The organism is Bacillus sp. MT(2024) (genome assembly GCF_036362845.1).
GTDB classification, from domain to species: Bacteria; Bacillota; Bacilli; order Bacillales; family Bacillaceae; genus Bacillus; species Bacillus velezensis.
This window is the reverse complement of sequence record NZ_CP143632.1, coordinates 1,262,806-1,724,178: the sequence shown is the minus strand read 5'-3', so window position 1 is coordinate 1,724,178 and position 461,373 is coordinate 1,262,806. Positions and strand designations below refer to the sequence as shown.

At 46.2% G+C, this 461,373-nt stretch carries 390 protein-coding genes, 4 pseudogenes, 7 riboswitches and 1 other annotated feature (2 of these 402 cut by a window edge); of the genes and pseudogenes, 50 read left to right on the top strand and 344 right to left on the bottom strand.

What is annotated here, in order from left to right; genetic code table 11:
* From VP472_RS08565 to VP472_RS08520, 10 genes are all read right to left on the bottom strand, one after another.
* Nucleotides 1-10,960, bottom strand: the 5' portion of a protein-coding gene (locus tag VP472_RS08565) for a type I polyketide synthase (RefSeq protein ID WP_146276808.1). Its footprint begins 2,468 nt before the window's first position; only the first 10,960 of its 13,428 coding nucleotides appear in the window; it begins with the start codon at nt 10,958-10,960; its stop codon lies off the left edge, out of view.
* A gap of 1 nt (nt 10,961) precedes the next feature.
* Nucleotides 10,962-25,913 carry a non-ribosomal peptide synthetase gene (locus tag VP472_RS08560; protein ID WP_153986660.1) on the bottom strand — a complete coding sequence of 4,984 codons (14,952 nt, stop codon included), beginning with the start codon at nt 25,911-25,913 and terminating at the stop codon, nt 10,962-10,964.
* 39 nt (nt 25,914-25,952) lie between these two features.
* A complete protein-coding gene (locus VP472_RS08555) occupies nt 25,953-26,702 on the bottom strand; it encodes a polyketide synthase (protein WP_003154094.1) in 750 nt (249 codons plus the stop codon).
* A gap of 9 nt (nt 26,703-26,711) precedes the next feature.
* On the bottom strand, nt 26,712-27,485 hold the full coding sequence (locus VP472_RS08550; RefSeq protein WP_060674185.1) for an enoyl-CoA hydratase/isomerase: 774 nt from the start codon (nt 27,483-27,485) through the stop codon (nt 26,712-26,714).
* Nucleotides 27,482-28,744 carry a hydroxymethylglutaryl-CoA synthase family protein gene (locus VP472_RS08545; protein ID WP_032857383.1) on the bottom strand — a complete coding sequence of 421 codons (1,263 nt, stop codon included), beginning with the start codon at nt 28,742-28,744 and terminating at the stop codon, nt 27,482-27,484. Before VP472_RS08545 ends, VP472_RS08550 begins: the two co-directional genes overlap by 4 nt.
* A gap of 51 nt (nt 28,745-28,795) precedes the next feature.
* Nucleotides 28,796-29,044, bottom strand: coding sequence for an acyl carrier protein (locus VP472_RS08540; protein WP_017417810.1), 249 nt, complete (start codon nt 29,042-29,044; stop codon nt 28,796-28,798).
* Nucleotides 29,045-29,109: 65 nt separating this feature from the next.
* Complete coding sequence (fabD, locus tag VP472_RS08535; RefSeq protein ID WP_146276804.1) at nt 29,110-31,350, bottom strand: ACP S-malonyltransferase; 2,241 nt, start codon at nt 31,348-31,350, stop codon at nt 29,110-29,112.
* A gap of 1 nt (nt 31,351) precedes the next feature.
* Complete coding sequence (locus VP472_RS08530; RefSeq protein ID WP_003154101.1) at nt 31,352-32,326, bottom strand: acyltransferase domain-containing protein; 975 nt, start codon at nt 32,324-32,326, stop codon at nt 31,352-31,354.
* 136 nt (nt 32,327-32,462) lie between these two features.
* Nucleotides 32,463-33,332, bottom strand: coding sequence for an ACP S-malonyltransferase (fabD, locus tag VP472_RS08525; protein WP_146276802.1), 870 nt, complete (start codon nt 33,330-33,332; stop codon nt 32,463-32,465).
* Between the two features lie 314 nt (nt 33,333-33,646).
* Nucleotides 33,647-34,324: an MBL fold metallo-hydrolase gene (locus VP472_RS08520; RefSeq protein ID WP_041482114.1), complete on the bottom strand. Its 678-nt coding sequence runs from the start codon at nt 34,322-34,324 to the stop codon at nt 33,647-33,649.
* Between the two features lie 632 nt (nt 34,325-34,956).
* On the opposite strand from VP472_RS08520, the gene VP472_RS08515 reads away from it, so the two are divergent.
* Nucleotides 34,957-35,166, top strand: coding sequence for a hypothetical protein (locus VP472_RS08515; RefSeq protein WP_077722217.1), 210 nt, complete (start codon nt 34,957-34,959; stop codon nt 35,164-35,166).
* Between the two features lie 285 nt (nt 35,167-35,451).
* Here the strand turns inward: VP472_RS08515 and VP472_RS08510 are convergent.
* The 4 genes and pseudogenes from VP472_RS08510 to VP472_RS08495 form a co-directional block, all read right to left on the bottom strand.
* A pseudogene (locus VP472_RS08510) lies at nt 35,452-35,637 on the bottom strand (phage terminase small subunit P27 family); the annotation flags it as partial.
* Nucleotides 35,638-35,864: 227 nt separating this feature from the next.
* A complete protein-coding gene (locus VP472_RS08505) occupies nt 35,865-36,230 on the bottom strand; it encodes an HNH endonuclease (RefSeq protein WP_146276800.1) in 366 nt (121 codons plus the stop codon).
* A gap of 69 nt (nt 36,231-36,299) precedes the next feature.
* The gene (locus tag VP472_RS08500) at nt 36,300-36,836 is read right to left on the bottom strand and encodes a hypothetical protein (RefSeq protein WP_225979752.1); all 537 of its coding nucleotides are present in this window, start codon (nt 36,834-36,836) and stop codon (nt 36,300-36,302) included.
* Nucleotides 36,833-37,150: a hypothetical protein gene (locus VP472_RS08495; protein WP_077722215.1), complete on the bottom strand. Its 318-nt coding sequence runs from the start codon at nt 37,148-37,150 to the stop codon at nt 36,833-36,835. The genes VP472_RS08500 and VP472_RS08495 overlap by 4 nt, the downstream gene beginning before the upstream one ends.
* Before the next feature lie 300 nt (nt 37,151-37,450).
* Between VP472_RS08495 and VP472_RS08490 the strand changes: the two genes are divergently transcribed.
* Nucleotides 37,451-38,209, top strand: a complete 759-nt coding sequence (locus tag VP472_RS08490) for a DUF4393 domain-containing protein (protein WP_077722214.1) — start codon at nt 37,451-37,453, stop codon at nt 38,207-38,209.
* 771 nt (nt 38,210-38,980) lie between these two features.
* Here VP472_RS08490 and VP472_RS08485 read toward each other — a convergent pair.
* The 125 genes and pseudogenes from VP472_RS08485 to VP472_RS07865 all read right to left on the bottom strand — a co-directional run.
* Nucleotides 38,981-39,247, bottom strand: a pseudogene (locus tag VP472_RS08485) (tyrosine-type recombinase/integrase); the annotation flags it as partial.
* Between the two features lie 89 nt (nt 39,248-39,336).
* Nucleotides 39,337-41,214, bottom strand: a complete 1,878-nt coding sequence (mutL, locus tag VP472_RS08480; protein ID WP_070081846.1) for a DNA mismatch repair endonuclease MutL — start codon at nt 41,212-41,214, stop codon at nt 39,337-39,339.
* A gap of 15 nt (nt 41,215-41,229) precedes the next feature.
* Nucleotides 41,230-43,815 carry a DNA mismatch repair protein MutS gene (mutS, locus tag VP472_RS08475; protein ID WP_146277468.1) on the bottom strand — a complete coding sequence of 862 codons (2,586 nt, stop codon included), beginning with the start codon at nt 43,813-43,815 and terminating at the stop codon, nt 41,230-41,232.
* A gap of 118 nt (nt 43,816-43,933) precedes the next feature.
* Nucleotides 43,934-44,479 (bottom strand): outer spore coat protein CotE, encoded by a 546-nt coding sequence (gene cotE / locus VP472_RS08470; RefSeq protein WP_003154111.1) that lies wholly within the window; start codon nt 44,477-44,479, stop codon nt 43,934-43,936.
* 253 nt (nt 44,480-44,732) lie between these two features.
* Nucleotides 44,733-45,164: a regulatory iron-sulfur-containing complex subunit RicA gene (locus VP472_RS08465; RefSeq protein WP_003154113.1), complete on the bottom strand. Its 432-nt coding sequence runs from the start codon at nt 45,162-45,164 to the stop codon at nt 44,733-44,735.
* A 2-nt stretch (nt 45,165-45,166) separates the two neighbouring features.
* Complete coding sequence (miaB, locus tag VP472_RS08460) at nt 45,167-46,696, bottom strand: tRNA (N6-isopentenyl adenosine(37)-C2)-methylthiotransferase MiaB (RefSeq protein ID WP_003154116.1); 1,530 nt, start codon at nt 46,694-46,696, stop codon at nt 45,167-45,169.
* Nucleotides 46,697-46,838: 142 nt separating this feature from the next.
* Complete coding sequence (locus VP472_RS08455; RefSeq protein WP_146276798.1) at nt 46,839-48,017, bottom strand: glycine C-acetyltransferase; 1,179 nt, start codon at nt 48,015-48,017, stop codon at nt 46,839-46,841.
* 12 nt (nt 48,018-48,029) lie between these two features.
* Entirely contained in the window at nt 48,030-49,076 is a 1,047-nt protein-coding gene (gene tdh, locus VP472_RS08450) for an L-threonine 3-dehydrogenase (RefSeq protein WP_043867101.1), read from the bottom strand.
* Between the two features lie 257 nt (nt 49,077-49,333).
* Entirely contained in the window at nt 49,334-49,594 is a 261-nt protein-coding gene (gene spoVS, locus VP472_RS08445; RefSeq protein ID WP_003154135.1) for a stage V sporulation protein SpoVS, read from the bottom strand.
* 199 nt (nt 49,595-49,793) lie between these two features.
* Nucleotides 49,794-50,588, bottom strand: a complete 795-nt coding sequence (locus tag VP472_RS08440; protein WP_003154137.1) for a TIGR00282 family metallophosphoesterase — start codon at nt 50,586-50,588, stop codon at nt 49,794-49,796.
* A gap of 60 nt (nt 50,589-50,648) precedes the next feature.
* Nucleotides 50,649-52,208: a ribonuclease Y gene (rny, locus tag VP472_RS08435; RefSeq protein ID WP_003154140.1), complete on the bottom strand. Its 1,560-nt coding sequence runs from the start codon at nt 52,206-52,208 to the stop codon at nt 50,649-50,651.
* Between the two features lie 292 nt (nt 52,209-52,500).
* Nucleotides 52,501-53,682 (bottom strand): serine hydrolase domain-containing protein, encoded by a 1,182-nt coding sequence (locus VP472_RS08430; RefSeq protein WP_077722212.1) that lies wholly within the window; start codon nt 53,680-53,682, stop codon nt 52,501-52,503.
* Nucleotides 53,683-53,849: 167 nt separating this feature from the next.
* Nucleotides 53,850-54,893 carry a recombinase RecA gene (gene recA / locus VP472_RS08425; RefSeq protein ID WP_003154145.1) on the bottom strand — a complete coding sequence of 348 codons (1,044 nt, stop codon included), beginning with the start codon at nt 54,891-54,893 and terminating at the stop codon, nt 53,850-53,852.
* Nucleotides 54,894-55,063: 170 nt separating this feature from the next.
* Nucleotides 55,064-56,314 (bottom strand): competence/damage-inducible protein A, encoded by a 1,251-nt coding sequence (locus tag VP472_RS08420; RefSeq protein WP_077722211.1) that lies wholly within the window; start codon nt 56,312-56,314, stop codon nt 55,064-55,066.
* 17 nt (nt 56,315-56,331) lie between these two features.
* The gene (gene pgsA, locus VP472_RS08415) at nt 56,332-56,913 is read right to left on the bottom strand and encodes a CDP-diacylglycerol--glycerol-3-phosphate 3-phosphatidyltransferase (RefSeq protein WP_003154147.1); all 582 of its coding nucleotides are present in this window, start codon (nt 56,911-56,913) and stop codon (nt 56,332-56,334) included.
* Nucleotides 56,914-56,986: 73 nt separating this feature from the next.
* Nucleotides 56,987-57,886 (bottom strand): helix-turn-helix domain-containing protein, encoded by a 900-nt coding sequence (locus tag VP472_RS08410; RefSeq protein WP_070081839.1) that lies wholly within the window; start codon nt 57,884-57,886, stop codon nt 56,987-56,989.
* An 18-nt stretch (nt 57,887-57,904) separates the two neighbouring features.
* Entirely contained in the window at nt 57,905-58,696 is a 792-nt protein-coding gene (locus tag VP472_RS08405; protein ID WP_003154149.1) for a DUF3388 domain-containing protein, read from the bottom strand.
* A 127-nt stretch (nt 58,697-58,823) separates the two neighbouring features.
* Complete coding sequence (locus VP472_RS08400; RefSeq protein ID WP_003154150.1) at nt 58,824-59,081, bottom strand: DUF3243 domain-containing protein; 258 nt, start codon at nt 59,079-59,081, stop codon at nt 58,824-58,826.
* Nucleotides 59,082-59,156: 75 nt separating this feature from the next.
* Nucleotides 59,157-59,885, bottom strand: a complete 729-nt coding sequence (gene ymfI / locus VP472_RS08395) for an elongation factor P 5-aminopentanone reductase (protein WP_146276796.1) — start codon at nt 59,883-59,885, stop codon at nt 59,157-59,159.
* 58 nt (nt 59,886-59,943) lie between these two features.
* The gene (yfmH, locus tag VP472_RS08390) at nt 59,944-61,230 is read right to left on the bottom strand and encodes an EF-P 5-aminopentanol modification-associated protein YfmH (protein ID WP_070081837.1); all 1,287 of its coding nucleotides are present in this window, start codon (nt 61,228-61,230) and stop codon (nt 59,944-59,946) included.
* The gene (gene yfmF, locus VP472_RS08385; protein WP_094246928.1) at nt 61,227-62,507 is read right to left on the bottom strand and encodes an EF-P 5-aminopentanol modification-associated protein YfmF; all 1,281 of its coding nucleotides are present in this window, start codon (nt 62,505-62,507) and stop codon (nt 61,227-61,229) included. Before yfmF ends, yfmH begins: the two co-directional genes overlap by 4 nt.
* 151 nt (nt 62,508-62,658) lie before the next feature.
* Complete coding sequence (locus VP472_RS08380) at nt 62,659-65,778, bottom strand: MMPL family transporter (protein ID WP_146276794.1); 3,120 nt, start codon at nt 65,776-65,778, stop codon at nt 62,659-62,661.
* Entirely contained in the window at nt 65,778-66,233 is a 456-nt protein-coding gene (locus tag VP472_RS08375) for a MarR family winged helix-turn-helix transcriptional regulator (protein WP_003154157.1), read from the bottom strand. Before VP472_RS08375 ends, VP472_RS08380 begins: the two co-directional genes overlap by 1 nt.
* 106 nt (nt 66,234-66,339) lie before the next feature.
* Entirely contained in the window at nt 66,340-67,569 is a 1,230-nt protein-coding gene (locus VP472_RS08370; protein WP_071391824.1) for a bacillibactin exporter BcbE, read from the bottom strand.
* 111 nt (nt 67,570-67,680) lie between these two features.
* A complete protein-coding gene (locus VP472_RS08365) occupies nt 67,681-68,406 on the bottom strand; it encodes a GntR family transcriptional regulator (protein WP_015388224.1) in 726 nt (241 codons plus the stop codon).
* 124 nt (nt 68,407-68,530) lie between these two features.
* The gene (locus VP472_RS08360) at nt 68,531-70,891 is read right to left on the bottom strand and encodes an FtsK/SpoIIIE family DNA translocase (protein WP_146276792.1); all 2,361 of its coding nucleotides are present in this window, start codon (nt 70,889-70,891) and stop codon (nt 68,531-68,533) included.
* Nucleotides 70,892-71,025: 134 nt separating this feature from the next.
* Nucleotides 71,026-71,235, bottom strand: a complete 210-nt coding sequence (locus VP472_RS08355) for a YlzJ-like family protein (RefSeq protein ID WP_003154161.1) — start codon at nt 71,233-71,235, stop codon at nt 71,026-71,028.
* Nucleotides 71,232-71,969, bottom strand: coding sequence for a ClpP family protease (locus VP472_RS08350; protein WP_025851243.1), 738 nt, complete (start codon nt 71,967-71,969; stop codon nt 71,232-71,234). The genes VP472_RS08355 and VP472_RS08350 overlap by 4 nt, the downstream gene beginning before the upstream one ends.
* A 115-nt stretch (nt 71,970-72,084) precedes the next feature.
* Nucleotides 72,085-73,752 carry a ribonuclease J2 gene (gene rnjB / locus VP472_RS08345; RefSeq protein ID WP_003154163.1) on the bottom strand — a complete coding sequence of 556 codons (1,668 nt, stop codon included), beginning with the start codon at nt 73,750-73,752 and terminating at the stop codon, nt 72,085-72,087.
* A 178-nt stretch (nt 73,753-73,930) separates the two neighbouring features.
* On the bottom strand, nt 73,931-74,800 hold the full coding sequence (gene dapA, locus VP472_RS08340; protein WP_003154166.1) for a 4-hydroxy-tetrahydrodipicolinate synthase: 870 nt from the start codon (nt 74,798-74,800) through the stop codon (nt 73,931-73,933).
* 30 nt (nt 74,801-74,830) lie between these two features.
* Nucleotides 74,831-76,045: an aspartate kinase gene (gene dapG, locus VP472_RS08335; RefSeq protein ID WP_025649453.1), complete on the bottom strand. Its 1,215-nt coding sequence runs from the start codon at nt 76,043-76,045 to the stop codon at nt 74,831-74,833.
* An 88-nt stretch (nt 76,046-76,133) separates the two neighbouring features.
* Nucleotides 76,134-77,174 (bottom strand): aspartate-semialdehyde dehydrogenase, encoded by a 1,041-nt coding sequence (asd, locus tag VP472_RS08330; RefSeq protein ID WP_003154169.1) that lies wholly within the window; start codon nt 77,172-77,174, stop codon nt 76,134-76,136.
* A gap of 134 nt (nt 77,175-77,308) precedes the next feature.
* Nucleotides 77,309-77,899, bottom strand: coding sequence for a dipicolinate synthase subunit B (dpaB, locus tag VP472_RS08325; protein WP_007409809.1), 591 nt, complete (start codon nt 77,897-77,899; stop codon nt 77,309-77,311).
* A gap of 2 nt (nt 77,900-77,901) precedes the next feature.
* Nucleotides 77,902-78,792 (bottom strand): dipicolinic acid synthetase subunit A, encoded by an 891-nt coding sequence (dpaA, locus tag VP472_RS08320; RefSeq protein ID WP_017417790.1) that lies wholly within the window; start codon nt 78,790-78,792, stop codon nt 77,902-77,904.
* Nucleotides 78,793-78,948: 156 nt separating this feature from the next.
* Complete coding sequence (locus tag VP472_RS08315; RefSeq protein WP_003154176.1) at nt 78,949-79,206, bottom strand: YlmC/YmxH family sporulation protein; 258 nt, start codon at nt 79,204-79,206, stop codon at nt 78,949-78,951.
* A gap of 78 nt (nt 79,207-79,284) precedes the next feature.
* The gene (locus tag VP472_RS08310; protein WP_070081831.1) at nt 79,285-80,520 is read right to left on the bottom strand and encodes a M16 family metallopeptidase; all 1,236 of its coding nucleotides are present in this window, start codon (nt 80,518-80,520) and stop codon (nt 79,285-79,287) included.
* Between the two features lie 39 nt (nt 80,521-80,559).
* Nucleotides 80,560-81,519 carry a polysaccharide deacetylase family protein gene (locus VP472_RS08305; RefSeq protein ID WP_146276790.1) on the bottom strand — a complete coding sequence of 320 codons (960 nt, stop codon included), beginning with the start codon at nt 81,517-81,519 and terminating at the stop codon, nt 80,560-80,562.
* Nucleotides 81,520-81,631: 112 nt separating this feature from the next.
* Nucleotides 81,632-83,755, bottom strand: coding sequence for a polyribonucleotide nucleotidyltransferase (gene pnp / locus VP472_RS08300; RefSeq protein ID WP_071391827.1), 2,124 nt, complete (start codon nt 83,753-83,755; stop codon nt 81,632-81,634).
* A 174-nt stretch (nt 83,756-83,929) separates the two neighbouring features.
* Nucleotides 83,930-84,199, bottom strand: coding sequence for a 30S ribosomal protein S15 (gene rpsO / locus VP472_RS08295; protein ID WP_003154182.1), 270 nt, complete (start codon nt 84,197-84,199; stop codon nt 83,930-83,932).
* Between the two features lie 165 nt (nt 84,200-84,364).
* Nucleotides 84,365-85,306 carry a bifunctional riboflavin kinase/FAD synthetase gene (ribF, locus tag VP472_RS08290; protein WP_007611467.1) on the bottom strand — a complete coding sequence of 314 codons (942 nt, stop codon included), beginning with the start codon at nt 85,304-85,306 and terminating at the stop codon, nt 84,365-84,367.
* A gap of 19 nt (nt 85,307-85,325) precedes the next feature.
* Entirely contained in the window at nt 85,326-86,255 is a 930-nt protein-coding gene (truB, locus tag VP472_RS08285; RefSeq protein ID WP_146276788.1) for a tRNA pseudouridine(55) synthase TruB, read from the bottom strand.
* Nucleotides 86,256-86,338: 83 nt separating this feature from the next.
* Nucleotides 86,339-86,692 (bottom strand): 30S ribosome-binding factor RbfA, encoded by a 354-nt coding sequence (gene rbfA / locus VP472_RS08280; RefSeq protein WP_003154185.1) that lies wholly within the window; start codon nt 86,690-86,692, stop codon nt 86,339-86,341.
* A 16-nt stretch (nt 86,693-86,708) separates the two neighbouring features.
* On the bottom strand, nt 86,709-86,987 hold the full coding sequence (locus tag VP472_RS08275; protein ID WP_003154188.1) for a DUF503 domain-containing protein: 279 nt from the start codon (nt 86,985-86,987) through the stop codon (nt 86,709-86,711).
* Nucleotides 86,984-89,131 carry a translation initiation factor IF-2 gene (infB, locus tag VP472_RS08270; RefSeq protein ID WP_015388229.1) on the bottom strand — a complete coding sequence of 716 codons (2,148 nt, stop codon included), beginning with the start codon at nt 89,129-89,131 and terminating at the stop codon, nt 86,984-86,986. The genes VP472_RS08275 and infB overlap by 4 nt, the downstream gene beginning before the upstream one ends.
* 19 nt (nt 89,132-89,150) lie before the next feature.
* On the bottom strand, nt 89,151-89,453 hold the full coding sequence (locus VP472_RS08265) for a YlxQ family RNA-binding protein (RefSeq protein WP_003154192.1): 303 nt from the start codon (nt 89,451-89,453) through the stop codon (nt 89,151-89,153).
* A gap of 1 nt (nt 89,454) precedes the next feature.
* Nucleotides 89,455-89,730, bottom strand: a complete 276-nt coding sequence (rulR, locus tag VP472_RS08260) for a glucose-induced regulator RulR (protein ID WP_003154193.1) — start codon at nt 89,728-89,730, stop codon at nt 89,455-89,457.
* A 13-nt stretch (nt 89,731-89,743) separates the two neighbouring features.
* Nucleotides 89,744-90,865 (bottom strand): transcription termination factor NusA, encoded by a 1,122-nt coding sequence (gene nusA / locus VP472_RS08255; RefSeq protein WP_003154195.1) that lies wholly within the window; start codon nt 90,863-90,865, stop codon nt 89,744-89,746.
* A 39-nt stretch (nt 90,866-90,904) separates the two neighbouring features.
* Nucleotides 90,905-91,375 (bottom strand): ribosome maturation factor RimP, encoded by a 471-nt coding sequence (gene rimP, locus VP472_RS08250; RefSeq protein ID WP_003154197.1) that lies wholly within the window; start codon nt 91,373-91,375, stop codon nt 90,905-90,907.
* 239 nt (nt 91,376-91,614) lie between these two features.
* Complete coding sequence (locus VP472_RS08245; RefSeq protein WP_153986659.1) at nt 91,615-95,928, bottom strand: PolC-type DNA polymerase III; 4,314 nt, start codon at nt 95,926-95,928, stop codon at nt 91,615-91,617.
* A 111-nt stretch (nt 95,929-96,039) separates the two neighbouring features.
* A complete protein-coding gene (gene proS / locus VP472_RS08240) occupies nt 96,040-97,734 on the bottom strand; it encodes a proline--tRNA ligase (RefSeq protein ID WP_003154202.1) in 1,695 nt (564 codons plus the stop codon).
* Between the two features lie 31 nt (nt 97,735-97,765).
* The gene (gene rseP, locus VP472_RS08235; RefSeq protein WP_007611459.1) at nt 97,766-99,034 is read right to left on the bottom strand and encodes an RIP metalloprotease RseP; all 1,269 of its coding nucleotides are present in this window, start codon (nt 99,032-99,034) and stop codon (nt 97,766-97,768) included.
* Between the two features lie 6 nt (nt 99,035-99,040).
* Complete coding sequence (dxr, locus tag VP472_RS08230; RefSeq protein WP_146276784.1) at nt 99,041-100,192, bottom strand: 1-deoxy-D-xylulose-5-phosphate reductoisomerase; 1,152 nt, start codon at nt 100,190-100,192, stop codon at nt 99,041-99,043.
* A 55-nt stretch (nt 100,193-100,247) separates the two neighbouring features.
* Nucleotides 100,248-101,045: a phosphatidate cytidylyltransferase gene (locus VP472_RS08225; RefSeq protein WP_146276782.1), complete on the bottom strand. Its 798-nt coding sequence runs from the start codon at nt 101,043-101,045 to the stop codon at nt 100,248-100,250.
* A 3-nt stretch (nt 101,046-101,048) separates the two neighbouring features.
* On the bottom strand, nt 101,049-101,831 hold the full coding sequence (locus VP472_RS08220; protein ID WP_003154211.1) for an undecaprenyl pyrophosphate synthase: 783 nt from the start codon (nt 101,829-101,831) through the stop codon (nt 101,049-101,051).
* A 125-nt stretch (nt 101,832-101,956) separates the two neighbouring features.
* Nucleotides 101,957-102,514, bottom strand: coding sequence for a ribosome recycling factor (gene frr, locus VP472_RS08215; protein ID WP_003154212.1), 558 nt, complete (start codon nt 102,512-102,514; stop codon nt 101,957-101,959).
* A gap of 2 nt (nt 102,515-102,516) precedes the next feature.
* Nucleotides 102,517-103,239 carry a UMP kinase gene (pyrH, locus tag VP472_RS08210; RefSeq protein WP_003154213.1) on the bottom strand — a complete coding sequence of 241 codons (723 nt, stop codon included), beginning with the start codon at nt 103,237-103,239 and terminating at the stop codon, nt 102,517-102,519.
* Nucleotides 103,240-103,384: 145 nt separating this feature from the next.
* Complete coding sequence (gene tsf / locus VP472_RS08205; RefSeq protein WP_052585934.1) at nt 103,385-104,266, bottom strand: translation elongation factor Ts; 882 nt, start codon at nt 104,264-104,266, stop codon at nt 103,385-103,387.
* A gap of 99 nt (nt 104,267-104,365) precedes the next feature.
* Nucleotides 104,366-105,106, bottom strand: a complete 741-nt coding sequence (gene rpsB / locus VP472_RS08200) for a 30S ribosomal protein S2 (RefSeq protein ID WP_146276780.1) — start codon at nt 105,104-105,106, stop codon at nt 104,366-104,368.
* Between the two features lie 143 nt (nt 105,107-105,249).
* A complete protein-coding gene (locus VP472_RS08195) occupies nt 105,250-105,723 on the bottom strand; it encodes a DUF6115 domain-containing protein (RefSeq protein ID WP_014305010.1) in 474 nt (157 codons plus the stop codon).
* A gap of 27 nt (nt 105,724-105,750) precedes the next feature.
* A complete protein-coding gene (sigD, locus tag VP472_RS08190; protein WP_003154217.1) occupies nt 105,751-106,515 on the bottom strand; it encodes an RNA polymerase sigma-28 factor SigD in 765 nt (254 codons plus the stop codon).
* 26 nt (nt 106,516-106,541) lie between these two features.
* Nucleotides 106,542-107,042: a chemoreceptor glutamine deamidase CheD gene (gene cheD, locus VP472_RS08185; protein WP_003154219.1), complete on the bottom strand. Its 501-nt coding sequence runs from the start codon at nt 107,040-107,042 to the stop codon at nt 106,542-106,544.
* Nucleotides 107,039-107,668 (bottom strand): CheY-P phosphatase CheC, encoded by a 630-nt coding sequence (gene cheC / locus VP472_RS08180; protein WP_014417781.1) that lies wholly within the window; start codon nt 107,666-107,668, stop codon nt 107,039-107,041. The genes cheD and cheC overlap by 4 nt, the downstream gene beginning before the upstream one ends.
* A gap of 15 nt (nt 107,669-107,683) precedes the next feature.
* Nucleotides 107,684-108,157, bottom strand: coding sequence for a chemotaxis protein CheW (gene cheW, locus VP472_RS08175; RefSeq protein WP_003154225.1), 474 nt, complete (start codon nt 108,155-108,157; stop codon nt 107,684-107,686).
* A 22-nt stretch (nt 108,158-108,179) separates the two neighbouring features.
* Nucleotides 108,180-110,198, bottom strand: a complete 2,019-nt coding sequence (gene cheA, locus VP472_RS08170) for a chemotaxis protein CheA (RefSeq protein WP_017417784.1) — start codon at nt 110,196-110,198, stop codon at nt 108,180-108,182.
* Between the two features lie 5 nt (nt 110,199-110,203).
* Nucleotides 110,204-111,271, bottom strand: a complete 1,068-nt coding sequence (locus VP472_RS08165) for a protein-glutamate methylesterase/protein-glutamine glutaminase (RefSeq protein ID WP_017417783.1) — start codon at nt 111,269-111,271, stop codon at nt 110,204-110,206.
* A complete protein-coding gene (locus tag VP472_RS08160; RefSeq protein WP_020955825.1) occupies nt 111,268-112,161 on the bottom strand; it encodes a MinD/ParA family protein in 894 nt (297 codons plus the stop codon). Before VP472_RS08160 ends, VP472_RS08165 begins: the two co-directional genes overlap by 4 nt.
* Nucleotides 112,158-113,249 (bottom strand): flagellar biosynthesis GTPase FlhF, encoded by a 1,092-nt coding sequence (gene flhF / locus VP472_RS08155; protein WP_146276778.1) that lies wholly within the window; start codon nt 113,247-113,249, stop codon nt 112,158-112,160. Before flhF ends, VP472_RS08160 begins: the two co-directional genes overlap by 4 nt.
* A complete protein-coding gene (gene flhA, locus VP472_RS08150) occupies nt 113,249-115,282 on the bottom strand; it encodes a flagellar biosynthesis protein FlhA (RefSeq protein WP_003154231.1) in 2,034 nt (677 codons plus the stop codon). The genes flhF and flhA overlap by 1 nt, the downstream gene beginning before the upstream one ends.
* Nucleotides 115,283-115,315: 33 nt before the next feature.
* Nucleotides 115,316-116,395 carry a flagellar biosynthesis protein FlhB gene (gene flhB / locus VP472_RS08145; protein WP_007409787.1) on the bottom strand — a complete coding sequence of 360 codons (1,080 nt, stop codon included), beginning with the start codon at nt 116,393-116,395 and terminating at the stop codon, nt 115,316-115,318.
* The gene (gene fliR, locus VP472_RS08140; RefSeq protein WP_146276776.1) at nt 116,395-117,174 is read right to left on the bottom strand and encodes a flagellar biosynthetic protein FliR; all 780 of its coding nucleotides are present in this window, start codon (nt 117,172-117,174) and stop codon (nt 116,395-116,397) included. The genes flhB and fliR overlap by 1 nt, the downstream gene beginning before the upstream one ends.
* A 6-nt stretch (nt 117,175-117,180) precedes the next feature.
* Entirely contained in the window at nt 117,181-117,450 is a 270-nt protein-coding gene (gene fliQ / locus VP472_RS08135) for a flagellar biosynthesis protein FliQ (protein ID WP_003154234.1), read from the bottom strand.
* Between the two features lie 14 nt (nt 117,451-117,464).
* Nucleotides 117,465-118,130 (bottom strand): flagellar type III secretion system pore protein FliP, encoded by a 666-nt coding sequence (fliP, locus tag VP472_RS08130; protein ID WP_007409786.1) that lies wholly within the window; start codon nt 118,128-118,130, stop codon nt 117,465-117,467.
* On the bottom strand, nt 118,123-118,776 hold the full coding sequence (gene fliZ / locus VP472_RS08125; protein WP_146276774.1) for a flagella biosynthesis regulatory protein FliZ: 654 nt from the start codon (nt 118,774-118,776) through the stop codon (nt 118,123-118,125). Before fliZ ends, fliP begins: the two co-directional genes overlap by 8 nt.
* A 14-nt stretch (nt 118,777-118,790) precedes the next feature.
* The gene (gene cheY / locus VP472_RS08120; protein WP_003154238.1) at nt 118,791-119,153 is read right to left on the bottom strand and encodes a chemotaxis protein CheY; all 363 of its coding nucleotides are present in this window, start codon (nt 119,151-119,153) and stop codon (nt 118,791-118,793) included.
* 26 nt (nt 119,154-119,179) lie between these two features.
* Nucleotides 119,180-120,316, bottom strand: a complete 1,137-nt coding sequence (fliY, locus tag VP472_RS08115) for a flagellar motor switch phosphatase FliY (protein WP_146276772.1) — start codon at nt 120,314-120,316, stop codon at nt 119,180-119,182.
* Complete coding sequence (gene fliM / locus VP472_RS08110) at nt 120,306-121,304, bottom strand: flagellar motor switch protein FliM (protein ID WP_003154240.1); 999 nt, start codon at nt 121,302-121,304, stop codon at nt 120,306-120,308. The genes fliY and fliM overlap by 11 nt, the downstream gene beginning before the upstream one ends.
* Nucleotides 121,305-121,337: 33 nt before the next feature.
* A complete protein-coding gene (fliL, locus tag VP472_RS08105; protein ID WP_014305005.1) occupies nt 121,338-121,757 on the bottom strand; it encodes a flagellar basal body-associated protein FliL in 420 nt (139 codons plus the stop codon).
* On the bottom strand, nt 121,754-121,969 hold the full coding sequence (locus tag VP472_RS08100; RefSeq protein WP_003154243.1) for a swarming motility protein SwrD: 216 nt from the start codon (nt 121,967-121,969) through the stop codon (nt 121,754-121,756). The genes fliL and VP472_RS08100 overlap by 4 nt, the downstream gene beginning before the upstream one ends.
* A 39-nt stretch (nt 121,970-122,008) precedes the next feature.
* Nucleotides 122,009-122,785 (bottom strand): flagellar basal body rod protein FlgG, encoded by a 777-nt coding sequence (gene flgG / locus VP472_RS08095; protein ID WP_003154244.1) that lies wholly within the window; start codon nt 122,783-122,785, stop codon nt 122,009-122,011.
* Between the two features lie 24 nt (nt 122,786-122,809).
* Nucleotides 122,810-123,250: a flagellar hook assembly protein FlgD gene (flgD, locus tag VP472_RS08090; RefSeq protein ID WP_003154247.1), complete on the bottom strand. Its 441-nt coding sequence runs from the start codon at nt 123,248-123,250 to the stop codon at nt 122,810-122,812.
* Nucleotides 123,251-124,594: a flagellar hook-length control protein FliK gene (locus tag VP472_RS08085; protein ID WP_146276770.1), complete on the bottom strand. Its 1,344-nt coding sequence runs from the start codon at nt 124,592-124,594 to the stop codon at nt 123,251-123,253.
* A gap of 6 nt (nt 124,595-124,600) precedes the next feature.
* Nucleotides 124,601-125,215, bottom strand: coding sequence for a MotE family protein (locus tag VP472_RS08080; RefSeq protein WP_015388236.1), 615 nt, complete (start codon nt 125,213-125,215; stop codon nt 124,601-124,603).
* Nucleotides 125,216-125,226: 11 nt separating this feature from the next.
* Nucleotides 125,227-125,670, bottom strand: a complete 444-nt coding sequence (fliJ, locus tag VP472_RS08075; protein ID WP_003154253.1) for a flagellar export protein FliJ — start codon at nt 125,668-125,670, stop codon at nt 125,227-125,229.
* Nucleotides 125,671-125,675: 5 nt separating this feature from the next.
* On the bottom strand, nt 125,676-126,992 hold the full coding sequence (gene fliI / locus VP472_RS08070; protein WP_031379121.1) for a flagellar protein export ATPase FliI: 1,317 nt from the start codon (nt 126,990-126,992) through the stop codon (nt 125,676-125,678).
* A complete protein-coding gene (gene fliH, locus VP472_RS08065; protein WP_146276768.1) occupies nt 126,989-127,744 on the bottom strand; it encodes a flagellar assembly protein FliH in 756 nt (251 codons plus the stop codon). Before fliH ends, fliI begins: the two co-directional genes overlap by 4 nt.
* A complete protein-coding gene (fliG, locus tag VP472_RS08060; protein ID WP_003154256.1) occupies nt 127,737-128,753 on the bottom strand; it encodes a flagellar motor switch protein FliG in 1,017 nt (338 codons plus the stop codon). Before fliG ends, fliH begins: the two co-directional genes overlap by 8 nt.
* Before the next feature lie 12 nt (nt 128,754-128,765).
* Nucleotides 128,766-130,376 (bottom strand): flagellar basal-body MS-ring/collar protein FliF, encoded by a 1,611-nt coding sequence (gene fliF, locus VP472_RS08055; protein WP_003154257.1) that lies wholly within the window; start codon nt 130,374-130,376, stop codon nt 128,766-128,768.
* Nucleotides 130,377-130,418: 42 nt separating this feature from the next.
* Entirely contained in the window at nt 130,419-130,739 is a 321-nt protein-coding gene (fliE, locus tag VP472_RS08050; protein ID WP_007409777.1) for a flagellar hook-basal body complex protein FliE, read from the bottom strand.
* A gap of 10 nt (nt 130,740-130,749) precedes the next feature.
* A complete protein-coding gene (flgC, locus tag VP472_RS08045) occupies nt 130,750-131,202 on the bottom strand; it encodes a flagellar basal body rod protein FlgC (protein WP_003154259.1) in 453 nt (150 codons plus the stop codon).
* Nucleotides 131,202-131,591, bottom strand: a complete 390-nt coding sequence (gene flgB / locus VP472_RS08040; protein WP_003154260.1) for a flagellar basal body rod protein FlgB — start codon at nt 131,589-131,591, stop codon at nt 131,202-131,204. Before flgB ends, flgC begins: the two co-directional genes overlap by 1 nt.
* Before the next feature lie 353 nt (nt 131,592-131,944).
* Nucleotides 131,945-132,724, bottom strand: coding sequence for a GTP-sensing pleiotropic transcriptional regulator CodY (gene codY / locus VP472_RS08035; protein WP_003154263.1), 780 nt, complete (start codon nt 132,722-132,724; stop codon nt 131,945-131,947).
* 37 nt (nt 132,725-132,761) lie between these two features.
* Nucleotides 132,762-134,165, bottom strand: coding sequence for an ATP-dependent protease ATPase subunit HslU (hslU, locus tag VP472_RS08030; protein WP_014305002.1), 1,404 nt, complete (start codon nt 134,163-134,165; stop codon nt 132,762-132,764).
* Nucleotides 134,166-134,181: 16 nt separating this feature from the next.
* A complete protein-coding gene (gene hslV / locus VP472_RS08025; RefSeq protein WP_003154267.1) occupies nt 134,182-134,727 on the bottom strand; it encodes an ATP-dependent protease subunit HslV in 546 nt (181 codons plus the stop codon).
* A gap of 15 nt (nt 134,728-134,742) precedes the next feature.
* Nucleotides 134,743-135,660, bottom strand: coding sequence for a tyrosine recombinase XerC (gene xerC / locus VP472_RS08020; RefSeq protein ID WP_007409774.1), 918 nt, complete (start codon nt 135,658-135,660; stop codon nt 134,743-134,745).
* Nucleotides 135,661-135,729: 69 nt separating this feature from the next.
* Nucleotides 135,730-137,037: an FADH(2)-oxidizing methylenetetrahydrofolate--tRNA-(uracil(54)-C(5))-methyltransferase TrmFO gene (trmFO, locus tag VP472_RS08015; protein WP_012117550.1), complete on the bottom strand. Its 1,308-nt coding sequence runs from the start codon at nt 137,035-137,037 to the stop codon at nt 135,730-135,732.
* Nucleotides 137,038-137,101: 64 nt separating this feature from the next.
* Nucleotides 137,102-139,177 carry a type I DNA topoisomerase gene (gene topA / locus VP472_RS08010; RefSeq protein ID WP_025649465.1) on the bottom strand — a complete coding sequence of 692 codons (2,076 nt, stop codon included), beginning with the start codon at nt 139,175-139,177 and terminating at the stop codon, nt 137,102-137,104.
* A gap of 181 nt (nt 139,178-139,358) precedes the next feature.
* Nucleotides 139,359-140,258: a DNA-processing protein DprA gene (gene dprA / locus VP472_RS08005; RefSeq protein ID WP_146276764.1), complete on the bottom strand. Its 900-nt coding sequence runs from the start codon at nt 140,256-140,258 to the stop codon at nt 139,359-139,361.
* A 64-nt stretch (nt 140,259-140,322) separates the two neighbouring features.
* Entirely contained in the window at nt 140,323-141,225 is a 903-nt protein-coding gene (sucD, locus tag VP472_RS08000) for a succinate--CoA ligase subunit alpha (RefSeq protein WP_003154281.1), read from the bottom strand.
* 28 nt (nt 141,226-141,253) lie between these two features.
* Complete coding sequence (sucC, locus tag VP472_RS07995) at nt 141,254-142,411, bottom strand: ADP-forming succinate--CoA ligase subunit beta (RefSeq protein WP_003154283.1); 1,158 nt, start codon at nt 142,409-142,411, stop codon at nt 141,254-141,256.
* Nucleotides 142,412-142,585: 174 nt separating this feature from the next.
* A complete protein-coding gene (locus VP472_RS07990; RefSeq protein WP_007409769.1) occupies nt 142,586-142,867 on the bottom strand; it encodes a FlhB-like flagellar biosynthesis protein in 282 nt (93 codons plus the stop codon).
* Nucleotides 142,864-144,567, bottom strand: coding sequence for a glycosyl transferase (locus VP472_RS07985; protein ID WP_146276762.1), 1,704 nt, complete (start codon nt 144,565-144,567; stop codon nt 142,864-142,866). The genes VP472_RS07990 and VP472_RS07985 overlap by 4 nt, the downstream gene beginning before the upstream one ends.
* A 16-nt stretch (nt 144,568-144,583) precedes the next feature.
* On the bottom strand, nt 144,584-145,351 hold the full coding sequence (locus VP472_RS07980; RefSeq protein WP_007611398.1) for a ribonuclease HII: 768 nt from the start codon (nt 145,349-145,351) through the stop codon (nt 144,584-144,586).
* Nucleotides 145,352-145,423: 72 nt separating this feature from the next.
* Nucleotides 145,424-146,272, bottom strand: coding sequence for a ribosome biogenesis GTPase YlqF (gene ylqF, locus VP472_RS07975; RefSeq protein ID WP_070081818.1), 849 nt, complete (start codon nt 146,270-146,272; stop codon nt 145,424-145,426).
* Nucleotides 146,273-146,414: 142 nt separating this feature from the next.
* On the bottom strand, nt 146,415-146,762 hold the full coding sequence (gene rplS, locus VP472_RS07970; RefSeq protein ID WP_003154288.1) for a 50S ribosomal protein L19: 348 nt from the start codon (nt 146,760-146,762) through the stop codon (nt 146,415-146,417).
* A 140-nt stretch (nt 146,763-146,902) separates the two neighbouring features.
* The gene (gene trmD, locus VP472_RS07965) at nt 146,903-147,634 is read right to left on the bottom strand and encodes a tRNA (guanosine(37)-N1)-methyltransferase TrmD (protein ID WP_003154289.1); all 732 of its coding nucleotides are present in this window, start codon (nt 147,632-147,634) and stop codon (nt 146,903-146,905) included.
* Nucleotides 147,631-148,155: a ribosome maturation factor RimM gene (gene rimM, locus VP472_RS07960; protein WP_003154290.1), complete on the bottom strand. Its 525-nt coding sequence runs from the start codon at nt 148,153-148,155 to the stop codon at nt 147,631-147,633. The genes trmD and rimM overlap by 4 nt, the downstream gene beginning before the upstream one ends.
* A gap of 4 nt (nt 148,156-148,159) precedes the next feature.
* Nucleotides 148,160-148,546, bottom strand: coding sequence for a YlqD family protein (locus VP472_RS07955; RefSeq protein ID WP_003154291.1), 387 nt, complete (start codon nt 148,544-148,546; stop codon nt 148,160-148,162).
* Between the two features lie 90 nt (nt 148,547-148,636).
* Nucleotides 148,637-148,882: a KH domain-containing protein gene (locus VP472_RS07950; RefSeq protein ID WP_007611392.1), complete on the bottom strand. Its 246-nt coding sequence runs from the start codon at nt 148,880-148,882 to the stop codon at nt 148,637-148,639.
* Nucleotides 148,882-149,154, bottom strand: coding sequence for a 30S ribosomal protein S16 (rpsP, locus tag VP472_RS07945; protein ID WP_003154296.1), 273 nt, complete (start codon nt 149,152-149,154; stop codon nt 148,882-148,884). The genes VP472_RS07950 and rpsP overlap by 1 nt, the downstream gene beginning before the upstream one ends.
* Nucleotides 149,155-149,259: 105 nt before the next feature.
* Nucleotides 149,260-150,600, bottom strand: coding sequence for a signal recognition particle protein (gene ffh, locus VP472_RS07940; protein WP_003154298.1), 1,341 nt, complete (start codon nt 150,598-150,600; stop codon nt 149,260-149,262).
* Between the two features lie 13 nt (nt 150,601-150,613).
* A complete protein-coding gene (locus tag VP472_RS07935; protein WP_003154299.1) occupies nt 150,614-150,946 on the bottom strand; it encodes a putative DNA-binding protein in 333 nt (110 codons plus the stop codon).
* A 119-nt stretch (nt 150,947-151,065) separates the two neighbouring features.
* Complete coding sequence (locus tag VP472_RS07930) at nt 151,066-151,836, bottom strand: phosphotransferase family protein (protein WP_070081816.1); 771 nt, start codon at nt 151,834-151,836, stop codon at nt 151,066-151,068.
* 83 nt (nt 151,837-151,919) lie between these two features.
* Nucleotides 151,920-152,909, bottom strand: a complete 990-nt coding sequence (gene ftsY / locus VP472_RS07925; RefSeq protein WP_003154301.1) for a signal recognition particle-docking protein FtsY — start codon at nt 152,907-152,909, stop codon at nt 151,920-151,922.
* A 19-nt stretch (nt 152,910-152,928) separates the two neighbouring features.
* Complete coding sequence (gene smc, locus VP472_RS07920; RefSeq protein ID WP_146276760.1) at nt 152,929-156,489, bottom strand: chromosome segregation protein SMC; 3,561 nt, start codon at nt 156,487-156,489, stop codon at nt 152,929-152,931.
* A gap of 101 nt (nt 156,490-156,590) precedes the next feature.
* Complete coding sequence (rncS, locus tag VP472_RS07915) at nt 156,591-157,340, bottom strand: ribonuclease III (RefSeq protein ID WP_003154303.1); 750 nt, start codon at nt 157,338-157,340, stop codon at nt 156,591-156,593.
* A gap of 138 nt (nt 157,341-157,478) precedes the next feature.
* A complete protein-coding gene (acpP, locus tag VP472_RS07910) occupies nt 157,479-157,712 on the bottom strand; it encodes an acyl carrier protein (RefSeq protein WP_003154310.1) in 234 nt (77 codons plus the stop codon).
* Nucleotides 157,713-157,796: 84 nt separating this feature from the next.
* Nucleotides 157,797-158,537 (bottom strand): 3-oxoacyl-[acyl-carrier-protein] reductase, encoded by a 741-nt coding sequence (fabG, locus tag VP472_RS07905; protein ID WP_003154312.1) that lies wholly within the window; start codon nt 158,535-158,537, stop codon nt 157,797-157,799.
* Nucleotides 158,530-159,483 (bottom strand): ACP S-malonyltransferase, encoded by a 954-nt coding sequence (gene fabD / locus VP472_RS07900; protein ID WP_070081814.1) that lies wholly within the window; start codon nt 159,481-159,483, stop codon nt 158,530-158,532. The genes fabG and fabD (VP472_RS07900) overlap by 8 nt, the downstream gene beginning before the upstream one ends.
* 18 nt (nt 159,484-159,501) lie before the next feature.
* Nucleotides 159,502-160,500 carry a phosphate acyltransferase PlsX gene (gene plsX / locus VP472_RS07895; protein ID WP_003154319.1) on the bottom strand — a complete coding sequence of 333 codons (999 nt, stop codon included), beginning with the start codon at nt 160,498-160,500 and terminating at the stop codon, nt 159,502-159,504.
* Nucleotides 160,501-160,513: 13 nt separating this feature from the next.
* On the bottom strand, nt 160,514-161,080 hold the full coding sequence (gene fapR / locus VP472_RS07890) for a transcription factor FapR (RefSeq protein WP_003154320.1): 567 nt from the start codon (nt 161,078-161,080) through the stop codon (nt 160,514-160,516).
* 106 nt (nt 161,081-161,186) lie between these two features.
* Nucleotides 161,187-163,235: an ATP-dependent DNA helicase RecG gene (gene recG, locus VP472_RS07885; RefSeq protein ID WP_146276758.1), complete on the bottom strand. Its 2,049-nt coding sequence runs from the start codon at nt 163,233-163,235 to the stop codon at nt 161,187-161,189.
* Nucleotides 163,213-164,115, bottom strand: a complete 903-nt coding sequence (gene sdaAA, locus VP472_RS07880; protein WP_003154324.1) for an L-serine ammonia-lyase, iron-sulfur-dependent, subunit alpha — start codon at nt 164,113-164,115, stop codon at nt 163,213-163,215. The genes recG and sdaAA overlap by 23 nt, the downstream gene beginning before the upstream one ends.
* Nucleotides 164,116-164,135: 20 nt before the next feature.
* Complete coding sequence (gene sdaAB / locus VP472_RS07875) at nt 164,136-164,798, bottom strand: L-serine ammonia-lyase, iron-sulfur-dependent subunit beta (RefSeq protein ID WP_003154325.1); 663 nt, start codon at nt 164,796-164,798, stop codon at nt 164,136-164,138.
* Between the two features lie 142 nt (nt 164,799-164,940).
* Nucleotides 164,941-166,608, bottom strand: a complete 1,668-nt coding sequence (locus VP472_RS07870; RefSeq protein ID WP_070081813.1) for a DAK2 domain-containing protein — start codon at nt 166,606-166,608, stop codon at nt 164,941-164,943.
* Nucleotides 166,609-166,623: 15 nt separating this feature from the next.
* The gene (locus VP472_RS07865; RefSeq protein ID WP_003154327.1) at nt 166,624-166,986 is read right to left on the bottom strand and encodes an Asp23/Gls24 family envelope stress response protein; all 363 of its coding nucleotides are present in this window, start codon (nt 166,984-166,986) and stop codon (nt 166,624-166,626) included.
* A 258-nt stretch (nt 166,987-167,244) separates the two neighbouring features.
* On the opposite strand from VP472_RS07865, the gene rpmB reads away from it, so the two are divergent.
* A complete protein-coding gene (gene rpmB / locus VP472_RS07860; protein ID WP_003154328.1) occupies nt 167,245-167,433 on the top strand; it encodes a 50S ribosomal protein L28 in 189 nt (62 codons plus the stop codon).
* A gap of 77 nt (nt 167,434-167,510) precedes the next feature.
* Here the strand turns inward: rpmB and spoVM are convergent, their stop codons facing one another.
* From spoVM to VP472_RS07775, 17 genes are all read right to left on the bottom strand, one after another.
* Complete coding sequence (gene spoVM / locus VP472_RS07855; protein ID WP_003154329.1) at nt 167,511-167,591, bottom strand: stage V sporulation protein SpoVM; 81 nt, start codon at nt 167,589-167,591, stop codon at nt 167,511-167,513.
* Nucleotides 167,592-167,677: 86 nt separating this feature from the next.
* Entirely contained in the window at nt 167,678-168,322 is a 645-nt protein-coding gene (locus VP472_RS07850; RefSeq protein WP_031378749.1) for a thiamine diphosphokinase, read from the bottom strand.
* Nucleotides 168,323-168,387: 65 nt separating this feature from the next.
* A complete protein-coding gene (rpe, locus tag VP472_RS07845; RefSeq protein ID WP_003154331.1) occupies nt 168,388-169,041 on the bottom strand; it encodes a ribulose-phosphate 3-epimerase in 654 nt (217 codons plus the stop codon).
* 1 nt (nt 169,042) lies between these two features.
* A complete protein-coding gene (gene rsgA, locus VP472_RS07840) occupies nt 169,043-169,933 on the bottom strand; it encodes a ribosome small subunit-dependent GTPase A (protein WP_146276756.1) in 891 nt (296 codons plus the stop codon).
* A gap of 14 nt (nt 169,934-169,947) precedes the next feature.
* Nucleotides 169,948-171,891 carry a Stk1 family PASTA domain-containing Ser/Thr kinase gene (pknB, locus tag VP472_RS07835; protein WP_146276754.1) on the bottom strand — a complete coding sequence of 648 codons (1,944 nt, stop codon included), beginning with the start codon at nt 171,889-171,891 and terminating at the stop codon, nt 169,948-169,950.
* Nucleotides 171,885-172,646, bottom strand: a complete 762-nt coding sequence (locus VP472_RS07830) for a Stp1/IreP family PP2C-type Ser/Thr phosphatase (RefSeq protein ID WP_071391846.1) — start codon at nt 172,644-172,646, stop codon at nt 171,885-171,887. Before VP472_RS07830 ends, pknB begins: the two co-directional genes overlap by 7 nt.
* Before the next feature lie 5 nt (nt 172,647-172,651).
* Nucleotides 172,652-173,743 carry a dual-specificity RNA methyltransferase RlmN gene (gene rlmN / locus VP472_RS07825; RefSeq protein ID WP_003154339.1) on the bottom strand — a complete coding sequence of 364 codons (1,092 nt, stop codon included), beginning with the start codon at nt 173,741-173,743 and terminating at the stop codon, nt 172,652-172,654.
* Between the two features lie 3 nt (nt 173,744-173,746).
* Nucleotides 173,747-175,090 carry a 16S rRNA (cytosine(967)-C(5))-methyltransferase RsmB gene (gene rsmB / locus VP472_RS07820; RefSeq protein ID WP_003154341.1) on the bottom strand — a complete coding sequence of 448 codons (1,344 nt, stop codon included), beginning with the start codon at nt 175,088-175,090 and terminating at the stop codon, nt 173,747-173,749.
* Entirely contained in the window at nt 175,077-176,030 is a 954-nt protein-coding gene (fmt, locus tag VP472_RS07815) for a methionyl-tRNA formyltransferase (protein ID WP_101563007.1), read from the bottom strand. The genes rsmB and fmt overlap by 14 nt, the downstream gene beginning before the upstream one ends.
* 4 nt (nt 176,031-176,034) lie before the next feature.
* Nucleotides 176,035-176,517 carry a peptide deformylase gene (gene def / locus VP472_RS07810; RefSeq protein ID WP_146276752.1) on the bottom strand — a complete coding sequence of 161 codons (483 nt, stop codon included), beginning with the start codon at nt 176,515-176,517 and terminating at the stop codon, nt 176,035-176,037.
* Nucleotides 176,518-176,541: 24 nt separating this feature from the next.
* Nucleotides 176,542-178,953, bottom strand: a complete 2,412-nt coding sequence (gene priA / locus VP472_RS07805; protein WP_014304990.1) for a primosomal protein N' — start codon at nt 178,951-178,953, stop codon at nt 176,542-176,544.
* The gene (gene coaBC, locus VP472_RS07800; RefSeq protein ID WP_070081806.1) at nt 178,950-180,170 is read right to left on the bottom strand and encodes a bifunctional phosphopantothenoylcysteine decarboxylase/phosphopantothenate--cysteine ligase CoaBC; all 1,221 of its coding nucleotides are present in this window, start codon (nt 180,168-180,170) and stop codon (nt 178,950-178,952) included. Before coaBC ends, priA begins: the two co-directional genes overlap by 4 nt.
* Nucleotides 180,171-180,260: 90 nt before the next feature.
* Nucleotides 180,261-180,464: a DNA-directed RNA polymerase subunit omega gene (gene rpoZ, locus VP472_RS07795; protein WP_003154346.1), complete on the bottom strand. Its 204-nt coding sequence runs from the start codon at nt 180,462-180,464 to the stop codon at nt 180,261-180,263.
* A gap of 3 nt (nt 180,465-180,467) precedes the next feature.
* The gene (gmk, locus tag VP472_RS07790) at nt 180,468-181,082 is read right to left on the bottom strand and encodes a guanylate kinase (RefSeq protein WP_146276750.1); all 615 of its coding nucleotides are present in this window, start codon (nt 181,080-181,082) and stop codon (nt 180,468-180,470) included.
* A gap of 7 nt (nt 181,083-181,089) precedes the next feature.
* Nucleotides 181,090-181,359: an extracellular matrix/biofilm regulator RemA gene (gene remA / locus VP472_RS07785; RefSeq protein WP_003154355.1), complete on the bottom strand. Its 270-nt coding sequence runs from the start codon at nt 181,357-181,359 to the stop codon at nt 181,090-181,092.
* A gap of 76 nt (nt 181,360-181,435) precedes the next feature.
* Nucleotides 181,436-182,311, bottom strand: coding sequence for a YicC/YloC family endoribonuclease (locus VP472_RS07780; RefSeq protein WP_146276748.1), 876 nt, complete (start codon nt 182,309-182,311; stop codon nt 181,436-181,438).
* An 81-nt stretch (nt 182,312-182,392) separates the two neighbouring features.
* On the bottom strand, nt 182,393-185,065 hold the full coding sequence (locus VP472_RS07775) for a calcium-translocating P-type ATPase, SERCA-type (RefSeq protein ID WP_146276746.1): 2,673 nt from the start codon (nt 185,063-185,065) through the stop codon (nt 182,393-182,395).
* 119 nt (nt 185,066-185,184) lie between these two features.
* Between VP472_RS07775 and VP472_RS07770 the strand changes: the two genes are divergently transcribed.
* Nucleotides 185,185-186,891: an Rqc2 family fibronectin-binding protein gene (locus VP472_RS07770; RefSeq protein WP_146276744.1), complete on the top strand. Its 1,707-nt coding sequence runs from the start codon at nt 185,185-185,187 to the stop codon at nt 186,889-186,891.
* A 106-nt stretch (nt 186,892-186,997) separates the two neighbouring features.
* Here VP472_RS07770 and VP472_RS07765 read toward each other — a convergent pair whose 3' ends face one another.
* From VP472_RS07765 to VP472_RS07515, 51 genes are all read right to left on the bottom strand, one after another.
* Nucleotides 186,998-187,306 (bottom strand): hypothetical protein, encoded by a 309-nt coding sequence (locus tag VP472_RS07765; protein ID WP_225979751.1) that lies wholly within the window; start codon nt 187,304-187,306, stop codon nt 186,998-187,000.
* On the bottom strand, nt 187,284-187,772 hold the full coding sequence (locus VP472_RS07760; RefSeq protein WP_146276742.1) for a precorrin-2 dehydrogenase/sirohydrochlorin ferrochelatase family protein: 489 nt from the start codon (nt 187,770-187,772) through the stop codon (nt 187,284-187,286). The genes VP472_RS07765 and VP472_RS07760 overlap by 23 nt, the downstream gene beginning before the upstream one ends.
* Nucleotides 187,753-188,538 carry a sirohydrochlorin chelatase gene (locus tag VP472_RS07755; protein ID WP_146276740.1) on the bottom strand — a complete coding sequence of 262 codons (786 nt, stop codon included), beginning with the start codon at nt 188,536-188,538 and terminating at the stop codon, nt 187,753-187,755. Before VP472_RS07755 ends, VP472_RS07760 begins: the two co-directional genes overlap by 20 nt.
* Nucleotides 188,539-189,312 carry a uroporphyrinogen-III C-methyltransferase gene (gene cobA, locus VP472_RS07750; RefSeq protein WP_077722182.1) on the bottom strand — a complete coding sequence of 258 codons (774 nt, stop codon included), beginning with the start codon at nt 189,310-189,312 and terminating at the stop codon, nt 188,539-188,541.
* A 124-nt stretch (nt 189,313-189,436) separates the two neighbouring features.
* Nucleotides 189,437-190,030 (bottom strand): adenylyl-sulfate kinase, encoded by a 594-nt coding sequence (gene cysC, locus VP472_RS07745; protein ID WP_003154363.1) that lies wholly within the window; start codon nt 190,028-190,030, stop codon nt 189,437-189,439.
* A 13-nt stretch (nt 190,031-190,043) separates the two neighbouring features.
* The gene (gene sat / locus VP472_RS07740; RefSeq protein WP_024085289.1) at nt 190,044-191,192 is read right to left on the bottom strand and encodes a sulfate adenylyltransferase; all 1,149 of its coding nucleotides are present in this window, start codon (nt 191,190-191,192) and stop codon (nt 190,044-190,046) included.
* A gap of 48 nt (nt 191,193-191,240) precedes the next feature.
* Nucleotides 191,241-192,305 (bottom strand): sulfate permease, encoded by a 1,065-nt coding sequence (locus VP472_RS07735; protein ID WP_003154367.1) that lies wholly within the window; start codon nt 192,303-192,305, stop codon nt 191,241-191,243.
* A 12-nt stretch (nt 192,306-192,317) separates the two neighbouring features.
* A complete protein-coding gene (locus tag VP472_RS07730) occupies nt 192,318-193,019 on the bottom strand; it encodes a phosphoadenylyl-sulfate reductase (protein WP_003154369.1) in 702 nt (233 codons plus the stop codon).
* 127 nt (nt 193,020-193,146) lie between these two features.
* Nucleotides 193,147-193,251, bottom strand: a riboswitch (SAM riboswitch).
* Between the two features lie 101 nt (nt 193,252-193,352).
* Nucleotides 193,353-193,985: an orotate phosphoribosyltransferase gene (pyrE, locus tag VP472_RS07725; protein ID WP_007611309.1), complete on the bottom strand. Its 633-nt coding sequence runs from the start codon at nt 193,983-193,985 to the stop codon at nt 193,353-193,355.
* Nucleotides 193,982-194,701, bottom strand: a complete 720-nt coding sequence (gene pyrF, locus VP472_RS07720) for an orotidine-5'-phosphate decarboxylase (protein ID WP_146276736.1) — start codon at nt 194,699-194,701, stop codon at nt 193,982-193,984. The genes pyrE and pyrF overlap by 4 nt, the downstream gene beginning before the upstream one ends.
* The gene (locus VP472_RS07715) at nt 194,670-195,605 is read right to left on the bottom strand and encodes a dihydroorotate dehydrogenase (protein WP_003154377.1); all 936 of its coding nucleotides are present in this window, start codon (nt 195,603-195,605) and stop codon (nt 194,670-194,672) included. Before VP472_RS07715 ends, pyrF begins: the two co-directional genes overlap by 32 nt.
* Nucleotides 195,605-196,375, bottom strand: a complete 771-nt coding sequence (locus VP472_RS07710; protein WP_003154380.1) for a dihydroorotate dehydrogenase electron transfer subunit — start codon at nt 196,373-196,375, stop codon at nt 195,605-195,607. Before VP472_RS07710 ends, VP472_RS07715 begins: the two co-directional genes overlap by 1 nt.
* Nucleotides 196,372-199,587: a carbamoyl-phosphate synthase (glutamine-hydrolyzing) large subunit gene (gene carB, locus VP472_RS07705; protein ID WP_146276734.1), complete on the bottom strand. Its 3,216-nt coding sequence runs from the start codon at nt 199,585-199,587 to the stop codon at nt 196,372-196,374. Before carB ends, VP472_RS07710 begins: the two co-directional genes overlap by 4 nt.
* The gene (locus VP472_RS07700; RefSeq protein WP_007409730.1) at nt 199,572-200,666 is read right to left on the bottom strand and encodes a carbamoyl phosphate synthase small subunit; all 1,095 of its coding nucleotides are present in this window, start codon (nt 200,664-200,666) and stop codon (nt 199,572-199,574) included. Before VP472_RS07700 ends, carB begins: the two co-directional genes overlap by 16 nt.
* Nucleotides 200,663-201,949 carry a dihydroorotase gene (locus tag VP472_RS07695; protein WP_071391857.1) on the bottom strand — a complete coding sequence of 429 codons (1,287 nt, stop codon included), beginning with the start codon at nt 201,947-201,949 and terminating at the stop codon, nt 200,663-200,665. The genes VP472_RS07700 and VP472_RS07695 overlap by 4 nt, the downstream gene beginning before the upstream one ends.
* Nucleotides 201,933-202,847 (bottom strand): aspartate carbamoyltransferase catalytic subunit, encoded by a 915-nt coding sequence (locus VP472_RS07690; protein WP_061890587.1) that lies wholly within the window; start codon nt 202,845-202,847, stop codon nt 201,933-201,935. Before VP472_RS07690 ends, VP472_RS07695 begins: the two co-directional genes overlap by 17 nt.
* Before the next feature lie 141 nt (nt 202,848-202,988).
* Nucleotides 202,989-204,299: a uracil permease PyrP gene (pyrP, locus tag VP472_RS07685; protein ID WP_007409727.1), complete on the bottom strand. Its 1,311-nt coding sequence runs from the start codon at nt 204,297-204,299 to the stop codon at nt 202,989-202,991.
* 154 nt (nt 204,300-204,453) lie between these two features.
* Nucleotides 204,454-204,999 (bottom strand): bifunctional pyrimidine operon transcriptional regulator/uracil phosphoribosyltransferase, encoded by a 546-nt coding sequence (pyrR, locus tag VP472_RS07680; protein ID WP_003154392.1) that lies wholly within the window; start codon nt 204,997-204,999, stop codon nt 204,454-204,456.
* A 188-nt stretch (nt 205,000-205,187) separates the two neighbouring features.
* Complete coding sequence (locus tag VP472_RS07675) at nt 205,188-206,102, bottom strand: RluA family pseudouridine synthase (protein WP_003154395.1); 915 nt, start codon at nt 206,100-206,102, stop codon at nt 205,188-205,190.
* 1 nt (nt 206,103) lies between these two features.
* A complete protein-coding gene (gene lspA / locus VP472_RS07670; RefSeq protein ID WP_003154398.1) occupies nt 206,104-206,565 on the bottom strand; it encodes a signal peptidase II in 462 nt (153 codons plus the stop codon).
* A 101-nt stretch (nt 206,566-206,666) separates the two neighbouring features.
* Complete coding sequence (locus VP472_RS07665; protein WP_146276732.1) at nt 206,667-207,038, bottom strand: TraR/DksA family transcriptional regulator; 372 nt, start codon at nt 207,036-207,038, stop codon at nt 206,667-206,669.
* Between the two features lie 149 nt (nt 207,039-207,187).
* Complete coding sequence (gene ileS / locus VP472_RS07660) at nt 207,188-209,953, bottom strand: isoleucine--tRNA ligase (RefSeq protein WP_146276730.1); 2,766 nt, start codon at nt 209,951-209,953, stop codon at nt 207,188-207,190.
* Between the two features lie 51 nt (nt 209,954-210,004).
* Nucleotides 210,005-210,233 (bottom strand) — a binding site (T-box leader).
* 61 nt (nt 210,234-210,294) lie between these two features.
* Nucleotides 210,295-210,789, bottom strand: a complete 495-nt coding sequence (divIVA, locus tag VP472_RS07655) for a septum site-determining protein DivIVA (protein ID WP_003154406.1) — start codon at nt 210,787-210,789, stop codon at nt 210,295-210,297.
* Between the two features lie 94 nt (nt 210,790-210,883).
* Nucleotides 210,884-211,654, bottom strand: coding sequence for a YlmH family RNA-binding protein (locus VP472_RS07650; protein ID WP_015388260.1), 771 nt, complete (start codon nt 211,652-211,654; stop codon nt 210,884-210,886).
* Between the two features lie 61 nt (nt 211,655-211,715).
* The gene (locus VP472_RS07645; protein ID WP_003154408.1) at nt 211,716-211,994 is read right to left on the bottom strand and encodes a YggT family protein; all 279 of its coding nucleotides are present in this window, start codon (nt 211,992-211,994) and stop codon (nt 211,716-211,718) included.
* A 6-nt stretch (nt 211,995-212,000) separates the two neighbouring features.
* Nucleotides 212,001-212,459 (bottom strand): cell division protein SepF, encoded by a 459-nt coding sequence (gene sepF, locus VP472_RS07640; RefSeq protein ID WP_007409719.1) that lies wholly within the window; start codon nt 212,457-212,459, stop codon nt 212,001-212,003.
* Nucleotides 212,456-213,148: a YggS family pyridoxal phosphate-dependent enzyme gene (locus tag VP472_RS07635; RefSeq protein WP_077722178.1), complete on the bottom strand. Its 693-nt coding sequence runs from the start codon at nt 213,146-213,148 to the stop codon at nt 212,456-212,458. The genes sepF and VP472_RS07635 overlap by 4 nt, the downstream gene beginning before the upstream one ends.
* A 4-nt stretch (nt 213,149-213,152) precedes the next feature.
* Complete coding sequence (pgeF, locus tag VP472_RS07630) at nt 213,153-213,989, bottom strand: peptidoglycan editing factor PgeF (protein ID WP_246879668.1); 837 nt, start codon at nt 213,987-213,989, stop codon at nt 213,153-213,155.
* A 154-nt stretch (nt 213,990-214,143) separates the two neighbouring features.
* Nucleotides 214,144-214,395 carry a YlmC/YmxH family sporulation protein gene (locus VP472_RS07625; RefSeq protein ID WP_088037130.1) on the bottom strand — a complete coding sequence of 84 codons (252 nt, stop codon included), beginning with the start codon at nt 214,393-214,395 and terminating at the stop codon, nt 214,144-214,146.
* Between the two features lie 60 nt (nt 214,396-214,455).
* The gene (locus VP472_RS07620; protein WP_032868823.1) at nt 214,456-215,736 is read right to left on the bottom strand and encodes an acetylornithine deacetylase; all 1,281 of its coding nucleotides are present in this window, start codon (nt 215,734-215,736) and stop codon (nt 214,456-214,458) included.
* Between the two features lie 73 nt (nt 215,737-215,809).
* Nucleotides 215,810-215,917: riboswitch (TPP riboswitch) on the bottom strand.
* A gap of 4 nt (nt 215,918-215,921) precedes the next feature.
* Nucleotides 215,922-216,719: an ABC transporter ATP-binding protein gene (locus VP472_RS07615; RefSeq protein ID WP_031378757.1), complete on the bottom strand. Its 798-nt coding sequence runs from the start codon at nt 216,717-216,719 to the stop codon at nt 215,922-215,924.
* Between the two features lie 128 nt (nt 216,720-216,847).
* On the bottom strand, nt 216,848-217,630 hold the full coding sequence (gene sigG, locus VP472_RS07610; protein ID WP_003154420.1) for an RNA polymerase sporulation sigma factor SigG: 783 nt from the start codon (nt 217,628-217,630) through the stop codon (nt 216,848-216,850).
* Nucleotides 217,631-217,770: 140 nt separating this feature from the next.
* Entirely contained in the window at nt 217,771-218,490 is a 720-nt protein-coding gene (gene sigE, locus VP472_RS07605; protein ID WP_007409714.1) for an RNA polymerase sporulation sigma factor SigE, read from the bottom strand.
* Nucleotides 218,491-218,547: 57 nt separating this feature from the next.
* On the bottom strand, nt 218,548-219,477 hold the full coding sequence (spoIIGA, locus tag VP472_RS07600; protein WP_070081792.1) for a sigma-E processing peptidase SpoIIGA: 930 nt from the start codon (nt 219,475-219,477) through the stop codon (nt 218,548-218,550).
* A gap of 215 nt (nt 219,478-219,692) precedes the next feature.
* A complete protein-coding gene (locus VP472_RS07595; RefSeq protein WP_146276726.1) occupies nt 219,693-223,988 on the bottom strand; it encodes a S8 family peptidase in 4,296 nt (1,431 codons plus the stop codon).
* A 274-nt stretch (nt 223,989-224,262) separates the two neighbouring features.
* Nucleotides 224,263-225,411: a cell division protein FtsZ gene (gene ftsZ / locus VP472_RS07590; protein WP_070081790.1), complete on the bottom strand. Its 1,149-nt coding sequence runs from the start codon at nt 225,409-225,411 to the stop codon at nt 224,263-224,265.
* Between the two features lie 35 nt (nt 225,412-225,446).
* The gene (gene ftsA, locus VP472_RS07585) at nt 225,447-226,760 is read right to left on the bottom strand and encodes a cell division protein FtsA (RefSeq protein WP_077722176.1); all 1,314 of its coding nucleotides are present in this window, start codon (nt 226,758-226,760) and stop codon (nt 225,447-225,449) included.
* Between the two features lie 548 nt (nt 226,761-227,308).
* Nucleotides 227,309-228,097 carry a cell division protein FtsQ/DivIB gene (locus tag VP472_RS07580; RefSeq protein ID WP_024085278.1) on the bottom strand — a complete coding sequence of 263 codons (789 nt, stop codon included), beginning with the start codon at nt 228,095-228,097 and terminating at the stop codon, nt 227,309-227,311.
* A gap of 129 nt (nt 228,098-228,226) precedes the next feature.
* Complete coding sequence (murB, locus tag VP472_RS07575) at nt 228,227-229,138, bottom strand: UDP-N-acetylmuramate dehydrogenase (RefSeq protein ID WP_015388267.1); 912 nt, start codon at nt 229,136-229,138, stop codon at nt 228,227-228,229.
* A 25-nt stretch (nt 229,139-229,163) separates the two neighbouring features.
* Nucleotides 229,164-230,255 (bottom strand): undecaprenyldiphospho-muramoylpentapeptide beta-N-acetylglucosaminyltransferase, encoded by a 1,092-nt coding sequence (murG, locus tag VP472_RS07570; RefSeq protein WP_003154428.1) that lies wholly within the window; start codon nt 230,253-230,255, stop codon nt 229,164-229,166.
* A 116-nt stretch (nt 230,256-230,371) separates the two neighbouring features.
* Entirely contained in the window at nt 230,372-231,472 is a 1,101-nt protein-coding gene (gene spoVE / locus VP472_RS07565) for a stage V sporulation protein E (RefSeq protein WP_003154430.1), read from the bottom strand.
* A gap of 58 nt (nt 231,473-231,530) precedes the next feature.
* Entirely contained in the window at nt 231,531-232,886 is a 1,356-nt protein-coding gene (gene murD, locus VP472_RS07560; protein ID WP_146276724.1) for a UDP-N-acetylmuramoyl-L-alanine--D-glutamate ligase, read from the bottom strand.
* Nucleotides 232,887-233,861: a phospho-N-acetylmuramoyl-pentapeptide-transferase gene (gene mraY, locus VP472_RS07555; protein ID WP_007409707.1), complete on the bottom strand. Its 975-nt coding sequence runs from the start codon at nt 233,859-233,861 to the stop codon at nt 232,887-232,889. It lies immediately after the preceding gene.
* 107 nt (nt 233,862-233,968) lie between these two features.
* Nucleotides 233,969-235,441 carry a UDP-N-acetylmuramoyl-L-alanyl-D-glutamate--2,6-diaminopimelate ligase gene (locus VP472_RS07550; protein ID WP_014417717.1) on the bottom strand — a complete coding sequence of 491 codons (1,473 nt, stop codon included), beginning with the start codon at nt 235,439-235,441 and terminating at the stop codon, nt 233,969-233,971.
* Nucleotides 235,442-235,636: 195 nt separating this feature from the next.
* Nucleotides 235,637-237,556, bottom strand: coding sequence for a stage V sporulation protein D (locus tag VP472_RS07545; RefSeq protein ID WP_003154438.1), 1,920 nt, complete (start codon nt 237,554-237,556; stop codon nt 235,637-235,639).
* 113 nt (nt 237,557-237,669) lie between these two features.
* Nucleotides 237,670-239,814, bottom strand: coding sequence for a penicillin-binding protein 2B (gene pbpB, locus VP472_RS07540; protein ID WP_146276722.1), 2,145 nt, complete (start codon nt 239,812-239,814; stop codon nt 237,670-237,672).
* A gap of 6 nt (nt 239,815-239,820) precedes the next feature.
* Complete coding sequence (gene ftsL, locus VP472_RS07535) at nt 239,821-240,174, bottom strand: cell division protein FtsL (RefSeq protein ID WP_003154442.1); 354 nt, start codon at nt 240,172-240,174, stop codon at nt 239,821-239,823.
* A 39-nt stretch (nt 240,175-240,213) separates the two neighbouring features.
* Nucleotides 240,214-241,149, bottom strand: coding sequence for a 16S rRNA (cytosine(1402)-N(4))-methyltransferase RsmH (gene rsmH, locus VP472_RS07530; protein WP_007409704.1), 936 nt, complete (start codon nt 241,147-241,149; stop codon nt 240,214-240,216).
* Between the two features lie 69 nt (nt 241,150-241,218).
* Nucleotides 241,219-241,650: a division/cell wall cluster transcriptional repressor MraZ gene (gene mraZ, locus VP472_RS07525; protein ID WP_007409703.1), complete on the bottom strand. Its 432-nt coding sequence runs from the start codon at nt 241,648-241,650 to the stop codon at nt 241,219-241,221.
* A gap of 125 nt (nt 241,651-241,775) precedes the next feature.
* A complete protein-coding gene (gene bshC, locus VP472_RS07520) occupies nt 241,776-243,395 on the bottom strand; it encodes a bacillithiol biosynthesis cysteine-adding enzyme BshC (protein WP_153986658.1) in 1,620 nt (539 codons plus the stop codon).
* A gap of 86 nt (nt 243,396-243,481) precedes the next feature.
* Nucleotides 243,482-244,363: a 2-dehydropantoate 2-reductase gene (locus VP472_RS07515; RefSeq protein ID WP_225979750.1), complete on the bottom strand. Its 882-nt coding sequence runs from the start codon at nt 244,361-244,363 to the stop codon at nt 243,482-243,484.
* 162 nt (nt 244,364-244,525) lie between these two features.
* Between VP472_RS07515 and VP472_RS07510 the strand changes: the two genes are divergently transcribed.
* Nucleotides 244,526-245,008 carry an N-acetyltransferase gene (locus VP472_RS07510; protein ID WP_003154449.1) on the top strand — a complete coding sequence of 161 codons (483 nt, stop codon included), beginning with the start codon at nt 244,526-244,528 and terminating at the stop codon, nt 245,006-245,008.
* Between the two features lie 40 nt (nt 245,009-245,048).
* Here the strand turns inward: VP472_RS07510 and gerR are convergent, their stop codons facing one another.
* From gerR to VP472_RS07495, 3 genes are all read right to left on the bottom strand, one after another.
* Complete coding sequence (gerR, locus tag VP472_RS07505; protein ID WP_003154450.1) at nt 245,049-245,624, bottom strand: sporulation-specific transcriptional regulator GerR; 576 nt, start codon at nt 245,622-245,624, stop codon at nt 245,049-245,051.
* A 158-nt stretch (nt 245,625-245,782) separates the two neighbouring features.
* A complete protein-coding gene (rpmF, locus tag VP472_RS07500) occupies nt 245,783-245,962 on the bottom strand; it encodes a 50S ribosomal protein L32 (RefSeq protein ID WP_003154457.1) in 180 nt (59 codons plus the stop codon).
* Between the two features lie 21 nt (nt 245,963-245,983).
* Nucleotides 245,984-246,502: a YceD family protein gene (locus VP472_RS07495; protein WP_003154459.1), complete on the bottom strand. Its 519-nt coding sequence runs from the start codon at nt 246,500-246,502 to the stop codon at nt 245,984-245,986.
* Nucleotides 246,503-246,710: 208 nt separating this feature from the next.
* On the opposite strand from VP472_RS07495, the gene VP472_RS07490 reads away from it, so the two are divergent.
* Nucleotides 246,711-247,958 carry a nucleotidyltransferase gene (locus tag VP472_RS07490; protein ID WP_146276716.1) on the top strand — a complete coding sequence of 416 codons (1,248 nt, stop codon included), beginning with the start codon at nt 246,711-246,713 and terminating at the stop codon, nt 247,956-247,958.
* Between the two features lie 18 nt (nt 247,959-247,976).
* Here VP472_RS07490 and VP472_RS07485 read toward each other — a convergent pair whose 3' ends face one another.
* Together VP472_RS07485 and VP472_RS07480 are read right to left on the bottom strand one after the other, a co-directional pair.
* On the bottom strand, nt 247,977-248,999 hold the full coding sequence (locus tag VP472_RS07485; protein WP_146276714.1) for a SepM family pheromone-processing serine protease: 1,023 nt from the start codon (nt 248,997-248,999) through the stop codon (nt 247,977-247,979).
* 5 nt (nt 249,000-249,004) lie between these two features.
* Complete coding sequence (locus VP472_RS07480) at nt 249,005-249,784, bottom strand: patatin family protein (RefSeq protein WP_014304961.1); 780 nt, start codon at nt 249,782-249,784, stop codon at nt 249,005-249,007.
* Between the two features lie 179 nt (nt 249,785-249,963).
* Here VP472_RS07480 and ylbJ point away from each other — a divergent pair, with 179 nt between their 5' ends.
* Nucleotides 249,964-251,190: a sporulation integral membrane protein YlbJ gene (gene ylbJ / locus VP472_RS07475; protein ID WP_070081783.1), complete on the top strand. Its 1,227-nt coding sequence runs from the start codon at nt 249,964-249,966 to the stop codon at nt 251,188-251,190.
* An 18-nt stretch (nt 251,191-251,208) separates the two neighbouring features.
* Here the strand turns inward: ylbJ and coaD are convergent, their stop codons facing one another.
* The 8 genes from coaD to VP472_RS07435 all read right to left on the bottom strand — a co-directional run bounded on the left by coaD (nt 251,209) and on the right by VP472_RS07435 (nt 255,798).
* Entirely contained in the window at nt 251,209-251,691 is a 483-nt protein-coding gene (coaD, locus tag VP472_RS07470; RefSeq protein ID WP_014417707.1) for a pantetheine-phosphate adenylyltransferase, read from the bottom strand.
* Nucleotides 251,692-251,695: 4 nt separating this feature from the next.
* On the bottom strand, nt 251,696-252,250 hold the full coding sequence (gene rsmD / locus VP472_RS07465) for a 16S rRNA (guanine(966)-N(2))-methyltransferase RsmD (protein WP_007409693.1): 555 nt from the start codon (nt 252,248-252,250) through the stop codon (nt 251,696-251,698).
* A gap of 299 nt (nt 252,251-252,549) precedes the next feature.
* Nucleotides 252,550-252,822 (bottom strand): YlbG family protein, encoded by a 273-nt coding sequence (locus VP472_RS07460; protein WP_003154470.1) that lies wholly within the window; start codon nt 252,820-252,822, stop codon nt 252,550-252,552.
* 58 nt (nt 252,823-252,880) lie between these two features.
* On the bottom strand, nt 252,881-253,330 hold the full coding sequence (locus tag VP472_RS07455) for a regulatory iron-sulfur-containing complex subunit RicF (protein ID WP_003154472.1): 450 nt from the start codon (nt 253,328-253,330) through the stop codon (nt 252,881-252,883).
* Between the two features lie 70 nt (nt 253,331-253,400).
* Complete coding sequence (locus tag VP472_RS07450) at nt 253,401-253,640, bottom strand: YlbE-like family protein (protein WP_003154475.1); 240 nt, start codon at nt 253,638-253,640, stop codon at nt 253,401-253,403.
* A 15-nt stretch (nt 253,641-253,655) separates the two neighbouring features.
* Complete coding sequence (locus VP472_RS07445; RefSeq protein WP_070081781.1) at nt 253,656-254,066, bottom strand: YlbD family protein; 411 nt, start codon at nt 254,064-254,066, stop codon at nt 253,656-253,658.
* 163 nt (nt 254,067-254,229) lie between these two features.
* Nucleotides 254,230-255,270: a CAP domain-containing protein gene (locus VP472_RS07440; protein WP_003154477.1), complete on the bottom strand. Its 1,041-nt coding sequence runs from the start codon at nt 255,268-255,270 to the stop codon at nt 254,230-254,232.
* Between the two features lie 84 nt (nt 255,271-255,354).
* Entirely contained in the window at nt 255,355-255,798 is a 444-nt protein-coding gene (locus tag VP472_RS07435) for a CBS domain-containing protein (protein ID WP_003154478.1), read from the bottom strand.
* A gap of 140 nt (nt 255,799-255,938) precedes the next feature.
* On the opposite strand from VP472_RS07435, the gene VP472_RS07430 reads away from it, so the two are divergent.
* Nucleotides 255,939-256,298 carry a YugN family protein gene (locus VP472_RS07430; protein WP_007409688.1) on the top strand — a complete coding sequence of 120 codons (360 nt, stop codon included), beginning with the start codon at nt 255,939-255,941 and terminating at the stop codon, nt 256,296-256,298.
* 33 nt (nt 256,299-256,331) lie between these two features.
* On the opposite strand, the gene ctaG is transcribed toward VP472_RS07430, so the two are convergent.
* From ctaG to cyoE, 6 genes are all read right to left on the bottom strand, one after another.
* Entirely contained in the window at nt 256,332-257,216 is an 885-nt protein-coding gene (ctaG, locus tag VP472_RS07425; protein WP_003154480.1) for a cytochrome c oxidase assembly factor CtaG, read from the bottom strand.
* 24 nt (nt 257,217-257,240) lie between these two features.
* Nucleotides 257,241-257,573: a cytochrome c oxidase subunit IVB gene (gene ctaF / locus VP472_RS07420; RefSeq protein WP_015388278.1), complete on the bottom strand. Its 333-nt coding sequence runs from the start codon at nt 257,571-257,573 to the stop codon at nt 257,241-257,243.
* A 2-nt stretch (nt 257,574-257,575) separates the two neighbouring features.
* The gene (gene ctaE / locus VP472_RS07415) at nt 257,576-258,199 is read right to left on the bottom strand and encodes a cytochrome c oxidase subunit III (protein WP_003154482.1); all 624 of its coding nucleotides are present in this window, start codon (nt 258,197-258,199) and stop codon (nt 257,576-257,578) included.
* Nucleotides 258,199-260,067 carry a cytochrome c oxidase subunit I gene (gene ctaD / locus VP472_RS07410; protein ID WP_007611227.1) on the bottom strand — a complete coding sequence of 623 codons (1,869 nt, stop codon included), beginning with the start codon at nt 260,065-260,067 and terminating at the stop codon, nt 258,199-258,201. Before ctaD ends, ctaE begins: the two co-directional genes overlap by 1 nt.
* A gap of 31 nt (nt 260,068-260,098) precedes the next feature.
* A complete protein-coding gene (gene coxB / locus VP472_RS07405) occupies nt 260,099-261,169 on the bottom strand; it encodes a cytochrome c oxidase subunit II (protein WP_070081779.1) in 1,071 nt (356 codons plus the stop codon).
* A 217-nt stretch (nt 261,170-261,386) separates the two neighbouring features.
* Complete coding sequence (cyoE, locus tag VP472_RS07400) at nt 261,387-262,304, bottom strand: heme o synthase (protein ID WP_070081778.1); 918 nt, start codon at nt 262,302-262,304, stop codon at nt 261,387-261,389.
* 343 nt (nt 262,305-262,647) lie between these two features.
* Here cyoE and ctaA point away from each other — a divergent pair, with 343 nt between their 5' ends.
* Nucleotides 262,648-263,574: a heme A synthase CtaA gene (ctaA, locus tag VP472_RS07395; protein ID WP_007611205.1), complete on the top strand. Its 927-nt coding sequence runs from the start codon at nt 262,648-262,650 to the stop codon at nt 263,572-263,574.
* A 97-nt stretch (nt 263,575-263,671) separates the two neighbouring features.
* Here ctaA and pyc read toward each other — a convergent pair whose 3' ends face one another.
* The 4 genes from pyc to glsA form a co-directional block, all read right to left on the bottom strand.
* Nucleotides 263,672-267,118, bottom strand: coding sequence for a pyruvate carboxylase (gene pyc / locus VP472_RS07390; RefSeq protein WP_146276712.1), 3,447 nt, complete (start codon nt 267,116-267,118; stop codon nt 263,672-263,674).
* A 75-nt stretch (nt 267,119-267,193) separates the two neighbouring features.
* The gene (locus VP472_RS07385) at nt 267,194-268,405 is read right to left on the bottom strand and encodes an FtsW/RodA/SpoVE family cell cycle protein (protein WP_070081777.1); all 1,212 of its coding nucleotides are present in this window, start codon (nt 268,403-268,405) and stop codon (nt 267,194-267,196) included.
* Nucleotides 268,406-268,610: 205 nt separating this feature from the next.
* The gene (locus tag VP472_RS07380; RefSeq protein ID WP_003154494.1) at nt 268,611-268,892 is read right to left on the bottom strand and encodes an Fpa/YlaN family protein; all 282 of its coding nucleotides are present in this window, start codon (nt 268,890-268,892) and stop codon (nt 268,611-268,613) included.
* Between the two features lie 107 nt (nt 268,893-268,999).
* The gene (gene glsA / locus VP472_RS07375; protein WP_003154495.1) at nt 269,000-269,929 is read right to left on the bottom strand and encodes a glutaminase A; all 930 of its coding nucleotides are present in this window, start codon (nt 269,927-269,929) and stop codon (nt 269,000-269,002) included.
* 104 nt (nt 269,930-270,033) lie between these two features.
* On the opposite strand from glsA, the gene VP472_RS07370 reads away from it, so the two are divergent.
* Complete coding sequence (locus VP472_RS07370; protein ID WP_146276710.1) at nt 270,034-270,510, top strand: peptidyl-prolyl cis-trans isomerase; 477 nt, start codon at nt 270,034-270,036, stop codon at nt 270,508-270,510.
* Here VP472_RS07370 and VP472_RS07365 read toward each other — a convergent pair.
* Nucleotides 270,505-271,833 carry a PhoH family protein gene (locus VP472_RS07365; protein ID WP_146276708.1) on the bottom strand — a complete coding sequence of 443 codons (1,329 nt, stop codon included), beginning with the start codon at nt 271,831-271,833 and terminating at the stop codon, nt 270,505-270,507. The genes VP472_RS07370 and VP472_RS07365 overlap by 6 nt on opposite strands.
* Nucleotides 271,834-271,987: 154 nt before the next feature.
* Here VP472_RS07365 and VP472_RS07360 point away from each other — a divergent pair, with 154 nt between their 5' ends.
* Nucleotides 271,988-272,611, top strand: a complete 624-nt coding sequence (locus tag VP472_RS07360; RefSeq protein ID WP_003154498.1) for a YhcN/YlaJ family sporulation lipoprotein — start codon at nt 271,988-271,990, stop codon at nt 272,609-272,611.
* A 101-nt stretch (nt 272,612-272,712) separates the two neighbouring features.
* Nucleotides 272,713-272,922: a YlaI family protein gene (locus VP472_RS07355; protein ID WP_003154499.1), complete on the top strand. Its 210-nt coding sequence runs from the start codon at nt 272,713-272,715 to the stop codon at nt 272,920-272,922.
* A 41-nt stretch (nt 272,923-272,963) separates the two neighbouring features.
* Here VP472_RS07355 and VP472_RS07350 read toward each other — a convergent pair whose 3' ends face one another.
* Together VP472_RS07350 and typA are read right to left on the bottom strand one after the other, a co-directional pair.
* Nucleotides 272,964-273,284: a YlaH-like family protein gene (locus VP472_RS07350; RefSeq protein ID WP_014304952.1), complete on the bottom strand. Its 321-nt coding sequence runs from the start codon at nt 273,282-273,284 to the stop codon at nt 272,964-272,966.
* A 56-nt stretch (nt 273,285-273,340) separates the two neighbouring features.
* Nucleotides 273,341-275,179 carry a translational GTPase TypA gene (typA, locus tag VP472_RS07345; protein WP_003154502.1) on the bottom strand — a complete coding sequence of 613 codons (1,839 nt, stop codon included), beginning with the start codon at nt 275,177-275,179 and terminating at the stop codon, nt 273,341-273,343.
* A gap of 111 nt (nt 275,180-275,290) precedes the next feature.
* Between typA and VP472_RS07340 the strand changes: the two genes are divergently transcribed.
* Together VP472_RS07340 and VP472_RS07335 are read left to right on the top strand one after the other, a co-directional pair.
* The gene (locus tag VP472_RS07340; protein ID WP_003154504.1) at nt 275,291-275,479 is read left to right on the top strand and encodes a YlaF family protein; all 189 of its coding nucleotides are present in this window, start codon (nt 275,291-275,293) and stop codon (nt 275,477-275,479) included.
* Between the two features lie 310 nt (nt 275,480-275,789).
* Nucleotides 275,790-276,407 (top strand): hypothetical protein, encoded by a 618-nt coding sequence (locus VP472_RS07335; RefSeq protein ID WP_017417716.1) that lies wholly within the window; start codon nt 275,790-275,792, stop codon nt 276,405-276,407.
* A gap of 37 nt (nt 276,408-276,444) precedes the next feature.
* Here VP472_RS07335 and VP472_RS07330 read toward each other — a convergent pair whose 3' ends face one another.
* From VP472_RS07330 to VP472_RS07315, 4 genes are read right to left on the bottom strand one after another with little or no spacing between them, the layout of a single operon-like run.
* On the bottom strand, nt 276,445-276,738 hold the full coding sequence (locus tag VP472_RS07330; RefSeq protein WP_146276706.1) for an anti-sigma factor family protein: 294 nt from the start codon (nt 276,736-276,738) through the stop codon (nt 276,445-276,447).
* Complete coding sequence (locus VP472_RS07325; RefSeq protein WP_024085267.1) at nt 276,735-277,256, bottom strand: sigma-70 family RNA polymerase sigma factor; 522 nt, start codon at nt 277,254-277,256, stop codon at nt 276,735-276,737. The genes VP472_RS07330 and VP472_RS07325 overlap by 4 nt, the downstream gene beginning before the upstream one ends.
* A complete protein-coding gene (locus tag VP472_RS07320; protein WP_070081772.1) occupies nt 277,257-277,526 on the bottom strand; it encodes a hypothetical protein in 270 nt (89 codons plus the stop codon).
* Nucleotides 277,516-279,453, bottom strand: a complete 1,938-nt coding sequence (locus VP472_RS07315; protein WP_146276704.1) for a hypothetical protein — start codon at nt 279,451-279,453, stop codon at nt 277,516-277,518. The genes VP472_RS07320 and VP472_RS07315 overlap by 11 nt, the downstream gene beginning before the upstream one ends.
* Before the next feature lie 322 nt (nt 279,454-279,775).
* Here VP472_RS07315 and VP472_RS07310 point away from each other — a divergent pair, with 322 nt between their 5' ends.
* A complete protein-coding gene (locus VP472_RS07310; RefSeq protein WP_069473399.1) occupies nt 279,776-281,341 on the top strand; it encodes a M4 family metallopeptidase in 1,566 nt (521 codons plus the stop codon).
* A gap of 51 nt (nt 281,342-281,392) precedes the next feature.
* Here VP472_RS07310 and VP472_RS07305 read toward each other — a convergent pair whose 3' ends face one another.
* The 3 genes from VP472_RS07305 to VP472_RS07295 form a co-directional block, all read right to left on the bottom strand.
* Nucleotides 281,393-281,845, bottom strand: coding sequence for a GNAT family N-acetyltransferase (locus VP472_RS07305; RefSeq protein ID WP_003154511.1), 453 nt, complete (start codon nt 281,843-281,845; stop codon nt 281,393-281,395).
* Nucleotides 281,832-282,629 carry an inositol-1-monophosphatase gene (gene suhB, locus VP472_RS07300; RefSeq protein ID WP_007409670.1) on the bottom strand — a complete coding sequence of 266 codons (798 nt, stop codon included), beginning with the start codon at nt 282,627-282,629 and terminating at the stop codon, nt 281,832-281,834. The genes VP472_RS07305 and suhB overlap by 14 nt, the downstream gene beginning before the upstream one ends.
* Before the next feature lie 133 nt (nt 282,630-282,762).
* The gene (locus tag VP472_RS07295) at nt 282,763-282,951 is read right to left on the bottom strand and encodes a hypothetical protein (protein ID WP_003154513.1); all 189 of its coding nucleotides are present in this window, start codon (nt 282,949-282,951) and stop codon (nt 282,763-282,765) included.
* A gap of 236 nt (nt 282,952-283,187) precedes the next feature.
* Here VP472_RS07295 and VP472_RS07290 point away from each other — a divergent pair, with 236 nt between their 5' ends.
* Nucleotides 283,188-283,820: a DUF1054 domain-containing protein gene (locus VP472_RS07290; protein WP_014470447.1), complete on the top strand. Its 633-nt coding sequence runs from the start codon at nt 283,188-283,190 to the stop codon at nt 283,818-283,820.
* A 35-nt stretch (nt 283,821-283,855) separates the two neighbouring features.
* Here the strand turns inward: VP472_RS07290 and VP472_RS07285 are convergent, their stop codons facing one another.
* Nucleotides 283,856-284,122, bottom strand: a complete 267-nt coding sequence (locus tag VP472_RS07285) for a UPF0223 family protein (RefSeq protein WP_007409667.1) — start codon at nt 284,120-284,122, stop codon at nt 283,856-283,858.
* Nucleotides 284,123-284,301: 179 nt separating this feature from the next.
* Between VP472_RS07285 and VP472_RS07280 the strand changes: the two genes are divergently transcribed.
* Nucleotides 284,302-285,774, top strand: coding sequence for an aminotransferase class I/II-fold pyridoxal phosphate-dependent enzyme (locus tag VP472_RS07280; protein WP_128574609.1), 1,473 nt, complete (start codon nt 284,302-284,304; stop codon nt 285,772-285,774).
* A 48-nt stretch (nt 285,775-285,822) separates the two neighbouring features.
* On the opposite strand, the gene VP472_RS07275 is transcribed toward VP472_RS07280, so the two are convergent.
* Together VP472_RS07275 and VP472_RS07270 are read right to left on the bottom strand one after the other, a co-directional pair.
* Nucleotides 285,823-285,942 (bottom strand): GapA-binding peptide SR1P, encoded by a 120-nt coding sequence (locus VP472_RS07275; RefSeq protein ID WP_003154518.1) that lies wholly within the window; start codon nt 285,940-285,942, stop codon nt 285,823-285,825.
* A gap of 113 nt (nt 285,943-286,055) precedes the next feature.
* A complete protein-coding gene (locus VP472_RS07270) occupies nt 286,056-286,847 on the bottom strand; it encodes a polysaccharide deacetylase family protein (RefSeq protein ID WP_071391881.1) in 792 nt (263 codons plus the stop codon).
* Nucleotides 286,848-287,095: 248 nt separating this feature from the next.
* On the opposite strand from VP472_RS07270, the gene VP472_RS07265 reads away from it, so the two are divergent.
* Complete coding sequence (locus VP472_RS07265) at nt 287,096-287,470, top strand: hypothetical protein (protein ID WP_014304946.1); 375 nt, start codon at nt 287,096-287,098, stop codon at nt 287,468-287,470.
* A 47-nt stretch (nt 287,471-287,517) separates the two neighbouring features.
* Here the strand turns inward: VP472_RS07265 and lpdA are convergent, their stop codons facing one another.
* The 14 genes from lpdA to VP472_RS07195 form a co-directional block, all read right to left on the bottom strand.
* Nucleotides 287,518-288,930, bottom strand: coding sequence for a dihydrolipoyl dehydrogenase (gene lpdA, locus VP472_RS07260; RefSeq protein ID WP_033574600.1), 1,413 nt, complete (start codon nt 288,928-288,930; stop codon nt 287,518-287,520).
* A gap of 4 nt (nt 288,931-288,934) precedes the next feature.
* Nucleotides 288,935-290,263, bottom strand: a complete 1,329-nt coding sequence (gene pdhC / locus VP472_RS07255; RefSeq protein WP_003154526.1) for a pyruvate dehydrogenase complex dihydrolipoyllysine-residue acetyltransferase — start codon at nt 290,261-290,263, stop codon at nt 288,935-288,937.
* 124 nt (nt 290,264-290,387) lie between these two features.
* A complete protein-coding gene (gene pdhB / locus VP472_RS07250; protein ID WP_003154528.1) occupies nt 290,388-291,365 on the bottom strand; it encodes a pyruvate dehydrogenase complex E1 component subunit beta in 978 nt (325 codons plus the stop codon).
* Nucleotides 291,366-291,368: 3 nt separating this feature from the next.
* Nucleotides 291,369-292,484 (bottom strand): pyruvate dehydrogenase (acetyl-transferring) E1 component subunit alpha, encoded by a 1,116-nt coding sequence (gene pdhA / locus VP472_RS07245; protein WP_003154530.1) that lies wholly within the window; start codon nt 292,482-292,484, stop codon nt 291,369-291,371.
* Nucleotides 292,485-292,955: 471 nt separating this feature from the next.
* A complete protein-coding gene (locus VP472_RS07240; protein WP_146276702.1) occupies nt 292,956-294,047 on the bottom strand; it encodes a serine hydrolase domain-containing protein in 1,092 nt (363 codons plus the stop codon).
* Nucleotides 294,048-294,079: 32 nt separating this feature from the next.
* Entirely contained in the window at nt 294,080-297,931 is a 3,852-nt protein-coding gene (locus VP472_RS07235; RefSeq protein WP_153986657.1) for an alpha/beta fold hydrolase, read from the bottom strand.
* A gap of 50 nt (nt 297,932-297,981) precedes the next feature.
* On the bottom strand, nt 297,982-305,361 hold the full coding sequence (locus VP472_RS07230; RefSeq protein ID WP_146276699.1) for an SDR family NAD(P)-dependent oxidoreductase: 7,380 nt from the start codon (nt 305,359-305,361) through the stop codon (nt 297,982-297,984).
* The gene (locus VP472_RS07225; RefSeq protein WP_153986656.1) at nt 305,361-311,072 is read right to left on the bottom strand and encodes an SDR family NAD(P)-dependent oxidoreductase; all 5,712 of its coding nucleotides are present in this window, start codon (nt 311,070-311,072) and stop codon (nt 305,361-305,363) included. The genes VP472_RS07230 and VP472_RS07225 overlap by 1 nt, the downstream gene beginning before the upstream one ends.
* A gap of 23 nt (nt 311,073-311,095) precedes the next feature.
* Nucleotides 311,096-318,097, bottom strand: a complete 7,002-nt coding sequence (locus VP472_RS07220; protein WP_146276695.1) for an SDR family NAD(P)-dependent oxidoreductase — start codon at nt 318,095-318,097, stop codon at nt 311,096-311,098.
* Entirely contained in the window at nt 318,090-326,795 is an 8,706-nt protein-coding gene (locus tag VP472_RS07215; protein WP_146276693.1) for a type I polyketide synthase, read from the bottom strand. The genes VP472_RS07220 and VP472_RS07215 overlap by 8 nt, the downstream gene beginning before the upstream one ends.
* A gap of 47 nt (nt 326,796-326,842) precedes the next feature.
* On the bottom strand, nt 326,843-331,615 hold the full coding sequence (locus VP472_RS07210; RefSeq protein WP_146276691.1) for a type I polyketide synthase: 4,773 nt from the start codon (nt 331,613-331,615) through the stop codon (nt 326,843-326,845).
* Nucleotides 331,615-343,869 carry an SDR family NAD(P)-dependent oxidoreductase gene (locus VP472_RS07205; RefSeq protein WP_146276689.1) on the bottom strand — a complete coding sequence of 4,085 codons (12,255 nt, stop codon included), beginning with the start codon at nt 343,867-343,869 and terminating at the stop codon, nt 331,615-331,617. The genes VP472_RS07210 and VP472_RS07205 overlap by 1 nt, the downstream gene beginning before the upstream one ends.
* A 21-nt stretch (nt 343,870-343,890) precedes the next feature.
* Entirely contained in the window at nt 343,891-346,197 is a 2,307-nt protein-coding gene (gene fabD / locus VP472_RS07200; RefSeq protein ID WP_146276687.1) for an ACP S-malonyltransferase, read from the bottom strand.
* 446 nt (nt 346,198-346,643) lie between these two features.
* A complete protein-coding gene (locus tag VP472_RS07195) occupies nt 346,644-347,282 on the bottom strand; it encodes a YkyA family protein (RefSeq protein WP_153986745.1) in 639 nt (212 codons plus the stop codon).
* A gap of 246 nt (nt 347,283-347,528) precedes the next feature.
* Between VP472_RS07195 and VP472_RS07190 the strand changes: the two genes are divergently transcribed.
* The gene (locus VP472_RS07190) at nt 347,529-347,705 is read left to right on the top strand and encodes a YjcZ family sporulation protein (RefSeq protein ID WP_032862645.1); all 177 of its coding nucleotides are present in this window, start codon (nt 347,529-347,531) and stop codon (nt 347,703-347,705) included.
* A 112-nt stretch (nt 347,706-347,817) separates the two neighbouring features.
* Entirely contained in the window at nt 347,818-348,372 is a 555-nt protein-coding gene (def, locus tag VP472_RS07185; protein WP_039063011.1) for a peptide deformylase, read from the top strand.
* 37 nt (nt 348,373-348,409) lie between these two features.
* On the opposite strand, the gene VP472_RS07180 is transcribed toward def (VP472_RS07185), so the two are convergent.
* Nucleotides 348,410-349,180 (bottom strand): Cof-type HAD-IIB family hydrolase, encoded by a 771-nt coding sequence (locus VP472_RS07180; protein WP_146276685.1) that lies wholly within the window; start codon nt 349,178-349,180, stop codon nt 348,410-348,412.
* A gap of 354 nt (nt 349,181-349,534) precedes the next feature.
* On the opposite strand from VP472_RS07180, the gene VP472_RS07175 reads away from it, so the two are divergent.
* Together VP472_RS07175 and rnjA are read left to right on the top strand one after the other, a co-directional pair.
* Complete coding sequence (locus VP472_RS07175) at nt 349,535-349,744, top strand: DNA-dependent RNA polymerase subunit epsilon (protein WP_003154548.1); 210 nt, start codon at nt 349,535-349,537, stop codon at nt 349,742-349,744.
* Between the two features lie 5 nt (nt 349,745-349,749).
* Nucleotides 349,750-351,417 carry a ribonuclease J1 gene (gene rnjA / locus VP472_RS07170; RefSeq protein ID WP_007409649.1) on the top strand — a complete coding sequence of 556 codons (1,668 nt, stop codon included), beginning with the start codon at nt 349,750-349,752 and terminating at the stop codon, nt 351,415-351,417.
* Nucleotides 351,418-351,449: 32 nt separating this feature from the next.
* Here rnjA and ade read toward each other — a convergent pair whose 3' ends face one another.
* The 5 genes from ade to VP472_RS07145 form a co-directional block, all read right to left on the bottom strand.
* Nucleotides 351,450-353,183 carry an adenine deaminase gene (gene ade / locus VP472_RS07165; RefSeq protein ID WP_146276683.1) on the bottom strand — a complete coding sequence of 578 codons (1,734 nt, stop codon included), beginning with the start codon at nt 353,181-353,183 and terminating at the stop codon, nt 351,450-351,452.
* 148 nt (nt 353,184-353,331) lie between these two features.
* Nucleotides 353,332-353,997 carry a Ktr system potassium transporter KtrC gene (gene ktrC, locus VP472_RS07160; RefSeq protein WP_003154554.1) on the bottom strand — a complete coding sequence of 222 codons (666 nt, stop codon included), beginning with the start codon at nt 353,995-353,997 and terminating at the stop codon, nt 353,332-353,334.
* A 40-nt stretch (nt 353,998-354,037) separates the two neighbouring features.
* Nucleotides 354,038-354,865: a gamma-glutamylcyclotransferase family protein gene (locus VP472_RS07155; RefSeq protein WP_077722153.1), complete on the bottom strand. Its 828-nt coding sequence runs from the start codon at nt 354,863-354,865 to the stop codon at nt 354,038-354,040.
* Between the two features lies 1 nt (nt 354,866).
* A complete protein-coding gene (locus tag VP472_RS07150) occupies nt 354,867-356,171 on the bottom strand; it encodes an ATP-binding protein (protein ID WP_014304932.1) in 1,305 nt (434 codons plus the stop codon).
* A 172-nt stretch (nt 356,172-356,343) separates the two neighbouring features.
* Nucleotides 356,344-356,628: a transcriptional regulator AbhA gene (locus tag VP472_RS07145; protein WP_024085249.1), complete on the bottom strand. Its 285-nt coding sequence runs from the start codon at nt 356,626-356,628 to the stop codon at nt 356,344-356,346.
* 269 nt (nt 356,629-356,897) lie between these two features.
* On the opposite strand from VP472_RS07145, the gene mreBH reads away from it, so the two are divergent.
* From mreBH to VP472_RS07130, 3 genes are all read left to right on the top strand, one after another.
* Nucleotides 356,898-357,905 carry a cell shape-determining protein MreBH gene (gene mreBH / locus VP472_RS07140; RefSeq protein ID WP_003154558.1) on the top strand — a complete coding sequence of 336 codons (1,008 nt, stop codon included), beginning with the start codon at nt 356,898-356,900 and terminating at the stop codon, nt 357,903-357,905.
* A 71-nt stretch (nt 357,906-357,976) separates the two neighbouring features.
* A complete protein-coding gene (locus tag VP472_RS07135; RefSeq protein WP_003154559.1) occupies nt 357,977-358,111 on the top strand; it encodes a protein YkpC in 135 nt (44 codons plus the stop codon).
* A 100-nt stretch (nt 358,112-358,211) separates the two neighbouring features.
* A complete protein-coding gene (locus tag VP472_RS07130; RefSeq protein WP_070081754.1) occupies nt 358,212-359,444 on the top strand; it encodes an aminopeptidase in 1,233 nt (410 codons plus the stop codon).
* Nucleotides 359,445-359,473: 29 nt separating this feature from the next.
* Here the strand turns inward: VP472_RS07130 and VP472_RS07125 are convergent, their stop codons facing one another.
* Together VP472_RS07125 and VP472_RS07120 are read right to left on the bottom strand one after the other, a co-directional pair.
* Complete coding sequence (locus tag VP472_RS07125) at nt 359,474-360,382, bottom strand: ketopantoate reductase family protein (RefSeq protein WP_146276681.1); 909 nt, start codon at nt 360,380-360,382, stop codon at nt 359,474-359,476.
* Nucleotides 360,383-360,494: 112 nt separating this feature from the next.
* Nucleotides 360,495-362,114, bottom strand: coding sequence for an ABC-F family ATP-binding cassette domain-containing protein (locus VP472_RS07120; RefSeq protein WP_003154562.1), 1,620 nt, complete (start codon nt 362,112-362,114; stop codon nt 360,495-360,497).
* A gap of 162 nt (nt 362,115-362,276) precedes the next feature.
* On the opposite strand from VP472_RS07120, the gene VP472_RS07115 reads away from it, so the two are divergent.
* On the top strand, nt 362,277-362,546 hold the full coding sequence (locus VP472_RS07115; protein ID WP_021493749.1) for a hypothetical protein: 270 nt from the start codon (nt 362,277-362,279) through the stop codon (nt 362,544-362,546).
* A 37-nt stretch (nt 362,547-362,583) separates the two neighbouring features.
* Here VP472_RS07115 and sipT read toward each other — a convergent pair whose 3' ends face one another.
* The 14 genes from sipT to VP472_RS07045 form a co-directional block, all read right to left on the bottom strand.
* A complete protein-coding gene (sipT, locus tag VP472_RS07110) occupies nt 362,584-363,201 on the bottom strand; it encodes a signal peptidase I sipT (RefSeq protein ID WP_369719103.1) in 618 nt (205 codons plus the stop codon).
* A 94-nt stretch (nt 363,202-363,295) separates the two neighbouring features.
* Complete coding sequence (locus VP472_RS07105; RefSeq protein WP_146276679.1) at nt 363,296-365,197, bottom strand: PTS fructose transporter subunit IIABC; 1,902 nt, start codon at nt 365,195-365,197, stop codon at nt 363,296-363,298.
* Between the two features lie 14 nt (nt 365,198-365,211).
* Nucleotides 365,212-366,123 carry a 1-phosphofructokinase gene (pfkB, locus tag VP472_RS07100; protein WP_003154572.1) on the bottom strand — a complete coding sequence of 304 codons (912 nt, stop codon included), beginning with the start codon at nt 366,121-366,123 and terminating at the stop codon, nt 365,212-365,214.
* Nucleotides 366,120-366,875 (bottom strand): DeoR/GlpR family DNA-binding transcription regulator, encoded by a 756-nt coding sequence (locus VP472_RS07095; protein WP_014417627.1) that lies wholly within the window; start codon nt 366,873-366,875, stop codon nt 366,120-366,122. Before VP472_RS07095 ends, pfkB begins: the two co-directional genes overlap by 4 nt.
* 281 nt (nt 366,876-367,156) lie before the next feature.
* Nucleotides 367,157-368,350, bottom strand: a complete 1,194-nt coding sequence (locus tag VP472_RS07090) for an ABC transporter permease (RefSeq protein WP_070081751.1) — start codon at nt 368,348-368,350, stop codon at nt 367,157-367,159.
* The gene (locus tag VP472_RS07085) at nt 368,347-369,039 is read right to left on the bottom strand and encodes an ABC transporter ATP-binding protein (protein WP_071391894.1); all 693 of its coding nucleotides are present in this window, start codon (nt 369,037-369,039) and stop codon (nt 368,347-368,349) included. Before VP472_RS07085 ends, VP472_RS07090 begins: the two co-directional genes overlap by 4 nt.
* Nucleotides 369,040-370,176, bottom strand: coding sequence for an efflux RND transporter periplasmic adaptor subunit (locus tag VP472_RS07080; protein ID WP_043867055.1), 1,137 nt, complete (start codon nt 370,174-370,176; stop codon nt 369,040-369,042).
* A gap of 1 nt (nt 370,177) precedes the next feature.
* Nucleotides 370,178-370,876 (bottom strand): YknW family membrane protein, encoded by a 699-nt coding sequence (locus tag VP472_RS07075; protein WP_146276677.1) that lies wholly within the window; start codon nt 370,874-370,876, stop codon nt 370,178-370,180.
* A 323-nt stretch (nt 370,877-371,199) separates the two neighbouring features.
* Nucleotides 371,200-371,433: a molybdopterin converting factor subunit 1 gene (gene moaD, locus VP472_RS07070; protein ID WP_007611118.1), complete on the bottom strand. Its 234-nt coding sequence runs from the start codon at nt 371,431-371,433 to the stop codon at nt 371,200-371,202.
* A complete protein-coding gene (locus tag VP472_RS07065) occupies nt 371,430-371,900 on the bottom strand; it encodes a molybdenum cofactor biosynthesis protein MoaE (RefSeq protein WP_003154579.1) in 471 nt (156 codons plus the stop codon). The genes moaD and VP472_RS07065 overlap by 4 nt, the downstream gene beginning before the upstream one ends.
* Nucleotides 371,901-372,422 (bottom strand): molybdopterin-guanine dinucleotide biosynthesis protein B, encoded by a 522-nt coding sequence (mobB, locus tag VP472_RS07060; protein ID WP_041482361.1) that lies wholly within the window; start codon nt 372,420-372,422, stop codon nt 371,901-371,903.
* Nucleotides 372,383-373,675 (bottom strand): molybdopterin molybdotransferase MoeA, encoded by a 1,293-nt coding sequence (locus VP472_RS07055; protein WP_070081748.1) that lies wholly within the window; start codon nt 373,673-373,675, stop codon nt 372,383-372,385. Before VP472_RS07055 ends, mobB begins: the two co-directional genes overlap by 40 nt.
* Nucleotides 373,676-373,692: 17 nt before the next feature.
* Nucleotides 373,693-374,712, bottom strand: coding sequence for a molybdopterin-synthase adenylyltransferase MoeB (locus VP472_RS07050; protein ID WP_146276675.1), 1,020 nt, complete (start codon nt 374,710-374,712; stop codon nt 373,693-373,695).
* 51 nt (nt 374,713-374,763) lie between these two features.
* Nucleotides 374,764-375,366 carry a molybdenum cofactor guanylyltransferase gene (locus VP472_RS07045; protein ID WP_077722144.1) on the bottom strand — a complete coding sequence of 201 codons (603 nt, stop codon included), beginning with the start codon at nt 375,364-375,366 and terminating at the stop codon, nt 374,764-374,766.
* Between the two features lie 145 nt (nt 375,367-375,511).
* Between VP472_RS07045 and VP472_RS07040 the strand changes: the two genes are divergently transcribed.
* Nucleotides 375,512-376,504 (top strand): coiled-coil domain-containing protein, encoded by a 993-nt coding sequence (locus VP472_RS07040; RefSeq protein ID WP_069473386.1) that lies wholly within the window; start codon nt 375,512-375,514, stop codon nt 376,502-376,504.
* A gap of 20 nt (nt 376,505-376,524) precedes the next feature.
* Here the strand turns inward: VP472_RS07040 and rok are convergent, their stop codons facing one another.
* Nucleotides 376,525-377,121 (bottom strand): transcriptional regulator Rok, encoded by a 597-nt coding sequence (gene rok, locus VP472_RS07035; protein WP_070081746.1) that lies wholly within the window; start codon nt 377,119-377,121, stop codon nt 376,525-376,527.
* A 450-nt stretch (nt 377,122-377,571) separates the two neighbouring features.
* Complete coding sequence (locus tag VP472_RS07030; RefSeq protein WP_077722142.1) at nt 377,572-378,030, bottom strand: redoxin domain-containing protein; 459 nt, start codon at nt 378,028-378,030, stop codon at nt 377,572-377,574.
* Nucleotides 378,031-378,317: 287 nt separating this feature from the next.
* Between VP472_RS07030 and VP472_RS07025 the strand changes: the two genes are divergently transcribed.
* The gene (locus tag VP472_RS07025; RefSeq protein ID WP_060386912.1) at nt 378,318-379,124 is read left to right on the top strand and encodes a mechanosensitive ion channel family protein; all 807 of its coding nucleotides are present in this window, start codon (nt 378,318-378,320) and stop codon (nt 379,122-379,124) included.
* Between the two features lie 33 nt (nt 379,125-379,157).
* Here the strand turns inward: VP472_RS07025 and VP472_RS07020 are convergent, their stop codons facing one another.
* The 14 genes and pseudogenes from VP472_RS07020 to fadH form a co-directional block, all read right to left on the bottom strand.
* On the bottom strand, nt 379,158-379,403 hold the full coding sequence (locus tag VP472_RS07020) for a YkuS family protein (protein WP_003154596.1): 246 nt from the start codon (nt 379,401-379,403) through the stop codon (nt 379,158-379,160).
* 60 nt (nt 379,404-379,463) lie between these two features.
* A complete protein-coding gene (locus VP472_RS07015; RefSeq protein WP_070081744.1) occupies nt 379,464-380,588 on the bottom strand; it encodes an N-acetyldiaminopimelate deacetylase in 1,125 nt (374 codons plus the stop codon).
* A gap of 70 nt (nt 380,589-380,658) precedes the next feature.
* The gene (dapD, locus tag VP472_RS07010; RefSeq protein WP_146276673.1) at nt 380,659-381,369 is read right to left on the bottom strand and encodes a 2,3,4,5-tetrahydropyridine-2,6-dicarboxylate N-acetyltransferase; all 711 of its coding nucleotides are present in this window, start codon (nt 381,367-381,369) and stop codon (nt 380,659-380,661) included.
* An 81-nt stretch (nt 381,370-381,450) separates the two neighbouring features.
* On the bottom strand, nt 381,451-381,906 hold the full coding sequence (locus VP472_RS07005; RefSeq protein ID WP_077722141.1) for a flavodoxin: 456 nt from the start codon (nt 381,904-381,906) through the stop codon (nt 381,451-381,453).
* Nucleotides 381,907-381,932: 26 nt separating this feature from the next.
* Complete coding sequence (locus tag VP472_RS07000) at nt 381,933-382,826, bottom strand: WD40/YVTN/BNR-like repeat-containing protein (protein ID WP_146276671.1); 894 nt, start codon at nt 382,824-382,826, stop codon at nt 381,933-381,935.
* Nucleotides 382,816-383,289: a flavodoxin gene (locus VP472_RS06995; protein ID WP_071391905.1), complete on the bottom strand. Its 474-nt coding sequence runs from the start codon at nt 383,287-383,289 to the stop codon at nt 382,816-382,818. Before VP472_RS06995 ends, VP472_RS07000 begins: the two co-directional genes overlap by 11 nt.
* Nucleotides 383,290-383,400: 111 nt before the next feature.
* Entirely contained in the window at nt 383,401-384,282 is an 882-nt protein-coding gene (gene ccpC / locus VP472_RS06990; RefSeq protein ID WP_007611101.1) for a transcriptional regulator CcpC, read from the bottom strand.
* 140 nt (nt 384,283-384,422) lie between these two features.
* Entirely contained in the window at nt 384,423-384,866 is a 444-nt protein-coding gene (cbpB, locus tag VP472_RS06985) for a cyclic-di-AMP-binding protein CbpB (protein WP_003154608.1), read from the bottom strand.
* A gap of 143 nt (nt 384,867-385,009) precedes the next feature.
* Nucleotides 385,010-385,201, bottom strand: coding sequence for an antirepressor AbbA (gene abbA / locus VP472_RS06980; RefSeq protein WP_007409618.1), 192 nt, complete (start codon nt 385,199-385,201; stop codon nt 385,010-385,012).
* Nucleotides 385,202-385,341: 140 nt separating this feature from the next.
* Nucleotides 385,342-385,860 (bottom strand): ribonuclease H-like YkuK family protein, encoded by a 519-nt coding sequence (locus tag VP472_RS06975; RefSeq protein ID WP_020955744.1) that lies wholly within the window; start codon nt 385,858-385,860, stop codon nt 385,342-385,344.
* Between the two features lie 122 nt (nt 385,861-385,982).
* The gene (locus VP472_RS06970; protein WP_003154613.1) at nt 385,983-386,222 is read right to left on the bottom strand and encodes a YkuJ family protein; all 240 of its coding nucleotides are present in this window, start codon (nt 386,220-386,222) and stop codon (nt 385,983-385,985) included.
* A 444-nt stretch (nt 386,223-386,666) separates the two neighbouring features.
* Complete coding sequence (locus VP472_RS06965) at nt 386,667-387,887, bottom strand: EAL domain-containing protein (RefSeq protein WP_003154615.1); 1,221 nt, start codon at nt 387,885-387,887, stop codon at nt 386,667-386,669.
* 143 nt (nt 387,888-388,030) lie between these two features.
* A pseudogene (locus VP472_RS06960) lies at nt 388,031-388,579 on the bottom strand (hypothetical protein).
* A gap of 110 nt (nt 388,580-388,689) precedes the next feature.
* Nucleotides 388,690-389,454: a 2,4-dienoyl-CoA reductase gene (fadH, locus tag VP472_RS06955; RefSeq protein ID WP_076851224.1), complete on the bottom strand. Its 765-nt coding sequence runs from the start codon at nt 389,452-389,454 to the stop codon at nt 388,690-388,692.
* A 141-nt stretch (nt 389,455-389,595) separates the two neighbouring features.
* Between fadH and VP472_RS06950 the strand changes: the two genes are divergently transcribed.
* The 4 genes from VP472_RS06950 to VP472_RS06935 all read left to right on the top strand — a co-directional run bounded on the left by VP472_RS06950 (nt 389,596) and on the right by VP472_RS06935 (nt 392,983).
* Entirely contained in the window at nt 389,596-390,459 is an 864-nt protein-coding gene (locus tag VP472_RS06950; RefSeq protein WP_146276666.1) for a metallophosphoesterase, read from the top strand.
* Between the two features lie 74 nt (nt 390,460-390,533).
* Nucleotides 390,534-391,028: a L,D-transpeptidase family protein gene (locus VP472_RS06945; protein ID WP_088037173.1), complete on the top strand. Its 495-nt coding sequence runs from the start codon at nt 390,534-390,536 to the stop codon at nt 391,026-391,028.
* 75 nt (nt 391,029-391,103) lie between these two features.
* Complete coding sequence (locus tag VP472_RS06940; RefSeq protein ID WP_003154621.1) at nt 391,104-392,396, top strand: MFS transporter; 1,293 nt, start codon at nt 391,104-391,106, stop codon at nt 392,394-392,396.
* 122 nt (nt 392,397-392,518) lie between these two features.
* Nucleotides 392,519-392,983 carry a YkyB family protein gene (locus VP472_RS06935; protein ID WP_003154622.1) on the top strand — a complete coding sequence of 155 codons (465 nt, stop codon included), beginning with the start codon at nt 392,519-392,521 and terminating at the stop codon, nt 392,981-392,983.
* A 42-nt stretch (nt 392,984-393,025) separates the two neighbouring features.
* Here VP472_RS06935 and cheV read toward each other — a convergent pair whose 3' ends face one another.
* Nucleotides 393,026-393,937: a chemotaxis protein CheV gene (gene cheV, locus VP472_RS06930; RefSeq protein WP_003154623.1), complete on the bottom strand. Its 912-nt coding sequence runs from the start codon at nt 393,935-393,937 to the stop codon at nt 393,026-393,028.
* A gap of 188 nt (nt 393,938-394,125) precedes the next feature.
* Here cheV and VP472_RS06925 point away from each other — a divergent pair, with 188 nt between their 5' ends.
* On the top strand, nt 394,126-394,287 hold the full coding sequence (locus VP472_RS06925; RefSeq protein WP_003154625.1) for a hypothetical protein: 162 nt from the start codon (nt 394,126-394,128) through the stop codon (nt 394,285-394,287).
* A 200-nt stretch (nt 394,288-394,487) separates the two neighbouring features.
* Nucleotides 394,488-395,707 (top strand): annotated as a pseudogene (locus VP472_RS06920) (aminotransferase A).
* Here the strand turns inward: VP472_RS06920 and VP472_RS06915 are convergent.
* Nucleotides 395,683-397,503 (bottom strand): PAS domain-containing protein, encoded by a 1,821-nt coding sequence (locus tag VP472_RS06915; RefSeq protein WP_113971599.1) that lies wholly within the window; start codon nt 397,501-397,503, stop codon nt 395,683-395,685. The pseudogene VP472_RS06920 and the gene VP472_RS06915 overlap by 25 nt on opposite strands.
* A 177-nt stretch (nt 397,504-397,680) precedes the next feature.
* On the bottom strand, nt 397,681-399,813 hold the full coding sequence (locus VP472_RS06910) for a peptidoglycan D,D-transpeptidase FtsI family protein (RefSeq protein WP_146276664.1): 2,133 nt from the start codon (nt 399,811-399,813) through the stop codon (nt 397,681-397,683).
* 335 nt (nt 399,814-400,148) lie between these two features.
* On the opposite strand from VP472_RS06910, the gene VP472_RS06905 reads away from it, so the two are divergent.
* Nucleotides 400,149-400,925, top strand: a complete 777-nt coding sequence (locus tag VP472_RS06905) for a CAP domain-containing protein (protein WP_017417671.1) — start codon at nt 400,149-400,151, stop codon at nt 400,923-400,925.
* 37 nt (nt 400,926-400,962) lie between these two features.
* Here the strand turns inward: VP472_RS06905 and VP472_RS06900 are convergent, their stop codons facing one another.
* The 9 genes from VP472_RS06900 to VP472_RS06860 form a co-directional block, all read right to left on the bottom strand.
* Nucleotides 400,963-401,829: an NAD(P)-dependent oxidoreductase gene (locus VP472_RS06900; protein ID WP_146276662.1), complete on the bottom strand. Its 867-nt coding sequence runs from the start codon at nt 401,827-401,829 to the stop codon at nt 400,963-400,965.
* A gap of 80 nt (nt 401,830-401,909) precedes the next feature.
* A complete protein-coding gene (locus tag VP472_RS06895; RefSeq protein ID WP_153986655.1) occupies nt 401,910-403,877 on the bottom strand; it encodes a methyl-accepting chemotaxis protein in 1,968 nt (655 codons plus the stop codon).
* Between the two features lie 127 nt (nt 403,878-404,004).
* Nucleotides 404,005-405,033, bottom strand: coding sequence for a spore photoproduct lyase (gene splB / locus VP472_RS06890; RefSeq protein WP_003154644.1), 1,029 nt, complete (start codon nt 405,031-405,033; stop codon nt 404,005-404,007).
* An 86-nt stretch (nt 405,034-405,119) separates the two neighbouring features.
* The gene (locus VP472_RS06885) at nt 405,120-405,359 is read right to left on the bottom strand and encodes a splAB operon transcriptional regulator SplA (protein ID WP_003154646.1); all 240 of its coding nucleotides are present in this window, start codon (nt 405,357-405,359) and stop codon (nt 405,120-405,122) included.
* An 87-nt stretch (nt 405,360-405,446) separates the two neighbouring features.
* On the bottom strand, nt 405,447-407,162 hold the full coding sequence (gene ptsP / locus VP472_RS06880; protein WP_007409600.1) for a phosphoenolpyruvate--protein phosphotransferase: 1,716 nt from the start codon (nt 407,160-407,162) through the stop codon (nt 405,447-405,449).
* Nucleotides 407,162-407,428, bottom strand: a complete 267-nt coding sequence (locus VP472_RS06875) for a phosphocarrier protein HPr (protein ID WP_003154654.1) — start codon at nt 407,426-407,428, stop codon at nt 407,162-407,164. Before VP472_RS06875 ends, ptsP begins: the two co-directional genes overlap by 1 nt.
* 96 nt (nt 407,429-407,524) lie before the next feature.
* A complete protein-coding gene (gene ptsG / locus VP472_RS06870; RefSeq protein ID WP_070081734.1) occupies nt 407,525-409,621 on the bottom strand; it encodes a glucose-specific PTS transporter subunit IIBC in 2,097 nt (698 codons plus the stop codon).
* Nucleotides 409,622-409,851: 230 nt separating this feature from the next.
* Nucleotides 409,852-410,718: a glucose PTS transporter transcription antiterminator GlcT gene (gene glcT, locus VP472_RS06865; RefSeq protein ID WP_012117426.1), complete on the bottom strand. Its 867-nt coding sequence runs from the start codon at nt 410,716-410,718 to the stop codon at nt 409,852-409,854.
* Nucleotides 410,719-410,768: 50 nt separating this feature from the next.
* Complete coding sequence (locus VP472_RS06860; RefSeq protein ID WP_146276658.1) at nt 410,769-411,734, bottom strand: LacI family DNA-binding transcriptional regulator; 966 nt, start codon at nt 411,732-411,734, stop codon at nt 410,769-410,771.
* A gap of 97 nt (nt 411,735-411,831) precedes the next feature.
* Here VP472_RS06860 and VP472_RS06855 point away from each other — a divergent pair, with 97 nt between their 5' ends.
* Nucleotides 411,832-411,957, top strand: coding sequence for a hypothetical protein (locus tag VP472_RS06855; RefSeq protein WP_003154659.1), 126 nt, complete (start codon nt 411,832-411,834; stop codon nt 411,955-411,957).
* 57 nt (nt 411,958-412,014) lie between these two features.
* Here VP472_RS06855 and VP472_RS06850 read toward each other — a convergent pair whose 3' ends face one another.
* The 6 genes from VP472_RS06850 to VP472_RS06825 all read right to left on the bottom strand — a co-directional run bounded on the left by VP472_RS06850 (nt 412,015) and on the right by VP472_RS06825 (nt 418,484).
* A complete protein-coding gene (locus VP472_RS06850; RefSeq protein ID WP_057079974.1) occupies nt 412,015-413,109 on the bottom strand; it encodes a M24 family metallopeptidase in 1,095 nt (364 codons plus the stop codon).
* A gap of 113 nt (nt 413,110-413,222) precedes the next feature.
* Nucleotides 413,223-415,136 carry a heavy metal translocating P-type ATPase gene (locus VP472_RS06845; protein ID WP_146276656.1) on the bottom strand — a complete coding sequence of 638 codons (1,914 nt, stop codon included), beginning with the start codon at nt 415,134-415,136 and terminating at the stop codon, nt 413,223-413,225.
* Between the two features lie 243 nt (nt 415,137-415,379).
* Nucleotides 415,380-415,874 (bottom strand): endospore biogenesis thiol-disulfide oxidoreductase StoA, encoded by a 495-nt coding sequence (gene stoA / locus VP472_RS06840; protein ID WP_102421852.1) that lies wholly within the window; start codon nt 415,872-415,874, stop codon nt 415,380-415,382.
* 62 nt (nt 415,875-415,936) lie between these two features.
* Nucleotides 415,937-417,277 (bottom strand): polysaccharide biosynthesis protein, encoded by a 1,341-nt coding sequence (locus VP472_RS06835; RefSeq protein ID WP_039251635.1) that lies wholly within the window; start codon nt 417,275-417,277, stop codon nt 415,937-415,939.
* 115 nt (nt 417,278-417,392) lie between these two features.
* On the bottom strand, nt 417,393-418,016 hold the full coding sequence (locus VP472_RS06830) for a cell wall hydrolase (RefSeq protein ID WP_039062984.1): 624 nt from the start codon (nt 418,014-418,016) through the stop codon (nt 417,393-417,395).
* 273 nt (nt 418,017-418,289) lie between these two features.
* Complete coding sequence (locus tag VP472_RS06825; RefSeq protein ID WP_014304905.1) at nt 418,290-418,484, bottom strand: hypothetical protein; 195 nt, start codon at nt 418,482-418,484, stop codon at nt 418,290-418,292.
* 163 nt (nt 418,485-418,647) lie between these two features.
* Here VP472_RS06825 and VP472_RS06820 point away from each other — a divergent pair, with 163 nt between their 5' ends.
* On the top strand, nt 418,648-418,833 hold the full coding sequence (locus tag VP472_RS06820) for a YkvS family protein (RefSeq protein ID WP_003154669.1): 186 nt from the start codon (nt 418,648-418,650) through the stop codon (nt 418,831-418,833).
* Nucleotides 418,834-418,905: 72 nt separating this feature from the next.
* Here VP472_RS06820 and VP472_RS06815 read toward each other — a convergent pair whose 3' ends face one another.
* The 7 genes from VP472_RS06815 to VP472_RS06785 all read right to left on the bottom strand — a co-directional run bounded on the left by VP472_RS06815 (nt 418,906) and on the right by VP472_RS06785 (nt 424,375).
* A complete protein-coding gene (locus tag VP472_RS06815) occupies nt 418,906-419,181 on the bottom strand; it encodes a DUF3219 family protein (protein WP_146276654.1) in 276 nt (91 codons plus the stop codon).
* 348 nt (nt 419,182-419,529) lie between these two features.
* Nucleotides 419,530-420,024, bottom strand: coding sequence for a preQ(1) synthase (gene queF / locus VP472_RS06810; RefSeq protein ID WP_146276652.1), 495 nt, complete (start codon nt 420,022-420,024; stop codon nt 419,530-419,532).
* 17 nt (nt 420,025-420,041) lie between these two features.
* A complete protein-coding gene (queE, locus tag VP472_RS06805) occupies nt 420,042-420,773 on the bottom strand; it encodes a 7-carboxy-7-deazaguanine synthase QueE (RefSeq protein WP_085341938.1) in 732 nt (243 codons plus the stop codon).
* The gene (queD, locus tag VP472_RS06800) at nt 420,766-421,206 is read right to left on the bottom strand and encodes a 6-carboxytetrahydropterin synthase QueD (protein WP_025650398.1); all 441 of its coding nucleotides are present in this window, start codon (nt 421,204-421,206) and stop codon (nt 420,766-420,768) included. Before queD ends, queE begins: the two co-directional genes overlap by 8 nt.
* Nucleotides 421,207-421,866: a 7-cyano-7-deazaguanine synthase QueC gene (gene queC, locus VP472_RS06795; protein ID WP_003154679.1), complete on the bottom strand. Its 660-nt coding sequence runs from the start codon at nt 421,864-421,866 to the stop codon at nt 421,207-421,209.
* A gap of 97 nt (nt 421,867-421,963) precedes the next feature.
* A riboswitch (PreQ1 riboswitch) is annotated at nt 421,964-422,008 on the bottom strand.
* Between the two features lie 110 nt (nt 422,009-422,118).
* Nucleotides 422,119-423,240 (bottom strand): hypothetical protein, encoded by a 1,122-nt coding sequence (locus tag VP472_RS06790; protein ID WP_146276650.1) that lies wholly within the window; start codon nt 423,238-423,240, stop codon nt 422,119-422,121.
* A 97-nt stretch (nt 423,241-423,337) separates the two neighbouring features.
* Complete coding sequence (locus VP472_RS06785; protein ID WP_070081724.1) at nt 423,338-424,375, bottom strand: YkvI family membrane protein; 1,038 nt, start codon at nt 424,373-424,375, stop codon at nt 423,338-423,340.
* 401 nt (nt 424,376-424,776) lie between these two features.
* Here VP472_RS06785 and clpE point away from each other — a divergent pair, with 401 nt between their 5' ends.
* The 3 genes from clpE (at nt 424,777) to motB (ending at nt 428,614) form a co-directional block, all read left to right on the top strand.
* On the top strand, nt 424,777-426,873 hold the full coding sequence (gene clpE, locus VP472_RS06780) for an ATP-dependent protease ATP-binding subunit ClpE (protein ID WP_146276648.1): 2,097 nt from the start codon (nt 424,777-424,779) through the stop codon (nt 426,871-426,873).
* A gap of 168 nt (nt 426,874-427,041) precedes the next feature.
* Entirely contained in the window at nt 427,042-427,857 is an 816-nt protein-coding gene (gene motA / locus VP472_RS06775) for a flagellar motor stator protein MotA (RefSeq protein ID WP_003154684.1), read from the top strand.
* Nucleotides 427,829-428,614 carry a flagellar motor protein MotB gene (motB, locus tag VP472_RS06770; protein WP_069473375.1) on the top strand — a complete coding sequence of 262 codons (786 nt, stop codon included), beginning with the start codon at nt 427,829-427,831 and terminating at the stop codon, nt 428,612-428,614. The genes motA and motB overlap by 29 nt, the downstream gene beginning before the upstream one ends.
* 35 nt (nt 428,615-428,649) lie before the next feature.
* Here the strand turns inward: motB and VP472_RS06765 are convergent, their stop codons facing one another.
* Nucleotides 428,650-429,096, bottom strand: a complete 447-nt coding sequence (locus tag VP472_RS06765) for a MarR family transcriptional regulator MhqR (RefSeq protein WP_003154686.1) — start codon at nt 429,094-429,096, stop codon at nt 428,650-428,652.
* A 198-nt stretch (nt 429,097-429,294) separates the two neighbouring features.
* Between VP472_RS06765 and VP472_RS06760 the strand changes: the two genes are divergently transcribed.
* Entirely contained in the window at nt 429,295-430,812 is a 1,518-nt protein-coding gene (locus VP472_RS06760; protein ID WP_050556563.1) for a sporulation kinase KinD, read from the top strand.
* Nucleotides 430,813-431,022: 210 nt separating this feature from the next.
* Here VP472_RS06760 and VP472_RS06755 read toward each other — a convergent pair whose 3' ends face one another.
* The 6 genes from VP472_RS06755 to VP472_RS06730 all read right to left on the bottom strand — a co-directional run bounded on the left by VP472_RS06755 (nt 431,023) and on the right by VP472_RS06730 (nt 436,032).
* Entirely contained in the window at nt 431,023-431,283 is a 261-nt protein-coding gene (locus tag VP472_RS06755) for an aspartyl-phosphate phosphatase Spo0E (RefSeq protein ID WP_003154690.1), read from the bottom strand.
* A 280-nt stretch (nt 431,284-431,563) separates the two neighbouring features.
* A complete protein-coding gene (locus VP472_RS06750; RefSeq protein ID WP_146276646.1) occupies nt 431,564-432,100 on the bottom strand; it encodes a 1,2-dihydroxy-3-keto-5-methylthiopentene dioxygenase in 537 nt (178 codons plus the stop codon).
* 15 nt (nt 432,101-432,115) lie between these two features.
* On the bottom strand, nt 432,116-432,745 hold the full coding sequence (locus tag VP472_RS06745; protein ID WP_146276644.1) for a methylthioribulose 1-phosphate dehydratase: 630 nt from the start codon (nt 432,743-432,745) through the stop codon (nt 432,116-432,118).
* On the bottom strand, nt 432,703-433,407 hold the full coding sequence (gene mtnX / locus VP472_RS06740) for a 2-hydroxy-3-keto-5-methylthiopentenyl-1-phosphate phosphatase (RefSeq protein WP_146276642.1): 705 nt from the start codon (nt 433,405-433,407) through the stop codon (nt 432,703-432,705). Before mtnX ends, VP472_RS06745 begins: the two co-directional genes overlap by 43 nt.
* Nucleotides 433,404-434,618 (bottom strand): 2,3-diketo-5-methylthiopentyl-1-phosphate enolase, encoded by a 1,215-nt coding sequence (gene mtnW / locus VP472_RS06735; RefSeq protein ID WP_146276640.1) that lies wholly within the window; start codon nt 434,616-434,618, stop codon nt 433,404-433,406. Before mtnW ends, mtnX begins: the two co-directional genes overlap by 4 nt.
* A gap of 81 nt (nt 434,619-434,699) precedes the next feature.
* Nucleotides 434,700-434,799: riboswitch (SAM riboswitch) on the bottom strand.
* 60 nt (nt 434,800-434,859) lie between these two features.
* Nucleotides 434,860-436,032: a pyridoxal phosphate-dependent aminotransferase gene (locus tag VP472_RS06730; RefSeq protein ID WP_069473370.1), complete on the bottom strand. Its 1,173-nt coding sequence runs from the start codon at nt 436,030-436,032 to the stop codon at nt 434,860-434,862.
* 92 nt (nt 436,033-436,124) lie between these two features.
* On the opposite strand from VP472_RS06730, the gene VP472_RS06725 reads away from it, so the two are divergent.
* From VP472_RS06725 to mtnA, 3 genes are all read left to right on the top strand, one after another.
* Nucleotides 436,125-436,904, top strand: a complete 780-nt coding sequence (locus tag VP472_RS06725) for a carbon-nitrogen family hydrolase (RefSeq protein WP_146276638.1) — start codon at nt 436,125-436,127, stop codon at nt 436,902-436,904.
* A gap of 91 nt (nt 436,905-436,995) precedes the next feature.
* Nucleotides 436,996-437,151, top strand: a riboswitch (SAM riboswitch).
* 110 nt (nt 437,152-437,261) lie between these two features.
* The gene (gene mtnK / locus VP472_RS06720) at nt 437,262-438,446 is read left to right on the top strand and encodes an S-methyl-5-thioribose kinase (protein ID WP_146276636.1); all 1,185 of its coding nucleotides are present in this window, start codon (nt 437,262-437,264) and stop codon (nt 438,444-438,446) included.
* 6 nt (nt 438,447-438,452) lie between these two features.
* Nucleotides 438,453-439,514 (top strand): S-methyl-5-thioribose-1-phosphate isomerase, encoded by a 1,062-nt coding sequence (gene mtnA, locus VP472_RS06715; protein WP_146276634.1) that lies wholly within the window; start codon nt 438,453-438,455, stop codon nt 439,512-439,514.
* A gap of 241 nt (nt 439,515-439,755) precedes the next feature.
* Here the strand turns inward: mtnA and VP472_RS06705 are convergent, their stop codons facing one another.
* Entirely contained in the window at nt 439,756-440,253 is a 498-nt protein-coding gene (locus tag VP472_RS06705; protein WP_146276632.1) for a methylated-DNA--[protein]-cysteine S-methyltransferase, read from the bottom strand.
* Entirely contained in the window at nt 440,250-442,469 is a 2,220-nt protein-coding gene (locus VP472_RS06700) for a PAS domain-containing sensor histidine kinase (RefSeq protein WP_070081716.1), read from the bottom strand. Before VP472_RS06700 ends, VP472_RS06705 begins: the two co-directional genes overlap by 4 nt.
* Nucleotides 442,470-442,724: 255 nt before the next feature.
* On the opposite strand from VP472_RS06700, the gene VP472_RS06695 reads away from it, so the two are divergent.
* The gene (locus tag VP472_RS06695) at nt 442,725-443,747 is read left to right on the top strand and encodes an acyltransferase family protein (RefSeq protein ID WP_071391925.1); all 1,023 of its coding nucleotides are present in this window, start codon (nt 442,725-442,727) and stop codon (nt 443,745-443,747) included.
* Between the two features lie 41 nt (nt 443,748-443,788).
* Here VP472_RS06695 and VP472_RS06690 read toward each other — a convergent pair whose 3' ends face one another.
* The 4 genes from VP472_RS06690 to htpX all read right to left on the bottom strand — a co-directional run bounded on the left by VP472_RS06690 (nt 443,789) and on the right by htpX (nt 447,136).
* Entirely contained in the window at nt 443,789-443,959 is a 171-nt protein-coding gene (locus VP472_RS06690) for a hypothetical protein (RefSeq protein WP_003154711.1), read from the bottom strand.
* Nucleotide 443,960: 1 nt separating this feature from the next.
* Nucleotides 443,961-444,635 (bottom strand): DUF421 domain-containing protein, encoded by a 675-nt coding sequence (locus VP472_RS06685; RefSeq protein ID WP_146276630.1) that lies wholly within the window; start codon nt 444,633-444,635, stop codon nt 443,961-443,963.
* 95 nt (nt 444,636-444,730) lie between these two features.
* Nucleotides 444,731-446,083, bottom strand: a complete 1,353-nt coding sequence (locus VP472_RS06680; protein WP_104678941.1) for a TrkH family potassium uptake protein — start codon at nt 446,081-446,083, stop codon at nt 444,731-444,733.
* 159 nt (nt 446,084-446,242) lie between these two features.
* Nucleotides 446,243-447,136, bottom strand: a complete 894-nt coding sequence (htpX, locus tag VP472_RS06675) for a protease HtpX (protein WP_007407207.1) — start codon at nt 447,134-447,136, stop codon at nt 446,243-446,245.
* A gap of 148 nt (nt 447,137-447,284) precedes the next feature.
* On the opposite strand from htpX, the gene VP472_RS06670 reads away from it, so the two are divergent.
* Together VP472_RS06670 and VP472_RS06665 are read left to right on the top strand one after the other, a co-directional pair.
* Nucleotides 447,285-447,986, top strand: a complete 702-nt coding sequence (locus VP472_RS06670) for a DUF1836 domain-containing protein (protein WP_025851714.1) — start codon at nt 447,285-447,287, stop codon at nt 447,984-447,986.
* Nucleotides 447,987-448,120: 134 nt separating this feature from the next.
* A complete protein-coding gene (locus VP472_RS06665; RefSeq protein ID WP_003154717.1) occupies nt 448,121-448,315 on the top strand; it encodes an alpha/beta-type small acid-soluble spore protein in 195 nt (64 codons plus the stop codon).
* Between the two features lie 6 nt (nt 448,316-448,321).
* On the opposite strand, the gene VP472_RS06660 is transcribed toward VP472_RS06665, so the two are convergent.
* From VP472_RS06660 to VP472_RS06645, 4 genes are all read right to left on the bottom strand, one after another.
* Nucleotides 448,322-449,500 (bottom strand): anti-sigma-I factor RsgI family protein, encoded by a 1,179-nt coding sequence (locus VP472_RS06660; RefSeq protein ID WP_003154718.1) that lies wholly within the window; start codon nt 449,498-449,500, stop codon nt 448,322-448,324.
* Nucleotides 449,497-450,252: an RNA polymerase sigma factor SigI gene (gene sigI / locus VP472_RS06655; RefSeq protein ID WP_003154719.1), complete on the bottom strand. Its 756-nt coding sequence runs from the start codon at nt 450,250-450,252 to the stop codon at nt 449,497-449,499. The genes VP472_RS06660 and sigI overlap by 4 nt, the downstream gene beginning before the upstream one ends.
* A gap of 276 nt (nt 450,253-450,528) precedes the next feature.
* A complete protein-coding gene (locus tag VP472_RS06650; RefSeq protein ID WP_025851720.1) occupies nt 450,529-451,311 on the bottom strand; it encodes a TerC family protein in 783 nt (260 codons plus the stop codon).
* Nucleotides 451,312-451,557: 246 nt separating this feature from the next.
* Nucleotides 451,558-452,193 carry a DedA family protein gene (locus VP472_RS06645; RefSeq protein WP_404799128.1) on the bottom strand — a complete coding sequence of 212 codons (636 nt, stop codon included), beginning with the start codon at nt 452,191-452,193 and terminating at the stop codon, nt 451,558-451,560.
* Between the two features lie 577 nt (nt 452,194-452,770).
* Here VP472_RS06645 and ku point away from each other — a divergent pair.
* The gene (ku, locus tag VP472_RS06640) at nt 452,771-453,652 is read left to right on the top strand and encodes a non-homologous end joining protein Ku (protein WP_003154722.1); all 882 of its coding nucleotides are present in this window, start codon (nt 452,771-452,773) and stop codon (nt 453,650-453,652) included.
* Nucleotides 453,653-453,654: 2 nt separating this feature from the next.
* The gene (locus VP472_RS06635; RefSeq protein WP_070081709.1) at nt 453,655-455,490 is read left to right on the top strand and encodes a DNA ligase D; all 1,836 of its coding nucleotides are present in this window, start codon (nt 453,655-453,657) and stop codon (nt 455,488-455,490) included.
* A gap of 9 nt (nt 455,491-455,499) precedes the next feature.
* On the opposite strand, the gene VP472_RS06630 is transcribed toward VP472_RS06635, so the two are convergent.
* The 4 genes from VP472_RS06630 to VP472_RS06615 form a co-directional block, all read right to left on the bottom strand.
* A complete protein-coding gene (locus tag VP472_RS06630; RefSeq protein ID WP_003154727.1) occupies nt 455,500-456,054 on the bottom strand; it encodes a YkoP family protein in 555 nt (184 codons plus the stop codon).
* Nucleotides 456,055-456,231: 177 nt separating this feature from the next.
* A complete protein-coding gene (locus VP472_RS06625) occupies nt 456,232-456,696 on the bottom strand; it encodes a MarR family winged helix-turn-helix transcriptional regulator (RefSeq protein WP_007610911.1) in 465 nt (154 codons plus the stop codon).
* A 142-nt stretch (nt 456,697-456,838) separates the two neighbouring features.
* Nucleotides 456,839-457,021 (bottom strand): Fur-regulated basic protein FbpA, encoded by a 183-nt coding sequence (locus VP472_RS06620; RefSeq protein ID WP_003154731.1) that lies wholly within the window; start codon nt 457,019-457,021, stop codon nt 456,839-456,841.
* 88 nt (nt 457,022-457,109) lie between these two features.
* Nucleotides 457,110-457,265, bottom strand: coding sequence for a hypothetical protein (locus VP472_RS06615; RefSeq protein WP_003154733.1), 156 nt, complete (start codon nt 457,263-457,265; stop codon nt 457,110-457,112).
* A gap of 193 nt (nt 457,266-457,458) precedes the next feature.
* Here VP472_RS06615 and tnrA point away from each other — a divergent pair, with 193 nt between their 5' ends.
* Nucleotides 457,459-457,791 carry a MerR family transcriptional regulator gene (gene tnrA, locus VP472_RS06610; protein ID WP_003154734.1) on the top strand — a complete coding sequence of 111 codons (333 nt, stop codon included), beginning with the start codon at nt 457,459-457,461 and terminating at the stop codon, nt 457,789-457,791.
* Between the two features lie 35 nt (nt 457,792-457,826).
* Here tnrA and mgtE read toward each other — a convergent pair whose 3' ends face one another.
* From mgtE to VP472_RS06595, 3 genes are all read right to left on the bottom strand, one after another.
* Complete coding sequence (gene mgtE / locus VP472_RS06605; RefSeq protein ID WP_014304888.1) at nt 457,827-459,182, bottom strand: magnesium transporter; 1,356 nt, start codon at nt 459,180-459,182, stop codon at nt 457,827-457,829.
* 234 nt (nt 459,183-459,416) lie between these two features.
* Nucleotides 459,417-459,582, bottom strand: a riboswitch (M-box (ykoK) riboswitch).
* A gap of 106 nt (nt 459,583-459,688) precedes the next feature.
* Nucleotides 459,689-459,826, bottom strand: coding sequence for a transcriptional regulator SplA domain-containing protein (locus VP472_RS06600; protein WP_003154740.1), 138 nt, complete (start codon nt 459,824-459,826; stop codon nt 459,689-459,691).
* Nucleotides 459,827-459,916: 90 nt separating this feature from the next.
* Nucleotides 459,917-461,179: a glycoside hydrolase family 18 protein gene (locus tag VP472_RS06595; RefSeq protein WP_003154742.1), complete on the bottom strand. Its 1,263-nt coding sequence runs from the start codon at nt 461,177-461,179 to the stop codon at nt 459,917-459,919.
* Between the two features lie 148 nt (nt 461,180-461,327).
* A riboswitch (TPP riboswitch) is annotated at nt 461,328-461,373 on the top strand; it runs 68 nt beyond the window's last position.

Genomic DNA, 461,373 nt, shown 5'->3' with positions numbered 1-461,373 from the left:
ATAAGAGACCCAGTCCCCTCGTCCCTCCGGTAATGAAAAGCACATGGTCTTCAGGAAACGGTGCGGGCTTATGTTCTGCTCGCTTCCCGCTTGGAATCTCCCTGAATAAAGCACGGTATCTCTTTCCGTTTCGGCGGCAGACTTCCGGTTCTGTGCTGTCCGCCGAAAATTCATCTGCAATCTGTTTGGCAAGCGTCTGCTGATCCGTATCTGTATCGGCATCCATGTGTCTGGACGTCACGTTTTGATACTCATTTTGAAGCATTCTGTACAGGCCGCTTTTTGCCGCTCCTGCAAGATGAATCGTTTTCTGCTGAAATGGCTCCAAGCCTTTTGTTACATATAGCAGCGTCAGCGGCCGCGCTTGCCGGCGGCTTGTATCAATCAGAGTCTGGAGCCGGCTGATCCCTTCCAGTGAAAGGTCTTCGTCTCCGCATCCCGTCAGATCGATTGCGCCATCTATGTGATTCCAATCGCTAGCTGCAGTGTCAGCGGAATCGGCCGGGAAAATGAACGAGTCAGCGAAATGCTTTGCAGTCTCTTCGGCAAGCCCCGCTGTCCTTGCATCAGCCAGAATCATGACCGTCCTGCCGCTTTTCTCACCGGCCGAATCGATCTCACTCGGAACCCATTGCTTTTCTAAAAGCACAGCCTCGCGCCGGTCTTCTGTTTCCTGCGGTACGGCTTTCGGTTCAGACAGCCAGTAAGGCTCCTTCGCAAACGGGTAAGCCGGCAGACTGATTCTGCGGGGTTTTTCGTCTTGATAGAGTCTGTCCCAGTCCGTCTGAAGCCCTTTGGCCCACAATTCCGCTATTTTGGCGTATTTTTTCTTATCGAACCACGACCTGACAAGCTGCTTCAGATCATCGTCCGTTTCAAATGCTTTGATTTCTTTTTTTGCCGTTTTGATGTGGGCTTCATATATCCCTTCACCCGTATTTCCGTTTACAAAATCGGTTAAACGGCTGATCAGTTCTTCTCTCGAACCGGCTGTAACCGCAAGACGGTAATCCATCGCATCACGCCCGGTCTGAAGCGTGTATGCCATATCTGAAAGATTGATATTCTGATTGGCTTTTGCAAATTGGATCACAGACTCGGCATAGGTTTTTACCTGCGGCGCTTTTTTCGCCGACAGCACAAAAATGTTTGTCTCATCAGACTTACGGCTTCCCCGGTCTTTCGGCTGATACTCTTCGATAACGAGATGAGCGTTTGTGCCGCTGTAGCCGAATGAGCTGACACAGGCCCGCCGCGGTGCTCCGCCTGTTTCCCAAGGTTTAAGTTCGGTATTGACAAATAAAGGCGAGTCATCGAAATCAAAATGTTCATTCGGCGTGCTGAAATGAAGGGTCGGCACAAGCTGCTGATGTTTCATCGACAGCAGAACCTTCTGGACGCTTGCTACACCTGCCGCCGCCGACGTATGCCCGATATTCGATTTAACCGAACCGATGGCGCAAAATTGTTTGCGGTCCGTTTTTTCCTTGAATACAGAAGATAAGGCTTCTAATTCAATCGGGTCCCCCTGCTTTGTGCCGGTGCCGTGCATTTCCGCATAGGTGATGCTCTCAGGGTGTATGTTGTGCGCTTCATACACTTGACGCTCTAATTCCATTTGGCTTTTCGCGCTTGGTGCGGTAATGCCGTTGGTTTTTCCGTCCTGGTTAATTCCAGATCCGATAATGACTCCGTAAATATGGTCTTGGTCGGCTTCCGCATCTTTCAGCCTCTTCAAAACGAGCGCCCCCGCGCCTTCGCCAGGCACAAATCCGTTCGCACTGTTATCAAATGCTTTACATTGGCCGTCAGGAGACAGCATTCCGGCTTCACACATGCTGATGTATGATTCAGGCGTTAAATACAAGGTCACCCCGCCGACAAGCGCCATGTCAATTTCATGATTCAACAGCGCCTGACGCGCCAAATGAGTCCCGACGAGAGATGAAGAGCATGCCGTATCAATCGGAATGGCCGGCCCTTTCAAATTGAGATAATAAGGCAGGCGGGCCGCCGCGATGCTGAAACTGTTGCCCGTCGCGCTTCCTCCTGTCTGATGTTTGTTTAACATCATGCCGTATTCATTGTTCATAATCCCCAAATAAACGCCGCAATTTTTTCCGTTTAATTCTTTTGAGCTGTAACCCGCATCTTCAAAGGCTTTAAAACCTTCCTGTAAAAATATCCGGTGCTGCGGGTCCATAAGTTCCGCTTCAGACGGAGATATATTAAAGAACAGCGGATCAAACTCTTCAATGCCGTCAAGCATACCGATTGATCTGCAGTATACTTTGCCCTTCTTGTTTAAGGCCGGATCATAGTATTTGTTTACATCCCAGCGGGAAAGCGGGATGTCGCGAATGGCGTTTTTCGCACGGGCTAAGTTGTCCCAATATGTCTTTAGGTCCGGCGCATCCGGGTACTTGCCCGACATGCCGACGATGGCTATCGCGTCCGCTATCTCGTCTTTAGGCCCCCGTTTGGCCTGCACCGGTTCAGGTTCCTTTTGAACCGTTAATCTCTCCGGCTCGGCAGGTGTTTTCTCCCGCGGGGCGGCTTGCTGCGTAAGCGGCTTTGGACGTACGGGAACCGCCTGTTTTTTTCTTCCGCGGACGGACGGCTGCGTGCGCAGAAAATCGGCAAATTGACGGATTGTCGGATAATCATACACTTTCGTTACATTACAGTCCGTGCCATACCGTTTATTGACGGCCTTTATCCATTCAAGACCGGTAATCGAATCCATACCGAGGTCAATAAAGGCCTCATCAATATCCACTTCATGCCGCTCCATGTACAATACATCAGCCAGTGCTTTTGATAACTCGTCATGCACCGCTTCAATCGGTTCTTCCGGTTCGGCGGAAGCTGCTGTTTCAGACATCGCCTCCAGAATATCCGCTTCTGCTTGTATCACATGCTGCTTATGAGCGTTTAAAGGCTGCAGCAGTATGTTTGACGGTTTTTTTACGGCCTCTGTTTTCTGCGGTTCGGCTGCTTCCTCAAGGATCGGTTCTGTCCCGAGCTCTTTTTGCAAGAAGGCCGCAAACTGGCGGATTGTCGGATAATCATATACCTTCGTCACCGTAAGGGACGTGCCGTACGCTTTATTAACGGCCTTTATCCATTCAAGACCGGTGATTGAATCCATGCCGATATCAATAAATGTGTCATCTGCGTCGATATCGTCGGCATCCATATATAAAACGTCCGCCAACCTTTCCGTTAATTCGGCACTTACTTTTTCAGCGGAAACCGCCGGACGGGAAGCAGACTGTACGGTTCTTTTCGGTTTCGCGCCGCTCAAAGGCTGCAATGAAATGTTTGACGGTTTTTCTTTGGCAGTCTCCTCGTGAAGAGTTGTTACTTCAATGACCGGTTCCGGGACGGCCGCCGGTGCGATCGGCGCAGACTGTGTTTCGGCCGGTCTTTTGACAGCTGTATCAGCTGATGTGTCGATCCAATAACGGTCTTTTGCAAACGGGTAGGCCGGGAGACTGATTTTTTGCGGTCTGCCCATTTGATACAGCTTATCCCAATTCAGCGGAAGGCCCTTCACCCAAAGCTCTAATACCTTTGCGGCTTTGCCTTTTTCAAGCCATGCCTCAATGGTTTTTTCCATGTCCTCATCAGCCGCAAACAGCGCCATCGTGTCTTTATTCTGTTTGACTTGTCCGCGGTAGAGCCGTTCAATTGACTCCTTGCCGCCCGTAAATTCGTCAAGCTTTTCTTCAAGCTCGCGCAAATTGCTGACAATCATTCCGAGACGCTCTTCCATCGGTTCACGGCCGATTTGAAGCGTATATGCGATCCGGCTCAGGTCCGCTTCCCGGTAACGCCCGCTCCGCAGCGCATCAAGAAGACGTTCCGCCCGTTTTTGAAGCCGTTGCTCATTTTTCGCGGAAAGGACGATCATCGACGGATGAGGTGCAGCAAAAGCCGTCTCCTTATCCTCATCAGCGGTATATTCTTCGATGACGATATGAGCGTTGACGCCCCCGGCTCCGAATGAGGAAAGCCCCGCGGTTCTCGGCAGTTCTTTATTTATTCCGTTTTCATTTATGACCGGTCTTTTCCACTCTTCAAGCGTCTGCTGCACTTTGAACGGCGTAGCGAGAAAATCAATATTCGGGTTAAGCGTCCGGGAATGCAGTGACGGCGCAAGCTTCTTATGTTTCATTTGCAGGAGCACCTTCGTCAGACCCGCGATGCCCGCCGCGCTTTCACAGTGCCCGATATTGGATTTTGCTGAGCCGATGGCACAAAACTGTTTATCTTGTGTTTGTTCTGAAAAGGCTTTTGTCAGACCCGTGATTTCAATCGGATCACCGAGTGAAGTCCCGGTGCCGTGGGCTTCAATGTAGCTGACCGCCCTCGGATCGGTTCCCGCGTCTTTTAATGCCTGTTTGATCACCGCGGCTTGGGCGTTCGGATTCGGTACGGAATACCCGTTTGTTTTTCCATCATGGTTTACGGCCGTTCCTTTGATCAGGCCGTAAATATGATCACCGTCCGCTTTCGCTTTAGAAAGCGGCTTAAGGAGCACGGCTCCCACTCCTTCACCGGGCACATAACCGTCCCCGCCTTCACCGAAACTTTCACATCTGCCTTTGCTTGATAAAAATCTGTTCTGGCCGAGCATCAAATATTTATTCGGATGAACGGATACATTGACGCCCCCGGCAAATGCTGTCTCGCATTCGCCGTTCCGCAAGCTTTGGCATGCCAGATGAATGGCTGTTAAAGAAGAAGAGCACATCGTATCCAGCGCCATGCTCGGACCGTTAAAACCGAATACATAGGAAGCCCTGTTCGCAATTGATGACGGATTTCCGGTCAGCGCAAGCGATTTTCCGCGCGCCTGTTCTTCGGCTCCGTAAAGCTGATATTCCTCATACATGACGCCTACGTAAACACCGACATTGGCACCAAGCAAATCACCCGATTTTTCCGTGAGCTTTTTGCGCGTGTAACCGGCATCTTCCATCGTTTCGTAGACACATTGCAGGAATAACCGCTCCTGCGGGTCCATCAATTTTGCATCCCGGGGCGAAATAGAGAAGAATTGCGGATCAAATTTGTCCACGTCTTTCAAAAATCCTCCCCATTTTCCGTACGTCTTGCCTTCTTTATCTTTATCAGCGTCGTAATAAAGACTGTGATCCCAGCGATCGTTTGGAATTTCGGTTATGCAGTCAGTGCCTTCACTCAAGTTCTTCCAAAATTCCTGAAGATTTTCGGCCTGCGGATATCGTCCTGATATACCGATAATCGCGATATCTTCACGCTCCGTCACTGGATTTTTCCGCGTGTCTGTGCGGACTTGCGTAAAGCCTTTTTTGCCTTCATTCCGTTTGGAAACGGGCTTTACTTTCGCTTTCTCAGACAGCGCCGGTTTGGCTGCGGGGGTTTCTTCTGTTTTCATCCCGGTCACTTCCAGCAGCGTGTCCCGGTGTGCTTTCATAAAATACTGCGCCAGCGATTCGATATTCTGGTACTCGAAGAACAATGTTTTTGACAATGAACCGAAGCTCTTTTCCAGCCGGCCCGTCAAATGCATAATCATAATCGAATCAATTCCGTAATCTTCCATAGGCGCCTTGGCGTCAATTTTGCCGACAGGAAGTTTGGTTACTTCCGAAAGCACATGTTTCAAGAAATGCTCCGTTTTTTCTGCAAGCATGTTCTCTCCGCCTGCCGTAAGACCTGCCGGTTCTTCCGTTTCGCTGCCCTTATCCGGCTGATCATCCGCTGATTTTTTCAGAAACGCCCGGATTTTTGCGGCGTAGCCTTCCGTCACCATGATTTGGGATGTGTTTGCCGCCCACCCGCGGTACAAAGCATGGATGCCGTTTTCTGTTTTCATAGGGACCATGCCGCTTTCTTTTGTCAGCATCGCTTCCGTTTCAGCATCAACCGTCATGCCGCCGTCTTTCCAAAGCGGCCAGCAGATTGAAAGGGTGTGTCCATAGCGTTCATTTCGGGCTTTTTTACGGTTTCTTTTTTCACTGAAGGCGTTCATAAACGCATTGGCCATCGCATAATCAGCCTGGCCCGCGCTTCCGGCGCTTCCGGCTCCGGAAGAGAAAAGAATCAGAAAATCAAGCTCAATGTCCTTTGCCGCTTCATCAAGATGAACCAGCCCGGAGACTTTCGGCGCCAGTACATCACGGATTTCATCTTTGTGCTTTTTCAGAATATAGTTGTCTTTTATCGTTCCCGCGCTGTGTATGATACCGTTTAATCCGCCGTACTTCCGGCAGATGTCCGCTGTGAGCGATTGAACTTCTTGTTTTTCCGTCATGTCCGTTTGTTTGTACACGGCTTGCGCGCCGAGATCGGACAGTTCTTGAAGCTGGACTTTTTTACGGTTATCCAACAGAGAACGCCCCGTTAAAATAAGAACGGCGTCTTTTGCATGCCGGGCGATTTCTTTGGCGAATAAAAATCCGAGTCCGCCCGCACCGCCTGTGATCAGATAAACACCTTTATCCTTCCACGGCTTTTCGGTGCCGAACTGTTCAAGCCCTGTTTCCTGCCATTGTGCCGTATAGCGCTTGCCGTTTTCATAGCGAATATGCTTGTCATCAGGATGAGCGCTGCATTCTTTTACATATCGGGACAGCGTGTCTGCTTTGACGTCCGGCTCCAATTCAATCAGCTGGCCGGTCAGGTTCGGGTTTTCAAGCGCCCCTGTTTTCAAAAGCCCCGTTAAGCCGCAAAGGAGCTGCGTATCCGCTTCTTGAGGCACGACAATCTGAATGAGCTCGCGCCCGCCGGAATTTGAAGCGAGGATTTTCTTCACTTCTTCGAACGCCTGAAGCGCACAAGCTTCAAACCGTTCGTCTTCACTCTTATGCTGATCACGGAGCACATGACAGCTGAAGTCTGTCTGTATGCTGTTCATTTGATCCGTAAACCGGTCTGATATCATCACGTGACGGGCTTTGAAATGAGTCGGTGCTTTTTCATGTACAGCGGTCTTCTCTTCCCATACGTGTTCAAAAAATAGTGTATCTGTTTTATCCGTTTCAATTTCCCGTGCGGAATAACCAGTCATTTTCACACATACATTGCCTTGTTCGTCACATACATCAATATCCAGCTTCTGCACGGCATCTTCAGGCTTGCTTTCGCCGCTGTACGCAATGGAAACCCACATATCGCTTTTACAGCTTTTCAACACATCAATCTGTTCGAGAGCAAACGGCAGCATCGGCCTTATGTCAGTCCCGTCTCTGTCAAGCATTAACCCGATTGTCGCGTGGAAGGCCGCATCCAAAAGGCTCGGATGAAGGACAAACTGATCTTTTGTATGAGAAATAGATGACGGGAGTGAGAGCTTTGCGAGCACTTTGCTGTCTTTTGCATAGATTTCCGTGACCGCTTTGTGAGCATCCCCGTATTCAATCCCCATCTGTTTGTATGCCTGATAGCAAGCGTCGGGTGTGATCATCAGACGGCGTGACTCTCTTAATTTGTCAATCTCGATTTTGGCCGGTTCGCCCGCTCGGACAACCGCCGCGCTTCCTTGCGCATAGAGAACGGGCTCTTGTTCCGCGGAAGCCGATTCACTGTAAACCGTGAATCCCATCTCCCCATTTTCTTCGTCATAAAGGCGGAGATACAGTTCTGCGGACTCATCCGCCGCTGTAAACGGACGTATCCATGCGACATGTTTCAGGCGGACTGTTCCTTCTTCCTTCGTTTCTGCCGCGTGTTCAACGGCCGCCCGGACCATTTCCAGATAAGCCGCGCCCGGTAACGTCCGCTCGTTTTTGACGACGTGATCTTTCAGGAAAAATTCTCCGCCGCTAAAAGAGGACCGGAAACGGACGCCTGACATGTTTGATACATTTTCATGAAGGAGCGGATGCAGCATGCCTGCCCTGTTTTGCGGCAGCGATTCTCTTTTCTCCGCCTTCGGCACCCAATACCGGATTTTTTCAAACGGATATGTCGGCAGGCTGATCCGATTCGGTTTGTTTTCACTGTACAAGAGATTCCAATCCATCGTTCCTCCGCCGGCCCACTTTTCGGCAATCATCTCCAGACTCCCGGAAGAAAGCCAATTATGTATCAAGTCCGGAGCAAGCTCTGCCTGTTTGCTTTTATCGGCTCGGTTCCGCCAGCACCCGCTGACTGTTTTACCCGCCAGAAAGCCTTCCAGCCGCTCTTTGAGCTGTGTCATATTCTGAGCGGTGAACGCAACCCGCTCCTCCATCTGTTCACGGCCGATCTGAAGTGTATACGCCGCATCCTCAAGCGGCAGGCCGGGATGAATAAATGCAGACAGCTTCGCAGCATACTCTTTTAGCCGTTCTTCATTCCGGGCGGAAACCGGGAAAATGAATGTCTGTTCTTCTGCCGGTTCAGCCACTGTTCCGTGTGATTCTTCAGGGACAAATTCCTCCAGAATGAGATGTACGTTTGAACCTGTCGCCCCGAAAGAACTGATGCCCGCACGCCGGGGATATACGGTCTCATTTCCGTTTTCCTTTACTGATGGCTGCTGCCATGCTTCGGTATGATGCTGGACGTAAAACGGTGATTGTTCAAAATCTAAATACGGATTCAGCTCCTCGGAATGAAGAGACGGCACCAGAGTTTTATGGTGAAGCTGCAGGGCAACTTTGCTTAAGCCGCTGATGCCCGCCGCCGATTCCGCATGGCCGATATTGGACTTCACTGATCCGATCGAACAGAACTGTTTGTCCTGTGTGTACTGGCGGAACGCCTTGACAAGGCCTTGAACCTCGATCGGGTCGCCGAGAGAAGTTCCCGTCCCGTGCGCCTCAATATAACTGACCGTGCGCGGATCGATGCCCGCTTTGTCCAGGCATTCTTCAATCAAATCGGCCTGCGCGACAGGACTCGGCACGGAAATTCCGCTCACTGTCCCCACGTGGTTGACGGCACTGCCCTTTATCACCGCATAAATCCGGTCTCCGTCTTTTACCGCCTCTCGCAGCGGTTTTAATAAAACGGCACCGATTCCTTCAGCCGGTACATAGCCGTCTCCGTCTTTCCCGAATGTATGACAAACCCCGTCTGTTGAAAACATGTCCCATAAACCGTATGTCAGATATTTATTCGGATGCAGCGACAAGTTGACCCCTCCGGCAACCGCCGATTCACATTCCCCGCGCCGAATGCTTTCCGCAGCAAGGTGAACCGCAGTCAGCGAAGATGAACAGACCGTATCGACCGCCATGCTCGGCCCGTGAAAATTGCAAAAATATGAAACTCTGTTTGCGATTTGCGCATAATTAAGAGAAAGCGGGAATACATGATCTTCAGAAGAAGCTTCCGCCCCGACCAACGTATAATCCTTATGCATCACCCCTGCGAAGACGCCGACGCGCTGTCTCTTATTCCGTCCGCGCGCCTCTGCGAGCGACTTCGGCGTATATCCGGCATCCTCAATCGTTTCCCAGCATGTTTGTAAAAACAGCCGTTCCTGAGGGTCCATTGTTTCAGCTTCCCGCGGCGTAATCCGGAAAAATTGGGGATCAAAGCAATCCGGATCATCAATAAATCCGCCCCATTTTGAAATACTCTTTCCGGAAGGCGACTTTACATTTTCAAACCGGCGCCAGTCCCAGCGAGACTCCGGAATTTCGGTGACACAGTTTTTTCCTTCTTTCAGGTTTTCCCAGAATTCATGAATATTTTCGGCCTGCGGATAGCGGCCGGCCATTCCGATAATCGCGATATCTTCATCTTGCGGAACACTGCTTTTCCGTCTTCTTTCTGTTTGCTTCTCAACCTGCTTCTCTATTTTTGCAGGAGACGCGCTGAAATGGCTTCCGTACTGCTCTGTCAGGAAAGCCGCCAGCTCTGCTGCCGTCGTATATTCAAACAGCAAAGTCGGAGAAAGGGTTTCGCCGATTTTTTCGCTTATCGTTTCGACGACGTCAAGCAGTCCGGACGATGTCAGCCCCATTTCATAGTAGCCGACTTGAGAATCAATCTGTTCAAGCGGCTTGCCGATTTTTTCCGCCATCAGATTCATGACATACCGCTCTGCTTCCTCATGCGGGTGTCCGCCTTCAAGCGATGCCGCAACTTCCGGTAAACCGGCTTTTTCAGGAGACTTCTCAGCAGTCTTTCGGTCTGTATTGATCAGCTCGGCATCCCGCACGAGCTTGCTTGTGAAATCTTTCAGCTCGGCTACTTTTCGGCCGGATGTGTTAAAAAACTCCAGTGTAATGTAAATGAGCTCTTTTTCCTGCCTGAGCGACGAACGTTTGATTCTCGTGATGCAGCCGGCCTGCAAAGGTTCGGAAGCTGTAAAAGATTCGTAGAAAAGAGGCAGAAACAGCCTCTTTTCCCCATTTAACAGCGAGGAGATCAATAGGTTTGCGCCGACGCCGCTTCCGTCAAGAAGAGTCGGATGGAACAAAAACCCTTCGGCCTTTCCCATCGCGTCTTTTCCGAGCGATACATCAAAGGTGACGCCGTCCCGCTCCTCAAACACTTCTCCTTCCGCTTTCATGTATCCGCTGTGAACCAATTCCTGGCTTCTGCATTGTGCATACAGCTCATTTAAATCGATGGTGCGTTCCGCCTCGCGTTTGACAGAGTCAAGATCAAGCGTGTCACTGAAAACTGCGGGTGCCGTCTCGTGCATTTCCGCTTTGACGTAAATGCGTTCTTCCGGCTGGACTCGTCCGCCGCTGACCTCAGCCCCTTTTGCGGTAAGTTTCCAGCGCCCTTCTTTTACCTTCGTACATTCAACCGTAAGCTTGACGGCGCTGTCTTCTTTCGCGATAAGCGGCTGATATATGGATAAATGGCGCAGCTGAAGCACGTCGTATGAATAGCCGCGCTCTTTGAAAATCTGATAAAACATATCAATATAAGCCAATCCCGGAAGGACTTTTTGTCCGTAAACGTCATGATGTAAAATAAACGGATTTTTCAGCGATAAAGTGATTTGCTTATTGAAGTTCTTCACGTTAAACCTCCACTTCATAGGTATCCCAGATGTTTGCCGCAGCTTTTTCGTTCGTTTCTTCTTTGCTGTCCGGCGAAATCAGCCGCTTATTTAATGCAGGCGGTGTTAAAGGGTGGCGCTTGATTCGGCGCCCTTCGTCTTCCTGCCACGCTTCCACAATGACGTGGGCATTTGTTCCGCCGTCGGCAAAGCAGTTAATTCCTGCCGCCGGCATTGGTGACGGCCAGTCTGCCAGAGTGCGGCTGAACTGAATATTGGCCTTTTCTCTATCAAAATGTGTGTTTTCATGCTCACCTGATAAAAACGGGATAAAGCTCTTTTCTTTCAGCATGAGAACAACCTTTATGAAACTTGCAATTCCTTCCGCGCAAAGCGGGTGCCCGATGTTCGGTTTCACAGATCCGATTCCGAGCGGGCCGGCATCTTTTGAACGGTAGACGGATTGAATGGCCTTCAGTTCTAACAGATCCGTCACGACCGTGCCTGAACCGTTCGCTTCAATATGAGTAATGTCTTCCGGCTGTTTTCCGCTTTTTTCAAGAGCCGTCTTCATGACGGATTTTTGCGCTTCCAGGCTCGGCGTAGCCGGGCCTGCCGTTCTTCCGTCATTATTGACGGATGCCGCCTTCACTACGGCATAAATAGAATCTCCGTCTTCAATGGCCTGAGACACGGTTTTTAAAAGAACCATTCCGACACCCTCGCCCAGCACGACTCCATCGGCGCGTTCGTCAAATACATGGAACGACTGCGCTTTACTTAATATGCCGCGCTGTTCAAATAATTTATGGGTTTCTTCTGATTCAAACAGGCTCACACCGCCGACGACGGCCGCTTTTATTTCTCCTGTTACAAGAGCCTGCACGGCCATATTCATTCCGACTAAAGCAGAAGAACAAGCCGTATCGAGGACAACACTCGGGCCGCGCATATCAAAATATTGAGAGAGATTTGCGGCCAAATAATTCTGGCCCAGCGCGACGATCGGGTTTTTCGCATCCAGCAGTTTCTCTTCACCCGGTCTGTGACGGCTGCGTCCGCCGAGATACACACCTATTGCTTCTCCCTTTATCTCATCCGGCGTATAGCCCGCGTGATACCACAGGTTAAGACATTCTTCCAGAGCGGCCAAAGCTTGAGGGTCCATTGCCTTTACATCTTCTTCAGCCAGTAAAAAGAAGTCCGGATCAAATTGATCAATTCCATCAAGCATTCCCGCGTAATAAGGCGTTTTCAAACCCCATCGCTCAGCCGGAACAGGACCGATAGCCGAACGGCCTTCAGCCAAAAGCGACCAGTATGCCTCTAAGGAAGCCGCCCCCGGAAACCGGCAGGACATGCCGACGACCGCGATATCTTCCCGGTGAATCTGTTTTTCGGCCGGCTCTTCTTGCACCTTAACGGCTTGTGTTACAATTACCGGCTCAGCCGGCTTCTTCATAACAGGCTCCGCCGCCAAATCAAACCGTTCTGACAAAACTTCTGTATATCCTTCGAGAAGCCAATTTGCGAAAGATTGAATCGTCGGATATTCATACAGAATGGACGGGTCAAGCGATGCCGAGAGATTCCGATTGATCCGCTGCAGAAGCTGAGCAAGGATAATGGAGTCCACTCCGTAATCTTGGAATAATACGTCTGTCTCAAGCTGATCCTGGTCAATCCGCAGCTCTTCAGAAAATAATTCTTTCAGCCATTCTTCTGTTTTCCTTGTTAATTGAGCGTTGTCTGCGGCAGTATCAGCGGTTTTTTCCGCCGGTTTTACCATAGCCGGGCTCATTGGCTGATCCTGCCTGCTTCGCCGCAGGAATCGCTCCGGCTTCCACAGCTTAGGATTCAGAACGGCCGGCAGCACCGGGCCTCTTGCTGATTCAAGAAGTATGCCGTCAAGGAGCTGTAATCCTTCTGCATTCGTGATGCTGTATAGCCCGCTCTCTTTATAAGCTTTGTTCGTGACTTCGCCCATTCCGGTTTCTTTCCAGTTCGGCCACTGAATGCTTACGATCGGCAGCTGCTCTTTGTATGAGTCTGCAAAATAGTCCATATACGCATTGGCCATGGCGTAGTCGGCCTGTCCTGCCGAAAGCGCCGGTATCGCAGCTGACACGGAAGAGAACAAGACGAAAAACTTCAGCGGCTCTTCGCTGAGCACACTGTATAACGCCTGAAGCCCGTCTACTTTCGGCTCGAGCACGCGCTGTATGTCTTCATCGGTTTTTCTGATGAATGCGAGCGTCTCTTTATCGGTCACACCCGCGCAGTGAATCACGCCGCCAATAGATCCGAGCGTCTGTTTGATCTGACTCAGTTCCTGTCTCAGCCCGGCTTCATCAGCTAACGGGACTGACAATACCTTCACTTGTACACCTTTGGATTCCAAGTCGAGAACAGCTTCAATTTTCGCTTTTATAGAAGCCGTCACCCCATTCAGTCCGCCCGTCCACTCACTTCGCGGCGGAAGGGTCTCACGGCCTGTAAGCACCAGTTTTTTCACTCCGTAATGTTCGGCAAAATGGCGTGCGCATAAAAGACCGATCCCTCTCGTCCCTCCGGTGATCAGAAGCACATGGTGGTCCGGAAAATCAATTCTCTCGCCTTGCATATTCATATTTTCTGAGCCGCTCAATACGGCGCGGTAGCGCAAGCCGTCCCTCCGGCAAACTTCCGCGTCATCAGTACGGGCATGAAACTCATCGGCAATCTGCTTCGCCAGTTTGTCATCCGAAAGCGCTCCTTCAAGGTCGAGATGCCTTGAAGACAGATGACTGTACTCGCATGCCAGCATTCTGTACAGCCCGGCCCGTTTTGCTCCCGTTGTTTGATTGGCCTCTTTATTTAATGACTCAAGGTCTTTCGTGACACAAAGCAGTGTCATCCCTTCTTTATGCCCATGCTCAATCAATTGCTGAAGCCATTTGATACCGGGCATATCTCCAGAAGCTTCTTCTTTCGCTGCGCCGAGGAGGTCGATGACTCCGCCAAACGCCTGCCAATCATATTCACCGGTAAGGTCTGATGTTGTGATAATACGGTGATTCGGCATATGCGCTGCGATCTCTTCTGCGAGATTGATCGTGTCCCCGCCTGTCAAAATCGCAACGGAACGTGCGCACGGTTCACGCAGTTCGAGCGGGCTCAGTTCCCATTGTTTTGTCAGAATACGTTTCATCCGTTCCTCTGTATGGACCTTATTTTTGTCAGGATTCTCAGGCACCCAATACGTGTCTTTTGCGAACGGATAAGACGGAAGACTGAGTAAACGCGGCGTACCTTTTTCATAAAGCCGGTTCCAATTCAACACGCCGCCTTTCACCCATACCTCTGCCAGCTTGGCGAATTTTCCTTTTTTAATCCAGGCGTCAATGACGATGTCCATATCTTCATCTGCCGTGAATAAGGCAAACGTATCTTTATTGCGGTGAGACTGGCCGGTATACAGCCCCGCGATGTTTTTCTCATTTTTCGTAAATGCTTCCAGCTTTGTTTCCAATTCCGCCATCGTCGCTGCAAGAATGGCCAGGCGCTCTTCCATTTCGTCCCTTCCGGTTTGCAGCGTATAAGCGACGCCCGCCAAGTCTTGATCTGTATACGGCGTTTGACGGATCGCTTTTTGCAGCTGCTGCGCCTGTTCAAACAGTTTTTCTTTTGATTTGGCGGACAAAAGGATGATTGCCGGATTTTCCGGACTGTGCTCAGGCTGCGCGGCTGCTTTCGGAACATACTCTTCAATGACGATATGGGCGTTGACCCCGCCGATGCCAAATGAGCTGACCCCGGCCCGGCGCGGAATCGCATTTCCGTTTCTATCTTTCGCTGCCGTCCATTCCTGAGTCTCCCGCACGATGTAGAAAGGACTGTCATCGAGCTGAATGTACGGATTGATCGTCTCGCAATGCAGGCTTTTCACCAGCGTTTTGTGCTTCATTTGCAAAAGCACTTTCATGACGCCTGATACTCCCGCGGCAAGCTCTAAATGGCCGATATTGCTCTTGACCGAACCGATGCCGCAGCGGTGATCGGAGACTTCGGGCTCTTGATTTGTTTTCGCCAGCTCGTGAAACGCCGCTTTCAAACCGTTTATTTCAATCGGGTCGCCCAATTCCGTTCCTGTACCGTGCGCTTCAATATACGTGACGGTGCTCGGGTCCACGCCCGCTTTCCGATATGCTTTCACCAATAAATCAGCCTGCAGTTTCGGATTCGGCGAGGTTAACGTATTCGCCCGGCCGCCGTGGTTTTCAGCCGTACCGCGGATCACGCCGTAAATCGGATTGCCGTCACGTTCTGCATCTGTCAGTTTCTTCAGCATCAGAATTCCCGCGCCTTCTCCTCTGACATACCCGTTGGCATCTTTGGAGAAGGTTTTGCATTTTCCGTCTTTGCTGAGCATGCCTGCTTTGCTGTAGCTGATATGCGCTTCTTCCGTCAGAATCGTGTTGATTCCCCCGGCAATCGCCATGTCGCATTCTCCGTTTTCTATAGCGGATACCGCCCGGTGAATCGCAACAAGCGAGCTTGAACATGCCGTTTCAATCGGCTCGCTCGGCCCGTGAAGATTTAACAAATAGCTCAAACGGTTCGGACCGATGGAAGGAATCATGCTGCCTGTCGCCGCATGTCCTTCCGGCGCAAGACCTGCCCTTGTGAACAAATCTTTATAACCGGTATTTCCGGTGCCGATAAAGACGCCCGTATTTGTGCCGGAAAGACTTTCCGGCTTACAGCCCGCATCTTCTATCGCCCGCCATGCATAAGTCAATAACAGCCGCTGCTGCGGATCTAAATATTGGGCTTCCCGCGGTGAAATCCCAAAGAACAGCGGATCAAATTCAGCTATTCCGTCGATAAAGCCGCCCCACTTGATATTCGTTTTGTTCCTTTCAAGATTCGGGTCGCCATCAAACGCTTGCCAATCCCAGCGTTCTTTCGGAATGGTTGTGATAGAATCTTTTCCTTCTTTCAGATTGCGCCAAAATTCCTCTATATCCTTCGCGCCCGGGAATCTGCCGCTGATTCCGACAATGGCAACCGGGTCCAAGCGGCGCGGCTCTTGTGTCGCTGCCCTAGCGTTCATTACCGTTGCAAAGCGCTTTTTCCGATGCGTTTTCGGTTTTTGGGCTTTTGGCTGCTCTTTTTTCGGAGACTCCTTCTTCTTTTCGCCGAAACGGCCCGGATGCTCTTTTGCCAAATATCCGGCGAGATTGCTGATCGTCCCGTACTCAAAGAAGATCGTCGGCGCCAGCTCCAGCTGATACGCTTCATTTAATTGATTCGTAAAGACGGTAAAGGATACGGAATCAAAACCGTATTCACTCAGTTCCGTATCTGTATCAATGTCCTCACGGTCAACTTTTAAAATGCCGCTTACCATGGCTGTCAAAGCGGTGTGAAGCGCTTGAAGAGATTCTTCTGCATCGTGTTTTTCTTCCGGCTGAAAAGGAAGACCTGCTTCTGTTTCATCCGTCAAATACTCTGCTAAACTGCGGATCGTCCCGTGCTCGAAGAAGATCGTCGGCGCCAGCTCCAGCTGATACGCTTCATTTAATTGATTCGTAAAGACCGTAAAGGATACGGAATCAAAACCGTATTCACTCAGTTCCGTATCAATATCAATCTCGTCTTGGCCGACTTTTAAAATTGAACTGACCAATCTGATAAGCGCACCGTGCCATTTGTCTCCCGAAACGGCGGATACAGGCTCTATTTTCTCCACCTGCGGCTTTTCAGTTTCAGAAACGGACAGGAACGACTGTTTTAATTTTGCTGCGTCTCCTTCAGCTGCTAAAAGCTGCGGCTTTTCCTGAGCCATTCCTTCATAAAATGCGGCCAGGCCTGACGCCTTTTGAAGCGGAACCATGCCGAAAGCTTTTTTCATCATTCTTTCCGTCTCGTCTCCCGCCTGCATACCGCCATCTTTCCACAGCGTCCAGTTAAAGGCGATCGTTTTTCCGTGCCGCAAGCCATTCTCCGTAAGGGATTGCCTGTAAGCGGCGTATGCATCCATAAACGCGTTGCCGGCGGCATAATCAGCCTGCCCGACATTGCCGAGAACGCCGGAAACACTGGAGAACAATACGAAAAAGTCAAGATTGCAGTCTTTGCTGGCTTCATCTAAATAAGCGGTGCCGATCACTTTCGGATCAAGCACTTCCCTGAACTCTTCCTTCGTTTTTTGCAGCAGGAAACGGTCTTGAATCACTCCCGCTGCGTGAATAATTCCGTTAAGCTCCCCGAATTCCGCCGTAATCTCTTTTATCAGCGCTTCATTTTCCCGCCGGTCTGCCGCATTCAGCTTTTTGTAGACGACATTTGCGCCTGAGTCCTGAAGTATAGCAAGCTCACGCTGTTTGGCTTCTGCCAGATTTGAGCGGCCGGTCAGAATGATTTTCGGGTGTTTTACGCGACCAGCGATTTCTTTTGCGAACATCAACCCCAGGCTTCCTGCGCCTCCGGTAATCAGATATACGCCTTCGTCCTTCCAGACGGCGCCGCCACCTGCAGGATGCATTTCTTCCCAAGCCTTCACATACCGTTTTTCTCCTGTATAACGGATATGTTTATCATGCGGCCGATGACTGTCGTTTTTCAGTTTTTGAGCGACAGCCGGCATTTCGCCGATTGATTCCATTTCGATGAGCTGACAGTTAAGTTTTCCGTATTCCAGCTCGGCTGTTTTTAACAAACCTGTTAACCCCGCAAACAATTGCTGGCTGCCGTCTGCTGAAATAACGGTCTGAATCAGAATGCGGCCCTGCCTTTTTTCGCTGATGATCCGCCGGATGTGTTCAGCGATTGTCTGCGCGTAGCTTTGGAAGCGTTCAGCGGCTGTTTCTCCCTCACCTTCTGCAATCAGCAGTTCGGCGTCTTTCAGGCCGGATGCCGCTTTATCTTTTATACGGCAGGCATCTTCACAAAGTATGATCAAATGTACATCAGCATGGACAGAAGATTCCTCGGATGCGGCGGTTTCTATCCAGACCGGAGCAAACAAGACCTTTTCCGAGCCTGATGGCCGCTGAGCCGATTCTGCATCGCCTTCAAGCACTCTCGTAGAGAATCCTCTCACCTTCACGCAAAGCGCTCCTGTTTCGTCGAACAGGTCAATGTCAGCTTTCTGCACGGAATCACCGGTTTGATATCCTTCGCTGAAGCGTGCATGCGCCCGCATAGTCGGTGTGCATGGTTTGACGACTTCAAGGTATTCCAGCGCAAACGGCAGAATCAGCTTTTGTCCGGAAAACTCCTGCATAATGCAGATCGTCGCCGTCTGAATAGCCGAATCAATGATGCTCGGATGAAGCGTAAATTGTCCGTTCGTATGAGAAACAGAATCCGGAAGCTGTATGTCCGAAAGCACTTCTTTCTCGCCGATAAAGGCGGACTTAATGCCTTGGAAGGCTTTTCCGTGGAACATCCCCCTGCTCCGGCCTTCCCGATAAAAGGCCGCCGGATCAAGAATGTCCGCTGTGCATCTGTTTTGTATGGCAGAAAGGTCGGCCTCAGGCTCTCGTTCAGCCTTTATGATTTCGGCCCGTCCTTGGCTGTGCAGCACTTCTTCATCGTCAGCGTTTACGCTGTAAATGTCATATGAGATGATGCCGTCCTCTTCAGGGAACAGCGCAATATGGACTTGGCGCTCTTGTTCGTGAACGACGATCGGTTTCATCCAGACGGTATGATGGAGCGTTATTCTGTCTTGGTCTTTTAATAAGCCGCCAAGCGCCCGTTTTACCGCTTCATAAGACATTTCCAAATATGCCGCTCCCGGCAGTACCGCTTTTTCCCTGACCACATGATCCTTCAGGAAAAATTCTGAGCCTGTAAACCGTGAGCTGAACCGCTGAACGGCCAAATCTGACGTGTTTTGCTGCACGAGCGGGTGTAAAACTGAGATTCCGGTGTGTGCGGCAGATGTTTTCTTTTCTGCTTTTTTCGGCCAGTACGGCTCCTTTGCAAATGGGTAGACCGGCACGCTGATCCGTTTCGGATGCTTGTCTTTGTAAAGCTTGTGCCAATTGATGGCGACACCTTTACTCCACATTTCACAGAGCTTCGTTCCTTTTCCTTTCGCAAGCCATTTCTCAATGAGTTCAGCACTGTCATCATCATCAGAAAGCCAGGCAATATCTTTCGCCTGCTGTTTTTCTCCTCTGAAGCAGCTTGTTACAGCCGGCTTATCATTGATAAAATCGGCAAGCTGCCGCTTGAGCTCCGCAGTGCCGCTTGTGATAAAGGCCGCGCGCTCTTCCATCGCTTCCCTTCCGACTTGGAACGTGTAGGCAAGATCAGCGAGGCCGGCGTCCGTTTTTCTTTCCAGAAAAGCCAGCAGCTGTTTTGCGTACTCCTTCAGACGATCTTTTTTTCTGGCTGACAACGGAATGATGAACGGACCGGCAGCGTCTGCTGCTTCGGATGCATCCGGATATTGTTCAAAAATCGCGTGTGTGTTTGTTCCGCCAAGACCGAAAGAGCTTAAAGCCATGCGGTGCGCTCTGTTCTCACGGGTTAACTCTTTCTTTTCTCCCGCTACGTAAAACGGAGAGTCTTCTAAATGAAGATTCGGGTTCGGCTCTTTGTAATTGATGCTCGGCGCGATTTCCTGATGATATAAGCTCATGACAACCTTGATACAGCCCGCCATTCCGGCCGCTGTATCCAAATGCCCGAGATTTGTTTTGACTGAACCGATGCCGCAGTATTGTTTTTTATCTGTATATCGGCCGTACACCGATTGAAGTGCGGACAGTTCGATCGGGTCGCCGAGTTTTGTTCCTGTGCCGTGAGCTTCGACGTACGCGATCGTTTCAGGATGGATGCCCGTCTGATCAATGACCTTCTGAATGACCTCAGCCTGTCCTTTGACGCTCGGCGCATAAAATCCGACCTTATCCGCTCCGTCGTTATTGACGCCGATTCCGCGCAGCAGCGCATAAATATGGTCGCCGTCCTTAACGGCATCCGACGCTTTTTTCAAGAGCACGGCGCCGGCTCCTTCACCGCCGATCATTCCGTCAGCAGCCGCGTCAAACGCTTTAATATGCCCGTCGCTTGAAAAATTCAGCCCCGGCTGATGAACATAGCCGGCACTTGATTCCGTATGAAGGGTCGCACCGCCGACAAGGGCGTACTTGGCTTCGCCGGACTGCAGGCTTTGAAAAGCCGAATGCAGGCCAATTAACGAAGATGAGCAGTTGGCATGGACAAAATAGCTCGGCCCTTTCAACCCGAGTTTATGAGAAATCATCGTCGGAATCGTACCGCTTTGGGCAAGCACCCATGACACGTAGCCATCCGGCGTTTCCAGCTGTGCTGTCGTCTCCTCCGGCAGCAGGCTGCGGTAAGAGTTCGTGCTGGCAGACATATACACGCTTGTTTCCGGAATTTCTTTTGAGATATATCCCGCATCCTCGATTGCCTTCCATGAATGGAGCAAAAGCATTCTCAGCTGAGGGTCCATATATTCCGCATCTTTCGGTGAAAAGCCGAAGAAACCGGGATCAAACATTTCTTTCCCCTCTAAAACTGATTTAGCCGGAACGAAGTCGGGATGATCAGCCAGTTCTTCAGAAACACCGGATCGGCGGAGCTCCTCTTTTGAAAAGAAGGTGATGCTTTCTTTGCCTTCTTTGATGTTATTCCAAAATTCATAATGATCTTTCGCTCCCGGAAACTCACAGGATATACCGATAACCGCGACACTGTCCTCATAATAATCGGGAATTTCTCCCGCTGGGTGTTCCCGGTCTTCTGTATTCACTTTCTTTTGCGGCACAGGAGCCAAAACGGCTTCTTTCGGTTTTTGTTCTGTGATGTACCGGCTGATGTCTTTTACCGTCGCGTATTCAAACAGCTCCGTTACACTGAATTCACAATCCAGTTCCTGCGTCATCCGGTCAGTGACAGTCACGGCAAGAAGCGAATCTCCCCCCGCATCAAAAAAGCGGTCATCAAGCTCTATATCTTTGCTTTTCAATACATCCTGCCAAATCGCCAGCACCGCCTGCTGGATATGAGATGATGAAAATGTTTGTGTGTCCGGCTGCTTTTCCGTCAGATCACGGGCAGCAAGAAGCTTGCGGTCAACTTTTCCGTTCGGTGTGAGCGGCAGCTCTTCAAGACGGATAAACGAAGCTGGCGTCATATAGGCCGGCAGCGCTTGTTTCAAATGATTGCGCAATTCCTTCGCGGATGGAAGCGGCTCTCCGTTTTTCAGGATATAAAATGCGCAAAGCTTTTCATTTCCGGAGTGATTGTTCACAACCACTACGCTTTCCTGTACGGCCGGATAGGCATTCAGCCGGCTCTCAATATCTCCGGGTTCAATCCGGTAGCCGCGGATTTTGACTTGGGTGTCCATCCGTCCCATGTATTCAATGCGGCCGCCGGGAAGAAAACGCGCCATATCGCCTGTTTTATAAAGCTTTGATCCCAGTTCGAGCCGGTGGCTGACGAAAACTTTATCTGTCAGCTCAGGCTTGTTGAAATACCCTCTTGCCAATCCGTCTCCCGCAATACAAAGTTCTCCCGGCACCCCTTCTAAAACAGGGTTGAGACCGGAATCCATAATATACACACGGGTATTGGCGATCGGGCGCCCGATCGTAAGCGCGCTCTCATTTTCCGTTATACGCTGCACCGCGGACCAGATTGTCGTCTCTGTCGGCCCGAACATATTCCAAGCCTCACTTTTCGTATCGAGAAACTGCTGCTTCAATTGTTCGCTAAGCGCCTCTCCGCCGCAAAGGATTTTCACTTTTTCTTCATTTGACCATCCGGAATAAAAGAGCATTTTCCACGTAAACGGCGTCGCCTGCATGATCGTCGGTTTGTACTCTTGAATCAGCTCTTTCAGCTTCCGTGCGTCTTTTGTGACTTCTGTCTTACAGATGTTGCACTCCGCTCCTTTGATTAAAGGGAGGTAAAGCTCCAGTGCCGCGATATCAAAGCAATATGTCGTGACGGCAAGCAGTTTGTCTTCGGACGTAAGCCCCGGTTCATTCGCCATCGAGATTAAGAAATTGGTCAGCGCCCGGTGCGGAATCATCACGCCCTTCGGTTTGCCCGTGCTGCCCGACGTGTAAATGACGTACGCCAGATCGTCAGGTGTCACTAACCGCTTCAGCGACGTTCTTTCCGCGGCTGTACTTTCAATATGAGACCAATCGCGGTCAATGGCAGTTGTCTGCACGCCTCCCCAGTTCAAGGAGTACTCTAAATCAGCTGTCGTCAGACACATTGAAATCCTGCTGTCGGCGATCATATATTCCAATCTGTCAGCGGGATAAGAAGGATCAAGCGGCACATACGCTCCCCCGGCTTTTAAAATGCCGAGAAGGCCGACAGTCATATGCAATGAACGGTCTGTATAAATGCCGATGAGATCATCAGGGCCTGCACCGTGCGCCTGCAAATAGAGCGCCAGCTTCGTGCTTTTTTCATCAAGCTCACGGTACGTCAGCTTTTGCTGTTCATACACGACCGCACAAGCGTCCGGCGTTTCTGCCGCCTGACGTTCGAATAATTCATGGAAGCAGGCATCCGGATATTCACGGCTTGTCTCATTCCAAGTCTTAAGAATCATGTGCTCCTCTCTTTTTGTCATGAGAGAAACGTTCTCAAGCGGCATATCCGGATGCGCCGTCAAAGCTTCAGCAGCCTGTACAAATTGGCTGAAAAGTCTGGCCGCCCCTGCTTCGTCGAATAATTCGGTGCTGTATTTAATCGTAAGATCCATGCCTGATGCTTCTTCCCACATTTCAAATACAAGATCATATTCCCCCTCCTGATGAATGTCTTTTACAAACTCACAAGAGAATTCCTTGTATTCATCCAGCATCGATTGATAGCTTGAATGCTGCAGAAAGTTCTGATAGAAAAAGGCATTGCTGAAAACAGGCGAACCGTTCTGCAGGGGTTTCGCATGCACATCACGCACCATTTTCGGAAACGGATAAAAGGAGTGATCCAGTCCGTCCAGAACGGCATCCTGCACCTTTTGAACAAAGTCAGCAAATGTTTCTTTTCGTCCGGCTCTGCTCCGTATAGGAAGCATGTTGAGGAAATGGCCGACCACTCCGTCAAAGCGTTCTTCAGGTCTGACCATGGCAGGCATGCCTGTCACAATATCTTCCTTATCCGTATATTTGCTTAAAAGCACCATATAGCAGCTCAGCATGACGGTAGACAAATGAATCGAACGGGATGCGGCAAACGCCGTTAGATTATTCAGCAGCCGTTCGGGAAGACGGCGTGTCAGCGTATCTTCTGTAAACTCCGGAACGCTGCTGTCCGCGCGCATCGGCGGAAGCTGAAGGTCAGGCAGATCTCCCCCGAGCTGTTTCATCCAGTAAGCGCGGGCAGCTTTGCTTTCTTCACCCGCTAAATACCGCTTTTCCCAAGTTGCGAAATCGGGATGAATGCCGGGAGCGGCGGCCGCAAACTCTTCTTTTCCCTCCAGCAGCGCCTGATAATGATCCAGCAGGCTATGAATAAATGTAATGGATGAAATACCGTCAAACACGATGTGGTGAATGACCGTCAAAAGATAATGTTCCGCGGCGGATTTTGAAAGCAGCTGCACGCGCAGCAAAGGCCCGCCTTCTTTGACAAACGGCTCTTTCACTTTTTTCCGTATCAGAGCGGGTATTTGTGATTCATTGACGTCAGAAATATCTTCTTCCGAGAATACAAAAGGATCTGCCGCTTCTATGAAATAAAACCCGCCGTCTGTTTCATTCACGGCGCTTTTGAGCATCGGATGCTGCTTTAATACGAGCTGAAACGCCTGTTTCAGTTTCTCTTTGTCGATTCCGGATGTGAATCGGAAACAGAGCGGGACATGGTATGCAGTCGTTTCAGGCGACATTTTCTGCAATGTCCACAGCCCTTTTTGGACTTCTGAAAGCGCCGGCGCCGTTTGCCGTCTCTCCCGTTCTGCCGGCGGTTCGGCTTTTTGGGAATGATGCTCCGCTGACATGTTTGCCGCTTTTTCAGCAGTATAAGCAGCTAAAGCGCCAATCGTCGGGTTTTTGTGCAGCTCTCTTGCCGTCAACCGGATGTGATACGTTTTTTCAATTGATCTGGCGAGTTTCATCATCTTGATGGAGTTGACGCCAAGGCTTTGAAACGGTGTATTTGGATCAACAAGCTCATCCGCGATGGAAAGTTCCTCTTTCAGAAAACGGATAAAATCCCGTTCAATTTCTTTCTCTGCAGAAGCCGTGTCTGAATTGCCGCCTTCTTGTCTGTTATTATGTAATGAATCAAATTGCCCTTGTTCAAATGAATGTTTCAGCTGAGTGCGCTGGATTTTCCCGATCGCCGTCTTAGGAATGTATTCTTTTGCGACCGGAAGCAGATAATCAGGGGTAACGCCGATTCTCTGTGTCACGTGCTGGTGAATGTGATGAAGAAGCTTCGTCATGCGGTTCTCATCCAACGGAATGGATGTCACAAAGAAAATCGCCAGCTCATCTGTCGTGCTTTGATTCGGCCGGACGGCGCATGCCGCTGTATATGACGTTTCAATTTCCGGCAATTCCTCAACCGCTGATTCAATGGCGTGGCTGTAATAATTCACACCGTTGATAATGATGGCATCTTTCGTGCGCCCCGTTATCGTCAGGCGGCCTTCACGCAGAAATCCGAGATCTCCCGTTTCAAACCAGCCGTCTTCTGTAAAGACACTCTCGTTTAAGTCCGGGCGCTCATAATATCCGCTCGTTACAGTCAGACCGGACACTTGGAAGCGGCCGATTTCTCCTTCTTCCACCACTTGATTGCGGTCATCCGTAATTCTCATATTAAACCCCGGGATCGGCAGACCGATCTCGACGAAACGATCGTCGTCACTCGTGTTTTCCAGTGTAAACTCATCTGAGAAAATAACGCCCGAAGACGTTTCGGACATTCCCCATGCGGGACGGATGGCATTAGCCGGCAGACCGTGCGGCTCTAAAAGCTCCATAATTCTGCGTCCGACTTTCGCAACCGCGGCCTCCCCGCCGTTCAGCATGTAACGCATGGAAGATAAGTCCCATTTCCGTGTTTGAATCTCTTCTGCGAAATCGGCAAGCAGCCCAAAGGCAAAATTGGGGGCCCACGTGACCGAAGCGCGGTAATGATCAATCAGGTCGAGCCATTTTAAAGGATCCATCAAAATGGATTCGCTCGGTATGTTGATTTCCTCACATCCGAGATAAACATCACGCAGATGAAGCATTCCGATGCCGCCGACATGGTCAAAAGGCATCCAGTTAAACGTGACATCCTCACTTGTATAGCCCTGCATCTGAATATTTCCTTTGACCATGCAGACGATGTTTTCATGGCTGAGCATCACGGCTTTCGGCGTGCCCGTGCTTCCCGAGGTCAAAAGCAGCATCGCCAAATCTTCCGGACGGGGATGATGACAGTCCGTATCCATTTCATGCGCACTGAGATCTTCTGCCGCCAAAGCGCAAAACCCGGAAAGCTCCTGCTCCTCCGCCCATTCAGTCATCTCCGGCAGCACTTCACGGCTTGTGATGACATACGGCTGATTCAAAAGCGTCCAGGCGTCTTTCAGTTTTTGCGTCCCGCTGTTCATTTCTGTATAAGCCGGAGCGGCCGCAAGCGGAACCGGGATCGCTCCTAAAAAAACACAGCCCCAAAACGCAGGAATCAGCTGGGAATTGTCACTGAGCTGTAATATGACTTCATCCTGAGCCTTCACTCCTGATTGGCGGAGCCCTTTCACAATCGAAAGAGCGATCTTTTTCAGGCCGCTGTAAGTCTGGTACACTTTAGTGCCGTCAGGCTGTATATATGTGATGCCCTTTTGATCTCCCGCTGTCGCGGCGGTTTTGTGCAGGACTTCAGGAATCGTCATCGGCTGATCCGCTGAAAGCCGCAATGGTTTTCCGTAGCTGACAGATGGCTTGAGTAACCCGCTTGCCTTCATATCACTTTTCATAGAGCTGCCTCCATTTCATCTGTATGTAAGATGTATGTCTTATACTCCGTACATCGTCGTGATTCGTTTTTTCACTTCATCATCATGAAACGTCTCATCGTGCATGATTAACTCCTTCTCAATGACAGCCGGAAGCTGCTCGCGGAACGGCGTCACCAAGTGCCTTTTCAATGTAATTAAAGAGTTTCTCGGTTTTTCCGCAAGCTCACGGGCCAATTCCTGCGCATAGTCTAATACTTCCTGCCGTGGAAGCACCGGAAATGGCACCCCTCTTTTCTCCAGATCACCGCCGCGGTAGTGGCCGCCGTTTAACAGCATTTCATGGCCGAGGCTTGCCCCAAGCTTCTCCGGAACGATAAAAGTAGCCCCCATTCCGGGGGTGAAACCGTATTTCATAAAGTTTGCGGTATACACACTTTCTTTGCTTAAAATGACAAAATCACTGAAAAGCCCCATGACAAACCCGCCTCCGATTCCGTGGCCCTGCATGGCGGAAATGACGGGGATATCACATTCCAGCGCCAAAGAGTACATGCGGTCTTCCGTAAACTTCGTGATGCCCTGCTGAATCCTGAGCAGACCTTCCTGTGTGCCTCCGGAAGCAAAGTAATGGCCGTATCCTGTTAAAATCACAGCTTTATAGACTGACGATTTTTTTATACGGGTGAATGCTTCCATCAATCCATCCGTCAGTTCTTTGGAGAAGGCGTTTTTATGGGCTTTATCCTGCATTGTCACTTGGATAATATCCGGTTCAATTTCGAGCAGTTCAACTGCGGCGTTCGGCATGATATCCTCCTAACTGTTCTCCGTTTCCCAAGGAAGCCGCCCCGTTTCTGCATAACGGAAAATGGCTGATTGGTTATCCGGATCTGAAAACATCGCTTGATTTTCGGCTAGAGCAATGGATTTCGAACGATGAACAAGGTCGTTTAAGGAATCCATGTATTTTTTATAGCGGATGACTGCTTTTTTCGACAGCGGGCGAAGACGCAGCAAATGCTTTCTCAGCTCTGTTGCTGAGTCCGGGACGCATACGTCACAAAGTCCCCATTCAAGCGCCTGGCGCGCCGGCACGGGCTTTGTCATAATCGTCATATAATGCGCCTTTTGAAATCCGATTCTTTGAATTAAAAACGGCAGAACGCAGGCTGGATAAAGTCCGAATAACAGTTCAGATAAACTGAACGAAGCACTCTCCTCTGCAATGACGATATCGCACGCGGCGGCAAAACCGACACCTCCCGCATTTACTTTTCCGCGGACGCGGGCGATTGTGATGTACGGCCCGGATTTTAATGCCAGCCACAAACGGTAAAGCGGCTCCTGCGATTCCGCATGCTGCATTCCCTGCCTCATTTTTCGGTACATCTCATCAAAATCCGCCCCGAAACAAAATACTTCCGGCTGCCCTTCAAGCACTACGGAGGTCACGGAGTCCTCACATTCAGAAAGAACGTGCAGGCATTCCTCCACTAAACGCTCATTAATCGTATTGTTGGCTTCAGGCCGATCAAAGGTGATGAAGCAGACATTTTGCTGAAAACGGACGTTGATCGTCTCATAGGTCACGGGATCCACCTGTATTTCCGATGAAATTCCGTGATTTCTTCCAAATATAAACGAGGGCTCCCTGCATGATGGTCTAAAATGTTCGGAATCATATTCATATCCAATTTGACATTCCGGGTTCCGAACTTCACCAGACCGCTGCCTTTAAACAGTTCTTCATACTCTTCCATGGACAGCCTGTATCTGTTGTTCAGATGCTCTTCTATTTTGAAAGAATGCTGCCGCGTTTGTCCTTCAGGCGTCACAACGCCGCTGTAAAATTCTGAACAGCATCCGGAGCCGTACGAGAAACAGCCGATCCGCTTAGAAGTGTCGAATGCCCCTTGGTCAATCGTGCTTGCAAGAGCCAGTAAAGAGGCTGCCCCCATAATGTTTCCGACTCTTTGGCAGTAGCGGAGCCCCGGCTCTACCCTGGTTTGAAAATCCTGTTCGATCTCAGCGTTTTTCGCTTTTGCAAGCTTGCGCATCATCGTCCGGTGAGCTCCTTTGACCATACCGCCAAACGGTGTATGGAAGGCAAGATAGTGAAACGTCTCTTTATAGTCAGCGCCCGGCACACGGTTTTTGTACTCGCGAAATGTCTGTTCACAGCAATCGAGATAAGACATCAATGACAAGTCGGCGTCACCGGCTTCACTGTCCGGGATCGGACGGCATGTATCCATCACCTCATAGCCGTAATAGCCGTTGGCGCCCGCATCCGCCTGAAATACAATTGGATTTTCACCGATCAATAAGGCGACGGCACCCGCTCCGGCGCTCGGTTCGGCGTAAGACCAATCCTCGCTTAACGCATCGCCGCCTTCGGCAATTAAAAACCGGGAAATATCCGTCGCGACGACAAGCGCCTTCGCTCCGGGGGATGTCTGCGACAAAATAAAGTTAAGCGCCATCTGCAAACCCGCCGTTCCTGAATAACAGGCCTGCTTCAGTTCAAATAAACGGCAGTTCCGGTTGAGACCTAAGTAATCATGAATATATGTACTGAGTGATTTTCCGAAGTCAATGCCGGACTCCGAGCAGGTAATCAGCAGCTCGATTCTGTCTTTTTCAGCCTCTGTCAATCGGTCGATAATCGGCTTTGCCGCGTTAACGCCGAATGTGACGGGGTCTTCGTACGGAAGCGCCACCGCTTTTTCTTTCATCAGTAAATTCTCAAATCTGGCAGGGTCTAAGTTTCTGTACTCCGCCAGCTGCATGACATCAAGGTATGCCGTCCCGCCAAACACATTTATCGCTTCTATTCCGGCAGCCGCCATGAACTTCGCCTCCAATATGAATTTTGAGTTTCCGATTTTTTCACCGTTTTATCAGACAGCCTGTACCTTTTCATAAAGCTTTGCCGCCAATTCGCCGATGTTTGACACTCCCGTCAGCTCAACACGCGGGATCTGCAGTGATAATTCTTCAAGCATCATCGTGATAATTTCGGCGCGGTCCACTGAGTCCGCCCCCAGATCAACTAACCGGTCTTCCTGTGAAAGCTGTTCGCCTTCTAAATCAGGCAAAACCTCGTAGATTGTGTTCTGCAGCAATTCAAAGATTCTTTCTTCACTCATTGTCAGTTCCTCCCTGTTTCATCTTTTATGAATATTCCATGTTTTCAATCTATCATTTCGTCTTGTCAACACGTTTGCAGAAATGAGCCTAACTTCTGATTCAAAAGCGAGGCCGTCTCTTCCATAAGACGAAGGCCGATACCATCGGCATGGCGGTTTTTCCAGGACTCCAGCTCCGTACCTTTCACCCATTGATTAAAGGCGCCTAATGCCGGGCCGCAATGAATCTGGAAGTCTACCTTGGCATCCGGGTCTCCTTTAATCGCCGAAGCAGAGCTTTGCCTGAAATACCATTTGAATATGAGCGCCATTTTCTGTTTCGGATTCCGTTCGGCTTTTGAAATGTCTTCATTCGAATAATGAGCCTTCACTTTGTCATAAATACTGCTTACACTTGCCTTAAAATACTTCTCTTCTATTTGTCTGAGTGTCTTTTCATCAATTTCTTCAATTGAGCGGTGACGCTGATACAGTTCATGCAGCTTAGAGGCCCGGGTCGGAAAGAACAGCCCTTTCTTTAATACCTGCACCTTGCTGCCTGATTCAAACATATCGCCGGCCGGCGCGTAGGCCGTGTCCTGTACATTCATCTGCTGCAGGAGATCCTTTACAAGGCCGCTCGTCGCTGCTTCAACGGTGCATTGGTTAATGGATCCGGTCACAATAAAATCAGCGCCGAGCATAAATGCGGCCATGGCAGCCTCGGGCGTCCCGATTCCCCCTGCGGCTCCGATGCGGACGGTTTTGCCGTATCGGTATTTTTTCATCATGTCATCTCGTAAACGGATGATCGCCGGCATGAGACTGTAAGCAACTCCGCCGTCAGTGTGGCCGCCTGAATCAGCCTCTACGCAGATGTCATGCGCAACGGGTATTTCTCTCATCAGACTTGCTTCTTCAGCGGTAATTTTGTTTTCGGCTGCAAGTTTCTGCAGAATGTGATCAGGCGCCGGGCTGAGAAATGCTTCCGCTACTTCCGGACGGGACAGCTTGGCGATAATCCGCTGACGCGCTATTATTTGTCCGCCGGCACCGCGTTTTAACCCCTTAGCGCGAAACCTTACTAAAGCGGGAGTAACCGTTAAAAATGCTGATGCTTCCAAGTTCTGAACCCTATGCTTCAGTAAAAGATCAATCATTTTTTCTTCTGAATCTGTATGCTTCATGTTATGTACAACATTAATACCGAAGGAACCGCCGTCACGAAGCTCATGCTGAATTGACAAAATGGCGTCCTCAACGTGCGCGATGTTCAAACCGCCCGTTCCGAAAAAGCCCATCATTCCTTTTTCGGCCAGTTTGACGACCATTTCCTTCGAAGAAATTCCGCGGTACATGCCGCCGGCCAAGTAGGCGTATTTCAATTGATAATCGCGCTTAAACTCTTCATTTCCTAAAGACGCCGCCGTAATTGAACTTTTTCCAGCCTCAGCCGGGACTTTGATTTCATCTGTTATCGGCTCCGCTTCAGCCGTAATTCTTTGAATCAGCCCTGTCAGCACTTTTCCGGGACCGATTTCCTCAAAACTCATGTTCTTTCTTCCCATTAAGAAACGGATACTGTCTGTCCAGTTCACCGATCCCGTTATTTGTCCGGTGAGTGTCTCTTTCAGCTCGGTCTGCTCATATGGTCTTGCCGTCACATTTGAAATGACCGGGATGGACAGCGGCTTAAAATGGAAAGTTTCAATAAACCGTGAAAATTCCTCCTTCGCTTCCATCATATATCTGGAATGAAAGGCGCCGCTGACATTTAAGCGGTGAACCATTTTCACGCCGTTTACGGCTTCAAAAACGGATGCGGCTTTTTCAATATCTTCTTTATATCCGGAAATGACAATTTGCTGCGGTGTGTTCATGTTGGCGATATCAATCATATGCAAGTGATACTCTTTTAAAACGTCCGTCACCTGCTCATGAGTCAGGCCGATCACCGCTGCCATGCCGCCTTCTTTGGCGCGGCTCATCAGTTCGCCCCTTTTTCTGACCAGCTGTAAGCCTTCTTCAAAATCAAAGGCGCCCGAGGCGTATAACGCGTTATATTCGCCTAAACTGTGTCCGGCGGTAAAATCCGGTTTCAAGCCGGTTTCTTCTGTTTTTTTCAAATAACTGAGGGCATTGACGACATAGAGCGCCGGCTGAGTGAATTGAGTCTGATTGAGACGTTCTCCGTCCCGGCACAGCTCCTGAATAGAATATCCGAGAATATGATCGGCCTTTGCGGTTAATTCAGGATAGCGGCCGAACAGGTCCTCTCCCATCCCTATTTTTTGCGAGCCTTGGCCTGGAAAAACAAAGCTGATCATCTTACAGTCTCCTTCCGGGCGGTGATAAAATACTGTCTTCTATTTGCTGCAAATGGGTTTGTTCTTTATGAAACGGCGTCATAATGGCACGGATGCGTTCAGCCGATCCTGCGGGAAGAATCTGTTTGGCAAATGCGGCCAACGTTCCGGAAGGCCCGGCATCGATATACAATCCTTTTTGGCGGCTGTCTGCGAATTGAAGCGCTTCGCGGAATCGAATCGGCTTTCTTACAATATCCCAGAAAAAGTCCGCTTGTATATCGGTCTCAGCCTCTCCGGTCGCACTGGAGATGTACGGTATAAACGGAGTCCGGATTGATTTCTGAGCTAAAAAACGCTTGTACGGCTGTTCCGCCTGATCAACCAGCGCTGAGTGAAACCCGTAAGATACCGGCAATAGCTGATGAGGAATCTGCTTCTCTCTCAGATCGTCCATGATCTTTTTGATATGTTCCCGCTCTCCCGAGATGACAAAGTGAGAATGATAGTTTACAGATGCCAATTCACTATGTTCGCCGAGCAGCGGATCATCTTGATATAAAGCCGGATCACCCAGTATCGCAAGCATGCTGCCGTTACGGCAAGTTTCCGTAATGATTCGGGCCTGTTCCAGCACGCAATCCAAAGCATCCTCGGCGCTCAGCACACCCGACACAGCGGCCGCTGCATACTCTCCGAGGCTTGCTCCGATCACATAATCGGGACGTATGCCTCTTTGCTCCAAAGCATATGCAAGTGCGTACTCAGCCATAAAAATGGCAGGATGGCTGAAAAGAAGGCGGTCAAATGGATCAGACAGACGATTGCCTGTATGATAAACCTCTTTCAGGACAGAGTAACCGAAACGGCTGACTGCAAAATCGTCCAAGTCAAGCATTTTCTGCCGAAAAGCGGCGTTATGTGCAAACAGCTCTTTCCCCATTTGATAGTATTGGGAACCCTGTCCAGAAAACATGAAAACAATTGGCTGGTTCATTTGTTCTCCTTTTTGCTCTTTATTTTTTTAAAATATTGATTTGTACGTTTTTCGTGATGTCGTGTGCAGGTGAAGTGGTCGTGATGTTGTATGGCTGGCACTATTGTGTGAGATAAGAATTTTGACTTGCGTTCCGCTACATGGCGGGTGAAGCTTCAGTTTCTTTTTTGATGCGGTGAATAAGTCCTGTCAGCACATGGCCCGGGCCGACTTCTTCAAATTCCATCCGCCCTTTGTCCAGCAGATAGCGGATGCTGTCGTTCCATCGCACTGAGTGGTCGATCTGATCGGCCAGAACGGAGTGGATTCCGTCTTGCTCATAAGGTCTGGCATGCACATTAGAAATGACAGGAATTGATATAGCAGAAAAATGAAATGACTGTAAAAATTTTTCGAACTCTTGTTTTGCTTCGCTCATATATCTCGAGTGAAAAGCGCCGCTGACGTTTAACGGATGAAACATCGTAACGTCTTTTAATCCTTCGAATACGCTTTTGGCTCTTTCAATGTCTTCTTTGCGTCCGGATATGACAACTTGGTGAGGAGAATTCATATTGGCAATATCAATCGTATGTAATCCGTTCGTTTGAAGGGCGTCTGACACTTGAGCTGCAGTTAACCCCATAACGGCGGCCATTTTTCCGTCAGTGGCCATACTCATTAATTCGCCTCTTTTACGGACAAGCTGAAGGCCGGTAATAAAATCAAAAGCACCTGCTGCAAACAGCGCATTATATTCTCCCAAACTGTGGCCGGCCACATAATCCGGCTTTATGTCATTATCTTGGATTTTTTTCAAATAGCTTAACGCGTTTACAACATATAAAGCAGGCTGGGTGAACTGCGTCTTGTGAAGGTTGGAATACGGATTCTCAAGACAAAGCCGTTTCATGGAATATCCGAGTGTTTCATCAGCCTGCTCCGTTAAGTCTTTAAATTCATCAAACAATGAGCTCCCCATTCCCTGTTTTTGAGAACCTTGTCCGGGGAATAAGTATGTGATCATTTTCTCAGCCATCCTTTCTCGGATTCAGTTAAGAAGCATGTTCAAGTTGATAGTAACTTCACAAAAATACCATGTCAAGTTAATTTATCCTATGCAAACTCCTGAATAATGCCTATTTTTCCCTGCCAGAAGGCGGACTCAGGGCTTTTGGAACAGACGTAAGCAGAATGTCCCATTCGGCCTGCCCGGCGCTTTTATCCGCAAACTACCGTTACTCAGCCATTCATCACCAAAAAGCGAGCAATGACTATCATTTCATTTCAGAAGTTCCGTACCCCAAAAGAAAAACTAGTTATATAGAACCAAATTATACGCTACTTAAAATGAAACAGCCCTTTTTGATTTTTTCTGTTGCGGAAATTCACGAAATGTTCTTTTTTTTCAATCTGAAAGTAAATATTGTTTTTCAAAAGACTCTCCATTTTTTGACCCGGCTTCTCCCCGAAGGAGTGCCCCGGATACACACGCACATGCGGCGGAATAGAGGCTTTGATCCTCTGTATACTGTGAAACATATCTTCAGCTGAGCTGCCCCTGTCCTCACATATACCGCACCCTTCTGTAAACACGGTGTCACCGGTAAAAAGGTGATCAGATAGCAAATAGCACATTCCCCCGGCCGTATGTCCCGGGGTCAATATACTTCTGATGATAAACCCTCCGGCTGCAAAGGTTTGTCCGTCTTCAAGCGCTATTAAGTTTCTGCACCGGAATTGATAGAAATCGATTTCTGCCGACGATATGTATATATCAGAATGATAGATTTGCTGAAGCGGCTCCGCCAAGTTTACATGGTCATAATGCGAATGTGTTAATAAAATAGCTGATAAATCAACATCCAATTCATGCAGTTTATCGGTTATTTTATCGATTTCCCAGGACGGGTCCACCGCTATCGCAGATTTTTTTGAGCGGTCTGCGATAATATAACAATAGTTGGACCACATCTGGTGATAAGTTTTGATTTGATGCACTTCATATGTATGATCCATTGTCACCATTCCCATTTAAAAGATCCGGGCAGACTGCTGCCGCCGCCCAGCCGACTGTAACCACTTTACCAGATGGCACCACGTTTTTCCATGGATTTTCCGGTAAAGTTAAAAAAACTTTCTGCTCCCGCCAAAAGCACCAGTCTGGGCCATTTTTACAAATTGCTATGCTGATATATCAGGAAATCAGGATGTTCATTTAGATGAATTCTTTAGGTAATTTTATTCAGAAAATGAAGGATGGTATATTTCAATCCTTTTCTTCAAGCTAAACTAAACCCCTACGGCGGCTTCCTCAAAATATATCAGAATACATTAGCTCCTTACACCGAATTTCAATGTTATGTTTATGAGTTGGCATTAACACACAATTCGAATTAGAAAGATACGACGTAATTCACACACAAGATGTTGTTTCTTCACTTTCTTTTGCCAGAATACAGTCCAAAACTTAGAACGCCGGAGCATTCTCCCCTGAGTAATCTTTTATGCTAGAGTAAAGCATCTTCTGGACCAAACGGCACGTACGCCGCTTGATGGATTACTTAAACTCTTATGTTTCCTCTTTAAACGGGACTATTGTTGGTGATTATCAAATTTAACCTGTGTTAAACTTTAGACGGGAGGTAATTATGGAAAATAAAAGAAACGCTGAACCGAGCCCAAAAGCTATAAGAATTCTAACTTACATCATTCCTATAATTTTAATAGGGCTTATCCTTGTCCTTAAGAATATTAACACCGCCGCAGCGGAAATTTCATTTTATATTGTTGCTGTCGGTGTAGTTCTCTTAGTGGTTTTCAGTTTGATCAAAAATAGAAAAAACCGCAGGAAGAACTAAATGTAAGGGGGCTAATTACTAGTCCCCTTTGACTCTTTTAGATTGTCAGCTCACCAAATTCCATTCTGATTTAAATTCTTCCCCCATCTCCCTGTGAATTTGTAAAAGCAGGTACTCATGATAATCATGTAGCCCTTTAAGAGATTTTTCACGAGTAACATTCAGATTTTCAGGAATGGGTTTCTTCATTATTTCACTATTAATTGACGATATAGACGATCACACCAAACACGGCATTCTGAGCTGTCAAACCAAATGCTGTCCATAAACAATGTTTATATCGCATAAAGCAGCAACTCGTTTGAATTCTTTTTTTCCGACTTTATCCAACCACGGTGGCGGTTTTATATTATCGGATCGCATTTTCAGCTTTTTCTCGTGCTCAGCCCGGGCGGCCAGCTCTTCCGTATTCTTTTTATTTGGGTTGCCCTGTATCAATTGAAGCGTGGCGGATTTTGCAGGCCTCGGCATGTTCTCACCTCATTTCATGTCAAAAAAATTGCATTTTTCACTTGTTTTTTTCACCAATCGTGATACGATGAAATCAACAACAAAACCAGTCGTACCAAGCCCTCTCGGCAAATTTGCTGAGGGGGCTTTCTGCTGTTTCCGGAACTTTGAAAAGCGGTGTTTGTTTGCAGAAGGGGGATCGCCGTTCTCCGTTCGTTTCCCTTCCAGAGATTTGTTAGGGGGGAGGGTCACTTGCCCTTACTGCCGTGAGCCTTGTTATGACAGGCATTACACAAGCTTTCAAGGTTCTTTATGTCCAATCGTTTCGACCAATCTTGCTTTACTTCCACAATATGATGCACCATGTCAGCCGGAGTGAAGCAATGATCTTTCAAACAATGCTGACAGAGATAATTGTCTCGTATCAAAGCAAGTTGTCTTGTTCGTTTCCATTCAGTTGATTTATAAAAACTTGTTATTGTTTTGTTTCTTGAATGTTTGTTGTAATGTTTTGTTTCTTCTTGTTGCTGTGTCTTGTGTGTATCGCAGTACCGGTTACGGGTGAGGCTGGAACACCCGCGGGCAGCGCATATCCTTAGAGGTTTAAGAGGCATGATGCCTTATCCTTTGTAACCTTTATATTCATTGTTATTCCTCCTCAAAGATTTAATAGAAAGAAAACATCACTTGAGCCTTTTTTCATTTATGCTTATTGCACCTAGGTTATGGCTAATTGGTCTTACTGATCCATCTTCTCTATGAGCAACAATGTCAATATAAATCGGTTTGATCCCATACTCATCCCCAGTAAGATAAGAGAAATCTACACGGACTTTATTCTTTATTTCTTCGCCTTTATATAAAACACGCGGAACGGAAGTAATGTCATCAAGCTCAATCTGTAGCAAAGGCGTTGCTTTCGATGTCTTTAAAGGTTCTGGTTCTTTGTGATTTAGCACTCCTTCCGAGACACAACTGCCAATTATCGGCCCACCAATATATTCAACAGCTTCTGTCTCGCCTTTAGCAGGAGAAAAAGTCTTCGCTTCTATAAACGTTTCATTAACAATATTGGAGTCTTCAACTTCAATTATTGCAAGGTCTAACCCTCCATCAAGAATTACGATGCCTGTTTTAATTGCCTTTTCAATTTCCATGCGCATTTTTTCTTTTGCTCTTCTATCAAGAGGTACATCCGTTTTAACAACTGGAATTTTCAAGTCTGTTCATCCTCCTTCATATTCTTTCCATGTATAGTTGCGAATTCCTGACCATCACAAAAAAGTGTTTCAGTAGCATCTGTTTGATCTTCCTTCAGTAACTCCAGTCTTTCGTCACGATTAGAAGTTTTTGCCCAATTATTGAATTCCTGAATTCCTATATTCACGCGTTCCAGATGCAACTGCTTTTGTTTCTCGTTCAATTCGATTTTCCTTTTACTGATTTCAATGTCATAATTAATCTGTTTTAAAAGAAGCTCTTGCTCAGTGCACCACGCTTTAAATTGATCAACATATAAATTGTCTTCAGACATGGTTAATCCCTCCAATAGAAAAAGCGCCCTCCCGATTGGAAAGCGCTTGATATATTCTTTCTAAACTGCCCTCGCGCTCAAGCCGCCGTTAACCGCTAATAGTCTAACCTGAGATTTACCGGACGCAGTTTACAGAGAACATAAAAAACACCCTGAAGAATGCTATTCTTTATGACTTGCCCTAAAGCTACTGTCAGCCAAAATCCTGCAAGAAAAATAAACCATGATGTTAGAAAAGGATGATTGTATATTGTTTCCACGAGACTTTCCTCCTATACTAGTATAAGGGGGGATTAAAAAATGGGTATTCTACCAAAGTTTATTGATAATGCTGCCGGCAAACCAGCGCAGGCAGTAGGTGACACATTAACGGATTTATGGAAATTAGGAATTGGCAATCACGTGTCACTATGGTCTAGGAAACAAGAATTTCGCCATAAGCAAAATTTTGAGGACTATGTTTATAAGGTGCAAAATAAAACTCAAGTTATTCCTGAGGAGTTTCTTAAAGAACCAGAACTCAATATAGTAGGACCTGCTATAGAAGCTTCAAAGTTCTATATTGATTCAGAACAACTACGAGAAATGTTTGCCAACCTTATTTCTTCTACTATAGATAGTAGAAAATTTTCCAAAGTTCATCCTTCATTTGTAGAGATAATCAAACAGTTATCGCCATTAGATGCAGCCATCTTGATAAACTTTAAACAATTTCAACAACTTCCAGCAATAAGAGTTGACGCGTCTAAAAATGATGCAGGTACTTATGTTGTTATTCAACAACATATTTTGAATTTTAAAGATCAAGTTGATTATAAAGCTCAAGCTTCATCAATATCTAATCTCCAAAGAGTAGGTTTATTAGCTGTTGATTATTCAGTACGATCCGGGAATCCAGAATACTATGATTATATTTCTTCTCATCCTGTGCTTGAAGAAGCTAACCAGAGATTGATTGAAATAAGAGATGTTGATCCAGAGTTTACTAAGCTTGATTTTAAAAAAGGAATCTGTACCAAAACACCTCTATGTGAAGATTTTATAGAAATTTGTTTATAGTTGAACTGGGGAGCAGCTTGTTAACTACTCCCCCTCCTGTTTATTCATCCGTATCACATCGAATTTTTTCCGCAGAGAAATCTTTTTCATTCTTCGGCATTTCTTTAGTTTGTATATACAACGAGAACACCTCCGTATTTTAATCGTTATCAGATGTCTTCGTAGTAGGTAAATTCGACATACGATCCAATTTTCGAACCCAGTGTCGGTTCTTTGATCCGCAGCCCTTGCAAGTTACGTCGAAGTTTTCGAAACCTTTTGACGGTGTTCCAATGCTGCTCATTATTATCCCTCCTCAACAAAAAGCGACCCCGCTCATCAGCAGTGCCGCTCCCTTGATTTATTACCTACTACCATAATACCTTATCTAAAACAAAATGGTGTGCCGTTATCGTGCCAACTTTCTGCCAAAATCTTTTTAGTACATTCCTTTTTGCTCTGCTGCAGTCATCCCGCTCACCCCTTCATTACTTGGTATCGTTCTATCAAACCATGCCTTTCTCTTCTAACGCTGAACCTGTTGCGCCTCTATTCATGCCGCTCACCTTCTGTAACACAATAATATCACGAAAAACGCCCAAATTTTCCATTTATCCACAAAATCCACGGATTACCCATATGTTATAGACTGTGCAACTGCCGAGTTCCGTCAGCCCTTGCCACCCTTGTTTTCAAGCGATATCCCTAAAATGAATTCCACGTTTGCTTTTTGAAGGGAATCAATAAAAATATGCAGAAAAAAGACTCATCTAGTTTATGAGATGAGCCTGTTTATATCTTGAATTTCTTCATGGCGTTGTTCATGGCATCCTGATTGATTCCAATGTATCGAAGGGTTGTCCGCTGGTCCGAGTGATTGAAAATCGCCTGCAGCATGGCAACATCTTTTGTTTGCTTGTAAAATGGTACCCGAATGTTTTCCTCAGCGTGTGTGCCTATATTGTCCAAACCGACATACTCAGCGGCAGCCCTTAGAATCTTATAAGCCATCGACCGGGAAATGGGCTTGTTGATCCCTTCGCGGCTTTTGAAAAGATATACAGCATTAACGTTTTGATAAATACCTAAACAGCTAAAATCAGTGGGCAAAATGTGGGCACGAGGGGTGCATCCCACCCAGAACCCTGCTACATCACACGCTTAAACATCTTCTCCATCTCATACGTACTGTGGTGGATAATGATCGGCCGGCCGTGCGGGCATGTGAACGGGTCTGTCGTTCGGCGCAGGTCGTCCAAGAGCGCTTTGATTTCGTCGTTTCGCAAATGGCGGTTCGCTTTGATTGAGCCTTTGCAGCTCATCATAATGGCCGCTTCCTCCCGCAGTTTTTTAATATCGATCTGTTTGGCATCAAGCACCTGCTGAATGATTTCTTCAATCAGTTCAGCTTCTTCCCCTTTTGGAAACCAGGCAGGATGGCAGCGGACGATGTAGCTGTTCGTGCCGAATGCTTCTAAAAATACTCCGACGCTTTCAAGCTCATGCTGATGCTGGTCAATGATCAGCGCTTCATTTGCCGCGTAATGAAAGGTGAGCGGCACGATCATATCCTGCACTTCAGGCTCGACCTGCCCGACTTTCTCCCGGAAATATTCGTATTTAATCCGTTCTTGTGCCGCATGCTGGTCAATGATATACAAGCCGTTTTCGTTTTGGGCTAAAATATATGTCCCGTGCATTTGGCCGATCGGATACATCACCGGAACTCTTTCTTCCCGTATTTCTTCAGAGTCAGCCTCCACTTCAGGCTCCGGAATATCGGAAACAGGCGCTTCCGTTACCGGCATGCCGATCTTCGGCGGCACTCCGTGACCTGCTTCATCCGGCAGGGACTCTTCTTCTATGACCGGCTCAGGCTCTTTTACGACCGAACTCAGCTTCATCGGTGAGTAAGACGGCTCAGGCGTTTTTTCAGGAAGTTTCCGCTCAGGCGCGCTTTCCTCGAATGTCATAAATTGCTGTTCGTTTTTGGCTGGTGCCGGCGCTGATTTTTTCGGTAGCTGGGCGCTCGGAATAAGCCGTTGCTTTTGAAACACTTCCTTTATCCCGTCACGGATCAGCTCATGCAGCTCCGTCTCTTTGCTGAGGCGGACTTCAAGCTTCGACGGATGGACATTGACATCGACCAAAATCGGGTCCATCGTAATTTCGATAAACGTAATCGGATGGCGGCCGATCGGGAGAAGTGTGTGATAGCCCTCATGCACCGCTTTTACAAGCGGGAAATTCTTAATGTATCTTCCGTTAATGACAGATGACATGTAGTTTCTGGATGCACGCGTGATTTCCGGAAGCGCAATGTAGCCCTTGACTTCAAAATCAAGCGAGCTGACATGGAGCGGTATCATTTTTTTCGCAACCGCCGTCCCGTAAATTGCGGCCAGCACATGGCGCACGTCCCCGTTACCGTTTGTCTGCAGCAGATTTTTCCCCTGATGGCGGAGACGGATGGATACTTCCGGATGCGCAAGAGCAATCCGGTTGACGACATCCGTAATATTGCCGAGCTCCGTATGCACGGTTTTCATATATTTCAATCTGGCCGGTGTATTGAAAAACAGGTTGGTAACGATAATCTCCGTTCCTTTTCTGCTGGAGGATTTCTGTTCAGAAATGATATTCCCGCCCTGAAGAATGAGATGGGTTCCCGCTCCCTCGCCGATGCTCGTTTTGATTTCCAGATGAGAAACAGACGCGATACTTGGCAAAGCTTCTCCGCGGAAACCGAGTGTTCTCACCCGGAACAGGTCGTTTTCATCTTTGATTTTGCTGGTCGCGTGGCGGCGGAAAGCCCGCTTGCAATCATCGGTTTCCATACCTTCGCCGTTATCGAGCACCCGAATCGACGAAAGCCCCGCTTCCTCTATGTCGATTTCAATGACTGTGCTGTTTGCGTCGATGGCGTTTTCCACCAATTCTTTAACGACTGAGGCAGGCCGTTCGACCACCTCACCGGCCGCTATTTTATTTGAGAGTTCATCTGACAGCTGGATGACTTTTGCCAAGTCCGTCACCTCTTTCTATTTTAATTTTTTTTGCAGCTTGTACATTTCATTCATCGCCTCAAGCGGCGTCATATCGAGAATATTGATTGACTTAAAAGCTTCAAGCACTTGTTTTTCTTTATTAGAAACAGCCGGTGTCTTCTGTTCTTTTTCACCGTCAGCAAAAAAGGACAGCTGTGCCGGTTCTTCTTTGACGGCGGGCTTTTTCTCAGGTGCCTCCGGAAGCTCCGGTTTATCTCCCGTCTGCTCAAGCTGTTTCAAAATCTCCTGCGCGCGGCTGATCAGATCGTCCGGGAGCTCCGCAAGCTGGGCGACATGAATGCCGTAACTTTTATCTGCGGCTCCTTCTTTGATTTGATGGAGAAACACGACCGTTCCGTTATATTCCTCTGCGCGCACATGAACGTTTTTCAGCTGAGGAAGCTTATCTTCTAGCACCGTCAGCTCATGATAATGCGTGCTGAACAGTGTTTTAGCGCCGATATGATCATGAACATATTCAATAATCGCCTGTGCCAGCGCCATTCCGTCGTACGTTGATGTCCCGCGGCCGATTTCATCAAACAGGATCAGGCTGTCTTTTGTGGCGTTCACAATCGCGTTTTTCGCTTCCAGCATTTCCACCATAAAGGTGCTTTGTCCGGAAATCAAATCATCCGCCGCCCCGATTCTCGTGAAGATTTGATCAAAAATCGGCAGAACTGCTTCTTTTGCGGGCACAAAACAGCCGATCTGAGCCATGATCGATAGAAGTGCGATCTGTCTCATGTACGTGCTTTTACCTGACATATTCGGACCCGTAATCAGGAGTATTTCCCGCGAATCGCCCATCAGGCAGTTGTTCGGCACGTATTCTTGACTGTCCATCACCTTTTCGACGACGGGGTGTCTCCCTTCAATGACTTTTACTTCATTATCAGAAAAGACGGGCTTTGTGTAATGCCTGTTTTCACTGATCGTAGCAAAGCATTGCAGCGCATCCAGCTCACTCATTTGTTTGGCAAGACGCTGCAGACGCGGAATAAATTGTTTCACCTTTTCACGCAGTCCGGCAAAAAGCTCATATTCCAGCTCGCAGATGTTGTTTTCCGCTTCTAAAATAAGCGCTTCTTTTTCCTTCAATTCCGGCGTAATGTACCGTTCGGCGTTTGTGAGGGTCTGCTTCCGCTCATACCGCCCGTCCTCAAGCAGATGAAGGTTTGCTTTTGTGACTTCAATATAATAGCCGAACACTTTATTGAAACCGACCTTTAATGAACGGATGCCCGTATAAGCGCGTTCCTGCTGCTCCAGTCTGGCAATCCAGTCTTTACCGTTTTTGCTGGCGTCACGGTACTCATCGAGCTTCTGATGATAGCCGTCTTTAATTAAGTTGCCTTCTTTTAACGATAACGGCGGATTTTCATGGAGAGCTTCTTCTAACAGGTCAAGCAAATCTCCGCACGGATCAATCAAGCCGGCGCGTTCTTTTGCTTTTTTATGGTTAAGAGACCCTACAAGCTCTTTAATGCTCGGCACTTGTTTTAAAGATTCTTTCAGCTGGATTAAATCCCTTGCGTTGACGTTTCCGAATGCGACCCGGCCCGCCAGACGTTCTAAATCGTATACTTCCTTCAGGCGCTCGCGCAGATCTTCACGCTCAAACAGATGATTGATCAGCGTCTCGACCATTTCCTGGCGTTCTTCGATTTGGGATGCCCTGATCAGCGGGCGGTCAATCCATTGTTTGAGAAGCCGGCCGCCCATTGCTGTTTTCGTCTCGTCTAAAAGCCAAAGCAATGACCCTTTTTTGCTTTTCGAACGGATCGTTTCCGTCAGCTCAAGATTCCGTTTTGAATACAGGTCAATTTTCATCGCTTCTTCCAATTCATATACTTGAACCGGCTGCAGATGATCCAGGCTCCGTTTTTGCGTTTTCTGCAAATACGTATATAAACGCATAAACGTCTCTGTCAGCTCTTCGCCCGGCAAGTGCTTTGCGATTTCAATGCGTTCTGTTATTTCCCCGTCTTCGATGGAAATCGTTGCGCTGCACCGTTCTTTCAGCTGAGCAGCTGTATGTTCGTTAAACTTGCTTGATACGACAATTTCCTTTGCGCCGACTGAGTAAATTTCTGACATGACATCTTCAATCCGCTCAATAAATACGGCCAGGTTTTCTCCGGTCGTTAAGTCCGATAAAGCGAGACCGTATCCGTTACGAAATTCGGAAACGGAAGCGATAAAGTTGTTTTCCGACTCATGGATTCCTTTTCCATCCATCACGGTTCCCGGGGTGATCAGCTGGACGACTTCTCTTTTTACAACGCCTTTAGCCGCCTTCGGATCTTCCGTCTGCTCACAGATCGCCACTTTATAGCCCTTTTTAATCAGCTGTTCAATATAAGCCGCCGCGGAATGATACGGCACGCCGCACATCGGAATTTTATCAGCCGAACCTCCGTCTCTGCTTGTCAGTGTAATTTCAAGCTCTTGCGACGCTTTTTTTGCATCTTCAAAAAACATTTCATAAAAGTCACCAAGCCGAAAAAATAAAAAGGCATCTTGGTGCTCTGCCTTTATCTTCAAGTATTGCTGTATCATAGGCGTGTAACTAGCCATCATTTAATCCCTCACTATGTATCTTCTCTTATCCGAATCCCATTATAACATAAACAAAAGAGTGATATCTTTATATATAAAAAAGAGACTTGGGGTGTTAAACTCCCCTAGCCTCAACTTATTCTTCAGGATCTCCGACTAAAAATTCAGGGTTAATGTCCTCTAATTCTTCATCAAGATCGTCTTCCCAATCATCATCATCGTCTTCTTCCCAGTCAGGATTGACTTCGACGACGACTTTCGTTTCACCGACCACTTCTGCTAAAAATTCTCTCTCTGCCTGAACCACGATTTTATTTCCGTTAGGAGAAATGGTGACTTCAAGACAATTCGGCTGCTGCAGCACTTTGGCAATGACTTCGTGTTCGTCATCTAAGTAATTTGTGTCTCTGTATCTGAGTTTAATCACATCGACATACTTTACTCTCTCGGTTACAACTTCCGTTTTTGTATTATCGGCGTAAGAGTACCAGACGTTTATATCATAATACCCTTCAATTTCTACAGTCTTCCCGATCTTTTCGGCATCGTACTTGTGGTTGATAATCCAGCCGCCCAATATACTTGACGGTTTTTCTCCAGGCGAGATCGTGTTGGTGCATTGGGTGAATTTTCTTCCTTTCGCAACTACCGCTTTCGTAATAATTTCCCTGTATTCAGACATTCCGGCAGGCCTCCTTGTTCTTCTTCGTGTTATCTTATGCTGGGCATTTGTCTCATGTGCATTTTTATAATAAAAATATAAAAATACAAAGTTTCTGTTTCATTGTATGCAGCCCTGCCCAGAAACTTTACTTTTAAGTATGATAAAACTTTCCAGTAAAAATAGGACAAAACGTTGAGACAATGAAAATTTAGTACATATTACAATTAGTTCTCAAACAGCAAAAAAACACGGGCCGATGAAGGCCCCGTGTTTAAATAGAACAGCTGTTATTCGAATGTTTTACTTTTGAACCGGTTTCTCCCGTCAGCAGGTTGCCTCCGGTAGATGTAATGATTTCGTTTGTCACCTGATTTGAGATCGTATGTGCGACAAGCTGAAGAAGGTCATTGACCTCAATCTGGGAATCTCTGAATTCCTGAATGATCGGAATCCCTTCAAGCTCTTCCTGCAGGGCGTCAATTTTACTTTCCACTTGTTTCAGCGCTTCAAGCTTTTCGTAGTGCTTCAGGTTAACGGCTTGCTTTTGCAGGGTTTTAATCTGATTAATAATCGCAGAGACTTTTTCATTTTCGTTAATCTGCGCCTCAGCGCGTTTGAAAAAATCAACTTCTTCTGTTTCAGAAATCATTTTCGCAAGGTTCCTAGCCTGCTGTACAATGTCTTTCTTTGAGTAAAGCGTCATTATTATTTCACCTCGATTGCTTCTCCTGCCATCACACCGTCAAGCGACCATGTTTTCGCCTGTTCGATTTTGACGCGTACAATCTTGCCGATGGCGTCTTTCGGCCCTTTGAAGTTGACGAGCTTGCTTTTTTCCGTATAGCCGGCAAGAATGTCAGGGTTATTTTTGCTTTCTCCCTCAACTAATACTTCGACAGTCCTGCCTTCATATTCCTTCATTTTTTTGGCTGAAATTTCTTTCACCAAATCATTGAGGCGCTGAAGACGTTCTTTCTTGACCCTCATCGGAACATTGTCTTTCATCTTCGCTGCCGGCGTGCCTTCACGAGGAGAGTAAATAAACGTATATGCGCTGTCAAATTCCACTTCGCGATATAACGAAAGCGTTTCTTCAAATTGTTCATCCGTTTCATTCGGAAAACCGACAATAATATCGGTCGTCAGTGAAGCGTTCGGCATCGCCGCTTTAATTTTTCCGACAAGCTCCAGATAGCGTTCTCGGTCATATTTACGGGCCATCATTTTTAACATCGCTGAGCTTCCTGATTGAACCGGAAGATGGATATGGTCTAAAAGGTTGCCGCCTTTGGCGAGCACTTCGATCAGATGATCATCAAAGTCACGCGGATGACTCGTCGTGAACCGGATTCTCGGAATATCAATTTTACGCAGTTCGTCCATTAAATCACCGAGACCGTACGTCATATCCTCAAAATCTTTTCCGTACGCATTCACGTTTTGACCGAGCAGCGTGATTTCTTTATAGCCTTCGCTTGCAAGTCTTCTGACTTCCTGGATAATTTCCTCAGGACGGCGGCTTCGTTCTTTTCCGCGGGTATACGGTACGATGCAGTATGTGCAGAACTTGTCGCAGCCGTACATAATGTTGACCCAGCCTTTAATTTTTCCGTTGCGGACTTTCGGAAGGTTCTCAATGACATCCCCTTCCTTCGACCACACTTCAATGACCATCTCTTTTGATAAATATGCCTCTGATAACAGTTCCGGCAGACGGTGAATGTTGTGTGTGCCGAAAATCATATCGACAAACGGGTGCTTCTTAAGGATGCGGTTTACGACTGATTCTTCCTGTGACATGCAGCCGCAGACGCCGAGAATCAAGTCCGGGTTGTTTTTTTTAAGCGCCTTTAAATGGCCGAGCTCTCCGAACACTTTGTTTTCAGCGTTTTCCCGGATGGCGCAAGTGTTTAATAAAATAACGTTCGCGTCATCAACCGAATTTGTCGCTTCATAACCGAGCGCCATAAAAATACCCGCCATGACTTCCGTATCATGCTCGTTCATTTGGCATCCGTACGTGCGGATATAAAATTTCCTGCCTTCACCGAGGCCTTTAAATTCTTCAGAGATTTTAAAATCGTTATGATATTGAACGGATTCTTTGCCCCGTTTTTTCGCATCTTTTAAAGAAGGCGGAATATATACGGCTTCAAAATACTTGCTGTAATCCTTTTCGGATTTTTTGTCCGCCGGATTCACTTGTCCGCTTTCCTGCTTTTGCTTTTCATTCATGTTCGAATGTCTCCTTTCAACCGAAACTTCCACCCTCAAGTATACTGGTTAAAAGCGTTTGGCACAACCGCCAGCCTATTATTGTACACCTTATTGAGAATAAGAATCAATAAGAAATAAAAAAGAGGGAATCATTTCCCCCTTACACAAGCTGAAGCTCTTTTGCGGCTGAACGGATTACTTCCAGGGCCCGGTCAAGCTCCTCTTTTGTATGCTCCGCCGTAATAATGGTGCGGATTCTCGCTTTTCCTTGGGCGACCGTCGGGTACACGATGCTTTGCGCAAACACGCCGCGGGTCAATAAAAGGTCTGATAAAGCCTGGGCTTTTTCTTCCTCCCCTATTAATATCGGCACGATCGGTGTTTCGCTTTTTGTGAGGGTCAGCCCCATTTGAACCAGTTTGTCTTTGAAATACGCCGTGTTCTCCCATAGCTTTTCCATATGCTCCGGCTCTTCCAGCAGGACGTCAATGGCTTCTATGCATGCGGCCGTTACCGCAGGCGGATGAGAAGTGCTGAATAAGAAGGGGCGCCCTTTATGGCGCAGGTAATCGATCAGAACCTGCGACCCTGCGGCGTAACCGCCAAGCACTCCGATGGCTTTGCTTAATGTGCCCACTTGTATGTGGACTCTTCCGTCAAGCCCGAAGTGATTAACCGTTCCCCTTCCGTTTTTTCCGAGTACGCCGGAAGCATGCGCGTCGTCGACCATCACAAAGGCATCGTACGCCTCTGCAAGTTTGACGATGTCAGGCAAAGGAGCGATGTTGCCGTCCATTGAGAATACGCCGTCGGTGACGATCAGGCGCATGCGGTAATTCATTGATTTTTTCAGCACCCTTTCCAAATCGTCCATATCAACATGGCGGTACACCTTTTTATCTGCTTTTGTCAGCCTGATTCCGTCAATAATGGAAGCATGGTTCAGTTCGTCAGAGATCACGATATCTTCTTTTGTAAGAATGCTTGATAAGACGCCCTGATTCGTTGTGAACCCCGATTGAAAAACAAGTGCCGCTTCTGTTTTTTTAAAGTTTGCCAATTTTTTCTCCAGCTCATTGTGCATTGTGAATGTTCCGGCGATTGTACGGACGGACCCCGTACCCGCTCCGAATTCTTCCGCGGCGCGTTTGGCCGCTTCGACAAGTCTCGGATGCGACGTCAAACCGAGATAATTGTTCGATGAAAGCTGTATCACGTTTTCCCCTTTGACTTCCACCGACGGACCCTGCTTCGTTTCAATTTGTTTCATTTGCTGCCACGTTTTATTTGCTTTCATTTTATCAAGCTCTGCTTTTAGAAATTCAAATTCTTTCATTATAGAACCCTCCCCTTATGGAATCAAAATGACTTTGCCGCACTGTCCCTTTCTCATCAGGTCAAACCCTTTTTCAAAGTCTTCAAGCGGAAACTGATGCGTGATCACCGGCGTCAGATCAACAAGGCCGGATTCAAGCAGGTGCGATACCTGCCGCCATGTTTCAAACATTTTTCTGCCTGTGATGCCTTGGACGGTAAGTCCTTTAAACACCACGTCATTTGTCAGGTCAACCGTCACCGGACGTTCCGGCAGACTCAGCATGTGGAACCTTCCCCCGTTGGCCGCCATCTTTAATCCTTGTGTTATGGCTGCCGGGTGGCCTGACATTTCGCAGACAAGGTCGATCCCTTCTCCGCCTGTTAAGGTGTCGATCACCTCAAGCGGATCTTCCTCGTCAGCTGAAATGGTGATCGCAGCTCCCAATTTCTTCGCAAGAGCCAGCCTGTAATCATTTTTATCAATGGCCGCAATACGGGATGCACCGGCCGCTTTAGCCACCGCCACCGCCATCAGCCCGATCGGTCCGCAGCCGATAATTGCAGCGGAACCGCCCGCAAGCCGGCTGCTTTCCAGCACCGTATGCACCGCGTTGCCAAGCGGCTCCTGAACAGAGGCGACGGCGGGGTCCATATCAGCGGGGTTTTTCCAAACATTTCGGGCCGGCACTTTGACATATTCAGCGAAGGAGCCGGCTGTATCTACGCCGAGTATCTTTGTATGGGTGCACACATGATGTTTTCCTGTTAAACACGGGACACAAGTACCGCAGACGAAGTGGGTTTCAGCCGAAACGTAGTCACCTATTTTGACATTTGTGACGTGCTTGCCTGTTTCCGCTACGATACCGCTGAATTCATGTCCGAATACTTGAGGTGTTTTGATTCGTTTCTGCGCCCATTGATCCCAATTATAAATATGCACATCTGTCCCGCATATAGATGCGGCCTGTACTTTAATGAGAACTTCATTCTCATTAATGGAAGGTATGGGAATTTCTTTCAGTGTTGCTCCGAAAGCGTTTTCATTTTTGACGATAGCTTTCATCTTTCCTCCCAACATGTACACTCCTCCTCGAAAAAACACTGTAATAACTGGATTGTAACATGAGTTAAAAAGGAGGTAAATACCAGTGTCCACTCCAAGAAAACAACTGCTTCCGTCCGGAAAAATGGGCGGGATTTTTTTTGAATATTATATGAATAAAGCCATTTATCATCTCTTCGTACTATTAATATAATATTGTGAGAAAATATGACAGCAATAAAAACAACCTGCTCGCCTTACGCAAGCAGGTTGAGAATGTCATGTTTTTGTTTTTAACGGGGTTCGACGATTAACTTAATCGCCGTTCTTTCTTCTCCGTCAATCTGTATATCTGTAAAAGCCGGAATACAAATCAAATCTACGCCGCTTGGCGCGACAAAGCCTCTGGCAATCGCAACCGCTTTAACAGCCTGGTTTAAGGCACCCGCCCCAATTGCTTGAATTTCGGCGGCTCCGCGTTCCCTCAATACGCCGGCAAGCGCGCCTGCTACTGAATTTGGACTTGATTTTGCTGAAACTTTTAAGATTTCCATTTCTGCTCCCCCTTAGTTTTACAATGGATAAGTGAGTGTTCATTAGAACAATCATTATTAGATGTTGCTATCCAAAAAGCCATCCCCACAATGCTTTTCAAAAATAGCGGGCTACCTTCCATTTCTACTATATTCACTAAGAAGTTGCTATATTCCTGCTTTTCCTTTTAATATTTTTATAAAATAAACACATGATCACCTATTCAAAGAACATATGGTCATCATTGATTAATATCCGTTCGATATTTACGGCCTTTTTCGTTTGATCGTCGATGTCAATGAGCACTCCGCTCAGCGTAGTTTTACCTTCCGCCACCGTAAACCGGACGGGAAGATTGGTTTTAAACCGCTTGATGACCGTTTCTCTGTCCATACCGAGAATTCCGTCGTACGGACCCGTCATGCCTACATCAGTAATATATGCCGTTCCTTTCGGCAAAATGCGGTTATCTGCCGTTTGCACGTGTGTATGGGTGCCTACCACGGCAGAGGCTCTTCCGTCTGTGTACCAGCCGATCGCAATTTTTTCGCTTGTCGCTTCGGCGTGAAAATCAATAAAAATGTACGGCGTGCGCTTTTTCGCTTCTTCTATTAATTCATCCGCTTTAGCAAACGGATCATCAAGCGGCGGAAGAAACGTCCGTCCCTGTAAATTAATGACGGCAAGCTCTTTTCCGTTCGATTTAATATAAGTAATGCCTTTGCCCGGCGTACCTTCCGGGAAATTCGCCGGCCGGACAAGATGCGGCACATCATCAATAAAGTCGAAGATCTCTCTTTTATCCCACGTATGGTTTCCCATTGTAATGGCATCTGCTCCCGCTTCCATAAGGCTGTGGTAGATCTTTTCCGTCAGTCCTTTTCCGTGTGCTGCATTTTCTCCGTTAATAATTGTAAAATGCGGTTTATGTTTCGCTTTCAGTTTCGGGACATATTCTTTTACCATGTCGCGGCCCGGGGAACCGACAACATCTCCGATAAATAAAATTCTCATACATTCCATTCCTTCCTTTTCAGGGACTCAAAAAAATAAAGTGATGCGCTAAGCATCACTTTATTTTGCATACTCTACGGCTCGAGTTTCTCTGATCACGGTCACTTTAATGTGTCCCGGATAATCAAGCTCGTCCTCAATTCGTTTACGGATATCACGCGCCAAACGATGGGCTTCTAAATCATTAATGGAGTCCGGTTTCACCATGATGCGAACTTCACGGCCGGCCTGAATCGCAAATGATTTTTCAACACCTTCGTAAGACTCGGAGATTTCTTCAAGCTTTTCAAGTCTGCGGATATAGTTTTCGAGCGTTTCACTTCTCGCGCCCGGTCTTGCGGCTGACAGTGCATCAGCGGCAGCGACCAGAACGGCGATAATGGAAGTCGGCTCTTCGTCTCCGTGGTGTGACGCAATACTGTTAATGACGACTGGATGCTCTTTATATTTGGTCGCAAGCTCCACTCCGATTTCCACGTGGCTTCCTTCCACTTCATGGTCAATTGCTTTACCGATGTCATGCAGAAGACCGGCCCGCTTGGCAAGCTTTGCATCTTCTCCAAGCTCGGAAGCCATTAAACCGGCTAAAAACGCAACTTCCATAGAATGTTTCAGTACGTTCTGCCCGTAGCTTGTACGGAATTTCAACCGGCCGAGGATCTTGATCAGATCCGGGTGGAGTCCGTGAACGCCGACTTCAAACGTCGTCTGCTCACCCATTTCCCGGATATAGTCATCAACCTCACGGCGGGATTTTTCAACCATTTCTTCAATGCGCGCCGGATGAATACGGCCATCCTGAACGAGTTTATCAAGAGCGATTCTTGCCGTCTCCCGTCTGATCGGATCAAATCCGGAAAGAATGACTGCTTCAGGTGTGTCATCAATAATCAGGTCGATACCTGTAAGCGTTTCAAGCGTACGAATGTTACGCCCTTCACGGCCGATGATACGTCCTTTCATCTCATCATTCGGAAGATTGACGACCGATACCGTCGTTTCGGCAACATGATCTGCTGCACAGCGCTGCAAAGCAAGCGACAGAATGTTTTTCGCCTTTTTATCTGCCTCTTCTTTCGCACGGTTTTCGGTTTCTTTTGTCATGATGGCGATGTCATGTGAAAGCTCATTTTCAACCCGGTCAAGAATGATTTGTTTCGCTTCATCCCGTGTCAGGCTCGAAATGCGTTCGAGTTCTGACTGCTGCATACGAATCATCTCATCCACTTTGCTTTCCATCTCTTCAATATGTTGTTGTCGTTCATTCAGAGAATGATCTTTCTTCTCCAACATCGCTTCCCGTTTATCAATTCCTTCGTGTTTACGGTCAAGATTTTCTTCTTTTTGAAGTAAACGGTTTTCTTGTTTTTGAAGCTCATTTCGTCTTTCACGAACTTCCTGTTCAGCATCTATTCGAAGTGTATGGATTTCGTCCTTTGCTTCAAGCAGAGCTTCTTTTTTCAGTGCTTCAGCATCACGCTTTGCATCTTCAAGGATTTGCTCGGCAGCACCGCGTGCGCCCGCAATCTTTGCTTCGGCAATGGTTTTACGAACATAGTAGCCAACAACTAAACCGAGCAGAGTCAGCAAAATGGAGATGAGAACCGTCATTGGGGTCATACTTTCACCTCCTCTTGCTATGAACTTGGTTTTTGCTTAAATAAGTGCCGGCATGTACATTGTCTGATTTTCTCAACATACAGAACCTTCACAGGGAATGAGTCTCTCATGCCCTTGTCAAGTTTAAATGGTTTAACAATCATGTTAAAAAAACAAATGTTACAACTTCATTGTAATTGTGTCGGAAATACTTGTCAAGCTTGCCAGCTTAACGATTCGCCTTCAGCTCGGATCGTCGCCCATGTATATATCATACCATACCTTCCTCCGCTTTTCGTGAATGACGGCTCTGTCAGTCCGCCTGGTTAAGCAATTGGTAAATTCTATTGTTTACCTGTCCTAATTTGGCGTTATTCTGAATGTTTGACAGTAATATGACATATTTGCTTGCCGAATGGCTGAAGCTGTTCAAAATGTTGTAACCGGGCATAACACCGTGATTGGAATAGCTTCCCGGATCAATGTAAAACCCCATCCCGTAAGCGGCACTGCTTCCTGCTGTAAACATTTTTGTGAAGCTTTCTTTTGAAAGGAGCGTGCCGTTTACGATCGCTTTATCAAATTTATAGAGATCTTCAGCGCTCATATACATGTCGCCCGCCCCGTACAGCTGCGATAAATCCAAAAGGTGCGGCGTTACAAGACTGCCGCTCTCATCGACTTTGTAGCCGACGGCAGGATATTTGGCTTCAGCAAATGTTTTGTAAAATCCGGCATGCTTCATTCCGGCCGGTTTGAACACGTGTTCTTTTATATATTGTTCATAAGACTCCCCGCTGACCTGAGATACGATATAAGCAAGCACTGAATAGTTGGAATCCCTGTAATCCCAAACCCCGGGCTGCCGTTTAATTCCGCGGTATTCTATATCCTTGATTAAATCAATTGGAGAAATCGGTCCCCGACCCTCAATATGCCCGTTTATGCCGGACGTATGATTGAGCAGGTTTTTCAATGTAATGCGCGTGCCGTTAGGAAAATTCGGCAAGTATGTACTGACGGGGTCACTCGTCTGCAGCAGCCCTTTTTCTTCAAGCTGCAGGACAGCCGTCGCGATTAACGCTTTTTGTGAAGAACCGATATAATATGATGTCTCCGGATTGTTTTTAATTTTTTGTTTTCGGTCCGCATAGCCAAAGCCTTTTTTCAGCACAACTTTTCCATCTTTTACGATCATTGCTGTGCCGCTGAACCCGATCTGTTGCAAGTAATTGCTGATCTGTTTATTGCGATCGATTGATTTAGGTGTTTTCTCTTTTTGCGTCTTTTCTTTTTTCTGTTGAGTCTGGTCTTTTGAAGTATCAGATTGAGCGGCGGGAGCATTTTTAACGGATTCCTTCTCCCGATGATGCGCTGTGACGGTCCAGATCATAATAAAAACAGTGACAAGCAGCAGAAAAAGAAACAGCCCTCCCGTTTTCATCAGCTTCTTCTTTCTTTTTTTATTTATTCTTGTGCGGCGGGGGCTCGTCATCTTTTTTCCTCCTCAGATATAATTTCAACTTTCGCCATGATGTTAGACGAGTGAAGGGTGAAAAAAGTTGTAACATTCCAGATAAAATTTTCCGAAACAGCCAGTGTTTTTTGAAACACACAAAAAAAAGAGCGGAAATTGCTTACTCCGCTCTTTTGATCGTGTTTTTATTCTTCTAATTCCATCTCTTCCTGAACTTCTTCCGCTTTGTCCGTTACACCGTTATTGTCTAAACCGTAATATTCACGGATTTGTTCCTGAATCATCAGCATGATGTCTTTATTTTCTTTTAAGAACTGCTTGGCGTTTTCACGGCCCTGACCGAGGCGTTCTTCTTCATAAGAATACCACGAACCGCTTTTTTGCACGATATCCAGTTCAGTTCCAAGGTCGATGATTTCCCCTTCTTTGGAGATTCCTTCACCGTACATAATGTCCACTTCAGCCGTACGGAACGGAGGAGCGACTTTGTTTTTTACGACTTTAATTCTCGTTTTATTCCCCATCACGTCGTTGCCCTGCTTTAATTGCTCGGCACGGCGCACTTCAAGACGCACGGAAGAATAGAATTTCAGCGCGCGGCCGCCCGGTGTCGTCTCCGGATTTCCGAACATAACGCCGACTTTTTCACGAATCTGGTTAATAAAGATTGCGATTGTTTTAGATTTATTGATGGCGCCGGAAAGCTTACGGAGCGCCTGAGACATAAGACGCGCCTGTAAACCGACGTGTGAATCACCCATGTCACCTTCAATTTCAGCTTTTGGAACAAGCGCCGCAACAGAGTCAACGACTACGATATCAACAGCTCCGCTTCGCACCAGCGCTTCAGCAATCTCAAGCGCCTGCTCTCCCGTATCCGGCTGAGAAAGCAGAAGCTCTTCGATATTGACACCGAGCTTTTGCGCGTAAACAGGATCAAGAGCATGCTCAGCATCAATAAATGCGGCCTGTCCGCCTTTTTCCTGAACCTCAGCGATTGCGTGAAGCGCTACAGTCGTTTTACCTGAACTTTCAGGTCCGTATACTTCAATAATCCGTCCGCGCGGGTATCCGCCTATTCCGAGAGCGGTATCAAGTGCAAGGGAGCCGCTTGGCACCGTTGAAATTCTTGTATCCGTTTTTTCTCCGAGCTTCATGATGGAACCTTTGCCGAATTGTTTTTCTATTTGCTTAAGAGCCATATCTAAGGCTGCCTGACGATCACTCATTTATTTTTTCCTCCTTTATCTTGCCACTACATATACTATACCTTGTTTACTGGCATTTGCCAAGAAAAAAGCGAACGCATATTCGGATTTTTTCCGCGTTCGCTTTTCTGCAAAAGAGCATAATTTCCCTTATAAAACTTAAAAATCAGAGAAAACGGCTCTTTAAAACTTTATTTTTGATCCAGCATTTTTAAAATGAGATGGCAGCCGTATTTAGCGGCGCGCTTTCTGATTCCGGTTCTTGAGCCGGCAAAGTGAAATTCGTGCACCTCTTCTTTTCCTTCCGCCGAAATGCCGATAAAGACGCGGCCCGGCGCATGCCCTTCCTGCGGATCGGGGCCCGCAACTCCGGTAAAGCTGATGCCGATATCGCTTCCGGTCAGCTTTCTCACACCGGCTGCAAGCTCTTTCGCACACTCTTTGCTGACCGCTCCGCTTTCTGCGAGCGTCTCAGCTTTCACGCCGAGCACATGCTGTTTCACGCTGTCGGAATAGCAGACAACGCCCCCTGCAAATAGTTGAGACGCACCGCTTAAATCAGTCACCCACTCTGAAAACAGGCCGCCTGTAAAGCTTTCGGCAGAAGAAATCGTGATTTTGTTTTGTCTGCATGCTTTTGAAAGCTCCTTCACCAGGGACGTATCATCATATCCGTAGAAAAATTCACCGACACGTTCTAAAATGGCGGCTTCCGTTTCTTTTAAAAGCCGTTCTGTTTCTTTTTCGTCAGCATGTTTCGCCGTTAAACGCAGCGTGACCTCGCCGTCAGCAGCAAGCGGCGCAATCGTCGGATTCGTCTGCGCGTCAATGATATCTTCTAAATCAGCTTCAAGCTGGGATTCACCGATTCCGAAAAACCGCAGCACGGTTGAAACGATTTTCTCATTAGAACCAAGCTTTTTAAGAAGCAGCGGTTTCGCTTCATTTTCAAACATCGGACGCAGCTCGCTCGGCGGTCCGGGAAGCAGCATATAAAGCCTTGAGCCGTGCTCTGCAAGCATTCCCGGCGCCATGCCGAAATGATTCGCCAAAACGTCCGAGCCCTCAATGACGAGCGCCTGTTTGCGGTTATTCGGCGACATGGTCCGTTTTGTTTTCACGAAATATTCTTCGATCGACCGGAATGCTTCGTCATTCAGAACGAGCGGGCGCCCCAGTGTGTTTGCAATGGTTTCTTTCGTTAAATCGTCCTTGGTCGGTCCGAGGCCGCCTGAAAAAATAATCAGATCTGAGCGCTCTTCGGCAATGCGGATGACTTGCTTAAGCCGCTCCGGATTGTCACCGACAGCGGTATGGTAAAACACGTTTACACCGATTTCCGCCAGCTCTTTACTGATAAACTGCGCGTTCGTATTGGCGATCTGGCCGAGCAGAAGCTCCGAGCCGACCGCAATGATTTCTGCTTTTTTTGCTATTTCCATCTTTAAGTCCTTCTTCCTTAGTTAGATGTTTTTAACGCATCCCAGTTCTTCGCAAAATAATCCCAGCCGGAAATGACTGTGAAGAGCACGGCCACCCATAAAGCGATATCGCCGAACGGGAAAGAAACGAGCTCAAACGGAAGATTATGCAGCAAAAGCGCGGCAACAGCGATGATCTGGGCCCATGTTTTAATTTTCCCCAGCATATTGGCGGCTACAACTTCCCCCGTTCCCGCCAGCACAAGTCTTAATCCCGTTACGGCAAATTCGCGGCTGATGATGATGATGACCATCCACGCCGGCGCAAGGTCAAATTGCACAAGCGTAATTAATGCCGCGGACACCAGCAGTTTGTCAGCCAGCGGATCTAAAAATTTCCCGAAGTTTGTCACGAGGTTCAGTTTTCTGGCGTAGTAGCCATCCACCCAGTCAGTCGTTGATGCGATAATGAATAAAACAGCTCCCGTAAGATGCGCGACCGGAATCGATTCATCCCCTATATGAACGCTGCCCCAATGAAAAGGAACAAGCATGATAATCATAAATACAGGAATTAAAGCGATTCTTGCCAGTGTGATTTTATTCGGTAAGTTAAACATAAAGCCCCTCCAATAATATGTACTCGGACGTGAAGAAAAAGTCATCTTAATCGTTCAGATGACTTTTCCCCTTTTATTTTTTCATCTTGATTGTGATGGTCTGCGCCATCACATCATGCGGATTGAGTTCATAGGACAGAACCTCTCCGTTGATTTTAATTTTCAGGTTAGGGGCATAGCCCGTGCGGATTTCAATCTGCTTTTGATCCGTGACGTCTTTTTTAAAGGTTTCGCCTTTTTGCAGCGTTCCTTCTTTTAAAGAACCGCCGCTGTCATCACGGACGCGGATCCATGCGCTGTCAGAAGCAATCAGTTCAAGCTTATACTTATCTGCCCCGGAGACGTTGTATGAAGAAGCCGAGCCTTCCGTTCCGGCCGCTTTGATCTCCGTCTTATCACTGCTTTTTTCTTTCTTTTTCTGCTCTGACGCTTTTGTGTCCTTTTTGTCTTTTTTGCTGTCAGATTGCGCTTCGTCGTTTGTATTGCCGTCGTTTTTCAGCGCAGAATCCTTAGGAATCTCATACTTGCTCTCACTTTGGGTGACGGCCTTATCTCCGTCTGTCTGCCCGGATTTGCTCATTCCGAACTGAATAATCGCATAAATGATCGCGATGACGAGAATGACACCGATGACGACAAGGACGGTCGGAAGCCATTCCGCCGCCTTTGAAGCGGACTTAGGAAGCTCCCTTTGCATGGCGAGACCGGAGATTTTTTCCGACACATCGTCATGGTACGTGTTAGGGATGTCTTTTTTATATTCTTCAAATAACTGATCTGAATCAAGCCCGACAGCTTCAGCGTACTGCTTGATAAACGCCCGCACATAAAAATTGCCGGGAATGACGTCATAATTGCCTTCTTCCAGAGCGGTTAAGTATCTTTTCTGAATTTTCGTCGCCGCCTGGAGTTCATCCAATGACATCCCTTTTTCCTCTCTGGCTTCTTTAAGCCGGATTGCTAATTCTGTCACAACAAACACCTTCCAATATTAAAAATCAAAGCTTGAAAAACCGGTCTGATCAAACATTTGCGGTTCTTCTGCATGTTCATATGTAATGACTTCGTCAGGATCATTTCTGAGTTCGATAATATAATCGAAATCATCGAGCGTATACTCCGAATTTTGAACAAAAATATCGGGGTGCTCCACGACCTTTGTCGCCGGAAGCCGCATAATTTCACTGACGAGCTGAAGATGGCGCTCAGATCCCCGTCTTGTCGAAACGATGCCGTCGAGGATAAACACGTTTTCCGTGCTGTATTCATCGGCAACCAGCTGGCTCCGGATCGTTTGTTTTAGCAGCGTTGATGATACGAAAAGCCATCTTTTGCTGGCACAAACGCTTGACGCAACGATGGACTCCGTTTTTCCGACCCTCGGCATTCCTCGGATTCCGATCAGTTTGTGCCCTTCTTTTTTAAACAGCTCGGCCATAAAGTCAACCAGAAGACCGAGCTCGTCCCTTTCAAAACGGAAGGTTTTTTTGTCATCGGCATCACGCTGAATGTATCTTCCGTGGCGGACTGCGAGACGGTCGCGAAGCCTCGGTTCTCTCAGCTTCGTTACTTTAATGGTCTCCATTGTTTTTAAAATTGATTCCAATCGTTTAATTTGATCTATATGCCGGCATCTGAGCAGCATTCCCCTTCTGGAAAGGTCGACACCGTTAATTGTGACAATATTAATTGACAGCATCCCGAGAAGAGATGAAATATCCCCGAGCAGGCCGGGGCGGTTCACTTGAATTTCATATTCAAAATACCATTCGAGCTTTGCCAAATGATATACCCCCTCCATTGTGGCAAATTTTTACCTTCCTTTATCATAAAACATTTTTCTCTAATTAGAAAGAAGAATGTTGCTCTATAGAGGAAAACATAAAAAAAGAGAGGAGAAATCCCCCCTCTTAATGAGTGCTGTTATTTTCAACAAGCTTCACCATCATATTTGCGATGGCGCGCTGTTCATCTTCAGAAGCAACGCTCCAAAGATCAGCAAGCACTTTTTCCTGATGGTTTTTCGAGTCGACTTCGTTCGCAAGGTAACCGCCGATTTCTGTAGCGAGGTCAGTGATTGTTTCATCACTCATCCCTTTTTCCTGCGCATAGTTCAATCTGTCGCCAAGGAAATTCTTCCAATTATCCCAGTTTTCTAATACTGACATGTTGGGTTCCTCCATTTCATCTGTTGTTACAAAATTATTTTGTCCGTGCAGATGCAAACTATACACACATTTTTTTCAGCAGTGCCAGCCGCCGTTTACGGATAATATATGCCCCGTAATATAGGAAGCCTTGTCCGATAATAAAAAGGCCGCCGCTTCGGCGATTTCCTCCGGCTTCGCCAGCCGGCCCGCGGGAATTTCCTCTGCCAACGCTTCTTTTTCATCAGACGTGAACTGATCAAGCATATTTGTATCAACGGCACCCGGCGAGACTGCATTCACGCGGACGCCGCTCGGAGCGAGCTCTTTGGCAAGCGCTTTGACGAACGAATGCTGCGCTCCTTTGACCATGCTGTATAATACCTCGCACGATGCGCCTGTTTCTCCCCAGACGGAACCGATCGCGACGATGCCCCCGCTTTTTTTCCGGATCATGCCGGGCACCAGATTACGCGCCAAAAGAAACGGACTCGCCACATGCAGCTGCACCATCTCCCGCGCCGTGTCATCCGTAACGTCCGTAATCAGGCCGAAATGACTTTTGCCGCTGTTTAATATCAGAGCATCCACAGGCTGCTTAACGGAACGGCTGAGTGTCTCCGCGCCATCCGGTGAGGACAGATCCGCCTGTATAACGGAGGCTTTTACGCCGAATGATGCGCTCAGCCTTTCCGCAAGCCTGTGTGCGGCTTCCTTATGAGAATGATAATGCAAAAGGACGTCATATCCGTTTTTTGCGAGGACTTCACTTATACTTTGTCCGATTCCGCCGCTTGCTCCGGTTACGAGCGCTGTCTGTTTCATCAATCAATACTCCTTCTTTCCCCAGAAAAACATCCCTCAGGGCGTGAGGGATGTTTTGTTATGATTTTGGCACGACTTTGCAGACTGTCAGCCTGTCTTCTGATATTTCTTCTTTAATGACCCGCTTTACGTCTTCCAGGGTGATCTGCTCCAGTACGGTTACGACATCAAACAGACTCATATCTAAAAAGGCGTAGCGTGTGAATTGGTTGGCGATATATTCAGGTGAATTGAGCGCTTTTAAAAATGACCCGATTTTCTTTTTTCTCGCAAGGTCAAGTTTTTCCGCAGTCACGGCTGATTCTGCATCAAGCAGCATCTGTTTTAATTCGTCAGCGAGCTTATCCGGCTCCGGTGTATCTCCTCCGACAGAGGCAAAACCGAATCCGTATTCAGCCGTGTAATCAAAGCTGAAGGTTTCATCAATGTAGCCTTTATCGTACAAGTTGCCGTAATGCGGTGAGCTTTTTCCGAAGAGACATTCAAGCATGAGGTTCATGCTGAGCTCGTGCTTCAACAGCTCCCGCCCCGTTTTATAAGGGTCTTTCGCCTTTAAACCGACAAGACATTTTGAGCCTTGCACGTTCATTTTTAATTCCTGCTCCCGGCGGAAAACCGCTTCCTGCTCCTGAACCTCTTTACGTTTGATTTCAGGCTGGTCTGTAAACGGCTTTTTCTCCTGGTTTTTCCGCACCTGGCTGATGACCGCTTCAGGATCTGCGGGACCGACGATAAAGAGCAGCATATTGCTCGGGTGATAAAACGTTTCGTAGCACTCATACAGCAGATCTTTCGTAATATGAGAGATGCTCTCCACCGTTCCGGCAATGTCAATTTTCACGGGGTGGTCTTTATACATATTTTCGATAAGGCCGAAAAACAGCCGCCAATCCGGATTATCATCATACATATTGATTTCCTGGCCGATGATGCCTTTTTCTTTTTCAACTGATTTTTCCGTGAAATACGGGTCCTGAACAAAATCCACGAGTGTTTCCAGGTTTTTCTCTACATTAGAAGTGCTGGAGAACAGATAAGCGGTTCGTGTAAATGATGTAAAGGCATTTGCCGACGCCCCCTGCTTACTGAAGTCCTGAAACACGTCGCCGTCCGCTTTTTCAAACAGTTTATGCTCCAGAAAATGCGCGATTCCGTCAGGGACGTGTACCATTTCTTCCTTATTTAAAGGAACGAATTGATTGTCAATGGAACCGTACTTTGTCGTAAACACGGCGTATGTTTTATTAAAACCCTGTTTCGGCAGCACATAGACATCAAGGCCGTTTGCCATTTTTTCATGATACAGCGTTTCCTGAAGCTGTTCGAAGTTTATCGGTTTAGTCAAGATGCTCCCCCCGTCCCTTTTAAGAAATAAGTCGTATCCAGCTTAATGTTCTTTCCGACATTGATAATGTCCTCTTTTGTCACTTTCTCGATATTGTCGAGGAAAGTTTCGATCGGTATTTCCACTTGGGCTGAAGCCTGCTGATACAGAAATTCCGATAAGCCGTATGCCGTATCAATCGTTTCTAACACTTGGTTTTTAATAACGGCTTTCGTTTGGGCGATATCGTCCTCTGAAAAGTCACCGTTTTGCATAGCCTGAAATTGTTCTTCGATTATGGTGACGGCCTGCTTATAATTTTTCACCTCAATGCCCGACATGACCATCAAAAGCCCTTTGAAGCTTTCCACCCTTGAGGCTGCATAATAGGCGAGGCTCGCTTTTTCACGGACATTTATAAACAGCTTTGAATGAGAGAACCCCCCGAACAGCCCGTTAAACACCTGCAATGCCGGATAATCCGGATCTGTGTATGTCGTATTGGTCCGGAATCCGATATTCAGCTTGCCCTGCTTGACGTCCTCTTCATCAATGACTTCCTTCGGATCGGGCTGTTCATTCGCCGCGCTTCTTTCAAAAGGCTGCAGCTCCCGTTCTTCCGTTTTAAAATACGTATCAACGGCCGTTTTCACCTGATCTGAATCAACATCGCCGATGACGTATAGGTCCAGCTGATCTTCGCGTATGGCTTTTTGATAGGCTTCATACAAATCTTGCGGTGTAATGTGTTCAACATCATCGAACTCGCCGTTGACGTGAAGGGCATACGGTTCGCTTTTGCACATTTCCTGAACGAGACGCAGATTAGAATATCTCATCTTATCATCATATACGGCTTGAATCCGCTGTTTCAGCGTCCGTTTTTCCTGCGTGACATAAAGGGGCAGGAAGGCGCCGTTTTCCAAAGCGGGCGAAAAGACAAGCTCTGATAAAAGCTGAAGGCCTTTTTCCAATAACGGTGTGCGGTCCTTCAGATACTTTTCATTAGGAATCTCAAGTCTGAACGTAATGACATGACGTTCTCCCTTTTTTGTCAGATCAGCTGAAACGGATGTGCCGTACAGCTCATCAAAATAAGAACGCAGATCAGCGGTTTTCGGGCGGCTTTCTGTTCCGCGCAGAAGCACATGCGGGAACAGCGCCCTTTTTGTTACAAGCTCTTTCGTTAAAGGAGCCAGCATTTTAAACGTCAGCGAAACGGTTTTAAATTTCTCAGTCTTTACGATATGGGCGGTGATCCCGCCGTGCTTTGACTTCATTTCATTTACATAAGTCATGTGAAACCTCCTTCGTTCATTCTTTAATAGTATGTATTATGACCAAATTTCAGCATTCGCAAAAAAGAGTGCGCAGATGTAATTATATCAACTGGAGGATTTATAAGGAAACAAAAAACCTCTGCCCGAAAACAGGCAGAGGCATTGTACGTTATTTTTTCAAATTGAAAGGCCACCAGTTGGCTCTTCCGAATATTTTCACCATGACCGGTACAAAAAACGGAAGGACGACAATTGCGTACATGAGAAGGCCTGTTAATACCACGGTTGCAATCTGTAATAAGGAAAGAACGCCTGACGGCAGCATGGCCGCAAAGGTTCCCGCTAAAATAATCGCCGCAGAAATGATGACGGAACCCATATTTTTCATACTGCTGATCATTGCGGGCCCCGTTCCTTCTTTTTTCAGCTCATTAAAGCGGTCCATTAAAAAGATGGAATAATCCACACCAAGAGCCATCAAAATAACAAAGCCGAAGAACGGTACGGCCCAGTTTACGCCCGGATACCCGAAGAAGTGTGTAAAGATGTATTCCGTCACGCCGATGGATGCGAAATACGTCAGTACGAGCGACGCCACTAAATAAACAGGCATAATGAGAGAGCGCAGCATTATGATGAGAATCAGAAAAATTCCCGCCAGCATAAACATTGCCGTCCGTTTGAAGTCTGAATCCGATACTTCTTTCAGATCGGCATTCATGCTGGAGACTCCCGAAACGCCGAAAGAGGCATTCTTCAGATCCGTGTTCGGAATGGCTCTTTTTACGCTCGCTTTGATCGCTTGAATATCTTGAATGGCCGTATTTGAGTAAGGATTGTTATCAAGAACGACGGTCAATTCTGTCGTTTTTCTGTCATCTGACATGTACGTATTAAACACGCTTGTGAAATCACTGTTTGTCAACGCGTCTCTCGGCACAAACCAGCCTGTCATTTCTTTATCTGACGCCTTGTGAAGCTCACCTAGGTAATCATTCGCCCCCATCATGCCGCTTGATACTTTCTTAAGCCCTTTTACACTATCGTTAAGGCCTGAAGAAAGATCGCTGAGCCGGGAAGAAAAATCACCGAGACCGCTCTTCATTTTTTTCTGACCCTCCGCGAGCTGTCCTGCCGCCGATTCAAGGCGCGGCATTTGTCCTGCAAGAGCCCCCTGTCCGTCTGACACTTGCTGCAGACCGTTTTCAATACTGGTCAATCCATTGATCATTGCGTTAATTTGAGTGTCAATCTTCTTCTGAGCGGCTGCCAGCCGGGCAAATTGTTTTTCAGCTTGCTGCAGATGATCCTTTTGACTGTCGACCTGTTTAGAAAACGCTTCTGCATCCGCGTTTGCCTTGGAAACGGCTGACTGTACACCCGTAAAGGCCGATTTGATTTCTTTGTAAGAGGGATCGGTTTTGACTGACGGTATTGACGCTTCCAATTTTGCAAACGGCAGCCGGGCAAGCTGCTTGTTCAAATCGGCAAGCTGTCTGCTGGCTTCATCTTTCATCGGCAGGACGGTTTTTACCAATTTTAAAGCGTTTTGCGTTTCTGAAGCGAGACCGCTGTTTTGTTTGAGCTGTGAAGTCAGCATTTGTTTTTGCTCTTCAATCTGATTTCTCATCCGGGCGACGCCGGCTTTATTCTCATTCACGCCAGCCTGCAGTTTATTCAGGTTTTCTCCTATATCAGAAAGCCCGGATTTCAGAGACAATGTTCCGTTAATAAGCTGATTGACGCTTTTCCCCGACTCTTCGATCTGCGGCTGTGAATCAGCTAACGACTTTGCGGCATGCCCTAATCCGTCCGTGATTTTTTCAAGTCCTGTATTGCCTTTATCAAGCCCTTCTTGAAGCTGCTTTGCCTGATTTGTGACAAATAATTGATTCAATCCGTTTCCGGCAGGGCGCGTGGCGCTTCTGACCGTTTTTACACCCTCTGTTTTTTCAAGTTCTCTGCTGATTTTTTCGATATCAATCAGGTGTTTTTCGGTATTTAATGGCTCATCATTTTTGATGACGACTGTGGCCGGAAGAAGTTCTCCCGGGCCGAATGCGCCTGAAATCGTATTAAACGCGCGGACGGATTCATATTTGTCCCCGATTTCGTCAAGGCTGTTGTAAGATAGCGATCCTTTGTAAAGAAGGATAGGCGGGACGGTGAATACCGCAACGATTGCAAGACTGATGAGCGGCCTTTTAAATGAAAACCGCCCTGCCGTTTCCCATGCTTTGCTTTGAGGATGGGAAATATCGCCCTTAACAGGCCAAAACAGTCTTTTTCCTAAAACAGCCATAAAAAACGGCACGATCGTCATGAGCGCAAGCAGCAACACCGCGACACCGACCGCAACGGCGGCTGCCGACTGATACAGCTTAAATGTCGCAAATCCGATGCAGGCAAATCCGATCAGCACCGCACCGCCGCTGTACAAAACCGTCTTTCCGGCCGTTTTGTAGGTGACGACGATCGCTTCTCTTATATCAGCGCCATGCGACAGTTCTTCTTTAAATCTGCTGAGAAGCAGAATGCAGTAGTCTGTACCGATTCCGAACATAATCGCAACCATGAAAATCTGCGTAAAAGTTGAGAGCGGAAAATTCAGCTGGCCGACTAAAAATGCGACAATCGACTGGCTGACTAAATAAGATATCAATACAGATAAAAGCGGCACAAACGGAGCGACCACTGACCGGAATACAAGGATCAGCACGATCAGGATAAAAGCGACCGTTATATATTCAGTCTTTTTCAAGCCGTCCTGTGAGCTTTTTAACACATCTTCGTCGATCAGCGACTGGCCTGTAATGCTGTATGATACGCCGTACGGTTTTAGCTCTTTATCAATTTTATTTTTTATTTCGAGGATATCGTTTTTGGATGTATCAAGCTGCAGCTGAACGAGCATCGTTTGTCTGTCTTTTGACAGCAGCTGTTTTTTGATGTCGTCATTTTTCTCCCCGAAGTATGAAGTCACCGTTTTAATCTGAAGCGCTTTTTTCTGTTCAGACAAAGTGCTGACGGCTTCTTCCAGACGATCTTTTTTGTCTGTCATTAAGCCTTTTTCGTGAAATACGATGACGGCAGAAGAAGACGGTGCATCTGAATCAGACATTTCATCAAGCAATTCATGGGCATAAGAAGAGGAATATCCGTCCGGTACGGAAATCTGCCCTTTCTCCCGTGTCAATTCAGCCATATCAGGCGCTGTAAGCATAAATATCACCGTTGCGGCGATCCATAACGCGGCGATGATCCAGCGGGCTCGGATAATGTTTTTCATTATGTCTGCTGATCCTCCTCTGTCATCATCAATCGATATAATTTTTCATATGTATTAACGAACATCTCCGCCTCGTCTTCATCAAAATACATAATATATGAACGGACGAGTTCCTCAATCCGCCGCTCCACACGGTGAAATACTTCCGTCCCCTTTTCCGTGACATTTAAAAGTATGCTCCGGCGGTCGCTTTGGCTGCGTTCTCTATTGATGTAGCCTTTTTCATACAGGCGGTTCGTCATCGATGTAATGGCGCTTTTGTTGACGTGGCACACCGCGGCCAGTTCAATTGATTTGCAATCCGGATTGAGCATAATATAGCGGAGTATGTAATATTGATCCAATGTCAGCTCTTTGTTCACTTTTTCAGCGATAATGCTGTCAATTTTTTTTAAGACGTGCAGGTATACATCGGAATAACGCTGAATCAGCTGCTTTACTTTTTCTTCATGCACCTTTTCCCCCTCCTTCCAATAGTTAAAATGTTTAACTATTAAAAAGGATAACGACTTGACGGTATCATGTCAATCTTCAAAATAAAATAAAAAAAGACAGTGCAGATTACACCGTCTTTAATGATTCCTTTTTTTCTTTTTCTTGTGATGAGATATTTAACAGCGCTAAAAATACAGACACAATGCCGCAAAAAGCGGATAAAATAAAAATCAGCCAGCCTGCATTTGACATCAGGGCAGCAAAGATCGGCGGTCCCGCCGCTACTCCGATAAACCGCATGCTGTTATAAAATGAGGTGATGGTTCCCGATTCCTCGTTGTCTACGCCTTCTGTGATGACAGCGTCTAATGCCGGTAATGCTATTCCGATACCGATACCGCTGACACACAAAAAGATAAATAATAAATAAAAACTGTGATTCCACCATAGGCCGATAAACGACAGTGTCACGGCACTCATTCCGAAAACAATGCAAAACTTCATTTTGCCTTGGTCTTTCCCGATTTTTCTGCCTGATATATATGAACTGACGGATAGAAATAAAAGCGGGATTGCCAAAAGCGCTCCTTTAGCCACACCGTCAATTCCGTATTTCTTCTCCAGTGAGTCTGATAAATAAAAAAGAACCCCGAACAGCAAAAACATAATCACGCAGCCGATGATAAATACCGTAAAGAGCCAGCGTCCGTCACGCTTAAATATGCGGCCGACATTTTTCACAAATTCGGAAATAGAAGGCGCTTCTTTTTGTTTCTCCGGCTTTGCCACCAAAAACAATACGAGAAAAAAACTGATGAGCGAAAAAAACGGAATGAACCAAAACGGCATAAACCAAAACCATGCAGCCAAGAGCGATCCGAGAATCGGGCTTAATACTTTCCCGGCCGTGTTTGACGTCTCAATGTCGCCGAGCCCCGCGGTAATCCGCTCATCATCCCCTTTGAATAAATCACCGATAAACGGCATCACTACAGGAGCCGCCCCTGCCGAACCGATTCCTTGCAGCACCCGTCCCGCCAAAATAATGGGATAAGGATGCTTGAACGCGGTGGAAGCTATCGCGGCAAGCGCTCCGCCCGCACCGGCTATGAGAAGACAAGGCAGAAGAACCTTTTTTCTTCCGAATTTATCGGACAAATATCCGGCAATCGGAATACAAATAATCGCCACAATCGAATAGACCGTTATAATTAACGATACTTGAAAAGACGATATGGACAGCTTCTTTTCAATCATCGGAAGCACAGGAATCAGCATGGAATTCCCGAGTGTCATCACGAGCGGTACAGAAGCCAGAGCAATGATATTTTTTGTTCCATTTTTCTTCTTACTCAACTTATTCACCCATTCACTATACTTGGTTGTTTCCTGTTTTATTGTGCCTTGCGGAAAACAAAGTATGTATTGAAGCGGCAAATAAAAAAACAGACACATGACGCGTCTGTCTTAAAAACGTTTTCTTACAACATGAAAACTGAACTTATCAGCCCGGAAATAATTTAATGAATACAGCACAGGTTCATCATTCTGATTATAGTGGGTTTGCTTCAGCAATAAAAGCGCCGTCTCCGGCTCGCATTCCAAAACCGGTGAAATCGTATCGTGATATCCGATCGGTTCGATATCAGCAACGGCATAGCTGATCACAGACCCAGAGTTTTTTTCCAAAAGATCAAAAATAGATTCCTGTTCATGACAGAAAGAATTCGGCAGAATGTGCATCGGAATCGTATCTAAACAGTAAACGACCGGAGTGCCGCTTGCCGTTCTCACGCGTTCCAAATAAAAAAGCTCCTGCTCAGGCTCAAGCCGGAATCTAGCGATATCTTCATCAGACGGCGTGATGACCTGAGACGACAAAAAAATCGTACCCGGCACCATGTTCGCCTGCTGAATCATTTTCGTCACGCTGTTGAGCTGTTCAATACCTGAAAGAAACAGCGGTTTTGTATGGACGAAAGTGCCCACACCGTGCCTTCTGATAATCACATGCTCCTCTTCAAGGATACGCAAAGCTTCACGCAGAGTTGCCCGGCTGACACCCATAGATTTTGAAAGCTCAAATTCAGAAGGAAGCTTTTCCTTTTCGGTGTAAATTCCGTTTTGTATATCCTCTTTGATTCGCTCAATCACTTTTAGGTACAAGTGACGATTGTCAGCTTTTGTAGACATGTTTCCCCTCCGTAAACCACTTTCATAAATTATTGAACAATTGGGACAACTATATCATGTTTTAATAAAAAAATAAATAGGAATGATTTTGGTGATATCATTTTCAGTGAAAACTCTCTCCTTTTTAAGAAGAGAGCTCATCATATTGTTCCTTAGATAATAGTACTTCCCTCGGTTTGCTTCCTTCATACGGCCCGACGACGCCCCGTTCCTCCATTGCGTCAATCAGACGGGCTGCTCTCGTATATCCGATTCTGAACCGCCTTTGAAGCATGGAGACTGATGCCGTCTGCATGCCGATAATCAAATCGACCGCTTCGTCATAGAGATCATCCGTTACTTCACTGTGTGTTTCCGACACTTCTTCCGGAATCATCTCTTCTTGATACTGCGCTTTTTGCTGCGTAATCACATGATCGACGACATGCTCAACCTCTTCATCCGATAAAAATGCTCCCTGGACCCGGACAGGCTTATTCGCGCCTACAGGCAGAAACAGCATGTCTCCGCGCCCCAGAAGCTTTTCAGCGCCGCCCATGTCTAAAATTGTCCGTGAATCGGTCTGAGATGAAACACTGAAGGCAATTCTTGACGGAATGTTGGCTTTAATAACACCGGTAATAACGTCAACTGAAGGCCGCTGAGTCGCGATAATCAAATGAATTCCCGCCGCCCGCGCCATCTGTGAAAGTCTCGTAATTGAATCTTCCACGTCGGACGAAGCGACCATCATCAGATCGGCAAGCTCGTCAACGATGACGACGATGTACGGCAGCTCAGGCTGCTTGACTTCTTCTTCGGCATTTGACCGCTTAATATGGTCGTTATAGCCTTCTATATTTCTCGTACCCGTATGGGAGAACAGCTCATAGCGGCGCTCCATCTCATTGACGACCTTTTTCAAAGCCTGCGAGGCCTTTTTCGGATCTGTCACGACTGGCGCAAGCAGATGAGGAATGCCGTTATACACATTCAGCTCAACCATTTTCGGGTCAATCATCATCATCTTCACTTCATGCGGTTTGGCCCTCATCAGAATGCTCGTAATAATACCGTTGACACAGACGCTTTTTCCGCTTCCCGTTGCCCCCGCTACGAGCAGGTGGGGCATTTTGTTCAGTTCGGCAAGCACGGCTTCCCCGGAAATATTTCGTCCCAAGCCGATCAGAAGCTTCGCGTCCGGCTTGTCATTGAGCTTGGATTCAAGCACTTCTTTTAACGAAACCATCGCAACTTCAGCATTGGGCACCTCGATGCCGATTGCTGATTTACCCGGAATCGGCGCTTCTATCCGGATATCCTTGGCGGCAAGCGCGAGCGCGAGGTCATCGCTCAGATTCACGATTTTACTGACTTTGACCCCGACGTCCGGATACACCTCATATTTTGTGACCGCCGGGCCGAGATGAACTTGGGTCACTTTCGCCTTTACCCCGAAGCTTTGAAAAGTCCGTTCGAGTTTTCTTGCATTCTCGTAAATGTTTTTCTTATCGGTCTGCTGGCCGGTATGTTTCGGGTCAGCCAGAATATCCAATGAAGGCATTTGATAATCTTTATTTTCAAGCTCTGTAAACGTCATCGGCGGAGCGGCAGCCGTTTCGTCACTGTCTTGAGCGCCGCCGGAAGGCTCATCTTTTGCCGCTTGCGCCGTCTCCTGCGTTTTTTCCGGAATCAGCGGTTCGACGCGTTCTTCCTGACGGTCTGAAAAGCTTGAAATAATCGGCTCTGAATGGATGATCGGCGAAATGATTTCCTCATCCTCTTCTTCGGGCTCAGGCATTTCTTTTTTCTTTTGAACCCGTTTTTGTTTTTTGCCCGATTTGGTTTTTGTTTTCGGCGAAGACATATTCGTTCTGACCGTCTTCATATCCTCAAGAAATGCCTGCCATTGACTGCGGATAAACCGGCCGACGGGGCTCGTCCACTTTTTGAGTGTTTCCTGCAGTGAACGCCCCGTTACAAGAATCAGCCCCATTAAGATCAGCACGATCGCCATGATCTGTGAACCCGTTGATGCAAATAAAAAGTGGGAAGCTGCAAACAGTACCGCGCCGATCATGCCGCCGCCCAAATCAGGGGAAGCAGCCTGCTGTTTCATGTCAATCATAAACAGCTCCCACGTGTTGCCGATGACACTTGCCGACCGAATCGACCCGTGATGAGACAGATTTTTAAAGAGCTGCACGTGAGACAGCAGCAAAATACTGGCGATAATACAGTACAACCCTGCCTTTCTTCTCGTTAAAAGGCTTGGACTCTTCTTTTTCCAAAACAGCGAAATTCCGAGAAGGAAGAGCGCAATTAAGCATAAAATAAACCACTCTCCGGCAAAAAAACGGAACAAGTACACAAATGTCTGTCCCACAACGCCGAGCTGCAAAACAGCAATAATCGAGATTGCAACACAGAGCAGTCCGCTTAGTTCGTATTTTACATTGAGCTTACTCTCTTGTTTCTTTTTAGATTTCCGTTTTTTCTTTGCCACACTCATCACCTTACTGCGTTAAAAAATGTAAAATCATACATCATGAAGAAAAGCAGCCTTTTGCCGGCTGCATTTTTCTGTAGGATTCCCCTATTATAGCATATTTTGCCCCCGAGAAACGGACTGAATGCCGGTTAGATTTTCAGCTTGATTTTTTGTCCCGGAGCGATGTCCGGATTCAGAAAATCCATCGGGTTCGTACTTAAAATCTGTACGACTTCAGCTTCATTTCCCTTCATCTCAACTAGCAGCGGCACACCGGCGTAATCTACCTGTTCATGCACGCTTTGCTCTATATCCTGACCGTAAACGACTTCTTGGGGCATGACGGTATAAAGGATCATTGAATCATCCTTCCTTCCTCGCCCTTTCGTTCCTCAATCAGCTGATTCAGCTTTTTTATCGCCTGTCCGACGCCGCCCACGTCATCAATTAGTCCGTAATCAGCCGCATCTTTGCCGACTACGTTCGTTCCGATGTCCCTGGTTAAGTTTCCTTTTGAAAACATCAGCTCTTTGAATTTTTCTTCGGAAATATTTGAATGATGGGTCACAAAGTTGACAACCCGCTCCTGCATTTTATCCAGGTATTCAAACGTTTGCGGAACACCGATAACCAGACCTGTAAGCCGAACGGGGTGAATGGTCATTGTCGCTGTCTCCGCGATAAAACTATGATCACATGACACGGCGATCGGCACACCTATGGAGTGGCCCCCGCCGAGTACGATTGAGACGGTCGGTTTTGATAAGGATGCGAGCATTTCCGCAATCGCAAGCCCCGCTTCCACATCGCCTCCGACGGTGTTTAAGATGATCAGAAGTCCTTCGATTTTCGGATTTTGCTCAATGGCGACGATTTGCGGAATGACATGTTCATATTTGGTTGTTTTATTTTGCGGCGGGAGCTGGACGTGCCCCTCAATTTGGCCGATGATCGTCAGGCAGTGAATATTGGTATCTTGGGACATTTGCGGCAGAGATGTCTCTCCCAGCTGCTGAATTTTGCTCATAATGCTGTCTTTCGCATCTGATTTTTCGGGCTGCTGTTCCTCGGTGTTTTCCATACGATGATCCATTTTATCTTTCACCCTTTCCGAATGTCTCTTTGTATTATGAACAAAGATGATGATTTCCATCCGGGACATGAACAAAAACAAAGCCGGAGCATGATGCGCTCCGGCTTTGTATACATTATACTTCCATAATGATCGGAATGATCATCGGCTTGCGTTTTGTTTTTTCATAAAGGAATTGATTCAGCGCATCACGCATTGCTTGTTTCAGCGTGGACCATTCTACGGCAGATGTTTCCGTCGCTTCAGTCACGATAGAGCGGACGAGCTCAGTAGCTTGTACAATTAACCCCTCTGATTCTCTGACATACACGAAACCGCGCGTAATGATCTCAGGGCCTGAAACAAGGTTCTTCTTCTGCTTATCGAGTGAAATCACGACGATGAGAATGCCGTCTTGTGACAATAAGCGGCGGTCTCTCAGCACGATGTTGCCGATGTCGCCGACTCCGAGGCCGTCAATCAGAACGTTTCCGTATGTGACTTTATCCCCGATTTTCACATTCTGGCCGCGGAATTCAACGACGTCACCTTTTTCAATCAAGAAAATATCGCTGCGTTTCATGCCGATCTCTTCTGCGATTTTGGAATGCGCTTTTTGCATTCTGAATTCACCGTTAACCGGAATTAAATATTTCGGTTTCAGCAAATTAAGCATGAGTTTCAATTCTTCCTGCGAACCGTGACCGGACACATGCACTCGTTTTTGGGCGAAAATGACTTGAGCGCCGGCGCGGGCAAGCAGGTTGACGGTTTTGGAATATATCAATTCATGCCCCGGAATCGGTGTTGATGCAATGACAACGGTGTCTCCTTCTTCAATGTTAAGCTGCTTGTGCGCCTGCTTGGCCATCCGCGTAAGAGCGGCCAGCGGCTCACCATGGCTTCCGGCTGTAACAATTGCCACGTCCCGCTTCGGATATTTTTTCACATCCTGCACAGGAATAAACATTTCATCTTCGGCTTCAATATAGCCGAGTTTGCGCCCAAGCTGAAGCACGTTTTGCAGATTTTTTCCGGCGATTGCAAGTTTGCGGCCGTTCTGGACGGCAGCCTGTATCACTTGCTGGATCCGGTTGATATTAGACGCGAATACAGCAATGATGACACGGTTTTCTGAATTGTTCATCGCATCGGAAATTTCACCGCTTACATATGCTTCTGACGGAGTATACCCCGGGCGCTCCGCATTGGCGCTGTCAGAAAGCAGGGCGAGCACGCCGCTGTTTCCGATTTTGGCAATTTCGCCAATATCACATGATTGGTGATATGCAGGCGTCTGGTCAAATTTGAAGTCTCCCGTGCATACAATAGAGCCAAGTGATGTTTTGAAGCTGACTCCCACTGAATCCGGAATACTGTGAATCGTTTTAAAGAACGATACTTTCGTTGATTCAAATGTAATGACTGATTTAGAGTGAACTTCACGTAAATCAGCTTTTCGATTATGCCCGTACTGCTTGAGTTTTTCTCTCAGTAATGCAAGCGTAAGCTTCGTTCCGTATACCGGCACCGACAGCTTGTTCAATAAATAAAAGACGCCCCCGATGTTTTCATCGTGCCCGTGTGTCAGAAAGATGGCCTTCACGCGGTCAGCCCGTTCTACTAAGTAGGAAATATCCGGAATGACAACATCAATACCGAGCATTTCATTTTCAGGGTGCATCAGCCCTGCATCCACTACAAATATGTCTGAGTCAATTTCAATGACATATAGGTTCTTCCCAATTTCTCCGACGCCGCCAAGGGCGATAATTCTGACGTTTTCTGTATTTTTCTTTTTCAAAATCTGTATCCTCCTAGTCTCATACCCGTCCATCATCACTTGTTCCTATTATAACTGATATCAATTTTAGAAAACAAGAAGAAGCGGAAGGTTTAGGGAAAACCAATATGTATACAAAACGGTCAAACTCACGATAAAAATGAGAATGACCGCGTATTTCAACTGTATAAATTTTTTCTTACAGTTCGCTGATGACGCTGCTCAGGCTCAGACGTTCATCTTCATTCAGCGGGATAAGAGGAAGACGCACAGATCCGACATCAAGGCCTTTCAGCTGCAGCGCCGTTTTGACCGGAGCCGGATTAGGCGCTTTAAAGAGCTCCTTCATGATCGGCAGAAGCTTCTGATGAATCAGTGCCGCGGTTGCCGTCTGCCCGTTCGTATAGTTTTTAATCATCTGCTGCATGTCAGAACCCACGATATGGCTGGCCACTGACACGACTCCTCTTCCGCCGACTGCAAGAATAGGAAGCGTTAACCCGTCATCACCTGAATAGACGTAAAAATCTTCCGGTGTTTCGGCAATGATTTTCGTAATGGCATCAAGATCGCCGCTCGCTTCTTTAATCGCAGAGATATTCGGAATCTCCGCAAGTCTGATGGCCGTTTCCGGCGCAAGCGAAGCGACCGTTCTGCCCGGCACGTTGTAAAGCATCACAGGAAGAGACGTTTCTTCAGCTATGGCTTTAAAATGACGGTACATCCCCTCTTGGGAAGGCTTATTATAATACGGCGTGACAAGCATAACGCAATCGACGCCGGCTTCTTCAGCTTTTTTTGTCAGTTTAATGGAGTCTTTCGTATTGTTGCTTCCCGTACCCGCAATAACAGGCACGCGTCCGTTCACTTCTTTGACTGTAAATTCAAAGAGTGCAATTTTTTCTTCCGTTGAAAGTGTCGGAGATTCGCCGGTCGTGCCTGCGACGACTAAAGAATCCGTGCCGTTTTTCAACAAATAGTCGATTAATGTAGACAGTTTTTGAAAGTCTACATTCCCTTTACTGTCAAAGGGGGTAATCATCGCTGTAGATATATTTCCGACATTCATTTTTTTCACCTCATCATGATTCAATCACATTTACTTTGAAAGTTCAAACACTTCATGCAGCGCATTTACGGCCGTTACCATATCTTTTTCATGAACGAGCACCCAGATCGTCGTATGGCTGTCGGCAGATTGCAGAATCGGAATGCCTTTATCAGAAAGTGCGGAGACGATTTTTGACGTGACACCCGGAACACCCATTATTCCGGCGCCGACCGCTGACACTTTCGCACAGCTTTCCGTCACTGTCGGTTCATATCCTAATTCAGCCAAAATGCTGCGCGCGGCTTCCGTTTTACTGCCGGCTACGGTATATACGATTTCACTCGGCGTAATGTTAAAGAAATCTACACTGATTCCGGCATTTGCCATTGCTTTAAAGACTTCAGTCTGAACGTTGTATTGCCCCATTTTGGCGGGAACCTTAAATTGCGTCACATCTTTCACATGTGCGATCCCTGTGATCAGCCGTTCGAATACATCGCTGCCGACGTTGGACGAATGATGGGACGTCACCAAAGTGCCTTTGTCTTTTGAATAAGTGGAGCGCACGCGGATCGGCACCTTTGCCTGCATGGCGATTTCCACCGCGCGCGGATGAATGACTTTCGCGCCTTGATAAGCAAGGTTGCAGATTTCCGTATATGTTACATTCGGAAGCGGCTTAGCATTTTCCACGATTCTCGGATCGGCTGTCATAACGCCTTCCACGTCCGTAAAAATGTCGATAAACTCAGCATCAACCGCCGCGCCGAGCGCCGCCGCTGATGTATCGCTTCCTCCTCTGCCGATCGTCGTCGTGTCGCCTTTTTCAGTCGCTCCCTGAAACCCTGCGACAACGACGGCATCATGGCTGGCGAGTGCAGCGAAAAGCCGCTCTGTTTTCATTTCTATAATTTTGGCGTCAGTATGCTGGGCATTGGTTAAAAAGCCGGCCTGGGCTCCTGTTAAAGCTGCGGCTTTTATGCCGTTTTCCTTCAGCATGCTGGAAAAAACAACGGACGAAATCGTTTCTCCGCAAGACAGAAGCATATCCTGCTCTCTCGGAGAAATGTCGGACTGGCTGCCGTAAAGGAGCCCGATTAAAGAATCTGTCGCGTACGGGTCTCCTTTTCTTCCCATCGCCGATACGACAACGACAACCTTATAACCTTCACTTATGGCATCTTTAATGTGTGCTAGCGCAAGCTTGCGGCCTTTGTCATCTTTTACGGATGTTCCGCCGAATTTTTGAACTATGATCTTCACTATTTTCACTCCAAATTAGTCTGACGTAACAGAAGAGAGCAGGCAGAGCCTTACTCTCTTCTGTTCGCCTATAGAAAATACGTTTGTTTTATACGAGGTTCAGTTTTTGCAGGCTTTCCGCGATTTGAACTGAGTTCCAAGCGGCGCCTTTTAACAGGTTATCAGAAACAACCCACAAATGAAAACCGTTTGCTCTGTCCAAATCTTTCCGGATTCTTCCTACAAATACATCGCGTTTGCCGACGCAATCAGCAGGCATCGGGTAAAGCTGCTCCGCCGGATCATCCTGAAGCGTAACACCCGGAGCTTCTTTTAAAAGCTGTTTAATATCTTCAACGGTTGCGTCATCACGGTCAAGCTCAATGTAAACAGATTCTGAGTGCCCTGTTTCAATCGGCAGTCTGACACATGTCGCAGCCACTTCCAGCTTCGGCATATGCATGATTTTTTTCGTTTCATTAATCATTTTCATTTCCTCAAACGTATAGCCGTTGTCTTGGAATTTATCAATTTGCGGAATGGCGTTAAATGCGATTTGATAATGCTTTTTGTCGCCTTTAACCGGCATAATGGACGGTTCTGCGGGTTCATTGTTTAAAATCGCCTTTGTCTGGCTGTACAATTCTTTCGCCGCTTCATTGCCGGCTCCGGAAACAGCTTGGTAAGTAGATACAATGACTTTTTTCAAACCGTACGCTTTGCGGATCGGTTCAAGCGCAGCCACCATCTGAATCGTTGAACAGTTAGGATTGGCGATAATGCCGTTATGTTTGTGCAGATCACCTTCGTTCACCTCAGGCACCACGAGCGGTGTATTTTCGTCCATACGGAATGCGCTCGTATTGTCAATCACGATGGCTCCCCGTTTTACAGCCTCAGGCGCCAAGCTTTGTGATACGCTTCCGCCGGCGCTGAATAACGCGATATGAACGCCTTCGAAGCTTTCAGGAACAGCTTCCTGCACTGTATATTCTTCGCCTTTAAACGTTACTTTCGTACCAGCAGAACGCTTTGAGGATAGTAGTGTGAGTGTTTCGATTTCAAAGTTTCTGTCTTCCAGTGTTTTCAGCATTTGCTGTCCTACGGCTCCCGTCGCTCCGACAACTGCTACGTGTAATCCTCTTCCCATCTGTAAAACTCCTTCCGCCAATTAAGCATCATTTGTTGAATTGACTTTGCATTTTACGTTTTATTTTACCATAGAATAGTCACGGATTGACCGAATTTTTTTATTCCGGAATGATTTTCTGTCATCATGATTTTTTATTCATGATGGTGTACGAGCACCGGCTGAACCTGCTGGTGCAAAAGAGCTTTTTCTACCGTAATCGGAAGGAGATCCATTCTGGCGACGAGCGATGTCGGTTTTTTCACGTGGTCATCCTGGCCGAATGGGATGAAATATATGTTTTTTGCGGACATCAGCCTCATTAAATTCGTTCCGTTTAAACCGAGTCCGTCATTTGTCGAAATTCCGAGCACGACCGGGCGGCCGTTGCGGATCGTGGCTTTCGCAGCCATAAGGACGGGGCTGTCAGTCATCGCATTTGCGAGTTTGCTCATTGAATTTCCGGTTAAAGGGGCGATGACCATGCAGTCGAGCGGAAGTTTCGGCCCGAGAGGCTCTGCTTTTACGATGGAATCAATCGCCTCAAAGCCTGTTGCTTCTTCAATTTTTCTGACCCAATCTCCCCCCTCCCCAAAGCGGGTATCGGTCGATTGAACGGTTGACGTCACGACCGGCCGGACTTCAGCTCCTTGACTGATAAGCGCCTCTATTTGCGGAAAAACTTCCTCATATGTGCAATGCGAGCCGGTTAATCCGAATCCGATTCTTTTCCCTTTCAGAGACATGGCTATTTCCCCTCTTTCTTTAAGTCTGCCAAAAGCTTGCTCAATACGTTCGCAATAATCTGTCCGGCTGTTTTCGGAGCCACAATTCCCGGAAGACCCGGAGCAAGCAGCGCTTTAATGCCTTGTTTTTCAGCATATTTGAAATCCGTTCCGCCCGGACGGGATGCTAAATCCAAAATCAAGGTCTTCGGCGTCATGCGCGATAAAACGCTTTGATTCAGAATCAAGCTCGGTACGGTGTTAATGCAGATATCAATATCATTTACATGTTCAGTAAGCTCTTCAAGTTGAAAAGGAAAAAGCCCCATTTCCGATATACGGGCTAAATGAGCCGAACTCCGCGCGCCCACTTTTACTTTCGCCCCTAACGCTGCAAACGTCCGGGCGATCGTCATACCGGTGCGCCCCATGCCGAGAACGGCGACATTTGATCCGTGAATGGTATAATCCGTATGCTGAATCGCCATCATGATTGTTCCTTCAACAGTGGGAATCGAGTTGAATATCGCGATGTCGTCCCGCTCAAATAATTTCACAAGCTTACGGCCGGCTTCGCTGGCGATCCCCTCAAGATATGCATTGGAGATGCCTGAATAAATGACGCAATGCTCCGGTGTCCGCTCAAGATAGCTCTGCTTTAATACCACTTCTTCATTTGAAAAAACCGTGGAAACAACGCCTTCTCCGGTCGTTGCCGATACAGGCAGGATGATACTGTCTATTTTTTGAAAGGGAATCTCATCAATTTTGCATTTGACGGTTCCTGTAAAACCGTCATCCAATTGGTCAAACCCTGCAAGATAAATATCGGCATGCTGTTCTGTCAGCTTTCTTATAATCTCAAGCTGTCTTGCGTCACCGCCAATGATCGCAATTGTTAATCCGGTTAACATCTGAAACGTTCACCTTCTTTACAGTTACTGGATCTTTTAAGTGTCATCCTCCTCTTCATCGTATGTGCAAAGAGAAAGGGCGGTGAATGTACAGCGTCTTTTTCATGAAAAAAGCACCGGCTGTATGAGCCGGTGCTTGCAAAAAATGAATAAGATCTACTCTTCGGGAGGCGTGATCTCCCCCGGAACGTCTAAAATGATCATGTCTGACCCGATTTTTTGGATATGGTTCCAGGGGACGCGGATGTCGTGGCCTTGTTTTCGCAATCCGAACCATTTTACCGTCGGTATCAACAGCGCGGTAATTTGTCCGTCCTGTTCATTAATTTCCAAATCGGTCTGGCCGAGCACGCCGAGCCGCTCTGCACGTTTAATATCCACAATTTCTTTACCTGACAGTTCACTGAGCCTCATGATAGCCACCCCCTTGTACTATATGACCCGGAGCAAAAAAAAATGCCTGCCCCGTATAGAGGCAGACTGCTTTGCAGCTTAAGACGAGGCCGGTATATTGCCGCTCGGGCTGATGAGCGATAGTGCGTAATCATCCGTAAATAAGCGGCGGCTGAGGCCGTTGACGCTTTCCAGGCTGACCGCATTTAGTTCAGCGATAATTTCATCCATGGTCTTATGCTTTCCGAGCAGGAGTTCGTTTTTCCCGTTCCGGCTCATTTTGCTGTTTGTGCTTTCTAAGCTGAGCATTAAGCTCCCCTTCATTTGCTCTTTGCTGTTTTCCAGCTCTTTTGGAGTGATACCGTCACGTTTTAGAACCGATAACGTTTCCTGAATGGTTTCAGACAGAAGTCCGAGCTGATTCGCGCCGGTGCCTCCGTAAATCGTCAGCATACCGCTGTCTTCATAGGAACTGTGATAGCTGTATACAGAATAGGCCAGTCCTTTATCTTCGCGCACATCCTGGAAAAGACGGCTGCTCATGCTTCCGCCGAGCACGTTGTTTAAGACGATCAAATCGTAAATGTCCGGATCTCCGACTTTCAGGCCTTTGAAACCGAGACAGAGATGCGCCTGTTCGGTGTCTTTTTTTCTGGTCAGCTTTTCATAATGAAACTCAGGCTCGCTGATGCCGCTTGCTTTGCCCTTCGCTTCGTATGTACCGAACCATTTCTCCACGTCTTTAATGAATTGTTCCGTTACATTTCCGGCGACAGAAATGACGACGCGGTCCGGCGTGTAAAAGTCATCCATATGCTGTCTGAGAGAATCGCCGTTAAACGACGAAAGCGTTTCCTCCGTCCCGAGAATCGGGTATCCGAGCGAATGATTGCCGTATGTCGCTTTGCTCAGCAGATCGTGGACAATGTCATCCGGCGCGTCTTCATACATTTTGATTTCTTCATATACGACGTTCTTTTCTTTTTTGAGCTCATCTTCGTCAAAAGCAGAATGAAAGAACATATCAGCCAGCACATCAAGTGCGTAGTTTGCATGCTCATCCAGCACTTTGGCGTAATAGCACGTATATTCTTTTGAAGTGAAGGCATTCACTTGGCCGCCTATCCGATCGAAGGATTCTGCGATTTCACGTGCGGACCTGGTATTTGTTCCTTTAAAAAACATATGCTCAAGAAAGTGCGAAATACCGTTTGTCTCCGGCGTTTCATGACGTGATCCCGTCCCGATCCAGACGCCGATTGCCACAGACCGCACCGTTGGATTATTTTCAAGCACAACTCTTACACCGTTTTGGCATGTATAGCGTTTTATCAAGTCTGTTCCTCCTATTCAAAGACAGGCAACTGCCGCCTGCTACTTCATCAGCCTGTTTTCATCCATTAAGTCAGACACTGAGCCGAGCGCGTAGCCTTTTTCCTTGATTTTTGCAATCAGTGTATCCAGGCTTTTCGCAGTCGGATCAGTCGGATGCATTAAAATCATGGCTCCGTTATGTATTTTGCTCAACACCCTTGTTTGTAAAACAGCGGGAGACGGTTTTTGCCAGTCAATGGTGTCAACGGTCCACATGATGGTGCCCATTCCTTTTTCCGCCGCAAGGTCGACCACGGCTTTTCTGAAGCTGCCGCTTGGCGGCGCAAACCATTTCGGCTTCATGCCGAGCGTCTCGCTGATTTGTGCATTGGTTTTGTCAAGCTGTTCGGAAATGCTTCCTGAAGTCAGTTTGCTCATATCAGGGTGATTGTATGAATGATTTCCGATTTCATGTCCGTCTGCCGCTATTTTTTTCCCCAGTTCCTGATTGTTTTTCAGCCATTTCCCTTCAAGAAAGAAAGTTGCTTTGACCTGGTGCCGCTTCAGAATAGGCAGCATTTGCTCCACGTATTCATTTCCCCAGGCGACATTTATCAGGAAAGCGACCATCGGTTTGTCGGGATTTCCTTTATAAATGGGTTCGGGCGCGAGAGAATCAAGATGGACTTTCGGCTTTACCTGCTCATAGACAAGGTCGTCTTCGTGAAATTCTCCGTCCTTTTTCATTTGTTTATAGGATTTTTCCACATTGACTTTTAAACCGTTATATCCCGGTATACTCTTCCATATTTTGTCAATCCGCGCGTCTTGCGGCTTCACTTCATACTCTGACGCTTTTTGCAGTAATTCTTCATAGAGCGGATCTTTTGATGCTGACACAGTTACCGCGTCTTTTTTCATTGCGTCTATGTAATCAACTGTATACGGGTTTTTTAACATTTCAAACGAAACAAAAAAAAGAAATAAAAAAACGGCAAACGGCACGAATTTTTTCAACATGTCCTTCCCCCCTCATCACACATTATGTATGAGGAGGACAAGGTAGAACCCGTCTGTTGTCTTTCTCAAAATAAAGAAGCCGGGTCTCCCAGGCTCCTTGTTAGGTTTTCATTTAAGATTGTTGTTGTTCCTGTTCTTTTTCTTTCTCTTCGCGCAGCACTGCTTTACGCGACAGATTCACTCGTCCCTGTTTGTCAATTTCAGTTACCTTCACAAGGATTTCGTCACCGATTTTCACAACATCCTCAACCTTGCCGACCCGTTCGAGCGCTAGTTCAGAGATGTGAACGAGACCGTCTTTTCCGCTGAAGATTTCAACAAAAGCGCCGAATTTCTCAATCCGTTTCACTTTACCGAGGTAAAGTTGGCCGACTTCGACTTCTCTGACAAGATCTTCGATAATTTTTTTCGCTTTTTGGTTGCTGCTTTCATCAGTAGAAGAAATAAAGATGGTGCCGTCTTGTTCAATGTCAATTTTAACACCGGTATCTTCAATGATTTTGTTGATTTGTTTACCGCTCGGTCCGATAACGTCACGGATTTTATCCGGATTAATGGTCATCGTTAAAATTTTCGGCGCATATTGAGAAAGTTCTTTTCTTGATTCACCAAGCGTGCTGAGCATACTGTCCAAGATTTCCATTCTTCCTTTTTTCGCCTGCTGAAGCGCTTCTTCAAGAATTTCTCTTGAAAGGCCTTCAATTTTAATGTCCATTTGCAGCGCTGTCACGCCTTTTTCCGTGCCGGCTACTTTAAAGTCCATGTCACCGAGGGCGTCTTCCATCCCTTGAATATCGGTTAATACCGTATAGTACTCGCCTGATTTCACAAGTCCCATCGCGATACCTGCAACAGGGGCTTTAATCGGAACACCTGCGTCCATCATGGCAAGCGTACTTGCGCAGATGCTGGCCTGTGAAGTGGAACCGTTTGATTCAAGCACTTCAGATACGAGGCGGACCGTATACGGGAAGTCTTTTTCATTCGGAATGACCGGCTCAAGCGCACGCTCTCCAAGAGCACCGTGACCGATCTCACGGCGTCCCGGTCCGCGCATCGGGCCTGTCTCCCCTACGCTGAACTGCGGGAAGTTATAATGATGCATAAAGCGTTTTGACTCTTCCACGCCTAAACCGTCAAGAATCTGAACGTCTCCAAGGGCGCCTAATGTACAAACGCTGAGCGCCTGCGTCTGTCCTCTCGTAAACAGACCGGATCCGTGTGTTCTCGGCAGAAGGCCGACTTCTGAAGAAAGCGGGCGGATTTGATCAACGCCGCGGCCGTCCGGACGGACTTTTTCTTCTGTGATCAAACGGCGCACTTCGTTTTTCACGAGTTTAGACAGTGTCTGTTTCACTTTTTTAATCGTATCTTCATCATGCTCTTCTTCTTCGAATTTCGCGACAACTGCATTTTTCACTTCATTGATCGCGTCTTCGCGAGCATGTTTTTCGTGAACCTGAATGGCGCTGAGAAGATCCGGCTCCGCAAGGCTTTTTACTTTTTCGCTGAGCTCTTCGTCAATTTCATACAGTTCGATCTCTGTTTTCTCTTTGCCGACTGCTGCGACGATTTCTTCTTGGAATGCGATCAGGCGCTTGATTTCTTCGTGACCGAACATAATCGCCTCAAGCATGATTTCTTCAGGAACTTCATCCGCTCCGGCTTCCACCATGTTGATGGCATCTTTTGTGCCTGCAACGATGAGGTTGATATCACTTTTTTCAAGCTGATCAACCGTCGGATTGATGACGAATTTCCCGTCAATGCGGCCTACCGTCACACCCGCGATCGGGCCTTCAAACGGGATATCGGAAACGCAAAGAGCGAGTGATGAACCGAACATTGCAGCCATTTCAGATGAGCAGTCCTGATCAACACTCATGACAATGCTGATGACCTGTACTTCGTTACGGAATCCGTCTGCGAAAAGCGGGCGGATCGGACGGTCGATCAGACGGCTGGCTAAAACAGCCTTTTCACTTGGACGGCCTTCTCTTTTAATAAAACCGCCCGGAATTTTACCTACTGCGTATAATCTTTCTTCATAGTTAACGGTAAGCGGGAAAAAATCTAGCGGTTTCGGTTCTTTTGATGCGGTTGCTGTGCTGAGCACTGCAGTATCGCCGTAGCGGACCATGACAGCGCCGTTTGCCTGTTTGGCAAGCTGGCCGGCTTCTACTGTAAGCTGTCTGCCGGCCCAATCTATGGTAAAGACATGTTTCTCTTGTCCCATTCGATTACGAGCTCCTCTCTTAATGTGTGAAATAATCAATTACTCCTATTATGAACGAAATGAATTGAACATATCAATGTCAAAGTAGTATGTAAAAGGATTTCATTGTTTTTTTATTATTATTTTTTTCGCTTTAATACGATAAAAAAGCGGGAATCCTCCCGCTTTTTACGATTATCGACGTAAGCCTAGTTTGTTAATTAACTCACGGTAACGAGTTACGTCTTTATTACGCAGATACGTAAGAAGATTACGACGTTTACCTACCATTTTAAGAAGACCGCGACGTGAGTGGTGATCTTTCTTGTGAGTACGCAAATGCTCGTTCAAGTTGTTAATTGAGTCTGTTAGGATAGCGATCTGAACTTCTGGAGAACCAGTATCAGATTCGTGTGTTTTGAACTCGCTGATGAGTTGATTTTTACGCTCTTGAGTAATTGCCATCCTGTTTCACCTCCATATCATAATTAGCCCCAGTTACCTAGCAACCGTCGGTGACTTCGGATTGCCAAGCAATGGTTTTAAGACTACGAAACATATGATACTAAAAATCGCGCCCATATGCAAATCTTTTAGAATAAAATTTGTGTACTTTTGATGTTTTTTCCGTTATTTGCTGAAAAAACGGATCGCTTCTTGTTTGTCTTTCCCGATCTGAGCCGTCAGTTCATCGATGCCGTTAAACTTCCGTTCGCTTCGGATTCGTTTGTACCACTCGATTTTAACGTCTTCTCCGTATACATCCTGTTGAAAATTAAACAAATGAACTTCAATTGACGGCTGATCGGGACGCTTTTCATAAAAGGTCGGTTTGTAGCCGATGTTGCAGACGCCTTCATACACCTCGCCTTTTATTTCGGCTTTCACTGCATACACGCCTGTCGGCGGCACGATATAGCTGTTGTGCAGGCCGACATTCGCGGTCGGAAAACCGATGGTGCGGCCTCTTTTGTCTCCGTGAATCACAGTGCCCCGGATAAAATACGGCTGGCCGAGAAGAGTGTGCGCAAGTTCAACGTCACCATCCTGGAGCGCTGACCGGATATAAGTGGAGCTGATCTTTCTGTCCTGCTCGGTCTGTTTCTCGACAGTCGTGCATCCGGCCTTGCCGTTTAAATCGTCCGGCAACGTCTCCATCGTGCCTTTTCCGTATTTTCCGTACGTAAAATCGAAGCCTCCCACAGCGTGCCGCGCGTTCAACCCTAAAATATACTCCTCGGCAAACTGTTTTGGAGACAGAGACGCAAACGCTTCATCAAACTTTACGACATACAGCACATCAGCGCCTAAACGCCCGATCTGGCTGATTTTATCTTCAAGCGGCGTAATCAGATCCTTTGGCTCTTTGTCCCTGCCCAACACATGGGAAGGGTGGGGATGAAACGTCATAACGGCCAGCGACAGGCCTTTTTCTTCGGCAATTTGTCTGGCTGTTCCGATTACTTTCCGGTGTCCCAAATGAACGCCGTCAAAGTAGCCGAGCGCCATGACAGACGCCGGCTGCTCTTCTTTTTGTAAATGATGCGGATGAGAAATATGTATCGTCTTCACAGAACGGTCACCTTTTTTCTTATTGTTCGCTTTTTTGCATGAGCACTTTAGCCGGTTTCAGCAGTCCTTTTTTTGAAGGATGCGGCATATAAATGGCCACACATTCTCCGTCTTCAGTACAGACCGCTATACGGGCGTCAGCTGTCATTGCAGAAAATTCCGCCGGGATGTCAAACACCGACCCGTTTTCAGCTTTCTTAGCTAATGTATCACTTATGACCCATTTCGGCAAATGATTGAGCGCTCTATCGATCGGCACGGCATGCTCTGCAACCGTTCCGTCCGAAACCTGCTGTTCAAGTTCCTCAAACGTGAAACATTCATCAAGGCTGAAATCGCCGGAAGCAGTGCGGATGAGATGCGACATATGCGCGGGATAGCCGAGTTTTTCACCGATTGTCACCGCCAACGTTCTGACGTAAGTGCCTTTTGAGCACGTGACTGTAAAGCGGAATGATACTGTGTCTTCGTTATAAGTGACAGGGGAAGTGAGCGCGATATCTTCAATCGTGATATTCCGCTTCGGCCGCTCCACTTCAATACCCGCTCTGGCGTATTCATAGAGCTTTTTCCCATTGACCTTTACCGCGGAATACATCGGCGGCACTTGCTCCTGCGGTCCCTTCAATTCGTCTAAAACGGCTTTGATATCCGCTTCTTTCAGCGGCTCCCTGACAGGTTTTACGCTGACCGTTTCTCCCGTCTGGTCTTCGGTCGATGTGGAGAAACCGAGAGTGATCTCAGCATCGTACGTTTTTGACTTGTCGGTGACGTACTCAACGATCTTTGTAGCCCGTCCGACACAGATCGGCAGTACGCCTGACACTTCCGGATCAAGGGTTCCCGTATGCCCGACTTTCTTTGTTTTTAACAGTTTTCTTATTTTCATTACACAGTCGTGAGAAGTCATGCCGACCGGTTTATGTAAAAGGAGAACTCCGTTAACCATCTGTCTTTCGCTCCTTTGTTATCAATTGTATCCCGTAAAACGCAGAAAAGAGGACAGACGACACTCGCCCATCCTCTTTCCCGTTATTCAGACGGTTTATCTGAATGCAGTTCGTGAATCAATGTTTCAATACGATTGCCGTACTCAATTGATTCATCAAATTCAAATTCAAGCTCAGGCGTTTTGCGGAGTCTGATTCGGCTGCCGATTTCGGAACGGATAAATCCTTTCGCTTTCTCAAGCCCTTTCAGCGCCTCCTCTTTCTTTTTCTCTCCGCCGAGGACGGAGATATACACCTTCGCTATTTGTAAATCACCTGAAACACGTACGTCTGTTACAGTGAGAAATCCGATTCTCGGGTCTTTCAGCTTTCGGCTGATAATATCCCCGAGCTCTTTTTTCATCTGCTCGCCGACACGGTTTGCTCTCATACTCAATTCAATCACCTCTAAGTTAAAACCACTCTGTTCTAGTGATCGTCCGTTCTATCTCGGGAAAGGAGTCAATAAACGCGAGTACACGCTGGATCTCCTTTTCCGCCTGAACGTGAGAGGAGGAGACGACGGCGATTCCGAAGCTGGTTCGCTGCCAAGTGTCCTGATAGCCGATTTCTGCGGCCGACACGTTGAACTTATTCTGAACCCTCGTTATAATCCGCTTCAGAACGGCTCGTTTCTCCTTTAATGATCCTGCATCATAAATGATGCATTCACATTCCGCAAATCCGATCACTTTCTTTCGATTTCCTGCATGACATACGCTTCAAGGACGTCGCCTTCGCGAATGTCATTGTATTTCTTAATCGTTATACCACATTCATATCCTTGTGAAACTTCTTTCACATCATCTTTGAAGCGTTTCAGAACGTCTACTTCCCCTTCGAAGATGACCACGCCGTCACGGATCAGGCGGAGTCCGCTGTCACGTGTAATGTGGCCGTCTGTTACATATCCGCCGGCAATCGTGCCGATTTTCGACACTTTGAATGTTTGGCGCACTTCAACCTGACCGATGACTTTTTCTTCGTACTCAGGATCAAGCATTCCTTTCATCGCCGCTTCAATTTCTTCGATGACTTTGTAAATGATACGGTGAAGACGGATATCTACATTTTCAGCTTCAGCCGTGCTCTTAGCATTTCCGTCTGGGCGCACATTAAACCCGATAACGATTGCATTTGAAGCAGATGCGAGAATGATGTCTGATTCCGTAATCGCACCGACGCCTGTGTGAATGATTTTCACTTTTACGCCTTCTACTTCAATTTTTTGAAGAGCGGCTGTTAACGCTTCGGCTGAACCTTGAACGTCAGCTTTTACGATTAAGTTGATGTCTTTGACATCGCCTTGTTTAATTTGTTCAAACAGATCATCGAGGCTCAGCTTCGCTTTGTCGCTGCGCTGTTCTTCCAGTTGCTTGGAAGCGCGTGCTTCACCGACAGAACGGGCTGTTTTTTCATCTTTAAAGACGAGGAATTGATCGCCAGCCTGCGGTACGTCGTTTAAGCCCGTGATTTCTACAGGTGTGGACGGTCCGGCTGTTTTCACGCGGCGGCCGAGATCATTGACCATGGCCCGCACGCGGCCGAATGTATTTCCGACAACGATCGGATCTCCGACATGCAATGTTCCCGTTTGAACGAGAAGTGTCGCGACAGATCCTCTTCCTTTATCGAGCTCAGCTTCAATAACCGTTCCTTTTGCCTGACGGTTCGGATTGGCTTTCAGCTCTTCCACTTCACTGACAAGCAGAATCATTTCGACAAGCTCGTCAATTCCCTTGCCTGTAAGAGCGGACAGAGGAACGAAAATCGTTTCTCCTCCCCATGCTTCAGGAACGAGTCCGTATTCAGTCAGCTCCTGCATGACACGGTCAGGGTTCGCGCTTTCTTTATCCACTTTATTCACGGCAACGATAATCGGAACCTCAGCCGCTTTCGCATGGTTGATGGCTTCGACTGTTTGGGGCATAACGCCGTCATCAGCCGCTACGACTAAAATGGTAATATCAGTTACTTCCGCACCGCGCGCACGCATTGTTGTGAACGCCGCGTGTCCCGGAGTATCTAAGAACGTGATTTTTTTGCCGTTTTCTTCGATCTGGTACGCCCCGATATGCTGGGTGATTCCGCCGGCTTCACCTTCAACAACCTTTGTTTTTCTGATGCTGTCAAGAAGGGTCGTTTTCCCGTGGTCAACGTGGCCCATGATCGTCACGACAGGCGGACGGATTTGAAGATCTTCTTCTTTGTCAGCCTCTTCATACTTTTCAAGCTCAGTTTCTTCGAGCACAATCACTTCTTCTGTTTCCACACCGTATTCAGATGCGATCAGTTCGATTGTGTCTTTGTCAAGCTCCTGGTTAATCGTAGCCATTACGCCCAGAAGCATCAGTTTTTTAATGAGTTCAGACGGTTCTTTGCCAAGTTCTTCGGCTAAGGCCCCGACTGTTAAAGAGCCGGAAAACGTAATTTTCTCAGGAAGCTCTTTTTTCGGCTTCAGCGGTTTTTGCTGATACTGATTTTTGTTGTTATGATTGCGTTTGTTTTTGTTTTTGTTGTTGTTATTCTTCTTGTTTTTGTTAAATTGATTATTCTGCACGTCATTCTTCTTTCCGTCTCGAATTTTGTTTGGTTGATTCCCAGCAGGCTGCTGATTAATCCCTTGCGGCTTGTTTTTGTTCGTTTCCGCAGGCTTCTGAGATGTAACGCCGGCGCCGCCTTTTTTAAATTTCGCATCAAGCTGCTTAATGGTCTTTTCTTCAAGCATTGCCATATGGTTATTTACTACTATATCCATGTTTTTCAGCGCAGTCAAAATTTCCTTGCTTGAAACATTGATGGCTTTTGCATATTCGTAAACTCTCATTTTAGCCATTCGTTCACCCCCAAAAATATTAATCGAGCAAGCTGATCAGCTTATTCGCAAAACCTTGGTCAGTGACGGCGACAACGACACGTGATTCCTTGCCGATAGAGCGGCCGAGATCCGCGCGGCTTTCGACTTTTTTATAAGGCACTTTATAATAATTGCATTTATCGGATACTTTTTTTGCAGTATTCGCAGATGCATCTTCTGTCAGCAGAACAAGTTTTGCACGCGCATTTCTAATTTCTTTTATAACCAAGTCCTCGCCCGACACGACCTTACGAGCTCGATTGGCCAGACCCAGCAAGGGAAACCATTCCATTCCAGACATGTTATTTTTTCACCTTTTCCGCCAGTTCCAGCAATTCTTCGAAAATCTGGTCATCGATTTGTGATTGAAATTGATTTTGCAATGTGTTTTTCTTTTTCGCAGCTAAGATGCATTCTTTCTCAAGGGTGATATAGGCACCCCGCCCGTTCTTCTTTCCGGTCGGATCGACTGAAATCTCTCCTTCTTTAGAACGGACAATTCGGATCAGTTCCTTTTTAGGCTTCATTTCCCCCGTTACCACGCATTTGCGCAGAGGAATTTTTTTTCGCTTATTCACCTAAAGTCACCTCTTATTCATCCGATTCGGCTGTTTCAGGCTCCATAAAGAGCGGCTCTAAATCGTCATCTTCTTCATGCTCTCTCGGATAGATGCCAAGGTCTCTTGCATCCGTTTCACTTTTGATATCGATTTTCCAGCCTGTCAATTTCGCGGCTAAGCGGGCGTTTTGCCCTCTTTTTCCGATTGCCAGAGAAAGCTGGTAATCAGGAACGATGACAGTCGTGGCTTTTTCTTCTTCGCTGACGATGACATCCAGCACTTTAGACGGGCTGAGCGCATTGGCAACAAATTCAACCGGATCATCAGACCAGTTGACGATATCAATTTTTTCGCCTTTCAGTTCATTGACGATCGCCTGCACCCGCTGGCCTTTAGGACCAACGCATGAACCGACCGGATCAACGTCAGGGTCATCAGTGCGGACGGAGATTTTAGAGCGGTCGCCCGCTTCTCTGGCAACGGATTTCAGTTCGACCGTTCCGTCATAAATTTCCGGCACTTCGATTTCAAAAAGACGCTTCAACAGGCCAGGATGCGTTCTTGATACATAGATCTGCGGCCCTTTTGTCGTTTTTTCGACTTTTGTGATAAATACTTTAATCCGATCGTGGGGTTTATAGCTCTCATTCGGCATTTGTTCATTGACGGGCAGCAGCGCTTCAATCTTGCCGAGAGACACGTAAATAAACTTGCTGTCTAAGCGCTGTACAATTCCCGTCATGATGTCTTCTTCACGATCGATAAATTCTGAGTAAATCACGCCGCGCTCAGCTTCACGGACACGCTGCGTCACCACTTGTTTCGCCGTCTGCGCAGCAATGCGGCCGAAGTCTTTCGGTGTTACTTCTATTTCAACGACATCTCCGACAAGGTAGTTCGGATGGATGTGCTGGGCGTCGTCAAGCGAGATTTCAAGTCTTGAATCGTATACCTCGTCTACGACATCCTTTCTTGCGAACACGCGGATCGTGCCCGTCTCACGGTTCAGATCGACCCGTACGTTTTGCGCCTGGTTAAAATTTCGCTTATACGCGGAAATTAAGGCAGCTTCAATTGCTTCGATGATAATGTCTTTACTGATGCCTTTTTCTTTTTCAAGAATAGTGAGAGCATCTAATAGTTCACTGCTCATGTTAGCGGTCTCCCCCCTTAAACACTAATACTTCATTCATTAAAATGTTACAGCTAATCTCGCGTTAGCTATTTTTTCATACGGAATATTGACCCGTTTCTTTCTTGTTTTGACCGTCATCTCTATTGTAACAGTTTGTCCATCAAATTCAGCCAATTTGCCTTCAAACACTTTTAAACCGTCAATCGGTTCGTACGTTTTCATGTACACATTTTTGCCCAGTGATTTTTCGAAGTCGGCTTTTTTCTTTAATGGACGCTCGGCTCCAGGAGAAGATACTTCAAGAAAGTAGTTCTGAGTGATCGGATCGGCCTCATCCAGCTTTTCGCTTAACGCTTCGCTGACTTTGGCGCACTCCTCAATATCAACACCGTTATCGGAATCAATAAACACGCGAAGGAACCAGTTTTGACCCTCTTTGACAAATTCAATGTCTACGAGTTCAAGCTGAAGGTCATCCAGTATGGGCTGAGCCATTCCTTGAACGGTATCAGTCACTTTTTTGCTCATGTTTTTCCTCCTTGTGCTGTCGATATCATATCAGCCGTTCCTCTGCATAAAAACCCTGCTTCAAAAGAGCAGGGGCATTGAGAAAACGATGGACATGTCGAGGCAAAATTGCCTGTTCAATACAAAAGAGCGGGTTTCCCCACTCTTTGCCTCGGTAATCGTTAGCATTTCCAATAAAACTATACCATAACCATATATTTAATGCAAATCAAACTCCGCTCGGAGGCTGTGCACAAAGCTTAAAACAGAGACAGCTGATTTTGGTCCGGAAGCGACTCAAGACAGCCGTGACGGTCTAAATACTCTAAAATGGTTTTTGACACTTTTCCGCGTTTTTGAAGATCCTCTTTTGAAAGGAACTCCCCTTCTTCCCGCGCTTTCACAATATTGAGAGCGGCGTTGGTTCCGAGTCCCGGAATTGAGTTGAACGGCGGGATGAGACTGTTGCCGTCAATGATAAATTCCGAAGCGCTCGAACGGTATAGATCGACCTTCTGGAAGGAATAGCCGCGCTCACACATTTCAAGCGCAAGTTCTAACACGGTAAGGAGGTTTTTCTCCTTCGGCGAAGCATCAAGCCCTTTAGAGCTGATATCATCCATCACCGCTCTGATGGCGGTCGAGCCTTTAATCATTGTATCAATGTCAAAGTCATCTGCGCGGACGGTAAAATACGCAGCATAATATAAAAGCGCGTGATGCACTTTAAAATAGGCAATCCGCACCGCCATCAGCACGTATGCGGCGGCGTGGGCTTTCGGGAACATGTATTTGATTTTTTTGCATGAATCAATATACCAGTTCGGCACATTGTTCTTTTTCATTTCTTCTTCCCATTCCGGCGTCAGGCCTTTGCCTTTACGCACGAATTCCATGATTTTAAAGGCCAGTGAAGGCTCAAGGCCCTGATAAATCAAGTAAACCATAATGTCATCACGGCAGCCGATCACTTCGCTCAGTTCACACGTATTGTTGTGTATCAGTTCCTGCGCATTGCCGAGCCATACGTCCGTTCCGTGGGAAAGCCCGGAAATCTGGACAAGCTCGGAGAACGTCGTCGGCTTCGTATCCTCAAGCATCTGCCGAACAAATCGCGTCCCGAATTCAGGAATGCCGAGCGTCCCCGTTTTACAGCCGATCTGCTCTTCAGTGACGCCGAGCGATTCTGTGCCTTGGAAAATCTTCATAACCTCCGGATCATCTGTCGGAATCGTCTTCGGATCAATTCCGCTTAAATCCTGGAGCATCCGGATGACTGTCGGATCATCGTGCCCCAATATATCAAGCTTCAGCAGGTTGTCATGAATGGAGTGGAAGTCAAAATGAGTCGTTTTCCATTCAGATCCCGTCGCATCTGCCGGGAATTGTATCGGGGAAAAATCGTAAATATCCATGTAATCCGGGACAACGATAATCCCCCCCGGGTGCTGGCCGGTCGTTCTCTTAACGCCGGTGCAGCCCTGCACCAGACGGTCGATCTCTGCGCCGCGCATGTGTAGGTTGTGGTCGCCCGCATAGCCTTTCACATATCCGTAAGCCGTCTTTTCCGCAACGGTGCCGATCGTTCCCGCGCGATACACGTTATCTTCACCGAACAATACTTTCGTGTAGTTATGGGCATGCGGCTGATACTCACCTGAAAAGTTCAAGTCGATATCGGGTACTTTGTCACCTTTAAAGCCTAAGAACGTTTCAAACGGGATATCATGCCCGTCCTTTTTCAAAGGTGTGCCGCAAGACGGGCAGCTTTTATCCGGAAGGTCAAAACCGGAACCGACTGATCCGTCATTAAAGAATTCGGAATATCGGCAGCTCGGGCACACATAGTGCGGAGCGAGCGGATTCACTTCAGTGATTTCCGTTAAGGTCGCCACAAGCGATGAACCGACGGACCCCCGGGAGCCGACGAGATAACCGTCATCCAGAGACCGTTTTACAAGCTTATGAGAGATGAGATAAATAACGGCGAATCCATGACCGATGATGCTTTTTAATTCTTTTTCTATTCTCGCTTCCACAATTTCAGGAAGCTCTTCACCGTAAATACTTCTGGCGCGCTGATAGCTCATTTCACGGATTTCTTCATCAGCTCCGTCAATTTTCGGCGTGTACAGATCGTCTTTGATCGGTTTGATCTCATCGATCATCGAAGCGACTTTCTGCGTATTGTCAACCACGATTTCTTTCGCTTTTTCCGCACCGAGAAAGGAGAAAGCATCCAGCATTTCATCTGTCGTTCTGAAGTGCACTTTAGGCAGTTCGTGCCGGTTTAACGGGTTGGCGCCGCCTTGGGAAGATATTAAGATCTTCCGGTAAATTTTATCCTCATCGTTTAAATAGTGGACATTTCCGGTGGCAACGACCGGCTTATTCAATTTTTCCCCGAGCTTCGTGATGTTGGCGATGATTTCTTTCAGCGCTTTTTCATCCCGGACGAGCTCAAGCTGCAGAAGGTGTCTGTATACTTCCGGCGGCTGCACTTCAAGATAATCATAGAAGGATGCGATATCTTCAACCTCTTCAGGTGATTTTTGCATCATGCCTTCAAAGACCTCTCCCCTGTCACAGGCAGAGCCGATTAACAGACCTTCTCTGTATTTATTAAGCTGCGACCTCGGAATGCGCGGCACTCTGTAGAAATATTGAATATGAGAAATGGACACAAGCTTAAACAGATTTTTAAGGCCGGTCTCATTTACGGCGAGCAATGTAGCGTGATAAGGCCTTGATCTTTGATAAGCATTGGATTGTCCCATATTCTCATTCAGCTGATCATGATAAAAAATGTCTTTTTCAGCGGCATCTTTGAGCATTTTCAACAGCAGGTAGCCCGTTGCTTCAGCGTCAAAGACCGCTCGGTGATGCTGGGTTAATTCGATATCAAACTTCTTACATAACGTATTTAAGCGGTGATTTTTAAACTCAGGATACAGGAAACGCGCGAGTTCCAGCGTATCAATGACCGGATTTTTCGCTTTTTCCGTTTTCAAAAGACGCTTGTACGCCACATTTAAAAATCCCATATCAAAGCTGGCGTTATGAGCCACAAGCACGTCATCGCCGATCCATTCTTTAAAATCCCGGACGACGTCAACGACATCGGGAGCGTCGCGGACCATGTCGTCCGTGATCCCGGTAAGCTCTATCGTCGTTGCTGACAGCGGATGGTGCGGATTGGCGAACGCTTCGAATTTATCGATGATTTCTCCGCCTCTTATTTTGACTGCGGCAAGCTCAATGATGGTGTCATACACTGCGGACAGACCTGTCGTTTCAACGTCAAAGACGACGTATGTGTCTTCTTCCAGGAGACGGTGAGCTGGATTGTATGCGATCGGAACGCCGTCATCCACGATATTGGCTTCCATTCCGTAAATCATTTTAATGCCGTGTTTTTTCGCGGCGGAATAGGCATCCGGGAAAGACTGCACAACGGCGTGATCAGTTAACGCAATCGCTTCATGTCCCCATTTTTTCGCCTGTTCGACAAGCTTTCCGATGCCCGTTACAGCATCCATTTGGCTCATCGGAGAATGCAGATGAAGTTCAACCCGTTTTTCGCCTTCAGGAGCGGTGTCTTCACGGGTTTTGGCTTTTATTTCATTCACGTCATTTGCAATCATGACGAGGTCTCTGACGAATGTATCGTTTTGAATGCTTCCCCGCGCCTTCACCCACATGCCTTTTTTCAGCGTTTTCATCAAAGCGGCGTCTTCTTTTTCTCTGGCGAACATTTTTACTAAAATACTGTTTGTATAGTCCGTGATTTTGAAAATGCAGAGCGTGCGTCCGCTTTTCAGCTCGCGTGTTTCAGCATCAAACACAAACCCCTGCACCGTAATTCTTCTTTCTTCATCCATGATGCTGTCAAGCGTCCGGATTTCTTCGTTCTCTTTAATTTGATAGCCGATGACAAGCGGTCCGGACGGTGCCTGATCCTCATCGCCCTCTTTTTCCTTCTTCTCCATCTCGATAAGCGCCTGCATCGCCCGCTCCTGATCTTCAGCAAGCTTTTGCTCGCGGAATTTCTGGACTTCTTGGTCAGATACGAAAATTTCGGTATCCAGCTGCAGTTCCGGAAAGCCGAATTGGCGGTAGCTGTGCTGAATCAGTGCGCTGTATTTATTTTTGAGCGCAGATGCTTCTGTATCTGTTTTTGTTTTCACGATCAGTTTATTTCCCTTAAGCTTCGGTTTCTGCTGATTCAAAAGAGCCACCATCGGCGGCGAGGTTCCTTCAAGCTCTTCAATACAGCGTGTCCAATAATCCTGTACAAGCTCCTCTGTCACTGTAGGGTCGACGACCTGAACAGACGATGTGACACGGGCGATGTGAGCAAACGATTGTGTTAACCTCATCATGAATGAATCATATATTTGATACGGCAAAAGAGCCTTAAAGCGAAATTGGAAATGCCAGGCTTTTTCTGCTTTATGGATTGTCAGTTTATCAATCTCTCCGTCTTCAAAGTATGTCATGAAGGTATCATCTGTCATATTAAGCTGCTGCAGAAGAATCTGAAACTGTCTTCTGTTTACTGATAACTGTTCCATTCAGACAGTATCCCTCCCTTAAAACATCATAAGTGAAGGTACCTCCGCAGGTGATGAGGTACCTTCTTTTTTCTCTATTTTAACATGATTTTGTACGATTCGTTATGGTGATTACTTCGTCTTAATAAATTCAGAAAGCTCATCCACTGAAACTTCGGCAGATTCACCGGTTTTGCGGATTTTCACTTCTACGATGCCTTCGTCGGCACGTTTTCCGACAGTGATGCGGATCGGAAGGCCGATCAGATCAGAATCAGCAAACTTCACGCCTGCGCGTTCAGCGCGGTCATCGTATAATACCTCATAACCTTCCGCCTGGAATTTGCCGTAAAGCTGTTCAGCAAGCTCTTTTTGCGCTTCGTTTTTCATATTCAGCGCCAAAATATGAAGATCATACGGAGCAACGCTCTTCGGCCAGATCAAGCCTTTTTCGTCGTGATGCTGTTCAGCGATGGCTGAAAGCGTTCTGGACACGCCGATTCCGTAACATCCCATCAGCATCGGCTGCGCACGCCCGTTTTCATCAAGGTATGTCGCATTCATTGCTTCAGAGTAACGCGTACCGAGTTTAAAGACTTGTCCGACCTCAATCCCTTCAGCGAAACGGATCGTGCCTTTTCCGTCAGGTGACGGATCGCCTTCCTGAATGATTCGAAGATCGGCGTACGCTTTTACAGACGCGTCACGTTCGATGTTTACGTTTCGGTAATGACGGTCTTTTTCATTCGCGCCGCAAACGGCGTTTACCATTACTTTCACGGCTTGGTCGGCATAAATCTCAATGTCGCCGGCAGCGCCGATCGGCCCCGCAAATCCCGGCTCCGTGCCAAGTTTCTCCGCTACTTCTTCATGAGACGCAAGCTCAACCACTTCCGCGTTCAGAAGGTTTTTCACTTTCACGTCATTGACCTCATGATCGCCTCTTACTAACACGAGAACAAATCGGTCATCCGCTTTAAACAGCATTGATTTGATGCAGGCGCTCGGCTCAATCTGCAAGAACGAAGCGAGCTCTTCAATGCTTTTGACATTCGGCGTATCAATTTTCTCCAATGCCTCGGGTGTTTCATCTGACGGCTCGCTGTTCATGACAACTTCCGCCATTTCCGTATTGGCTGCGTAAGAGGATCCATCGGAATAAGCGATGGTATCTTCCCCTATTTCAGAAAGAGCCATAAATTCATGCGTGTCTTTTCCGCCCATCGCGCCCGAGTCGGCAATAACGGGACGGACGTTTAATTCACAGCGTGCGAAAATGCTGCTGTATGCGCCGTACATGTTTTGGTACGTTTCCTCCAGACTTTCTTCAGAAGCATGGAAAGAATACGCATCTTTCATGATGAATTCGCGTCCGCGCAATAACCCGAAACGCGGGCGTTTTTCATCTCTGAATTTAGACTGGATCTGGTAAAGAGTGAGCGGCAGACGCTTATAAGATTTCACCTCATCGCGCACGAGAGAAGTAATGACTTCTTCATGTGTCGCGCCTAAAGCAAATTCACGGCCGTGGCGGTCTTTCAGACGCATTAATTCAGGCCCGTACGTATACCATCTGCCTGATTCCTGCCATGTTTCAGCCTGCTGAAGGGCCGGCATCAGCATTTCCACCGCGTTGATTTTTTCCATTTCTTCACGCACGATCTTCTGAATGTTTTGAATGACCCTGTAAGCCAGGGGCATGTAGCTGTAAACCCCGCTCGTATTTTGTCTGATAAATCCCGCTCTCAGCAGAAGCTTATGGCTTTTTGCTTCAGCATCAGCCGGCACTTCTCTCAGGGTCGGAATAAGCGTCAAACTTTGTCTCATGTCTTCGCACCTCTGATTTTTTACTAGTCAATTATAAGAATAAACGCTGGATATCGTTCCATGTGACAACCAGCATAAGAAGCATTAAGAAAGCTACGCCGATAAATACGACAAATGCTTCCTTGTCACGGTTTATCGGCTTGCCGCGGATTGCTTCAATGAATAAAAACAGCAGCCGTCCGCCGTCAAGCGCCGGTATCGGCAGCAGGTTGACGATTCCCAGGTTGATGCTTAAAAACGCCGCAAACTGGAATAAGTTGATAATACCGGTTTTTGCAACTTGATCGGTCATATCATAAATGCCGACAGGGCCCGAAAGCATATCAAGCTTAAACTGGCCTGTCACAAGTTTGCTCAGATTGGTCAGGATCGCTTTTGTGACATCAACGGTAGATGTCGCGCCGTAAGCAATCGCTGCAAGCGCGCCTTTTTCAGTCGGCGCATAAGAGCCGAAGCGGCCGATTGTTTTTTTATTTTCATCTTTTACAGCTTCAGGTGTAACCGAGATATGAAACGATTTGCCGTCCCGTTTGACGGCGACATCGATTTTTTTCCCGGGATTTTCTTTTACTGCTGTCACGATGTCGGTCCATGACCTCATTTTTTCACCGTTAATGCTCTGGATATAGTCGCCTTCTTTTAAACCGGCAGCAGCTGCGCGTCCATTGTCTGTCAGCTTCCCGAGCTCAGGCTGATTCGAAGGCACGCCTTGAATGAATCCGAGCATGACGAGAATGACATACGCTAAGATGAAGTTCATTATCGGACCGGCAGCAATCGCCTTAATCCGCTTCCATACGGGTTTAGACCCGAATTGTCGATTGTAAGGCGCAATCTGCACTTCTTCTCCGTCTACGATAAAAAAAGAGGTCTGACTGACAGTAAAGCCCGCCAGTTCATCTTCTTTCCCCTGCTCGTACCCGGTAATCTTCATTTCGTGCTCAAGATCAGCCGTCTCCACCTCGATAATTAAAGCGTCGGGATATTTTTCCTTTTGATTAATGATGACTTTTTCCACTTCGTCATCTTTATTAAAAAGAAGCCCGACGGTATAACCGGGTTTGACTTCAATCATCTCCGGGTCTTCACCGGCCATGCGGACGAACCCCCCGACCGGAAGGAGTCTGATCGTATACACGGTTTCATTCTTTTTAAATGAAAAGATTTTAGGGCCGAAGCCGATCGCAAATTCACGGCAAAGGATTCCCGCTCTTTGGGCGAGCAATAAATGCCCGAGCTCATGGAAAAAAACGAGCGTTCCGAAAATAATAATAAACGCGATAACTGTATTCACGAACATACCACCTTATGTGAGTATTGAATTAACGTATCCCCGGGTGTCTTTGTCCACTTCTTGGATATCCGCAAGACTCGGATCCTGAATTACGCTGTGGCGGTCCAATGCTTTTTCAATCAGGTCCTCAATCGATAAGAATGAAATCCGTCCGGCAAGAAAAGCGGCAACGGCTTCTTCGTTGGCCGCATTTAAAACCGTCGGCATCGTTCCCCCTATTTTACCTGATTCAAAGGCAAATTGTAAGCAGCGGAACCTTTCAAAGTCAGCTTTCGCAAAATGAAGGCTTCCGATCTCCCATAATTCAAGCCTTTTTGCTTCAGGCAGAGGCAGCCGGTCCGGATATGTCAGCGCGTATTGAATCGGCACCCTCATGTCCGGATTTCCAAGCTGGGCGATGACGCTTCTGTCGTGAAATTCAACCATCGAATGAATGATGCTCTCTTTATGTAATACAACGTCAATCTGTTCATACGGAATGTCAAACAGCCAATGCGCTTCAATGACTTCAAGCCCTTTATTCATCATTGTAGCCGAGTCAATCGTAATCTTTGCACCCATCGACCAGTTCGGGTGATTAAGGGCGTCGGCAATCGTTACAGACTCAAGCTCCTGCCGCGTTTTATCTCTGAAACTGCCGCCGGATGCCGTAATGATCAGGCGCTCGATATTTTTGCTCTGTTCGCCTTGCAGCGCCTGAAAAATAGCGGAATGTTCGCTGTCGACCGGAAGAAGAGGAACACCGTATCGTTTTGCGTGTCCTTTCACTATATGCCCGGCAGTGACGAGAGTTTCCTTATTTGCAAGCGCAATTGTTTTTTTCTGTTCAATCGCTTTCAAAGTCGGGGTTAAACCGACGCTTCCAAGCAGCGCATTGACCACGATATCCACTTCGTCCATGACTGCCGCTTCAATCAGGCCTTCTTCTCCGATGCCGATTTGACATTCATGAGAAAAAGACGCTTCTTTCACTTTTTGATATGTATCCATGTCGCCGACTGCTACATATTTCGGCTGAAACGTTCTGATCAACGGGATCGCTTTCTCGGCGTTTTTACCGAAAGTCATCGAGACGAGACGGAACTGATCTTGATGCATGCGCAATACGTCTAACGTCTGCTCCCCGATTGATCCTGTTGCTCCTAAAAGACAAATATTCTTCAAAATGCCACTCCCATTCTATGCGTCCAGATCGGTCTTATTTTCATATTAGCCTTTCTCATGAAAAAAGCGCAAGCAGAAAGTATAAGAACGGCATGACAAACAAAAAGCTGTCAAATCGGTCTAAAATGCCGCCGTGCCCGGGAAGGATTTTCCCCGAATCTTTCACATCATAGTGCCGCTTAAGCGCTGATTCAACCAAATCCCCGATCTGTCCGAACACAGACAGAACAAGCGTGATGACCAAAAGAACCAGGTATGAAATCGGAAGGTGCGCAAACAGCTGAAAAACAGCCGTAAAAATAAGGGCGATGACAATACCGCCGAGAAACCCTTCCACCGTTTTGTTGGGACTGATTTCGGGCCACAGCTTCCGCTTCCCGAGCGACTTTCCGACGAAATATGCGCCTGAGTCCGTTGACCATATGACAACGCAGGCATAAAAGATATACAAAAGCCCGTTTGTTTCAATGTTTCTGATTTCAATAAAATAATGAAAACACAGTCCGATATATACCGTCGCGAGAACGATAAACCCGACTTCGTCAAACGTAAAGGTGTTTTTCACGAGCACCGTATAGCTGAGCAGAATCAATACGGCGAAAATCGTTACTTCCATTTTCGCATCGAAAAAATGATATTTGTCCGGCATCATATACAGCCATAACAATAAGAGGCTGATCAGACCCGGAAAAGAAAAAAATCTGAGCTTTTTCATCCGCAAAAGCTCAAAAAGCGCTATACTTCCCATCACGTAAACAAATACGGTGAACGGCAATCCTCCGAAAATAACCAAAAATAAAAATAGTGCCGCTGCCAGAACACCTGTTAACAATCTTTGTTTCATTTCCACCATCCTCTAAATTCCGCCAAACCTCCGGCCCCGCTGCTGAAATTCTCCCACTGCCTGCAGAAAGTGATCTTCTTTAAAATCGGGCCACAGGACATCTGTAAAAACAAATTCACTGTAAGCCACCTGCCAAAGCATAAAGTTGCTCAGTCTGATTTCTCCGCTCGTTCTGATGAGCAGCTCCGGGTCCTGGATTGATTCTGTCATTAAATGCCCGGAAAAGAGCGCTTCATCAATGTCTTCGATATTCAGCGTGCCGCTTTTCACCTGTTCGGCCAGTGCTTTTGCCGCATTGACGATTTCCGTGCGTCCGCCGTAGTTCAAAGCGAAATTGAGAATCAGCCCGTCATTTTGTTCTGTATCTTTTACGGCCTTCTCAATCGCCCTGTACGTATGAGAAGGGAGCGCGGATTCATCTCCGATAATTTTCACCTGTACATTTTCCTCTATCAATTCAGGAAGATACGTATTCAGGAACTCTTCCGGAAGCTTCATCAAAAAGTCGACTTCCATCTTCGGGCGCTTCCAATTCTCCGTTGAAAACGCATAAAGAGTCAGAACTTTAACGCCGAGCTGATTTGCGAGCTTTGTCACCCTTTTTACCACTTTCATTCCTTCATGATGTCCGGCAATCCGCGGGAGCGAGCGCTTCTTCGCCCAGCGTCCGTTTCCGTCCATAATAATGGCAATGTGTGCGGGAATTTCACCCTTCAGTATGTCTTCTTTTGTATACCGTTCTAAGTTGGAAGCCGCATTCTGCTGATTCTTCCAATTTTTGAGTATGTTGAGCATGAGATTCCTCCGTCACCCAAAAAGGTTGCGTTGCTGATGATCAATGTAATCAACAGTATTAACAAAAAAACCCCCTGTAAACATGAGAGGGTCTTTTCACATTATCTATTGTACATAGTTTTTCATTAAACTTCCATGATTTCTTTTTCTTTGTCCTTCGTGACACTGTCAATTTTTGACACATATTCATCTGTCAGCTTTTGAACGTCTTCACTGGAAGCACGAAGCTCGTCTTCTGTAATGTCCCCGTTTTTCTCAAGTTTTTTGAGGTCATCGTTGCTGTCACGGCGGACATTACGGACTGCTACTTTCGCTTCTTCCGCGTATTTTTTCACGACTTTGACAAGTTCTTTACGTCTTTCTTCCGTCAGAGCCGGGATCGCGATGCGGATAATTGTTCCGTCACTTGTCGGAGTTACGCCAAGATCAGCTTTCAGGATCGCTTTTTCAATATCGCCGATTGCCGTTTTGTCATACGGTGTGACAACAAGCATACGCGCTTCAGGCACATTGATGGAAGACAGCTGGTTTAAAGGTGTTTGGGCACCGTAGTATTCTACTGTCACTTTATCCAATAGAGATGGGTTGGCACGTCCCGCGCGGACTGACGCCAATTCACGTGAATAAGCGGCAACCGCTTTTTCCATGCGTTCTTTTGTTTGTGTTAATACTTCGTTTGACAACGTTATTTCCCCCTTACGATCGTTCCGATTGATTCGCCGATTACGGCACGCTTAATATTTCCTTCTTCCATAATAGAAAAGACGATCAGCGGAATATCATTATCCATACATAGTGAAGAAGCCGTAGAATCCATGACTTCCAGCCCGTCTTTTAACACATCGAGATAAGATAATTTTTCGTATTTAACAGCTGACTCATCTTTTCTCGGATCGGCATTATACACACCGTCGACATTATTTTTCGCCATTAAAATCACATCCGCTTCGATTTCAGCGGCACGCAGCGCTGCGGTTGTGTCCGTAGAGAAATAAGGGTTTCCTGTTCCCGCGGCAAAAATCACAACGCGTTTTTTCTCCAGGTGGCGGATGGCTTTTCTTCTGATATAAGGCTCAGCGACCTGACGCATTTCAATTGATGTCTGCACTCTGGACTGAATTCCGAGCGTTTCCAGGCTGTCCTGCAGGGCAAGTGAGTTCATGACAGTAGCAAGCATGCCCATATAATCGGCCGTCGCACGGTCCATTCCTAAGTCACTGCCTGTTTTTCCGCGCCATAAGTTGCCGCCGCCTACAACTACGGCCACTTCGACGTCAAGCTCAGCGATTTCTTTTACCTGTTTAGCGATGGATTGGATAACAGTCGGATTAATGCCGTTTCCCTGCTCTCCTGCCAATGCTTCTCCGCTAAGCTTTAAAACGATACGATTGTATTTTGGTTTTTCCATAATAACCTCCAAGTGTAAACATTGCCGTTTCCTATTATGCAAGAGAAAAAAAGGTTTGTAAATATAGTTTTAAAAATAGGGAACACAAGTAGTGTCCCCTATACTGCCTGAAAAGCCGCGAAAGATTCGCCAAGGCTTTCCGCCATTATTTTTTCACTTGGTTCATAACTTCTTCAGCAAAGTTTTCTTGGCGTTTTTCAATGCCTTCTCCAACTTCGTAGCGGACGTAAGTTTTAACAGATGCGTTTTTCGCAGCCACAACTTGTTTCACTTTTTCGTCTGGGTTTTTAACGAAAGCTTGGTCTAATAAGCAAATTTCTTCGAAGAATTTGTTCAGACGGCCTTCAACCATTTTAGCTACGATGTTTTCAGGTTTGCCTTCTTGAAGAGCTTGCTGAGTCAGGATCTGACGCTCATGGTTTGCTTCTTCTTCAGACACTTGGTCGCGGGAAATATAACGAGGATTTACCGCTGCAACATGCATCGCGATGTCTTTTGCAAGATCTTCGTCAGTTGTTCCGCTAAGAACGGATAATACGCCGATGCGGCCTCCCATGTGAAGGTAAGCACCGAACGCTTCGCTGTCTTCTTTTGTAAGAACAGCAAAACGGCGAAGAGTGATTTTCTCTCCGATTTTAGCAACGTTGCTTGTGATGTATTCTTCAACAGTAGAACCGTTTTCCATCTTTTGATCCATCGCTTCTTCAAGATCAGCAGGAGCGTTTGCAAGAAGGTGGTCAGCAAGCGTGTTCAGAAGCTCTTTGAAGCCTTCGTTTTTCGCAACGAAATCAGTTTCAGAGTTTACTTCTAAGATAACGCCTTTGTTGCCGTCAGTTTTAATAAGAGTAGAACCTTCAGCAGCGATACGGTCAGCTTTTTTAGCCGCTTTCGCAATTCCTTTTTCTCTCAGAAGGTCGATTGCTTTGTCCATATCTCCGTCAGTTTCAGTCAATGCTTTTTTACAGTCCATCATACCAGCGCCTGTTTTTTGACGCAGTTCTTTTACCTGCTGTGCAGTAATAGCCATTTGAATTCCTCCTTATATGTGTAAACAAGATATGTATAGATACATTTTTCTTGAAAAAAGGTGATAAAAGGCAGTCCCTCTTATCACCTTTTGATTAGGTTACGCAGTTGTCGTTTCTGTTTCAGGTGCAGTCTCTTCAGCAGCTTCCGCTTCTTCTTCGCCTTGCTTCGCTTCAAGAATGGCATCTGCCATTTTAGAAGTAAGAAGTTTGACAGCGCGGATTGCGTCATCGTTTGCAGGGATTACGACATCAATTTCATCAGGATCACAGTTTGTATCTACGATTCCGATGATAGGAATGTTCAATTTGCGAGCTTCCGCAACAGCGATGCGCTCTTTGCGAGGATCGATGATGAATAATGCATCAGGAAGATCCTTCATGTCTTTAATTCCGCCGAGGAATTTTTCAAGACGCTCTAATTCTTTTTTCAATTGAACAACTTCTTTTTTCGGAAGTACTTCAAATGTACCGTTTTCTTGCATTTTCTGGATGTCTTTCAGACGCTTAATGCGTTTTTGGATTGTTTCGAAGTTTGTCAGTGTACCGCCCAACCAGCGTTGGTTGACATAGTACATGCCAGAGCGTACAGCTTCTTCTTTAACAGAATCCTGAGCTTGTTTTTTTGTGCCGACGAAAAGGATTTTTCCGCCTTCAGCAGCAAGGTTTTTCGTGAAGTTGTAAGCTTCCTCTACTTTTTTCACTGTTTTTTGAAGGTCAATGATGTAGATTCCGTTACGCTCCGTGAAAATGTAACGCTTCATTTTTGGGTTCCAGCGGCGTGTTTGGTGGCCGAAGTGAACACCAGCTTCAAGCAATTGTTTCATAGAAATAACTGACATGTGATTTCCTCCTAATAAAATGGTTTTTTTCCTCCGCTTAGGTCATTTTTGTGCAGAACTGCCGTTTGCAGCACCCTCTGCATAAATCGTTAAGCGTGTGTATTTAACACCAAGACATAATATAACACAGCTTTATGCGACAATCAAGAATCCTTTACAGCTTTGCCGCGAAATTTTAAAAACAGCTCGATTTCTGTCTTTCCGCTCTGCACCCGTTTGGCGATTTCCGCAGGGGTGAGCCCTTGTTCATATAATTCTGAAACACGTTCTTCAAACGAATGCGCACCGTTGTTTTCGTCACTTTCAGCCCGTTCCGTTGCACTGATGAGCTTTTCCATGTGATCCGGAATATCAGGCTCTTTTTTCGGTTCCGGCCGGGGTTCGGCATCTTCTGCGTCAGGCGCTTGATCATTCCGGCTTTTTGTGTCTTCGAGTCTTTCATTTTCTTCTTTCAGCTCAAGCAGAAACGCTGCAAGGGTGTTTTCCGTCTCTTCAAGAATCTTCTTCTGCTGGCGCTCCGTCTCCTTGAGGGCTGAAAACCTCGTGTACAGAATAATGACGGCATAAAGCAGTACGCCGTGAAGCACAAAGCTTAAAAGCCATAATAGTGTTGACATGTTTTTCACTCGCTAACCATGAGTTCATTATTGAATTACTTTTTCAAGCAGGTGCTTTAATTTAAACAGCGCCTTTGAATGAATCTGTGAAATCCGCGACGTCGAAAGGTTCAGGACTTGTCCGATTTCGGTCAAAGTCAGTTCTTCTTTATAGAATAAACTGACGACAAGCTGCTCTTTTTCAGAGAGCTCGTGAATTTTGCCCGCAAGCTGAGCGATCAGCTCGTCCTTCATGATTTTTTCTTCCGGCGGCACATTTTTGTCATCTCTGATCATCACTTGAATATTCTCACCGTCATCCTGGTCGTGAAGCTTTTCATCAATTGATAAGAGATTGGCAAAAAAACCTTCATTCATCGTTGATACTACGTCCTGTTCCGTCATGCCCAGCTCTTCTGCGATCTCTGAAGGCGTCACATTCCGAAGGTAGCGCTGTTCAAGTTTTTCGATTGCCGCTTCGACTTTTTTTGTCTTCTCCCGTGAAGTTCTGGGCAGCCAATCTTCTTTACGCAGCCCGTCGATGATTGCACCGCGAATTCTAAACGAGGCATAGGTATCAAATTTTAAATCCCGGCCGGGGTCAAATTTTTCCAGGGCATCATATAAACCAAGCATACCAAGGCTCATTAGATCGTCTTTATGCACCGATTTCGGCAGTCCGACGGAAATTCTGCCGACATGATATGTGACCAGCGGCATGTAACGGCGCATTAAATCATCACCGGCTTTAGGATCTTTCCACTCTTTCCAGCGCGACCAAAGCACCTGATCTTCATAATTCAAGGATTGCATTGTTATCCCCCTACCTCATACCTTTATTAAATCGTTGTTTCACCTTGTTTAACAGTTCGAATGTGCAGCATGCAGGACTTTGGCTCAAATTCAATCGTCCGGCCGCTTGAGCCGCCCGTATCTTCACTGATGACCGGAATGTTATACAATGAAAGCTGCTCTTTGATAGCCGCTACATTCCTCGGACCGATTTTCATCAGGTCGTTTGTCATTTTAAACTTAAACATCTCCGCTCCCCCGGCGAGTTTTGCCTTCAGGGCAAACTTGCGGCAGCCGGCTTTCAAAAGCATATCAATTGTCATCTTAACGGCGGTGTCCGCGTATTTTGCACGGTTGAGCTCCGCCGTTTTTGATAAACCGGAGTCCGGCAGCATGACGTGAACGAGTCCTGCCGTTTGTTTGTCTTTATCGTATAAAACCAGCCCCACGCATGAACCGAGTCCCGAGGTTCGGATTTTATCCGGGTAACGCGCGACTTGAACATCCGCAATCCCCACTTTAACGACTGCGGCTTCCGCACGGCTCATAAAGCCGCACCCAATGAGACGAAGAGCTTTTCAAAAGAATCATAGTCCGGGAGCATAAACATATGGGCTTTGAGCTCCTGCCGGCTGCCCTGGTCAAAAATAGAAGTATCCACGACAATGGCATGCTCTCCGACTTGGCTGAGCTCCATCAGTCCTTCACTGATAACCGCGCCGAACATATCAAGTGAGATTTCCGGCACGCTCGGGTAAATCTCAAGCTTTGTCAAATCAGCCAATGCCGTTAAATAGGAGCCTGCTAAAATATTGCCAAACTCATGTAAAGCAGAAGAACTCAAATGATCTTCACCCAACTGGTCAATATCAAAATCCGGATTTCCGATCAGCTCTCTGATAAACTGTTCCGCTTGATCAAAAGGCATGATGAGAAAGATAGAACCGGTCATGTCGCCTTCCATTCTTAAAAAGATACTGGCGACCGGCGTTTCAGCCCCGCCGAAAAAATCAGCGAGCTCATCAAATGTCAATAAAGTCGCAAACGGCACTTCCATGTCTATCTTTCTGTTCAGCAGCTGAGCCATGGCAGAAGCCGAGTGACCCGCCCCGATATTTCCGACTTCCCGCAAAATATCCATCTGCTCTTCTTTGATCGCTTCAAACTTACTCATGTTGTCTTTTCCCCTTTAAGCATTCGGCTCTCCGGACGCAGATGCCGAAGCACCTTTATCCAGCACCGCATGCGCATCGATAATATTGAGGAGCCTGTTATCTTGCTTGACGATCTGTTTAATCCACACATCCGTTTCCTTTGTCTGGCTTTCAGGCGCGGATTCAATTTCATTTTCATGCACGGTGATGACGTCATTGGCCTCATCCACGACCCATCCGACATCGGCGTCACGGTAAGAAATGATGATAATCCGTGTCTCTTCTGTGATGTCCTGTTCAGGCTGGTTCAGACGTTTTCTTAAATCAAGAACCGGGGTAATCACTCCGCGTAGATTGATAACGCCGCGGATATAAGATTCCACCCCCGGGACCCTCGTCGGTTTTTGCCACTTTTCAATTGATTTCACCTGGGAAACTGAGATAGCGTATTCTTTCCCGTTTATCATAAACACAATCATTTTTTCACCTGTTTTGATTTCAGCAGTCATGCGGGCACCTCCTCGTGTCGTTTTAGTAGATCAGCGCATTGCAATCAATAATCAGCGCCACTTCTCCGTTTCCGAGAATCGTAGCGCCGGAAATCGCAAAGACGTTCGTCAAATAGTCGCCGAGTGATTTCAGTACGACTTCCTGCTGTCCGATAAAAGAGTCCACGACAAAAGCAGTGGATTTATCGCCCTTTTTCACGACGATTACATGGAACTGATCGGCATCCTGTTTTGAATCCGTAATGCCGAATTCTTTTTTCAGATAGACAATCGGAACGATTTGGCCTCTGAAATCAATCACTTCTCTGTCATGCGTCTGCAGGATATCTTTCTTATCAATAACAGCCGTCTCTATAATAGAAGAAATCGGTATCGCAAACGTCTCTTCTTCCAGTTTAATGAGAAGAACGGATATAATTGAAAGTGTCAGCGGAAGCTGGATACTGAAAAGAGAACCTTGACCTTCCGCGGATTTGACACTGACAGAGCCGCCGAGTGATTCGAGTTTATTTTTTACGACATCCAGGCCGACGCCCCGCCCTGAAATGTCAGAAATTTGATCGGCAGTCGAGAAGCCAGGAGCAAAAATAAGCTCGTAAATCTCATTATCTTCAAGCGTTTCAGCATCACGTTCGGTGATTACACTCCGCTCGAGCGCTTTTTCAAGAATTTTCTTTCTGTTCAGGCCGGCCCCGTCATCTTCAACCTCAATAAAGACATGATTGCCGCTGTGATATGCCTTAAGCACGACATGACCCGATTCCGGTTTTCCTTTATTCACCCGCACTTCAGGCGATTCAATGCCGTGATCGATGCTGTTTCTGATTAAATGCACAAGCGGATCGCCGATTTCATCAATCACCGTGCGGTCCAGCTCCGTTTCAGCTCCGATGATGGACAATTCGATTTTCTTGTTTAATTCCTTTTGAAGCTGGCGGATCATTCTCGGGAAACGGTTAAAGACGGTTTCTACCGGCACCATCCGCATATTAAGAATAATAGACTGAAGGTCGCCCGAAATTCTGGTCAGGCGTTCAACGGTTTCAGTCAGCTCATTGTGGTCAAGCTCTTTGGCGATCTGCTCAAGACGTCCGCGGTCAATGACAAGTTCTTCAAAAAGATTCATTGAAGAATCCAGTCTTTCAATGTTGACACGAATCGTTTTCGAGCCGCTGTGATGCTTCGGCTGTTCTTCCGTTTTCGCTTGCGGCTTCGGCGTTTTTTCAGCCTTTTTAACCGGAGTTTCCTTCACCGGTTCAGCCGCTTGCGGTTTTTCGGCCGTTTTTAACGGCGCACCGGCAGAAATTTCGACTTTCTCCACTTCTGAAATGCCGCTGATGAGTTCTTTAATTTCTTCAGCAGGCTGCTTTGTCAAGAAACACACCTGAAAATCCGTTCCGAAATCTTCCGTCTCAAGTACTTCCGCGGCGGGTATCGTTTTTGCGACTTCCCCGGCTTCATTCAGCTTTTCAAATATCATGTACACGCGCACGGCTTTGAGCATGCAGCTTTCATTCAGGGAAACCGTTATTTCATAGCGGCTGAATCCCTGCTCTTCCGCCTCTTCAATAACAGTCCGTTCGAACTCATCATAATTCCATTCAGTTGAAGTCTGTTGTTTTGAAGCCGGCGGTTCTGCTGTTTCGGCTGAAGCCGCAGTCTCATGCACCGCATTTACGTCGAGCTTAGCACTTACTTCAGAAATATCACGTTTGCCGTCTCCTCCGTCAATAATGGACTGCACCATCTCTTCAAGATGATCAAGCGCTTCAAACAGCACGTCCAGCCAATCCGATGTAACGGGCATTTCTCCGTTGCGGATGGCGTCCAGCACATTTTCCATCAGGTGGGTTAAATGCGCCAGATCTGTATATCCCATCGTTGCGCTCATGCCTTTCAGCGTATGGGCAGCTCTGAAGATGTCATGCACAAGCTGAAGGTCTGCCGGATCTTTTTCCAACAGCAGCAGCTTTTCGTTACATGTCTGTAAGTGCTCTTTACTTTCATCAATAAAGACATCTAAATATTGATTCATATCCAATTGATTCACACCCTCTCTTTTTTCACACATCCGGTGATGGATGCCGCGATATCTTCCACATGTTTAATCTCATGAATGAGGCCCGCCTTTATCGCTGACTTCGGCATTCCGAACACAACACAGGATTCGTCCGATTCCGCAATCGTTTTAACGCCGCCTGTTCTGAGCATTTCTTTTACGCCTTCGGTTCCGTCGCTGCCCATGCCTGTCATAATGACGGCTACCTTTTCGTAATCGGATAAGCGGCTTGCCGACCGAAACAAATAATCGGCTGACGGTTTATGCCGGCTTTCCGTATCATGAACGTCAAGAATGATGCGGAGCCTTCCGCCTTCCTCTGCAACCGTCATATTTTTTCCGCCGGGCGCGATGTACACCCATCCGTCTTTCGCTTCTTCACCGTTTTCCGCTTCTTTGACCTGAATATCTGACAAATGGTTGAGTCTGTCTGCAAGTGAAGCGGTGAAGCCTTCAGGCATGTGCTGAACGACAAATACAGGCGCCTTTAAATCCTTCGGCAGTTTCGGAATCACCTTTTGCAGAGCCCGCGGTCCGCCTGTAGAGGTCGCGATGAATACGGCCTGCTTGGCGGATTTTGCTTTCGGTCTTTCAAATCCCGCCAAAGCCGGACGTTCCGGGATAGAAGGCTCTTTCACTGCCGCCTCAGGTTTTTGGGCGCGGGACAGCCCGGCTGCAATCACTCTCTCAATCAGCTGCTCTTTAATTTTATAAAGATCAAGTGAAATCGATCCGGAAGGCTTGGTGATAAAATCAAAAGCGCCCATTTCCAGGCAGTTGATCGTTCGGTCCTTCCCTTGCTGTGTCTGGCTCGATACCATGATGACGGGAAGTTTATATATGCTGATGATCTTCCGTAATGTATCCGTTCCGTTCATGACCGGCATTTCAATATCAAGCGTGACAACATCCGGTTTGAGAAGCTCTATTTTCTTCAGCGCCTCTTCCCCGTTTCTGGCTGTCCCGATGACTTCTATCTGCACTTCCGCAGCCAGAAAATCGGTAATCATCTTTCTCATAAAAGCTGAGTCATCAACGACAAGCACACGAATCACTGTAAAGTCCTCCTCAATAAAAAAGAAGATAATCTCTCAATAAATGCCGGTTTCTCTTCTCTTGGTTTGTTTTCTTCCGTTTGAAACAAGACATCCGTCAGAAGACGGACGGACCTGCTGGCTTTTGCTTGAGGACTTTTTATTAAAAAAGGCACCTGGTCAATGACAGCTTGACTTACTAGCGGATCATCGGGTATGGAGCCGGCGAAACGCACCTCCGCGCCTAAAAACGTGTGAATCGCATGAGAAAGGCGGTTGTACGTGTCCAGCGCCTGTTTTTGGGCGCGGGCGCGATTGACAGCAATGTTTACGGTCAGCCGTTCATCCGCGAGCAAAAGATGTTTGATCGCGCTGTAGGCATCCATAATGGCCGTCGGCTCAGGCGTTGTCACGGCGAGAATGTCTTCCGCCGATAAAATAAACGGCAGCTGTTCTTTTGAAAGTCCCGCTCCCATATCAAACAGAACGTAATCAAAATCGCTTAATACAGCGGAAAGACCATTCATAAAAGCCGACCACTTCTCTCTGTCTGCTTGATAGATCGCCTCAAGCCCCGTTCCTCCGGATATGTAGCGAAGGCCTTTCGGACCGGAGGAAAGTGATTGAGCCAATGCATGCCGATTCTCCATCACATCAATAATGGTGCGGGAAGAAGCAGCGCCGATCAGCACATCAATGTTGCCCATTCCGATGTCAAGATCAATGATGAGTGCTTTTTTTCCTTTTTCCTGCAGGGCAACTGCCATGTTTAATGTTAAATTAGATTTTCCGACGCCGCCTTTACCGCTGATGACGGCTAATGTCTTCGCTTTTTTCTCATAAAGCTCCGGCTTGATCATTTGCCGCTCTCTCATTTTCCTTCTTAATGACTCTGCCTGATCGGGTTTCATGCCAAAAGCATCCTTACAAACTCTTTTGGTGAAGCCGATAGGATATCTTCAGGCACATCCTGTCCATTTGTCAAATAGGCGGCGCCGATTCTTGATTCCGACAGCACTTGAAACACGGAGCCGAGTGAGGCGGTTTCATCCGTTTTCGTGAAAATGAATTGATTGACCGGCACACCGGAAAACTGTTTCAGCACCTGTTTCATATCTTCATATTTTGCAGATGCCGATAATACGAGAAAGGATTGTAATCCTGATTCAAACGGAATCATCTCTTGTAATTCCGTAATATACTGCTCTTCTTTAAAGTTTCTGCCGGCTGTATCAATGAAAACATGGTCGTATTCAGCGAATTTTTCCAGTGCCTTCAGACATTCTTCCTTTGAATAGCATACTTCAAGAGGAGCCTGAAGCAGCTCCGCATATGTCTTCAGCTGCTCGACCGCGGCAATCCGGTAAGTATCCGTCGTCATAAAGGCAATTTTTTTATGCTCTGTCAGCATTGATGAGGCCGCAAGTTTCGCAAGTGTAGTCGTTTTGCCGGCCCCGGTTGAACCGAAAAGCACGACGTATTTTGATTGAATCCCTTCCTGCCACCTGTCTGCCAAAGGGAGTTTTTTCACTAACAAATCCTGCAGTTTTGAGCTGACATTATCTTCAGTTAAATCTCCGGAAACAATTGAAGAACTGAGCAATTCACTGAGTACGGCGTTTTGCGTATGATCAGGAAGCCCAGCTTGCTTCAATAGTCTCTCGGCTTTTTTTAATGGTTCAGGGAGCACTTCTTTCAAATGCGCCAGTTCGCCGGAAATACTTTGATCCGGAAGACGCGGCGGCTGAACAGGCTCAGCTTTCTCCGCCGTTTCCGTCTTTTTCATTTCTCCAGCGGCAGCCGGCGGCGTTTTTCTCGCTTCCCTGACGTCACGATCTAAAACCGCTATCACTTCGACGGCCTGCTGCGACCGCAGCCCCAGCCATTTTCGTTTCTTTACTTGTTTGGAATGTAAAATAACGGCATCATTGCCGAGTTCCTTTTTGATTTGCTTCGCGGCATCCTGCATTGAAGCGGCTGTAAATTTTTTTATTTTCATTAAATATCCACCACTCCAATGCTCTGTACTTCAACATTTGCTTCCAGCTCATTATAAGAAAGAACCGGAAGATCAGGGAAATACCGTTCTAACAGCTGTTTTACATACATTCTGACAGCAGGAGAGCAAAGAAGAATCGCTGACTCCTGACGGATGGAAAGCTGCTCGGCCTCTTTAGCGACAGAACGGATGATGCTGTCTGAAACCTCAGGATCGAGTGACAGGTAATTGCCCTGTTCAGTCTGCTGAACCCCGTCTGCAATCGCTTTTTCCACCCGGCCTGAGCATGTGATGACCTTCAGCGTTTCATGCTCTCTCGCATATTGTGCCGTGATTTGTTTGGCAAGCGACTGTCTCGCGTATTCTGTCAAAAGGTCTGAATCTGTCGTTAATCTTCCGTAATCGGCAAGAGTTTCAAAAATGGTCACCAAGTTTCTGATTGAAACTTTTTCTCTCAGCAATTTGGCAAGCACCTTTTGAATATCGCCGACAGAAAGAGGGTTTGGCGTGACTTCCTCAACAAGCACAGGATAATTTTCCTTCAGATGATCGATCAGCTGCTTTGTTTCCTGTCTGCCGACCAGTTCGTGAGCATGCTGCTTAATTTTTTCTGTAATATGCGTAGATACGACTGACGCCGGATCAACAACTGTATACCCCAGCATGTCCGCTTCATCTTTTGCAGCTTCGCTGATCCATTTTGCGGGAAGTCCGAACGACGGTTCAATCGTTTCAATGCCTTCAATGACGTCATCTTCAGGCGTCGGTGACATCGCTAAGTAATGATCCAGCAGGAGCTCTCCTTTAGCGACTTCATTGCCTTTAATTTTCAATCTGTATTCATTCGGCTGGAGCGCGATATTATCCCTGATGCGCACAACCGGAATGACAAGTCCCAATTCAAGCGCAAGCTGACGTCTGATCATGACGATGCGGTCAAGAAGATCACCGCCCTGCCCCGCGTCTGCAAGCGGCACGAGTCCGTATCCGAACTCAAATTCAATCGGATCAATATGTAAAAGCTGCACAACGCTTTCCGGGCTTTTCAGTTCATCCGCCTGAGCCTCTTCTTCAAGAATTTCTTCCTCTTCTTCGCTCGGCTTATCCGCTTTGGACAGCATATAAGCGCCGAATGCAAGCAGACCGGCGATCGGCCCCGTCAGCAGAATGCCGATCGGTGTAAGCAGACCGAGCAAAAGTACAGTTCCCGCGGCTACATACAAGAGCTTCGGATAAGCAAACAGCTGGCCTGTAATATCGTGACCGAGGTTTCCTTCAGAGGCCGCTCTCGTCACGACAATCCCCGTAGCCGTTGAAATGAGCAAGGCCGGCATTTGAGAAACGATACCGTCACCGACCGTCAGCATTGTAAAGTGAGACGCAGCTTCTTGTATGCTCATCCCCTGCTGCAGCATGCCGATTACGATTCCGAAAATAATATTGATCATCACGATGATGATCCCCGCGATGGCATCCCCTTTGACGAATTTGCTCGCACCGTCCATGGCGCCGTAAAAATCCGCTTCCCGAGCGACTTTTTCACGTCTGTGCTTTGCATCCTGCTCCGTAATCATGCCGGCATTTAAATCCGCGTCAATACTCATTTGCTTTCCGGGCATCGCATCGAGCGTAAATCTCGCCGCCACTTCCGATACCCGCTCGGCGCCTTTTGTAATGACGATAAACTGAATAATAATCAAGATAATGAAGACAACAAGCCCTACCAGCACATTTCCGCCGACAACGAAATTCCCGAATGTCTCAACAACCTTTCCCCCTTCTCCGTGAGAAAGAATCGAACGTGTCGTCGACACATTGAGCGCAAGCCGAAACAGCGTCAATAACAGCAGCAATGACGGGAATATCGAGAATTGCAGCGGTTCTTGCATATTCATTGTGGTGAGAAGCACGATCAACGCAAGAGAGATATTAATGATGATCAAAATACTTAACAACCATGGAGGGAATGGAATCACCAGCATTGCCACAATGAGGACAACACTTATTAAAACCGATAAATCTCTTGTTGACATGCTGTTTTTCTCTCCTTTTGAATCTGAAATTCACTATACTTTTTGTTTCGTTTTATATACATAAGCCAAAATTTCCGCAATGACTTTGAAAAACTCTTCCGGCACAGCCTGGTCAATGTCAACCTGATCATATAACGCACGCGCGAGCGGCCTGTTTTCAATCGTCATGACATCGTGTTCTTTGGCGATCTGCCTTATTTTTAATGCGAGATGGTCGACCCCTTTGGCAACAATGTAAGGGGCGTCCATTTTCTTTTCATCATATTTTAAAGCAATCGCATAATGGGTCGGGTTGGTAATGATGACATCCGCTTTCGGCACTTCCTGCATCATCCGCCTCATCGCCATTTCCCGCTGCTTCTGCTTAATTTTAGACTTGATAATCGGATCACCCTCCGATTTTTTGTATTCATCTTTTATATCCTGCTTTGACATTCTGATATTTTTCTCATAGTCAAAACGCTGATATAAGTAATCAAGCCCGGCCAGCAGCATTAGAGCCCCTGATCCCGCAAGCCCCATCCAAAGCGTGAGCTTAGAAACGAAAGTGAGCACTTCCGCAGGCGTTAAAAGCGGAAGGCGGAGAATATCGCCATAATGCAGCCAGAGCACCATAAAGGCGGCAAAACCGACCACAGTAATCTTCAAAATGGATTTGACCAGTTCAACAATCGCCCTCATGCTGTAAATCCGCTTAAATCCTTTCAGCGGGCTGAGCTTATTCAAGTCAGGCTTGAGGACTTCCGCAGAAAACAGAAAACCCACCTGCATGTAATTGCTCACGACACCTGCCACAAGCGCGACCAGCATTATCGGCGCGAGAATGAGGCTGATATCTTTTACCGTATCCACGAACAGTTCATGCACGGCAGATGCTGACAGATGTAATGATATCGATTTCGTATAAAACGTTTTAATAAAGGACAGCAGCCTGTCCCGCATATAAGGACCGAGCGCGATCAGCGAAAGAAAGATAATCAGTAAAGAAACGGCTGTATTCACATCCGTACTTTTCGCGACCTGTCCTTTCTTTCTTGTATCCTTCCGTTTTTTCGGAGTGGCTTTCTCCGTTTTTTCACCGGCAAAGAATTGCAGATTCAGTCTGAGTCTCATCATGTCACACCGACCAATGCCAATAGATTCCGCATGGTTTCAACGGTAAGGCTGAAGATGTTGCGGACGACGACAAACATCACCGCCATACAAACGATCAGCATAATAAAGCTCACGGCTATTTTCAGAGGAAGCCCGACAACGAAAACATTCAGCTGCGGCACCGTTCTCGCCACAATACCGAGCGCCAAATCAACTAAAAACAGACTGGCCACAACCGGCGCAGACATTTGAAAAGCGATAATGAACATGGCATTGAAGCTTTTTGCGATAAAAAGTCCAAAGTGATCATTTCCAAACGACGGAAATGCCTGATCAAGCGGAATATACTGAAAGCTGTAATAAATCCCGTCCAATAAAAGATAATGGGCGTTTACGCTGAGCATAAATAACAGCGCCAGCGTATAAACGAATTGTCCGATCAGCGGGCTTTGCGTTCCTGATTGCGGATCAATAACATTGGCGATGGAAAAGCCCATCTGAAAATCAATAAAGGAACCCGCTATCTGAATGGCTGTCATCATCATGAAAGCAATCAGCCCGAGGCTCAAGCCCACAACGGCCTCTTTTATGACAAGCAGCATATACTGTTCCCCTATTTCTATTTCCGGCGCATGTTTCAGCGTGCTGAAGCAGATCATCGAAAGAAAAAAAGCAAAGCCGATTCGGTGAACCGCCGGCAAATTCCGATGTCCGAACACCGGCACCGTTACAAAAAAAGCAGAGATTCTGATAAAGACCAATAAAAAAGCGGGAAATAAATCAATGATGGAATTCATTTGATTCTACCCTGCAAATCGGTTCAGATGAGAGAACAGATCAGTTGTGAACGAAAGAATCGTCGACAGCATCCAAGGACCGAAAAAGATCAGTCCAAGCATCACCGCCACGATTTTCGGAATGAACGCTAGCGTCTGTTCCTGGATTTGAGTTGTCGCTTGAAAGATACTGACGAGCAAACCGACGATCAGCGCGATCGCAAGCAGCGGCCCGCTGATCATTAGTGTTACATATACGGCTTTTTCCGCCATGGAAATTACAAATTCTGAACTCACAATTAGCACCTACCCTAAAAGCTGTCAAGCAAAGATTTCACGATTAAATACCATCCATCGACCAAAACGAAAAGCAATATTTTAAAGGGCAGAGAGATCATAACCGGCGGAAGCATCATCATTCCCATTGACATTAAGACGCTCGCCACGACCATATCGATAATTAAAAACGGAATAAAAATCATAAAGCCCATTTGAAAAGCGGTTTTGAGTTCTGATATCGCATAAGCGGGCACCATCGTCGTCAAAGGAATATCCTGAATCGATTCAGGTTTTTTCATTTTGGCATAGTTCATAAACAGCGCCAGATCCTTCTGCCTTGTATGCTTGCTCATATACTCTTTAATCGGCTTCTCGGCTTTTGTATATGCTTCATCGAGACTGATTTTGTTGTCCATCAGCGGCGTTAAGGCTTCCTTATTAATCTCTGAAAAAGTCGGCGCCATAATAAAAAACGTCAAGAACAGCGCAAGGCCGATTAAAACCTGGTTCGGAGGCATGTTCTGCGTCGCCAGTGAGGTTCTCACAAAAGACAGAACGATGACGATTCTCGTAAAGCAGGTCATCAAAATCAGAATCCCCGGCGCTACTGAAAAGACAGTCAAAAGCAGCAGTAATTTAACAGTGGAGCTGACTTCGGTCGGACTGCTTGAATTAAAAAGATTAATGAATTCATTCATGATGATAAGGGCCTTTCTTCTTTCCTTCAGAACGGCTTTGTTTCAGCTCGTTCAGCTGTTCTTTCAGCGCTTTTGAAAACGACGGAAGCATCGTTTGCGGCTTTTTTTCCCCATCCTTAAGCGGATTTACGAGCTTGGTCCATTCCACTTTTGAAGACACCGACTCTTCGTATTGGCTCAGAATCGCCTCGCGCTCTTTTTCATCTTCAATTTCTTTTAAAAGCTGTATCGTTTCGCCCACACCGACTACGAGAACGCTGTTTCCCACTTTAATCAGCTGCACGGAACGGTTTTGGCCGACTGACGTTCCGCCGATATTTTCTACATATTGAAACGGCTTCAGCAGACGGTTTCTTCTATTCATCAGTTTGACAAATCCATAGATCAGCAGAATGACAAATAATAACGCCCCGATCATCTTTACAAAATCAAAAGCGGAGACAGAAGATGCAGAAGCATCCCCTATCTCTTGATCAGCCGTTTGTTTCGATGTATCGCTTTTTTTCTCTGTTTTGTTTGTTGATTGTTTGTCAAACCATTCGTTGACGGTGGAATTGTCAGACTCCGCCGCAAAAGCAGGGAACGGATGTACATTGAGTAAAACGAAACAACAAATCAAAGCTAGTAAACCATGACTCTTTTTCAACAGTCGTACACCCTTTAGCTTAATGTTTTATTAATGGCTTCAAGCACGCGGTCCGCTTGGAATGGTTTCACGATAAAGTCTTTTGCGCCGGCTTGAATCGCGTCAATAACCATTGACTGCTGGCCCATAGCTGAACACATGATGATTTTCGCCTGCGGATCGATCTGTTTAATTTCCTTTAGAGCTGTAATCCCGTCCATTTCAGGCATTGTAATATCCATTGTCACTAGGTCGGGGGAATGCTCTTTGAATTTTTCAACTGCCTGCGCTCCGTCTGAAGCTTCAGCTACAACGTCAAAACCGTTCTTCACTAAAATATCCTTGATCATCATTCTCATAAATGCTGCATCGTCTACAATTAAAATTCTGTGTGCCATAATCTGTTTCTCTCCTCTATGTTCGCTTATTTTAAATTGTTAAGGCGGTCTGCCTGACTTAAAATATCAGTGACTCTCACGCCGAAGTTTTCTTCTATGACAACGACCTCGCCCTTTGCCACGATCCGCTGGTTGACCAGGATGTCAACAGGTTCACCAGCCAGCTTGTCAAGCTCAATAATGCTTCCCGCAGAAAGTTCAAGGATTTCTTTGACGCTTCTCTTCGTTCTGCCGAGCTCAACCGTAACGGAAAGCGGAATATCCATCAGCATATCAAGGTTATTCCTTGATCCTTGCGCCGCTTCGTTATGATCAAACGCCTGGAATTCTACCGGAGCGACTTGAACAGGAGCAGCTTTTTTTGCGGTTCCCTGTCTCTTCGGAAGCTCGGGTTTTGCCTGCGGCTCCGGCTGCATGGCAGGTTCCGGCTGCGGCGTTTCGTATGTTTCCTGTGGTTCTGTGACGGTTTCTGCAGCCTCTGACTCATGCTGGTCTGCAGTCATCAGTTCTGCGATCAGATCTTTCGCAAACGTAATCGGATAAAGCTGCATGATGCTCGAATCGATTAATTCACCGACTTTCAGACGGAATGACACTTTTACGAGCAGGTCATCCTCAGGTATTCTGTCGGTCCCTTTTTCTTCCGTCACATCCAGAAGTTCAACCCTTGGCGGAGAAATGTCAATCTTTTTACTGAATACGGTCGACATTGACGTAGCAGCCGAGCCCATCATTTGATTCATTGCTTCCTGCACGGCGCTCAGGTGGATTTCACCGAGTGACGGATCGGCGCCCCGGCCGTCTCCGCCGATCATCAAATCCGCGATGATGGCCGCGTCGCTTTGTTCGACGACGAGCAAATTGCTGCCGTCAAAGCCTTCTGTGTAGTTCACTTCAATGGCAACATACGGATGAGGAAATTCATCACTGATTTTGCTTTTTGAAATGACGGTCACACTCGGCGTCGTAATGTCCACTTTTTGATTTAAAAGAGTGGACAGCGCCGTAGCCGAGCTGCCGAACGAAATATTCCCGATTTCTCCGATCGCATCGCGCTCAAGTTCAGACAAGTTCGCCCCTTGAGGCTGTTCTGTATCCTCTGACTGACTGCTTGTGCCGTTAAGAAGAGCATCGATTTCATCTTGAGATAATCTATTGTTCATCTTGTTCACCTCTTATGTCGTGATCTAAAATTTGCACTGCCTGTCTTCGATTCACCCGGCCGGCCTGCCCTAAAAACTTCGGTTTGTTTCCGACCAATACAGTAAGAGGATCAGTCACTGATTTGTCCAGAGTTATACAGTCCCCGACTTCCAAACTCAAAAATTCTTCTATTGTCAGTTCAGAAGCGCCCAAGAGAGCCACAACGGGAATTTGAGCCGTCATGATGCGCTTTTCAAGCAGCTTCGTTTCTTCGGGCTTCGCTTCATTCCGGTCTGATTGCATCCAATAATGTACGGAAAGCTTAGGGATAATCGGCTCAAGTACGACATGGGGAATACAAAGATTAATGACACCGCTGATTTCACCTATCTGTGTATTGAGAGAAATGACAACGACTGTTTCATTTGGGGAAACCATCTGTACAAACTGAGGATTCACTTCAAATTCAGTCATTTCAGGGTCAATATCAGCAATCGATTGCCAAGCTTCTTTGTAGTTGCCCAGTGCATTTTCAAATAAGTTAGAAATAATATTCGTTTCAATTTCCGTAAGGCTGTCAGCTTTGTTATGAGTGATGCCGATGCCTCCCATGACGCGGTCCAGCATTGCGTATGCGATGGTGGGATTAACCTCCATCATGATTCTGCCTTCCATCGGATGAACATCGAATAAATTTAAAATCGTCATGTTCGGTATGGAACGGATAAATTCTTCATACGGCACCTGGTCAACTGAGCTGACGGATATATGAATATACGTTCTGAGCTTGGCGGAAAAGTGTGTTGTGAGAAGCCTCGCAAAGTTATCATGTATCCGGGTTAAACTGCGTATCTGATCTTTCGAGAATCTGAGAGCCCGTTTAAAATCATATACCTTTACTTTTTTCTCTTTAACTTCCTTTTTCAGCTCTTCCGCATCCGCCTCACCCGTGGAAATGGCGGAAAGCAGTGCGTCTATTTCATTTTGGGAGAGAACTTCTCCTGACATTTTCTTCACCTCCGTATTCTGTCAAATTTGTTTTTATTGCAGATTAAAGGAGGTAATGTACACTTTCTGAACTTTTCCTTCTTGGAGATAGCTGTTTACTTTCTCTTTTAATGATTGTTTAAACGCTTCTCTTCCTTTATCTCCCTCAATCTCTCCGGCGCTTGTGTCAGCTAAAATGGAAATGATGTTGTCTTTCACCTGAAAATCGCGTTTTTCAAGTTCTTCCTTCGCTTTAGCCGAGTCGGTTTCAAGCTTGATGCCGATACGGATGATGCTGTCAGACTTTAAGTTTGTCGTGATATCGTCGACAGACACAGTGGCTGCAACGACTTCGTCAATTGTCGGCTTTTTATCTTTGCCGGAATGTCCGCTGACGACAAAATATGCTGCCGTTCCGAGGCCGGCGATGACAACTAAAATAATCAGCAAAATGATGACTAATTTTTTCTTCATTCTTCTTCCTCTATTCCCTGATCCAGTGAAAATATTTGTATGCTATGGTAAAACGATATGACTTTTTTGAGAACTGCTTCTTCCGGTTCTTTCACTACGAACTTTTTGCCGTTGGACAGTGTAATCGTCGTGTCGGGGAAGCACTCAATCTGTTCGATAAACAGCGCGTTCAGCGTAAAAGGCTGGCCGTTTAAACGGGTGACTTGAATCATGCAATCCGGAGAAGCGGCCTAACCGCCTCTCCTCCCTCCTTACCGTTTCAGATTAACCAGCTCCTGAAGGATTTCATCTGAAGTCGTAATGATTTTTGAGTTTGATTGGAAACCGCGCTGAGCAACGATCATTTCGGTAAATTCATCTGTCAGATCTACGTTTGACATTTCAAGATAGCCTGCCAAAAGCTTACCCGTTCCGTTTTCGCCCGGAGTGGTGACTGCGCTCGCAGCTCCTGAACTTAATGATTCTCTGTAAAGATTGCCTCCGATTTTTTCCAGACCGGCGCTGTTAGGGAACGTGACCAGACCAATTTGTCCGGCATCATGAACCGCATCCCCTGCATCAGTGTATGTAACGGTTCCGTCTGCACCGATGCTGTAATCTTTCGCATCAGTCGGAATATTGATTTTGCCGCCGCCGATTTTTTCAAGGTAGTACCCGTCAGTCGTAACAAGGTTGCCTTGATTGTCCTTTCCGAAATTCCCCGCACGTGTGTAAACGATTCCCGAACCTGTATTAATCTGAAAGTATCCGTCTCCGTCAATGGCTAGGTCGGTTTTATTCTGTGTAGCCTGCGGGGCGCCGGTTGAATGAACGACATCAATGGAAGAAGTCGCGGCACCCAAGCCGATTTGTTTTGAATTGGTCACGTTTGAACCGCCGGCGACTGTCTGGCTGATCATATCTTTAAATGTAACGCGGCTTTTCTTAAATCCCACTGTGTTGACGTTGGCGATGTTATTGCCGATTACATCTAGTTTTGTCTGAAAGTTTTTCATGCCGCTGATACCGGAATATAATGAACGTAACATGTTAAATTCCCCCTGGGTTTCTTTTTATTTAGATGTTTCGCTGACGGCCGTGACATTCCACGGACTGACCTCTTTGCCATTTTCAAGCACGAGCACGTAATTGCCGTTTGAATGCTTGACTGAATTGACTGGGCTTGTCTGATCCTTCCCGTCGCTGTCGCTGAATGTGACATTTTTGCCGATCCAGTTCACATACATCGTAAACGGATCTTGATTTTCTACAAATTTAGTCATCGTCGTATTCATATTCATCATTTGCTCCAATGAAGAAAATGTCGCCATCTGGCTGATGAATTCTTTGTCATCAACCGGATTGAGCGGGTCCTGGTTTTGAACCTGTGTCATTAAGATCTTCAGAAATTCGTCTTTCCCTAAATTCGTGCTGCTGTTTACTGCGGAGGTGCTCTTCGCGTTTGAAGTGGTTGAAGCGCCCGCCGCGGCATAATCCGAGTTTACTGATGTCAACTATTCTTCCTCCATTTCATTGAGAGAAAGCTCCTCCAGCATATCTCCGAAATCGCCTGACTGCTGTTGGTTCTTCCGCTCTCTCTGTCCCTGATGCTGCTGTTTATTGTGATCGGCCGTCTGCCCGTAAACAGGCTGCTGATCCACGCTTTGAAGCGGGACTGTAAAACGGTCGACCTGGACCGACATATTCGGAAGCGACTGTTTCAGCTGAGGAAGATGCTGTTCCAGCAGCTCTTTCGCGGACTGGCTGGATGCGATTATTTTGCTTTGAAACATCCCGTTTTCGTTTGTCACCTTAATTGTGACAAATCCGAGGTTCTCGGGATTAAGACGAATCGTAAAGCTTCCGGTTGTTTTCCCGAAAGGCGTGTATTTCATCTGTTTCCAGCCGCTGATGACCTGATCCGTTAACGGTTTATTTTCTGCCGGCTGCTGTTCAGCTCCTGCGGACGCTTGCTGAATGCCGGCAAGGCTTCTCGTTCCCGAAAACAGTATATGTGCAGACAATTTGCTGTCAGGCGCCTTTGCGTGGGAAACCGTGCCGCCGTTTTGCTGTTCCGTTTTCCCGGCTGACTCTTGGGATGATTCAGATGATTGAGATAACACAAAAGCTTTCAGCTCAGTTTCAGCCATATCCCATTCCTTTGTTCCCTTTTGAGAAAGGCCCGCAAGCTGCTCCGCGACGCTTTGAAAGCTCTTCAGCTCAGCGGCTGTCATGGAGTAAAGTTTAGATGCAGATTCGTTTTTCGGAAAAAATGTCTGCCGCAGGTCTTGAATCACGCGGTCCGGAACGCCTTGTTTTTTCAATGCCTCTAATAAACGGGCGCCTTCCCGGTAAACCGCCTTTGCCTGCGTGCTGTCCGGCAGTTCCTGCTGAGATGTGAAGAGCTGGGATACGGCTTCTTGAATGAAAAGCAGGCCCTTCTCAAGCGCATCCTTGACGGAATCCCCGTCTTTTGCGGAAGAATCCGGCTCATTCGTTTCAGGCTTCGCCCCCTGCTGTTTTCCCGCTAACATGTCTTCAACGGATTCGGCAAGCTGTTTCAATAAAGGAAGAGCTGTTTCAGCCGTCTGCTTTCCTTCAAGAGCTTTTACCGCCTCAAGCAGCTGTTTAAGCTGCAATTCTTTATCTTCCGGGCCGGCTTTCAGCCAATCACCGATTTTCGATAGGGCATCATTCAGCTCTGCGTCACTTGTTTTTGTTTCATCTCCGGGCTGCCGGGGAGAAGTGATTTCCGACAGGAGCCAGTTCTGAAATAGACCTAAGCTGTTTACATTCGTCTTCACATTGCTGTTTTGCGCAGTCTGCGTACGATTACCCGTTAATTCAAGCAGCTTCAACTTACATCACTCCTTATTTCCGTCAGCGGATAGTTTTTCTGTATATTTAGCCGCTTGTTCAGGAGTCATTTTCGTCAAGATTTCAGCAAGCTGCTTTTTACTTAATCCGTTTAAAATATCGAGGGCTTCTTTTTCTTTCAGCTTTACGATAATGCTTGCCGCTTTACCGCTGTCCATACTTTTATAGATGTTGATCATTTTATCTTTTCCGGCTGAATCCGAAGCGTCTTTTTTTGTTTCATCCGTCTTCGTTTTCTGCTGCTGTTCAGCTTCCTGTTTCAGTGAACGGATTTTCTGATTCAGATTATCGATTTCGGACTTGCTTGTGTCTAAATCTTTATTCAAAATGTTAATTTCACTTTTTTGTTCCTTTATGGTCTTTTCAAGAGAAGCCGTTCTGTCTTCCTTCTGCTTTTCCGCCGCGCTTTTCATTTCTTTCGTTTCGGGAACCAATTCTTTTAAAACAGGCGTTTTAGCGGCTGTTTCCTGAATCGGCTTCATCACATCAACGCCGGCAGCCCAAAGGATGATGCTTGCGACGATGATCAGAAAAATCAGCGGGATCATGATAAAAAGCAGGATTGAACCGAACTTTCCAGATCTCTTTTCTTTATCGGCCATTTCATTCGCTCCTAATGCCCCTGAATCATAAACTGCTTGATTGAAATGTCGTCCATTTCCCTCATCTCTGCAGCTTTATCTTCAAGTGCGAACATATTAAATTGTTTTTCCCGCATTTTTTCAAATTTCTTTACTTCAATGTTTTTTTCGGTGAGCTGTTCCTGCTTCTCATTCATTTCATTTCGTTTCATAATGACAAGCTTTTGATAATGGTAGATGGTGTTCTCAAGGTTGGAAACGAATTGCTGATAATGTCTCATTTCCTGAACGCTCATCCCGCATTTCAGCTTTGATTCTTTGTCTTTTTCGAGCAATTCTTTTTTGCTCATATTTTCATATAGTTTTTCAGCCACTGTCTCAAATTCAGAAACCGATTGTCTGTATTCAGTCAATGTTTGGTCTTTTTCATTTTCTTTTAATTCCAGCAGCTTTTGAAATCTGAATTGGTACGCCATGATGTTTATTCCTCATTTCCTGTCAGACTCGTCAATGCCGCAATGCTGTCTTCCAATTGAGCAGGTTCTTCCGTTCCTTGTTTTAAAAATTGAATAAGCTGCGGATAAAACTGAATCGCTTCATCAATTTCTCTTGATGACCCTCTTTTGTAAGCTCCGATATTAATGAGATCTTCAGAGTTTTGATAAGTTGACAGAAGATCGCGGAATTTGTTGGCCGCCTCTATGTGCGCTGTGTCTGAAATATTAGACATGACCCTGCTGATGCTTTTCAGGATGTTCACGGCCGGGAACTGCCCTTTGTTGGCAAGCGCCCGATCGAGAACGATATGCCCGTCTAATATTCCGCGCACCGTATCGGCAATCGGTTCGTTCATGTCATCTCCGTCAACGAGAACCGTATAAAAAGCGGTTATCGTTCCTTGTTCATTTGCGCCCGTTCTTTCCAGCAAACGAGGCAAAATAGCGAACACAGAAGGTGTATATCCCTTTGTTGTCGGCGGTTCTCCCGCTGCCAGGCCGATTTCCCGCTGAGCCATCGCGACCCTCGTGACGGAGTCCATCATGAACATCACATTCCGGCCTTTATCGCGGAAATACTCCGCAATGGCGGTGGCCGTATACGCCGCTTTCAATCGCATTAACGCAGGCTGATCAGAGGTCGCGACTACGACTATCGAGCGTTTCAGGCCTTCTTCGCCTAAATCCTTCTCGATGAATTCACGCACCTCGCGCCCCCGTTCACCGACAAGTGCGATAATGTTTAAATCAGCTTCAGTCTGCTTCGCAATCATTCCCATCAAGGTGCTTTTCCCGACTCCGCTTCCGGCAAAAATCCCGATTCTCTGCCCTTTTCCTACCGTCAGCAGACTGTCAATCGATCTGACGCCGACACCCATCTTTTCCCGTATCGGCGGGCGTTTCATCGGGTTTGGCGGCTGCTGTTCTGTCGAAACGGGGGACAAACCTTTCGGAAGCGCCCGGCCGTCAAGAGGTTCGCCGAACGCGTCGACAACTTGTCCGATTAACCCCGCCCCTACTTTGATGCGGAGCGACTCGCCAGTGGCCTCCACAATGCTGCCCGGCGCGATACTGGCTGCTTCCAGATAAGGCATTAACAGAATGTTTTCATCCTGGAAGCCTACAACCTCAGCTTTAATTGCTTTTTTTGCATGGCCTTTCGGATAAATGAGACAAACATCTCCGATTGAGCTTTCGGGCCCTTTTGATTCAATCATCAGCCCGATGACCCGTTTAACCTTGCCGTAGCGTTTGTACGGATCCGCTGTTTCAATTGAGTCTATTAAATACTGTGTCTTCATTGCTCCGCTCCCGCCTCAAGCGCCGTTAAAAGCTTTTGCTTTAATTGCATCAGCTGAGTGTCTATGCCTGCATCAACACGTCCGAACGGAGTTTCTATCGAGCACGTTCCCTTCGCGGCTTTTTCATCGGCATATAAGCTTAATCTGCATTCTTTGTATAACAGCTGCTGAATTTCGTCCATATGCTGATGAACCGTCTCATAATATTCAGGGTCCACATAGATGGAGATGTCATCATAATCTTTTACTTCGGCTACTACCTGTTTGACCAGCAGAAGGAAAGCCTCTTTATCGTCACTTTTTTGCCGCCAGACTTTTTTAGCGAGCGCAACGGAAAGCTCAATAATTTCTTCCTCAGCGCTTTCCAGTTTTTCCTCGACTGACTGTCTCGCCATTTCCATAACGGCATTGGCCCGGCTGATGAGATTGGCATATTCAGCTTGAGCATCGGCTTTTCCCAATGCCATGCCTTCTTTATATCCTTCTGCCTTCGCTTCTTCCATCAATCTTTGTTTTTCTTCCGCCCAGCGGTTTTTCTCTTCTTCAATCTGCCGAAGAGTGTGATCCAATTGATTTTTCGCTTCTTCAGACACCCTGTCGGCTTCGGCCTTGGCAAAAGCCATGAGAGCCTCCGGATTTTCAGGTTCCTCCCGGTCTGGCTGGGAATGTGTTTTCCTGACTTCCTGCAAGGAAAGCTTACGCCGTTTTTGTTCAGGAGAAAATGATGATTGCTGTTTAATGATATTAGACAATAATATCGTCTCCTCCGCCTCGCGCGATTACAATTTCTCCGGCTTCTTCCAGCTTGCGGACGACGCCCACGATTCTTGATTGCGCCTCTTCCACATCACGCAAACGCACAGGCCCCATAATTTCCATTTCCTCTTTAAACGTTTCAACCATACGCTGTGACATATTGCTGAAGACGATCTCTTTGACTTCCTCGCTCGCAACCTTCAATGAAAGCAGGAGGTCGTCGTTTTCAACGTCTCTGATCACGCGCTGAATCGCACGGTTATCAAGGGTGACAATATCTTCAAAGACAAACATCCGTTTTTTGATTTCATCCGCCAATTCAGGATCTTGGATTTCTAATGAATCAAGGATCGTTTTTTCCGTTCCTCTGTCTACGCCGTTTAACACTTCAACAACGGCTTCTATGCCGCCGGTCTGCGTATAATCCTGCGTAAAGGAGGAGGACAGCTTTTGTTCAAGGACCCGCTCCACTTCATTTATGATTTCGGGAGACGTTCTGTCCATAACCGCAATCCTTCTTGCCACCTCAGCCTGAACGTCCGGGTTCAGCTCAGACAAAATCTGTCCGGCCTGCACCGGGTCAAGGTAGGATAAAATCAGTGCCATCGTTTGCGGATGTTCCTGCTGAATGAAATTTAAAATCTGTTCGGGCTCCGCTTTTCTCGCAAAATCAAACGGCTTTACCTGCAAAGAAGAGGTGAGCCTGTTTAAAATGCTTACCGCTTTGTCTTCTCCGAGCGCTTTTTCAAGCACTTGGCGGGCGTAATTTAAACCGCCTTGTGAAATATAGTCCTGAGCGATTGCGATATTATGAAATTCTTCAATGATTTCATCTTTTCTTTGATGATCGACGCTTCTGACTCCCGAAATCTCGAGAGTCAATCTTTCAATTTCTTCTTCAGACAAATGCTTGTACACAGAAGCTGATACATCAAGGCCTAAGGAAATCATGAGGATGGCTGCTTTTTGTTTTCCTGTAAGCTTGTTCTGATCACGTTTCGCCATTTTCCATTCCCCCTAATCCTCGTCCAGCCAGCTTCGAAGCAATTTAGCAAAGTCTTCCGGTTTTTCTTTAGCCATTTTTTCAAGCTGTTTTCGTCTGACTGTTTCTTCCGTTTCAATTTTCTCTTCGTTGATATCAGGCAATCGAACCGGCTCCGGCGGTGTTTCATATTCATATTCTTCGTATTCATCCTCTTGTGAGCGTTTCTTTCTGATGAGGAGAATAATAAGCAGAATAATGGCCGCAAGCAGTACGCCGCCTGTAATGTATACCCAGATCGGAAGACCTGAAGATTGTGCCGAATCTGTGTTCAGGCTTGTTTTTCCGTCAAACGGCTGAACGGATACAACGATTTTATTGTTGATATCATTGTCTGTCAGGTTTTGATTTTGCGTTTCGTTTTTATCAAGAGACGTTCTGACGACCGTTCCTAAAATCTTCTGTATATCAGCCTGTCTCTGTGCTGATAAGGAAGCGGCATTTTTCGGATTAGGCGGCTCCACCATGACTTGAATGCCTAAATCACGCACTTTATACGGGCTTTCCGCGATTTCTTTATGAATACGGTTGACTTCATAGTTGATTTTATTGCTGCTTTTTTCGTAGTCCCCGCTGTTTGAACCGCCGTTTGTCTCAGCATAGTTCGCGGTGTCATTGCTTCCCGTTCCGGCCGTGCCGCCGTTGGCTGCGCCGTCGCCTTTATACGTTTCCGCAACTTTTTCGGCGCTTACCGCTATGCCTTCCATGTTATCTTTATCGACAGGTTCGACAGTGTCTTCAGTGCGTTTTTCCTTCGTGAAGTCAATATCCGCCGTTACGGAAACAACGACCTTATCCTGCCCCATCATTGTGCCGAGCAGTGACTGAACATGTTTTTGAATGTCCTTTTCGACCTGCGACTTAATACCTTGCTGAGATGCATAACTGTCAGAAACGGACCCTGCACCGCTGTCACTTTTGTCATAATATGTAGAATTTTGATCCATTATGACGATATTATCTTCTTTTAAGTTCGGAACACTTTTAGAAACGAGATGGTACAGCCCGTTGATCTGGTTTTGATCAAGCGAGTAGCCCGGTTTCATCTGCAAAACGATAGATGCGGACGCTGCCGGCTGATCTTCACCGACGAACACGGCTTCTTTCGGCATATTGATCATGACCTTCGAGCTTTTAATACCGTCCATTTCATTTATCAGGTTTGACAATTCGGTCTGAGTCGCCTCAACCTTTAAAACGTCAAACTCATTATCTGTCAGGCCGAAGCCCGCATTTTGTCCGAAAAACGAATAATCAATTGATCCCGTTTTCGGCAGGCCTTCCGCGGCAAGCTGGACTTTAAGCGAATCCACTTGGCTCTCAGGAACCTTAATGACCGTGCCGCCGTCAGCAAGTTCAGAAGACACCTTTTTCGTATCGAGCTCTTCTTTAATCTTCCCCGCTTCTTCCGCGGACAAATCTTTATAAAGAGGCACCATCTTTTCAGACGAAGTAAAAATAATAACGACGATGAGTAAAATAATGAATGCGGCCAAGCCGCTTACCATGAGTATCTTCTGTGTTTTTGATCTGTTGTTCCAAAACGCTGCCGTTTTGGTTTTCATTTGCATTAGAGTACGATTCATGTTAACCCCCGGTCATTCCAGTCATTCTCTTCAATCTGACCACTACATCTGCATTCTCATGATTTCCTGATAGGCTTCTACGGCTTTATTGCGGAATTCGGTAGCGGCCGTCAGAGAGATATTTGCTTTTTGGGCAGCGATCATGACCTCGTCAAGGTTTACATCCTTTCCTGCAGCCAGTTCGTTCGTTATTTGGTCAGATTTTACTTGTGACTCATTTAACGAATCAATAGAGTTTTTTAAAAGCTCCGAAAAGCTTGTTTGGTTTGAAGAATCAGTTTTTTGAGTTTGGTTTAATTGATTCGTTACGTTTTGAGTGTTTTGGGTTTGTTGAAGCTGAAAAGGAGTAATAGCGTTAACCACTTACATCACCTTACTTTCCGATTTCTAAAGCCTTCAAAAGCATGCCTTTGGAGGCGTTTAATGCAGTTACGTTTGCTTCATATGATCTCGTGCTGCTGACAAGATCCACCATTTCTTTTAATGGGTCTACATTTGGTTTTTGCACATATCCGTCTTTATTCGCATCAGGATTCTCCGGATCATAAACGAGATTAAAAGCGGACGGGTCTTCCGTAACGCCAGATACCTTTACGCCATTTCCAGCGCTTCCTGTTCCGTTCATCTTGGAATGTAAAAGGGACGAAAATGATTCGCCTCCGGATTGGAGAGATACCAGCTTTCTTCTGTAAGGCACCCATTCGCCATTTACCTGCTTCGCTCTCGTTGTATCCATATTGGCCAGGTTGGACGATACGACGTCCATCCGGACACGCTGTGCAGTTAAAGCGGAGCCCGAAATATTTAAGCTTTGAAAGCCACTCATTATTTTCCTCCTGTCAAGACGGTTTTCAGAGAATTGAATTTGCCGCTCATTCTTTCAACCAAAGCCTGATAATTAATTTGGTTTTCGGCTAAATCTGTCATTTCTTTGTCGATATCGACATTGTTTCCGTTTTGCTGGTACGATGTATCACTGCTGGACACGATAGAATAATCGTCCCCTGAACCCGTAAAGTCAACGTGCCGATAGTCGGTTTTTACCGCCTCAAGATTGGATGTTTCCTGATCTAACAAATTTCGGAAAGAGACTTTTTTTGCCTTATAGTTCGGTGTATCTATATTGGCGATGTTATTAGTTAAGACTTTTTGCTTAATGTCCGCTCTCCCCAAGGCATTCTCAAGATTTTGTATAGTTCCAGAAAATAAGTCCAAATCCACTTACCTCCATTTCAGATATTTTTCTCCTAAAAATCCTTGTCGAGAATTGTAAAACCATATGCTTATTGTAAGAAATAACAGGCTTAAAGTCTATGAAGTTAGGCTAAAAAAAAGTGCTCAATTATATCTATTTTGCATGTAGGTATTAAGTCCTAGAGTATTTGGACTACAAGCATTTGTTTAATATAAGACTGAAAATAGCAGAATTTCTGTATCTTCCTCCTTTTTTCACACAGCAAGATGGATTATCTCAGATCAGCTTCCAATAAGCAACTTTAAACTGCAACTTTTCACCTATTGTCCATAAAAAAAGCAGGACCCCCATTTTCAGGGATCCTGCTTTTGTCTTAATGAGATTTAAGGTTTTCCAATTCAATAAGGAATTTGTTGTTCAGAACTTTAATGTACGTCCCCTTCATTCCCAGTGATCTGGATTCAATGACGCCTGCGCTTTCCAGCTTTCTCAGCGCGTTAACGATTACTGAACGCGTAATGCCGACACGGTCCGCAATCTTACTTGCCACAAGCAAGCCTTCGTTTCCGTCAAGCTCTTCAAAGATATGCTCAATCGCTTCAAGTTCACTGTAAGACAGAGAACTGATCGCCATTTGAACAACCGCTTTGCTTCGCGCCTCTTCTTCGATTTCTTCCGCTTTTTCTCTTAAAATCTCCATTCCTACAACGGTTGCCCCGTATTCAGCAAGAATGAGATCATCATCTTCAAATTGATCCTGCAGACGGGACAGAATCAGCGTGCCCAGTCTCTCTCCTCCGCCGATGATCGGCACGATCGTTGTTAAGCCCGCTTGGAACAGGTCTCTGTTTTCCACAGGAAACGCCGTGTATTCGCTGTTGATATCAAGGTTTGAAGACGTCTCCGGAACATTGAACAGATTTCTCGTGTACTCTTCCGGGAACTGGCGGTCTTCAAGCATTTTTTTCATGCGGTCATTTTCAATCTGCTGATTAATAGAGTAGCCCAAAAGCTTTCCTCTGCGGCTGACGACGAAAATATTAGAATCAATGACGTCACGAAGCGTTTCAGCCATTTCTTTAAAGTTTACGGGTTTGCCTGCCGCAGCCTGCAGCATGCTGTTAATAATTCGTGTTTTTTGTAGTAAAGCCATGATAAATAATCCTCCTAGAATTCCTCTTATTAAATTTTCACAATATAAATTGACTTAGATCTTTGTTGTTTGCAATCGTTCCGAGCTTTTCTTCAACGTATTGCGGCGTGATGGCGACTTTTTCCATCGTCACGTCCGGCGCTTCAAACGACAGGTCTTCCAAGAGACGTTCCAATATCGTGTGAAGCCTTCTCGCTCCGATGTTGTCCGTGTCCTGATTCACATGATAAGCCACTTCGGCGATCTTACGAATAGCTTCGTCAGAAAATTCAAGAGATATACCTTCTGTCTGCAATAAAGCCTGATATTGTTTTAACAGCGCGTTATCGGGTTCGACGAGAATCTTCACAAAATCATCCACCGTCAGCTTGCTCAATTCTACACGAATCGGAAAGCGGCCCTGCAGCTCCGGTATCAGATCAGACGGTTTGGCCATATGGAATGCCCCGGCTGCGATAAACAGCACGTGATCTGTTTTGACGGAGCCGTATTTCGTGACGACGGTAGATCCTTCGACAATCGGAAGGATATCTCTTTGAACGCCTTCTCTCGATACATCTGCTGAGGAAGAAGCCCCTCCGTTTTTTGCGATTTTATCTATTTCGTCAATAAAGATAATGCCGCCCTCTTCAGCTCTTAACACGGCCTCTTGGCCGACTTCATCCATATCAATTAATTTGCCTGCCTCTTCATTGGTCAGAACCTTCCTTGCTTCTCTGACCGTCATTTTGCGGCGTTTTTTCTTTTTCGGCATCAGATTGCTCAGCGCATCCTGCATATTCATGCCCATCTGCTCCATCCCGGAGCCTTGCAGCATGTCAAACATCGACGGCTGCTGCTCTTCCACCTCTACGGAGACGTAATGGTCTTCGAGCTCTCCCAATGCGAGCTGATGCGCCATGCGTTTTCTTTTTTCTTCAAGGCTTGCTTCTTCCTGCTGGTCGGCTTCATCATCATTTGCCGTCTGGCTTCCTCCGAAAAGCATTTCAAACGGATTTTTCACACCCGCTTGTTTTTTCTTTCCCGGAACGAGAAGCCGCACGATACGTTTGTTTGCATTTTCTTCAGCCTGTTCTTTCACTTCGCTGATTTTTTCTTCTTTAATGAGCCGCACGGATGTCTCAACAAGGTCTCTGACCATTGATTCGACATCTCTGCCTACATAGCCGACTTCTGTAAATTTTGTCGCTTCAATTTTTATAAATGGCGCACCGGTAAGCTTGGCGATCCGTCTGGCGATCTCTGTTTTCCCCACCCCGGTCGGGCCCATCATCAGGATGTTTTTGGGAACGATCTCGTCTCTCAGTTTTTCATCAAGAAGACTTCTGCGATAGCGGTTTCTTAATGCCACGGCGACAGCTTTTTTCGCATCCTGCTGTCCTACAATGTATTGATCCAACCGATCTACGATTTGTCTCGGTGTTAACGGTTTGTTTTCCATGCGCCTCAAGTCCTTTCTATTCAAGTTCTTCCAAAATGATCTGATCGTTTGTGTACACGCAGATCTCGCCTGCGATTTTCAAAGCGGCTTTTGCAATATCTTTGGCGGACAGATTCTCTCCGGCATAGGTTTTCAGCGCTCTTCCTGCTGACAGGGCGTAGTTTCCGCCGGAGCCGATTGCCAAAATGCCGTCATCCGGCTCAATCACTTCACCTGTTCCCGATACGAGAAGCAAGGTATCCTGGTTCATGACAATCAGCATGGCTTCCAGCTTGCGCAGCACTTTATCGCTGCGCCATTCTTTCGCAAGCTCAACCGACGCACGTTTTAAATTGCCGTTGTATTCTTCAAGCTTCGCCTCAAACATTTCAAAAAGTGTGAAAGCGTCTGCAACAGATCCCGCAAATCCGGCCAGAACCTTTCCGTTAAACAGCTTTCTCACTTTTCTCGCTGTATGTTTCATGACTACAGCCTGACCGAATGTGACCTGGCCGTCTCCTGACATAGCGCTTTTCCCGTTATGCTGGACGGCAAAAATCGTTGTCGCATGAAAAGATGACATGAGAAGGGCCTCCTTTTAATTTTCTTTAAAAGCTCTCGGGTGGTGGGACATATATGTGTTTCTCAGCATTTCCTTCGATACATGCGTGTATATCTGCGTAGAAGACAGATTGGAATGGCCCAAAAGCTCCTGGACGCTTCTTAAATCAGCCCCTTCATTCAGCAGATGAGTCGCAAACGTGTGCCGAAGCATATGCGGGTGTATATGTAAAGTGCCGGATGCTTTTTTTACAAGCCCGCTTAAAATATACCGGATTCCTCTGGCGGTCAGCGGGCCGCCTCTTTGATTGACAAACAGCACATCATGAGGCTCTTTTGCTTTTTCAAGCAGGCACTGCCTTCCGCTGTTGATATACAGCTCCAGCGCATCACGGGCATATGAGCCGAACGGGATATAGCGCTGCTTCTTGCCTTTCCCGTGAACGAGCACCGTATCCATGAACAGGTCAAGATCGCCGACAGTGAGCGTACAGCACTCACTGACCCTCATTCCGGTCGCATAAAGAAGCTCAAGCAGGGCCTGATCGCGCATCCCTGACGGCTGACTTCTGTCTGAGACAGCGAATAGCTCCTCAAGTTCTTTTTCATAAAGAAACTTCGGAATCCGTTTCTCTTGTTTCGGCAGATGAACAAGCTGAAACGGATTCTCTTCAACAAGCTTTTCCCTCATTAAAAATTTATAGAAGCTTCTCAAAGCTGAAATTTTCTTGCTGATTGTTTTTCTTGACAGACCTTTTTCATAAGCCTCTGTCAAAAATATTCTCACATCATGATATGCAGCTTCTTTCATTCCATTTATATTTTGAGCATGCAGAAACATCCCAAATTCTTCAATCGAATTAACATAATTCACAATAGTATATTGTGAATAATTTTTTTCAATTTGTAAATATTCAACGAATAACTTTAAAAAAAAGTTAACATTCTCAGTCATTATGAAGACCTCCCTCTCCGAAGGGCTTTTAAATGGTATCATATAATGCATCGAAGTTGCAATGAAAAGCTATATCGTTTTCGAAATAGTTTGAATAGTCTCAATTGCGCGTTTAGCGTATTCTTCATTTCGTTCTTTTTTGTTTTTAATTTTTACAGGCAATTCTTTTAAGAGGCCGAAGTTTGCATTCATTGGCTGGAAGTTCTTCTGATTTGTCGTCGTAATGTAGTGAGCCATGCTTCCGATCGCCGTCTCCTGCGGGAATGTCACAAGATCCTGACCGAGCACAAGTTTGGCGGCATTGATTCCCGCTACAAGACCTGAAGCGGCAGATTCAACATAACCCTCTACACCGGTCATTTGGCCCGCGAAAAACAGATCGTTCCGCTGTTTAAATTGATATGTCGGGTTCAAAAGGCTCGGCGAGTTGATAAATGTGTTTCTGTGCATGACGCCGTATCTGACAATATCAACATTTTCAAGGCCGGGGATCAGTTTAAGCACTTCTTTTTGGTCTCCCCATTTTAAATGTGTCTGAAAACCTACAATATTATAAAGCGTTCCCGCCGCGTCATCCTGTCTGAGCTGAACGACTGCATAAGGGCGCTTGCCTGTTTTCGGATCTTCCAGTCCGACCGGTTTCATCGGTCCGAACAGCATCGTTTTCTTGCCTCTTTTCGCCATGACTTCAATCGGCATACAGCCTTCAAAGAAGATTTCTTTCTCGAATTCTTTTAAAGGAACCGTCTCAGCCGTCGTCAATGCTTCATAGAAACGGTCGAACTCTTCCTCTGTCATCGGGCAGTTTAAGTATGCCGCTTCTCCCTTGTCGTAACGGGATTTTAAGTACACTTTCTCCATATCAAGGCTGTCTTTTTCGACAATCGGCGCCGCCGCGTCATAAAAATACAGATACTCTTCTCCCGTGAGCTCTTTCAGCTGCTGTGAAAGCGATTCTGACGTAAGCGGTCCGGTCGCGATAACCGTCGGGCCTTCCGGAATCTCTGTTACTTCCTCAGTAAGAACCGTTACGTTCGGATGGTTTTTCACGAGATCCGTCACGCTTTGCGCAAATTCATGGCGGTCAACTGCAAGCGCTCCCCCTGCCGGAACCGAGCATTTATCAGCAGATTGAATGATTGCTGAGTCAAGGGCCCGCATTTCTTCTTTTAATACGCCTACCGCATTAGCGAGTGTATTAGAACGGAGGGAGTTGCTGCATACCAGTTCAGCGAATTTATCAGTATGATGGGCTGCCGTCTGCCTGACGGGCCGCATTTCGTATAGTTTTACTTGAATTCCTCGTTTTGCAAGCTGCCATGCCGCTTCACTTCCGGCAAGGCCTGCTCCGATTACATTAACTGTTTGCTGGTTCATTTCTTTTCATCTCCTGTTGTTTGTCCCTTCCACACAAAGAAGGTGAGCAAGGCTCTGCTCACCGCTACTTCTGTGGTTCTTCCTTATAATCGCATTCGACGCATTGGACTTGTATGCCTTTTTTAAGCTTTTTCTCTACGAGCATATTTTCACATTTCGGGCATTTTCGTTCAATCGGTTTGTCCCAAGATACGAAGTCGCATTCAGGATAACGGTCACAGCCGTAAAAGACGCGTTTCTTTTTTGATTTTCGTTCGACAATGTTTCCTTCATGGCACTTCGGACATTTTACGCCGATTTGTTTGACAATCGGTTTTGTATTCCGGCAGTCAGGGAAGTTGGAACACGCCATAAATTTACCGTATCGGCCCATTTTATAAACCATCCGGGAGCCGCATAATTCACAATCTTCATCTGCGTATTCAGGTTCAATTTCCACTTCTTTCATTTCAGCTTCCGCTTTTTTCACGCGTTTTTCGAAATCGGTATAGAAGCTGTCAATGATTTGAACCCATTCTGTCTGGCCATCTTCAACATGGTCAAGGTCTCTTTCCATTTTAGCCGTGAATTCAACGTTGATGATTTCCGGGAAAAACTCCATGATAAGATCCAGCACGATCTGCCCAAGCTCAGTCGGCACAAACCGTTTATTGTCTAATCCCACGTAACCGCGGCGCTGGATGGTGTCAAGAGTCGGCGCATATGTCGAAGGACGGCCGATTCCCAGTTCTTCAAGCGTTTTAACCAGGCGCGCTTCTGTGTAACGCGGAGGCGGCTGAGTAAAGTGCTGCTCAGGCTCAATATCTTTCGATAAAACCGTGTCTCCCTCTTTAAGGTCCGGAAGCATGCGGTCTTTTTCTTCCAGCTGATCGTCTTTACCCTCTACATAGACTTTCATGAAGCCGGCGAATTTGACTTTACTTCCGTTTGCCCGGAATGTCAATCCGTTATTGCTGAGATCGACGCTCATCGTATCAAGGACGGCAGGCGCCATCTGGCTTGCAACAAAGCGCTCCCAAATCAGCTTGTATAGTCTGAGCTGGTCTCTTCCAAGCACCGCTTTTAAGTCGGCAGGTTTTCTGAGTACTGAAGTCGGGCGGATCGCTTCGTGGGCATCTTGAGCGTTTTCATTTTTCTTTGCCGGTTTCCGTTTTCCCGCTAAGTACTCTTTTCCGTACGCCTGATCAATAAAAGCTGACGCCTCTTCAACGGCTGTATTGGAAATCCGCGTTGAGTCCGTTCTCATATACGTGATGAGTCCGACTGTCCCTTCTTTGCCGAGATCAATTCCTTCATATAATTGCTGAGCGATCATCATCGTTTTCTTCGCTCTGAAATTCAGCTTCCTGGCAGCCTCCTGCTGCAGAGTGGACGTTGTAAACGGCAGAGCGGGATTTCGTTTGCGCTCTTTTTTTGTCACCTTGTCAACTGTATACTTATTGCCTTTCAGCTGAGCAAGGACGGCTTTTACGTCTTCTTCGCTTTTTAAAGGAAGCTTTTTGCCGTTTTTCCCGAAAAATCCGGCTTCAAACGTCTCTTTTCCCTTTAAAAATGAGCCGGTAATCGTCCAGTACTCTTCAGGTTTAAAGTCATTGATTTCCTTTTCCCGGTCGATGATCAGCCGGAGCGCAACGGATTGCACACGGCCCGCACTGAGGCCTTTTTTTACTTTTTTCCAAAGAATCGGGCTGATTTTGTATCCGACGAGTCTGTCTAGTATGCGGCGCGCCTGCTGCGCATCGACAAGATCCATATTAATCATGCGCGGATGTTTAAATGATTCTTTAATGGCGTCTTTCGTTATTTCATTAAAGACGACCCGGCAGTCCGAGCTGAGATCCAGATCAAGGCTGTGTGCGAGATGCCATGCAATCGCTTCCCCTTCTCTGTCGGGGTCGGCTGCGAGATAGACTTTTTTTGCTTTCTTTGCCGCTGTTTTTAATTCTTTTAAAACAGGGCCTTTTCCGCGGATCGTAATATATTTCGGTTCAAAGTTCTGTTCGATGTCAACTCCCATTTGACTTTTCGGAAGATCCCGGACATGTCCCATTGAAGCTTTGACTTTATATTTCTTCCCTAAATAACGTTCAATCGTTTTCGCCTTTGCCGGCGATTCCACGATGACTAGATAATCAGACATTTTCATCCCCCTCAAGAGGTGTTCTCTCTCTTTTCAAGTATCAATTCATTTTAGAGCTGCCTTTTTATGGCTTTCAACATTTCATTCTTTATGATGAACGTCATTTTATACATGAAAATAATATGCAACTTTAAATCCTCACTATTATTAAATATTACAATACCGTTTGTCAAACGATATTTCAAAAGGGTTCCGTATACTGAACGCATCGGGCGGTCAGCTCTCCGTCAATATCCTCTGCGCATAATACAGCTTTCGCCCCTTCTTGAATGAGTTTTATAGGTCCTCCGGAATATGGATTAAATATGGAACCTGGAACGGCAAATACCTCTCTGCCTTGATCGAGGGCCTGGTAAGCTGTGATTAATGAACCGCTTTTTTCTTTTCCCTGTACGACCACAATTCCTTCACTTAGTCCGCTGATTATGCGGTTTCTCATCGGAAAATGCCATTTTTTCGGCTTTGTTTCAGGAGGATGTTCTGAGAGTAGGAGATGGTGTTCAGCCATGTATTCTGCTAACAGGAGATTTTCCCGGGGATAGATGTGATGGAATCCGCCGGCTATCACGCCGATCGTAAGCCCTTTTGCCCTGATGCTCGCCTTATGAGACAATCCGTCTATACCGGATGCAAGCCCGCTTACAATGACCCAGCCTTTTTTTGAGAGTTCGGCGGAAAGATGCCCAGCCGCTTTTATTCCGTCTTCCGTCGGTTTCCGCGTTCCTACAATCCCGATTTTTCTGCCTTTTTCAAGAAGCGGCGTGTTCCCTTTTGCATACAAGACAGCCGGCGGATCATAAATCGCTTTAAGCCATCTTGGGTAGCGGCTTGATGAAATCGGAATGACAGTAATGCCTTCGCGGCGGTAATCGGACAGAACTTCATCAAGTTCCGGATCCTTGCGCTCTATTTCCCGAAAAATTTCTTCCGAGGCTGTTTTCCCTTCTGATAAAACAGTTAATGGATGCGGATCCGGTAAAAAAGACAGAGAGTGATCAGCTTTCCACCATTTTAATAGAAGAGACGGGGAAATGATTTGATTAATACTGCAGACCATTAAACAGCGCGATGCTTGATCCAAATCTGGCAACCTCCTCTTTTTTCAGCAAAAACAGGAACAGCCGTTACGGCTGCCCCTGCTTCGATCAGTGCGTTTTGCACGTTTCAAATAAGCCTTTTTCTTTTAACACCTTAATCAGCGTTTCACCCATTACAGAAGGGGTTTCCGCGACTTCAATTCCGCAGGCGTTCATCGTTTTGACTTTTTCTTCTGCCGTGCCTTTTCCTCCGGAGATGATGGCGCCCGCATGGCCCATGCGTTTTCCCGGAGGGGCGGTTTTACCGCCGATAAAGCCGACAACAGGCTTCGTCATGTTTGCTTTCACCCACTCAGCCGCTTCTTCTTCAGCTGTGCCGCCGATTTCTCCGATCATGATAACGGCATGTGTTTCAGGATCTTCATTGAACGCTTTTAACACGTCAATAAAGTTCGTGCCGTTGACCGGATCGCCGCCGATCCCTACAGCGGTAGACTGGCCTACGCCGGCTTCTGAAAGCTGATGGACGGCCTCGTATGTCAATGTTCCTGAACGGGATACAACGCCGACATGACCCTTTTTATGAATGTATCCCGGCATAATGCCGATCTTGCATTCTTCAGGTGTAATAACACCCGGGCAGTTCGGCCCTATTAATCTCGTTTTCTTGCCTTCCATAAAGCGCTTCACTTTCACCATGTCCAAAACCGGAATGTGCTCAGTGATACAAATGACAAGATCAATTTCCGCGTCAACCGCTTCCATAATTGCGTCCGCCGCAAACGGAGCCGGAACGTAAATGACTGACGCATCAGCGCCCGTTGTATGAACCGCTTCTGCGACCGTATTGAATACCGGTACGCCTTCCGCTTCCGTTCCGCCTTTTCCAGGTGTTACACCGCCAACGATATTCGTGCCGTATTCCAGCATCTGCTTTGTATGAAATAAAGCGGTAGAACCTGTAATCCCCTGTACAATAACTCTTGTATCTTTATTGATAAAAACACTCATTATCTGGTCCCCTGCCTTTCATTCTTTCCTAAACTAAGGATACGATTTTCTGTGCGCCGTCTGCCATTGATTCCGCAGATGTGATGTTTAAGCCTGATTCATTCAGGATTTTCTTTCCTAAATCTACGTTTGTCCCTTCAAGGCGCACGACCAGCGGCAATGTCAATCCGACTTGTCTCGTCGCTTCAACAACGCCCTCGGCGATAACATCACACTTCATGATGCCTCCGAAAATATTAACGAAAATTCCTTTTACGTTTTGATCGGAAAGAATGATTTTAAAAGCTTCCGTCACTTTTTCTGCGGTTGCGCCGCCCCCGACATCAAGGAAGTTTGCAGGTTCTCCGCCGTAGTGTTTAATGATATCCATTGTAGACATTGCAAGACCCGCGCCGTTTACCATACAGCCGATATTTCCATCAAGGGAAATGTAGCTTAAATCGTATTTTGACGCTTCGATTTCTTTCGGATCTTCTTCATCTAAATCTCTGTATTCCATAATGTCTTTTTGTCTGTATAACGCATTGCTGTCGAAGTTCAGCTTAGCATCCAGCGCCATGACGTTTCCGTCCCCCGTAACGACGAGAGGGTTGATCTCGGCGATGGAGCAGTCCTTCTCAACAAATGCTTTATATAAACCGAGCATAAATTTAGCGGCTTTGCCGACAAGCTCTTTCGGGATGTTAATTGCGAATGCAATTTCCCTTGCCTGATAGCCCTGTAGGCCGACAGCCGGATCAATTACCGCTTTTTTAATTTTTTCAGGTGTTTTTTCCGCTACTTCTTCAATCTCCGTTCCGCCTTCTTCAGACGCCATTAAAACGATTCTTGAAGTAGCGCGGTCAAGTACAAGCCCGACATAGTATTCCTTTTTAATATCGCAGCCTTCTTCAATAAGTAAGCGTTTTATTACTTGTCCGTCCGGACCCGTTTGATGTGTGACGAGCGTCTTGCCTAACAGTTCTTCGGCATACTCTTTCACTTCATCTTTTGTTTTTGCAATCTTTACCCCACCAGCTTTGCCGCGGCCGCCAGCATGGATTTGCGCCTTTACGACATAAACCGAGCTTGACAGGCTCTCTGCTTTTTCAACTGCTTCCTCTGCTGTAAAAGCCACTTTACCTTCAGGAACAGACACCCCGTATTTTCTGAGGACTTCTTTTCCCTGGTACTCATGGATATTCATTTCCCATCCTCCTAACTTATGTAGCAAAACTAAAAATAGACTGCGCTTTCATTCTATATAATACTGGAAGAATTGTCTAGGGTTCAAAACAAAATCTTTATATCCTTCCAAACATTCTAACTTTTATTTTATTGAAAATATAAATTTAAACGGAGTCCGGGAAATGAATGGTCCTTATTTTTCGTTTTTCAGGGTTTCGTCCAGTCTGTAAACAAATGAAAAAATTTCGGCAACGGTTTCATAGAGCGCCTCCGGTATCTGATCGTCAACCGTCAAATGGCGCATTAATTCGACAAGGGTTCTGTCTTCCTGAATGGGGACCCCAGCCTTCTCAGCTTCTTTTATAATATTTTCCGCCACATGCCCCCTGCCTGTTGCGACAACCTTCGGGGCTTGGTCTTTCTGCCGGTCGTAATGCAGGGCGACAGCTCTTCTTAACGGCGTTTGCTCTTTCATATTTTCACATCCACTTTTCTTCCGCCGTCTTTTTCTATAAACTCTTCCACAAGAGCGCTCTGGTCTTTCGGGCGCCGTTTTTTAGACGTGACGCCTGACAGGCTGAAGCCCGTTTCTTTTACGGCTTCTTTTAAAGCCGGTACGAGAGGGTCGATGGCCGCCTGAAGCTCAAAATCAGTCTCAACCGTAATGGTCATTACATTTTGCTGAATCATGCAGTCCACAACGGTTTCTTGCAGTGTTTCAAGATGCAGCAAAAACAGGAGCCTGCAATGTGACGGATCAAGTTTTCCGTCCGGCTTCTTCCGTCCTTTAAAGAGAACTGTGATATCATTCTCATACGCGGACGCTCCCAGCGGAAATGACAGCACCATCTGCGTAAAAGAAGGGTTATGCTGCTCAATAAACAGCTGGCCGTTTAATTTATGAATAAGCGGTTCCGCCTCTTGTTTAACGGATTGGGGCGCTTCTTGAAGCGTCCGGACGGCTTGGAGGGCCGTTTTCAGCGCTTGTTTCTCCGGCTGCGGAGATACGCCTTTTTCAAGCGCTGTAATGAATGATAATTCATCACGCGTGCCCAATCCTTTTTTGATTTTCTGCAAAAGGCTTAATACATCATCTTTTTCCGCATATTTCAATTCGGTGAGCTGAACGGCTTTTCCGAAAACAGCCGCCTCCTGTTCTGTCAGATGTGCTTTTTGAAGAACAGGTGCTGTTTTAAATGTTTTTTCTTGAGAAATGAAAGCCTTAATGATCTCCGCCGTTACTTTTACTGGGCGGTTTTCAGTTTTTTCTGCCGATGTCATTAATTTTTCTATAATCTGTTTTGCCGTTTTTTCAGGAAGTTCCGGATCTGTCCGTGCACTCGGAGGAGAAGGTTGGCTTGAGACTGCCTTTCCGTTTTCACGAGTCTCTCGGACAAATGGTGATTGTTTTGATTCCGTCCGTTCTCCTTCATCCATCAGCCCGGTTTCTGAGATCGGCATGCGTGCAGCCCCGGCAAGCTTCTTCAAGAGACGTTCTGCATGAAGATCCGTTTCCGCGTTTAACACGTCAGAAACCGCCTCTTTGAGCACAGACAGCTCTTTTGCCGATTGCGGAGCCTGATTGATTGCCTGAAGCAGTCCTGAGAGGAGGCGACGGGTCGGAACCGGATATTTAACGGCATGAATGGCTGACAAGACTTCCGGATGTGCGGGCAGTTCCCGTTTCAGCGCAAATACGATTGTTTCCGCCGCTTTTTTCAATTCGGAGGCCGGAAGCGATTCAGCCCAGCGGATGCAGGCTTTGAGGCTGTTTTCCGTCATCGGCAGCTTCTGCTGCATAAACGTTTCGGCAATCTGCAGAGACACAGGGCCCGGTTTGACGGAAAGTGCGTTTAACAGTCTACCCGCCGCTTCCTGAACGGTTTTCGGGCTTCCTTCGAATTGGTCGATGACATGAAGCCGGCCCGTTTTTTCCGCCGGCTGTTTGTCATAAGAAAACCAGTAATACGCCTGCGGTCGGAGGGCGGTTTCAAGCTTTCCCTGCATCGTCCGGCCGCCGATCTGGATAAGAGCGCTTTGATCGTCCAGCAAACGGAGAACCTTCCCTAACAGCAGCCTTTGAGCGCCGCTGTCTTTACCGCCGTCCTGCCGGTCCGGAGGGATTTCCGCCGTCAGCTGTCTGAAAGCCGCTTGGATTTCGCCGCTAATGTTCATGTCTTAAGCCTCTTTTCTAACAATAAGATTGAACGGGAGCGAACGTTTTTCGGTGAATAGTTGTCGGTCCGTATGCCTGAAGAGCTTCAAGATGTTCTTTCGTTCCGTAGCCTTTATTTTTTTCAAAGCCGTACATGGGGTAGGTTTTGGCGTACTCAGCCATGAGACGGTCCCGCGTTACTTTTGCTATGCAGGCTCCGGCGGCAATTGACACGCTTTTGGCATCCCCTTTTATAACTGATGACTGCGGAATGTCAAGCGGAAGGGTCATGGCATCAACAAGCAGATAATCAGGTGTTTCCGTTAAAGCATTGACGGCTTTTACCATCGCCAGTCTCGCGGCCTCATAAATGTTGATCCGGTCAATAACGTCCGCATGGACAATGCCGACTCCTACAGCCGCCGCTTCTTCCGTGATCCTGCTGTAATACTCCTCGAGCTTCTTTTCCGACAATTTCTTCGAGTCCGTGAGACCGAGAATCTCGCATTCTGCCGGCAAAATGACGGCGCCGGCGACAACCGGTCCGGCAAGCGGCCCTCTTCCGGCTTCGTCAACACCCGCAATCAGGCGGAAGCCCTTTTTGGATGACAGTCTTTCGTATGCCGTCATGTTCAGCCATTGCTCTTTAAGAGCTTTTTCCTTCGCGTGCTTTTTCAGCCATTGCTCTAAAAGCGTCTGTACGCTTTTTCTCGGGTCTTTCTCACATTGGGCAAGGAAGGGGTCGCTTTCGTCCCTGACCTCTTGCAGGCGTTCTTTTACGCTTTTTACGGTTAATGTATTCACGTTCTCTTCTCCCTTACATTATGTATATCGGTATTCTGCGGAAAAAATAAAGACCCGCATCGCTGCGCGTCTTTATTCTGATGGTGCTTCAAATGAAAGCCTGCCGAATTTTTCCGTACGGATGTCCCGAATGATGACTTCCGTTGTTTTATCATAGTCAACCATTCCGCCGCCCATCAAACAGCCGCGTTTTTCACCGATCGCGTCGAAAAGAGCGGCGATATCCTCAGGGATTTCCTGAAGTCCGTAGCGCTCCTTCAAACGGTCGGGATAATGCTCTTCCAGAAAGCGCAGCCCGAAAACAGCCACATCCTGCAGGTTGATAATCGTATCTTTAATCGCCCCGGTGATCGCCAGGCGCAAGCCGACAAGCTCATCTTCAAATTTAGGCCATAAAATTCCCGGTGTATCGAGCAGCTCTAATTCCTTGCCTACCTTTACCCACTGCTGTGAAGTGGTAATGCCGGGCCTGTCTCCCGTCTTGGCAATGTTTTTTTTGGCCAGCCGGTTAATGAGCGTAGACTTGCCGACATTCGGAATGCCGATGATTAATGCGCGGATTGCTCTCGGCCTAATGCCTTTTGCTTTCATTTTATCGAACTTATCCTTCAGCAGCTCTTTCGAGGACGGCACGATTTGATGCAGTCCCTGCCCGTTAACGGAGTTTATTGAAAGAGAGGGAATGCCCTGTTCCTGAAAGTGGTCCTTCCACTGGGCAGTCACAGCCGCATCCGCCTTATCGGCTTTATTTAAAAGCATAATGCGCGGCTTATTTTTTAAAATCTCCTCAATCATCGGATTTCTCGATGACATCGGGATTCTCGCATCCACCAATTCGTATACGATATCAATTAATTTCAGTTTTTCTGTTACTTCCCGTCTCGCTTTAGCCATATGGCCCGGGAACCATTGAATGGTCATGTGACTTCGACACCTGCCTTATTTACCGGAACCGGATGTTCCGATGATCTCTTATGTATTTTACGTTGCTTGTTCCGCTTTTACAAATTTCATATAAAAAAAGAGCCTGTTACGGGTAACAAGCTCTTTTCGTTCGTTATCATTATCGTCTGATTTCTTTAATACGAGCCGCTTTTCCGCGAAGTTCACGCAGGTAGTAAAGCTTAGCGCGACGTACTTTACCGTAACGTACAACTTCGATTTTCGCGATTTTTGGTGTGTGTACAGGGAATGTACGTTCAACGCCAACACCGTAAGAAATCTTACGAACTGTGAACGTTTCGCTGATTCCACCACCACGACGCTTGATCACAACACCTTCGAAGATCTGGATACGCTCACGGTTACCCTCAACAACTTTTACGTGTACACGTAAAGTGTCACCAGGACGGAACGCAGGAAGATCAGTGCGAAGCTGTTCTTTTGTGATATCTTGAATTAGTTTTTGCATCGTTTTCAACTCCTTCCAACAGATGCTCTTGGCCACAACTGCAAGGCACAGCGGAACATCGTTTTCAAGCTTCTGAAGGATAAGCCTCCTTAAGCCACAAGTAGTATCTTATCATATCTTCATCACCTGCGCAATAGAATCTATTCGTTTTCCCACTCGGAAATCCATTTTCTTTGCTCATCAGTGAGAGGATAGTTTTCAAGAAGATCCGGACGTCTTAAAAAGGTTCTTCTGATTGATTCTTTATTGCGCCATTCTTGTATTTTGGCATGGTTGCCGGACAGAAGGGTCTCAGGCACTTTTAAGCCTTTATAATCTGCTGGCCTCGTATAGTGCGGATGCTCTAAAAGCCCCGTGCTGAAGGAATCCTCCACGTGGGATGCTTCTTTTCCGAGGACGCCCGGCAAAAGCCTGACAACGCTGTCGGCGATCATCATGGCAGGGAGCTCTCCCCCGGTCAGCACAAAATCCCCGATGGAGATTTCATCAGTGACAAGATGTTCCCGGATCCGTTCATCATACCCTTCATAATGTCCGCAAATAAACATGAGATGTTCCTCTTCCGCCAGCTCCTCGGCTTTCTTCTGCGTATAACGCTCACCTTGCGGGCAGACGAGAATAATGCGCGGCTTGGCGTCCGTACCGGCTGTCAGCTTTTCAACCGCATCAAATACAGGCTGCGGCTTTAACACCATCCCGGCTCCCCCGCCGTACGGGTAATCATCAACCGTTTGGTGTTTATTATCCGAAAAAGCCCGGAAATTGATGACGTCAAAACGGACAGCCTCTTTTTCCTGTGCTTTTTGCAGAATGGATGAGCCGAGCACCCCTTGAAACATTTCGGGAAACAGTGTTAAAAAGTCGATTTTCATTCGTCTATTAACCCTTCCATTACATGAATCTTAATTTTCTTCTCATTTATATTAATATCCTTTACCACAGAAGCAATATACGGAATGAGCGCATCTTTTTTGCCTTTTCTTGCAACCACCCATACGTCATTAGCCCCGGGCGTCAAGATTTCCTTCACTGTGCCGATCAGTTCCCCGTCTTCTGACACAACCTCGCAGCCGATGATTTCATGAAAATAAAATTCATCTTCTTCAAGCTCTCCCAAGTCTTCTTCAGGGACTTTGATCACCATGTTTCTTAAGTGTTCGACTTCATTGAGACTCGGCATTTCTTTGAATTGCAGCAGGTGAAACTGTTTGTGAAGCCTGTGGGCGCTGACCGTTACTTTGATTGGCTCCGCAGCCCCTTCCGCAAACAAATAGAGCGTATTGCCGGGCTTGTACCGTTCTTCGGCAAAGTCCGTTTTAGAAATGACCCGCACTTCGCCTTTAATGCCGTGGGTATTTACAATTTTGCCTACATTAAACCATCTGTTTGTCATATTATCACCTCGGGCGGATTTCAATTACTACCCCGTCTTTTATGACGATGGTATTTGCCGCTGTTTTTTCATGCCAGTTATCACCGACATTGATTGAAAGCAGCGCATCGATCTCCTTTTCCTTCACTTCGCTTCCAAGCGGGAGCGACTCTGTCTGGCTTATTTGGAAATCGATCATTTTGATTTTGTCTTGTCTTTTTTCAATGGCTTTTTTAAAAGATTCCGCTACATCGGGATTCTGCTGATCTTTTTCATGTTTTCTAAGCTGAAAATAGAGCTGGCTGCATTCTCGTTCAAGCGTTTGCTTTTTTTCTGCAAAAGAGGCCAAAAGCTTTTCCTTGCTTTGCTCGGTCAGAACCTGCATAACGGTTACCCTGTGAATAATCTGCATAGGACCAGACTCCCCACTCTTCCAACATATTTCTGTTCATTTGCCTTTTTTACGTGTAAAAAAAGGGGAGGTGCCGGCCCTCTCCCTTTTTCAGTCAAATATTTCAAATTGAACTTTCTTAGAAGACTGTGCGCCAGCTGCAAAAACGACGGTTCGAATCGCTCTTGCAGTCCGGCCTTGCTTTCCGATAATCTTACCGGTATCTGACTTATTGACAGATAAGCGCAGCGCAATCTTTTGATCAGTCTCTTCCTTTGTGACCGTTATGTCTTCCGGATGGTCGACAAGCGGAGCCACAATGCTGACAATCAAATCTTCCAAGTTCTGATCAGTCATTACTTGCCTTGTTTAGCGTTGTGGAATTTTTCCATAATTCCTTGGCTTGAGAACAAGTTGCGGACTGTATCAGAAGGTTTAGCTCCTGTTTGAAGCCATTTAAGAGCAAGCTCTTCGTTGATTTTCACTTCAGCCGGCTTTGCAACCGGGTTGTATGTGCCGACTGTTTCGATGAAACGGCCGTCACGCGGTGAACGAGAATCTGCTACAACAATACGATAGAAAGGAGATTTTTTTGCTCCCATACGTTTTAAACGAATTTTTACTGCCATTTTACTAGCACCTCCGAAAATATTTCAACAAGATAGTATATTAACAATGATAAAAGTGTTTGTAAAGTGTTTTTTCTTAACAACGGTTTTATCATGTATAACCGATTACATAAAAGGTAATTTAAAGCCTTTTTTCTTCCCTTTTGACATGTTGGTCATCTGCTTCATCATTTTTTTCATTTCCTCAAACTGCTTTAAAAGACGGTTGACTTCCTGAACGGATGTTCCGCTTCCTTTGGCAATCCGCTTCCGCCGGCTGGCGTTAATAATATCCGGCTGTTCTTTTTCAAGAACAGTCATTGATTTAATGATCGCTTCCACATGATTCAGCTGTTTTTCATCGACTTGGATGTTTTTTAAGCCTTTCATTTTGCCTGCGCCGGGCATCATTTGCAGCAGTTCGTCAAGAGGCCCCATGTTTCGGACCTGGCCGAGCTGCTCCAGAAAATCATCCAATGTGAAGCTCATCGTTCTCATTTTCTGCTCAAGCTCTTTGGCTTTGTCTTCATCAACGGTCGCCTGAGCTTTTTCAATCAGCGTCAGCACGTCACCCATTCCGAGAATCCGGGATGCCATCCGTTCAGGATGGAACGCTTCAAGAGCATCGAGCTTTTCTCCCATTCCGGCGAACTTAATCGGCGTTTCGGTGACCGCGCGGATAGAAAGCGCCGCACCTCCGCGGGTATCCCCGTCAAGCTTTGTTAAAATGACGCCTGTTAAACCGAGCTGGTCATTAAAGCTTTTGGCGACGTTTACCGCATCCTGACCGGTCATTGAGTCGACGACAAGGAAAATTTCCTCAGGATTTGCGACTTCCTTTACGCCGGAGAGCTCATCCATCAGTTCATGATCGATGTGCAGCCGTCCGGCGGTATCTAAAATCACATAATCATGATGCTCTTCCTTCGCTTTTTCAATCGCCTGTCTGGCAATTTCCACCGGGCTGACCTGATCGCCAAGCGAAAAGACCGGCATATCAAGCTGTTTCCCCAGTGTTTCCAGCTGTTTAATCGCGGCGGGGCGGTAAATATCCGCAGCCACGAGCAGCGGTTTGCGGTTATGTTTTTTGCGCAGCAGGTTGGCAAGCTTCCCCGTGGTTGTCGTTTTACCGGCACCTTGGAGCCCGACCATCATAATAACGGTCGGCGGGCGTTTGGCGGCGGCAATTTTGCTTTCTTCGCCGCCCATCAGCTCGGTAAGCTCTTCTTTTACGACTTTAATAACCTGCTGACCGGGTGTCAGACTCTGCATGACGTCCTGTCCGACAGCCCGTTCACTTACTTTTTTCACAAAATCCTTTACGACTTTAAAGTTAACGTCAGCCTCAAGAAGCGCAAGACGGACTTCACGCATCATCTCTTTTACGTCTTGTTCGCTGACTTTTCCTTTTCCGCGGATTTTTGAAATCGTCTTTTGCAGTCGGTCGGCTAATCCTTCAAATGCCATTGTTTGCCGCCTCCTAATCTAATTTCTCAAGCGCTTCAATCAGAGCCGTCATTTTTTCCTCTTCCTGCAAGCCGGAAGCAAGCTCTTTCAGCTTTGTAAACATTTCTTTACGCTCCTGAAACTTTTTAAAAAGGAGCAGTTTTTCTTCATATTGTTCAAGCATCGCTTCAGTCCGTTTGATGTTATCGTAAACGGCTTGCCTTGAAACGTCATACTCTTCGGCTATTTCACCAAGGGAGAAATCGTCCAGATAATAAAGCGACATATAGCTCTTTTGTTTTGACGTCAGCAACGACTGATAGAAGTCAAACAAATAGTTCATTCTCGTCGTTTTTTCGAGCGACATTTGAGCTCTCCCCTTTGTTAAGTCAAATCCCTTTACAAAAACTTAGTTTACATGGTTTCAGAGCGTGTGTCAAGTTTTTATCTTGTCAAAGCATGATGCTCTTTTTACATAATAAGTTTTCAAAAAAATTCATACAGACCGTCGTTAAAATACTCGAATTCTTGTTTTGATACACGATAGCGGCAATAACCTTCGTAAAAAGCATTGAGGCATGCTTCATTTGTGACAAAACGACTGATCGCTAATGATTCATCATAACGCGGATCTCCCGCCGATATTCCCGCAGCATCGATAAACAGATAGACCTCTCCGTCTCTCACCAGCACATTATCAGTCGTGCAGTCACCGTGAATCATTGTCTGCTGAACAGGAACAGGCCTGTACCTGTCCAATTCCTTCAAAAGCTCTGCACTTCCTTCAGCTTGTCCTTTTTTGACATATTCCCCGGCTCGTTTGATTTGCAGATCGAGCCAGTCTGTTTCCGGCTGTAAACCAGAGACCATTTCGGTTTCATGCAGCCGCTGCAGAAACTGGCCGAAACTTTTGATCAGCTTTTTCTTTTCAGTATCCCCTTTGGCTTTTCTTAAAGCCGAAGTCAGGGTGATTCCATCCTCAAATGACATGATGATATGGCTGGCATGCTGTTCCTGTATCATCCCATAATAAATAGGAACAGGCAGACGACGAGTTTCCGTCAGTTGTTGTAAAACGAAGGCTTCTCTCATTAACCATTCCCGATACTTCTGTTGAAAAGAACTTTTCAGCAAAAATGCGTCTTGACCGGTCACTATTTTTCGAACGGTTGAAGTGCCTCCCTGTTCATCCAGCAGCAACATATGGTTTATCGCGCCGATCTTACTTTCCAATTCAGCTTTCAGCCATTTGTCCAACAACTGTCCCCTCCATTCCGATCTATCAATGCGTATAAAAAAACGAGTATAAAACCGTCCATTTTATACTCGTTTTTTATTCATTAATCCTCGGCTTTTTCAACTAAATCCGAAAAGAGACCGTATACGTAAGATTCTGCATCAAACCGCTGGAGATCGTCAACCTTTTCTCCAAGGCCGACCAGTTTCACGGGGATGTGAAGCTCATTGCGGATCGCCAGAACGATACCGCCTTTTGCGGTGCCGTCAAGCTTCGTTAATGCGATACCCGTCACATTCGTCGCTTTGGAGAATTCTTTCGCCTGCGCCATCGCATTCTGACCTGTCGTCGCGTCAAGCGCGAGGAGAACCTCATGCGGAGCCTCAGGCACTTCGCGTTCGATGACGCGTTTGACCTTTTCAAGCTCTTTCATTAAGTTAACTTTATTCTGAAGGCGGCCGGCCGTATCACAAATCAGCACATCCGCTCCTCTTGCTTTAGCCGCGTGTACGGCATCATAAATAACCGCCGCAGGGTCGCTTCCGGCAGCCTGCTTAATGACAGGCACGCCTGTACGCTCTCCCCACACTTCAAGCTGTTCAATCGCCCCGGCTCTGAAGGTGTCTCCGGCAGCGAGCACAACGGATTTGCCTTCATTCTTCAACTTATGGGCAAGTTTTCCGATCGTTGTCGTTTTTCCGACACCGTTTACCCCGACAAGCAGAATAACGTTCAGGCGCCCGTCCTGAATATTTAATTCAGAAATCTGTTCGTCGCCGCTGTTATAAATGTCGACAAGCTTTTCAGAAATGACGGACTGCACTTCCTGAGGATCCTGGATGTTTTTCAGCTTCACTTCTTTTTTGAGCTCATCAATCAGCTCCATGACGGTTGTAAAACCTACGTCAGCGCCAATCAGCACTTCCTCAAGCTCCTCGAAGAAATCCTCGTCGACTTTCCGGTAGCGGGAGACGAGTTCGTTCACTTTATTTGAGAAGGAATTTCTTGTTTTTTCAAGACCATCTTTAAATTTTTCAGAGACGGAGTCTGTCTGTTTCGTGATTTTCTCTTTTAATTTTTTAAAAAAGCTCATCTTTCAACCTCTTTCCTCGTTACTGAACGAATTCTTTTGTTTCTTCCAGTTTGACCGAAACCATTCGGGAAACGCCGGATTCCTGCATCGTAACACCGTAGAGGACATCCGCTTCTTCCATGGTGCCTTTTCTGTGGGTGATGACGATAAACTGGCTGTCGCCGCTGTATTTTTTTAAATATTGCGCAAACCTGAATACATTGGCTTCATCAAGCGCAGCTTCCACTTCATCAAGGACGCAGAACGGCACGGGCCTTACTTTCAGAATAGAGAATAAAAGGGCAATGGCAGTCAGCGCCCGTTCTCCCCCTGACAAAAGATTTAAGTTTTGCAGTTTTTTGCCCGGAGGCTGCGCGATAATGTCCACCCCGGAATTAAGAAGATCATTCGGATCAGTCAGCTTCAGTTCAGCCCGTCCTCCTCCGAATAAAGAACGGAACACATCGTTGAATTGAGAACGGATCTGGATAAACGTTTCATGGAATCGCTTCGTCATTTCAGAATCCATTTCTTCAATGACTTGAAACAGTGTGTTTTTCGCTTCCGTCAGGTCATTTTTCTGCTCTGTTAAAAACTGATACCGTTCGTTTACTCTTTCAAACTCATCGATGCTGCCGAGATTGACCGTTCCGAGCTCTTCAATTGAAAGCTTGATCAGTTTGACCCGTTTTCTCGCCTCTTCAGGCTCGAGTTCAAGCTGATATTGTTCTTTTGCCCCTTCAAAGGATAAGCTGTACTCCACGCGTAAATATTGCAAGAGATTATCAAGCTCAACTTCCATCCGGCCGAGTTTTACCTCTTCATCTTTCAGAATGTCCGTTTTTTGCTTGTACAGACGCTTCATCTCTTTCAGCTCAAGCTCGTTCGTATCAAGCGCCCGCTGGAGCTTCACACGCTGGTCGCGCCGGCTGGCGATCAATTCGATCGTTCTCGTTTTATCGTGAAGCTTATGATGGGCTGCTTCTTCAAGCTGCTCCTCTCCGCTTGTGCTGGACGTCATCTCTGAGGTCAGGAGGCTTAAATCTTCCCGTGTTTCTTTCAGAGCGAGCTGCGTTTCTTCAAGCTCTTTTTTCAGCCTTTTGAGATTGTCTTCCTCACTCGAGCACGCCTGTTCTTTTTTCGCAGCGGCCACTTTACATTCCGTCAGTTCATGAGAGAGCGTTTCTTTTGTTGAGGATAGGGTCTGCTTTTGTTTTGTCAGCCTTTCCATCTCTTCCTCAAGCTCTTTCAGCTGGCCGGATGCCTCACTCAGCTGTTCTTCCAGAGCTGATTTGCGCGTCTCTTTTTCCCGGCTGCTTTCCGTCAGTGATGCTTTCTCCTGATCGTAAAGCTCCAGATGGGTATTGATGTTCTTTTCAGCAACTTCGAGTTCATACAGCCTGCCTTTTACATCCTGCTGCTTTGTTCTGAAAGCTTCACCGTCTTCACGGAGGCCGCTCAGCGTATGTTCAAGCTCTTGAATGGCCTGCTTCAGCGCTTTGACCTCTTTTTCGAGCAGAGCTGTTTTTTCTTCCATTTCGGCAAGCCGCGCAGTCACCGTCTCAAGCTCGCGGCTTCTGCCGAGCAGAGAATTGTTTTTCTTTTTGACCGCGCCCCCTGTCATTGATCCGCCTGGATTGACGACATCGCCCTCAAGCGTCACGATGCGGTAGCGGTGCCCGAGAAGCTTGGCCAGTTCATTCGCGCCTTTTAAATCTTCAGTGATCAGCACGGTGCCGAGAAGGTTTTGAATGACATTCCGATACGCCGCATCATATGTGACAAGCCCGCTCGCTGTGCCGAGGAAAGACGGATGCTTTGAAGCCGTCTGTTCATCACGGGTTTGGAGCTGGCGCGGTTTCATAACCGTAAGCGGCAGGAACGTCGCGCGGCCGAAGGAATTCTGTTTTAAATATTGAATCGCTTTCCGCGCCGCCTGCTCATCGTCTGTGACAACGTGCTGCGCCGCTGCGCCGAGTGCAATCTCGATCGCCGTCTCATATTTTTGTTCGGTGGCAATCAGTTCGAGAACGGCGCCGCGGATGCCGCCAAGCTGCTCTTTCTGCTTCAGCACTTCTTTTACGCCTTGGTAAAATCCTGAAAAATCGCCTTGCATCGTTTCAAGCATATCTTTTTTGGATCTGGCCTGCTGGACGAATTGATATGCCTGATACAGCGCTGATTCTTTCTTTTCATACTGGCGTTTTTTCTGTTCATATGCTGTCTGGACTTCGCGAAAGCGGACGACCTGATTGTGAATATCCTCTTCAACGGCGGCCAATTCTTCTTCGCACGCCGCTTTGCGGACTGCAATATCGTTACGTTCTTCAAGGTATTTTTCATTGTTTGCGGTCAGTCTCGCCTGCTGGACCGCAGATTGGGACATCTGGTCATCTAAAAGCTGCAGCTCGTTGCGAATCGACGCCTGACTGTTTAACAATTCAAAGTAATCGCTTTTTAATTGTTCGATTTTCTCTTCTACATTTTCATTATGCAGACTGAGAGCCTGCTGTTTTTCTTTCACCTGGGCGTTTAACCGCTTCACTTCCGCACGAAGTTTATCATAGACGGCAGACTGCTTTTCAATGTCCGCTTTCAGTTCGGCTTCTTTGTTCGTGTAATGTGTAACGGATTCCTCTAGCTGTTCCCGGTTTTGCGCGGCGTTTTTTTTGCGCTCTTTCAGCACTTCTTTCCGGCCTTCCAGCTTTTCCAGCTCTTCACTTGTCACGAGCAGAACCTGCTGCAGTTCGTTGACGGATTCATCAAGCGCGTGGATTTTATCTCTCGTCTCTTCTATCATCGCTTCTTTTGCGGACAGAGCCGATGATTCCGCCAATTCTTCTTCTTTAGCAGCCTGCACCTTGTCTTTTAAACCCGACCATCTGCCATGCAGTTGTTCGATGTCAAAGGCGGTAAGGGCAATTTCGACATGCTCAAGCTCTTTCTTTTTTTCTAAGTAGTCTTTGGCGATTGATGCCTGGATTTTCAGCGGTTCGACCTGATCTTCAAGCTCGTGGAGAATATCTTCCACCCTGTTTAAGTTATCCTGCGTCTCAAACAGTTTATTTTCCGCTTTTTTCTTTCGTGTTTTATATTTCAGCACGCCGGCCGCTTCTTCAAAAATACTGCGGCGGTCTTCCGCTTTGCTGCTGAGAATCTCTTCGACTTTCCCCTGACTGATAATAGAGAATGCTTCTTTTCCAAGCCCGGAGTCCATAAATAAGTCAATGATGTCTTTCAGGCGGCACTGCTGATTGTTGATGAGAAATTCACTTTCTCCGGAACGGTACACCCGTCTCGTCACGCTGACTTCATGATAATCGATCGGGAGAAATTGATCTTCATTATCAAGCGTTAACGTGACTTCGGCAAGGTTCAGCCGCTTGCGCGAATCACTTCCCGCAAAAATGATATCTTCCATTTTTCCGCCCCGAAGCGAGCGGGCTGATTGTTCGCCGAGCACCCAGCGGATGGCTTCGGTAATGTTGCTCTTTCCGCTGCCGTTCGGACCGACAACGGCCGTGACGCCTTTTACAAAGTCAACGGATATCCGTTCTGCAAATGATTTAAATCCTATAACGTCTAAACGTTTGAGGAACATCCCAGATCCTCCTTATCGTATAAGTATCTCAATATTATCATAATCACCCGCTTATATCAGGCGCAGACATACTGAAATCCCCCTAGGGATACAGGGGGATTTTATTGTTTCGTATGATGTTTTTGCAATTTTGCAAGAGCTTCCTGTGCCGCATGCTGCTCGGCTTCTTTTTTGGAACGTCCGTTCCCGATGCCGAGCGCCTCACCTTTAAGAGAGACCAGCGCCTCGAATTCCCGGTTGTGGGCAGGCCCTTTTTCATTGAGAATTTTGTACTCAAGCGATCCTTTTCCGTCCCGCTGTACAAATTCTTGAAGCTGGCTTTTGAAATCCATCACATGAGAAAAAGCACCATCGTTTATTTTAGGGAACACGTACTCTTTCAGGAATTGCTGAACCGGCTCAAGGCCCTGATCCAGATACAGTGCGCCGATAAACGCTTCAAACACATCCGCTAAAAGCGCAGGACGCTTTCTGCCGCCCGTCATTTCTTCTCCTTTTCCCAAGAGAACAAGATCGCCGAATGACAATTCGTGGGCAAGTGAGACGAGTGACGGCTCGCATACGATAGCGGCTCTCAGCTTCGTCAAATCTCCTTCACTCATGGCCGGATATTTGGCAAATAAGAATTGGGAGATCGTCAGTTCCAAAACAGCGTCACCTAAAAATTCAAGCCTTTCGTTGTCTTCATACGGCTTTTTCCGATGCTCATTCACATAAGATGAATGTGTAAATGCTTGATACAAAAGTTTCTCGTTTTGAAAATGAACCGAAATCCGTTCTTGGAACTCTTTAAATTGCTCTATTTTTTTATAGAACTTTTTTTTATCTTTAAAATGTGAGTGTTTTGACATAGTAACCTCCATAGGCACATCAGGTTCACCGCGCTCCCCGCCGTAAACGGAATCGGCAGCGCGTACAGCGTCAGACGCCGGTAACCGAACGATTAAAGGGCTAAAGCCCCGCTGTCAGGCGGGACTTTTAGCATCAGCTTATTGCTGGTTTTGTATGTAGTTCACAGCGTCGCCGACTGTTGCAATCTTTTCAGCATCTTCGTCAGAAATCTCCATATCAAACTCGTCTTCAAGTTCCATAACAAGCTCAACTACATCTAGGGAATCAGCACCTAAGTCTTCCTTGAAAGAAGCTTCAAGTTTGACGTCAGCTTCATCAACGCCAAGGCGGTCTACGATGATTTTCGTTACACGCTCTAATGTATCTGCCATAGCAATTCACCTCCCCTCAAGTATTATAGAGGATTCGTTTTTAAAAAACTAGAGAAACTAGGATGAAATTTTAAAAACAAATCTTTACATCACCATTCCGCCGTCAATATGAAGGGTTTGGCCCGTCATATAACGCGATCCTTCAGAAGCAAGGAACGTAACAACGCTGCTGATATCGGAAGGATCACCGAAACGCGCGAGCGGAATCTGCTTCAGCATTTCATCTTGGACTTCTTTAGAAAGCTTGTCCGTCATATCCGTGGAAATAAAGCCCGGAGCAATGGCATTGACCGTAATATTTCGGCTCGCAAGCTCTTTGGCTGATGACTTCGTTAAGCCGATTACTCCGGCTTTTGCCGCCACATAGTTTGCCTGGCCGGGGTTTCCGCTGACGCCGACGATTGATGATACGTTGATAATCCGGCCGGAGCGCTGTTTCATCATCTGTCTTGTAACGGCTTTCGTGCAGTTGAATACACCTTTTAAGTTAATGTTGATGACATCATCCCATTCATTTTCTTTCATTCTCATCAGAAGATTATCTTTGGTGATCCCCGCATTGTTCACGAGAATGTCGATTGAAGAAAATGCAGCGACAGCCTCTTTCATCATGTTTTGTACTTCTTCGGAATTTGATACATCGGCTTTTACCGCGATCGCGTTTCGGCCCAAAGATTTGATCTCATCTACGACTTCGTTCGCTTTCGCTTCATTCCCGGAGTAGTTGACTACTACGTTACAGCCGTTTTTCGCAAGATCAAGCGCGATCGCCCGCCCGATTCCGCGGGACGCCCCCGTTACCACTGCTGTTTTTTCATTAAGCATCCTGATTCTCCTCCTTCAGTGTTTGAATCGCCAGTTCGATGGTTTCATGGTCAGAAACCGCGATTGTTTTAAGGCGGCGGTTCACTTTTTTCACAAGGCCTGAAAGCACTTTTCCGGGCCCGATTTCAACAAACGTCGTGACGCCTTCGTCAATCAGTTTGTTAATGGTTTCTTCAAAGCGAACAGGCGAATACAGCTGTTCGATCAGTTTTTTCTTGATATCGTCTTTTTCTGTCATAACGTCAGCCGAAACGTTTGAAATCACGGGAACAGCCGCATTTTTCAACTCACAGGCGCTGAGCACCTCCTCGAGTTTTTGCGCTGCCGGCTTCATTAATTCAGAATGGAACGGTCCGCTTACTTCTAATGGGATCGCCCGTTTGGCTCCGTTGTTTTTCGCTTCCTCTGAAGCCAGCTCCACGCCTTTTGCCGTTCCGGAAATGACGATCTGGCCGGGGCAGTTCAGGTTTGCAAGCTGTACGAGATGACCGTTTTCCGTCACTTGATCCGTCACCTTTTTCAAGGACTCCGCATCCATTCCGAGAATAGCAGCCATGGCGCCTTCTCCGGCCGGCACGGCTTCATTCATGAATTCTCCCCGTTTTCTTACCGTGTAAACGGCATCTTTAAATGTCATCGCTCCCGCCGCAACAAGCGCCGAATATTCTCCGAGGCTGTGGCCGGCGGTGAAATCAGGGGTGATGCCGGATTCTTTAAACTTTTCCAATACGGCGATGCTCGTTGTCAACAGCGCGGGCTGCGCATTGTATGTAAGGGTCAATTCTTCAGCGCCACCTTCAAAAATGAGCGAGCTCAGCTTTGTTTCAAGCGTTTCATCCGCTTCATCAAAAATACGTTTTGACGCTTCTTCGCGTTCGTACAGGTCTTTTCCCATACCGATATATTGTGATCCCTGTCCGGGAAATAAAAATGCAATCTTACTCATGATGCGGTAACCTCCAGACTACTCATCTGTTTTTTCTTCTTTTACTTCTTCTTCTATAAATGCGGCCACGTTTTGGCTGACCATTTCTCTCGCCTGGCGCAGCGCATGGTAAACAGCGCGTGCGTCAGAAGAGCCGTGCGCTTTAATGACGGGCGCTTTCAAACCGAAAAGACTCGCCCCGCCGTACTCAGAATAGTCCATTTTCAGTTTCATTTCCATCAGCTTCGGCTTCAGCACTCCCGCTGCGAGCTTAGAAACAAAACTTGAAGTCAGTGTATCTTTCAGCATTTTGAAAATCGATAACGCTGAACCTTCCAATGTTTTCAACGTGACGTTGCCCGTAAAGCCGTCTGTGACGATGACGTCAGCAGCGCCTTCGAGCAAGTCTCTCGCCTCAACGTTTCCGACAAAATTCACGTTTGTTTCTTTTAATAATTCAAACGTCTTTTTTGTCAGGTCGTTTCCTTTCTTTTCTTCCGTGCCGACATTTAACAAGCCGACGCGGGGCGAGCTGATTCCGAGAACCTGCCGGGCATATACAGATCCCATAATTCCGTACTGGACGAGATGCTCCGGTTTGGCATCGACATTGGCTCCCACGTCCAAAAGAAGGAAACCGTCGCCTGAAACGGTCGGAAGCGTCGGCGCAAGCGCAGGCCGGTCGATTCCTTTAATTCTGCCGACAATAAACAGTCCCGCTGTCATGAGTGCGCCTGTATTCCCCGCTGAGATGCAGGCGTCCGCTCTGTTTTCAGCCACTTCCTGCGCCATCAGCACCATAGAAGAGTTTTTCTTTCTGCGTACGGCGCGGACCGGTTCATCCGTCGGTTCAATCACTTCATCGGCGTGCAACACAGTGATGCGGTCTGATGTTGTTGGCAAGTGTGATTCTATTGTTGTCTTGTCACCGACCAGCGTAATATGAAGATCGTCAAATGCCTCAATACTCTTCATTACTCCGTCAATAACAGCTTTGGGTGCGTTGTCGCCTCCCATTGCATCTACAGCTATTCTCATGCATGCTCCACCTTTATGATTGTTTTGAACGGTACATGTCAAAGCTGCCGGAGAACACGACTTCTTCTCCCACATAGCTGTTGACTTCAACTACCGTTCTGCCTTTTTCTTTTTCGACTGCCGTCACTTTGGCTTTCGCAACGACGCGCTCGCCTTCTTTCACCTGTCTTGTAAAGCGGATATTTGCGCTTGCGGTCAGCGCCAGCTCATCATCAATGACGGCTACGGCGAGTGAGTTCGCCTGCGCAAACAAATGATGCCCCCGCGCAATTTGATTGCGGCTGAAGACATGTTCGCGTCTTACTTCTAATATGGAAATGGCCTGGCCGTCAAGCTCCAGATCAATGATTTCACCGATCACTTCGTCTAAAGACAATGATTTCACTTCATCATCAAGCGTTTGTTCTGCCACGTTTTTAATTCTTTCCCTCAGCTCCGGTATTGAGAGCTCTAAGCGGTCTAAACGGATCGTCTGAATGCTGACGCCGAATTTCCCCGCTAATTCTTCATCTGTGATGAAGGGTGTCGATTTGATCGTCTGCTGCAATAATTTTTGGCGTTCTTTCTTGCTTCTTCTCATCTGTAAACACCATCCGGACAATTAAGACTAGGTACTAATAGTAGTATATAATCTCATAGATTGGAATGCAATGATTGTTTTTTGAAAGCCGCCGAATTTTACAGAATCAGCTTAATTTCTCCCCTTCTAAGACGCCGCTTGAAAGTAATTGACCGCGCAGCATGCGGTATTCGTCATCTTTCCAAAAAGCCTCTGAAGACACCAGGTTGGCCGCATCCTGGCGGGCCGTTTCCAAAGCTCTGTAGTCATGAACCATATCCGCCACCTTGAACTCGGGCATACCGCTCTGTTTTTTTCCGAAGAAATCACCGGGGCCGCGCAGTTCAAGGTCCTTTTCAGACAGCTCGAAGCCGTCGTTTGTCTCTGACATGATTCTCATCCGTTCCTTCCCGGTTTCGGATTTCGGATCGGCCATCAAGATGCAGAAAGATTGGTGGTCTCCCCGCCCGACCCGGCCGCGTAGCTGATGGAGCTGAGATAATCCGAAACGGTCGGCGTCATAGATGACCATAATCGTCGCATTCGGCACGTTCACCCCGACTTCTACGACGGTTGTTGACACAAGTACCTGACATTGATTGGCGCTGAATTCTCTCATCACCTGATCTTTTTCATCAGAATGGAGCTTCCCGTGCATCAGGCCGACATTCCATTTACCGCGGTAAACGTCAGACAGCATGTTATATACGTCAATCGCATTCTGTACATCCAGTTTATCCGACTCTTCAATGAGCGGGCAGATAATATAGGCTTGCCTTCCCTGCTTCAGCTCTTTTTCTATAAAAGCCAAAATCCGCTCCAGCATGTCGTGTTTCACCCAATACGTTTCGATTTGTTTTCGCCCCGCGGGCATTTCATCTATCACAGAAACATCCATTTCTCCGAAGACAGTAATGGCCAACGTTCTCGGTATCGGGGTGGCTGTCATAAACAGCACATCCGGATCCTGACCTTTATTCTTGAGTTTTTTGCGCTGTTCGACCCCGAACCGGTGCTGCTCGTCCGTAATAACAAGACTCAGCGCTTTGAATTCCACTTCATCCTGGATTAAAGCATGGGTCCCTACTAAAATATCAATCTCTCCGAGAGCAAGCCGCTCCAAAAGCTCCCTGCGCCGCTTTCCTTTTACAGAACTCGTCAAAAGCGCGATATTTACATCTTCATTTGCAAACAACGATACGAGAGAATCTGCATGCTGTTCGGCCAGAATTTCAGTCGGCACCATTAATGCCCCCTGATGCCCCGACAGAATCGCAGCGTACAAAGCGATGGCGGCGACGGCCGTTTTCCCTGAACCGACATCACCTTGCAGCAGACGGTTCATTCGGTAAGGGGATGTCATATCAGCGGTAATTTCCCGAAGCACGCGCGTCTGTGCGGTCGTGAGTGAAAACGGCAGGCTGTCTGTGAAAGCGGTGAGCTTTTCAGCAGGAAACACATGGCTGATGCCTTTTGACTGTTCCCTTTCCGCTTTACGGAACGCCTGCATTTTCAGCTGAAATAATAAGAATTCCTCATAAACAAACCGGCGTCTTGCCTGCTGTAACGATTCCCTCGTTTCAGGCTGATGCATCGTCTGCAGGGCATGTTTGTAATCAGGCAGCTTATAGCGGATTCTCAATTTTTCAGGAAGCGGATCGGCCGCACTGTCCAAATGATGCTGCAGCGCTTCCTTAATAAACCGTCTCATCATTTTTACGGTGACGTTTTCTTTAACGGAATAAACAGGCTCAATGCTTTTATCTTCTTGATGAGGACCAGTTTTTAATTCCTGCACGGAAACGGTCTGTCTGTGTTTATCCCATTTCCCGGATATCGTGACGACAGAACCTAATGTCAGTTTCTTTTTTAAGTAGGGACGGTTAAAGCAGACCGCGGTAATTAAATAATTGCCGACAAGCACCCTGAATGTCAGCCTGTTTCGTTTTTTGCCGTAATAGGTAAGAGAAGGTTCTGAATGAACCTTCCCTTCTACCGTCACTCTTTCTTCATGTTTTACTTCTTCTAAATCCCTCAGCTCATAGTCGTCATAACGGTAAGGGAAATAATTCAGAAGATCAGAAATGTCATAGATACCAAGTTCGTGCAATGTTTTTTCTGTTTCCGGCCCAATGCCCTTAATTTCCGCTATACTAGTTTGCTGATGGTGTGTCACTTGATTTCAGCGCTCCTCCGAAAATTTTTTTCTCTAATTCTCTTCCCGTCGGTGTCGCAGCTAAACCGCCTTGTCCCGTTTCACGCAGTGCTGTCGGCATTGTCTGGCCGATTTTGTACATCGCGTCAATCACCTCATCGCAAGGAATGCGGCTTGTAATCCCGGCCAGCGCCATATCCGCCGCGATCATCGCGTTGGATGCTCCCATTGCGTTTCGTTTGACACACGGCACTTCTACCAATCCGGCGACCGGGTCACATACGAGACCGAGCATATTTTTCAGTGTAATCGCCATTGCTTCCGCTGATTGCTGAGGCGTTCCGCCCGCCATTTCCACAATCGCAGCCGCTGCCATGCCTGATGCTGACCCGACTTCCGCCTGACAGCCTCCTGCCGCTCCTGAAATACTCGCATTATTTGCTACGACAAAACCGAACGCGCCGGCTGTAAACAGAAAACGGATCATTTGTTCTGTCGTAGGGTTCAGCTTATGCTTTACGGCGAATAACGTTCCCGGCACAACCCCGGCAGAGCCGGCGGTCGGTGTAGCGCAGATCGTTCCCATCGCCGCATTGACTTCATTTGTCGCCACAGCTTTAGAAACGGCGTCTAAAATCAGATTGCCCGACAGGCTTCTTCCCGATTGGATGTATGCCTGAAGTTTCACGGCATCTCCGCCTGTTAAACCGGTCTGACTCGTGACGCCCTTCAGCCCTTTTTCAACAGCTGCTTCCATGACGGAGAGATTGCGCTCCATTCCTTGAAAGATTTCTTCCCGTGTTTTTTGCGTCACTTCCATCTCTTGGGTGATCATCACTTCCGAAATCGGAATTTGTTTTTCTTGAGTGATTTCTATTAATTCTTTTACATTACGAAACATGTCATTTTCCTCCTGACTTTTTAGTCAGCTATCTTAGTAACCTGTATAATATTAGGAAGTGTTGAAAGTTCGTCAAGCACTTCTTCTTCAATATTCTGATCGACCTCAATCGTCATCAGCGCAAGCTGGCCGACGTCCTTACGCGCCACTTCCATATGCCCGACGTTGATGGAGAATTTCGCAAGCACATTGGCAACGCCTGCAATCGTGCCGAATTTATCATTATGAACGACTAAAATAGCCGGGTGGTTTCCGGAAAGTCGCAGCTCAAAGCCGTTGAGCTCCGTGATTTCTATTTTTCCGCCGCCGATGGAAATACCGGTAAGGGCTAGCTCTCCCTCATCATCAGAAATGACGATACGCGCCGTATTCGGATGAACGGGCACGGCATCCTCTGTACGGAACTCTACATATATGCCCTTCTCTTCCGCAATTTGAATCGCTGTTTTAATCCGTTCATCAAATGTATCAAAATCAAGCAGGCCGCCGATAATCGCGACATCAGTGCCGTGACCCTTATACGTTTCTGCAAATGATCCGTAAAAAGACACAACGATCCGGCGGGGCTCCCGCCTGAATAAGCTTCTGGCCACTCTGCCGATCCGGGCGGCGCCTGCGGTATGTGAACTGGACGGACCGATCATGACCGGGCCGATAATATCAAAAACGCTTCTATACTTCATGCTGGTTTGCTCCTCCTTAACATCACTTCATTCAGCGCTTTTCTTTAGACTAATTGAACATTTCTCAATTGGCAAGCAGGCACACTGCCGCACTGCCGCAGGTAAATAAAGGCATAAGAATAGAAGGGCCTGATAAGCCCTTCTATTCTGCCGCAAATATATATGGATACAGAGGCTGTCTGCCGTTATGGATTTCAACCTCGATATCTTCACAGACGCTAGCAATATACTCAGCGAGTTTCTCAGCTTCTTCTTCCGGCGCGTCCTCTCCGTACAGGATGGTGACGATTTCATCTTCTTCCCCGATCATTTCATCCAGCAGCAATTTCGCCGCACTTATCCGATCTTCGGCGCTGCCGATAATTGAACTGTTTAAAATGCCGATAAAATCACCTTTTTTAATATCTTTGCCGTCAATATGGGTGTCTCTGACTGAATATGTCACCTGTCCGCTTTTCACATTCCGGATGGCCTCAAGCATATTGGCTTCATTTACATCAGCCGGCTGGTCAGGGTTAAACGCAAGCAGGGCGGTCATGCCTTGAGGGACCGTTTTTGCCGGAATGACAATGACATTTTCTTCAGCCACGCTCGCCGCCTGATTGGCAGCCATCACAATATTGGAATTGTTCGGAAGAATGAAAACCGTCTCCGCATTGACAGACTGAACGGCTTCAACAATATCTTCCGTGCTCGGATTCATTGTCTGGCCGCCTTCGATTACGTGTGAAGCGCCGATGCTCGTAAACAATTCAGAAATGCCCTCTCCCATTGCCACAGTCACGATGCCAAAAGGCTTACGGGCTTCTTTCATAACGCCGGCCGGCTTTTTTTCATCATGTTCTTGGCTGATGATTGAAGTATGCTGTTCCCTCATGTTTTCAATTTTAATTTTAATCAAATCGCCGTAACGCTGTGCGAGATTGAGTACGTTCCCTGGTTCTTCGGCATGAATATGAACTTTCGCCAGCGTATCATCAGCCACGACCAGCAATGAATCGCCGAAACGGCTCAGTTCGTTTCTGAACGCCTCTTCCTTGAACGTCCGTTTATCTTGATCCAGCCTCACCATCACTTCCGTACAAAATCCGAATTCAATGTCTTCTGTACTCAGCATGCTCTGCGCGCTTTTATGATGCTCGGCATTCACCATATCATCGAGTGCCGGAAGAACCGCTTTTTTCGGTACGGCCTCTCCTTTTAAAGCAGCCAAAAAGCCTTCATATACACAAAGCAGACCTTTTCCGCCGCTGTCAACGACACCGACGTCCTTTAAAACAGGAAGCAGATCCGGCGTGCGGTTGAGCGACGCTTCCGCTTCTTCAATAACGGCCTCCATGACCGAAATAATATCGGTTTCTTCTTTGGCCGAGGCGACCGCTTTTTTAGCCGCATCCTTGGCCACGGTTAAAATCGTTCCTTCAACCGGTTTCATAACCGCCTTATATGCCATATCCACTCCCGCTTGGAGTGCTGCGGCAAACTCTCGGGCATCTATTTGGTTTTTGTTTTCAATGCTCTTTGTGAAACCTCTGAACAATTGGGACAAGATCACCCCTGAGTTTCCTCTCGCTCCCATAAGCAGGCCTTTTGACAGGGCGATGCCGACTTTGCCGATGTCGGGTGAGTCAATGTGCTCTACCTCTCTTGCACCGGATGACATCGATAAATTCATATTTGTTCCGGTATCGCCGTCAGGCACGGGAAACACGTTCAGCGCATCCACCGCGGATGCATTTTGAGACAATGTCTCAGCCCCCGCCAGAATCATTGCCGCAAAAGCTCTCCCATCTAAGTTTCGTCTAGACAATACTCATCCTCCTCACTACGGGTTCGTTACTCGTACGCCTTGGACATAAATATTTACAGAATCAACTGCAAGTCCGATTGTTTGATTTACTGTGTATTTTACCTTCGTCTGAACATTGTGGGCTACTTCGGATATTTTAGTGCCGTAGCTGACAATAATGTACATGTCGATATGTATTTGTTCGGCTTCCTGACGGACATGTACGCCTTTTGCGAAGTTCTCTCTCCGGAGGATTTCAGACAAACCGTCTTTAATCTGGTTTTTTGAGGCCATCCCCACTATTCCGTAACAGTCAATGGCAGCGCCTCCGGCAACCATTGCGATGACTTCGTTGGATATATCAATCTGTCCGTATTTTGTCTTCATTTCAATGGACACACAGGTTCCTCCTTCAGATGCATAGAGTTATCATTATTCTACTATATGTATCCCATTATGAAAAGAAAAGATACAGACAGCGGCCTTCAGCGCGGAAATGTGATTGGTTTTACATGTCAAGTGATTTTTCTTGAAAGTAAGGGAAACAATAGTTGCAAACGGTTTTTAGCTGTGGTAAATTATTTAAAGTATTGTATAACGAAAGCATCTGAGACACTATGTTTAAAAAGATGTTTCGCGCAGTTAGGAGGGAAACAAATGGCACGTAAATGTTTTATTACAGGTAAAAAAACAAAAGCCGGAAACAACCGTTCTCACGCAATGAACGCTTCTAAGCGTACTTGGGGCGCCAACCTTCAAAAGGTCCGCATCCTCGTTGACGGCAAACCTAAAAAAGTGTATGTATCTGCCCGGGCTTTAAAATCCGGTAAAGTTGAGCGTGTATAAGCAAAAATGAACGCCTGCCCTTTTATGCGGCAGGCGTTTTTTATGCGTTCAAAGAGGGCAATTTCAGCTTCTTGGGCTTACTCTTTTCTAAATGAGCCCAGCATCGCCCGGACAATTCCTCCTAAAAACTTCGGCAATTTAATGGTATAAAATTTCATTTTGTCCCCTCCTATAAGTCCCGTATCCGCTGCGTTCATCACTTTAGGATTCATGGTTTTTTCCGCATATGGCAGAAGCCGCTTTTCTAATCCGCGCTCCTTACCATTATTAATATGCCTTTTGCAAACGAAAAAGTACCTCGTGAATGAATGAGTTCGTTACTAATACATAGTGTGGAACCCAGAGGAATATGACAATTATCAAGGGGATATTTAAAACCGTCGAGTGTCAGGCCGTCTGCCGCTTCCGTAAACGGAATGAAAGAAATATAGCGTCTGCGCGCTTTTTTTTCAATTGTATAACGGCCGGGCCCGAACATCTGAATGTCATTCTGCCGGTCGATCAGCTCGACATCGGTATGCTTATGTAAGGCTTTATACAGCAGCTGGATGTTCCCTAAAAAGTGATCGGCTCTTCCGCCCGTCACACCGAATACCCGAATGTTTTCCGGTTCTTTTTGTAAAGCCCAGTCAAGGGCGAGTTCAAGATCGGTATAATCTTTTTCCGCCTGATACACATGGAGGGCCGGCGCCGCTTTTTGAATCTGCATGAGCTCCTCTTCCGTAATGCTGTCAAAATCACCGAAAGCTTCCTGCGGAATGATTCCGGCCTCCAAAAGAGCAACCGTCCCTTTATCGACTCCGACCCACGTCGTATCTCCGTCTGTGTATTCGGATAGATCGGGAATAAGCTCCCGCGGGCCGCCCGCAACGATATTGATTGTCTTCATATGCTATCCTCTCTCTTAGACGCGAAAAGAGCCGGCGGCTTTCACCGGGCTCTTTTTCAGCATGTTTATGATGCGTTTCGGATGTCAGCGATGGCTTTTTTCCGATCCGGCTGATTATATACGGCAGACCCGGCAACAAGCAGATTGGCGCCCGCTTCAGCGCATAAAGGGGCTGTTTCTTTATTAACGCCTCCGTCCACCTCGATTAAAAGCTCAGACAGGCCTTTCTCCTCAGCCAGCTGTTTGACCTGACGGATTTTCGGCAGAACCGAATGAATGAAGCGCTGTCCGCCAAAACCGGGGTTAACCGTCATTAACAGCACAAGGTCAAGCTCCTCGATCACATGTTCAATCATTTGGACGGGCGTATGCGGATTAAGCACAACTCCCGCTTTTACCCCCTGCTCTTTTATCAATTGAATGGTCCGGTGAAGATGCGGACACGCTTCAGCATGAACGGAAAGGATGTCCGCACCGGCTTTTGCGAATGCCGGGATGTAGCGGTCCGGGTTTTCAATCATAAGATGGACATCCAGCGGCAGATCAGTCACCGGACGGACGGCTTCAACGATAAGCGGCCCGATTGTAATGTTAGGGACGAAATGGCCATCCATGACATCAATATGGATATAGTCTGCCCCTCCTTTTTCCACGTCTTTAATTTCCTCGCCCAGTGAAGCAAAATCGGCGGAAAGAATTGATGGCGCAACCTTAATCATATTAATACCTCGGCTTTCTCTCTTTTATTTCCTGCATAAATTCTTTGTAATGCTCATAGCGGTACGGCTGAATCTCTCCTTCTTCCACCGCTTCCTTTACCGCGCATTTCGGCTCCTTAAGATGCAGACAGCCTCTGAATTTGCAAGAGACGCTTATTTCTCTGATCTCAGGGAAGGTGCTGCCCAGCTCTTCTTCCTCAATGCCGGTAAATTCAAGCGAACTGAACCCCGGAGTATCCGCAACCAGACCGCCTGATGTATGAATGAGCTCCACATGGCGCGTCGTATGTTTTCCGCGTCCCAAATGCGCGGAAATCTCGTTTGTTTTCAGCTCAAGCTCCGGGCTGATCGCATTTAAAAGCGAAGATTTTCCGACTCCGGACTGGCCGGCAAACACCGTCGTTTTGTTCTCGAAGTGTTTCACAATGCCTGTTAAGCCGCTGTTTTCTTTTGATGACGTCACATATACGTCATAACCGATCGCCTGATAGTCTTTCACGTAAGAAAGTATCGCCTCTTTCGATTCCCCGTCTGCAGCTAAGTCCATTTTGGTTATGCAGATGATCGGGTGAATGCCGTTGGCTTCCACAAGGACGAGAAAACGGTCCAATAAAGACGTGCTGAACGCCGGCTGAACGGCAGAAAAGACGAGAACGGCCTGATCGACATTTGAAATCGGCGGCCTGATCAGCTCATTTGTTCGTTCTTTGATTTCCAGCAGGTAGCCTTCTTTATCATTTTCAGCCTGATAAACGGCATAATCGCCGACCAGGGGCGTTATTTTATTTTTTCTGAAAATGCCCCGGCCCCTGCATTGAATGATCTTGTCCTGTGATTCATCCAAGACATAATAGAATCCGCTTAACGCTTTTATAATTTTGCCCTCAGGCATAGGGTCCCTCCTTGTCAGTCATTATCTTTCGGGTATTCAATCGTTTTGTAGCTGACGACTTTATGATCGACCATCACTTGATAATACCCCTTCTGTCCCTGATCAATCTTCAGTTCAATTGTTTTTTCAGTCGGCTCTTTTATTTTAAATGAGTCATACGTATCAGAGATGCTGTGGTCCTTATCATCGATGGCGATTTGCACTTCAAGCTCGTCCCCTTCATGTTCAGGTTCGTAAGGAATGCTGATTTTTTCTTTTACCGTTTTCGCCGGTTTTTCTTCAGGTCCGAGCGAGAACGTCACTTCAACATTACTTCCCGGCTTAACCGCAGTGCCGGCTGACGGTTCTTGTTTCATGACTTGTCCTTCCGGCACGTCATCTGAATGGGCTTGTTTTTCAACAAGCTGCAGGCCGTTATCTTCAAGATACCCTGAAGCCGCTTCTTTGCTGTAAGTCTTTAAGTCCCTCAGCGTAACATCCGCCGGGCCGAGGCTGACCGTTAGATTGACTTCATCGTCGCTTGCGACCATATCGGTGCCGGCTGACGGGTCCTGATCAATTACGGTGCCGGCCTCGCTGTCATCGTTTTCTTCTTTGACATTGACATGTTTGAAGCCTTTTTCCTTCAGCGCTTTTTTTGCGTCGCCGATCTGCCGTCCTTTCACGTCGATCAGCTGGGTTTTCGGTTTTCCGATGCTTTTGTACAGTTTTACAGAAGAGCCTTCTTTAACGGTAGACCCCGCTTTTGGGTCCGTTTTGACCATTAATTCCTCTTCTATTTTTTCATCTTCAATGTCCGTTATATCAGGATCCGCCCGTAGCCCGTTCTTTTCAAGCAGGGCCTCCGCTTTTTCGTACTTCATGCCCCGTACGTCGGGGACGCTTACATCTTTAGGCATAAATAAAGACGGGAACACGGTGACCGCAAGAACAGCCGCCATAATGAAAATGAAACAGACGGCTAGCAAAACCCACGGCCATTTCCGTTTTTTCTTTTTGGCTGGCTGCTGTTCCTGATCATCCGTCTCCCCCGGCGTTTCCGCCTGAGACGCGGCTTTTGGGCCGTCAGTAATAACGGGAATGGCTTTTGTCATTTCCTCATCATCCTGCACGGTAAATTTTTGTTCATTCAGCCTGCCGGCGTCAAAAGCCGTTCTAATGTCCGCCTCCATGTCTTCGGCGCTTTCATAGCGGTGAAACGGGTCTTTAGCGGTTGCCTTTAAAATAATGTTTTCAACGCTCTGCGGAATGGAAGGGTTCCACTTTCTGGCGGAAGGCGTTTCTGTTTGCAGGTGCTTTAGCGCTATGCTGACGGCTGATTCTCCGTCAAAAGGGATTTTGCCTGTTAAAAGCTCAAACAGCACGATGCCGAGCGCGTAAATATCTGATTTTTTCGTTGCCAGGCCGCCTCTCGCCTGCTCCGGAGACAAATAATGAACCGAGCCCAGCACAGAATTCGTATGTGTGATTGTCGTAGACGTAAGCGCTGTGGCGATGCCGAAATCCGTCACCTTGATATGCCCTAAATGATCTATCAATATATTGTGCGGTTTAATATCCCGGTGCACGATATGGTTTTGATGGGCATGGGCGATGGCCGAGACGATCTGCTCCATAACGGACAGCGCTTCTTTCGGATGGAGCGGTCCGTGTGCGGTTATGTATTCCTTTAATGTCATGCCTTCCACATATTCCATGACAATGTAATAAATATCGCCTTCCTCCCCGATATCGTAAATACTGACGATATTCGGATGATCGAGGCTTGATGCCGACTGTGCTTCTCTTCTGAAACGCCTGATAAAATCAATGTCATTCACAAAGTCAAACCGCAGAATTTTAATTGCGACTTCACGTTCGAGAATGATGTCCTCAGCTAAAAAAACGTTTGCCATTCCGCCGCCGCCAATGGGCCGGAGGATATGATAACGCCCGCTGATCCGCTTGCCGGTTAGCACTTGTCTTCACCCTCTTTTTCATCTGCGGAAAACTCAATCAACACAGCCGTGATGTTATCTTCGCCGCCGTTTTGATTTGCTTTGCTGATGAGAAGGTCTACTTTTTCCTGAGGATCAGATTCGGCTTGAAGCATTTGTTTGATCTCGTGATCTTCTATTTTATTTGACAGTCCGTCAGAGCATAAAAGCAGCTGATCGCCGTCAGACAGTTCAAAAGAACGGGCGTCGGGGCTGATGGTTTCATCTGTCCCCAGCGCTCTCGTCAATACATTTTTCCGCGGATGGTGCTCGGCGTCCTCTTTCGAAATTTCCCCCGTCTTGACCAGCTCATTCACAAGCGAATGGTCCTCAGTCAGCTGAGTGAATTCCCCCTCTTGAAGCAGGTAGCACCGGCTGTCTCCGATATGAGCCACAGTGACAAACTTCCCCGTGAATAAGGCGCAGACAATGGTGGTGCCCATTCCCCGGCATTCTTCATTCGCTTTAGCGTGGTCATGTACTTTGACATTCGCCTCATGAATCCGGTCTTTCAGCCAATCCTCGCAAGCAGACGGCAGAGAAGGAACCGTTTCGGTCCGGTTCCACTGCTCTTCCATCGCCGCAACCGCCATCCTGCTCGCTACATCTCCGGCAAGATGACCGCCCATGCCGTCGGCGACAACCGCAAGCACCGCGTCTTCTTTTGTGAAAATGCCCGCCGCATCTTCATTATGCCGGCGGACTTTACCTGTATCTGTTTTCAAGGCTGTAATCAACCTCTTCACCTCGTCTCGTCTTGACGCTCCTTCGCGCGAAGCTGACCGCAGGCCGCGTCAATGTCATGGCCTTGCTCTCTTCTGATCGTGACATTTACACCGCGGGATTTTAACGTTTTTTCGAATGCGAAAATCTGATCTCTCGGTGTGCGGACGTAATCCCGTTCAGGCACATAGTTTACCGGAATTAAATTGACATGGCATTTCACGTCTTTTAACAGTTCTGCAAGCTCTTCTGCATGTTCGACCTGATCATTTACGCCGCCGAACAGCCCGTATTCAAAGCTGATCCGTCTGCCTGTTTTCTCGATGTAATATTTGACGGCCTCCATAAGGTCAGGAAGCTTATAGGCTTTGTTAATCGGCATCAGACGGCTTCTGATTTCCGTATTCGGAGCATGCAGAGAAATCGCGAAATTGATCTGCATTTTTTGATCGGCGAAATCGTAAATCTTCGGAATGATTCCGCTGGTGGAAACTGTGATATGACGCGCTCCGATGTTCAGCCCTTTATCGTGGTTAATGATTTTTAAGAAAGCGAGCATTTCATTGAAATTATCAAACGGCTCTCCGATTCCCATGATGACGACTGAGCTGACGCGTTCATCCGTTTCATCAAGCGCCTTTTGCACTTTCACGACTTGAGCGACGATTTCTCCCGCTTCAAGATTCCGTTTCAGTCCGCCGAGTGTTGACGCGCAAAATGTGCAGCCGATCCGGCAGCCGACCTGTGTCGTTACACATACAGAATTACCATACTCGTGTCTCATTAAAACCGTTTCGATCGTATAACCGTCATGAAGCTCAAATAAAAATTTCATCGTGCCATCTTGAGATGTCTGTTTTACAGCCGTTTTCAGCGTTGTCAGCACAAAATTGCTCTCGAGTTTTTCACGCAGGCTTTTTGAGAGGTTCGTCATTTCATCAAATGAAGAAACCCGCTTTTCATAGAGCCATTCAAAAATCTGTGCTGCGCGGAACGGCTTTTCGCCATTCTCGGTCAGCCATTGTTTGATTTCATCTAATTCAAAAGAGTAAATGGACGGCTGCTCAGTCCGCAGCTCTTTCCGTACGCTTGTCTTTTTTAATTGTGTCATTTTTTATCCCTTCTTTCTCATGCTGCTAATAAAGAAACCGTCTGTTCCGAAATAATGCGGAAGAATTTGAAGGCTTCCATCCTGAACAAAGGGTCTCGCCTTTTCAGGCAGCCGCTTTTCAAGAGACAAATCGGGTTCAAACTCAGGGTGTTCTTGTATAAACGCATGCATAACTTCTTCATTTTCTGTCCGATCCATTGTACACGTACTGTATACGAGTGTGCCACCTTTTTTTACTAATGGGGCGATTTCCCTTAAAATGCCGAGCTGGATTTCTGACAGCCGTCTGCTGTCCTCCGGCGTCTTCGTATATTTCATATCGGGTTTTCTTCTGATGACGCCGAAACCTGAGCAAGGGGCATCAACGAGAATACGGTCAAACCGTTCTGCACCAAAGGCCTCTCCCGCTTTTCGCGCATCCATCGTTTGCGCGTCGATGATCGTAAGTCCGAGCCGTTCTGCGCCCTCTTTAATCAGCTTCACTTTATGGCGGTGAAGATCAAGCGATGTGAGGCTCCCCTCGTTCTCCATCAGTTCCGCAATGTGAGCCGACTTTCCGCCCGGTGCGGCGCATGCATCTAAAACGGTTTCGCCCGGCTTCGGGTCCAGCGCCCGCGCGACAAGCATTGAGCTTTCATCCTGTATGGATACCCGGCCGTTTTGGAAAAATGCCGTGTTCGCGATGCTTCCTTTCAAAAGCTTAATCGCATCAGGAGAAAGGTCTCCGGCTTCCGCTTCCAGACCGGCATTCTCCATCTCATTCAGCACCGTTTCCCTGTCGCTCTTTATGTGATTGACACGGAGCGTCTGCTTCGGCGGAATGAGATGAATCCGGCAGATCTTTTCAGCCGCCTCAAAGCCGTACGCCTCGACCCACTCTTTTACGAGCCATTCGGGATGGCTTGTCTCTGTAGAAAGACGGAGAACCGGGTCTTCAATTTCAGCGAATGACGGCGCCCCCTCACGCTGCAGGGAGCGGAGGATGCCGTTGACAAAGGACGCAATGCCCTTATGCCCGCGTTTTTTGGCGATTTCAACCGCTTCATGGATGGCGGCGCGATCCGGAATTTTTTCTAAATACTCCATTTGATACGCGGACAGACGAAGCAGCTGAATCACCCACGGCTTCACCTTATTCGGCTTGCGGATAAAAGGCTTCAGCATATAGTCTAAGGCGATTTTATTTTGCAGCGTTCCGTAGACAAGCTCTGTCAGCAGTCCTCTGTCCTGATCGCTGAGCGTGTTCGTTTTGATAACCGATGTAAGAAGCAGGTTGCTGTATGCCTGATTTTGCTCAAGCTTCTCAAGCGCTTCAAGGGCGAGCTCCCGGACATTAATTTTCTTCATTTGCTGCTCCTAACACGTCACCGGGCTGCACATTTTTGCCTCTTGCAAAATCTTCGCCCTTCATCCGTTTTTTTCCCGCCGGCTGCAGTTCAGTGATTAAAAGGGCGGTGCTGTTTCCTGATGCGACGACAATGCCGTTTTGCTCCGTGCGGATGACTGTTCCGGGCGCAGCTTCAGTTTTTGCAGCAACTTTTTCAGAAGCCCATACTTTAATAGTTTGACCGTTCAAAGTTGTATAGGCGACAGGCCAAGGGTTTAAACCTCTGATCTGGTTGTAGATCTCTTCTCCGGGCTTTGCCCAATCAATCCGCTCCTGCTCACGCTTAATGTTAGGCGCGTAAGTCGCTTTTGATTCGTCCTGTTTGATCGGTTTAATATTTCCGGAAATGACGTTCGGGACGGTCTCTGACAAAAGCTTTGCCCCAGCTATGCTTAATTTGTCGTGCAGCGTGCCGACGTTATCCGTTTCATCAATTTCCACTTCGATTTTAGAAATCATATCGCCCGCATCAAGCTTTTCAACCATATACATGATCGTCACGCCCGTTTTCTTCTTGCCTTGGAGAATCGAATAATGTATCGGCGCTCCGCCTCTTAATTCGGGCAATAGTGACGCGTGTACGTTGATACAGCCGTATGTCGGGCCGTCCAGCAGCTGCTTGGGCAGGATCTGTCCGAATGCCGCCGTAACAATCAGGTCCGGCTTCAGGCTGAGCACTTTTTCTATTTCTTCTTCGAGCCTTACTTTTTCGGGCTGAAGCACGGGAATGCCGTGACGTTCAGCTTCAGCCTTTACAGGAGGGGGCGTCATGATTTTTTTTCTGCCTTTCGGGCGGTCAGGCTGCGTAACGACACCAACCACTTCATACCCGTCTTCAATAAGCGTGCGCAGGACGGGAACTGAAAAGTCGGGCGTTCCCATAAAAACGATCCTTGTCATCCAATCATCCTTCCATTTCTGCCAGTTCTTCTTCAGTGTAGTAAGCCGTAATTTTTGATGTGAATAAAATGCCGTCTAAATGATCCATTTCATGCTGAACGGCTCTGGCCAAAAAACCCTCCGCTTCTAAAATAAACGGTTTTCCTTTACGGTCGTGGGCTTTTACCTTTACGTAATCCGGGCGGGTGACATCACCGAAAACCCCGGGGAAACTTAAGCAGCCCTCGACTCCGGTCTGTTCACCGCTCTTTTCAAGAATAACCGGATTTACAAGGTCGATCCGGCCGCTTTCTTCACCGATGTCCACGACGGCCGCTCTTTTCAAAATGCCGATTTGCGGCGCGGCGAGACCGACGCCATCCATTTCGAGCATCGTATCGTACATATCGTCAAGCAGTTTTTTTATTTTTTTATCAAACACTGTCACTTCATCGGCCGGTGTTTCCAGAACCTCCGCCGGGTGTGTGACGATTTTTTTCACAGCCAAAATTTTGCCCTCCAAAAACTAATGTTACATCAGCATGTACGGATTCATATCGATTGAAATCATTACATGCTTTTGCGCGATGTCGCGTTTATAGTGCTCCAGTATCTTTTTCAACTGAATCTGCAACTCGTTTTCCTGTCTGTATTTTATCACGCATTGATAGCGATATCTATCTTTGATCCTGGCAATCGGGGAAGCCGCCGGCCCGAGAATTTTCGTATCAGGCCCGCATCCCGCTCTTAAATAGTTTGTAATCTTTTCTGCGGTGACCGCGGCTTTTGCCGCTTCTTCATGAGAAACGGTCACCAGCGCCACGTAATAATACGGCGGATATGACTGGGCCCGTCTGTGCGCCATTTCCTGCTGAAAAAAAGTTTCATAGTCGTGCGTTTTCGTCAGCTGAATGCTGTAATGAGACGGTGTATACGTTTGAATGACCACCGTTCCCGGCTTTTCATGCCGCCCGGCCCGTCCGCTTACCTGCGTCAGCAGCTGGAATGTCTTCTCCGCGGCCCTGAAATCTGGGATGTGAAGCGTCGTATCTGCGCTTAATACTCCGACAAGCGTCACGTTCGGAAAATCAAGCCCTTTTGCGATCATCTGCGTACCGAGCAGGATATCCGCCTTCCCTTCACCGAACGCTGACAACAATTTTTCATGGGCGCCTTTTCTTGAAGTGGTATCCACATCCATCCTGATCACACGCGCCTGAGGCAGCACTTTGGTAAGCTCCTCCTCCACACGCTGCGTGCCCGTGCCGAAAAAGCGGATATGTTCGCTGCCGCATTCCGGGCATGTTCCCGGGACAGGTTCCTCATGGCCGCAGTAATGGCATTTCAGCCTTTGCCCGTAGCGGTGATAAGTCATGGAAATGTCGCAATGCGGACATTGCGGCACATAACCGCAATCCCGGCACATCACAAACGAGGAATACCCCCGTTTATTCAGAAAAAGGACGGCCTGCTCTTTTTTTGCAAGCTTCTCTTCCAGCTGTTCCATCAGCTCTCTTGAAAACATTGATCTGTTGCCGTTTCTCAGTTCTTCTCTCATATCAACGAGAGAAACGTCAGGCATGAGCTGGCGGTTTACGCGATGTTTTAATGGAAGCAGCTCATAAACGCCTTTTTTCGCCCGCGCAAATGACTCCAATGTCGGCGTGGCGCTCCCGAGGACGACCGGACAGCTGTGATGCTCGGCCCGGCGGATGGCTACGTCCTTTGCATGATACCGCGGCATTTCCTCCTGCTTATAGGAAGATTCGTGCTCTTCATCAATAATGATCATGCCGAGATTTTCAAACGGGGCAAAGATGGCCGATCTGGCTCCGACGACAAGCCGGACTTCCTTGCGCTGAATCTTCCGCCATTCATCGTATTTTTCACCTGTGGATAATCCGCTGTGCATGACCGCAACCTGTGAGCCGAAGCGGCCTTTAAAACGGTTGACCATTTGCGGTGTCAACGAGATTTCCGGAACGAGCACGATGGCTTCTTGTCCTTTTGCCAGCACTTTTTCAATGGATTGCAGGTAAATTTCCGTTTTGCCGCTTCCCGTGACGCCGTGAAGCAGAAAGACGTGGTGGACATGGTCGGCTACGGCTTGTTTAATCGGCTCAAAAGCGGCCTGCTGCTCTTCTGTAAGAGAGAGCGGCTCTGTTTTTTTGAACATTCTGTCCTGATAAGGATCGCGGTAAACCTCCTCGAAGCTTTCCGTAAGGAGCCCCTTTTTAAGAAGCGTTTTCAGCGTCGCAGAACTGGAATCGGTCTTTTTGCAAAGTTCAGCCGCGGAAATCTTTTCTCCCCCGCCGATAAAATAAGTAAGCACGGCGAGCTGTTTAGAAGCCTGCTTTGTCAATGAATCTGCGTGCCGGGCGAGTTCTTCTTTGTCTGCCCCCGCTTCGATCATGCGGATCATTTTTTTATTCGTTTTTTGGGCGACTTTATATGTGACATCAATGCTTCCTTTACGCACGAATTTCTGAAGTGACGAAAGAATGCTTTCATCGGTAATATCCGAGTACAGAAGACTTTTTTGATTCCTGAAAAGCTGTTTGATGTCCGGGGTCAGCGCTTCTTCGTCAACGACTTTCAGCTCTTTCTCGTACTTCGCCTTCAGTGCGGCGGGCAGCATTGCCTGAAGCGCCGTGATTTTAAACGACAGCGTTTTGTCAGAAAGCCATGAAGACAGCTGCATCAGTTCCTCAGTCAGAACTGGCGTCAAATCAAGAAGCTTCTCGACTTCCTTCATTGAGCCGCCGTTTAATTCGGACGAATCTTTCAAACCGGTCACAAATCCTTGAAGCTTGCGCGGGCCAAACGGGACAATCACCCGCATGCCGACTTCGATCATCCCTTTTAAATGATCGGGAATTTTGTAATCAAAGGGTCTGTCAATGTTTTTGGAGCTGACATCGACAATGACTTCTGCTACATTCATACGGGTTTTCGGTCCTCGGCTTTCAAAGCGGTCATTTCCTTCAGCATTTCAAAGGAAACGTCAAGTTTAGACATAAGCGCAAGCTCCCGTTTTCTTCCGTCCCGGAAATAGAAGGTGACGACATTCGTATCCGTGCCAAATCCGGCCCCTTCCGCTTTCACATCATTCGCAACGATCATATCAAGGTTTTTCTGTTCGAGTTTTCTGCGCGCATAGCGTTCGACGTCTTGCGTTTCAGCCGCAAATCCGACCAGCAGCTGGTGTGTTTTCCGTTCGCCGAGTTCTTTCAGTATGTCTGCTGTACGGTTGAATTCGATCACGAGCGAACCGTCTTTCTTCTTCATTTTGTGATCAGAAACAGCCGCCGGCGTAAAATCGGCCACGGCCGCCGTCTTAATCACCATGTCGCATGAATCAAACACAGAAAGCACGGCTTCTCTCATATCAGCTGCCGATTGCACAGGAAGAAACTGATACAGCCCGACTGGCGGCTCTATTGACACCGGGCCTGAAATCAGCGTCACCCGCGCCCCGAGACGGACGGCGGCTTCAGCAGCAGCGTAGCCCATTTTGCCGGTGGATTTATTTGTGAAGAAGCGGACAGGGTCCACGGCTTCGCGCGTCGGACCGGCCGTAATGACAATATGTTTTCCTTTCAGCGGCGCATCGTCTTCAGGCTCCTTAAAATGCTCACTGACACGCTCAACAATAAGCTCCGGCTCCTCCAGCCTTCCTTTGCCGACATATCCGCATGCCAAATAGCCTTCACTCGGCTCGATAAAGCGGACCCCGTCCTGATAAAGCACAGAGATGTTCCGTTTCACCGCCGGATGATCATACATATGGACATTCATCGCAGGCGCCACCCAGACTGGGGCCTCAGCCGCCAGCACCGTCGTTGTGAGCATATCATCAGCAATTCCGTTGGCAAGCTTGCCGATGATATTTGCCGTAGCGGGCGCGACAATAATTAAATCCGCCCAGTCAGCGGCATCAATATGAGAAATCACCTTCGGATTCTGTTCATTAAATGTATCTGTATACACTTCATTCCGGCTCAGCGCCTGAAATGTCAGCGGAGAAACAAACTCACGCGCGGACTCAGTCATAATCACTTTGACGTTTGCGCCGGCCTGAACCAGCTTGCTCGTGAGTGCGGAAGCTTTATAAACGGCAATTCCCCCGCTTACGCATAGCAAAATGTTTCGGTTTTTCATGAAGTCTTCTCCCCTTTATGAAAGCATTGGACAAATCCCAAACGGAAAAAAATAACAACCTATGTAGAGATAGGTTGCTACGTGTGCTTGTTATTCGCTGTCTTCTCTTTCAAACGAAAGCAGGCCCGCGTCAATTTCTTCTAAAGCTTTGCCTACATATTTGTGAGAAATGGTATGTTCAATCTGCTGGTCCTTTTTGATCTGCATTTCACGCGCGCGTCTTGCAGACACAGTCACCAGCGTATATTTAGAATCTAATTTATTCATTAAAGAGTCAATTGACGGATCTAACATAAGTTATTCTACCTCCAGCATTTTCTTATATCTCGGAGCGACGCGTTCACGTTTTAAGTGCTCGGCGAGAACGATTGCGTTAATCTTATCACAAGCCGTTTGGATATCGTCGTTTTCAACGACATAATCATACGCGTCCATCATTTCGATTTCAGCTTTTGCGGCATTCATTCTGTTTTCGATTAAATCGTCGGTTTCAGTCCCTCTTGTCACGATTCTGTTTTTCAGCTCAGAAAGACTCGGCGGCGCTAAGAAGATAAACAGGCCTTCCGGAAATGCATTCCGCACTTGGAGCGCGCCCTGCACTTCAATCTCTAAGAAGACGTCTTTTCCTTCTTGAAGCGTCTGTTCGACATAATCAACGGGCGTTCCGTAATAGTTGCCGACATATTCTGCCCACTCAAGCAGTTTGTTGTTTTCAATCATGCGTTCGAATTCTTCTCTGGATTTAAAGAAATAATCGACGCCGTCGACCTCGCCCTCTCTCGGGTTTCTCGTCGTGACTGAAATTGAGTATTCAAATTTCGTGTCCTCTTGTGAAAATATTGCTTGCCGAACCGTTCCTTTTCCAACTCCGGAGGGACCTGAGAGAACGATTAATAACCCTCTTTCTTTCATGCGGCAATTACCCCTGCCCTTCATCCATAATTTCTTCTTTCACAGAAAGTCTGTGTGCAACTGTCTCAGGCTGGACGGCAGATAAGATAATGTGATCACTATCCATGACGACAACTGCACGGGTTCTTCGTCCGTATGTAGCGTCTATTAGCATTCCGCGGTCTCTTGCATCCTGGATCATTCGCTTTATTGGCGCAGACTCCGGGCTGACAATCGAAATCATCCGATTGGCGGAGATGATATTGCCAAATCCGATATTAATCAGTTTAATCGTCATCTTCTACGTTCCCCCTGTAAAATAGACGTCTCTAGTGTAACCTGAAGAGACCGTCTGTAAACAATACGCACAGTCGCTATTCTATATTTTGCACTTGTTCCTTCAATTTTTCAATAGAACTTTTCATTTCAACGACAAGCTTTGTGATTTGATGATCATTGGCTTTTGAGCCGATCGTGTTCGCTTCCCGGTTAAGCTCCTGAACAAGGAAATCAAGTTTGCGGCCGACTGCCCCGCCTTCTTTTAATATATCACGGAATTGAACAAAATGGCTCTTTAATCTGGTAATTTCTTCCGTTATATCAGAACGATCGGCGAAAATGGCGCATTCCGTGATCAGCCTGCTTTCGTCGAGCGCGTCCTCCGTCCAATCCTTCATTCGGGCGTAAAGACGCTCGCGGTATTGAATAACAACGGCCGAAGCGCGCTCTTTCACCTGTTCGGACAGCGTCTCAAGCCGCTCAATGTGCAGAAAGCAGTCTTCCGCCAAAAGCCGGCCTTCTTTTTCCCTCATGTCACAAAGTTCCTTTACAGCCAGCTCAGCGGCTTCCCTGATGACTTCTTCAAGCTTGTCATCACGCATCTGTTCTTCGTGAATCTGCGCAATATGTTCAAATCTAAAGAAATCCATTGCATCGGGTTCTGCGGCCAGGCTGTAGCGCTCTTTCATCGCGCGTGCGGCGCTCACATATTCATCAAGGAGCTCCCAATCGATGTTCAGGCTTCTTTTTATGAGCGCGTCACTGTTTACAGTGAGAAACAGCTCTACTCTTCCGCGCTGTATATGCTGCAATATCGTTTGTTTCAGCTTATCCTCTACATATAGCAAAGGCCGTGGCAGGCGGGCGTTCACTTCTTTGAACCGGTAATTGACGGATTTCAATTCAACGGTTGCCGAGAGATCGCCTTTTGTGCTGCTTGCGCTGCCGAAGCCTGTCATACTCCGTATCATATGAAACACCCAATTCTTTCCCGTTATCAAAATAAAAGGGCAATAGACATGCTATTACCCCTAAGATTATATCATATGGAATTATTTTTTTCTTGTCAAAAGTGAACCCGCCAGCAAAAAAGTAGGTATGCCAGACATACCGATAATCAGCATCCAATCGCCCGGCGTAATCGGCACTGTTTTGAAAATCGGCTGCAGCGGCGGATAATAGATGACGATGACCATCAGGAAGACAGAAGAAATGATGGCGCCGAGCAGATAGATATTTTCAAACGGATTCCGGGAGAAAACAGACGTTTCGCTCCGGCAGTCAAACACGTGTATAAGCTGAGCCAGGACAAGAGTCGCGAATGCGACGGTCTGTGCGTAGGGCAGATTTTCAGGATTGCGGTGATAGACGATGATAAACGCAAAAATGGTTGCGGCTCCGATTAAAAACCCTCTTGATACGACTTTCCAGCCCAGTTTTCTCGCAAACACTCCTTCTTTCGGATGCCGCGGCTTCCGCCTCATCAGGTCTCCTTCCGGCTGATCCATACCGAGGGCCATCGCCGGCAGCCCGTCAGTGACTAAGTTCACCCACAATATCTGAATCGGGACGAGCGGCAGCGGCAGAGCGAGAAGCATCGCAAACAGCATCACTAAAATTTCACCGACGTTGGAGGCGAGCAAATACCGGACGAATTTTCTTATATTTTCATAGATATTCCGTCCCTCTTTTATGGCTGATTTAATCGTAGCAAAGTTATCATCCACCAGAATGAGAGAAGAGGCTTCCTTTGCCACATCCGTTCCCGTCACGCCCATGGCAACACCGATATCTGCCTGCTTTATGGCCGGCGCGTCATTAACCCCGTCTCCCGTCATGGCGACGACGTGTCCGTTTTCCTGAAACGCTTTGACGATTTTCAATTTATGTTCAGGTGACACGCGTGCGAAGACGTAGACATCATCGACCGTTTCGATAAGTTCTTTGTCCGTAAGCTCATTCAGCGTCTTGCCGTCCATCACACGCCCCTTTTTCGGAAGAAGACGCAAATCTTTTGCAATGGCCTTTGCCGTTTCGACGTGATCCCCTGTGATCATAACCGTTTTAATGCCGGCCTCACGGCATTCTTTAATGGCCTGTCTGACCTCCGGACGGGGCGGATCAATCATGCCTGACAAGCCGAGCATCGTCAGATTTTTTTCCGCCTGCTCCATTGTCGGCTTTTCTCCGGCCTTAAGCGGTTTATAAGCAATCGCGATCGTACGCAAAGCTTGCGACGCCAGCTCTTTCAGAACCGCTTCCGTTTCTGCTTTCTTTTCTCCTGAAAAAGGCGTACTTCTTGCGCCGTGCATCAGATGTGACGAGCGGTCAATCAGCACATCGGGCGCTCCTTTAGTGATGACGAACTGCTTTTTTTCCTTATCCTCTACAATGACGGTCATCATTTTGCGGACGGAGTCAAACGGAAACTCGGCAACCACGCGGTATTGCCCGCTGAGCCAATCGTTTGAATAGCCGCCCTTTCTTGCAGCCGTCAGCAGCGCGCCTTCTGTCGGATCACCGTCGAGTACATAACGGCCGTCTTTCAGTGCGATTTCAGATGTGTTGCACAACGCGCCGAAAACCAGCATCTGTTCAAGAATCTTCTCATCTTTCGGCTTGATTTCCCGCTCATCGCGAGTGAAAACGCCCTCCGGCACATAGCCGATGCCCGACACTTTATAAATTTTTCCGCCTGACCACATATGGGTGACGGTCATTTTGTTTTGTGTCAGCGTGCCGGTTTTATCAGAACAAATGACAGAGGCGCAGCCCAATGTTTCAACCGCCGGGAGCTTTCTGACAATTGATTTTTGTTTGATCATGCGCTGGACGCCGATTGATAATGCCACCGTAACAATGGCGGGAAGCCCTTCCGGAATCGCGGCGACGGCCAATGACACCCCGGCCAAAAACATGCTGTAAAGATCATGTCCCTGTAAGACGCCGACTGCAACGACCAATACCGTTAAAAGGAGCGCGACGATAATTAAAATTTTGCCGAGCTCTTCAAGTCTTCGCTGCAGCGGTGTTGAAAGGCTGCCGGCGGATTCCAGCATATCGGCAATTTTCCCCATTGCCGTATTCATTCCTGTACCGACGACGACGCCGACACCGCTGCCGCGCGTTACGATCGTACCCATAAACGCCATATTGCTGATGTCGCCTAACGAAACATCCGGCTTTCTCAATTTATCGGCTTGTTTAACCACCGGAATTGATTCCCCGGTCAGCGCCGATTCCTCAATTTCAAGGCTTTTCGCTTCAACGATCCGCACATCCGCGCCAATCCGGTCGCCGCTTGAAAATTTCATGATATCGCCGGGAACGAGCTCCTTGGACTGAATTTTCTTCCAGCTCCCGTCCCGCAACGCTGACACATACGGCGTTGACAGCTCTTTTAATGCATGTAAAGACTTTTCCGCCCGCCGCTCTTGAAAAAAACCGAGAACCCCATTGACAAATACAATCGCCATAATCGCTACGGCATCTACATATTCGCCTAAAAACCCGGATATTAAGGTTGCCGCCAGCAGCACGAGCACCATAAAATCTTTAAATTGGGCGAAAAACACGGCGATCGCCGGTGTCCTCTTGCCCTCCTGAAGCTCGTTCGGCCCGTGCTTTTCAAGGCGTTTTTTCACCTCTTTTTCGGTCAACCCCTGTTTAATGGACGTATTTGTTGCTTTCAGCAAATCGGTTTGTCCCATTTCATGAAACTTCATTCTTCTCGTCCACTCCCCTGCCTCGCTTTAGAGATGTCACTCTGTAAACAAGCTTATTCTGACTCGCCCCTTTTCATGCTATAATTATCGAATGCAGGAAGAAGGAAAGGGTGTTTTATATGTCTTTTGATGGCATGTTTACATACGGAATGACACATGAATTAAACAGCCGGATTGCCGGAGGCCGGATCACGAGAGTCCATCAGCCTTTTAAGCACGATGTGATATTCCATATCCGCGCCAACGGAAAAAACCACAAATTATTATTGTCGGCGCACCCGAGCTATTCACGGGTGCACATGACAAACCAGGCCTATGAAAATCCGAGCGAGCCGCCGATGTTTTGTATGCTGCTCAGAAAGCATATAGAAGGCGGATTTATTGAGAAAATAGAGCAGGCCGGATTAGACCGGATTATGATATTCCGCATAAAAAGCAGAAATGAAATCGGCGACGAAACCGTAAGAACGCTGTATGTTGAAATTATGGGACGGCACAGCAATATTATTCTGACTGACGGAGAAGGAGCCATCATCGACGGGCTGAAACATTTATCTCCGTCGATGAACAGCTACCGGACCGTTCTGCCGGGATATGATTACAAGCTTCCTCCCGCTCAGGAAAAAATTTCGCCGCTTGCCGCGGATGAAGAGGACGTTTTGCGTTATCTCAGTTTTCAGGAAGGACGGCTTGACCAGCAGATCGTCAGACATTTCTCCGGTGTTTCTCCGCTGTTTGCAAAAGAAGCCGTTCACAGAGCGGGTCTCGCTAACAAAATAACGCTGCCGAAGACGCTGCTTGAAATGTTCCATGCCGTGAAAGATTGCAGGTTTACACCGAACATTACGACAGCCGGCGGAAAGGAATACTTTTATCTCCTGTCTCTCACACATGTAAACGGAGAGGAGCGCACCTTTCACTCACTGAGTGAGCTGTTGGACCGGTTTTATTTCGGCAAAGCGGAACGCGACCGCGTCAAACAGCAGGCGCAGGATCTCGAGCGGTTTGTCGCAAATGAACGGAAAAAGAACGCCAATAAGATAAAAAAGCTGGAAAAGACGCTCGACTACTCAGAGAATGCGAAGGAATTCCAGCTATACGGCGAACTGCTGACGGCGAATTTGTATATGCTGAAAAAAGGTGACAAAGAAGCGGAAGTCATCAATTATTATGATGAAGAAAGTAAGACGGTGACCATCCCTTTAAATCCGAACAAAACACCGTCAGAAAATGCACAGATGTATTTTACAAAGTATCAAAAGGCGAAGAATTCCATCGAGGTGGTAAAAGAACAGATCCGTCTGGCCGAGGAGGAAATCGCTTATTTCGATCAGCTGATCCAGCAGCTCTCCTCCGCCTCCACAAAGGATATTCACGAAATAAGGGAAGAGCTTGTGGAAGGCAAATATCTGCGGCCGAAACAGCAGAGAGGACAGAAAAAACAGAAGCAGCACGTTCCTGTTTTGGAGCAATATGAATCTTCACAGGGATTGACGATTCTTGTCGGCAAAAACAATAAACAAAATGAGTACTTAACGACAAAAGCTGCCGCAAGGGATGATTTATGGTTCCACACGAAAGACATTCCGGGTTCCCACGTTGTGATTAAAAGCAGCGATCCGGATGAACAATCCATACTGGAGGCCGCTGCGATCGCCGCTTATTTTTCCAAAGCGAAAGATTCCGGCTCCGTTCCGGTTGATTATACAAAAATCAGACATGTGAAAAAGCCAAACGGCGCAAAGCCCGGATTTGTCACCTATGACAGCCAGCATACCGTATTTGTCACACCTGATGCCGACCTTGTCATACGGCTGAAAAAATAAACGCACCTCCAAGCTGAAACCCGCGCTCAGCTTGGAGGTGTTTTTTATTACGTATAAACGGAGACGAAACTCTCCCAGCCGTCAGAATCATCTTTACAATATCTGATCAGTTTCCCGTCATGTCTGCCTGATCCGCCGGGCCGTCTATGATTAAAACGGTCACACCTGATTTGGCGGCGGATACTTTCACCTTCCCTCGCCGAACCTGAGCACATTCGGGCGGGTCTCTGACCTTTCCTTTGTATGCGGGCGGAATCCAGGCGGCATCGGGATCACATACATATTCCGCATCACTTCGCAATCCTGACCGCTTTCGTTTTGAATTTTTCACATTCGGCGGACTGTCAGGACAGTATAAAAAACACCCTGCCTGATGACAGACAAGGTGTTTTTTATGATCTTCTTCTTTTCTCAAATAATCGATCCACTTCTTCAGCCAAATCAGCAGTAATGAGAGGCTTTATGTCCTCAGCCAGTCTTTTCGTATGTGCCGGGCTTGCGCCGCTTGTTGATACGGATACTTGAATGCGCCCTTTGCGGATGATCTTCGGCATATACACGCTGCCCCGTTCAGCCTCGCTTACACAATTGACCAGCTGCGTTTCAGAAGCGCCCGCGGCTATCTCCCGATTCACGCTGCGGTCATTTGTCGCGGCAATGATGAAAAAAGCGGGCGCGAGATCCTTCATTTCAATTTTACGGGAAACCCAGCGGATACGTCCTTCATCTGCCAGCTGTTTAATTTCAGGCATGACATCAGGACTGATTACAGTAATATCCGCGCCTTCCGGAAGCAGTGTTTTGAGCCTTCTTAAGGCAACATTGCCTCCGCCCGCGATGATAATTCTTTTTCCGCTGAGATTAATGTGAAGAGGCAGCATACTGTCCCCCCTTAAAATCAAACTGACCGCCGGGGTTTCGGACAGCTTCTGTCACACGGTTCAAAAACGCCTGCTTAATATGCGGGTGAAAACCTAAGTATGATGCGAGATGAACATTTTGATTGATCGTTTGAAGCTTTTGAACTTCCCGTTCAATCTCAGTCATTAAAAGCCCGGTAAACAGAAGATATGGAACGATAAAAACGGGTGCTCCGTCATCCTCTTCAAGGCCGGCAAACACTTCTTTATAGTGCGGGTCACATGCTGTTAAAAAACAAGGGATGACTTCTTTAACAGGTGTAATCGCCTCAAGTTTTCCGGCAATCTCACTGACTGCGTTTTTAACGGCCGGATCTGTGCTTCCTCTTCCGATCAGCACCACTTTCGCCTGCTCAATGGGCACTCCGGTATCTTCAATGCGATGATGGACCGCTTTTACGACTTCATCGTCCACTCCGATCGGAACACCATATGTCACTTTTATACCGGGATGCAGGGCCGCCGCACGGTCGATTTCAGCCGGAATGTCATGTTTTGCGTGGGCAGCGGTCAACAGCAGCAAAGGCACGGCCGCAATATGAGTGGCGCCTTGTCTGACACAAGCTTCAAATCCCGCTTCAATAGACGGTTCCTGCAGTTCTAAAAAACAGATTTCCTGAATGGGAGCGTCAGCGTGCGGCAGACACCCTTTTAAAAACGCCGCCGACTCTGTCTGCGCTTTTTTCAGCCTGCTTCCGTGCCCGATATATAAAATCGCCTGCTTCATTTACAACGCCTCGCTCAAATCCGGATTTTTCTGTTCAGATGCATACCAGTCCAGTTTGCAGTGATAATTGACGACATCACCGATAACAATTAAGCTCGGGTTTTTGATTTCTTCTTTTATCACTGTATCTGAAAGGGTGCCGACGGTGCAGACGACTGTTTTTTGCCTGTCCGTCGTTCCCCAATGAATAAAGGCTGCCGGAGTGCCGCCGTCTCTGCCGTTTTCCAGCAGCATTCTTTCAATCTGCCGGATATTTTTAATTCCCATATAAATCACCAGCGTATCAATGCCCGTCGCCAGCGCTTTCCATTTTTCTTCAAAGTCGTCTTCTTGTTTATAATGCCCCGTAACGAATGCAACATTGGAGCTCGCCTCTCTGTGCGTCACCGGAATGCCGGCATAAGCAGCAGCCGCGATTCCTGATGTAATGCCGGGAACGATCTCAAACGGAATGGCGTTTTGTGCGAGAGCCTCCGCTTCTTCGCCTCCGCGGCCGAAAACAAACGGGTCGCCCCCCTTGAGCCTTACAACGGTTTTCCCCTTTTTCGCATACTTCACAAGGAAACGGTTGATCGTATCCTGTTTCATAATGTGAAAATCCGGGAGCTTGCCGCAGTAAATCAGATCCGCTTCTTCTCCGGCGTACTGTAAAATCTCTTTGCTTACCAATCTGTCATATAATATAACGTCCGCTTTCTGTATGGCTTTCATTGCCTTCACCGTTAATAAGTCCGGATCTCCCGGACCGGCTCCAACGATAAATACTTTCCCCATAGCATGTCTCCCCGATCCGTTTTGAAATCTTCCCAGAACAGCCGCGAGGCCGCACTTCAGCTATTTTACCATATCCCGCCATTGCGGGGGATATCCGGCTGATTGCGCGGCCTTTTTGGACCTATTATGCTAAGCTGTTTTTCACAAAGTCAACCAGTCTTCCGGTGCATTCTTCACGTTCAAATTTGCCTGAATCAAGTACGAGCTCAGGCGCTTTCGGCTCTTCATACGGTGAGTCGATCCCCGTAAAGAACGGAATTTCACCATTTCTTGCTTTTTTATATAAACCTTTCGGATCGCGCTTTTCACATATATCGAGGTCGCATTTCACGTAGATTTCATTAAATTCGCCCTCTGCCACAAGCTCTCTCACCTGATCTCTGTCCTCACGGAAGGGAGAAATAAAAGCCGTGATGACGATGGTTCCCTGCTGAACGAAAAGCTTCGCCACTTCCCCGATGCGGCGTATATTTTCCTTGCGGTCATCATCGGAAAAACCTAAGTCCTTGTTTAAGCCGTGGCGGATGTTATCACCATCAAGCACAATGACTTGATAGCCTTGTTCAAACAACTCGCGCGCTGCGGCGTTTGCAATTGTGGATTTCCCTGAACCGCTTAAGCCCGTCAGCCAGAGGATAGAGCTTTTATGCTTGTTTTTCTGCTGGTATTCTTCTTTCGTTATTGAGGCTTCATGCCATACGATATCACGATTTGTCACTCTATTTTCCTCCTTAAGAAACGCCTGCTTCTTCTTTCGTTTTCAGCCCTTTAATCAACACCTCGACAACTTCAGGACGGCTGAATTCCGCCGGCGGCATGACGCCGCTTCGCAGCATTTCTCTGACCTTTGTTCCTGACAGAATGACGTGGTCTTCTCTGTCATGAGGGCATGTTTTGGCCGTTCCCATGTTGCCGCATTTCTGGCAGAAGAAGCTGTGCTCGAATTTCATCGGTGTAATCCCGAGTTCATCCGCTGTAAATTGATCAAACAGCTCTTGCGCTTCATATGTGCCGTAGTAATCACCGACGCCGGCATGATCGCGGCCGACAATAAAATGCGTGCAGCCGTAGTTTTTGCGGACAAGCGCGTGGAAAATGGCTTCTCTCGGCCCCGCATACCGCATTGCCGCCAAAAACACGCCGAGGAATACGCGGTCTTTCGGATAATAATGATCGAGCAGCACCTGGTAGCTTTCCATTCTGACATCCGCCGGAATGTCATCTGATTTTGTTTCACCGACGAGCGGGTTCAAAAACAGGCCGTCAACCGTCTCAAGCGCGGTTTTTTGGATATATTCGTGGGCGCGGTGGACCGGATTTCTCGTTTGGAAACCGACGATGGTTTTCCAGCCCTTTTCTTCGAAGCTTCGTCTTGTATCGGCAGGTTCAAATGTAAACTCAGGAAACTGCTTTGACGCTTTTTTAATTAATGTGATCGGCCCGCCGACATACGTATCGCCGCGTGAAAATAATTTTTTCACGCCCGGATGCGCGGCATCATCGGTTTTATATACGTGAACGGCTTCTTTTTGTTTATCCGGCGTATAAATATCTTCGATGTCGACGACACCGTATGTTTCTCCGCCGTAAGTCAGTTTCACCGTGTCGCCGACGGCAAGCTCAGCCGCTTTTTCTGAATCGACCGGAAGCGTGATCGGCAGGGACCAGACAACCCCTGATGCCAGACGCATATTTTCAACGACTGACACGTAATCTTTTTCTGTGAAAAATCCTTCAATCGGGCTGTACCCCCCGATTCCGATCAGCTCTAAATCAGCGAACGAAATCAAATCAAGCTCAATTTCTTTGTGGACGGATGTAAGATCATACTGCTCATTCACCCGATTAATTAATGTTCCTCCGTGCGGTGCTAAACTCATAATACATGATTCCTCCCAGTTAACAGATAAATAAACTCAGATTAATAGTTAAATGCCCCCGCCTTGTTCATGGACAGAGCGTTTCTCTTTTCGGATGGCTTTCATCAGACTGGCGGCTCCGCCAGCTGCCAAAAGCACGCTGGCCATCATAAAGATGGAATAGTAATCTCCTTTTAACAGCAGGGAGACAAGCAGATACGAAATCGACAGTGACAAAAACGGCGAAACAACCCATACTTTGAGCATCGTTTTCACGACTTCTTTATGAAAAACGTTCGGCCCGTTTTTGGCCATTCCGATACCGATAATTGATGATGATGTGACTTGCGCCAATGGGACCGGCAGACCGAAGACGGAACTGATAATGACAAGCCCCGCGCCGGTTCCTGAAAGCAGTATGCCTTCTCCGGCTGAAAATCTCGTAATCTTTTTCCCGTTGGTTTCAAGCACTTTACGTCCTAAAAGCAGAGCGCCGAGAGCGACAAAGATGCCTCCGTACAGCGTTCCTTTTGACACGCTGAGTACGCCCGCAGCCACCAAAGGGCCCACCGCATTTGCGACATTGTTCATTCCGGCTGAAAAAGCTTCCCAAAACCCCGCAAAAAGCAGCACAATCCCTAAAATCTTCTGTTTCCGTTTCGAAATGACTCGAATATTCAGAGAACTGAATACCTTCGATACGAGAAAGGTGAAACAGAACGCGACGAACGGTACGAGCACCCAAAAAATCACGATGACCAAAAGATGCTGTAAAAACAATACTTTGTACGCGACGCCGACACCGACAATCGCCCCGACAGTGACCTCACTCGTCGACAGCGGAATGCCGAGCACATTCGCCGTGAATAACGATAGCGCCGCCGCTCCGATTATAATGCAGACAATGGTGAGCGTAATGGTTTGTTCGGGAATGATTCCGCCGCTGATCGTCTTAACGACTTCACCGCCGCCGATAACCGCTCCTGACAGGACTCCGGCCGCGCAGATGATCAGCGCATATGTTTTCTTTTTAACGGCGCCGGACCCGTAAGCGACTCCCATTGATGCCGCGGCTCCGCTGGCTCCGATATTCATGGCAAAAAACAGACAGAATAAAATAGCGGCTAATTCCATCGGGCAGCTCCTTTATTCATGCAGTCCGCATTCGGTTTTCGCCATGCCGTTCCATCTGCCGCTCCGCAAATCTTCCGCGGTAAACGCAGGTGAAGTGCACGGTTCACAGCCGATGCTCGGATACCCCTGATCATGGAGGATATTGTAATCCAGCTCATGCTTGGAAGTATATCTCCAGATGTCTTTCCATGTCCAATGGATCAGCGGGCATACTTTAATCGATTGAAACTTGTCGTCTTTATTCAGGAAATTCGTATTCGCCCGGCTCGGCCCTTGATCCCGGCGAAGGCCGGACAGCCATGCCGGATGCCCTGCGAGTGCTTCTCTTAACGGCAGAATTTTTCTGATGTAGCAGCACTGGTTCGGTTCTCTTTCCCACAGTTTATCTCCGTGAGCCTCGGCCTGTTCCTCAAGAGTAAGGCTGGGCTTTTTCAGGATAATGTTCAGCCCCGGGTAACGTTCTTTCACTTTTTCGATCGTTTCATATGTTTCTTTAAAGTGAAGACCCGTATCGAGAAACACGATTTCCGCGTCTTTCTTTACTTTAGAAATTAAATCGATCAGGACGATGCCCTCAATCCCGAAGCTGCACGCGTAAACAAGCTGGTCTCCGTAGTGGCCGTATGCCCATTTTAAAACGGACAGCGCGCCTTTATAGGAATCGTCTTCCGGAAATGTAATCGCCGGCTCTTCCCATGTGTCATACGTTAGCATTTTTTCTTTCCTCCTCCCGGAGACAATCAAACAGCTGTTGTTCTCTGCCGGTTGTCTTATCCCTCAATCTTTTTTTTATATAAAAAACTTTCAATCCAGCGGAATGAAAGACAGTGACCCGGTATAGCCCTTATCTTCAAAATGCTGTGCATTTTTCTGGATGCGGCACCTTGCAATACACGCAGGTTGCCGGGCGTCATCGGTCCAGTCCCTCAGCCGCTCTTGATAAGCTTTTTAGATTTGTACTAAATTTTAGCACAATTCTAACAGAAGTCAACCCGAGTTTTTTGATAGGAATAATAAAACAGGCCCTGAGGCCTGTTTTTATTGTCGTTATTTTTTAAACCAATCTTTTGACTCGGGATTCAGTTTCCATGATTTCAGTTTTTCAATGTCAGCTGAATGAATCGTTCCGTTTTCAAGCGCGACTTCAATCAGCGTGTCATAATCTGTTAACGAGTAATAAGGAAGACCCGCTTTTTTAAAGGCTTCTTTTGCTTTCGGCAGTCCGTATGTAAAAATGGAAATGACGCCGAGGACTTCCGCGCCCTCTCTTTGAAGGGCCGCCGCAGCTTCAAGCACGCTGCCTCCGGTAGAAATCAAGTCTTCAATCACGACTGTTTTTTGTCCTTTCTTAATGGCGCCTTCTATTTGATTTCCTTTGCCGTGCGCTTTCGGTTTGCTTCTGACGTAGCACATCGGCGCGCCTGTACGGTCTGCGAGAAGCGCAGCATGCGGAATGCCCGCCGTTGCAGTGCCCGCGATCATCTCCGCCTCGGGGAAATGCTCCTTCAGCAGTTTGCCGAGCCCGTCCGCCACATCATTTCTCACTTTTGGATACGACAATGTCAGACGGTTGTCACAATAGATCGGTGATAAAATGCCGCTCGCCCACGTAAACGGCTCATTCGGACGTAAAAAGACAGCTTCAATGTGTAATAGATGTTTTGCGATAGCCTGTTTCATCGGCGAACGCCCTCCCATTCCAGTTTAATTGCTTCATATGCTTTAACGGGGTTTTCCGCTTTTGTAATTGAGCGGCCCACGACGATGGCTGACGAACCGTTTTCTTTCGCAAATGACGGAGTCGCCGTCCGGACTTGATCGTCAGCTGCGTCACTGGCCGTGCGGATGCCCGGCGTGACTGTCAGAAATGAAGGCCGGACCGCTTCATAAATGGCTTTTGTTTCATGGACCGAACATACCACTCCGTCCAGCCCGCACTCTTCCGCCATTTTGCCGTAGTGCACAACCGTTTCTAACAGCGGCTTTTGCAGCAGAAGCTCTTCCTTCGCCACCTGCTCTGAAGTGCTGGTCAGCTGAGTCACCGCGATTAAAGACGGGCGTTTTCTGCCTGCCGGCGTGCCTTCTTCAAGCCCCTCAAGGGCCGCGCGCATCATGCGTGCGCCCCCTGCCGCATGCACATTGACGAGATCAACGCCGAGGCGGGCCAGCCGCTTCATCGCTTTATTGACCGTAGTCGGGATATCATGAAGCTTTAAATCTAAAAATATATCACAGTTCCGCTCTTTTAATTGGTGAATGATGGCGGGGCCTTCCTGATAAAAAAGTTCCATCCCCGTTTTGACAAAAAGCCTTTCCTTTTCAAACAAGTCTAAAAACGTTAAAGTCTCTTCCCCTTGTGCAAAATCAAGCGCGATGATGGGCAGGTTGTTTTTCATGTTTCCAGCTCCTTCCGATGCATTCACTTACAGATTGAAAGCCGTGTTGGCGCAGCACACGGGGGAGCTGTTCTATGATTTCCGGGCAGACGAACGGATTGACGAAGTTCGCCGTGCCGACGGCAACCGCACTCGCTCCCGCAAGAAGAAATTCTAATGCATCCTCTGCAGTCTGAACGCCGCCCATCCCGATAATCGGAATTTGAACGGCCTGGCTGACTTCGTATACCATCCGGATGGCGACCGGTTTGATCGCCGGGCCTGACAGTCCGCCCGTTTTATTTGCTAAAATCGGCCGTCCGGTCTTGAGATCGAGCCTCATCCCGATGAGTGTATTAATCATCGTCAGACCGTCAGCACCGGCCGCTTCAATCGCTTTGGCAATTTCGGTTATGTTTGCGACATTAGGCGAAAGCTTCACATACACAGGCACTGCGGAAACTTCTTTCACCGCTTTTGTCAGTTCGGCCGCCATGACGGGATCAGTACCAAAAGCAATCCCCCCCGTTTTGACATTCGGACATGAAATGTTAAGCTCAAGCGCATGCACATTCGGCGCTTGGCTGATGTGCTCGGCCACTTCTTTATAGTCGTCCACCTGAGAACCGGCGACATTTGCGATAATCGGCGTGTCAAATTGTTCGAGCCAAGGCAGCTCATGATTGAGCACATGCTCAAGGCCGGGATTTTGCAGTCCGATGGCATTCAGCATTCCCGCGCTTGTCTCCGCCACTCTCGGTGTCGGATTTCCGAAGCGGGCTTCGTTCGTCGTTGCTTTAATCATAATGCCTCCGAGGCATGATAAATCGTAAAATCCGGCATATTCTTTCCCGAAACCGAAACATCCGGAAGCGGGGATGATCGGGTTTTTCAATTGGAGACCCGGCAGATTCACCTCTAACATTACAGCGCCACCTCCTCAGCTTTAAATACAGGCCCGTCCAGGCAGACCTTTACATAGGATGTATCGCTTTCACCCGTGCGGCACACGCAGGCGAAGCAGGCCCCGATGCCGCAGCCCATCCGCTCTTCCATCGAAAGATAAACCTCTTTATGGCCGTACTGCTGCTTCAGAGCTTTCAGCATCGGTGTTGGTCCGCAGCTTAGCAGGACATCGAATTCGAGCTGCTTTTCACGGATGACATCGGTGACAAATCCTTTCTCTCCATATGTTCCGTCAGCCGTCGCCACATAAGTGTCTCCGTACGCACGGCATTCCTGTTCGTAAAAAACATCCTTTGCTGATTGAAATCCAAGCACATGAATGACGTTTACGCCTTTTTCCGTCAGGCGCTTTGACAGTTCCTGCAAAGGCGGAACCCCCACTCCGCCTCCGACTAACAGCGCGGTTTTGCCGGGTTCAATCCGCCGGACGGGAAATCCGTTGCCGAGAGGGCCGAGAACGTCTATTCTGCCGCCCTCTTTTTTCCCGGACAAAAGACGCGTTCCCTCACCGTCAGCTCTGTAGATAACGGATACTTCATCCGCGGCGAAATTAACGTCCGCAATGCTGAGCGGTCTTCTTAATAGCGGCGTGACCGCGTCACTCACCTTCAGATGAAGAAATTGACCCGGCTCGGTAAGGTGCCGGACAAGCTCTCCTTTCAGCACCATCTTATAAATCCGGTCGGCAATTTCTAAGTTGGATTGAACAGTCAAATGCGCTTTTTTCATATCGTGACTGCCGCCTTTTGATTGGTTTCGGATGCAGGCATATGATCCGCCCGGAATGTCATGCTTTCCAATACCCGCAAAATGGCTTCGGCCGTATCTAAAGATGTCAGGCAGGCGACTCCGTTCTCAACGGATTCGCGGCGGATTCTGAAGCCGTCTCTGGCCGGCTGTTTGCCCTTTGTCAGCGTATTGATGACAAATTGCGCTTCGCCGTTTCTGATCACATCGAGCAGATTTTTCCCTTCTTCGCCGATTTTCCCGACGACTTGAGCCGGAATCTGAGCGTCTTTCAAATAAGCCGCCGTTCCTTCCGTCGCCAAGATTTTATAGCCGATGGCGTGGAACCGCTTGGCGATCAGCAGTCCTTCTTCTTTATCTTTATCAGCAACGGTCAACAGCACTGAGCCGTAGTTCGGGATTTGAATGCCAGAGGCAATCAGCGCTTTATAGAGCGCTTTTTCCAAGGTTGAATCTTTGCCCATGACCTCTCCCGTCGACTTCATTTCAGGGCCTAACGTAATATCCACTCTTCTCAGCTTCGCGAATGAGAAGACAGGCGCTTTCACGAATACCCCCTGCTGTTCTGGCTGCAGCCCCTCTTGATAGCCGAAATCAGCAAGCTTTTGGCCGAGAATGACCTTTGTCGCCAGATTCGCCATCGGAATCTTAGTGATTTTGCTTAAGAACGGCACGGTTCTGCTTGACCGCGGATTTACCTCAAGCACATACACCTCACCTTGCGACAGTACGAACTGGATGTTCAGCAATCCGATGATGTTAAGGCCTTTTGCCAAGGCTACAGTGTATTGTTCGATTTTTTTCTTAATGTCTCCGCTTAAAGACTGAGGCGGATAGACGGCGATTGAATCCCCTGAATGGACGCCGGCCCGCTCGATATGCTCCATAATCCCCGGAATAACGACTGTTTCGCCGTCGGATACGGCATCGACTTCGATTTCTTTCCCCGTCAGATAACGGTCGATTAACACCGGATGCTGCGGGTTGATTTTGACCGCATTTTTCATATAGTGAAGCAGCTCTTCTTCTTGATAGACGATTTCCATCGCCCGGCCGCCGAGCACATACGAAGGGCGGACAAGTACCGGATAGCCGATGGATGCAGCGATTTTGACCGCTTCGTTCACCGACACGGCGGTTTTTCCGAGCGGCTGCGGCACATTCAGCGCCTCAAGCGCCTGCTCGAACTTATCCCGGTCTTCCGCACGGTCTAAATCTTCAAGTGATGTACCGAGAATTTTGACGCCGCGGGCGCTCAATTCTTCCGCAAGGTTGATCGCCGTCTGGCCGCCGAATTGGACAACAACGCCTTCCGGCTGTTCCAAATCGATGATGTGCATGACATCTTCTACCGTCAGCGGTTCAAAATACAGTTTGTCTGATATGCTGAAATCAGTGGACACCGTCTCAGGGTTGTTGTTGATAATAATCGCTTCATAACCTGCCTGCTTGATGGCCCAGACAGAATGAACGGTCGCATAGTCAAATTCGACGCCCTGTCCGATGCGGATCGGACCGGAGCCGAGGACGACGACGCTTTTTCTTGATGTTACCTCAGACTCGTTTTCTTCCTCATATGTGCTGTAGAAATACGGGGTTTCTGATTCGAATTCCGCCGCGCATGTATCCACCATTTTATATACAGGCTTGATGGCTGCTTCTTTTCGCATTTGATACAGCTCTTGTTCCGGCATATTCCATTCCCGGCTGATATATTTGTCGGAGAAACCGAGTTCCTTCGCTGTCTGCAGGACGGCGAGGCTGCCTTTTTCCGCTTTCAGCTCGGTTTCAAAAGCGACCAGCTTACAGAGCTTGTGCAAAAAGAATACGTCAATTGCGGAAAACTCATGAAGTTGCTCCACTGTGTAGCCTCTTCTGAACGCTTCTGCGAGATAAAACAGCCGTTCATCTCCGGCCTTTCTGATCCGTTTTTCCAAAAGCCCGTCAGAAATCTCTTCCGCATCCTTCAGTTCCAGGTGATAGACATCGGCTTCCAGTGAGCGGACCGCCTTTAACAGCGATTCTTCAAGGGTGCGTCCGATGGCCATGACCTCTCCGGTGGCTTTCATTTGCGTCCCGAGCCTGCGGTTTGCCGACTCAAATTTGTCGAACGGCCAGCGCGGGATTTTAGAAACGACATAGTCAAGCGCGGGCTCAAAAGCCGCATATGTTTTTCCCGTTACGGGGTTCATCATTTCATCAAGAGAAAGCCCGACTGCGATTTTCGCCGCAAGCTTTGCGATCGGGTAACCCGTCGCTTTTGAAGCGAGGGCAGATGAGCGGCTCACCCGCGGATTCACTTCGATAATGTAATATTGGAAGCTGTCGGGATCGAGCGCGAGCTGAACATTACAGCCGCCTTCAATGCCGAGCGCGCGGATCAGCTTTAATGAAACATTGCGCAAAAGCTGATATTCCCGGTCGCTCAAAGTCTGGCTCGGGGCAACGACGATGCTGTCGCCCGTATGGATGCCGACCGGATCGATATTTTCCATGTTGCAGACGACGATCGCGTGATCTCTGCTGTCTCTCATGACTTCATATTCGATCTCTTTGTAACCGGCGATGCTTTTTTCCAGAAGGCACTGATGGACGGGACTGAGCTTTAATCCGTTTTCGACGATCTCTTTCAGTTCCGCTTCATTCGAGCAGATGCCGCCGCCCGTTCCGCCTAATGTGTAAGCGGGGCGCACGATAACCGGAAACCCGATCCGGCCGACAAATTCCTCAGCTTCCTGTAAAGTGCGGATGATCTCACTTTCCGGCACCGGTTCATTCAGCTCATTCATCAGCGTACGGAATAAGTCGCGGTCTTCCGCCTGCTGGATGGCGGACAGCTTTGTGCCGAGCACTTCCACTCCGCATTCCTCAAGAACCCCGAGTTCAGACAGCTCGACGGCAAGATTCAGTCCGGTCTGTCCTCCCAGAGTCGGCAGGATGGCGTCCGGCCGTTCTTTTCTGATAATACGCGTGAGAAACTCCGGCGTCAGCGGTTCTATGTATACCCGATCAGCCATTTCCGTATCCGTCATAATCGTTGCCGGATTCGAGTTGACGAGAATGACTTCATAGCCTTCTTCCTTTAAAGCGAGACACGCCTGTGTGCCCGCATAATCAAATTCCGCCGCCTGTCCGATAATAATCGGGCCTGATCCGATCACTAAAATCTTTTTAATATCTACGCGTTTTGGCATACCGCTTCCCCTTCTTTCTCAGTTGTTTCGATCAAGTCAATGAATCTGTCAAATAAGTGATTGGCGTCTTCCGGTCCCGGTGAAGCTTCAGGGTGGTACTGAACCGTAAATGCCGGCAATGTTTTATGCTTGAGTCCTTCGATCGTTTGATCATTGATCGCAATGTGCGTCACTTCAAGCTCTGTCTCATCTATTGAAGAAACCGTATATCCGTGGTTTTGGGCTGTTAAAGCGACTTTCCCTGTCGCAAGCTCTTTAACCGGATGATTGGAACCCCTGTGTCCGAATTTCATTTTTTCCGTTTCCGCTCCCGATGCCAGCGCAAATAATTGATGGCCGAGACAGATTCCGAATAACGGCACCTTCCCGAGTATGCCTTTTATCATTTCAATGGCTTCCGGCACATCTTTCGGATCTCCGGGTCCGTTAGAAAGCATGATGCCGTCCGGCTTGAGCTGAAGCACTTCTTCCGCCGTTACATTGTACGGTACAACGATGACATCGCATTTTCTTTTGTTTAACTCTCTTAAGATGCCGTGCTTCATACCGAAATCGACGAGCACGATGCGTTTGCCGCGGCCCGGACTCGGATATGCCGTTTTCGCCGATACTTGAGCGACTTGATTTCTCGGCAGTTCCGTTTCTTTCAGCCTTGCAAGAACCTCTCCGACATTCTCCTCACTTGAAGCAAACGTTCCTTTTAATGCGCCGGCCGTGCGGATCATTCTGGTGAGTTTTCGCGTGTCGATCCCTTGTAAGCCGGGGATATTTTTCATTTTCAGATACTCGTCAAGCGTGTAAGCCGAACGCCAGTTGGAAGGCAGCTCGCACAGTTCTTTTACGATCAGCCCTTTTACAAAAGGAGTGATGGATTCAAAGTCATCTCTGTTAATTCCGTAGTTGCCGATCAGCGGATACGTCAGCGTCACGATCTGCCCGCAGTAAGACGGGTCTGATAAAATTTCCTGATAACCGGTCATTCCCGTGTTGAATACGACTTCACCTGCGGTATGCTCCAGGCTCCCGAATGCTTCACCCTCAAATACCGCTCCATTTTCCAGCACTAGTCTTCTTTTCATTTGACGAGTCTCCCTTCTTCGTATGCAAGTTTACCGGCAGCCATCGTTGCAACAGGCCAGCCGAAGCACTTCATCTTGTTGAATGGCGTATTTTTTCCTTTAGATAAAAATGTATCTTTGTCAATGGCCGCTTCTTTTTCCAGATCAATCAGGGTGATGTCAGCCGGCGCCCCCGGTGCAAGCGTTCCGTACGGAAGACCGAATGCCTCGCAAGGTTTTACCGTCATGAAATCAACCAGCTGCTTCAGCGTCCACGCCCCGTTTTTCACAAAATGTGTGTACAGAAGCGGAAAGGCAGTTTCTAAACCGACGATACCGAAAGGCGCAAGCTTCATGTCCGTGTTTTTCTCTTCTTCTGTATGCGGCGCATGGTCAGTGGCGATGAAATCAATCGTGCCGTCTAAAAGCCCTTCGATCAGCGCCTCTCTGTCCTCTTTGCTGCGAAGCGGCGGATTCATCTTAAAATTGGTATCAAGTCCCGGGATATCTTCGTCACAAAGCAGCAGGTGGTGCGGCGATACTTCGGCCGTCACGCGGATTCCCGCTTTTTTTGCGTCTCTTACGGCTCTGACGGATTCTTTCGTGCTGATATGACACACGTGGTAATGGCAGCCCGCCGCTTCCGCCAGCAGGACGTCACGGGCGATATGTACCGCTTCACAAATGGAAGGTATGCCGTTCAGGCCGTTCGCTTTTGAAAAAGATCCTTCATGCACGCTTCCGCCGTAAATAAGCGAGTTATCCTCACAATGAGCGACAATCGCTTTATTTATTGAAGCCGCCCGTTTCATGGCTTCATACATCATTCCGGCCGTCTGAACTCCGACGCCGTCATCGGTGAAGGCGAATGCGCCCGCTTCATGAAGCGCCTCAAAATCTGTCATCTCTTCGCCGGTTTGTCTGATCGTAATCGATGCGTAAGGAAGGACCCTGACAGATGAGGTTTCTTTGATCCTGTTTTGCAGCCATTCCATCTGCTCTTTCGTATCCGGCACCGGCCTTGTATTCGGCATGGCGGCGACTGTGGTAAAACCGCCGCGCGCCGCGGCTTTAGAGCCCGTCTCAATGGTTTCTTTTTTCTCGCCGCCCGGTTCTCTGAAGTGGACATGAAGGTCTACGAGCCCAGGTGAAACGAACAGTCCCTCAGCGTCGATCACCGTTTCTCCGTCTTTCGCTGTCAGAAGCCCGGTTTCCGAAATGAATTCACCCGTTACCCGGATATCCTGTACCGCTTTTTCTCCCTGTTCATTTAATATCCAGCCGTTTTTAATGAGATAAGACATAAGCCGCTTCTCCCCTTTTCACATTGGTTTGCAGTGCTCTTTTTAAGACCGCCATTCTGATATACACACCATTTTCCATTTGTTTAAAGATTCTTGATTTTCCGCATTCCACTAATGTTGTGTCAATTTCGACTCCTCTGTTCACCGGTGCGGGATGCATGATGATGGCATGCCGCTTCATGCTCTCCGCCCGCTTTGCGGTCAGCCCGTATGCTTCCAGGTAGCCTTTTTGGTCGGCTTCTGTCTGATGCCTTTCATTTTGGATGCGGAGCAGCATGACGACATCTGAAGCTTGTATGGCTTCATCCGTCTGAACACAGGTGCCGAAGGCGTTTTTCTCATCCTGCCACTGCGGCGGCCCGGAAAACAGCACACGTGCGCCGAGCCTTGTCAGCACCTCGGCATTTGACCTTGCCACCCTGCTGTGTTTGATATCGCCATGAATGGAAACCGTCAGGCCCTGAAAGGTCTCAAATTCCTCTTGAATCGTCATTAAATCGAGCAATGACTGAGTCGGGTGCTGGCCGCAGCCGTCGCCGGCGTTTAAGATCGGAATATTGACTCTGCCGGTCAGATCTTTGTAATATTCATCCGTGCTGTGCCTGATGACGCAGGCATCCGCTCCGATTGATTCCAGTGTTTTGACCGTGTCGTATAAGGACTCGCCTTTTTGAACGCTTGTGCTCGTGCCGTCTAAGCTGAGCACGTTCATCCCGAGTTTTTTTTCCGCCACTTCAAAGCTGAACCGCGTTCTCGTGCTCGGTTCAAAAAACAGATTCGCAACGAATTTTCCCGCGAGATCGGGACGGACTGTACCCTCTTTTATCGCTTTTGCCTCTCGCAGCAGTTCTGTAATTTCAGCCGCGCTCAGTTCAGACATCGCCGTTAAATGATTCATGTTTTTTCTCCTCCGTTTCCGCTTGAAGGCCGTAAAAAACACCCCGGTCTATAGACTCGGGGTGCGGTTAAAGAGAGAAGAGCCGTACAGCTTCTTCCCGTTATAACCCTTCCAAGCCTCTCTGGACTTTCTTTAAAAGGTTTACATATGATTTTGTTTTTCTGATGCAATCGCGTCTTCTTCATTTGCATGCGGCAGGATAAGGTTCAGGATGACTCCGACGATTGCCGCAAGCGCCATGCCGGATATTTGGAACCCGCCTTTTGATACTTGAATAAAAGCCCCTCCGACGCCGATCACGAGGATGACGGATGTGATAATTAAATTTCGCTTGTTTTCATAATCAATGTTGTTGTCAATCAGCATTCTTAAGCCGCTGGAGGCGATGATTCCGAAGAGCAGGAAGGAAACGCCTCCCATAACCGCGGACGGAACAGAGCTGATCAGCGCTGAAACTTTGCCGATAAATCCGAAGCACAGCGCAATCACTCCCGCGCCGCCGATGACAAAGACGCTGAAAACTCTCGTAATTGCCAGGACACCGATGTTTTCGCCGTATGTTGTCGTCGGCGGGCCGCCGATTAACGAAGCGATAATCGTCGCTACGCTGTCCCCCATTATGGAGCGGTGCAGTCCCGGCTTTTTAATGAAATCCTGTCCGACAACTTTACTCAGCACCATTTGGTGGCCGATATGTTCTGACATCGTCACGAAAGCGACCGGCACCATCGCAGCGGCAATGCCCAATGTCACTGACGGCGTGTAGTCTTTGAAAGGGATAATAAATTCAGGAACGGCGAACCATTTTGCATCAATGACCGGCTGAAAATTGACGATGCCCTGTGTCAGCGCAAACAGATATCCGCCTATAATGCCGATCAATACCGGAATCAAGCTTAAAAATCCCCGTAAAAAGATGGCGCAGATAATGGTGATGGCCAAAGTGACGCCGGCTACACTGAAATGTTTCAGGCTGTAGACGAGTTCCTTCGCATTCGGATCAGCATACATTGCCATATTGACGGCTGTGCTTGCCAGTCCGAGGCCGATGACGATGATGACCGGCCCGACGACCACGGGGGGCAGCAGCTTCATCAGCCACCCCGTTCCAAGCTGCCTGATGAGCAGTGCGATCAGGCCGTACACAATCCCCGCCAGGAAAGCGCCGACCATGGCAGCCCCCGGCCCTCCCGTCGCCTTCACCAAGATAATCGGTGATATAAAGGCGAATGATGAGCCGAGATAAGCGGGAATCTGGCCTTTTGTCACCAAGAGATAGGCGAGTGTCCCGATTCCGCTCGTGACAAGCGCCACTGCCGGGCTCATTCCGACCAGTTTCGGCACGAGTATGGTTGAACCGAACATGGCGAATAAATGCTGCAGGCTGAATGACAGCCAGGACAATGGATTGGGGACGTCCCTGACTCCCAGGTTTACTTTTTTCTTACTCATGGCGTTTTCCTCCCGGTTGACTTTCAAATGGTATAAAAAAACCTCTTTGCTTTTTGCGCAAAGAGGCATACAAAGCCCGGCCGCGTCGATCCGCCCGGCTTTGTGTTTTAAAATCCTCTTTGCAAACTCTCTGGAATGCATTTAAAAAGGGTGATTATTCATTTTCGTAAATGGCGACCATATCAGTCTGATCAACTTCGCTCAGCTGAACCATCACTTTTTCAGCTTTTGAGGTCGGAATGTTTTTCCCGATATAGTCCGCTCTGATCGGCAGCTCCCGGTGTCCTCTGTCGACAAGCACGGCAAGCTGTATCGATGACGGCCGCCCGACATCAACGAGAGCATCCATCGCAGCTCTCACCGTCCGGCCGGTATAAAGCACATCATCAACCACAATGACCTTTTGGTCTGTGATATCGGCCGGAATGTCCGCGCCTTTTACAAGCGGCTCTTCATTGCTCGTTTTTTTTGTGAGATCGTCACGGTAAAGGGTGATATCGATTTCCCCGACGGTGACCGGATTTCCTTCAATCTGTTCGATCCGCTCGGCCAGCCGCTTCGCTAAATAAATACCTCTTGTTTTAATCCCTACAAGAATGCAGTCATTCATTCCTTTATTCCGTTCGATCATTTCATGGGCTATCCTTGTCAGCGCCCGCCTGATCGCCTGTTCGTCGAGAATAACAGCTTTTTGATTCACTCGTGACACCTCTCCATTCGTATATAAGAAGAAAAAACCCCTCCTGCCAGAGCATAGAGGGGTTCCTTTCCAGGACGAAGACACACATGTATCTTTTCTGTCCTATCCGTTATCCTTCTCAGCCTCTCTGGACTGTGTTAAAGAATCTATTCAGCTTGTTTTTATTATTCCAGAAAAGAAACTCGCTGTCAATGGCTATTTCTCAAATGTTCAATGAGTTTTTTCATATCTTCAGGAAGGGGCGCTTCAAACTCCATGTATTCGCCCGTCCGCGGATGGTCAAAACCTAATATTCCGGCATGAAGCGCCTGACCGTTGAAATCAATGGTTTTTCTCGGTCCGTACTTCGGGTCGCCTGCCAAAGGAAATCCGATATATTTCATATGAACACGGATCTGATGCGTTCTTCCGGTCTCAAGACGGCACTCTACGAGCGTGAAATCTTGAAAACGCTCAAGCACGTGGAAATGCGTAACGGCGTTTTTGCTGCTTTCTCTTGTTACGGTCATGCTTTGACGGTCTTTTTTATCTCTTCCGATCGGAGCGTCAATCGTTCCGTCATCATGTGAAATCAACCCGTGGACAACCGCTGTGTACTTTCTCGTCACGGTTTTATTGACGAGCTGATTAACGAGTGATTCATGCGCCATATCGTTTTTGGCGACCATTAACAGGCCGGAGGTATCTTTATCAATCCGGTGGACGATTCCCGGGCGCATGACGCCGTTAATGCCGGAAAGATCGTTGCAGTGAGCCATCAGTCCGTTTACAAGCGTCCCTGTCACATGGCCGGGCGCCGGGTGTACGACCATGCCCCGCGGTTTGTTCACAACCAAGACATCCTGGTCTTCATAGTAAATGTCCAAATCCATCGGCTCTGCAAGCACGTCCAATTCTTCCGGTTCAGGAATAGTGACGTTTACCTGATCGCCGGGCTGCATTTTATAATTCGCTTTTACGGATTTGCCGTTAACGGATACCAGTCCCTCTTTTACCCATTGCTGCACTTGAGTGCGTGACCAGTTTTCTCCCGTTGAAGCCAAAAATTTATCAATCCGTTCGCTCTTTTGTTCAGGCTGAACGGTTATCTCAAATTGATTCATGTTATTGCTCCTTCTTTTTCCCGCTGTCAAACAGCATATGAATAAATAAAAGTATTACACCGACGCACAGTGAGGAGTCCGCGATATTAAAAATCGGATAGTGATAATCCACGATGATGACATGAATAAAATCCACCACTTCCTGGCGCGCCGCCCGGTCAATAAAGTTTCCGGCCGCACCTCCCAGCATTAAGCCGAGAGAAATTCCGAGTAACATCTGCCCTTTTGCATAACGCTGTATGTAATAAACGATTCCGATAATCACGGCGATGGTAATGACGTAGAAAAACCACATTTGGCCGGCTAAAATCCCCCACGCCGCTCCCGTGTTGCGATGAGATGTGATATAAAGCACCTGGTCGATGACAGGTATGCTTTGTCCCAATTCCATATGGCTGACGACAAGCCATTTGGTCAATTGGTCGGCAATAATAATAAAAAGAGCGATAAGATAATAAAGCACACACGTTCCTCCAGTATACAGTTACTTTTATCCTTTATGAATTTTATCAGTAAAAGATGCCGGAGTAAAGGCAGATCATAAGCGTATACAAACAGACGCTGTCACTCATACAGCGCCTGATCATATGCATAATCTCCGGTTACCCAGTATGGAAGGGTTTTCTTTTCAAATTGAGCGGGATAATAAAAATCATCAGCGGTTCTGGCCGTCGGCAGGACCGCAAGTTTTTCAATCGGAATGGGGGCGCCTGTTTTTTCACAATAACCGTACGTATTGTTTTCAAACTTAGACAGGGCAAGAAGAACATCCTGAAGTTCTTCTTTTATATGATAGATCAGAGTTGCTTCTTGCTCGTTCATTGAAGGTTCAACAGATGCTGACATTTGAAAGCAAGAATATTCGAATAATCTTGATTGAAGTTCTTCTTTCATCATGAGAAGCTCCGTGTGGATTGCGGTCAGTTGATCATTCATTCATCACAACTCCTGCTCTTGATGTTATAGCTTTATTGTTGCCCTCAGAGCGCCATTTGAAGCCCATAAGAATTTTCCTGCCGTTCTAATCGATGACATTGCTGGCATGTAAAAAAGCGCCCGGCTGACACCGGGCGCTTTCTCATTTATTATTTTTGATAATATTTTTCAACGATTTCCGCATTGCGCAGTGATAATGTCGGATATTTCGGATTGGCTCCGACATCTTTAGAAATTACGCGGGAACGCTCACACATCTGGCCTTCCGCTTTTTCTACGGTCATTTTTCCTGTTGTGAAGCTTTGCGCGTTTTCCGGCGCTTCACTTTCGTCTTTTACTGTCAGTTCTGAGACGATAAACAGCTGCGCGATGTTTTCTTTAATGGATGACAAGAGGTCGCGGTTTTCTTTGTTCGGATACAAAGTCAGGCTCGCTTCCAATGATCTTCCGATAATTTTTTCGTTACGGGCTGTTTCCAAAGCTTTCAGCACGTCGTTTCGAAGCTCCATGAAGCGGTCGAATTTTTCTTCTGTCGCTTGACTGTCCGGAACAGCAATGGTTTCCGGCATATCTGTCAGCTGCACGCTCGCTTCTTCAACAAATGATAAATGAGACCACATTTCATCCGCCGTGTGCGGGAGAATCGGCGCCGTCAGCTTCACTAACGCCAGCAGCGTTTCATAAAAGACGGTCTGCATGCTGCGGCGGTCCGGATGGTGCGCATGCTCGATGTACACAACATCTTTTGCAAAATCAAGATAGAATGAGCTGAGCTCGATCGTACAGAAATTGTGAATGCTGTGATAAACAACCGCAAATTCGTATTCATCGTACGCTTTTTTCACCTTGTCGATCAGCTTATTCAGCTTGATCAGCATATATTGATCCACTTCGCGGAGATCTTTTACATCCACGGCATTGACGCTTGGATCGAAATCGAACAGGTTGCCGTGAAGGAAGCGGAACGTGTTGCGGACTTTCCGGTATACTTCCGCGACCTGCTTCAGAATATCTTCAGAAACCGGGTGATCGGCCTGATAGTTTACGGAAGATACCCATAAACGCAGAATTTCAGCTCCAAGCTGTTTTGCGATTTTTGTCGGGTCAATCGTATTGCCGAGTGATTTACTCATTTTACGGCCGTTTGCATCAAGTGTAAATCCGTGGCTTAATACGCCTTTATACGGCGCTTTGCCGGTGACTGCAACAGCGGTGGAAAGAGATGAGTTAAACCAGCCGCGGTATTGGTCAGAGCCTTCAAGGTATAAATCAGCCGGACGGACAAGATCATCTCGTTCTTCAAGAACGGCCTGATGGGAAGAACCCGAATCAAACCATACATCCATAATGTCTTGCTCTTTCGTGAAGATTCCGTTCGGGCTTCCCGGATGTGTAAATCCTTCCGGCAGGAGGTCTTTTGCCTCTCTTTCAAACCAGACGTTTGAGCCGTGCTGTTTGAACAGCTCAGACACATGTTCAATCGTTTCGTCAGTGATGATCGGCTCACCGTTTTCTGCATAAAATACCGGGATCGGAACACCCCACACGCGCTGCCTTGAGATACACCAGTCACCGCGGTCGCGAACCATGTTGTAAAGGCGCTGTTCGCCCCACTCCGGCACCCACTTCGTTTGTTTGATGGCATCAAGCAGATCGGATCTGAAATCTTTAATTGACGCAAACCATTGCGCTGTCGCTCTGAAGATGGTCGGTTTTTTCGTTCTCCAGTCATGCGGATAGGAGTGTGTAATAAACTCGAGTTTCAAGAGCGCGCCGTTTTCTTCAAGCTTCTCCGTGATCGGTTTATTGGCTTTATCGTAAAACATTCCTTCAAAGCCCGGCGCTTCGTCGGTCATGTTTCCTTTTTCATCAACAGGGCACAGTACTTCTAAGCCGTACTTTTGGCCGACGATAAAGTCATCTTCCCCGTGGCCCGGGGCAGTATGAACACAGCCTGTTCCGGCATCGGTTGTGACGTGGTCACCGAGCATGACGAGTGAATCTCTGCCGTACAGCGGATGTTCTGCAGTGATGTATTCTAATTCTCTGCCTTTATATGATGCGACAACTTCAGGATTTTCAAAGCCGCATGCCTCCGCTACGTTTTCGATCAGTTCAGCCGCCACTACATAACGCTTGTCTCCAACCTTGATGACATTGTATTCAAGATCAGGATGAACGGAAATTCCGAGGTTGGCAGGCATCGTCCATGGCGTCGTCGTCCAGATGATGAAGCTTTCTCCGTTTTCCAGAACGCCTTTACCGTCTTTCACCTTAAACGCAACATAAATAGACGCGGAACGTTTGTCCTGATATTCAATTTCCGCTTCTGCTAAGGCAGATTCACTTGAAGGCGACCAGTTGACCGGCTTCAGACCTTTATAAATATAGCCTCTTTTCGCCATCTCGCCGAAAACGCGGATCTGCTGCGCTTCAAATTCAGGCTGAAGCGTAACATACGGGTTTTCCCAATCGCCTCTGACGCCGAGACGCTTGAATTGTTCGCGCTGTCTTTCGATCTGCTGCCATGCATAATCTTCGCAAAGCTTGCGGAAATCAGCGACGGACATTTCTTTCCGGTTTACTTTTTTGTTTTTCGTCAGCGCCGTTTCAATCGGCAGTCCGTGCGTATCCCAGCCCGGCACGTACGGTGCGTTGTAGCCGCTCATTGATTTATAGCGGACGATGAAGTCTTTCAGGATTTTGTTCAGGGCATGGCCCATGTGGATGTCTCCGTTTGCATAAGGAGGTCCGTCATGCAGCACGAATTTCGGGCGGTCTTTCGTCCGTTCTTGAACAAGACGGTAAATATCCTGCTCCTCCCAGTCTTTTTGCATGTCCGGCTCACGATTCGGCAGATTTCCCCGCATCGGAAAATCTGTTTTCGGCATTAACAGCGTATCTTTGTAATCCATTTTCATTCCTCCACAACATTTTTCAGAAAATAAAAAAAGCCCTCTCATCCCATAAGGGACGAGAAAGCTTATCTCGCGGTACCACCCTTTTAGAAAAAACGGATCATCCGTTTTTTCCTCTCGAACATCGTAACGTGATGGAACGTCCTTTCCTACTCTCGGTTCAGAAAGGAAACTAAAGGGCTGATCTGCATGATTCCGGCCATCCCGGGCTTTCACCTTCCCCGGTTCGCTTTATAGCCTGTTTTGAGTCATGCCGGTCCCTTTCAATCGTCTTTTCATCTGAATTTATGAACGTATTATATTCGAACGGGCCGGAGAATGTCAAGAAAATCTGAAAATTATTCTTTTTCCTCAAATACCGCGTCGACTTCGTATTCCAGCAGATGATCCCAATCATCGTTCTTCAGCAGGTCGAGCTGCGCTTCAATCAGCATTTGGAAACGTGTTCTGAAGACTTTAGACTGTTTTTTCAGCTCTTCGATTTCCATTGCGATTTTTCTTGATTTGGAAAGTGACTCATTGATGATGCGATCGGCATTTTTTTCTGCTTCACGGACGATCAGCTTCGCTTCTTTCTGCGAGTTGCGCTTTACGTCTTCTGCTGCTTCCTGGGCTACGAGAATTGATTTATTCAGCGTTTCTTCGATATTGGCAAAGTGGCCGATTTTTTCGTCCAGCTCGTTCACTTTCGCCTCAAGCTCCGTTTTTTTACGGAGTGCGATTTCGTAATCTTTTCTGACCTGCATTAAAAATTCATTTACTTCATCTTCATCATATCCGCGAAAACCTTTTGTAAACGTTTTGTTATGGATATCATTCGGCGTTAATGGCATATTGCCACCTCCATTTTTACATTTCAGTACGGTTATCTAGTTCACATTATAAAACAAATACGGCACAGATGGAGAAAAAAACTGAAAAAACGACTCATTTTTGCCGTTCAAATGTAACTTTCCATTTGTCTTTTTTCGTTTTTCCGTCAACTTTTGCCAAACTGCATCGTCCGAAGCCGCGAATCGAGAGCATGTCCCCTTCAGCAACCTGATAAGACGGATCTTCAATAGCTTTCCAATTCACCTTAACGAGCCCGTTTTTCACAAGCGCCTGCGCTTTCTGCCGGGATTGCCTGCTCATTGAAGCGCAGACGGCGTCGAGACGCAATGAAGAAACCGTGTCATCCCTTATTTCGACATCTGAAGCGGGAATGTGAAGAGCGGAAAGCTCGATTTTCTCAAGCTTTACCGGCGCTTTGCCCGCCTTGGTCAGCTGAGTGCTGACAAAATCGGCGATTTCACCGGAGACGATGAGCTGCACGGCTTCCTCTGAGAAAATCAGATCGCCGTATTTCTGCCGCTTTAAGCCGATCCCCATTAATGATCCGAGAAGAGAGCGGTGGTCAATGCTGACGAATTTTTCAGCGTATTGGACGTCAAAAGCCCGGAGCTCAAAATCATCCTGTTCAGGTTCCATATATTCAGGGTATAAAATCGCGCGTTTGCGCTCAGCTCTGTCATATCCTCCGAAAAACGCAAGACCGCAGGCGTCGCCGATAACGGCTTTTACAATCACCTGTTCCCTGGGATCTAAGAAATCAGTCAGCTTCATCCGATACTGGTCCAGGACAATCTGTTTCCATTCAAGCACCTGATCAATAAAAGGCCGCTCGTCTTGTCTGAAGTGCTGGTAAATATCGCTCATGTTCTTTCCTTTCTATGTAAAGAGGCTTGGCTGGTGCCAAGCCCGTATCAAACTGTCGCATTCAAGTATACATTGCGATCATGCGGTATAGGCCCCAAAGCCCCGTCGTGGCAAACCGAAGCACGATAATCGCTACAATTGGGGATATATCCAGCATGGCAATGGGCGGAATGATCCTTCTGAACGGCTCTAAATACGGTTCGCAAATCGCTGCGAGAAACCGTCCGACCGCCGTTTCTCTCGTACTCGGCACCCATGACATAAAGATATAGATGATCAGGGCAAACGAGTAGATGTAAATTAAATAACTCAGAACGGAAAAAATTTGATAAAGAATCATCCTGCTTTACCACCTCTGATGTTCGTCTTCATTTATAAGCTCCGAAATCGTGCCGGAAACGTCGACATTATCAGGCGTGCACAGAAAAATATCTGAACCGATTCTCTGAATGTCGCCGCCGATGGCGTAGACGGTACCGCTTAAAAAGTCGACGATTCTTTTCGCCTGATCATGCTGGATGCGCTGCAGATTGACGACAACCGCCCGCCTGTTCTTTAAATGATCGGCGATTTCCTGCGCTTCCGCATATACACGCGGTTCACTCAACACCACTTTAGAGGATTTCTGAACACTTTGCAAGCTTACTACGTTCTGCTTGCCCTGCGGCTTCTGAGCGTAAGCAGGCTGTTTATCTTTCTGCTGTTCATGCTCTTCCGGATGATCCTGCTCCGTTTCAATGTATTCGTACTCATACTCCTCCTCATCCATTGAGAAAAAGTTTTTCAGTTTATTTTTCATGCTCATTTGTTTACACCCCCCGGTTCATTTCCGACTAATGAAGAGCCGATTCTGATAAAAGTGGCGCCCTCTTCAACAGCGATTTCATAATCATTTGACATGCCCATCGACAGTTCCCGGCACGGTGCGTTTGTCTGATTCAGTTTTTGCACCTGATCCCTCAGATCACGCAATTGCCGGAAGCAGGCTCTGATCGTTTCTGTATCGTCTGTCAGGGGAGCCATCGTCATCAGGCCCTCTACAGAAATGTTTCTAAACTCAGCAAGCTCTCTGATAAAGGGGATGACCTCCTCTGTTTTCAAACCGTGCTTAGACGGTTCAAGCGAAGTATTCACCTGCACAAAACAGCGAACCGCATGCTGCGCCCGTTTTTCAATCTCTTTTGCCAATGACAGTCTGTCTAAGGAATGAATATAAGATACACGGTCAACGACGGCCTTCACCTTTCTGGACTGAAGACTGCCGATAAAGTGCCACTCCGGGCTTCCTTTGATGACTTCCTGCTTATGGATAAGCTCGGCATCCCGGTTTTCTCCCAGACTTGTAATACCGGCATCAACGGCCTCTTGAGCCCTTTCAGCTGATACGTATTTTGTAACCGCGATGACGGTTACATCTTCGGGGCTTCGGCCCGATCTGTTACATGCTTCGTTTATTCTTTCGTTTATATGTCGTAATTGATCAGCAACACGCAAGATCTTATGCCTCCTTCATTCCGATAAAGGACATCATGCGTCCCGTTTTCCCTTTGTCGCGGCGGTGTGAAAAGAATAGTTCACGCTCTCGTTCGGTGCATAAACCGCTGACTGAAATGTTTTCTTCCGGAATGCCGCAATGTATCAGAAGAAGACAGTTGACCTCTTTTAAATCAAGCTGATACTGGCCTTTTTCCGTTTCGCATATGGCGGATTCAGCCGTAAAGGGCAGCGCCCGCACTTCATTGATGACGCGGTCGTCGACTGTATAGCTTCCCGCGCTGATGGACGGACCGATGACAGCCTGAATATCTGTTAAACGGGAGCCTTCTTCGTTTACCCAGCGTTCCGTCATGATGCGTCCGATTTGTTTGACCGTCCCCTTCCATCCGGCATGGGCAGCGCCGATAATGGATTTCACCGGGTCATAAAAATACAAGGGCACACAGTCCGCAAAACAAAGGGCCAAAAAAAGATTCGCATCTTTCGTGTAGAGCCCGTCCGTCCCGCGGAATGCGGAAGAATAGTCTCTCGCTCCTTTTCCTTTATCCCCGGCTGTCACGCGCCGGACGCGGTTTTCATGTGTCTGGTCGGCAAACACCCAGGAATCCAGATCAGTACCGCATAAGGACGCTATGACTTCACGGTTTGTCACAACATCATGAGCTTCGTCCCGGACGTGCAATCCGGTATTTAATGACTCATACGGAGGATTGCTGACACCGCCGTTTTTCGTTGTGAATCCGGCGATGACCTTTGTGTTAAGCTGATTCACACAGTTCCAGTCTTCTATCATGAGTGCCGAGGGGGTGGTAAGACTAAACGGGTGATATGTATTCATGGAGATCCAACCTTTCGACAAACATTAAAAAAGCGTAATTTCCCACTCATTTTAACACAATTTTAAGCATACGTTTAGCGGCTGATTGAAAAATGAGATAAATAAATGTGCCGGAAACATTGAGATTTCCGGCTTTTTACAAGTAAAGGGAGGATTACGCTCCCCCCTTTGGTTCATTTACACGCACTAAGATGACATCTTCCCCAATTTTAACTATATTTCGCCAAGGAATGATCATTTCCTCTTCTTTTCCGAAAAAACCGAGAACTTTTCCGTTGCCGCCTAAAATAATCGCCTGAATTTTTCCCGTTGTCACGTTAATATCAATATCCCCGATGCTTCCGAGTTTTTTTCCGTTCGACACGTTTACCACATCTTTTATTTGAAATTCAGATATGCTGATCATCCGTATCACGCCCTTTGCCCGTTCTTTTTCCTATTATATGAACGGCCGGGCTGAACCTTGTCACATCGGGCAATCTTTTTTGCGGCTGCACCAGTCGAGAATAAATCTCAGCATGATTTTCGTATAGTCCATAAGCTCATCAACGGACACTTCCTCGTTTACGGAGTGGGCGTTTTTTAAATCGCCGGGGCCGTATATGACGCTCGGAATCCCGGCCTGATAAAGCCACCCTCCGTCTGTTACGGTTTGGGAAACATCAATGACGGGCTCCTGTTTTTTGACGGCAGAGTGTGATGCAGCCAAGACAGAAACTGCCGGATGATCCGGATCGATTTCCAGCGCCGGGAACACCTCTCCTCTGTCTTCAATCATCGAAGATCCGCCCCATTTGAACACCGGCCTGTTTTCTTTGAGCCACAGATCACTGTCAGCGACACGATTAATATAGTCTTCGATTTCTGCGGCTGCTTGTTCGTGCGTTTCGTTCGGATAAAAGTGGACGGTGATCCATAACCGGCATTCATCGGCGACAAACGCTGCGTGTCTTCCGCCTTCAATGACGGCGGGGTTGATCGTATTGGTGCCGGGCGCAATGCCGGGATAGCTTTTCGTTACCGCCCAGTGGCGCTCCAGCTCTCCCAAGGCAGTGATGATTTTCGCCATTTTTTCGATGGCGCTCGCTCCGAATGTGCCTCCGCCCGCATGAATCATATTGCGCCTCATGCCGTCATGAAATGTTTGTTTGCTTTTCAATTCTATCCAGCCGGTGATGACACCGCCCTGCCCTTGAATATGCAGGCTGCTCGTATCCGCGACAACCGCAAAATCCGCGTGATAGCCGCGTTTGCAGCATTCCAGCGTCCCCGCCTCGCCGACTTCTTCTCCGATTACAGACTGTACAATGAGGTCGCCCGGAAGCTTAATGCCGGCATCATGGATCAGCTTCAGAGAGAAAAGAACACACGCCAAACCCCCTTTCATATCAGCGGCGCCCCTTCCGATCAGCATGCCGTCTTTTACGAGCGGCTGAAACGGGTCAGAGTTCCAGTCTTCGCCCCCGGCTTCTGCCACATCAATGTGTCCGTTTAAAATCAGGCTTTGATGCCTGCTTGAATCTGTCCCTTTTAAAACACCGACTACATTCGGATCTTCCGGATACACATCCCACATATCGACCGAGCAGCCCGTTTCTTTTAAAAAGCCGGCCACCCACTTTTGGGCTTCTGTTGTATTTCTTGCAGGCGGAGCCGGTGTCGGAAAGGCGATCAACCTTTCAGCTATTTGTATTAAATCGCCCCGCCGTTTATCCGCCTGGTGTAACAGCATATCAATCTGATGCATTGGAAATCTCCCCTTTGGCTGTATCAAAAAACCCGTTTCATTAAAATGAAACGGGTAAAAAACGGATCTTCCTCCGCTTTTTTCACCGCTTCCCTCCGCCGGCATGATCCGGATCAGGTCCGTTAAGGGTTGAGACAACGTCTCTCTCAGCTGCATGTCAGCAGCACCCCCAGGGTGAATTGATGTTATTTGACGGATGATACCGCTTTTGCACGTGTTAAAAACGGGCGGCCATTGTTCCATAAGACATTGACAGGCGTATCGAAAAACGCTGTAAGCCGCTCGTCAGAAAGCATGTCCCTGATTTTCCCGGAGGCGAACACCTCGCCTTGTTTTAAAAGCAGCGCCTGATCAAATACCGGCAGAATTTCTTCAGCGTGATGGGTGACATAAAGGATGGACGGCGCATTTTCTTTTTCGGCGATCGACGTAATCGTGTCCAGCAGCTGCTCCCTTGCCATAAAATCAAGACCCGTCACGGGTTCGTCCAAAATCAGCAGTTTGGGATCAGCCATAAGCGCCCGCGCAATCAGCGCTCTTTGTCTTTCCCCTTGTGATAATGTTTCATACCGTCTGTCGGCGTAACTGATGGCGCCCAAATCCTTCAGAAGACCGATCGCTTTTTCCCTTACCTGCTCACTCGGAGTTTCGTACAGCCCGATTGAGGCGTACGCGCCGCTGAGGGCGATTTCAAAAGCCGAGTCCGCGGCATATAATTTGTGCTGAAGACCTGCCGAAACAAGGCCGATTTTCCTTCTGAGCCTGTCACCGAGCTCTGTTTTGCCGAATTGATGGCCAAGCACCTGCATCTCTCCTGAAGTGGGGAAGTAATAAGAGCATAACATATTCAGCAAAGCCGTTTTTCCGGCTCCGTTTAATCCGTACAGCACCCAATTTTCGTTTTTCTCGACGCGCCAGTTGATATCTTTCAAAATCCATTTCCCGTTTCTTTTTAATGACACACTGTCCAGCTGTAAAATCATTGCAGTTTCCCCCGGTTACTATATTTAAATTTTCTAAAAACTTTTACACATTAGAATACATCACTTTTTTGCAAACGTAAACCATCGCATGAAAAAAGCCTTTAAACAAGGTTTAAAGGCTTTTTCCGTTATTGATGGATATTCTTATTCATTTGTTTAATGGCTGCCTTTTCAAGCCTTGAGACCTGAGCTTGGGATATCCCGATTTCCTCCGCGACTTCCATTTGGGTTTTCCCTTGGAAAAAGCGCTTTCGCAAAATCATTTTTTCCCGTTCGTTCAGTCTTCTCATGCCTTCTTTCAGAGCGAGCTCCTCAATCCATTGTGTATCCTTGTTGCGCTCATCGCTGATCTGGTCCATCACGTAGATCGGATCGCCGCCGTCATTATAAATCGGCTCAAACAGTGAAACCGGATCCTGGATGGCGTCAAGGGCAAACACAATTTCTTCATGGGGCACTTCAAGAACTTTGGCGATTTCCTCTGCTGTCGGCTCCCTGCTTGTCTCACTGATTAACCGCTCTCTTACTTGAAGCGCTTTATATGCGATATCGCGAAGCGACCTCGAGACGCGGATCGGATTGTTATCCCGCAAATATCTGCGGATTTCTCCGATGATCATCGGTACAGCGTATGTTGAAAACTTAACATTATGGCTTAGGTCAAAATTATCAATGGATTTCATTAGTCCGATGCAGCCGACCTGAAATAAGTCATCAACATACTCTCCTCTGTTGTTAAACCTCTGAATGACGCTTAAGACAAGGCGCAGATTGCCGTTTACAAGCTTTTCCCTCGCTGAATCATCGCCCTCATCCTGCAATTGCCTAAACAGCTTTCTCATCTCTTCATTCTTGAGCACCGGTAATTTGGAGGTATCCACCCCGCAAATTTCGACTTTATTTCTTGACACGTTTTTCCCTCCCACTAGGAGCTGCTGTACAACGTTAAGTATCTCCTCGGGTGGGAAAAATATGCACCGCCATTTTACAGAAATAAACAACCGGCGGCGGCAATCCTTGCAGCAGTAAGGGCTGTCAGATGGAAAAAATTTTACACCATTTTGTTAAACTCTTTTCTCAGTCTTTTGATAATCCGCTTTTCGAGCCGGGAGATATAAGATTGTGAAATCCCCATCATGTCGGCTACATCTTTTTGTGTTTTTTCTTCTTCTCCGACAAGCCCGAAACGCAGTTCCATAATCTGCTTTTCTCTTTCGTTTAATTGCTCAAGCGCTTTTTTCAAAAGTTTTTTATCCACATTGGCTTCAATGTCTTTCGTAATAATATCATCATCTGTGCCGAGCACATCCGAAAGCAGCAGTTCGTTTCCGTCCCAATCAATGTTCAGCGGTTCATCAAAGGACACCTCTGAACGGATTTTATTGTTTCGGCGCAAGTACATTAAAATTTCGTTTTCAATACATCGCGATGCGTAGGTGGCGAGTTTGATTTTCTTTTCCGGATTAAACGTGTTTACCGCTTTGATCAAACCGATGGTGCCTATGCTGATTAAGTCCTCGATATTGATGCCGGTGTTTTCGAATTTGCGGGCAATGTAAACGACAAGACGTAAGTTTCTCTCAATCAGGATGGCCCGCGCCGCCTGATCCCCGCTCGGCAGCTTTAATAAGAGCACCTGCTCCTCTTCTTTAGACAAAGGCGGCGGCAGCGCCTCGCTTCCTCCTATGTAATACACTTCATCGCTTTTCAGTCCGAGTTTCATCAGCCATTTATACCACAAATATGTCAGACGCAGCTTAAGTTTTTTCATCTTCCTCCCCCTTCTAAATACAACGCGTTTTGAGTATGATGAATAACAGACTTTTCGTCAGGAAACATGTTTTACAGCCTTCCCTGTCAGCATCTTCGGGTGAACGATTCCGTCAAATTCACCGTCCGCGGATAATGGCTTCGTGCTGATGCCGATCAGGCATTTTTCACATGCGATCATCTCGTCTTTTGTTAAAATCGTGACGTAATCCGGCTTTAAACAGAGTAAAAATTGATTGTCCTGGCCGACGCCCCTGTATGGAATCAGCCTCAGCTTATCCGCATGGCGGAACGAATCATCAAGCTGCTCTATCACTTCAAGCGGACTGGCGGATTTGATGAGGTCCGTTTCCTTTTCGCTGAGAATCGGAGCGAATTTGTCAATGTGAAGGATCATGACCGGCGTTTTCGTCAGCGGATCATACAGCTGATTCCCGGAATCCACCAATCCTTTCGCGCGGATTGTCTGTCCGCTGAATTCCGCCTGCACCATGACAAGTTCATCGTACTGAATGGACTTCGTCTCGATGTCTTCAATTCTCTTTTTCGAAAAAATCCATATGGCCGGAAATCCGATAACTACAAACATCCAGCTGATCGGGTCGCCGAATCCGGTCTGGCTTGTGACCATTACGCCTTGCTGCACAATTGATTCTGTCTGCAGCAGGGAATGTACGCCGATCATTCCCCCGCCGACGAGAAAAGTCGCGAAATAAAAGGCGAACAAATTTTGAAAAAAGTATCGGAACCGTTTAAAGCCAAAAGCCGTAAGCACGATGACTACCGAAAACGCCATTTTTCCCGCCGGATGCTCCACAAAGGGAGAAACAGGCGTAAACATCAGAAGCACAATGGCTGACCCGATGAAACCGCCGGCGGCCACTCTTCTTTTTTTCACTTGGCGTTTTAAAATAAAGGCGGTCAATAAAAGCAAAAGAGAATCAAAACAAAAGTTCAACAGCCAAATGACATCCAGATAGATTTTCACATCTGACCCCTTTCCTCTTTTGTCTTACATATCTGTTTCTCTCTCTTGTTTCATAAGTATAAAGCAAGCTCTGTGGGAAAGTCTGTCAATTAATGTTGAGGGTAAAGTACAATTTTTAAGGGATAACCGTTTTATTTGTCGAGGGCCGAAAAGGTTGATTTTCTATTGTCCCCTTCAACTAAAAAAGCGCTGCCGTGATCTGGCAGCGCTCTGTTTTACTCATTGATATAAAGTTTTCCTTTAGCAGTCTGTCTTGTTTCATTTCCGTAGTCATCTCTTGCGATAACGTCAATTTTTGCTCCGCTTGCTTTGATGGAAGAAGCCGCCGTCCAGTAACCCTCATATCGTCCCGGAGACATTTCTCTCAGCGGAAGCTCTGTTGCGTTTTGGCTCCCTGCCCGGGCGTTTGTCAGAGGCAGACGGATCACGAAGGAAGCGTCTAATTTCTTTCCGCTTGAAAAAGCGATTTTCACTGATTCTCCGGCTTTTAATTCCTTATCCGCTCCGGGAACCAATCCGGAAATGACGGGAGCATTGTAATTGACATCGATTACCGTCTTTTTCGTTGTTTTGTTACCCGCTTCATCTGAGGCCGTGACCTTGATCTCATTGCTGCCGTTTTCCAGAAGGGTTCTCGCTTGATAAGAACCGTTATTTACTTCAGCTTTTTTTCCGTTCACCTTTACCCATTTTAAATGGGCGTCGTGCACTTTTCCTTTTACAGTCACTGCTTCTTTATTTGTTTTATCACTGTTTGCCGGACTGTCAATCGTCACATCAGGCTTATCCTCATCCAGTATGACCGTGACAGGGCGTGACTCGTCGGTTGACCCGCTGTCTGTCACAGATGCCGCCGTCAGCCGATTGGCATCTTTAGTGAGTGTGACACCGGCCTGGAAATTGCCGTCTGCATCTGCTTTCGTTTCTGCGGCGGTTTTACCGTTATTGGTAAGACGGACAGCGGTTTTTGGTGAAGCCGTTCCTTTCACCGTGATTGACTTCTTGTTTGTAAATGACCGGTCTTCAGGCGACGTTATCTCAGGCACAGAAGCTTCGTAGTCGACCAAAGCCCTGATCATAAAGTTTCCGTCTGATTTATCGGCTTTTGACCAGCGGCCGTCGAGGTATTGCCAGTTTCTGTTCGAGTACGGACTGCCGTCATCAGATGACAGGGCAGGTGTATAAGGATCGGGTTTCGTCTGACGGAACACAAGATAAAAATCCTTTCCGACCGCGATTCCTTTTGAGCTGAGATCCACTTTGGTCCACTCGCCGTTTCGAAGCGCTTCAGCTTGGAACGGGCCGGCAATTTTGCTGCCAGGAGCTCCATCAGGGCCGGATACATCATATACTTCTGCTTGAAATTCGGTACCGCCCGGATCAGGCCAGTCGGCGCCCCAAAATTTAAAAAGGCCTCCTGTCAGCATACCGTGTTCTTTTCCATCTTTGAGGGTCATCTTAACGGCAGATTTGCTGCCGGCTTTAAAATATGACAGCGCGGCTTCTTCCGTCCCGTTATCATAGGCGATTTCCCCTTCATAACCGACATACGGCTTAAGCTTGACGTTTTTTTCAGCATCTCCTTTGATGTCCACAGAAAATTCGCTATTGTAAAAGCCTTTTGCCGCTACTTTGATTGTGTAGGAGCCTTCGTACGCCTTAAGCGAATATTCCCCTTTATCGTTTGTCACCGCCGGTTCAATTGCGGCATCCTCGGCCACATAAAGCGCAGCCCCTTTTACCGGTTCGCCTGTGGACTGATTGGTGATGGTTCCTTTTAGCGTGCCGGACGGCATTTGCTCCAGTGTAAAGTCTGCCTGTGCGGTTTTGTCTGATTGAATAGAAACTTGTTTCGAAGCGGACTTAAATCCGTAAGCCTCGGCTTTCAGCGTATAGCTTCCCGCCTTATGTGACAGGCTGTAGCTTCCGGTTGCGGGGTCGGAATACACGGATTTCCCCGTCTCGGCGACACTGATTTGCGCTCTGAGCGGCAGGAGGTTTGTTTCACGTTTCACTCTTTTTCCGGGCGATTTCACTGCCGGTTTGGCCTGTTTCGGACTGATGGCTTTTTTCTTCAGGTGGCCGGGAGGTGTTTGTCTGTTGTGTTTACTTTTTTTAGCCGCCTTGCCGAGAGGGCTGCTTGAAAGCCGGACATCATCGATATACCATCCGTCTTCATTGAGTACTTCGTCAGACTGCATATTAAACATGAGCTTTATGTTTTGGCCTTTATACGCAGATAAATCTGCCTCTTCATCATTCCATCCTGCGGAATCACCATTGTAAACGGCCGCCTGCTCCCAATTTGATTTCCCTTCCGGCAGAACGAACACATACCCGTAATCAAAAAATTCTTCGAGCTTGTGCCAGCTTTTAAATTGTAAAAACAGCCGCCCTGTTTCCGGAACTTGTATCGGAGGCATCACCAGATTCATGTTGGCCGAATCGGCATAAGGGCCGGACAGATTCGTCGCATACACTTTTTCTCCGGAAAATGCGGCGCCTGGCCCTGAACCCGGGATACCCCATTCCCATTGGTCATGTGTCCCGTAACTTGACCAGCCCGCCGGCTGTGATTCAAAATTCTCTTTGTATCCCGCCGTAATGCTCGGTTTCACGTCAGCCCGGTACGTATCAGATTCTACAGAATGACCTCCGAAATCTTTTATGGTCCATTTATAACTTATCTTGCTTCCCGTTATGTCCGGAATCTCCGCCTGGTATGTTCCCTTTTTTTCATCACCGCTTTTTTGAACGGCGGCTGTCGTTTTCCACTCTCCTTCATCAAACTGATAGGAGAGGATCACCTCAGTTACGCTTACATCATCTTCTGCTGTAACCGTTAACGGAAGGCTTGTCCCTTTGTAAGCCTCTGAGACCGGTTCATGACGAAAGCTGGGCGGATTGTGATCTTCGCCCGCAGAAGATACCTTGCCTTCTACGCTTCCGATTCCGTCCGTTACGGCAGAAACGGCATCAAAAGCGTTAACGAGACCGTGGCCGTAACCGTTATTCGGTGATTCCGGAAAAACGGAATCTGTCAGCTTTTCGGCGGTGCGCGTCAAAACGTCTTCCATTTCATCGACCGTAATAGAGGCGTTCGCCTGCCTTAACAAAGCCGCCGTCGCCGCCACATGCGGCCCGGCCATTGAAGTTCCGTCCCAGCCGCCTTCGTATGTTCCTCCAGGAATAGAAGAACGGATATTCACTCCCGGAGCCGAAATGTCCGGTTTTGTTTCATGATACGGGGAGGGGCCTTGAAGTGAGAAATCAGCGAGTTTCTTGTCGATGTCAGTCGCACCTGTCGCAACTGCTTCAGGATAATTGGCCGGATTTGCGATTGAACCCGGTCCTCCCGGTGTAAATAAGTCTTCATTCCCCGCAGAGAATTCAGGAAAAATCCCTGCCGCTCTCCACGCATTCACCATATCGCGGTACCACTCGTCCATTCCCGAACCGCCTGCCCAGGAATTATTGACAACATCCGGCGCCATCTCGGGATGCGGCGTGCCGTTTTTATCTTTAGGCGCGAGCACCCATTCACCGGCATCCAAAATATCGGCATCGGTTCCTCCGTCATCTGAAAATGCTTTTACTGCGATCCATTTCGCCCCCGGAGCCACACCGATTTGATTTGAGCCGTCAGGTTCTGAACCCGTCATGGTCCCTGTTACATGAGTGCCGTGTTCAAGATCATCGTAGGGAGCGTCTTTATGGGACACGGCATCATACCAGTTCATTTCATGATTCGGCGCTGCGGGATTTTCAGGATCGTAACCCCGGTATTTTTCCTTAAGCGCGGGATGATCCCACTGAACTCCCGTATCAATGGAGGCGACAACCGTGCCGGTTCCGTCGTATCCTGAGGCCCAGGCCTGCGGCGCATCAATTTGGCTGATATTCCATTCGATGCCTTCCTTTGCTTTAATCTCTTTTTGTTTTTTCTTCATTTGAAAAGGAGCTTTTGATTGCCGTTGAGTAAGCTGACGTTTTTCATTCGGAAGAACTTTTTCTACTTCAGGAAATGAGGCGGCTTTTTCCATTACCTCTTTCGAAGCAGTGACTGCCATTCCGTTGACAATATAATAGGAATGGATGTGATCAGCCTTTCCTTTCTTTTTTTGTTTTTCCAAATATGTTTTCAGATTCTGCTGCGCATCATGAGCCGCCAGTTTTAAAGAAGAAACGACGGCTGACCGCTTTTGATATTCGGTTTTTGCTGCGGAAAGCGATTGAGACTCGGCATTTTTTTCTGCTTGTTTGACCGCTTTTTTCGTATTGGCTTTCTCTTTAAATTTGATAAGAAACGTGACTTTATCATTTTTTTCAAAACGCTTCTTGACTGAATCGGAAATCTTATGCTGAATGCTCTTAGAGGAAGAAAGATCTTTGGTGAAAGAAACTGCCCCCGGTGTGCTGTTCGCTCCGGCTCCACCCGGAAACAACAGTGAACTGACGACAATCGCGCTTAAAACGGAGCCTGTCCATCTGTTTCTTGTTTTTTTCTTCAATCGTATCCCCCCCTTATTTGGTAACGACCTATAAAATGTGTATCCCTCCTTCATAATTGGAATCGTTTGTCATTTCGATGCTGTACGTTAAATGTAGACAATCTTCCATTCAGATATTGTCACATTCTGTAGAAAGCCGTATGAAACTAAAAAACAATCAATTCGTCATAGGTATAAAGTTTCTTTTTTCACTGTATAGATCATGGGGGATAGGAAGGAAGACTGTGCACAAAAAGAAAAAGGACAAAACCATGTGGTCTTGTCCTTTTTTACATCAGCCGCGTTTGTTGCGGTTTCTTAAAAATGTAGGAATGTCGAGAGCATCATCCGCCGGCTGTGATGTATGGCGGTTCACCGTGTTTTGATGCTGTGTTTCTTCTCGTTTCGGCTCACGTTTCGCAGCGTTTTGGCTTTGAGACTTCAATCCTTGGTTTAAATTCGGACGCTGCGGTTTTGAGTCATCTTTTTCCTGTTCGATAAAACCGGTCGCAATAACGGTGACGACGATTTCATCTTTCAGATTTTCATTGATAACTGAACCGAAAATCATATTGACATCAGGGTCAGATGCAGAAGCGACGATGTCGGCTGCTTCCTGCACTTCGTAGAGGCTCAGGTTTGTACCTCCCGTAATGTTCATCAAAACACCTTGCGCTCCGTCGATTGCCGCTTCCAGTAACGGACTGGAGATCGCCTTTTTGGCGGCTTCAGCAGCACGGCTTTCGCCCGTAGCGATCCCGATACCCATCAATGCTGAACCTTTGTTGGACATGATGGTTTTGACATCGGCAAAGTCCAAGTTGATTAAACCAGGCGTTGCGATGAGGTCAGAGATACCTTGCACCCCTTGGCGAAGCACGTTATCAGCTTCACGGAATGCTTCAAGCATCGGTGTGTTTTTATCGACAATTTCAAGAATGCGGTCATTCGGAATAACGATCAGTGTGTCAACGGCTTCTTTCATTGCCGTGATACCGCCTGCAGCCTGCAGCTGGCGTTTTCTTCCTTCAAATGTAAACGGTCTTGTTACGACACCGACAGTCAAAGCGCCTAAGTCCTTTGCGATTTGCGCGATCACCGGTGCGGCTCCCGTTCCGGTACCGCCTCCCATTCCGGCTGTAACGAACACCATGTCAGCGCCTTTTAGCGCTTCTTCGATTTGTTCCTTACTTTCTTCAGCGGCTTTTTTGCCGACTTCCGGATTCGCTCCCGCTCCGAGACCGCGGGTCAGCTTTTCCCCGATCTGCATTTTCACTTCCGCTTTTGACAGGTTAAGAGCTTGCGCGTCCGTGTTTACCGCAATGTACTCTACACCCTGCACTTCATTTTCAATCATTCGGTTGACCGCGTTATTACCGCCGCCTCCTACTCCGATTACTTTAATTGATGCTAAGCCGTCTATGTTTGTTTCGAAATCCAACATGCTAAATCCTCCTAATCTGCCGAATGACTATCAATCTATTCCCAAAACATGCTTAATAGTTTTTTCATTTTGCTCGGTTTGTTGTGTTCGGCTTGTGTTTTTTGTTTTGCTTTTGGACGCTGCTGCGCCTCAGGCCGCTGATGATGTTCTTCTTCGTGAGAGACCGCGATTTCCTGCACGGCTTCTTCCGGCATATGAAAGCCTATTTTTCTTCCCTGAATTCTGGCATTTCGGCAGGCAAATTGTATCAAGCCGACACCCGTCATATACTGAGGGTCTCTTACACCGATATAATTCGGGCTTGCGACCCTTACATTGTGCCTCAGCACTTCCTGTGCCAATGAAAGCACTCCGGGCATTGCGGCCTGTCCGCCGGTCAGCACAAAGCCGCCGGGCAGATCTGTAATTCCCATATGCTCAATTTCGGCTGCGGCAATCTCAAGAATCTCTTCCACTCTTGCTTCAATAATATTGGCAATTTCCTGCTGTGTAAAAGATTGCTTTTGATTCGTTCCTATGACGGTGACTTCAAATACTTCATCTTCTGAAGCCTCATCGTAGAATGCATGTCCGAATTGTTTTTTTACTCTTTCAGCCTCTTCGGTGGAAGTGCGCAATCCGATCGATACATCTTTCGTGATGTTTTCGCCTCCGAGCGGAATGACGGCTGTCTCCTTCAGGTGCCCCTGTTCAAATACCGCCACCGTCGTCGAGCCGCCGCCGATATCAATCATGGCGACTCCGAGGTTTTTTTCGTCTTTTGACAAAGCCGCCGAACCGGCCGCAAGCGGCTGCAGGCAGATATCAGTAATTTCAACGCCCGCTCTCTCCACACAGCGAAGTAAATTATGTAAGATCGTTTTGGAGCCGGTAATCAGCGTGCCTTCTACTTCCAGGCGCACACCGAGCATTTTTTTCGGATCGGTAATTTCGTCTCTTCCGTCAACGATAAACTGTTTCGGAATGACGTCAACGATCAGCTGCTCGTGCGGAACCGACACGACCTGTGCCGCTTCCATTACCCTGCGGACGTCTTCAACGTGAATTTCTTTGTTTTCACTGGAAACAGCGACAACGCCGTTCGTATCTTGAATATGAATATAATTTCCATTAACGCCGACAATGGCTTTTTTCAGCGGAAAACCTACCATTCTTTCAGCTTGGTCAAACGCTTTTCTTATAGAATGAACGGTTTCATCTATATCAACGATTGAGCCTTTTTTCAACCCTTCAGACGGTACATTTCCCACTCCGATAATGTTAAGGGAATCATCTGTCATTTCTCCGACGATCACTTTTGTATTGGACGTACCGATGTCAAGACTGACGTAAAGTTCATTGTTGTTCATTCTATGGCACCTCCTCACATTTCGATCAAATTCTATTCTATTATTTGCGGAACAACAATACAATGGATGTGGCTTTACAAGTGTGTAACAAAAACAACAGCATCAACAAATTTCTATCTGATTTCTCACAATTTATGTTTAATGAAACTATTCGTTATATTCTATGTATATCCTCTTTTATATCGCATTTTTTTTATTTTTTTTAGAGACGGACCACCTTACCGTAAGATTTCCTGTCACGGTGCCATAATGTGTAAACCAGATGCAAATATACCCGCTTTCCATTAGTCTACACTAAGATGAACCTCCAGAAAAGCTATAGATATTGCCAGAAACATCCGAAAAAAGAAGAAACAGGAGGAAAATTCCAAATGCAATGCTCATTAAAGAAGACACGCCCATTGCATTGAGAATTTTCCGCTTGTCCGGCAGCCTATCCCAGGCAAAAACAAACATAGTCATAATTATTCCGCTATCGGTTATATCGGCTGCCCCGCTGATTATAATAGATTCTTTTGAATCACCTCTAAATTAGTTCTTTAGAACTATTAATCATTTTCTTTTTTCTTGCCGGATTTACCTTTGTTAAATTCTTCAAAATACGTAGCGACTTCTAAGTGGATAATCCCCTTTTTCCCGCCGTCCAGCTGGGAAACGATAGAAGGATAGGTCTTCATCCGGTCGGCAAATGTTTTAATAGAAGCGGTAACTACATACCCGTCGTTCATATACAGCTTGATCCGGTCCTGATCCATTTTTACCGGTGTATAATAGATTTCAGAAATCGACTGCTTTAGCGAACCGGAAAGCTTATCAAGCTGTTCCGCCATTTTGACCCGCTTTTTCGCGTTTGTCCAGTCAACCAAAATCGGGCCCGCGTCATCCGGCGTGACTTCGTTCGGCAGCACGGTGCCGTTCTCCAGCACTTCATAATACACATCATTCCGCTGCAGATACGCGATCGTCTTGTATTCTTCAATGTGAATGCTGACTTTATTAGGAAATACTTTTGAAAGATCCGCCTTTTTCACCAGTTTATTCTGCTCAATCTTTTCTTCTGTTTTTTTCTTGTTCAGACTCCAGAACTCGGTTTGTCCGTTATGTATATCAGAAAGCGCGTTGATCTCTTTTACAGACACGTTTTCGTTTCCGGAAACGGTGACAGAAGACACTTTGCTGATCGGCATCTGCAAGTACACGATGATCAGCACCATCATAAAAAAGAGCACAATGAATGAAATCAGCCGGCGGTTTGCTTTTTGTTTCCGCTGCTCTTTGATTTTCGGAATCCGCTCTTCAATATTTACGATTTTTTCTCTTTCATGATTTGGGTTCACTGCCTGTCCACCTCACTAAGAATGAAACAGCTTGACATTCGTCTGATTGAAAAACAAACGGCATGCTGTGATGCCGTTTGACATTTGTTAAAAGTATATCACATGAGCTCATGTAAATCAGAGAACCTTTTAACGATTCCCTCCGATGATTTCAACTTCTGTATGCATGTCAACATCATACTGCTCACGGATTGTCTTTTTCACATACTCAATCAGGTCGAGAACGTCCTTGGCAGTCGCTCCGCCGGCATTGACGATAAAATTTCCGTGCATTTCGGATACTTTCGCTCCGCCGATCTGATGTCCTTTTAATCCCGCTTTTTCAACGAGGTTTCCGGCATGATTCGGCAGCGGATTTCTGAATATGCTTCCGGCGCATGGGCTTGAATACGGCTGCGTATTTTTTCTGTAATCTTTGTTCTGCTGCATTTGCGCCGTAATGGCTTCCCGTTCCTTTTGCTCAAGCTGAAGAACTGCCTCGAGACAGACGCCGGGGCGTTTTTTCTGCAAAACAGACGTTCTGTAGCTGAAATCCATCTCTTCGTTTGTCAGCCATTCGATTGTGCCGTCTTCAAATAAGATACGGGCTTTCACAAGAATCTCACTCATATCAGATCCGTGCGCCCCGGCATTCATATAGACGGCCCCGCCGATTGATCCGGGGATGCCCGCTGCAAATTCGAGACCGGACATTCCTTTTTTACTCATGGAAGTCGCAAGCCGGACGACCGAATAGCCGCCTCCGACCGTCACCTGATCACCGTCAATCTCCAAATGATCCAGACCTGCGCCCAGTTTGATGACAACTCCTCTTATGCCTTCATCAAGCACGAGCAGATTTGAACCGCGGCCGATAACCGTCCATGGCAGATCATGTTTCTTCACAATATCCATAATATCTTTGACCGCTTCCACACGGTTGGGGATGATTAAAATGTCCGCCGGACCGCCGATTTTCATCGTTGTATGGTTCGCGAGCGGTTCTTGTTCCAGCACTTTGCCGACTTCGCGGTCTCTTAATTCCTGAATTACGTTCTCCATCATAAACCTCCGCATTCCATTTGCTCTATTTTTTTATGTCTTCCATGATACTGTACAGTCTGGCTGCCGCATCCGGAACACCGAGTGATTTTGTCCGCTCACTCATGTCTTTTAAGGTTTCTTCATTCATGACGATTTTGTCCAGCGCAGCGATCAGTTTTTCTCCGCTGAGCTCGGTTTCCTTCAGTACGATTGCAGCGTCATGCTGGCTGAGCGCCTTCGCATTGACTTCCTGGTGATTGGCTGTCACATACGGGCTCGGAATAAGCACGCTCGGAATGCCGAGAGCGGTGATCTCCGCAATCGTCGTCGCTCCGGCTCTTGCCACAATGACATCAATTGATTGTAAGTACTCCGGCATTTGGTGCAAAAACGGTTTTGTCACCATATTATCAGCGGCTTTTCCGCCTTTCAGCTCAGCCGTTACCTTCTCGTAATGCACTTCCCCGGTAATATAAAGCACTTGGTAAGGTCTCGTTTTCAATTCTTCCTGCATATCTATAACGGCACGGTTAATGGGAGCCGCGCCTCTGCTTCCGCCGAAAATGAGCACCGTTTTTTGATTATCTTTCAGCCCGAACTCAGTTAATGAGCGGCCTGTCTTAATTGAGACGACTTCAGAGGCTCTCGGGTTTCCCGTAAACACAACTTTTTCAGCAGGAAAATGTGATTTTGCCTCTTCAAAGCAAATTGCCACCTTATTAACATATTTCGAGAGAAACTTATTTGTGATGCCTGGAAGGCTGTTTTGCTCATGAATGATCGTCGGAATTCCCATTTTTGCCGCCGCGTATACAACCGGACCGCATACATAGCCGCCTGTACCGATAACGGCATCCGGTTTAAACTCTTTTAAATATGATTTGCTTTTCTTCACGCCTTTTAAGAAACGCATGACGGTTTTTACATTTTCAAAAGAAAGTTTTCGTTTGAAACCTGTAATTTCAATGGCGCGGAACGGGATATTTTCCCGTTCAACAATTTTTTTCTCAAGACCGTTCTCTGTTCCGATATACAAAAATTCCACATCCGGATGCCGGCGCTGAACTTCTTTAATAAAGGCCAAAGCCGGATAAATATGTCCTCCGGTTCCGCCTCCGCTTACTGCAATACGCATTCGTATGTCCCCCTTAATCACATAGCGATAACCCTGTTTTTTAGGACAGGGTTATTGATGTTGTCTGTTTTTTTATAGATAACGAATAGATCATGAGTGATGAGGCAAGATACAGATCAATACCTCGAGTACCGGCTGACATTTAAAAGCACGCCGACCGCTGCGAGCATCAGCGTCAGTGATGAGCCTCCGTAGCTTAAAAACGGCAGCGTAATTCCTGTTACCGGGATCAGCCCCGTCACAACGCCGATATTAATCATGACTTGAATAGCTATCATAGAAATAATACCGATGGCGACAAAGCTTCCGTATAAATCCGGCGCGCCGAGGGCAATCCTGACGCCCCGCCATAATAAAATACTGAACAGCAGCAATATGAGCGAACCGCCGATAAAGCCGAGTTCCTCAGATAAAATAGCAAAAATGAAATCGGTTTGCGGCTCCGGCAGGTAAAAAAACTTTTGCCGGCTTTGGCCGAGCCCCATCCCGAACAGTCCGCCCGGACCTACGGCATAGAGCGACTGAATGATCTGAAATCCGCTTCCAAGCGGGTCCTCCCACGGGTTTAAGTAAGAGGTAATCCGTTTAATCCGATAAGGAGCGGACAGAACAAGCGCCGCAAATCCGCTTAAACCGATGAGTCCGAGAAACGCGAAATGAGCGATTCGCGCACCGGATACAAAAATCATCACGATGCACGTACCCACCATTACCGTCCCCGTTCCCAGGTCCGGCTGGCACATAATAATAATAAATGCAGAAAACACGATTCCGAGCGCGGGAACGAATCCGCGTCTGAATGACGTAATATTCTTCTGTTTTTCAGAAAGAAATTTAGCCAGAAACGCAATCATCGCGAGTTTCATAAACTCCGAAGGCTGAATGCTGAACGCTCCCACTCCGATCCAGCTTCTTGAACCGTTCCGCACCATTCCGACTCCCGGAATCAGCACAAGCACAAGCAGAAAAAAACAAATGATCAGAAGCAGCTTCGACCATGTGCGCCATGTCCAATAATCCACATTCATAATGAAAAACATGGCAATGACGCCGATCCCCGCAAACAGCAGCTGCCGTTTTGCGAAGAAAAACGAGTCGTCAAATTTATAATCCGCCCATACCGCACTTGCACTGTAGACCATAATTAATCCTATTGTTAAAAGCAATAACGTAATAATAACTAATAACAAATCAGGCGCTGTTTTTTTAGTAGTCAAAGCAATCGACACCCCAAGCATAAGTCATTTAGGGCTGCCGATGAACAGAGACAAGCCCTTACTTAAGCATATGCACGGCATCTATAAACATGTCACCGCGTTCTTCAAATGTTTTGAACTGATCCCAGCTTGCACACGCGGGTGACAAGAGGATGACGTCTCCTTCATTTGAGAGCGCAAACGCCGCAGATACTGCTTGTTCAACATTATCGACACGTTTGACATGTTGTATTCCCAGCTCATTGCCCAGTTTTTCTATCTTCGGCGCTGTCTGTCCGAACGTCAGGACCGCTTTGACATTGTCCATATACGGTTTCAGATCGTCAAAACCGTTGCCGCGGTCCAGTCCGCCTGCAAGCAGAATAACCGGTGCTTTGAACGCGGAGAGCGCTTTGCTTGTGGCCAAAATATTCGTCGCTTTGCTGTCATTATAAAATTTACGATTCCGGATCGCTGTTACATACTGCAGACGGTGTTTGACACCGGTAAAGCTTGTCAGCACCTTCTGAATCGCTTTATTAGACGCGCCCGCCGTTTTTGCCGCGGCTACAGCGGCCAATATATTTTCTAAATTGTGCGCGCCCGGCAGCACGATGTCATCAACAGGCAGAATCGCTTCATCGCCGAACATCAGCATTCCGTCTTTAATAAATGCGCCGCTTGACAGTTCCTGGTGAACTGAAAACGGAACGGTGCCGGCTTTTCCGCTTTCGGCAAGCCGCACGACTGTTTCATCGCTTTGATTCACGATGGCCGTATCACTCTCAAGCTGATGAAGATACACGTTCTGCTTGGCTTTTTCATAGTTTTCACGGCTGTGATGGTAATCCAAATGAGCGTCGAACACATTTAAAATCAGGCCGATTTCAGGTCTGAACGCATGAGTCCCCATAAGCTGGAACGAAGAAAGCTCTGTGACGATCCATTCATCACCGTCAGCATGATAAGCCACTTCACTGGCGACAGTGCCGATATTCCCTGCGATCAGCGCCTTTATCGAGTCAGCTTTCAGCATTTCATAAATCAGGGTCGTCGTTGTTGTTTTCCCGTTTGAACCTGTAATGCCGATGAATTTTGCATTGGTGATATAATACGCAAGCTCGATTTCCGTCCAGACCGGGATGCCTCTTCTTTGCGCTTCCTCCACCATGATATTTTCATACGGGATTCCGGGGTTTTTGATCAGAATGGTAATGTGATGCTGATCAAAAAGTGACGTCGGATGCTCACCGCAGATGACCTCGATTCCTCTTTCTGAAAGCCTTTTAGCAGGTTCGTTCTCTTCAAAGGCTTTTTGATCATTTACGACGACGTTAATGCCTTTTTCATGAAGAATCGACGCAGCCGCATATCCGCTTTTCGCCAGTCCGAGGACCAGAAAGTTTTGTTTTCGCAAAAAAAGTTCGTTTTCCACTTATAACCACACCTCGATGTAAATTCCTAAAACGGCAAGCAGCAGTCCCGCAGTCCAGAATGTGACGACAACTCTCCATTCAGACCATCCGACCAATTCGTAATGGTGGTGAAGCGGACTCATCTTAAAGATTCGTTTTCCTGTCGTTTTAAAGCTGATGACTTGTAAGATAACAGATAAGGTCTCAATAACAAAAACTCCGCCGATAATGACGAGCAGAATTTCAAGCTTCGTCAGAATGGCAACGGTCACGATCGCTCCTCCGAGCGCAAGCGAACCGGTATCCCCCATAAATACTTTGGCGGGATGGGCGTTGAATACAAGAAAACCGAGAACGGCGCCGACAACGGCAACCGAGAAAATCGCAACGTCATATTGTGACTGGTTCCACGCAAGGATGGCGAAAGCGCCGAATGCGATAGCCGCGGTACCGGACAAGAGACCGTCCAGACCGTCTGTCAGGTTGACGGCATTTGAACCTCCGACAAGCATAAAGAGAACGAGGATAAAGTATCCCCAGCCGAGATCGATTGACAGATGTGTGCCCGGCACCCTGATGCCGGTTGAAAAATGGCAATAATGATATACTCCGTAAAATACAATGGCAATAATGATCTGGCCGATCAATTTCTGCTTCGACGTCAATCCGAGATTCCGTTTCATTACTACTTTAATATAGTCATCCAGAAAGCCGAGCAGGCCGTATCCGATCGTAACAAACAGCAGAAGAAACATTTCCGCGCTCAGATGCGAAAATTTCTGCGTCATGACAATCGCCGTAATGGCGATGGATACGATAATCATGACCCCGCCCATCGTCGGCGTCCCTGATTTTTTCATATGTGATTTCGGCCCCTCTTCCCTGATACTTTGGCCGAATTTTAAACGTCTTAAAAACGGGATAAGAATCGGAGATATCAGAACACTGATTAAAAATCCCATTATTATTGTAAATAAAATCACTTGCTCAAGCATTGCTCTTTTCTCCTCCCGTTTCGTTCAAACGACATACGTATTTATCATATTCACATTGTGTCCCCGTAATTCTTTTCATTTCCCTCATTCTAACACTCTTTCCTGTTTTACTTTTTATTCAGCTCAACAATAGCTCTTCCCGCTACTTCGGCGTCATCAAAGTCGAATGTTTCATTGCCGATCTGCTGATAGGTTTCATGCCCTTTCCCGGCAATCAGAACCACATCTCCCTTTTTCGCGTTGGCAATGGCAAAAAAGATAGCCTGCTCGCGGTTTGCGATACTGTGATAGTAGGTGCCTTCTACCCCTCTTTCCATATCTCTTAATATGGCCAGCGGGTCTTCGCTTCTCGGGTTATCTGAAGTGAAAATCGGTTCGTCGGCAATCCGCACCGCAATTTCCGCCATTTTCGGGCGTTTCGTTTTATCCCGGTCTCCGCCGCAGCCGACGACGACGAAAAGCTTGCCCTCTGTCATGTCTTTGCATGTATTCAGAACGTTTTCCAGACTGTCAGGCGTGTGCGCGTAATCGACGATCACAGGAAACGGCTGATTATGATTCACCAGTTCAAACCGGCCTCTGACACCTTGCAGCTCTTCAAGAGCGCTTGTGATCGTATCAAACGGCAGACCCGCTGCGATCGCTGTCGCCGCTGCAGCCAGTACGTTATACACGTTGAAGCGGCCGACGAGTGAAACCGTGATCTGCTTTGTTCCTTTTGGCGTAACGAGTTCAAAACTTGTGCCTTGCGCAGAGATCTCGATTTGTTTCGCCATGACATCGGCATCGTTCTCGATTCCGTATGTAAGGATGTGCGCCGCCGTCACTTTTTCAAAGTAAGCACTGGCTTTGTCATCTGCGTTTAAAACTGCCCGCTTTGGCTTTTCATGGTTAAAGGAGCCGCCCAGCTGGGAAAACAGGAGGCTTTTAGCCTGTCTGTAGTCTTCCATCGTCTTGTGATAGTCTAAATGGTCCTGCGTCAGGTTCGTGAATACGGCAATATCATAATCGCAGCCGTGAACCCTGCCGAGTGACAGAGCGTGAGAAGACACCTCCATAATAGCTGTGTCAACATGCTCATCATTCATTTTCTTGAACGTTTTTTGCAGTGTGACGCTTTCGGGCGTTGTATTTTTGACCGGGAATGTCTCATCCCCGATTTTAATGTACATCGTTCCGATTAAACCGGTCTGTCTTCCCGCTTTTTTGAAAATCTCATCAACCATGTGCGTCGTTGATGTTTTGCCGTTTGTGCCGGTGATGCCGATAAGCTGAAGCTGCTTTGTCGGCTGCCCGTAAAACGCGTCAGAAAGAACGCTGAGCGCCCGCTGTGACCGGCGGACGATAATGACAGGGACATCGACGTCAAGCTCTTTCTCGGCAACGATGGCCGCTGCGCCGTTTTCTGCGGCTTTTTGAGCGAAATCATGTCCGTCTACCGTATACCCTTTTATACACACAAAAAGACTCCCTTTTCTCACTTCCCTGGAGTCCATCTCAATTGAAGTTATATCAGGGTCATGAAAGTCATTTTGAACAGGTTCGGCCATTAAATATGTAAGCAGCTTTGTAAGTTTCATTGTATCAAACCTCTCAGAAATTCTATTCATTCTTTTATCATGATAACCGTTTATAAAAGTCAGAATGGCTTTTAAACATACAGTTCATATTTTAGCGTAAATAAAAGGATACATCCAGTTAATCTTAAAAGTTATCTTCTTTTTTTCTCTTTATGATAAAAGGCAGCCGAAAACAATCGGCTGCCTCAAAAAGACTCATTCTTCACTCAAGTAAACACGGATCTTTGAGCCTTCTTTTACTTTCGTTCCGGCTGCAGGTGATTGTTTCACAATTTTGCTTCCTTTTCCTGAGGAGTCAATATTCAAATTGACAAGCAGCGACTCAAGATCAGAGACAGACATCCCTACAACATTCGGAACCTCTATTGTTTTTGTGTCGTTCCATTGATATTTTTTCTCGATTTGATTTTTTCGCGGTTTCACGCCGAGCTCCGGCAGACTGTCTCTCATCATATTTCCGACAATCGGCGCGGCGACGGTTCCCCCGAATTGAATCGTGCCTTTCGGATTATCAACCGCGACATACACGACAAGGCTCGGGTCATCAGCCGGCGCAAAACCGATAAAGGAGACGATATGGTTGTTTTCGAGATATTTGCCGTCTTTGACCTTTTGTGCGGTACCTGTTTTTCCGCCGACGCGATATCCTTCCACAAAGGCATTCCGCCCCGTTCCCTGAGCGACGACGCTTTCTAAAGCATATCTGATCTGCTTTGACGTTTCCTGGGAAATAACTTGCCTTTTCGCAATCGGCGATTGTTTCTTAACGGTTTTTTTCGTAACGGGATCAACCCACTCTTTGGCGATAAACGGAGTATAAAGCGTTCCGCCGTTTATTGCTGCGGAAACGGCTGCCACCTGCTGAATCGGCGTGACGGAAACCCCTTGTCCGAAAGCGGTTGTCGCCTGTTCGACCGGGCCGACTCTGTCAAGCGGGAATAAGATCCCCGTTCCTTCCCCTTGCAGATCAATGCCTGTTTTCTTTCCAAAGCCGAAGTCCTTAATATATTGAAACAGCTTTTGTTTTCCGAGCCGTTCCCCCAGCTGTACAAACCCAGGGTTGCAGGAATTTTGAACGACTTCAAGATAAGATTGCGAACCGTGGCCGCCCTTTTTCCAGCATCGGAGGCGGGCGCCGTCAACCTCGGCAAATCCTTTGTCATAAAAGTGGTCTCTTTGCAAGTTTACTTTTTGCTCTTGGAGAGCCGCCGCAAGCGTAATAATCTTAAAGGTCGAACCCGGTTCATATGTGCTCCATACCGGCAGGTTCCGGTTGTAAACGGACGGATCTACGGATTGATAGTCAGCCGGATCAAAATCAGGACGGCTTGACATACCGAGCACTTCCCCGTTTTTCGGATTCATTGCGACCGCAATCATTCCGTCGGGATTATATTTCGCCGCAGCATTATCGAGCTCTCTTTCTATAATCGTCTGAACCTTGGCGTCAATCGTCAATTTCATATCAAGTCCGTCTTTCGGAGGGGTGTAATCATCCGCTTCATCAGGCATTTTCTTCCCCTTGGCATCCGTATAAAATTTCACTGATCCCTTTACACCTTTTAAGTCATCATCATAATAAGCCTCCAATCCGAGAAGGCCCTGGTTATCAATACCGGCAAAACCGAGAACATGAGACAAAAAGCTTCCGTACGGATAATGGCGGATGCTGTCTTCAGCCACATAAACCCCTTTTAAGTCGAGCGCTTTGATTTCTTTCGCTTTTTTATTGGAAATTTTCCGCCCCTCGGGTGAGATTTTTTCGATGGAGGTTTTCTTAGTAATGTGTTTGTAGACCTTCTCTTCCGACATATTTAAAACTGACGCGAGAAGCTTGCCCGTTTTTATGGGATTTTGAATCTGGCGCGGTACGACAAAGACGGTCGGCGCGCTTTTATTCGTAGCCAGCTTCACGCCGTTTCGGTCAAGGATCTCTCCCCGCTCAGGCTCAAACGGCAAATTCCGGCTCCAGGAATCCTTAGCCAGTGAAGTCAGCTTTTCTCCCATCACAAATTGGACATAGCCTAATCTGCTGTCAATGATCAAAAAAATGATTACGCCAAAAAGCAAAACCAGTAATAAACGTTTTCGAACCGTTACATTTGAAACGCGCAAGGGACCGTCCACTCCTTATTTAGGCTTGTTTCAATTTATGCCTCAGCTTGGACACATAGAACGGCAGCGCATAAAAAAGAAGCCCGCGGGCATCCGCGGACTTCTCTGTCCCGTTAATCAGGATTTTTAAATTTCACCTTAATCACGGTATTTTCTTTCAGTTCTTTGCCTTTTTTCACACTTTGGCTTGAAGCGTAACCTTCACCGCTCACATCGATGTGAATGCCTGATACTTTGCTGAATTGAAGCACTTCCCGTCTCGACCATCCGGACATATCCGGCATCGTCATCTTTCCGTCTGTTTTTAAGAAGATTTTCTGATTGGTGATCACATCTTCTCCGGCTGTCGGATACTGGTCTTTTACGGCAACATCGCTGCCGATGACAATCGGTGTGAGATGTTCATTTTTCGCTTCCTTCTCAGCGCCCGTGACTGTCTTATCTGTCAGGTCAGGCATCTTTTGGCTTTTCGTTTCTTCCTGGCCGGAATCCGTTTTTTCCGTCGGTTCGATATTCATGTAGTGGAGGCTGTTTTTCATCGTCGGGTTAAAGATTTCCGCAACAGGATCAGAGCTGCTTTGACCCGCTTTTAACTGCGGCTGCTGCACGGCTACATAGATGACGAGCTTAGGATCATTTTTCGGCGCCATGCCCATGAATGAAAACACATAGTTGCTCGTTCCCCTTAAATATCCGCCTGTCCCGGCGATTTGTGCGGTTCCCGTTTTACCCGCGACGTCAAAACCTTCAATTTTATAAGGTTTTCCCGTTCCGATGTCTGACGTCACGACTTCTCCGAGCAGGTTCCGGACTTTTTTCGCCGTATCGGCTGAAATCGGCGTGCCAACTTGCTCCGGTTTTGTCTGCTTGACGACTTTTTTCGTATCGGGGTCGACAATATGATCAATGACGTAAGGTTTCATCATTTTGCCGTTATTGGCAATCGCCGTGACGGCCTGAAGCTGCTGGATCGGTGTTATCGCCGATGCTTGGCCGTAAGCCGTAGACGCTTTGTCAAAATCATATTTGTAGTTAATTTTACTTGATACTTCACCGGGCAGATCAATCCCTGTTTTTTGATAGAGCCCGAATTTGTGCAGGTACTCATTAAACCGGTCAAACCCCAGTTTTTCATTGGCCAGTTTGGCGAAAGCAACATTCGATGACCTCATGAGGCCGTCATGGAAGCTTGTCATACCCCATCCGGCGCCATCGTTCCAATCTTTAACAGGTCCGCCTCCCACTTTATATGTTCCTGATTTATATTTCTCGTTTGCGGAAAACACATTTTCCTGAATCGCCGCGGCAAGCGTAAAGATCTTCATCGTCGATCCCGGTTCATACGCGTACGACACTAAGTCGTTGTAATAATTGGTGACGTTTCTGATATTCGGGTCAAAACTCGGACGCTGCCCCATCGCAAGCACTTTGCCTGTTTTCGGTTCTACGACAGCCGCCATAATTTTTTTCGGTTTATATTTTTCCGCTACTTTCGTCATGCTGTCTTCTAGAAAGGTTTGAATTTTCTGATCAATGGTTAAATATACATTGTCACCGTTTTTAGGTGCGGTGATTTTTTCTTTGCTGTTCGGAAGTTTCCAGCCGGATTTATCACTTTCGTAAGTGACGGACCCGTCACGTTCCGTCAGATAGTTATTCAGTATTTTTTCAAGCCCTAAAGAGCCTTGTATCTCGTTTGTTTTTTCATTCACATCGGCATAGCCGAGAACATTTGACAAAAATATGCCGTTCGGATAGTAGCGCTTCGTATCTCTTAAGAAAGAAATACCCGGAAGATTCATTTTTTCGATCTTTTGTTTTTTCGCATAAGAGATATCGCGGCCGGCTGAACCGAATTCCACCTGCTTCGCGCCATTCCTGTTTAAAATGTCCAGAATCTCGCTTTTATCAAGATTGATAACGGTCGCCAGTTTTTCCGCCGTTTTCTCTTTGTCTTTGACATGCTGAGGATGCTTCGGATCACTCGTCATTTTTTTATCAAGCACGGCAATGAGCTTATATGTCGCCGTGTCCTCCGCAAGCACTTTGCCCTTCCGGTCAAGAATAGAGCCGCGGCTCGCTTCTATCGTCCGCTTTTTTTCGTGCTGCTCGGTCGCTTTTGTTGCAAGTTCTACACCGTTTGCTTTACCGGTTAATTGAATGTACGCCATTCTCCCGAGAATGACAAAGAAAAAGAGAGCGAAACAAATACTGAGTATCGCTGCTCCTCTGTTCATAAACTTATTTTTTTTCGGCATGGGTTATCATTCCTGTATGTTTTTCACTTTTTTATCTTTCAGATTCAAACCGTGCTTTTTAGCGATATCCATCAGGCGCTGCGGCTGGCTTAAGTCAGCAGCCGTCTTTTCGAGATCACCGATCTGCTTATTCTTCTCAGATACTTTCTCCTCCAGTTTTTGCACCTCAATATTGGATTGGTACGCCGCGTATGCCTTTGATACGATAAACATTGATGTGGAGAGAACGGCAATGGCAAACAGGACGAGCAGCACCTTTTCTCCGAGTGTAATGGAAGCCCTCTTTTTGACAATCACCTTTTTTTCGGGACTTATCACTGGCCGTTGTTGTTTTTCCTGCTGGTAAGCTAAGTTGCTCATAGGCTGATGACCTCCTTTAATGTTGTCATTTGCTGCCCGTTATTTTCGTTTCTCCGCAATGCGGAGCTTCGCTGACCGGGCGCGGTTATTTTCTTCAAGCTCCTCTTTTGATGCCGTAATGGGCTTTCTCGTAATCAGTTTTAATTCCGGTTCAAATTCTTCCGGTATCACAGGAAGACCCGGAGGCAGTTCGGGAAGTGATGATTTTTCCTTGAATGTCGTCTTGCACATTCTGTCTTCCAGCGAGTGAAAAGTGATCACAGACACCCTTCCGCCCGGCTTCAGCACCTCTATCGCTTGCAAGAGGGCCTCTTCAAATACTTGAAGCTCGTCGTTTACGGCGATTCGAATGGCTTGGAATACACGTTTGGCCGGATGACCTCCGCTTCTTCTTGCCGGAGCCGGTATCGCGTCCTTTATTAGATCGACCAGTTGGCCGGTTGTTTGAATAGGCGATTTTTCTCTTGCCTCTTCAATTTTCCGGGCGATCTGCTTGCTGAATTTTTCTTCTCCGTATTTAAAGAAAATCCTCACAAGGTCCTCATACCGCCATTCATTTACGACTTCTTTCGCCGTAAGGGCGGCCGACTGGTCCATCCTCATGTCCAGCGGTGCGTCATGATGATAACTGAATCCCCGTTCCGGTGTATCAAGCTGCGGAGAGGATACTCCTAAATCAAATAAAATTCCGTCGACACTCGTAATGCCGTGTTCATGTAAACACTCTTTTAAATAACGAAAGTTGCTTTTTACCAGAATGAGCTGTCCTTTGTATTCGGACAATGTTTTCTTTGCATTTTCAAGTGCCGTGTCATCTTGGTCAAAGGCGATCAAGCGTCCTTTTTCCGATAATTGCTGCAATAAATATGTACTGTGCCCGGCGCCGCCAAGGGTGCAGTCCACATAGGTTCCGTCCGGTTTGATATTTAAACCGTCGACGGTTTCACGAAGAAGTACTGTCTTATGCTGAAACATTTGTGTCGGTCCCACCTTTATCAGGAATGAATTGAATTGTCAGTTGTTGTTGTGATGCACGAAGATCCATTATATATCAAATCCAATCATGTTTTCAGCAATTTCAGCGAATGAATCTTCTTGCTCTTCTGTGTATTGTTCCCATATTACCTTACTCCACAATTCAATTCGATTGGAAACCCCGATGACAACACATTCTTTTTCCAGTTTTGCGTAATTCAGAAGAGATGACGCAATATTAACCCTTCCCTGCTTGTCCAGTTCGCATTCGGTCGCACCGGAAAAAAAGAATCGGGTAAATGCGCGGGCGTCTTTTTTGGTGAGCGGCAGAGCCTTCAGCTTTTCTTCAATCAGCTTCCATTCATTCATCGGATAGCCGAAAAGGCATTGGTCAAGTCCTCTTGTCAGCACAAACTGCTCACCGAGGCCTTCTCTGAATTTTGCGGGTACGATCATGCGGCCCTTTGCATCAACAGTATGCCGGTATTCACCCATAAACATGATAAGGACCCCCACTTTCCCTCCTAAACTCACCACTATCCGCCACTTCTCTCCACAACCTCATTTTACACTGTTTACACATAAAAAAAAACCCTGAACTATTCAGGGTTCTTTAAAACTTTATTTCAAAGTTTGACAATCTGATGTTGGTTTTGAAAAGAAAATGGCAGATGTTTGAAGGTTGTGAAGAATTTTGGACCGTAGCGGTTCAGATAATACATCACATTCCAAATCCGTTCCTGCGGAGCGCCGAGCGGTCTGATGCTGTTTTGGATTCTTTCATAGTCACGCAGCACAAAGCCTTCTTTTTCTTCAATTCTTTTCGTTACCGTCCGTTCTAAAAAGAAGAGCTGATCCTGAATGAAGGCGGCATTCTTCTGTAAGAGCGGCTCAAGGCTTGAATCGACCTTCAGCGCTTCGTCCCTTGCGCGTTTATGGACAGCTTCAATCTGAGACTTCGCCTGTTCCATTACAGAAGAAAACTCTTCCGGAATCTGCTCTTCAAAATAAGTGTCTTTCAGGTGTCCGGTGCCGTGTTCAATCGCTTCCTGAAGCGGGATATTCCGTTCTGAAAGCTTCTTTTCAATATGGCGCTCAAGAATCGTAATGTTCAGTCTCGGCACTACCGGCGTCATGCGAAAGCCCATTAATGAGAAAGCCTGCTTCAGCTCACCCCAATAATTGATTTCTCCCGGCCCCGCGATAAACGCCAGAGTCGGAATGAGAAACTCCTGCATAAGCGGCCTTGTCACAACGTTATTGCTGAAACATTCCGGTTTTTCTTCCATATGAGTATGAAGCTCGTCGTTCGTCCACTTCAGGTCAAGCTCCTTAATGACAAAAACGCCGTTTTCTTTTTCAATTAAGAAACGCTCTCCCTCGTGTTCGTAAAACAGATTGGCCTGATCTTTGTCCGTTTCAATAATCGGGTGATAACCGGCTTCCCGCATAAGACTCTGCTGGTCTGACACGGCTTTGGCAAGCTCATGATTGTGTTTTAAAATCTGCTGAAACATACTCGTTTCCAGCTTTTTAATCCCCGGATCTCCCGAATTCATCAGAATAAGGCCTTCTTCTTGAAACAAGTCGGCGATCAACAGCTCAAAAAAGTCCGTGAATGTCTCTGATGAGCGTAAACATCGCTTCACGTTTTGAAGGAGTGTGTTTGTGTGATCCGTTTCCTCAAAAGCAGCGAACACTTCATCAATCCAAGCCGCGCATTTTTGCTGATCTAGCTCGGTTTTAGCCGCCGATGTTTTTTTCCAGTACGACTGCGGCAGTTTCTGTTTCACCGGACCTTTATTCTCTGTTGACGTATGCACAAAATTGATTTCTTCCAGATCGTGATCTTCACCCGCCACCCAGAAAATCGGAACAACAGGAATCTGTAACGCCTCTTCCTGCTGTCTGGCAAGTACGATAATGGAGATAATTTTATGTATGGTGTAAAGAGGCCCCGTTAAAAGACCGGCCTGCTGGCCGCCTACTACCGCTGCGCTTTTTGGATCTCTCAGTTTTTCGATGGAGGCCTGCATGGCGGCGGAGTGAAATTTTTCGTGATAGGAGGATAAATAATCCGCTAATTCTTCTCTGGCAAACGGCCGCGAAGACAAGTCGTGAAGCCGCTTTTGCCATACGTCCTCTGAATGAATATCATAATCAAAAAATGAAGACATGTCTTCTCCATCTATATAGTGCTGCACAAACTTATTTTGACTTTTGATGGAAAGTTCAGTTAGCTGCATCTGTCTGGAACTTCCTTTCTCCAATAAATAGTTAGGTTTCCGAAATGAGTATAGCATGTTACCGGAAAACCTCAAAAGACTTTGTTTCAGTTTCTTTCTAACGCTTTTATGCTGCGGTGTAAAAACGGGAGATGAACGGCCGGCAATCCGCGGCTTTCCGCTTCTTTTACAAGGTAGCCGATAATCGCATCGGCCTCTGTCCGCCTGCCTGCCATGATATCGACGAGCATGGAAGAATGATTTTTTTCCGTCAGTCTGCAAACTTCGCAAACCTTGTTCCACGCTTTTTCTCTATCGGCGAGGCCAAGTATTGTCTCCGCTTCTTCAAACACGTTTCTCATATATTTTTTGTAAGCGTCATTTCTTAACAGCTCTCCGTTTTTCACGCGCAGCAATGCAGTTAACGGGTTGATGCATACATTGATGATCAGTTTTCCCGTTAACAGCCGATACCAGTCGTTTTCATCATATACGGGAAAATCCCGGTGCATGCCGGAAAAGATGCTTTTGAGCGTTTCCGGCCGGGATGCGCTGAATACACTCCATCTTACGGCTCCCGCTCCCGTATGTTCAACGGCATGATCCGATATCTTTTTTGCTCCGTGCTCAACAGTGCCGGCATAAAGCGAATGATCCGTATGCCAATCTTTAATGTCGTGTATGTGTCCCATGCCGTTTTGCAAAAACAGCACATTCGTCCCTTTTATCGTCTCAAGATCCCGCAGCACAGCACTGAGCTGGTGCTGTTTAACGGCTGCGATTAAGAGGTCGAATCCGGGAGTGAGGCCGGTTTGCGCTCTGCATGCCGCCGTACATTCTATTCCGTCTTTCAAAAGCCGTATACCGCCTGAGTTAATCGCATCAGCCTGTTCCGTCCGCCGCGTAATGACCGTTACCTGGTGGCGGGACGATAAGTAGTAAGCACATAAAAGACCTACCGCTCCGCCGCCGATAATTCCGATTTTCACACTGTCACACCCTATATCTGCTTTTTTCCATATTATCATAGCAGAAGCCGCCGCAAATTACTTCAATTTCGTTTCGAGCAAAAAGACAGGCAAGCATATTATAGTTGGAATTTTCAATTAAAGCGTTTACAATAATGGTAGAACACAACAAAGGGGGAGTTTGTGTTGAAAATAGAGCGCCTGCTCATCAACTATAAGACACTCGAAGAATTTAAAAGGTTTAAGGAATACGGGATGCAGGAGCTGTCGATGCTTGAAGATCTTCAGGATAATATCATTGAAAATGACAGCACCTCGCCTTTTTACGGGATTTACTTCGGGGATAAACTAGTGGCGAGAATGAGTTTATATCAGGTAAACGGAGGCGCGAATCCGTATTTTGATCAGCGTCAGGACTTTTTGGAACTTTGGAAGCTTGAGGTTCTTCCGGGCTATCAAAACAACGGATACGGAAAAGCGCTTGTTGATTTTGCAAAATCCTTCAGAATGCCGATCAGGACAAATTCACGCATGAAATCAGCAGAATTCTGGGATAAGATGAATTTTGAGCCCGTTAAATATGATATGGCGCGTGATAAAGGAGAAAATCCTTACATCTGGCATCCCGATATGGACGGTGAAATGACATCCGGAGAAACGGCATAATAAAAAACCGGCCGGGCCGCCGCCCTCAGGCCGGTTCATTTTACAGGCTCTGCGCCGATTTCCTGTCGTCTTCTTTTGAATTGACCATCCTTCTCGCTCTGTCCATAATGTCAATTAACGCTTTATAATCTTCTTCCGTCATCTCCAGCTTGTTTCTCAAGCTTTCATTTTCCTCACGCAGATCCTCGACTTCTTTTTGCAGCGCGGTCAGCTGTTCTGTGAGTTTTTCTTTTTCATGACGAACATCCGCTGCGGCCGGCGACTCTTTAAATTGCTGAAGAAACAAAATGACATCATCAATGGACAGCTCTTTTTCTCCTTCCGCCCTGCGGATCGGAGGCTGTTTGACGGTTCCCGGCAGATTGGCGGAATGCACCCCGATCTGCTTTCTTAATTCCTTCCGCTGTTTTTTCGCCAGTTCTATCCCTGACTGATATTGTTTTCTGACATAAGAATTCCATCTGAACCCGCAGGCGGCAGCCGTTCTCGTCAGCGCTCTGCCGACTTCTTCAAAAGCGGAAAGCTGGGTCCCGCCTTCCCGAATATGCCTGAGCACCACTTCGGCCAGCAGCAAATCTTCATCTTGCGTCCACGCGTCTTGTCTCGTTATCGTCAATCGTATCTCCCTCCATATTTGCTCATTTACCTCATACATATGCCGCTGATAGATTAGATAGACTACTGGCGCTCACAATTTTTTCGGCGGAAGCAGGCCGGAGGGGCAAAAAAAAAGAAAAGCGCAGGAACCGAGATTCCCGCGCTTTTCTTCATACATTAATTGCTTTTAACATTTATGTCTTTGCCGTTGTATGATCCGCATGCTTTACATACACGGTGAGACAATTTCATCTCTCCGCATGACGGGCATTCTGTCATACCAGGTACATTTAGTTTGAAATGTGTACGGCGCAATCTTTTTTTCATTTTAGAAGTTCTTCTAAAAGGTACAGCCATTATTCCCACCTCCTTAAAGAGTTAAGATTCATCATCTTGTGTTAAGAGCTTTTTCAGATCCGCAAGTCTGGGGTCGATTTGATTTTTCTTGTCTTCCTCAGAAATCACTTGCCAATCCTTCCCCACTTGGGGAGCGGCTCCTTCTTTTTGTTCAGTTTCACAAAAGACTTGCATAGGAATTTCTAAAAGAATCTCTTCTTTTACGATCGGAGTTAAGTCAACGATATCGTCTTCAGCAATATGAACGTCCTCATCTTCTATATCATCCGACTTATGAAATCTAAACAGTTCTTTTGTCGCGATTGTAAATGGATACGGCACATCAACTAAAGTTCTTGAGCACGGCAAAACCATTTCGCCTGAAATCGTAAAGTCAAACGAAACTTGCTTGGATTCAATCTCCGCGCGGCCCTTCACCCGGACGGGAGAAATACGGCGGATGTCAGAATTCAATTTTGTCAGCTCATTTAACTCAACTGTTTCATCAAATTCAAAGCTCTTTTTCGCCATTTGATGAAGCTGATAAATCGTCCATTTCATTTGTATCACCTCAGGAAAGCAACAAACATGATTATAGCTTTTCAGAATGTTTTTGTCAATATTTTTTCTTTACAGCATAATGCCGCCGTCATGCAATCGTTGACAGCCGGATAGGCTATGCATACACTAAACGAAACGGACTAAAATATGCACTTCATTTGCAAATGTACCACACGAAGCAAAACATAGCAAGAAAGGCGGGACAAATATGAAAGCAGTCGGCCTGGTTGTTGAATATAATCCCTTTCATAACGGACACCGCTATCATGCGGAACAAGCAAAAATCAAAACGGACAGCAGCGTCGCGGCGGCGGTGATGAGCGGCCCTTTTTTGCAGCGCGGGGAACCGGCCGCCGTCTCAAAGTGGGCCCGGACAAAAATGGCGCTGGAAAACGGCGTGGATATCGTCATTGAGCTCCCTTATATGTATGCCGTACAAAAAGCGGAATTATTCGCGCGCGGCAGCGTTTCGCTTCTTCATCATTTAGGATGCAGCAGCTTGTTTTTCGGCAGCGAAAACGGGCGGATCGAACCCTTTATTGAAGCGTCTGAAGCGTTCAGCCGAAAGGAAGATGACTGCAGCCTGATTCTGAAAGAGGAGCTGAAAAAGGGTCTCAGCTATCCGGCCGCCGCCTCAAAAGCTTTTTCACACATATTCAAAGGGCGGGACATGCTCGATTTGTCCAAGCCGAACAATATTCTCGGTTTTCACTACGTTAGAGCGATACACGCCTTCGGTTCCGCTATGAAGCCTTATACGACAGCCAGAATCGCTGCCCAGTATCATGACGACGAGCTTCCCGGAGATAACAGCCGGATAGCCAGCGCAACAAGCATCCGGAAAGCGCTGATAGAAAAAGGAACGGCGGCCGCAAGGAGCTTTCTCCCGGAAGCGTCTGCGCGTGAGCTGGAGGCATACAGAAATGCATACGGGATATGGCACAGCACGGAAGACTATTTTTCATATGTAAAATACAGCGTCAGCACTCTGTCCGCTGAAGAATTGAGCCGAATCTACGAAGTGGAAGAAGGCCTTGAGCACAGAATTTTGCGCACCATCAGACAAGCCCGATCCTATCGCGAAATGATGGAACGATTGAAAACAAAACGATACACGTGGACGAGGCTGCAGCGGATGAACACGCACATTCTGACACGGACGAAAAAGGAAGACATGCATCGGCTTTTACAGCCTTCAAGCGCTCCTTATATCCGTCTTCTCGGAATGACGAAAAAAGGACAGGCGTACCTGTCGGCAAAGAAAAAAGAGCTTACCGCACCTCTCGTCAGCAAGCTCTCTTCTTTCTCTCATCCCGCTCTGGATCTGGACATACTGGCGGGACGGGTTTACAGCCTGCCGATAAAAGAACCTGAACGCACATTGTTTGAGAAACAGGAATTTTCACAAGCGCCGATCCGCTATGATGAAGACGAAAAGCGTTTTTTGAATGCGTAAAAAAAGCACCTGCCTGTATCAGGTGCTTTTTACTTTCAGCTGATCCAAATAGTCAAGTGCGTCCTGCATGGTGTCGACAGGGACGATCTTCATATCGGACTTGATTGCTTTCGCCGTTTTTACCGCATTTTTGTAATCAGAATTTTCAGCTCCGTTTTGATTCGGCGCAAAGAAAATATCTTTTCCCGCTTTGTCTGCGGCGACGACTTTCTGATCGATTCCGCCGATCGGTCCGACCTTGCCGTCCACGTCGATTGTCCCCGTTCCGGCTATATTATAGCCTTTTGTTTCGTCAGGTTTTGTCAGCTGGTTGTAAATTTCTAAAGACATCATGAGACCCGCAGAAGGCCCGCCGATGTTTTCAATGCTGAAATGGAGATCCGGCTTTACTTTCACGTTCCGGTCCGTATATAACGCTACGCCGATTCCCGCTCTTTTCGGGTCGTCCGGGAATGATTTCAGCACAATGTCAGCGGTCTTTTCTTTCGTGTCCCGTTCAATGTGAAACGTTACTTTTTCCCCCGCTTTTTTGCTGCTGATATAATCAATCAGCTTTTCAGCGGATTCGTATGTTTTCCCGTCCGCGCTGATGATTTTATCACCGACCTCTATTTTTCCTTTTGCCGGCATGTCAGAGACGACTGAGCTGGCGAAAATCCCGTTAAATGAGTATTTCACCTGTTTCCCGGCTTTTTGATAAGCGGCAATGACCGCGTTTTCTTGGGAGCTTTTCATCATTTGCAGCTGGCGCTTCATATAATCCGAGTCCGATTCGCCCTCTTCTTTTATGCTTTCATCAGGGACGATTTCATCGTAAGGATGCACTTTCGCCCAAAGATATGTATACGGATTGGCGGGGCCTACTTTGACAGTCATCAAGGAAAGGCTTCCTTTTTCAGGATAGCCTCCGTCCACCTTAATCAGCGGTCTCAGCTCTGATGCTTCTCCCGGCTGTGTAATGTAATACGGAAGCTTAATAAATGTAACAGCAATTAATAAGATCAGGATGATAAACACCCAGCGAAAATGTTTTGCTTTCATATGAGTTAGCCCTCCCAGTTCTCTATTTCTTGTTTAATCCGGCCGATCATCCGGTCTGCGGCTTCTTCGCCCGCTGTGATCATATGATCAATGTTGGCAAAAGAACTTGAGCTGAATGATTCAAGAGAAGGGCGGATCATGACGTCTGCGGCAATGGTCTGGTGACGGACCAATTCATTTTGCAGTATATCCATACTTTGCATGATTACATCAAAAATATGTGCCGCTTTTTCCGTTTTTTTCACTCGGGATACGTCAGAGGCGATGACGATATCAGCACCCATGTCTTTTACGGCGGAAACCGGGATTCTGTCAACCACCGCGCCGTCGACTAACATACGTCCGTTCATTTTTTGCGGGACGAAAACGCCCGGTATGCTGATGCTCGCGCGGACGGCTTCGGACACTGAACCTTTCGTAAAAACGAGTTTTTCGCCGGTCTGAAGGTCGCAGGCCACGATGCCGAGCGGGATCCGCAGTTCTTCTATCGGCTTGCCGTACGTATAGGCATGAACAAGCTGCCTGATGCGGTCTCCTTTTAAAAATCCGAGCCTCGGCATCGTATAATCCGCGTACAGCCGCCGCTTAAATGCTTTGGCGACTTTTTTCATCGTAGCCACGTCATGCCCGGCCGCATAAAAGCTTCCGACTAATGCTCCCATGCTGCTGCCGGCAATCATATCAATTGGAATCTGATGCTTATGTAAACTGGATAACACTCCGAGATGAGCAATGCCTCTTGCCCCTCCCGAACCTAACGCTAACCCGATTGTAGGTTTGGCCAACGCGACGAACCCCCTAATAGACATCCTATACATGAATTCTATGGTCTAAATTGAACCCCTATGCTCGTATATTAGTACAGGATGACAAATAGGTACTTGCCCGGCCGCCTTTAAGGTCTGTTCTATATTTTATCATGATATAAATGTCAGTGTGCAATTTTAGCATCGGGGAGGTAAGAATGAATTTGTCTAAGTTTCATACATTTTTGATTTCATTGTTTTTCATTTTTTTGACAGCGACGGTTATTTCACACCCTCAGGCCTCATTCGAAGCCTCCAAAACCGGTCTTTCCATGTGGTGGGAGGTCGTTTTTCCTTCATTGCTTCCGTTTTTTATTCTATCTGAGCTTTTAATCGGATTCGGCATTGTCAAATTTGTCGGCCTTTTACTCGAACCCTTTATGCGTCCCATTTTCAGAGTGCCGGGGGTCGGCGGATTTGTACTGGCTATGGGCATGGCTTCAGGCAATCCGGCCGGCGCGAAGCTGACTGCACGGCTGCGCCAGGATAAACAAATCTCCAGAGTAGAGGCTGAACGCCTCGTCTCTTTTACCAATTCATCCAATCCGTTATTTATATTCGCTGCTGTGGCGGTCGGCTTTTTTCATAACGCGTCTCTCGGCATTCTGCTGGCATCGGCTCACTATCTCGGAAACATCGCCGTCGGCCTGACGATGCGTTCATACGGACGGAAAGAAGAAGCGGCGTATACCGGTAAAAAGACGATCGCTCTCCCTTCTCTGAAGGAAGCATTTCTGGCCCTCCACAAGGCGCGGCTTTCGGAAAAGCGGCCGCTCGGAAAAATTTTGGGCGACGCCGTCACCTCTTCTGTACAAACCTTGCTGATGGTGGGCGGTTTTATTATATTGTTTTCGGTTTTCAGCCGGTTATTATCAATCGTACAAGTCATGGATGTGCTTTCTGTATTTACAAACGCGCTGCTTTCCCTTTTTCATCTTCCGGCAAATCTGGACATCCCTCTTATCAGCGGAATGTTTGAAATTACACTTGGGAGCAAGCTGGTCAGTGAAGCTGATGCCGCCTTGCTGCCGAAAGCCATGATTGTGAGTTTTATTCTCGGGTTCAGCGGCCTTTCCGTACAGGCCCAGGTAGCCGGTATTTTATCGGAAACAGATATCCGCTTTAAACCGTTTTTCGCGGCGCGTATCCTTCAGGGCATTTATGCCGCACTCTTTATTCTCTTACTGTGGAAGCCGCTTTACCTTGCGTTGGACGAACCTTACCAGTCCGTATTCCTCCTTTTCCGCGATCAGGACGCGGGATCTGCTGCCGTCAGCGGTTGGAATACACTTGTTGAAATCGGTCCCGCCATCACGCTGACAGCTCTCGCCGTATACGCATTGATTTATTGCTACAGGCTGTCAGCACGGACAAAAAAAGGATGAGACGCCTATCAGCGCTTCTCATCCTTTAAATTTCTGCTTCAGCGCCTGTTCAACTTCCGGAGGAACAAACTCTGAAACTGGCCCGTTATATTTTGCGACTTCTTTTACGATGCTTGAACTTAAAAAAGAGTACTGATTGTTCGTCATCATAAAAAAAGTTTCTATTGATTCGTCGAGCACGCGGTTGACGGAAGTCCCCTGCATCTCATATTCGAAGTCAGAAACGGCTCTGAGCCCCCTGATAATCGCCTTCGCCCGCTTTTTTTTCGCATAGTCGATTAACAGTCCCTGTGACGTCTCGACCGTAACATTCGGTATGTCTTTTGTCACTTCTCTTAACAGCTCACATCGTTCCTCAACTGTAAACAGCGGCTGCTTAGAAGAATTATTGAGCACGCATACGTACACCTGCTCAAACACGTTTGCCCCCCGTCTGATAATGTCCAGATGTCCGTAGGTAACGGGATCAAAACTTCCGGGACATACAGCTATACTTGCCACATCATTACCCCCTATTTCGGTATATCGTCACTCCTGTAAGCCCGTAAATTTCCCTTCTTGTTACAGAAAGCGCGCCGACGGCTTCAGGAAGCGCAACGGCTTTATCATGCTCGGCTACGACAAAACCGTCTTCATTCAGCATGTTCTGCTCATCAATCATTTCGATAAGCGCTTTCAGCTTTTGCTCCTTATACGGAGGATCTAAGAAAATTCCGTCAAAACCTTTTTCCCGTTTCGCCGCGGCATAGAGAGCCCGCTCTGCATCATTGCGGTATACTTCCGCTGAAGACAGCAGATCAAGCGCTTTGATATTCGCTTTTACCGTTTGGATGGCTTTGAAATCACGATCCACAAAGATACAGCGGTCAAATCCGCGCGACAGCGCTTCAATCCCGAGACCGCCGCTCCCCGCAAACAAATCCAGCCCCGTTCCTCCGTCAAAATACGGGCCGATCATATTAAAAATAGACTCTTTTACTTTATCCGTCGTCGGCCTTGTTGATGTGCCCGGCACCGCCTTTAAGGCTCGTCCTTTTCTTGAACCGGAAATTACTCTCATTATTCACACCACTTTTTCTGAAAACTTTAATGTTTCTCATCGGCTGAGCCGTTATGTATAAAAACAATCCCTATCTTATCATAAAGCATTCTTTCAAACAATGAACGTGAAAAACGTGTATACATATTCACATTCCTGTCAAGACTACGTGTAACAGCATCAATGAATGATGTTGTTGCCAACCGCGGAGAAGACTTACGTTTCCCCATAAGTTCTTCCTCCGGTTTCTCCTCTCCCTTTTCCTTCTCCTTAACTTGTTAAGGAATAGAAGGACCCCGCAGGTATCTGCGGGGATTTTTTTATATGCCGACTTTATAATCGTACTCTTTCGCTTTATCAAGCTTTGATTCAAATTCCAGCTTTAAAAAAGGTTTATAAGAAGGCTCTACCTTCTTCACATAAGAATAAGAAGAAATCTTTTCCATTGTTTTTTCGATCAGGTCCATATCGCAATACAGCACAACGTATTTCAGCCGCTTGGAAACATAATGAACGTTGCCGAATTTTCTCAGCATTTTGCTGTGTTTTAAGGAATGCAGATATACGATTATGCCTTGGCGCTTATTTTCCATCATGATCACCCGCCTGACTTTCTGTTCATTTTATGTAAAAGACGAGACGGCCGTCTCGTCAGGAAACTTTGCATCCGCAGCCGCCGCCGGAACCGCAGCCGCCGCCGCAGGATGACAGGCCGTCAAAATAAGGATTCCCCGTCGGCACTTTTACATGCTCCGAGACGGCCGTTCCGAGTTCAATGCTGATCTCGTCAAGCAGCGACTGAAGCTCAGTCTCCGCTTTTTTAAATTCGGCCACCTTATCGTTTAAATCGAGCTCCCGCTTCATTTCTCTCATTTTGCGGGAAATCTCTCTATAATCAGGATGGTATTTGCCAAAACGCTGCACATCCTCATACTGCTCTTTAACGCTCATAAAAGAACGAATGATCCGCCCTGCCTCTTCATCTTCACGGAGACGCTTGTAACAATCGCGGTAATTTTCAGCCGTCTCAGACTGCAGAATCATGCCGGCAAGCTGCTCCGCTTCACTTTGAAGCTTGACGGACTCAATTGTTGCATACATAAATACGCACCTCCAGTTGCTAGTTTACCATGAAACCACCCAATTGGAAAATGCGGCGTTTAAACGCTTTTTAATCCTGCGAACGCATGGCGTGTACCATCTGCATCATCATCTGCGCCATTTGAATCCCGTTTGAGAATTGACTTACCCGATGCGGTATCGTCTTTTCATAAAAATTCATCATGTCAAGCTGAAAGGAATTGAGATCGTCCGGTTTTCTCGCAAGTCTGCGGTACCAGACGGGACGCTGCCGTATAAACCGTTTCCGTTCCTCATCTGCGGATATGAATTCCTGAACCTCTTTTCGCATACATGATCCCCTTCTTTAATCCTTTCTGAATGAAAAAGGATGTTGTCCGGAGCCTTGCCGGGGCTGCTTCGTGCTGCTCCCCGAAAATTGGCTTAAAAGGCTTTGCAATGATGAAATGGACTGGCTCATTTTATTGATCTGCTCATTCATTTGGTTGATATCCATCTTTTTGACGGCAGTGACCATTTTTGAAACGAAATCGTTCTTTTCAGCTGGTTCCTGTTTGGTTTCCGCGTCGGAAGAAGGCTGAACGGCCTCGTCTTTATAAGGGTCCCACATCGGATCATCCTCGCCCAGGAGAACCCAGTTTTCATAGACTTCCTGCCAGCTTCTTTGTTCCTTGCGAACATTTTGGATCAGTTTGGGATGCTTTTTTACGAATTGTTTAAAATCATCGATTGATTGCCGTGATTGCTGATTCGCCACAATTCTCACCCCCTCCGAAAAGTTTTGCCTGCTATAATGTATCGGTTCATGCGCCTTAATGTTCGCCTAAATTGCGAAAAAAAGCAGGTATATTTTTTTCTGCAGGAGCGCCGCTCGCGAAAAAACATAAAAAACCGCGGGGGACGCGTCCCTCTGCGGTTTTTTACTGCCAAGGCTTAATGAAGTTTTGCGTATAATACTTCCGGTCCACGCCGACACCGAGGTGCGTATAATCCGGGCTTAACAGCGCCTTCCTGTGGCCTTCGCTGTTCAGCCAGCCCTCCACGGCTGCAGGACCGTCCACATAGTTGTAGGCAATATTTTCACCGGCCTCCCGGTATTTCACATCGCCTTTTTCCAAGCGGTCCTTCAGAGTCCCGTATTTCTTTGAGACGTGAGAGAAATACTTGTTATCCTTCATGTCCTTGCTGTGGCCGAATGCCACTTTCGCGGCGCCTTCGTCCCATTTCAGCCTTGCCAGTCCGTGTTTCACGCGGATGACATTTGTAATGTCGAGAATCTGCTGTTCACTCGCTCGTTCAATGTCGTTCCATTTTTTATCAGAAACTGGCTCGGGTTCTGTCAGCTTTCCTCTGTACATGACCTCATACGGCCTTTGTTTCACAAGCGTTTCCGCATCAAAAGCCCTGATGCTTGACAGATTCCCGTCAAATTTGTCCATGTACAGCTGAACATACATTCCGCCTATCTTGACGGTGGGACGGGTATTGATATCTTCTTCGGAAAACTCAAACCGATACGTGTTTCCCTTGTCAGTCACATTGACAAAAGGAGAAACCTGCGTCGTTTTAAAAACTTCGCCCGTCGATTCGCCGATCTTAAACGGTTTTGCGTTGATGCCGCTTCCCGAAGCGTATAAAGTCACGGCTTTATCATTCAAAATACCGACTTGTACGTATTGGTCTTTCCCCTGGTTGTACACCCACCACTCGTAATCGTAGGCAGAAGGATCTTTCCGAGACGGTTCCCCAAGTTTCTTTTTCACATCGGCGGCAGATTTCCCCATGAGAGAAAGCAGTCCGGATGACGGCATTTTCAGCCGTTTTCCGCTCTCTTCTTCATTGGAAACCTGAGGCTCCTCCTGATTGGTCTTTTTCTGAGGAGCCGATCCATATTGTATAAACAGAACATACGCTCCGTAAATAAGCAAAAGGATAACGAGAGCCCTTGCGATATTTTTCAACCTCTCACCCCCATATCATCAAACCGTTCTGTTTTTGTGTACTCTTATACAGTACAGCCTATTTGCATCGTCCGTGATTTATGTTTAATGGATAAACCCCTCCGGACCTCCGTCTTCAGAAATGTCAGACAGCGCCCGGCCTGCTTGCTCATTTGATTGCTCGGCCAACGAAAGATCGCCGAGCGTAACAATGCCGACCAGTTTTTTATCCCTTGTGACGGGAATTCTTCTGAGCTGATGTTCAGCCATCAAATGGAGCACCTCCTCCACAGAGGCGTCTTCTTCTGCACTGATAACCCGCTCTGTCATTGCGTCGGTTATTTTTTGAGAGTTCGGCTTTTTTGAAGCAATTCCCCGTAATACGAGATCTCTGTCTGTCACGATCCCGACAAGTGTGGCGCCGTCTTCATCCACTATCGGAATGGCGCCGACATCCGCGTCTTTCATCTTCACCGCAGCTTCATATACATTATCTAATACTGTACAATATTGCAAGTCTGACGTCATGAGCTTATTGATCTTTGTCATTGCGGAATTCCTCCTTTTTTCTGCTACTATTGTCGTCAAATTTTTCTTTTTGCATACTTTCACCGTATGAATCATTGAAAGTGTAACGCTTTCATACTATGATTGTCAGGAAAGGGCATTTTTAAAAGGAGGGGGAAGGTTTGAAGTTTGAAAACAGCGGTCTTGAAGGGGTAACAGCGGAGCTCAGCCGCTTGAATGATCTGATGGAAGGTAAAGGGCTCATTCTGGCTGGACAATGGGATTATGAAAGAGTGACTTACGACAAAAAGTTTTCAGTACCTGAGGGGACATTTTATCTGCGGATTCAAGGAACGGCAAAAGAGGGCGATGTCGGCGGCAGCCGGGCCGTGATTCAGCTGAAGGCCCCTCTTTTAGGAAAGCATTATTATCCGCACGGCGTAGAATACGGCAGCGCTGAAGAATTTCCGGAACATGTCGTCGCTGAAAGCAAAGCTTTACTGCTTGAATTGGAAGAGTCATTAAAAACAGTGCAAATGTAATAAAAAAGTACAGCATATTCTGCTGTACTTTTTTTATGAGACGGTATGCTCGATATACGGCGGCTCTGACAGCGTATCTTTTTCCCGTTCCGTTCTGACCCATTGAAAAAAGATGACAGCCAAATATATTCCGTAGACCGCCTCTTGAATGATTTTCATCAGTACTGCCCCAAGCTGCTGATCTTCCAGAGGAGGCAGCGTGTTAAACATCTCCGGTCCGGATAAAGGGATCTCCTCCAGCAAATCTAAAGGAACGCAAAGCTTCATTGCTTCGGCCCAAGCCGCCGGATCTGTATACGTGGCATACATGGGCGCCCCGCTGAACATAATGAGCGCGCAGGCCGGCGTTAACAAAATCCCGTCTGCCATAATATACCCCAGCTTCATTAAACCGCTGAGACGGGGCAGACCGTCCACCTTATGCACAAGCGGCCACCACATAAAAAACGCCGTTACAAAGATGAGTCCGTTCATCAGCGTGTGATACAGCGAATCTGTTTTGACGAAATCAAATATAAACGGGATGTGATACAGCGAAAAAATACCGTTAAACAGCACTAAAGCGATAAGCGGCATTGAAAAAAACGAAAACAGCGGCTTTACGACAGGACGGAAGATCAGTTTTTTCCATGCCCAGCCGGGAATTCCGGAGATCAACAGCGGCGGTACGACTAAAAACAGAACCGCCATCTGCGCCATATGGGCGCTGAACATCACATGGCCCAATAAATCAACCGGACTTCCCGCAGCCGCGTAAAAAAATAGCGCGGAAAGCACAAACAGCACCTTCTCCTTAACGGCCACACGTCCTTTATGCCGGCTGCACCAGTAAAAGTAAACACCTGTTATCACGGCAGTTATACAAAACAGATACGGGCTCCACATTGCGCGAAACCCGAACATTTCCAAATTAATCAAATCTCTCACTCCCCGCCGCCCCGATTACCACCAAATAATCGTGACAAATGCAAGCACGGTGATAAACGCGACAAATATTCCCGAATACAGAAATAATGACGGCGCTTCATGCCCCTTCTGGCTCATATGCATAAAGTAAAACAGCTGAAAGATGACCTGAATGACCGCAAGCAGGATCAGAAACGGCATCGTAAACCATCCGGCAATGCCGTCTGCAGCCACCGTCAAAAACGCGACAAGCGTAAGGCCGATCATCAAGCCGAAGGATATGACCTGATATTTCATTTCCTCGGCATTTTTCCTTCTCCGATATTCGAGATCCGTACTGACAGTCCCTCTGTTTTTGTTATCGTCCATCGTTATCCCACCATCCCCATCAAATATACAACGGTAAAGATAAAGACCCACACGACATCGATAAAATGCCAATATAAGCTGGCCACATAATATTTCGGCGCATTATAAAGGCTGAGCCCTCTTTTCGCATTCCGGATCATGAGCGCGCTGATCCACAACAGCCCGAACGCCACGTGTGCTCCGTGTGTGCCGACGAGCGTGTAAAACGCTGAGCCGAGCGCAGAGCTTGTAATGGTAAAGCCGAATTCGTGAGTGTAATGCATAAATTCATAGATTTCAACCCCTAAAAATCCCGCTCCCAATAATACGGTAACCAGAAGCCACACCTGCATTTTTTTAAAGGAGAAATTTTTCATATGATACATCGCATACACACTCGTTAAGCTGCTCGTCAAAAGAAGCATCGTCGCGATAAACACGATCGGCAGCTCAAACATCTCAGCCGTTGACGGCCCTCCGGCTTTAGATTCCCGTAAAGCAAGGAATGTCGCAAATAGCGAAGCGAACAGAACTGTTTCGCCGCCGAGAAACAGCCAAAATCCCAAAAACTTATTTTTCCCCTCCAGCGTTGCTTTTTCAGGAGAAGCCGGAAAGGTTTCAGCCGTCATTTTTTCCTGCAGCTGCATTACGCCTTCACCCCTTTATCATCATTCGGCAGATCTTCTTTGTGAATATGATAGCCGTAATCATCGACCACAGAGCGAAGCAGCATGGTAAAGAATGTGATGCCGAGCCCTATGAAGATAACCGGAAGCCCCCATGAATAATCGGAGTGGTATAAAAACCCGAACGCTGCGACAAACAGCCCGAAAGATATGATAAACGGCATGATGGAGCCGTTCGGCATATGAATGTCCTCTACAGGCTCTGCAGGCGCCATCCCTTCATTTCCGGCCTGCTTTTCAATCCACAGCGGGTCAAGTCCCCGGACAAACGGAAGCTGTTTAAAATTATATTCCGGCGGCGGCGAAGAGACCGCCCATTCAAGCGTACGACCGTCCAGCCACGGGTCGTTCCCGACGTATTTCCCCTTTATTGAGGTATAAATAATATTGACGACGAGTAAAGCAGCCGCGCCCGCCATGAAAAACGCGCCGATTGAACTGATCAGGTTGCCGGTATCAAGCCCCTGGCCGGGCAGATATGTGTAAACGCGCCGCGGCATTCCCATCAAGCCGAGAAAATGCTGAATGAAGAAGGTAAGATGAAACCCGATAAAAAATAAGACGAACGAAATTTTCCCCATCGTTTCATGAAGCACCTTCCCGAACATTTTCGGCCACCAGAAATGCACGCCCGCCAGGATGCCGAACACAACGCCGCCGATAATGACGTAGTGGAAATGCGCTACGACAAAATACGTATCGTGGAACTGATAATCTGCCGCTGCGGCCGCCAGCATGACACCCGTGACTCCTCCGAGTACGAAAGAGGGAATAAAGGCGACGGCATACAGCATAGGCGTCGTGAATTTGACGTTTCCTCCCCAGATGGTCAAAAGCCAGTTGAAAATTTTAATGCCGGTAGGCACCGCGATCGCCATCGTCGCAACCGCAAATATCGCATTAGCGATCGGTCCGAGTCCCGTCGTAAACATGTGGTGAACCCATACCATGAACCCGAGAAAGCCGATCAGCACGATCGCAAAGACCATAGACGAATAACCGAACAGACGTTTCCTCGCAAATACGGGAATGATTTCTGAAAAAATCCCAAAGGCGGGAAGAATTAAAATGTATACTTCCGGATGCCCGAAAATCCAAAACAGATGCTCCCAGATTATCGTATTGCCGCCCAATTCAGGATTAAAGAAATTCGTTCCGAACAAACGATCCAGCATCATCAGCGCCAAACCGACGGTGAGCGGAGGGAATGCGAATAAAATGAGTGCCGACGCCACAAATGTCGTCCACGTAAACAGCGGCAGTCTCATATACGTCAAACCCGGCGCCCTCATATTAATAATTGTGGCGAGAAAATTGATTCCCGCAATGAGCGTCCCTAAGCCTGATATTTGCAGACCGAGCACGAAAAAGTCTATGCCGTGCCCTTTCGAATTCAGCGCAAGCGACGCGTACGACGTCCAGCCTGCATCAGGAGCGCCCCCTAAAAACCAGCTCAGATTCAAAAAGATGCCTCCGAAGAAAAACAGCCAAAATCCGAGCGCATTCAGAAATGGGAATGATACGTCACGCGCCCCGATCTGAAGCGGCACAACCGCGTTCATCAGCCCGAATAACAGCGGCATCGCCGCCAGGAAGATCATTGTCGTGCCGTGCATCGTCATAATTTCATTAAACTGCTGAGCACCCATAAAATCGTTCCCCGGCCTCAAGAGCTGAATCCTGATAAGCATGGCCTCAAGTCCGCCGACGACGAAGAAAAATCCCCCGGCGATCATATATAAAATCGCGATTTTCTTATGGTCAACCGTCGTCAAATAATCCCAAAGCAAAGAGCTTTTTCTTTGCTGTCCTGTAAGCGTATTCATCATTTGCGACCTCCCCCCTGATATCTCCCTGTCCTCACTTGTTCTCCGCTTTCAGCCCTTTTAAATATTCATACAGCGCATCCGTTTCAGTGTCCGAGAGCTTCGGATAAGTGCCTGTCATTTTATTGCCCGGTTTAATGCTGTCCGGATTTTTCAGCCAGGCTTTTATATTCTCTTTATTCGCATCCTTAATGCCGGCCACTTTGACCCGTTCACCGAATGTAGCGAGGTTCGGAGCCGTTCTTGCCGCTTCAGCCCGTTTATCATTGGGCTCAACCGCATGACAGCTCAGGCAGTTTTTTTCCTTAAACAGCTCTTCTCCTTGCGCGGCTAAACCGGAATCTGTTGTATGCTTATAATTTTTCATCGCTTTCGTCCATTGTTTAAATTCTTTTGACGGCAGCGGTTTCACTTTGAAATCCATCAGCGCATGTGAAGGCCCGCACAGCTCTGCGCATTTCCCGAAGAAATATTCTCCCGCTTCTTTGCTGCGTTTAGAATCGAAGGTCAGAAAGAAAGTATTGTCATTATCCGTATTCGTATCGATTTTCCCCCCCGCTGACGGAATCCAGAAAGAGTGTTTCACATCTGAGGACTTCAGCTTGAAATAGACGCGTTCATCTGTGGGAACGATCAGCTCCTGACTTGTCACAAACCCGTAATCAGGATACTCGAATTCCCACCAGTATAAATTCGCCCTTACATTAATCACGAGCGCATCCTCTGCTTTACGGTTTTTCTTATCCATCGGCGACGTATCCGCCAGTGCCAATGTATCGATGACAACCGGAATGACAAGAATAATCAGAAGCAGGATCGGAATAACGGTCCAGGTGATTTCTAAAAAACGGTTCCCCTCCACCTGTTTCGGTATCGTGTCTTCCCCTATACGCGACCGTCTGAATCTCACAATGACGTAAAAGAAAATAACTGCTACGACCGCAACGACCACAACCATGATAAGTGTGCTGAGCACCGTCAGATCATATTGTTTATCAGCCACTTCGCCGGCAGGCTTGAGTGTGGACAGAAACGGTTTTCCACAGCCGCTCAATAAAAGCGGCACTAAGGCTAATAATGATAAAAGACGCCAACGCTTTAACATTTCACCCAACCCCTTTTTTGAATCAGTACGAGATGCACAAGCAGTAAATCTGCTTCCAGCCGAAATACTTCATTTCCTCATTTCTTAAAATATGAGATTTTTTACTTAAAATTCCATCTATGTATAAAAGCAAAGCCGCCTGATTAAACAAAAGGTCAAGGCGGCGTTTACTAGTTGTCATTGTTTGTTTTGGCGATCAAACAAGCTCATTATTCAATTAAAACAGCGTGAAGACCACCATCGCTACAAAATAAATGGTCATGTAGTTAAGCGAATAGACAAACATAAGGGTTGCCCACTTCATGATGTTTTTCATGCGGAATCCCATCAGTCCGAGAACAAGCCATCCGACATTCAGCAAAGTGCCGAGAATGACGATCGGAAGACCGAGACTGCCGAGGAAAAACGGAAGCGGCAGCAGGCATGCGACCCAGACGATAATCTGTCTTTTCGTCACTTCAAAGCCGTGCACTACCGGAAGCATCGGAATATTCGCTGCTCTGTAATCTTCCGTCTTTTTAATCGCAAGCGCTAAAAAGTGCGGAATCTGCCAGATGAATAAAATCATGAATAAAACCCACGCGACAACACCGATGCGCCCTTCAACCGCTGTCCAGCCGATTAACGGCGGCACGGCGCCTGATACACTTCCGACAACCGTATTAATCGTATAACGGCGTTTCGTCCACATTGTATAAAGAACAACGTACGTAAACACGCCGATAAAACCGATGACTGCTGCCATCACGGTGGTCATCAAAAGCATGATAAGTCCTAAAGCAATGAGTAAAATTCCTGACCACAGCGCTTGATTCGGCTGAATCTTTCCGGTTACCGTCGGTCTTACTTTCGTGCGTTCCATTAAATGATCAATATCACGGTCGTAATAGTTGTTAACCGCACAAGAACCGGCGATGATCAAAGAAGATCCTATTAATGTAAGAAGCACGGTGTTTAAATTGCCTAAAAAACTCAGACCGGATATATGTAACGCAAGCCACATGCCGGTAAAAGTCGTAATTAAATTCGAATTGACGATTCCTATTTTGATAAGCGAAAGGAAATCCTTCCATGCCGTCGTCTCTTCAATCTGTCCGTCTATAGCTGTATCGTTTAAAATTCTGGAATTAGCCATAACGTAAACCTCCCTTACAAACCTAAAGCAGGTTTTTTAAGACCTGCAACTCTATCATACAAGATAATGACCTGTAAAAAAACATCCTCTTAAATATTAAACGAGAAACAGGAATTTATTTGTGAACTTTTTATGAATTTTACCAAATCCGCCGGCTTCATAATAAAGCGGTTACTTTATTTCTATCAGACCCATCTGGAATAATCAACCCCATTATCTAAGAAGTCCTGATTCTATTATATTTTTGTGAACAAACAGAATTGAGAATTGCCACAAAACACATATTCGCTTACACTTGGTACGTATATCATTTTGTCCAGTTTGTTAAGAAGGTGAATGTAAAATGAATAAAGCTTTGAAAGCGCTCGGTGTGCTGACGACGTTCGTTATGCTCGTCGTGCTGATCGGCGGCGCTCTTGTCACAAAAACAGGATCGGGTCTCGGATGCGGAAGGCAGTGGCCGCTTTGCCACGGCCGGTTTTTCCCGGAGCTTAACGCCGCTTCTATCATTGAATGGAGCCACAGACTCGCAAGCGGTGTCTCAATCGTTCTCGTGCTGAGTCTCGCTTTTTGGGCATGGAGAAAAGTCACGCCTGTTTTCCGTGAAACAACCTTTCTCGCCATTATGTCCATTATCTTTTTATTTTTACAGGCGCTTCTCGGCGCATTAGCGGTTGTTTTCGGATCAAATGCGCTCGTTATGGCGCTTCATTTCGGCATATCGCTGATTTCTTTCGCTTCTGTTCTGATTTTGACGCTGCTCATATTTGAAGCTGATAAATCAGACAAAAAGCTCGTCAAGCCGCTCAGAATCGGCAGGAAAATGCAGTTTCATATGATCGGCCTTTCGATTTACACGTATATCGTCGTTTATACGGGGGCTTATGTGCGCCATACGAAATCAAGCCTTGCCTGTCCTGACGTTCCGCTTTGCAGCAGACTGAACCACGGACTTCCGTCCCATTTTCAGGAGTGGGTGCAGATGGGCCACAGAACGGCAGCGCTGCTTCTGTTCGTATGGATTCTTGTCGCTTTTGCGCATGCGGTGCGCTCCTACAAAGACCAAAAACAGATTCTTGGGGGCTGGATAGCGGCTCTTGCCTTTGTTGTATTACAGGCGCTCTCCGGAATCATGGTTGTTTATTCAGAAATGGCCACCGGCTTTGCACTTGCCCATTCGCTCTTTATTGCCGGTCTGTTCGGTGTCTTATGCTATTTCTTATTATTAATCGCCCGCTTCCGCTATGAATCAAAACAGCGGAACATCTGAGGCACATGAAAAGGCCGAAGCATCAGAGCTTCGGCCTTTTTACATATAAAAAACCTGATCGCACACGGGGCGGATCAGGGTTTTTTATGTTCATTTTTTACGCTTTTTCAATTTCGATCAGTAAATCGCCTGTCTGAATCGGTTCACCGTTTTTCACATGAATCTGCTGTATCGTCCCGGAGAACGGCGCCTGTACCGTCGTCTCCATTTTCATCGCTTCATTAATCATCAGATGATCGCCTCTATTCACCTTTGCCCCGGTTTCCGTTAACAATTTAATGACTGTTCCCGGCATAGATGCCGCAATGTGGCTTGGGTTTGTCCGATCTGCTTTTAATTTTTCCTGCACGGACGATTTAATGCTTTCATCTTTAATGACCACCTCGCGCGGCTGGCCGTTCAATTCGAAATAAACGACACGTGTTGCATCTGGCTGCGGTTCACCGATAGATACAAGCTTCACGATCAGCGTTTTTCCGCGCTCGATTTCCACTTCGATTTCTTCACCGAGTGTCATGCCGTAGAAGAAAGTCGGTGTGTCCAATACGGAAATATCACCGAAGCGTTCAGCCGTTTTAACATATTCAGTAAACACCTTCGGATAAAGAGCATACGCGATTGCGTCCTGATCACTCAATTCCATCTGATGCGTTTCTTTCCATTCTTCTTTAATGCCTTCAAAAGATACCGGTTCAAGCAGCTCCCCCGGTCTTACCGTGATCGGCGTCTGTCCTTTCAGAACGAGCTTTTGCAGTTTTTCCGGAAATCCGCCGTGCGGCTGGCCGATCTGCCCTTTAAAGAGCTCAACGACTGAATCCGGAAAATCAAGCGTTTCGCCTTTATCATAAACATCTTGTTCTGTTAAATTGTTTTGCACCATGTAAAGCGCCATATCTCCGACGACTTTGGAAGAAGGTGTTACTTTCACGACGTCGCCGAACATGCGGTTGACGACGCTGTACATGTCTTTCACCTCATTCCAGCGATCGCCCAGGCCGACTCCTTTTGCCTGCTGCTGCAGATTGCTGTACTGGCCGCCCGGCATTTCATGATTATAAATCTCAGTATGCGGAGACTTCATCCCGCTTTCAAATTCACTGTAATACTGACGGACGGATTCCCAATATTGTGACAGTCTTTCCACCTGCCGGACATCCATTTCAGGACGGCGGCTGTTTCCTTCAAGGGCATGATAAAATCCGCTTGCGCTCGGCTGTGAAGTCAGACCCGCCATTGAGCTGACGGCGACATCCACGATGTCCACACCCGCTTCAACAGCTTTGGCATAGAGAAAGACGCCATTGCCGCTCGTATCATGCGTGTGAAGATGAACGGGAATATCAATCGTTTCCTTCAGCGCTGAGATAAGTTCGTATGCGGCTTGAGGTTTCAAAAGACCGGCCATGTCTTTAATGCCGAGAATGTGCGCACCAGACGCCTCAAGCTCTTTCGCCATAGAAAGATAATATTGCAAATCATATTTCGTCCGGGTCTTATCAAGAATATCTCCCGTGTAACAAATCGCAGCCTCCGCCACTTTTCCGGTTTCACGGACGGCATCGATGGCCAGCGTCATCCCTTTTACCCAGTTCAGGCTGTCAAAGATCCGGAATACGTCAATACCTGACTCCGCTGACTGCCGGACAAATTTTTGGATGACATTGTCCGGATAGTTTGTATAACCGACGGCATTTGATGAACGAAGCAGCATCTGGAACAATGTGTTCGGCACTTCCTTGCGAAGATCTTCAAGGCGTTTCCAAGGGTCTTCTTTTAAGAAACGGTACGCTACATCAAATGTCGCGCCTCCCCACATTTCAAGGCTGAACAGTTCAGGCCACAGGGCAGCCGTAGGATTCGCGATTTTTTTCAAATCATTGGATCTGATCCGGGTTGCAAGCAGGGACTGATGGGCATCCCTGAACGTTGTATCGGTCAGGAGCACGGATTTTTGCTCTTTCACCCAGTCTGCAAGCCCCTCAGCGCCTCTTTCATCAAGGATTTGTTTCGTACCGCTTGCCGGCTTTTCCCCGATACCTAACGTAACGGTCTGAGGCTTATCAAATGCAGGTTTTTCTTTTTTCCCGATTCCCGGAAAACCGTTCACCGTGACATTGCCGATATAAGAAAGCATTTTTGTTCCGCGGTCCTTCTGTTTTGGGAAAACAAACAGCTCAGGCGTTGTGTCGATAAACGATGTGTCGTATTGGCCCGTCAGAAATTTTTCATGCTTTGCCACGTTTTCAAGAAACGGAATATTGGTCTTAATGCCTCTGATCCTGAATTCCTGCAGGTTGCGGACCATTTTCGCTGATGCCTGTTCAAACGTCAGCGCCCATGTCGACAGCTTGACGAGCAATGAATCATAATAAGGCGTGATGACGGCGCCCTGGAAGCTGTTTCCCGTATCAAGGCGGACGCCGAAACCGCCGCCTGAGCGGTAAGCCATAATTTTACCCGTGTCAGGCATAAAGTCATTCAGCGGATCTTCAGTGGTCACACGTGATTGTATCGCATACCCGTTTGTAAAAATGTCTTTCTGCTCTGGGATATTGACGGCACGGCTGTGCAGTCCGTGGCCCTGCGCAACGAGAATCTGCGTCTGAACGATATCAACCCCCGTTATCATTTCCGTAATCGTATGCTCTACTTGTACGCGCGGGTTCACTTCAATAAAGTAAAATTCACCGCCCGCTACGAGAAATTCCACGGTCCCCGCGTTGATATAGCCGACATTTTTCGCGAGCGCCACAGCCGCTTCACAGATTTCGTCCCTTAATTCAGGCTGCAAAGATACACTCGGCGCCACCTCAATGACCTTTTGATGGCGTCTCTGAACGGAACAGTCCCGCTCATACAGATGGACGACATTGCCTTCTTTATCTCCGATCACCTGAACTTCAATATGCTTAGGATTTTCGATCAGTTTTTCAACATACACTTCATCGTTTCCGAATGCGGCTTTCGCTTCTGATTTGGCCCGCTCAAACGATTCTTTCAATTCGCTTTCGCTTCGGACGATTCTCATTCCGCGGCCTCCGCCTCCGAGCGATGCTTTAATAATAAACGGAAATCCGTGGACTTTTGCGAATTGTTCGACATCTTTTATTGTTTCAGCCGGTCCGTCACTCCCCGGAATAACGGGGATACCGGCTTTTTCCGCCTGCTCCCTCGCCTTTACCTTATCTCCGAACATATCCAAATGCGCTGACGTCGGTCCGATGAATACGATGCCCTCTTCTTCACAGCGTCTCGCAAATTGGATATTTTCAGAGAGAAATCCGTAGCCCGGATGAATGGCATCAACGCCGTTTCTTTTTGCGATCTCAATAATCCCTTCAATATCAAGATACGCGTCAATCGGTTTTTTGCCTTCCCCCACAAGATAAGCTTCATCCGCTTTATAGCGATGATAGGAGCCCGAATCTTCTTTTGAATAAACGGCTACCGTTCTGATGTTCAATTCTGTGCACGCCCGGAAAATCCGGATCGCAATTTCTCCCCTGTTTGCTACTAACACTTTTTGGATGGATTGTTGTGACAAACTTTTCTCCCCCTTGGCCTAATAAATATGTAGTTTATAATAAAGGAATATCCGCCCTGTGTATACACTTGTTTTTTAGAGATACACAGATTTTTCCGTCTGCCGTCTTTTTACCCCCTTAGACGGAACGGGCTCCCTCTTTTTCTTCTTTTCTGAGTACTTGACATGCATGCTGACATTCACCAATATACCGGCGCTCGTTAATAACAAAAACATTGATGATCCCCCGTAGCTGATAAACGGCAGCGGAACACCTGTGATCGGAATTAAACCGCTGACACCGCCGAGATTGATAAAGGTCTGAATCGCAATCATGCTGGATATCCCGATTGCCAAAAGGCTTCCGAACGGATCTTCACATTTTCTCGCAATATAAAAACCTTTTAACACCACAAAAGCCAGCAGCACAATGACAAACAGGACGCCGAAAATGCCGAGCTCCTCTGAAATAACCGCCATAATAAAGTCTGTATGTGATTCAGGCAGATAACCGTATTTTTGAATGCTTTCTCCAAGACCGAGACCGAAAAAACCGCCTGAGCCGATCGCATAATACGAATTTATAATCTGCAGACCTGATGTGCTGGCGTATTTAAATGGATTTTCAAGGCTTTCAAACCGGCTCATACGCCCGGGTGTCAAAATATCGTCCCATTTCAGATAGATGATCGGGCTGACAAGGAGTAATACGATTCCCGCCATGAGAACCAGCCTGAGCAGGGTCCTTCCGCTGAATCCCGAACACATAATGACGCAAAACGCAATCAGACCGATAATCATCGCCGTTCCGAAGTCGGGCTGAATAGCGATAAGCGCACAAATGACTACGGTGACGATCACCGGCGGCGCAACCCCCGTCAAAAGCTGATCGATGTAGCTTTGTTTCTTTGCGTACACCGCGGCAAGATACAGTATCAGGGACAGCTTGACAAATTCCCCCGGCTGAATGGCCATTCCGCCGATTTTAAACCAGCTTTGCGCATTTCCGGCAACATGTCCGAAAACAAACAGCGCGCAAAGCGCAGCCACTGACGCAAGCAGTATGATTTTCTGAATCTTTTGATGGGCGAACACTTTGTACGGAAAAACGGCGGCGATAATAAACAGCACAAACCCCGCGATGACGGCGAACAGCTGCCGTTTAAAGAAATAGTCGCTGCTCACGCCGTAACGCATAACGGCGGTAATCATGCTTGAGCTGTATACCATTACCAACCCGAAACTGCACAGCAGAATGATAGCGCATATCAATGAATAATCGTAAGATTTTAACATTCTTTTAAACATAACATCCTCTTTCCTGCTTAAAGCTTACGTTTAATACCTATTGCGTATTATATTTTACTATAATTCATAAACAATTTACGCAGTTTCTTTATAGTTTTTCGGATGAAATGCAGATTAAGAGACCGTCTTACGAAAAGAAGATGCAAAAAAAACGGTTTACGGTTATAAAAAAACCCAAACCGTTGAATAGTTTGAGTTTGATCATTTATTTTCCTGTAAACGCGTCATGCAAAGCAGACAGTTCTCTTTCAAGTCTGTCCAGCAGCTCTTTGCCGTCGTTTTCGTCAACTAATCCCAGGCGGACAGCAAAATCGATTTCCCTCGACAGTCCGAACATCTGAGTATCCAAGACCTCTTCATACAGAGGACATTGAGGCATCGTTAAGTTATCCATTTGTACTCGGATCAGCTTCAAAATCTTCTCAGCATCTAACTTCAACAGCTCGAATGCTTTCTGCTGATGGTCAACTATAATCTCTGAAGCCAAAAGTATCCCTCCGTTCCCCAGGCGAGTACCTAATTCTTCTATTTATCATAAAGGGTATCAGATGAAATTGCAAGAGGATTTAAGCAGATGTTATGATAAAAAATGTTTCAAAAAATACTCAGCCTGTATTTCTCAGACATGATTTCCAAAAGCTTCACACCCGCGATGCTGTTGCCTTTTTCATCAAGCGCCGGGCCGAATATACCGATTCCGAAGTTGTACGGCGAAATGCCCATGATTCCTCCCGAAACGCCGCTTTTAGCGGGAATGCCGACCTTTATTGCGAATTCCCCGCTCGCATTGTACATGCCGCATGTCACCATAAACGTCTTGCAGATTCTCGCCACATCTTTTTTAATGACCTGCTCCCCGGTTTCCGGATGCTTCCCGTCAAGGGCGAATACACAGCCGATTTTGGCTAAATCCAGACTGCTCATCTTAATCGCGCACTGTTTTGTATACAAATCCATGACCTCTTCAACATCGCCTTTAAAAATGTCATACTGCTTCATGTAATAACACATGGCCCGATTAATCATGGAAGATTTGAATTCCGATTCCGCGACATGTCTGCAATATGTAATGTCCTGATTGTTCGCAAGTCTTCTGATGAATCCGAGCAGGTAATCCAGGCGGTCTTTCGGCGAATGCCCTTTAATTAAACCCGTAACGATGAGAGCTCCCGCATTAATCATCGGATTTAAAGGCTTGCCCGGATTCACTGTTTCAAGCTTAATCATGGAATTAAACGGGTCGCCGGTCGGCTCCTGACCCACGCAGCTGAACACCTTTTCCTTTCCGTAATCCATCAGTACGAGCGCCAGAGAAAGCACTTTCGAAATGCTCTGCAGCGTAAATGTCCGGTCGGCGTCTCCTGCCGTCAGACATGTATTTTCCGCATGATAAATCGTGACCGAAAGGCTGTCTTGTTCAGATTCAGCCAGAGCCGGAATATAGTCTGCCACTTTGCCTTCTTCAGTCCTTTTTTTCGCTTCCTGAACTAATGCGTCCAGCTCTTGGTAATGCCGGCATACCATGTCGATCATCCTCACTTCGCTGCCGTTGTATACATCTAAGTTTGCGACGCAAAGTGACAATTCATGCGAAAACTTTTATACTTTAAGTAAAGGGGGGCTTCAACATGAGCGTTATTCAAGTAAAAGGCAATGTTACATACCCGATTACAATTGATCCGAGTGTCTGGATTTTCGATGACCGCAAGTTTCCGTTTGAAAACAATCAGCCCGTTCATCCGGACGGCTCTGCAGAAACCCAGGAGCATACGCTTGATCCGGAACGGGTGATCAGAGAAGGGCGCATTTCGCCGCCGACTTTAAAAAGCGAAAAACGTTATGAAAAAGAAAGACTGATGAACGGCAGCTTCGCCATGAAGCTCGGCGCTGTTTTAGCAAATGCCGAGCCGAAAAAAAGCGCTGTCCTGTGCGCATTTATTTCAAAATCAGAAAGAACCGAAGTGCCGCTCGAAAAGGCGATGGACGCAATCGCGCATTTCAGCGATGCGGGAAAACCGCTTCAAGACGGCGGTCCGGTCCATTTTTACGTGGACGGAGACTTTGAAAAACCGATAACGGGCGTCACAGAAATCGAAGTTTTATAACAAATCGGCGGCAAGCTGTGCAAGGCCGGATCTCTCACCTTTCACAAGCTTCACGCTGCCGGAGACGGTTTGTCCTTTAAACCGCTCTACAACATAAGCAAGTCCGTTGTTTAAACTGTCTAAGTATGGGTGATCTATTTGCTCCGGATCGCCCATCAGGACAATTTTGCTTCCCTCTCCCACCCTTGTCAAAAGCGTTTTGACCTCGTGCCTCGTCAGATTCTGAGCCTCATCAATAATAATAAACTGATCCGGAATGCTTCTTCCCCGAATGTATGTCAGCGCCTCCACCTGAATCGATCCGATTCCTGCCAAAATCGCTTCAAGTTCACCCGGCTTTTTCGCATTGAATAAAAATTCAAGATTATCAAAGATCGGCTGCATCCACGGCTTGAGCTTTTCCTCTTTTTCGCCCGGCAAATATCCGATATCCTTTCCCACCGGGACGATGGGACGCGCGACGATCAGCTTTTTATAAATACCGAGATCCTCCGTCTGCAGAAGCCCTGCCGCGAGAGCAAGCAAGGTTTTTCCCGTTCCCGCTTTTCCGATCAGGGTGACAAGCGGGATATCTTCCCTCAGCAGAAGTTCGAGCGCCATTGTCTGCTGGACGTTCTTCGGCCTGATACCCCATACGTGCTCATCATCGAAAACGAGTCTTTTTACGGTCTCTCCTTTCTTATCCGCCATGCCGACCGCAGACGAAGATCCTCCTAATTCATCTTTCATCAGCACAAATTGATTCGGATAAACCTGATGCTGCTGAAGCTCCTTGACTGAAATTTGTTTGTTTTTATAAAACGAGGCAAACCGCTCTTTATTCATAAATATATCTTTGTACCCGCTATATATTTCATCATGGTCAACGACTCTGTCGTTTAAAAAATCCTCCGCCAAAAGCCCGATGGCATCCGCCTTTACCCTGACAAGCACATCTTTGCTGACCAGGATGACGAGGCGGCCGTTTTCTTTCGTTTCCTCCTCAAGGCTTAAATTTTTTGCCACCGCCAAAATGCGGTTATCATTCGTTTTTTCGATAAAAATTTCTTGGAGCTGATGAAATGACCGGTGGTTCAGTTCAATTCTGAGCGTTCCTCCGCTTTCAAGCGGAACTTTCTCGTGCAGCCTACCTTTCTCCCTGAGCCCGTCTATCAGCTTAGATACGTGCCTCGCATTTCTCCCGACCTCGTCCATATACCGCTTTTTTGAATCGACCTCTTCCAGCACGACGGCGGGGATGACAACTTCGTTTTCTTCAAAGGAAAAAATGGCGTTAGGATCCTGCAAAAGTACATTCGTATCTAACACATAAATTTTACTCAAGTCTCAGCCTCCTGAAATAAGGATCAAAGCCCATCGTGTGCTTCTCTTTCCGCGAAAAACGGGGATGCCTGCTAAAATATATGATTTGGTGAATAAAGATAGAAGGTTAATTCAACAATAAAATAAATGAAAGCATTCAAGGAGGGAATCTGACGTGCGAATTCTTTTCATTATCATACAAGCCTTGTTTATCCTGACCGGCTGCACTGCTGTACAGGACGGCCGCGGCCGCAATATCCAGAACGAATCAACCGATCAGCGTGATGCAAAACCGATTCATGTGAAAAATACGGCTCCTGAGACAGCTGAAAATCCCGGCCGGACAGACATCGCTAAGCATCTCGTCGAAGTAACCGAAAAAATCCCCGGCATTTCAGATGCCACCGCGGTTGTACTCGGAAGATACTCCGTTGTCGGAATCGATGTGGATGACAATTTAGAAAGAAGCAAAGTGGAGAGCATTAAATACACCGTTGCCCAGGCGTTAAAAAACGATCCTTACGGCGCCAATGCCGTTGTCGTGGCTGATCCTGATACGGTTTCCCGTCTGAGAGGCATGGGCAGCGACATTAAAGCCGGCCGCCCCGTTTCAGGCATTTTGGACGAACTTGCCGCCATCGTCGGTCGTGTCATGCCGGAAGTCCCGAATGATGTGACCGACAATGAAAAAGAATCACCGACTCAATCGAATGATGATCAGCTGAACCAAAGAGACCAGAACAAGCTGCAGAACGAACAGAACGATCAATCGGATCATCATATGAAAAACCGCCAGTAAAAAGCAGCGCCCGCTCCAAAAGAAGGGCGCTGCTTTCTTTCCCTTTGGCAGGAGGGGCATCCATGATATAATGCTTGTCATAGTGAAAGAGGTGAAAATCAATGAGAGTAAAATGTTCCATTTGCGACAAAATTGAACAAATTGATGATGAAACACTGACAGCCAAACGCCTCCGCAATCGTCCGATTCATACATATATGTGCCGGGAATGCCATGACCGAATCAAAATCAAAACGGAGGCGCGGCTGAATACCGGACACTTTTCCTTTCATCCTGGACAAAAAGCGAAAAAAGATAAACTGAAAAAATAAACCGAATAAAAAATGACCCGCCGGAAGGCAAGGTCATTTTTTTATTGCGGTTTAGCTGACTGGCTTTTTTTGGACTGGTGCAGACGGATTTTGTAAATGATCAAAATCAAGGCGGCAACAACAAGCCCTTCTCCGACCGGCAAAAACACACCGAAAAAAGTCAGCACGGTGCAGCCGAGCACGAGAAAGAGATAAACTGCCGCAGCCTTCAAAACCGGCAGCCGTTTGGCAAAGCCGAGTTTAAATACAATCACCGAAAGCACGACGATCGTTCCGTATAACAGCCACATTCCCGCCAGCGGATGCTCATCCACTTGGTAAAGAGCCGCAAAGAACGACAGCCGTTCACTTACTTCATTCAAAAAGATCCCCCTCCCCTTTTCCGTTCGGGTTCTACCTTTTCAAATTCTGCAAGTGATTAAGACATTCCTGCTGTTTTTTTCTTTTTCGCCGCTTTTTCACGTTCGTTTTTATTCAGGATTTTCTTTCTTAAACGGATGGATTCCGGCGTTACTTCGCAGTATTCATCCTCGTTTAAGTACTCGAGTGATTCTTCAAGCGACATAATGCGCGCTTTCTTAATCGTAGTCGTTTGATCCTTCGTAGCGGAACGTACGTTTGTCTGCTGTTTCATTTTGCTGACATTGACAACAAGGTCATTGTCACGGTTATGTTCGCCGACAATCATGCCTTCATACACTTCTGTTCCGGGCTCAACGAAGATGACGCCGCGGTCTTCAATACCTTGAATTCCGTAAGATGTCGCTTTTCCGTTTTCCATGGAAACGAGCACACCCTGACGTCGGCCTCCGACTTGGCCTTTTTGCATCGGCTGATAGCTGTCAAACGTGTGGTTCAGGATACCGAAACCGCGTGTCAGTGACAGAAACTCAGTAGAATAGCCGATGAGTCCGCGTGAAGGTACGGTAAAGATCAGGCGGACCTGGCCGTTTCCGTTATTAATCATATCAAGCATTTCGCCTTTTCTCGCACCCATTGATTCCATAACAGAACCAGTATGCTCTTCAGGCACGTCAATCTGCACGCGCTCAACAGGCTCGCAGCTGACGCCGTCAATTTCCTTAATGATAACTTCAGGTTTAGACACTTGAAGCTCATAGCCTTCACGGCGCATGTTTTCAATTAAAATGGACAGGTGAAGCTCACCGCGTCCTGAAACAACCCATGCGTCTGGTGATGCAGTCGGTTCGACACGAAGACTGACGTCAGTTTGAAGCTGCGCATTCAGACGCTCTTCAATTTTGCGGGCTGTGACATATTTGCCTTCACGGCCTGCAAACGGGCTGTTGTTTACGACAAATGTCATTTGAAGCGTAGGCTCATCAATGCGCAGAACCGGCAGCGGCTCATGGTGGTCAGCCGGACAAACCGTTTCACCGACGTTGATGTCTTCCATGCCCGAAACGGCAACAAGGTCTCCCGCTCTCGCTTCTTCAATTTCCACGCGTTTCAATCCTTGGAAACCGAAGATTTTCGTTACGCGGAATGATTTAACCGTTCCGTCAAGTTTCATCAATGAAACCTGCTGACCCACTTTCATCGTGCCGCGGAAAACGCGTCCGATACCGATACGGCCGACATAATCATTGTAATCAAGCAGCGCCACTTGGAATTGAAGAGGCTCTTCGGCGTTATCTACCGGGGCAGGGACATGTTCAAGAATCGTTTCATACAGTGATTCCATGTTTTCGTCCTGCTTTTTCGGATCCAGACTTGCCGTTCCGTTAATCGCAGAAGCGTAGACGACAGGGAACTCAAGCTGTTCTTCGTTTGCGTCAAGCTCGATGAACAAATCAAGCACTTCATCAATGACTTCTTCCGGGCGGGCGAAATCACGGTCGATTTTGTTTACGACGACAACCGGATTTAAGTTCTGCTCAAGGGCTTTTTTCAGTACGAAACGGGTTTGCGGCATGCAGCCTTCATATGCGTCAACGACTAACAGAACGCCGTCAACCATTTTCATAATCCGTTCTACCTCTCCGCCGAAGTCGGCGTGTCCCGGAGTGTCCAAAATATTAATGCGTGTATCTTTATAGTTAATCGCAGTATTTTTCGCAAGAATTGTAATACCGCGTTCACGTTCAAGATCGTTTGAATCCATTGCGCGTTCGGCAATATTTTCGTTGGCACGGAATGTTCCGGCTTGGTGAAGCAATTGGTCTACCAAAGTCGTTTTCCCATGGTCAACGTGGGCAATAATCGCGATGTTGCGAAGATCGTTTCGAAGTTTCACATTTTCATCTCCTAAAAAAATTAGATAACTTTCATATTATACCACACATCCTCTTTAAAAGCGTTACGTTTTTCTGTAAACTGAAAGTATGACGTTAAAGGGGATGGAAATATGAAAAAATTGAATTGGCTCTTATTATTATTTGCATTCGCAGCAGTCTTCAGCATGATGCTGATCGGCGTATCAATCGCTGAGAAAAGCGCATGGGGCATCATCGGAAGCATTGTTCTCGTTATCGCCATGATGGGAAGCGGTTTTACCGTAAAGAAAAAAATGCGCGAACAGGGACTGCTTGATTAAAAGCATGACCCTTTGCAAAATTCCGTAAACATGGAAAGACAATATCTTATGAAGCCTGAATCAAAGATTCAGGCTTTTTTATATCCTCAAAACAGGCTCCAGATGTAAGGCTTATCTCCCCCGCCGCCTAGTCAGGAAGCCGGAAATGACGGCCCCCATTCTAGTTATATCAGCAGATTCCCTCAGAAAATGCAGTCTGAAATAGTCCGGCATCGTTATGCAGAAAATACCATACCTCCTATATCAATTCCATCATTGTCTTTTTATACTTGTGGCTGTAAGCAAATACACATGACAAGGAGAGAATGAAATGAAAACATCTTTTTTGAAGAAAACCGCTGTAACTGCCGCCGCAACCGCCTCAGCCGCCTTGCTTGCATTCAGTCCGCTTGATTCTGCCGGCGCAAAAACGATCCAGGCAAATGAACCACATGCCCTGCAGGCTTCCGGAGAGAAAACACCGGAAGACGCGGCAAAACTCATTGACATCATCAGCCAATCCATTTACGAAAAAGACGGCGTCTATTATTTTGACGGTGAAAAAGCGGTTGAATTGGGATTAGATAAAGAAACCGCACAGACCATTCAAAAGCTGTGGGACAGTTCAACCGAATTTTTAACCGTTCTTTCTCAATGTATTGAGAAAACGGACGGCGAATATACATTTAATAAAGAAAAAGCGGTGGAGCTCGGATTTACGGAAAAAGAGGCCCTTATCGTTGATCAGCTGTTCACCGCTTTTTCCCAAAGTCTTCATATCCTTCAATCTGCGCTGATTGAAGAAGACGGTGTGTATACGTTTGATCAGGACCTTGCTGAAAAAGCAGGAGCAGGAAAAAAAGAAGCAAAGCTGTGTGCCGGATTCTTTAATTCACTGCCGCAGGAATTGCTTGAAGGCATTTATACAGCCTTTCATCCGGCTGAGTAAACGGATAAAACGCCCGGTCATTCAGCCGGGCGTTTTTTTAAATCAGCAGTTTAAGGATCAGCATGATAAAGAAAACAGCGCCGAACAAACCGGCTGCTTTTATCAGCAGCTTCCCGTAATACCGTTCCTTAAACCGCCTTTCTTCTTCTGCATAACAGGGGGGCGCCTTCATCTCAGGGATGCCGAGGTCAAGCGGCGCCTTCATCATATGATATAAACTCCCGCACTTACCGCATGATTCAAGATGGCGGGAAATAAACCGCTCCGTTTCTGTTTCACAATCGCCTTCAATATATAAAGGGAGTAAATCTCTCACTAAACAGCAAGTCATATCTGTCCGTCCTTCCTTTTTTCCGCCAAGTGCTGTTTCAGCTGCATTCTCGCCCTGTACAGGGTGCTCTTCACCTTCGAAAGACTCCAGTCCAAAACATCAGCAATCTCTTCGTAAGACAGCTCTTGAAATTCCCTCAAAATTAAAACGGTCTGCTGATCGCTTTTCAGACGCTGAATCTGCCCGGTCAGCGCATTCTGAGTGTCTGTCCGGGCGACGTAATTCTCCGGCAGTTCATATGTTGTTTGCTGAAGCCCTTCATTCAGAGTGATATCTGAAAATTGATATTTTCTATCACGTCTGTACCAATTGATGAAGGTATGATGGGCAATTGCATAGAGCCACGTTCTGATAGACGAGTGGCCCTTAAATGAATCAAGCCCGTTAAATGCTTTCATAAATGTATCCTGAGCGAGGTCTTTAGCGGTTTCAGCATGTTGTGTGCGTCTGTAAAGGTAATACATAATATCTTGATAATGTTCACGATACAGCTGTTCAATTGACATCTTGTTTTTCATTTAAAAGTAAAACCACACTGTCATCCAGATTGAGAGCACAATGAAGAATCCGTACAATCCATACGTCAGGCATTTCATGTATTTAATCTGGCGGATATCGCCGGACGGCGCACTCAAGCCATGTTCATTCTGCCGTTTTCTGTTTTCCGCCTCTGCTCCGAATAAATGCTCATGTTCTTTCATCCACTGGAGCGTGCCGCCTTCAAGTTCTCCTTCTTTATAAAGGTCGTATAAATCGAAGAAGACAGCCTTTTTTTCTTTATTGTTCATAAAGGTTCACCGCCTCGTAAGTATCCGCGTTCACTACATATACGTCATGACGGTTTGAACCGAACGGCTGAATAATGACGAGCCATGCGTTATATGTTACGCCGGCTTTCACCGCTATGACAGGCTTCACCCGCTTTTTGTAAATGATGCCGTTATATGCCCCCGCCACTCTTTTGAAGGCTGTTTCCCCGTCTCTGTATGTATGCGGGAATGTTTTGGCGCTTACCTGTCCGTAGAATGAGACCTCTTTCATGCCTTCTTCATTCCGGAGCGTAACGAATGTGCCTTCAGAGTTTTCAAAAACGAGAGTGCCTTCCGATTTGTCAATTTGTCTAAGTTTTGAAGTATCCGCGCCCAGCAGCAATGAAAAGAGCTTCTTCTGAAGTTCTGTTTTTGTTAAAACGGTGCTGTCAGGTGAGACTCTGATTTTCATAAGACGTCCGGATGCTGCATCAAATATCAGCTCCGTTCCGTTAGTCGCAGTTACGGTCAAACTGCTGCCGATCAGGCTGTTTATAGCTGTATTTGTAATTTCAAATGTCTGATCAGGCATTTGCAGCGTACGAAAGGCGGCTTTTGTTGCTTTCACTATGTCTTTTTCCTTCATATGCACCTGCGGCAGGGACTCAAACTGATAAATAGACGGATCTTCTGAAAAACCCATAATGGTGTCTTTTTCCCAGTAAAATACTGTGCCTGAATCTTCGTGTTTCGTCCCTTGTCTTTTCGGCGCAATCTCCACGATAAACTGTCCGTCTTCTTTTTTCACTGTTGTCTGAATGCCTTGTGTTTTTATTTTTCGGCCGTGCGCCGACAAGAAATCCAGCGACTTTTTCCGGTATTCCTCTTCTGTAAAAGTGCGGCCTTCCGGTTTTTTAAGATATTGATAATTTGTAATCAATCGGGAAACCTCGTCCACTTCCGCTTCATAATCTTCCGTTTTAAAACGGTAAAAGTAATGGAGGTCCTGATTGGTCTCTGTTAAATAAATCGGATTCTCAGCCGGAAAAAATGACGTAAGGATCCGTTCCGCTTGGTCTGAAGTGATATGTTCACCCACATTATCAACAGAATCTTCAGCTATCGGCTTTGAAACCGCAAAAGCTGCATCGCCCGCATTGTATACCGGGTTCAAAAAGACAATAAAACCAGCGGCCGTTGCCGCCGCAAGAAAGCTTTTCGTCCGCTGTCTGATCCTGTCTGACCGATGAAATAAATGATGGGTCATCAGAAAACCGACCATCGTTAAATACACCGTAAATGGGAGAAGTCTGCCGTAATCTTTTGTTACACCTGCCGAGGGCGCAGCGAGCACCCACACCAACAGCCCGATGACCCCGGCATAAAACACACCGATAAAAACGGGTCTCGGTTTCCAATACATTTTAAAGAATAAAACATTCATAGAAATCAGAAGTAGTAAAACAACCGTAATAAAACATAGCATCGAAACTATATCCTCCCCCGCCATCGCATCGGGACTGTTATTCCAGAAAGTGAAAAAACTGAAGATCAGCTGAATGACGGGCAGTGTCACCACAGTGAGATCAAAGGTATAAAATATGCCCTTTCCCCTCTGCTTCTGCGGCATGAGCATATAGTGAAACGCGGTGAGCAGCACATACCCATACATTAAGAGATGAACGATCGGAAGAAGCTCTCTTTCTTCCGATATCAAATAGTTCGCGCTAAAGCGAGTACTCTGCACCTGATGAACCAATTCAACTGTTATGCCCGCCAATAATACGGCCCTGAGCAGAATTCCTGAATAAAACCAAACTCTCTCACGGCTGATTTTCGGATGAAAAGTCAGCGCGTATAAAACAGCAAGGCAGACGGCTGACCACTGAATGATCAACACGCTTTGTCTGCTTAAAATGAAATATCTGTCGAAATGCTGAATAAAATGACTGAAAATCTCTGACATCTGAAACAATCCTTTTCGTTTATTAAGGCCTCACCTGTTTAGACAAACGGCTATAAAAAAAGTTTTACAGATCGGAACATTTTTCCTCTATCATTTTTCCCGACTTCATTTGTCATTTTTTTCAGAATAAATCGCATCATTCGACTCATGTCTGATTCAACACGTGTCTCTCGGCTTATCCCCTGACGCTGCCCGCCGGAAGCCTTTACGGGACGATTCTATCAATTCATCAGCGGAGTCTAGTTTTATATTGCAGAATGAGAGAATGCTGGTTTATTATAACAATATAAGTTTTCATTATTTTCAAAAAGGGGGATTTATTGTGGGTTTAGGTAAGAAATTGTCTGTTGCTGTCGCCGCTTCCTTTATGAGTTTAACCATCAGTCTTCCGGGTGTTCAGGCCGCTGAGAATCCTCAGCTTAAAGAAAACCTGACGAACTTTGTGCCGAAGCATTCTTTGGTGCAATCTGAATTGCCTTCAGTCAGTGACAAAGCAATCAAGCAATACTTGAAACAAAACGGCAAAGTCTTCAAAGGCAACCCTTCTGAGAGACTGAAGCTGATTGACCACACGACCGATGATCTCGGCTACAAGCACTTCCGTTATGTGCCTGTCGTTAACGGTGTGCCTGTGAAGGACTCGCAAGTCATTATTCACGTCGATAAATCCAACAATGTCTATGCGATTAACGGTGAATTAAACAACGATGCTTCTGCCAAAACGGCAAACAGCAAAAAATTATCTGCAAATCAGGCGCTGGATCATGCTTTTAAAGCAATCGGCAAATCACCTGAAGCCGTCTCTAACGGCAACGTTGCAAACAAAAACAAAGCCGAGCTGAAAGCAGCGGCCACAAAAGACGGTAAATACCGCCTCGCCTATGATGTAACCATCCGCTACATCGAACCGGAACCAGCTAACTGGGAAGTAACCGTTGATGCGGAAACAGGGAAAGTCCTGAAAAAGCAAAACAAAGTGGAGCATGCCGCTGCAACCGGAACAGGTACGACTCTTAAAGGAAAAACGGTCTCATTAAATATTTCTTCTGAAAACGGCAAATATGTAATGCGCGATCTTTCGAAGCCTACCGGAACACAAATTATTACGTACGATCTGCAAAACCGACAATATAACCTGCCGGGCACGCTCGTATCAAGCACTACAAACCAGTTCACAACTTCTTCTCAGCGCGCTGCGGTTGATGCGCATTACAATCTCGGCAAAGTGTATGATTATTTCTATCAGACGTTTAAACGCAATAGCTACGACAATAGAGGCGGCAAAATCGTATCTTCTGTTCATTACGGCAGCAAATACAATAACGCGGCCTGGATCGGCGACCAAATGATTTACGGAGACGGTGACGGTTCATTCTTCTCCCCTCTTTCCGGTTCAATGGACGTCACGGCTCATGAAATGACACACGGCGTTACACAGGAAACAGCCAACCTGAACTATGAAAATCAGCCGGGCGCTTTAAACGAATCCTTCTCTGATGTATTCGGGTACTTCACCGATACTGAGGACTGGGATATCGGTGAGGATATTACGGTCAGCCAGCCGGCTCTCCGCAGCTTATCCAATCCGACAAAATACGGACAGCCCGACCATTACAAAAATTATCAAAACCTTCCGAACACTGATGCCGGCGACTACGGCGGCGTGCATACAAACAGCGGAATTCCGAACAAAGCCGCTTACAACACGATTACAAAAATCGGCGTGAAAAAAGCGGAGCAGATTTACTATCGCGCACTGACGGTATATCTCACTCCGTCATCAAGCTTTAAAGATGCAAAAGCAGCTTTGATTCAATCAGCGCGGGACCTTTACGGCTCTCAAGACGCTGCAAGCGTAGAAGCGGCCTGGAATGCGGTCGGCTTGTAAACAAGAAAAGAGACCGGAGAAATCCGGTCTCTTTTTTATATCTGAAACATTTCACAATGGCTTCACCATGATCATATATGTCTTTTCCCGATCGTCTTTTTCAAGCTTAAGCTGTTCAAAGCCGCATTGACTTAAAAACAAAACCCATTCCTGCCTGTCCAGGGGAACGGCTGAAAACATCGCTTTATGCTCTCCTCTCAGCCGGCCCGCAATCTCTTCAATGACCGCGCGTCCGATTCCTTTCTCTTTTGCCTCCGGAGCGACGGCCACGGTTCCGAGCCACGGTTTTCCGTTTGAAGGGGCCCATTCCAAATGAAAACTGACGGCGGCAGGAGCGCCGTCAATCTCCCATACGAGCCACGTTCCATTGTACATGGAGTATGCAAGCATAAACTCCGCCGCATTTTTTGTTCCGAACTCTTCGTTTTTCCACACCGGGTGCGATGCCGCCAGCTGCTCCAGAAACCCGAGATCTTCTTCTTCAAAATCTCTACCTGTCAGCATGTAAATAGTCGTCAAAGATAATTTTATGTATAGCCGGATTGCCCGCAAGCACGCTGTGGTTGTCTAAAAACGTGAACGGTTCGCCGTCTGTGGTCGTGTAAATGCCCCCGACTTCGTTCAGCAGCACGCAGCCGGCAGCGTAATCCCACGGCGCGAGCCTCATCGTAATGTATGCGTCAATGCGGCCGGCCGCAACACTGGCCAGCTCAAGTGCCGCCGAACCGTAGGAACGCGTTCCTCTGACCCGTTTTACGAGCGGCGCCAAAATACTCGGGTCAATCCTTCTGTTTTCCGTCACCCATGTGGCATTGATTGCAATAATGGCTTCTTCAATGGAAGCTTCTTTTAAAGGAGCAAGCGGCGTATCGTTCAGATAAGCCCCTTTTCCGCTGAATGCGTGATACAGTTCGTCCTGCATCACATCATAAATTAAGCCGATTTTGCCTTTTCCGTCTTCAAAGATGCCGATGGAGATCGCGAAATGCCGCTTTTGATGGACAAAATTCATCGTCCCGTCAATCGGATCAATGATCCAGACGATTCCGTCAAGGGAGCGGAGTTTATCCCCCTGCCCTTCTTCTCCGAGAATCCGGTGTCCGGGAAAAGTTCCTTGTATACGGTCAATGAAAAAGCGCTCCGTCTCTTTATCAATATTTGTGACTAAATCATTCGGATTTGATTTTGTTTCAATCGTCAAGCTTTCCTGCATGGATTGTCTGATTCTCGTTCCGGCTTCTTTTACCCATTGTTTTGCGATATCATCAATTTCCGTCCAATTTGTCATACCGTGTACCTCTTTTCTATGTATAGCTTATTCTATAGCATACTGATAAAGGCGATGAAAAAGCAAGGAAAATGAAAAAAATGCCTTCTCACGTAAAAACGAACCATTTCCTGCGGTTCGTTTTTACTATTCTTTATCCGTTAAGCCGAATCCATTCTTTTCTGAGACGTTCCAGTTTTCTTTTGCTGAGATCGATTTGATCTTCATTCTCTTTTTGCATGGCCTCATACAGGGTTGCCAATTCATAATCAACCTCTAGTCTCCAGACAGCTACACGGTTATTTTTTTCCTCCCTGAATCCTTCCTTCACCACTTGCCTCATTGTCTTTCGCCCCTTCCAGAGATCATTTGTTAAAAAAGCATCCCATTTTTCCAATTTATTAATGATACTTCTTATATCGTATGGAAACTTATATTCGGCTGTAACAACATTCTTAAAATTGTGTGTTTACCTATTCGTTTTTTACCACCAATCCTCTCGTCTCAAACGTTCTCAATGTTTTTGCGGCCGGCGGCGGCTGTGGTAAAATATGAATACTTACGATAAGGAGGAAAAAGATGACTCAGATGCGTTTTACAAAAGAAGACTTCGATACATTTACAATAGAAGGTTTAGATCCGCGCATGGAGGTGTTAAAAGAACAAGTCCGTCCGAAGCTGACCTTGTTAGGAGAGCATTTCGCACCGACATTGTCAGCATTGACAGGAGATGAAATGTTCCCGCATGTCGCCAAGCACGCGAGAAGATCTGTCAACCCGCCGGCTGACAGCTGGGTTGCCTTTGCCAACAGCAAACGCGGCTATAAGAAACTCCCTCACTTTCAGATCGGTTTATGGGACACCCATATGTTTGTATGGTTTGCCATCATTTATGAATCTCCGATAAAAGAGGAATACGGCAGATTGCTGGAAGCGAAGCAGGAGGAAATCACAAAACAGATTCCCGGTCATTTTGTATGGTCGCCGGATCATACGAAGCCAGGTGCGTACAAGCAGTCCGACATGGATCAGGAGCAGCTGAAAACATTATTTGAACGCCTGCAGACAGTGAAAAAAGCAGAGCTTTTATGCGGCATTCAGCTGCAAAAAGAAGACGTGATCAACATGAACAACAATGAATTCCTGCAAACCATTGAAGATGCTTTTAGGAAGCTTTCCTTCTTATACACACTGACTCAGAAAGTCTCATAACATAAAAAGCGGGCCGATTGCCGGCTCGCTTTTGTCTACATTTTGATAATCGCTTGATCTGATTGTTTCGCCTGTTTCACAGTCCGATACGGGGAATAGGTGCTGTCAGCTTCAAATTGGCTGCAGATTTTCTTTTCTTCCGCTTTCCCGGGAACGATTTCTTTAAAGCGGCGGTACGCATTCAGAAGTCTGTCTCGGTCAGCTCCTTTTTCATAGGCGTTTTCCACCTGCTGAAAAAAAGCAATGACGTCCACGGCCTCCTCTGTCGTCCAGTCCTCATTCATCGGATATTGATATTCCAAATGTCTTCACTCCTTTATCATCATGCTCAAAATAAGCATCTTCCATAGATCATAAATTGTTCTTTACTTTCTTTCAAGTTCATAATATAATTCATTTGTTTTACGTTTAAAAAACGGGTAATAAAACTGAATGTAATACAAACTAATCCGTAGGTATTATGATAAAGGTGGGAAAACAATTGCCGCAACATGAAACACCCCTGTACAGCGGACTGAAAAAGCACGCGGACAGACAGCCTGTCCAATTCCACATTCCGGGCCATAAAAAAGGCGCGGGAATGGACCCGGAATTCAGACAATTTATCGGAGAAAACGCGTTAAGCATAGATTTAATTAATATCGAACCTCTGGATGATTTACATGCGCCAAAGGGCATCATTAAAGAAGCCCAGGATCTGGCCGCGGAAGCATTCGGCGCAGACCATACCTTCTTTTCCGTACAAGGGACGAGCGGCGCCATTATGACGATGGTCATGGCCGTATGCGGACCCGGAGATAAAATCATCATCCCGAGAAACGTTCATAAATCCATTATGTCGGCCATTGTATTTTCCGGAGCGGTGCCGATTTTTATACACCCGGAAATTGACGCTGAGCTCGGAATTTCTCACGGCATTACGCTTGAGTCCGCCGAGCGGGCTTTGACGGAGCACCCTGACGCAAAAGGCCTGCTTGTCATCAATCCGACATACTTCGGTGTGGCAGCTGACTTGAGCAGCATTGTAAAGCTCGCGCATTCTTTCGATGTGCCTGTTCTTGTCGATGAAGCGCACGGCGTGCATATTCATTTTCATGATAAGCTTCCTCTGTCCGCCATGCAGGCGGGCGCTGATATGGCAGCCACAAGCGTGCACAAATTGGGAGGCTCCCTGACGCAGAGCTCCATTTTAAATGTGAGAGAAGGCCTTGTTTCCAAAGAAAGAGTACAGTCGATTTTAAGCATGCTGACGACAACGTCAACATCCTATCTGCTTCTCGCTTCACTGGATGTCGCAAGAAAACGCCTCGCTACAGAAGGCCGCGATCTTCTTGAAGAAACGATTCTGCTGGCGGATCAGACACGGGAACGCCTCAATCAAATTGAAGGCATCCGCTGTGTCGGCGAAGAAATCACTGGGTCAAAAGCTGCCTTCAGTTATGATCCGACTAAATTAATCATTTCGGTCAAAAACCTCGGCCTGACGGGTCATGACGTTGAAAAATGGCTCCGCGAATCATTTAATATCGAAGTCGAGCTGTCCGATTTGTATAATATTTTATGTATTTTCACCCCCGGAGACAGAGCAGGAGATGCCGACCGTCTTGTAAGCGCGCTTACAGACATTTCAAAGCAGGCTTCTGCAAATGACTATGCTCATCAGCAAGCGGAAGTTCTGCTTCCTGAGATTCCTCTGTTAGCGATGACGCCAAGAGACGCTTTTTACGCAAATACGGAAGTCATTCCGTTAACAGAATCCGCGGGACGGATCATTGCAGAGTTTGTCATGGTGTACCCGCCGGGAATTCCGATCTTTATTCCGGGTGAGATCATTACTGAAGAAAATATCAGCTACATTTTTAAAAACTTGGACGCCGGCCTTCCTGTGCAGGGTCCCGAAGATGCAACGCTTGAAATGATCAGAGTCATCAAAGAGCAAAAAGCCATCCAATAAACATAAAGAAGCCCGAAACGAAATCGTTTCGGGCCTTTTTTACGCTTTTTACTCTTCTTCAAGATGACACTGGCATTGTCCGCAGCATGTTCCGTATAACGTCGTGACCTTCTCATCCTCAAAGTAATGAATCGCTTCGTTACAGTCTTGGCAAACAATTGTACCCATCTGTCATTCCCCATTTCTCAGAATTTGAAAACGCTTAATTTTTACTTGTTGTTATTATATTATTATGTCACATTTAATATGTCAACCGATAAATTGTATAACACATTTATTTTTTACGGTCTTTTTATAGCTCGAGGGTCAATCACGGTATATCCTTTATGACGCAATCCTTTTACAATGTCCGGCATGGCTTCAGCCGTCCATTTCCGGTCATGCATCAATATGTTGGCGCCGTCCCGCAGGTAAGGACTGCTCAGGGTGATATCGGTAAGCGCTTTTTTTGATTGATATTTCTGATCCCAATCATACCCGAAGGTCCAGTTCATTTTCACCATTCCTTCTTTTTTTATAAGTCTGTCACTGTAGTCCGTATTGCTTCCGAAAGGCGCCCTGAAAAATGCGGGTTTCTCTCCTATTACCTTTTCAACCGCTTTATTGACGCCAATGATTTCTTCCCGTTGTTTTTGTTCGGAAAGATCTTTTAAGTTTTGATGAGTCATTGTATGATTTCCGATCATAAAGCCTAACTCATGAATATGCTTAAGCGCTTTCTTATTTTCATCTTTTTTCAAAAAATGTCCGTTTACAAAAAAGATCGCTGACGCATTGAGATCATGCAGTTTGTCCGCAATCTCAGCGGCATGCTGATCAGGCGCGTCATCGATCGTTACCAATGCGATCGGTTTTTTTTCTTTCTGTTCATCCATTTTTTCCACAGAAAAGGTTTTCGGATTGATATAGTAACGGGGCTCCGCCTTCTGTTTTTTCTCTTTTGTATGATGGTTTTCCCGTTTGGCATGATTGGCCGCGGCTTGAGAATAGGGTTTGTTTGTTTGCATCTTTTCATTTGATTGGCAGCCGGCGAGTAAGCACATACATATGACGGCTGCAGCGGCTTTATACATGACAATCCCTCCTGATATGGTTTTGCCCCCAGTATAACGAAAAAACAGCGCTCTCACGAAAAACAATGTGCCTTTTTTACACATCGGCTGTACAAGTTGTCACACGTATTATTTCTTCATTAAAAACGGTTTCAATTATATAACAATTCAGTAACAAGCCTTAGGTTTTTCACCTCTCGTGATACACTTAATATAGTCCTTATAAATGGATGAACCAATATATTATATAAAACAGAGGAGTAAGATAGATGCGCTACCGTACGGTGATTCCCTTTTTTTTGATGCTGTTCGTTCTGTCAAGCTGTTCGGTTTCTACTGTCATTCCATTCAAAAATAACCGGATCGACAGCATTCATCACACTCAAATCTTGTTTTTTTCCGATGAAAATCATATAGATAAAGAAGTTCCTTATTACGATGCGATTCTTGATTTAGAAAAGAAATATCCCCATCATGTCGATCAAATGAAGGTTTATGACAACAGAAAGGGATGGGAAGAGGAAATCAACACGTTCCCTGCGCTGATGGTGATCAATCATCGGCATGTGGTCATGAAGATTGAGGGATCCGTAAAGAAAAAAGAGGATATCATCAAACCTATGCAGCATGTGCTTGCACAATAAAAACAGCCTCCGCTTTTACAAACGGGGGCTGTTTCTTTGTTACATCATTATTTTACGATGTGGATCGGGCTTCCGATTGCTACTTCGGCAGCTTCCATAGTGATTTCGCCCAATGTCGGGTGAGCGTGAATTGTCATCGCGATATCTTCAGCAGTCATTCCGCCTTCGATCGCCAGGCTCAATTCAGAAATCATGTCAGAAGCGCTTGCGCCGGCAATTTGCGCACCGATTACAAGACCGTCTTCTTTACGGGTGATCAGCTTCATGAAGCCGTCAGTTTCGTTAAGAGACAGCGCACGTCCGTTTGCTGCAAACGGGAACTTAGCTGCAACGACTTCAATGCCTTCTTCTTTCGCCTGTGCTTCAGTGTAACCGACAGAAGCCAGTTCAGGCTCAGAGAATACAACCGCCGGAATACCGAGGTAATCGATTTCAGCCGGCTCTCCTGAAATAGCTTCCGCAGCGATTTTACCTTCGTAAGACGCTTTGTGAGCCAATGGAGGTCCGTCAATGATGTCACCGATTGCGTAAATGTTCGGTACGTTTGTGCGGCACTGCTTGTCTGTTTTAATGACACCGCGGTCAGTCATTTCGATACCGACTTGCTCAAGGCCGAGCTCATCAGTGTTCGGACGGCGTCCGACAGTGATTAATACGTAATCAGCATCAACCGTTTTTTCTTCGCCTTTTACTTCGAATGTAACTGTTACGCCGTCAGGTCTTTCCTCAACGCCTTTAGCCATGGCGCTTGTATGGATTTCAACGTTGCCTTTTTTCTTCAGTCTGCGGGTAACGAGGGAACTCATTTGTTTTTCGAAGCCAGGAAGAATTTCATCTCCGCCTTCTAAAATAACCAATTCAGTTCCGAAGTTCGCATACGCTGTTCCAAGCTCAGTACCGATATATCCGCCGCCGATAACAACGAGCTTTTTCGGAATTTCTTTAAGCGCAAGTGCGCCTGTAGAGTTCAGAACGCGTTCGCTATATTTGAAGTTTGGCAATTCGATAGGGCGAGAACCGGTAGCAATGATTGCGTTTTTAAATGTGTATGTTTGCGCAGAGTTCTCATCCATTACGCGGACAGAGTTGCTGTCTACGAAATAAGCTTCCCCTTTTACAACGTCCACTTTATTTCCTTTTAAAAGGCCTGCAACACCGCCGGTAAGCTTATTTACAACAGAAGCTTTCCATTCTTGGACTTTTGTAAAGTCAACCGTTACGTTCTCAGCAGTGATTCCCATGTCATCTGAATGTTTTGCATTCTCGTAACGATGGCCTGCATTGATGAGCGCTTTTGAAGGAATACAGCCGACGTTCAGACAAACGCCTCCAAGAGTTGCTTTTTCAACGACTGTTACTTTTTGTCCAAGCTGAGCAGCGCGGATGGCAGCTACATAGCCGCCTGGTCCCGCACCAATCACAAGAGTATCTGTTTCAATAGGGAAATCTCCTACTACCATAACATTACGCCTCCATTAAAATAAGTTGTGGATCGTTCAGTAAACGCTTGATGTGGTTTAACGCATTTTGTGCAGTTGCTCCGTCAATCATACGGTGGTCAAAGCTGAGAGAAAGAGCTAAGACAGGAGCAGCTACAATTTCACCGTCACGGACGATCGCTTTTTCAGCAATACGGCCGATACCGAGAATCGCAACCTCTGGGTGGTTGATAACCGGTGTGAACCATTGGCCTCCGGCAGAACCGATATTTGTGATCGTGCAAGAAGCGCCTTTCATTTCCGCAGGTGCAAGCTTGCCTTCACGCGCTTTTGTAGCAAGGCTGTTGATTTCATCAGAGATTTCGAAAACGGCTTTACGGTCGGCATTTTTCACTACCGGCACAAGCAGGCCTTTTTCGGTATCCGCTGCAATTCCGATGTTGAAGTAATGTTTTTGGATCACTTCATCTGTTTTATCATCAATCGATGTGTTTAAAACAGGGAATTTTTTCAAAGCGGATGTTAATGCTTTGACGACGTAAGGCAGATAAGTCAGCTTGATGCCTTGATCAGCAGCAACTTGTTTGAACTGTTTGCGGTGAGCAACAAGATTTGTTACGTCAACTTCATCCATAAGAGTTACGTGCGGTGCAGTATGCTTAGAGTTCACCATTGCTTTCGCGATCGCTTTACGGATACCGCTCATTTTTTCGCGTGTTTCAGGGAATTCGCCTTCAGGAGCCTGAGCCGCTGCAGGTTTAGCTGTTTCCTGAGGTGCAGCTGTTTCTTGCGGTGCCGCTTCTTGAGCCGCTCCTCCATTTGCAAAGCTGTCGATATCTTCTTTTACAACACGTCCGTTATTGCCTGAACCTGTTACTTTACGGATATCCACGCCTTTTTCACGGGCATATTTGCGTACGGAAGGCATCGCGATCACGCGTTTGTTCGGATCAGCTTCCGCTTGGTCCTGCTGTCCTGCGCCGGTTTCTTTTGCAGGCTCTTTAGGAGTCTCTTCTTTAGAGATATCCTGCCCTGCTTCAGCAGACGACTGAACTTGAGCCTCAGTTTTCGCCTCTCCTGAATCATGGCTTCCTTTAAATTGAAGATCTTCGTAACCAGGTGCGTCAAACGTAATAATCGTTTGTCCAACAGTTGCAACTGTTCCCTCTTCAACTTTTAATTCTAATACTTTTCCTTTAACAGGTGAAGGAATTTCTACCACTGCTTTATCATTTTGCACTTCAGCCAGAACATCGTCTTCTTCTACCTCGTCGTTCGGCTTAACAAACCATTTTACGATTTCGCCTTCGTGGATACCTTCCCCGATATCCGGAAGTTTAAATTCAAATGCCACAGTTTTCGACCTCCTAGTTGATTAAGCAAATTTTAGTTATGCATACGCAAGCATTGAACCTAGTAAACAGACTCCTTCATCATAAGAGAAAAGGACTCTCTTTACCGTCTTTTATGATGCCTGATTAAAATTCAAGAACTTTTTTCGCAGTTTCAAGAACGTCTTTATGGTTTGGAAGCCATACGCTCTCAGCAAGCGAGAAAGGAAATACTGTATCAGGCGCCGCAACACGCAGAACCGGAGCTTCCAGGCTCAGAATCGCGCGGTCATTGATTTCAGCTACAACGTTGGCAGCGATACCGGCTTGTTTTTGAGCTTCCTGCACGACAATTGCGCGGCCTGTTTTTTCAACAGAAGCAATAATCGTATCAATATCAAGCGGACTTACAGTGCGAAGGTCGATAACTTCAGCAGAAACGCCTTCTTTTTCAAGCTCTTCAGCAGCCTTAAGCGACTCATGAACCATCGCGCCGTATGTGATGATAGAAAGGTCAGTACCTTCGCGTTTCACATCAGCTTTGCCAAGCTCGATTGTGTATTCCTCTTCAGGAACTTCCTGACGGAAAGAACGGTAAAGTTTCATATGCTCTAAGAAAACAACCGGATCATTGTCTCTGATAGAGGCAATCAGCAGTCCTTTTGCATCGTAAGGAGTGGAAGGGATAACAACTTTAATACCCGGCTGCTGAGCGATAAGGCCTTCCAAACTGTCAGCGTGAAGTTCAGGTGTATGAACCCCTCCGCCGAATGGAGAACGGATTGTCACCGGAGAAGTCCAGCGTCCGCCGGAACGGTAGCGGAGACGAGCCATTTGTCCTGAGATTGAATCCATTACTTCATATACGAATCCGAAGAATTGGATTTCCATAACAGGACGGTAATCTTGCAGGCCTAAACCGAGAGCGAGACCTCCGATACCGGATTCAGCAAGCGGCGTGTCAAATACGCGGTCCTCACCGAATTCTTTTTGAAGGCCTTCAGTTGCACGGAATACGCCTCCGGCAACGCCTACATCTTCCCCGAAAAGCAGAACGTTTTCATTGTTTTTCAGTTCTGTGCGTAACGCATCAGTGATCGCTTGAATCATTGTCATTTGCGCCATGGCTTACTTCGACTCCTTCGCTTTGTAAATTTCAAGTTGTTCTTTCAAGTTGAACGTCGGCTCTTCAAACATATTCTCAATCAGCTCTGTTACTTTCGGTTTTGATTCGCCGTCAGCCTTTTTGATAGCTTGTTTGATTTCTTCTTTGGCCTGTTCAATCACTTTGTTCTCTTCTTCTTCAGACCATAGTCCTTTGTTTTCCAAGAACTTGCGGAAACGTACGAGCGGGTCTTTTTGCTCCCATTCATTTTCTATTTCTTTCGTACGGTATTTAGTCGGATCGTCACCGGACATTGTATGAGGTCCGTAACGGAATGTAAGAGTTTCAATCAGAGTCGGACCTTCACCGTTAATTGCGCGCTGGCGTGCTTCTGCGGTTGCAGCGTAAACGGCTAGTGCGTCCATTCCGTCTACTTGAACACCTGTAATACCGACAGCAACTGCTTTTTGGGCAATTGTCTGCGCGGATGATTGCTTTTCTACAGGAGTTGAAATCGCATAGCGGTTATTCTGAACAACGAAGATCGCTGGCGCTTTAAATGCTCCGGCAAAGTTCATTCCTTCATAGAAGTCACCTTGAGAAGCTCCGCCGTCACCAGTGTAAGTAATAGCAACCGCTTTTTTACCGCGCTTTTTAAGACCTAAAGCTACACCTGCGGTTTGAATAATTTGAGCACCAATAATAATTTGAGGTGATAAAGCATTTACTCCCTCAGGCATCTGATTACCTTTAAAATGGCCTCTTGAGAAAAGGAATGCCTGATGTAAAGGAAGCCCGTGCCAAATCAGCTGAGGAACGTCACGATAACCCGGAAGGATAAAGTCGTCCTGTTCAAGCGCGAAGTGTGATGCAATTTGAGAAGCTTCCTGGCCCGCTGTCGGTGCATAGAAACCTAAACGTCCTTGACGGGAAAGAGAAATTGAACGCTGGTCTAAAATGCGGATATACACCATTCTTCTCATTAATTCTTTTAACTGATCATCTGAAAGATCAGGCATTGCGTCTTTATTTACGACTTCTCCTTCAGCATTTAAAATTTGGAACGTTTCAAACTGCTTATTAATAGCATCAAATTGTTTTTTGCTATCAACAATTGAAGTTTTTGTCTTTGCAGCCATTTTTTAAACCACCTCTTCTTTTGATTTAACAGGGTTAGGATACCGTTTAGCCATCCGTATTAAAAACAGTCTTATCATGCTCTGCAATTCTAAAATTAATCATTCAGAAATTCACATAGCGCTTAAGCAAAGATAATGACGTTTAAACTGTACTAATAAAAAAAGATTTTTTATTAGTACAATATGATCAACAACCATAGTTTACAGTAATTAAACAAAGCCGTCAATTATTTATAACCTTATTTTGAAACCGCTTATAAAACTTAAGATCATACTGCGCCAAACTGTACTATAAAAGACTTTAAACTGTATTATAAAAACGCTCTACTGTACTATAATTAAAAAAAATTACAAAGAGTAAATTAAGTTATTTAACTTCGAGGGCGGGCTTTGAGAAGATGCCGCGGGATAAAAACGGGCAGTTAGCAATCGTCCCGCCTGCCGGACAGACGGGACGATGCTTTTGTCTAATTATTCAATACCCGCCCACACGATATTCAGCGGCGTCAGCACGGCATGAGGATGAAACTCGGAAATCGGAGTGAAAAATACATACGTAAAATCTTCGGCTGGATCAGAAAACATGCCGCACCAACCCATTCCAAGATGTGAGAAGGTGCCTTCTGTCATGAAATAATGGTCACCGGCCGGCCACAAATTAATGCCTAAACCAAAGCCGCCTTCCTCTCTGGGCGCTCCGAAGAAGTAAAAAGGAAGACCGGGCTTTATTTGATTTCTCAGCATGGCCTCGACTGTTTTTCTTCCAAGCAGCTTCTTATCTTTCAATCTGCCTTTATTTCTAAACATTTCAGCCAACTTCCAAATATCTTCCAACGAAGAGTACAGACCGCTTGTCGCTTTATTCGGAAAATACGGGTGATGACTTTTTTCCAGCTGTACGCACTCGTGTTCATTGATCACACAAACTTCTTCTTTTAACGCATCAGGCACATAAAAAAACGTTCTTTCTAATCCGAGCGCTTCAATAATATGCTTTGTTACATACTGTTCGTAGGATACGCCTGTTACTTTTGAAATAATGATGCCAAGTATAACAAAGCCGGTTCTGGAATAGTTCCATGCTTCATCCACTCCGTACTCTAAAGGCGTATTGATCAGATAGTTTATCCATTCTTCCTCATTCGTTAAGTCAATCGCTTCAGCCTTTTGAATATCCAGCTCAAAACTTAATCCCGCCGTATGAGTCAAAAGGTGTAAAATTTTAATTTCTCCGAAACCCGGTTTATCAAACGCAGGCAAAATGAGCTTGACCGGCATTTTCAGATCGAGCAGACCTTTTTCGACGAGCTGCATGACGGCTACAGCGGTAAACACTTTTGTCAAAGAACCGATTTCTCTGATTGTATCAAGCTGAAATGTTTGCTTTTCTTTTTGTCCGCCGGTAAATTCCCCTAACGACTCAGCTGCAAAAACCTCGCCTCCTCTTGATATCATATAACTCGCACATTGCAGATCTCCATTGTCTATCATCGTCTGATAATGGCTGTTAAGAGCGTTAATTTGTTTCATATCAAATGCCGGATTGCTTATTGTTTGTTTCATTGCTTTCTCCCCCTGTACTGTATGTATCGTTTTCATCCCTTACTTACTGATTTCTTGATGAATTCTGACACCGCTTTATTAAATTCTTCCGGGTGTGTGATGTTCGGAAGATGCCCCGCTCCCTTAATTTTCTTTAATTCTGCATTACTCAGCAGTTTCTTCAGCCTTTTTGTTTCTTTCTGATCAACTACGCTTTCCTTCTCACCCGTAAGGATAAGCGTTCTTGTATGAATGTCTTTTAAAAAGCCGATCGTAGAATAGCCTTCTTGTTGATGTATCTTCATAAAACGTTCAATAGAAGCATTTAAGAATTGATTCCTGTATAAACTTTCATATTCATGCGATTTTCCTATAGCTATAAAATCATTTTTCAGTTTTTCCTCGACACTGCTTTCAGGGTCTTCTTCGTATTCGGTGTAACTTCCGGAAAGAATGAGTGTTTTTACTTTTTCAGGGTATTCATAGGCTATCCTCTGTCCTATCATGCCTCCCCAAGAAGCTGCCGCAATGTGGATCGGCCAAGCAACCCCTATCTCGTTCAGCACTTCGATAAAAGTCTGAGCCAGCCCGCTCAATGTAAAATCGGCGCTCCCCTCACTCAGCCCGTAACCCGGTGTGTGGATGACAATTACATTAAATTGGTCTGCCCACTCCTTCATTTGTTCTTTCCACATGTAAGCAGTGGTAGCAAAACCGCAAATCAGTAAAATTGTTTCGCCCTTACCGCTCATCAATATTTCCATATGCCGGGCATTTTCTGTGTTTGCCAGAAAATGAACCGTTTCCGTTTCTTCTGTCTGGTAAAAAGCGATGAGTTTTTTTGCGGCATCGCTTTGATCGTGCCGAAGGGCTCCTTTCTTCAGTCTGCTCCAATAATGCAAATAATCGTCGAGATGACGATTGGAAGCTGTGCCGAGTATTCGGAATGGACTTTCAGCTTCTTCCGTAACGATTGACGAAGCATCAAAATCGGCTGCAATCGCTGAATCTCTTACTAGAGGCGGTGCTGAACGGGCGGATAACGGATTGAAATCATTTTGTATTTTTTCTTTTTCTCCGTATAACACGATCAGCTGGTGGCCTTGGCCGAGAAGCGAGTGTTCAAAAGCTTTGATTCCGGCATTATTTTCTAATGGGTGAAGTCCGTACTCCGTTTTCATAATGTCTTGAATGCCGGGATCAACTGACATGCCTCCGTCCTTCCAGAAAGGCCAATTTACAGCGATGGTTTTTCCTGATCTCCCCCCTTCCTTTCTCATACATTCCCTCCACTCGGCAAAATGCTCCAGAAAACGATTGGCGTAGGCGTAATCGGCTTGACCCAGACTTCCGATTTCTGATGAGATGGAAGAAAACAAAACAAAAAAGTCTAAAGGCATATTTCTGAGCGCTTCATCCAAATGAATCACACCATTGACCTTTGATTGCAGCACCGCCTGAGCTTCTGCGTCTGTTTTATTCATAATGAAAGAGTCTTTCAACACGCCTGCACTGTAAATGACCCCGTTGATTTCGGAATAATCAGCATGAATTTTTTCCGCTAACTTGATGACCTGCTGTTTATCTGACATGTCAGCCTGGATGTAAGAAATGCTTGCCCCGTCATATCGGATGCTGTCTAATTTTTCTTCCATTTCTGCTGTCATTTTCGATCGTCCGGCAATGATAACGCTGGCTCCGTGATTTGCATAAATAAACGCTGAAATAATCCAGCCGATGCCGCTTAACCCTCCGATGATGAGATACACTCCGTTTTTTACAAACTTTGCGGCCTTTTGCCCTGGTTGCAGCGAAGCATCTTTGTATGCTGTCACCCGCCTTTTTTGATCGCCGTCATATTTCACAGCCTCATGATGTCCGGCGCTTAATTCATTGAGAAGCAAAGGTGCTTTTTCAATGGTCTGTCTTGAAGAAATCTCAACCGTTTTACACTTTATATTCGGCTGCTCCGCATTCAGCGTTTTAAAAAAGCCTCCAATCGCGGCGTAAATCGGATTTGTATATTGATCCTTGTCATGTACGAACAAAAGGTTGATGTTATCTTTTATTTTTTGACGGATCAACGCTTTGCTTAAATAAAGGATTGAATAAAAGCTGTGAGTCAAATCTAACGCTGCCTCAGTATAAGCTTTTTTTGACAGGTAATGAATGATTGACGCCGGAAACGCTCCGGACTTTTTCATATCATCTAACAGTCTGGTGTAATGAGCAGACTGCTCCGGATTAAATTTATAATGCTTTTCATTTACCATTTCATATTCAGCGGCGGCTTCCGCATAAATAACATTTTCACTGCCGATGTACTTTCGGATTTCATCACTCAATGAACTGTCGAAATCGAAAATCAATGTATTTTCCTTAGACACTTCTCCGGATTTTAATGGCGATTCTATCCATTCTTTTTGTAAATATAAAGATTCAAGCATCGGCTTTTCAGACGGCTCTTTCGTTTGCATTTTTTCTTTAAAAGCTGCGGCCGGCGTATTACGCACAGCATATTTTTCTTCTAAATAAGCTGCTAAATCATGAATATTGTTATAATCAAAAAGCAATGTCGGATACAGTTGTGTATCTAATCTTTCCTCGAGCATTTTCGATATATGAAGCAGCTGTTTTGAGTCAAGACCCAGTTCGTAAAAAGATTGATGTTTGTCCGCTTTATTTGGCGGCGTGTTTGTAACATCTCCAATAATGGATGACAGCTCATCTGTTAATGTTTTTTGACTGTCTTGGTGCTGAACTGTATCAGAGATAGAGTCTGTAACGCGAGCTCCGTATTTCTCCTGCAGATATTCTGTCAATTCACCGATTGTGGAGTAATCAAATAATAAAGTCGGGTACAGCTTTGAACCTAACATCAGTTCTAATTTTTTGGATAAGTCTAATAACTGTTTAGAATCCAAGCCCATCTCGTAAAAGGAAATATCATTCTTCACCGTTTCAGCAGGCTTTTCAATCATGCCGGCTATCTCTTGGATCAAATTATTTCTGATCATTTCTTTATTGTTCGTTACGCTGCCGACCTCTTTTGCTTTATGGGAATGCTCCAGCCTTTGTATTGATTTTTCATTTCTGACTCTTTTCACACCGAATCGTTCATAATAAAAAGCAAGCTCTCCATCAGGCCTGTATACTTCTATGTCCGCATATAAAATGTCTTTAGAAGGCGGCTGCGTTATACTGTTTTTATTAATATACACAAAACAAGATCCGGTTGTTTTATGCAGTGCCCGGAATGTCTCAATATATATAGGGATAAACGCATTTGTTCCTTCATCCGGCAAGTCTGATGTAAGGATTCCCAACAGGCTGAGAGACCCATCCAAAAATGCGGGATGCATGTAAAAGTCATCTGTATATTCTTTTGAAAGTCCGCTTAAACTGACCTCTCCCAGAATATAATTTTCACCTTCATATACCGTACCTTCCAATTTCATAAAATCTTTATGAATCAGGCCGCCCCTGCGCAAATTACGATAGGCGGCTTCAGCCTCCGAAGTCCGGACGGCCCCTTTCTTTAATGCTTCGATTGAAATTGTCTTTTCGTTTATCGCATTTTTTCTTATGATTTCCGCCTGCAAGTTGACTGACGCTTCATCTTCCGCCTTTTCAGCGACCCATTTCCTGCTTGTTGTTTCAACAAGCCAGCCATTTTCTTGTTCCGTAAACTGGAAGGTGACTTTTTTATCAAAATGGACTGACGTCGCAACAGGTTCACGGAATAAAACATGTTTGATTTCAAAACTTCGGGGTGATATCCCTTTCTCAGCTAAAAATCGTGTTATTAAATCCAGATACGTTACGCCGGGTATCGTACGCACTTGATGAAGGACATGGTCTGAAACAATATAATCGTCATGTTTGACTAATACGCTGAACCTCATGCAACTCGACAACCTTTCTTCTTTTACAAAGTAAAGAAACAGAGCAGGTGCTACTCTGTTTCATCAATAATTTCAAGAAGCCGTTTTTTATTCTGTTTGATTTGTTTTTTCCGATTTGAATCCGGCCAGTACTCTTTTCTGACAAACTCGGCAGGCGGCAGCGGAGTTCTGACGGAATGATATGAATCATCCAGGCCGCTTACCAAAAGGTGGGCGTTTGTTCCGCCAAAACCGAAAGCGCTGATGCCCGCCCTCCGTTTTCCATCCTTCCAGCTTCTCAGTTCTGTATTCGGATAAAAAGGCGACTTTTCAAATTCAAAGCGGGGATTTGGCGTTTCACAATTCAATGTAGGCGGAATTTCCTTATGCCATATTGATAAAATCACTTTAATGAAACTTGCCGCTCCGGCAGCGCTTAATAAGTGTCCGATATTGGTTTTTACACTTCCTACTCCGCAAAATTGCGTTTTGTTTGTGTCTCTTCGGAATACTTTTGTCAGAGCCTGAAGCTCAATCGGATCTCCAATCATCGTGCCTGTGCCGTGAGTTTCGACGTAGCTGACTGATCCGGGAGTGATATCGGCTTTTTCAAATGCATCTTGAATAACCTGCTCTTGAAGCTTAGGATTCGGAGTCGTAATTCCCATTGTCGCACCGTCGTTATTAATAGCTGATGCTTCAATGATACCGTATATCCGATCTCCGTCAGCTTTTGCTTTCTCCAGCGGTTTTAACAGAACAGCGCCAAAACCCTCTCCGGGTACAAAGCCGTTTGCCCTTTCATCAAAAGTAAAACACTGACCGTCCGGCGAAAGAGCTCCTCCTTCTGTTAACATCAGGTAAGGAATTTCATCCAAAAGCAGATCCGCCCCTCCTGCCAGCGCCATTTCTGAATCACCGTTTTTTATGCTTTGGCAGGCTAAATGAATGCTGACTAATGAAGAAGAACAAGCGGTATCAGAAACCATGCTTGGACCGTGAAAATTAAAGAAATGCGACACATGTGAAGCAATAAAGTTTTGACTAAGCCCGACGATGTGGCTGCTGCTTTCTTTCGGCAGTTTGTGACCGTAGCCGCCCATTCTGGAACCGACAAATACACCGACTTTTTTTCCCGATAATTCTGTTTCTTCATAACCGGCATCCCGTAAAGTCTGTACACTCGTTTCCAAGAAATGTCTTATCAGCGGGTCCGTTTGGATGGCTTTCTCCTCTTCCATGCGGAAATACTCCGGATCGAAGCTGCCGATTCCATTGATAAATCCTCCCCATTTGCTGATGCTTTTTCCCTTTTGCTGCACCGGAGAGTAATTTTCTTCAATATTCCACCGGGAATCAGGTACTTCTTTAATATGGTTCTTCCCTTTTCTCAGATTGTCCCAAAATTCCTCTTTATCAGCCGCGCCCGGAAACTTACATCCGATTCCGATAACAGCTATCTTTGCAGAGGAAGCCGTCTGCGGTTCTGTATTTCGGCTCGTCACAGACTGTATATCATGCTGATTACTGCTTTGAGAATCAGTCTGTTCGATTTGTTTTTTCAACGGCGGCGCCGTCTTACCGATATATTCCGCAAGACCATGAATCGTGTTGTGTTCAAGAAGCACAGTAGGGTCGATTTTTTTCTGAATCATTGCTTCTATACGATGTATAATGCTGACAAGAAGTATAGAATCCACACCGTATTCCTGAAAATCCGTATTTGGGTTAAGCTTTTCAAGGGGGATGCTCAATTCCTCGGCAAATACGGCAGAAAGTTCACTGACAAGCCCTTCTGAACGATCAAAAGTGCCGGGAGTCTCCTGTCTTCGGGCTGGAAATGAAGTCTTGCCGGTTTTATTGATGTTCAGGAGACTGTCTGCATGAAACACTGTTCCTTTTTTCACGATAGGAATGATATTGGCCGATTTTTTCTCCAGTGCATGATACAAAATCGCCAGTCCTTCCCGCGTGGATAGAGAGTCCAATCCCAATTCATCATATAAAGGACTCGTCACAGTACCCATTCCGACTTCTTTCCAGCTCGGCCAATTGATGGACGTGAAATACGTTCTCCCCTTTTGAAAATGATAAGCCGCGAAATAGTCCATATATGCATTTGCAGACGCGTAATCAGTCATTCCTTTCGACAGTTTGGGTGACTGTGCTGCAATTGATGAAAACAGAATAAAGAAATCCAGCGGCCTATTATTAAAAATCCGCTCCAAATTCTGAAGTCCAGTGACTTTCGGCCCGTACACCGTCTTAAATTCACTCATTCTTTTATGAATAAAGGCCGGATTTCCGCCGCTGTGCAGTCCTGCACAGTGTATGACACCGCTAATATCTTTAAATTCAAGGTTTACTTGGTGAAAGAATGAACGAAGCTTCTCTTCATTTGTGAGAGAACCGCTGTAATACAGATAGTCGACACCTTTCTCTTCAAAACTTTGAAACAGTTTTATATTGCTGACTGTCTTTTCGTCCTGTCTGCCCTCTTTCAGCAAATGATCCCATTCACTTCGCAAAGGTAATGGACGCGTACCCGTCAGCACGAGTTTTTTCACTCCCCGTTTCACCAAATCTTCAGCTATTGCTCTGCCAATGCCCCCTGTCCCGCCGGTAATGATGATGGCTTTATCCGCAGGAAATGAAACCGGCCCGCCGGTATGGATTCTTTCTTCTTCAAAATACGGAACATACCTGACGCCGCTGCGGTAGCATACTTCATTCTCTCCGGTACATTGCGCCCTTTCAATCTCAAAGATTTGTTTAAGCTTATGCGTTTCTTTCATGCTGTCTATATCTATTGTTTTCACATGAACAAAGCCGTATTCCGCAGAAAGGGCTTTCAGAAAAGCAGCTGATTCTGCACCCGTCAGCTTTGGTTTTTCCGCTTTAAATACCTGCAAGCCATTGGTTAGTTGTAAAATGGATAATGGTGTTTCCTTTTTACTCCGCTTAATTATTTCTTGTATAAATAAGAATTTACCATATGGGATGCCGTTCTGATTTTCACTCTGGTTTCCGATATCTGAGAAATCAAATATATTTTCGACCTGCCGCTCACCGCCCGAAAAGACCTCACAGATAACGTCGTATGCGTGGTTTTCATCTAATAAAGAACACTCAAACATTTGATCAGAGTGTTTTATAAATGAAGAGTGATGTTTTATGACAATCAGATTCTCCTGATCTATATCCGAACAAATGGTGCGGGCAATTGATTCTGTGTCTTGATTCACAAATACAACTGTCAGTCCGTACTCTTTTGTTTCGGAAGGATTTACAAACGGATTCTCCCTCCATTTTTTTTGCAAGTGATGTTGAAAAGAATGCTGAGGGATCTCTGCCCTCTCAGTCCTGAACGGAACCCAATAACGTTCTTTTGCAAACGGATAAGTCGGAATTGAGATCCGTTTACCCGGCTGCTGTAAATGTTGATGAACGGATTTCCAGTCGATATCCGCCCCCCAAACCCATAATTGAGCCAGCTTTTCCGCTTCACCGTTCTCAATAATGGTCTTTACAAACAATTCACCTGCTCTGCCTTCTGTTAACGCCTTCATTTTTTCAGCAAATGCATCTGATTGCTGATTAACATATACGCCTGGAACTTGCTTGTCACCGCGGCAAAACTCAGATAATTTATCTTTCATTTCTTTAAGAGAGGTACCGGTAATCGCCGCTCTGGCCTCCATCGCTTCTCTGCCCGATTGTGTAGTGTATGCCAGATCCCGTAAAACGACGCTTTCCGATTGGCCGCCTTCCATCACTTCATTCGGGAACATGTCTCTTATCGCTCCGGCATATTCCTTCAGTAAGTATTCAGTAACCGCTTGAATAGAGGGGCAATCCGTTAATTCATACATCGTGAGTTCAATATGAAACATTTCGTTAATAAAATCCGCCATCCGGCTTAATTCCAAAGGCCCTACGCCAAATTCACTCAGGTGATCAGAAATATTAATTTCTTCCGGATGGATATGAAGCAATTCCGAAACAAACGGTTTGAGTACTTCATTCACCTTTTCTTTCATATCAGGCTGTTTATCCTTTACTTCAGGACTTAGTGAACGCTGAATAAAATCTTTCATGTTTTCGGCATACTCAAGAAGACGTTCATTGTCTTTGGCAGATAACAGGACAATATGCGGTTCGTTCTCAACATGTTCTGTTGAGACGTTTGTTTCTTCATATTCTTCTATAATGATATGAACATTCGTTCCTCCGGCTCCGAATGAGCTGATTCCCGCTCTTCTCGGAACAGTTACTGTTTTTCCGTTTTCCTGCAGTTTCGGTTTCTTCCAGTCTTGCAATGACCGCTGTACATAAAAGGGAGATGCTTTAAAATCAATATTTGGATTCAAAGTCTCCGCATGTATGGAAGGAAACAGTTTTTTCAATTTCATTTGCAAAAGAACCTTTGTCAAACCGGCAATTCCCGCTGCGGCCTCAAGATGGCCGATATTTGATTTGACAGAACCAATTGAACAATATTGAGTGTGCTCCGTAAATTCCCGAAACGCTTTTGTTAATCCGGTGATCTCAATCGGGTCTCCCAGTGCGGTTCCCGTTCCGTGAGCTTCAATATAACTAATTGTACGAGGGTCAATACAAGCTTTCTGAAGCGCGTCCTGTATCAGTTCAGACTGACCATTTGGATTAGGAACCGTAAAACCGTTTGTTCTCCCTCCGTGATTGACCGCTGTCGCTTTAATCAGCGCATAAATATGATCTCCGTCCCTTACCGCTTCCGCCGCCGGCTTTAAAAGTACGGAGCCCACTCCTTCTCCCGGTACATAACCGTCACCGCCCTCGCCGAATGTACGGCATCGGCCATCACTTGCAAAGAAGCGGCTTTGATTTAATAATGTATATTTATTCGGATGAAGTGTAAGATTGACCCCGCCCGCAACAGCAAGTGTGCTTTCCCCTCTCCGTATACTTTCACAGGCTAAGTGAATGGCGTTAAGAGAGGATGAACACATTGTATCCACCGCCATACTCGGCCCCTTAAAATTAAAGAAATACGATATTCTGTTTGCTATTGCAGAAAATGGAGACCCGACGGCCAGTTCATTTCCTTTAAGTGATTCTTCAACGCCGAAAAATTGATAGCTTCCATATGTGACGCCTGCAAATACTCCGACCTTTTTGCGGGTCAGATCTGAAGGTTTATAACCCGCATCCTCTATGGTATTGTACACTGTCTCTAAAAAGAGACGTTCCTGAGGATCAAGAAAAGCCGCTTCTTTCGGTGATATCCGGAAAAATAAAGGATCAAACCGGTCTGGATTTTTCAGAAAACCTCCCCACTTATAGCAGCTTCCCTCGAGCATTTCCTTCCGGTCATCAGGAATTTCGCTTACGCAATCCCGTCCATTCATCAGCACATTCTGGAACTCCCTGATGTTTTCCGCACCCGGGTATCTGCCGCTGACACCGATAATGGCTATATCAGCAGAGAGGGGATCGGCCGCAATGTGCTCTTTTGAATCTTCTCCTTCAGAGCGTGCCGGCGCTTTTGTTTCCACCGGTTTTCTTTTTTGCTTTTTTTGATATGAAACAAGTTCAGATCTGCCGGCCGGGTTCAGCAGTTTCATCATTCGTTCGCTGTGATGACTCAGGAAATATTCGGCTAACTGCGATATTGAATGATATTCAAAAAATAATGTTTTCGACAATCTGCCGATACTTTGCTCCAGCTTTTTGGTCAGACGCATGATCATCACTGAATCAATGCCGTATTTCTCCAGGTATTGTTTTTCATCTATGAGTGAGGCCTGTAATTTCAATTCCTCTGACATTATATTTTTCAGATAACTGATGATATTTTGTCTTAATTCATCGCTTTGCAAATCGGCATCTTCCTGCTGGTCTGAATGTAAGCTGATTGTGCCGGCACGCTTCAGCACATCCTCAATCTTTTCTTTTCGGCCTTTCAGGGCAATCAGCTGTTCAGATGATTGACACAAGCTGTTCTCCAGAGCCTGTATTCCGTCACCGTCATCTAGCGGGTCAAGGCCGAGTTCCTGTTTCATGTAGGATATTCCTTCATCGTCAATATTCATCCCGCCGGAAGTCCATAGCGGCCAATTGACTGACACCACCCTTTCGGCAGACTCTTTTGCGGTCATAACTGCTGCATACTGATCCAAAAAGGCATTGGCGAAAGCATAGTCACATTGGCCGGGTGATCCGAAGACTGCCGATGTGGATGAAAACAAGACAAGTAATTCAACTTTCATTTTTTTGATTTCTTCCGCCAGCCAGAGCGTGCCATAAACTTTCGAACTTGTGACTTGATCGATTTCTTCTTTTGTCTTTCTTAAGATAAAAGAGTCACGGAGTACGCCGGCACTGTGAAATACTCCATGTAAGGTGCCGAACTGCTCTTTTGCAAAAGCAAACATCCGTTCAGCATCACTTTGTTTTGAAACATCAGATCGGATGTATTCAATTGTTGAACCTGAGCTTCTTAAATATTCGATCTTTTTTTTCTGCTCTTCAGTTAAATCAGAGCGCCCTGTCAATATGAGATTCGCTTTCCATTTTTCCGACAGATGTTTTGCCAGTATATAACCGAGACCGCCCAGGCCTCCTGTAATCAGATAATTCCCATGATGTTTCAGCGGCTGGGTTAAATCGAATGAGCTGGCTTTATTATAGCTTTTCGTAAAACGTCTGCCGTTTTCATAGCGCACTTCAAAATGGCTATCCCGTTTTTCGTCACACTCTCTCTGATATATATCAGCTATTGCTGGAAGAGCGGCTCCCGCACCCTCTGATTGAGTGATATTGATAATCTGATAGTGAAAATTGGGGTGTTCCTGGTGAACGGTTTTCACCAATCCGCCGAGAGCATGATGCAGCGGCAGTTGTTCTTTATTCTCTGTTTGAAAAATATGCGTCAGTTTTATTATATTTTTCCATTTCAGTTCAATCAGCGCCTGTGTAATATACAGAAGAGAAAACAATCCGTTTTCCAATTGTTTCTGTATACCTCCCTTACTCATGTCAGCCTGAGAATCAGACCACAAGTGAAGAATCTTTTCGGGCGGCTGATAATGATCATGAATGTATCGGAACAGCTTTAGATAATCGTCTTTTTTCACGTGGTTCATACAAATCGTATCATCATGTAAAACAGCAAATTCTTTTCCGCGGATGACAAACAAGAGAGTGCAGTCCTTAAACAAACCGCTCAATTCTTGTATTTGACGTTCATTTTCTGCAAAAATCAGGAGCAATCCCGTCAAGGACACGCTCTTCGTACTCGGAATGAACGATTCTATCCATTCCGGCTTGTAATATAAAAGCGGATAGTTCGATGCCCGTGATTTTTGATTCTGAATGGATGTCACACGGGCATAGCCTTCGTCAGCCGACATTTGTCCTGTTTGAATCAGATCAAGAATATCGCTGATTTGTTCACGTTTTCCGTTCATCATTCTTCCCCCATTAATTGTTTCAATACAGCCTTCTGATCAATATCATTGGTTTCCAATTGACGCAGGAGACGAATGAGTTCATCGTCCGTCTGAACAGTGTCTTTTTCATGACCATATCTGAATCTCACATCTCTGCACTCCGCCAGAATGCTTCCGTTTCCATCTGTAAATGTCATATGACACGTTACATCACGGCTGTTCTGCCGGTTCACTTTTTGAGTATAAACATAAAAATTTTGAGCGAGAGGCTGATAGACATCCGCCGCTCCCATTCCGATCAATTCCGGGAAGGTTTCTCCGCTGACAAAAAATGCACTGGCTTGAATCGCGGACTCAAGCGCTTCAGGTGAAATCGTACAATTTTCTCTTTTTGCATAAAGCTCATCCGGCAATGAATGAAGCGACAGCATTCCGTAACTGTTTTTCGCTGATTCAATGACAAAAGGCGCTTCAGCCGGATGTTCAGTCATTTCTGATTTGACTTCAGCAATATCAAGCGCTTCAGGAAGCATACCGCTTTGAGGCTTAACAATATGCGCATTTCCCCTGGCAAGACGTACTTTATTCTCATTTTTTGTGTTTGCATATATGTCAAACCGCGCAAAGTCACGCTCAGGCGTCAGCGTAATCATCAGTTCCCGTATATCAGTCATTCCGTTCATGCTTTCGGTCCACAATAAATCGGTCAATGTTTGAACTGGTTGTCCAAATGCCTCCGTTGCATTGACGATAGCCATTTCAGCCAAAGATGCATAAGGGAAAAAGGACACGTTTCCTTCAGACAGACTTAGTGCGAACGGATGATTACGGCTGATTTTTTTCGTGAAACTGAACTGATTAAAATCGGACGTGTTACTCCCCAAGAAAGGGTGACCCGGCTTACTCACATCCGCTGAAACAAGTGCTTCCCCTTTTTCCGCTATCCAATACCGCTGTTTGATCAGCGGTTGTCCCGGAATAGAAACCCTGCGGGCATTCCGATTCACCTCAAAAGTCTCCCAATCTATCTTTCTACCGTTTACCCATTTGGATGCTGCTTCGGCGTAATCTGAACAAACGTGAGGCATTTCATTGTGAACTTCTGATTCGAATGTATTACCGGTATAGCTCAAGCTGCTTTTTTCACCCCTGATATAAGCTGAAAGCTCTTCAGCAACGACCTGCCCGGAATCTGCCACTATCGCCAGCCGTTCTTCCATATGATCGCGTCCCGTTTGAAGTGTGTAGGCAATATCCTGAAGACGCAGTTTATGATTGTTATCCTTCGATTCATTTTCTGATAGAAAATCAGCCATAACCTTCGCATATTTTATCAGCCGTTGTTTGTCTTGAGCCGATAAAACAAAGATCACTCGGCCGCTTTGATGATCAAAAGCTTTTGGCGGTTCATACGCTTCCAATATAAGATGCGCGTTTGTTCCTCCTGCCCCAAAAGCGCTTACCCCGGCTCTCAAAGGATGAACAGCATGGCTGTTTTGCGGAATATTCCATTCAGCCGCTTTTCGCTGCACTTGAAAAGGAACCTGATCAAAATCTATAAACGGATTAACAATATCGGAATGCAGAGAAGGAACAAGCTGCTTATTCTTCATTTGGAGAAGCACTTTCGTTACCGCAGCGATTCCTGCCGCAGATTCTAAATGTCCGATATTTGATTTCACCGAACCGATGGCGCAAGGATGGTTCAATTGATAGGAATCTTTCAGTCCTTGAATTTCAATCGGATCGCCTAATGACGTCCCTGTTCCATGCGCTTCAATATAATTGACGGTGTTCGGATCAATGTCAGCTTTACGAAGCGCTTCTGAAATGACCTCCGCCTGTGCATCCGGATTCGGTATGGAATACCCGCTCGTCTTTCCTCCATGGTTAACGGCGCTTCCCTTAATCACACCGTATATCTGATCTTGATCTTCTATTGCTTTTTTCAATGATTTTAACAATACGGCTCCGACTCCCTCACCGGGAACGTAACCGCTTCCGTCTTTTCCAAAACTCCGGCATCTGCCGTCACTTGATAGAAACTGTCCCATGCTGAGGAACTTATATTTATTCGGATGTATTGACAAATTCACTCCGCCGGCTAATGCCATATCGCTCTCTCCGCAATGTATGCTTTGGCATGCGTAATGAATAGAGGTCAGTGATGAAGAGCACATTGTATCCAGAGCCAAACTCGGACCTTTTAAATGAAAGTAATAAGACACCCGATTGGCAATTGAAGAATAGACGGAAGCCGGCGAGAAAGCCACTCCATTTTCTTCTCCTTCAAATAGTTGATATTGGCCCCACATTGCACCGACAAATACACCGACTTTCATCTTTTCCAGCATGTTTCTCGGGTACCCTGAGTCTTCAAAACAATTTTTGGCCGTTTCTAAAAAGAGCCTTTCCTGGGGATCCATAAGTTCTGCTTCCCTTGGAGAAATATGAAAGAAAAGCGGATCAAATTGATCGGCTCCGCTGATAAAACCTCCCCACTTGCTGTAAGACTTCCCTTTCATATCTCTGTCTTCGCTGAAGAAATCATCCATATTCCAGCGGTCAGGCGGGATTTCTGTAATACAATCTTTTCCGCTCTTTAAATTCTCCCAAAATTCAGGTAAGTCTTCAGCCATCGGATACTTTCCGCTTAATCCGATAATGGCAATGTCTTGATGCCTTATATCAGCCGTTTCATTTATTTGGATCTCACGGCTTTTATCCTCTATGAAGGTATCTTGAAGTGCAGATTCCAATTTTTCTTTGTCACCTTCAAACACGATCAGCTGTGATGCGTTCAGAGAGAGTGAATCTTGAAAAGCTTTGATCCCATTGGTTTTACTAAGGGGAACCATACCGATTTTTTGTTTCATCCATTTTTCAGTTTGTTTATCCACTTTCATGCCGCCGTCTTCCCATAGGGGCCAGCCGATGGCTACTGAGACGCCGGAGCGTTCTTTTTTCCGCCTCATTCCTTCACGCCACTCAGCGAAAAGATCAATGAACCGGTTGGCCAATGCGTAATCCGTCTGTCCGATATTCCCGTACATCGAGCTGCTTGATGAAAACATCACAAAGAAGTCCAAAGGTTCGGTTTGCAGCAAGCTGTCCAATAAGACCGTCCCATTTATTTTCGGAGCGATCACTTCCTGAATTTCATCTTTTGTTTTTTGAATCAATAAAGCGTCGTGCGTCACACCGGCACTGTGTATCACACCGTTGATTTCTCCGAATTGCCTTTTAATGGCTTTTATGATTCGCTCTGCATCGCGGCTATCTGAAAAATCTCCTCTTATATATTGAACCGAAGAACCGCCTGCTTTCATTCGGCTGATTTTGTTCTTTTTGTCTTCCGTCAGTTCAGAACGGCCCGCTAAAATAATATTGGCTTTCGTTTGCGCTGCGATATGTTCTGCAAATATAAGGCCTAAGCCGCCGGCCCCTCCTGTAATCATGTATACTCCGTTTTCTTTAAAGGAGAAACTTGAGTTTTGAGCCGGTTCTGCTTCCCGTAAGGCACGGACCCAGCGCACATTTCCTTCATAATAAAGATCGGTTTCTCCCGGATGCGCTTCAGTTGATTCGCATCTGATGATTTCAGCTGTAAGAGCCGGCAACGATGACTTGTCTGAAACTGATATCCCGATTGTCTTAAGGGCCAGTTTCGGATTCTCAAGCAAAATAGACCGCCCTGCGCCATGGACTGAAGCGTAAAGCGGCTGATCATTTTTATGATCCGCCGGATAAAGGAAAAGCGATACAACCTTTTTTTCCGCCTTGCTGCGCATCAATGCCCGGCTGAAAAAGAATAGCGGGTAAGCCCCTTTAGAAAGCTGTTCACTTATTTTTTCCGGGCCGGCAAATGATCCTTCCGGCCACCCGTACACCACGGTGTCGGGCATTTGCCCCCTTTTTTTCAGATCAGCTGCAAGCCTGTCAAAGTGGGCTTCCTCCCTGTGATCTATCTCATAAACACCGTCTCCGTGATAGGAGAAACGATTCCCTGATAAAACGAGAATGATCTGTGTATTTTCGAATCCATTTTCAGCATTTTCCCGCATAAAATGAAAAAGCTCTCTGTCATATTGAAACAGCAGACATGTTCTTTTCTTTTTATTTCCGCAATGCGGGTCCCAAGCGGCAGCCTTTTGTCTCCAATACGGCGTTAAATAGGTCAGAGCCGTATGATTCTCTCCATGATGAAGAGGGAGGTCTTTGTCAACGGAAGTCTTTTCGCCGCTCTCCGCAAAATAATTTGCAAGTTTTTGAATCGTCGGATACTCAAACAATAAAGTAGGGTACAGTTCCCTGCCTGTTTTCTCTTCCAATGCTTTTACGGCTTGCATAAGTGTTACGGAATCCAGGCCTTGTTCATAAAAACCTTTTACCACAGAGAGTGTTTCAGGGGCAGTCCCTTTGATGTCTGCGATCAGCTGCTGAATGTCTCCTTCTGTTATAAGAGCGGAAAGATTTTCGTTCTTACTTTCTTTCATGTCAGGCTTTTCAGCCGGTTGATTTTGCGTTAAGAAATAACTGGACATTTTTTGATTTTCTTTAATATACGCGGCGAGTTCCCGGATCGTTTTCTGCTCAAACAGGAGTGTAGGATACAGCTGTTCCCCTGTTTTGTTTTCAAGTTCTTTGACAATGGCAAGCAAAGAAGCGGAATCCAGGCCTTGTTCATAAAAACCAATGTCTGTCCTTATGTCACGCAGATCTAGATTTGAAACCCCGGATATTAATTCTTTAAGGTGTGTCTCAATGCTTTCGCTTCGATCTATGATGGAATCTTTTCTGATCAGGCCGTCTTTTGGCTGAGAAGCCGCTTCAGTTTCCAAACGAGTCTGCTTCAGATTTTCAATTAAATCTTTTGAGCGAATATGTTTCACAGACAGCCGCGTAAAATAAGCGATCATCTCCCCGTGTGCATCGTACAAACCGTAACTGACTTGGATGACATCCCCTGAATCATGATGTTGGTCTTGCTTCTCTATGTACACATAACACCTGTCTTCCAGGCGCTTCGTCATACGGAAAGATTCAATATGAATGGGAATATACGTTTTCATCCGGCTTGCCGGAGATCCTTGTGTAAAATATTCGGGACATGCCTGATAAAGGATCGATATGATGGTAGACGCATCAAGAAAAGTGGGATGCAATTGAAAATAGCCGGTATATTGTTTGGCAATTTGGCTGAGCGACAACTCTGCAAGTACAGAATGATCAGACGCATAAACCTTCCCCAGACTCTTCATAAATTCAAAATGCGCTATATCAACCTTTTTTAAATAGTCATAACATATCTCCATATCGGCTTCACGGACGGAGGCATGTTTGATTTCATCGATATGAATTGAACTCATGCTTTCCGGGAATTTCTGCATGAGCCTGCAGTTCATATTCTCATCCCAGCTTTCATCCAGAATGCGGTCATCTTTTACCTTTCTGCTCTTCGCCTGAATTTCCCATCCCTGTTCCAATCCCTGAAAACGGATGCGGATTTCTCTGTCAAAAGTATCCGATGTTGCTACGGGTTCCAAATACAAAATATTCTGACACTCGAGTTCTTCAATAGGCAAACCTTTGCTCAGCGCCATACGGTATATCATATCTAAAAATGTGACACCGGGTATAATCCGGGTGCCATGCACCCGGTGATCCCTGACAATATAGTCCGTATGTTTAATTGTTAATGTGAACTGATAGTTTTGATTACTGGCCACCTGTCTCATTCCTTTTCTTTTCTTTATAATTCTTTGAAATCAAGTAAAGGAATCAGCAATTCTGACTCTTCCTTTTCTGGAGTTTCTCCATTGTCGATCCAGCATTGTTCCTTATTGAATATAACCGGAGAAAGCGGGTGTCTTTTTGTCTCACCATATCCTAACGTGAGATGGCTGTCGCTCAATATCATATGTGCGTTCGTGCCCCCGAATCCAAAAGAACTGATTCCGGCTCTCAAAACCCCTTTTCTGGGACGCCATTCTTTTAAAGACGTGTTCGGAAAGAATGGCGACTGATCAAATTTAAAACGCGGATTTGGCGTTTTACAATGTAATGTCGGCGGGAGCATCTGATTTTTTATGGATAAGGCAACCTTTATAATACTCGCTATCCCCGCTGCGCTCATTAAATGTCCGAAATTCGTTTTTACGCTGCCTACTCCGCAAAATTGCGTTTCTTCCGTAACCTCCCGGAACACTTCAGTCAGCGCTTTTAATTCAATCGGATCTCCTATCATCGTCCCGGTGCCATGCGTTTCGACATAACTGAGAGTATCTGCATCAATTCCGCCTTTTTTCAGGGCTTTTTTTATCACTGCGCTTTGCGCTTTCGGATTAGGTGTTGTCATTCCCATTGTCTGTCCGTCATTATTAACCGCGGATGAGTCAATTACCGCGTAAATTCTGTCACCTTCGGCAAGGGCGTCATCAAGTCTTTTCAAAAGGACTGCGCCGCATCCTTCTCCCGGTACAAATCCATCTGCCTTTTCATCAAATGTATGACATTTTCCTTCAGGTGAAAGCGCCCGAGCCTCACTCAGCATGACGTAAGGCTTTTGATCCAGCAAAATGTCAACCCCGCCCGCAATCGCCATATCTGACTCTTTTGACATCAGGCTTTGACAAGCGAGATGGACGCTGACCAATGAGGAAGAACATGCCGTGTCTACAACCAGATTCGGTCCTTTCAGATTAAAAAAATGTGAGATATGCGCGCCTATGAAATTTTGTCCTATACCCACGATCGTATTTTTTGAAGGTGAACCTATTTTGGACATAAACGTCCCGGTCCGCGAACCGATGAAAACGCCGACTTCTTTGTTTGATACTTCTTCTTTTGTATAGCCGCCGTCTCTCAATGTCTGGACGCTGACCTCAAGGCATTTTTTGATTAACGGATCAAGCTCTGATGCTTCACTTTTGTTCATATTAAAAAACGCGGGATCGAAAGACTCAATATCTTGAAGAAATCCGCCCCACTTACTGATACTTTTTCCTTTTTCATAGGTGTCAGAGTAGTATGAAGAAATATCCCATCGCGACGCCGGGACTTCACGGACACTATTTTGTCCTTTCTTCAAATTTCTCCAGAACGTTTCTGTGTCCGGAGCATCCGGAAACTCACAGCCCATTCCGATAATAGCGATTTGGTTCAGACTGGTTTGTTGCATTTGAGATCCGCTGTCCCGTACTTCGGAAGCATTTTGATTTATATGTTGCTCTTTTTTCCGACCCTCAATGTTTTCTGAATTAATTTGAGGACTGATCCCCTCACTTGCAAATAACTCGTTCAAATAGGCGCCCAGTTGTGAAAAACTCGGATACTCCAGAAAAGCCGAAGGTTCAATTTTTATTTGAAATGCATCTTCCGCTTTTTTGACAAGCTGAACCAGTAAGATTGAATCAACTCCGTAATCCGCAAAAGACGTATCCTGATCTAATTTCCCGTAAGGTATTTTCAGCTCTGCGGAAAAAATCTCCATTAACTTCCTGATCATAGCTTCATTGTCTCCATGACCAGAGATCACTTTTTCCTCAGCATCCGGGTTATTTTTAGCAGCTTGAATTCTTGTCTGAAGCAGCTGCTGCAGCTTGAATTTCTCCGGATGTGTCTTTGCCGGTATAAGGCATGGATATCCGTTTATCGTCCTGATTTCATCCAGCATGGAAATACCTGTTTCTGTTGAGTGTGAAAGTAAACCGAGTGCCTGATATGATGGACTTGTCACCTCGCCCATTCCAATGTCCTTCCAGCTCGGCCAGTTAATGGATTGATAATATGTTCTGCCGGCTGCATGCTGATACGCCGCAAAGTAATCCATAAAAGCGTTCGCCGCGGCATAGTCACTTGTTCCGGCGCCTAATAAAGGAAAAGCGCTCGCAACAGATGAAAACAAAATGAAGAAATCAAGTTCGTCATCAATAAAAATGTCATGAAGTACCTGCATCCCCTGCACCTTTGGCTCAAATACTTCTCTTATTTCTTTATCAGATTTATGAATAAAAGCCGGATTCGAATGATTGGCTGCACCAGCGCAATGAATCACCCCGCCGATTTTGCCGAACTTCATTCTCACCTCTGAAAAGAAGCGATGTAATTTTTCTTTTTCCGTGAGCGGCCCGGAATACACTTCCACCTGAACTCCCTTTTGATCCAACTCATGCAGCAGTTGTAATTTCGAATAAAGAGGTGACTTTTCATCGGTGTCTTCTAACATGCCGGCTATTTTATCAGATTCCGGAAGGTCGGTTACTCCCATCAGCACAAGTTTTTTGACTCCCTTGCCGGCATAATGTCTGGCAAGTTCTGCCCCGATCCCTCTTGTTCCCCCTGTAATAACCAAGGTTTGATCCGTACGGCAGACCGGCAGACCGGATAGTTTCCGGTTTATTTCCGCTGCATGTAATTTCTCGACGTATGGAATATAACGTTCACCGTTCCGGTAGCAGATTTCACTATACAGCCCGTCAGCGCAAGCTTCATCTGTGATTACCTGTCTCAGTTCCGCCGCAGTCCCGACATGCCCGTCTACATCTATTGTTTTTGATTTTATCTTTTGATACTCCGCGCTCAGCATTTTATATAGTCCGGCTGTTTCGGCTCCGGCTAACGACGGCTTGTCATTCAGAAATGTCTGCAGCCCTCTTGTCACATGTAAAACGAAAAGCTGTTTACGTGTCTTTATGATTTCCTGCAGCAGTGTCAGCTTCCCGATTGTGCCGGTGCGTGCCCCGTTTTGATCACTCCGCAAATCTGACAGGTCAATCATGCCGATGATTTCCGGATTTTCTTCTATGACTGCTAGAGCCGTTTTTTTGGCTTCCCCATCCGATTGATCCCAGTTATCTGCGCAAATGACAGCGGATTCAATCAGAGGATCTGAATCAAACAATTCGAATGCAAGCCGCTCACTTTCACTATTAGCCAGGATCATCACCTGTCCTTTCGTAAAAGCGGAAGGCGCAGCCTTTTGTTTTTTCCACGATTTTTTTAATACATCAAATGATAAGTCAGTCGGTGCATGGGGCAGACTCTGCGGTACACCTGTTTTTTTCTGTTTCTGTGCTGCTTTTGCGGCAGGCACCCAATATCTGTTCCGTTCAAAAGGATATGCAGGAAGAGAGATAAGCTTCGGTAATTCCGCAGTGTACATCTCTTCCCATTCAACGTCTCCTCCGTTCACCCAGTGAATGGCCATTTCTCTTGCATTTTCAAAGTGAGCGGCTGACAGGGCATCCTTTTGACCAGAGCCTCGGCGGGCCTTTCCCCTATATAAACCGTTTAACTTATGATCTGACCGCAAATACGTCGTCAGCTTATTGCGAAGATCGTCAATGCTGCTAACCTCAACAGCGAGCCGCTCTTCCATAGCGTTTCTCCCGGTCTGCGAGGTGTACGCGGCATCAGCTAGTGACGTTTTTGGCTCCAGTTCTTTTATATATGCATCAATCAAGAGTCTGAGCCGTTCTTCATTTTTGGCAGAAAGCAGAATAATTTGCGTCTTGTTGCTCTGTACCGTTTCCATCTTTTCTTCATTCTTATACTCTTCGATGATAATGTGGGCATTAGATCCTCCAGCGCCGAACGAACTGATGCCCGACCTTCTGGCTTGATTTTGCGGCGTCTTCCAATCAGTCAGTTCAGACTGCACGTAAAACGGTGTTTCCTCAAAATCAATATTAGGATTTAAGTTATCGGAATGAAGAGAAGGAGCAAGTTGTTTATACTTCATTTGCATCAGCACTTTTGTGATAGAAGCAATTCCCGCCGCGGCCTCTAGGTGTCCGATATTTGACTTAACCGAACCAATTGCACAACGATAATCGCTTTTCGAGCTGTGCAAAGCTTTGGTTAAACCTGAAATTTCAATCGGGTCTCCCAAAGATGTCCCGGTGCCATGCGCTTCAATATAACTTATGCTGTCTGCATCAATCCCCGCCTTATCAAGAGTTTCACTGATGACGTTTGCCTGCTCGCCCGGATTTGGCACAGTGTATCCGTTTGTTTTTCCGCCGTGATTTACAGATGTTCCCTTAATCACACCGTAAATCCTGTCCCCGTCAGCCTTTGCGGCAGAAAGCGATTTCAAAAGAACGGCCCCGACTCCTTCTCCCGGCACATATCCGTCTCCTCCCGCTCCAAAGCTTCTGCAGCGCCCATCGCTTGAAACAAAATGATTTTGAGAAAGTAAAGTATATTTATCCGGGTGTAAGGATAAATTCACTCCTCCGGCTATGGCGAGGGTGGATTCTCCCCTTTTTATACTTTCACATGCAAAATGAACAGCAGAAAGTGAAGAAGAACACATTGTATCAATTGCAAGGCTGGGTCCGCGCAGGTCAAAGAAATATGACACCCGGTTTGCGATAGACGAATAAGAAGACAAGAGCGCCTGACGCCCCTCATCATCTGAAGCACCGGCTGCAAATAACTGATAGTGGCTGTAGGTGACGCCGACAAATACCCCTGTCTTATGCCGTTTCAACTTTTTCTTTGTGTAACCCGCATTTTCAAACGTGTGCCATGCTGTCTCTAAAAATAACCGTTCCTGAGGATCAATTAACTCGGCATCACGAGGCGAAATTGAGAAGAACAGCGGATCGAATTTATCAGCGTCTTTTATAAAACCTCCCCATTTGCTGTCATGACGGGCATTGTCACCTGTGTGATAATATTTCCGAAAATCCCAGCGCTCTTTCGGTATTTCCGTTATACAATCTTTTCCGGAAGAAATATTTTCCCAAAACTGTTCCACATCCTTCGCCATCGGGTAGCGGCCGGCTATACCGATAATTGCAATATCTTCCTCGGAAGGTGCGGATGGTATGCGGGAAACGGAAAGCTTCTCCCGTTTCGCCGGCGCCGAATGATCAATTCGCTGTTCGGCTGCCGGTAAAAACGCCTTCTTCAACTCATGTTGATAGTGTTCAAGAAAATACTCTGACAGCTCTTCAACACTGCTGTATTCAAAGAAAAGAGTCTTAGACACTCTTCCAAAATACTTTTCCAGACGGGAGTTAAGACCTAAAATCGTTAGAGAATCAATTCCGTAACGGTCAAATGTATCCTCGGGTAAAATGCTGTCCGCCGGTCTTCCCGTTTCCGCACCGACAATCTCTGTCAATAGACGGACCGTTTGCTTTTTCAGATCTTTTTCATTTAATTGCGGCAGACTGTTGTTTTCAGGCACAGTCTCTATCTTTTTATGGTCAGTTGAAAGTAATTCACTTATTCTATCTTTGTCTCCGCTGATAACAGCCAGCTGAGAAGCAGAACGGCTCATACTGTCCTGAAAAGCGGCAAGCCCTGCTTGGGCAGATAAAAGTTCCAGCCCCGTGTGTCTTAAAGCCTGCAGCTCTGCCGGACCAACTGTCATATTCCCCGCATCCCATAAAGGCCAATTAATAGAGAGTGTTTTCCCGGGACGTCCTTTCATGCTTCGATACTGGGTGAATCCGTCCATACATCCGTTAGCGAAGGCGTAGTCGCTCTGACCCGCATTAGGCAGAACGGCCGAAAGGGATGAAAACATAACGAAGAAATCAAGAGGCTCTTCTTCAGCTGCTTTATCCAGCCAAACGGTTCCGAATACTTTAGGCGCTATAACTTCTTCTATGCTTTCTTTCGCTTTTTTTATGATAAATGCATCCTTAACAAGTCCGGCACTGTGCAAAATTCCGTTTAATTCTCCGAATGTCTGCTTAATGTGCTTAATTAACGCGTCCGCCTCTTTTTCCTTTGAAATATCTGCCGGGACATATAAGGCTTCAGCGCCGAGATTTTCAAGAGCGCTCAATTTTTGCGCCGTTTCACGGGATGCCGGGGAACGCCCGGTTAATACCAGCTTGACTTCTGCCTGTTTCGCCAGATATTCCGCAAACAGATACCCGAGACCGCCGGCTCCTCCCGTAATTAAATACACACCGTTCTTTTTTACACTGAAACTATGTTTCTCCCCATCTTCTTTTTTTACTCTTTTAAGCTGCCTTTTATAATAATGCCTCGGCTCATAACAGGTAAAGTGGTCCGTCTTGCATTGATTGTTCCATTCAAAAGAGATGACATCTGCAATATGCTGCTTTGTAAACGGCTCGTCAAACATTGATTTCAGCTCTGCAGCCTTACATGTGAAATTCGGGTTTTCGGCCTGTACGGTCTTAAGAAAACTTTCAACCGCGTTATAAATGGGCTGAACCTCGCCCTCGGCATTTTCATACAGATACAAAATTTCTGCTTTCGGACAAAGTTTGTTCGCCATGAAGGCCTGAAACATTTGAAACAAGGAAAACAGACTTTTATTGAGCTGCTTTCTCATTGCATCTTCTGTATTTTTGAAGAGCCCGGCAGCTAAAAAATGAATAATATGGCGGGGTCTTATATTTTGAGAACGCAGAACCCCGCATAGCGCATCATAATCCTCATCTTTTGCAAAGTTCATTTTAAAACGACCGTTCCGGCAATCTTCGAAACGCTCGCCGGAAGTCACGTAAATGAAAGGCGCCTCATAACCTTCAAGCTGTCTCTTCATTACGGTATACATGCTGTCGTCTTTGCAAAAAAATAAAATTGGCTCTTTCGTATGCGGGAATTTTTCACTGCCTTTAAATTCATGTCTATCCCATACCATTTCATATAGATGGGTTTTCCCCAAGCTCTTAATTAATTCCAGCCCTTCTTCACGCGTCAGGCTGCCTTCTTTCACCTTTTTCACGATTTGCTCAATTTGCATCGTTTTTTCATTCATGGAAAAGCAACTCCTCTATCAGCTCTGACGTCTCTTTCGTATTCATCTCACCTGTTTGTGCTTTTTCAAGAAGCGACATGATTTCTCCATCTGCTGTATCTTTATTTGAGTTGTGAAGCTCAGTGTTCGAGAAAGCCTCAGCCTTCTGCGCTTCATCTTTATTTAAATGAATCCAATGTCTGTTCTTGCTGAAAGGATAAAGAGGAAGAGACAGTTTAACCGGTTTGAGTTCCTCCTCATACAAGTCTTCCCAGCTGATTTCACAACCGATCGTCCACAACTGAGCCAGTTTGGCCGGCTTGTTTTGCTGAATCAGTGATTGAACATATGCATGACCTTCGGGGCCGCCGAATAAAGGAGCGTACAGACTATCAAAATCCGTTACATTTCCTTCATAAACACCTTGCAGCCTGCTCCCCTGAATGTAACCGTTTAATTTTTCAAGAAGATCTCCGATATTCGAGCAAGTGATCGCAAGGCGGCATTCAAATGGTTCCCTTCCGGTTTGCAGCGTATATGCTATTTCTTCAAGACCGATTCCGGACTTTTCTCTAAAATTGCCGTTATACGGTTTATCAGCTGATCGATTCCGCACGCTGCTGATATAGCGGCACAGCTCGCTCAGGGTCATTAATTCCTGAAATATGTCTAGTGATATTTCTGTGCCGTACATTTGGTTTATAAAAGAGATTAATTCGGAATAAGCCAACGGATCAAATCCGAATTCCGAAAGAGGTGTCTTTGCATCTATATTTGCGGTATCTAAACGCAGGATACCCGCTGCCGCTTCCCGAACCGCCTCTTGCACATCACGTTCCTGCACCTCTTGCTGACTGAATTGAACTGATAGTTCTTCATGTAAAAACGCTGTTAACTCTTTGGCTTTAACCATCAGCCTTTCCTTTGTTTTGGCCGATAGAACAATGATTTGATCCCGCTCGGCAGTTACTGCTTTATCTTGTCCGTATTCAAATTCTTCCACGATGACATGAGCATTTGCCCCGCCGAATCCAAAGGAACTGACTCCGGCACGGCGCGGAATTTCATTTCCTTTTCGATCTTTTAATCTGGCCCACTTCATAGTTTTATTGACAATATGAAACGGTGTTCCGCTTAATTGAATGTAAGGGTTCAGTTCCTTGACATGAAGTGTGGCAGGCAATGTTTTATACTTCATGGATAGTAATACTTTAATCAGCCCCGGCATTCCAGAGGCGGGCTCTAAATGACCGATATTCGTTTTTACTGAACCGATGCCGCAATATTGGTCATGATTCTTTCCTGGATGCGGCTCAAAAGATCCAAACGCTTTTTTCAAGCCTTCAATCTCAATCGGATCTCCCAGTTCTGTTCCGGTTCCGTGTGCTTCAATATAAGATATCGTATCAACAGGAATATCGGCATTTTTATAAACAGACGTTAACAGTTCTGCCTGAGCTTCCGGGTTCGGAGCGGTCAATGAAGCAGATCTTCCTCCGTGATTTTCTCCGGTTCCTCTCAGGACTCCGTAAATATTGTCTCTGTCATTCATTGCCGCTTGCAATGGTTTCAATAACAGAACAGCTGCACCTTCACCGCGGACATAACCGTCGGCAAGTTTATCAAACGTCTTACACCGGCCGTCCCTAGACAAAATACCGAGTTTATCGGTATACATATGCGTGACTGGATCTAAAAGCAGCGAAACCCCGCCTGCTACCGCCAGCTCACTTTCACCATTTTGAATCGAGCGCACAGCTCTGTGGATTGCTACAAGACTGCTTGAGCAGGCTGTATCAATGGACTCACTCGGACCTCTGAAATTAAAATAGTGGGATACACGATTGCTGATGAGCGCCTGGCTGTTTCCGGTTCCCGCAAACGCATGCGCCCCGTCCGAATGCCTCATCAGCAGCTGGCGGTAATCATTAAATTGAATGCCCGTAAACACCCCGATATGTTTGCCGGACAGCTTTGAAGCTTTGTAACCCGCATCTTCTATCGCTTTCCAGGTTTCCTGCAAATAAATTCTGTGCTGAGGATCCATGAGTTCTGCTTCCCGCGGATTAATATTGAAAAACGCCTCATCAAATTTATCGGCATCTGTGATAAATCCGCCCCATTTCGAATGTACTTCGCTGCTTCCTTTGCCTTCGGCGTATTTTTTCCAATCCCATCGATCCGGGGGAATTTCCTGAATCGAATCTTTTTCATTGATTAAATTGATCCAAAACTCATCTGCATTTTTTGCTCCCGGAAAAACACAACTCATCCCGATAATGGCAACCGGCTGCTTCTCCGGATGATGGTCAGCCTGTCTTGCTGTCTTTTTTTCAAACGGAAAACTTCGCGGCGGCTTCACGGTTTTCCCTGCGGTTTTCCCGGCGTGCACTTTCCTTTTTTCAGAAATGTTTTTTTCTGCATCTGTATTCCCTTTTGCAACAGTACGCAGTTCACTGCTTAGAAATTCTGAAAGAGACTTTATATGGCTGTAAGTAAAGAAAACGGCAGGTGTCAGCTTAAGCTTGTATTTTTTATTCAGTCTGACAGCTAATGTTTTCAAACTGATAGAATCAAAGCCGAGATTGCCGAAATTCTCTGCCGTATCCAGCTGTTCAATGTTAATTTTCAATAATTCCGACACCATTTGCTTCAGTTCTTCAAGGACATTGTCTGCAGAATCCGGTCCTGTATAAGAACTTTCCTCTTGACGAACCGGAAGCGTATTTACTTTTTGATACGGCAGATCTTTTTTTGCTGGTGTTGTTCCGGCATCCCCGGTAACAACCGAAATTTGCGGACAGTCACTTGCCAAAATTGTCTCAAAAGCCGCTATCCCTTCTTCCGTTTCCAAATAATCAAACCCGGATGCGGAAAGATATGCGTCTTCAGCTTCTTTGTTTAAATGCATTCCGCCTTTACGCCACAACGGCCAGTTAATCGAAATGCTCTTGCCTTGTCTCTCTTGCCGGCGGCTCTGTTCGGATCTCCAATTTATATATTGATCTTGAAAATAATTGCCCAACGCATAGTTAACCTGTCCAAAATCTCCGAAGACCGAAGAAATAGAAGAAAATACGATAAAGAAATCAAGCGGCTCATCTTTCGTTAATTCATCTAAGCATACCGTTCCTTCAATTTTAGCAGTCATGCCTTCCGTAAAATCAGTCAGATTCATCTCTGTAAATAACCGATCATCGGCATGACCAGCTGAATGAATAACGCCTTGAAGGGAGCCCCAAGTCCGTTTCGTTTCTTCTATGACCCATCCCATCGTCTTTTGATCTGCGGCATCAGCTTGATAATATACCGCGTCTCCTCCAAGCGCCTGCAGCCGGTCAATGTTATGTCGTTTATCAGCTGTTAACGGTGATCTTCCCGTCAATACTAATTTTGCTTGATACTGAGAGGCTAAATATTTTGCAAAAATCAGGCCCAGACCGCCCAAACCGCCCGTTATGAGGTAAATCCCTTTCTGTTTCAGCTGATGAGAGTGCTCTGTATGATTGAATACATACTCCTTTAATGTCTTAACATACCTCTTGTCATTTATATATTTAACTTCTTCCGCCTGCCGTTCCACGCCTGAAACCATTTCGTTAAGACAAAATTCAGCCATTTTTTCAATTGATATACGTTCTGAAAAACCGATTGACTTCACATTCTCTGCGGATGGCACCAACATATTTGCCGTTTTTAAACAGCCTGCAAGAGCGCCCGTATACGGATCATTCACGCCTTCTTTAAAAGAGTGAACAAGAAGCAAAGAATGAAGATAAAGAGAGGCGTCACTGCGGGCGCTCAGGGCTTTTAATAAATAAAAAATTGATTCCAGGCCGCTGAGAAGGCGGTCACCCGCGTAAAATGTTTCTCCCGTGTGCAAGATGACATCAGGAGAAAACCCCTTTTTCTCCAATTCTTCGAATAAACGAATATAATCTGACGTCACTTCCGGGTTTATACAGAATGTCAGCAGATTTTGATCGGTCTGCCGCTGATCCGGCGTGACGAGAATGACACGGCTGTCTGATTGATTTTTCAGAGCTCCAGCCAATGCTTCATCTTTTGCAAAAACCAGAATTGTTTTTGGCTCCCTATCTTTCATTTCAATCAGAGGGTTTTTTTGATCCCACTTATGCTCATAAAAACGTACATTTTTATTAGGCTTTTCGCCAAAAACCAGCCCGCTCAATTCCATCAAAATCCCGCCGGCATTGTCTAATACATACACATCATAAGCCGAATCGCTTTCTTCAGTTTGTTCTGCATATACATAAACGGGTTCAGTCTCATGATCAAAAATCGTACATTCTTTAATATTTTCCGGGGTCTCTCCGGCATTTTCCCCCGCAAGGTATATGACGGCTTGATATGCGCTCTCAATCACTTCCGGTTTGATTATGCACCCTTTCGGCCCGGCCTTTGCTTTTATCTTTAAAAGCATCTGTCCGTTCCTGCTGACGCAGTGCTCTGCCGCTTTCAGACTGTCACTGCAGCTGTATCCGAATTCGGCAAGCCGCTGATAAAACGCTTCGTACGGTATCCGGTCTGCACGCTGAGACAGAAACGGCTCAAGATGAATATTTCCGTTCTCGTACGCCCCGTCTTCTAATTCGATCCGCCCTGAGGAATAAATGGATGAGTCGCTCTGTTTTTCTATAGAATACGATGCACCCTGATTATCCGGGGTTAATACAATCCGGATCTGCTCATTGCTTTCGCTTTGTAATATCGGTTCTCTAAAGGAGAGCTCAGTTAATTTAATAACCGGATTTCCTGAAGCCATCGCTCCGGCAGCCCTCGCCATTTCAATCTGGCTGAGAAACGGAAACATTTCCTTGTCTTGATACTTTGTTTTTATATACAAATCGGTATTGCTTACATTGATAAGAAACTTCTGTGCTTTAAAATCAGATATATTGCATGAAATGTAAGGATGCAGATCGTTATTAATGTTCATCCGGCGGCTTCCCGTATTTTGCGCATCTATTCTGCATAGCTCTTTGGCAAATGGATATCCGGGTGCTGATACCCGTCTCAAAGTGACATCTTTATAAAGTGACGGCCAATCTACTCCGTTACCGCCAACCCAGTATTCAGCAATCTTCACAAGATCCCTGTTTGCGGCTGCTTCTTCAATCTCAGCTTTGTTCATCCTTTGAGCTTCTGTTGTGTCTTTGCCGCTTGTAAAAATATGATCCCTCGCGTTTCCGAGAGTATAGTCTGTCAGCCCTTTAAGCAATTCATCTCTTGTGGAGGCGATAACAGCCAATCTGTGCGGCATTTCTTCTCTGCCGGTTTGTAAAGTAAATGCTGTATTTCTAAGTGTTTCTAATGGATAATCTCTGGCTGCTATATGTTCTTTTGCGCGTTTTGCATATTCTGCCAGCCTGTCGGCATTTTTTGCAGAAAAAACAAATAAAAGCTGTTCAGGTTCTTCAGCCGGGAGAGAAGAGAAAGCCTCATCCGTAAATTCTTCTAAAATAACATGGGCATTAGCTCCTCCTGCCCCGAAAGAACTGATTCCGGCACGCCTGGGAACGGATGACTCCCATTTTTCTGCACTGCCCGGTACATAAAAAGGTGTTTTTTGAAACGGTATATTTTCATTCAATTCAGCAGAATGAGTCAGTGACGGAACAATCGTTTTATGTTTCATTTGAAGAATAACTTTCGTAATGCCCGCTATGCCTGCAGCAGCCTCAAGATGTCCGATATTTGATTTAACCGATCCGATCGCGCATGTCTTCTTATCGCGTTCGGCACCTGAAAATGCTTTGGTCAGACCGGTGATTTCAATCGGATCTCCTAACGCGGTGCCTGTTCCGTGAGCTTCTATATAGCTGATGCTTTTTGGATCAATACATCCTTTTTTTAAGGCTCTCGCAATGACCTCACTTTGAGCTTTTGGATTCGGCACGGTATATCCATTCGTCTTAGCACCGTGGTTGATCGCTGTTGCCTTAATAACTGAATAAATCTGATCACCGTCGGCAATAGCCTTTTTTACAGGTTTCAGCAACACGGCACCTGTCCCTTCTCCCGGCACATAGCCGTCTCCTCCTGAACCGAAGCTTCTGCACCGGCCATCACTGGATAAAAATCCGCCTTGAGTCAGGAGTTCATATTTATGAGGATGAATGGATAAATTGACGCCTCCTGCAATTGCAATTTCACATTCATTCCTGATTAAACTTTCACAGGCAAAATGAACAGCCGTTAATGATGAGGAACACATCGTGTCCAAAGCAATACTTGGCCCGCTGAAATTAAAGAAGTAGGATACCCGGTTTGCGATTGATGCATATGAGGAAGAAACGGCCGCTTCGTGACCAACGCTGTACAGCTGATATTGGCCGTACATAACCCCTGCAAAAACACCGACGTTTTTTCTTTCAAGCGTTTTCTTTGCGTACCCGGCATCTTCTATGGTGTGCCAAACCGTCTCTAAAAACAGTCTCTCCTGCGGATCAATTAATTCAGCTTCGGCAGGAGAAATATTAAAGAACAACGGATCAAAATGATACACATCGTCAATAAATCCCCCCCATTTGCTTTGGTTTTTTACTTCGTCGCCCGCCGCAGGCTGATAGTGCAGCCCCGAATCCCACCGATCCTCAGGTATCTCAGTTATACAGTCTTTACCGTTCAATAAGTTTTCCCACAGAGTATCAAGATCATTTGCCATCGGGTAACGTCCGCTGATACCGATAATAGCGATATCATTGTCATGATACTTCTCCTGCTGCACCTGATTTTTCATCTGGATTTTCTGTTTCCCGTTAACATCGGCTGTCTGTTTATTATCTTTTTTCTTCTGAGATGGGGTGCCGCTCCCGTTTTCTCCTAACCGGAGTTTATGAAGAAGAGTATCCCTGTGCTCCTCAACGAAATACTGTGACAATTCTGCCGCAGTCTGATATTCGAATAACAGCGTTTTTGAGAGCGCGCCGAAATGTTTTTCAAGCTCATTCGTCATATTGATAATCATAACGGAATCAAGTCCGTATTTTTCCAATGCCTCTTCTGCATCTATTTTGTCCGCAGGCATCCTGAATTCTGCAGCAATTATTTTTATGATAAAATCAGATGTTTCAGCTGTCAGTTTCTCTGAATCAAATGATTCGATATTTCTCCCTTTTCCTTCATCTGCCTGAATGCTGTCTTTTCGTTCATATAATTGAGTAACATGGTTGTCAATTTGCTCATCTCCGTAAAATACAGTAAATTGCGAAAAACCGGAGGACATTGCGACTGCAAACGCTTTTTTACCTTCTTCTTTTTCTAAAGGATAAAAACCCGCCTTTTTCATTGTCTCTACCGTGCGCTCATCCACTTGCATGCCGACTTCTTTCCACAGCGGCCAGTTCAGAGAGAGAGAAATCGTATCAGAATGCTGGGCAGAACGCATATTCATGAAATGATCCATATAGCTGTTTCCAAACGCGTAATCAGATTGCCCGACATTTCCCAACACTGCGGAAGTAGAGGAGAAGCAAATGAAAAAGTCAGGATTTTCTTTCTCAACAGCATCATTCAGCCACATCGTACCCAATACTTTCGGTCTGATTACCTGATCGAATTCCTCTCGTGACTTGTTAAGAAGGAAAGAGTCACGGATGATTCCCGCGCCCTGAATGACCCCGTTTACTTTTCCATAAGAAGTTTTGGCTTTTTTGACTACATATTCGGCTTCTTCCTTATTGGTAATATCAGCCTGAACATAAACAGCTGAAGAACCGGCATCCTCCAATCGCCTCAGCTGTTTTCTTATATGGTCTGAAAGCGGAGATCTTCCTGTTAAAACAAGGCAGCATTTTGTTTGAAAAGCCAAATATTCTGCAAAGGTAAATCCTAATCCGCCCGCGCCGCCCGCGATAATATATACTCCATTTTCTCTCAGCGGCACATCTCCGCTTCCGGAATTTTTTTCGGGTTCATACGTTTTGAGCTGTTTGACATAACGCTGCATGTCTTTATAACGGATCTCTACATCTGAAGGCTGGAAATCACTCAGCTCATTGCGTATGATATCAGCTGCGTGAACGGCTGCAATTGACTGTTCCATTTCAATGCTTTTTGCTGAGATTAACGGATTTTCCAGCTGCAATGTCCGCAAAAATCCGCTTGCCGCCGCGTAAAGAGGCTGTTCTCCGGAAAGATGCGAAAAATATCCATATAACAGCTTGATCGGTTTGCGGCAGTTATTTTTGAAGAGCGCCTGTTGTAATAAAAACAAAGAATAGACTCCGCTGTCGCATTGTTCACGAATCGCTCTCTCTGTTTTTTCAAACGGCATGTCTGACCATAAATGCACCGCTTCCCGTATATCTGACTTTTCTTCTTCTATAAGCCATCCTAACAGGTCTATGTAATCTTTTTCAGAGCGGGGGTCGATTTCAAATACACCGTCCCCGGTTTTTCGAAACTCTTTCCCCGGCTTAACCAAAATAACCCTTGTATCATGCAATGCAGCAAGTTCTTTACTCACATCTTCATTTTTATCAAATAATAAAAGGCTGCCCTCACGCCGGCCGCCTTTTACATGAATGCTGAGATCTGTCCGCTGCCAGACCGTCTGATAATATATCGCCTGTCCGTTAACCCCTGCGGAATGAAAACCAAGCTGCTGTATCCGCTTTACTCCTTCTTCCAAAGAAATGTTGCCGCTTTCTATGTCAGAAAGTACTTTTTTTCTAATATGACGGGCTTCTTTCATAAAAATCTTCATCCCCTTTACAAATGGCACTTCCGCAAAATGATAAACTAATCCTGCATGCGCTCCAGCACATAATCAGCTTCCTCCGCAGTCAGTTCGCCCGCTTTTAATTGTCTGAGGAGCTCTTTTACTCTCTCGTTCTTTCCATTGGAATCCGCTGTTGCACGAGTCTGTGCCTCCGCGGAAAACGTTTCTTTTTTACGAATGGTTACATCCTTCAAACCTGCAAGTCTTTCTCCTTGTTCATTAAGCAGCTGAATATCGTAAATAAGCTCGGATTGACCTTTTTGGCCTGTTTTACGCGCATAAGCCCAGCATTCTGCTGAAACTTTTTTCCGAATCGTAATCTCACCTATTGAAAAAGGAACATAAACAGATGCCTCTTCTCTTCCGTCCGTAATCCCGAACAAAGATTGCAGAGCCCCATCAATTAAAGACGGATGCAATGTATAATTTTCAAGAGCATATGCGGCTTCTTTTGGCAGCAATAAGTGTGCAACCGCTTCTGTTTTTCCGCCCCATAAACGTTGAATCGGCTGAAAAGCGCGCCCATACAGGAACCCGTTTTCCCGAAAATACTTGTAACATTCATCTTGTTCACGGACAAAAGCACTTCTGTTTATCATCTCTTGTCTGTCGATATTCTCTATATCATCATCACCATAATGATGATCATAATCTAATTCCCCCGTCACAAATCCAGTCCTTACAGCAGCATCCTCGTCAGATGACATATTAAATAATATTTTGCCGTCTTTTACGGAAACGTGAGTGTAAATGGTCAGGCTCTCTTGCAAAAGCATGGCCGGTCTTGCAAATATCACGTTTTTTAAACGAGTGACCTCTTTCTTTCGATATGACCGCGTTCCCGCTGCGCATGCCATTTCAAGAAAAGCAGCGGCCGGGAGAATGCTCTTGTTTTTTACGATGTGGTCTTTTAACCAAATCTCTTTTTCTCTTAATGTCGTTTTAAAAAACTGCTGTTCCAGAGTAGATTCATTCGAATCCAGAAGCGGGTGCAGTGAAGACTGCTGCGGCAATATTTCCGGAAATATTGCACTTTGATTTCGAGGCACCCAGTAAGACTCCTCAGCAAATGGATATAAAGGAAGCTTGACCTTTTGCGGGGTATACTCTTCATATAACTCTCTCCATTGAATATCAGCCCCGAAAGACCATAATTTTGCTAGAAGATTCAAGTCCTTTGTCTCCATCATCACCTCGAGGAATTTATCTTTCATCTTTTGATCATGAAAGATAAAGACTTTATCAAAATCTTTCGTAACATTGCCTTTGTATACGCCCTCTCCAATTGTTCCTTCAGTACAGAAAGTTCTCAGCTTCTGCTTAAGTTCCGGCAAATCGGAAGCTACAACAGCAAGTCTGTCTTCCATCGGCTCCCTGCATGTCTGCAATGTAAAAGCGATATCAGCTGCCGAGGCCTTTGTCTCCCGCTCTGTGAATTGCAGAAGGCGCCGGGCGTATTCTTTCAGTCTGTCTTCATTTTTGGCAGAGAGAACTGCGGCAAACGGCCCGCTTATTGTTTGTGTGTCCGCATGGTTTTGATATTCCTCCACAATGACATGGGCATTTGCTCCTCCCGCTCCGAACGAACTGATTGCTGCTCTCCTGTTAGAGGCGCCTGATTCTTTCCGCCACTCTTCTTCTTTCTGCTGAACGTAAAAAGGCGTCTTTTCAAATCGGATATTTTGGTTCAGCTGTTCCGAGTGAATGGATGGCGCCAATTTCTGGTGCTTAAATTGCAAAAGAACTTTTGTAAGGGCTGCTATACCTGCGGCAGACTCCAAATGTCCGATATTAGACTTCACTGAACCTATGGCACAAAATTGTTTATCATCCGTAAATTTCTCAAAAGCTTTTGTCAATCCTGCGATCTCAATCGGATCTCCGAGCGAGGTACCCGTTCCGTGTGCTTCCAAGTAGCTGACGGATCGCGGACTGATGCCCGATTTCTTGAAATTTTCAGCAATCAGCTCAGCTTGTGCATTCGGATTCGGAACCGTAAACCCATTGGTTTTTCCGCCATGATTTACAGATGTTCCTTTAATCACTCCGTATATATGATCCTGATCAGCAATTGCTTTTTCCAGAGGTTTCAACAGGACGGCTCCCGAACCTTCTCCCGGGACATAGCCGTCTCCGCCCTCTCCGAAACTTCTGCACAATCCTTCGGTGGAAACAAAATTACCTTGACTCAGCCAAAGGTATTTGCTGGGGTGTATGGACACATTAACGCCGCCCGCAAGCGCAATTTCACTTTCCCCTCTTTTAATGCTCTCACATGCCAAGTGAATGGCCGTCAGCGATGATGAACACATCGTATCCAGTGCAATGCTCGGGCCGGAGAGATTAAAAAAGTATGAAACCCTGTTCGCAATAGATGAAAAGAAGGAACTGAGCGCAATCGGATTGCCCCGCGCAGTTTCTTCTGCGCCGAATAATTGATATTGTCCGTACATGGCTCCGACAAACACACCGGCTTTCATACCGTTAAGCTTCTCTTTTGTATATCCTGAATCTTCAAACGTATGCCAGGAGGTTTCGAGAAAAATTCGCTCCTGAGGGTCCATCAGCTCAGCTTCTTTATGAGAAATATGGAAAAACAGCGGATCGAATTGATCAACACCGCTGATAAAACCGCCCCACTTACTGTTGATTTTCCCCTTCTCCATTCTGTCGGGACTGTAAATTGATCTGAAATCCCAACGTTCCTCGGGGATTTCAATAATACAGTTTTTCCCTCCGGCAATGTTTTCCCAGAACTCCTCAAGAGTATCGGAATTCGGATATCTTCCGCTCACACCGATAATGGCAATATCCTCACCCGGCTGAACCATGCTCGGTGCAGGTGTATCCTTCTGCTGCCGGTGCTGTTTTTTACTCGGATTTTCTCTTTTCTTCTGCACTCTTGTTACCGGAGCTGCCCCTGCGGCCTTAAGGACTTTTTCTTTAAAAGATGTTAGGAAGAAGTTTGAAAGCTCTTCAATGTTCTGATATTCAAAAAAGATTGTTTTCGGAAGATCCCCGAAAGTATCTTCAAGCTTTGAAATAAGTGACATGATCATAAGTGAGTTGATTCCGAACTTCTCAAAAGAGTCTTTCGCATTTATTTTATGAGCTTGGATTTTCAAGACACCGCTGATGATCTTGATTAAATAGTCATTGACTTTTTCTTTCGCAGCATATTCCTCTTCTTCATCGTATTCCGCCGTGAGTGTATCTTGATCTGCTGCAGCTGTATTTCTTTGAATCGAAAGCGCTTTTATCATTTTATTCCGCTCACCTTCTGCAGGCATTAAGCTGGTAAATGAAGACCCCAGCATTTTCAGAAACGCTTCCAGAACAGAGGAAGTTCGCATCGGAGTCATTCCGTATTTTTCTTTTATTTGAATGATTCCATTGCTGTCGAGACTCATTCCGCCATCTTTCAATAACGGCCAATTGATTGATAGTGTTTTTCCGTTTCGAGAGAGCTGGGATCGAAGCATTGCAAAACTGTCCATAAAATGATTTGCGTACGCATAGTCACTTTGGCCGGCATTTCCGTAAGCGGAAAAAGAAGAAAAGAGAACAAAAAAATCAAGATCTTCGTCTTTTGTCAGCTCATCCAGCCAGATTGTCCCGTAAACTTTCGGTTTCAGTACGTCCGTAAAATCACTGAGACTTTTATTTACAAGAAATGAGTCACGAAGGATGCCGGCAGCATGGATGATCCCGTTTATGCTGCCGTACCGCTGTTTAACGCCGAAAATGAATCGCTCTGCCTCTGTTCGATCTGTTATGTCCGTCCGCTGATATTCAACAATAGAGCCGCTCTCATTAAGCTTACTGATCCGTTCTTTTTGATCAGCTGTTAAAAAAGAACGGCCTGTAAGTATAATCACGGCTTGGTTTTCATTAGCGATGTGTTCCGCAAACAGCAGCCCGAGTTTTCCGGCTCCTCCGGTAATGATATATATGCCGTCTTTTTGATACGTTACAGATCCGTGATCGTGTTCCGGAATATCAATAGGCTGCAGCCCTTTCACATAACGGGTATATGAGTCTATTAAAACCTCACATTCATCCGTTTGAAAGCGCTGCATTTCACTGATTGCAGCATCCCACATCTCGGAAACCGGAGGATTTATGTCAGAATCCTCGTGGCGTATCTGTATGGTTTTCGCTTTAAGCTTGGAGCTTTCCATGTTTACCGTCTTCATGTACCCTCCGACAGCTTCATGAAACGGCTGATTCAGACCGCTTGTCCAATAAATATGCAATAACGTAACAGGTTCGTTTCTTCGCATTAAAGCTTTTGATAATAAAAAGAGCGAGTTTATCCCTCTGCGAAGAGTTTCATTAACGGATTCTTCAGTGATTTCTCTGATTTCTCCGTCCCATAAATAAAGCACGACATCAGGTGTAAATCCGTTTTCAGCCAAATCAGACAGCAGCATTTCGACATGATTTTCATCAGAAGGATTGATTGTGCATCTATTCCGTTCAATTCTGTAATCAGAATCGGGCGTTACGAGAATGACACGGTTATGTTCTCCATTCATCATCTCGGCATGCTGAAAGAGACGGTTATCCTGATCAAAAATCAGCATATTCCCCGGTGCCTGCTGATTCGGCATATCAATGTGATTTGTCCTTACCCAATCGGTCTTAAAAAAAATGGTTGGGGACGGAGCTTGTGATCCCGGCTCCGCCTTTTTTTCCATTTGTTCTTTTCTGTAAGTGCGAATTAGCTCCAGTCCTGCATCAGGAGACATTTGCTGTTCTTCAATTAAGGAAAGTATTTGTTTGATCTGCACTATTTTCCCTCCAGCAGCTGATAAACTTGGTCAGCAGAAAGTTCACCGTTTTTCAATTGTTCCAATAAGAAGAGAATTTCCTGATCTTCATTTTTATGACCTGCGGTTAATTCTCCCCCGGTCACTTTTCTGACAGAGAAGTCTTTCATGCTCACGGCTATTTCGCCGCTCTCGTTAATAAAATCAATGTTATACGTATAAAAACCGGTTTCTCTCACCGAAACATGGCATCGGGCAGTAAGCGCCCTCTTAATGTGAAGCTCTCTAAGTGAATAAGGAACAAATAAGCCGTCTTTCTCATTTTCTCTTAACAAAAATGCCGCCGCTTGAAAACCGCCGTCAATTAATGAAGGATGGAGTGTAAAATGTGAAAACCCGTTCGCTAAATGATCCGGAAGCTCCAATTCTGCCATTAACTCCACATCACCGCGATATACGGCTTTCAACGTTTGAAAACCGCTCTGATATGTCAGGCCCATACGACTGAAGCGGTGATAACACTCTTTCCGGCTTATGACCGTTTTACTGCTGCGTATGAACTTATCAATATCGACATACTCAGGATTGCTGTTTATGTCTCCGAATACTGTTTCACATTGTGTGCAGATTTGCTGCACGCCATCCGGGCCCTCTTTACATATCGTTACGTTCAACTTATCTTGTTTCATTTCCAAGCCGGTATAAATGTGCAGCGTTTTTCCTTTATATAATATAGGTCTGTTCCACATCACGTCTTTTATTTTATATACTTTACTTTCTCCGCTTATTTCCGCACAAACAAGAGCCATTTCAAGCGAAGCGGCTCCCGGCAACACATAGTCTCCTGAAACAAGGTGATCAGTGACGAAAAATTCAGTTCCGGAAATAACAGTTTTAAATGCTTGTTTCTTTAATGTTGAGACATTCTCGCTGATTAATGGGTGAAGACTTTTGCTATTAACCTCGCTTTTGTTCTTTTTCGGAGTAAACCAATAACTCTCTTTTGCAAACGGATAAGACGGCAGCGGCACTCTATTCAATTTCTTATTGCCGATTGTCTTCCATTCAAACTCGGCTCCATTGGCCCAACATTGCGCGAGAAGCTCCTCTTTTCCGCTTTGAAGAGCCTCCTGAATCATATATTCAGAGACAGCTGCGCGCTCTACAGTGTTTTCGCTTATAAATACGCCATTTTGCACCTTGCTTTTATCAAGAAAGCTGACGTATTTATCTCTCAGCTCAGTCAGACTCACTGCACATACGGCAATTCTCTCGTTCATTGCTTCCCGGCCGTTTTGCAATGTAAATTCCATGTCACTGGCATTAACGGTCATGTCACCGGCAATCACGCGATCCAAGTACTGAACCATAAGCCGGATATACTCAAGTAATTGATCTTTGGTTTTCGCAGATAAAACAAAAATGTGTGTTTTACCGTTGTTTTCCGGCACTTCTTTTTGAGGTTTCCTATATTCCTCTAAAACAATATGCGCGTTCACACCGCCGAATCCGAATGAGCTGATACCTGCTCTCCTCGGCAGATCGTTGTTCTCTTCATCTTTTATCGGATTCCACTTTTGAGCGGTTTCTGTGATATAAAATGGCGTATTTTCCAGTTTGATGTATGGATTGAGTTCTAAAAAATGGGCGAGTCCCGGAAGTTTGCGATATTTAAAAGCCAGTAATACTTTCAGCACTCCGGCTATTCCGGCAGCGGTTTCGAGATGGCCGATGTTTGTTTTCACAGACCCGATTCCGCAGCTTTTCTGTTTCTCAAAAGGAATGTCCCATTCTTGATATAACGTTTTAAATGCCTTTATGATGCTGTTTACTTCAATCGGATCGCCAAGACTTGTCCCTGTGCCATGCGCTTCTATATATCCCGCAGTGGCGGGACTGACCCCCGCCTTCCGCCAAGCTTCGGTTAATAAGTCCGCCTGTGCGTTCGGATTCGGAGCTGTCAAAGAATTGGCGCGGCCGCCGTGATTTACAGCTGACCCTTTAATCAAACCATAAATATGATCACCGTCTGCCTGTGCTTTGCTGAGCGGCTTAAGCAATACTGCAGCCGCCCCTTCACTCCTTACATAGCCGTCAGCGCTTTTATCAAACGTTTTGCACTTTCCGTCTTTGGAAAGCATACCTGCTTTATCAAAAGCTATAAACAGAGTAGGGCTTGTCATAATATGCACTCCGCCTGCAATCGCCATTTCAAAATCGCCTCTTTGAATCCCCTCAGCCGCACGATGGAGTGCAACTAACGAACTTGAACAGGCAGTATCAATCGGTTCACTCGGACCCGTCAGGTTCAGCTGGTAAGAAATACGATTAGCCAATATACAATGATTTAAACCGGTTGCGGTCTGCGCCTGAACAGAGACGCCATTTTCATTGAGACGTTCCGCATAGTCCGTTGTGGCGACCCCTGCAAACACCGCAGTTTTCGTCCCTGCCAAATCAGACGGCTTATAGCCCGCATCTTCTATTGTTTTCCATACAGTCTCCATAAAAATTCTTTGCTGGGGATCCATTAATTCTGCTTCGGCGGGAGAAATCCCGAAAAACAACGGATCAAAACTGTCCGCGCCTTTGATAAACCCGCCTTTTTTTATTTTTGTTCTATTGACGTCCCTGATCGGATCGCCGTCAAACTCTTTCCAGTCCCAACGGTCTTCAGGAATGTCTGTAATCATATCCCGCCCTTTTTCAATTCCTTCCCAAAAGTCTTCCAGCGTATCTGTTTGGGGGAAACGGCCGCTTATTCCCACTATTGCAACCGGCTCATTCATATGTCTTTCCTCTTGCCTGGTTTTGTTTTCAGGCTCAGGGGAATGTTCATAGGATTCGGGCGGAGGCGTGCTGTACAATGTTTTTTCGTCTGCTGCAGAAAAAGGTTCTGTCTCAGCAAAAAGGATTTCTCCGTATTGCTCGATTACATAATCAGTCAGTTCATCCAGTGAATTGCATTCAAAGAAAATGGACGGCAATAATTCCGTACCATATTGTTGATTGATTTCATTTCCGAGTCTGGTAAACGTAATAGAATCAAATCCGTACTCGCCGAATGAAGTCTCTTCTTCTATTTCCTTTCTGTCAATCTTTAAAATACTTGACATCATCTTTGCGATGCCCTCAATCAGATTTTCTCTCCTGTCTTTCGCCGCAGATTCATCTGAAGAAAAAGATCCGCAGAGATGAAGCTCTTCGGAATACTCACTCTTTAAAAACTCAAGAAGTTCATTAAAATCAGTAAGACCGAAAAAATCTGACGGCATCATTGATATTCCTAATGTTTCGTTTAATTCGTTGCCCAGCATTGTAAACATAATTGAATCAAATCCGTATTCGCTTATCGGCAGTTCAAAATCAAATTCCCGTTCTTCAATTTTTAATACGCCGGTGATGATGCGCGTCAAAGTGCTTTTTAAAGATTCAGTTATTGACAGCTCTTTCGGTTCGTGATTTTCGTCGGCGATTGCCGGGTCACTTTTTCCGCTGTCAATCGTTATCATTCGTTCCAGCTTTAATTCATTACCGCTAAATACCATTATTTGATGTTCACACCCTGTCATTGCTTGATCAAATGCTGCAAGGCCTTCCCGTTTTTCCAGAGGCAGCATTCCGAAACGGTCATAAAGGAACTTCTCTGAATGAATGTCAATTTGCATACCGCCTTCTTTCCATAAAGGCCAATTAATCGAGACTGTTTTTCCAGGTTTATTTTCCGCCGCTCTCATTTCCGCAAAATAATCCATAAACCGGTTTGCATAAGCATAGTCAGTTTGTCCGGCATTCCCGATTATTGCGCTGATAGATGAAAACATAACAAAAAAGTCCAGAGGTTCTCTGTCTGTATACCGGTCAAGCCATATCGTTCCGTAAACCTTGCTGGCCAAGACTGAATCGAGATCCTCTTCACGCTTATTGATGAGTAATGAATCTTTTATCACTCCGGCGCTGTGAATAACTCCTTTAACAGGACCTAATTTGTTTTTGACGAGTTTTATCAGGTTGTTGACATTTTCCTTATCAGAAATATCGGTTCTTACATAAAAAACCTCTGATCCGTTTTTTTCGAGCTCTTTTACATTGCTTACGGCTTCCTCAGAAAGCTCTGACCTGCCGATAAGCACAAGTTTTATTCTCCCTTTTCGCACAAGATGTCTGGCAAAAATCAGGCCCAGGCCGCCTGTTCCTCCTGTAATAAGGTAAACTCCCCCTTCTTTTACTTCCATCTTTTTGGAGGGCTCTGCCCTTTCAATTTCTGCAGAGTGTTTCACCTGCCTGATTCCATCTCTGTATCTGATCTCTGAAGCATCATCGCTGATGACTGTTTCTTTCACAAGGTTTTTTAATTCAGGCAGACCGGTGTTCAGCTGTAACTGAATTCCATCGCTGTGTATTTCAATATTTTTACCGGACAACATTGGATGTTCTAAATGAAGCGACCTAAAAAAGCCGCTCATTGCCATTTGATAAGGTAAGATTTGATTGTTCCTTGTGAAAAATACATGTGATATCAGGATTTTATGTCTTGGAATTGTTGCTAACAGAGCTTTCGTTACATTGAAAACCGGCAAAACAGCCTTTTCCAGCTTTTCATGAATGTTATGCTCAATTCCCGTTTCAAGGCTCATCCCGATTAAAATGACGCGGTCAATTGTCACTTGTCTTTCTTTAAGAATCGCCAGCAATTTCTTATAGCCTTCAAGTTTGACGCTGTTCAATTCAAAGGAATCAGCTTCTTTTTCTTGAAAACTGCCGCCATGGCGGACAAAGATCATGTTCAGGCCGATATCTTTATATGCCTTGCGGATCAGCGGTTCTGATACATCCCGACGGAGTGAAATCACAAGGCAGCTGTTTAAACCGCTGGCTTCAGGCTGATGAAGCATAGGGGCCCGCTTCCACATATCAGTGTAATACTTAGCTGAATGCCGCTCATTTTGAGTCTGCGGTGTAACCCTTAATGCCTTCAACGCTAAGTTTTTTATTTTAAGACTTACAGATCCGTGTTCATCCATAAATAGTATATGAAACCTTTTGACATCATCATGTTGTCTTTCATCTGCAGCAGTAATGTAAGCATAGCCGTTTGCCGAAGGTGGTTGAAGAATTTCCAGCTCACCTAATTCAAAAGGCAAATATGCGGTGTGATCGTCTTCCTGAGTGGACGTAAACCCGATTGTGGATTGAAAAATGCCATCCAATAAACACGGTTCCAGCAGCGCGCCGGATTTTTTATGAATGCTCTCAGGAAGTGATATTCGTGCAAGAACAGCGTTTTCATGGATAAACAGCTGTTTTATTACCTGAAAGCCGGCTCCATAGTCCAAACCGCTCTGCCGGAAGTTCCTATAACACTCAGCGCCGCTGATTAATCTTTTCTGTCCGGTTAACCAGCTGTCCAATTTAAAATGCTCTGTATGAGAGGCGTCTTTATCTCCGCATGTGATAATGTTTCCTTGGCAATGAACTGCCGCTTCAGGCTGCATATCGGTTTTCACCACAAATCTGCCGTCTTTTTGATTCGGCAGCAGATTTATCATTATCGTCTTTTCTTTTTCAACGGTTATCGGAACCGCCCATACAACTTGACTCAGTTTTATGACTGATTTTCCGTACAGCCTCTCTCCCGCTTCTCTGGCCGCTTCGATGATTGCCGCTCCGGGCAGAACCGTTTTCCCATGCACAACATGGTCTTTTAAATAATATTCAGAATCTGAAAGCGTTTTATAAAATCGGCACTCACCTGCAGAAAAATCAAATAAAGGAGCTGTACCGGCTGCTGATGTTGTTTGCGCCTTATTTGACACCCACAGTCTGTTTTTTAAGAAAGGGTAAGTCGGCAGCGCAATTTTTGCCGGTTTTCTGCCGGTGCGGAAATCTTCCCAGCTTAAATTCCCTCCCGATACCCAGAATTCAGCCATTTCGGCTAATGTGGTTCTGCCGGATTTGAGCGGAAGATCTGATTGCCGCTGTCCGCGTTTATGATTCGGTTTTTTCCCTCTGAATATTTCGTGATCGTCAATTCCATTATAAAAGTGATTTAATTTCAACATCAGATCATCGATATTATTTGAAATGACAGCAAGCCTTTCCGGCATGGCTTCACGCCCTTCAAGAAGGGTATACGCAATATCAGAAAGGTGAAGCGGCTTATTTGTTCCCGCCGGCTGTAAACACTCGCCCTGCTTATGACGAGCCTTTTGAAGATATTCCTCCAGCTGTTTAGCTGATTCCCGTAAACTCAGTGAATGCTTGGCTGAGAGTACGATAAGTTCTTCACTTTCCTCACGCCCCGTTTGACAGTCAGCAGCAGACTCATACTCTTCCACAAGGATGTGAGCATTTGCCCCGCCCGCTCCGAAAGAACTTAATCCCGCACGCCGCGGATATTTGCTGTCAGAATGTTTTTCATTCGCGGGTTTTATCCAGTCGGCGGTTTCCTGCTGGAGACAAAAAGGTGTCTCTTCCAGATAAAGATCCGGATGCACCCGTTCAGCATGCAGTGTTGCGGCTATTTTTTTATACTTCATTTGTAAAATAATCTTTGTCAGGCCGGCAATTCCCGCGGCCGCTTCGAGATGACCGATGTTAGATTTAATCGATCCGAGAGAGCAATATGAAACATCTTCGGTATAAGCTCTGAACGCCTTGGTCAGGCCTCGGACTTCAATCGGGTCACCCAGCGGCGTTCCCGTGCCGTGGGCTTCAATAAAGCTGACACTTCTGGCGCTCCAACCGGCCGCTTTAAGAGCTCCTTGGATTAAATCCGCCTGTGCGGCAGGATTAGGCACCGTATAGCCATTCGTCTTTCCGCCATGGTTAATTGCCGTTCCTTTTATGACGGCGTACACAGTATCATTATCACGTACGGCATCTTTAAGCGGTTTAAGAATAACGGCCCCGACACCTTCCCCGGGGACGAAACCGTCGCCGCCTTCTCCAAAACTTCTGCATTTTCCCGATTTTGAAAGCATTCCCATCTGACACCGGTATAAATAGTCAGAAGGATGAAGATACAAATTTACTCCTCCCGCAACCGCAACAGAGCACTCACCTTTTTTTAAACTTTGGCAAGCCATGTGAATTGCCGTTAAGGATGAAGAGCAAGCCGTATCTACAGGGATACTGGGACCCGTAAAATCAAATGTGTAAGACACTCTGTTCGCGAGAGACCATGGGAACGAATTTGGAAGTACATCGTTTTTGTCCGTCGGTATTCTTTCGCCGAGCAGCTTGTAAGAATTGGTTGTAACTCCCGCAAATACACCGACATGTTTTTCGGTCTGCTTCCTCAACCCTTCAATGGTATATCCCGAATCTTCAAATGCTTTCCATACAGTTTCGAGAAATATTCGTTCCTGAGGATCCATCGCTTCTGCTTCTCTCGGCGATATTTGGAAAAACAAAGAATCAAATGATTCAGCATTCTTTAAAAATCCGCCCCATTTGCAATAAATTTTTCCCTCATGCGCTTTAGCGGGGTCTGGATCATAGTAGGTCTCATAATTCCATCGTTCTTTCGGAATTTCTGTGATTGCGGTTCTCTCTTTTGATAGAAGATCCCACAATTCTTCGATATTTTCAGCTCCGGGATAACGGCCGCTGATACCGATTACCGCTATCCCGTCAAGATGTTCTTTTTCCTCCGCCGCAGGTGCAGTGATGTTTTGTTCCGGCCTGGCGGGGGTAATGCTCTGATTCTGTTTTCCTTTTTCCTCCCGTGAAAATAAACGCCCCAGCCGATCCGGGTATTCCTTTACAAGATGATCTGCTAAATCTCTGATTGTATGAAATTCAAATAAAAGCGTTTTCGAAATTGCTCCCAGTGACTGCTCCAGCTTTGTGTTGCATTGATGAATCATAACCGAATCCATTCCATATTCAGCCAGATGCACATCTTGATCGATCTCTTCCCGTTCTGCACCGACCTCAGAGGAGATGATATTGGTTAAAAACAAAACTGTCTGATCCAAAATATCGCCTTGAGCCAAAGGAACGGCACTGCCTGTCTCTGTTTCGTCCGTCAAAAATCTCTGCTGCATAAATTGTTCAAAGCGTTCGTGATCACCGCAAACTGCAATATTATGCAGCTGACCCGAAGTTACAATCCGCGAAAACCATTGCGTTCCGTCTTCAGCAGGAAGTTCTTCAAGCCCTGAACCATGAAAAAGAGACGTCCGCCCTTGACCTGACAGGTTCGCCCCCATTCCGATGTCTTGCCATAAAGGCCAATTGATTGTCAGGGTGCGGCCGCTGCGCAGAGAATTTTGCCGTTTCTGTTCCCGATATTCGGCGAAATGATCTAAAAAGCCGTTTGCATATGCATAATCACACTGTCCTTCGTTCCCTGCAATAGAGACGACTGAAGAAAAAACGGCGAAAAAATCCAATTCGAGCGACTTCGTTGCATGATCAAGATTCAATGCGCCATGAACTTTCGGAGCAATCACCTCTGAAAGTTCATGCTTTGTTTTTCGAAAAAGCAGCGAGTCTCTGATAACTCCTGCACAATGAATGACGCCATGAAGACCTGCATGCTGATCGGTAATACCGTCAATCATTTTTTTTACCGCTTCTTTATCGGATATATTCGCCTGTATATAATAAACCTTTGCTTTAAAGCTGTTCAGGTATTCTAAATGTTTCTGCTTATCTCCGTTTAAAACAGATCGCCCCGATAGGATAATGGTGGATCTTTCAGTTTTCGCGCAATATTCAGCGATTTTACTGCCAATCCCCCCAAATCCCCCTGTAATTAAATATACTTTATCTTTTTCAGGGTATTGAATGGTCTTTCTGTTTGTTTCTCTCTGCTTCTCTAACATCCGTACATATCTTACGCAGCCTCTGTAAGTGATATGAATATGCCGATCAGGCGCTGTGTTTACTTCTTTATAAAGAATGTCAGCCTTCTCTGAACATGAAACGAATGCAGAATCATGTTCAAAGCAAACCGTCTTACAATGCAGCTGCGGGTACTCTTGTTTTACCGATTTTAAAAAACCGTTCACACCTTCAAAATACGGCAATTTTTCTTTTTGATCTGCGCTGAATGTATAAATGAACGTTACTTTGTTTATAAGGTTCTCGCTGATTAAAGCCTTAGTCAGATAAAACACGGAATAAATTCCTGATTCGAGTGTTTCTTCCAGTTCAGGCTGTTTTTCAGACCAAGTATGCAAAATTGCATCGGGCGCTGCGCCTTTTTCCTTTAACAGACGAATGACACCTTGATAATCTTCGGGACGCTGCCTGTTGATGGTGAAAACACTGTCGCTTATCTGCTCTAAACGCTCACCGGGCATAATAAGATATGCGGACGTATTCTCTCTTTTTTTCAGCTCTTCAAAATAGTCTTTATTCCCGGAGAACAACAAAATAGTACAGGCTTGTCCGCTGCCCGCTTCATTCTCAAGTGCGGTTTCTTTCCATACCGGCGTATAAAGTGCCTGATTCTTCTTTTCTGAAAAAGCCGCGTCTGATTTTACCGGCTGAGGGTTTAAAGAAAATTGAGAGCGCTCAAACGGATAAGGCGGAAGCGGGGCTTTTCTTTTATGATAATCACCTAGTTTCGCCCATTCAATCTCTTCTCCTGAAAGCCACATTTGCATAAATGAATGATAAAGAGCCTCATCAGCTGGTTTGTCCGCTTCAAAAGCAGCCGCTTTGTTTAGTTTTGCTGATGGAGGGAGCGATCCGAATTGAAAAACTGAAAAATCAGAGATATTTACATCCGGCTCCGTTCCCTTTTCTTCCGTGTAAAGCGGCATATGGTCAGCTATCTCCTGAGACACGGCATCCATTTGATTGTATTCTGTCATCAGCGGAAAACGGGCCTTATCATAAAAACCTGCCGGCTGCTCATTCATACAAGCAACAGCCTGTTTAATTCCGTCTTGCTTTTTCAATAACATGCTCAGAAAAAGTTCTTTAGACAAGATTCCCTCATCCAGTAAATTTAATATTTCCAGAACATAATCATTATCAAAGAATCCATCATAATCTGTTAAATCCCATCTCTTATACAGTCTTCTCATAGAGGCAAGGATAGCCATGATCGCCGCTTCCTCATCAGCCGGCAATGCGTTTCTTTTATCCGCCGTGCGATTCACAATATAAGATAAAATCTCGATTTCCTGAGTCTTTCCCGCTTTATCCCACTCTTCTAAAAACCCTTTAAACGTATATTGGTGCTCAAGAAGCAGCCGTGTTTTCCCGTACAGACGGTCTGTAAAATCAGCCGGGAAGCTCAGACCGTTCAGCAGCATCCTTACATATTCTTCATTTAATCGAACCGGCGGGTACGTTTTTGAAGTGTACGGATTGACAAATGGAATGGACGGCGGCTCACAGGATAAGTGCGAAGGTTTTTCAGCGCCTGTGATGACAGAAATGGCCTTTTCAATTTTGATGATATCCGCTGCTGCAAGAGCGACGTAATATCCGTCTCCGGCGCCTGTAATGAGGCTTGGCTTAAAACCGGATGCCAGGATACTTTTTATGATTTCCGTATTGATAACTAAAGAATACAAGCGGATTTTCTCAGGCGTCCATTTTCTTTTAAATGAACTGTGCAATGTTGGTATACCCTTCAGCACCGACCTTACGTTCTTTTCTAAATCAGGGAACACGCGTTTCAAAACGGCAAATTGTTTATAACTTTCCCATTTGAAGTCACCGATGGCAAGCGCCCATTCAGAATCTTGTTTCCTCCGAAAACTTAATCCCTCTCTAAGCTGATTTTTAAATTCCTCCTTGCTGCCTGCCAATAAACCAGCCCTGTAATCAAACGATGCCCTTGTTAAAAGGGTGCTGCTGATCACTTCATTTGATATTTTGCAAAATTCCTCAGAATCGTCAGAAAAGGTTCTCCAATTATGTATCATTTGTTTCATGCTTTCTTCACTTTTAGCGGAAAAAAGGAAGGGAACCCTTCCCTTTCTGTCAGTTTCGTCATTTGTATGTATAAATTCTTCGATAATGACGTGAGAGTTAACACCCCCAAAACCGAAGGAGCTGATTCCCGCCCTGAGCGGAGCCCCGTCTGCCGCCTTCCAATCACTTGAATCAAGCGCCGGCCTAAACGGTGTTTTTTCAAACTGTATAATTGGATTTACCGTATGTACATTCAGGCTTTTCGGCACCCTCCGATGTTTCATCATCATTAGAACTTTTATCAATCCAGCCATTCCCGCCGCTGCTTCTGTATGACCGATATTTGTTTTCACACTTCCGATCCTGCAATATTGAGTATCCTCAGTATATTGCCGATACGCTTTTGTCAATGCTTCTATTTCTATCGGATCGCCCAGAGATGTACCCGTGCCATGTGCTTCTACATAAGAAACCGTCGCAGCATCGACAGAAGCGTTGTGTAAAGCTTCTGAGATGACCCGGCACTGCGCTTCTGCTCTGGGAGCGGTTATGGAACGGGATTTACCGCCATGATTAACAGCTGTCCCTTTTATGATCCCGTATATATGGTGACCGGCTTTTACTGCATCACCAAGGCGCTGCAGCAATACAACGCCTGCCCCTTCTCCGGGAACGTACCCGTTCGCCGCTGCGTCAAAGGTTTTACATTTGCCGTCAGGACTCAGCATTCTGGCTTTAGAAAAAGAAATATATTTTCCGGGTTGGAAATTCAAGTTTACTCCCGATGCGATTGCATAATCGCTTTCTTTTGTCCGCAATGACTTAACCGCTTCATGTAAAGCAACAAGCGACGATGCACAAGCGGCATTTACAGACATGCTTTTTCCGGTCAAACCGAATGTGTATGAAAGCCGGTTGGAGAGCATAGCTTCGAAACTTCCTAAACAGGCGTAACTGTCGATTTCCGATTCAGCATGGCCTGTCTGCCGGTAGTCAGAATTCATAATACCCGCAAAAACAGAAGTGGTTTTACGCTGGAGATCCCGCAAAGAGACCCCGGAATCTTCGATGCACCGCCAAGTTTCTTCTAAAAGGATTCTTTGCTCAGGATCCATGTTTTTCGCTTCCCGGGGAGAGATATTAAAAAACTTATGGTCGAAATGGTCAGCTTTATGAATAAAACCTCCCCACTTGCTGATTGTTTTGTTCGGTATACTGATATCAGCTGAATAATAAAGATCGGGATCCCACCGTTCAATCGGCACTTCCCGGATGGAATCTTTGCCGCTATTTATGTTTTCCCAGAATTCATGATAATGATCTGCATCGGGGAATCTGCAAGCAACCCCGATTATCGCGATATCCGCACTCTGTTTATTCAAATGAACCATTGGCCTCCACCCGCCCCTTCTTTAGTGTAGAAATAACGTATCCAATCTGCGCCTTAGCAGACTTTCGGTCTCATTCATCATTTTTTCACCAATGTCATCGACATGTCTGTTTCTCCATGATTCCAAATCCGTGCCCTTTACCCAATGATTAAAAGCGCCTAAAGACGGGCCGCAATGAACTTGGAAATTCACCTTTTGTTCTTCCTGCCCTTCCAAAGCAAGCAGACATCCTCTCTGCAAATACCACTTAAATAGTAACAGCATCTTATATTTTTGATTGCGCTCAGCTTTTTGGGCCAGGTTCGGCTGTTTATCTATTATGCTTTCGTAGATTTCATCAAAAGTGTTGTTAAAATAGTCATTTTCGAGCTGAATCTTTGTCTTTTCATCTATCTCACTCAAAGACTCATATTGTTGGTAGATTTGAAATAATTTATTTGCCCTGACCGGAAACAGCGTGGCCTTTTTCAGCACCTGCACCTTTGTTCCGAACTCAAACAGGGTCTCCGAAGGCGCATAAGCAGTGTCGCATATTCCTGTCTCACTCAGCATTTCTTTAACAAAACCGCTTGTTTCGGCTTCAACTGTACATTGATTAATGGATCCCGTCATAATAAAATCAGCGCCCATTAAAAAAGCAGACGCCGCAGACTCGGGAGTTCCGATTCCTCCCGCGGCCCCGACTCTGATCTTCCTTGCGTATTTGTGTGTTTCCATCATTTCATCCCGCAGGTTAACAAAAAACGGCAGCATCGCCGTCAATGAGCCCTGTTCGGTATTACTGCCGCAATCTGCTTCAATAATGATATCGTCTGCTGCCGGAACACGGCTGAGCCACTCCGCCTGCTCTTCCGTCAGCATACCCTGCTGACACATTCTCTTTACGATACTTTGAGGAGGCGGACTCAGAAATGCGGCCGCAACTTCCGGCCGTGAAACTTTGGCAATGATCCGTTTATGAGGTATGACCCTGCCGCTTTTGTCCATCTTCAACTGATGCGCTTTGTAATAAATTAATGGCGCGCTGACGGAAAGATACGAAGACGCTTCTATTACCCGTACGTCATGCTTGATATATAAATCTATCAATTCCTTTTCTCTATCTTGATGATCCGGCTCAAATCGCAGATTCATTCCGTAGGGCTGGCCATTTTTGAGTGTCTTCTTAATAGTAATAAGGGCCTGTTCAATTTCCCTTATAGTTAAACCCGCTGTGCCAAAGAACCCCAGCATTCCTTTCTTCCCGAGGCGGATCAGCATTTCAGCGGAAGAGATCCCTCTATGCATCGCACCTGCCAAATACGCGTATGTCAAACCGTAATCTTCTTTGAAAGATTGATCACCCAATCGGGACACCGGTGAAGCCGCACTGCTTTCTATATTTTCGGCCAAGAGGCCCTTCTCTTTCCCGCTTTCCGAATTGTCCTTGTTCCCTTCAGAAAACAAGAGACTGTCTTCCGGCGCACTAATATTAAGCGGTTCCTCATCTCTTTGTATGGTTTGAATTAATTTAGTCAGAATGTTTCCGGGACCGATCTCTTCAAACACAGTGACGCCTTGTCCCATTAAGTACCTGATGCTTTCAGTCCATTTGACCGAGTTTGTTATTTGTTCAATTAAATTCCGTTTGATATCTTCTTGTTTATAAGGTCTTGCCGTATAGTTAGAGATGACCGGGAAATTCAATTCAGAAAAATGAAACTCCTCGATAAATTCCGCAAATTCACGCTGTGCACTTTCCATAAAACGAGAATGAAAAGCTCCGCCGACTTGCAATACGATATAAGCTTTCGCCCCTTCTTTTTCAAAAAAAGAGGCTGCCCGCTTTATCTCTTCTGCAGCCCCTGCTATCACAATTTGTGAAGATGTATTGTAATTGGCGATATCTATTTGGCCGAATTCATACTTTTGAAGTATTTTTTTTATGTGATGCTCATCCAGTCCGATCACGGCAGCCATTCCGCCCTCGGAAGCCTCACTCATTAACTCGCCTCTTTTAGCAACCAGCCGGAGACCTGTTTCAAAATTAAAAACGCCGGCCGCAAAAAGCGCAGTATATTCACCCAGACTATGTCCTGCAACAGCATCAGGGCGTGTATGACCTTCTTTTAAACCCTTTAAATATTGCAGTGCGCTCACTGTATAAATTGCAGGTTGTGTATACTTCGTATCAGTGAGCCTCTCTTTTTCATCTGTAAGGCATAAATCCTTTATGGAGTATCCTAAAATATGATCTGCCTTTTTAATGAGCTCACTGAATTCATCGAATAAGTCTCTGCCCATTCCTTTAAACTGCGCTCCCTGTCCGGGAAAGACGTAAGCAAGCATTTGTTTTCCTCCTTGTTCCGTATTTCTGCCGTTTCTTTTCGTTCCGATTGTGATTTGATTAACATTTTTCACTTCAATTTTAAAATTGTCATTTACTTAATAAGCAATACGAAGCAAAATAAAAAAACCTTTATGCCGGATAAAGGTTTAAAAGCAAAAACATGTACAAATATCATATTGCCGCAAATATAAATAGATAGAATTTTCTGATAATTAAAACCGCATTTTCATTCCGTTTTTTATATATCAATATAATAAAAACATTCCAACGTGCCGAAACAACGATTGGTTTTATGTGAATATTTCCCTAAATAAATACTATACCATGATTTACATGTTGTCAATGGGAAACACACGTATATACCAATTCTTCAGCCGCCATTTTACAGGCGGCTGAACTCGGTTGTTATCAGTTCATCAGCCCATGCCGATATGCCTTCACTATACTATTCGCGGAATAATAGTTCTTTCTCTTTGTTGTAGTCTTTAGTAAATTGATTGAACTCATCTGCTTGTTTATGCACCTTTTCGTAAACTGAGTTTACTTTGCTGATCTGCTCTTCCAGCTGCGCTAATGTGAGCTTTTTATCTTTAATCAGTTTATAAAGGTCCTTATCAAGTGAAATGGCTTTTTCGTACTTTTTGTACAAAAGATCATAAGATGCATATCTTTTCTCCATTAAAGCGACAGCATGCCCGGCTTTTTCTTTTACTTTCTTATCCTTTATTTCTTGAGAAGTTTTTTTTGCGGATTCAAATGCTTTTTTTGAATCATCAATACTGTCTTTTTCTGCTTTCAGATGTTTTTTTCGCTGATTTGCATTGCTCAGAGCCTGATCAGACAGTGTGACGATTTTCTGATAATCATCCATATTCAGTTTAACCGCGCTGTCGTAAAGCTTGTGCTCTTTTTTCTCCAATTTTTCCAATGTTTTCTGCTCTTTTTGAAACGGTTTTTCCGCTTGAACGGCTTTTTCCATCGAGTCATGAAGCGATTCAACCGGATCTTTTCCCCCGCAGCCCGCAAGCAGCATACTTGCGGCGCCGAGCGCTCCGATTCCTGCTATTACCTTTTTTTGAATCATATTCACTTAAAATCCCCCAATCTTGACAATTTCCACTATAGAAGCCCGAACGCTTTTTGACAATAGCTGAGCTGTAATTGGCATGACCGGGTAAAAAGACGCTTACGGTGATGTCAAAGAATACTTGCGTAAAAAATTGAGAAAACAGGGCGGATGACCATACATCTTTTTGGCTTTTACATAGTTTATAGTAGACGCCGGCCCTGCTGACAAAGGGTCAGCGTAATTAAAAGAGGAGGTTTTTTTATGTACGGATATGGATTTGGCGGCGGATTTGGCGGCGGTTGCTGCGGCGGCGGATACGGTTATGGCGGTTACGGTTATGGCTGCGGCGGCGGATATGGCCGCACATTCGCATTAATCGTCGTATTGTTTATCTTATTAATCATCGTCGGTGCCGCTTATTTAGGCTGCGGCTGCTGACCTTATACACCATGAAAATCGGCCGGCCTGCTATGGCCGGCCAATTGTTTCGTTGCGCCGCGATAAAGAAATTCGCTATAATTTACATATTAAGCTTTAGGAGTGAAGTTTCTTGATTACTATGGAAAATATTGTACGCGACGGACATCCCGCGCTCAGAGAGATCGCTGAAGAGGTTCAGCTTCCCGCTTCTGACGAAGAAAAACAGCATCTTGCTGATATGATTGAGTTTGTGAAAAACAGCCAAAATCCTGAATTAGCCGAGAAATACAAGCTTCGTCCGGGCGTCGGTCTTGCCGCTCCGCAAACAGACGTAAAAAAACGGATGATCGCCGTCCATGCAGAAGATGCGAAAGGCACTTTATACAGCTATGCTCTTTTTAACCCTAAAATCGTCAGCCACTCAGTGGAAAAAAGCTACTTGACGAGCGGAGAAGGCTGCCTGTCGGTAGACGAACCCATTCCCGGCTATGTGCCGCGCTACGCCCGCATCCGCGTGAAGGCAGTGACGCTTGAAGGAGAACAGATTGACATCCGCCTCAAAGGTTTTCCGGCCATCGTGTTTCAGCACGAAATCGATCATCTGAACGGCGTGATGTTTTACGACCATATCGATAAAGAAGATCCGTTCAAAGAACCTGAAAACGCCATTGCCATTGACCGTTAAAAAAAACCGGCACTTCCCAAAGTGCCGGTTTTCTTTATTACAAAAGGCCCAGTTCTTTGACGGCCCAGCTGATTCCCTCTTCATCCACCGGCTTTGTGACGAAATCGGCGGCAGCTTTTAATTCCGGAACCGCATTTCCCATCGCCACCCCGGTGCCGACAAAACGGATCATCTCAAGGTCATTTAGTCCGTCGCCGAATGCATAAGTGTCACTTACGCCGTACGGAAGCCGCTCAAGCACTCTTTTAATGCCTTCCGCTTTTGAACCGCCTTTCGGAAGCACATCCGTGGACAATTCATGCCAGCGGACGTAATCAAACTCCGGAAAAGCGGCATATGCTTTTTCTTCATGTCCGCGGCAGAATAAAAGCAGCTGATAAATTTCTTTTCCTTTATAAAATGTTTCATCAACTTCGGGATAAGGCGCTTTCAGACTGCCGATACCTTCCGAGACGTGCGGATGTCCGGGGACGGTCGTTTTCATCGTGTCTTCCGCCATAAATACGACGGGATGCTCCCCTTCTGCCGCCTGCTTTAATAAACGCGCAACCGCATCTTCAGGAAGAGGATTTTTATAAATGACCTCACCTTCAAATACGACATACTGGCCGTTGTATGAAATAAATGATTCAATCTCAAGCTCTTCCAGAATCGGTTTTACCATAAACGGGGACCTTCCGCTGGCGATAAAAACGTGATGCCCAGCCTCTTTAAGCGCCGTCACGGCGTTTCTTGCGCTATCGGGAATATGTTTATCATGGTCATAGATCGTGCCGTCAATATCAAAAAAGATCAGTTTTGGATTCATGTCAATTTCTCCTTTTTCCCGTTTATCAGTCGTGTCTTTTTCAATATCATCATACAGAAAGTTTTTCTTCCGGAAAACCGCCTTGATCAAATTCCAGTTTTACCCACGAAAACAAATTCATTTTTTCCGCATACTACTGCTATAAAGGGCTTTAAAGGAGGTATACAATGCTGCGCCGATTACGGAAGAAACTCAGAAGACAGTGGGGCGGAATGCTCCGGAAAAAAGTCATCGCGTAGAAGGGATCTTTCGGTTTTTGAAAGTCCCTTTTTTGCTCGAGACTTTCCTTATAATCCGTTTTCGAATATAATAGAATGAGCGAGTCTAACATACGGCATTTAAGGAGAGATTTGGATGATTTATAAGGTATTTTATCAAGAGAAGGCTGACGAAGTACCTGTTCGGGAAAAAACAGATTCACTTTACATTGAGGGCGTTTCAGAACGGGACGTCAGAACGAAACTGAAAGATCAGAAATACAACATTGAATTTGTTCAGCCTGTGGACGGTGCTTTTTTAGAATATGAGAAGCAGAGCGAAAATTTTAAAGTATTGGAGTTATGAGCGGAATGAAATTTGTAAAAAATGACCAGACTGCCGTTTTCGCCCTCGGCGGATTGGGCGAGATCGGGAAAAATACGTACGGGGTGCAGTTTCAGGATGAAATTGTACTGATTGATGCGGGAATCAAGTTCCCGGAAGATGAACTTCTCGGCATTGATTACGTAATCCCCGATTACACGTATTTAGTAAAAAATGAAGATAAAATTAAAGGTCTGTTTATCACCCATGGTCATGAAGACCATATCGGCGGTATTCCGTACCTGCTCAGACAAGTAAATATTCCCGTTTACGGCGGTAAACTCGCGATCGGCTTACTTCGGAATAAACTTGAAGAGCACGGGCTGTTAAGACAGACCAAATTAAACATCATCGGTGAAGACGACATCGTGAAGTTCCGCAAGACGTCTGTATCCTTCTTCAGAACGACACACAGCATTCCGGATTCATACGGAATCGTCGTCAAAACACCGCCGGGCAATATCGTACATACCGGGGACTTTAAGTTCGATTTCACACCGGTAGGCGAACCGGCCAACTTGACAAAGATGGCTGAAATCGGGAAAGAAGGCGTTTTGTGCCTGCTTTCTGACAGTACAAACAGTGAGGTTCCTGATTTCACCATGTCAGAACGCCGCGTAGGCGAAAGCATTCACGATATTTTCCGAAAAGTGGACGGCAGAATTATATTTGCGACATTCGCTTCGAATATACACCGTCTTCAGCAGGTGATTGAAGCAGCCGTTTTAAACGGCAGAAAAGTTGCCGTATTCGGACGCAGTATGGAATCGGCTATTGAAATCGGACAAAATCTCGGTTACATTACCTGTCCTAAAAATACGTTTATTGAGCATAACGAAATCAATCGTTTGCCTGCCAATAAGGTAACGATTTTATGTACGGGGAGCCAAGGTGAACCGATGGCGGCGTTATCACGCATCGCTAACGGGACGCACCGGCAGATTTCCATTAATCCCGGAGATACAGTCGTCTTTTCTTCCTCTCCGATACCCGGAAACACAATCAGCGTAAGCCGCACCATCAACCAGCTGTACCGTGCGGGCGCAGAAGTCATTCACGGTTCATTGAATGACATTCATACATCCGGACACGGCGGACAGGAAGAGCAGAAATTAATGCTCCGCCTGATCAAACCGAAGTTCTTTATGCCGATTCACGGTGAGTACAGAATGCAGAAAATGCACGTCAAACTCGCGACTGATTGCGGCATACCTGAAGAAAACTGCTTTATCATGGATAATGGCGAAGTGCTGGCCCTCAAAGGCGAAGAAGCCGCTGTGGCAGGCAAAATTCCGTCCGGCTCCGTTTACATTGACGGAAGCGGAATCGGTGATATCGGCAATATCGTGCTCCGCGACCGCCGCATTCTTTCAGAAGAAGGCCTTGTTATCGTTGTTGTCAGCATCAATATGGACGACTTTAAGGTTTCGGCGGGACCTGATTTAATCTCAAGAGGTTTTGTATACATGAGAGAATCCGGTGATTTGATCAATGACGCGCAGCAGCTCATTTCGAACCATCTGGAGAAAGTAATGGATCGGAAAACAACGCAGTGGTCCGAAATTAAAAACGAAATTACCGATACGCTTGCTCCGTTCCTATACGAAAAAACAAAACGCCGCCCGATGATCCTTCCGATCATTATGGAGGTCTAAAAAAAACTGCACTCATTACGAGTGCAGTTTTTTTATTGCAGCGGAATATGCTGAAAGGCTTTGACATCAAACAGACCGGCCGCCGTCATTTTAATATCCGGAATCACCGGAAGGGCTAAAAACGATAAGGTGAGAAACGGATTGAAATCACCGGTGAATCCGAGCAGAGGAAGCTTTTCATGAAGCACGCCCAAGCTGTCATTGACCCATTCCGCCGACTTATCAGACAAAAGCCCGGCGATCGGAAGCGGAACGGAGTGAAGCAATTCTCCGTTTTTCACGGCTGTTAATCCGCCCCCGGTGTCACGGAGCCTGTTGATTGCTTTTGCCAAATCGGCATCGTTTGTACCGACGGCGATGATATTATGGGAATCGTGAGAAATGGTTGTGGCGATGGCGCCTTCTTTTAACCCGAACCCATGTACAATCCCGAGTCCTATCATTTTTTCGCCGCTGTGCCGCTCTGCGACGGCGATTTTTAATAAATCATTATCTGTATCAGAACGAAACGCGTCAGCAGACGGTGCAGGCACTTCTTTTTTTCTCGTCTCCAAATGATTCGGTATCATTTCGATTACTTTCATTTTCCTGCCCTCTTGAATCGGTATATGAAAATCAGATTCAGTCAGCGGCGATTTCAGCCGCACTGTATCCAACAGTGCCTGGTCCGGCGAATAGGAACCGGCAGACTGTTCATCAACCGTTCGCCCGTTCTCGGCAACGGTCCGGCCGGCGACCATGGTCTTCGTGACGGCAGCCTCCCGTACATCTGAAATGAACAGCAGATCTGCGTCAAAACCCGGCGCTACCGCCCCTTTTGTTTCAAGGCCGTAGCACTCAGCCGCATTTAAGCTGGCGAGCTGATACGCAAGGAATGGATCAAGTCCCGCCTTTATCGCCATTTTGACTTGGTGGTTCACACTTCCTTCTGAAAGCAGATCATCTACATGCTTATCATCCGTACAAAAGAAAAAGCGGCGCGCGTTTTTTTCATTCACCGCCGGCAGCACATTGAGCGTATTTTTGGCCACCGATCCTTCGCGCAGCATGACGTACATTCCCCGTCTGATTCTGTCCAGCGCTTCTTCTTTTGTCGTCACTTCATGATCATTTGACACCATTGCGGTTCTGTATATATTGATGATATCTGAAGACAGTCCGGCTAAATGCCCGTCGATCCGTTTTCCGTGACGCTTGGCATCAAGCAGTTTCTGAAGCATATCCTCTTCACCTTCCGCAACAGACACATAATCCATTACTTCCGCAAGCCCGAGCACCTCTTTCTCCTGATAAAAAGGCTTTAAATCCTCGGCTTTTAATACAGCTCCTGAGCGTTCAAAACTAGCGGCGGGAACACAGGAAGGAAGCATGAAACGGATGTTCAGCGGCGCCTTTTTCGCCTGCTCTATCATAAATGAAATGCCTTTTGCTCCGGAAACATTCGCAATTTCGTGAGGATCAGTAATGACAGTCGTCACTCCGTGAGGGAGGACGGCTTTAGCAAATTCAATCGGAGTAACCATAGAGGACTCGATATGAACATGTCCGTCAATAAAGCCCGGAACGATCATTTGGCCTTCTGCATCAATGACTTCTTCCCCTTCATATTCGCCCAGCCCGACGATCACTCCGTCCGTAATGGCGATATCTGCAGAGATCCATTCCTGGTTAAATACATCCATGATTTTTCCGTTTTTAATGACGGTATCGGCTTTTTGTCTGCCGGCTGATGCATTCAGCCGTTCAGCCAGTGTTTCTTTGTTCAAAATGAGGCCTCCTCTTTTTCTTTATATGGTACAATATGCTATCGGATCGCCTGATCATAGTCAATAAAAATTGCAGAATATACCGCTTACATGATAAATGTCTTTCTATTCTGACATAATAAAAGACCGTCCTTTTACGGACGGCTTTTCACTTTGTATGAAGCACTCTTTTTTCAAATCGGGAAATGTCCGTAAGAGAGCCGATAACGATGAGAATATCTTCTTTTTGAATCATTTCAGTCGCCAGCGGAGATACGATCACTTCTTTTTCTCTCTTGATCGCCACGATATTAATGCCGTACTTCGCCCGGATGTCCAGATCAAGCAGTGTGTTGCCCGCAAGCCTGCTGTTGGCCACGATCTCCACAATGCTGTGTTCGTCGGACAGCTCCAAATAATCAAGCACATTATTTGATACGATGTTGTGGGCGATGCGTTTTGCCATGTCACGTTCAGGGTGGACGATGTGATCGGCCCCGATTTTCGCAAGCACTTTCTCATGATAATCGTTCTGCGCTTTAACCGTGATCGTGTTCACGCCGAGTTCCTTTAAGATCAGCGTCGTTAAAATGCTCGCCTGTATATTTTCGCCGATTGCCACAATGACGTGGTCAAAGTTGCGCAGCCCTAAGTTTTTCAGCACCGATTCATCGGTTGAATCGCCGATGACCGCGTGTGATGCGATTTTGGCGTATTCATTTACTTTATCTTCATCAATATCCATCGCCATGACCTCAAGGCCTTCTTCACTTAATGCTTTGCAGATACTTCCGCCGAAGCGTCCGAGACCGATAACGGCAAACTCTTTTCTCATAACAGTACTCCTTTAAACAATATCTCTAATAGGAATAGTATCACATTTTCGGCAATGAATTCATATAGCGTTTGAGCTTTTCTGAAAAGGCGGGTGATAAATACAGGTCCGCTCCGCGTTCGATTTCTTCCTGATAGTGACCCGGAGGCGCAATTTCCTCAGCTTTATCAAGAACCAGGAACGTCAGGACGCCTCTGTATACACGGCCGCCGGCACACACTTCTATGAACGCGGGACGGTATGTGTGGTTATCAACACCTTCTCTTTTGTACAGATAGGTTGCCGCTTCAAACGGGAGCTTGTACAGCACGCCTTCAGTTCGTCCCCCGTCTTCAACAAGATCGGCTCTGGAACCGTCAGGACGCCTTAACGTGAATCTCGTCGAATATCCTTCAACAACCGCCCCTCCGACCGGCTCGGCAAAGAAGTGGTCGACCCCCGCCTGTTTAAACCGGGCATTGTCCATACAGGAGCCGTAAGCGAAATAATAAACCGGACTGTCATCCTCCCGTTTCATAAAACGGTATTCTTTCCAGTCTCCGCTTTTGATACGGCTGAATGAGGCACACTGGTCGGGCTTTACGACATATGCGAAGGCGGTTTTATTCCCGGCATCCGTCGTCACGGCAACCTCTTTCCGGTCAAAATCAGCATAATACATATCCAGCTTACGGATCATCTGATGATCTGTTTCATACAATTCCCCGTACACAAAAGCTGTTTCTGCTAAAGACGCCGCAGGCTGACCTTTATCCGTTTCGTACAGCACACCGTTTATCGCGGCCTGCTCGCACACACACGGAGCGCCTTTCAGCAGTTCATGGTTTTCTTCACGCTTCCGTAACAAACCGTATACAAAAAGAAGCAAGTTATTTTTCCTCCTTTTGGACAGCAGCCGCTTCTAACGGCAGAATCACCTGAAACGTACTGCCTTCTCCATTTTTGCTCTTAATGTTAAGTTTACCATTATGCTCCTTCAGAATTCGTAAACAAATCGGAAGCCCGAGACCCGTTCCCTGATCTTTTGTTGAGAAAAACGGTTTGCCGATGTTTTCAAGCTTTTCTTTCGACATGCCGTTTCCTTCATCCTGTATGCTGATCACCGCGTATTCTTCATCCCGTTCTGTATAAATATGAATATTCCCGCCGTCAGGCATCGCTTCAATCGCATTTTTAATAATATTGATAAATACCTGTTTCAGCTGGTTTTCGTCACCGTTGACCATACAGGACTCAGTCTGCCTGAAATCCTTCTCAATCACAGTGTTCGACAGCACCGCGTTCGTGTCAAGAAGCGTCGCCACCTGCCTTAAAATATGGTTGAGATGATGAGCGGTAAACGTCACGGTCTGCGGCTTGGCGAGCAGAAGCAGCTCCCCCAGCACGAGATCAATCCTTTTAATCTCCGAAAAAATAATATCGAAATAATCCGTTCTTTCCGGATACTGGGCTTTCATCAGCTGGAGAAAGCCGCTGACTGACGTTAAAGGATTTCTTACTTCATGGGCGATTCCTGCCGCAAGCTCTCCGGCAATGGCCAGCTTTTGAGATTGCATGGCAAGGCGTTCGTTCGTTTCCAGAAGCTCGTCGACCGCTTTTTTCCGTTCACTGATATCAGACATCGTCCCCAGGCTCCCGACAAATTTCTGTCTGCGGTCATAATACAGCTTATAATGGACTTCCCCCCAAAAAATCGTGCCGTCTCTTTTAATATATTTGGCCGTAAACATTCCTGACGGGGACTGCTGCTTGATTTGGGAGATAATATAATCAATGATATGTTTTTCTTTTATAAAATAATCATTATACATCGTGCCCATACATTCGCTGATGGAGTGGCCCGTAATCGTCGTCCAGGCCTGATTCAAATATGTAATATTCCCTTGTGAATCCGTCTGAAAAACGATTTCCTGCAAATTGTCCATGATCCGGTTTTTCTCATCTGAAAGCGCCTTTGCTTTCTGCTCGCTGTCCTTCAGCTCCGCCAGCAGCTGCTTTTTATTGTCCACATAATAAGCCAGCAGCCAGACGCTGATTAATGTGACGGCGGTAAAGGTGATGTCAACGGGCCAGTTAATCGGATTCCGTTCAATCATATAAAATAAATAATCCCAAAACATAATAAAAATCATTGCCAAGATTAAGGAAATGATACGCGCTTGATATTTTCCCATAGTCCCACCTGCCGCTAGCATTTCTACATATATTGTAACATTGTTGACTGCATTATTGACTAAAAAATGATAACTATTCCCAATTAATTGAGCAGGTTCGCTTACTTTTCCCGTGAGTTTTTGCACAAGTTCATAATAAAAGGACGGAATAATGCCCCGCCCTTTTTGCTGATTATGATCTATCTTTTAACGCTTCCTCGATTTCCTCAAGCAGCATTTTCGCTCCTTCAGGACTTAAAATAATTTTGCCGTTGCCGTACTCCTGATTTTCGGAGGTAATTTCCCCGGTCATTAAGCAAATGCCGTGCGGCTTGTATTTTTTTAAGACAATTTTGTCTCCGTCAACGAAAAATTCAATACTATCTTTAATAGCGATATCCAATGCTCTTCTCAATTCAATCGGCATGACAATACGCCCGAGTTCGTCTACTTTTCTTACTACACCAATTGATTTCATAGAAATCCCCTACTTCCTTTAATGTCTCTTCTTTATGTCCAAGGAAAATCCTTCATAAACGTAGACGAAAGGAACGGAGCAAAAGTTTCTCAGCATCCGGAAATGAATGTTTTTTACAGAAAAAAAGCCTTTTGAAATACGGGATACAGACTTTCCCTCCTTTTTTACAAAAACATTTCATTCCCGGCGGAAACCCCCAAAAATCGTGGTTTTTCTCAGAAACTTTAAATGTAGAATCAATTAAATCAGGATAGGGATTGGGTGAAAACATGTTTCAATCAACTGAGATCGGAATCGACTTAGGAACCGCTAATATACTTGTTTACAGTAAAAATAAAGGTATTATTTTAAACGAGCCTTCCGTTGTCGCTGTAGATACAACAACGAAAGCGGTGCTTGCCATCGGAACGGATGCCAAAAGCATGATCGGAAAGACGCCGGGGAAAATCGTCGCCGTACGGCCGATGAAAGACGGTGTCATTGCTGATTATGATATGACAACTGACTTATTAAAACACATTATGAAAAAAGCCGGAAAAAAAATCGGAATGACCTTCCGCAAACCGAATGTCGTCGTCTGCACGCCTTCAGGCTCAACAGCCGTTGAACGCCGCGCCATCAGTGACGCTGTCAAAAACTGCGGAGCGAAAAACGTTCACTTGATTGAAGAACCCGTAGCCGCTGCAATCGGGGCCGACCTCCCTGTTGACGAGCCGGTCGCAAACGTCGTCGTAGATATCGGCGGCGGTACGACTGAAGTCGCCATCATCTCATTCGGTGGAGTCGTATCCTGCCATTCGATCAGAATCGGCGGCGACCAGCTTGATGAAGATATCGCCTCGTTCGTCAGAAAAAAATACAACCTGCTGATCGGGGAACGCACGGCAGAACAAGTGAAAATGGAAATCGGATTTGCATTGATCGAACATGTGCCGGAAACGATGGAAATCCGCGGGCGTGACCTTGTAACCGGTCTGCCGAAGACAATCAGACTGCAGTCTAATGAAATTCAGCACGCGATGCGTGAGTCGCTCCTGCATATTCTTGAAGCGATCAGAGCGACGCTTGAAGATTGTCCGCCGGAGCTCAGCGGTGATATCGTTGACCGCGGCGTCGTGTTAACCGGCGGAGGCTCCCTTTTAAACGGGATGAAAGAATGGCTGACAGATGAAATCGTCGTTCCCGTTCATTTGGCGGCAAATCCGCTTGAATCAGTGGCTATCGGCACTGGGCGTTCATTAGACGTCATCGACAAGCTGCAAAAAGCGATTAAATAATAAGATTGTGCTTCTTTTTTCTCCGGCCGGCTCATATTGTGAGAACTGGAGAAACATTAAGGAGGAAGCATATGCTTAGAGATGTGGGAAGACGCGTAGCAGTAGCCGTCATTTTAAGCGGAATTATTTTGGGGGGTATGAGCATTTCACTGGCCAATATGCCCCATTCTCCGGCCGGCGGCGCCGTAAAACTGAATCACCCGTAAAGACGCAGCAAAAGCTGTGTCTTTTTCGTTTGTGCTCCTTTCTTTCCTTTATGAGGCGTTATTTGATATGATGAGAAAAACCGATGAGGAGGAATGAACGATGAGTTCGTTTACTGAAAAGTTAAATACATATGCTCAGCTGGCGGTAGAAGTCGGCGTCAATGTCCAAAGAGGACAGCATGTCGTAATCAATGCCTCAACTGATGTCCGGGAACTTGTCAGACTGCTTGCCAAACATTCTTATGAAAAAGGCGCAAAAAACGTCACCGTAAATTGGCAGGACGATGAACTGTCCAGATTAAAATACGAGATGGCACCTTTTGAAGCGTTTGAAGAGTATCCTGAATGGGAAGCAAAAGGAAAAGAAGAGCTCGCGAAAAAAGGGGCTGCGTTTATTTCTGTCGTCTCATCCGACCCCGACCTGTTAAAAGGCACTGACGGCAAACGGATTGCAGCGTTCCAAAAAGCCGCCGGAAAAGCATTGCATACATACAGACAATATATTCAATCAGATAAGGTCAGCTGGACGGTGATCGGAGCTGCTTCAACAGGCTGGGCGAAAAAAGTGTTCCCGGATCAGCCGGAAGAAACAGCCGTTCAGCTTTTATGGGAAGAAATTTTCAAAACGACCCGCGTAAATGAAGAAAACCCTGTGGAAGCATGGAAAAAACATGATCAAAATCTTCATGAAAAAGTGGAACACCTGAACAAAAAACATTACAGCGCCCTGCATTATCAGGCTGAAGGAACAGACTTAACCATTGAACTGCCGAAAAAACATGTATGGGCAGGCGCGGGAAGCGTGAATGAAAGCGGTCACGAATTCATGGCCAACATGCCGACAGAAGAGGTTTTCACCCTTCCGCAGCGTGACGGGGTGAACGGCACGGTTTCCAGCACGAAACCGCTGAGCTACGGCGGCAACATTATTGATAACTTCACTCTTACCTTTGAAAACGGCCGCATTGTCGATGTGAAAGCTGAAAAAGGCGAGGAGATTTTAAAAGGCATCGTCGAAACCGATGAAGGCTCACACTATCTCGGTGAAGTGGCCTTAGTGCCTTACGATTCACCGATTTCACAATCAAATATTTTATTTTACAACACACTGTACGATGAAAACGCCTCTAACCACTTGGCGATCGGCAGTGCGTATGCCTTTAATATTGAGGGCGGCAAACAAATGACACGGGAAGAGCTTGTTAAAGAGGGCTTAAATGAAAGCATTACACACGTAGATTTTATGGTCGGTTCCAAAGACATGAATATCGACGGTATTACCGCGGACGGGAAAAGAGAACCGATCTTCAGAAACGGAAACTGGGCATTTTAATAAAAAAAGGAGGCGATCAGGCCTCCTTTTTATTTCGCTTCATACATTTGCAAGTTGGCGCAGACGGTTTCCAAAACAGGTGTATCAATTGACAAGCCTTTCGCTTTCTCAAGCAAAAAGCCGTGTAAATGATCACCTTCCGTCACCCTGCCCTTTTCCATATCTCTCAGCATCGACGATTTCATATGGTAAGACATGCTTGTCAATGTGCGATAACTCTCTTCTTCCAGACCAGGATCTTTCGGGATGCCGGCAGCCTTGAAAATGGCTCCGATTTCAGCAAAGAGGCGCTTTGCCGTGCTGCGGCCGCCTTCTGTTTCTAAAATCGGTCCGACCGGCTGTTGAAACAGAGTGGTCACGCCCGCCTGCGCGGCAATAAACATATATTTTTTCCAAATGTCCTTTTCAATCTCCCGACTGATGATGACATCCGCTTTCACACCCGCAAACGCTTTTTCCAGCTCATTTATACGTTCCGTGCGTTCCCCGCTCCATTCACCGAAAATGAAGCGGTGGGCAGCGCTCGTATGAAGAATGTCCCCTTTGTCGTTAAGGGCGCTCTCAATAAAGCAGAGGCCGCCCAGCACCTGCCGTTTTGAAAAAGCTTCAAACAGCTGGTTATAGTGCCTGTATCCGTTTAAAAAAGGAATAATGACCGACGAAGGTTTGACAAACGGTTTGACATCCCCAATGACGTCCTGCAAAGAATACGCTTTTGATGCGATGATAACGGCGTCAAACTCTCCATCTTCGCCCGCCATGATTATTTTCGGCTTGATTGAAACATCACCATTTGCACTTTTGACGGTCAATCCCGTCTCTTTTAATTGTTCCGCCCGCTTCTGACGGACGAGAAACGTAACGTCATTTCCCTTTTCTGCAAGTCGCGCGCCGATATATCCGCCCACTCCCCCAGCTCCGACAACTAAAAACTTCATGATGCATTCCTCCGTCTCTTTTCAATTTATGTATTCCTTTATTGTAACGGGAAGTCAGAAGATTGAAAACTTTTTTCATAAATAAAAAAGCAGAGTCTCCCCTGCTTCTTTATTACGCGTATAGCTCTTCAAGCTTTTTCTGCACATCCGCGTTTTCAAGAAATTCGTCATAAGACATTTGTTTGTCAACAATGCCTTTAGGCGTTAATTCAATGATGCGGTTGGCAATTGTCTGTACAAATTGATGGTCATGAGATGAAAACAGCATAGCGCCTTTAAAGCTGATTAAGCCGTTGTTAAGCGCCGTAATGGATTCCAAATCTAAGTGGTTTGTCGGTTCATCCAGAATTAAGATATTCGCGCCGGAAAGCATCGCTTTTGAAAGCATGCAGCGTACTTTTTCTCCTCCGGAAAGGACGTTTGATTTTTTGTTGACTTCTTCTCCTGAGAACAGCATGCGTCCTAAGAAACCGCGCAGAAAGCTTTCGCTTTGGTCATGCGGCGAGTATTGGCGGAGCCAGTCGACAAGGTTCGCATCGCTGCCGTCAAAATACTCGCTGTTGTCTTTAGGGAAGTACGCCTGAGATGTAGTCACGCCCCATTTAAATGTGCCGCTGTCTGCTTCCATTTCCCCGGAAATGATTTTAAACAATGTCGTAACGGCAAGTTCGTTGCGGCCCGTAAATGCAATTTTGTCTTCTCTGTTCATAATAAAGCTGACGTTATCAAGCACCTTAACCCCGTCAATCGTTTTTGTTAAGCCTTCAACCCGCAGCACGTCATTTCCGATCTCGCGTTCCGGCGTGAAATTGACATAAGGATAACGGCGTGATGACGGTTTAATATCATCAAGCGTGATTTTATCAAGGAGTTTCTTTCTTGATGTCGCCTGCTTTGATTTAGAGGCGTTGGCGCTGAATCTGGCCACGAACTCCTGAAGCTGTTTAATCTGCTCTTCTTTTTTCTTGTTGGCTTCCTGAGAAAGCTTTAAAGCAAGCTGGCTTGATTCATACCAGAAATCATAGTTGCCGACGTACACTTGAATTTTATTAAAATCAAGATCGGCGATGTGCGTGCACACTTTATTTAAAAAGTGACGGTCATGGGATACGACGATGACTGTGTTCTCAAAGTTGATTAAAAACTCTTCCAGCCACTGAATCGCTTTCAGATCCAAGTGGTTGGTCGGTTCATCAAGCAGCAGAACGTCCGGCTTGCCGAACAGCGCCTGGGCCAAAAGCACTTTCACCTTTTCTGAACCGCCTAAGTCGGCCATTTTCTTCGTATGCAGGTCTTCAGAGATGCCCAGCCCCTTTAACAAAATAGCGGCTTCACTTTCAGCTTCCCATCCGTTTAATTCCGCAAACTCTCCTTCAAGTTCAGCGGCACGGATGCCGTCTTCATCTGAAAAATCAGGCTTCATATAAATCGCGTCTTTTTCCTGCATGACTTCGTATAAACGTTTATGTCCCATAATGACGACTTTCAGCACTTCACAGTCTTCATATTCAAAGTGGTTCTGCTTCAGAATGGCAAGACGTTCGCCCGGACTCATATGGACATCGCCGGTCTGCGGCTCCAGCTCACCGGATAAAATTTTCAAAAATGTTGATTTTCCGGCACCGTTTGCGCCTATTAATCCGTAGCAGTTGCCCGGCGTAAATTTAATATTGACATCTTCAAATAACTTGCGATCCGCAAAACGCAAGCTCACATTATTTACAGCAATCATTTAGAATCCTCCATCGTGTCTATCATCATTAAAAGTATACCATGAATAAAGGGGAAGAGAAATGTTTCCCTGCGAATATACGGGTTTGAAAAGATGCAGACGTCAAACCCGGAGCGCTGTGATACAATAGATATATATACATATTCATCACGGAGGAACAAGTTGAAGCTTTTAACACTCACAGAATACTGTCTTATGATTTTCTTCACCGGGGTTTTTCTGGCCGTCACAGGCTTTACGGCACGTGACATCGGCTTGTACGTCGGAATCGCCCTCATTTATACGTTTTCGCATCTCTTTTCAAAACGGATGCTTGAAAAACGCGGCAAAGAGAAGAAGCAGGTGAATCTTTTTTTCAGCGTTCTGGCCATTGTCGGATCAGTGCTGGCCACGGTATTGTTCATCGCCGTCGCGGCCTCGTTTGCCAAATAAAAAACGCCTGCTGTCCGAATCGGGCAGCGCGGCGTTTTTATTTTGTCTGACGCATATCATGAAACGGGAAGAACACAAACTTCGAGGTGCCGACGATCCGGTTTTCGGCTATTAAGCCGAGGCCGTTCCGGCTGTCCATTGAATTCAGCCGATTGTCGCCCATGACGAAGTATTTGCCTTTCGGAACCTTTACGGGGCCGAAATCTCCCGTCAGGTTGACTCCCAGTTTTTTCGCTTCTTTTTTATTGCTCGCGAGGTACGGTTCTGCGATTTTTTTGCCGTTTATATAAAGCGTGTCATTTTTCATTTCCACCGTTTCTCCAGGTTTTCCGATGAGCCGCTTTACATAATGGACTTTCGACGTATCGCCGTTAATAATGACGATGTCCCCCCGCTCGATTTCTCCGATATAATTGACGCTTTTGTTGACAAACAGTCTTTCACCGTCATGTAATGTCGGGTACATTGATGATCCTTCCACTAAATACGGTTCAAACAGGAAATGGCGGATTAACAGCGCAAGTGCAACCGCTATAATGATGGCCTTTCCCCATTCCCAATATGTGTTGGATTTTCTTTTTACCGATTTTTCAGAAGTAGGTTTTTGTTCTTCAGTCAACGTGGTTCCTCCTAGACGATCACTGTTTCGGTTCATGTACCATCTTTACTTTATCACAACTCATCACAAAATACATAACGCTTCTATGCGCATATGATTGAAAAAAGCGCCCGTAAAGGACGCTTTTCGCTTATTTCTCTACTACCGGTTTTTTGATGATTCCCAAGATAACCGCCGTTACAATCGCTCCGATCACGATGCTCATTAAGTAAAGCAGCGGATGGTTCGTAATGAATGCAACGAATATTCCTCCGTGCGGTGCAGGAAGCGTTACCCGGAAAAACTCTGTCAGTCCGCCCGCTACCGCAGAACCGACAACCGCTGCAGGGATGACGCGAAGCGGATCAGCCGCTGCAAACGGAATGGCGCCTTCTGTAACGAAAGCTGCTCCCATGAAGTAGCACGTAATACCGGCTTCACGGTCACGTTTAGAGAATTTGTGTTTAAAGAATGTTGTCGCCAGTGCGATTCCAAGCGGCGGAGCCATTCCGCCCGCCATGATGGCCGCATGCGGCGCATAGTTTCCGGCATCGATCATCGCGATACCGAAAGTGAACGCCGCTTTATTGAGCGGGCCGCCCATGTCGATAGCCATCATACCGCCTAAAATAATACCCATTAAGACAAGGTTTCCAGTTCCAAGGCTTTCAAGCCAATTTGTTAAGAAATTCATAAACGCTGCTACAGGTGTGTTAATGACAAACTGCATCAGGACACCGGTGATAAAAATACCGAGCAGCGGATAAATCAATACAGGTTTTAATCCGTCAAGAGTCTGAGGAATAAAAACAAACAGCTTTTTCAAAAGGACTACGACATAACCGGCTAAGAATCCGGCAATCAGTCCGCCCAAGAATCCGGCATTCGCCTGCGTAGCCATAAATCCGCCGACCATACCCGGCGCAAATCCCGGACGGTCCGCAATACTCATTGCGATGAATCCGGCAAGAACTGCAACAATCAGCTTTAACGCATTACCGTCACCGATAAAGTTCAGTGCTGCAGCAAACGTGTTGTATGTCGGGTCTTTCGGATCAGCTGAATGAATTCCCCAGAAGAATGAAATCGCAACGAGAATTCCGCCGCCGACGACAAATGGCAGCATGTTGCTGACACCGCTCATTAAGTGTTTATAGAAAGTACTTCCGATGCTTGTGCCTGATTTCTGTTTCGGACCGTCTTCATTTGAAGCGGAAGATCCTCCGCCGCTGCCCTCGTAAATCGGCGCATCTTGGTTAACGGCTTTTTCAATCAGTTCCTGTGGACGTCTGATACCGGCCGTTACAGGCACTTGAAGAACATGTTTGCCTTTAAAGCGCTCCATTTCAACCTGTTTATCAGCCGCTACGATAATCGCAGGCGCGTCTTCAATTTCTTGAGCCGTCAGCTTATGTTTAATACCGCTTGAGCCGTTTGTCTCGACTTTAATGTCAACGCCGAGCTCTTTCGCTTTTTCTTTCAGTGCGTCAGCTGCCATGAACGTATGGGCGATACCTGTCGGGCATGCCGTAACAGCAAGGATTTTGCCTTTTCCTGACGGCGCTGCCTGTTCTTCCTGCTCTTCTTCCTCATCGTCATCTTTGTCATGCTGATTGATGATGTCAATGATCGCATCTTCTGATTCAGCTTCAAGAAGCTGTTTGCGGATTTCCTCACGCATAAGAAGCGTTGAAAGTCTTGATAATGCTTCAAGATGCGTATTGTTTGCTCCTTCGGTTGCCGCAATCATAAAGACCAAGTGTGCCGGCTGACCGTCTAATGATTCATAATCCACACCTTCTTTTGAACGTCCGAATGCGATGGCCGGGTTAATGACGCTCGCCGTCTTCGCGTGAGGAATGGCAATGCCTTCGCCGATTCCCGTCGAGCTTTGGCTTTCACGATTTAAAATGGCTGCTTTGTAAGCCTCTCTGTCATTTAATCTGCCGGCTTTGTCAAGCACTGTCACCATTTCATCGATAACGTTTTCTTTCTCTTTGCTTTCTATATTGAGATGAATTGTATCTCTTGTTAACAGCTCAGTTATCTTCACTTTTCTTTCCTCCTCTATAGACGTGTGACTTTAACTTCAGGAAGAAGCTGCTGTACAAACTCTTCAGTTCCGAGTTCTTCAGAAAATGCCGTCGCGCTTCCGGAAGCAACTCCTAAACGGAACGCATCTTCCAAAGGCAGCTGTTTTGAAATTCCCGCAAGGAATCCCGCGACGACGGAATCACCCGCCCCTACCGAATTGACAAGCTTTCCTTTAGGAACATTGGCGAGGAAAACCGCCTCTTTCGTAAATAAAAGCGCACCGTCGCCAGCCATCGAAACAATCGCGTGTTCAGCGCCTTGTTCAATTAATTTTTTACCGTAAGGAACGGCAGCTTCGGCTGAATCAATGACCGTATTGAACATTTCCCCAAGCTCATGATGATTCGGCTTCATCAAAAACGGTTTCATTTCAGTCGCTTTCATCAGCGCTTCACCGGAGATGTCCACCACTACCCGGGCATTCTGCTTTCTGCATGCCTCAGCAATTTTTTCATACGTGTTATGCGGCAGGGAAGAAGGGATGCTTCCCGCTAAAACGACGATGTCTCCCTCTTCCAGAGCGGAGAACTGTTCTAAAAAGGCATTGAACACTTCGTCTGAAATCGTCGGGCCCTGTCCGTTAATTTCCGTTTCATCGCCCGTTTTCAGTTTTACATTTATACGCGTGTCTTCATCCACCTCAGAAAAAGCCGTTTCCAGACCTTCCTGCTGCAAAAATGACGTGATATAATTTCCGGTAAATCCGCCGACAAACCCCAATGCTTTTGACGGCACATGGTGTCTTTTCAGTAATCTCGAAACGTTGATGCCTTTTCCGCCGGGATACTTCGTGTCATAGCTGGAACGGTTTAAACCGCCTACGGCAAAATCTTCAACGTGAACGATATAGTCAACAGACGGATTGAGGGTTACAGTGTAAATCATGGTTTCACTACCTTTACGACAGTTTTTTCTTGGTAATTATCGAATGCAAGTTCTTCAGCTTCAGTGGTAATGATAGCTGCATCGCCCAAGGCGGCGAACGCTGCGAAAGAAATCTCGCCGAATTTAGAAGGATCGGCTAAAACATACGCATTTTTCGCCTGTCTCACAGCCTTTGTCTTCAGAAGAGCCTCATCCGGATCGGGTGTTGTAAAGCCGGCTTCAATGTGCACGCCGTTCACCCCGAGAAAGCTTTTGTCAAAACGGTACTGGCTGACCGCCGTTAATGAGGCGCCGCCGATCATCGCACCTGTTCTATGCTTCACATATCCTCCGAGAAGATAAAAAGGAATCCCTTTCCTTATTAAAGCGTCGATATGCATAACCCCGTTTGTGACAACCACAATGTCCTTTGTATGATCTATAAAATCAATCATGTGCAATGTAGTTGTTCCCGCATCAAGGTAAATACAGTCACCTTCTTCTAATAAAGATGCCGCTTCTTCAGCGATCTTCAGTTTATCCTGAAGGTTTTTGGAGGATTTTTCAAGCATATCGGGTTCTTGCCTGCTGTTGGAAAGTTTAGACGCCCCGCCGTGAACGCGCTTTAAAAACCCGCGCTCTTCAAGTGTTGATAAATCTCTTCTGATCGTTGATTCAGAAGCGTTTGTCATGCTTATCAGCTCTTGAATCTTCACCACATCTCGCTTTTCAATCTGATCCATAATCAGCTGATACCTTTCAGGAGTGAGCATATTCCGCCTCCTTTGAAAACGTATTCATTTCGGCTGCAAGATAATTGTAAACGCTTTTTTTACTTCAAGCAACTAAAATCACTCAAATTCATTCAATAACTATCAAAATCTTTCACATTTGTTCATATTAACGTATGTACATAGGGTTTGTAAACTGTAAATTCGACAAAAAGGGGGACAATTGTATGACATTTTCTTTTTATCATAAATGAAAAAAGTCTATTATATTCATTCAATCATTAAAACACAAAAAACCCCATGCAGACTGCATGGGGCGCCGGTTATTCATACCGTAACGCTTCAATCGGATCTAAGCGTGATGCTTTGTTGGCGGGCAGCATGCCGAAAATGACACCGATCAGCATACTGAACAGCACGCCGATACAAACCACCTGCCAGGAAACGAGCGACGGCCAGCCTGCGATAAGGGAAACGAGTGTTGCTCCCCCGTAGCCGAGACCGATTCCGATTAAGCCGCCGATTAAAGTAAGCACAACAGATTCAATTAAGAATTGTGTCAGAATCTGTCCTCTCGTGGCACCGAGCGATTTGCGGATGCCGATTTCTCTTGTCCGTTCCGTCACTGATACGAGCATAATATTCATGACCCCGATCCCGCCGACAACGAGAGAAATACCGGCGATCGAACCGATGATCGTCGTCATAACGGTTGTGACCTGACCGATTCCCGCCGCGATTTCTTCCATATTCATGACTTGATAGGCCTCTTTTGTACCGTGATTGTCATTTAAGAGACGGGCCGCTTCTTTTCCTGTTGTTTTGATTTGATCAGCGGACTCCGTCTGAACGGAAACGTTGCTGTAGTCGTTAATACCGAAAGACGTTTTCAGCATGTTGAACGGCACATACATTTCACTGAGTCCTAACGATAAAAAGCCGCTCTCTTCTTTCAGTACGCCGATTACTTCTACGGGCTGTCCGCCGGCCCAGACGATTTTTCCGAGCGGAGACGTTTTCCCGAACAGCTTTTCAGCCATTTTTTTCGAGATGATTCCCGCTCTTTTCCCGGAAAGAAAATCATTGTCCGTAAATGTCCGTCCATCTTGAACGTCCAGCTTTTTTACGTCCAAGTAGCCGCTGTTAATGCCGTTCAGCGTAATATCCGTGTCTTCTTCATGGTAACGGGCCGTCATGGATTTTACCGCGGAAGCGACAACCTGCTTTACGCCGTCCACTCCTTTTAATCCATTAATATCTTCTTCTGTAAAACTCGCTTGCTGTAAGGCGTTCGGATTGGCTGTTAATTCTTCATCACTCGGCAGGTAAAACAATTCAATCGTATTGCCCGGCCCGCTGATGGATTGCTTCAGCATTTGCTCTCCGCCCTGGCCGACAGCCACAACAACGATTACTGAACCGACGCCGATAATGATTCCGAGCATTGTCAGAATCGATCTCAGCTTGTGAGCTCTTACGGAACTGAGGGCCATCCGGAGATTTTCTGACAGGCTCATTCCCCCACTCTCCTCTGCTCAGAATCGCGGGAAACGATCATTCCGTCACGGACGAAAATCACTCTGTTTGTACAGTCCGCCACTTCAGGCTCATGAGTGACAAGCACCACGGTCACGCCCTCTGCATTAAGCTCTGTGAACTGCTCCATAATGGAAATGCTTGTTTTCGTATCCAGCGCGCCGGTCGGTTCATCAGCTAAAATGAGCTTCGGTTCGTTCACGATGGCTCTTGCAATCGCGACACGCTGCTTCTGGCCGCCGGACAGCTCATTCGGCATGTGACGCATCCGATCCGCCAAACCGACTTTTTCCAGCGCGTGCTCAGCCCGTTCCTCACGCTCTTTTTTGCCGATACCGGCATAGATCATGGGGAGTTCGACATTTTTTCTTGCATTCAATCGCGGCAGCAGCTGAAACTGCTGAAAGACAAATCCGATTGATTTGTTCCGGACCGCCGCAAGCTCTTTTTCGGTGCATGAAGAAACATCTTCGCCCGCAAGACTGTAACTGCCGGACGTCGGTCTGTCCAGACAGCCGATGATATTCATAATCGTAGATTTTCCCGATCCCGACGGTCCCATAATTGACACATATTCTCCTTCTTCAATCGTCAGGTCGATTGAACGGAGAACATCAAACGTCTCCTTGCCGATCTGATAGCTTTTTTTCACCTTTGAAAGCTGAATCATCTATGCTTTCACATCCGTTCCGTCAGTCAAACCGTCAGCCGGATTCAGAATGACTTTATCATCCTTTGAAAGCCCCTCTTTTATCTCCGTAAGCTGATTTGCGGTATCGCCGACTTTAACTTTCACGCGTTTGGCCTTCCCGTCTTTTACCGTAAAGACCCAGTGCTCATCTCCGTCTTTTTTGACTGCGGAGGACGGCAGCGTGTCAGCTTTCCGTTTGTCGGTTTCAATGTTCATAATTAATTTAAATCCCGGCTTGCCTTCCGGAAGGTTTCCGATCAGCTTAACCTGAAACGGATACTGGACGGCTTGTTCCGTGCTTTCCCCCGAAGCAGCGCTTGACTTTTGATCCGGAACGAGGCCGACAGCCGCCACTCTTCCTTTCCACGTTTTGCCGGGGATGGCGTCTGAGGTGATTGTAACGCTTTGGCCCTTTTTCACTTTCAGCGTGTCGTATTCGGACAAATTGCCGGCAACGACCAGGTGTTCCGGGTCTCCTATATGTATAACCGGTTCTTGAATATCCGATTTTTTAGAAGCCGCTTCTTGATTTACCGAGATAACCGTCCCGTCCATCTCACTCTTAACATTGAGATTCGACACTTGATTTTCAAGAGACTGCTTTTGCAAATCAGATTGCTTTAATTCGATTTCCGCCGTTTTTTGCTGAAGCTGCAGATCAGTCCGTTCGGATTCAATTTGTTTTTTGGCTTCCGCTTCTCCCACTTGTTTTGCCAGATCTTGTTCCTTGCTGTTTAATGCTCTGAGTTTTTCTTCAACTTGTTCGATTTGCATCCGTTTTGATTGTTCTGTCAACTCATTTTGTTCTTTATCAAGGTTGAGCTGCTCATTTGTATAAGTGACTAACGACGACCCTTTTTTTACTTTGTCGCCTTCTTTTACTTTCACTTTATCAAGAGTTCCTTTATCTGCTTCATAAAAAACATACTGTTCTTTAGAGAATTTAAGTGTTCCCGGAACCATAACCGTAGATGAGATTTCTCTGTTTTCCATGGTTCCGGTTTCGATTTTTTTTCCGGCGCTGCCGCCCGCGGGAGCGGCAGACTTATAAATATTGATACCGATGAATACTGCAACAATTACGGCGATGCCGATTCCGATCCAAATTTTTTTCATGTTATACACCTGCTGTCACTGAACTTAACAGTCCTCCGACTGCCGAAACCAAAAGCATAATAACAAACAGGACAATCGCGGAAGTCCAGGCCGCTTTTTTCGAAATACCGCCTGTATAGCGAAGTCCCAAAGCGAGCAGAATATAGCTCCAGATGCTGAAAATATCGATCGCGCTTAAAAAGACCGATACGCCGTCTCCGGCCGGTATGACACTCGCCAAAGATGTGACAGGGTACAGTGAGCCCGCACCGGTAAAATAAATGACAAGTCCGTTAATGACTAAGCCGATGTTAGTAATAAATGCAGTAAAGAGGCCGAGTGAGAGCATTTTTGTATAAGTTGTCACGCCGCCTGAAATTTTGACGCACAGCCAATAAATAAGCGGAACGATAAAGAGACCGATAATGCCTCCGAAAATCCCTCCGAAAATCGAGCCGAATTTCGCAATGGTTTTGGTCATTTCAATCTGATCATCGGTCAATCCGTCAAGAGATGAGCTGTTCAGCAGTTCTTCATAATTCATTCCGAGCCCGCGCAAAATACTGCCGGCCGCGATGAGAATGATGACAATCAGGAGAGGAATGCCGATGACCGGCTTTTCTTTTAATCTTTTAAACTGCACAACAGGACTTGTAATGACGCCGAAAATTGACGGCTTTTCCGTGACTGCCGTATTGCTTTTTTCCAGGTTTGGTTCCATATGGCTGATGCCTCCTATGTATTATTCTGTTTATACGTACGCTTTAGGCTGAGAGAAGTTTCAATTTTTTTGCCGTTTGCGTATTTATGCTAAATTGTAACACAAATTCTCAGCTTTACGTTCCATAATTATGTAAAAAAAAGCATCGTCAGACCGGTATGACGGGTGGCTCAAAACCTTGTAAAGGCACTGTTATCAGCCTATTCATGCAGTGAAAACCGCCTCAATTGAAAAACCCTTTAAATCCCATTTAAATATTCTCTGAAATTCAGCGCCTATAAACAAAAAAGCCGGATGGCAATGATGCACATCCGGCTCTTTTTTCACCCTCCGCTTACAGGAGGGATAAAGGCAATGGTATCACCTTCTGTTACGGTGCTGTTGTCTTTTACATATGTTTCATTGATTGCGATCATGGCATTGTCAATCGTCTGAAGGCCGTACCGTTCCTTTAACAGCGTTTTTACAGCAGACGCCGCCGTCTCTTTTTCGTCAAGTTCAATGACCGGTGTTCCCGCCTGCTCCGCAAGCCCGGCAAATAATAATACTTTAATCATCGCGATTCCCCTTTATCCAAATCCGGTTTTCCGTTCGGATAGGGTGTTGTTTCCAGCTGATCGCCTATCCATTCTTCCCCGTCTTCCCAGATTTCCTTTTTCCATATCGGCACAATCTGTTTTATCCGTTCAATTGCATATTCATTCGCCTCATATGCCGCCTTTCTGTGCGGAGAAGACACGGCGATTACGACCGCTGCTTCACCGATATCAAGGACGCCGACACGGTGAGTGATTGCAGCTTCGGCTCCTTCCCATTTCGCGCTGATTTCACTGCCGATTTGAGAAAGCATTTGAACAGCCATCGGTTCATACGCTTCATATTCTAGACGCACTGTCCGCCGTCCTGCAGTCCACTCTCTGACCGTGCCGATAAACGTTGTGATGGCGCCGGCTTCACGCTTTTCAACTTTTTTTACGATATTTTCCGCAATGATAGGTTCCCTTGTAATTTGAAAACGTTCCATTTAAGCAGATTCCCCTTTCAGCTGCGAAAGCACAAACATAATGGCAGCCGGATCGTCCGCATGGAATACGGGCTTGCCTGCATCTGTCGGCATATGCTCCGTATTTCTGCTGACAACCGCGATCACGCGCTCCAAATGCTTCAGCTTTTGCCAATCTTCGCTGTTTTTGATCATAATGATTTTCGGATGCGGTGCATGTTTAAACCCCTCTATGAGAAGACCGTCAATTCCCAGACATTCATACAGACTGATCAAACCCGCCAGATCCCATTTTTTTCGCGCCGTAAGCTGCAGGACGCCGTCCCCTTCTACTGCCGTAACCGCGGCTCCGGCTTTTGAAAAACGCTCCGAGTCTTTTCCGTCAGAAAAAGGTTCCGGTTCTCCGCCATGTCCGTGATGTTTTAAACATCCAATATCGCACTCTTTCGGCGCCGCTTTCAGCACACGTTCAATAAACGTTGTTTTACCGCTGTTTTGAAAACCTACGATCTGGACGATCGGGAAAGAATTGACCACGGCCATTCACTTCCATTCTCATCACGGATGAGGAGCGCGTGAACCGTCCGGCCCGCTTCATATCCCCTCGTTCCTCCCGGCAGAAGGATAAACGCGTTTGCTTCGGCAAGAGATGTGACTGAGCTTGATTTGTCGAGACCGACCGGTGACGCCATCATTTTTCCGTCCTTATGATAAACAAACGCCCTCACAAATCTCGTAAATGGATTCGGCTTCGGAAAGTCGTTTGTTAACACGGCTTCCGCCCATCCGGAATGAGGTTTTTCATTCAGAAGCCACGTCTGAATCATCGGTTTGACAAACAGGGTGAATCCGACATAACATGCGGACGGATTGCCTGAAAGGCCGAACAGCAGCATGTCATCGGCCCGGGCGACAGTTGTCACGCTCCCCGGGCGCATTGCCACTTTGTTAAAAAGAACTTCCGCTCCGAGCTTATTATAAATGTCCGGAAGAAAATCAAAATCGCCGACTGACACGCCGCCGGTCGTGATCAGAAAATCAACTTTTTTCATAGCTTCCTTCACCGCAGCATAGCTGTCATCAAAATCATCGGAAATTTTCCCTAAGTTCAGCGGTACCGCACCCGCTTCAATGACCTGGGCATACACCATGGCAGCATTGCTGTTGCGGATTTTCCCCGGCTCAAGCGGATCGCTGACATGAAGAAGCTCGGTTCCCGTTGCGATAATGCCGACAACCGGCTTTCTGACCACGGGAACGGAAGCATAGCCGAAGGTTGCTAAAAGAGCGGTTACGCCCGGCGTGATTTTCGTCCCTTTTTTTAATAGCGAGCTGCCTTTTTTCGCATCTTCTCCTTGATATGAAATATTATCGCCCGCATGAAAAGGGCGTTTCACTGACATGTAATTCGTGCCGTTTTCAGAAAACGTTTTTGTCAGCTCAAGCATCACTACGGCATCGGCGCCTCTGGGAATCTGCGCCCCCGTCATAATGCGGACCGCTTCATAAGGCCCGAGTTCTTTTTCTGACACGGCGCCGGCTCCGATATGGTCAATGACTTCAAAGGTGACGGCATTGTCACGGGAAGCCGTTTTTGAATCGATCGCCCTGATGGCAAACCCGTCATACGGGGAACGGTTAAAGGCCGGCACATCATGATCCGCCTTAACATCCTCCGCCAAATAGCGGTGGAGACTGTCCTCGAGCGCCACCCATTCGGTATCCCCCTGTTTTTTATACCGGCTCACCCGGCGGACTGCTTCGTCCACCTGAATCGGCGTTCTTTTTTCAAGCATAGCAATACATCCCCTTCCTACAGTCCGATCACTCTGGCCAGAACTGAATTCGCTTCTTTTATATCGTTTGTACCGTGAATCAGAGCCCGTCCGTCCTGAAAAATAACGATTCTGAAGCGCTCGTACGCCATGTGCAGCAAAAATTCATTTGCTTCCACTTTACCGATCTGCTTCAGACGTTTGACAAGCTCTTCTTTATCCAGCCTCTTTAAGGCTTCCGATCTGATTTGAACGGTGTCTCTTCCGCACAGCACGCTTGCTTTCGGCCTGTTTTCAGGCTGCAGATACGGATATACGGGCTCCGCGCCGCAGGAAGGGCAATGATCCCGTTTGATCTGATCCACATTTATGCTCATATTGGTGTTATTCCACACGTCAAACGTGAAAAAGCGCCGATTTACCGCCGCATGATTTCCTGTCAGCAATTTCAGCGCCTCCGCCTGCTGATAAGCGGAGACGATATGAACCGCCGGAGGTATGATGCCTGCTGTATCACATGTCGCTCCGCCTACGGGCATTTGCTCAAACAGGCAGGATAAACACGGCGTAACCCCCGGAATAATCGTCATGCACATTCCCTGACTGCTGACACAGGCACCGTAAATCCAAGGTGTTTTCGTTTTCTGCGCCAGATCATTGATGACCATTCTCGTTTCAAAATTATCTGTCGCATCCACGATGCAATCCGCTTGTTCGATCAGCGGTTCAAGTGTTTCCGCCGTACCTTCCGCCGCGTAAGCATCGATATGTATATCACTGTTTACCGCTAAAAGACGCGCCTTGGCCGCCATTGCTTTCGGCAGGCGCTGTCTCGCGTCTTCTTCTGTATACAGCTGCTGTCTTTGTAAATTGCTCCATTCCACATAATCCCGGTCAATAATCGCCATACGGCCCGCTCCGGCTCTTGCCAGGCCCTCTGCCGCGGCTGTTCCGAGGGCTCCGGCTCCGACAATCAGGACACTGCTGTCAGCCAGCGCCTGCTGCCCTTTTTCCCCTATCGGCTTAAATCTTGTCTGCCGCGAATAGCGCTCTTCCATCTGTGTTGTCCCCTTGCATTTTTATTTCCATCATACCATGTTTCTTCCCGATCAGTCCTGATTTGAAGACTCGACATGCGCCAAAAGTCTGGTGTAATCATCCCGTGTGTTAACATTAGCGAACTCCTCCGGCCCGGCGCCGATGTCTTCAGCCTGCACATAACAGACAGACAGCCGTTTCAGCGTGTCTGTCATTTTCAGTTTGTTTTGTGTCAGCTGATCAAAAAGCACATCCTGCACCCGTTTATGGTAAACCGCCAAGAGGGGCTGCTCTCTGTTTTCACAAACCGGTATGACAGCGTCCAGGTTTCCGGTCAGCTTCATTTCAAGCGCAGCCATCGTTTTTCTTGTCACGAGCGGCGTGTCACAGGATATGACCGTATATGTTTCGCCTTCCGTTTGTTCCATTGCCGTATATATGCCGGCAAGCGGGCCCATTCCCCGAAACCGCGGCTCATCGGCAAAAACATGCCGCTCCCTGTTTGATAAGAACTTTTTTATATGCTCAGGGCGGCTGATAATTACCGTTTCTCCGCCGCCGAAGGCTTTTTTCGCCTGTTCATAAAACATGCCGCCCTTCCACTTTGCAAAAGCTTTCGGTTCTCCGAATCTTCGGGAAGCTCCCCCCGCTAATATTACATTCACCCGTTTCATGTCATCTCTCTCCCATTCTATATAAAAGCATAGCAAACGCCTCAGCCGAAATACAATATTACGTTGCTTGTCTGTTTAATTAAGAGGAATAGCCGTTGTTCCTTTCCCATATTGTAGTGTTAACATCATGAGGGAGATGGTTCTTATGAAAATATCAGGTCCGTTTTTCCACGACACTTCTCAAGAGAACCTTTACTTGAAATCCGAACTTTCCAGATGCAGAAAAATAATTTCAGAATTTGAAGCAAGCTACTTCCATCAAAAAAATAATAAGCTTCAGGAGGAAAACGCCAATATTAAAGAGCGGCTTCACAAGCTTTCTGACGAATTGGAAGCCATGGCTCAAAAACACAAACAGACAAGTGACACGGAGCGTTCTTTGCATGAAATCAGAGCCGGGCTGCTCGATAAAATCGTCATTCTGCAAGAATTGCTTCAGCAGGAAACGTTTCGGCGGAAAAATGAGATGGAAGAAAAGCATCGTCTGCATCTTACAAATATAAAATTTGAAGAAGAAAATAAAAACTTACATACCCGCATCCGCTCACTTGAGACCGCCATTCAAACCGAACGGACTTCTCACGAAGATATGAAACAGCGTTATCATGCCGCTGCAGACGAAAATACCCGGCTCCAAACACAAATGATAGAAAAAGAATACCAGCTCAAACATATTAAAATAGAAATTAATCATATGAGAGATCGAATACTAGAAACAAAAGAACGGCTTGTAGAAATAGAAAAAACGAAAGAAAAGTTATTTCAAGAAACCATTCTTTCGTATAAACGGCAGCTGGACGAAAGTGATGCTTGGATTGCCGGCCATTTTGCTGATATTGACAGCCGCACGGCGGAACCGGCGGAACAAACTCTGGAAATCCCTTCCGTTTCCAAAGAGACTGTTCAGGCAGAAGACTTGCTTACAGCCGTTACCGAACAAGTCATCTCCCTGCAAAAACAATTTGTACAATCAGAGTCCCGCGATCAGTCGTTTGATGAAAAACTGGATGCGTTGAAAGAACGCGCTGACGGCGAAAAGCCTTTCCAAAAATATGTTGTCAAGCTTGAAAAAAAGCCTGGAAAAGATGCGTCACTTCCGCAGAATAAGCGGGAAAGCGCAAAAAAACTGCTTGAGTAACGCAAGCAGTTTTTACTGTTTTATTCAGCAGCCGTATCATTTGCCGTTTCTGCTGTTTCCTGAGAAATTTCTCCCTCAAGAATATATTGGCCGCGGTATGGTTTTTTCACTTCCGGATACATTTTAATTAAGCTTTGCATAAATGTTGTCATATTAGGAATTTCAAGGCCGCTTTCCTTTTCAATTTCCTTTTGCAGTTCGGAACTTTTGATCGCTGCATTGTGGCGTTTCAATGTTTTAATCGCTGCTTCGCGCAGTTTTGCCGCTTTCGATCCCGGTCTCGCCGTCCCTCTTCTTCTTCTTGTAGAACCGTCTGGAATGCCTGCGGGAAGAGACGTAATAGACTGCATCTGCTGCTGGGAGGATTGAGGCTGTGTCTGCGGCTTTTGATAGCTTCTCATTTCCTGTGCTGCAAGCTCTGCAAGTACCGGGAGGGAGTCATTTTTTTTCTCCGGACGAAACTCTTTTTTTGTATCGGACAGGCTGCCCGTATTGTCTAATTCTCTCAGTTTTGCATATATTTTATCACGTTCTATTTGATATTCACGAATGACTTTTACCTCTGCTTCGTTCAATTGTTCTAAACGTAAGCGCAGCGCTTCTCTTTCATTAAACATGTGTAAAACCCCCTGTCAAAAATTTAAACGCTTTTATTAAGATATTAGATTACAAAAGTAATTTTATCAACTATTATTTTATCATTTTACTATTTTATTTACTCTATGAAAAATTGCTTATTTTCTGAAAATGGTACTTTATATACAAAAATCCCTTATCATATAGGGGATTCTGGACAAAGTTCCAATTTATTCAACCATTTCAAAATATAACTTGAAATTACTTGTTTAATGAAAATTAGCGTGATATCTACAATTTTCGACTATAATATGTAAAAGATAATGATATGGATAAAACAAGCGGTACAGCGTGTTTACGGCTGTTTCTCTTATTTTTAAGCCAAACATGCCATATTGGAATTTTTTATCCAATAGACACAAAAAAACCCTGTTACCTAACGGCAAAGGGTTTGCAGAACCGAGACAATAGTCCGACGGAGATTGTCCCGATTACTCAGAAGCCTGCTCCGTTTCTGAAAGTACCCGGCTGATGCGTTTTTCAAGCATTTTCATCCCGCTCTCTCCCGCTTGAAAATGGCGGAGCTGTCCGTTTTTATCAAAAACGTAATAAGCCGGCACATATTCATTTTCAAATACGTCAGTCAGCGTATGATCGCTATCGACGTAAATCGGCTGAGAGATATCGTGCTCAGCCGCTGTTTTCTTGATTTTCTCAAGATCAAGATCGTCTTCGGAACGGGGCGTGTGGACGGCCAACACATTCAGCTGATCTTTATATTTATCACGAAACCCGTTCACCTCAGGCATCGCTTCTTTACACATGCGGCAGCTGGCGGACCAGAAGTGAATCAGTGCCGGCTTTCCGCCGACCAGCTGTTCCTTCGTGACTTCTCTGTTAATCCATGCTTTAGCGCCGGACAATTCAGGCATTTGCTGATGTAATTTCATCTCATTTCCCTCCTTATGAAAAAGTTTTTTGCCGGGGCTTTCAGTCCGCCGGGCAACGTCCTCCTGTTTTCTCTCCAAAGGATATGATTTGGCTGAATCACCATGTTAAAATGAGTGTGGAGATTCTTTAGTACTTATCTTCACAAAAATGAAGATATTGAAACCGGGGCAATATGAACAAACCATAAATGTAATAACTGGTTTCTATGAAAAGGTTTATCTTATTTAAAAAACGGGTATATCACTTTTAGCTTTTTCCGCAATAGACTTGAAAGGAAGACATCACTATGATTGATTTAAAACACTTTGATTGGGCCGGGCTTCTCACATCTGCCGGGATTTTCATCATAAAGCTGGCTCTCATTATTTTAGCGTACTTTATTTTCCGGACGGCAGGAAAAAAGCTGATCAAGCATCTGTTTCAGAAATTTGAGCAACAAAACAACCTCTCCACGGGCCGCGCTTATACTTTGCGAAGCCTCGCGCTCAATGTGTATGGATACATCCTGATATTCGTTTTTATTGTGATGATTTTGGATTTATTTCACTACAATCCGAGCGCTCTCATTGCCGGCGCCGGCGTGGTCGGTCTCGCAGTCGGCTTCGGGGCTCAGGGGCTTGTCAGTGACATCGTCACCGGATTTTTTATCCTTTTGGAAAAACAGATTGACGTCGGTGATTATATTACGGTTGCCGGCTACAGCGGCATTGTCGAGCAGGTCGGTCTCCGTACGACGCAAATCCGGAGCTTTGACGGCACGCTTCACTATCTTCCCAACCGGGGCATCACGAATGTGAGCAACCATTCCCGCGGAACGATGCAGGCGCTTGTCGATATTAAAGTGCCGCTTGAAAAAAATCTTGATGAAACCATTCAAATCCTGCAAACCGCGTGTGACAAAGCAGCCGCTGAGCTCCCGCAGATTAAGGAAGGGCCGGACGTCATCGGAGTTCAAGATTTAAGCACGTCAGAAATGGTGATCAGAATCATTGCCAAAACAGAAAATATGGAGCAATGGCGGGTTGAACGCGTACTGCGGAGAGAAATAAAAATCGCGCTCGACCGTTTTAAAAACGCCGCTTCCGCCGAATAGAAAAACCGAAGCGTAAGCTTCGGTTTTTTCTTTTTAATGAAATTTTTTTTCTACTTCGCTGCAGATTTCGTCGGCGGTCATTCCGGAAGCCGTAATGACGGGAGCCTGAGTTGACGTATCGGCAATTCCTTGAACATTGCTGTCAAGTCCGGTTACGACACAGCAGTCACAATTCTTCGCATCCTCAGGAGTCTTCATCATCACTACGTCATATCCTTTTTGTTTTAACGCCTGTTCTACATCCGATAAAGATTGTTCAATTCCAATTTTTTTCGTCATATTGAACACCTCCGTTATGTAGAATGCTCAATTTTTGTTAGATTATTCTTCTTTTCGGATTTAATTGGCATACTTCGAAAAATATCCGACCATGACATTTACCGCGGTTTCCATCGCATCTTCATCCGGGTTCAGCTTGGCGTGATGAAGCCCGTGGGATGAATCGGCCCCCAGCCAGAACATAAAGCCGGGATATTTTTTCAGCATATATCCGAAATCTTCTCCGGTCATCGCTTCTTTCGCCGTTTTCACGTCAGCAAGCTGATGATCGCTGACAAATTGCATAAATTCTTCGGTCAGGCCGCTTGTATTATAAACTTGATGATAAACGGACGGATACGTGACTTTTCCTTTGCATCGGAAGCCGATTTCAATTCCTTTGACAAGCTCTTCAATCCGCTTTTTCACCATACGCATTGATTCCTCGGAAAGCGTCCGGATGGTTCCCTCCAAATGAGCATGCTCTGCGATGATATTTTGCGCCGTGCCCCCGGTAATCGTTCCGACAGTAATTACAGCGCTGTCAAGCGGATCCGTATTTCTGGATATGACTGTTTGGAGCTGCGTGACAAGCGTGCTCGCGGCAACGACCATGTCGTCTGCTGTATGCGGATATGCCGCATGTCCGCCTTTCCCCTCAAGATCGATGACAAGCTCGCTCGTATTGGCAAACAGCAATCCGCTTTTGGTGGAAATGGTGCCGACCGGCAGCTCAGGTGCTATATGGAGGGCGGTGATCAAATCCGGCGTCCATTTTTTCAGCACATCGCTTTCAAGCATCGGTGCCGCTCCGCCCGGTCCTTCTTCAGCCGGCTGGAATAAAAAGAGCAGATCATGTTTGACGGGATGATGGACAAAATGATCAATAATGCCGAGCGCGATGGTCATGTGCATATCGTGGCCGCATGCGTGCATAAAACCGGGGTGCTCAGATGCAAACGGAAGCCCCGTCTGCTCTTCAATCGACAGAGCGTCTATATCCGCTCTGTAGGCGAGCATTTTTTCCGGAGCCGTGCCGTTGACTTTGACAAAGATGCCGGTTCTCCAAGTTTCGATTTCAATTCTTTCTTCCGGATATTGGTTTAATAGATTCAGCAGGTACTGCTGGGTTTTATATTCCTGAAAGCCGATCTCCGGAATGCGGTGCAGATCTCTTCGGATGGCAATGAGCCGCTCTTTTTCCATATGTATTCCTCCTTGAGATAAGAATAAGGCGTGGATTTTATCATCCACGCCCATTCTATCAAACCATTCCTTACAGCTGGCGTAATTCCTGTTTGATTTCTGTTTTTCCTTTTGTTTTTTCATCGATATCTTTGATTTTTTTCGCTGGTGTTCCCGCTACAACGGTATACGGCTCGACGTCATTTACAACGATGGCTCCGGCGGCGACAACCGCGCCTTTACCGATTGTTACGCCTTCGAGCACAACCGCATTTGCGCCGATCACAACGTCGTCTTCTACGACAACAGGCTTAGCGCTAGGCGGCTCAATAACGCCCGCTAATACAGAACCCGCTCCGATATGGCAGTTTTTGCCGACAGTCGCGCGCCCTCCGAGAACAACGTTCATATCAATCATCGTACCTTCGCCGATGACTGAACCGATATTAATAGATGCACCCATCATGATAACGGCATTGTCGCCGATTTCGACTTGGTCGCGGATAATAGCGCCGGGCTCGATTCTCGCTTTAACATCTTTTAAATCAAGCATCGGGATCGCAGAGTTGCGGCGGTCATTCTCAATGACGTAATCCTCAAGTTTGTCTTTGTTTTCTTCGATTGCACTTTTAATTTCAGCCCACTCGCCAAAAACGACGCCGGATTGGCCGTTCAGGAATGTTTTAGCGGAATCGCCAAAGCTGATTCCTTCAAGATCGCCTTTTACATACACTTTTACAGGCGTTGATTTTGTACTATTTTGAATAAATGAAATAATTTCATTTGCATCCATCATTTTCATATGTATTGTCCTCCTCTGATTTTCTACCTCATTACTGTAACAAAGGAAGGATACAAAGACAAGAAAAAAAGGAACAAGCCTTTATTCTGCCGGCTGGCTGCACAGCGCAGCAAACTGTCTTCCGAATTCCCGGAGCTCTTCTTCCTCACTGCCCTCAGGGTTGTTTTCAATTTTGACCGACGGCAGCACCACCCGTCCGCCGCGGGCCGTGATTACTTTTTCCAATTCGTCAACCGCTCCGCAAAAAAACTCATAGGACGTATCTCCGGAACCGAACAAAGCAAATGTTTTTCCCGTAAACTCCAGGTTTTCCATATCTTCTACAATATCGAGCATTTCATCAGGAAGATCCCCGTCTCCCCACGTATATGTGCCTAATAAAATATACTCGTAATCATTAAAAAGTTCGGCATGAATATCCATCGCTTCATATCTGTCTACGGATGCTTGTGCTTCGATCAGCCCTTTTTCAATTAAATCCGCCATCGCCTCGGTGTTTCCTGACATTGTAGCGTAAACAAGCAATACATTCCCCATCTTCGTCTCTCCTTTATGCATAAAAACTAATGTGCGAGCCGAACCGCCTCATACGGTCTGACAAACTTACTTTCGTAAAGGCCCGCGCAAAAAAAGTTTTCTTCCCGGTTGGCCACCCGCCATCCGTGACCGCGGATCGTATCAAACCACTTTAATTCACCGGCGGCAAGATCAGCTTGATAAATACGCGAAAATCCGCTTTCACCCTGTGACGATGTGACATAAATAGTCCCGTTATCCTCAGAAACGTCGAGAAATGACTTTTCCCTTACAGCGTCCCCGGCTGTAATGGCAAACTCCTCATGCGTCCGCACGTTTCGGACGGCAAACTCCCCCCGTTCTCCCTTTGCCGCGCCCTTTGCTGCAATGAGCCAGTCATTCTGATATATCATCATTGAAGCCGTCATGCGCTGCCTTTCGCGGCTTATACGCCGGATGCGGCCTTCCGTCAGATCATACGCCCAAATGCCGCCATGATTCATATGAATCCGGGTGCCGATATAAATCGTCTGACCGTGTAAACAAAGCGAACGGATGACAGGCGGCTCCTTTAATTGTGAAAAGGGCTTAGCCACATGCCAAGTGACGCCGAAATCATCAGATAAGTAGAGGCAGTATGTGCCGTGCGCACAGACAAATCCGTCATTCCGCCCGGCAACGGCCCATATGGAGGCGCTGGTCGGAAATCGGGAGGCCGTCCAAGTCTTTCCTTGATCGGCCGATCTGAGGACGGCGCCTTTTTCTCCAGCTGCGAATATGTAGGGCCCTATATAAGTCAGCACATGAATCCTGCTTTTCACTCGGAATAGTCTTTTCCAGCCTTCTTCCGCCGAAAAATGAAAAATACCTTCGTCTTTCACAGCGACAAAAAATCCCGAAGATACTGATGCCATGACAGCCGTCGCGCCTTTATGAAACATGGCACCGGTCTCCGTGGTGAGCGGCCCATGCAAGAAAACCGCGGACAAATTCTTTGCAGCATTCTTGATCTTCAGCCGTCTCGGGCGCCAGCTCAATTTTCAGCGTTTCCGGGTATAAATTGGCTCCGGCCTGTTCAAACGCATCGCAAAACAGCGTGACCGCTTCACAAAACTTCGGGTAGGCGTGATCGCCTGAACCGAAACAGGCCGTTTTCAGTCCGTTGAGCTGGCTGTGCAGAATATCTTCGTAAAAATCTTCCGCTTCGTAAGGAAGATCACCATCCCCCCATGTGTATGTGCCGACAAAAACATAATCATATGCTTTGAGTGAATCCGCATCTGCTTCGTCCATGTCAAGACTGTCAACCGCTATCTGATGCCCGCTCAGTGTTTCTTTAATAATGCCGGCAATATCCTCTGTATTCCCCGACATGCTTGCGTATATCATTAATGCTTTCTGCATATGATCACCTCGTAATTGATAATGATTTTCATTAACATATATAACACTTTAAATGATAATGATTTTCATTGTCAATAAAAAATAAAAAAAGACAGCATGATTGCTGTCTTTCTAAAATGGCCGTTCCTGTTTCAGCATATCTTTAATGACAGAAACAAAAGCCTGCACCTGTTTTAATTCAAATGCCGGCTCATATCCGAGCAGCCATGTGTCACGGCCGATCGGATGATCCTTTGTATCAAGCAGGGGCATTTTATTTACTTTGTCTTCCTCTTCTAAGGTGACTGACGGCAGAATGGCATAACCGATCCCGTGCAGCGCCATCTGCTTGCACGTTTCAATCTGATCGACAAGGATGGTCTGTTTCGGCGAAGTTTTGAATTTTTGATGCCACCAATGCTGAATTTCCTGAAAATATGTACTGTCACTTTTGAATTGAATAAACGGCCGATCGGTATGGGCAATATCATCAATACAGGAAATTTCCGTATCGACCAAATATAAATGATCGGTCATTAAATAATCTTTCCGGCCTTTCCATTCCGGATTTCCCCGGATAATGCCGATATGTACCTGATCTTCATACAGACTTTTCAGCATTTCGCTGCTCCACCCTGTAATGAGAGAGACCTTTGCATTCGGATATCGTTCCACATATGTTTTTAACACTTTCGGAAGCCAGTGCTGCCCGATAATCGAGGCGACGGCAAGCTTTAATGTGCCGTGAATCTCACCCTCAAGTTCATCAATGTTTTCTCTGATTCTTTCTTGCCGATCCGTGACGTCATTTGCAAATTGTATGATTTTTTCTCCTGCCGGCGTTACCGTAAGTCCTTTTTGAGACCTAAGAAAGATCTTTGTTCCCCAGGCTTTTTCAATGGTCTGCAATCGCTGGGACAGAGCCGGCTGTGACACGAATAACCGTTCGGCAGCCTTCCTCATGTTTAATTCCTCAGCTAAAACTACGAGCATATGAAGCTCTTGAAGCTGCATGTCGTCCTCCTTTTCAATGCCTTTTCATATTTCTTATCTACCATTCTAATCAAATAAAGGCTGCCGAGGCAAGCGCCACTCATATGTATGCGTTTTCTTTTTCTGGCATGCGAAAGAACAAATAGGCTGATCGTGCGAGCCTACTTATTCAATGATCTGATATGACTGCTCAACTGCTTTAATACGACTCTTCTCGTGAAAATGCCTTCAAAGACGCCTTCATCATTTTCAACGCAGACAAAGCCGTTGTTAATGACCATGCTGAACCCTTTGATAATCGGATCATTGATGTGGAGACGGGGAATGTCTTTCAGCATGACTTCCTCAACCGTAATTTGATCCAGCTTCTCAAACTCGATCCGTTCAAGTCCGAAAATGCTGTTCATAATCATATTTGTCCCGATCAAACCGTGCAGACGGTACGAAGCGTCAAGGACGGGAATGGCGGTATAGCCGGTTTTCGTCAGCACTAATAGAGCATGCTCAAGGTTGTTTCCGACTTGAACGTGCGCCACTTTATCCGCCTCGATCATAAATTGTCCGACTGTTGCATCAAGAAGCTGATCTGATTGTAAGCTAATCATGTCACTTCGACCCCTTTACATTTTTCATCAAAGCATGTATTCCCTATATTGCAATAATATAAACATTATCATTTTTTGTCGAAAAGTTTCCGTCAATAAAAAAGATACTCTTTGCAATCGAGTATCAATTTATAGGCCGCTGATTAATTTTCGTTCCGAAAACGGTCATAGAGCGTTACGAGTTTTTTATAAGTGGTTCCATCAACGCTTTTTGACCCTGCTTCTATATCGTTGATTTCGCTGGTCAAAAGCTCAATGGCATATTCTTGATTGATCAGGATATTCAGCAGAAGTTTCTGTTCTTCTTCCGTAAATCGTTCACCGATAAGACTCATACGTAATCAGGCCCCCTATTTTTAACTGAATACCTCCGAAAGCAAGGTGAAATTTGCTTTCAGCTCTACCGCTAGAATAAGTAAACAGAAAAAAATCGTCAACCGCATAATTCGACATTTTGCGGATTCTGTATGAAATATTATTTTGTGTAACGATTGGCATAACTGAATGCTGTGCAGGAATCAGGCTTGATTTTCGCTTCAATGCCCATTGAGGTAATGCGGCCGGTCATTTCTTGTATCAATTCTTTTGTCAGCCCTTTTTGACCGATATCCAGATGCACTTCAAATGAAAGATCCGCCCCTTCATCCGCAAAAGGCAAGAGCAAATCTGTCAGTTCCATAAGACGGCCGTCGAGGATATGCGCAGCCATCTCCTGGCTGAACGCGGTTTCCAGCGAGATTTTTTCGCGAAGGCTATGTATCGGTCTTGCAAGGTCGTGATTTTTCAAACAGCCCCAAGCTCCCTTGCCTGTACGGTGCAAGTGTATAGCCGTAATAAACTTTGTGAAGTCGCGGTAAACTTGTGAATCAGTCCCTACAGACAGCACGTATGCTGAACGGGGGTCTTTATTGACAAAGCGTTTCAGCCGCTCCGTCACGTCTTGAAAGGTCATCTGTGCCTCAGAAAGATTATAAAACAGAAAAGAATCAGCCATGTACGGACACTCCTCTTTCCAGAGTCTACAACCAAACGAACAAGCACGTTCCTTTGCATGATTTAATAAAGCTCCGCTTGCGGAAGACCGGAAGCTTGGTCAGCCTGAAAAATCAAATCACATTACTGAAGGAGCTCAAAAATTTCAATAGAAATCATGTCAATGTTATCAAACGGATACGTGTTAGGTTTTTCACCTTTTTGGAAAACCGTCAGTTCAAACGTTTGATTTTTTTCGAAATATTTAACACTGCAAATTTTTTCGCCGTTAACTTCAAAATAACGCTGCATCGGCTCGTTAGCCGCTTCCGCTGTTTCTTGCAGACTTTGCAGCCGCGTGATGATACCCATTAATTGTGACATTCTAAAAAAAGACTCCTTTCAAAAAACAACTTCAAATCAACAAGTATTTATTATAATACAAGTCCTACAGAGCATCATACCATAAAGTAGACCGGGATGGCATTTTCCCGCTGGATTTTCAATAAGAAAATAAACGGGAAAACTGTGTTTTCGAATAGTTTGAAGCTTTTTTCGGAATGTCATACACCTTTCAAAAATAATTTTTCGCTTTTTGAGCCGCCATTGTCAGATGTATGTGAGGAGAAGCCTTTTTATGAGGAGACAGCATAAAAAAACTTGGCGGGGGTAGCGCCAAGCTTTTTCGGATCTTGATCTGATAGAGGGGTTGGGGAACAGAGAGTAACTTCTCTCTATAACTAAATGATAATGATTATCACTATCATTGTCAATCGTTTTTTAAAACTTTTTCACATTTATAAAAAAAAGCGGCATACAGCAGCCGCTTTAAAGTAACCCGTCCTGTTCATATAAATAAGAGTAAGGCAGATCGATAAATAAATACATATTGTCATCCATCGGGTATGAAAAGGTTCTGATCATCTCACCCGTCTCAATATCACTGTACAGGTCACTGAAAAAGCCTTTTCTTGAATTCCGCATCTTCATAATGTTTTCTAAAAAGTACGGACGCCAGCTCCAGTTTTTCTCCACGTATTCAGGCTGATAAAGCCATTCGCCGGACTGCTTGAACACATTTCCCGTCAGCTGATAGCCTTCTTCATCACACATATAAATTCTGAAACAGCAGTCGGTCAGGTTTTCCGCCAGTTTTTTAATAAACTCATCGTCCGCCTGATGGGTTTTCTTCAGCTCGGAAACTGCCTGATTGACCCGCTTATAAAAATTCTCAGAGTGTTCGTATACTGTCTCCAGCTTCTTTTTTTCTCTCGTGATAAATTGCTGAAACTCCGTTTTCAAGCGTGCTTTTAACAGGCTCCGGTCTATAAAATCGCCGCTCGGCGCCTGCAGATAATAGCCTTGAAAAAATCGGCCTCCGTTTCTCCATGCGTACTGGAGCTGAAAATCAGCTTCTATATCTTCATACAGCAGCGCGGCGCCGATTTTTCTCGCCAGCAATGAAATGCTGTACAGCACATGCTCATACGAAGGTGACGGCTGAGATACTTTCAGCGCCTGCAAATCTATTTTCAGAAGGTCCGGTGAAAGGAGCGCGATTCTGTCCAGGTTGCTGCTCTCCTTACCTATATTGTCCACCGCGATTTTAATGCCGTATGTACGATAGTAGGCAAGCATATGGTACAGCTGTTCAATGTCGCCTTCGAAATTGTGCTCGGTGATCTCAAGCACAATACGGTTCAATTCAATGCCCTGCTCTTCGTATTCTTTCAAAAGCTCAAGAAAGCTTTCTCCGTGGTCAAGCATCAATACATTCGCATCCTGATTGATAAAAATCAACAGATCGCGATCAGCTTCTTTAAACCGCTCCAGCGCCTGCCTGATGACTCTGTCATCGACCTCAAGCTTATATTCTTCCGGAATGCCGGAATCTAAGAAAAACGGCCCGAGGCTCTCAATCTCCGCATCTGCCAAAATCCGCCCAAGCACTTCGTAGCCTACGACTCTTTGTTCCTCAGCGTTAAAAATCGCTTGGTAATACGGAATGACATCATCAATATTCGTCAGTATATCAAGTGGGTCCAACATGTTATCACCTGCTTCTCTATCTTTGTCTGATTATACACAATTATATCAGCACCACAAATGTTTAGATTAGGGGAAAAAGGAGGCAGTATGGCAGCAGTTTAAAATAAAAGGGGAAAACTTTTTAAGATCACTCTTCAGACCGGTTAATTAAGGACGTTATTCATTTGTTTCACCATCACAAATAAAAGGATAAATATAAGAGCATTATAACCGGCGGCTGTCCAAAAATAATGGCTCCAATCAGTACTGTTAAATATCCAATCATCATCATGTTTCAACTGAAAGAAAGTTCCTTTTTTATCTAAAGTGCCAAATGTAAGAGTTGTTAACCCGCCAGCACTCTTGGAAACGTCAACTCCATACATTGAACCGGCATGATCAGTATGATTTATTGGCATATACGTATAATCAGATAAAATTGTTTCCGCCAGCTTGGTTGGCAGAGACACATATCATACAGCCGATGTATCGCCTCCGAGCCCACTCAAATACTCCCTGGCTTTAATAAATTTCGTTTCATCAGGAAAATCTATATGATATAGCTTTTCAAATCTGATTATTTCATCAGATGTAAGATTGGTATTTTGATAATACTCCGGAGTAAAAGCGCAAATGATAAAGTACCAAATATTAAAGATGATAACGCAACTGCTTACAAATAGTACAACGAACCATTTTAATAATTTCTTCACTTATTCACCTCTTAATCTTTAAAAATTATATCATAATTTTGAATAGAAAAATAAAACAAGCGAACGTTCACCTTTAACGTTCGCTTGCTTCGCAAAATATGTCATGTAAATTAAAACGGGTAAGGATTCAGCCATTGCCCCCCGTCCATTGTGATACAATCCCCGTTTATATAGGATGCTTCATCGGATAGCAAAAACGCTGCCAAAGCGGCGATTTCCTCCGGTGTCCCCAGACGGCCGAGCGGCACACTGTTCATAGTGCGGGACACCGCTTTTTCCGATTCAAACAGCTTCTCCGCACCGCCTGTCCGTTCAATCGGGCCGGGGGCTATCGCGTTTGTGCGGATGCCGTATTTGCTCCCCCATTCAACGGCCAGCGTTCTTGTCAGTGACAATACCCCCGCTTTGGCTGCAGCGGAATGAACGACACCCGCTCCCGCTCCCCATGCGTATGTAGCGGCCATATTTAAGATGACGCCCTTCTGCTCCTGCTCGATCCAATGCCTTGCCGCGGCTTGGCTGCAGAAAAATGTGCCGTTTAAAACAATCTCAATAACAGCTTTCCATCCATTGGGCGTCAGCTTCTCTGCCGGGCAAATAAAATTGCCGGCCGCATTGTTAATCAGCGCATCGAGCCGGCCAAAGACTTTTTTCGCTTCTGTAATCATGTCTGAAGCGGCGGAATCAGAACGGACATCCATTTGAAAACAGGCGACCTGCCCCTCAAAGGTCTCAATTTCTTTTTTTGTTTCCTCAAGTGCTTCACGGTTCCTCCCTGTCACCATGACGTGCCATCCTAATTCAGCCTGTTTTTTCGCCATTGCTTTTCCCATGCCGCTTGAACCGCCTGTAATGATTACCGCTTTCTTATCCATAACAAACCCCCCTTATATTGAATGAATAATCATTCATAATCTTATCATAGATGTCTTTCCGCGTCATTACATGCTGAGAAGGGATTTTTCAGCCAGGCTGATGATATAATAGAACAACTCTGACAAAGGTTGGTTTTACAGATGGAGAAAATGACGAGAAGAACATTTTTAAAAAGAGGATTCGGCATTTTGGGTGCAACTCTTGCAACGGCTTGCGGAGGTTACGGCTATGCCCGGTATATTGAACCGCGCATGATTGAGATCACCCGTCATACAATCACCAACCGCCTGATCCCCCGCGGCTTTGACAATTTTAAAATCGTTCAATTCAGCGATACGCATCTCAGTGATGTGTTTACATCCGGTGACTTGAATAAAGCAGCGGAAAAGATCAATCAGCTGAAACCCGATCTGCTCATCTTTACGGGAGATTTAATTGATAAGCCGCATTTATTTAATGATCACCAGCAAGCACTCGCCGTGCTGCAAAATCTGGAAGCTCCCTTCGGCAAACTTTGTGTTTACGGAAACCATGACCACGGAGGCTACGGTACGAACACGTACAAGGCTCTGATGGAAGCGGCTGATTTTCAAGTGCTTCGAAATGGCTGCCATCAGGTGCAGCTGACAGACGGAAGCCGGATTGAACTCGCGTTTTTGGATGATGTAATGCTCGGAAAACCCGATTATGAAGGCACCCTGTCCCGCCTTTCCGAAGATGCGTTTTCCATTTTAATCGTCCACGAGCCTGATGCCGCTCTCAAGATCGGCGGATATCCCGTAAACCTCCAGCTGTCGGGACACACTCACGGCGGCCAGGTCCAGCTCCCGTTTTTCGGCCCTCTCATTACGCCTCCATACGGAAAAACGTATACCGACGGCATGTATACGCTGCATGACACAACCGTTTACGTTAATCGCGGGCTCGGTACGACAAGACTGCCGTATCGATTTTTAGCCAGACCGGAAATCACGCTGTTCACATTGAAAACCGTACAAAAATAAGACTTTTATCCCGATGCACAGACACCCCCTCCGTAATATGTATATGGAAAAGAGCAAAAAGGAGGGTGATGAAACTGCTGACATATCAAGTGAAACAAGGAGAAACCATCTCAAGCATTGCGCAAGACTTCAGAATAAGCACTGCTGCTCTCCTTCAGGCAAATCCCTCAATCCAATCGGTCATATACGCGGGACAGCATATTATCATACCGAATCTTCCCGACCCATCCACCATCCCCTATTCCATTGTCGTGTATATCGGAGCGAAGAAACTGGAGTTATACCGCCTTGGCAGGCTCATCCGTACGTACCCCATCGCAGTCGGAAAAATATTGACGACCACGCCGACCGGAGAATTTTACATTGTGAACCGCCAGCCTAAGCCCGGCGGCCCGTTCGGCGCTTATTGGCTCAGCCTCTCTAAAATTCATTACGGCATTCACGGAACAAATAATCCTTCCTCCATCGGCAAAGCGGTATCAAAAGGATGCATCCGGATGTATAATCAGGACGTCACTGAACTTGCCGCTACCGTGCCTAATGGAACAAGGGTGACCATTATAAGATAGAAAGATCTTATTTGTTAATGGAACGAGCTGATGATAATATATTACAGTGGGACCTTTAGGGTAAGGAGCGTGTTTATGGATATATTTAAAAATCGCAATTTTGTCCGTCTCTTTTTCGCAGCACTCGCTTCTCAAATGGGAACGACTGTAGGTAATATGGCTTTCGCTTTTTACTTGCTGGACCATTTTTCAAACCAGCCGGCATACACAACTTTGGCTGAGCTGATGTATTCACTGCCGACAGTTTTCGTATTTCTGATTGTCGGTGTCGCAGCTGACCGGCTTGACAGGAAAAAGGTCGCAGAGAATTGTGACTGGATCAGAGCCGGACTGACGATCATATTGTTTGCCGCATTATACACTGGGAGCATCCCTCTCGTGTTCTGTATTTTGTTCATCAGAAGCGCCGTGACCAAGTTCTTTTTCCCGGCGGAAGCCAGCCTTGTACAAGCTATTCTGCCTAAGGAGCATTATGCGAAAGCGGCGGGACTTAACCAGATACTGTTCAGCATCTTTATGGTATTCGGCGTCGGTATGGGCGCGTTTATGTATAAAACGATCGGTATGCACGGAGCCATTATCCTTGATTTTGTCAGCTTTATTGTATCAGGCTTTCTGATCCGCGCCTGCCGCATTCCGAAAGAAGCCCGTCAGCCGAACGGCCCTTTTAAATGGGGAGATTCGTTTCTGAAAGACTCGGTCGCTGATTTTAAGGAAGGGATCGTATATATTGTTAAAAACAAATTGCTTGCTTCCCTTATTTTCGGCTTTTTTATCTTTGGTTTTGTCAACGGCGGCTTTGCCGTACTGCCGATGTTTACGATGAAATACGGACTTGCGCCGGATCATTACGAATCACATACTTCCATCTTCACCGTCGCACTCGGCTTCGGCCTGCTTGCAGGAAGTGTGATCGGAACGATGATCGCAAAAAAAGTCAAACCGCATCATTTGATGTCGATTCCTATTTTGGCAGCCGGACTGCTCATTTTTGTCCTCGGCTATACGGATAAGCTGTGGATTTATTATGCGGCGGCTTTCATCCTCGGCATGTGCATCGGCCCCGTCAATATCGCCATCGGGGGCTGGATGCCGAAAATCGTTCATCCGAAAATAATGGGCCGGGTCAGCGGCTGGCAGGACCCTTTTATGATGTTTGCCCAATCGATTACACTCGGACTGGTTGCCCTGTTATTTCCGAAATTCGTTGCCAATATTGATTACCTTTATTACGGCATGGGAATTGTGATTTTAGCGGTATTTGTGTTCTATTTTATCGCTCTTCCGAAATACAGCGCCGAGGCAGCAGAGGTCGATGTGCAGCAATCATTAAAGGCTGATTCCGAAAAACATGCGAAACCTGTCTAATAAAGGAAAAAAATGCGCCCTTTTCATCAGAAAAAGGCGTATTTTTATAATCAATATTTGCATTTCAACGCTAAAAAAGTATAATCTATATATGAACTTGATCAATGCAAAGGAGAGAAATAATGGACGACCACGCTTATTCGAAAGAGCTGCAGCCAACCATCGAGAATCTTTCAAAAGCTGTTTATACTGTGAACCGCCATGCAAAAACCGCCCCCAACCCTAAATACCTTTATCTGCTGAAAAAACGGGCATTACAAAAGCTTGTGAAAGAAGGCAAAGGGAAAAAAATAGGGCTTCACTTTTCAAATAATCCCAGGTTTAGCCAACAGCAGTCAGACGTACTTATCTCTATCGGAGACTACTATTTTCACATGCCTCCAACAAAAGAAGACTTCCAGCATCTTCCGCATTTAGGTACGTTAAATCAATCGTACCGCAATCCTAAAGCACAAATGTCTTTGACAAAAGCGAAAAACGTATTGCAAAAATATGTGGGCTTAAAGGAAAAACCGCTTGCCGCCAACAGGCAGCAGCCCGCTTATCATAAACCCGTATTTAAAAAACTTGGTGAGAGTTATTTTTAATTCCGCCGCAAAAAAGCCGATGCGTCATGCATCGGCTTTTTTCTATTCAATCACGTACGTATCCACTTTTTTAATGAGCTCGCTGATTTCAGGCTTGCTGATCTGTTCATCCGCTCCGACTACTTCGCCCCGGTGGCGCAGGTCGTCCGTAATGAGGGACGAGAAAATCATAATCGGTACATCAGAGCTTTGCGGGTTATCCTTAAGGAGCTTCGTCAAACGATGCCCGTCCATTTTCGGCATCTCAATGTCACTGATAATCATGTCAATATGATCTGACAGGTTTGCTCCGTTATCCGTCAGTTCCACGACGTAATCATACGCTTCTTTTCCGTTTTCAAACGCAACGATTTCACTGTACCCCGCCTCAGTCAGCTCATCCGTCAAAAGACGCATCAGAAGCGGCGAGTCTTCAACGATAATCAGTTTTTTACCCGCCCGTCTTTCATCAAATCCTTCCTGATGGACATGATAAGTCTCAACACCGGATGCTGATTCAATATCGTAAATGATCTTTTCATAATCAGGCAGAAAGATCATCGTGTCTTCCAGTTTGATGATTCCCGTTAAGTGCCGCTCCATGCCCTGGTTCAGGGAAGTCGGCTTTTCAATCGCCTCCCAGGACACCCTGTGGATTTGTGAAACGGAACCGACGTGAAAGACGATTTTCCGCTTGTTGAATTCCGTTACGATATATTTATCGTCTTTTGCTCCTTCGGCATCAACGCCGAAAAAGGTATACAGACTGATGACGGGAAGAATTTCGCCTCTCAGCTTAATCATCCCTTCTACGTCTTTATGAGACTGAGGCACAGATGTGACATCTACCGGCTGAATGATTTCCCGGACTTTCATCACATTTATGCCAAATGTATTGACGCCTACTTCAAATTTGACGATTTCTAATTCGTTTGTGCCTGAATCCAATAAAATATCGTATTGTTGTAAAGACAATTCAATCCCTCGCTATCCGCATTCAGTATTGTACTGTATATATCGGCTGTAAACGGAAAAAGTGAATGTATTCGGGCCAACTGGCCATGAACTCTTTATAAAAAGATGCTTTTTTCTGATATCCCATTGACTTTTTGACATCGAGTGGTAAAATAGTCAAGGATTTTTCAGGAAGAAGGGTGTAATAAATGGGTACAGTAGTCATATTCGACCAAGATCAAATGATGGTGTTAGAAGATATCAGCAAAACGGCTTACCTGCAAATGAAAAAAGAGGCGAAAGATCGTCCCGACAAGCCTGCTCCATACATCTTATGGCGGGAAGACGTCAGCTTTGAATACGGGTATTAATGACATTCGCCACATATCACAATAGATAGATCATGATACAATGAAGACAATCATTTCAGCTGGTTGTCTTATTTTTTTCTGAAAGAAGGTATGTTTTCACATATCGGACATATACTCGGGATAGTTTAATAAAAAGATGACAAATGCTCAGCTAGTGGTAAAATAGGATAAACTCAATATATAGTATAAGGTGATGAATTATGGAACATTTGCTTAATCCGAATGTAAAAGAAATTGAAATTTCAGGAATTCGCAAATTCTCAAATCTTGTAGCTCAGCACGACAATGTCATTTCGCTTACGATCGGCCAGCCGGATTTCTTCACGCCGCACCATGTCAAAGCGGCTGCCAAAAAGGCAATCGACGAGAACGCAACGGCATATACTCCGAACGCGGGCGGCCATGAGCTGAGACAGGCCGTACAGCTTTATATGAAGAAAAAAGCTGATTTGAATTATGAGGCTGAAACTGAAATCATTGTCACAACCGGGGCAAGCCAAGCGATTGACGCGTCTTTGCGGACGATTTTATCTCCAGGCGATGAAGTTATTCTCCCCGGCCCGATATATCCGGGCTACGAACCGATCATCCGCATGTCAGGCGCCGTTCCGGTCCATGTAGATACGACGACTCACGGATTTAAGCTGACGGCGCGGCTCATTGAAGAATCGCTGACACCAAAAACAAAATGCGTCATTCTTCCTTATCCGTCAAATCCGACCGGAGTGACATTGTCTGAGGAAGAGCTGCAAAACATCGCAGCCGTCCTGAAGGGCAGAAATGTTTTTGTCCTGTCTGATGAGATTTACAGCGAATTAACCTATGACAGACCGCATTATTCGATCGCGTCTTATTTGAGAGACCAGACGATCGTCATCAACGGCCTGTCAAAATCACACAGCATGACGGGCTGGAGAATCGGTTTCATTTTCGCACCGAAAGAAATTGCCAAGCACATCTTAAAAGTTCACCAATACAGTGTGACATGCGCGTCTTCAATCTCTCAGAAAGCGGCTCTTGAAGCGGTGACAAACGGTGTTGATGATGCGCTTATTATGAGAGAACAGTATAAAAAGCGGCTTGACTATGTATATGACCGTCTTGTCTCAATGGGGCTTGACGTCGTAAAGCCGTCAGGCGCATTTTATATCTTCCCTTCCATTAAGTCATTCGGAATGTCATCGTTTGATTTTAGTATGGCTCTTTTAGAGGATGCAGGTGTGGCTCTTGTGCCCGGCAGCTCGTTTTCAAAATTGGGTGAAGGGTATGTGAGGCTGTCATTCGCATATTCACTGGATACATTGAGAGAAGGCTTGGACCGGCTGGAAGCATTTATTTTAAAAACGAGAGAATCCATGCAGACTATTTAAACAACGGCATAACGCCGTTGTTTTTTTATTGTTTCGGGAATGTAATGTGAAAGGCCGTGCCTCTGTCCGGTTTGCTGTCTACTTGGATGGCTCCCTGATGGTTTTTAATAAGGTTGAATGTGACCATCAGCCCCAGGCCGGTTCCTTTTTCTTTCGTTGTCAAAAACGGTTCGCCTATTCGTTTCAGCACGTTTTCCGGTATCCCGTCACCCTCGTCTTTCACCGTCACATTAACGGAATACTCATCTTCTGTCATGATGATGTGAACCGTTCCCCCATCCGGCATCGACTCAACGGCATTTTTAATCAGATTGATAAACACCTGTTTCAGCTGATTTTGATCACCGTTAATATACATGCTGTCATGTTCGTAATCCGTTTTGATAAAAATCCCTTTAAGATTCGCCTGCGTCTCTAAAAGAGCGGTCACTTCACTTATAATTTTCTTTAAGTTTACACGCTCTTTCACGGCGTTTTGCTGAGGTTTGGCAAGCATTAAAAGCTCACTTAAAATTAATTCGATTCTGCTCAGTTCAGAAAACACAATTTCAAAGTAATGTTCGTTTTCCTCCATCGTCGGCTTCATGAGCTGTAAAAATCCTTTGATCGCCGTCAGCGGATTGCGGATTTCGTGAGCGATCCCCGCTGCCAGCTGCCCTGCGATAGACAGCTTTTCCGACTTCAGCATTAATTCCTCCGTCTGCTTCCGCTCAGAAATGTCACGCAGAATGACCTGCACGGCCGTTTCTCCGAAAAACGTCGTCGGAATGCAGACCATTTCCGTGTAGATCAGCCGGTTTTTAAAGGTAAACCACGATTGCTTAATAATTTCTGACTCGGTCTTTCGGTTGATAATATTTTGGATCCGCTGTTTCACTCCGTCATGATCACAGGGATGAAGCTGATCATAGACGTTTTTCCCGATTAAATCTTCATATGTTTCAGCCTCAAACAGCGAAATGCCCGATTCATTCATGAATACCCACTTATCATTGTGAATCACGGCGATCGTGTCAATTGAATTCTGAATGAGGAGCTGATAACGCTCTCTGCTTTTTTGCAGAATCGTTTGGAATTTTTTCCGTGAAGAAATATCAATCAGAAGCAGCAATTCCGCCCGCTGATTTTTATATGTCGTCGGTGCCGCCTTCACTTCTAAATGAACGGGCGTGCCGTCGAGCCTTCTCCACGTCTGTTCGATCATTCCGACTTCCATTCCTTTTTGCATCCGCACAATTCGGTTTTTCACAATGTCGTGATACTCTTCTTCAATAAACTCATAAGAGCGCCTGCCGATTACCTCGTCTTTGCTTTCGGCTCCCAGCATGGCAAGCATCGCGTTGTTGGCGTAGGCGATTGTGCCGTTGATGCTGACATATAAAGGATTCGGCAGCATTTCGACAAGACGCTCAAATTCACCGTTTCCAGCCGCATCTTCAGACTGTTGTTCTGCCATTTGCTTCTTTTGTTCATACATATAAGGCCGGCGGGGCGTCTTCTCCTCAAGCACCTTGATTTTGAGGATGATTTCCCGATCCGTCCCCTCCATTTGCGGTGTGACAATTTCCACACCCGCTTCAAGCCATACAATGGTATGATCTTTTTTAATAAGACGAAAGGTGCAAGGCATCAAATGATGCTCATTATAGAAGTAACTTTCAACCAAAAATTGATCTTCTTCATGCAGGAACGTTTTGAGAAATGACCCGATCATCTCTTCCTGAGAATAACTGAAATACGATTTGCAGTTTGCAGAAATATACATAATACGCCCGTTAGACGTCAAAACGGCATGAAGATCGGTTTTCGATTGAAACTGTTTGACATGCTGAGTATCCTGTTCCACAGAATCCCTCCTTTGCATTATACTCGCACTGCAGGCTGGACACGGACTGATATAAAAAGAAATTCCACTAGATTGATTCGCTAAAAAATGAGCATTCTCCTTCTATTCTTATTGTGAACGTCAATTTTCCTGAATGAAAGAAAGGGCGCACGATATGTTCGGCCGCCCTTTCATTTGTTATTTTTTATTGTATTTCTTTTCAAGCTCTTTGTAAGCGTCAACTGCTCCTTTGGCAATGTTTTTACTGATATGATCTTTATCATCTCGAACAGACGGAACGACGACGCTGAATGCCACTCGTGGATGTTCTGACGGATAATAGCCGACAAAGGTCAGGTTATACGTGTCTTTCCCCCACCAGTTTTTGTTCGTGCCGTAATAGTGCGTCTCCGCGGTTCCCGTTTTACCGGATACATCAGCGCCTGAACCTTGAAATGTTGAATAAGCCGTTCCTTGAGGTGAGCTTGTGACCAACTTCATTCCTTTATGAACTTGGTCAAAATCGCTCGGGCTGTTATTTACTTTGTTCAAAATTTTAATATCGCGCTGTTCAATCGCTTTTCCAATCTTGTTTTTGCTGTCCGGTTCATGAATGCTTGTGACGATCCGCGGCTGGACGCGATACCCGCCGTTTGCGATGGCTGAAATATATTGAGCCATTTGAAGCGGCGTATACGTATCAAACTGTCCGATCGCAAAGTCAAGCAGCAACCCCCCGACCATTTGCGGATTTGACTGCATGCCCGCTGATTCCTGCGGAAGATCAATCCCGGTCTTCACACCCAAACCGAATTGAGCGTAGTAGTTGCGCATTTTTTTAATATCGTCTAATCCGGCCGGCAGCGTGCCGTGCGGAACGTAGGTAATGCCCGCTATATGCATGGCCACATGAAACATATATATGTTTGAACTTCTTTGCAGCGCGGTCAGCTCAGTAATGGTCCCCATTTGTGTCCACGAGCGCTTTTCCGTGCCGTCTTTAAACTTAAGCGGTGCATCGACAAACGTTTTATAATGCGGGAGGCCGCTTTGGTAACCCGCAAGAACAGTCGCTCCTTTAACAGAAGAGCCCATCTCATATTGGGTCGTAAATGCTCCGATCGCAAAATCCTGTGTTTTATTCGTTTCGAGATCGATGCGTTTCCCCGCCATTGAGAGAATATCCCCGTTGTTCGGATCCATCATGACGGCAAACCCTCTGTCAACCATATAGTTGCCTGCAGCGCGGCTTCTTCTCAGCTCTTTTTCAATGACTTTTTCGACTTTCGACTGTAATTCCATATCGAGCGAGAGCTGCAGATCGTAGCCTCTGCTGCCTTCATCGACGGGCTTTTGGCTGACGACTTCACCTTTGCTGTTTTCCACATACTCTACTTTTTCTTTATGCGCGTTTAAATAGTCCTCATACTGATATTCAATGTAGCTTTTACCCACCCGGTCATTCAGTGAGTAGCCTCTTGTGACATAGTAATCTTTCCGTTCGCCCAACAATCCCTGTTCCGGTGTCGTCACACCGCCGAACAGAGAGTACAGTGTTTTGTCGTACGGATATTTCCGCGTCCAATCATTGATTACGTCAATGCCGGGGAGCTCTTTCAGGTGCTCGGATACGACGGAAACTTCTTCATATGTCAGGTCGCTTTTCGGTTTTTGCTTGTTGTTGTCATGCTCGTCAAGCAGTGAACCGCTGTTTCCGTTTCCGTTCAGCTTATTCGGGTCCATTGATTTGACGACTTGCGGCTGATAGGCGTTGCCGCTTGAAAAACGCGTATAAATCGCCGCGATTTCCAGCTCTTTTTTATTTTGTTTGATCGCGTCAATCTCCTGCTTTGGGACGCGTTCAATCTGGCGTTTGTACACTTCTTGCGGCTTCAGGCTGTTTTCTGAATCCTTCATAAGCTTTTCCGCCTTCTTCGGATGTGCGGCAAGCCAGTAATCAATGATATTTCGATCCTTCATAAATTCAGTATCAATATGAATCAGTGCGGCGAGATTTTTTGCCGTTTTCAATTTGTCCTTTGCCGAGGTTTTTGAGGTGGATACATATACAATTTCAGGCACAGCCTGGTTATCAACCGCCACCCTGTTCCGCTTGTCATACATCTTTCCCCGCGGTGTCGGATAATAGGCGGTTTTTGCATTTGCCTTCTCCGCATCCTGGCGGTGTTTATCCCCTTCGACAATCTGGACGATGCCGAGTTTAAAAATCAGTGCCGTAAAGAGAAGAAAAACAATCAAAAAATAGAGATTCATTCTCAGCGCTCTGTAACGTTTCGTTTTTTTCTTTGGTTCGCGCGCGACTTCAGCCACTTTCTGTTACACCTCTCAAATCATTGAATATATTTACATAAACAGATTTTAATTGTAACATTTTTGTAAAAGTTGTTACAGCGAAAACGGGTAAAAAAAACTGTCAAGATCAAATTATCTTAAAATATATCTAACACTTCAAATAATTTGAAGAGATGTAACGGATTTTAAAAAATAAATACAGATCGTTTTTCCCGGTATAGAGCCATTTTTCTGCGCTCAATTACAATTATGACAAGAGTTTGTTGTCAAAGGAAATGGCTGGCTGCATTATGACAAAAAAGCTGTGATAAGATTTTTCATGTAGAAAAAACTTCTCTGGGAGGCTATTAACTATGAAAAAAGCATTTCTCTTATCTGCCGCCGCGGCAGTCAGTTTGATTACATTCGGAGGCATTCAGCAGGCATCTGCCAAAGAGCTGTCATGCCAGCACGTCGTTACCGTGAAAAAAGGAAACACTGTACAGCATCTGACTCTTCAAGAGGCTGTTGAAAAACTACATATGAAAACGAGCGTGAAAAAGCTGAACGTTAAAAATGAGAAAGAACTGACTCAGCTGCTGCAAAAACACGCAAAGCATTCTGATATGACAGTTAAAGACGTTCAAAAAGAAACACCGGCAAAAACGGCCCCGACAGCTGCCGAAAAACCGAAAGCCGATCAAAACCAGACGGCTGACAATGCAAAGCAGACAGATAACACAAACAACAGCAGCGAGAAAACTCCTTCATCAGTCAGTGCGTATGAAAAGAAAGTCGTTGAATTGACAAATGCAGAGAGACAAAAGCAAGGCTTAAAACCTCTGCAGATTGATGAAAAATTAAGCAAATCAGCTCACGCAAAATCACAAGATATGAAAGACAAAAACTATTTCGATCACCAAAGTCCTACTTACGGCTCACCTTTCGATATGATGAAGTCTTTCGGAATCACTTATAAAACCGCCGGTGAAAATATCGCCAAAGGACAGCCGACTCCTGAAGCTGTCGTTAAAGCTTGGATGAACAGTGAAGGACACAGAAAGAACATCATGAATCCTGAGTTCACTCAAATCGGTGTCGGTTACGTAGAATCAGGAAACATCTGGACACAGCAATTCATCGGAAAATAAATAATAAAAAAGATTGCCCCTGCGGGCAATCTTTTTTTTATTTCACCCAAAGCTTATAAATACTTTGAGTTCCGCTGTTTTCTTCACCTTGCGCGGAAAGCTTGTCGTACAATGATTTGGCAAGCGCCAATCCGGGCATTTCTTCTCCCATCAGCTCCGCTTCTTCAAGGGCAATGCCCATGTCTTTAATAAAGTGTTTCACGTAAAATCCGGGCGCAAAATCGCCTTTCAGCATACGGGGAGCGAGGTTGGACAATGACCAGCTGCCAGCCGCTCCGGTTGTAATGCTTTTCAGCACTTGTTCCGGGTTCAGACCGGATTTTTCCGCGTAAGCCATCGCTTCAGCCACTCCGACCATCCCCGCTGCAATCGCGATCTGATTGCACATTTTCGTATGCTGGCCGCTGCCGGCCGGTCCTTGATACTGAATGTTTTCCCCCATAACGGAGAAAAGCGGCAGGCATGCTTCAAACGCTTTTTTTTCTCCTCCGGCCATAATGGCAAGCGTTCCGTTCCTCGCGCCGATGTCTCCGCCGGAAACGGGTGCATCCAGGGCGTGAATGGATTTTTCTTTGGCTTTCTCCGCTATTTTCTTCGCCAGAGACGGTTTTGATGTCGTCATGTCAATGACAAACGCCCCTTCTTTTGCATGACGGAGAATGCCGCTTTCACCGAGATAGATTTCCTCGACATCACTCGGATAGCCGACCATGGTAATAATGATGTCTGCTTTTTCCGAAAGGTCTTTGACCGTCTCCTGCCAGACCGCTCCCTTATTCAGAATCTCTTCCGCTTTTTGTTTCGTCCGTGTGTAGACTAAAACAGGATAGCCCGCTTCTAAAATGTGCGATGCCATACTGTTTCCCATGACGCCTAAACCGATAAATCCGACCGTTTTGTTCACTGCGCTTTCCTCCCCTGATGCGATTCATATATCACTCTTTCATGTCTATATTACCATATTATAGGCTGATAGAGTCCGCGTTACAAGGTGAATTTAGAAATAGCGCTGATCAGATCTTCGCTTGCGCTCTTTAACATATCAGTCGATTGCTTCACTTTTTCAAGCGTAACGAGCTGTTCATCAGTAGAAGCATTCACTTCTTCCGCGGCTGCCGCTGATTCTTGAGAAATGGCGGAGATGCTTTGAATCGCTTCTTGAATCGCGGCTTGTTCTTCACTCATTTTTTGAATGTCATTGTAAATATGATCTATACCTTGAACGAGAGACTGCATTTCCGTCGTGATCAGATTGAGAACCTCACCCGTTTCATGAATGGCGCTGTTTTGTTCATCATTCATTCTGCTCGCCTCAATCATCGCGTGTGACGCTTCTTTTGTCTCAGATTGAATCAGACGGACCGTCTCACTGATATGGCCGGAAGAAAGAGCTGATTGTTCAGCAAGCTTGCGGACTTCTTCAGCGACGACGGCAAAGCCCCGTCCGCTTTCTCCCGCTCTAGCGGCTTCTATGCTCGCATTCAGCGCCAAGAGATTCGTCTGGTCTGAAATAGCGGATATTGCCGTCACGACTTCTTCTATGTTTTTCGTTTGTTCTTCCAGGTCATTCAGCATTGCCTCTACTTTTTTCGTTTCTGAATTGGCTTCGTTTGACTTCATTAGCAGCTGCCCGAGCGCGTCCAGTCCTTTGTAGCTGGCATCCTCTGAAGACTTTGAGAGTTGTTTTATGCTGCCTGCGCGATCTGCGATTCCTTTTATTTTGACTGAGAGATTTTCCGATTTTTCGTTGATCGTCTCAACCTCTGACGCTTGCTCTGTCGCTCCGGCGGCGACTTCCTCTATCGCTTTTGCGATTTGTCCGCTCGTTTCATTTGTCTCCTGTGAGATGACGGTTAGCTGGTCAGATGTATCAGACACATTTTCTGAGGAGGCCTTGACCTGTTCGACCATCTCTTTCATATTTTCAACCATTTGGTTAAAGTCTTTTGTTAACTCGCCTACTTCATCTTTTGATTTCGTCTGGGCGCGGACGGTTAAATCTCCCGCTGAGACTGAATTTGTTTTTGCGATCAGCTGCTGAATCGGCCCGGTTATCGTTTTTGCGAGGAAATAGCTGAGTCCGATCGTAATCACAAGGGCGATCAGTGACATAAAAATACTCACCGTGTTCATTTTGTCGGCTACTCCCATCAGCTGATCTTTTTCAAACTGCGTTCCGACTTTCCACCCTGTTTCTTTTACCGTTTGGTAGACGACCATGTTCCCCTGCAGCTCTTTGATGCCTTCTTTGTCCGCAGTGATGTCTTTTAACGTCTGATCTTCCGAAATATTTTTTCCCTGTTTTGCCGGATGGGCCAGAAGAGAGCCGTTTTCATCCGCTAAAAAGGCAAATCCTTTATACGGAACCTTTTGCTCGTTGACCATGCTCTGAATAGAGGACAGCTTCAAATCTAAGCTCGCCACTCCGACGACGGTTCCGCTGTTTTGAATGGCTTTTGACGCCGTCACGATCATGTCTCCCGTCACTGCATCTTTATAAGGGTCAGTCCAGACAACCTTATCGGGTTTTTCAGCCGCCATCTTATACCACGTTCGATTTGTCGGATCATAGTCTTTGGCAAAATCAGCCTTTGGATATGTAAACATTTGTTTGTTTACGGTTCCGACGTACGCAAGCGCGACATATTTGTCATTCTGTCCGATCTGTTTTAACTCATCGTTAAAAAGCCGCGCGGTTTCTTTCTTCCCATCTGATAGAAAAGACCGGGACAATTCACCGTCTGCTAATCTCATTAATACGGTCTCATCATTTTTCAGCTGAAGCTCAATGTTCTGACCGAGTGAATTGGTGACATTCTCTGTCGTACGTTTTGCTTCCTCCGTCATCATCGGCTTTAATGTCAAATATGAAGAAACCGTTAAAAAAACAACCGTTACAATAAGCATTGCCGAGACAAACACAGCAATTTTGATATGCATTTTTTTAAACATAACCATCCCCTCCTGAGAGTTATATCGGTCTTTCGGCCAAGAAAATGAATAAATCTTGAAATAAATATCAAACATTTCCGTCATTTGGCGCAGCAAAAAAAAGAGCCGTCATGCCGACAGCTCCGCCTTACGTAAAATATTCGATTTTTGCTTTCGGAAAATAGGTTTCGATATAAGATTCGAGTGTTTCCCTTAAGGCATGTTCTTCGTCTTTTTGGTATATATATTTGCCGATTCCGTAGCGTCCCCATTTGTACCTGCGCTTTTCTTCATCAAGCTCAAGCTTTGTTTTCGGATAGTTCTTCTCAATCACCCGTTTGGCCGGTTTTGTAAAACGATGCTGGATCAGTTCAAATGTGATGTCATGCCGAACGTCTTCATCAAGCGCCGCATCCAGTTTCTCAAACAGCTCCTTATAGCCTTCCTCCCAGCCATCGTGAATATAAATAGGCGCCACGATGAAACCGAGCGGATAGCCCGCTTTAGCGACTTTGACGGCGGCTTCGATCCGTTTGTCGAGCGGAGAAGTTCCCGGTTCAAAGTTTTTAATGACATAATCCGCATTGATGCTGAATCTGAACCTAGTCTTTCCGTTATGTTTTGCATCGAGCAAATGATCGACGTGGTGAAATTTAGTCACGAATCTGAGCTGTCCCAATTCGCTTTGTCCGAAATGTTCAATGGCTCTTTTTAATGTATGTGTCAGATGATCGATTCCTACGATATCAGACGTACAAGAGGCTTCAAATCTTGTAAATTCCGGCGCCCGTTCTTTCATATACTCATCAGCCTGATCCAGAATCTCTTCCACATTGACATATGTCCGGATGTAAGGCTTTGACCCCATCGTCGTCTGCAGGTAGCAATAGTGGCAATGCCCCATACAGCCCGTCGCAAATGGAATGGCATATTCGGCGGACGGCTTTGAAGAATCGAATTTCAATGTTTTCCGGACGCCGATTACCAATGTTGATTTCGCGTTCCGGTATTGCTGCAAGTGATTTTTCCCCGGAATATTCCGGACTTGATTATGCGATGTTGTTTCTCTGATCTCAAGCCCCATGTTTTCAAACTTATTCTTCAGCTCTTGTCCTAACGGGTATTCGAGCGCTCTCGGTTCTATATAAACTAGCTGGGGCACAAACGGCTTCAGCATGAACTGACACTCCCTTTTTACATTTTCTCATGTTGTTACTTTCCGTTTAAAAGAGAGTGAATATGCGTTGTAAACATTTCCTTTGATCAATGGTACCGGTCTTCTTCAAAAAGCTCGCTGTAAAGCGCTTCCGCTTCCTCATATGTCGAAAAGACCGCGTCATCTTCGGCCAGCGGATGATAGGTTTCGTATAAAAACAGAGACAGTTCTCCCTCATGATACGGGTGATGGACGATCTCCGCCTCTTTAATATGGGCAACATTGGCGGCATGCGGATTGCGGTAAATCACATAGACCGTATCCCCCGCTGCAAATGATTTTGTCATGATAATCCCTCCTGTTGATCGTTATTGTTCCCCCCTTTTTTCGGAATATGAAAAAAACCAGACGGCTTACACCGTCTGGCTGTTGTATTACTTATTGAATGTTTCTTTAACGAATGCGACAACCTCTTCTGTCGTACTCATAGACAAGATTGTTTCTTTGAATGATTCAGCTTCTTTTTTAGAAAGCTTGCTGATCTGCGTTCTTGCCGGAAGGATGGATGTAGCGCTCATTGAGAACTCATCTAAGCCTAAGCCGAGAAGAATCGGAATCGCAATTTCGTCTCCCGCCATTTCTCCGCACATGCCGACCCATTTGCCCTCTTTGTGAGCGGCTTCAATAACAAGGGTGATCAGACGGAGAATCGCCGGATTGTATGGCTGATACAGATAAGCTACGCGCTCGTTCATGCGGTCAGCAGCCATCGTGTATTGGATCAAGTCATTTGTTCCGATACTGAAGAAGTCAACTTCTGTAGCAAACTGATCTGCGATAACGGCTGTAGACGGAATCTCTACCATCATACCGACTTCAATATCGTCAGAAACCGCTACGCCGGCTTCGACGAGTTTTTCTTTTTCTTCGAGAAGAATCGCTTTCGCCTGTTTAAACTCGTTTACTGTCGCAATCATCGGGAACATGATTTTTAAGTTTCCGTATGTACTTGCACGAAGCAGCGCTCGAAGCTGAGTTCTGAAGATTTCTTGCTCTTCAAGGCAAAGGCGGATGGCTCTGTAGCCTAAGAACGGGTTCATTTCTTTAGGGAGCTGCAGGTAAGGAAGCTCTTTGTCACCGCCGATATCCAATGTCCGCACGACAACTGATTTTCCTTCCATACGCTCAAGAACCGTTTTATAAGCGTCAAACTGCTCGTCTTCTGTCGGAAGCTGGTCGCGTCCCATGTAAAGGAATTCCGTACGGTAAAGCCCTACAGCTTCTCCTCCGTTTTCAAGAACGCCTTTTACATCGTCAGGTGTGCCGATGTTTGCGGCAAGCTCTACATGATGGCCGTCTTTTGAAACAGTCGGTTCATTGACGAGCTTCGCCCACTCAGCTTTTTGCGCCAGGTAAGCACTGTGCTTTTCTTCATATTTCTTTAACGTTTCACTGGAAGGATCGATGATCACATCACCATCGATGCCGTCTACGATTACCGTAACACCGTTTTCAATTGTCCCTGTAGCCGCTTTTGTGCCGACAACAGCCGGAATTTCAAGCGAACGGGCCATGATCGCGGAGTGTGAAGTGCGTCCGCCGATATCAGTTGTAAAACCTTTTACAAACTGGCGGTTTAATTGCGCCGTATCAGACGGTGTCAAATCTTCAGCCACGATAACAACCTCTTCTGAGATCATGCTCGGGTTCGGAATTTCCACGCCCAGCAGGTGCCCCGTCACACGTTTTGTTACGTCACGGATATCCGCCGCACGCTCTTTCATGTATTCGTTATCCATTGATTCAAACATAGTAACGAACATGGAAGCTGTTTCTTTCAAAGCGAATTCAGCATTGACTGAATCTGTGCTGATTTTCTCCTTTACCGGGTTCAACAGCTCAGGATCACTCAGAACTAAAAGGTGCGCGGAGAAAATGTCAGCTTTGTCTTGTCCCAGTTCTTTTAAAGCATGCTCTTTAATTTTTTCAAGCTCTTCTTTAGAACGTACAATCGCTTCATCAAAACGGCTTACTTCAGCCGCAGCATCAGCAATGTTTTTCTTTTCAACCGTTAAGTCCGGCTCTTCAAGCCGGTATGCTTTCGCAATCGCAATTCCGGCTGAAGCGCCTATTCCTTTTAATTCTTGCATTACTCGCCGAGTCCTTCGCTTTTCATTGTTTCTTCTAAAGCGTTAAGAGCATCGTTTTCGTCAGCGCCTGAAGCGGAAATTGTGATTTCAGCGCCTTTAGCGATACCTAGAGACATAACGCCCATGATTGACTTAAGGTTTACTGTTTTGCCGTTATATTCTAAGTTTACGTCAGCATCGTATTTGCTTGCAGTCTGTACAAGAACTGTCGCAGGACGAGCGTGGATTCCGGAATCTGCTGTTACTTTAAATGTTTTTTGTGCCATGATTATCATTCTCCTTTAAATTAAAGCTATTTTACTACACAATATTATATCATACAGCCGTACTTGTCATCTGACAAGCACGGCGTATTTATATGCTTATTTTCCGATTTTCACAATATCTTTTTGTTCCCGTTTTACGGTACCTTCGGCCGAAAGGGAAATCGCTTCACCCTCGGCAAGATTTGTAAAGACAATCGGTGTCATTAATGAAGGAACATGAGGTTTAACCGCTTCAAGATCAACTTCAAGCAGCTTTTGCCCCGGTTCAACCCGGTCACCCTCAGAAACAAAAGAAGTGAATCCTTCGCCTTTCAGACTGACTGTGTCGATTCCGAAATGAATCAGGATCTCTCTTCCCCCGTCAGACTGAAGACCGATCGCATGTTTTGTCGGGAAAACATTCAGCACTTTTCCGCGGACAGGCGATACGACGATTCCTTCTTCAGGAAGAATCGCAAAACCGTCACCCATCATTTTTCCTGAGAACACCTGGTCAGGCACATCGGTAATCGGATGGATTTCGCCGGTGATCGGAGAAGCGAACACTTCTTCACCCTGCTCGTTTCGGAGCGGATCTGCGATAACCTCTTCAACCTGCTGGCTGACTTCTTCTTGCGCGGATACTTTCGGTTCAGGTCGCGGCGTGCGTCCGGCGATAATATCCTGCATCTGTGTTTTTAAACCGTCAGAACGCGGGCCGAAAATGGCCTGAATGTTGTTTCCGACTTCAAGAACGCCTGAGGCGCCAAGCTGTTTCAAACGAGTCTTATCCACTTTCTTCTGGTCGTTGACCGTAACGCGGAGTCTCGTGATACAAGCGTCAAGGTGCTTAATGTTTTCCTGGTCACCCATTGCCTGCAGGATTTCATAAGGAAGGTCGCCGGCTTCGCCTGAGGCGCCCGCACCTTCATCCGCAGCCTCTTCTTCACGGCCCGGCGTTTTCAGATTGAACTTTCTGATCGCAAACCGGAAACCGAAGTAGTAAATGAGTGCTAGTCCTAAGCCGACCGGAATGACAAGCCACCAAGCCGTCCGGTTAGGCAGAATTCCGAACAGGAAGTAGTCAATCAGACCGCCTGAGAACGTCATACCGATTTTTACATGCAGCAGCTGCATAACCATAAAGGAAAGTCCCGCGAATACGCAGTGAATCGCAAACAGGATAGGAGCCACAAATAAGAATGAGAATTCAAGCGGCTCGGTAATTCCCGTTAAGAAACTTGTCAGAGCGGCAGAACCCATGATTCCGGCTACAAGTTTTTTCTTTTCAGGCTTCGCTTCATGATAGATTGCAAGCGCTGCCGCCGGAAGACCGAACATCATAAACGGATATTTCCCCGTCATAAATGTTCCCGCCGTCAGCTGTACGCCGTCTTTGATCTGAGCCATGAAAATCCGCTGATCTCCGCGGATGATGTCTCCGGCCGCATCTTTATAGCTGAAAAATTCATACCAGAACGGCGAGTAGAAAATGTGATGAAGACCGAACGGAATCAATGACCGCTCAATCATCCCGAAAATAAAGGCCGCCAAGGTTGGATTCGCTTCCACAAGACCCGTGGAGAAGGAATTCAGACCGTGCTGGATCGGAGGCCAGATCACTAACATAATAAGTCCGAGAATTAATGCGGAAATTGATGTGATAATCGGGACGAACCGCTTACCCGCAAAGAATCCGAGGTACTGCGGAAGTTCAATTTTATAAAACTTGTTGAACAATAACGCGGCCAGAACCCCGACGATAATACCGCCGAACACGCCCGTCGCCAAAGTGGGTATCCCCAGCATGTTAATATAGGCCGGATGGTTTTCCGCAAAAAACTTTGCCCGTTCAATTTTGTCAGACGGAATACTGCCGTTCGCCATAAGCACGGCGCTCATGGATACGTTCATGACCAGGTATCCGATAATGGCCGCGATTCCGGCAACACCGTCTCCGTTGGCAAGACCGATCGCAACCCCTACTGCAAAAAGAAGCGGCAGGTTGTCAAATACGATTTGGCCGGCGCTTTCCATGACGTTCGCCACAAGCTGAACGTTATCATTGCTTAAGAAATGCATGACTTGAATCATATCTTTGTTCTGCATGGCATTCCCTAACGCAAGCAAGATCCCCGCAGCCGGTAAAATCGCAACCGGAAGCATAAGAGCACGGCCGATTTTCTGGAGAACGCCGAATAATGCTTTAAACATAAAAGATGTACCTCCTCTGTTAGCTAGTGTGACCTTACAGCGAAAATTCATGACAACGAATTCACTGGCGCAAGTCTTCAGTTTAACCGTTTACATTTGCCCTTTTACACAACAAAAAAGGCATGAGTAAAAAGGGTGTGCAAAATAACGGGATCGTTCTTCCCGTTTTTTACCCTCAATCACTCATGCCTGATCGAATCAGTGACACGTTTTTAAGGTTTCAACTGAAATTATGAAATTTTATTGGTTAATCGGTACAAATGAAGCGTGAGATAAACCGCTTCCGCCTCATGAACTGGTTTTTTCAGTATTTGCTGCAAGATTTTTATCAGTTTCCAAGCAGTATTGTAGCATAGCGGGTATTCATTTTTCAATAATAACATTAACTTTTCTGGTTCTTTTGTCTGCTCTTCCCGATTAATCCTGTCTATGGTAAATCTGATATGCCGGATCAGCCGCAAATAGTGGACGCTTTCTTTATTCACTTTCATCTGGAAAGATTCCTCAATCACCTGAACGAGGCGGGACATCAGCTGTGAATGCTGATTGACCTCTGAAAGGGGCCGATTCGTCAGGGCGGAATGGATATGCAGAGCGATAAAGCCGATCTCTCCTTCAGGAAGGCAGATTCCCGTCTTTTCATTAATCATGCCGACGACTTCACGGGCAATTTGGAATTCTTCCGGATAAAGCGTTTCGGTTTCCATGAGAAACGGGTTTTTAATGTCAAACCCCTGCTGCAGCCGCTTTACCGCAAAGGCGATATGGTCAGTCAGCGCAATATGGATATGCTCATTTAACGGTTGGCTTGTCCGCTTCTTGATATGATAAATGACGTCATTGGAGATGTCGACAAGTGTCTCGTCCACATAACCGAGGAGCTTTTTAAATTGTTTTTGTTCTTTTTCATCCTTTAAGATGAACATCTTGTCATACCCTTTATCTTCAATGACATCCGCTTGTTTTTTTCCAAAGCCGATCCCTTTTCCGATTAAGACGACCTCACTGTATCTATCATGTGTTGCGATGAGCACATTGTTATTTAATACCTTTTCAACTGTAAAGGACCCCTTCATGATCCTCAGCTCCTTTGTCATTCAATACCTCATATCGTACAAAACGAACGGAAAGCGCGTCAATTCTTTTTTTAGACGGTTGATCGTTCAATAAGGCGGTAATCAAGAACTTTCCTTCCCGGAGGCCCGCCGCTGATCCGGTCCTCAAGCATGTGAAAAGCCTGCTTTCCCATTTCTTTCGTTTGTATATCTATTGTGGAAATACCTAACATCTTGCTGATATCATGATTGTCGATGCTCAAAATCGCAAGCTCTTCCGGGATGCGCGTCCCGTTTGCCTTGGCTTCAAGGTAAAGACCTGCGGATACTTGATCATTCGCCGCAAACAGTGCAGTCGGTTTGTCATCCCAGCTCTTCCATCTATGAAAAAGGGCTTTCCCGTCAAGCAGCGTCAGCACCTTTTCCACAACCAGCTCTTCCCTGTAAGGCTGCCCGATCTTCTTCAGCGCCTCTTTGTATGCGGCGATGCGGACTTGACTGTTTTTTCCCTTTTTTCTGGCCAGGCTGATCGCTATTTTCCGGTGTCCCTTTTCTATCAGATAATCCAGACCGTGCCGAAATGCTTCCCGATGCGGATTACTGATGGAGGAAAGCCCCGCCGCATCAGTGTACTGGCAGAGGATGAGCGGTTCTTTCACGGTAAGCAGATGCTCATCAGGAATTGCTTTGGAGCAGATAATCAGGCCGTCCACTTGGCGCTCCTGTAATTGTGATAAAGCAAAACGTTCTTTTTGCTGCTGATAATCTGTCTGGTATAAAGAAAGATGCACGCCTGACGCTTCGGCAGCCTCGGCAATACCTGCAACAAGGTCTGCAAAATACGGAAGATTCACCGACGGAAGCACAACGCCGATCATATCGGAAAAACCTTTGGATAAATGCACAGCATGAATGTTGCGCGTGTATCCGAGCGATTGCATCGCTTTTTTCACTCTTTTTCTTTTGTCCTTACTTACATAAGGATGATCATTTAAAACTCTTGATACCGTTGTAACGGAAACCCCGGCAGCGCCGGCAATGTCTCTGATCGTAGCCATGGCGTCCCCTTTCTTTTTTTCCCTTGATCTGGAATGCGTTTCATACAGTAAGCTAGAAACAGATACATCCTATTCGTTTGAAAGGAGAAGAACAGCGATGGGGATTCTTTGCTTAATCGGTTTGTGTCTGGCCATACTCGGCGGCAGTTACCTTGCCCTGCGGCCCCTGAATGAAAAGCATGACATCAAACCATTTCAGCATTTTGATGATTTTTTCATTTAAAAGGTGATAAAAAAGGACGCTGCGTTCCAGAACCTTCCTTTTTTATCACAAAGCTTTCTATTTCAGAATCGTCAATTCTTTTGGATACTGCGTTAATGCTTCGGCGCCGTCTTTTGTGACAAACACATCGTCTTCTATGCGCACGCCGCCGACATCCGGCACGTAAATCCCCGGTTCTATCGTGTACACCATGCCTTCTTTGAGGAGTGTGTCGTTCGCGCTGCTCATTGATGGATATTCGTGAACCGAAATCCCGAGTCCGTGGCCGAGGCGGTGCGGGAAATAGTCTCCGTATCCGGCTTTTTCAATAATGCCGCGGGCTTTTAAATCAAGATCACCGATTCTGACGCCGGGTTTGCTTAATTGAAGCGCCGCCTGTTCAGCTTTAAGCACCGTTTCGTAAATCTCTTCCTGTTTCGGGCTGATTGATTGGTATGCGAATGTTCTCGTAATGTCTGAACAGTAGCCGTCAAGAATAACGCCCAGATCAAACAGAACAAAATCGCCTTTTTTCAACCGGTCTGCACCCGGATTCCCATGGGGCTGGCCTGATTTTTCCCCGAACAGCACCATCGTTGAAAATGACATGCCCTGCACACCTTTTTTCTTCAGCTCAAACTCAATCTGTGCGAGTACTTCGGTTTCACTCACACCCTCTTTAAGCGCCGCGACACCGACTTCAACTCCGTAATCCGCGAGTTTTGCCGCTTCCCTGAGAATGCTGATTTCCTTCTCATCTTTCACGAGACGGAATTGGTTGAGCGTTTCTTCTGCCGAAACAAATGCCGCGCCCCCTGAAGCTTGTTTGAGCTGTTCTGAGCGGGAAAGAGAGATCGAATCCTTTTCAACCGCGATGGAATCAAGCGGCACATTTCGTTTTGTGAGCTCGGCTTTGATCAGCTCCCACGGATCTTCGTGATCGCCGTAGCCGATAATACCATGCTCCCATCCGGCGCTTCGGGCTTGTCCGGCTTCCATTCCCGGACAAACGAAAAACGGCTCCTGTTCCTGAAACAGGAACAATCCCATTAACCGCTCATGCGGATCCGTGTAAAAATCAGTTAAATAAAATACGTTTTCCTTTGTATGTATAAACGCCGCATCATGTCCTTCTTTTTTCAGCCAAGATGAAACACGTTCTAATCTGTTCATTTTTTGCTTTTCCTCCTTACCAAAGTGACTCTTTATTCATTCTATCAGTTTTCCGGCGTTTATGCTGTGAACGAACATTAAAAAAACAGCCGCCCGATGTGCGGCTGTCATGTTTATTTTAATAATCTCAGTCCGTTCAGTATGACCAGAATCGTGCTCCCCTCATGCCCGATTACGCCAAACGGCAGTTCCATCACCTGCAGAAAGTTAGCGCAGATCAAAAGGCAGATGACCGAGAGCGAGAAAACAATATTCTGCTTAATAATCCGGTTCATTTTCCTTGAGAGTCTGCACATTTTCACAAGCTTGTGAAGATCATTTTTCATAAGGACTAAGTCAGCCGTTTCAAGAGCCACGTCCGTTCCCCCGCCCATCGCAATACCGACGTCAGCGGTTTTCAGAGCGGGCGCGTCATTAATGCCGTCTCCGACCATGGCGATTGTGCCGTACGTTTCTTTCAGCTTCTTCACTTCTTTTGCCTTTTGGTCCGGCAGACAATCGGCAACAACCGTCGTCATGCCCGCCTCTTTCGCGATGGCAGCCGCAGTTTCAGACTGATCGCCGGTGAGCATGGCTGTTTGAATGCCCAGTGATTCAAGCTCAGCCATCACAGCTTTGGCTTCAGGGCGGATTTGATCCTTTAATGCGAAGCAGCCTGCAATCCGGTCATCTTTTTTAACAAAGACCAGTGTAAAGCCTTTATCCTTTAATTCTTTTCCCGATGTCTGCAAAAAAGCATCTGCCGCATGTTCACCTGCAAATCCCGCTTTTCCGACCATCCATTTGACGCCTTCTATTTCAGCCAGAACGCCGAATCCCGACGTCTCGTCAATCGATAGATGGCCTGCGGGCGCGGCGCCCCGGCTTTCGGCAAATTCAGCTATCGCTTTTGCAAGCGGGTGGCTTGATTGCTTTTCTATCGCATACACCGCCTGCATGATCTCATCTTCACTCACATGTTCCGCTGCTTGAAATGCCGCGACTGCCGGCTGTCCCTTTGTGACCGTGCCGGTTTTGTCAAATGCGATCATCCGTACGCTTCCCAGCTGCTCTAAAAACACACTTCCTTTAACCAATAATCCGTTGCGGGCCCCATTTGAGATAAGGGAAAGCGCAGCGGGCATAATAGAAGCGACAAGCGCGCACGGGGAGGCGACCACCATAAACACCATCGCCCGGTAAAAGGTTTCACTCCAGCTCCAGCCTAAAGCGAAATGAGGAACGAATAAAAGCACAGCCACGGCTAACAGCACGCCTTTGACATAGACACTTTCGAATCGCTCAATAAATGCCTGAGCCGGTGACACGCTGTTTTGGGCTGATTCCACCAGCCGGATGATTTTTCTGAATAAAGACTGTTCATTTGTTTTCGTCACACGGACCGTTAAGGAGCCGTTTCCGTTTACCGTTCCTGTAAACACAGAATCTCCTGCTGTTTTTTCCGCCGGCATCGCCTCACCCGTCAGCGCCGATTCATCGAGGCTCGTCACGCCAGACTCAATGATCCCGTCTGCCGCTACGCGTTCGCCCGGCTTAATGACGATCATGTCACCGATCTTAAGTTCAGCAGCCGGCACCCGCTTTTCCCGTCCGTCCGCAAGCAGGGTCGCTTCCTCCGGTTCCAGTTTCATCAAGGAGGTTAAATCACGGCTGCTTTTATTCATCGTATATGTTTCGAGCGCGCCGCTTAACGAAAAAATAAAGATAAGAACAGCGCCTTCCGCCCAATAACCGATCAGGGCGGAGCCGACAGCCGCAAAAATCATCAGCAGTTCCACATTTAACGCCTTCGTCTCAATGGTATCCTCAATTCCCTCTTTCGCTTTTGCAAATCCCCCGATCAGGAAGGCAAGGATATACAAAGTGACGGACAGGCCTTTTGTTTCGGTAAAAAACCAGGCCGCAAGAATAAGGACGCCGGATACGAGCGCCGCAATGAGTTCTGCATGCTGGAGCCACTTTTTTCCGGCCCGCTCTTCTTGTATCTGCTGTTGTGAATGGGTTTGTGTCATCACTTGTTCATTCATTATGAATTCTCCTCTCTAATTGAGAACGCAAATCATCTTCAATTCCCCGATAAAAGTAAAACAGCCGCCTGACAGGCAGCATTTTCACAGTGTTATCGCAGTGTTTTCTTTATTATAGCATGCCGGCGGAAGATTTCAATTATAATTGTTTTAATTTCTTTTTGATAATAATTATCATTAGCGTTTCTTCAGCTGTTCATTATATGCAAAAAAAGGTGCGGGAGGAATTCCTCCCGCGCCTTTTTAATTCTCTGACCATTCTTTTAATTGTGAGGCGGTCATCGGACCGACGATCTTTTTTTCGATTTCTCCTTTTTCATTCAGCAGAAATGACGTGGGAATCGTCATGACATCGTATTCCTTCATAAGCTCGCCTTTCGTGTCAAGAACAATCGGGAATGTGAGATGGTGCTGACTGACAAAGTTTTGAACGGTATTTTTATTTCGCTCGGCATTCATCAAATTTACCGTTACAAGGCTTACATCATCGGACTGATGCTGTTCAAAATAGGTTTGGAATTGCGGCAGTTCTTTTTTGCACGGCGGACACCACGATGTCCAAAAATGTAAAATCGTTTTCTGCCCTTTATTCGGAATCGATATTTCGTCTCCTTCAATCGTCTTCATCAGAAACACGGCGGGAACTGCCTGTTTTTCTGATGAGGCTTTTGCTTCAGGCATCCAGACGGCGGCAGCTATCAAAAGGACTGCACATACAATTAGGCGGGTTTTATGCATATGATCTTCCTTTCACGCGTTTCGGATAGCTTGCCCTTCCTTATTGAAATGTATCAGCCTTTTCAGCTTTCGATCCGGGGCGCTGTTCTTCCGCCGCCCGTCAAAAACACGGAGACACCGAGGTCTTTGCAGATCGTCGCGTAATGTAAACTTGTCAGAAGAATCATGCCGGTATTCATACCGAGTATAATGCCGAGCATTTGCAATTCCGGCATAGAACCGAGCACATACATCATCGAAAGCCCTACAATGCTGCTCCATACGTTATGATAAAACGCCGTTTTCACGTGGCCGATGCCGATCAGACAGGCTTGAAGCGGCATCACAAACAGATGAAAAAGAAAAAACGGCCACAAAAGCTGCAAATAATACTGCGCTTCCGGAGACTGAAAAAACAAATGGGTCAGCGGGCCCGCGAACTGAAACATGACCCAGACCGCCGGAATGCCGTAGCCGAATGTAATAAAAATCGCTTGTCTCAGCCGTTTCAGCACAATATCATATTGGGACAGCGCATATGCTTCTGAAATGCTGGGAATCATGACGACCATCAGCGAATGGGCGATAAATGCGGGAAACGAACCGATTGTCATCGCTACACCGGCAAGCATGCCGTATTGATCAATCGCGGCTGTCCCGGCTGCCCCGGACGCCAGCAGCGCTCCTTTAACCAAGAAGGGTTCAACTGCGTTTGTCACCGCATGAAATATACGAAGTCCCGTTGTCGGGATGGATACGGCCAGGAGGCGTTTCCGCACGTCTTTCCCGCGAAGATGAATGTGCTGATGGCCGGAAAGCGCCCTCCGCGCCAAAATAAACTGCGTATACAAGTAAACGAACACCACAACATCGCTTGCGACCAGCACAAATAACGAAATGAGCACGGCCATATCAATTTCAAAAGAGTACCATTGAAAAAAGATAAACAGACAAAGCACTTGAATGATTTTTTTCAAGACATTCGCAACCGCGATTTTTCCCATTTGCTGCACACCCATAAAATAACCTCTGGCGATGGATGTAAAAGCGACGACTGGAATCAGCCCGATGACAATCCCTTTAATAAAGGGGTGATACGTATCGAATACAGGAATGAACGGCAGCGCGACGCTTGCGGCCGCGGTTGAAAACGCGGTAAAAACGGCGGTCATTCTGAAGGCATGCCGGAGCATGCTTTCATGCAGCTTCTGATTGGATTCCGCGATGAATTTTGAAATAGAGATCGGAAGCTCCAGACTGGCGATCACGATAATTAAAAAGATGGTGGGCAGAATGCTCATGTAAAGCCCCATCCCATGCTCGCCAAGCTCCCGCGCCAGTATCATATTCACGACAAATTCCAGACATTCCGCGAAAAAGGCGGCGATGGATAAAAGAATGATCCCTTTCACAAATCGATTCATGGTGTCTCTCCTTGTCTCTCGTTCTTCCATCATCATATGAGACAAGTCCTGAAAATATTTTCGATTTCTCAAAATTGAAAAAAGCATAGCGGGGATATTTTTGATCCCGCTATGCTTACATCGCAAATACGTGTCTGCCGATCCGTTCGATAATTTTTCGGGAACGGATCCAGTGATCAGATGCCGTTTTCGGATTGTAGAAAAACAACGCATTCGTTTCTCTGCCCGGATGGTCAAGCGCCTCATTTGCGGCGGCGATGGAATCCTTATCCGGCTTTTGATTAATGCTTCCGTTTGCTACCGGTTCAAATGCATTCCTTTGATAGATCACGCCCCGAATGGTATCCGGGAAACCGTTTTTTTCAGTGCGGTTCAGCACTACGCTGGCTACCGCAACCTTCCCTTTATAAGATTCACCTTTCGCTTCTGCGTGAACGAGACGTGACAGAAGTTGTCTGTCAGCGCGGGAATACGTTTTTTTCGGCGGCTGATAAGCCGTCTCTTCCGGTTTTGCTTTCTTCTCTTGGTGAGATGACAGCTTTATCGGTTGGATAGAATGCTTATGATCCGTTTTTGAAAGCTTCGGAACCGGGCTTTTTTTATTTAAATCAGCAACCAGTGTGCTGGGTTCTTGCTTTGGCTTCTTCGCAAAAGTAAACAGAGCTTCTGTATGTTCAATTTTTGATGCAGGCATAAAACATAGAAAAAAGACAGCCAAGGCAGCAAATTTTGTCGTCATACGATTTCCTCCTTAAATACTTCACTACCTTAACAAGAGCTGTGCGCAAATTCACGTTTAAAGATTTTCCAGTGCTCCCAATCAGCTTTTATAATGGAAGAAGTTTGTTAACATCCTTGTTATTGGCAGGAAAACAGCCGTCATTTTCACAACATTAACCAAATAGCAGTAAAAGTATCCATCGGAGGGATTTTACATTTTGTTTACATCTGTTACAGCCAGATGAAATGAGAAACTGAAACCAAAAAAAGACTCCTCAAGGGCGAGGAGCCGTCAGCTTCTTGGCTGTTCTAAATACTGGAAGATAACATCTCCGCCCTGCTGGGCAATACCGCGGAAATGCTTAAAATCTTCCTGCTTCGATAAAACTGCTCGAAATGCAAGAAAATGTTCTTTCTGCACCCTGAATTCTTTGATTTCACCGGTGCGCATTTGGTTGATACGTTCTGAAATTTCCTCAGGCAGCAACGAATACAGCCTCCTTTTCTCGGCTTTTTCCCGAAAAACAATATACCATCTTTCCCCCGCCGGGACAATGATTGAGCGGGCTGATACCCATATCGCTTTACTTCTTAAAGAAAATACTGCAAAATATTTTCAAACAGGATTTATGATAAAGGAGAGGAAGCTCGTGAAAATTGCTAAGGTTGGAAACGTCATTGAATTTAAAAACGGATTAACCGGTATTGTTGAAAAAGTAAATGAAAACTCCGTCATCGTTGATGTAACCATCATGGATAATTATCGTGACCTTGAATTAGATTCCCTCACTGTCGTCAACCATAAGAATTATAAAATCATCAGAGACTCCTATTAAACCCCCCGAACAATCCGAACCATTTACATATCCCGCACAAAAGCTGCCGCCCGGCAGCTTTTTCAAATGAATTCAGATCTCAGTCATTTCCACAAAAAAATCACCGGTCTCATCTTTATTGTAAAGATTTGTGACGGATGTATAGCAGTTGGTTATTTTACCGCGGAATTCAAGCCCACGCTCGGGCGCCTTGATGTCAAATGTTTTTTCGTACAAAAGGACGGCAATATCATGATACGTTTCAGAGGTCACCTTCAATACGAATGAAATCATACGGCCGTTTTTACCCGCACTTTCTTTACAATCATACATTTTCAGCCTTACACCGTTTAACTCTAACGGCTCCATAACGAACACTCCTTCTTTTTACAGGACATGCTACCATGCTGGCCATTCCTTTACAATTGATCCGCTCCGAATAAGAAAAAACAGCGCAAGCCTTTACAAACATACGTTCCCTATTTTATAATGAAACAGACGAGCTGCCATCCAGCACCCGTCACGTATTGAAGCGGCGAGTACACTCCCCCCGGGTTTACTCGTCTTTTTCTTTTCTCCAAATGATCTCTCTTTTCCTTATAGAAGTTCTGTGCGAATATCATGCACCTTTTTGGCTGCGTGGCAGAGACGAAAAATACCCCCGCTTAAAAGGCGGGGGTATTTAGGTTATATTCCGAGACCGTACTCCGTCTGAAATTAACGGTTGTCAATCGTCTCCGGATACATATCATGATTCATCATCCGATGTTCGGCCATTTTTTCATATTTTGTTCCCGGTCTGCCGTAGTTTGTATACGGGTCAATGGAGATTCCGCCTCTTGGCGTGAATTTGCCCCATACTTCAATGTAGCGGGGGTCCATTAATTCGATCAAATCATTCATGATGATGTTCATGCAGTCCTCGTGGAAATCTCCGTGGTTGCGGAAGCTGAAAAGATACAGCTTCAGCGATTTGCTTTCCACCATTTTTTCGTCCGGAATATAGCTGATGTAGATGGTTGCAAAATCCGGCTGTCCCGTTTTCGGGCAAAGCGACGTAAATTCCGGGCAGTTGAATTTAACGAAATAATCACGGTTCACGTGTTTATTCGGAAATGATTCCAAAACCTCCGGCGCATATTCACATAAATAGTTTGTCCCTTGATTCCCCAGGAGCGTAACTCCTTCTAATTCTGATTCTTTTCTTGTCATATAAATCTCCCTTTCTATTAAACTCCCCGTTTATTGCCCCAAAGCAATGTATGCAGCTGAGGCAGGACTCTGACGAGATTCAGATCCGAATCGGCAGAAACCTTATCAACAAGTGTTTCGTATTTTCCGAGCAGATGTGCGATCAATGCCCGGTCGTCCGTCGTATGGACGTTATCGTTTCCGACCTGAAGATAAAACGGAATATTCGGATACCGCTTGTGCACGGTTTTCGCGAATTGCAGATCTTCATCATTAAAAATGACGACCTTTAAGCTGACCGCATTAAGCCTTTCTGCCGCATCAAGCGAAGACACAATGTGATCGAGCTTTGCAAAATCGGTTATCATCCCCGAACTTGGCGGCTTCGGTGAAATCGTCAGGTCGTTAATCATTGTGAACCAATCCTGATAGACCGTTCCCTGCGTTTCTAAAGCGGCGCGCACCCCGTGCTCTTTCAGCAGCAGAATCAGCGCGTCAAGCTGCTTTAACAGCGCCGGGTTTCCTCCTGAGATGGTGACATGGGAAAAGGCGTCTCCGCCGATTTCTCTCAGCTCGCGGTAAATGTCTTCCGCCGTCATCCAGCGGATATCTTTTTTGGCTGAGCCGTCCCATGTAAAAGCGGAGTCGCACCAGCTGCAGGAGTAGTCGCAGCCCGCCGTGCGGACGAACATGGTTTTCTGGCCGATAACCATGCCCTCCCCTTGTATCGTCGGGCCGAAAATTTCTAATACCGGAATTCCTTTAGCCATTCCTATCACCTTTTTTCGGGCGGTATACGCAATAGCTTGTCGGGGTTTCCCTGACAAAAACCTGCACGCAGACCGGCTGATTCTCCAGTGTTTCGAGGTAGGACTGCACCTTATCATAAATCGTTTTGGCCACGACCTCGGTCGTCGGCAGTGAATATCTGTCATCTTCAGAAAATTCCTCATGGTCATTCAGCAATGTATGGTCATAAGCGCCGTGCACCAATTTCTTCAGCACGCTGAAATTCACGAGAAAGCCTGAATCGTCCAGTTCATCCCCCGCAACTGTAATATTTACTGTATACGTGTGCCCGTGGACTCTGCTGCACGCTCCGGCGCTTTCGCGGGGAATAAAGTGCGCGGCTGAAATGTGCATGTCCTTATTCAACTCAAACGAATAAGGATGCTGAACCTGCGGGTAAATTTGAGAAAGCAATTAGTTCCGCTCTCCTTTCATTTTCATATATTCATCATATCCTTTATTGCGGAGCAGGCATGCCGGGCATTCGCCGCATCCGTCCGCAATGATGCCGTTATAGCAAGTCAGTGTGTTATTCTTTACAAAATCAAGCGCGCCGAGCTCATCCGCAAGTTTCCACGTTTCTGCTTTGTTCAGCCACATAAGCGGCGTATGAATGACGAACGGCTTTTCCATCGCCAAGTTGACGGTGACATTGCAGGATTTGACAAACTCGTCACGGCAGTCCGGGTAGCCGCTGAAATCAGTCTCGCAAACACCGGTAATAATGTGGCGCGCACCGATTTGATATGCAAGAATCGATGCAAAGGATAAAAATACAAGGTTGCGTCCCGGTACAAAGGTTGTCGGCAATTCCCCGTCCTTCGCTTCAATTTCGATATCATCTCTTGTCAGCGCATTCGGCGCAAGCTGATTTAAAAGAGACATATCAAGCAAGTGGTTTTTGACACCGAGCTTTTCGGCAATCGATTTTGCCACATCGATTTCTTCTTGGTGACGCTGATTATAATGGAATGTAACAGTTTCCACTTCTTCAAAGTTTTGCAAAGCCCATAATAAACAAGTCGTGCTGTCTTGGCCTCCGCTGAACACCACAACTGCTTTTTCTTTTTTCATGTCTTTCTCTCCCTTATCTATCATTCCATAAAAAAAGCGCCTTTTTCGGAGAAGGCGCCCTAAAAAACATAAAAAAAACCGTATCCAAGGATACAGCTCGTCCTTAGTTTTTTATAGAGGGTGTAGCTAGAACCTCTCCCGCATCAATACGGATTTTCTTCTTTTTTTTCACTTTTGCTATCATACCATAATATTGTTTCCCGTGACAATAAAAAAACAGCCTGAAACCTGTGTCAGGCTGCAAAAGCGGATTTAAGCCCCGCGTTTTTTCCCCGGAAATACCATCAGCGCAATCCCGATCAGAACAAATAAAGCAGGCCAGAAAACAGAAACCGGAATAATCGGCTGATACGTCATCATAAAGCAAAGTGCTGTCAAGGTCAGCACCGCAACCGGGATGAGCAGCGCCTTCTGTTTCCCGCCGAACAGCCACAGCTCAAATAAACCGAATGCCGTTGCCAACAGGTAAACAGGCCATGTCACATCGGAGTAGGACCAATTGGTTGCCGTTTCAAAGACAAACAAGAACCCCGTAATCAATAAGATGCCGCCCGGTACGAGAAGCCCCGCGTTTTTGACAGGTTTCCGGCCGAAAATCGGAATGTGAAAAGCGGCGCCCAGCAACAGAATGAGAACGGGCCAGCCGCGTTCGCTGATGACTTCATTTGCATTGGTGAATATGCCGAAAATGCCCGCGGCGCACAGAACCGCCGCAGCAGTCAAAAGCCCTCTTTGCCTTCTGCCGAACAGCCAGGCTTCAAACAGGCCGAACGCAACGGCAAAGAGGTAGACAGGCGATGTCACATTTGCGTATGTCCAATCCGTCAGCGTTTCAAACCATAACAAGCCGCCCGTCACAAGCAAAATGCCGCCCGGAATAAGAAGACCCGATCTTTTTTTCGGCTGCATAAAGGCAGCGGCGTGAAACAAAAGCGCGGCTGCGATGATCAAAAGCGGCCACAGCCCCGGCATCAGCATACCGGCAAAGCATAGTGCTCCCGCGGCTGTCAGGATGAAAGCAGGAATCAATACGCCGATCTTTCTCCCGCCGAAATACCACAGCTCAAACAGACCGAGAGCAGGCGCCCATATATAAACAGGCCACGTCACGCCTGAATACGTCCATCCCGTTGCGGTCTCAAAACAAAACAGGCAGCCCAGCACAAGAAACATACCGCCGGGAACGAGCAGTCCCGCCTGTTCAGGCGTTTTTTTCGCAAAAATAAATCCGGCGTGAAATCCTGCGGACATTATAATGAAAAGAAACGGCCACGCCGAACCTGCGGATATATGTATAACTCCCGCCTTCTGTAAAAAAAACGCAATGCCGATACAAATAAAAATAAATCCCAATAATACACGTCGAGCCTTCATCTCTTACTCCTCCCCATCATTTCCCAATTCATTATACAGAAATGGCAGGAAAAAAGAAGGGGAATTCCCAAAAAATACAGACATTTTCCTTATATCCTTATTTTTCTTTCGGGATTTTTTTGCAAATCAATGCGCCGATGAAAGCGAGGCTCACATACCCAAACACCGGATAAACGGTGGAAATCAGCTGTCCGTAACCGATTTGGCTGATAATGAAAGCAAACGCCAAAATGCCGCCGTAAATATATGTACTTTTTATATGAAGAAAACTGTTTAATTGTTTTTCCAATCCGTATAAATTGCCGATAACCGACGTAAACACTTCCCCGAAAATAATAAACAAATAAATGATATGAAGCGAACGCGAATACGAATAGACAACTTGAGCCATCGGAATGTCAAACTCCAGCACATCCGGCAGCACCGATAATGATAAGAAGCTCGCGGCAAGCACCAGTGTCAACAGAACGCCGCCTAAATAAGCTCCCCTTCTGATCACCTTCTCTGAAGACATTTCGTTCGCAAGCGGCACAAGGACGGCTTGGGCGAGCGATAAATTTAACGCGCCGTAAGAGACGGCGGACAAAAGCCAGTTCCACTTATCAGGCCATACCCATTCGTCCGCGTTTCTCGTGCTTGTAAATACAAATGAATCAGCTGTCACGATAAAAGAGAAAGAAATTAAAAGCGGCACAACCAATATATTGACGCCGACCACACCTTTAACACCGCTTGTCATGACGGCAAAGCTCAGTACGATCGTCAGAAGGATCCCGGCTTGTGCGGGCCAGCCAAGCTGTTCATGAAACAGCGCTCCAGCTCCGGACAGCATGACAGAGGTCACTCCCAGCAATATAAACATCATAAACATGTTCACGGCGCGGCCGATGGACTGGCCGAATAAATATGTGTTCAATTCCTGATAAGATGCTGCATGAATCCGTTTGGAAATAATCATGATTTTGGCGCCTAAATAGGTAAACATCAGACCGCTTACCACGATACCGAACAGACCGATCCAGCCGAACTTCAGAAAAAACTCAACGATTTCCCGTCCCGTGGCAAAACCGGCTCCTACAACCGTGCCTACGTATACAAATGCAAGCTGACTTGCAGAACCTTTTGTTTGTCCCATTTCACCCTCCGGCTAAACGCAGATTTGTCCAGGCCTTTATATATGCTTATGAGACAAGTCTCCCGAAAAGACGAACAAATCGTCCTTCCCCGGAAAAAACAGATTCAGCTCTCTCCTCTAAGCAAAAATATTGAAAGAAAAAAAGGGCCGGCGTATACTCTTCATCAAGAAAGGTCAAAGCATTTCATTTCCTTTCCGACTATATTGGTCAAAAATAATCAAACCTCACGAATATCACTTATCATGCTGTAAACATTTATTTTTCGGGGTTTGAAACAAAATACTTGAAAGTCAAAGAAGGTCAGAGTATACTAATAATCAAAGAAGGTCAAAGTTTCGGCCTTATTTTCTAACCCATTTGGTCAAAGATGATCAAACATTTTTCGAGGAGGTTTTGGCAAATGCGTTGTCAACATTGTCAGAAAAACGAGGCGACGATTCGCCTGAACATGCAAGTCAATTCCATTCAAAAACAATTCGTTTTATGTGAAACATGTTATACAGAATTAACCCGAAAACCGTCTATGAGCATGGGGCCGCAATCATTCGGATTCCCGTTTGAGCAAGGTTTCGCTCCCAATCAAAATAAACAGCAGGCCGGCCCTGAAAAAGGCAAGCTCGACGAGCTCGCTCAAAACGTCACAAACGGCGCAAAAGCAGGTCTGATTGACCCTGTGATCGGCCGCGATAATGAAGTGGCGCGCGTAATTGAAATTTTGAACCGCCGGAATAAAAACAATCCGGTGCTGATCGGTGAGCCGGGCGTCGGTAAAACGGCTATTGCAGAAGGCCTCGCGCTTAAAATCGCTGAAGGCGATGTGCCGAACAAATTGAAAAACAAAGAGCTTTACCTGCTTGACGTCGCTTCTCTCGTCGCCAATACAGGGATCAGAGGCCAGTTTGAAGAAAGAATGAAACAATTAATGAACGAATTAAAAGAACGGAAAAATGTCATCTTGTTCATTGATGAGATTCACCTTCTTGTAGGCGCCGGCTCTGCCGAGGGATCAATGGATGCCGGGAACATCCTGAAACCGGCGCTTGCCAGAGGCGAGCTGCAGGTCATCGGGGCGACAACGCTGAAAGAGTACCGCCAGATTGAAAAAGATGCGGCGCTTGAAAGACGCTTCCAGCCTGTCATGGTTCACGAGCCTACAATAGAACAAGCCATCAGCATTCTGGAAGGCATTAAAGATAAATACGAGAAATACCACGGCGTCACATTCAGCAATGAAGCGATAAACGCCTGTGTTACGCTTTCATCCCGTTACATTCAGGACCGCCACCTGCCGGATAAAGCGATCGACTTATTAGATGAAGCCGGCTCTAAGGCGAACCTGGAACTTGATACCGTAAATGAAGAAGATGCGGCTGAGAGACTCAAAGCAATTGACGCGGAGAAAACAAAAGCGCTTCGGGAAGAAAATTATGAGCTTGCCGCGAAACTGCGTGATGAAGAAGCTGCTTTGGAAAAGCAGCTGGCGCATGAAACACCGGCCTCTTCACCTGAAATCGGTGCGGAGCATATTCAAGCCATCATTGAACAGAAAACAGGCATTCCGGTCGGAAAACTCCAGGCTGATGAACAAGTCAAAATGAAGGAACTTGAAGAGCATCTTCATCAGCGTGTCATCGGTCAGGAAAAAGCCGTGAAAAAAGTGGCGAAAGCGGTCAGACGAAGCCGCGCCGGCTTAAAATCCAAAAACAGACCTGTCGGCTCCTTCCTCTTTGTCGGACCGACCGGAGTCGGAAAAACCGAGTTATCAAAGACACTCGCAGATGAACTGTTCGGTACAAAAGATTCCATTATCCGTCTCGATATGAGTGAATACATGGAAAAACACGCCGTATCAAAAATTATCGGTTCACCGCCGGGATATGTCGGACACGATGAAGCCGGTCAATTAACGGAAAAAGTGCGCCGCAATCCGTACAGCATCGTGCTGCTCGACGAGATTGAAAAAGCCCATCCTGATGTCCAGCATATGTTTCTGCAGATTATGGAGGACGGCCGTCTGACAGACAGCCAGGGCAGAACGGTCAGCTTCAAAGATACCGTTTTGATTATGACTAGCAACGCTGGAACCGGTGAAAAACAGGTGAAAGTCGGATTCCAATCTGAAGAGAGCGTCATGGAAGAACAAACGCTGATTGATTCACTGAGCGCGTTCTTCAAACCGGAGTTTTTAAACCGGTTTGACAGCATTATTGAATTCCAATCCCTGAAAAAAGAACATCTCGTGAAAATCGTCAGCCTGCTTCTCACAGAGCTTGAAGACACGTTAAAAGAGCGCGGCATCAGCCTGAGCGTCACCGATGATGCGAAAGAAAAAATAGCTGAAATCGGCTACCACCCCGCTTTCGGAGCACGCCCGCTCAGAAGAACCATCCAAGAATTGATCGAGGACGAAATGACAGATCTCTTATTGGATGATAACGAAATCAAAGCCTTCCATGTCGTAATGGAAGAGGACGGCATCAAAGTCCGGGCACAATAACAAAAAAGCGGTTCCCTCCTCGCGGGGAGCCGCTTTTTTGTTATTTCTCCATGCCGGAAGGGAGAAACTGTGAAGAATTCGGGAACAATTTCTCAATCACCCTAAAGTTCCATGCACTGCCACCGATATTAACCATAGAAAGCTAGTATAAAGGATTTGGTGAAAACTATGGATAAAACATCGATTATCGGTATCATCCTCGCCGTGATTGCTTTAAGCGTGGGCATGGTGCTGAAAGGGGTCAGCTTAAGCGCACTCGCTAACCCGGCAGCTATTCTGATTATTTTGTTCGGTACGATTTCTGCGGTGATCATCGCATTCCCCGGAAAAGAAATCAAAAAAGTGCCTGCCCTTTTTAAAGTGCTGTTTAAAGAAAACAAACAGCTGACAATTGCGCAATTAATTCCTATGTTCTCTCAATGGGCGCAAATCGCCAGACGTGAAGGTCTGCTCGCATTAGAAGCAAGCATTGAAGACGTGGATGACGCATTTTTGAAAAACGGCCTGAGCATGGCGGTTGACGGACAAAGCGCAGAATTTATCAGAGATATTATGACTGAGGAAGTTGAAGCGATGGAAGACAGACACCAGGCCGGCGCAGCCATCTTTACACAAGCCGGCACATATGCGCCGACACTCGGCGTTTTGGGTGCGGTCATCGGCCTTATCGCAGCTCTTTCCAACATGAACAATACCGAGGCGCTCGGACATGCCATCAGTGCGGCGTTTGTCGCCACCCTTCTCGGGATTTTCACAGGGTATGTACTTTGGCATCCCTTCGCCAACAAACTGAAACGCAAATCAAAGCAGGAAGTCAAACTGCGTGAAATCATGATCGAAGGCGTTCTGTCAGTGCTTGAAGGACAGGCCCCGAAAGTGATCGAACAAAAACTTCTCATGTATCTTCCTGCGAATGAACGCGCAAAAGTCGCTGAACAAGAAGGAGAGGCAAACAATGGCGAGAAAAAAGAAGAAGAAGCATGATGACGAGCATGTGGATGAGTCTTGGCTGATCCCGTACGCGGATTTGCTCACCCTTCTTTTGGCTCTGTTCATTGTATTGTTCGCCATGAGCTCGGTCGATGCGGCGAAATTCCAAATGCTGTCTAAATCATTTAACGCCGTGTTTACCGGAGGCACGGGTGTTCTTGAATATTCAAGCGTCACCCCTCCTGAAAACGAAAAAGACGGCATTGATCAGTTAAAAAAAGACAAGGAAAAAGATAAAGAACAGAAAAAGAAAGAAAGAGAAGCAGCCGACCGCGAAGAACTTGAAGGCGTGCAAAAGCAAGTCAATCAATTTATAAAAAACAAAAAGCTTGAAACTCAGCTGGAAACAAAGATGACTAAAGAAGGACTCTTAATTACCATTAAAGACAGTATCTTTTTTGATTCCGGACGGGCGGATATCCGTCAGGAAGATATTCCGCTTGCCAAGGAAATCTCGAATCTCCTTGTGCTGAATCCGCCGAGGAACATTATCATCAGCGGACATACGGACAATGTGCCGATTAAAAACTCACAATATCAATCTAACTGGCATTTAAGCGTCATGCGGGCCGTCAACTTCATGGCTATTCTCACGGAAAACCCGAAACTTGACGCAAAAGTATTCAGCGCCAAAGGTTTCGGAGAGTATAAACCGGCCGTGTCGAACAAAACCGCTGAAGGGCGCAGCAAAAACAGGCGCGTCGAGGTATTGATACAGCCTAGAAACGCCGCGACTGACCAAAATCAGTAATATAAAAAAGGAAGCCTTTCAAACGGCTTCCTTTTTTATTTCTGATGAAAATGTTTAGCGTTTAACCCCACTCTTTTCAGCATTTCCGTACACATTTCTATCTCTTCATCACTCAGCACACTGATCATTTCTTTAATTTCTTCAGCATGATCGGGGAAAATATCGTCCAAAAGACGGATTCCCTTTTCGGAAATTTGTGCGAAAGTCACTCTTCTGTCAGTCGGCGAGGCTTTTCTGATGAGAAGTTCTTTTTTCTCTAATTTGTCAACAACGTATGTAATACTTCCGCTCGCTAATAAAATTTTGTCGCCGATCTGCTGAAGCGGCTGGTTGCCTTTGTGGTACAGCAGCTCAAGCACCGCAAATTCGGTCGGGTTCAGACCGTGCTTATGAATATGTTTATTCATATGGTCGTTAATAGATCGGTACGCACGTGACAGTACAATAAATAATTTCAATGAGTTTTCTGTTTTATCCGTCATACATTCAATCATCCTTTTACAAAAGAAACCGTTACAGAGAAACATTAATAAACAAAATGAAAAATGTCAACAAAAATGTTTCCAAAATTTCTCTTCTTTTTGTCTGGCCTTAATAAAATAATTTGTTTTTCTATCATTTTGGTTATTTTTTCTTATTAAAGAAGTATAAAAATGATATAATACCTCTATTCAAGTGTAATGTTGGAGCGATGCAGAGTGAATACATTTAAAGGTGCCCGGGGAAAGATCAAGCTTTATCTCATATTGGTGATCATCCCGGCACTTATTATCAGCTTTTTCATTTATGAAAAAGAAAAGCAGAAAATAGCCGATAAACACATACAGGAAGCCAGTATGATGCTCAACCTTCACCGCAATAAGCTCAATTATTTAATCGGTGAAACAAAAGCCCGGATGACAACACTTGCGATCGCTGTCGATAAGCCTGTCAATGAAGAAAAGATCATTGATATTCTCGATCAGGCTTTTGAGGATGAACCCAGATTCAGCGGTCTGTATATGCTGAATTCCAAAGGTGATGTCATCGCAAGCACGACTGATCTGAAATCAAAGGTGAATTTGGCCGACCGACCGTATTTTACGAAGGCGAAAAAGACGAAAAAAACGGTTATCACAAATGACTACTCCAGCAGAATTACAGGCCAGCGCATCTTTACGATCTGCGTGCCGGTGTTAGACGCAAAACGGGAAGTCACGGATTATTTAGTAGCCGCCATCCAAGTCGATTATTTGAGAAATATGATCAATATGCTGAGCCCTGACGTTTATGTCAAGGCAACCAATCAGAATAAAGTGATATTTGCCAGCGGACGGGCTGATCAATCAGAAGGGGTGCAACCGGTCAGCGGCTATCTGGATGATATTAATTGGAATATCAATGTTTATCCGAAACCGGTTGAGCTGAACGAGCTGACCAAAAGCGTGCTGCTGCCGATGTCCAGTATTGCCGTGCTGCTGAATATTCTGTTCATCCTCGTTCAATATTATCTGCTTAAGCGCAAGACCCAGCTGGAGCGCGCTCAAAATGAAGCGCAGAAATTGGAGCTGATCGGAACGCTTGCCGCCAGCACCGCCCATGAAATCCGCAACCCGCTTACAGGGATCAGCGGCTTCATTCAGCTTTTGCAGAAAAAATACAAATCGGAGGAAGATCAGCTGTATTTCTCAATTATTGAGCAGGAGATTAAGCGGATCAATCAGATTGTCAGTGAGTTTTTAGTGCTTGGAAAACCTACTGCTGAACGGTTGGAAGTGAACTCGCTGCAGGATATTCTTGATGAGATTATGCCGATTATTTATTCTGAAGGGAATCTGTATAATGTGGAAGTGAATGTGGAGATTCTCGTCAATCGGCCGCTCAAGGTCAACTGTACGAAAGACCATATTAAACAGGTGATTTTAAATGTCGCAAAAAACGCACTGGAATCCATGCAGGAAGGCGGCCGGCTGTCCATCTATTTAGAAGCCCGCGACCATAAAGCAGTCATTAAGGTGGCCGACAACGGAATGGGCATTTCTGAAGATATGCTTGAACACATTTTTCTTCCGTTTGTAACGTCAAAGGAAAAAGGCACCGGCCTCGGCCTTGTCGTATGTAAACGAATCATGCTGATGTACGGCGGTTCGATTGACATTCAAAGCGAAGTCGATAAGGGGACAGAGGTCACCATTACCCTCCCTGCCGCTTCACGATGAAAAAAACACCCTGGATCGGGGTGTTTTTTATTTAAAGAAGAATATGTGTAAGAGGATATACCAGAGGAACGGCATCATAGCCGGCAGATAGTACGAGGCGCTTCGTGAGCCGTGCCAGCGGAAAAATCTGCTGACTGTACGCGGTCATCTTTCGGATGCGGCGCTTGATCAGGAAGCGCATTCAGTCTTCGTTATCTGTTTTATCATCAATCATTTGTTTGCTTCATATGCAGGCATGACGTCACCGCGGGAGAACAAGCCTATTTTCTTCACAAGGCCCTGTATTCCTTGGTGATGTGTGCGATCACGGTTTACCAGCTGCTGATACGCGTTCATCAGACAGTCCAGTTCCTGGCTGTGCCTGATCGTGTCATATCCTGTAAACCCTTGTCTGTTAGCCGCATCTATCATCATTTTTCTTTTTTTATCAATAGATACAAGCAATTTTTCTTGTTCAGAATAACTGCCCATTCACTTCACCCCTCACCGCTAAAAGAATAGGAAACAAGTTTGATTGGGTTATTGAGCATTATTACAGATTATACTTTATTTGTAAACATTTTTTTACTAAATAACTTATTTTTTCATTTCATATTGGAATCTTTAGCATGAATACGAGAATAATACCCATTCAGGTAATGATATAAACAGAATGCGGCATATTCAAGATTTAAAAAACAGCCACAGCTGACTTTATATTACAATAAAAAACCTCTCATGCCGGCGGGGGCATGAGAGGTTCGGGCGTCTATCAGTTTTGCACACTTTCATTTTCGTAAATCGGCACCCAGCCCTCAGTCGTCACGAAAATTCGGATTGCGACGACCCGGCGGTCTTCCTGAAGCGTAAAGTAGTGGCGGATGTTCTCCGGAACTGAAATCAAATCTCCCGGATTTAAACGGACGTCGAAAAATGTGCCGTCTTTGCCTTGAATGACGAAGATGCCGTGTCCGCTGACGATAAAGCGGACTTCATCATCTGTGTGGTGATGTTCTCTTTGGAAATTTTTTAATAATTCATCAAGATTCGGCGTGGTATCTGATAAAGAAATGACATCCTGAGACTGATATCCGCGCCGGGCTGAAATATCCTGAATCTCCTTGTCAAACACTGCGAGAATCCGTTCTTTTTCATCTTCTGTCAGATTGTATTTCTCCGAAAGCTCAGACGGAAGTTTTTCAATGTTCCACTGCTCATAGATCACCTCTTGTTCGTCTAAAAAGCGCGCTACTTCTTCCTGATTTTCAATGAGCGTATTCTTTTCGTCATGAATTCTGATGGTCGCCATTTTCTATTCCTCCTTTTATTTTACTAGCTGCGGCCGAAGTGACAGAAGCTTGAGGTGACAGCTGAATAAAAATTCATAGGCTTCCAGCACCCTTTTCGCTTCAAATGCGGTCCGCCCCCATGACGTAATGCCGTGATTGCGGATTAACACCGCGCCTGAGCCGGCGGCCGCATGGTGCGCGAAGTTTTCGGCCAATGCCGGGATGTGCGCCGGATTGTCAATAATCGGAACGGTCACGGACGCGTTTTCCTCCCATAATCCGAGCGCCTTAATCATCTCCTGCCCCTGAAACGTGATTTGTTTTTCATCCCCGTAAAGCTCTGAGATGACATTATTATTGACGGTATGGACATGCAGACAGCAGCCGGCGTCTGTCTTTTGGTATAAGTAAGTATGGAGAAGCGTTTCCGCTGAAGGTTTTAAAGTATGGCCGGTCTCAGCGGGCTTCCCGTTCTCATCGATTAAGAGAAAATCTTCGTCTGTTTCTTTTCGTTTGTCTTTTCCGCTCGCCGTAACGAGGAAAGTCAGCGGCGCGTCGGATACTTTGATGGAAAGATTCCCGCTCGTTGCCGGGAACCAGTCTCTTTCGGCCAGCTCGCGCTTTACCTCGGCAAGTTCGCGCCAGCGTTCTTCTTTTGCAGCCATGCCTGCACCTCCCCGATGTTTTCAATTCCTGTTTTCACCTCATGAAAATCTTGAAAAGGCAGATGCCGGAGGCCGAGTTCTTTGCATTCAGTCAAAAGATAATCTCTCGCAAAACACATATCGGATAACTTTGCAGCCTCGACATCCGTGACCGAATCACCGATCATAATGAGAAATTTCTGCTGATCGGACAGCTTCCGGATGACTGACGGTTTGCAGCAGCCGCATTGATTGGTGCAGCCTCCGTCACAGGCGTGCGGCCAGTCTATATGAATATATTCATTGTCAAAGGATGCATGATTGCAGAAAATCCGCTCCTTTTCTACGATCCCTTCCAAAAGCGGATACACAAAAAAGTCCATTCCCCCGCTTACGATATAAAACGGGAGGCCGTTTGACCGGACAAACGAGACAAAATCCAAAAAGCCGTCCCGTATTTTCGCATCCTTCAGAATAAAGCCGGTCAGTTCTTCTTTTAAGCTGCTCGGCAGCAGTCCGAACATCCGGCCGACTCCTTCTTGGATTGATATGCTTTTAGACAGAACACCGTCTTTTAATTCAAGCCACTCAGGAGGCGCGAATTCTTTCATCATGCTGACAATGTTGTCGTTCATGGTGACCGTGCCGTCGAAATCACAAATAATCAGCGGTGTGCGGGTCATACGGCTTCCACCCTTCCCCATTTGTCTAATGCGAGCTGAAGATCTTTGCACGACGCGGCTTTTTCTTCAATCGGCTGCGCTTCAAGCACCGCATCAATGATGGCGCGGAACGCTTTTCCGCCGCCCTCGGCTCCTTTCGGATGGCCGTGAATGCCACCGCCGGCATTGATGATGTGATCGATGCCGAAATCGCGCATCAACAATGGCACCATACCGGGGTGAATGCCTGCTGACGGGACGGCAAACGACGGATGAAAGACATCGTCTTTTACACATTCATCATGGATTGCAAGCGCGGACTCCTTCGGAAGAGCAACGGATCCGTAAGGTGACGGAAATAAGCTGAAATCAGCGCCGCAATAGCGGTTCAGCTTGCCGAGCAAAAGCGCATGCGACAAGCCGTAAACGGGAGATGATGTGAACGCGCCGCTGACTGCCGGATGCGCCATGATCGGAAGCGGGATTTCCCTGTCTTCGGCAAGGCTCTGCATCACATCTAAACCGTAAGCGAACACATTCAATAAAAGCGCGTCCGCCCCGAGTTCTGCCGCGCGCCTCGCTTTATCCCGCAGTTCAGCGGTCCTTCCCGTAAGGTTTACGGCATACAGCGTTTTATGCCCCGTCTCCTCCCGGGTTTCCTTCAGGACTTGTTTTCCTGCGATAATGCGGGTTTCAAACGGAGCCAGTTCATTTTCAAAGAAAATTTCGTCATCTTTAATCAGATCCACGCCGCCGAGCGCCTGCTGTCTGAGCTGTTCTTTAATGTCGGCGAGATCCCGTCCGATCACGCCTTTAAATATGCTCATCAGAAGCGGTCTTTCAAATTCGCCCAGCAGTTTGCGGATGCCGTATATACCGAATTTCGGCCCGGGAAGGGAGCGTTTAAACCCTTCGGAAAATTCAAGATCAGTCAATTTTATTTTTCCGTCCAGTGACAGCTTTCCGAATACCGTCGTCAGGACGGCCGGAATATCTCTTGAAAAGTTCGCCTCGGGATAGGCGATGGTGATGACGGATTGTGTTTCGTTTTCTGAGGTTCCTTCTTTCTCCTCAACTTTTACGACCCGGCCTTTATGTTTTCTGAGCTGTTCCTGCTTCACCAGGGGCAGGTCAGTCCAGGAGCCTACCGTCAGTTCCGCCGCAATCTGTTCCGCCCGCTTTTCACCGTCCGTTGTGTCTGTCAGAAGATATGTTGCCAATACTTCGCTCATGCGTGAACGCCTCTCTTTCTTTCACAAAACATAAAAAAACCTCTTCCGTATGAGCAGAAAGAGGCTTCGTGTTATGTCCGAATCTTATCTCTCAGCTCCTGCTGCAAGAATTAGCACCGTGCTTTATCAGTCGGTTGCCGGGCTTCATCGGGCTCGTCCCTCTGCCTGCTCTTGATAAGAATAATGATTTTATAAAGTATTTTGAATTATCGCATTGTTATCCTGATATGTCAATGCTTTTTCAGGTGAAAAGATTCAGTTTCCCGATCCGTTCCGCAGCTTCTTTAAGTCTTTCTTCACTTGTCAGAAGACCGACTCTTATATAGCCTTCCCCCCATTTTCCGAACCCGTTTCCGGCAGCGACGGCGACATCCGCTTTCTCGAGCAGCAGATCTGAAAACGACTGTGACGTATAACCGTCGGGCACAGGGAGCCATGCAAAAAAGGAGCCCGCCGGAGCCGTCACATCCCAGCCGATACCGCGGCAGGCTTCAATCCATGCATTGCGTCTCGATTCATATCTGTCATTTTGCGCTGCGACGCATGCCTGATCCGCTAAAAGAGCGGCTGCGGCCGCCTGCTGCGCCGCGGGAAACAGGCTGACAAACATATGATCCTGATAAAGGTTGATCGCTTCGATAACAGAAGCGTTTCCGACGGCAAATCCGACCCGCCAGCCCGCCATATTATACGTTTTGGACAAGGTATAGATTTCGATTCCGGTCTCTTTTGCGCCTTCCGTCTGCAAAAAGCTCAGCGGTTTATGCCCGTCAAAACCGACGGCTCCGTACGCGAAATCATGAACGACACAAATGCCGTTTTGTTCCGCAAAACCGACCGTCTCCTCAAAAAACGCCTCTGTCGCCACAGCGCCGGTCGGATTATTCGGATAATTGAGATACAGCATCTTCGCCTCGCTCCGCACCTTTTCAGGAATTACGCTGTAATCAGGGAGAAACCCTCTTTCTTCCGTCAGCGGCATCATTTCCATTTTCGCTTTCGCAAGGGCGACGCCCGACCAGTAATCAGGATATCCGGGATCAGGCACCAGAATGGTATCTCCCGGGTTTAAAAGACATTGCGGAAGCTCAACAAGTCCCGCCTTGCCTCCGAACAGCACGGCGACTTCCGTTTCCGGATCAAGCGTGACCCCGTACTCCCTTTCATAAAATGCAGCGGCTGCTTTTTTGAAGCTGTAAGCGCCCCGGAATGATGAGTATTTATGATTTTCCGGCCTTTCGACGGCACGCTTCATTTCTTCAACGATATGCTGAGGCGTCGGCTGATCAGGGTTTCCCTGCCCTAAATTGATGACGTCTCTGCCTTCTTTCAGCTTTTGATTCACTTTTTGCACCAATGATGCGAAAAATTGTTCCGGCAGCTGTTTGAGTACATCTGAGATTTCAAAGTTCATATTTTTCACCTTCTAAAAATGTCTTGAAATGATAGTCCATCATCATATATGGTTAAATAAAAAAAGTAAAGAGAAACTAGAGGTGTTAAAAAATGAAATGGACCGTTTCCTGTTTGCAATTTGATATTTCATACGGAAATCCTTCAGAAAATTTTAAAAAAGCAGAATCTTTGATTGAGCAAGAAAGCCGCCATGCGGATGTAATCGTGCTTCCTGAGTTGTGGACGACCGGCTATGATCTCACACGGCTAGACCAGCTGGCGGATGAAAACGGCAAAGTTTCGGAACAGTGGCTTAAAGAAACGGCAAAAACATACAACGTACACCTCGTTGCCGGATCTTTTGCGGTCAAAGAAGGCGAAAATGTCTATAACACCATGTACATCGCCGATAACAGCGGACAGATCGTGAAGCGGTATCAGAAAGCCCATCTGTTTCAGCTGATGGATGAACACCTTTACTTGTCAGCAGGAAACAGCGACGGTTCCTTTGAGCTTGACGGTCTCAAGTGCGCCGGGCTGATCTGCTATGATATCCGTTTCCCCGAATGGATCAGAAAGCATACGTCCCAGGGCGCGAATGTCCTGTTTATCTCTGCAGAATGGCCTCTGCCCCGCCTTGATCATTGGCGAAGCCTGCTTGTCGCCAGAGCAATTGAAAACCAATGTTTTGTCGCAGCCTCTAACTGCACGGGGTCCAATCCCGATAATGAATTTGCCGGCCACAGCCTGATTATTGACCCGTGGGGCCGGATTTTAGCCGAAGGAGACCGGACGGAAGGCGCAGTCCGGGCGGAAATTGATGTGTCAGAAAGCGCGGCCGTCCGCGGAACCATTCCGGTTTTCCAAGACTTGCGGCGTGATTTATATTAATTTTCAAAAAAATGTTGACAAGAATATCCGGCACCTGCTAATATTTTCATCAACTGATTAATCCGAATTGTGATACAAATCAATATATTTTCTCTTATCGAGAGTTGGGCGAGGGAATTGGCCTTTTGACCCCAACAGCAACCGACCGTAATTCCATTGTGAAATGGGGCGCGTACATTTTGCGCCGAGACGATTGTCTCATAAGGCACGGTGCTAATTCCATCAGATGTTATCTGAGAGATAAGAGGCGGACTGCACTGTTTCAGCCTCCTTCTCTTTCAGAGAAGGAGGCTTTTTTTTCGGGCGTATTCTCCGTCACGATCTCTTACTGCCACTACATAATTGGAGGGTAAATCCATGTCAGCAACTAAAACAAGTCTTTATGAACAATTAACAGAAAGCTCCGCCGCCGCGTTAGCCGTCAAGCTCGGCTTATTCCAAAGCAAAAGCACTCTGACATGCCGTGAAATCGGCGACGGCAATTTAAATTACGTCTTCCATGTTTACGATAAAGAAAACCAAAAAGGACTGATTATCAAACAGGCGATTCCTTACGCGAAAGTCGTCGGTGAAAGCTGGCCGCTTACAATTGATCGGGCGAGAATCGAAAGCAGCGCCCTCATCCGCCAGGGCGAACACGTGCCGCACCTCGTTCCGGCCGTTTACTATTCCGATACTGAAATGGCCGTCACGGTAATGGAAGACCTCTCACATTTGCAGATTTCACGAAAAGGGCTGCTGGAAGGGCAGCATTATCCGAACTTATCGGTTCATATCGGTGAATTTTTAGGGAAAACGCTTTTTTACTCATCCGATTATGCGCTCGATGCGAAAGTAAAGCAGCAGCTCGCAAAGCAGTTTACAAATCCTGAGCTTTGCAATATTACAGAAAGGCTTGTGTTTACAGAACCGTTTCTCGACCATGAGACAAACGATTTTGAAGAGGAGCTGCGCCCATACGCAGAAAAAGTTTGGAACAATTCCCGGCTGAAAGAAGGCGCTGACGAATTGAAAGCCATCTTTCTGAATTCCGCGGAAACATTGGTTCACGGCGATCTGCACACGGGAAGCATCTTCGCCGATGAACATGAAACAAAGGTGATTGATCCCGAGTTTGCTTTCTTCGGACCGATCGGGTTTGACATCGGCCAATTTATCGCCAATCTGCTGTTAAACGCCCTCAGCCGCGACGGTGACGACAGACAGCCGTTATATGACCATACTGCCGCCGTATGGGATACATTTGTGAAAACATTCAGTGAAGCATGGGAGAAAGACTGCCTGCCTTCCCGCAGACACCTGCTGGAAGACACACTGAAAAACGCGTTTGAAGAAGCGGTCGGTTTTGCGGGATGCGAATTGATCCGGCGCACGATCGGACTCGCCCATGTGGCTGACTTAGATGAAATCACTCCGTTTGACAAACGAATCGAACGGAAGAAGCTGGCGCTTGAGATCGGCGCCTATTATATCGAAAACAGAAAAGAACTGAAGCATATCACCGAGGTTCTGAACCAATTTAAGCTCCGTGTAAAGGAATGATGCAGCATGACCAATGAATTTGCCATCCCCCGTTCTGTGGAATGGAAAGAAACCTACATCCGCATTTTAAATCAGCAAAAGCTTCCCGACGTCACTGAGTATGTGGAACTTGAAACAAAGGAAGATGTATTCGACGCGATTGTCACGCTGAAAGTAAGGGGCGCCCCGGCCATCGGTATAACCGCGGCATTCGGACTCGCGCTCTCCGCCAAGTCATTTGAAGCCCGCGATCTTTCAGATTTCCGACGTCAGTTCGCGGATGTCAAAGCGTATTTAAACAGTTCGAGGCCCACTGCCGTCAACCTCGCGTGGGCGCTTGACAGACTGACGGATTCCATCAGGGATGCAATCTCAATCAATGAAGCGAAAACAACGCTCGTTCATGAAGCTATTCAAATTCAGATTGAGGATGAAGAAACCTGCCGAATGATCGGCCAAAATGCGCTGCACCTTTTTAAAAAAGGCGACCAGATCATGACCATCTGCAATGCGGGCTCGATTGCTACAAGCCGGTACGGTACGGCGCTTGCTCCCTTTTACTTAGCGAAACAAAAAGACCTCGGCCTTCATATCTACGCATGTGAAACAAGACCCGTTCTCCAGGGATCCCGGCTGACGGCGTGGGAGCTGATGCAGGGCGGAATTGATGTCACACTCATTACGGACAGCATGGCCGCCCATACAATGAAGGAAAAACATATTTCAGCAGTCATTGTCGGCGCTGACAGAATTGCTAAAAACGGAGATACGGCCAACAAAATCGGAACGTACGGCCTCGCTATTTTGGCAAACGCCTTTCAGATTCCGTTTTTTGTGGCCGCACCGCTTTCGACCTTTGACTTGCAGATTGAAAACGGCGATCAGATTCCGATTGAAGAAAGAGATCCGGATGAAGTCAGACAGATCTCCGGCATACGCACCGCTCCCGAAGATGTGCCGGTCTTCAATCCGGCCTTTGACATCACACCGGGCAGCCTGATTTCAGGCATTATCACCGAGAAAGGAATTGTGACCGGTTCTTACACGGAAGAAATTGAACAATTATTCGCTGCCTGCCAGCTGAGCTGAAAAACCGCTGATGATGTTGCCTCAGGCAATGTCAGCGGTTTTTTTGTCTGCATAATGTAATCACTTCATCTTTTTGGGCAGCTGAAATCAGATGCATTTTAAAAAACAGCTCTGCATAACCGGCTATCTTTTGCGGACGGCTCATTTTCATCAGGCTTCGTCCTCCTTTTTCACCAGACCAACTTTTTTTACTTAATAAAATGATATGTCGGACGCGAAAAAACGGAACGTGCCATATGTTTTATTTTTCTTTATAGGATATTTGTTCGATGTTCAGCAGCACCGCTTTTACATCCGTCTTCGTGCCCGCGTATCCCGTTAAGGCGCTGTTTTTGCCGATTACCCGATGGCACGGGACAAAAATCGGCAGCCGGTTTCGTTTATTGGCTTGTCCGATGGCGCGCACCGCTTTCGGTTTTCCGATCGCTTCAGCCATATCGCCGTAGCTTCGGGATTCCCCGTAAGGAATCATCGTCAGCGCGTTCCACACCCTTTCCTGAAAGGGTGTGCCTTTTTGTCTCAGAGGCAGAGAGAATTGCTTTCTTTCTCCTGAAAAATATGATGCCAGCTGCTGTTTCGCCTCCGACAGCAAAGCGGTTTCGCACGGCTTTACGCCGGGCGCGTCTTTTTGCCATTCCTCAAAATCTTCCCCGGTGAGAAACAGGCCGGTAATAAATCCCTCTTCCTCTGTTACGATAACGGTTCCAAATGGCGCTTTTACACTTGTAAAACAGATCATTCCCCGCTCCTTCTTTCTTCCGTATTCTGCCGGATCGGAAGTGTCAAATGAAAAACCGTGCCCTTCCCTTCTTCACTTTCCACATGAATGCGTCCCTGATGTTCTTCGATGATTTTATAGCTGACCATCAGACCGAGGCCCGTTCCCCTGTCTTTTGTCGTGTAAAATGGCTCGCCCAGACGTTTTAATTTGTCTTCGGAAATACCTGTTCCTTCATCTTGAAAAGAAATCAAAATGTGGTCTTGATCAGAAGGCTGGATGGTCACATAGATATTGCCGCCGCCCGGCATGACTTCAATGGCGTTTTTTAAAATATTGATAAACACCTGTTTTAATTGATTCGGTTCACAGTAAATCGGCGGGATGTTTCCGGTCAGGTTCAGATGAATCTGCACATTGACAAGATTGGCCTGGGCATTCAAAAGATCAGCCGTGTCTTTCATAATCTGCGTCACGTCTTTTTCTTCATATAATATCGCCTGAGGTTTCGCTAAAATTAAAAATTCAGTGATGATAGACTCGATGCGTTTTAATTCTGAGGTAATGACGTTAAAGTACAGAGAATATTCGCCTTCAATGCTTCCTTGAAGAAGCTGAATGAACCCTTTCAGCGCCGTCATCGGGTTTCTGATTTCGTGGGCGATGCCCGCCGCCAGCTCCCCTACAACATGAAGAGTGTCGGATTTCCGCAGCCTCTCTTCAAGCTCTTTGGCCTCTGTGACATCTTTAAAGATGGCCAGATTCATATTTTGAATGATATTTCTTTTGAAGGAGAATTCCAGTTTGCGGCTGTCACTGCTGCTTAACAGGAAGGGGATTTCATTATCCATTCCTTCTAAATCAATCTTTCTGGCGGGAACACCCGCGTTTTCAATATCAAATAAAGAAAGAATATCCGGAACGGTGTACGCTCTCAGCTCCTCATCCGGCATGCCGAGTATACGGCTTGCGAGAGGATTCGCGTCAATAATACGGAATTGGTTGTCAAATAAGACCTTGCCGTCCATTGAGCCGTTGAATACTTTTCTGAATTTCAGCTCGCTTTCCCGCAATTCTTTTTCCATCCGCTTACGATCGCTGACATTTCTTAAAATGGTTAAATGCTGACCTTCAAGTATGGTTCGTTTTGATGTGAACTCAAGCTCTTTGTATTGGCCGTTTGCCATCTGAAACAGCATTTCTTCACGGATTTCCCCGTATTTTTCATATTTCTTCTTAATCTGCTTGTATTTTTTCTGCGGATCAACGATAAACGTACATAAATTCGTCTCCACCAGCTTATCCATCGGCAGTTCGAAAATGCGGCACGCCGATTCGTTTGCTTTGGCAATCTTTCCGTCATCAGACCAAATGACAATCGCGTCCATGGCGTTTTCAAAAATTTCGCGGAATCGCTCTTCGCTTTTAAAGAGTTTCAATTCCATCAACCGTTTCTCTGTTATGTCTCTCATAATGGACATGTAGAACCCGCTGATTAAGTTGGACGTAATCGTAAATTCAAACAGCTTCTCTTCGCCGGACCGAAGCTTGACGGGCAGTTCTCCTTTGGCGTTTCCTTTTCTGCGGAGGGTTTCCCAGATTTCTTTCAGATGCTTTTTGTTTTCTCCGTCGGTAAAATGGCGGAGCGACAGATGGGACAATTCATTCTGGCCGATCTCAAAGCTTTTGCAAAAAGAGAGGTTCGCATCAATAAACCCGCCGTCCTTATCAAACAGCACGATGCCGTCGACAGCCCTGTCAAACAAATCTTTAAACAGCTGCTCGTTCATGGAGAATTCGCGCTCTAATATTTTTTTAGAGGAGATGTCCCTCATCACCACAAAAAAATAATCCTCCCCAATTCCGTCTCTGGCGAGGAATTCAATGTATTTCGTCGCGCCGCTGTCAAGCTTAATCGGCACCTCTTTCCACAGATGGCCTTTTTTTAAAAACCTTTTCACGGCCTTATTCAGTTCTTCCTGAGGCACGGAATATAAAAAGTCCAGGACGGAGCGGTTAATAAGGCTCTCTGCCTCAATCTGCATCATCCGGGCCGCAGCCTCGTTCGCCTGGACGATTTTCATTTCCTTACGGCATATAAAAATGGCATCAAGCGTGTTATTCATAATCACATGATACCGGTTCAATTCACTCTTCAGGCGGTCATTTTCCTCTTTCATCCGCTTCAGCTGCTCTTTCAGCGACTCGTTTGTTTGCAAATCCAGAGTTTCAGCCATTCAGTACACTCCTTCTTCAAAAACCTATCCTTCAATATTTCTACAAAATACCTCATCTTCCTTCATTCGCCCTATACATTTCAGAAAATTTCAATGATATGACAAGTTAAAGTCTTTTTCTACGATCCTTACCTCCCCGTTACATCATCCTAACAATCCCTTTTGTCCTCCTTCAATTTTTTGTTTTTTATTTTAAAATGAACACCAACAGGAAATAATCATGCAGTGGATGATTTTTGAAGAGAAGGTGATGCTATGACAAAATCGCGAGACAGTTACTTTGACAACGCCAAGTTTATCTTGATTTTTCTGGTGGTGTTCGGCCATATCCTCCGGTCATTTATTAACGGAAATGAGTTTATGCTCCATCTCTACAAATTCATTTATACTTTTCATATGCCGGCCTTTATCCTGGTTTCCGGCTATTTCGCAAAAAACTTTAAGCGGAAAGGTTATGTGAAGAAGCTGGCTGTGAAGCTGATTATTCCGTACCTGATTTTTCAGGGCATTTACTCGGTTTTTTACTACTTGATTCAGGATGAAAGCATGACAAGCGTCAATCCGATTGATCCGCAATGGTCTCTCTGGTTTTTAGTCAGCTTATTCTTTTGGAATCTGCTGCTTTATCCCTTTACGAAGCTGCCGAAAATGTGGGCGCTTGGTGTGAGCTGCGGGCTTGCCGTCATGATTGGGTATCTTGATTTTATCAGCAGCACGCTGAGTCTTTCACGGACGTTTGTCTTTCTTCCGATGTTCCTCGTCGGGTTTTATTTGAAAAAACAGCACTTTGATTTACTTCGGGCTAAAAGAGGCAGGCAGATTGCCGCGGGCGTACTGGGGATTGTTTTCCTCTTATGCTGGTGCATTGATTTTGATTACTCGTGGCTGTTCGGATCGGAGCCTTATTCTACATTCGGCACAGTGTCGCTGTTGAGCGGTCTGTCACGGATCGGCTGGTATGTTTTGGCCTTTGCCGCCACTTTCAGCTTTTTGGCGCTCGTTCCGCAAAAGCGTTATTTCTTTACGAAATGGGGTACGAGAACGTTTTACGTGTATCTGCTGCATGGATTCATTATAAAAACGCTGCGGCAGATCGGGCTTGAAGATCACTTGTCTGATTATCAGAATTTAGTCATACTCTTAATGTTAACGGCAGCCCTTACGTCCATTCTCTCCAGCAATGCGGTGAAAACGGCCGCACAGCCGTTTATTGAGCTGCGGATAACAGGCTTGCTTGAAGCGGTGAAAGGAACAAGAAACGGTGCTTATTCGAAATAATGCAAAATACCTCTTAAGCGTTGCCGCCTAAGAGGTATTTTTTATTTTTTGCCGTCTTCTTTTTTCTTCGGCTTCGTCTGTTCAAGCGTTTCAATCCATTTTCCTGCGTTATAATCACCGAGCTCGCTTGAAAACTCTTCTTCAAGCAATTTAGGGTCCATCGGCTTTTTATGGTTTTGCATGTCTTTGCTGTGGCGGTTTTTTTTCGTCATGTTACTCGCCTCCTTGTTTGCCGTGTTTTGATTTGCGGTTTGCGCCTCTCAGTCCGGGATCACCGTCGTATTGTGTTTTGTATGCATCTTTGTCCATGCTCTCAGTCGGTGTGTTGTTGTTGGTCAAAGCTTCATTCTTTGCTGCTTTGCGTTTCATTTGATTTCCTCCTTCTGTCAGCAAATCTGTTTTGAATTCATTAAGCATTTTTTTTAAGTCGCGCACTGTCACGTGTTTGGCCTCATCAATGAGTTCATAGCCGATCTGTCCGTTCGGCTCAAGCAGCACATATTTAAAATCTTGAATGTCTCCGAGGCCTTCCTGCCTGATCCTCATTGACAGCTGGTCTTCGGTAAAACGCATTTTTTTTAAGTTTTCCGGGATGATTTTTCCGTTTCTGACAACGGCGACGGTTTTTCCTGAAAATAAAAACTCAAAAAAGCTTGATTTGATTTCTAAATATTCCATCAGGATCAGTACCGCAATAAAAATCGCCGCCGCGAAAATGGTTTCCCATAAATTATGTTCAATAAACGGCTGAATAATAATCGAGCCGATCGAAATCATGATGACTGTTTGGGTCACCGACAGCTGGCTGATTGATTTCCGTCCGGCAATCCGCAATAAAAAGGTACCGACCGCTATCATAACTACCGACTTCCAAAATACGGCAAACAATGACGTCACCTCTTTACAAGTAGAATCTCCAAAGAAACTGTTTCCACTCATCCATTTTACGGCAATAAAAAAACACCGCTTTCTGAAAAGCGGTGTCAGCCGATAATTATTCTTTCCTTCGGATAATGATAATTTGCTTCGATTTCTTTTCGGCCGATCAAATAAAGGAACGTCAAAATGCCGATCCGGCCGATAAACATCACAATCATGATCACACATTTTCCGATGTCGCTTAAATGCGGAGTAATCCCGAGCGACAGGCCGGTCGTTCCGAAAGCGGAACACACTTCAAAAAGCAGCCCGAGCAGCGTCTGATTTGTCTCCGTCACGGAAAGAATCAGCGTCGACCCGAACACGAGCAGAATCGCCATCATCGTAACGACCAGCGACTTCATGACATCAGCCTGATGAAGCTCGCGTTTAAAGACCTTGACCGCTTTATTCCCTCTGGCAAAATGAAACAGAGCAAGAAGGTTAAGCGCAAACGTCGTCGTACGGATTCCGCCGCCGACCGAGCTCGGTGATGCGCCGATAAACATGAGGGCACAGATGAAAAATAATGTCGGCGCCGACAGCTGGCTGATATCAATTGTTGCAAGCCCGCCGCTTCGTGTAGCGGTTGATTGAAAGAGACATAAAAATAAAACATCATGCCAGCTTTTCCCCTTCATAACATGGCTTGCTTCAAGCGCGTAAATGCCCACGGCTCCGAACAAAACGAGCATTCCGAACGTAACGGTCGTAATTTTCGTAAACAGCGTGAATGAGTATCTGCGCTGTTTTGAAAACAAAAAGTCTTTTACTTCTACGAGCACCGGAAAACCGATCGCACCGAAAATAATCAGAAGCATCGTAATAAACTGCACGAAATAGTCATGTCTGAACGGAACGAGTGAATTTCCCGTAATATCAAAACCGCCGTTTGTCGTGGCGCTGACGCTCGCAAAGAATCCGTGCAAGTACGCCTGTTCAAACGAATCATAATACGTTAAAAAATATGTTCCTAAGATGATGCCGCCTAAAAACTCGATTAATAAAATCAAAAACAGCACTTGCTTCATCAGGTTGACGATACCGGAAAACTGCGATTGATTCTGATCCACCATAATGAGCTTCCGTTCCCGCAGACCGATCCGTTTGCCCATAATGAGCCAGACGAATGTTCCAAGCGTCATAATGCCGATTCCGCCGAATTGAAGCACGAAAGCCAAAATGACAATCCCGGCCGTGCTGAATGTATCAGCCGTGTTGACGACCGTTAAACCGGTGACACTGACTGAGCTGACAGCCGTAAACAGCGCGTCTATAAACGACCAGCTGGCCCCTTGTTTGTGGGCGGCCGGCAGACTTAGCAAAATAAATGCCACCGTCACAGCAAGAAAATAATATAATGCAATCAGCTGTGCAGGCGACAAGATCTGTATGAATTTTTTCAGTTTTAATTTCATAAGATAGTTCCTTCTGCCTCTCAAATGTAGTACGTAATTATTCTAATGATATTGGGAGAATTTTTAAAGGTCTTTTTAGAAAGATTTTTCATTACCTTATGTAATTTGCCGATCTTTAAACAAAAAAACCTCTGAAACGATTGTCAGAGGTTTTGTTTATTATTTTGCTTCCAGCCTGCGGATACGCTCATCGAGATCAGGGTGTGTGGAGAACAGTGACGAATGCTTTTTGCCGTTAATTTTTAACGTCTGCACCGCCGTCTGGTCTTCTTCATTCACATGTCCTGTATAAGACTTCAGCGTACGCAGAGCGTGAATCATTTTATCCTTGCCGGCAAGGTCTGCACCGCCGCGGTCAGCGTGAAACTCTCTGTGCCGCGAGTAGGCAAAGACGACAAGACTGCCGAGAATGGAAAAGATAATCTGAAATACGATCATCGCGATAAAATGCACGACCGGTGCGAGGTCTTCTTTGACAAAGCGGCTTGCAACCCATGCCGCGATTCGGGAAAGGAATACGACGAACGTATTGACGATTCCCTGCAGCAGCGTCATCGTGACCATATCACCGTTTGTGATGTGTGCGACTTCATGGGCAAGAACCCCTTCCACCGCAGCATCATCCATCTGCTGCAATAAACCTGAAGAAACCGCGACAAGCGAACGGCGCTTAGAAGGTCCGGTCGCAAAAGCATTGACTTCCGGGGAATGATAAATGCCGACTTCAGGCATTTTCGTCATCCCTGCGGCACGGGACAATCTGTGCACACGGTCAACCAATTGCTGTTCTTCATAGCTGAGTGACTGTTTCTTCGGATTTAACACCCGGACGCCCATCATCGTTTTGGCCATCCATCTGGACATTCCGAGAGAAATAAAAGAACCGACAAAACCGACGACAAGACTGAACACGAGCAATGCCATCAGATCAATGCGGCCATTTTGTATATACGAGCCGACACCGGTAACGCTTGTAATAATCGTAAGCACAATTCCGATTGTCGTAATGACCAAAAGGTTCGTTAAAATAAACAGAAATATTCTTTTCGCCATAATTACCTCCGTCTTTTTTAAGATCAAAAGAACTTATTTAATTAAATTATAAATGATCTGTTTGAAAATGCAACAATTTCGACGTATGATGTTAATGTAATTCTCAGTGATATTAGAAAGTGAACACGTAATCAATCAGAGGTGAACCATGAACACGTTTAAACTGACCCGAACTGATATGGTCCGGCTTCTTTACGCGTTAAAAGGCCAAGGAGACGCAACTCCTCTCCAAATCTTATTGCAATCAGCGGATATGACATTGGATGAAGCGGAAAGCCGTCTGCATATCCCTGAATTTCTGACGAGATTCGAACGAAAAAAAGAGAAAAAGGAATACGGGCTTTCAACTAACGAGATTGTCGAGCTGGGAAATCTGTGCGAGCTGACGTCTTTAAAATCAACCGCCGTCCAAAACTGGGTGAAACGCGATATTAAAGATTTAATCGGCCACCCCTTACTCGGCAAAAAATATACAATTGAACAAGCTGTCATCCTTCTCATTGTACGTGATTTAAAATCAATTTATGACTTCGAACATATACGCGGCATATTAAAAATCGCTTTTAACACGATCACAGACAGATCAGACGACGTCATCAGCCCGATCAGCTACTATGAAAGCTGCGCCCAAGTGATTGATTATCTTCATCATAAGGCAAACCCGCCGATGAAGGAAACGAGCCTGCAGGAGCTCGTTGAAGAGCAGACGGACAAGCTCAAAGGCTGCTTTAAAGAACTCGGAAGCGGACAATGGAACGATATCAGATCCATCATCGCGGTCACGGTGCTCTCCGTTTTGACTTTCCATATTCAAGCCTCAGCCTACAAAATGACCAGCCATTTATTATAATTCATAACGCTTCTTCGCCCCGGTGTCTGCGCCGGGGTTTTTTGCTGTACAACAATTGCCAGCATAATCAATACCGTTCCGTTTGAAACTAAAATGCGTAAACACATCTTGCCAGAGAAAAGGAGATGAAAAAGATGGCGAGCAGAAATAAACTCTTAGTTCCAGGGGCTGAGCAGGCACTTGACCAATTTAAATACGAAGTGGCTCAAGAATTCGGCGTGAACCTTAGCTCTGATACAGCAGCACGCGCAAACGGCTCTGTAGGCGGGGAAATGACAAAACGTCTTGTACAGCAGGCTCAATCACAATTAAACGGGAAAAATCAATAATGCAGCTTATTCGCCGGGACTTCTCGGCGAATTTTGATATTTATCGGCATTCTCCTTTCCGTGCCGGTAGCCGTTCGGATTCCTGCGGTCTGACGAATCTTCATGATGCCGATAGGAGTCCCAATGTTCATTGCGATCATGATTCCGCTGATTCCAGTAATGATTGTAATACTTTTGCTTAGGCTCTTTGTCATTTCCGTTTTCCTGAGGATTTTGTGTTGGGGGCTGCTCTGTTTCCCCATCTTGTTCCTTCTGTGTGTTTTCTTCTGATCCGGAAGCTGCATTTTTGTCGGTTTGCTGACTGCCGTCCTGACTGTCCGGCTTCGCTTCTTCCGTGCCGGGCGTTGTTTCATTGTTTTCCGGCTTCTCTGCTGCCTTTTCTTCATCAGGAGCTGTCTTTTCATCAGCCGCCGGCTTTTCTGTGTCCGGCTGCTTGCTTTGATCAGCGTCTGTTTCGGTATCTTTTTGATCTGTTTCATTGCCGTCGGTTTGCTTTTCAGACTGTTTTTCTTCTGTTTTCTTTTCGTTTCTTCTTATGTAGCTGCCTGTTGACATCCCTTCCTGTTTTGCTTTTTCTCTTGTTTCCATATCAGATTCAAGAGATTGGACCTGGTAGGTGCCCTTATATTTTTCAGTCATGTCAGCCAGCTGTTTTTTAACGCCTTTTTTATATGTATTGTCATCTGTATTTTCATAAACCGTGGAAATTAAAATCTCTTTTGATTCCTTTACATATCCATGCTTGCTGCAATCGGTAATAATATTACTGATGACTTCCTTAAAATCGCTGCTTTTCCAATCTCCGATGTCACTGATGACCTGTTTGGCGTCATGGTTCAGCGGTGTCAGTTCAATGACTTCATATTTGCTGTTTAAAGCCATTTCAATGCTGGGATTAATGTCAAGCGTCATATACGCGTAAGCTTTGTTATCAGAAAAAACCGGGAGCAAAATTAAAATAAACAAAATAATAGCAGTCATCGTAAACACTCCCAATTTAAAAGGGCGCAGTTTCAGAAAATCAAAAAAGCTGGCCCTTCTTCCCATACGCGTTTCGCCTTCGAACGTAATTTCCTCTCCGATTTCACAAGTGCGGTGATCATTTTTTGTTTTTAAAAATTGTCCGTCAGGGGTTAGCAACGTGACGAATTTTTTATTTTTCTCTACTATGATCCCTCTTCTCATGAGTGCAACACCCCTTTAAGATAATCTTTTAAATAAATATAATCACCTGTAATAATAATACTCATGGCGATGATATATTTTCGGTTCCGTTCGATCGTTTTTCTGCTGACCGACACGAGCTGCTCCAGCTGTTTGACAGGAAGCTGTTTTTTCTGGTGCAAAATGGACGCCAGCTCTTCATTTTCAACAAGCGTGTAGGCTACCTTAATCGCATTCTGCCTCGCATCTGTATGCTTCGGCGATTGTTCCAGCAGCTCTTTAAAAGACAGGCCGTATTCTTTCAGCTGCTTCTGAAAAAAAAGAATTTCTTCCCGGCGCTGTTCCTGTTCTATCTGTTTGCGGTATTCATCAATGGAAAGCTCCGCTTCGATAAGGCTCTGCGAAGATTCCTGATCGTCGCCCTCCTGCACATCCATATTGATATGCTGAGCGGTTCTTGCTTCTTTTCTGATATAGTCTATCACTTTTCTTTTTATAATCAGCTCTGCAAATGCAAGCAGCGAATTACCTTTTTCAGCCGAATACTTTTCAATGGCTTCGTTAAACGCGATCAGCCCGATGCTGAATTCGTCGTCTTTTTCATCTATATATCGTTTACAAACGGATGAAACCGTCTTCGCGATAAAAGGCTTATATTGCTGTATTAAATCGTTCTGCAGATCTTTGTCGCCTTTTTGTATTTTTTCAACAGATGTTTCAAGCGTTTGCTTCTTTTTTCCCAATTTAAACAAAAGGCTAAGCACTGGTTTCACCTCAGTTCCTCCCTATAACTACTCATAATCATAGCTAATTTAGTAGGGATTCGCAAAGGAAGAAAAAGAGAAATCGATTTCATTTGTCTCAATTATGACAAGCCAATAAGACGTACTATACATGATTTCGTGCCCCCATGCATAATTAAGGGGGTTTTCTCTGTGTTTTTTGTAACAATGCTGTTATAAAATTGTTATCATATGTCTTAAATGTAAGCGTTTCAAACAAAAAAGGGAACCTGCTTTTTAAAAAGCCAGACTCCCTTTTTGATCATTTTACGCGTGTTCTCTTTTTTCCGATGCCGCGCCGGACTCTGTTTGTTTTGCTCCTGACATAAACCATCCGCAAACCGCAATGGCAGCCAGAACCGCCCAGAAAATGATTTTCCAGGCCGCCGAATGGATGACATCTGCCGGAATTATACCGAGTTCCTCATGGGCCAACGTATAAAGAGCGAGCTTCACGCCTACCCATCCGACAATCACAAATGCCGCCGTTTCAAGGCCCGGCCTGGTTTTCAGTAAGGATACGAACATTGATGCCGCAAAACGCATAATGATTAAACCGATTACGCCGCCGGCTAAAATAACGAGAAACTGACCGCCGTCCAAGCCGCCGATGGCGGGAAGCCGTGTTCCCGGGAGCGTTACGGCAAGCGCGACCGCCGCTAAAATGGAGTCAACGGCAAAAGCGATGTCTGCGAGCTCCACTTTCAAGACAGTCTGCCAAAACCCGCTTTCTTTCTGCTTTTTCTGACCGGCGTTATCTTTGAATACATACCGCTTCAGCAAATGGCTGACCGCAATGTAAAACAGATATAAAGCGCCGACGGCCTGGACCTGCCAAACATTCACCAGAAATGAAATGGCGAACAGCGACCCGAAACGCAAAATAAATGCGCCCGCCAATCCGTAAAATAAAGCCTTCTTCCTTTGTTTTTCTGGAAGATGCTTCACCATCACAGCCATCACCAGCGCGTTATCCGCCGCCAAAATCCCTTCCAGCCCGATTAAAACGAGAAGAACCCATCCATACTCCAATAATAATGCAAAGTCCAATCCATTCCCTCCGTTTCTTTTTTCTATCATCCGAGCTTATACCGGCGGTTTTTTTACGCAAAAAAGACCTTTGCCGATATAAGGCAAAGGTCTTGCTAGACATGAATGATTGGCATGCCAACAAAGCCGATGGATATGATCCATGAATTGACGACTTTGTTTCCGGAATATCCGGACGCTACTCCCCTTTGGGATTTCAAGAAATATTTGTTTATACGCTCATGATAAAGCCTGTTTCATCATTTGTCAACGCTTAACTTTTTTAACAAATTGAGAAATTTTTTCTGTTTTGATCCGCTGTTTTCTTCTCTTCAAAAACATCCAAAGAACGAGAAGCAACACAATGAATATACCTAGCGGCAGCATATATTGATCGAGAATGGAACCGACGCTTTTCCAATTTTCCCCGAGTTTCATTCCGAGGTATACGTAAGCAAATGTAATCGGCAGCATCGCTGCATATGTATAGAGAGAGAACACCCAGATATTCATCTTTGCAATGCCGCACGGCAAAGAAATCAGCGTCCTGACCCCCGGTATAAAACGGCCGCTGAACGCTACCAAACCTCCGTGCTTCTGAAAGAAATCATCTGATTTCTCCAGGGATTCGGGTTTTATCCATATATACTTTCCATATTTCAGCAAAAACGGCCGACCGCCCAGCCTGCCGATCCCATATAAGACAAGCGGACCTGAAACACCGCCGAGCGAACCGGCAAACACGGCTCCGGCAAGCGTCATATCCCCTTTTGAGACCCAATAGCCCGCAAGCGGAAGAACAATTTCCGCCGGGATGAATTCTATACTGAGCGCCAAAAAAATTCCGGCGTAAGATAAGCTTTTAAACGCTTCAATTATTGATATGATGAAATCTTCGATGATCTATCACTCCCGGCTTACGTCTATATTCTGAAACTTAAGAATGATTTTAACACAAAACCTTGAGGCTGAAATATCTTTTAGACATGCCCGTTATAAATGTGAGTCGTTTCGGATCGGTATAGCAAGGAGGGAATGACATGCGCAATACAACATCCCGCCTTTCTCCTGATTGCTCCTGGCGGCGGTTACATCACTTAAGATCTCCGGAAAAGTTACCCTTCGCGGTAAGCGGCGGCTGACCGGAATTCAGTTCATATGGGCAGTGCGTTTTGCCGGGATCTTTGCCATCGCCGAATCTGTTTTATGGGAGCGGGAAATTCTCTCAGTCACTACATGGAAATGCGTGGGCATTTCCCGGGGAATGATTCTGTATAATCTTTTTGATCAACCATTGATGATTTTCGGGGACTTCAGCGATTTAAAGAACTTACCGATTCACATGCGATTTCCTTTTCAGCCGGCCATTACCGCATGAGGAAATGGAACAGCCGCTCCATGAACGCCGCATCACCCATAAGTTGCTACACATGGAACGGACCCGTTTATCCACAATAAAGACAAAAAGGAGTTTTTATTCATGCACACGATGTGGAAGGGTTCGATCAGTTTCGGCCTCGTCAATATCCCGGTCAAGCTCTTTGCGGCCACTGAAGATAAAGATATAAAATTCCGCAGTCTTCATAAAGAAGACCATGCGCCGATTAAATACGAAAAAATCTGCACCGGATGTGAAAAGAGTCTGGAGCCTGATGAAATCGTGAAAGGCTATGAGTATGTAAAAGGGAAATACGTCATTATGACAGACGAAGACTTGAAAGACGTAAAACAGGAACATGAAGAAAAAGCGGTTGAGATTGTTGACTTTGTCCAGCTGCAGGAAATCGATCCGATTTATTTTAACCGGTCATATTATGTCGGTCCGGGAGATAACGGCACAAAAGCCTATACACTTCTGCGGGAAGCGCTGAGGACGACGGGTAAAATCGGGATTGCCTCCATTACGATCCGCTCTAAACAGCAGCTTGCGATTCTTCGCGTGTATGACAACTGCATCGTGATGGAATCCATTCATTATCCGGATGAAGTCAGAAATGCCGGACATGTGCCGGGCGTTCCTGAGCAGACAGCCGTTAATGAAAAAGAGCTGCAGACGGCGATCACGTTAATTAATGAGCTGACAACCGAGTTTGACCCGGAACAATACGAAGACACATACCGGAAAGCCCTTCTCGCCAAAATTAACGATAAGCTCGAACATGAAGAAGCGGGCGTGACACCTGCTCCTGCCGGCCCGCGAGAAGATGTCATTGATCTTGTCAGCGCGCTTCAGGCAAGCATTGACCGGACGAAGCGGCCGAATCGCGAACAGGCTGCACCGGCACGGACAAAAGACACAGCGTCAGCTGGCGGCGGAGGCAAAAAGCAGAAGACGACCAGACAAAAAGCCGGAACGTCTTAATCATGGTGCTGACGATGCAGCCGATTTTGACCTCTGTACCGCCTGAAGGCAGTGAGTGGCGCTATGAGGTAAAATATGACGGATTCCGCTGTCTTCTCCGCATAGACGAAAACGGCGTTACATTAACCAGCAGAAACGGACAGACGCTGACGAATCAATTTCCGGAAATCACGGCTTTTGCGGCCCGGTGTTTTCAGCACATGAAAGACAGGTTCCCCATTACGCTTGACGGAGAGCTTGTCTATTTAATCAATCCATACAGGGCGGACTTTGAGCATCTTCAAATCCGCGGACGTTTAAAACGGACCGAAGCAATTAAAAGCACTGCTGATAGACGGCCGTGCCGCTTTCTGGCATTTGATCTCCTCGTTCTGGAAGGCGCCGGCACCGTCTCATTACCGTATGTGAAACGGAAGCGCGCCCTTTCCAATCTGCTTAAAGAAGCAAATCTTCCCGCCTGCCCTCATCACTTAGCGGAAGAAGCAATTCAATACATTCCGGAGCACACTGACTTTGATGCGCTTTGGGACAAGGTCGTCCGCCATGACGGAGAAGGTATCGTAGCCAAAAGGGCTTCCAGCGGATGGGCGGAAAATAAACGCTCTCCCGACTGGCAGAAGTATAAACATATGAAAACGGCTCACGTGCTATTAACCGGATTCAATCCGAAGAACGGGTATGTGACGGCCTCTGTTTTAAAAGACGGCATCGTCGTCCCGATCGCTTCCGTTTCCCACGGCATGCAGGCGGAAGAAAAAAACGCCGTCAGAACCATTATGGAGACCTACGGAAAAAAACAAAAAAGCGGCGAGTATACACTTGAGCCTTCTATCTGCATGACCGTGCAGTATTTAACCATATTGCAGGACACGCTGCGTGAAGTATCTTTTGTGTCCTTTCAGTTTGAAATGGATTGGATGGAATGCACGTATCAGCAGCTTATCCTCCGCTCTAAAACGCTGCCGCCGAAGCTGCAGTTCACAAGCCTGGATAAGATCGTTTTTAAAAAACGTGAAAAAACGAAAGCAGATTTCCTTAGTTATATGGTGAAAATGAGCGATTTTCTGATGCCCTTTCTTAAAGATCGGGCCGTCACGGTGATCCGTTATCCACATGGCGCGCCTGGCGAATCTTTTTTTCAAAAAAACAAACCGGACTACACGCCGGACTTTGTCTCAAGCGTGTTTGACGGGAGCCACGAGCACATCGTATGCAGCAGCATACCGTCACTTCTATGGCTGGCTAATCAGCTGGCGCTTGAATTTCACGTTCCGTTTCAGACAGTGCATTCTGAAAGGCCCGCAGAAATCGTCATTGATCTTGATCCTCCGTCAAGGAATGATTTTCCTATGGCAGTGGAGGCTGCGCATGTGCTGAAACAGCTGTTTGACTCATTCAGCATGACGTCATTCCCGAAGCTCTCCGGAAATAAAGGCATTCAGCTCTACATCCCGCTTTCACCGGAAGCATTCACCTATGAAGAAACCCGTGCGTTCACAATGCTCATCGCCGATTATTGCGTCAGGACGCGCCCGGATCTTTTTACGACAGAGCGGTTTATCAAAAACCGAAACGGCAGGCTCTACCTAGATTATTTGCAGCATGCCGAAGGGAAAACCATTATCGCCCCCTATTCGACCCGGGGCAACGAATTGGGAACGGTTGCGGCTCCCCTTTATTGGAGCGAAGTCAACTCCTCTTTAACACCTGATGATTATACGATCGATACAGTAGTGAACCGCGTCAGGACAGAGGGAGATCCGTTTTATGATTTTTACCGGAATCCGCAGGACGGCCCGCTTTCAATCGTGCTTGAGCAAATCAAGAGAAAGAGCTGACGCTTTTGGTCAGCTCTTTTCAGTCTGATACGTGCACATCAATTTTTCTTTGGAAATAAATAAATAGCAGGAGTAAGGAATGTTTTTGAGGGTGAGCTGTTTTGCAGTAAAGTATAAAATCGGAAGATGGGCCGCTTTCTTAAACAGCCTGTAGCAGCCGCTGGACGGTTTTATCACATCAAAACCGAGTCTCGCCGCTCCTTTATGAAGCATTGTAATGCCGACGACTCCCTTAATCTCGTCTTTCCGTTTATGCTGGTTAATATAATCCGCTAAATGAGGCATGGATTGATATACCTTCTGATATAGCATAATCCCCCTTCTGACCGCGCTTTCAATAGGCTGCAGCTCTTTCAGGAGTTTGACATTATGAAGATGGATCTTAACTAACACGTCGTTTTTTTTAATTCTGGTTCCGTCGCTCAGGATGACTTCTTTTCCTTTATATCTAGTCAAACGGACGCGGAATACATTCGATTGCCGTTTATCAATCAGCGTCAGCCGGGTAAAGAAGAAATAAAGCGGATCAAGTAAGTACCATATAGACAGCAGACAGCTTCTCACATGTTCACCTTCTTTATATTCAAAGCACCCTCATATTTTGGCATGGGGCATGTCACATTATGATTGGTAAATAATGATGCCGCCCTGTATCAGCTTATGCAAAAACCGCGTCAGGCTCTACTGTCCGGAACATAAAAAACACTCTTCGTGAAGAAGAGTGTCTGTATCCGCTTTCTTTTAACGGAAAAGCAAATGCTGGCTGTGAATTCCCGCTTTTTTCAGTAAGGCTATCAGCTGTTCCTGTTCCTCAGGCATAAGTCCTGAAAACGCTCTCGCAATTCTCAATGAATGAATCGGATAAATTTTATCCAAATACTCGTTTCCTTTATCAGTTAAATGGGCGTAAACAGACCGTTTGTCCTTCGGGTCTTGTTCTCTGACCAAAAACCCGTTTCTTTCAAGCTTGTCGATGACATAGGTGACATTCCCGCTGACAAGCAAAAGACGCGACCCGATTTGCTGAAGCTTTTGCGGTCCTCTCGTATAGAGCAGCTCCAAAACGGCAAATTCAGTCGGATTAAAACCGTGTTCTTTACTGTCGCGGATACTGTGTTCAGACACACTCTTGAAAGCCCTTGCAAAAACTTTGTACAAATTCATCGAACGCATCACTTCTTCTTCGTTAAATGATAATCTCATCATATCTACCCCGTATTTAAGATTTTTATAAAAAAATAATGTAAACCCTTACAATTCATAAGAGTCGTTCTTTGTTTTATATTCTATTCGTGCCGTTTTTCAGAATTCCTTCTTTTTTATATAAAAAAATACCCTTATACATCATTTAATTTGTATAAGGGTTCCGTTCTTTATAGGGAATGTTCCGAAAAAAATACGCGTATTCCTTTCTCAGCTCCGTAATTGTCATGGAATTAAGTATTTCTTTCGTATAGACTCCGATCTGCAGAAGCTTTTTGGAATAATGGTTTCTCTCTTTATCCAATGCATTTTGAAGCAAACGACTCATGACGGCCTCCTTTGTTTTCCGTTATTCTATGATCAGAATAACGCTTTTATATCAAAGATGTATAAAGCCATTGTAAAACTTCTGTAGATTATGATGTTTTTCGGTAAAGTCCGTTCTGGACGGCTCTGAGCAGCGGAAAAGCGTGTTCCCCGGCAAGCTGCATGAACGCCTCCAGCATTTCATCTCGTTTCATATCTAATTCAATGATTTCTTTTGCCAGCGAAACCGCTTTTTCTTTCTCCATTCCTATCCTTCCTCCTCATTGTATCTGTATAATAAGCATAAAACGGGGCACAGGACCATGCATTAACCTTGTCAATTTTTCTGCCGCTTTTTTTCTAAAATTTTCTATTCCGCGTCAGAAAACCTGACAAGCGTCAGGTTTTTTCTCTTTTTTTCTTATATAATATGAGTAAAAGACATCCAGGGGTGGAAAAATGACGACAGACGAACAATCTTACAAAGATAAAAAAGTAATCTCGATCGGCATTGTAAGCGAATTAACCGGATTGTCAGTCAGACAGATCAGATACTATGAAGAACGGAAATTAATCTACCCGCAGCGATCATCACGGGGAACGAGAAAGTATTCCTTCGCGGACGTTGAGCGGCTGATGGATATTGCCAACAAACGGGAAGACGGCGTGCAGACGGCCGAGATTTTAAAAGACATGCGAAAAAAAGAACAGGCTCTCAAAAACGACCCGCAGCTCCGCAAAAAAATGCTGGAAGGACAGCTTAATGCTCATTTTAAGTATAAAAACCGCTGATCAAAAAAGTCCGCCTCCTGTGAGACGGACTTTTTTTATAAAGCATGAAGAAATGCAGTTGCAATGCCGAAATAAATTAATAAGGACAAAATATCGTTCAGTGTCGTAATCAGCGGGCCTGACGCAATCGCCGGGTCAATGTTCAGTTTATGAAGAATAATAGGGACGATCGTTCCGGCCATCGTACCGATAATCAACGTTGCAAGCAGCGATGAACCGACGACAAAACCGAGCGTTAAGTCTTTCTGCCAGACGGTTGCGACAATCGTTATCGCGATCGCACAGACGATGCCGATGTAGATACCGGTTCTTAATTCACGGAAAATCAGTTTAAAGATGGTTTTTTTATTCATTTCTTCTTTAGCCAGTCCTCTGATGACGACGGCGAGTGACTGTGTGCCTGTATTACCCGTCGTTCCCGCGATCATCGGCATGAAAAACGCGAGGGCGACTACTTTTTGCAATGTATCTTCAAAATAATTCAGAATGCTTCCGGAAATCAATCCGATAAACAAAAGCAGAATGAGCCACGGCAAACGTCTGTACGCCGCCACGTATGCTTTCGTATCAAATGTAATCGCCTTACCGGAGGCTGCGAATTTTTCGTAATCTTCATCGGCTTCTTTGATCACGACGTCGATAATATCATCGACAGTGACAATACCGACAAGCACATTATTTTCTTCCACGATGGGAATGGCTAAAAAGTCATACCGCTGGATCAGCCGGGCGACTTCTTCCTGGTCTTGGAGCACCCCGGCCGAGATGACACGCGTAAACATAAGATCCTGCACTTTATCGTCAGGCTCGCCGAGAATTAAATCTCTGTAAGAGAGCACTCCGACAAGCTGCTTGCTGTCATTAATCACGTACAAGTAGTTAATTGATTCTGCGATTTCCGCAAAGCTTTTCAGCTTCACGACCGCATCTTTTACTGTATAATGCTGCGGAATCCAGACGAAGCGGTTCGTCATCATCCGGCCCGCCGATTCTTGCGGATAGTTCATCAAAAGCTGTACGGCCTTTGATTCCTCAGCCTCCATACTGGATAAAAGCTGTTCTTTCAGTTCTTCATCCATCTCTTCCAGCAATGCGGCGAGATCGTCGTTATCCATTTTATTCATTGCGAGAGTGGCTTTCGTTTTACCGACTTTATGCAAAACGGCAAGCTGAAATTCCCGCTCCAGCTCTCCGATCATGTCGGTGATGTCATCAACCGTCATATATGACAGATAGCGGGCTCGGTGCTTTTCCGGCATTTCTTTAAATAAAAATGCCATGTCATAGGGCTGAAGCTCATCTATCATGTTTCGGAATTCTTTTATTTTTCCGTCCCGCAATAAAATGATAATGCGTAATATGAGTTCGTCATAGGTCATGTTTTGGACCATCGGGACTCGTACCTCCTTTACGGAGACGCGCCGTCCGTCAAGGGAAGTGCGGCGGTTTGTCTCCTCATCATGTCGTCACTGGTTATCTGGCTGTATATGGGTACTTCTTCTGACATACTCGAATGGGGAGAATCCATACTCCGCACCTCCTTATCATGCTCAGTCGTGTACGTTTTGAGGCATAAAAAAAACCTTCCGATATGAAGGCGAAAACAAGCACGGCAAATAAACGTGCGGAGCCTCCAATCGTAGAGCTTTAGCACTGTATGGCATAGGACAGCCATCCAGCTGCGTTAAGAATCACCTTATGTCGATGATTCCTGTTGACCCATTGGCGTCTTTGGACATTTTTGGGCAGCAGCGTATCTCCATACAGGAGCCTCACCTAACGAAGTTCTTATTTGAATTGACACACTGAGATTACAGAAAAAAAAGGAATGTGTCAACCTTAAATTTGTGATTTCAGCACATGCCTATAAAATAAACGGAATAAAGGCATAAAACCCTTATTCCGGCAAATCGCTTTCATCCTCTTCTGAAAGGAAATGATAGGATTCATGCAGCATGAGCGCGTATTCCCCTTCTTTCGTCGGGTGCGGTACATACTCAGCCTCGTTGATATACTGCTCTTCCCTTTTCTTCATATGACAGACCTCCTTTTCAATTTTAGATTGTCCAAAAGAAGCTCCATTATCATAGGAAAGAAAAAATCACTTACGGAGAGGGACATGCAGCTATATTTTTCGGATCGTGAAAAAGTTCCTAAGCAGCCACGGGCCCGGTTTGAAACCGAGCGTTAATTGCCACGCGCCGATCGCCTGCAGTCCGAACTCCCGAACGAGAACCATTTTTTCACTCATGCTCCGTACATCCTCAAACCACACTTCATGCGTTCTTCCATTTTCATCAGTATACCGGAAGTAAGGGGAACGCTCCTGCTGGGAATAACGGATCATTGATTGATGCTTCATCGCCGTTTCCATGGCGCGCTGATTGGAGATGGCGGATCCGATCGTTCCCGGACGGTACGGAATCACCCAATCATACCCGTACAGCGGAACACCGAGAATCACTTTTCTTCTCGGCACCCTGCTGATGGCAAAATTGATCGTTTGCCTGACCTCTGTCAAAGGCGCCACGGGTCCCGGCTCACTGCCGGCGTGGTGCCAGTCGTACGCCATAATGAACATATAATCGACGACGGCTCCGATTCCGCCGTAATCATATCCCCTCAGCCACGGCACTGCATCACTTGTTTTCGCCGGAACCGATATCGTTAACGCGAGCTGATGCTCTGAAAGCCGGGTTTTTAACTGCCGGAGAAATCCTGTGAAGAGATCCCTGTCAGCTTCTCTGACCCGTTCAAAATCGATATTTACACCGCCATATCCCTTTCTTACGGTTAAGGAGACGATATTGTTGACGAGATTCGTTCTTGCCGCCGGATTTTGCAGCACTTGATGGGCTAATTCCGGACTGAATCCCCCTTCTGTCAGATTCGTAATGACGGCAAGCGGGCGCACTCTGTTCTGCCATGTGGTTTCTATTGCGGTTCTGTCGTTTAAATCGTTCATGATATCTCCGTTCGGGCCGAAATGATATTCAAACAAAGAAATCGCCGAAGAATACGGCGCAAAATCATTAATGAGCTCTCTATCCGCTTCAGGCGTCCGAATGACATAAAATTGCAGGGTTCCCGCAAGATAGTTAGAGATATCAGGGATCTTCACTTTCATACCCGTCCGCAGCCGGTTCGGCGGAATATCCGGGTTTGCCTGCATCAGCTGCATCTGCGGCACATAAGCCTTACCTGCGATAACGGCATACGTATCATTCGGCTGAACCGTATATTCATTAAGGGGGATTAAAAGCGCCTGTCCCGGCACGATATTCGTTTCCTCAAGCCCGTTGACGCTTCTGATGCTGTCAACAGGATATCCGTACTTTCTGCTGATGGAAAATAACGAGTCGCCAGACTGCACTGTATGAACAAACATAGATGTCCTCCGTTTCCTTTTGATCAAAAGGGCTCTTCTTATCTTTATGAATGATCCTCCGGTCCGATTCCAAACTCTGTTCGGAGAAAGGCTGTTTACAAATCAGACATGATCAACTATGATGATGTCATCATAAAAAACTGTATAGGAAACGCACTAGGGGTGCTGTTATCGGCTGAGATAAAACATGCGGC

Bases quoted from the DNA above. Each gene is read 5' to 3' on its own strand.
- coaBC (WP_070081806.1), bottom strand. From the start codon at position 180,170: ATGAAAAACCGAAACATTTTGCTATGCGTAAGCGGGGGAATTGCCGTT.
- ylqF (WP_070081818.1), bottom strand. From the start codon at position 146,272: ATGACCATTCAATGGTTCCCGGGCCATATGGCTAAAGCGAGACGGGAA.
- VP472_RS06850 (WP_057079974.1), bottom strand. From the start codon at position 413,109: ATGAACAGATTAGAACGTGTTTCATCTTGGCTGAAAAAAGAAGGACAT.
- VP472_RS07130 (WP_070081754.1), top strand. From the start codon at position 358,212: ATGAGTTCGTTTACTGAAAAGTTAAATACATATGCTCAGCTGGCGGTA.
- VP472_RS08195 (WP_014305010.1), bottom strand. From the start codon at position 105,723: ATGTCAACACTATTATGGCTTTTAAGCTTTGTGCTTCACGGCGTACTG.
- infB (WP_015388229.1), bottom strand. From the start codon at position 89,131: ATGGCTAAAATGAGAGTTTACGAATATGCAAAAGCCATCAATGTTTCA.
- fliL (WP_014305005.1), bottom strand. From the start codon at position 121,757: ATGAAGAAAAAATTAGTCATCATTTTGCTGATTATTTTAGTTGTCATC.
- ileS (WP_146276730.1), bottom strand. From the start codon at position 209,953: ATGGATTACAAAGATACGCTGTTAATGCCGAAAACAGATTTTCCGATG.
- murG (WP_003154428.1), bottom strand. From the start codon at position 230,255: ATGCGTATTGCAGTAAGCGGAGGCGGAACCGGAGGACATATTTATCCG.
- mtnK (WP_146276636.1), top strand. From the start codon at position 437,262: ATGTCAGCAACTAAAACAAGTCTTTATGAACAATTAACAGAAAGCTCC.
- flgC (WP_003154259.1), bottom strand. From the start codon at position 131,202: ATGAGTGGCTTTCAAAGCTTAAATATTTCGGGCTCCGCTTTAACTGCA.
- clpE (WP_146276648.1), top strand. From the start codon at position 424,777: ATGCGTTGTCAACATTGTCAGAAAAACGAGGCGACGATTCGCCTGAAC.
- queF (WP_146276652.1), bottom strand. From the start codon at position 420,024: ATGACAAGAAAAGAATCAGAATTAGAAGGAGTTACGCTCCTGGGGAAT.
- fliI (WP_031379121.1), bottom strand. From the start codon at position 126,992: ATGAAGACACAGTATTTAATAGACTCAATTGAAACAGCGGATCCGTAC.
- flhA (WP_003154231.1), bottom strand. From the start codon at position 115,282: ATGTCAACAAGAGATTTATCGGTTTTAATAAGTGTTGTCCTCATTGTG.
- VP472_RS08555 (WP_003154094.1), bottom strand. From the start codon at position 26,702: ATGCCGAACGCCGCAGTTGAACTGCTCGAAATTGAACCGGATATTATC.
- mtnX (WP_146276642.1), bottom strand. From the start codon at position 433,407: ATGACCCGCACACCGCTGATTATTTGTGATTTCGACGGCACGGTCACC.
- mraY (WP_007409707.1), bottom strand. From the start codon at position 233,861: ATGCTTGAGCAAGTGATTTTATTTACAATAATAATGGGATTTTTAATC.
- sdaAA (WP_003154324.1), bottom strand. From the start codon at position 164,115: ATGTTTCGTAATGTAAAAGAATTAATAGAAATCACTCAAGAAAAACAA.
- VP472_RS07295 (WP_003154513.1), bottom strand. From the start codon at position 282,951: ATGAGGCAAGTGGTGAAGGAAGGATTCAGGGAGGAAAAAAATAACCGT.
- plsX (WP_003154319.1), bottom strand. From the start codon at position 160,500: ATGAGAATAGCTGTAGATGCAATGGGAGGCGACAACGCACCCAAAGCT.
- lpdA (WP_033574600.1), bottom strand. From the start codon at position 288,930: ATGGTAGTAGGAGATTTCCCTATTGAAACAGATACTCTTGTGATTGGT.
- VP472_RS06965 (WP_003154615.1), bottom strand. From the start codon at position 387,887: ATGTTGGACCCACTTGATATACTGACGAATATTGATGATGTCATTCCG.
- rsmD (WP_007409693.1), bottom strand. From the start codon at position 252,250: ATGAGAGTAATTTCCGGTTCAAGAAAAGGACGAGCCTTAAAGGCGGTG.
- VP472_RS06615 (WP_003154733.1), bottom strand. From the start codon at position 457,265: ATGGAGAAAGAAAAAGCGGTTTCGCTGGCAAAAGAAATCATTGAATTA.
- VP472_RS06725 (WP_146276638.1), top strand. From the start codon at position 436,125: ATGAAATGGACCGTTTCCTGTTTGCAATTTGATATTTCATACGGAAAT.
- VP472_RS07775 (WP_146276746.1), bottom strand. From the start codon at position 185,065: ATGAAGTTTCATGAAATGGGACAAACCGATTTGCTGAAAGCAACAAAT.
- VP472_RS07000 (WP_146276671.1), bottom strand. From the start codon at position 382,826: ATGTTTCATAAAGGCGCGACGGCTGTCATGGCATCAGTATCTTCGGGA.
- VP472_RS06760 (WP_050556563.1), top strand. From the start codon at position 429,295: ATGTTGGAGCGATGCAGAGTGAATACATTTAAAGGTGCCCGGGGAAAG.
- VP472_RS07270 (WP_071391881.1), bottom strand. From the start codon at position 286,847: ATGTATAAAGCCGCTGCAGCCGTCATATGTATGTGCTTACTCGCCGGC.
- rsgA (WP_146276756.1), bottom strand. From the start codon at position 169,933: ATGCCTGAGGGCAAAATTATAAAAGCGTTAAGCGGATTCTATTATGTC.
- pyrH (WP_003154213.1), bottom strand. From the start codon at position 103,239: ATGGAAAAACCAAAATACAATCGTATCGTTTTAAAGCTTAGCGGAGAA.
- VP472_RS07005 (WP_077722141.1), bottom strand. From the start codon at position 381,906: ATGGGGAATGTATTGCTTGTTTACGCTACAATGTCAGGAAACACCGAG.
- VP472_RS07095 (WP_014417627.1), bottom strand. From the start codon at position 366,875: ATGCTCACTCCTGAAAGGTATCAGCTGATTATGGATCAGATTGAAAAG.
- VP472_RS08245 (WP_153986659.1), bottom strand. From the start codon at position 95,928: ATGGAACAGTTATCAGTAAACAGAAGACAGTTTCAGATTCTTCTGCAG.
- ctaA (WP_007611205.1), top strand. From the start codon at position 262,648: ATGAATAAAGCTTTGAAAGCGCTCGGTGTGCTGACGACGTTCGTTATG.
- VP472_RS08505 (WP_146276800.1), bottom strand. From the start codon at position 36,230: ATGCCTCTTAAACCTCTAAGGATATGCGCTGCCCGCGGGTGTTCCAGC.
- smc (WP_146276760.1), bottom strand. From the start codon at position 156,489: ATGTTCCTCAAACGTTTAGACGTTATAGGATTTAAATCATTTGCAGAA.
- VP472_RS08545 (WP_032857383.1), bottom strand. From the start codon at position 28,744: ATGGCGGCTGCCGGAATAGAAGCGATAAATGTGTTTGGCGGGACGGCA.
- VP472_RS07120 (WP_003154562.1), bottom strand. From the start codon at position 362,114: ATGATTGCTGTAAATAATGTGAGCTTGCGTTTTGCGGATCGCAAGTTA.
- VP472_RS07950 (WP_007611392.1), bottom strand. From the start codon at position 148,882: ATGACTGATCAGAACTTGGAAGATTTGATTGTCAGCATTGTGGCTCCG.
- rpmF (WP_003154457.1), bottom strand. From the start codon at position 245,962: ATGGCTGTACCTTTTAGAAGAACTTCTAAAATGAAAAAAAGATTGCGC.
- VP472_RS07985 (WP_146276762.1), bottom strand. From the start codon at position 144,567: ATGAACATTAGCGGCGAAATCCAAGCGGCTTTCAGACAGCTGACGGCG.
- ylbJ (WP_070081783.1), top strand. From the start codon at position 249,964: ATGAATTTGTCTAAGTTTCATACATTTTTGATTTCATTGTTTTTCATT.
- queC (WP_003154679.1), bottom strand. From the start codon at position 421,866: ATGAAAAAAGAAAAAGCAGTTGTGGTGTTCAGCGGAGGCCAAGACAGC.
- sepF (WP_007409719.1), bottom strand. From the start codon at position 212,459: ATGAGCATGAAAAATAAACTGAAAAACTTTTTCTCAATGGATGAGGAG.
- cheD (WP_003154219.1), bottom strand. From the start codon at position 107,042: ATGAGCCGTGCGGAAGCCGCAGTCGTTAAAGTGGGGATTGCGGATGTT.
- trmD (WP_003154289.1), bottom strand. From the start codon at position 147,634: ATGAAAATCGACTTTTTAACACTGTTTCCCGAAATGTTTCAAGGGGTG.
- recA (WP_003154145.1), bottom strand. From the start codon at position 54,893: ATGAGTGATCGTCAGGCAGCCTTAGATATGGCTCTTAAGCAAATAGAA.
- coxB (WP_070081779.1), bottom strand. From the start codon at position 261,169: ATGTTAAAGCGTTGGCGTCTTTTATCATTATTAGCCTTAGTGCCGCTT.
- VP472_RS07935 (WP_003154299.1), bottom strand. From the start codon at position 150,946: ATGTCGCTCGAAAAAACGACGAGAATGAACTATTTGTTTGACTTCTAT.
- VP472_RS08520 (WP_041482114.1), bottom strand. From the start codon at position 34,324: ATGGATCATACATATGAAGTGCATCAAATCAAAACTTATCACCAGATG.
- ccpC (WP_007611101.1), bottom strand. From the start codon at position 384,282: ATGCAGCTTCAAGAGCTTCATATGCTCGTAGTTTTAGCTGAGGAATTA.
- VP472_RS06790 (WP_146276650.1), bottom strand. From the start codon at position 423,240: ATGAAGGCTCGACGTGTATTATTGGGATTTATTTTTATTTGTATCGGC.
- VP472_RS07025 (WP_060386912.1), top strand. From the start codon at position 378,318: ATGATTGATTTAAAACACTTTGATTGGGCCGGGCTTCTCACATCTGCC.
- divIVA (WP_003154406.1), bottom strand. From the start codon at position 210,789: ATGCCATTAACGCCGAATGATATCCATAACAAAACGTTTACAAAAGGT.
- VP472_RS08440 (WP_003154137.1), bottom strand. From the start codon at position 50,588: ATGAGAATTTTATTTATCGGAGATGTTGTCGGTTCCCCGGGCCGCGAC.
- VP472_RS08315 (WP_003154176.1), bottom strand. From the start codon at position 79,206: ATGAGGCTCAGTGAACTGTCAGGTAAAGAAATTGTGGATATTAAACGT.
- VP472_RS07730 (WP_003154369.1), bottom strand. From the start codon at position 193,019: ATGCTAACGTATGACACATGGGAAGAGCCGGCGATTACATTTCCGGAA.
- sat (WP_024085289.1), bottom strand. From the start codon at position 191,192: ATGAGTTTAGCACCGCACGGAGGAACATTAATTAATCGGGTGAATGAG.
- VP472_RS07665 (WP_146276732.1), bottom strand. From the start codon at position 207,038: ATGAATGATCAACTGACCGCAATCCACACGGAGCTTCTCATGATGAAA.
- fabD (WP_146276804.1), bottom strand. From the start codon at position 31,350: ATGATCAGCTTTGTTTTTCCAGGCCAAGGCTCGCAAAAAATAGGGATG.
- VP472_RS07620 (WP_032868823.1), bottom strand. From the start codon at position 215,736: ATGCATCAGATTGATATGCTGTTACACCAGGCGGATAAACGGCGGGGC.
- VP472_RS06995 (WP_071391905.1), bottom strand. From the start codon at position 383,289: ATGCAGAAAGCATTAATGATATACGCAAGCATGTCGGGGAATACAGAG.
- VP472_RS08515 (WP_077722217.1), top strand. From the start codon at position 34,957: ATGGAAAATAAAAGAAACGCTGAACCGAGCCCAAAAGCTATAAGAATT.
- mtnA (WP_146276634.1), top strand. From the start codon at position 438,453: ATGACCAATGAATTTGCCATCCCCCGTTCTGTGGAATGGAAAGAAACC.
- ctaD (WP_007611227.1), bottom strand. From the start codon at position 260,067: ATGATGAATACGCTTACAGGACAGCAAAGAAAAAGCTCTTTGCTTTGG.
- VP472_RS07015 (WP_070081744.1), bottom strand. From the start codon at position 380,588: ATGGAAAAAGAGCGGCTCATTGCCATCCGAAGAGATCTGCACCGCATT.
- VP472_RS06950 (WP_146276666.1), top strand. From the start codon at position 389,596: ATGGAGAAAATGACGAGAAGAACATTTTTAAAAAGAGGATTCGGCATT.
- VP472_RS07710 (WP_003154380.1), bottom strand. From the start codon at position 196,375: ATGAAAAAAGCGCATTTGACTGTTCAATCCAACTTAGAAATTGCCGAC.
- fabD (WP_146276687.1), bottom strand. From the start codon at position 346,197: ATGCTTGCTTACGTCTTTCCCGGACAGGGAGCGCAGTTTAAAGGAATG.
- VP472_RS07135 (WP_003154559.1), top strand. From the start codon at position 357,977: ATGCTTAGAGATGTGGGAAGACGCGTAGCAGTAGCCGTCATTTTAAGC.
- VP472_RS07370 (WP_146276710.1), top strand. From the start codon at position 270,034: ATGAGCGTTATTCAAGTAAAAGGCAATGTTACATACCCGATTACAATT.
- nusA (WP_003154195.1), bottom strand. From the start codon at position 90,865: ATGAGCAGTGAACTATTAGATGCTCTCACTATTCTTGAAAAAGAAAAA.
- moaD (WP_007611118.1), bottom strand. From the start codon at position 371,433: ATGATTAAAGTATTATTATTTGCCGGGCTTGCGGAGCAGGCGGGAACA.
- VP472_RS07450 (WP_003154475.1), bottom strand. From the start codon at position 253,640: ATGCGAAAAGAGGTTCAGGAATTCATATCCGCAGATGAGGAACGGAAA.
- VP472_RS07220 (WP_146276695.1), bottom strand. From the start codon at position 318,097: ATGAATGAAAAAACGATGCAAATTGAGCAAATCGTGAAAAAGGTGAAA.
- VP472_RS06625 (WP_007610911.1), bottom strand. From the start codon at position 456,696: ATGATGAGATTATCATTTAACGAAGAAGAAGTGATGCGTTCGATGAAT.
- VP472_RS07040 (WP_069473386.1), top strand. From the start codon at position 375,512: ATGAAAATATCAGGTCCGTTTTTCCACGACACTTCTCAAGAGAACCTT.
- VP472_RS07050 (WP_146276675.1), bottom strand. From the start codon at position 374,712: ATGGAAGAGCGCTATTCGCGGCAGACAAGATTTAAGCCGATAGGGGAA.
- VP472_RS07330 (WP_146276706.1), bottom strand. From the start codon at position 276,738: ATGACTTGCTGTTTAGTGAGAGATTTACTCCCTTTATATATTGAAGGC.
- fapR (WP_003154320.1), bottom strand. From the start codon at position 161,080: ATGAGAAGAAGCAAGAAAGAACGCCAAAAATTATTGCAGCAGACGATC.
- VP472_RS06665 (WP_003154717.1), top strand. From the start codon at position 448,121: ATGGCGAGCAGAAATAAACTCTTAGTTCCAGGGGCTGAGCAGGCACTT.
- VP472_RS06970 (WP_003154613.1), bottom strand. From the start codon at position 386,222: ATGTCACAATTAATGGGTATCATCACGCGGCTGCAAAGTCTGCAAGAA.
- VP472_RS06975 (WP_020955744.1), bottom strand. From the start codon at position 385,860: ATGGCTGATTCTTTTCTGTTTTATAATCTTTCTGAGGCACAGATGACC.
- VP472_RS06705 (WP_146276632.1), bottom strand. From the start codon at position 440,253: ATGATCTGTTTTACAAGTGTAAAAGCGCCATTTGGAACCGTTATCGTA.
- pyrP (WP_007409727.1), bottom strand. From the start codon at position 204,299: ATGAGTAAGAAAAAAGTAAACCTGGGAGTCAGGGACGTCCCCAATCCA.
- rplS (WP_003154288.1), bottom strand. From the start codon at position 146,762: ATGCAAAAACTAATTCAAGATATCACAAAAGAACAGCTTCGCACTGAT.
- splB (WP_003154644.1), bottom strand. From the start codon at position 405,033: ATGCTGAAGCCGTTTGTGCCCCAGCTAGTTTATATAGAACCGAGAGCG.
- tdh (WP_043867101.1), bottom strand. From the start codon at position 49,076: ATGTTGGGAGGAAAGATGAAAGCTATCGTCAAAAATGAAAACGCTTTC.
- rpsB (WP_146276780.1), bottom strand. From the start codon at position 105,106: ATGTCAGTTATTTCTATGAAACAATTGCTTGAAGCTGGTGTTCACTTC.
- dpaA (WP_017417790.1), bottom strand. From the start codon at position 78,792: ATGTTAACCGGATTAACAATTGCGATCATTGGCGGTGACGCAAGACAG.
- VP472_RS06815 (WP_146276654.1), bottom strand. From the start codon at position 419,181: ATGGAGCCGTTAGAGTTAAACGGTGTAAGGCTGAAAATGTATGATTGT.
- VP472_RS07495 (WP_003154459.1), bottom strand. From the start codon at position 246,502: ATGAAATGGACGATTTATCAGCTTCATCAAATGGCGAAAAAGAGCTTT.
- VP472_RS08380 (WP_146276794.1), bottom strand. From the start codon at position 65,778: ATGAAAAACATTATCCGAGCCCGCTGGATCATCGCCGCGTTATGGATC.
- dapD (WP_146276673.1), bottom strand. From the start codon at position 381,369: ATGAAAATGATGGATGCAAATGAAATTATTTCATTTATTCAAAATAGT.
- flhF (WP_146276778.1), bottom strand. From the start codon at position 113,249: ATGAAAATAAAAAAATTTACAGCCGCTTCAATGCAGGATGCCGCGAAG.
- cotE (WP_003154111.1), bottom strand. From the start codon at position 44,479: ATGTCTGAATACAGGGAAATTATTACGAAAGCGGTAGTTGCGAAAGGA.
- VP472_RS06620 (WP_003154731.1), bottom strand. From the start codon at position 457,021: ATGAGTCGTTTGCTTCAAAATGCATTGGATAAAGAGAGAAACCATTAT.
- VP472_RS07045 (WP_077722144.1), bottom strand. From the start codon at position 375,366: ATGAAACGGGTGAATGTAATATTAGCGGGGGGAGCTTCCCGAAGATTC.
- mraZ (WP_007409703.1), bottom strand. From the start codon at position 241,650: ATGTTTATGGGTGAATACCGGCATACTGTTGATGCAAAGGGCCGCATG.
- VP472_RS07265 (WP_014304946.1), top strand. From the start codon at position 287,096: ATGCGCTACCGTACGGTGATTCCCTTTTTTTTGATGCTGTTCGTTCTG.
- VP472_RS06750 (WP_146276646.1), bottom strand. From the start codon at position 432,100: ATGGCGACCATCAGAATTCATGACGAAAAGAATACGCTCATTGAAAAT.
- pgsA (WP_003154147.1), bottom strand. From the start codon at position 56,913: ATGTTTAACTTACCGAATAAAATCACACTGGCAAGAATCGCTTTAATT.
- VP472_RS07030 (WP_077722142.1), bottom strand. From the start codon at position 378,030: ATGAAATTACATCAGCAAATGCCTGAATTGTCCGGCGCTAAAGCATGG.
- VP472_RS07145 (WP_024085249.1), bottom strand. From the start codon at position 356,628: ATGAAATCAATTGGTGTAGTAAGAAAAGTAGACGAACTCGGGCGTATT.
- remA (WP_003154355.1), bottom strand. From the start codon at position 181,359: ATGACGATTAAACTGATTAATATCGGATTTGGCAATATCATCTCCGCC.
- VP472_RS06830 (WP_039062984.1), bottom strand. From the start codon at position 418,016: ATGACGACAAAATTTGCTGCCTTGGCTGTCTTTTTTCTATGTTTTATG.
- VP472_RS07435 (WP_003154478.1), bottom strand. From the start codon at position 255,798: ATGACAAAGATCAATAAGCTCATGACGTCAGACTTGCAATATTGTACA.
- mobB (WP_041482361.1), bottom strand. From the start codon at position 372,422: ATGGCCGTGGTCAATTCTTTCCCGATCGTCCAGATCGTAGGTTTTCAA.
- gmk (WP_146276750.1), bottom strand. From the start codon at position 181,082: ATGAAAGAAAGAGGGTTATTAATCGTTCTCTCAGGTCCCTCCGGAGTT.
- VP472_RS07695 (WP_071391857.1), bottom strand. From the start codon at position 201,949: ATGTCTTATCTCATTAAAAACGGCTGGATATTAAATGAACAGGGAGAA.
- VP472_RS06895 (WP_153986655.1), bottom strand. From the start codon at position 403,877: ATGTTTAAAAAAATGCATATCAAAATTGCTGTGTTTGTCTCGGCAATG.
- pyrE (WP_007611309.1), bottom strand. From the start codon at position 193,985: ATGAAACAGGCTATCGCAAAACATCTATTACACATTGAAGCTGTCTTT.
- miaB (WP_003154116.1), bottom strand. From the start codon at position 46,696: ATGAATGAAAAGCAAAAGCAGGAAAGCGGACAAGTGAATCCGGCGGAC.
- VP472_RS07205 (WP_146276689.1), bottom strand. From the start codon at position 343,869: ATGGTTCATTTGAATAAACAGAGTGCGGATATCGCGATAATCGGGGTT.
- fliY (WP_146276772.1), bottom strand. From the start codon at position 120,316: ATGAACAATAGATTATCTCAAGATGAAATCGATGCTCTTCTTAACGGC.
- VP472_RS06845 (WP_146276656.1), bottom strand. From the start codon at position 415,136: ATGAATGAACAAGTGATGACACAAACCCATTCACAACAGCAGATACAA.
- cheW (WP_003154225.1), bottom strand. From the start codon at position 108,157: ATGACTGCTGAAATCAAAACAGGTGAAAAAATGATTGTGTTTATGATA.
- queE (WP_085341938.1), bottom strand. From the start codon at position 420,773: ATGGCTAAAGGAATTCCGGTATTAGAAATTTTCGGCCCGACGATACAA.
- VP472_RS08225 (WP_146276782.1), bottom strand. From the start codon at position 101,045: ATGGTGGAAATGAAACAAAGATTGTTAACAGGTGTTCTGGCAGCGGCA.
- fliG (WP_003154256.1), bottom strand. From the start codon at position 128,753: ATGGCGAAACGTGATCAGAACAAGCTTACAGGAAAACAAAAAGCAGCC.
- VP472_RS08080 (WP_015388236.1), bottom strand. From the start codon at position 125,215: ATGGCCGATAAAGAAAAGAGATCTGGAAAGTTCGGTTCAATCCTGCTT.
- dpaB (WP_007409809.1), bottom strand. From the start codon at position 77,899: ATGTCTCTGAAAGGGAAAAGAATCGGATTCGGATTAACCGGCTCGCAT.
- mtnW (WP_146276640.1), bottom strand. From the start codon at position 434,618: ATGAGCGAAGTATTGGCAACATATCTTCTGACAGACACAACGGACGGT.
- cobA (WP_077722182.1), bottom strand. From the start codon at position 189,312: ATGGGGAAAGTATTTATCGTTGGAGCCGGTCCGGGAGATCCGGACTTA.
- VP472_RS07850 (WP_031378749.1), bottom strand. From the start codon at position 168,322: ATGAAGACAATCAATATCGTTGCGGGCGGCCCGCGGGAGCTTATTCCC.
- fadH (WP_076851224.1), bottom strand. From the start codon at position 389,454: ATGGATAAGAAAGCGGTAATCATTACAGGCGGTTCAAGCGGCATGGGA.
- VP472_RS06905 (WP_017417671.1), top strand. From the start codon at position 400,149: ATGAAAAAAGCATTTCTCTTATCTGCCGCCGCGGCAGTCAGTTTGATT.
- VP472_RS07550 (WP_014417717.1), bottom strand. From the start codon at position 235,441: ATGAAACTTACAAAGCTGCTTACATATTTAATGGCCGAACCTGTTCAA.
- VP472_RS07770 (WP_146276744.1), top strand. From the start codon at position 185,185: ATGTCTTTTGATGGCATGTTTACATACGGAATGACACATGAATTAAAC.
- VP472_RS06695 (WP_071391925.1), top strand. From the start codon at position 442,725: ATGACAAAATCGCGAGACAGTTACTTTGACAACGCCAAGTTTATCTTG.
- VP472_RS06635 (WP_070081709.1), top strand. From the start codon at position 453,655: ATGGTGCTGACGATGCAGCCGATTTTGACCTCTGTACCGCCTGAAGGC.
- VP472_RS07320 (WP_070081772.1), bottom strand. From the start codon at position 277,526: ATGAACAATAAAGAAAAAAAGGCTGTCTTCTTCGATTTATACGACCTT.
- VP472_RS07675 (WP_003154395.1), bottom strand. From the start codon at position 206,102: ATGAATCAATTTGAGATAACCGTTCAGCCTGAACAAAAGAGCGAACGG.
- acpP (WP_003154310.1), bottom strand. From the start codon at position 157,712: ATGGCAGATACATTAGAGCGTGTAACGAAAATCATCGTAGACCGCCTT.
- rsmB (WP_003154341.1), bottom strand. From the start codon at position 175,090: ATGAAGAAAATTAATGTCCGGGAGCTCGCCCTTGAAGCGCTTGAGAAG.
- yfmF (WP_094246928.1), bottom strand. From the start codon at position 62,507: ATGACTTATGTAAATGAAATGAAGTCAAAGCACGGCGGGATCACCGCC.
- VP472_RS08265 (WP_003154192.1), bottom strand. From the start codon at position 89,453: ATGTCTGGAATGGAATGGTTTCCCTTGCTGGGTCTGGCCAATCGAGCT.
- rpsO (WP_003154182.1), bottom strand. From the start codon at position 84,199: ATGGCAATTACTCAAGAGCGTAAAAATCAACTCATCAGCGAGTTCAAA.
- VP472_RS08365 (WP_015388224.1), bottom strand. From the start codon at position 68,406: ATGTCTACAAAAGCTGACAATCGTCACTTGTACCTAAAAGTGATTGAG.
- tnrA (WP_003154734.1), top strand. From the start codon at position 457,459: ATGACGACAGACGAACAATCTTACAAAGATAAAAAAGTAATCTCGATC.
- rpmB (WP_003154328.1), top strand. From the start codon at position 167,245: ATGGCACGTAAATGTTTTATTACAGGTAAAAAAACAAAAGCCGGAAAC.
- VP472_RS07275 (WP_003154518.1), bottom strand. From the start codon at position 285,942: ATGGGTACAATTGTTTGCCAAGACTGTAACGAAGCGATTCATTACTTT.
- glcT (WP_012117426.1), bottom strand. From the start codon at position 410,718: ATGACAAAGGAGCTGAGGATCATGAAGGGGTCCTTTACAGTTGAAAAG.
- VP472_RS07645 (WP_003154408.1), bottom strand. From the start codon at position 211,994: ATGATTCTTTATCAAATTTTTTCCGTTCTGAGTTATTTAATTTACATC.
- VP472_RS07065 (WP_003154579.1), bottom strand. From the start codon at position 371,900: ATGGAACGTTTTCAAATTACAAGGGAACCTATCATTGCGGAAAATATC.
- VP472_RS07700 (WP_007409730.1), bottom strand. From the start codon at position 200,666: ATGAAAAGAAGACTAGTGCTGGAAAATGGAGCGGTATTTGAGGGTGAA.
- VP472_RS07325 (WP_024085267.1), bottom strand. From the start codon at position 277,256: ATGAAAAACAAGATGTCAATTGAACAGCTGTATCGTGAACATTATCAA.
- VP472_RS07460 (WP_003154470.1), bottom strand. From the start codon at position 252,822: ATGGAAAATAAGCGCCAAGGCATAATCGTATATCTGCATTCCTTAAAA.
- rlmN (WP_003154339.1), bottom strand. From the start codon at position 173,743: ATGACACAATTAAAAAAGACAAGCGTACGGAAAGAGCTGCGGACTGAG.
- VP472_RS07235 (WP_153986657.1), bottom strand. From the start codon at position 297,931: ATGAGGTTCAGCGTATTAGTCAAACATGACGATTATATTGTTTCAGAC.
- VP472_RS06785 (WP_070081724.1), bottom strand. From the start codon at position 424,375: ATGGGACAAACAAAAGGTTCTGCAAGTCAGCTTGCATTTGTATACGTA.
- VP472_RS06855 (WP_003154659.1), top strand. From the start codon at position 411,832: ATGGGGATTCTTTGCTTAATCGGTTTGTGTCTGGCCATACTCGGCGGC.
- VP472_RS08540 (WP_017417810.1), bottom strand. From the start codon at position 29,044: ATGAGTGAAGAAAGAATCTTTGAATTGCTGCAGAACACAATCTACGAG.
- motA (WP_003154684.1), top strand. From the start codon at position 427,042: ATGGATAAAACATCGATTATCGGTATCATCCTCGCCGTGATTGCTTTA.
- VP472_RS07735 (WP_003154367.1), bottom strand. From the start codon at position 192,305: ATGGAATTAGCCGCTATTTTATTCTGTCTGTTTTTTGCCATGAATATC.
- VP472_RS07180 (WP_146276685.1), bottom strand. From the start codon at position 349,180: ATGAATCCAAAACTGATCTTTTTTGATATTGACGGCACGATCTATGAC.
- VP472_RS07385 (WP_070081777.1), bottom strand. From the start codon at position 268,405: ATGTTTAAAAGAATGTTAAAATCTTACGATTATTCATTGATATGCGCT.
- VP472_RS07490 (WP_146276716.1), top strand. From the start codon at position 246,711: ATGAAAGCAGTCGGCCTGGTTGTTGAATATAATCCCTTTCATAACGGA.
- spoVS (WP_003154135.1), bottom strand. From the start codon at position 49,594: ATGGAAATCTTAAAAGTTTCAGCAAAATCAAGTCCAAATTCAGTAGCA.
- fliF (WP_003154257.1), bottom strand. From the start codon at position 130,376: ATGAATCGTACTCTAATGCAAATGAAAACCAAAACGGCAGCGTTTTGG.
- rimP (WP_003154197.1), bottom strand. From the start codon at position 91,375: ATGAGCAAAAAAGTGACTGATACCGTTCAAGGAATGGCTCAGCCCATA.
- VP472_RS08495 (WP_077722215.1), bottom strand. From the start codon at position 37,150: ATGTCTGAAGACAATTTATATGTTGATCAATTTAAAGCGTGGTGCACT.
- rseP (WP_007611459.1), bottom strand. From the start codon at position 99,034: ATGTTCGTGAATACAGTTATCGCGTTTATTATTATTTTCGGAACGCTC.
- motB (WP_069473375.1), top strand. From the start codon at position 427,829: ATGGCGAGAAAAAAGAAGAAGAAGCATGATGACGAGCATGTGGATGAG.
- VP472_RS07315 (WP_146276704.1), bottom strand. From the start codon at position 279,453: ATGTCAGAGATTTTCAGTCATTTTATTCAGCATTTCGACAGATATTTC.
- codY (WP_003154263.1), bottom strand. From the start codon at position 132,724: ATGGCTTTACTACAAAAAACACGAATTATTAACAGCATGCTGCAGGCT.
- bshC (WP_153986658.1), bottom strand. From the start codon at position 243,395: ATGCAGCTAACTGAACTTTCCATCAAAAGTCAAAATAAGTTTGTGCAG.
- VP472_RS07335 (WP_017417716.1), top strand. From the start codon at position 275,790: ATGAAAACATCTTTTTTGAAGAAAACCGCTGTAACTGCCGCCGCAACC.
- cheY (WP_003154238.1), bottom strand. From the start codon at position 119,153: ATGGCACACAGAATTTTAATTGTAGACGATGCAGCATTTATGAGAATG.
- dapA (WP_003154166.1), bottom strand. From the start codon at position 74,800: ATGAATGTCGGAAATATATCTACAGCGATGATTACCCCCTTTGACAGT.
- hslU (WP_014305002.1), bottom strand. From the start codon at position 134,165: ATGGAAAACAAACCGTTAACACCGAGACAAATCGTAGATCGGTTGGAT.
- hslV (WP_003154267.1), bottom strand. From the start codon at position 134,727: ATGTCATCTTTTCATGCGACAACGATTTTTGCCGTCCAGCATAACGGG.
- sucC (WP_003154283.1), bottom strand. From the start codon at position 142,411: ATGAATATCCATGAGTACCAGGGAAAAGAAGTCCTCAGAAAATACGGG.
- VP472_RS08220 (WP_003154211.1), bottom strand. From the start codon at position 101,831: ATGCTCAACATACTCAAAAATTGGAAGAATCAGCAGAATGCGGCTTCC.
- flhB (WP_007409787.1), bottom strand. From the start codon at position 116,395: ATGAGACTCAGACTGAATCTGCAATTCTTTGCCGGTGAAAAAACGGAG.
- VP472_RS06875 (WP_003154654.1), bottom strand. From the start codon at position 407,428: ATGGCACAAAAAACATTTAAAGTAACAGCAGATTCCGGAATCCACGCT.
- VP472_RS07125 (WP_146276681.1), bottom strand. From the start codon at position 360,382: ATGAAGTTTTTAGTTGTCGGAGCTGGGGGAGTGGGCGGATATATCGGC.
- VP472_RS06595 (WP_003154742.1), bottom strand. From the start codon at position 461,179: ATGTTTGTTCATACAGTGCAGTCTGGCGACTCGTTATTTTCCATCAGC.
- VP472_RS06935 (WP_003154622.1), top strand. From the start codon at position 392,519: ATGGACGACCACGCTTATTCGAAAGAGCTGCAGCCAACCATCGAGAAT.
- VP472_RS07485 (WP_146276714.1), bottom strand. From the start codon at position 248,999: ATGAAAGCAAAACATTTTCGCTGGGTGTTTATCATCCTGATCTTATTA.
- ftsZ (WP_070081790.1), bottom strand. From the start codon at position 225,411: ATGTTGGATTTCGAAACAAACATAGACGGCTTAGCATCAATTAAAGTA.
- VP472_RS07240 (WP_146276702.1), bottom strand. From the start codon at position 294,047: ATGAAACAAACAATAAGCAATCCGGCATTTGATATGAAACAAATTAAC.
- pfkB (WP_003154572.1), bottom strand. From the start codon at position 366,123: ATGATTTACACTGTAACCCTCAATCCGTCTGTTGACTATATCGTTCAC.
- abbA (WP_007409618.1), bottom strand. From the start codon at position 385,201: ATGAGTCTTATCGGTGAACGATTTACGGAAGAAGAACAGAAACTTCTG.
- VP472_RS07455 (WP_003154472.1), bottom strand. From the start codon at position 253,330: ATGTATGCAACAATTGAGTCCGTCAAGCTTCAAAGTGAAGCGGAGCAG.
- ptsP (WP_007409600.1), bottom strand. From the start codon at position 407,162: ATGCAAGAATTAAAAGGAATAGGCGCTTCAGCCGGAATTGCGATTGCG.
- VP472_RS07230 (WP_146276699.1), bottom strand. From the start codon at position 305,361: ATGAACGGAAAACGTGAACAAATCAGCGATATTCTTGATCTGATTCAA.
- ktrC (WP_003154554.1), bottom strand. From the start codon at position 353,997: ATGAGAAAAGAGTTTGCCGTTATCGGTCTCGGACGCTTCGGCGGAAGT.
- VP472_RS06835 (WP_039251635.1), bottom strand. From the start codon at position 417,277: ATGAATCGATTTGTGAAAGGGATCATTCTTTTATCCATCGCCGCCTTT.
- mutS (WP_146277468.1), bottom strand. From the start codon at position 43,815: ATGGCTAGTTACACGCCTATGATACAGCAATACTTGAAGATAAAGGCA.
- VP472_RS06745 (WP_146276644.1), bottom strand. From the start codon at position 432,745: ATGGCTGCAAAAGAAGAACGCTGGCGCGAACTTGCCGAGGTAAAGCGC.
- VP472_RS07290 (WP_014470447.1), top strand. From the start codon at position 283,188: ATGACTCAGATGCGTTTTACAAAAGAAGACTTCGATACATTTACAATA.
- pdhB (WP_003154528.1), bottom strand. From the start codon at position 291,365: ATGGCGCAAATGACAATGATTCAAGCGATCACTGATGCGTTACGCACA.
- ftsY (WP_003154301.1), bottom strand. From the start codon at position 152,909: ATGAGCTTTTTTAAAAAATTAAAAGAGAAAATCACGAAACAGACAGAC.
- fabG (WP_003154312.1), bottom strand. From the start codon at position 158,537: ATGCTTAATGAAAAAACAGCAGTGGTAACGGGGGCGTCCCGCGGAATC.
- VP472_RS07175 (WP_003154548.1), top strand. From the start codon at position 349,535: ATGATTTATAAGGTATTTTATCAAGAGAAGGCTGACGAAGTACCTGTT.
- topA (WP_025649465.1), bottom strand. From the start codon at position 139,177: ATGTCTGATTATCTAGTCATCGTGGAATCGCCGGCAAAGGCGAAAACG.
- VP472_RS08560 (WP_153986660.1), bottom strand. From the start codon at position 25,913: ATGAAAAGTGATATGAAGGCAAGCGGGTTACTCAAGCCATCTGTCAGC.
- proS (WP_003154202.1), bottom strand. From the start codon at position 97,734: ATGAGACAAAGTTTGACGCTTATTCCGACCCTGAGAGAAGTGCCGGCT.
- VP472_RS08400 (WP_003154150.1), bottom strand. From the start codon at position 59,081: ATGTCAGTATTAGAAAACTGGGATAATTGGAAGAATTTCCTTGGCGAC.
- VP472_RS07760 (WP_146276742.1), bottom strand. From the start codon at position 187,772: ATGCTGCCTCTTCACATTAATCTCAGCGGAAAAAGAATTATCATCGCG.
- VP472_RS06860 (WP_146276658.1), bottom strand. From the start codon at position 411,734: ATGGCTACGATCAGAGACATTGCCGGCGCTGCCGGGGTTTCCGTTACA.
- fliJ (WP_003154253.1), bottom strand. From the start codon at position 125,670: ATGGCGTACCAATTCAGATTTCAAAAGCTGCTGGAATTAAAAGAAAAT.
- fliM (WP_003154240.1), bottom strand. From the start codon at position 121,304: ATGTCAGGAGAAGTTCTCTCCCAAAATGAAATAGACGCACTGCTTTCC.
- rsmH (WP_007409704.1), bottom strand. From the start codon at position 241,149: ATGTTTCAGCATAAGACAGTACTTCTTCGTGAAACCGTCGACGGTTTA.
- VP472_RS06600 (WP_003154740.1), bottom strand. From the start codon at position 459,826: ATGAAGAAAAGGGAAGAGCAGTATATCAACGAGGCTGAGTATGTACCG.
- VP472_RS06765 (WP_003154686.1), bottom strand. From the start codon at position 429,096: ATGACGGATAAAACAGAAAACTCATTGAAATTATTTATTGTACTGTCA.
- VP472_RS07190 (WP_032862645.1), top strand. From the start codon at position 347,529: ATGTACGGATATGGATTTGGCGGCGGATTTGGCGGCGGTTGCTGCGGC.
- mreBH (WP_003154558.1), top strand. From the start codon at position 356,898: ATGTTTCAATCAACTGAGATCGGAATCGACTTAGGAACCGCTAATATA.
- VP472_RS07085 (WP_071391894.1), bottom strand. From the start codon at position 369,039: ATGATTCAGCTTTCAAAGGTGAAAAAAAGCTATCAGATCGGCAAGGAG.
- rpe (WP_003154331.1), bottom strand. From the start codon at position 169,041: ATGATTAAGGTTGCGCCATCAATTCTTTCCGCCGATTTTGCTTCACTG.
- VP472_RS06925 (WP_003154625.1), top strand. From the start codon at position 394,126: ATGGGTACAGTAGTCATATTCGACCAAGATCAAATGATGGTGTTAGAA.
- VP472_RS07020 (WP_003154596.1), bottom strand. From the start codon at position 379,403: ATGACGAAAAAAATTGGAATTGAACAATCTTTATCGGATGTAGAACAG.
- VP472_RS06700 (WP_070081716.1), bottom strand. From the start codon at position 442,469: ATGGCTGAAACTCTGGATTTGCAAACAAACGAGTCGCTGAAAGAGCAG.
- VP472_RS07650 (WP_015388260.1), bottom strand. From the start codon at position 211,654: ATGAGCGATATTTACCAGCACTTCAGACAAGACGAGCGGCCTTTTATT.
- VP472_RS07055 (WP_070081748.1), bottom strand. From the start codon at position 373,675: ATGCTTGAAAAAAGAACGCCGATTCAGGTGGACGAAGCAGTCCGCCGG.
- VP472_RS06940 (WP_003154621.1), top strand. From the start codon at position 391,104: ATGGATATATTTAAAAATCGCAATTTTGTCCGTCTCTTTTTCGCAGCA.
- sdaAB (WP_003154325.1), bottom strand. From the start codon at position 164,798: ATGAAGTATAGAAGCGTTTTTGATATTATCGGCCCGGTCATGATCGGT.
- VP472_RS06885 (WP_003154646.1), bottom strand. From the start codon at position 405,359: ATGACAAAATCATTTGCAGCGGGGGATACGGTCTATGTGATTTACCGC.
- VP472_RS07690 (WP_061890587.1), bottom strand. From the start codon at position 202,847: ATGAATCATTTAACGGCGATGTCTGAACTGAGCGCGGCTGAAATTACA.
- stoA (WP_102421852.1), bottom strand. From the start codon at position 415,874: ATGCATAAAACCCGCCTAATTGTATGTGCAGTCCTTTTGATAGCTGCC.
- VP472_RS06755 (WP_003154690.1), bottom strand. From the start codon at position 431,283: ATGGGCAGTTATTCTGAACAAGAAAAATTGCTTGTATCTATTGATAAA.
- VP472_RS06670 (WP_025851714.1), top strand. From the start codon at position 447,285: ATGAACACGTTTAAACTGACCCGAACTGATATGGTCCGGCTTCTTTAC.
- spoVM (WP_003154329.1), bottom strand. From the start codon at position 167,591: ATGAAATTTTATACCATTAAATTGCCGAAGTTTTTAGGAGGAATTGTC.
- carB (WP_146276734.1), bottom strand. From the start codon at position 199,587: ATGCCAAAACGCGTAGATATTAAAAAGATTTTAGTGATCGGATCAGGC.
- truB (WP_146276788.1), bottom strand. From the start codon at position 86,255: ATGGTTAACGGAGTTCTCCTTTTACATAAACCGGTCGGCATGACTTCT.
- VP472_RS07340 (WP_003154504.1), top strand. From the start codon at position 275,291: ATGAAAAAATTGAATTGGCTCTTATTATTATTTGCATTCGCAGCAGTC.
- VP472_RS06730 (WP_069473370.1), bottom strand. From the start codon at position 436,032: ATGAACTTTGAAATCTCAGATGTACTCAAACAGCTGCCGGAACAATTT.
- sucD (WP_003154281.1), bottom strand. From the start codon at position 141,225: ATGAGTGTTTTTATCAATAAAGATACAAGAGTTATTGTACAGGGGATT.
- VP472_RS08490 (WP_077722214.1), top strand. From the start codon at position 37,451: ATGGGTATTCTACCAAAGTTTATTGATAATGCTGCCGGCAAACCAGCG.
- VP472_RS07075 (WP_146276677.1), bottom strand. From the start codon at position 370,876: ATGGAACCAAACCTGGAAAAAAGCAATACGGCAGTCACGGAAAAGCCG.
- ctaE (WP_003154482.1), bottom strand. From the start codon at position 258,199: ATGCAGCTGCAGGAAAAAATGACGGCTGAAACCTTTCCGGCTTCTCCT.
- VP472_RS07215 (WP_146276693.1), bottom strand. From the start codon at position 326,795: ATGAAAGAAGCCCGTCATATTAGAAAAAAAGTACTTTCTGACATAGAA.
- sigD (WP_003154217.1), bottom strand. From the start codon at position 106,515: ATGCAATCCTTGAATTATGAAGATCAGGTGCTTTGGTCGCGCTGGAAA.
- VP472_RS08305 (WP_146276790.1), bottom strand. From the start codon at position 81,519: ATGTTGAAAAAATTCGTGCCGTTTGCCGTTTTTTTATTTCTTTTTTTT.
- xerC (WP_007409774.1), bottom strand. From the start codon at position 135,660: ATGACTGAGAATGTTAACTTTTTTTTAAAGTTATTCGTTGAATATTTA.
- pyrF (WP_146276736.1), bottom strand. From the start codon at position 194,701: ATGAAAAACAACCTGCCCATCATCGCGCTTGATTTTGCACAAGGGGAA.
- priA (WP_014304990.1), bottom strand. From the start codon at position 178,953: ATGAATGTAGCAGAAGTCATTGTCGATGTCAGCTCCAAAAACATTGAC.
- tsf (WP_052585934.1), bottom strand. From the start codon at position 104,266: ATGGCTATTACTGCACAGCAGGTAAAAGAACTGCGTCAAAAAACAGGC.
- VP472_RS07615 (WP_031378757.1), bottom strand. From the start codon at position 216,719: ATGATTTTACAGCTGGACAGTGTGTCATTAAAAAGAAACGGGAAATGG.
- ffh (WP_003154298.1), bottom strand. From the start codon at position 150,600: ATGGCATTTGAAGGATTAGCCGACCGACTGCAAAAGACGATTTCAAAA.
- VP472_RS07715 (WP_003154377.1), bottom strand. From the start codon at position 195,605: ATGTTAGAGGTGAATCTGCCGGGTCTCCAATTGAAAAACCCGATCATC.
- VP472_RS07780 (WP_146276748.1), bottom strand. From the start codon at position 182,311: ATGATACGGAGTATGACAGGCTTCGGCAGCGCAAGCAGCACAAAAGGC.
- rok (WP_070081746.1), bottom strand. From the start codon at position 377,121: ATGTTTAATGAAAGAGAAGCGCTGCGCTTACGTTTAGAACAATTGAAC.
- VP472_RS07090 (WP_070081751.1), bottom strand. From the start codon at position 368,350: ATGAGCCTGTCAGAAAATCTCCGGATGGCCCTCAGTTCCGTAAGAGCT.
- rny (WP_003154140.1), bottom strand. From the start codon at position 52,208: ATGACCCCAATGACGGTTCTCATCTCCATTTTGCTGACTCTGCTCGGT.
- VP472_RS07355 (WP_003154499.1), top strand. From the start codon at position 272,713: ATGAGAGTAAAATGTTCCATTTGCGACAAAATTGAACAAATTGATGAT.
- fmt (WP_101563007.1), bottom strand. From the start codon at position 176,030: ATGACAAGGATCGTTTTTATGGGAACGCCCGACTTTTCAGTTCCCGTC.
- VP472_RS07080 (WP_043867055.1), bottom strand. From the start codon at position 370,176: ATGAAAAAAATTTGGATCGGAATCGGCATCGCCGTAATTGTTGCAGTA.
- pgeF (WP_246879668.1), bottom strand. From the start codon at position 213,989: ATGAATACATATCACCCGTTTAGTCTTACCACCCCCTCGGCACTCATG.
- VP472_RS07755 (WP_146276740.1), bottom strand. From the start codon at position 188,538: ATGAAGCAGGCGATTTTATATATCGGGCACGGAAGCAGGCTGAAAAAA.
- ftsL (WP_003154442.1), bottom strand. From the start codon at position 240,174: ATGAGCAACTTAGCTTACCAGCAGGAAAAACAACAACGGCCAGTGATA.
- VP472_RS06660 (WP_003154718.1), bottom strand. From the start codon at position 449,500: ATGAGAAGAGGGATCATAGTAGAGAAAAATAAAAAATTCGTCACGTTG.
- VP472_RS07305 (WP_003154511.1), bottom strand. From the start codon at position 281,845: ATGCTGACAGGTAGAGATTTTGAAGAAGAAGATCTCGGGTTTCTGGAG.
- glsA (WP_003154495.1), bottom strand. From the start codon at position 269,929: ATGGTATGCCGGCATTACCAAGAGCTGGACGCATTAGTTCAGGAAGCG.
- pnp (WP_071391827.1), bottom strand. From the start codon at position 83,755: ATGGGACAAGAGAAACATGTCTTTACCATAGATTGGGCCGGCAGACAG.
- VP472_RS07150 (WP_014304932.1), bottom strand. From the start codon at position 356,171: ATGGGAAAATATCAAGCGCGTATCATTTCCTTAATCTTGGCAATGATT.
- rpsP (WP_003154296.1), bottom strand. From the start codon at position 149,154: ATGGCAGTAAAAATTCGTTTAAAACGTATGGGAGCAAAAAAATCTCCT.
- suhB (WP_007409670.1), bottom strand. From the start codon at position 282,629: ATGACAAATTGGACGGAAATTGATGATATCGCAAAACAATGGGTAAAA.
- htpX (WP_007407207.1), bottom strand. From the start codon at position 447,136: ATGGCGAAAAGAATATTTCTGTTTATTTTAACGAACCTTTTGGTCATT.
- VP472_RS07990 (WP_007409769.1), bottom strand. From the start codon at position 142,867: ATGAAAGAGCAAACGCCGTTAAGAAGAGCTGTCGCCCTGCATTACGAC.
- VP472_RS07195 (WP_153986745.1), bottom strand. From the start codon at position 347,282: ATGATTCAAAAAAAGGTAATAGCAGGAATCGGAGCGCTCGGCGCCGCA.
- rncS (WP_003154303.1), bottom strand. From the start codon at position 157,340: ATGTCAAAACACTCACATTTTAAAGATAAAAAAAAGTTCTATAAAAAA.
- rpoZ (WP_003154346.1), bottom strand. From the start codon at position 180,464: ATGTTAGATCCGTCAATTGACTCTTTAATGAATAAATTAGATTCTAAA.
- fabD (WP_146276802.1), bottom strand. From the start codon at position 33,332: ATGATCACATACTTATTCCCCGGACAAGGTTCTCAAAAACAGGGAATG.
- trmFO (WP_012117550.1), bottom strand. From the start codon at position 137,037: ATGAACCAGCAAACAGTTAATGTAATCGGAGCAGGCCTTGCCGGAAGT.
- asd (WP_003154169.1), bottom strand. From the start codon at position 77,174: ATGGGAAGAGGATTACACGTAGCAGTTGTCGGAGCGACGGGAGCCGTA.
- VP472_RS08100 (WP_003154243.1), bottom strand. From the start codon at position 121,969: ATGATTCAAGTCACCCGTTTAAACGGCCAGCCTTTTACGCTGAACGCG.
- ptsG (WP_070081734.1), bottom strand. From the start codon at position 409,621: ATGTTTAAAGCATTATTCGGCGTTCTCCAGAAAATCGGCCGTGCTCTT.
- mgtE (WP_014304888.1), bottom strand. From the start codon at position 459,182: ATGGTCCAAAACATGACCTATGACGAACTCATATTACGCATTATCATT.
- murB (WP_015388267.1), bottom strand. From the start codon at position 229,138: ATGGAGAACGTAATTCAGGAATTAAGAGACCGCGAAGTCGGCAAAGTG.
- cbpB (WP_003154608.1), bottom strand. From the start codon at position 384,866: ATGATTAGCTTACAATCAGATCAGCTTCTTGATGCAACAGTCGGACAA.
- cheC (WP_014417781.1), bottom strand. From the start codon at position 107,668: ATGAGTAAGTTTGAAGCGATCAAAGAAGAGCAGATGGATATTTTGCGG.
- fliR (WP_146276776.1), bottom strand. From the start codon at position 117,174: ATGAATTCCATCATTGATTTATTTCCCGCTTTTTTATTGGTCTTTATC.
- VP472_RS08420 (WP_077722211.1), bottom strand. From the start codon at position 56,314: ATGGAAATAGCAAAAAAAGCAGAAATCATTGCGGTCGGCTCGGAGCTT.
- VP472_RS06690 (WP_003154711.1), bottom strand. From the start codon at position 443,959: ATGACGAAAAAAAACCGCCACAGCAAAGACATGCAAAACCATAAAAAG.
- cyoE (WP_070081778.1), bottom strand. From the start codon at position 262,304: ATGGCTAATTCCAGAATTTTAAACGATACAGCTATAGACGGACAGATT.
- VP472_RS08355 (WP_003154161.1), bottom strand. From the start codon at position 71,235: ATGATCCTTTATACCGTCATGCCCCAAGAAGTCGTTTACGGTCAGGAT.
- sipT (WP_369719103.1), bottom strand. From the start codon at position 363,201: ATGAACCGAAACAGTGATCGTCTAGGAGGAACCACGTTGACTGAAGAA.
- flgG (WP_003154244.1), bottom strand. From the start codon at position 122,785: ATGTTACGTTCATTATATTCCGGTATCAGCGGCATGAAAAACTTTCAG.
- VP472_RS08350 (WP_025851243.1), bottom strand. From the start codon at position 71,969: ATGGATCATCGTATGGAAAACACCGAGGAACAGCAGCCCGAAAAATCA.
- pbpB (WP_146276722.1), bottom strand. From the start codon at position 239,814: ATGCCGAAAAAAAATAAGTTTATGAACAGAGGAGCAGCGATACTCAGT.
- fabD (WP_070081814.1), bottom strand. From the start codon at position 159,483: ATGAGTAAGATTGCATTTTTATTTCCCGGACAGGGATCACAATATATC.
- ftsA (WP_077722176.1), bottom strand. From the start codon at position 226,760: ATGAACAACAATGAACTTTACGTCAGTCTTGACATCGGTACGTCCAAT.
- VP472_RS07955 (WP_003154291.1), bottom strand. From the start codon at position 148,546: ATGCAGATTATTCACAGGGTAACCGTTATGCAGGTTCTGACCGAGCAA.
- VP472_RS08430 (WP_077722212.1), bottom strand. From the start codon at position 53,682: ATGACGAGCCCCCGCCGCACAAGAATAAATAAAAAAAGAAAGAAGAAG.
- pdhA (WP_003154530.1), bottom strand. From the start codon at position 292,484: ATGGCTGCAAAGACAAAAACTTCAATTGTTGATAGCAAAAAACAATTT.
- VP472_RS06680 (WP_104678941.1), bottom strand. From the start codon at position 446,083: ATGAAATTAAAACTGAAAAAATTCATACAGATCTTGTCGCCTGCACAG.
- sigE (WP_007409714.1), bottom strand. From the start codon at position 218,490: ATGAAAAAACTTAAGCTGCGTCTGACATATTTGTGGTATAAATGGCTG.
- ymfI (WP_146276796.1), bottom strand. From the start codon at position 59,885: ATGAAACAGACAGCGCTCGTAACCGGAGCAAGCGGCGGAATCGGACAA.
- ctaF (WP_015388278.1), bottom strand. From the start codon at position 257,573: ATGGACGATAACAAAAACAGAGGGACTGTCAGTACGGATCTCGAATAT.
- rimM (WP_003154290.1), bottom strand. From the start codon at position 148,155: ATGACAAACAGATGGTTTAATGTAGGCAAAATTGTAAATACCCACGGC.
- rnjA (WP_007409649.1), top strand. From the start codon at position 349,750: ATGAAATTTGTAAAAAATGACCAGACTGCCGTTTTCGCCCTCGGCGGA.
- VP472_RS08530 (WP_003154101.1), bottom strand. From the start codon at position 32,326: ATGAACCAGCCAATTGTTTTCATGTTTTCTGGACAGGGTTCCCAATAC.
- VP472_RS07625 (WP_088037130.1), bottom strand. From the start codon at position 214,395: ATGATCAGCATATCTGAATTTCAAATAAAAGATGTGGTAAACGTGTCG.
- VP472_RS08465 (WP_003154113.1), bottom strand. From the start codon at position 45,164: ATGACGCTTTACTCAAAGAAAGACATTGTACAGCAGGCTAGGAACCTT.
- fliP (WP_007409786.1), bottom strand. From the start codon at position 118,130: ATGAATGAATTCATTAATCTTTTTAATTCAAGCAGTCCGACCGAAGTC.
- ku (WP_003154722.1), top strand. From the start codon at position 452,771: ATGCACACGATGTGGAAGGGTTCGATCAGTTTCGGCCTCGTCAATATC.
- VP472_RS08160 (WP_020955825.1), bottom strand. From the start codon at position 112,161: ATGAAACCCGATCAGGCAGAGTCATTAAGAAGGAAAATGAGAGAGCGG.